The organism is Rickettsia japonica YH, from assembly GCF_000283595.1.
GTDB lineage: Bacteria > Pseudomonadota > Alphaproteobacteria > Rickettsiales > Rickettsiaceae > Rickettsia > Rickettsia rickettsii.
In genome coordinates, this window is sequence record NC_016050.1 from 173,015 (window position 1) to 634,387 (window position 461,373).

A 461,373-nucleotide genomic window follows, 5' to 3' on the forward strand; every position below is an offset into this window, starting at 1 on the left:
ACATTTAAATCAGCAATTAATCCTAATACCAAAACATTTAAACAATTTCCTGCTTGGGTTCAGCAGAATCAAGAATTGCTCAAAGGTAAGAAAATTGCTATGGTTTGTACAGGTGGTATCAGGTGTGAAAAATCCACCAGCTTACTTAAAAGCATAGGTTATGATGAGGTATATCATTTAAAGGGTGGAATACTGCAATATCTAGAAGATACACAAAACAAGAACAATTTATGGCAAGGTGAATGTTTTGTCTTCGATGATAGGAGAGCAGTGACAGATGATTTATCGCCCGTAGAAAGACATTGGTTGCAGCGATAGATGTCGTTGACCGATTGAAACGTGTAGTATGTCATTCCCGCAGAAGCGGGAATCCAGAAAAAAGAGAGCTTTTAATTTTAAAAATTCAGTATATGTGTATTTTTTAATTACTGGATTCCCGCTTCTGCGGGAATGACATAACCCTTTTTTATTTATTAGAAATATATGACTAAAACCAAACAAGAAATTTATAATAAGCGTCCAACTTCACCGCATTTAACTATATATAAGCCGCAAATAAGTTCTATATTATCAATTTTGTATCGTATGACCGGCGTAGCTTTGTTTTTTGCGGTGTCAATCTTGGTGTGGTGGTTGATTCTTAGTAAATATGACAATAATTATTTACAGCTTGCTGAATGCTGTATTATAAAAATATGCTTAGTAGCTGTTAGCTACGCTTGGTTTTATCATTTATGTAACGGCATTCGGCATTTATTTTGGGATATCGGTTACGGTTTTTCTATAAAATTGGTTAATATCACCGGTGGGTGTGTAGTGGTAGGATCTGTATTATTAACGGTATTGTTATGGGTGTAGTAATTAAAAACGTCATTGCGAGGAGATGCGTAGCATCGACGTGGCAATCTCAGAAATAATAACAAATGCCTGAGATTGTTTGGTCAATTGCTATGCAATCTCCTCGCAATGACGAAAAGCTAAAACAAATAATGGAGAAAATTAATGGTGTATGATTTTAAAGCAGAAATTGTAAAAGCAAAAAATAGCGGTTCTGCTAAAAGCGGTTCTCATCATTGGTTATTGCAAAGAGTAACGGGGATTATATTAGCTTTATGTTCTGTGTGGCTAATATATTTTACGTTAACCAACAAAAATAATGATATAAATATTATTATGTGGGAACTTAAAAAGCCTTTTAATGTAGTAGCTTTGTTAATTACGGTGGTTATTTCGTTGTATCATGCGATGCTTGGTATGCGTGTAGTAATTGAGGATTATATCAGTTGTTACAAATTACGTAATACATTGATTATAATAGTGCAATTATTTTGCATTGTTACTATTGTAGCTTTTGTAGTAGCGCTGTTTTATAAAGGATAAAAAATTGTCATACCGCGGCTTGACTGCGGTATCCAGAAAACAATTTATAGCATTATTGTGTATTGAATTACTGGACCCCGTGGTCAAGCCATGGGGTGAAAGAGGTAGACAATTCACGTATCAAAATAGTAAAAAATTAATTTAATGACCAAAGCGTATAATATCATTCATCATAAATTTGATGTAGTAGTTGTAGGTGCAGGCGGAGCAGGTCTTCGTTCTGCATTCGGTATGGCTAAAGAAGGGCTAAATACCGCTTGTATAACTAAGCTGTTCCCAACCCGTAGTCATACTGTGGCTGCTCAGGGGGGAATTAGTGCAGCTCTTGGGAATATGGGCGAAGATGATTGGCGTTGGCATATGTATGATACGGTAAAAGGTTCTGATTGGTTAGGCGATCAGGATGCCATTGAGTATATGTGCAAAAACGCTCCCGATGCGATTTTAGAGTTAGAGCATTACGGCGTACCTTTCTCAAGAACTGAAGAGGGAAAAATTTATCAGCGTCCTTTTGGAGGAATGACAACAGAGTACGGCAAAGGAAAAGCAGCTCAGCGTACATGTGCTGCGGCAGATCGTACGGGGCATGCCATACTTCATACTTTATATCAACAGTCACTAAAACATAAAGTACAGTTTTTCGTTGAGTATTTTGCTATTGATTTATTGCTGGAAGATGGTGAATGTAGAGGCGTAGTTGCGTGGAATTTAGATGATGGTAGTCTGCATTGTTTTAGAGCTCATAATGTAGTGCTTGCAACGGGCGGATACGGGCGTGCTTATTTTTCGGCGACGTCTGCTCATACTTGTACGGGTGATGGGGGCGGCATGGCGATTAGAGCCGGTCTTCCACTGCAAGATATGGAATTTGTACAGTTCCATCCGACAGGTATATATTCGGCAGGCTGTCTTATTACCGAGGGGGCAAGAGGTGAAGGGGGATATCTCGTTAATGCAAACGGTGAGCGTTTTATGGAGCGTTATGCTCCTGCTGCAAAGGATTTAGCTTCAAGAGATGTAGTTTCAAGAGCAATGACTATAGAAATCAGAGAGGGGCGAGGAGTCGGCGAGCATAAAGATCATGTATTTTTACATTTAAATCATTTATCGCCTGAGATTTTACATAGTCGTTTGCCCGGTATCTCTGAGACGGCTAAAATTTTTGCCGGTGTTGACGTGACTAAAGAGCCGATACCGGTGCTTCCTACGGTACATTATAATATGGGTGGGATACCGACGAATTATCACGGTCAAGTCATAATCAAAGACGGTAAAAATCATAATAGCGTAGTAAAAGGGCTTATGGCAATCGGTGAAGCAGCTTGCGTATCGGTACACGGTGCTAACCGATTAGGATCAAATTCTTTGCTTGATTTAGTAGTATTTGGTAGAAGTTCTGCATTAAAAGCAGCCGAGCTTATTAAGCCTGCGAGTCCCCACAAGTCTATAAAAGAAGCAAGCCTTGAAAAAATTATAAATAGATTTGATAAAGTCCGTCACGCTAACGGTAATATTTTAGTTGCAGAGTTAAGGCTTAAAATGCAAAGAACTATGCAAAGCCATGCTTCGGTATTTAGAACTCAAGAGGTACTAGATGAAGGAGCAGGAATGATTAGTGAAATAAGAAGCAGCTATAAAGATATAAAAATTAACGATAAATCTTTAATTTGGAATAGCGATTTAGTGGAAGCCTTAGAGCTAGATAATCTACTTGATCAAGCTTTAGTAACAGTATATTCGGCAGCTGCAAGAAAAGAAAGCAGAGGAGCTCATGCACGTGAAGATTATCCTGATCGTAATGATGGGGATTGGATGAAGCATACTCTTAGCTCTATCGATGACGCAGGTAAAGTAGTTCTTGATTATAAACCTGTGACTTTAACTACTTTAACCGATGAAGTAACAGCAGTCCCGCCGGTGAAGAGAGTGTACTGATTAATGTTCTTATGTCATTCCTGCGAAAGCAGGAATCTAGAAACCTTTAATTTTATCCCGCGATCCAAAAATGTTTATTTTTTAGATATCGCGGTTAAGCCGCGGTATGACAAGAAAAAAATATATATAAAATATGTTTGAGTATTTAATAAAATTCTATCCAAAAATCTTTTTTATTATAGAGGGAACTTTGGTAACTTTAAAATATAGCGTTATTGCCGTTATATTCGGTTTAGTAATAGGGATGCTGCTCGCTATTTGTAAGGTAAATAAAAATCGTGCTTTAAGGCTTTTTGCAAATTTCTATACTTCTATTTTCAGAGGAACGCCTTTATTAATTCAATTAAGTATTATTTATTTTGCTTCACCTTATATCATAGGCATTAAATTTAGTGTGTTTATGGCGGGAGCTATTTCTTTTTCTCTTAATTCGGGAGCATATGTTTCCGAAGTAATCAGGGCAGGGATTAATGCAGTTGATAAAGGGCAGTTTGAAGCGGCTGAAGCTCTTGCTATTCCAAAGTTTTTAATAACGAAAGATATAATTCTGCCGCAAGCAGTTAAAAATATTTTTCCGTCATTAGTAAATGAGCTTGTAAATTTGATTAAAGAATCAGCCATTATTTCTATGCTTGGAGAAATGGATTTAATGCGTAGAGCACAAATTGTATCAATTGAAACATATAATTATTTTTTTCCAATGCTTATTGCTGCGTGCTGTTACTATATTTTAGTGATGTTAATCAGCTTTATAGCAAAAATAATTGAGAAAAAAATGATTGTTAATTAAAACATACTTGCTTTTATGGAAAAAGTAATTATAATTTAAGTTTAGTGTAATTTACAAATTACTTATAATTTGTATTTATAAATGATGGAAAATAAAGGGTGGAAGTATTTTTCACCCTTTAATTATCGTATATATAAGTTTTTTTTGGAGTATTTTTTTTAATGCCGACATATAATCAATTAGTACGTTTTGGGAGAAAGTCAAAACTCGTAAGACCAAATCTCCTGCCTTAGAATCTAATCCTTTTAAAAGCGGTGTTTGCCTAGTTGTAAAAACCGTTACCCCTAAAAAGCCTAACTCTGCACTTCGTAAGATTGCAACGGTGCGTTTAAGTAATAAAAGAACCGTAAATGCATATATTCCTGGTGAAAAGCATAGTGTAAAGGAACATGATAGGGTGTTAGTAAGAGGCGGTCAGGTTCCTGATCTTCCGGGGGTGAAATATCATATCGTACTTGGTGCTTATGATATTGCCGGAGTTAAAGGACGTAAGCAAGGTCGGTCACGTTACGGTGCTCCTCGTAAGCAAGTTGCAGTTACAAAAAAATAAATTATTAGTTAGAGAGAAAAAATAAAATGTCACGTCGTCATGCCGCGGAAAAGCGAGTAATTTTACCTGATATGAAATATAACAGTATTTTACTGTCAAGATTTATCAATAATATTATGAAAGAAGGGAAGAAAGCCCTTGCAGAGAAAATTGTTTATTCAGCCTTTAATAAAATTGAAAAGAAGCATAGAGTTGATCCGTATCAAACCTTTAATAATGCTATGCATAACGTGAAGCCGCATTTAGAAGTAACTTCGGTTAGGGTTGGAGGAGCTAATTATCAAGTTCCGACGCATGTTGATGAAAGAAGAGGATATGCCCTTGCTAGCCGTTGGATTATTAATGCTGCGTCAAAACGTTCTGAAAAAATGATGATTGATAAACTTGCTGAAGAGCTATTTGAAGCTTCTAATAATAGAGGCGTTGCCATTAAGAAGAAAGAAGATACTCATAAAATGGCCGAAGCTAATAAAGCTTTCTCTCATTTTAGCCCTAAAAAAATGAAATAAGGTAGGGTATAATGAGTAAAATAAATAAACTTGAGCATATTCGTAATATCGGTATATGTGCCCACATTGATGCCGGTAAAACCACAACTACCGAACGTATTTTATATTATACCGGTAAATCGCATAAAATAGGTGAAGTTCATGAGGGCGGTGCTACCATGGATTGGATGGAACAAGAACAAGAACGCGGTATAACCATTACCTCAGCTGCTACTACTTGTAGATGGCAAGATAAAATAATTAATATTATCGATACTCCTGGACACGTTGACTTTACTATCGAAGTAGAGCGTTCGCTTCGTGTGCTTGACGGTGCGGTTGCAGTATTTGACGGTGTAGCAGGTGTTGAACCGCAGTCAGAAACGGTTTGGAGGCAAGCAGATAAATATAATGTTCCTAGAATGTGTTTTGTCAATAAAATGGATAGAATGGGAGCAGATTTTTATAGATGCGTTGAAATGCTCAAAGATCGTTTAGGAGCAAAACCGCTTGTTATTCAGTTGCCTGTAGGGATTGAAGAAAATTTTAAAGGTATAATTGATCTTGTTAAAATGAAAGCAGTGATTTGGAAAGATGAAGCACTTGGAGCTGAGTATTTTGAAGAAGATATACCTGCCGATATGAAAGATAAAGCTGAAGAATATCGTGCTAAATTACTTGATATGATTGTTGAGTTAGATGATCATGTTATGGAAAAATATTTATCAGGTGAAGAAGTAACAGCAGAAGAGATTAAAAGATTAATCAGAAAAGGTACTATTTCAGCAGCATTTTATCCGGTTTTATGTGGTAGTGCTTTTAAAAATAAAGGGGTACAGCCTTTACTTGATGCCGTAGTAGATTTCCTACCTTCGCCTATTGATATAGGTATAGTAAAAGGTATGGAAGTAAGTACTGGTGAAGAAAAAGATTTCCCTATTTCGGTAACTGAGCCTTTTGCAGCTTTAGCATTTAAAATTATGAATGACCCGTTTGTCGGTTCATTAACTTTTATTAGAATATATTCAGGTAAAATTACTTCAGGAACAACTGTTATTAATACCGTAAAGAATAAAAGAGAAAAAATCGGTAGAATGCTATTAATGCATGCTAATAATCGTGAAGACGTAAAAGAAGCATCAGCAGGTGATATAGTAGCTTTAGCAGGTCTTAAAGATACTACCACAGGTGATACGTTATCCGATATTGATCAGCAAGTAATCTTAGAAAGAATGGAATTTCCAGAGCCGGTAATTGAGCTTGCGGTAGAACCTAAATCAACAGCCGACCAAGAAAAAATGGGCCTCGCACTTTCTCGTTTAGCAGCTGAAGATCCATCATTTAGAGTGTCAACTGATCATGAAACAGGACAAACAGTGATAAAAGGAATGGGAGAACTCCATTTAGAAATTATCATTGATCGTATGAGAAGAGAGTTTAAGGTCGAAGCAAATATTGGAGCTCCTCAAGTAGCATATCGTGAAACTATAACAAAAGCTTGTGAAATTGATTATACCCATAAGAAACAATCCGGCGGTGCAGGACAATTTGCTCGTGTAAAAATTATTTTTGAGCCTCTAAAAGAGGTAAAAGATCTAAAAGATGAAGATAAAAATAAAATTTTTGTCTTTGAAAGTAAAATCATCGGCGGTGCCGTGCCTAAAGAATATATACCAGGTGTTGAAAAAGGATTAAATAATATTAGAGAAACCGGTGTTATTGCCGGTTATCCTATGATTGATTTTAAAGCAACTTTAGTTGACGGTGCGTTTCATGATGTAGATTCTAGTGTACTTGCATTTGAAATTGCTGCAAAGGCAGCATTTAGAGAAGGGATGCCGAAATGTAATCCTAAATTACTTGAGCCGATTATGCAAGTTGAAGTTATCACTCCTGATGAATATATGGGTGATATTATAGGCGATTTAAATAGTCGTAGAGGACAAATTCAAAGCATGGATCCAAGAGGGAATGCTCAAGTAGTCACTGCGAATGTTCCTTTAGCGGAAATGTTTGGTTATGTTAATACGCTTAGGTCTTTATCGCAAGGTAGAGCTCAGTTTAGTATGATATTCTCTCATTATGATCAAGTGCCGAGTCAAGTAGCTGATCTTATTAAGGCTAAAAAATAATTTAGGGGTGAGGTGTCACGTCTTACAGAAATAAATGTTGTTTTACCATGGCAGCTTATAAATTAGAAGTACTGTTTATTATAGTAATTTTTTAATAATAACAAATATTTTTAATAAATTTTATTGATTTTTTATTAAAAATATGATAGGAGTGTAGCTCAATTGGTAGAGCGCCGGTCTCCAAAACCGGAGGTTGCGGGTTCGATACCTGTCGCTCCTGCCATTATAGGCTTAGAGCTTTTTTGCTATAAAATATAGAATTTTACAAAATTTGCTTATAGAGAGAAATTTGAAAGAGGTACTTCACCTCGAATCGCAGAGTACATACTAGTATGTGAGAATTCCAGTGCTGGATCATCGTCTCGATTGCCTCTAGAAGTAGGATTTTGTAAGAAGTCTAATAAATTACCTAACAAAAATATGTTTAAAGAATATAAAATTTATAAGTTTTTTGAACAAGTTAAACAAGAAACTTATAAGGTAGTTTGGCCAACTAGAAAAGAGCTTGTTGCTTCAACATTAGTAGTGGTAGTAGCAGTTTTTATTTTTAGCCTAATTTGTTTAGTACTTGATTATAGTATACATAACATAATGCAGCTTTTGCTTAATATCGGCAAATAGTATAAGGAATAAATTGTGACAGAACAGAGTATAGATAATATATTGCCTTCTTCTGAAAAAAATGTAAAGCAGTGGTATGTAGTACATACGGCATCAGGAGCAGAGAAACGCATTAAAGAAGATATGCTTAGAAAAATCGCTAAACAGAACATGACGGATTTTTTTGAAGATATATTAATACCTGTTTTTGGAGTTTCTGAAGTTAAACGCGGTAAAAATGTCAAGGTAGAAAAAAAACTAATGCCGAGTTATATCTTGATAAAGATGAATATGACTGATAAATCTTGGCATTTAGTAAAAAATATATCTGGAGTAACCGGCTTTTTAGGAAGCAAAACCACGCCAAAAGCTCTTACAGAAAGTGAAATACAAAATATTTTTAATAATTTGGAAGCAGAAGCTAAAGAAGCAAAGAATTCTAAATTGTATGAAGTTGGTGAAATAGTGACTGTTATAGACGGTCCTTTTGAAACTTTCATGGGTACAGTAGAAGAAATAGATCAAGAAAAAAATAGGTTAAAAGTTTCAGTTGCAATATTTGGTAAAGCAACTCCAATAGAACTAAATTTTAATCAAGTAAAGAAAAATGATTAAAAGTTGGACTAAATACGGTTTATTAATTACTTAAGCTGTATTGTGCGAATGTTTAGGATGTCATTGTTGCGGGATAATGCGTCGTCATTGCAAGCAGCCGTAGGCTGCGTGGCAATCTAAAAGAAATAATACAAAACTTCTGATTTACAGAATTTTTTTCTTCCTTGTTTTGTCAAAACTTACAGTTTTGCCTTGCAATGATGGGAAACAATATCCATGCAATTGTTACAAAGTAATATTAATTTAAGAGAAAAATAAGGATATTTATAAATGTCTCAGAAAGCAATAAAAGGTTATATTAACTTGATAATTCCGGCTGCTGGAGCCACTCCTGCACCTCCTATAGGACCGGCCCTAGGACAAAGAAAAGTTAATATTGCAGCATTTTGTAAAGATTTTAATGATGCTACGCAAGGTATGGAAAAAGGAATACCTCTGCCAACCGTAATTACCGTTTATGAAGATAGTAGTTTTTCTTTTAAAATAAAAACTCCTCCTGCTTCGTACTTTTTAAAGAAGTATGCTAAAATTACTAAAGGTTCTAGTGCTACTAAAAAAGAAGCAGTAGTAGGTAAAGTTACTATGGATGATTGTCGTGAAATTGCAAAGTTAAAAATGCCTGATTTAAATACAAAAAATATTGAAGCAGCAACAAAAATTATTTGTGGTAGTGCTGCATCTATGGGACTTGAAATAGTAGGGAATTAATTATTATGTCAAATAAGAAAGATGTCGCTGTAAAAATTAGCGGCGGTAAAAACATAAGAGAAGCTAGAGAAAAAGTAAAATCAGATACTTTATATAATTTAACAAATGCAGTTGAACGATTAAAATCAGCATCATATGTTAAATTTGATCCAACCTTAGAAATAGTTATGAAGCTTGGAATTGATCCTAGGCATTCCGATCAAATGGTACGTGGTGTAGTTAATTTACCTGCCGGTACAGGCAAAACCGTAAGAGTGGCCGTTATTTGTAAAGAAGAAAGAGAAGAAGAAGCTAAAAGTGCCGGAGCAGATTTAGTAGGTTCAACAAATATTATTGATGAAATTAAAGCAGGGAAAATTAATTTTGATGTATGTATAGCTACTCCCGATATGATGGCAGCTATAGGTTCAGTTGCAAGAATTTTAGGACCAAAAGGTTTAATGCCTAACCCTAAACTTGGTACCGTAACTTTAGATATTAAAAATGCTATTAAAAATGCTAAAAGTGGTCAGGTAGAATATAGAGCAGAGAAAGCAGGTATAATTCATGCAGGGCTTGGAAAATTATCTTTTTCAGACCAAGCTTTATTAAAAAATTTAAATGCGTTTATTGAGGCAGTAATTAAAGCAAAACCTGCCGGATTAAAAGGAAGTTATTTAAAAGCAATGTATTTATCTTCTACTATGGGAGCATCGGTACAAATAGATTTAACTAGTATAGCATAATTTTTATAGCCGTTTAACGGTAGTATAGTAATAATAAAAAAATTTTGTTATTTTAAGCATTTGTATCAGTTTAAATATATTAAACTGTATGATAAAAGGAGAATTAAAAGGTGTTAAGATCAGAAAAATCGGTAGCAGTAGAGGATATTGTAAATATTTATAAAGAATCGCCCTCTATAATTATTACTCATTATCACGGGTTAACCGTTAGTCAAATGAGTTCGCTTAGAGAATCACTTAAATCTAAAGAAGCAGGTTTTAAAGTAGTTAAAAATACTTTAGCAAAAATAGCTGCAAATCAAACAGGGCTTGATAGTATTGCTAATTTATTTTCGGGTCCTACTGCTATTGTTTATTCTAAAGAACCGGTTGAGATGGCAAAATTAGTAGTGAATTTTGCTAAGGCTAATGATAATCTTAATATTATCGGTGGAATAGTCGATAATCACGTATTAGATGAACATTCAATAAAAGAACTTTCTAAGCTACCTGCACTTAATGAGCTTAGGGGTAAAATTGTTGGGTTATTACAAGCACCGGCTACTAAGGTTGTAGGTGTTTTACAAGCCCCGTCTTCGAGTATGGCGAGAGTAATACAAGCACATGCTAGTAAAAATTAACTTAAAGGTTACAGCATCAGGTATTTTAATTGATAATTAAAGAGCTTTTATAGTTTTAAAAAAGTCTTATAATTTGAAGCACAAAAGAATTTAATTAACTTTAAAATGCCTGATGTAGTAATCTCTCAATATAAAAAAAGTAAAAAGGAAAAAATTATGGCAGATTTAGCTAAAATTGAAGAACAATTATCATCATTAACGTTAATGCAAGCAGCTGAGCTTGTGAAAATGTTAGAAGAAAAATGGGGTGTATCTGCAGCAGCTCCTGTAGCTGTAGCAGCTGCCGGTGCAGCAGCTCCTGCGGTTGAAGCAGTAGCTGAAAAAACTGAGTTTGAAGTAGTTTTAACAGCTGCTGGTGACAAGAAAGTTGAAGTAATTAAAGTTGTGAAAGATATCACAGGTCTTGGTTTAATTGAAGCTAAGAAATTAGTTGATGAAGCTCCAAAGCCGATTAAAAGCAATGTGAAAAAAGCAGAAGCAGACGAAATCAAAGGTAAGTTAGAAGCTGCTGGAGCAAAAGTTGAATTAAAATAATTATTCTGCACTAGGTTCTGTAAAGAAAAGTTGAATTATTCGTATTTTAGATGTTTGTAAGTAAAAATTAATAAGATTTTTGTTGAAACAGTTGTTTTTATTCAAAGAAAAATCTTATAAGTCTCAATCAAAAACAACTAAGTATAGATTAATTTTTTTACAGGACCTAATGTTTTTGCATTACAGATGAAATATTTTATAGCTTTAAATTAACTTCTTAAAATCCAAAAAGCCTTATTCAAATTTAATTACTAAAATAAGGCTTTTTGGATTTTAAGAAGTTAATTTAAAGCTAATTTAAGTTATTTTTTTGAAATAGGATAAAGCTATTACATTAAAAATCTTATTGATTAAAATAATTTTGTTAACGTACCATACGTCTAGAAATTTAAATTATTGAAATTTTCTAGGTTCTGTGAACATTTATAATTGATTTTTAGTGAAAATTAATGAGATTTTTGAAGGAATAGCTACCTATTTTTAAAAAATATTATAATTTGTTGCAACAAATAAATAACCAAAATCAAATCTTTTTGGAAATGTTCGTAGAGTCTACACAAGATCTAAATAAGAAACTTACTAGGTTTCTTTAATTTAAGTTCTATGTGAAAAATTTTAAAACAATATATTTTACTGCAAATTATAAGCATTTTATTGAAATAGGTATCTATTCCAATAAAAACTTTATTGTTTAAAATATAAATAATTTAAATTTTATATACAGAACCTAGGTTCTGAACACTTTTGATTAATGATTATAATTAGGAGATATTTTTAAGCGAAAATTAATAAGATTTTTGAGAGGAGAGTTTATTACTATTTCAAAAAAATCTTATGATTTACAGCTAAAAAGAGTCATAATTATGATTATTCTATTAAAAGTGCATAGGACCTCATCACTGTAATATGTGCAGTAATTTTATCAGTCAGGAGATTATATGGTTTCATTAAGGGATAATATAGAAGCACAACCCTTGTCACATAATAGAAGAATAAGAAAAAATTTCGGTCACATAAATTTAGTAGCAGATATACCGAATTTGATTGAAATTCAAAAAAATTCATATGAGAAAAACTTTCTACAGTTAAATATTAAAGATTCTGAAAGAAAAAACAAAGGTTTACAATCTATATTAAACTCAATTTTTCCTATTTCAGATTCCTCCAATATTGCTAATTTAGAATTTGTAAAATATGAATTCGATACTCCAAAATATGATGTAGAAGAGTGTAGTCAAAGAAGTTTAAGCTATGCTGCTCCTCTTAAAGTTACTTTAAGATTAAGTATTTGGGATATAGATGAGGATACCGGTACTAGAGAAATTAAAGGGATTAAAGAGCAAGAAGTATATATGGGTGATATCCCATTAATGACTAAAAACGGTACTTTTATTATCAACGGTACGGAAAGAGTAGTTGTATCACAAATGCATCGCTCACCTGGTGTATTCTTTTATCATGATGAAGGAAAAGTCCACTCTTCTGGCAAGCTTTTATATTCTGCTCGTGTTATTCCATATAGAGGGTCTTGGCTTGATTTAGAATTCGACGCTAAGGATGTTATTTATTTCAGGATTGATAGAAAAAGAAAGCTTTATACTACTACTTTGCTTAGAGCTATAGGTATGAGTACTGAAGAAATTATAAAATTTTATTATAATTCAGTAACTTATAAGCTTGTTAAAAATAAAGGTTGGGCGGTTAAATTTATACCTCAGCATATTACTGCTCATCGTTTAACAAGTGATTTAGTAGATGCAGATACCGGAAATATTCTACTGAAAGCAGGACAAAAAATTACTCCGCGTTTGGCTAAAAAATATTTTGGGGAAGGGCTTAATAATATTTTAGTAGCTCATGAAACTTTAATCGGCAAATATCTATCCGAAGATTTAAGAGATCCTGCAAGCGATGAAGTATTAGCAAAAATCGGTGAAATGATTACTGCTGATATGCTAAATGTTATTAATGATCTTAAAATTAAAAATGTTAACGTATTAGTAATCAATCCTCAATCCGGTCCATATATAAGGAACACCTTATTTGCTGATAAAAATCAGGATCGTGAGGCAGCATTATGTGAGATTTTCAGGGTTCTAAGACCAGGCGAACCTGCTAATATCGAAGCGGCTGAAAGTCTGTTTTATAATTTATTCTTTGATACGGAAAGATATGATCTTTCAGAAGTCGGGCGAATAAAAATGAATTCTAGGTTAGAGCTGAATATTTCTGAAGAAGTTACGGTTTTAACAATTGATGATATTAAAAATATCGTAAGAGTTTTAGTAGAGCTTAAAGACGGTAAAGGTATCATAGACGATATTGATCATTTAGGTAATAGAAGGGTTAGATCGGTAGGTGAATTGATAGAAAATCAATTTAGAATAGGTTTAGTCCGAATGGAAAAATCTGTAATTGAAAGGATGTCGGCAGGTGATGTTGATACCGTAATGCCTCATGATTTAGTAAATTCTAAAATTTTAGTTTCAGTAGTAAAAGAATTTTTTAGTACCTCCCAATTATCCCAATTTATGGATCAAACAAATCCATTATCGGAAATAACTCATAAAAGAAGGCTATCGGCACTCGGTCCCGGAGGTCTTAGTCGAGATCGGGCAGGTTTTGAGGTGCGTGATGTACATCCGACTCATTACGGTCGTATTTGTCCTATTGAAACACCTGAAGGTCAGAATATCGGGTTAATTAACTCTATGGCTACTTATGCTAGAATAAATAAACACGGTTTTATAGAGAGTCCGTATAGAAGAGTTAAAGATGGATGTGTAACCGATGAAGTGGTATATCTTTCTGCTATTGAAGAAGGTAAATACAAAATTGGACAAGCAAATTCTAAAGTTAATAAAGACGGAAAGCTGCAAGGAGAGTTTATTAATTGCCGTGTTGAAGGCGGTAATTTTGTAATGGTAGAACCGTATGAGGTAGACTTCATTGATGTGACTCCTATGCAGGTAGTATCGGTTGCGGCTTCTCTTATACCTTTCTTAGAAAACGATGATGCTAACCGTGCTTTGATGGGTTCAAACATGCAAAGACAAGCCGTTCCTTTAATTAAAACGGATGCACCTTTTGTAGGTACCGGAGTTGAAGGGGTAGTAGCTAAAGATTCCGGAGCGTCAGTGCTTGCATTACATGACGGTATTGTTGAGCAGGTAGATTCAAATAGAATCGTGATTAGAACTCTAGAACAAAAAGTTGACGGTTCTCCTTCGGTTGATATTTATAACTTACTAAAATTCCAAAAATCCAATCATAATACTTGTATAAATCAAAAGCCTTTAGTTAAGGTCGGTCATTACGTTAAGAAAAACGATATTATAGCTGACGGTCCTAGTACGGATAACGGTGAAATTGCTTTAGGTCGAAACGTGCTTGTGGCTTTCTTACCTTGGAACGGTTATAATTTTGAAGATTCCATTTTAATATCTGAACGTATAGTAAAAGAGGATGTATTTACATCTATTCATATTGAAGAGTTTGAAGTAATAGCTAGAGATACACGCCTTGGTCCTGAAGAAATTACCCGTGATATACCGAATGTAAGTGAAGAAGCGTTGCGTCATCTTGATGAGGTTGGAATAATTTATATAGGTGCAGAAGTAAAAGCCGGTGATATTTTAGTTGGAAAAGTAACACCAAAAAGTGAATCGCCTATTACTCCTGAAGAGAAGCTACTACGTGCTATTTTCGGGGAAAAAGCTTTTGATGTAAAAGATTCATCGCTGCATGTACCTTCCGGAGTTAGTGGAACTGTAGTAGAAGTAAGGGTATTTTCTCGTAGAGGTGTAGAAAAAGACCAGCGCGCTATTGCTATTGAAAAACAACAAATTGAAAAATTTGCAAAAGACAGAGACGATGAATTAGAAATTATTGAGCATTTTGTGTTTAGTTGGCTTGAAAAGCTTTTAGTAGGGCAGGTGATTATTAACGGTCCTAAGCAAGTAAAAGTAGGACAAACTATTACTACTGAAATGTTAAAAGGCTTATCTAAAGGGCAATTTTGGCAGATTACCGTGGAAGATGCAAATGTAATGAATGAAATAGAGCAGATAAAGACTCATTATGATGAGAAAAAAGAGGCTCTTGATAAAAGATTTGCTACTAAGGTAGAGAAATTGCAAAGTGGTGATGATTTACCTCAGGGAGCTTTAAAAGTAGTAAAAGTATTTATTGCAACTAAGCATAAATTACAACCCGGGGATAAAATGGCAGGAAGACACGGAAATAAAGGTGTTATTTCACGTATCGTACCTGAAGAAGATATGCCGTTTTTAGAAGATGGAACTGTGGTAGATATCGTTCTTAACCCTCTAGGTCTTCCGTCCCGTATGAATATAGGACAGATTTTAGAAACGCATCTTGGGTGGGCATCAATAAATTTAGCAAAAAAAATATCTACCTTAGTAAAGAAATATAAAAATAAACATATAGGTATTGAGCAGATTAAGAAATTCTTAATTGAACTGTATGGAGAAAATATTAATTCTATACTTGAAAGACCGGAAGAAGAGATTATCTCTTTTTGTAAGAAAGTAAGTAAAGGCGTACATTTTGCAACTCCTGTATTTGACGGAGCAAAAGTTCAGGACGTTAAAGATATGCTAAAGCTTGCCGGTCAAGACCCTTCAGGACAAGTGAAATTAATTGACGGTAGAACCGGTGAATATTTTGATCGTCTAGTAACCGTCGGACAGAAATATTTGCTGAAATTGCATCATTTAGTCGATAATAAAATTCACTCCCGTTCTATAGGACCTTATAGCTTAGTAACGCAGCAACCGCTTGGAGGTAAGTCTCATTTCGGCGGACAGCGTTTCGGGGAAATGGAATGCTGGGCATTACAAGCTTACGGTGCAGCTTATACGTTACAGGAAATGTTAACGGTTAAGTCGGATGACGTAAATGGTAGGATCAAAACTTATGATTCTATAGTACGCGGTGAAAATAATTTTGAATCAGGCATTCCTGAATCATTTAATGTTATGATAAAAGAATTTAGATCTTTATGTCTTAACGTAAAGCTTGAAGTAACTTCAAGTTAAGAAAGACAGGTCATTTAAACAGATAAAAAACTTGTTTTTTATCTGTTTTACGAGATTCCCGCTTTTGCGGGAATGACATATAGGGTGCAATAAGAACTCTGGTTAGACGAAGGTCAATTTCAAAAAGAGCTAGGAGTGCACAAGGCGAGGAGCGGATACTTAATACGTGAGCACCGCAGAACTTGTAGAACGACAACGCCAATCGAGTATATACGAGTAATTTTTAAGGAAAAGTATTTTTATGAGCGTAGTAAATTTTTACGGACAATTAAGTAATACTCAACAATTTGATCAGATAAGGATTAATATAGCAAGTCCCGATCAGGTACGTTCGTGGTCTTTCGGTGAAGTAACAAAACCTGAAACAATTAACTATCGAACTTTTAAACCTGAGAAAGATGGTTTATTTTGTGCAAGAATTTTTGGTCCGGTAAAAGATTATGAATGTCTCTGCGGTAAATATAAGCGGATGAAAAACCGTGGAATTACGTGTGAGAAATGCGGCGTTGAAGTTACGGTTTCTAGAGTCAGACGTGAAAGAATGGGGCATATTGAACTTGCAGCTCCCGTTGCTCATATTTGGTTTTTAAAGTCGCTACCTTCAAGAATTAGTACACTTCTTGATATGACAATGCGAGATGTAGAAAAGATTCTTTATTTTGAAAATTATGTAGTAGTTGACCCAGGGCTATCGATTTTACAAAAAGGCGAACTCTTAACAGAGGAAGAATTACAGAAAGCAAAAGATAAGTACGGTGAAGATGCATTTACTGCCTCTATAGGTGCAGAAGTAATACAACAAATGCTTAAAGAGCTTGATTTTTCAAAGTTAAAGCAAGAATTATACGAGGAATTACAAACCACTTCTTCAGAAGTCAAAAAGAAAAAATTAGTAAAGCGTTTAAAATTAGTAGAGGATTTTTTAGAGTCGGAAAACAAGCCGGAATGGATGATTATGGATGTATTACCGGTTATTCCTCCTGAAATTAGACCACTTGTTATGCTTGACGGCGGAAGATTTGCTACTTCAGACTTAAATGAACTTTATAGAAGAGTAATTAATAGAAATAATCGTTTAAAGAAATTAATAGAATCAAAAGCTCCTGATATCATAGTCAGAAACGAAAAAAGAATGTTACAAGAAGCAGTGGATGCGTTATTTGATAACGGTCGTCGCGGTAGAGCAGCGAAAAATGCTAATAAGCGTCCATTTAAGTCATTAAGTGATATGCTTAAAGGTAAGCAGGGGCGTTTCCGTCAGAACTTGCTAGGTAAGAGGGTTGATTACTCAGGACGTTCGGTTATCGTGGTAGGACCTGAGCTTAAACTTCACCAGTGCGGTTTACCTAAAAAAATGGCTCTGGAGTTATTTAAGCCGTTTATTTATTCTAAGCTTGAGTTGTACGGCATCGCTACAACTATTAAAGCCGCTAAAAGAATGGTGGAAGCTGAAAAATCCGAAGTGTGGGACGTGCTTGAAGAGGTAATTAGAGAGCATCCGGTTTTACTTAATAGGGCTCCGACGTTACATAGGCTTGGTATTCAAGCATTTGAACCGCTATTAATTGAAGGTAAAGCGATCCAGCTTCATCCGCTTGTGTGTGCTGCGTTCAATGCGGATTTTGATGGTGATCAGATGGCAGTACATATCCCGTTATCGATTGAAGCACAGCTTGAAGCTAGGGTATTTATGATGTCTACAAATAATATCTTAAGCCCCGCAAACGGTCGTCCTATAATTGTACCGGATAAAGATATAGTGCTTGGTTTATATTATCTAACCCTTGCATTTGATAATGAAGTAGGCGCAGGGATGATGTTCTCAGATTTAGCTGAGATGGAACATGCTTTATATAATAAATTTATAACTATTCATACAAAGATAAAATATCGCAGAAATCAGTTAAATGCCGAAGGTAAAATGGTCCCTGTTATCATTGATACTACTTACGGTAGGTTAATGGTCGGTGAGTTATTGCCTTCTAACCCTAATATAGAATTCAAGTTTATTAATAAACAACTAACTAAAAAAGACATATCATTAGTTATAGATTTAGTTTATCGTCACTGCGGTCAAAAAGCTACGGTAATTTTTGCCGATCAGCTAATGAAACTAGGTTTTAAATATGCTTGTTCTTCAGGTATTTCTTTTGGAATGGACGATATGGTAGTACCGGAATCTAAGAGTACTCATATCAACGAAACTCAGCTTGAAATAAAAGAATTTGAACAACAATATTCAAACGGTTTAATTACTTACGGAGAGAAATATAATAAAGTAGTCGATGCTTGGTCAAGATGTACCGATAGAGTAGCAAACGACATGATGAAAGAGATTGCTACGCCGCCGGTTAATGATGCTCCAAATCATCAGAAAATAAATGCTATATATATGATGGCTATTTCCGGAGCAAGAGGTTCTTTCCAGCAAATTAAGCAGCTAGGCGGTATGCGAGGTTTAATGACCAAATCAAACGGTCAAATTATACAAACTCCTATTATCTCTAACTTTAAGGAAGGATTAACTGAATTTGAGTGTTTTAATTCTGCTAACGGAATGCGTAAAGGGCAAATAGATACGGCTTTAAAAACGGCAAGCTCAGGTTACTTAACAAGAAAATTAGTAGATGTTGCACAAGACTGTATTATTACTGAAAAAGATTGTGGAACTGATAAAGGAATTGAAGTTAAGAGTGTTATTGAAGGTGGAGAAGTTATAGTACCTTTAGCTGAAAAGATTTTAGGTCGTACTGCTGCTATTGATATATTTCATCCGGTAACTAATGATCTAATTCTCAATAAAGGCGAGCTTATTAATGAAGCAAAGTTAGAGCAGATTGAGTCGGCAGGACTCGACAGAATTATGATAAAATCCGTATTAACCTGTGAAAGTACTACCGGTATATGTAGCATATGTTACGGTAGGGATCTTGCTACCGGTACATTAGTATCGGAGGGTGAAGCAATCGGGGTTATTGCTGCTCAATCTATCGGTGAACCGGGTACGCAGCTTACAATGAGAACTTTCCATATCGGAGGAGCGGCAACAAAAGGTGCTGAGGTTTCTTCCGTAGACGCTTCCTATGACGCAAAAGTGAAAATTATAAGTCGTAACGTTGTTATTAATTCCGAAGAACGCAAAATTGTTATGAGCCGAAATTGTGAATTATTATTGCTTGATAATAACGGTAACGAAAAGGCTCGTCATAAAATTCCATACGGTGCTAGATTACTTGTTGATGACGGTGATATGGTGATTAAAACTCAAAAACTAGCAGAGTGGGATCCTTATACTATACCGATTATCACGGAGAAGTCAGGTAAAGTTTTATTCAAAGATATGGTTGAGGGTATTTCTATTCGTGACGTAACTGACGAAGCTACCGGAATACCGAGTAAAGTTATTATTGAATCAAAGCAATATTCACGCGGTGCAGAATTACGCCCACGTATACAGCTTTTAGATGCTAAAGGTGAAGTTATCACCTTATCAAACGGTTTAGAAGCTAGATATTACTTGCCGGTTGGAGCAGTTTTAAGCGTAGAAGACGGAGTACAAATATCGGTAGGTGATATCATTGCACGTATACCAAAAGAATCAACCACTACTAAAGATATTACCGGTGGTTTACCAAGAGTTGCCGAGCTTGTAGAAGCAAGACGCCCTAAAGATCATGCAGTTATTGCCGAAATTGACGGTAGAGTAGAATTCGGTAAAGACTATAAATCTAAAAGACGTATTATTATACATCCGATTGATGAAACAATGTCTATTGAGTATATGGTACCAAAAGGCAAGCATGTTGTAGTTAACGAAGGTGACTTTGTTAAAAAAGGTGATTTATTGATTGACGGTAATCCGGTACTTCAAGATATTTTAAAAGTAATGGGCGTAGAGGTTCTGGCAAATTATATTGTTAAGGAGGTTCAAGCCGTTTATCGTCTACAAGGTGTAAAGATTGATGATAAGCACATAGAAGTTATTATCCGTCAGATGTTACAAAAAGTAGAGGTTACGGATTCAGGCGGAACTACGTTATTAGCAGGTGAAAAAATAGATAGACATGAATTTGATGAGATAAATGCAAAAGCTATGAAAAACGGTTTAAAACCTGCTGAAGCACAATTAATATTACAAGGTATTACTAAAGCTTCTCTGCAAACTAGATCGTTTATCTCTGCGGCATCATTCCAAGAGACTACTAGAGTTTTAACTGAAGCAGCTATTGCCGGTAAAGTAGATAAGTTGCGAGGACTAAAAGAAAACGTGATAGTTGGACGATTAGTACCTGCTGGAACCGGTTACTTTATGGATAAAATGCGTAAAGCAGCCGTAAAACTTGATGAAGAGAATGTATAAATATACTAAGATAGAACTTGAAAAATTGGCTGTGTCGTCTTTGTAAGTCCTAGGATGCTGAACGTTTAATATACGCTCCGCTCCTCGACTTATAGACCCTTTGCTCTTTTCCAAGCTGATCTTCGTATGTATCAGATAGTTCATAAAAATCCGTCATTGCGAGCCAGCATTTATGCTGGCGTGGCAATCTCATGAAATAATAACAAACTCCTAAGCTGGCTTCGTCAATTACTTTTTAATGTTTGTAATGACGGGGTGGTGTCCACGCAACAATGCCTTCCTAGCTAGAAGCAGGAATCCAGAAAAATAACCTTACTACGCATTATTGAAAAAAAAGCCTATAAAAAACTTGGTTTTTTATAGGCTTTTTCTTATTTTCCGCTTGCAGAAATTACGCTTTAATAACAAGCAATCGGTGCTGTTAAATGTTCGTAGGTTTGACCTAAATAAGATACTGGTTGTTCAAAGATATACGTATTATTGTTATCATAATTATAATTACCATATAATTGTAATCTTGCTAAAGAATCATCATATTGGAAGTTTTCAAGTGTTTCTTGATTTTTAGATATCTGAACTTCTGCTAAACAATGTTCAACATAAGTTTTCAGTGCTTCTTGACGAATTGCATCATGTAAAGCTTTTAACATGAGTAAGTTTACTAATGGGTTAATACTATTATTTGCATTAGTAGTAATCGTAGCTTCTTCGTGTTTTTGATCAATAGACATCTTTCCAAACTTCGCTTCTAGAGGTAATTTAGACGTCGATCCGGTACTCGCATCCTCACGTATGTCTATATACGCTGCGGTGCTACGTTCCGTATCTCTTTTAAATTCCTCTCTATAAGCTGATTTAGAAAGATGTCTAACAGGCAATTCAGAAATTAAAGACTCTTCATTGCTTACTTCTATCTTCTCTATTGCAAGATTTGCTGATGCAGCATTGACGTTTTCTTCAAAATTTATCTCTGGGAAAAGTGCTGTCACATCCGTTATTTCAAGTTTTCCTCCTTTTTTACCTACTTCATAAGCTTTAGCAATAATTTGTTTATAAATAACGTCAATTAATGCTCGTTTTTTTTGCATTTCATCAGAATAGTTAATTCCTCCTTCATTCCAAAACTTTACTATTTTAGACAAAGCAGGAATATATTTATCGGTCTTTGCTAAAAATTTTTGTATAAATGTAGGCTCAATAAGAGGGGTTAATGTAGGATCTTCTTCATATTTTCTAAATACATACTCGACAATTTTAGGTATATTTTGATCTGATTCTGTTTCGTCAGGTAAGCCGTGTAATATTTTTTTGGCTGTTGCTTGACCCATCTTCTCATGCAAAATATTAACCCCGATCCATTTCCATACCGGATTAGCCGTAACACAAAGCTTTGTTATATAAAATGCTAGTGATATAGGTAGAGATAATAACTTTAAATAGTTAAGGCAAGTATATCGTATTGGATGAGGAGTGAGACTATAAATCTTACCCATATCTTGGTTTAACTCACATGATGCTTTAATCATTTTATACTTTTGCTCAATTAAATGAGAAGTGACATTATATATTGGCATATTATTACTTAAATTTAACTAAATTCGTCAGTAAGATATAAAAAACGTTAACATGTGTCAAATGCTATTTTAATGAGATTTTGTTTTAAATCAATTATAATACTTGCAAAGTTTTATCAAGATAAATAGAATGATCCAAAGTCAAAAATTAATATAAGGAGTAAGTATGCTTAATATAAATTTTGTGAATGAAGAATCATCTACTAATCAAGGTCTAGTAGTTTTTATTGATGAACAGTTAAAGCTTGATAGTAATTTAATATTACTTGATCAACAACATCATGGATTAATTTCTAAAACTATTCAGAATAAACTGCAATTTACCGGTAAATATGGACAGATCAAGGTTATTCCGTCCGTCATTAAATCAGGCGAGGTTAGATATTTGATAATAGCAGGTCTTGGGAATGAAGAAAAATTAACTGAAGCAAAAATTGAAGAGTTAGGCGGCAAAATCTTACAGCATGCAACCGGTTGTAAAATTTCTACTATCGGCTTAAAACTTACAAATAGAATTAGTAGGTTTACATCTCAAACATTTGCATCTTTAGTTGCTAGTGGTGCGTTTCTTGCTTCTTACAGATTTGATAAATATAGAACTACCTTAAAAGAAGCAGAGAAGTTTGCAGTAGAGTCAATTGAAATTTTTACCGATAATAGCACTGAAACAGCAAAATTATTTGAAATCAAAAAATTAATTGCTGAAGCAGTATTTTTTACAAGAGATATAAGTAATGAACCGTCAAATATTAAAACTCCTCAAGTTTATGCCGAAAGAATAGTTGATATACTTGAACCGCTAGGGGTAGATGTTGATGTTATCGGTGAACGTGAGATGAAAAACCTTGGTATGGGAGCATTACTTGGTGTGGGGCAAGGTTCACAAAACGAGTCAAAGTTAGTGGTGATGGAATATAAAGGTGGCGGTAAAGATGCTCCTACTATTGCTTTGGTCGGTAAAGGAGTGATTTTTGATACAGGCGGTATTTCATTAAAACCGTCAAGTGATATGCACTTAATGCGATACGATATGGGAGGTTCTGCAGCAGTTGTGGGTACCATCATTGCGGTTGCCGGTCAAAAATTACCTATAAATATAGTCGGTGTTGTAGGGCTTGTCGAAAATATGCCGTCCGGTAATGCACAACGTCCAGGGGATGTAGTAACTACCATGTCAGGGCAAACTGTCGAAGTTTTAAATACCGATGCAGAAGGGCGTTTAGTACTTGCTGATGCTGTTTGGTATGCACAAGAAAAATTTAAGCCTAAATGCGTGATTGACGTTGCAACTCTAACAGGAGCAATAACCGTAGCACTTGGTAATACATATGCTGGTTGTTTTTCCAATAATGATGAGTTAGCTGATAAGTTAATAAAAGTAGGGGAAGAAGTTAATGAAAAACTTTGGAGAATGCCGCTGCATGATGAGTACGATGCAATGATTAACTCCGACATAGCCGATATGGCAAATATCGGGAACGTACCGAGAGCTGCCGGAAGCTGCATAGCTGCAAATTTCATTAAACGTTTCATTAAAGATGGAGTAGATTGGGCTCATTTAGATATAGCAGGCGTTGCAAATAGTAATAAAGCTTCAGCACTCGGTCCTAAGGGGGCAGTAGGATACGGCGTGAGATTACTAGAGAAATTTATCAAAGAATATACTTAAATGCTATTCTTGCGTTGCATTGCCTGCATGGGTACCGAGTCGTTATTGCGAGCAGCCTTAGGCTGCGTGGCAATCTCGTCAAATATCCTGAGATTGTTTCGTCAATTACTTACGTCATTTTCTTGCAATGACAGAAAAAACTATCCACATGGGTAATACTGAGCTAAGAATGACATTAAACTTCGTCTATTTACTATTCGTTTATTCTGAATATAATTATGAACACAATAAATAAACCTTATATATTTGTTATAGGTAATGAGAAAGGCGGAGCAGGTAAAACTACCTGTTCTATGCATCTAATAATCGCTCTGCTTTATCAAAATTATTCGGTAGTAAGTATAGATACCGATTCACGTCAAAGTTCGTTAACGAATTATTTAAAAAATCGAGATTTATATAATAAACACAATCCTGATAAACCTGTATTAGTACCGAAACATTTTCATATATCGGAAAGCAAAGTAGCAGAGCAAGCAAAGAGTTTTGAGCCGATACTCACAAATAATCAGGATGTCGATTATATAGTGATTGATACCCCAGGCAGTCATACTCCTTTATCAAGGGTTGTTCATTCTTACGCCGATACAATTATTACACCGATTAATGATAGCTTTCTAGATTTAGACGTAATAGCAAAAGTCGATAGCAAGGATGAAATTATTAGCCCATCAATATATAGTCAAATGATTTGGGAACAGAAAATGGAACGTGCTAGTCGTGATAGAATTAGTATAGATTGGGTAATACTTCGTAATCGTTTAAGTAATCTTGATGCATTAAATAAAAGACGCGTAGGAAATGTATTAGCTAAACTTGCTAAAAGAATTAACTTTAAACTCGCAGAAGGATTTAGTGAACGTGTAATATATAGAGAGTTATTTTTACAAGGTCTAACATTACTTGATCTAAAAACTGCAAAATATGATAGAGCATTTAATAGCTCACACGTGCTTGCACGTCAAGAATTACGAAATTTTTTAGACTTTTTAGGTATTAAGGCTGCGTTCAAAGGTTAATTTCTATTAAAGTTTTTCTTGTATAAAGTTAAAATATATATATAATGTAAATTAATATGTTTTAACTTTATAAGAGAAACACATGCCAAATATTGCTGAAAATATTTCAAAACTACCGGAAGAACAAGAAAAAGTTAATAAGCTTGTTGATCAATATAAAAATTTAACTCCGGAAGAACAAAAAATTGTTGATAGAAAACTTAAGTCACATTTTACAAAAGAAGAGCTAGAACAAGATGAGCTTAAATCAAGAATGAATAGGATACGTAATAATTTGTCTAAGCAAGACCAAGAAAAACTACAAGCAGGTAATAATTCTATAGGTGAAATAGCAAAAGATGTATTATCGTTAGTTAAGGGAATAATAAAGCTAGTCGAAAATGTTGCAGAGATAATTAAAAATCCTAAGAAAGCAATATATGAATGGATTAAAGGTGAGTTAAATCAAGTAAAACCTCAACAACAAAATTATCAGCAACACCCATCAAAGCCAAAAGCTGCTGCAATATCAAGATAAAATTTTGGCAAGATAAATTTTTAGTTTTTATTTGCGAAAATTTGCGATTTTATGTATATAATATAGGGGAAACCGTATAATAAAAAAATAAAAATGCATAAATACAGAACTCATAATTGTAACGCATTACGAATATCCGATGTAGAAAAAGAAGTTAAGCTATCCGGTTGGGTACATAGAAGAAGAGATCACGGGAATCTAGTTTTTATAGATTTACGTGATCATTATGGTATAACTCAAATCGTGTTTACCGATCAAAACCCTCAGCTTATGGAGGATGCAAGTCGTTTGCGTTATGAGTCGGTAATTACGGTAAGGGGTACAGTTGTAGCAAGATCAGAGGACACGATTAATAATACGCTTCCGACAGGTCATGTTGAAGTGCTAGCTGTGGAATTTAGTGTTGAGTCAGCTGCGGACACTCTACCTTTTGTTATTAATACCGAAAAAGACGCTCCCGAAGAGTCTAGGCTTAAACATCGCTTTTTAGATCTTAGACGTGAGAAATTACATAATAATATAATACTCCGCTCACAAATTATTTCTCATATTCGTCATTTGATGACGGCAAGCGGTTTTACCGAATTTCAAACTCCGATTTTAACAGCAAGCTCACCTGAGGGGGCTAGGGATTTTTTAGTACCTAGTAGAATGCATCTGGGTAAGTTCTATGCATTACCGCAAGCACCTCAGCAATTCAAGCAGTTATTGATGGTATCAGGCTTTGATCGTTATTTCCAAATTGCTCCTTGTTTTCGGGATGAAGATGCAAGAGCCGATAGATCACCCGGCGAGTTTTATCAGCTAGATGTAGAAATGTCGTTTGTTACACAGGAAGACGTATTTAGTACTATTGAGCCTGTGATGTATGATTTATTCACTAAATTCACGGATAAGAAAGTATCAGAGACTCCTTTCGTTTGCATTCCATATAATGAATCTATGCTAAAATATGGTTCTGATAAGCCTGATTTGCGTAACCCTATTATAATTGCCGATGTAACTGAGATATTTAGAGATTCCGATTTTACAATCTTTAGAGAGAATATTAAAAAAGGTAGCATAGTTCGTGCAATTCCTGCACCTAAGGCAGCTGCACTGCCTCGTAGTTTCTTCGATAAAATGATAGAGTTTGCGATATCAGAAGGAGCAGGTGGACTTGGCTATATTCAGTTTAGTGAAACCGGTGAAGCAAAGGGACCGGTAGTAAAATTCTTAAGCCCGCAGCAATTAGAGAGTCTAAAAGCTACAGCTAGTATTAGTAACGGTGATGCTGTATTTTTCGCTAGCGATAAGAAAGAGAAAGCTGCTAAACTTGCCGGTAAGGTTAGAATAAGACTTGGTGAAGAGCTTGATTTACTTGAAAAAGATTGTTTTAAATTCTGCTGGATTACCGATTTTCCATTCTATGAGTTAAATGAAGAAACAGGAAAAATTGATTTTAGCCATAATCCGTTTTCTATGCCGCAGGGCGGAATAGATGCTTTAGAGCAAGCTAAAACCACTGAAGAGTTATTAGAACTTACCGCATACCAATATGATATTGTTTGTAACGGTATTGAACTGTCCAGCGGTGCTATTAGAAACCATAAGCCAGAAATTATGTATAAAGCATTTTCCATAGCAGGTTATAGTGAAGAGGAAGTTGATAAGAGATTTGGAGGGATGATTAGAGCATTTAAGTTTGGAGCTCCACCACATGGTGGAATAGCCCCCGGTATTGACCGAATCGTTATGCTGCTTGCGGAAGCAACAAATATAAGGGAAATAATAGCGTTTCCTTTAAACCAGCAGGCTGAAGATTTACTAATGAACGCCCCAAGCTATGTAGAGGATAAAGCTCTAAAAGAGCTAAGCATTATGCTCTCACCGTCTGCTAGAAAAAATGCAGAAAAAGAATAAGAATTTATAGTTGTTGTATGTTATTATGTCATACCGCAACTTGGCCTATAGTATGTCATTTCTAGCTAAAAGCGGAAATCCAGTACTTGAAAAAATTTAAAAAAGACTAGATCCTGCGATCAAGTCGCAGGATGAGATTAATAGTTACTGGATTTCCGCTTTTAGCTAGAAATGACATTAGGACTATGCAACGACCCTGTGACTGCTCGCAATGACGTTTAAGGCATACACTCAACAATGCTTACCTTTGTTGATGTCTTTCCTTCCTAGCTTGTAATTTAGAGCATGCGATTTCTTTTACCGTTTCTACTCTTTTTGTTTGGAGTCCTTTTTGTTTCTTCTGTTGTAGTACATTACCAATTTTTATACTTTCTGTTATCAGTTTTTCTGTATTATGAATTTTATTTAAATTCTCAGGAGAAATTTGTTTCATAAAATAATTTGAGATACTAGATAAACCTATCTTTTCACAAAAAATTCCTACCTTGTAATATATAGTATCTTTAGAATTTAACTTGAAAGATTTAGCATTTAATAAATTTGTCGTGTTTTCGATATTATCCTGATATTTTAAATTTTTCTTTATACCCTTAATATCTTGCTCGGTAAGATAATTTTCTTTTTTTAGCACTTTCATTATCTTGTCGTAGAATTTTGCTACTGCTTTATCGGTTACATTTTTAGTTGTTGCCTGCTTTGTAAAATCAACAATTAGTGATGCCAGTTTTTCGCCTGTAGATTTGTCTTGTATACGCATTGATTTTGCAGGATCAGCAATGTGTACTTCTACTTTATCTGTCTTAACCTCAACTTCTTTTTCTTTCCATTTTCCGTCCAAATCTTTGCTCCATTGTTGTTCCCTGATTATTTCTTTTTTCAAACCTATAGAAATTTTAATTTGGTAATTATTTTCATATGCCCACTCTTTAGCATCTTTACCTTCAATTGTAATATTATTATCTATTGCATAGAGTACCGGGTCTTTTACAGGTGAATTAGCGAAAGCCTCTAACCAACCACCATTTTTAAATTCAGGTAAAACATTACTGAATTTTGTTACTATCTCAGCGCCTTTGGCCACTTCTTGCATATTAACAAGATGTTCTTTTATACTGCCTTTATAGTGTTTTCTCAAATCATCAAAATTTTGAATATTAGTGGATAACGCAATATTTTTTGGATCAAACCCAGCTTTTTTTAATTCATCAATTTTTTGATCAACTATTGCTTCCATTTGTTTCTCATCAAATTGACTTATCATTTGATTTAACGATTCGCTATATTTATCGATATTAAATGAGAAATTACCTGCTTTAATAGCAGCACTGTAGCCAACACCAGGATGTGTAAACATTTTGGCTGTTGATTGAATCATACTGCCAAAATTCTTATGAAATGCTAAAAAAGAGCGACCATGATCAATTTTGGTTATTGTTTTACCATCCTGTACCATTAAATTACCAGCATGATAATCTACTTCCCCCAGCATATGACAAGCAGCTATAGCTTTTTCAAATCCTTCCAACTTTTTTAAATTTTGATCATTAGCTCTGACTCTAGTTTCACCTGATAAACCAGAAAATTCTGTTAGTGTTACAGCATTATCAAAAAATTTAGAACGTACATAAAGTGAATCAGGGTATTGTTCATCCGCTGTTACCAGCCCTTCTTTTGGTGCGCGATCATGTAATAAAAATTGATACATGGTAGAGCCTATTAATTCTTGTACTCCGTCTCTTCGGTCAGCAACAGCCTGTCTTTGTGCCTGAATATCTTGTATTTTTTTGCATGCAGCATGAGTTTTATAAAAATGTTTTAAAATAAAAGTATTACCGGCGTTATCTTTAGCAACATAACCGGCCGAGACGCCTGCTGTCTTTTTTCCTTTCCCCTGAAACTCAGCTTGCTGTGCCACCCTCTTATCACGTAGCATAGCATCAATTACTTTTTTAGGGTCATTAGGATTTCTTATTTCTTCAAGTTTTCTGTAATCTGCGTTATATTGGCTATCATCTAATCCAACCTGTCGTTCAATTGCCTCTTTCATAACTAAATGCTGTAAAAGAGGTGCATCGATTATTTCCCTTAATTCCTTGTTTTTATCTCCTGGAAACGAGTTTTTTATTATTGTTGTAACTTTAGCTAAATCCTTAGTGTTTAAATCGGCTAGGGCCATATAGCTAATATATAGGCTTTCAGTAGTAGGAGATTGGTCATTAGAAAGGTCAATAACAGATTCGGCAATGCCTTCGCAGGTTCTAGATATTTTGGCATTCAATTCTGTATCGTTAGTTTTCAGGGCTTTAAAAAGTTGTTCTTGTAATAATAATTCTTGTTGAGTTTTCTCTTTAGACATAAAAATAACCTGCTTAATATTAACTAATAGTGAAAAAGTGTTGTTGCGTGGGTCAAAATCCTCATCATTGTGAGGAAACCACGCAGCAATTGACGAAGCAATCCAGTAAACATTCTGATTTACAGAATTTTTTTATTATTTTTTCTTATTTTTTCTGGATTGCCGAGTGCGTTGCGACCGCTTGCAATGATGCTTCAGTATCCACGCAACAATGCCACGTGGGAATGATATTGAATAAGTTTTCCAAGCCGTGCAACAAGGCCCCCGCTTTTGCGGGGATATGACATCGAGGTCTTTTTAAAAACTGTTCAGTACTATAGATTTGATCGTGATATAACAATGAAAAAACCGAAGCAATGAAATAAAATCATGACTTTGCAAGAATGATACTAATTAATCTCTTCTATTGCCTAAAAATCTCATTAAATATAGGAAAAGATTTATAAAATCTAAATATAAAGTAAAGGCTGCCATAACAGAAAGCTTTTGTCCTACTTCATCGTTTCCTGCCATGTAATACATAGACTTAATCTTTTGAGTATCCCAAGCAATTAATCCCATAAATATTACTATTCCAATAAGAGAAGTAGCAAAAGAAAGAGCCGAGCTTTTTAGAAAAAAGTTGACTAATGAAGCAATGATAAGACCTATAAGACCCATTGCAAAAAATGAACCCATAGATGTTAAATCTCTACTTGTACTATAACCGTATAAACTCATTGCTCCAAAAACGGAAGAGCAAATAAAGAAAGTACGAGCTATTGATGCACCGGTATAAATAAGAGCTAAATATGCAAGCGACATACCGGTTAAACCGGCATAAACCCAAAATAATATTTGTGCCGTTTGCGGGTTCATTCGTCCGAAGCCCATAAAGAAATATAAAGCAATACCGAGCGGAGCAAACATTATAATAGTACCGAAACCTGTTTGAAACATTAAATTATAAATAGGCTCAACTGATATAGTCGTTACGGCTGCTACACCGGTTAGTAAAAGTGCTAAAGCCATATAATTATATACTTTAAGCATGTATTTTCTTAAGCCTTCATCAAAAGTTTTATTTTTTGAGGCGGCAGTTAAAGTTTTTGTATAGTCGATCATAAGTAACCTTAGGATTATGTTATTTACATAATAAAATATAGCCTCTTAAAGGTATTTTTTCAAGCTATATTAATTATATTTTATAAATATCTTGCATTGAATATAAAGCAGAAGGTTTATCTTGTAGCCAAATAGCGGCTTTAATTGCACCAATAGAAAAAGAATTTTTATTCAGAGCTTCGTGTTTTAAGGTGATTATTTCATCGTCACCTAGGAAAGATATTTCATGTATACCGTGAACATTTCCACCACGAAGCGAGGAAATACCTATTTCTTTTTCGCTTCTTAGTCTATTACCACGATTAAATGTTATATTTAATCCTTTTTTGCTTGCAATTGTTTCAGCAAGCATAACAGCAGTTCCTGAGGGTGAATCTTTTTTATTACGGTGATGCGTTTCTAGAATTTCAACATCGTAATCATCTAGTATTTTTGTTACTTCTTTAGCTAGATAGCTAAGCAAATTAGCTCCTATACTCATATTTGCAGAATATAAAACAGGTAAAGTTTGAGCTGCTTTTTCTAAAAGCTTAAAATGTTGAGGTTGGAGACCTGTGGTTCCGATTACTAATTTTGTATTATGTTTTAATGCATAATTAATTAATTTTTCTAATATTTCAGGGGTAGAAAAATCGATGATCACATCAGAATTTTTACAAAAATTATCTAAATCATCTAAATTATTAGTACTATTAAATTTTGCTGCAATTTTGCAATCTTTAAATTTATCTATTCTCTCTAGAATGGTTTCTCCCATTTTACCGGTAGAACCACTAAGACCGATATTTAACATATTGGCAATGTATACTCCTAATAAATGAACAGTAAGTAGACGAAGTTTAATTTGGACAAGAGCAAGGCGTCTAAAGTCCTTAGATCGCAGTGTATACTTTATAGTTCGAACCGCAGATCTTATTAGACGACGCAAATTTTTCAAATTAAACTAGGTTCTGTGAATATTTCTAATTGATTGGCTATTTTAAGGTCTTTTTTAGCGAAAATTAATAAGATTTTTGCTGGAATAGTTACTTATATTTCCAAAAATCTTATAATTTGCAGCAAAAAATAACCAAAATTAAATCTTTGTATACGATTTATGAAAATATAATAGAGGCTTTAAATCATTTTTAATAGCGGTATTTATTACTTCACCGATAAATATGACATGATCACCGGCATCGTAAGAAGCATATTTATTACACTCTATATGATAAGTTGCACCATTTATTAAAGGGCAATCAGTTTTGTTGCCAAGCTCATAATCAATTTTTGTAAATTTATTAGATTGTGATTTAGCAAAATGTTTTGAGATATCAATTTGATTCTCTGCTAAAATACTAATTGCAAACTTATCACTTTTTTGAAAACTGTTTATACTAAAAGAGTTTTTATTAAGGCAAAATAATATTAACGGCGGTTTTAAAGATACGGAAGTAAGAGAACTAGCAGTAAAGCCAAAAAGTTCGTTATTGCAATTTGTTGTTATAACAGTCACTCCCTGAGGGAATCGGCTCATAGCATCTTTAAATTGACTTTCTGTTACTGTCCCAGCCATTTTTTCATAATTTTGTTAATGGTTCCGTCTTTTTTTAATGAATCGATTGCCTCATTAATTTCATTAATTAGTCCTGAGTTTTTAGACATGCCTATAGCAAAATCGGATGAAAATTCTTCTAAAGTACTGCTTTCTAAATTTGAATTATTTTCTTTTAATTTTTTGCCTTGAAATTCCTCAGAAATAATAGCATCTATGACTCTGGCTTTTAATTCTTCAACCAACATTAAATGATTTGCTAAAGAATGAACTTTAATATTTATCGTCTGTGATAGATCATGTGCTTTTTTTTCTAAAACACTACCGAGCTGTACCCCTACTATTTTATTTTCTAGATCTTTGCTATTTTGTATATTATCACCTGTTCTATATATTATGGCAAATCTTGCAGTAGCATAATTATCGGAAAAGCTGATATATTCAGCACGCTCCGGTGTTACGGAAAGCTCCGCCACCGCAACATCAATATTTTCACTAACCAAAGCTGCAAGTAAACCGTTAAAGTCGAAGTTTTTTATGATAACTTTTTTATTTAGACGTTCGCTTATTGCTTTGATAATATCAATATCAATCCCAACAATCTCTCCGTCTTGGATAAATTCATAAGGAGGATTATCTGCGGCAGTACCGACTATTAAAGTTTTTTCCGTTTCTTTTTGTTCACAAGAAACTAGTAAGCAAGATAGTAAAAATATTTTCAGAAATTTCATAAAAATAATGTTTTAAGTTTGAGTATGTTCTGTGTCATCCTACGAGGCATTGCCCTTGTTGTACGGATATCAAATCGTCATTGAGAGGAAAATTACTGGGTAATTGATGAAGCAATTTCAGGATATTTGGCGAGATTGTCACGTAGCCTACGGCTGCTCGCAATGACGATGAAACCGAGCCATGCAACAAAGTCTATGGCTGTTTGCAATGACAGGAAAATCTATCCACGCGGGCAATACCTTCAAAGGAATAGCATCAAGAACTCAATTTCTCCTTTAAAAGCTGATTCACAAGCGTCGGATTAGCCTTACCGCCGGTTTTTTTCATTACCTGCCCTACAAAGAAACCGAATAATTTATCCTTACCACTTCTATAACCCTCTACTGATTCAGGATTTTCAGATATTACCTCGTCAATTATAGTGTTTAGCACGTTATTATCCGAAACTTGTACAAGTCCTTTTTCTTCTACTATTTTATCAGGTGCTTTACCGGTTTCAAACATAATTTCAAAAACGGTTTTTGCAATTTTACCGGAAATAGTATCATTTTCTATTAATTTTACCAGTTTTGCAAAGTTACTAGGGGTAATTTTGCATTCATTTATTCCTATCGATGCTTTATTTAATTGGCCAAATAATTCACTAGTTAGCCAATTAGTAAGCATTTTAGGGTTACATTCATTTGCTGCTTTCTCAAAATACCCAGCAACCGATTCATTGGCTACTATTACTTCGGCATCATATTTACTTAAGCTAAATTCCTTCATATATTTTTCAATCTTTTGATCAGGTAGCTCAGGTAAATTTGCTTTTAGCTCATTTATTAACTCATCAGAAATAACAAGCGGTAATAAATCGGGATCAGGAAAATATCTATAATCAATTGCTTCTTCTTTTAAACGCATAGTTCTTGTTTCGCCGCTATCGGCATTAAATAGGCGTGTTTCTTGAATTATTTCTTCACCGCTTTCAAGCAAGTCTACTTGTCTTTTAGCTTCAAATTCTATTGCTTTAATGATGTTACGAATTGAATTGATATTTTTAATTTCGCATCTTGTGCCGAGTGGTTCGCCGCTACGTCTTACTGAAATATTAGCATCGCAACGCATCGAGCCTTTTTCCATATCACCGTCACAGCTGCCAATATAACGTAACAAATTTCTTAGCTTTTTTACAAATTCAGCTGCTTCTTCCGGTGATGATATATCAGGTTCGGTCACAATTTCCATAAGTCCAATACCGGCACGATTCAAATCGATAAAGCTGTAATGTGGTGATTGATCATGCATAGATTTACCCGCATCTTGCTCTAAATGCAAACGGTTAATACGAATAGTTTTAAGATCGCCGGTACTAGTCGGTATTTCCATAGTGCCGTTTTGTACTATAGGATAGTAAAATTGCGAAATTTGGTAACCTTGCGGCAGATCGGCATAAAAATAATTTTTACGATCAAATACCGAATATTTATTTATTTTAGCTTTAAGCCCAAGCCCTGTTTTAATTGCTTGGTGTACACAATGCTTATTTAATACCGGTAACATCCCGGGCATTGCTGCATCAACATAGGCAACCTGCGAATTTGGATTTGCTGCAAAAATAGTACTACTTCCTGAAAAAAGCTTAGATTTTGAGGAAATTTGAGCATGGATTTCAAGCCCTATTACATATTCCCATTTCCCCGTATTACCTTCAATATATGCCATAATTAAAAACCCTTTGGCTCAAATTTAATATGTTTTACACCTGACTCAATGGTCGATGCTACTTTCAAAACATTATATTCGTCTAATTGTTTACCTATAATCTGTATCCCAAGAGGTAAACCGCGTGCCGATAATCCAGCAGGAACCGATGCACAAGGTAAACCGGCTAAACTTGCAGGAATAGTAAATAAATCGTTTAAATACATAATAGTCAGATCATTTTGTTTTTCACCAATCTTAAAAGCTGCAGTCGGGGCAGCCGGTAATAAAATGGCATCAACTTTTGCAAAAGCATTATTAAAATCGTTTGCAACTAAACGACGTACTTTTTGAGCTTTTAGATAATATGCATCCATACCACTAGATGATAGCACATATGTTCCAATCATAATACGACGTTTTACTTCCTCCCCAAATCCGGTTGATCTAGTCATTTCATACATTTCGTCAAGCGTCATATTTTCACGTTCTACTCGAAGACCGTATCTAACACCGTCATATCTAGATAAATTTGAAGAAGCTTCAGCCGGTGCTATTACGTAATAAACAGCAACACCGTATTTAGCATGCGGCAAAGTAATATCAACTATTTCAGCACCGGCGTTTTTAAGTAGTTCTATGGTATCCTGCCACATTTTCATGATATCAGGTTCAATAATATTGTCCTCACCAAGGTTAAGAGGTACGCCTATCCTCATATTTTTCATAGAACTTCCGATAGCGGATTGTAGCTCTGGAACTTCTGCTTTAATCGAAGTAGAATCTTTTTCGTCAAACCCCATCATCGCTTCAAGCATAATGCTACTGTCTAAAACGCTTCTAGTAAATATTCCTGCTTGATCAAGGGAGCTAGCAAACGATATCATTCCGTATCTTGAGCAACGACCATATGTCGGTTTAAAACCGACTAAACCCGTAAAGCTTGCAGGTTGACGTACCGAGCCGCCCGTATCGCTACCAAGAGCAGCAGATGCCATAAATCCGCTAACTGCCGCAGCTGAACCGCCTGAAGAACCGCCTGGCACTAAATCAGCATTATCATCATTTGCTTTCCAAGGGCTAATTACATTTCCAAAACAACTAGTGATATTTGCTGAACCCATAGCAAACTCATCCATATTGGTTTTGCCGAGCATCACACCGCCCTTATCAAAAATATTTTGTGTAACACTTGATTCATAATTAGGTATAAAATTTTTCAGTATATTAGAACATGCCGTAGTTCTAATTCCTTTCGTGCAGAAAAGATCTTTAGCGGCAAACGGGATACCCTCAAGGGTTCTTGCGTTATTTTGAGCATAATTTTGATCGGCTGCTTCAGCCTGTTTTAAAGCTAAGTCAAAAGTTTCGGTAACATAAGCATTTAGGTTTCTATGCTTCTCTATTTGTTTAATATGTGCACCTATTAATTCCGTACTTGTAAAATCTTTATTTTTTAGACCTTTTATACTATCTGCTACTGTTAGTTTGTTTAGTTCCGTCATAATTATTCAAAAACTTTTGGAGTGATAAAATATTTTACTTCTTTAGCCAGCTGAGCACTATTTCCACTTACATTATCAAATAACTCACTTGATAAATCAGAACTTGTAACGGTGTCCTCTCGCATTCTAGCATTCATATTAGAAACCGAAGTTAAAGGTTCTATATCTTTGCAATCTATTTCATTTAAAATATCGATCATATCCATAATAGTACTAAGCTGAGTAGAAAATTTTTCTACAGTATCTTCTTCAAATTTTAATCTAGCTAATTTTGCTATTTTCTGTGCTTCTTCTTTTGTTATCATAGTTTTATTATTTTGAGTGGTATAGTCTGATGTTATTCCCGTGAAGGCTTGCCTGTGTGTAACGGTATTTCTGTCATCCTGCGACTTGTGAGCTAGATCCTGGATACAGCCTGTGATACAAGGTTCTATAGCCGATTTTATTGCATGACTCCTTTATTTTATTAAGGCAAAAAAGCTAATTCTAATATATCGGCAACTTTTCCATATACTCATCTTGTAAAATTTCCTCTACTTCTTCTAGTAGTTTATTTTTTAATAATTCTTTATACTCATATGATGCAGTAATATGAGTAACTGGTATCCTGCCTGATTTTAATATAATTTCTGGAATTAAATCTCTAACTAATTTTGTCATTTTATTTTGTCAGTATAGATTCAATTTATGTCATTCTCGCTTGGCATTGTTGCATGGATCGATTTTTCTGGATTGCCACGTCGCTTCGCTCCTCGCAAGGTATTGTTGCGTGGATTAATTCCACCGCTGTCATCCCGCGACTTGATTGCGGAATCCAGTTAAAAATAAAATTATTAGCATTTTTTTATTGTTTTTATGGACCCCGTGGTCAAACCACGGGGTGACACAGTGGATTTTACTGGTCCACGCAACAAATCTAAAGCAGGAATGACATAGAAAATCAAACAGTCATTATTTCTTGTTCTTTTTGTTTTATTACCGAGTCAACTTTACTACTATAATCATCGGTTAGCTTTTGTACTTGTTCAGATAAGCTATGATGCTCATCTTTTGCGATAACGTTATCCTTTTCTAGCTTTTTAAGTGCTTCATTGCCGTCTCTTCTAATATTACGTAATGAAATTTTAGTATCTTCACCGTATTTATGAGCAAGCTTTACCAGTTCTTTACGTCTTTCTTCAGTTAAAGCCGGTATTGGCAGTCTGATTAATTGACCGTCCGTTGCAGGAGTTAAGCCAAGATTTGCTATCGTAATTCCTTTCTCTACCGATGATACCATAGATTTATCCCAAACCTGCACGTTAATTGTTCGTGCATCAGGGGTGGATAGAGAAGCAACTTGTGAAAGCGGCATTTTACTCCCGTAAGCTTCCACGGTTACGCTATCAAGTAAATTCACTGAAGCTCTACCGGTACGTAGCCCTTTAAGCTCATGATCTAAAACTTTTAGAGCTTTCTCCATCTTTTCTTGTAAGTTTTTCTTTAAATGCTCTTTATCCATCTTTATTTATCCATATATTATTATTAATACGCGAATTGAGACATTGTTATGTGTATTAGGAAATGCCCCTGATGTCATTCCCGCGTAGATTGGTTTTTCCGTCATTGCAAGGAAAAACTATAAGTTTTGACTAAGTAATCTAGTAAAAAATTCTGATCTACAGAATTTTTTATTATTTTTTCTAGATTGCCACGCAGCCTACGGCTGCTCGCAATGACGATTTAGTCTCTACGCAACAACACCTATGCGGGAATGACATAAAAATCATACAACAATTCACACTACAATATATTATTTCTCAATTGTCGTATATTCCCCTTTATCTTGTATTACTCTAGCAAAATTTCCCTGTTCTTTTATCGAAAATACCCTTATAGGTAATTTATTTTCTCTTGCAACTGCAATAGCTGCCGTATCCATGACTTGCAGGTTATTAGTTATAACATCTTTATAGCTAATAGTGAAATATTTTTTAGCATCCGGATTTTTTTTAGGGTCGGAATCATATACACCGTCAACCTGAGTTGCTTTTAATAAAATATCGCAATTCATTTCGATTGCGCGAAGTACTGCGGCACTATCGGTTGTACAAAACGGGTTACCCGTACCGCCGGCAAAAATTACTACACGCTTTTTTTCCATATGTCTTTTAGCTTTGCAGCGAATATAAGGTTCGCACACGCTCATCATAGGAATAGCCGATAGAACTCTTGTATAGATATTGAGGCTTTCCATAACGTTTTGTAAAGTTAAAGCATTAATCACCGTTGCAAGCATACCTATATAATCCGCTGAAGCTCGGTCCATACCGACAAGTGCTGCATTAATCCCGCGGTAAATATTTCCACCGCCGACTACAATAGCAACTTCTACTCCTAAATCGATAACTTCTTTAATATCGCTGGCAATCTTTTTTATTACGTCATATTCATGCCCAAATTGCTTATCTCCCATTAAAGCTTCCCCTGACACTTTAAGTAAAACTTTTTTATACTTCAGAGCGTTTATATCTGATATCATTTTCTGCTTCAAGTTGTTTTTAATATCTGCTTAATTTTTTTAATCATTATACCTCTTTGTAGGTCGGTAATCGATGATTTATTGAGTGCATGCACTAATAACATATTATTATTTATATCAAGTGTTACTGTACCTGGAGTTAGAGTAATCGAATTACCATAAATTATTTCGCCTATTTCTTCTAGCCCTTCTGCGTCAACCCATTCAAAAACCGGCTCTATTCCTATCTTTCTTTGCCAAATTATTTTAATAACCGCGAAAGCCGATTTCCATATTTCTAATAATAACCAAGGAAAATATAATATAAATTTAATTTTAGTGAGCATTAACATTTTCTTAATTTGATATTTGAAGTAAAAGGTATTAGTAGCATTATAAATACAAATAACAGCCCTATCATATTAAATATATTATTTATTGCAATTACAAAAGCATCATGATTTAATTTGTTTGCTAATAACAAATATGATGCTTTTTCAGGATTCAAAACTTTTCCGCTTAATAATTCAGTATAAGAATCTAGTTGTTCTAATGCCATTATAGAAGTAGACGAGATATTTTCCGATAAATATTGCATAAAGGTTTTAGTATCATTAGTAAGTATAGTACTGATTATTGCAAGCCCTACCGCTCCTCCTAAATTACGAGTAAGATTATAAAGCCCGCTAGCGTTACCTACTCTTTCTTTCGGCATATTGCCAAGAGCTATATTATTAGTTGGTATAAAACAAAACATTAATGAAAGTCCTCTAACAAATTGAGGAAGCACAAATGCAGCAAATTTAGAATCAGGCGTTAGAAAACTATTCAAATGACATCCAAGAGCAAACCCTCCAAGCCCTATAATAAGCATCAGGCGTAAATCTACCCCTAGCCCTAACATTCTACCGGCGAGTGGTGCAGATAAAAATTGTGCTCCGCCCGTCACCATCATAGTAGCCCCGATTTGTAATGTATCATATCCGGCAATAGTAAAGAGAAATAGCGGTAATATATATACTGCCCCGTATAATCCGATACCCATAACGAACGAATAAAGGCAACCAAAAGTAAAGTCTTTATAAAGAAATGTTTTTAAGTCTAAAATTGGATTAATAAAGGTTAGTTCTCTAATGATTAATAAAATAAAACCTAAAACTACTGCAATACTTAAGAATAATATTAAATTATCCTCAAGCCAACCTTTTTTGTTTCCTTCTTCTAACACATACTGTAATAAGCCGAGCGTTAAAGCCATTAATAATATACCGAGAAAATCAAAATTTTTCAGTAATTTATAATTTGGTTTATCAAAATCCCCATATAAAAAAACTACCGTGCATACGAAAATACCGGGTATGACGTTTAATAAAAACATAAAATGCCATGATAAAATCTCCGTAATATATCCACCGAGTGTAGGTCCTAAAGTAGGGGCAACAGTTACGACAAGTCCAATTAAGATAGTAACGATAGGACGTTGCGATGCAGGAAAAAGTATAAAAACGGTACTAAAGACCGTCGGTATCATAGCACCGCCAAAAAAGCCTTGTAATGCTCTAAAGATAATCATGGATTCAATATTAGTTGCAAGCGAACATAATACGCTCATAACCGTAAACCCTAAAGCTGCAATAAAATAAGAAATTCTAGTAGTAAGTAACCTTGCTAAAAAGCCGGTAATAGGAATAATGATAACTTCAGCTATTAAGTACGATGTTTGAACCCAAGAAAGTTCATCGCTTGAAGCGGCAAGACCAGCAGCTATTACGGATAATGAGCTAGCGACAATTTGAATATCAAGTACCGACATAAACATGCCGACAACCATACCAAAAAAAGCAAATAATTGCTTTTTAGAAAGAGCAGGCGGTTGTAAATTATCATTTGACATAATTAAATTATACAGTTTAAATTAAATAAAGTTAATAAGTGACATATATGTTTAAAATAAAAAATTATTGTACAACTTTTAATTTTTAATTAAACTATTTATTAGGATATAAGTAGACAAGACATAATATATGGTAATCATTTTATTTATATTTAGCAAATAATAAATATGTGATTGATTTATTAAAAATATTTACTATAATATTAATTAACTATAATTGATTTATCAATATGCAAAACCCAGCACAAAAAGTTATATCTTTTTCAGAGCATAAATCTGATATAGAACGCATAAAGAAATCAATAGAAGAGGGGTGGGCGATAGTAAAGCTAGTACCTAATAACGACCGTTTTATCGGACTTTTAGAAAAGATTTCGCATGCTGAAGATGAAACAATCTATATTCCTCCAAGAAAAAAGATAATAGTTAATTAACACGAATAGCGAATTATTACATAATCTGCTATTCGGCTTAAGAAGTTGAATATAAAAGGTGACAATTGGCTTTCACTTTATAAAGCTAAATATATGTTATTTTTTAGCAAAAACTTATAATTCTTTACAAAATATAATGGAATTACCTAAAAAAGGTAGTTTTGTTTTACACCATTATTAAAAAGACCTTATTGTCATTTCCGTGTAGCATTGGTGTTGTTGCATGGATTAATTCCACCCTGTCATCCTAGCTCATTTGTAGCGAGATCCAGTTTAAAATACTCAGGTGACCTTGCAGTTAATAAAGTGCATTACCGCAGTTGCTACAATCTGGCCTATATTTATGGCTCAGGGAATCACGAATGACGTCATGTTCTCTTGTTACCGTCCTGCTCTAAACGACTGTAAGCACTTAGCAATATCCCGTTATTAGAAATTAAAGCCGGAGTAACGCTCCCTGCTATTTTATTCGCTATCTTCTGGCCTAAACCAGATAGTGCGTTGTTATTTACAGCATTTACTGCGAGTTCCGTTACTTTTTCTATCGCTATCATCTTCGCCAGCTGTACTCCCGCGATGCTTTTGCTAGCTCTATGATGGTCTTAAAAAAGTTGCCCACTTCAATCTTTCAAGCATTTTGATAGTTCAATACTCATAGGTCTTATTGGTAAAGGTTTATTTTCTGCTATAGCTTGCTGACGTTCTTTCGTGATTGCTTCCCAGTATCTGTAATCTTCATCTTGTCTTTTCATTAAATCAAATTGGGCAAGGTAGTATTTAGCTTTTCTTGAGCCTTTGTCACTTCTCCATCTTTAGCGTGTAAAAATTCTATTAAATGCGGGACATCTTCTGGAAATAGTCTTGGATTACACATTTGTATATAATTTACTATCAATAACCAACCTAAATTACGTCTATCCTTTTTAGAATATTTAGGATAATTTATATATTTTTCATCATCCATAAAAACATAATCGAAATATTCTTATAATATTTCTCCAGTATCATATAATTCGCCTAAATGAAAATGATATTGTTGATAATGTTTTAACATTACTTCTAAAAAGTCACCTAAATTTTCTAAGGTTATATCTTCTACTGCTTTAAATTCTACAGAATCAAAGAAATATAAATCTATATATTCTTGAAGTGTTTTTCTGATATATGCATCTTCTTCATTTATTTTTTCATACCATAATTTATCTGTCATTGTTTATTTCATTTTGTTATTCCAATAATTTATACCGCTTCGAGGTTTCATTATTATTACCTTATTTGCATATTTTTGTTGTGATTAGGTTATTTTTTAAAACAGCATCTCTCTCTATTTCTTGATATGTCCTTACATGAGCTACATTACCACCTGTATTATCAAATATTACAAACTGGTCATTTTTTATATCAACAGCAATAAGTCTTTCAGTATCATTACTTATTTTATAAGCATTTTTTAAAACTGCTTTAGGTGCTTTAGATGCTGGACTTTTTGACCACTTGGATTGATGGTGATAATAAATGATTAGTATTTTAAGTTGTTTTTTTGGATATCGTGGTCAAGCCACGGTATGACACGAATGCGTTTTTCTATACATTATTAGTATATCAGGTTCTACCACGCCTATCACAAATAGGACTATAGTTTTATTTAGAAGATGGTGCCAATGTGGGGATTTGAACCCCAGACCTACGCATTACGAATGCGCCGCTCTACCAGCTGAGCTACATCGGCTGAAATATGATTATATTATGCTGAGATACGGACTCCTACGAGACATGTTTCGTCATTGCGAGCGATGACTGACAAGGAGCGTGGCAATCCAATAAAAAATTTTAAAATGCTAAAGACTAGCATCCTTAATTGGACCCCGTGGTCAAGCTACGGGGTGACAATGAAACATCTTTATAAATGCGTCGAAAATCTTAAATGGAAATGCTGCGTATCGTCATATTTCTTCTTCTTAACCGGGAAACCCCAATCCATTCTGATCGGTGCAAAACGTGTTACCCAAATAAAGCCGAAACCAACGGAAGCTCTAAGAGATTTATCGTTATAAAAACCGTTTGGAGTTTGATATTGTTTCTTATTTAGGCCTACTCCCCAAACGCTTCCTAAATCCATAAAGACTGCACCGGTTAAATTAAATTCCTCAGGTATAGGTGTTGGGAAATTAAGCTCTGTTGAGAATGTGTAATATCGCTCACCGCCAAGTCCTTCGTTAGTGACCTTTTCACGAGGTCCTACACCACCGCTTGCAAAGCCTCTTAAACTATAATCACCTAAATTAAATCGATCGGAAATTCTAATAATTTTTCCTCCAAGCCCTGCAATATCGCCTCCGGAAACAGATAATTTTAAAGTAAGCTTGTTATGTATGAAAGACTTATAATATTTACCGTCAACTTCATGCTTTATATATTTGTTATCACCTCCAACGCCGGCAAATTCTTGTGTGCCGCTTACTAAATAACCGTTCTTTGGAACAATTTTATTATCGGTTTGATCATAAGTAATAGTATGTCCTATAGCAGAAGTAATGAATCTTCCCATTTGCTCCTTTAAGAATATTGAGCTTGATGGAGTTGGAGCACTTAAAATATCACGTTTGATTAAATAATCTATTTCGTGACCTAAATCCTCTTTAATTTCATAACCAAGAGAAGTTTTGACTCCTATAGAGTGTAACTTATAGCTTTGATCAGTTGTATTTAATACACTAGCACCGCGTCCGGTATAGTTTCTAAATGCGTTTACGCCAAGTGATAAATCACGATCTAAAAAGTGCGGTGCGGTAATACCACCGTAATAGCTTGTAGTGTTTTTACTTACTTGCACACCGGTATTAAGCAGTTTCCCGGTACCGACTAAATTACGCTCTAAGAAAGAGAAACGTCCGAATAAACCGCCAGCAGTATTATATCCTAAATCAAAACCTATAGAGGAAGTAGATTTTTCATCAACTTCAACGTTAACATCATATTTATCTTTAGCTTTAGTCGGAGCTAAGCTAATTGCTACTTTCTCAAAATAATCTAAATTTCTAAGATTACGCTCACCTTTTTCAATATATGAACGATTAATTATATCACCTTCTTCTATTTTAAATTCTCTTCTTATAACAGGGTCTTCGGTTTTAAGGTTATTAATAATATTAATTTTCTTAATATAAACCTTATCGGCTTTTTCAATAATAAATTTAATATCTGCAGTATGATTAGCATTTTTCATTATATCCGGATAAACATTTACCGCAGGGTAACCGTTCGCTGTAAAATATTCTCCGATTTTTTCAGCTATATCATCAACCTTTTTCATATTGAAAACCTTGCCTTGCTTAATATTAACAATTTTATTAAGCTGTGTTATATCTATATTAGTTAATTTATTGTCTATTGTAATATTACCGAAGCTATATTTTTCTCCCTCTTCAATGGAATAGGTAAGGGTGAAATATTCTTTAGTATTATTGAGTTCTGCCGATGCCGAAATTACTCTAAAATCTGCAAAACCTACAGATTGATAAAACTCTCTCAGTAATTCTTTATCATACTCCACTCTATCAGGATCGTAAGTATCGTTACTTTCTAAAAAACGAAACCAACGAGATTCTTTAGTTAAAACAATAGATTTAAGTTCTGAATCACTATAATTTTCATTACCGCTAAAATAAATATATTTAATACCGGTTTTTGGTCCTTCGGCTATATCAAAAATAACCTTAACTCTGTTGTTTTCTAAATTTTCGATTTTAGGTGTGACCGTAGTAGCAAAACGTCCGCTACGTTTATAAATTTCTAATATTTTCTTTACATCTAATTCAATTTTAGCTTGGCTAAGAGATTCACCCGACATTGTGTAAATTTCTTTAGCGAGCATATTAGTTTTGATTTTAGAATTACCGCTAAATACTACACTACTTATAAAAGGCGTTTCAGTAACGTTAACTATTAAATTACCATCATTTGTTATATGCATATTTATATTTCTAAAAAGTGAGGTGGCATATAAACGTTTTATTACCTCATCTTCTTTAGAATTATTATAGGTTTCTCCTACCTTAAGCTTTAAATAGCTTTCAATAGTAGAACGCTCAACCCTATGGTTACCTTCGATAGTTATTTTACGAATTACAGAGTTAGCTAATGAAATATGATAATAAAAAATCGTTAATAATAAAATTGTTAACTTACTAATTGATCTGATTGTCACCTAAAACCTTCTTTAAGATTTAATTTAAATTTCTGTGTTTAAACCCAATGTCATCCCGTGGCTTGACCACGGTAAAAAATAATAAATTAGATACCGCGTTCAAGTCGCGGTATGACAAAGAACTGGATTCCCGCTTTTAGCTAAGAATAATACAAAGTTCTCCTAACTAATGCATTCAAACATAATTAATGTACTCCACTATAGTAGATAATATAAACGAGAGCAAGCAAATCTATAATTTAGGAAAACAAATTTTGTATATCGTTGGAAACAGCAATTATAATAAGAAAAATTATGATTATTGCTCCTAATTGTAACAAAATATTTTTAGTCTTAGGATTCGGTAATTTACCTGTAATTGCTTCATATAATATAAATACTAAATGTCCGCCGTCAAGCACCGGTATAGGTAGTAAGTTAAGTAACCCTAAATTAACGGAAAGCATTGCTATAAATAACAGATACATTTGGGTTCCACCAGCTATAGATTTGCCTGACTCTTTAGCAATAGCTATCGGCCCTCCTATCTCATCAAATGAACGTTTTCCTACAATCACTTGCGATATTGCGTTTAGAGTTAAAGCAGACATATCTATAGTAGTATTAATAGCTTCCCAGAATCCTCCTAAAATTCCTATTTTAGTATGAATAGGTTCATTTTTAGCTATAATACCGATGCGAAGAGTTTTCTTAACTTGCTTTTCTTCGGTAGGTGATATAATTATTTCTTGAGGCATTATATTAACGATAAATTCCTCACTTTTTCTTTCTATAGTTAAAGTAGAAGAGCTAAAACCGTTAATTAATATCTCTCTCTGCACGTCTCCGAAATCTTTAACAGATTTATCGTTAACCTTAACAATTTTATCTCCTGCTCTTAAGTTTGCTCTCTCTGCCGGTGATGAAGCTACTACATCACCTATTATAGGAGGAATCTCTGTTTTTCCAAAGTAACAATAAAAACCTGCAAATATTATTATGGCAAGTAAATAATTAATTAACGGACCTGCTGCAACTATTAAAAAACGTTCTAAACAAGATTTAGCATCAAAAGCTACTTTTTCGTTAACTTCTTTAGTCTTATCCATAAGGCTGCGATCATAGCCGTAAATCTTGACATAACCGCCAAGCGGTATAAGGCAAATCTTCCACCTAACTCCTTTTTTATCGGTAATGCCTATTAGTGCTTTACCGAAACCTATCGAGAACTCCTCAACTTTTACATTAAAATATCTAGCAATACAATAATGCCCAAATTCATGGATAAATACCAAGATACTAATTGTTATAATAAATCCTATTATAGAGAGCATAAAAATTTTATAAGTTTACTAATAAATTATTTTAAGGTATACATTGCAAGGTTATAGATATCATTTCGTCGTTGTGAGTGGACGTTGCTCTTTGGTTTCCGATGTCATTCCCGCGAAAGCGGGAATCCACAGAAAAAAAATGAAGTAATCCAAATGTATTAGTTTTAAAAACTAATAGTATTTATGTTTTTTAATTACTGGATTCCCGCTTTCACGGGAATGACATCACGCCATATCACACTCGCAATGACGAAAATTAAATTTTAAATTTCTTTTCTTTATGAGTTCAAATAAAATTAATAAAAAGTCTATTGCACGTATTGCAGCAGTGCAAGCTATTTATCAAAACATATTGCAAAATAACGACGATATGGATGATATCATGCAAAATGTACTTTCTTTTTATCAAAATAATAATTCTATAACAGATTTACCTGAGAATTTAAAAATATCATTAAGTATAAGTCATTTTAAAATGCTGGTAAAGTCAGTATTTGAAAATATTAATAAACTAGACGAAATTATCGACAATCATTTAACAAATGATAAAGATCCTGCACATATGCCGATCTTACTCCGAGCTTTATTGCGTGTTAGTATATGTGAGCTATTATTTTGCCCTACTACGCCTGCTAAAGTAGTAATCAACGAATATACGGACATAGCAAATGATATGTTAAATGAGCATGAAATTGGTTTTGTTAATTCTGTATTAGATAAAATAGCAAAAGAGCATACTCGTTTAATTTGAAAAATTGGCTACAAGTACTGTGGTACTCAAGTATTATTAACGGCTTTCGTGCCTCGTCTTGTGGATTCCTTGCTCTTTTCCAGGTTAAACTTCGTCTACTTATTCTTCATTATATTTATAAGTATAAAAGATTTTATGACAAATAATTTAAGCGGTTATAGAAATAAATTTGTTAGAGTTAAGACTTCTAAAAAACGCACCGTCTCTTCTAGTAATTGGCTTAGACGCCAATTAAACGATCCGTATGTTGCAAAAGCACGTATAGACGGTTTTAGGTCGAGAGCTGCATATAAACTACTTGAAATTCATGAAAAATTTAAACTTTTTACTCCTAACATGAAAATTGTTGATCTAGGAGCAGCTCCTGGGGGATGGAGTCAAGTAGCTTCCAAGCTTATTAAAGCTTCGGATAATAACCTAAATAATAAAATAATCTCTATCGATGTGTTAGAAATCGAACATATTGCTGGAGTTGAATTTTTTCAAAAGGACTTTTTTGAAGCAGATACGGAAGAATTAATTATTCAGGCTTTAGACGGTAGAGCTGATATAGTAATGAGTGATATGGCATCAAATACCATAGGTCATAAAGCTACAGACCATATAAGAACCTTACTTTTATGTGAGCAAGCTTTTGAATTTGCTTTAAAAGTACTAAAACCCTCCGGTCATTTTATCGCTAAAATTTTTCGTGGCGGTGCAGAAAATGAATTATTACATAAAGTAAAGCGTGAATTTAAAACAGTGAAACATTTTAAACCTTCATCCAGCCGCAGTGAATCTACGGAAATCTATTTAGTTGCTCTAAATAAGAAATAATGAATATGAAAGGCGAAAGGTGATTTCTGCCTATAAATTTATTATACATGTTATTTTTTTATTTAACATATTAGAGGATATAGATGATAATTACTTATATCTCCTGTTGTTTGGACTTCCTGAGCATATTCTTGACTGCAGCTTTGAAAATTATTATACATCCCAACTAAATTAGCTCCGGTTTCAGTTTCAACTATTTGATTATATAAATTATTTTTTAAATTTAGAGTATTTTTAGCATATTTTGGTGTTGCTGCTTCCCAATCATCTATGGTTAAAGTAATATTCTGTTTCAAATCAGAAAAATTAACAAGTCCATGTTTACTGATTCCGGCTATGATTTCTTCAAAGCCTTCGACTATTCCATTAATTCCTAGATATTTTGTAACTTTTTGTTTGGCAAAATGATATAAATATGATGCCCATTCTTCTGATTGTGATAGTGCTGTTTTTTTACCAGGAAGTACCATTGTTGTTTTTCCAAAATGCTTATTAGTAATATTAATAAGATTATGTTTTGCATTATATATCTTAGAATGGGTAGCTAGCTCTTGTATTGGAGTTGTTACTTTTCCGGTAAATAAATTTTTTTCTATGCCTCTTTCAATTATCGGTTTTGAGCCAGGGCTGTCAAAAGTTATAGATTTATTAAAATTTAGGTTGCGAGAATGTATTTCTACTAAGGTTAAATCTGCAATTATTGCTCCAAGTGAATGACCGCTAGTATTAAAACTATATTCTGTGGCTTTACTTAAGCCGCCTAATTTGTTAATTATTTCATTAACAAAATCCTGAAGTGGAGTTAGTTTAGTAGGTAAATAGTGCAGAGCGATAAGCAAGTCGTCTAATAAATCATATATATTGAATTTTGTGCCGGCACTAGCAATATGAACTTCTTTAGTTTCTTTATTTATAAATGCGACGGCTTTATAATCATATTTAGCAGTGTTGATATTATCACATGAAGCAGTCAGTATTTCCCAGCCGCTATCTGTTAATTGTTCATTGACCTTTGATGCTTTTAGCTTATAAATATTTAAATCATCTGTTTTATATGCGAGGTCTAAACCTATATAAGCAAGCTTTTTAGTGCTAATATGTTTAGAATTTTTGTACGTAGGCATATCTACCTCTTTTTGATTAGTTTACCATAAAATATGGTTTTTTCTAAAAAATGTCAAGTCAAATATTAATGTTTATTAATCTATTATTCAATAAAGGATTGATATCTGATTACTTTTGTTGTATAGTGCATTTGTAACCATGAAATATGGTGACTTAAATAAGGAGATAGACTATGTTGACATTATTAATACGAAACTTATTCGGAAGTAGTAAACCGATTACTTACTTATCTTTAATAGAAAAAGCAAAAGCAGATTATAGTTTTTATACAAAATTAGCATCGGGAAGCTTTTTTGTAGGTATAAGTAGTTTTTTTTCATCTAGTAGTTGGTTAAGCAAAATACCTTTAATAACAGGGGGTGTTTTTGGTACTAGTTATGGGGCAAAAGGCATTATGGAGAGTAATGAACAAATAAAGCTTTTTACTCAAGCTCATGAAGCAACTAAAGTTGAAGAGTATTTGGCTACTTCGGGGTTAGGAAGTTTTGTATACGGTACTGCTATAGATAAAAACGGTATAGATAAATTTACCGGTAAATATATTGAAGGAACAAACGGTAAGATAATATCTAATGCAATAACTCGCGTACCAACCTTAAGTTTAACGGAAGACGGCGTTGGTTACAAACATAATGGTGGCTATGAAATAGTAGAATCAACAGATCGTGCGTTATATCAGGCAATACCTGGCGTGAAAGGACAATATACAAATAAATTAGTTCTAGATACTAGTATTCTTCCTTTACATGCTTGTATTATTCAGCAGCTAATACAAAATGGCTATTCAAGTGAAGATATTGAAAAAGCTTTAAGTTTAGAAACTGTTGCAAAGAGAGAAAGTTACAAAAATAAGCAATTAGCAGAATACAAGCCAAATTTGACAAGTAAGTTATGGCATGGTACAGAAAAAGCTATGCAAAATAAAGTAGTAGAACTTTCAAAAGAAATACAGAAATATGCTGAAATAAATGAAGCTTATGAAGAATTATTTAATTATCATACTTCCAGTACTAGTGAAGAACAAGAAGAGCAGTTTTATAGCCTTGATTATAATAATCTTAATGATGATCAAACTCAAATCTTAGGAGATGAAGGATATATATCTGATATTGCCTAGTAACTAAATACAAAGCTTTCTAAAGAGTAAGGTTATAGATCTATAACCTTACTCTTTTTTATTTAATAACCTCTTTAGCTCTCCGTTCAAAAGCTATAATCATTTTTTCGGTTGCTTTGGTAAAATAAGTGCTGATTAATTTATCCAGTATTACGGATTTCATTTTAAAATCAATAAAGAATTTTAATTCAGTTCCTGCCGTGTATGGAACAAATTGCCAAGTACTTTTTAAATATTCAAAAGGTCCTGAAATAGCTACTGTATTAATCAAATATATTCCATCATCTGTTATTTCGCGTGTAACTCGTGAGTTATATTTTTCTGAAAAGCCTTTTAACTGAATTACTAATTCAGCAATAACCTCTTGATTATTTTCTGAAATAATTCTAGAAGCAGAACACCAAGGCAAGAATTTAGGATAAGATTTTACATCCCAGACCAAATCAAACAATTCTTGCGGTTTATAGGGTAAAATTTTAGTGTGTTGAAGGCAAGGCATTAGAAATCTGTGACTTTACCTTTATGCTGCCAGTCCCCGTATCTTGTCGGTTCTAGACCTTTAACACCGCCAATTTCTTTTTCTTTTGGTAAATTTGCTTCTTCTGATATATTATGAGACATCTTTCCAAACTTCGCTTCTAGAGGTAATTTAGACGTCGGTCCGGTACTCGCATCCTCACGTATGTCCATATACGCTGTGGTGCTGAGTTCCGTGTCTCCTGTAAATTCCTCTCTATAAGTTGGTTTGGAAAGATGTCTATTATCTTTTTTATCGTCCATAGTACTAAATATATGAAATATAACCGTATTTATATTAATAGTCGTTTAGCTGAAAATAGCAAGATAGAATTAGCAAGTGATCATGTTCATTATGTCAAAACGGTGCTACGTCTTAAAGTAAATGATGGCTTACGTCTCTTTAACGGTACGGATGGAGAATTTCTAGCACAAATTAACGATATAGGTAAAAATAACCTATCGGTTAGACTTAAAGAACAGTTAAAAAAGCCTTATACAGAATCTACGTTAACTCTTGCTGTTGCTATAATAAAGCAAGATAAATTAATGCTTGCAATAAATATGGCTACGCAACTCGGTATAACTAAAATTATTCCGTTAATTACTAGGTGGTGTCAATTGAGATCGGTAAATATCGAACGTTTAACGAAATGTGTTATTGAGGCAACAGAGCAATCAGAACGTCTTACTCCCCCGATAATTGAAAAAGCTATCACAATACAAGATTATCTAAAAAAGAATAATAATTTGATGTTATATGCTAATGAACATGAAAAAGAAGAAAATTCTATATTACGCATTTCATCATCACTTAGTAATAGTGATATAACTATTATTGTAGGACCGGAGGGAGGCTTTACTAATGATGAGCTGGAACTTCTTGCCTCATATAAGAATACAAAATCTATAAGTTTAGGAAGTAATATATTACGTGCTGAAACAGCAGCAATAACTGCTATAGCACAAGTGAGGTTGTTAGGTCGTCATTGCGAGGAAATTGCATAGCAATTGAGGAAGTAATCTCAGGAGTTTGTTATGATTTCATGAGATTGCCACGCAGCCTACGGCTGCTCGCAATGACGAAAAGGTAGAGTTACTTCACCTTTTCTATTTTGGGTTTACAAAATAGCTTACCTAAACAAAGGAAAGAATATACACCACAAAAGCCTATAATTATATAAAGTATTGTAACAATAATTGGAAATGAGCCAAATAAAAGTGTGACTAAATTAAAATTAAATAATCCGACTAAGCCCCAATTTATAGCACCTATAGAAGATAATAAATGTACAGTAGTAATAAGTGGATTATTAGAAGTATTTATTAACATATTTAAGCTCCTTTTAGTTAAACGTAAAAGACCTTGTTGCATGGCTCATACCTCTGTTATCCCACAACTTGATAGCGGGGTCCAGTTAAAATACTAAAATTACTAGTATTATGGGTTACATTTTTGGATCCCGTGGTGAGGCCTCGGGGTGACACTATATGCGTTTTCCGAGCTATGCAACAAAACTAACGTAAAATAATCATTTCTCATTTTGAGCTATATGTATACTAAATTTTATAATAATTTATTAATCCTTCTTAAAAGTTTGATATATTACAGGTATGACAAAAATTGTAAATATAGTACCGATGCTTAATCCTCCAACTATTACAAAGCCTATAGAATTACGAGCAGCAGCACCAGCCCCGTCTGCAAAAACTAGAGGTAAAGCTCCGACTACGGTAGCAAGAGTAGTCATAAGAATTGGACGTAAGCGAAGTTTTGAGGATTCTATTATAGCTTCTTGAACCTTTACTCCTTTTGCTCTTAGCTGATTAGCAAATTCTACTATCATAATAGAATTCTTAGTAATTAATCCAATTAAAGTAATAAGTCCTATATTACTATACATATTAAGGCTATTACCGGCAAGCCAGAGAGCAAGTACACCGCCGGTTATTGAGAAAGGTACGGCGAGTAATATTAATAAAGGGTCAGTAAAGCTTTCAAATTGAGCTGCAAGCACTAAATAGATAAATATAAGAGCAAACACAAATGTTATAAGCATATTACTGTCTGCCTCTCTCATTTGTTTAATTTCTCCTATATATTCAATTATAGTATTACTAGGATCAAGTAACTTAGCGGCTATTTTATTGATTTCATTAATTGCATCATCAATTTTCCCGTCAGGAGCAAGATCGGAAGAAATAGTAACGGATTTTGAATTATTATAATGATTATATGATTTTACTGATATTTTTTCCGTAATATTGGCTATCGATTCAAGCGGTAACATATTATTATTTTTTGCTCTGATTAAAATTTTACTAAAATCGCTAATATCTTTTCGATCTTTTTGATTAAATTGTAATATAACGTCATATAAATCATTACTCATTCTAAAATGCCCGAGTTGTTGACCTGCAAGTAAATATTGTACCGTTTTGCCTATATTTGCCAAATCCATTCCGTATAAATAAGCCTTATCACGGTTGACTTCTATACTTATAGTCGGCATTGCCGATTGTAAATTTCTATTGACGTTTAAGAAAATAGGATTTGTTTTCATTATATCAATAAATTGTTGTGATATTTTATCTAGATCATCATATTCAAGGTTTGTTTGAATAGTAAACTCGATAGGGCTACGTGCATTCCCGCTAACCATTGAACGTGGATCCATAGCGCAAATCGACATGCCCGGTATTTCAGAAAACTGCTTATTTAACATATTCTTAATAGTTTCTTGGGAACAAGAACGCTCACCCCAATTTTTTAGAGGAATGAATCCAAAAACATTATCGCTACCGCCTGCACCTATTACCATCAGATAACCTAATATATCTTTATAATTAGCAAGGATTTTTTCGGCTTCTTTCACTACTTTAGTAGAAGATTCTAAATTAGAACCTTCAGGACCTTTAAGAGAAACTTGTAAAAATCCATCATCTTCTTGGGGTACGAAAATTTTTTGAGTAAATTTAAAACTAATAATCAGCACTATAAATGATGATGCAATAATGATGACAAATTTCTTTTTATTGTCAAAAGTTAGCTTTAGATAGTAAATATATTTATTTTGAATAAATTTTAGAATGTCGTTAAACTTTACTAAGAATTTTGGTAAGTCCGTATTATGTTTTGTAACCATACGACTTGACATCATAGGAGTTAAAGTTAAAGCAACAAATCCTGAGAATAAAACACAAAATGCTAAAGTCCAAGCAAATTCAATAAATAATTTCCCGATAAAACCCTCTATAAAACCCACGGGTAACAATACGGCAGCAAGCGTAATAGTCATAGCAATGATTGCAAAGCCGATTTCTTTAGAAGCAAGCATAGCCGCTTCCATGGGTTTATGCCCCATTTCATTATATCTAAAAATGTTTTCAAGCATAACTATCGCATCATCTACCACTAAACCTATAGCAAGTATCATAGCAAGGAGCGTAAATATATTAATAGAAAATCCAAAAGCATACATTACGCTAAAAGTACCGATCAACGATACCGGAATCGTTACAAACGGAATTAAGGTAATTCTAGCAGAAGCAAGAAATAAATAAGTGACTAAAACTACTAATATTAAAGCTTCAAAAATTGTTTGAAATACTGCATAAATTGATGCTTTTACAGGTGTTGCTCCATCATATGCGATACCCATGCTTATTCCTTTGGGCATGGATTCTTTAATTCTTTCTAGTGCTTTAGTTACTTCATGTGATAAATCTATGACGTTAGCTTTTGATTCTTTTATAAGACCAAGGGCAATAGAGCTTTTGCCGTTATATCTAAAAATTATGTCCTCATCGGGAGAAGTTAAAGATATTTTTGCTATATCTCGTAATTTTATGATACCTCCGTTTTGTACTTTTAGAATAATATTACCGAATTCTTCCGGTGTAGATAAAGAACCTTCAAGAGTTACTATAAAATTATTGCTTTTTGTTTTAATCGTACCTGCGGGATAATCTTTATTTTGCTCTTTTATTGCGGATTCAATCTCCAATAAAGAAATTTTATGTTGATATAATTTTTTAGAATCGGGTTCTATTCTCATTATATATTCCCGACCGCCGTAAATTTGTGACTGTCCTACGCTTTCAAGTTTATCTAACGGTGTTTGTAGATTATCTTCGACGATCTTTGTTAATTCTAAATCGCTATATTGATCACTTTCAACGCTTATGAAGAGGCTTGGGAAATTATTGGCATCAAGTTTTGCAACTGACGGGGCTTTCATATCTTGCGGGAACATATAAGTGATATCCGATATTTTGGCACGGACATCGTTTAGTGCTACTTCAATATCGGTAGATAATAGAAACGATAAAGTAATACTACTTTCGCCGTTAGAACTTTGAGAAGTTATATAATCTAAATTTTTAACCGTCTTTAAAGCTTTTTCTATACGTGTCGTTATTTCTTGCTCCATATATAAGGCATCGGCACCTGCATAATGAGCTTCGACATTTATAATAGGAACTGAAATATCTGGAGTACCTCTAATTTGTAGTTTGGTAAAAAAAATTGCTCCAAGAGCTACAATAACCAAATTCAAAACTGTAGCAAAGACAGGGCGTTTAATACAAATTTCAGACAATAACATTGGATTTAATATATTTTTCTTTAAAAATTTTATTCTAAATTAATGTGAATAGCGAATTATTACATAATCTGCTATTCGGTTAGAAATATTCTATATAAAAGGTGAAAGACGGTTTCTACTTTTTATGTAAATTAAGTATATATTGTTTTTTATTAAAAAACTTATAATTTTTTATAGAGTAGAAAATTAGTTTTTGTAATTTACTACTGACAATAAATTAGGGTTTTAATGATAAATTTTCACTATAACTGATGTAAAATGGCTACATTTTTCTATAAATTAATATAATAACGTATATATTTTAAACTTTGTAAATAACTGGCATTTGCAGTATGTGGGTAGTTTGTTATAATTAACTCACATAAAAAATATATTGATGTATATTATTGCCAGTTGTATATATTGTTTTATAAAAAAACATCAATACATATTAACCTATCAAAGGAGAATTGATTTTATTATGAGTACACATAACAAAAAAGAACCAAAAAAAATGAATAAAACCGAATTTATAGCATTTATGACCGACCATGGTCATAATCATAAACATGCTTCACATAAAACATTAACAAAAGCTGAGGCCGAGAAAGCACTGAATTTAGTTCTTGATAGTGTGATTAGTGCTATAAAGAGTCACCATAATATTAATATAACAGGTTTCGGTTCATTTGAAATACATCATAGAAAAGCACGTGAGGGTCGTAACCCAAAAACTGGAGCAAAAATGAAAATAGATGCTTACAATCAACCTACTTTTAGAGCCGGAAGAAAAATGAAAGAAGCTTGTAATTAAAAGCAGTAACGTATTTACAGTACTAATAATTTCCGAACCCCGTTACACGCTTGCGGGGTGACACTAGAAAAACCGGCTCATGCGATAATGCTCTGCAAAAGTCGGAATGATATAGAATACTTCTTAAGTACAATTCATAATGATATTACAACCATTGATAATTGAACGTCTAGAGTTTAACTTAAAACATAATAAGCTATACAATAGTTGGCTTATCGAAGCCGAAAATATAGAGCAAGCTTTAAAAGATTTAGAAGAGTTTATATATATTAAGCTTTTTAAGAATAGCATTCCTCTTGCAAATAATCCTGATTATCATTTCATCGCTAGGGAAACTTCAGCTACATCTAATGCTAAAAATATTTCTATTGAACAAATAAGAAAATTACAAGACTTCTTAAGTAAAACTTCTGCAATTTCAGGTTATAAAGTTGCAATAATTTATTCGGCGGATCTTATGAATTTGAATGCAGCGAATTCATGCTTAAAAATTCTTGAAGATGCACCAAAGAATAGTTACATTTTTTTAATTACTTCAAGAGCTGCAAGTATTATTTCTACAATTAGATCAAGATGTTTTAAAATTAATGTTAGATCACCTATCCATCATACTAAAAACGAATTATATTCCAAGTTTATTCAGTCGATAGCAGATAACCAAACGTTAGATTTTATTAATCGCTTTACTACTAAAGACCGAGAATTATGGCTAGATTTTATTGATAATTTATTATTATTAATGAATAGAATCCTTAAAAAATCTGCCAATGTTAATATTGAACTTCTAAATTTGGAAAATAAGATTTTTAATAAACTATCAAATAGACACCCTTCATATTTACTGCAAAAATTTACCAACATAAAAAAGTTAATATATAATACCATTGATTATGATTTGGACTTAAAAACAAGTTATATATTAGTGGTGAATGAGTTTTCTAGTAATTAACACGATAATCACTACGTTCCTTTCTATGTTATCCATAAAACAACAAAATATATTGAGATACTCTTTTTTTTTTAAATAGTTAATAGATATTCAAGATAGAAAGCGGCTTCCCTCTAGAATATAAATTTAATTTATGTTTTATTTTGACTATTGTTCATTTACTCGTAGTATATATTAGGTTTTAGGAACTTTATAAATTAAATTATTTGCATGTTTAAAACTTTAACACAAAATTTAACGAAGATTTTTGATAAGCTAGTTAGCTCAGGCATTTTGACGGAAGCCCAAATAGATGTTGCTATGCGGGATATAAGAGTGGCTCTTTTAGAGTCAGATGTTGCATTACCGGTGATAAAAGATTTTATAGCGGAAGTTAAACAGAAAGCTTTAGGGCAGGAGATTATTAAGTCTGTTTCACCTGGACAGATGATAATTAAAATTATCCATGAAGAGATGATCAATCTCTTAGCTTCAAGTAAAAGTGAGACAAAGCTAAATTTAAATTCAAAGCCGCCCGTAAATTTCCTAATGGTAGGGCTGCAAGGGAGTGGTAAAACTACGGCGAGTAGTAAGCTTGCTTTACGGCTTAGAAATCAAAATAAGAAAGTTTTACTTGTTTCTTTAGATACTTACAGACCGGCCGCACAAGAGCAACTCGCTATACTTGCAAACTCAGTACAGATTAATTCATTACCTATTGTGCAAGGTGAGAAACCCCTCGATATTGTCAAAAGAGCTATTGCCGAGGCTAAAATTTCTGCTTATGATGTCGTAATTTATGATACGGCAGGTCGTACACAAATTGATAAAGCTATGATGGAGGAAGCGCTTGCAATAAAAAAGATAGTGGAGCCTACAGAAACTTTGTTAGTAATCGACAGTATGACAGGGCAGGATGCAGTAGTTACGGCAAGTAGTTTTAATGAAAAGTTAGAAATTTCAGGATTAATTTTATCTAGAATTGACGGCGATTCCAAGGGTGGTGCAGCACTCAGTGTAAAATATATTACTAAAAAGCCGATTAAATTTTTAAGTAGCGGTGAAAACCTAACTGATTTAGAAGAATTCGATGCTGAACGTTTAGCTTCGCGAATACTGGATATGGGTGATATTGTCTCTTTTGTTGAAAAAGCAGCTAGTATCGTTGATAGAGAAGAAGCTGAAAAAACGGCAGCTAAATTAAAAAAGGGTAAGTTTGACTTAAATGATTATCTTCAGCAAATGAGAAGTATAAAAAAAATGGGAGGTTTTGGAAGTATACTTAGTATGTTACCGGGTAGCGGTAAAATTATGGATCAAATAGATCAATCAAAATTAAATAGTAAAATAATTGAACATCAAGAAGCAATTATTTTATCTATGACGCCAAAAGAACGTAAAAATCCCGATATAATTAATGCTTCTCGTAGGAAACGTATAGCTGCTGGAGCAGGAACTACGGTACAAAAGGTAAATATTTTGCTAAAGCAATATAAACAAATAAGCGAGATAATGAAAAAAGCCAGTAAAATGAATCCTAAAAATCTATTACGTAGCGGAATTGGAAAATTGTTTTCTTGAATTTATATTATATCTACATTATGTCATTCCTGCGAAGGCGGAAATCCAGTCAAGCATATAAAAACAAGTGTTTGTATGGTTATTTTATCAAGTATGTAACTTCTGTAGCAATATTGAAGTTATTTTTCTGGATTCCCGCCTACGCGGGAATGACATCGAGTAGGTTTTCCGATCCATGCAACAATGCCGACTTGATCGCGGGATCCAGTTAAAAATACTAAAATTATATGGATCCTGTGGTCAAGCCACGGGGTGACCTTTTCCTTAAGTTGACACCCATGTGTCTTCGCAGGAATGACATCGATGTTTTTTTTAAACTATCCAGTAGTATAATAAGTAACACATATTGACCTAGTATTAAATTTAATTAATTTTTAATTTCAAAGCATTTGCAAAAAATGTATAAATATTGATCAAATAATTGGCACTATCTTTTAAATCACTACCACTACCATGCCCACTATATACACTTCCTAGAAAGTAAGTTTTAGTATTTGGGTTTTTCTCAAGCACATACTCAAAAATTCTTCCATGTCATGGGTTTACACACTGCTCTAATACTGAATCTGTAATTAACACAGCTTGGTATTTTTGCGTTAAAGATCAATTCTCTAGTGGTGCATATTTTTTGATATGTACTAAATCTTCTACTTTGGATCACCATATTCTGTAACCCATGAATGTCCTGCTCCGAATTCTTTATATCGTATCAAGTATCGGCACTTCACATGCTATAGCTCCAAATAAATCAGGACGCTGCGTCATTGCAACACTTACTAGCAATCCGCCGTTACTTCCTCCTTTAATTCCTAAATACTCAGGGCTAGTAATATTTTGCTTTATTAAATCCTCTGCTACTGCAATAAAATCATTCAATCCGGTTTGACGTTTTATTCCTTGAGTCGCCTTATGCCACTCAGGACCAAACTCTCCGCCACCTCTAATATTAGCAAGAACACTAACCCCGCCATGTTTAACCCATACTTCATTTTCCATGCGAGAGAAATATGGAGAGTTGATTACTTGAAAACCGCTGTATGCTTCAAGTAATGTTGGATTCTGACCATCAAATTTTGTACCTTTTTTATAGACAATAAAATATGGTATTTTAACTTCATCTGAGCTTGTAGCTTCCTTTTGATCTATAACATAATTTTTGCTATCAAACGGATATAAAGGCTTTCTAATAACTTTGAATTCATGAGTTTTATCCTATAAATAGATAGTGGGAGGAACTATAGAATTTTCTATAGTAATTAATGCATCTTCTTCCTCATCATCAGACAATATACCAAAAATTGTATTTTCATAAGACAGTAAAGTTACCGGTTTTGTCCATTCATTATTTTCTAATGTAAATGTTACTACTTTTGAAATAACATTCTCATAGCTAGTTAAAAATACCGTATCTTTAGTCATTCCTACAAAATACAATACTTCCCTCTCTGTTGGGGTAAATAATATTTTTAAGCTAGCTTTATCGCTATCTTCTTTTAGAAGATCAGCGTATTGTATGGTAACAAGTGAACCTGCTTTATATTACTATCTTTAAATTGCCAATCGGAACGCAGTAGCCAAAATACATATTATTTAAAAGAACCTTCAGGTGTTGCATCTGATGGCATATTTATTTTTTGTAATTTTAAGCTCTCATCTTTAGTATCTAAAATATAATTATCGTAATTATAAAAATCCTTATCTGCAGATATAAATATTAAAGATGAAGAAATATTATCGGATAAAAGCTTACTGTATAGGTTCTCCTCGCTTCCATATGTAGAGCGAGCTAGGATATAAAGAGTCAGTCACTTCCTCTTGATGTAAAACTGGATAAATATAATAGTATCTTGATCAACCCAAGTAGGGACAGTAAATTTACCTTCTAGTAATTTTCCGCTACTTGTTTTTGGCTCAAAACCATTTTTTACAAAATCTTTTTTCTCTAAATCCCATGTTCTAAAAAACATCTCATCCTTACCGCCAAATGACATGGTAATTAAGAAACGATTAGGGTTTTGAAAACAATCACTCCCACCTCAATACATTACTTTTTTACCGAGTTTTTGGGATAATTTATCAAAATCGATTAGAACTTCCCAATTTAGTTTATCTTTCGAGTAATTCTCAACCAATGTCCTACGCCATAACCCTTGCGGGTTTTTATAATCCATCCAAAAATTATATACGTAACCTTTACGTATAGCACCAAAAGGAGTGTTGCTTTGATCATAGCAAACAGATTCTATTTCTTTCTTAACTACCTTATAAGTAGGCATAGATTGGCAAGCCTTTTCTGTTTTATCAGTATGCTCTTTTGCCCATTTTAGAGCTTCAGCTTCTTCTAGAAATTTAGTGTCTGTTGGGTTATATATTTGTTCATTATTACTTCCCATAGCTTGAACACAAAAAGTTAATAAAAAAATTATAAAATAGTGGGTAATTTTTTTTTCATAATTTTAATAATATCTATTAAATTAAAAGCTTTATTTAAAGTTTGCTTTGAATTAGAATAGTATTTTATCATACACCTTGAATAAAATCAAAGAAAATGCTAGGTTTTGTGGACATTGCTAATTGATTTGTTATTTTGAGGTCTTTTTTAGCGAAAATTAATAAGATTTTTGTAGAAATAGTTATTCATATTTCAAAAAAATCTTATAATTTGTAGCAAAAAATAACCAAAATTAAATCTTTTTAGAAATGTCCACAAAACCTAAGCTAGCACTAGCAAAAATACAAAATATGAGAGTTATGGCTAATGATTTAAGTATTTATATTCATTGGCCTTTTTGTTTGTCAAAATGTCCGTATTGTGATTTTAATTCTCATGTAGCAAGTACTATAGATCATAATCAGTGGCTTAAATCTTATGAAACTGAAATTGAATATTTTAAGGATATTATTCAAAATAAATATATAAAATCTATTTTTTTTGGGGGCGGTACTCCCTCTTTAATGAATCCTGTAATAGTTGAAGGAATAATAAATAAAATCAGTAATCTAGCAATTATTGATAATCAAACCGAGATAACTCTAGAAACTAATCCCACATCCTTTGAAACTGAAAAATTTAAAGCATTCAAAGCCGCCGGAATTAATCGTGTTTCAATAGGAGTGCAATCCTTAAAAGAAGACGATTTAAAAAAATTAGGTAGAACTCATGATTGTATGCAGGCCATTAAAACAATTGAGGCGGCAAATACGATTTTTCTACGAGTGTCATTTGATTTAATATATGCACGTAGCGGTCAGACATTAAAAGACTGGCAAGAAGAATTAAAACAAGCTATGCAGCTCGCTACCTCACATATTTCTCTTTATCAATTGACTATCGAAAAAGGTACGCCGTGTTATAAATTATTTAAGGAGGGTAATCTGATTTTGCCGCATTCAGATGCGGCAGCTGAAATGTATGAATGGACGAATCATTATCTAGAATCTAAAAAGTATTTTAGATATGAAATATCCAATTATGCTATGATAGGGCATGAATGTTTGCATAATTTAACTTATTGGAATTATAATAGCTATTTAGGTATAGGCCCCGGAGCTCATAGTAGAATCATTGAATCCTCAAGTTCGGTATCGGCCATTATGATGTGGCATAAACCTGAAAAATGGTTAGATTCGGTTAAAACAAAAAATGTTGGTATTCAAACTAATACTAAGTTAGCACATCAAGAGATTATTGAAGAAATGCTAATGATGGGTTTACGCCTTAGCAAAGGTATAAATATTTCTACATTAGAGCAGAAATTAAACACGAAATTAGAGAATATTTTAGATATGAATAATCTTAAGCATTATCAAGCGTTAGACTTAATTAGACTAGATGAAAATATCTATCTTACCGACAAAGGTTTAATGCTGTATAGCTACATAGTACCTAGATTGATTATATGAAAATTATTCAAGTAATTTTAAAGTTTATAATTATTTTTATTATTTCTTCTATTCATGTTATGGAATGTAAACTTGAGTTTAAAAAAGATATATGTGAATGGTGTTGAGTATGATCAAAAAGTCGGAAATCCAATTACACCGATAGCAGATGCTATTAAAGCAGATAATATTGATGAAGTAAAAAAATATTAGATGAGGGATATGGAGTAAATCAACCATATTTGGGCTGGACTCCTTTAGATTATGCTATATCGAATAATAATATATTGCCGATTTTTTATTAAAGTGTGGTGCACCTATGAATTTAATCCATATAAATATAGGATTTATGAAGCCGGAAATTGCCAAACTTTATAATTAATCAGGGAATGAGTCCTAATTTAAGATATGAAGACGGTATTACCGGAATGATGCTAGCCGCAGAAAGAAATAATCTTGATTTAATAAAACTTTTGCTTAAGTTAGGTGTTAATCCTAATGTTCAAAATTCTAAAACCGGAATGACTTCCCTTATTATGCATCATCATATCTTAATGTTGAACCTACTCGTATTTTATTAGAATATGGAGCGGATCAAAAAATTAAAGATTGCAAAGAGAAAAGAGCTTTAGATTGGATAGTGGTGGATGCTAATAGAACTTTACATGCTTCTGACGCAGAATACTATACTGCTTTATTTGTTGCTCCATTTAAAACTAAACTAAAAATTATAAAAGAAAGAAATAGCATAAAGACTCAAAACAAAGAAAAGCAATAAAAAAGCTTCTCAATTCTCACCGTTAAATTTTTGTAGCGTTTCTATTTATACTTCACAAGTTAGGATAAAAACCTATCTTAATTTTCTGCCTTATGTTCTGTATCTGTCATTGCAAGAAAATTGCATAGCAATTGACGAAGTAAGGAAGAGAAAAAATCCTGATTTACAGAATTTTTTTTATTATTTTTTGGGGAGTGCTATGCAGTCTACGACTGCGATGTTGTTAGCCCGATTAAGATATCTTGGTAGCTCAATTGATTTAATATACCTTTAAGGCTAATATATATTATAGGTAGATTCTCATGTCCTTTATGTACAATCTCCCAAATTAAATAGTCAACTATAGGAGATAAGTTATCACTCTTCTTGGTCATTTGGACGGTATGCAGCATCTACATGCCAATCTCAATCATTATACAGCGATTGAGAGTTACGTTCATTATGCGCATTACGTCTTGGTGCTACTGCTCTAATAATATTCTTATCTTCTTTATATAATACAGGCAAACTACCAATTATCCCTATTACTCCATACATATGACAAATTAATTTTTCTATTCCGCTAATCCGTACCTCACCGTCATAGGGAGTCATTATATTATAATTTTTATTGATATTTTTTATATGTATAATTTCTGCATTATTATTTACGGCATCTTTAATTTCTTTTGTATAATTTACATATTTTGTATCTACTCAATATAAATCTTTGTTTTCTTTCAACCAGCTAGTTAATCTAACGATTTTATTGTTTAAATTTTCTAATTTTGCTATACAAGTTTTTTCATCTAAAAATTTCCTCCAAACATCATAGCACGCATTATTATAGTCAATATTAGTATCTTCAATGATGAAATAAAATACCTATAGTATTAATATGAGCATCTTCTATTCAAAGTATAGGATGTACTATTTCATATATTTTTTCTTTTGGGAATATTGCCTCTACTTTATTAGAATCACCTTGTAAAAATTCTATTCTATTATCTTCTTTTTGATAACTATATTTTAATTTTGCTTTTCCTTGGATTCCCGCTTTCGCGGGAATGACATAAAAAGCCTTTTTCAATTCAGACAACAATGCTTATAGTTGCTCGCAATGACAATGTCTGGTCTTATTAGCAATATCATTAAGATAAATATACTTCCTTATCTAAAGTATCTTCACTGTTATCTATAATCATAGTAATTGTTGCATCGCCGGTAATATTGATAGTAGTACGTAGCATATCAAGTATTCGGTCAATACCAGCAATAATTGCTACTCCCTCTATAGGTAAGTGAACCGAAGAAAGAACCATAGGAAGCATTATCAAAGAGGCACCGGGAATACCGGCACCACCGATAGATCCAAGTGTTGAGGTGAGAATAATGACTAAATAGTCGTGAGGAGCAAGCGTTACTCCCATCATCTGAGCAAAAAATATGGTGGTAAGAGATAAATTTATAGCAAAGCCGTCCATATTAATTGACGCACCTATCGGAAGTACGAACGAAGTACTAGACTCTGAAATGCCAAGCTTTTCACGACAAACTTGCATAGTAGTTGCAAGAGTTGCCTTACTGCTTGAAGTAGAAAAAGCAAGTATCTGATACTCAAAACTTTTCTTATAAAAAGGTATAGGTGAAACACGACAGAATACAAATATAAGTAAGCCAAAAACTAAATATTGGAATGTCATCGCCACAACTACCGCTACAACAAGTTTCGATAAACTAATCATTACCTCAACTCCCTGCATGCCTACAATCCAGCCTGTTAAAGCAAAAGCACCGTAAGGGGATAATTGAATAACAAACGATATCATTTTTAATATTAATTTTGACATTACATGAATTAAATCAGTAATAGGTTCACCGATAGATTTCATTTTGTTTAAGGTAATTCCAACAAAAATAGCAAAAAATACAACTTGTAAGACATCACCGTTTGCAAAAGCCCCAACAGCATTATCAGGGACGATATTTACAAAAAAATCAATTATATTAAATGAAGTTCTGCTTGTCGTTCCTGAAGAGGTGAAATCTATATGTACGCCTACTCCTGGCTTTAATACTAAGGCAACAGTGAGTCCAAAAACCGTGGCAAAAAAAGTAGTACCTAAAAAAGCGGCTACCGCTTTCATTCCTACTCTACCAAGGGCAGAATCATCATTCATACTAGTGATACCGGAAACCAAACTGAAGAAAATTAAAGGGGTAATGATCATTTTTATCAAACGTAAGAAAATGTCACCGATAGGTTTAATATAATTAACATATTGTGGTAAGTATATACCAAATATAATACCTAAGATTAACCCTAAGGTAACTTTTTGCCATAATTTCATAATTTACTTACTTAATTTTTAAATTTGCTCAACTATAAGTTTATTTATTATTGTGGTTAATCCATTCTAAGTACTTTTGAAAGCCATAGTCAATATTTATTTTTATTATTTGCGGTAATTCATAATTATGAATTTCAAGGAGTTTATTTTCAATTTCATTATAATTAGAAGATTTTGTTTTAATTACAAGTCTATATTCAGTTTCTAAAGTTACTCTACCATCCCATCTAAAGTAACTTTTGACATCGTCAATTTGAATGCAGGCAGTAAGATTTAATTCTAACAAAACAGATGCTATTTTCTCGGCAATTTGCAAATCATTAGTAGTAGTTAAAATTAAACAGCAATCTTGCATGCCTAAACCTCAACAAAACAATTCGGTGTTTCATATAGTTTGAGGCTCGTTACGAAGAAGTTTTGACTTACGAAAAGTTTAGGAAAAATTTCATTCTTTAAATGCGTCGCTATATTTTCTGCAGTCGGGTTATTTTGCATGTAATATATTTTTTGACCGGTACAATTTTCTATTTGCTGCCCCATTTCCTTATCATCTTGATGTAGGATTAAGCTATGATCAAAATTTTCATCAATCCATTTTTTAGCTAAATCCTTAATTAAACCAAAATCGATTACCATACCAAGTTTATCGGTTTTGTTTGCGGCTATAGCGATCTCAAGAACATAGCGATGACCGTGCAGGAATTGACATTTATTTTGATGTTCTATAATTCTATGTCCTGCATCGAACTCAATACGACGAGTACATTTTATCATTATTATATACTTCCTTTCTTTGAATGATTTTACTTTTTTTTCAAAGAGTAAAAACGGGACCACGTCATTGTGAGGAAAATTACGAAGTAACTGACGAAGCAATCTCAGGAGTTTGGTTATGATTCCATGAGATTGCCACGCAGCCTACGGCTACTCGCAATGACAATTGTTTACAAATTTAACAATAACTTTTCAGGATTCTCAATAAGCTGCTTAATTTTTACCAAGAACGATACTCCTTCTTTCCCGTCAATTATACGATGATCGTAAGATAAAGCTATATACATCATCGGACGTATTTCAATTTTACCGTCTATAACTACAGCTCTTTCCTCGGTTTTATGTAAGCCTAGAATACCTGATTGAGGAGGATTAATAATCGGTGTAGATAATAATGAGCCATATACGCCTCCGTTAGAAATCGAGAATGTCCCACCTGACAAATCAGCAATAGAAAGCTTACCCTCACGAGCTTTTTTAGCCAAAATTCCTATAGCTTTCTCCACTTCGGCAAATCCCATTTTATCGGCATCCCTAACAACTGGTACAACAAGCCCTTGCTCTGTTCCGACAGCTACACCTATATCATAGTAATTTTTATATACTAAATCATCGCCATCTATTTCAGCATTTACCGACGGAATAAGCTTTAAAGCTTCAATTGTTGCTTTAACAAAGAAAGACATAAACCCAAGTTTCACAGTGTGCTTTTTCTCAAACTCTTCTTTATATTGATTACGCAAAGCAATTACTTTTGACATATCGATTTCATTAAAAGTAGTCAAAATAGCTGCTGTATTTTGTGAATCTTTTAAACGCTGTGCAATAGTTTTACGCAAGCGTGACATACGAACACGCTGCACTCTTTCTTCATTAGATTTACTTATTGCAGGAGCAGAAGTAGCCGTAGTGTTTATTGTTGCAAGCACGTCACCTTTGGTAATTCTACCGTCTCTACCTGTTCCTTTTATATTATTGGGGTCAAGCTTATTTTCGGTAACTAATTTTTGTACAGAAGGAGCAAGAGTATTATTAGCCACGGTAGGTTTTTCTGAAGTAGGTTGTGTTACTGCTTGAGCTTTAGCAGATTCATTATTAGTACCGGCAGTATTTGCAGCTGCCCCTTCATTTATTTCGCCTATTTCTTCGCCAACTGCTACATTTGCACAGTCAGTTTTCGATATTTTACCTATAGTACCATTGCAAGGAGCATTAACTTCTAAAGTCACTTTTTCGGTTTCGATTTCTAACAGTAATTCATCGGTTCTAACCGAATCGCCTTCTTTCTTATACCATTTGGCAATAGTTGCTTCCGTTATGGACTCCCCAAGCGACGGTACTATAATTTTAACGCTCATAATTTATTTTACTCCTATATTTGTATAGCATAGCCCTGTATAGTTTTATCGTCATTGCGAGAAGACGCTATAAGCGTCGACGAAGCAATCTAAGGCAAATTCCTGAGATTACTACACTCCTTTTAGTCGCTTGCAATGATGATTATTAGGCAATACCCTAAGAATCATATTCCCAATGCTGCCCTTAATAGTTTCTCTTGCTGTTTATTATGTGCTTGCAGCGAGCCTACTGCCGGAGAGGCTGATTCCTCTCTACCTACATATTTAAACTCATTATTAATTCCTGCTTCTTTTAAAGCATCGTTTAAGTGAGAAACTATATAACACCAAGTTCCCATATTCTTTGGTTCTTCCTGACACCAAATAAATTCCTGCGTCCTATTATATTTTTTTAATAGCGATGCTACAAGTTTTTTTTCAAAAGGGTATAATTGCTCAAGCCTAATAATCGCTATATTACTGTTATTGCCACGCATTTCAAATAGATCGTAATATACCTTACCGCTGCATAAAATTACTTTAGTAATATTGTTTGTATCTACTTTAGTTACTTCATCTAAAACCGGTAAAAAAGTAGTATTTTCACCTAGCTCGTCAAGTTTAGATACGGCATATTTGTGACGTAATAATGATTTCGGCGACATTACGATTAAAGGTTTACGGGTATCATCAAGTATTTGGCGACGTAGCAGATGGAAAATCGAAGCAGGGGTAGTAGGGTATGTAACATACATATTATTCTCAGCCGCCAGTTGTAAGAACCTCTCAAGTCTTGCCGAACTATGCTCCGGTCCTTGTCCCTCAAATGCATGAGGTAACAAAACCACAAGCCCGCTCATACGAAGCCATTTAGTTTCGCTGCTTGAAATAAACTGGTCAAAAATAATCTGAGCTCCATTAGCAAAATCACCAAATTGTGCTTCCCATAAAACTAAATTTTTTGGGTTTGCGAGTGAATAACCATACTCAAAACCAAGCACCGCATATTCAGATAAATTACTATCGGCTACCTCGTATTTTGCTTGTTCTTTAGATAAATTATTTAGAGGTATATAGGTAGTACCATCAATTTGGTTGTGCAATACTGAATGACGATGCGAGAAAGTACCGCGTCCCGAATCTTGTCCGGTTAGCCTTATATTTGTGCCTGAAGCAAGCAAGCTCGCAAAAGCTAGCTGCTCTGCCGTCGCCCAATCAATAGGTTGATCAGCTGTTAGAGTGGCTTTTCGAGCTTTAAATAGTTTTACAATTTTTGGATTAACGGCAAAATCTTTCGGTATTTCGCATAGTTTAGTGCCTAAATCGTGTAATGTTTTTTTACTGATACCCGTTATTGTAGCTTGTGTACGAGTACGAGAAATACCTTGCCATAATCTGCCTAAGAAATGTGCTTCTTGCTTATAACTTTTTGCCTGCTTATATTCCTTATCTAGTTTTGCTTTAAATTCTTCTTTTAACTTAGCAAAATAATTATTGTCGATTATACCGCTTTTTACTAACTCATTTGCATAAATATTTCCAGGGGTCAGTTTGTTTTTAATAATGTTATACATCTTGCCTTGAGTATACATCGGCTCATCGCCCTCATTATGCCCATATTTACGGTAACAAATAATTTCTACTACAACATCCTTACCGAATTTCTGCCTGTATTCTACCGCAATATTGGTGGCTTTTAACACTGCTTCTATATCGTCACCGTTAACGTGTAAAATCGGGGCAGCTATGATTTTAGCAAACTCCGTAGAATATCTACTAGCTCTAGTATCTGCAGCATTAGCCGTAAAACCTAACTGATTATTAATGACGAAATGCAATATCCCGCCGATATCATAAGCAGCTAAAGGTGACATTGATAGACTCTCGGCAACCACGCCCTGACCGCAAAAAGCAGCATCGCCATGTACTAAAATAGCTTTGACTTTGCTGCGTTTAGTATCTCCAAGAATATCTTGTTTTGCTCTTACTTTCCCTGCAACTATAGGATTTACCGCTTCTAAATGTGAAGGGTTATCGGCTAGCGACAAGTGTATTTTCTTATCCTCTAGAGTTCTATCGGACGAATAGCCTAAATGGTATTTTACATCGCCTGAAACATTTAGCTCATCAGGAAATACGCTGCCGCTTATGAAGCCTGCAATAACGGCTTTATATGGCTTACCTACTACTTTAGTTAGAGTGTTTAATCTCCCTCGATGTGCCATACCGATAACGATTTCTGAGACGCCCTGATGCATGGATAAATCTATAGCTTTACTCATAGCAACGATAGAAGCATCACCACCCTCAATGGAAAAACGCTTAGCTCCGGGAAATTTTGTATGTAAATACTGCTCAAACCCTTCTACTTCTACTAAATCATTTAAGATACTTTTTTTGTCTTCAGAAGAAAACGTAATTTCGCTTTCTAGCTTATTATATAACCAGTTTTTTTCTGCTACATTTTCTATTTGCTCAAACTCTACACCTATAGAACCTGTATAAACTTTATCGAACTTGGTCACTAATTCAGATAATTTACAGTTCCAAGTACCGACAAATTCATCCGTAATATTGATATTTTCTTCTAGCTGACTGCTATCAAGACCAAAAGTTTCTATATTAAGTTTTAAATCATTTTTTGTTTTACGTAGCTCAAGACCAAGCGGATCAAGATTCGCTAAATAGTGAGCATGCTTGCGATAAGCATTGATCATTTCCTTAGCTTTTAAACTATTTAAGTCTTCAGACGATAAATTATTATTTAACGATTCTTTTTTTATTTCATCAGGGATAATTATTTTTGCCGTACTTTTATTGAGTAAAGTATTATTATCCTTAATGCAGGCAAAAAATTCTTGCCAAGTTTGATCAACCGAGGCAGGGTTGGCTAGATATTGCTTATATAGCTCTTCAACAAAAACAGCATTCCCGCCAAATAAATAACCTGTTTTTTTAAAGTCTTCTTCCATATTATTGTTTGTATTGTTTAGTTTTTGTCATAAGCCGTCATTGCGAGCGACTGCAAGGAGCGTGGCAATCTCAGCAATTCTTCCGAGATTGCTTCGTCAATTACTTCGTAATTTCCTCGCAATAACGATTTTATTACTATAAATACTTCCCTTCTAAATATCTTATATACACCTCAGGGCTAATTTTTTCCTCACCGCTAGCACTTTTTAATAAATCGGCTGAATTTTTTAACGAACCGAGATTTCTAAAATTCTTATTTAGATAATTATTTAGATTACTAAAATCACCCTTTAATATATCATCTTTTATATTTGAATGCATCTCTTTTACTTTTTTCATCACCATTGATGCGATAATTGCACCGTTTGTATAGGCGGGAAAGTAACCGAAATTTCCGTGTGACCAATGAATATCTTGAAGACAGCCGTTACTAAAACTTACCGGTTTAACGCCTAAATATTCCTGCATCTTACTATCCCAACAGTTTGGTAACTCATCGAGATTCAAGTCGCCATTGATAAGCATTTCCTCTATCTCAAAACGTAATATTACATGCATCGGATAAGTTACTTCATCTGCATCTACTCTTATAAAATCAGGCGTAACTCTTGTAATTTTTCTATATAAACTTGCCGCTGAATATTCTTCGCTTTTAAAAGCAAATTCGTCTCTAAGTAATTTAGCTAAAAATTCGGTAAATTCTCTTGATCTACCTACTTGCATTTCCATAAATAAAGATTGGCTTTCATGGAAGGCCATACCTTTAGCAAGCCCAACCGGCTGCCCTTTATATATTTCCGGTAGATTCTGCTCATATAAAGCATGTCCTGTTTCGTGAATAATTCCCATTAAACTGCTTATGAAATTATCTTTATCATACCTAGTAGTTAAACGTATATCGTTTGGCGTTCCACCACAAAAAGGATGAGTCGATTCGTCTAATCGTCCTTTTGTTAGATCAAACTGCATAATTCCCATAATGCGTTTTCCGATACGCTTTTGCATTTCAGGAGCTAGTTTGCTGTGTTGTACTAGTTCTTTCTCGGTTTTCTGTTTTTCTAAAACTTTATTTATGAGCTGCGGAAGTTTTTTTTTAAGTACTGAAAAAACTTGTTTGATCTCGCTACTTTTTCTGCTTGGATCAAACATATCTATTAATGAGTCGTATAATCCGCAATTAAAAGCATCTGCTCGTACTTTAGCAACTTCTTTCGTATAATCTAAGACTTTTTGTAAGTGTGATTTAAATAAATTATAGTCGTTATGTTTTCTTGCTTCTCGCCAAACAAGTGCGGCTTTAGTAGTAGCTGCTACCAATTTCTTTTGTAGCTGCTCGTCAATACAATTTGCATCTGTTACTTTTCTCTCAATCTCTCTAATATTACCATTCTGCCATTCATCAAGGTTCTTTGATTCTTCTTTTGCTTTGCTAAGTAGCTCCTTTAGAATAGGAGATTTGAGCATAGAATGAACTAGCGACGTTAAAGTTACTATTTCGTTTGTCCTACTCTCACCTGAACCCATAGGCATATTTACGGCAACATCCCAGTATAATATGCTCAAGATATTATTAAAATGTGAGATGGTTGCAAATTCGTTTTCTAATTTTGTGTAGTTGTTGTTCATATGTTCCCTATTATGTCATTCCCGCGAAAACGAGAATCCAGTAAAACCTATAAAAAACTTATTTTTTATAGGTTTATTTGTTAATTAATATGTAATTTCTTATAGCAATATTAAGGTTATTTGTCTGGATTCTCGCTTTCGCAGGGATGACATAAAAACCGTACCGCTAGTGCCTATTACAAATGCAACAACTCCTTTGCTGCTTTTAAACTTGCTTTGGTGATTGTTTTACCTGAAATCATGCGGGCGAGTTCCTCCTGTCTTTCAGATAAATTTAAAGCTTTTACCGTTACTTTCGTTTCTTCCTCTAGCTGTGTTTTCTCGATTTTTATATGCAAATCCGCTTTACCTGCTACCTGCGGTTGGTGCGTAATAACTATTACTTGAGTAACGCTACTAAGTTTTTTTAATCGCTCACCTACTTTATCTGCGACCTCTCCGCCAATCCCGACATCTATTTCATCAAATATAATAGATGGCTTTACCATTTTATCAAACAAAGAAGTTTTTAAAGCTAACATGAATCTTGATAATTCACCGCCGGAAGCGATTTTATTAATTGCTGCAGCTGCCGTTCCCGGGTTAGTAGACGCTTTAAACACAATATCGTCATTCCCGTCAGCTGTTGGTTCTTTAGCATTTATCTCAATCTCAAAAATTGCTTTCGCCATTTTAAGCTGTTTTAGCTCCTGATGCAACGATTCTTCTAGATGTTTTGCAACAATAAGACGCTTTGCAGATAAATTACTCGCTAGTTCATAATATTTTTTCTGCAGTAGTACTTCTTGAGCTTTCAACTCATTACTATTTGCTATTTTGTTTTTTAATATACTAAGCTGCTCTAAAGATTTATCTAAAAATACACCTAACGCATCAGCAGGAACATTATATTTACGGCTAATAGCTTTTATTAAAAATAATCTTTCTTCTGTTTCTTCAAGATTATATTCCTCATAATTGAAACTATCTAACAGATTTGATAATTCTTGGCGTGCTTCTTCTAGATTATTATAGGCTTCCTCTAAACTTGTAACGATAGCTTCAAAACGCTCATTGTTGCCTTGCCTTGCTAATAATTTCGTTGCTCTATTAATCGATGTATTTATTTCAGGGTTATTAATCTGTTCTAGAATATCTTTTATTAGCTGTAAATCCTTATCTTTATTTTGCAAATCTTTTCGTAGATTGGCTAATTTTTCTTCTTCACCTGTTTGAATGTTCAGTTTAGTTAATTCTTCCGTTGCAAAGCTCAAATAATCAATTTCTTGTTCTATAGCATTTTGCTTAAGTGTTATTTCGGCCATTTCTTTCCGAGTATTTTGCCAAGTCTGATAGCATTTGGAAAGCTCCGCTCGAAAGTCTAAAAGATTTCCATAACTATCTAAAATATCACGCTGCGTATTTGCTTCTAGAAGAGAAATATTATTATTTTGTCCATGAAGCTCGAATAAATAAGTAGCTAACTGCTGCATAAGAGCTTTAGTAACCACTTGATTATTAATGAAAAAATTTTTTCGTCCTTCGGCTTTTTGCAGACACTTTACAAACAATAACTCTTCAGGTTCAATAAAATTTTGAATCAGAAAATTTTTTATTTCTTCATTTAAAGAGAATATTATATTAACAACAGCGTAATCTTTTCCACGCTTTATTATATTATTTAAAGTTTTATAACCTAAGCAAAATAAAATAGCATCAAGTAAAATAGATTTACCGGCTCCCGTTTCACCGGTAATAACACATAAACCTTTATTAAACTCAATTTCCAGATCGTCTATCAGAATGAAGTTTTTAACTGAGAGACTGTAGAACATATGCCGCTTAATTTTGGTGGTTCTGAACTAGCCTGTACGCATAACTATACCATTGACTCTCAGGATAGTTGTAACCTAGCACTGAGGCATATTTTTTTGCTTCATCCGGAAGTCCGAGCATCATATAACTCTCGGCTAAACGGTAAAGAGCTTCTACCGAGTGAGAAGTAGTTTGATAATTATCAATTACCTCTTCAAATCTATTTATAGCTGCCATCGGATTCTTTTTCTTTAAGTAAAACCGACCTACCATCATCTCTTTACCTGCTAAATGATCGTTTACTAGGTCAATTTTTAAAGATGAATCAATAGCATATTTAGTATTTGGGAATTTTGCTATTATGTCTTCAAAACTATCTTTAGCTAGGAAAGTTCTAGATTGATCATGATTTACGTCTGAAATTAACATATAATATGATAATGCTTTAAGGTAATATGCATAAGCAATGTCAACATTTGCAGGGTGCAAATTAATGAACATATCAAGCACATCAACCGCTTCTTCATATTGAGCGGCGAGAAATAAAGAATAAGCCTGCATCACTTCGGCTTGCGGCGTCATTTCATTACCTGGATGCTGGTAAAATATTCTTCCGAATTCTTCTGCAGCTTTCTTATATTTTTTCTTTTCCAATAAGGTAATACCTTCATTATAAAGGGTAGGGATAGGGACTACTATGTCATCACTGGTTTTTTTGTTTTTGCACCCGCCTAAAACTAACCCTATAACTAAAAGGGTACTCAATAATTTTGTTAATTTCATAAGAACTTAAATTCAGTTAATAACTAAATATACATATAGGCTTATAGAATTTCAAGGATTCAATTTAAAATCTCACAAACTTATAAATTAGACCTATTCAGAAACTCGTTTATAAGGAGGCATTTGAGGGAAACACAAAACGCAGAACCGCAGCGTACACTTGTACGTAAGGATTCGAGTACCGGATCGACGTACAAATTACCCCTAGAAGTAGAGTTTCTGAATAGGTCTATATTCTTGGACTTATTTCTCTACCCAATGTCCTTTATCATTTTTATGGTATTTTTTTCTACGGCCGACCATGCTACTTTATGTGCAACTGTCTCTCTAGAGTCATTTCCACGTCTTTTATCGGCATCCTTATATGGTTCAAATGCCATGATTAAAAGCTTCGCGATAAATATCCTTAGCATGGATCGGAAGATGATTTTTAACTGAATCAGGTAAATCGTTATTATTTTTATAAGGCATAAGAACCTCCGGTAATATTATGCAAATAATATTTTATAATATTGGAGGTTTCATTTCTATAGGAAAGGTAAATAAAATTTACGACCACAGACTTTTCATTTTATTAAAAAAGCTGCCGTCATTTTCTTTTTCATTTATGGATTCTTTTTTGAATTCTTCTAGTAATTCACGTTGTCTTTTAGATAAATTTTTAGGTACTTCGACATGAATATGCGTAAGCATATCACCCCTAATAGTTGATCTCATTTTAGACATACCTTTGCTGCGTAGCCTTAATTGATCCCCGTTTTGTGTGCCTGCAGGAATTGTTAAGTTTACTTTTCCGCCTTCAATTACCGGTACTTCTATCTCTCCTCCAAGAGCAGCATTCACAAAACTAATAGGTAGTTTACAATGTAGATGTGCTCCGTCTACTTTATAAATATCATGTGGTTTTATTGTTATATCAACGTATAAATCACCGCTATTACCGCCTCTAATACCTGCTTCCCCTTCTCCGGTATGTCTTATTCTAGTACCATTTTCAACACCGGCAGGAATGTTTACCGATAAATTTCGTTGTTTATGGTAACGTCCCATGCCATGACATTTCTTGCAAGGATTTTTTATAATGTGTCCGTTACCTTGGCATTTATGACAAGCTTGTTCGATCGTAAAGAATCCTTGCTGCATTCTAGTTGCTCCAACACCGCTGCAAGCATCGCAAGTAGTTATGGTTTCACCTTTTTCAGAACCGCTACCGTGACAAGTATCGCATTTTACTGCGCTAGCAAAGCTAATATTTTTTTCTATACCGTGAAATGCTTCCTCTAGGTTAATTGTCAGATTATATTTTAAATCTGAGCCTCTAACTTTAGCTGAAGTTGGGCGTGATGATCTTCTGCTGCCTCCCATAAAGTCGCTAAAGAAGTCACCGAATATGTCGTTAATATCAGGGTGAAAACCGCCATGATTTCCTCCTCCCCCTCGTGATTGTTGATTTTGAAAAGCATCGTGTCCCAAACGGTCATAAGCAGCTCTTTTTTGCTCATCTTTTAGAACATCATAAGCGGCATTGATTTCTTTAAATTTCTTTTCAGCATCTTTAGCATCAGTAGTATCAGGGTGATATTGCTTGGCTAGCTTGAGGTAGGCTTTTTTAAGGTCAGTTTGGCTAGCTGTTTTACTAACCCCTAGTATTTGGTAATAATTTTGTGACATAATTTAATTTATAAAATGAGATTGTAACGTCATTACGAGGAAAATTACATAGTAACTTGACAAAGCAATCTCAGGATATTTAACGAGAGTGCCACGTCGCTTCGCTCCTCGCAATGACGAAATTACTTCTACTTCTTCTCTACATCTTGAAAGTCGGCATCTACTATTTTTTCATCATTAGCGGCACTTTCTTCAGCAGGTTGGCTCTCGCTTTGTGCTTTATACATCGCTTCACCGATTTTCATGCTAGCTGCAGTTAAACTTTCGGTCTTTTCTTTAATCAAAGCAGCATCTTCCGACTCAAGCACTGCTTTTAAAGCGGCTAGTGCTTCTTCAACAGCTCCTTTATCGTCTGATGATAATTTATCGCCATATTCTGTAAGAGTTTTTTCAGTAGAATAAACTAAACTATCGGCAGCATTTTTTGTTTCAATAAGTTCCTTACGCTTTTTGTCTTCATCAGCATTTTGTTCGGCATCTTTAACCATTTGTTCAATTTCCGCATCGCTAAGACCACCGGAAGCTTGAATAGTTACTTTCTGCTCTTTACCGCTTGCTTTATCTTTAGCTGAAACATGCACTATTCCGTTAGCATCAATGTCAAACGTTACTTCTATTTGCGGCAAACCTCTTGGTGCAGGAGGTATACCTTCGAGATTAAACTGACCAAGTAATTTATTATCTTTTGCCATTTCACGTTCACCTTGGAATACTCTAATAGTTACGGCATGCTGGTTATCATCAGCAGTTGAGAATACCTGACTTTTCTTAGTAGGTATAGTAGTATTACGATCGATTAATCTTGTAAATACGCCGCCAAGAGTTTCAATGCCAAGGGATAGAGGTGTAACGTCTAATAATAATATATCCGTTACTTCTTTATTAAGTACTCCGCCTTGAATAGCAGCACCGAGAGCTACAACCTCATCGGGATTTACGCCTTTATGAGGCTCACGTCCGAAGAATTTTTTTACGGCTTCTTGTACTTTCGGCATTCTAGTCATACCGCCTACTAATACTACTTCTTGAATATCAGAAGCTTTAAAACCTGCATCCTGTAATGCTTTACGGCAAGGCTCAATTGTTTTTTCAATTAAATCATCTACTAATTTTTCTAGTTCAGCTCTAGTAAATTTAATATTTAAGTGTTTTGGACCGCTACTATCAGCCGTAATATAAGGTAAATTAATATCGGTAGTGACTGCAGAAGATAGCTCTTTCTTAGCTTTTTCCGCGGCTTCTTTCAAACGTTGAAGTGCTAAAGGATCTTTACTTAAATCTATACCGTTTTCTTTTTTGAATACATCTATTAAATGGTTTAATATTCTTGTATCGAAATCTTCACCGCCAAGGAATGTATCGCCGTTTGTTGATTTCACTTCAAAAACACCGTCAGCGATCTCAAGAATTGAAACATCGAATGTTCCGCCGCCAAGATCGTATACTGCAATAGTTTTACTTGTCGATTTCTCGAAACCGTAAGCAAGAGCTGCAGCAGTCGGCTCGTTGATTATTCTCAGGACCTCAAGACCTGCTATTTTACCGGCATCTTTTGTTGCTTGACGCTGTGCATCATTAAAATAAGCAGGTACGGTAATTACTGCTTGTGTTACTTTGTCCCCTAAATAATTCTCAGCAGTTTCTTTCATTTTTTGTAAAATGAATGCACTAATTTGACTTGGTGAATATTTATTATTATCCGCTTCGACCCATGCATCCCCGTTATCGGCTTTAACTATATTATACGGTACAATACCTTGGTCTTTCCTGACCATAGGATCGATAAAATTTCTACCGATTAATCGCTTTACCGCATATATAGTATTGCGAGGGTTAGTTACTGCTTGCCTCTTAGCAGATTGCCCGACTAATTTTTCGCCGTTTGCAAAAGCTATTATTGACGGCGTAGTTCTTTCACCTTCTGCATTTTCTATTACCTTTGGTTCTTTACCTTCCATGACCGCAACACAAGAGTTGGTAGTCCCAAGGTCGATACCTATTACTTTTCCCATAAGATTCCTCGTTTTCTTTTTTTTATTTTATTATGACTTTTGATTTGATATAGTGCGGCTTAAATGATTTTACAAGAGGTGACAATGAAAAAACTACCGATTTTACTAAAACTTTTATTTATTATTAATTTAGTTGTCCTAAATAATATAGTTTTAGCATCTAGCGAAACAAGCACTATTATATTTGAAAAAGCAAAGAAAGCAATCGTAACGATCGATACTAGAATTGCCGTATCGGCATATGACGATACAAGTAGTTGGACTGGAACGGGATTTATCAACGATAAGAACAACGGTTATATAATTACTAATACTCATGTTGTCGGCGGTGCGTCTATCGGAACTTATTTTGTTACTTTTTATAACGGTGAGCAGGCAGAAGCAAAACTTATCTATTACGATATTTGGCAAGATTATGCCGTTTTAAAAGTAGAGAGTAAAGATATACCGGCATCAGCAACGCAAATATCTTTTGCAAGCGAATTTCCAAAATTAAATCAAAAGGTTTTTGTAGTCGGTAACACAGAAGCAAAAGGTTTTTCTTTCCATACCGGTTATTTGTCTGATCTTTATAATATTGAAGGTTTAATGCCGCAATGTACTTATGTTATTAATTTAAATACTACAGGAGGTGCTAGCGGTTCACCGGTATTAAACGATAAGATTGAGGCTATAGGAGTATTATATGGTGGCGGTAAAACTCATTCTCTAGCGCTGCACGGTGATTATGTAGCTCGCACTTTAGAAAGTTTAAAGAATAATAAACAACCAGGCAGAAAACATATAGGAATAATAAGCGAGTTATATTCTTTAAATAAAGCAGTGAGACATCACAATTTCCCTAAAGAAGAAATGGATAAATATATAAAGAAATTTCCTGATAGTAGAAATAGAGTGATAAGCGTTAAGGCAGTTCTAGCCGGATCACCTGCCGAAAAATCTTTAAAAGCCGGTGATATTATTTGGGCAGTTAATGATAAGGAACTCGGCGGCAATCTAGCATTATTTGATAGAGAAATGGATAATTTCAAAGGAATCGCTATTAAACTTACTATATTTCGTGACGGAAAAAAGCTAGAACAAGCAGTAGATTTATATGATGTGAACAATAATAAAATCGCTAAAATGATAAATTTCGGCGGTGCAGTATTTTTTGAAGCCGATGATTATTTTAGTAATAAATCAGGTATTCCGCTTAAAGCTCTAAGTATAGCTTCCGTTCAATCCGGTAGTAGCTTTAGCTCTATACCAACGTTTTTTACTAAAGATTATAAAAATGTTTATAGATTGCAAATTTTTGAGATGAAAGATTTAGCGTTAAGTAATCTTGATGATTTGGTGAAATTCTTACCTGCTATTACTAAAGAGAAGTTTATAACGGTTAGATTTAGAAATTATCAACCTTATTATGCTAATTTCGGTTATAATGAACTTATCTCGTCGCATGATGATATGATTGCTGATGTAACTCTAGATTCTATAGATACTAAGCCTTATATGTTAAAGTATAATACTATTTCTCATGATTGGGATATGGAAAATATAAAACTTCAGTAATTAATGACATTGTGATAAATTAACAATTCTTAATCAATGAAGTAATATATAATTCAACTTGGTTTGTTGCGTTATTATTCTTAAATTTATAATCTTATATTTTAGGAGCATTAATGACTAAAGAACAAATACTACAGTCGATAAAAAAAACATCTTTTTTTAAGTTTTTTACAAAAAATAGTAATAACTCTAATACTCATGATTCACTAACATCACCACGTTCAGATGATGATGATATAGAGAGGGATGTTTCTAAAAAAGAAGCTTCTTAAGAAAATTCAAAGCATTAATAGACAAGAATGATGAAGCTGCACTAAAAGCATTTCTATTTGATAAAAATAATAAGTATATCTTACATGATGCGGTTGAGGATAAAGAATAAACATTAGTTGAAAAAATATTAGAAATATTGCAAAATTGTGAACGAGATATTATAGACCGGCTTAATATAGAACCATGGCATGGTTGGGCAGAAGATATGCACAAATATTTAGAAGATGATATGTCTATAATCGGAAAAAATAAGCATACAATAATGGAGCTTGTATAAAAATTTTGTAAATTATCGGACAAGAATCTTCCTTGTAAATTTAACATAGAGTATTAGATTTGCAAGGAAGATATAGAGAGTTCTTTAATAAAAAACGGTAAGTATGTAAAACTTACCGATTAAATTTAAAGCTTAAAAAATTATAATTCAGTGATAGGGATATACTTGATACTTCCATCTTCTCCTATCAATGGGTAATACTTTGTTTGAGTGTTATAAGCATCATAACTAATTGATGTTTGTGATGATAGTGTTTGTGCTAATATTATCAATTTTTCTTCATATAACGCAAAAGATTTTTCTAAGTCCTCTTTTGTAATCTTTACAGTTTTAGCTTCATCTGTATTTACTTTGAGTGTTTCAATATTTTCTGTTAAGCTATATTTTGTTAAAGTTACTTTTTCTAGTAGGGGAAAATATGTTCTTATTTTTACCAATGCTATGCGTATTTGTATTAAAATATTTAGAACAAGTTTATTTAATAACATCTAATACCTTAAAAATTTTGAAGTGGCAGCATACAAGTCTCACTTATTGATGTCAACATAATTAAATATTAATAAATGCTCATTATTATAATTGCTCATTATTATAATTTTCTTTCACAAAATCGAAATAAACTGTTATTAATATAAAAAACCAATCTTAATCTAATATATGCGTTCTTTATTTGTAATAATTATATTCTTTCTAATGAGCAGTTGTAAATTAAAACCGGTATATAGTGAAAAATACAGTAGAAATAATGATTTAGAAGCTATTGAAGTTGAACCAATTCAAACAATTGAAGGGGCTGAGTTTTATCATCGTTTAACTAGTATTTTACCTCAGAAAGCACAAGCAAAATACCTGCTTAAAGTAAAGCTTATCGCAACAACTATGCCTGCTACTATTGAAAAAAACTCCAATGTTTTAAGGGAATATATTAATCAATTAGTTAGATATAAATTAATTGATATAGAAAGCCAAAAGGTTTTAATTGAAGAGAAGTTTTACCAAAACACGTCATATAATGCTATTTTTACACCATATGCGACAAATGTTGAAAGAGATAAAACAGGAATAGACTTGGCATATCAAGCAGCAGAAGAAATTCGTAGCAGATTAATTTTATATTTTACACGGAAATAGTTAAGCTATGAAATTTTATTTTTCACAAATAGGTAGATTATTTGAACTAATAACATCCGGAAAGATTAGAGCTCTTTTACTATATGGTCCTGATAAAGGTTATATAGAAAAAATTTGTAAGCATTTAGTAAAAAGCTTAAATATGCTACAAACTTCTATAGAATACGCAGATCTTAATATTTCATCTTTAGAAATATTACTTAATTCGTCTAATTTTTTTGGTCAAAAAGAATTAATTAAAATTAGATCGGTTGGGAATTCAATTGATAAGAATTTAAAAATAATTCTAAACAGGGATTATATAAATTTCCCTGTATTTATAGGTGAAGAAATGACTTCTAGTGGGAGCATTAGAAAGTTTTTTGAAACGGAAGAATATTTAGCGGCAGTTGCTTGTTATCATGACGATGAAGCAAAAATTGAACGAATTATTTTAGGTAAAGTAGCAAAAACTAATAAAGTTATAAGTAAAGAAGCTATTACTTATTTAAAAGCTCATTTAAAAGGTGATCATGATTTAATTTGTAGCGAAATAAATAAATTAATATATTTTGTTCACGACGCACGCGAAATTACTTTAAACGACGTTCTAGAAGTTATAAGTAGCGAAATTACGGCAAACGGCAGTGATTTAGCAATGTATTTTTCAAAAAAAGATTATAGTAATTTTCTGCAAGAGCTTGATATATTAAAAAAACAAAATATCAATGAAGTTTTAATTATTAGAGCATTAATAAGGCATTATTTAAATTTATATATAGTGTTGTCGAAAGTAAAAAACGGTGAGCGTTTGGAACTCGCAATAAAATCATTATCACCACCGATTTTCTATCAGTATATTAATGATTTTACGAAGATAGCAAACGGTCTTAGCCTCACTGAATGTCTAAAGACTTTAAAAGTGCTACAACAGGCAGAAGTGGATTATAAGTTAAATCCTGCTAGTTTCGATTTATTCCAAAGTATACTCCAAAGTAAATGAAGAGTAGACGAAGTTTAATTTGGAAAAGAGCAAGGAGACTATAAGGTGAGGAGCGGAGCGTATACTTAATACGTGAGCACCGTAGCTTTTATAATATGATGTAGCCAATTTTTCAAATTAAACGAGTATACATTATGCCTAGACCTGATTTTTCTGACCCTGACAAACAAATTCACGAGATAATTAGAGTTAATCATGCCGGAGAATATGGTGCAAAAAGAATTTATCAAGGACAGCTAAAATATATTAAATCTCAAAATGATCATATATTGATTAAAGAAATGCTTGACCACGAAGAAGTGCATTTAAATTATTTTGAAAAAAAATTACTGGAAAAAGAAATAAGACCCACGTTTTTATTATTTTTTTGGCATCATTACGGATTTTTACTTGGTGCTTTATCTTCCTTGATGGGAATAAAAACGGCGATGCTTATTACCGAGAGTGTAGAAGAAGTAATAGAAAAACATTATGAACAGCAAATAAATTATTTAGAAAATAAAAATGTTGAGCCAGAATTATTAAATAATATTATTAAATTTCGACTTGATGAAATTGAACATAAAAATATTGCTATAATGAATGATAGTACTGAGGCAATATTTGCAGAAATAACTAGTAAAATAGTGAAGATAATTTGTCGTATCTCTATAATTTTAAGTAAGAAAATTTAGAGTTAACAACTTAATTAGTTAAAAAATCTAGAAATATTTTACTTCTAAGATATTAAGAAGATAATAAAAAAATATTAATAATATTATTAGAAATGGTGATGCAAAGAAAAACTTTTTTTAAATTTGTTCTTTATTTTTTGCATTTGTATTTTTTAGAATTAATAAATAAAGGTGCCAGGGGTTAAGTTCCGTTGCTGTAAGACAACAACCTCCATTATACTTCATGATTTTACTCACTTATAATAATAGACCCCTGGCATAACTTAATATTAAGTTTTGACAGATTGGTCTTGCAACAATGGAGCTTAAACATTATTAGCGGTCTATATATTAGTTGAATAATATAAAGAGTCAAGAGATTTTAGTTGTCATTGATAATAAATAATGTAATTCTGAGTTACTGGGTATATTTTCTATATAATCTGTTTCTAGCATTTGCTTTTACATCAATAATAATTTATATTTATTTTCACTCATGCGAACATGTGAATAGCAGATTACTTTTGTAGTTTGTTATTGGTGATAATTAGGAAATATAAAATAACAATATGAGTCAAAAGATAATTTTAAATAATTCATATTCTATTACTAAATCGCACTTATTCCATATAGTAGACCCAAGCCCTTGGCCCGTCCTAACATCTTTTGCTTTACTTCTTTTGGTTATAGGCGGCGTCTCGTTCATGCATGGCTACAAATTTAATATATATATTTTATCTGCAGGGATTATTTCAGTAGGTTACTGTTTATATTCTTGGTGGAGAGATATAGTGAAAGAAGGAATAGTCGAACATCAGCATACTAGTCCTGTTAGAAAAGGTTTACAAATAGGTATGGCGTTATTTATCTTAACGGAAATAGTATTTTTTGGTGTATTTTTTGCTTCTTTTTTTAAATCAAGTCTATCACCCGTAGGTCTTTTAGACGGTGTATGGGTTGTCAAGCAGGGCATTTGGCCTCCACCTACAATTAAAACTTTTGAGCCGTTTGATATTCCTTTTATCAATACTTTAATACTACTCTTATCAGGCACTACCATTACTTGGGCTCACTACGCCTTAGAAGAAAAAAATCAAAAAGATTGTGTAACTGCACTTGCTCTTACCATATTGCTTGGAATATTTTTTACAACTATGCAGGCATATGAATATTACCATGCGGCGTTTAAATTTACAGATGGTATATATGCTTCTAATTTTTATTTAGCCACAGGTTTTCATGGAGCTCATGTAATTATAGGTACTATATTTCTAATAGTTTGCTACTTTAGAGCAAAAAGAGGAGATTTTACTACAGAAGGTAATGGACATTTAGGGTTTGAATGTGCTGCATGGTACTGGCATTTTGTAGATGTGGTTTGGTTATTTTTATTTACGTTTGTTTATATATTTGGAAGTTAAATTATACTATATGTGATTATAATATTACTTAAAATAAGTATTTTTAAAATATTTTTGCATATTAATTAAAATTGCATATATTTAGGAGTTGATTTATATATAAATAAATTATACATTATTTTTTAAATGCTAATTATTTTATTGAGGTAAAACATATGAACTTTCCTATTCGTAAATTAAACGAAGAATTAATCGATTATAATCTATCATTACGCATATTATTTACTATTCTAAGCGTGGCTATTATTATGGTAGCTTTTGATAGCTTAGGTAATAATGCCGGCGATCCTGTAGGTGAGGCATTATGTAAGTTAATTAAAGTATTCAGAGGCAATACTGCAAAAGGTATAGCTGTTGTCGGTATAATTGTTCTGGGAATTCAAACATTAAGAGGAAAATTGCAGTGGGAAGTAGCTTTAGTGGTAGTTACTGCAATCATTATATTATTTAAAGCTCCAGATATTGTTAATATGGTATCAAGTGATACTAATAGCTCAAGTTGTGGTGTTTCCTAATACACGAAAAAATTATTATATCTATTAGTAATACCCATAAGCTTCGGCTTATGGGTATTTTTATTTTTAAGTGATGTTGTTGCATAGCCCCTATGTCATTCCCACATGGCATCGTTGCGTAGGTCGAAAAATGCGTTAGGTGTTATAATGTGGCTTGACTCTCTATTGTATGAACGTTTAGTATGTCATTCCTGTAAAGGTAGGGACAAGACGACCTTAATATAGATTACATATTTAATAAAAATAAACATATAAAAACAAGTTTTTATATGTTTTTCTGGATTCCCGCCTACGTGGGAATGACATCAATTGCCTTTATACTTAAGTCAACTGCAACATTCGTACAATACTCAATAGTGTTTTAATTGTTTTGATGGATCACGTGGTTAAACCACGAGATGACAGTGGATTTTGTAGGTCTATGCAACAACATCCTCACTTAAATAAAAGTCCTAATCTATTACCTATAACAATATCAATATATTTTGCTGTAATAGGGATCCCTTCAATATTCATTTCTAGATATATTGCTTGTTTTGCAGGATTTTTGTTTGTAGTTTTGTAATTGATACATATTCATCTAAAGCTTGATTATTAGTATCTATTACTCTCACTTTGATTATAGGATCGGAAATTAAATAATCAGACTCATTAGATAATTTATAAAATATCTTCATACCGCCTATATGACGAGATTTGCCTAAATTAATTTCTTCTATCTTTAATTGATCATATTTACCTAAGAATTTAAAGCTATCTATTAGTAATATCACTAAACAAAAAATTATAAAGCTAGTCCATAATATTGGAAATATATTATATTTTTTCTTAGTAGGAATATACGGTAAAATAACCGGCACATTAGCATTGTAATGATTTTTAATAGGAGTTTTAATAGTGCCCGTGTTTACTTTATCTTTAAAGTCATTTAATGTACTATTATTATAGTCTAATTTCTGATACCACAAATGGCTACATTTGGAACATTTTACTCGTCGTCCGTTAATACCTATTTGATTGCTTGTAACAATAAATCTTGTTTGGCAATTTGGGCAAGTAATATGCATAGTTAATTATAATTGTTATGTTTGACTTTATGATAATCTCATTTATTATTTTTGGCAATAAAACAGTTAAAAGATATGTCCTCTCTTATTAAAGAAATTGAAGAAGCTTGGCAAATTAAGGACACACTTCTTCAAGATTTTTCAAAGCTTATAACATTAAAGCAAACTCTTAATGATAGTATAGAAAGCTTAAATCAAGGTACGATTCGTGTTTGTGAAAAGAAAGAAAATAGTTGGCAAGTTAATGAATGGGTAAAGAAAGCTATATTGCTATATTTTATCACTACGGAATCACAACTTTATAATAACAATTATAATAGTTGGTATGACAAAGTTGCTCCTAAATTTTCTGCAGATACTGATAAAAATACATTCAAAGAAGCAGCTATACGCACAGTGCCCGGAGCTGTTGTTAGAACAGGTACTTATATAGCTAAAAATGTTGTAATTATGCCTTCTTTCATTAATATAGGTGCTTATATAGATGAGGGAACAATGATTGATACATGGGCTACTATCGGCTCATGTGCTCAAATCGGTAAGAATTGCCATATTTCAGGCGGCACGGGAATAGGTGGGGTGCTTGAGCCGTTGCAAGCAAAGCCTGTTATCATTGAAGATAATTGTTTTATCGGTGCAAGATCGGAAATAGCAGAAGGTGTAATAGTAGAGGAAGGAGCAGTAATTAGTATGGGGGTGTTTATCAGTAGCTCTACAAAAATAGTATACAGAGATACAGGTGAAATTATTTACGGCAGAATTCCGGCTTATTCCGTTGTAGTTCCAGGAGTATTACCTGCTAAGGAAGCCGGTAAGCCTGGACTTTATTGCGTAGTTATCGTAAAACAAGTCGATAAAACTACTAGAGCTAAAGTAAGCATAAATGATTTACTGAGATAGATAGATCAATGTGAGCGTTCATGGGTTTTTCAATGTCACCCCGTGGCCTGACCACGGGGTCCAGAAAAAATAACTTCAATATTGTTACCTACACTACATGTTTAATAAAATAAACATATAAAAATAAATTTTTATATGTTTTACTGGATTCCGTGAATAAATCACGGGATGACAGAGAGGAATAATAAGCCGCTTAACACCAGTGAACGGTCACAGATCAATAATATCGCTGATTATACCATTAAGATATCCCTCTCTTTATTGTTGTTCTGAAATATCTGTTTGTTGAATTGCGTTATTATTTGGGTTTCCTAAGAAAGTATTGTATGCTATAAGCATTGCATCTCGTTGTTTTTGAGGATCACGTACAACACCAGCTGTATTATAATTAGCTAAAGCTCCATTATAATCTTCTTCTTCGCTCAATATCTCATCTATTTTAGAGTGGCAGCTAGCCTATAGTTTGAGTCACTTCTGCTTTGTCCGAGTACTTATTTAACCACTCTATGGCTTCTTTATAATATTGCTACTGGTTGATCGTGTTTAGGTTCTATATTTTTTATAGAAGATAGATAGTGATTTTGTATGAATAAATCACATATTTTAATTAAGGAACTATAGTAATCATTGGATTGAGACCATGTTGTAGATAACATTTCTTCAAATAATGATAATTCTTTAATTTGTAGGTTAATACATATCGGTCAGCTTGAATAACTGGTTTATTGTCTGTGAATTTCTCAATAGAGTCTAAAATTTGAAATATTACCCCTATAAGGTTATTAGCTTGTTTGTTTAATATGATAGCTTGAAATTCTGATAATTGTGCTAATCCTTCAAAACAAGAAAGAGTTTTTTCTATAGCCGGTATTGTATTGGAGAACTTGGTAAATATGGTTTAATATAATCCTCATAGTTAAAAAATTTTGAGTAGTTAAGAGGTGTATATACATTAAAGTCTTCAAAAATTGATTGGATAGTATTAATTATATATTATATATTTATCTGTATTTGTGTATGTAAATTTTCTATCAGACGGTCTTGTTCCTTTAGCAATGAACTTAGCTGCTTTATCTCTAAATTTTGTACTCCTTTTCTCTCTTCTAGGTGTTTTAGTTCTAGAGAGAGGTTTATTTTCCCATTTTGAGAAGTAGGTTTATAGAAAAATTTTATATCAGAGCATTCTAATATATCCTGGTTAATAGCAATGCTATTTTGTACATCTGCATAATGTTTTCATGATTATTTTCATTATGTTGTGTTATTACGCATATAACATTTCCTTTTAATTTTTTGTGTTCTTCTGTAGGAAAAATATTTTTAAAGTCTTCTATAATCCTGTTAAAGATACTAGGGGATTTTACGGTCTCTTCTTTTACTACTATGATAAATTTTAATTTATCGGTCATTTGAACTAGCTTTTGAATGAAAAATACATTGATTAACTCTTGCACTGTATCGGGTACTCCGTTAGAGCATTCCCAAAATACTTTTTCTGCAATTTCAAATTTTTTGGGATCATATATAGCCGGTTCATATTTATGCTGAATTTCCGGCCTTGTTTCAAAATCAAATAATTTATCAAATGTAAATTCTTCACCGTTTTCGATAATCTTAAGGTTGTTCTCAAGAGCATTTAAAAATGTGCTTTTCCCGCTATAAGGTAATCCTATTACTACTGTAGCTTCTGGTGTTTTTCCTGCTGGTATTAGTGAATAATTCACTTCAGTCAATGCATTTAGAATATTTGCTTTTAAAGAATCAAGAGCAGTTTCTGCTTCTGTGAAAGGTTTAATATCAATTTCTGTGGGAATTTTAAATTTCATATATAACCGCTAATCTATTCTTTAATATAAATTTTTATACTGTCGCTTTCGCCGCTATCGCTGATAGCTCTAATAATAAATTCACCGGCTTTTGCTTTCCATATTACTGCTTCGTTTGGTTTCGCGGTTGCTATTAATTCATTTTCCACAAACCAAAAAATATTGTTGGTTTTATTATCGCTAATCGCACTAAAAGTAATGTTATCACTATTTTTAATTGAATGTACGGAATTTTTTAACGGGTATATAATTTTAGGTTTTTGATGATGCCAATTTATCAATCTATTGCAATGGTTTGTAGGTATCGGTTTCGGTAATATATGTATTCCTGCTTTTTGATAAACCGAAAGCATATCTGTTGGCCATAAATTTACTGTTTTATATTCTGTTTGTCCTTTAATAAAGTTACAAGCAGGCATACCGGTTTTTAAATCTATCAACATTTTTCTATAAATACCGGATTGTTTTATCGGTGATTTGCCTTGAATGAATAAGGTTTCTGCTTTAACCGGACACATATCGTTATCGATATCTCCCGTATCTGCACAAACTTTTACTTTAGTAATATTTAGTGCATTAATTTTTGAAAGGATTAAATCCTCATCTTTATTTGGTCTAGCTATGGATTCGATAATATTAAAGAATAAAGGGGCTGCAGAAATATTACCCGTAAATGTTCCGTGAGTTTGCCCTTTGAAATCCCCAACCCAAACAGCAAGTACGTATTTCCCGAATATGCCGACGCTAAGTGCATCTCTAAATGAGCTGGAAGTACCTGTTTTCCAATAAATCGGTAAGTTATGCTTTGTATTATTATAGGTAATAGGACGAGTCGTATCTTTTATAATATCAAGTGTTAAATAGCTTGCCTCGGGGGATAGTAGTACGGTGTCTGCGTCATCCTTGTCCTCTCCTGTGTCATTCCCGCGAAAGCGGGAATCCAGTAAATCATATGAAATTTTTGTTCCAACATTTAGGTAATTTTTTATGGATTCCTGCTTTCGCAGGAATGACATAGTAGAATCCAATACTTTTCTAAGCGGTTTATAAGTACCGAAATTAGCAAGCATAGCATAAAGAGTAGTTAACTCTTCAAGAGTAATTTCTGCTGTGCCGAGTACTATAGATAAACCGTAATTTTCAGGTTTTCGTAAGCCTCTAATTTTTGCTTGTTGTAAGAACTCATAAAAATTCGGGTTTTTTAACTTAGACGCCAGAAATATTACAGGTACGTTACGGCTCTTTATTAACGATTCTCTAGCGCTTAAACCGCCTGCAAACCTACTATCAAAATTTTCTGGTTTATAATGATCGTAGTAAGTAGGTGTATCCTTTAGTAAAGTTAACGGATGTATTAGTGATTGATCAAAACTAAGTGCATAGACAAACGGTTTTAAAGCTGAGCCTGGAGATCTATGGCTTTTAGTGCCGTTAATCTGTCCACAAATATCGTTATTAAAAAACTCTCCGGAGCCAATACTTGCAAGCACTTCCATAGTAGTAAAATCAATAAGAATTACGGCGGCATTATTAATGCCATATTTTTTCCGATCATTAATATATAGCCGAACTTGTTTTTCTATAGTAGCTTGCAGATTTTTATCTATAGTAGTGCGTATAATAGGGCTATCATTATTTGCTAGTATGTCTAAAGTAAAATGCGGTGCAATAAAAGGCAGCTTTTTATTTTGATTAAATTTAACCGGCAAACTAATTAACTTATTATAAATAATATCTTGTGGGTGAATCGTGAGCCACTTGGTAAATAGATATTTACGTGCTTTAAAAATATTAATATCATTCCCGCCTCTTTTAAGCGGATTTTGTGGGATTACTGCAAGGTTTAGAATATCGATCAAATTTAAATCTTTTAGGTCACGATTGAAGTAAATATAACTGCCGGCTGCTATCCCTTCAATATTACTACCGTAAGGCACTAGATTTAGATAAGCTTCTAGGATTTCATCTTTTGAATAATGTAGCTCTACATGAATAGCTTTAATGATTTGATGGATTTTACCAAGAATAGTAGAAGAGTTTATTCCATATCTTAAACGTGCTACTTGCATTGTTATAGTAGAGCCGCCTATTTTACGATTATTCTGTAAATAAGTAGAATAAAAAGCTTTGGCTAAAGAAACGGGGTTAACGCCAAAATGCTCATAAAAATGCTTGTCTTCATATAATAGTACTGCTTCTATAAAACTTGCCGGTATTTCACGTATAGGAGTGAATATCCTATATTTATCGTCTTTAGAAAGCGAAATACGCATTAACTCGCCGTTTCGGTCAAATACTCTTTGTGAGAAACTTACGTCTTTAAGTAAAGGCGCAGGAGGAATAGCAAAATATAATATTATAATGCCACTGATTGTAATAAAAAGTAATTTGGTTTTGAGAGACAAAGTATATACCTTATAGTTTAATGTCATTCCCGCGTAGGCAAGAAAGCGCGGTTGCGTGGAACGATTTTTGCGTCATTGCGAGGAAAAACTGTAAGTTTCGACGAAGCAATATTGGAAAAATTCCTGAGATTGCCACGCTCACTAAAGTTTGCTTGCAATGACGACTTGGGTATTCATAACAATCATTATAAAGCATTTTAAAAATAATGAAAATTTTAATAATATCGCTTGCATGTATAGAAGTAATACTGTATCTTGTTCCACAAGATTTTAATAAATTAACTAAACTAAACGTTAACAATAAGCTTTACATTTCCTATAAATACTAAAATATCATATAAAATCCACGTTACTATCCTATTTTATAACTTATCAATATAAATTTTTTAACATAATATTTTTTATGTATCATTATCTTCAATAATAAAAAGTATTAATATTTTAAGTAATTGCTAAGATTTATTAAAGAGAAATTAGATATTATGAAAATATTAAATCTATAAATTCTAAACTTGCAAAATTATTCTTACTTAGCTGTGCTAATGCTGTAATCCTTACCGCTGTGACCGGGGAAGCAAGAGCAGATATAGAAATCTATGATATATTGAACCATACTGCTGACTACCAAATATTAACTCCTGCTCAAAAGCTTAATGTTATAAAAGGAATTCAGGACCGTATAGATTTTGGTGACCTTGTTGACGATCTTATGCCGGGGGAAAGCAGATTATTCAATAACGCAATAATAGAAGTCACTAGACTTCAAGCAGTTGCTCCTGTACTTAACGGTGCTAGAGAAAGAAGAGAAGCACGTGCAGCCGGTGTTGAAGTTGTTGATTTAACAGGTAATACAGCAGTAGAAACAGGACGTAACGAGCAAGAGATAGTTCTAGAAAATAGACTGCAAGTATTGGCAATCCTTGCTAAAGTTGAAGGGGCAAATGCTGTCAGTATTAACGATAAAATTAAAAAGGCTATACATTTGATAACATAGAAAATTTAAATACACCTTTGGAGCAGTTAAAATATATAGCTATGACAGGCGGTGTAGATGCTAATGACGATTTAAAAGTTGTAAATAATTATGTTGAAGCTCCTTTAACAACAGAAGCTTTTGAATATGTATTTTTTAGTACTAATATTACTGATCCTACTGTAAGAAGCATCGATATTAATGCTAAATACTCTGAATCAGGAAACAGCACTTTATTAAATAAGTTTAAAAGCGTAGCTACTCCAGAAGCAAAACATAAATTATTAGATCAATTTAAAAACTATGTTAATCAAAACTTAGTTGAGCTTGAGTCTAAACAATCTAGTATTCCCATAAGACAATCCGTAATGAAGTTAGCTGATCCTGCAATAGTAGTTAATTATTGAGAGCAGATGGCTAAATTAAAAGAAGCATATATTGATAACGGTAAAATTAAGATAGTGAATGAAAACGATAAGGTAGTTGATGAGCAAGGTCTAAAAAGTTATAACAAGATTTTAAAAGATGCCGGTTTAATAACTAAAGATTTGGATGGTAAGAAAATGCAGGCATTGATAAATAATTGCGATGCTTTAACAATGAGTGATCTGGTACTTGTCCTAAAAAAGACTGTAGGTGAAATAAGAATAGATAATGAGGGTCTAGTAGGTCTTGTAATATAGCACCTCAAGCAATGGCAGGAGTAGTACTGCCTCTTCCGCCTCTACCGGGTGGAGTAGCAGCTCCTCCTACGGCAGGTGTAGGTATAAGACTTGCAATAGCTAGGGATATAGCAAATCTAGATGCCATAGGTGATGAGGGAACTAAAATTAGCAGGTTATGAATCTAAAGGCAAAAGAAGATGCTACATTAAGAGGAAGAATAGCTGCACCGGCACTGGTTGTAGGCAGAGCAGTCGCAGAAGTTCTTGTAGCTCCGAATACTTTAGACAGAATATTTCATAATGAGATGTATTTAGCTAAAAATAATGGAAATTCCGGAAAGCTAGAAGTAAGAACATTAGGTGCAGAAACAGATTTAGGGATTACTATCAAAACACTTTTAACTTTAGAAGAAAGGAAAAGTTCACTTAAGTCTTTAGCATTATTTTCAGAAGCAAAGCCTGATAAAGCACAATTAATGATAAAAGCTGAGAATATTTGGAATAGACTAAAAGATGATGATGTAATAAAGCAAATTTCAAGGCAAGCTTTAACTTTAAATAATAAAATAGCCAACAAGGAATTTTTTAAAGAGCTATTTAATGAAGAAGAACATAATGCAATAGACCGTTAAACTATACTTTTGATAAATTACCGCTGGACTTACAAAATCATATTACGGCAAGACGTACTGAAATAAAAATAAAAGATAAACTACAAGATAAGAAAACAATTATATCAAGAATAGATTATATTGCTAAAAATGAAAATGTTTTAGGAATAAATTCTTTAAATAATGAAATAGAGATAAAATTTCCCGATGTACTAGATCTAGCTCTTAATAAAGGAGACGTACGCGATAATATAGCCCTTACTCCTAAAGCAAACGAAGTAAATACTCAAATAAATAATTGGATTAATAACAACATTGTTAATTTAACAGTGGAAAGTAATATAGATAGCGGCTAACATTTTTATAAAATAAAGCTGTACCGGCAACATTATCAAGAATTTATGAAACGGCAGTTGATACTAACGCTAGATTACTAAGAAAAGTTTTAGCCGATAATGCAGCTGGTTTATCTAAAGCTTCTAAAACCATTACAGAGAAAAATATAACAGACGCTGTACAAAATAATTTTAATGCAAAAATGAAAGTTTTAATACCTAATACTAAAGATTTCTCAAAAGAGGCAATTGTAAAATTTCTTAATATAATAAGTGATGAGAAAGTAGAAGTAGTATTAAAAGGAGTACAAGCAGTGAAAGCTGCTAATACCCCTGTTATTGCACCGGTAATAGTGGTAGCAGGTGGACTGCCACTACCTACGAGGGTAGGATATAATGGGCTTGGTATGGACGGTTTAGTCAGAAAGAGGAACAGTCTAAAGCCTATCGTAAATCTTTTTCCTAAAAAAAATGCTGTGGTTGCAGTGGCAGTAGCTTATATTGCTCCTACTTCTAAAATAGGGGACAAAATACGAAACCGTTGTTCAAGCTATAGCAGCTTCAGTTGATACGGATTTAAAAAGAGAGTTAGCAATAAAGACTCAAGGAAAGGAAAAACTAAAAGCATTAATTGTAGAAGAAGTTTTGGAGAAATATACAACTAAAAATGCAGATGCACTTGATGGTAATATAAATCAATTAGCTCAAGCTATAAAAGAAGGAACCAATATTGAGTTCATAGGTCTTAAAAGAGAAGTAGCAAGTGGTATAGATCAGGAAACAAGAAATCTATGTGTTAGAATGAATCAAGATGCAGGATTAATGCAGCAACTTAAAGTGAATAATTCTAGGTTAGCAGCAATTATAGAAGCGGCAGCTGTAAATGAAGCAGAAGTTGCTACAAGACATCCTGAGTCAGCAGCAGCACAAGCAGTAGCAAATGGGAGACGTAAGCTATGGTGGAGTAGTTGTAGTAGCTCCTGCTGTTGCTTCTGTGGCTCCTGTTGCACCATTGGTTTTACTGGCAGATCCTGAAGAGGATGCAGCAGAGGTAATAGCTGTTCCTGCAGTTGCAGTTCCATTAGCAACGGTACCGGTAGTTATTAATATGGAAGATGTAGGGGTAGTTCCGCCTCCGGTGGAAGAAGCTCCACATACTGGTGCAGAAATTATGATTGTTCAACGTATAAAGAGGATTGTTCCTGTGGAGGGCAATATTGAAGGCTTTGATGATAAAAATGATGATTTTAACATTGAAGAAGATTATGAAAATGATGATTATAATATAATACAGGCGCGAACAAAAGTAGAAGTATCTAGTAGTACAAATAAATCAGAATCTAAGGATTCTGAAGTTAGCCTTGAAAACTCGAAGCAAGAGGAAGCTAGACAAGAAGAGGAGGCAAAAGTAGTTGCTTCTATAAAGGAAGCCGCAGAAGCAAGCATTGCTGAAGTTGTAGAAATGCAAAATGCAGTAAAACAAGAAGAAGAAATGATTGGAGCAATATATAATCCGATTCATGATATCACTCAAATGAGCTGTAATATTTCGCATAGAATGTTCTCTAGTGCTGCAGTTGCTGCGGGTGATGAAGATGAAAAAGTGTTAGATAAAAGCCTTTGTATTGCAGGTACTTACGGTACTAATACGCGAAAAGGTTTTGCCGGTTATAAAGGTCATGCTTCGGGCGGTTATAGGTTTTGATATTGGTGCTGATAACTACAAAGATTTAGTCGGTATTGCTTATACTAAATTGGATTCAAAGTTTAAATCTAACGGTAGCAGGTCAAATACTAATATCGATAGCCATATCGTAACTTTATACGGACAAAAAGAATTACTGAAAAACTTTATGATACAAGCTATGTTTGCTTACAATCATAATATAGTAAAGAGTAAAATCAACCGTTTAGGTACTATTGCAACCGGTAAATATAAGCATTATAATTATAACTTTGAAACTGTATTAAGTTATAATCATCTTATGAATGGTGATATTACGCTTACTCCAAATCTTGGTATAAGATACGGCCACTCTAAAGACGATACATATCAAGAAAGTGATGTAGGTATTCAGCATTTGAGTATTGCTTCTAAAAAGCAGCATTTATAGAGCGGTATTTTAGGCAGTAAGGTAGCTTTAGCACCGCAGAAAATAGCTGAAGGTTTCAGTGTTACGCCTGCACTTCAAGCATCTGTAGAACATTACTTTAATGATAATAGTAAAAAACTTAATGCTAAAGTAAAATGGAAAGATAGAGAAGTTAATGAAACTATCGCATTACCGAAGCAACCTAAAGTCGCTTATAATATCGGTGCTAGCGTTTTAACTGAAAAAGATAATGTAAGCGTATTACTTGACTATAACTGTCATTTACACAAGAAGTATCAAAGCCATCAAGGCTTTGTGAAGTTGAAAGTGAAGTTATAACAGCCAAAATCGTCATTGCAAGAAAAAATTGTAAATTTTGACGAAGCAATCCAGTAAAAAATGCTAATTTATAGCATTTTTTTTATTTTTTGTGGATTGCTACGCAGCCTACGGCTGCTCGCAATGACGATTATGGACCCACGCTAGCAATGCACTCCCAAAAGTCGTAAATAATTATTACTCGTCTCTTACTACTAACACTGATATATCTGAATGACGGACGATTTTAGAAGCATTAGGTCCAAGCATATAATCTTTTAATTGTAGTCTGACTGCAGAGATTATTATTAAATCGGCTTTAATTTCATTAGAGTGCTTAATTATTTCATCATAAACGGCACCGCTACCTATATAATAATCTGTTTCAATTTCATCGGGAATATATTGTTTGATCAGCTCTTTAATTTGAGCTTTATACTTTTCTTTTTTCTCCGTTCTCCAATGTTTAGGTAAATAATCTTCAAACATTTTCGTACCGAATTCAGGAATTACATACATAAAATGTAATTTTGCTTGAAAGTTCGTCGCAAGCATTAAAGCCTTAGAAAGAATACCTTTTATAGATTTTTTATCATTTAAATCTATAGGTATCAGTATATTTTTAAATATAGTATTTTCAGACATAATATATTGTTAGTTTTTGTTTCTTACTGAATCATGTTTTGGTAGAACAAAATTTTTAGTATCAGCGAAATAGTTAATGTCCAGGTTATTTAATAAGTAATTAGAAAGTTTAAAATTTGCTACGTTTCTATGAAAAGCTCCGATAAATTTATCTAAAATATCACGATTCGCCTCATCTCTAGTTACTAGGATTGCCGATACTTTTACTGTAGTTTGATCATTGGTAATCCCTGGATATAAGCCCTTATGAAGTATGGCTTTATGAAAAGCTCTATTTTGTTTTATTAATTCCGTTATTTTATCATTGTCAATAGAAATGAAATCAATTTCACACTTATTAGCTATTAAATTTACTAAGGGGTTAGAATGTCCAACCATCATTATTATAGCATCTATTTCCTTATTACAGAATTGATCACTAGAATCTTCATAATTCATGTGTAGTTCTTCAGGTTCCTTAGCAAATTTATATAAAGAACGTACGACATCATAAGTAATATGACTACTGGAAAATGTCGGACCATTAGTTATTTTTTTTCCGTCAATATCAGCAAAAACTTTTATTTTATCCTCATCTTTTACAATAACCGTAAAAAACTCATCATGTAGATTAAGCACCTGACGTAAATTTTGCATTTTTTCTTGATCGTGATAATAACCTATGCCCTCATATGCTTCTACTGCAATATTAGCTTGCACTAGGGCTAAATCAATTTTGCCTTGTTGTAATAATTTTAAATTTTCTATACTACCGTTTGTTGCAACAACTTCGCATTTAATAGGTTCATTATTTTTATCGTCATTTGTAATAGTCTTGCATAAATCAAGGCCAATAGCATAATATCCTTTTAAAATAGAGCCGGTACCGATTTTAATGACTTTTGGAGCAGCATAAATATTACTGCAAATAAGAAATATGCTAATAATAGTCGCTAGTTTAAAATTGTTCATAAAACGAATTTGAATTATTTGCGGTATTTTGGGTCTTCTTTATGTTCACCAAGTTTTAGTTCTAATAAATTAATAGAACCGATATTTATTCCTTTGTCTGAAAACTCAATATCAAACTTAGCTTTTTCTATATTGTTGTAAGCCGAATTTGCATTATTTTGCTCTGTATTTAATTGCGCGTCGGAAGCTTTATTAATTGCTTTAGCAATAATTGTTTTAATTATTTTCTTAGAAAAAATAATATTATTCGGTAATAATTTATCAACTATGGAATTATAATTTTCCAGCTCAAAATATAGTTTTCCTTTCGGTAATTTATTGGCAAAGAGTTGTAAATCACCGTTTAAATTAACTTTAGAATCATTATCACAAGTAAAAATAAATCTTTCTATATTTAAATTTTGTAAAATAGCTGAATCTTCTCCGTCTTCAGCAAATTTTAAAGAAGCAGCAATATCTAAATTAGCATTTTTAAAATTCACAATATCTTTTTCTGAATAATAATTCATGTTTAAAAATAAGGATATATTTGCTAAATTCTGTTTTCTTATAAGAAATGCTAAATCATTAATTTTAAAGATTTCTTGATTATCTTTAAATATCAATAATACTTTATTATTTAACTGAATTGATTTTAATAGTTCTTTTAAATTATCATCTTTTGATATTTTATATAAAGGTTTATTAAATTTTCCTATACCCTTTATGTCATCATCGCTGCGTACATCATAGGTAAATGTTTTGTCGCCGTAATTATCGACTTCTCTAATAAAAGGACCGAAATTAAGAGCGGCTCTTTTAGTACTAAAAGCTATATTTAGGACAATATTTTCGCATGTAAATTCTTTAGAATTTACATGATCAATTAATTTTACTTTAGGATCCGTTACGGTAATTTTCCAATTAAAAGGATAGCCTGAAAACTTAACTGCATTATAAGATATTTTAAGATTATCGGATTCAGAATTCTTCATTAAACTTACAACGTTATTTTTTATAGTATATGCAGTTGCAAACCATATTATAGTAAAGGCTAAAAACACAAAAAGAAGTATTTTACGTATCACTTTTTTAATCCATTATAATTTTATATTACGAGTAGCAGCAGGAAGGCGTACTTTTATGCCGTCTAATTCTTCGGTTAAAATAATTTGACATCCCAATCTAGAAGTATCGGTAAGACCAAAGGCTAAGTCAAGCATATCTTCCTCTGCTTCCATAGGTTTTTTTAATTTGTTGTAAAATTCTTCTTCTAAAATAACGTGACAAGTAGCACAAGCCAGCGATCCTTCACAAGCTCCCTCAAGGTCTAGATCGTTACTATGGGCAATTTCTAAAATAGAAAGCCCTATCGGTGCTTCTACTGTTTTTTCTTCTCCATCATTTATAATAAATGTTACTTTTATTTTTCCTGACATTCTTCTTATTTTTCCTTATCTAAATTAGTTCGATTATATATAATATTTATATATATAACTGAGGCTATTTAATTTGATTGATATTTTTGCCTTTTAGCAAATCATTAATTATTATATTAAACTTTGTATATATAGATTTTTTTGTTTTGGATTTAAACTCTTTAATAGAATTATTAATTAAGATCCGATCTCTAGCGTGTACGGCTTCTTTTATATTATCTAATAAAGAATTAATTATAGATATCTCACTTTCCGATAATAAAGTTGTTAATTCCGCTATAGCACGTTCTATGCTAAAGATTAAAGCCTCTGCTTCAATTACTGCTTCTTGTAATAATCTTGTATTATAATCTATTTTAGCATTTTTATACGCGTTTTCTAACATAATATCAATCTCCGTTTTATCAATACCGTGATTTGGCTTTACTTCTATAGCATGTGATGTATTGCTGATTTTCTCATAAGCAGAAACGGATAATATACCGTCTGCGTCAATAGCAAAAGTAACTTCGACTCTAATATATCCTGCTTTCATAGGAGGAAGTCCTTTTAACTCAAATCGGGCTAAACTGCGGCAATCGGCAGCCATTTCACGTTCACCTTGCAATATATGAAATTGTATACCGGTTTGATTATCGACATAAGTCGTAAATTCTTTTACTACCGAAATAGGAATCGGAGTATTATGCATGATGATTTTTTCAACTATACCGCCATATAATTCCATACCCAGCGATAAAGGTACTACATCAATCAATAATGAATTTGTATGGGGTGCTATTAAATTTTCTGCTTGTAATGCAGCCCCCCATACAACTGCTTTATCAGGATCGATATCTGATAGAATATCTATTTTAAATGCTTTATATAATTCGTCTTTTATTAAAGGAATGCGGGTTGCACCCCCTACTAAAATAACTCCGTCTATATTTGGATTTCCTGCTTGTTCTAAACACTCTTGAGCTATATTGATAGTACGTCCTACTAAGGGTAAAATTAATTGCTCTAATATTTGCTTACTAATTGATATATTATCATTATTAAAACTATCTTTATATGTTAAAGTTTCCTTTGCTTTTTTTGCAAGTTGTAAAGTATCTATAGAATTAGGTAAATCAAATTTATTGCAAAGATATTGTGTAATTACTATATCTATATCGTTGCCACCAAGCATATTATCGCCGTTTGTTGCTATAACTTGAAAAATACCTTCTTGTATATTAAGAATAGATACGTCAAAAGTGCCGCCGCCTAGGTCATATACTAAATAACAGCCTTTTTGATTTTTGTTTAAGCCGTAAGCATAGGCAGCTGCAGTAGGTTCGGCAATTAGCCTTAATACTTCAAAACCTGCTATTTTAGCCGCAAGCATTACTTCGCCTCTTGCTGCATTGTTAAAATGTGCAGGTACTGTTATTACTGCTTTAGTTAGATTAGTCTTTAATTGTTCTTCTGCTTGATTTTTTAGGTAAATAAAAATTTCTGCTGCAATTTCAGAGACTCTCAGTTGTTTATTTGCAAAATTTAGCTTAAGCTCACTACTATTTACATCTAGATAATCTTTAACTAACGAAAAAAGTGCCGGAGTATTTAGAATTTCTTTTAATGTTTTACCGAATAGTCTTTTAATAGAACGCAGTCCTTTATTATTACCTATAGTAAAATTGTTACTTGTAAAATCTATAGTAGTTGGGATTAGCTCTTTATCATCTATAGATTTAATAACTTTAACTTTTCTATTAGCTGCAATAGCTATTAATGAGTTAGTAGTGCCAAAATCGATACCGACTGCTATTTGCCGTGCTTGCTTAAAATCAGCTTGCTCCGGTTCCCTAATTTCTATTATTTGCATGATTTTATTTTTTCTTGCAGTTTATGCAGCAATGTCCCAATATATTTAAGCTTGCTAGTTTTTATAGTTGCGTCTGATAGATTGTGTTCTTCAAAAGCTTGTTTTAAAGAATCAATTTCAAACTTTTTCATTAATTCATATTTGTCTTTTATTTTTTCTAAATCACTCAATAAGATAGTATTTTCGATTATTTCCATTTCATCCCAGAATATGCTTAATTCTAGAGGCGAAAGTAAACTACGTGTTTTTTCGTCATCTAAATTTATATTTTGCAAAAGCAGCATATATTCAGCACGCTTTAAGGCATCTTTAAGAGTAGAGTAAGCGTTATTTAATTCAGCCGCAGTAATGAGATTTTGTTCCTTTTCCTGCAAAATTTTTGTTTTATCGGGATGATATTTTACCTGCATAGCAAAATATTGCTTTTCTAATATCTTTAAATTAATATTATACTCTTGCGGAAGTCCTAATAATTGAAAATAATTTTGCACTTTTCCTTTTTTGTAATTCTAAACTGCTCTATCATATATCAAAAATTAAAAAAATACAATTATGGAAGTAGATCTATTACATTTTGAAAAAAAATATCATAACTGTATTGTAGCAGGTATAGATGAAGCAGGTAGAGGACCACTTGCAGGTCCGGTAGTAGCAAGTGCCGTTATAGTAGATAACGCCAATATTATAACGGGCATTAAAGATTCTAAAAAGCTTTCCAAAAAGAAAAGAGAATTACTATATGAACAAATCACTAGTAATTATGTTTGGGCAACTGCTATTATTTCTCATACCGAAATTGATGATATTAATATATTAGAGGCAACTAAAAAAGCTTGTTCTATTGCTGTAGCAAATCTTAGCCTTGAGCCAGAAATAGTGTTAGTTGACGGTAATATGCAGTTTAAGGATGAAAGATTTGTCAGTATAATTAACGGTGATAATTTATCATTATCGATTGCTGCGGCTTCTATTGTTGCAAAAGTTACTAGGGATCGTTTGATGTTAGACTTAAGTGCTGAATTTCCCCAATATTTATGGCACAAAAATTCCGGCTACGGTACCAAAGAACATATCGAAGCTATTAATATACACGGCTTGTCACCGTATCATCGTAGGAGTTTTAGGTGTTGTTAATGGTGTTGCCTGTGTGGACACTATTAACTCAACTCGAGTGCCGCCTCCTCTAGAGTTTTTAGCTGATCACGAAGTTTTATGGCTTGTTCAAATTCAAGATTACTTGCGGCTTTAAGCATTTCTTTCTTTAATTTATCAATATGGATTTTTAGCTTGGCAGGATTATCAAATAAAGTATGAGCTTGTTTTTTATCAAGCTTACTATCGATTTTCTCAAATTCTGCTAAAGCGTGAATAGCACGGTTGATGGTTTTTGGAATTATGCCGTGTTTTTCATTATATTCCTGCTGAATTTGCCTTCTACGCAACGTTTCACTAACGGCTTTATCGATAGATTTAGTCATTTTATCGGCATAAAGTATAACTCTACCCGCGCTATTTCTTGCAGCTCTTCCTATTGTTTGTATTAATGATACTTCCGACCGCAAAAACCCCTCTTTGTCTGCATCAAGTATAGCAACTAAGCCGCATTCAGGGATGTCAAGCCCCTCCCTTAATAGATTAATACCGACTAAAACATCAATAGTACCTTGTCTTAAGTCTCGTAAAATCTCTATACGCTCTAGAGTATGAACGTTAGAATGTAAATAAGAAGTTTTATATTTTAGCTCCTGCAAATAGGCGGTTAAATCTTCTGCCATTTTTTTAGTTAAGGTGGTGACTAGAACACGAAAACCTTGAGCGATAGTGGTTTGAATTTCGCTAATTAAATCCTCAACTTGGTTAGTAGCGGGTTTGATAATACATTCAGGATCAAGCAGCCCCGTAGGTCTGATAATCAATTCTACAACCGTGCCGCCGGTTTCTTCTAACTCGAACGGTCCTGGAGTTGCAGATACAAACACAGTTTGTGGTCTAAATTTTTCCCATTCTTCAAATTTTAAAGGTCTGTTATCAAGTGCAGAGGGTAGACGAAACCCATGCTCTACCAAAACTTCTTTCCTTGCTCGATCGCCGTTATACATTGCTCTAATTTGCGGTACGGATACATGGCTTTCATCAACAAATAATAATGCATCTTCTGGTAGGTATTCGAATAATGTAGGAGGTGGCTCACCGGCATTACGTCCTGTGAAAAAGCGAGAGTAGTTTTCAACGCCTTTACAGCTGCCGGTTTCCGTTAACATTTCAAGATCATATTGAGTACGTTGATTTAGCCTTTGAGTTTCAAGTGGTTTGTCTTGTGACTTTAAAAACTCTAAGCGTTTTTGTAATTCTTCTTCAATACCTGATATAGCATTATTGACCGTTTCTTGAGGCATCACAAAATGTGAATTACCAAAAACCATAGCTTTATCGAGCTTAGCAAGTTTTTCACCTGTTAGGGGATCAAATTCATGGATATATTCGAGTTCATTACCGAAAAACGATAAACGCCAAGCTTTATCGCTGTAATGTGAGGGGAAAATATCTATGTTGTCGCCTTTAACTCTAAAACAGCCACGCTCAAATCCGATATCGTTACGCTCATATTGTAGATTTATCAAATCGTTTAGTAGCTGATCACGAGGGTAGCTTTGACCAGGCGCTAGATTAACCATCATTTGGTAATATAAATCGGGAGAGCCAAGCCCGTAAATACAGGAAACGGAAGAAACTACTATAACGTCACGACGCTCTAATAGCGATCTTGTAGCGGCATGACGCATTAAATCAATTTGTTCGTTAATTGATGAGTCTTTTTCTATAAAAGTATTGGTGCGTGCTATATAAGCTTCGGGCTGGTAATAATCATAATATGAGACAAAGTATTCAACGGCATTCTTTGGAAAAAGCGATTTCATCTCTGAATAGATTTGGGCAGCTAAAGTTTTATTATGAGTCATAATAAGAGTAGGACGATTAGTTCTCTCTATAATATTTGCCATAGTAAAGGTTTTGCCTGATCCCGTAATACCAAGCAACATTTGTGAGCGTTTTTTGCTACTTAACCCTTCTATAATTTCATCTATTGCTTTTGGTTGATCGCCTGCCGGTTTATATTCTGAGATAATAGAAAAATTATTCATGCATTTTTACTTGCTTTAAAAACTATAGTTTAAGATAATATATTAAAATCTAACAAAAAAATATAACATTATGAATAAAGCTATATTACACACAATTATTGTTTATACTCTCGCTAGTTGTCCTTATTGTATAAAAGCTAAAGCATTGCTTGATGAGAAAAATGTTGCTTATGAGGAAATTGAAGTAAGTAATTTTACTCAGGAAGAGAAAGAAAAATTTATTAAGAAATCCGGTGGAAAAAAGACCGTCCCGCAGATATTTATAGATAATATGCATGTTGGCGGTTGTGATGCTCTGTTTGATCTTGAAAAAGAGGGAAGGCTAGATAAGCTGTTAGAAAATCAACCAAAGACGACTTCACCTGCTGCCGGAGCGTAATTAATAAAAACGTCATTGCAAGGAAATTACGAAGTAATTGATGAAGCAATCTAAGGAGTTTGTTATTATTTCATGAGATTGCTACGCTCCCTACGGTCGCTCGCAATGACGTTTTAGTATCCACGCGAGCAATGCCCGCTCGCAATGATGCTGAAAACTACAAAAACTTCAAAGTGTCCAAAAACAAAACTCGCAAAGATTTATTCCATCTACTTCTGCCGTATTTATGGTCGAAGGATTTTGATATACGCCTGCGTATTGTTACCTCTCTTATTTGTCTAGTCATAGCTAAAGTAATAAATATTTTCGTTCCTATTGTTTATAAATATATAATAGATGGGCTAAATAAAAACTTTGCTCTTTCGGTTATTATCGGGATTATTGTTGTATATGGCGGAACAAAAATACTTGTTCAAATTTTCAGTGAATTACGAAATATCATTTTTTCAAAAGTAGGGCATCAAGCAACTTGCTTAGTTGCTCTAAATGTCTTTAAGTACATGCATAATTTAAGTATGCGTTTTCACATTACTAGAAAAACAGGGGGCTTAAGTAGGTCAATAGAGCGTGGTACTAAAGGTATTGAAGCAGTACTGCGGTATTCGTTATTTAATATTTTTCCGACAAGCGTAGAAATTATATTAGTAAGCGGGATGTTATGGTATGTTTACGGTATTTGGTTTGCCATAACTATTTTAATAACAATGATAGTTTATGTTGGTTATACTTGCCTAATCAGTACTTGGCGTATTTCTTTTGCAAGGGAAATGAACCAAAGCGATAACACCGCCAATAATAGAGCAATCGATAGTTTACTGAATTTTGAGACCGTTAAATATTTCGGTAATGAAGAATATGAGGCGATAAAGTTTAATGAGGCTTTACAAACTTATGAAAAATCAGCTACTAAAACTACTAACAGCCTATCGATTTTAAATATCGGGCAGGATGTTATAATATCCTTAGGGCTTGTTAGCCTTATGATACTTTCAGCAAATGCTATTAACCAAAATAAAATGACCGTCGGCGATTTAATAATGGTTAATACTTATCTATTTCAGCTATCAATTCCGCTTTCAATACTTGGCTTTGCTTATAGAGAAATTAAAAATGCTCTAGTTAGTATGGAAGATATGTTTAAGCTGCTTGATATACCGGCAGAAGTAGAGGATGCTTTGAACGCTAAGGAGCTAATTATCTTAAAAGGTGAGGTTAGTTTCGATAATGTGAGTTTTGCTTATAATCAGGAACGTCCGATTTTACATAATATAAGTTTTACGATAAAGAGTGGTAAAACTTTAGCAGTAGTCGGTAGTAGCGGGGCAGGGAAATCGACGATATCACGCTTGCTTTTTAGGTTTTACAATATTAATAGTGGCAATATTACTATTGATGGTCAGGATATAAGAGAAGTCACGCAACAATCGCTGCGTAAATCTATTGGAATTGTTCCGCAAGATACGGTACTGTTTAACGATACGATATATTACAACATCGCATACGGTAATAATGCAGCAAGCTACGATGAAGTTATAGCAGCCTCAAAAAATGCTCATATTCATGAGTTTATTAGCACGTTACCCGAAGGGTATGAGACGCAGGTAGGCGAGAGAGGCTTAAAGCTTTCGGGCGGTGAGAAACAGCGTATTGCAATTGCAAGAACCATCTTAAAAAATCCAGCAATATATGTTTTTGATGAGGCAACAAGTTCGCTTGATACTAAAACCGAAAAGCTAATTCAAGCAAGCCTTAAAGAGATCTCGGCTCACCATACTACCCTTATCATTGCCCATAGACTCTCAACTATTATCGATGCAGATGAGATTATCGTTTTAGATAACGGTTATATAGTTGAGCGGGGTAACCATAAAACCTTGCTACAGCACAAAGGCTATTATGCCGAACTTTGTTATAAACAGCAAGAAGAGGAACATTCTTAAAATTTATCATTATATCAACTATAAGCTTTGTTAAGTGGTTTGGTAAAACCAGCTCGATGTCATTCCCGTGGAGGTTTTGTTGCGTGGCAATCTCAGGAATTCTTCTCAAGATTGCTGCGTCAAATTACTATGTAATTTTCCTTGCAATGACGAAAAAACTGATCTACGCAGGAATGACATAGATAGCTAATTGATATTTCAAAAAATTGGCTAAAATCTCTTGCAAGAATAGCGGTGACGTTATGCCGGGGTTTCAAAGCTTCTATCCTAAGCGTTATTATCAGCCGTATAAATGGTATAATCCTCGACTGCTGGGGGATAGTAGCTATGTACAAGGTTTAAAGTGTAAGCTTTAAACCTAAAAGCTAGTATAACTGTTCTGTGATGGTTCTTTGAACGTCCCAACCACCCGAAGTGAAAATCTGCGGTGGTTAAAACTTGAGCAATTTAAGTGTAATCACGGGAGTAACTACATGTTCAACAAAAATAATAAATTATTATCTAAAATATTACCGTTCTCTAAGAAAAATAAAGATTTAGAAAAACTAAGATCTAAGTTTAAACAAAGGTTAGCAGAACAGGTAACGGTAGATGAGATAACAAGAATAGAGCAGCGTTCATTATATTTAGAAAGTATAAAATAATTCTAATATATAATAAAGTTTGTTAACTGTTACGATTATGTTATTGCCTAGAAACGGTTAATGTCATCATTGTAAGCGACTAAAGGCCTTGTTGTATGGCTCGTTTATGTCATTTCCACGCAAGCGGGAATCCAGTAAAAAATGCTAAAACAAAGAAAATTACATAAAAATTTAGTATATAATTTGCTTAAAAAACTAGATTCCTGCTTTCGCAGGAATGACATCGGCATCCGCGCAACAATGCCCCGCAGCAATGACATCGGTAACTTAGAAACAATGCCACGATTATAAATACAAGCAATCCTTGAAAGAAATTTATTATGTCTCTATTATTAAATATAATTCATTAAATTTAAGGCTAAGTAATTGTGACTGATAAATCTTCTTCTAATTTAGTACCGGTAAATATCGAAGATGAGATGAAAGTATCTTATCTTGATTATGCTATGAGCGTTATAGTCAGTAGAGCTATACCGGATGTTCGGGACGGCTTAAAGCCGGTACATCGCCGAATTATCTATTCCATGCATGAAGCCGGTAATCATGCTAGTAAACCTTATAGAAAATCCGCTAGAATAGTCGGTGACGTGATGGGTAAATACCATCCGCACGGCGATAGTGCTATTTACGACGCGTTAGTACGTATGGCACAAGATTTTTCCTTGCGTTTACCACTTGTAGACGGGCAGGGTAATTTCGGCTCGATGGATGGTGATGCGGCGGCAGCAATGAGATATACCGAATCTCGAATGGCCAAAGTTTCGTATAAGCTCGTAGAGGATATCGATAAAGAGACTGTCAGCTTTAACCCTAATTACGATGGTTCTGAAGAAGAGCCTTCCGTACTTCCTGCAATGTTTCCCAATTTATTGGTGAACGGTAGCGGAGGTATTGCGGTCGGTATGGCAACTAATATCCCGCCTCATAATCTTGGTGAGGTTATCGATGCGTGCTGTTTATATATAGATAATAACGATATAGAAATATTAGATTTACTTGAAGTTGTTAAAGGACCGGATTTTCCTACAGGTTCAATGATTTTAGGCATTAGCGGTATTAGATCGGCATATCTTACCGGTAGAGGTAGTATCATTATGCGAGGTCGAGCTGAGATTGAGAATATCGGTAATGGCCGTCAAGCAATTATTATTACCGAAATACCGTATATGGTAAATAAGGCAAGGCTCGTTGAGAAAATCGCTGAAATGGTTAAGGAAAAGCGTATAGAAGGTATAAGTGATTTACGTGATGAATCAAATAAAAACGGTGTAAGGATTTTTATTGAGTTAAAGAAAGACGTAGTTGCTGAAGTAGTCTTAAATCAAATATACGCATGTACGCAGCTACAAACTAGCTTCGGTGTTATTATGCTTGCTCTTAAAGATGGGCTACCGAAAGTGATGAATTTGAAAGAAGTAATTGCAGCTTTCGTTAGTTTTAGGGAAGTAGTAATTACTAACCGTACTATATATTTACTCAATAAAGCAAGAGATAGAGCTCATATTTTACTAGGACTAACTATTGCCGTTAGTAATATCGATGAAATAATACGTATTATTAAAGCTTCAAATGACCCGCATGCAGCTAAACAAGAATTAATGGCTCGTCAGTGGGAAGCATTAAATATCCTACCTCTTGTAAAGTTGGTTGATGATAAAGCAATGTTAAACGAGCAGGGTAAATGTAACTTTACCGAATTGCAAGCTAAGGCAATCTTAGAAATGAGATTGCAACGCCTGACCGCTATGGAGAAAAACAAGCTTGAAGAGGATTTAAAGAACCTCACTACGGAAATCACCGAATATCTTAATATACTCGGCTCTCGTACAAGGTTACTTGAAATTTTAAAGGAAGAGCTCATTAAAGTTAAAGAAGAATTTGCGACTCCTCGTCTTACTTCAATTGAATTCAGCGAATTTGATCAAGATATAGAAGATTTAATTCAGCGTGAAGAAATGGTTGTAACCGTAACGCTTGGTGGGTATATCAAGCGTGTACCTCTAAGTAGCTATCGTGCACAAAAACGTGGCGGTAAAGGAAGATCAGGGCTTTCAATGCGTGATGAAGATATTACCACGCAAGTTTTTGTCGGTAGTACCCATACTCCTATGTTGTTCTTCTCAAATATCGGTCAGGTTTATAGTTTAAAACTGTATAAACTGCCTTTAAGTAATCCGCAGGGTAAGGGTAGACCGATGGTTAATATATTACCGTTGAAAGCAAATGAGCATATTACGAATATTATGCCGCTACCTGAAAATCAGGATGAGAGGGATAATTTAAACATTATGTTCGCAACTGCCAAGGGTAATATCAGAAGAAGCGATTTATTAGATTTCAAAAAGCTTCAGTCGAACGGTAAAATTGCTATTAGGCTTGATGAGGACGATAAATTAATAGATGTAAAACCATGTAAAGAAGACGAGCATATTTTACTTGCTACCAAAGCCGGTAAAGCTTTAAGATTCCCTGTTGAATCGCTGCGTGTTATTAAGAGTCGTACTTCTGATGGGGTACGAGGTATGAAGCTTGCCAAAGAGGATTCCGTAATTTCTATGACTGTGCTTAAAGGTATTAGTAGTACAAAAGAGGATAGAGATGCTTATTTATCCGTGCCGTGGGAGCAGAGATTAGAGATTGCTAAAGGTGAGGCGTTTAATCCTGAAGAACTTGGCGTAAGCTTAGCTGCCCCGGCTATTGTAGAAATGGCAAATTCCGAAGAATTCATTTTAACCGTAACTGAGAACGGTTTTGGTAAGAGAAGCTCAGCTTATGGTTATAGAATTACTGACCGTGGTGGTAGCGGTATAATCAATATGGATATTAACGACAAAACTGGTTTAGTCGTCGGTGTTATGCCGGTTAAAATGGATGACGAGTTAATGCTGATTACCAATAGTGGTAAGTTAATTCGCTGTAAACTTGAGTCAGTACGTATTACGGGACGTAACACTAGTGGCGTAATCCTATTTAAGCTAGATGATGGTGAAAAAGTCGTGTCTGTCTCTTTAATTGCTGAAACTGCTGAAAGTGAAGAAGATAGTGAGTTAGAGGAAGAGGGATTAGAGCAATCTGAAGAGGTATAAGGGCTGAGGCGTTGTTATTCCCGCATAGCTCTTAAAAAGCTCTCGATGTCATTCTTGCGAAAGCATTTTGCATAGATACCTAAGTAGTCATTGCGAGGAGGCATTGTTGCGTGGACCGGTAAAACCCACTGTATTACCCCGTGGTCAAGCCACGGGATGACAGAGGTGAAATTGCTTCACGCAACAATGCCTCCTCGCAATGACGTTAATTTATTAATTGATCTGCTTTTAGTTAACAATACCTCCCAAAGCACTTCTAGAAAAGTATTGCAACAATAATTTTTCTCTCTATAATAACTGTATATTGAATTTATGAATATGCAAATATTAACTTTCCAGTCTTTTTTTACTACTACAACCGGTCTAAGCCGGTAACAATATCTCTATATCTTTCTTTTAATTATATCCATCTATTTAAATTAACTAATTATTATTAGGTAAGTTTTATGTTGTGTAAAATGCCACTTATTTTAATGGCTATTATCATAGCTATCATATTGTTAAACCCACTAATGAGTTTAGAAGTACAAAGGTTATTGTATTCAATAAGTCTATCTATTAAATCTATAATTGGATTATTTTTACCTTTAATTATTTTTGGTTTATTTTTTAAATCTGTTGTAATGCTAGCCAAAGATGCAACACGTATAGTTTTCTTAATATTATTACTAGTATGTGGGTCTAATGTTTGTTCTACCTTCATAAGTCATTATGTAGGTATATACATGTATCAATTCGCTTTATCAATGATCTCTCCTATAGAAAATGATAGCTTAAAGCCTTTATGGTTGCTTGATTTTCCTAATATTATTACTAATGATAAAATCGTATTTAGTATTATTATCTTAGGCTTTATTTCCTCAAAATTGTGTGCTGAAGTTGCAATTGGATTGGCTTGTAAGCTAGAAGCATTTGTTGCAAAAATATTGCGATTGTTGATCTATATAATTCTCTTATTTATAATGGGCTTTATCGTAAAACTACAGTTTGATGAAGTATTAGATATAATTATTAAAGATTATATGTTCATTTTTGTGACGATCGTATTTGCTCAGTTTGGTTATATCTTTCTTGCTTATTTTATTTTAAGTAACTGTCGAGTTAAGGAATTCATAGCTAGCCTTAGTAATATGATGCCAGCGTCTATAAGTGGATTTAGTGCAATGTCTAGTGTTATAAGTATGCCACTTAGTATAATAGGAGCGGAAAATAATACAAATAATAAAGCACTCGCTCGTACCGTTGACCAATAACAGTCAATATTCATCTTGTTGGCGATTGTTTTGCCATACCGATTTTGGCTTATACTATACTAAAAAGTTATGGATTAGCTGAACCTACTTTATTTAATTATTTTATTTTTACTTTTTATTTTGTATTGGCAAAATTTTCAGTAGCAGCTATACCAGGTGGTGGAATTATTGTAATGCTTCCTATACTTGAACAATATCTAGGTTTTAATACTAATATGATGTCTCTGATTACAGCTCTTTATATCTTATTTGATCCTGTGATCACTAATGTTTTAGGAAATGGTGTTTTTGTTAAACTGATAGATAATATATATAGTGTAACTCAGAAAGCTTAATTTAAGCAAATTTGCATAGAGCAAGTCATGTTCCACCGTGAGCATTAATAAATATTTTAGCAATAGGACGAGGTTTCTCAAAATATTCTAGGTTCTTGCGTGCAGAAAATTAAATTATTTGTATTGTTAGATATTTTTGAGCAAAAATTAATAAGAACGCAAGAGCCTAATATCTCTTTTTCTTTTAAAGTAATTGTTGAATTATCTATATTTGATAAATTAGATATTTGTGTTCTTTGAATTATTATTTTTTACGAAGAATTAGTGAATTTTTTAACCAAATCTCAAATATTAGATAATTGATTTAAAAGAGAAACAGCATATAATCTTTGTGTGGAAAGTGATATATTGGTAATAAATTATGATGTGGTTATTAATTGCGATTGGTTTAACCGTTGCGGTTCTTATTATAGGGGTAGTATCGATGGCTATCGGAGGAAAGTTTGATAAAAAATTTAGTTCACAGTTAATGACTTTAAGAGTTTTTTTTCAGGCAGTTGCTATATTTTTATTGATTATAATGTATTTTTATAAAGTTAATTTATAAATGTCTGAAAATAACTCAAAAGCTACTTAATCAATTTCTCTAATTTCTTCACGTAATTCTTCCCATTTGTCTAAAATTTCTTCTAATGTAACTTCTGCGACTTTTTTCGCTCCATCTTCAAAGTCCTTTAAATCTCTAATCAGTTTCTCTAGCTTTAATAATGAAATTTTTTTTTCATTATACTGATCGCTACAATGTTCTTCGAGTTGTTCGGCAATTTCTTCAATATCACCCCAATGCATGATTATTCCTCCTTAATTTTATGCAAGCCTTATTTATTAAACATGTTATCTGATATTTGCTATTATTTTGTACTAAATATTATTAATTCGACAAATTATTGCAAATAGGTGAGTTTATTATGCAACTATTGCCGGAATTAGGCATGTTTGCTTTCTTTACATTTTGGTGATTTTATAGTATATTAAAATAAAATATTAAGATTTAATTATTATGTCAATATTACCGATAGTAACGGCACCTGATGAAAGATTAAAACAGAAATCTCAGCCGGTTTTAGAGTTTACCGATCACACACGAAAATTTATGGATGATATGCTTAAAACTATGTACCATGAAGACGGTGTAGGGCTTGCAGCAGTACAAGTAGGGGTATTGAAACGTATTTTAGTAATTGATATAAAAGATCATGATTCGGTAGCAAGACCAAAAGATTTTTATCCGCTTTTTATAGTGAATCCTGAAATAATAGAAAAATCAGAAGAGCTAGTTACGGTTAACGAAGGTTGTATCTCATTACCGGAGCAACGTATTGAGGTCGCAAGACCGGAATCTATAAAGATTAGGTATTTAGACTATCATGGTAAATCTCAAGAGCTTAAAGCAAATGATTGGCTTGCAAGAGTTATCCAGCATGAGTATGATCATTTAGAAGGTAAGCTTATGATTGATTATTTAAGTAATTTAAAACGAGATGTAGTACTTCGTAAGCTTAAGAAACTCAAAAATAATATAGTGTGAAAGTAATCTTTATGGGAACGCCTGAATTCGCTGTTCCCGCTCTTAAAAAACTTATAACTCATCACGAAGTTAAAGCTGTTTTTACACAGCAGCCTAAAGCTAAGGGCAGAGGACTTAACTTAGCTAAATCGCCAATACATCAATTAGCATTTGAGCATCAAATTCCTGTTTATACTCCTTCTACTCTTCGTAATGATGAAGTAATAAATCTAATTAATAAAGTTAATGCTGATATTATAGTTGTTATTGCATATGGTTTTATTGTGCCGAAAGCTATATTAGAAGCTAAGAAATACGGCTGTCTTAATATCCATCCATCCGATTTGCCTCGTCACAGAGGAGCGGCTCCTCTGCAGCGTACTATTATAGAGGGTGACCGGAAAAGTAGTGTATGTATTATGCGTATGGATACAGGGCTTGATACAGGTGATATATTTATGAAAGAAGATTTTTATTTAGAAGAAAGAACAACATTGGAAGAACTGCATAACAAATGTGCAAATCTCGGAGCGGAGTTATTAATTAAAACACTTGCAAATATCGATAATATAGTACCAATAACACAGCCAAGTGACGGCGTTACGTATGCTCATAAATTAACTAAAGAAGAAGGAAAAATTAATTGGCATGAATCCGCATATAAAATAGATTGTAAAATAAGGGGCATGAATCCTTGGCCCGGAGCATATTTTAGTTATAATGATAAAATAATTAAAATCCTTGAAGCAGAATATTTAAATGCGGATCATCACTTTAATTCCGGTACCGTTATTAGCGATAAGCTGGAAATAGCTTGTGGAAGCGGTATATTACGAGTGAAAAAACTTCAGCAAGAGAGTAAAAAAGCTTTGAATATAGAAGAATTTTTACGTGGTACAAATATTTTAAAAGATACAGTATTAAAATAAGAGTATTATTATGGGTAAAGATAAAAAAGAAGTTAGGTTTAATGATAATTGAGACGTTAAGGAGTTTACCTCAAAGCTTGAAAAGAATAGTGATATTTATTCTGTAAAAAGGAAAGTCATTAATATAGTAGATGATGAAGTAGAGGATCAAACTAAGCTACTTACGGAAACTCAATTTTTTGTGAAAAAAACTCCACATGGTAAAACATCTCAATATGAAATTAGCGGCTTTATTAACAAAGCAGGCAAACATATAAACAATCCAAAGCAAATAAAAGAAATGTCAAAATTATACGCTCATGCCGTATTTGCTGATTTACAGAAAAATATTTTAGGTACATTTGATAAGAACGGTAATTTAAGTATAACTAAAGATTTTGCAATTGATGAAAATCCAGTCTTTAGAAAAGACGGTAAATTATTGTTGGTTAAAACTCAAAGCGGTTTGGTAAAAAGAGAAGGAGAAATGACAGCAGTAAATCATGTTTTACAAAAAGGCAGATTTTTGTTGGAAGATTTAGGCGGTAAGGTAGATACAAAATTGGGGACCGCAAATCTAAACAAAAAGCCGACAAAGTCTACTTTAAAAAGAGGTTAAAATAACTTTAAGCTCTCTCATAAGAAATAAAATTAAAATTATTTGAAATTAGTGTTTGACAAGCTTTAAAAATATAGATATAAAATCATCACACAAAGTTTGAAGCGTAAAATTTTGTAGCTGTTTAAAAAGTTGATAAAGCTAAAAACTAAATACACCGCGATAATAAAAATTTATATCGTGAGTAGATGCTGAAAATAATTGTGAAATTAATTCTGTATGCATTGTGTAATCTCAAGTTAAAAGCGTAAGTAAATATAATAAGAGCATTTGGTGGATGCCTTGGCACTAGAAGGCGATGAAGGACGTAATACGCTGCGATAAGCTTCGGGGAGTTGCGAATAAACTTTGATCCGAAGATTTCCGAATAGGGAAACCCACCTAATTTATTAGGTATTGTATAGTGAATACATAGCTATATGAGGCAAACCCAGCGAACTGAAATATCTAAGTAGCTGGAGGAAAGGACATCAACCGAGACTCCGTTAGTAGTGACGAGCGAACGCGGACCAGGCCAGTGGCTTCAAAAAATAACTAAAACAACATGGAAAGGTTGACCATAGAGGGTGATAGTCCCGTATAGGTAAAAAGTTTGAAGTCCTTGAGTAAGGCGGGACACGTGAAATCCTGTTTGAACATAGGGGGACCACCCTCTAAGCCTAAGTACTCTCTAGTGACCGATAGTGAACAAGTACCGTGAGGGAAAGGTGAAAAGTACCCCGACAAGGGGAGTGAAATAGTATCTGAAACCAAATGCTTACAAGCAGTCGGAGCAAGCGTATTTATATGTCTTGTGACGGCGTACCTTTTGTATAATGGGTCAGCGACTTAGTTTATCTAGCAAGCTTAAGCCGTTAGGTGTAGGCGTAGCGAAAGCGAGTCTGAATAGGGCGTTTAGTTAGATGAATTAGACCCGAAACCGGGTGATCTAGCCATGGCCAGGTTGAAAGTGGAGTAAAATCCACTGAAGGACCGAACCCACTACTGTTGAAAAAGTAGGGGATGAGCTGTGGTTAGGGGTGAAAGGCCAATCAAACTCGGATATAGCTGGTTCTCCGCGAAATCTATTTAGGTAGAGCGTTATAGCGATTACCATCGAAGGTAGAGCACTGAATGAGCTAGGGGGTCCCACAGACTTACCAAACTCAATCAAACTCCGAATGTCGATGAGTACAGCATAGCAGACAGACTATGGGTGCTAAGGTCCATAGTCGAGAGGGAAAAAGCCCAGACCGCCATCTAAGGTCCCTAAATCATGACTAAGTGTTAAAGGATGTGAGAAGACCAAAACAACTAGGATGTTGGCTTAGAAGCAGCCATCATTTAAAGAAAGCGTAATAGCTCACTAGTCTAAATAAGTTTTCTTGCGCCAACAATGTAACGGGGCTCAAGTCATGTACCGAAGATGCGGATTTATGCATTTGGCATAAATGGTAGCGGAGCGTTCCGTAAGCCTGCGAAGGTGAACCGTAAGGTTTGCTGGAGGTATCGGAAGTGAGAATGCTGACATAAGTAGCGATAAAGAATGTGAGAAACATTCTCGCCGAAAGTCCAAGGGTTCTTGCGTAAAGTTAATCTGCGCAAGGTTAGTCGGCCCCTAAGATGAGGCTGAAAGGCGTAATCGATGGGAATCAGGTTAATATTCCTGAACCTGAAGGATGTGACGAAAATAGTAAATTGTACAGTCTTATTGGATTGATTGTGCGGTGAATATTTTCCAGGAAATAACACTTTCATTATAGACCGTACCCAAAACCGACACAGGTGGACAGGTAGAGTATACCAAGGCGCTTGAGAGAACGATGCTGAAGGAACTAGGCAAATTGCATCTGTAACTTCGGAAGAAAGATGACCTGTATATGGGCAACCATGTGCAGGTGGCACAAGCTAGGGGGTAGCGACTGTTTATTAAAAACACAGGGCTCTGCAAAGTCAATAGACGACGTATAGGGTCTGACGCCTGCCCAGTGCTGGAAGATTAAAAGGAGGGGTGCAAGCTCTGAATTGAAGTCCCAGTGAACGGCGGCCGTAACTATGACGGTCCTAAGGTAGCGAAATTCCTTGTCGGGTAAGTTCCGACCCGCACGAATGGCGTAACGATTTCCCCACTGTCTCCAGTATCGACTCAGCGAAATTGAATTCTCCGTGAAGATGCGGAGTTCCCGCGGTCAGACGGAAAGACCCCGTGAACCTTTACTATAGCTTTGCACTGGTGTTAGGAATCAGATGTGCAGGATAGGTGGAAGACTACGAAGCGAAGGCGTCAGCCTTTGTGGAGTCACCCTTGAGATACCACCCTTTTGGTTCTTGACATCTAACCGAGATCCTTGAATCAGGATCCGAGACAATGCATGGTGGGTAGTTTGACTGGGGCGGTCGCCTCCCAAAGAGTAACGGAGGCGCGCGATGGTTAGCTCAGGTTGGTCGGAAATCAACTTTTAGAGTGCAATGGCATAAGCTAGCCTGACTGCGAGTCTGACAAGACGAGCAGAGACGAAAGTCGGTCATAGTGATCCGGTGGTCCCGAGTGGAAGGGCCATCGCTCAACGAATAAAAGGTACTCCGGGGATAACAGGCTGATGATTTCCAAGCGTCCATAGCGACGAAATCGTTTGGCACCTCGATGTCGGCTCATCACATCCTGGGGCTGGAGAAGGTCCCAAGGGTTCGGCTGTTCGCCGATTAAAGTGGTACGTGAGCTGGGTTTAGAACGTCGTGAGACAGTTCGGTCCCTATCTGCCGTGGGTGTAGGAAGTTTGAGAGGATCTGCCTTTAGTACGAGAGGACCGAGGTGGACGTACCCCTGGTGGACCAGTTGTCGTGCCAACGGCACAGCTGGGTAGCTAAGTACGGAAGGGATAACTGCTGAATGCATCTAAGCAGGAAACCCCCCTCAAAACTAGACTTCCCCATTAGAGCCGTGGAAGACCACCACGTTGATAGGTCGGGTGTGGAAGCACAGTAATGTGTGTAGCTAACCGATACTAATAGCTCGATTGATTTACTTTGCTGTGAGATTACATATGCATATAGTGTTAATGTTATAAGAGTGTAGTATCTATTCACAAAGTTATCAGGTTAAATAGCTTGTTATCAACTAATAAAAATGTTATTGCATAACTAATGTTATACTGTAGCCCTGCCACGATATTCAGCGAAAATTATTTTGCTGAGTATCGTAGTAAAAGTTAAGATATGATATTAAGAATTTTTTTGAGTTGTGTAACAACATTAACAGCAAACTATAATACAAATCTATCTTTTTAAAAGTTTGTATTGCTAGCTTGGTGGTTATAGCATGAGTGAAACACACGATCCCATCCCGAACTCGAACGTGAAACCTCATAGCGCTAATGGTACTATGTCATAAGGCATGGGAGAGTAAGTCGCTGCCAAGCTTGCAATGCAAATTTTTAATTATCGTTCTTTCTCTTTATGAGATATTTTATATTCATAATTTTTACCTTTCTCTATATTAGTAATGCTGACGCATTAAAAAATAAACATCAATTTATTTCCATAGAATCGCTAAAATCTAACATAGAAATTAAAAAGCTATTTAAAGAAAAAAAAATACTGGTCAATTTATTTTAGAGTTACCAAACGGCACAGTAATTAATGAAGGTAGAATTTTAACTCAAGAAGGTTATATTCTACAAGATACTCAAACAAGCTTAGGTGATCAACATAGTTTATTAAAAAAACGAGATATTAATACTGAAAATCCTTTATATTTTAATGGAAAATTAGCAGTAATTTCATCTTCTGGTTCTGAAAATTGGTATCATTGGCTGCTACAAATTTTGCCTAGATTAATTATATTAAAAGAATCAGCTCTTGAATATGATCGTATCTATATTAATAATTTAAAATATTCATGGCAAATTAAGTCATTAGAAATAGTATTAAATTATTTAAATATACCGGAAGATAAGCTTTTTGTAGTAAATAGTGACTGTATAATTCAAGCTACTAGACTAATTGTTCCATCTGTACCGTTTATTCCGGTAAAAGGTACGCCTTTGCCTTTATGGTTAAAAAAAGATTTAAGAAATATTTTTATTAAAGATAATAGTAAAGCATACGATAAAATATATATTTCTCGTAAATACGCTTCTACCCGAAAAATAGTTAATGAAGAGGAATTAATAGAAAAAATTTAGAGATCCGGTTTTAAAGTAATATATCTAGAGCTATCCTTCCCGTATAAACAGGCCCAGCTTTTTAATAAAGCAAAAATAATAGTTGGATCGCACGGATCAGGATTTGCTAACTTTATGTTTGCGGCTCCAAAATGCAAAGTAGTAGAGATTGATCACGGTACAACTCCCTCTAGAAGTTTTTATAAAAGAATGGAAAATTATATGTCATGCGATTATTATCCTTTTTATGTAGATCAGACAACAGAAGAGCATTTAGAAGACAATATAAAGATCAATATTGATGAATTTATTAAGTTTCTTAGAGGTCATCTGTAAATAAATTTTAATTAGTAATTAAAGAGTTTTTTTAGCGAAAATTGAAGTTAATTCTTAAAATCATTATTTAATAAATAAGATTCGCTATTCATTTCATTTAGTCTTGAAGTAGTGCGTTTAAATTCTGCGGCTCGTGCTGAACCTTGATATATTTTATTTGGGTTATCTTCTAGGCTCATAAATAAGAGTATTTTATAGAAATAGGCATTATCGATAAAGTTGATAAATCTAACGGCTGTATTTGTATCGTTAGCATCGATAGTATGAATGTTCCCCACTATAATAACGTTGAAATTTTGGCAAATATTAACATAATCGATATAGCTTAAGTCTCTTGTAAATAATTCATTATAATCTGTTACTAATATTCTTTTATGCACTTTTTGAAAGGATATTTCTCGACCTAGAACCTGTATATTTTGAGGAGCAAGATTATTATCACTAATATCCGTGATAATTTTTTCAAGTTTGTTTTGGTTTTCTAAAGTTAAAGGATAAATTATCCTTGCCTCTTTAACTCTTAACGCTTTATCAAATCGATAATCATGTTGATTATCTAGATATTTAACATAAAATGTATTATTGATTATCTTTATAAAAGGTAAGAAAGATTCTCGTTGTAATCCGTCTTTGTACAGATTATTGGGACTCGTGTTAGAAGTTATAAAAATAAAAATATTTTGCTTTATTAATTCATTAAATAATTTACCGATTATCATTGCATCAGTAATATCTTTAATTTCAAACTCATCTATACATAACACTTTAGTTTGTTTAGCATAGTTTTTAGCAATTTTAGGGATGATATCTTTCTGATTTGCTGTTTGTAATTTATGCATAGATTTATGAATTTCCTGCATAAAGTTCTGATAATGTATTATTATTTTAGGTGTGGTTAATTCTTTAAAAAAAGAATTCATGAGCATAGTTTTACCGCTGCCCACCGGACCGTATAAATAAATTCCGCTTTTTAAGTTGTTTTGATTAAAGAATTTGAATAAACTTTTAGGCTTATTAAGTGCTGTTGCCAGCTGTTTTAATTCTTCTCGTAAAACAGTTTGTTTTGAATCTCGTATTAATAAAGTAGAGGATTTAATCATCCAAAATATTTTTTATCTAGTTTGTTATAGGTTTTTTCTAAAATGTCGTTCCTAGCTAAAAGCAGGAAGGCTTTGTTATGTGGATCAATTTCACCTCCGTCATCCCGTGGTTTGACCACGGGATCCAGTGAAAAATGCTAACCTTTGGCATTTTTTGTTATTTTTGCTAGATTGCCACGCTCCTTTTAGTTGCTTGCAATGACGGTTGTGATTATCATTTCCTACATAAAAGCGTTGCATCGCCGTAGCTAAAAAAACGCATTGCTTCTTTTATAGCATATTTATATAATTCATGCATCTCTTTAAATCCGGCAAAAGCACATATAAGCATAAATAAAGTAGATTTAGGAAAATGGAAATTAGTAAGTAGCATATCGGCTGTTTGAAATTTAAAACCTGGGGTTATGAAAATATCGGTTTCAAAGCTACCTGCTTTTATGATGCCGTTATTGCAAGAACTCTCAAGTGTTCTAAGTGTTGTAGTGCCGACTGCGATAATACGTTTCCCTTCTTGCTTTGCTTTATTTATGATTTCAGCAGTGTCAGGAGTAATAGAGCAATATTCGGTATGCATTTTATGTTCATGAATATTTTCGGTTTTTACAGGTAAAAAAGTTCCAGCTCCCACATGTAATGTTAAAAATGTAGCTTGTATGCCTTCTGCCTTAAGCTTATCAAGTATATCCTTTGTAAAATGCAAACCTGCCGTCGGTGCTGCAACTGAACCTTCTATTTGGCTATAGACAGTTTGATAGCGGTCGTTGTCGTTTTGAGTGTTTGTCATCCCGTGGTTTGACCACGGTATCCAGTCATTATTTAAATATTTTTTGGATCCCATGGTCGTAGCCACGGGATGACATAATGAGTGTGAACGCCTAATATAAACCGGTAGCGGCATCTCACCGTATTTATTTAAGAACTCGAATACAGAAATATCATTAAGCTCAAATTTTACTTTAATCTCACCCATTGCAAGTTTTTCGGTAATAATTACCTTATGATTATCAAAATAAAATTCATCATTTACATGAAGCTTTCGAGCTGGTTTAGCAAAAGCCGACCAACTATCATCTGATAATTTTTGATTCAAATTTATTGTAACATTTTTCCCCAAATTTAACTTTGCTTTTATTACCTTACTATTATTAAAGACTAATAAGTCCCCTTCTTTTAAGTAATCTATTATGTTGTAGAATTTGGTTTTAATAGGCGGCGTAACAGCAATTAGTAAATCTGAGTTATCACGTTCACTAGATGGATATTGTGCGATCAGTTCGCTTGGTAAATCAAAGTCAAAATCAGATAGTTTCATTGTTTAAATATTAGTGGCTAAAAAAGTGATTATAACAGCATATGACAATATTTAATATAATATTTTAGTTTATTGATTGCTTACTAATAAATCAACTATTTGTTGATAAAATGATTTTTTTCTGTACGATACAAAATACTATCAATTGAATCATTAAGGGAAATACTATGATAACCATATAATTAGAAATAAATTTCATGAGATATTAAGCAGTAAAGATATAGAAGAACAGCAAAATATGGGATTTAATAATATATATAAAATAAAAAGATATAAATTTTTTAGAGAAAGTTTTGTCAAAGAATTCAAAGCTTTGATTGAAGATCCAAATACAAATATTTCTAGTGTGTCCAATATGGCATACTGCACTGTAGATAAAATAGCAAGATCTTCTGACACTGCTATAGTTAAAGCAATTTGTCAAGGTGATTATGATTTAGTTGATAGTATGTTAACCGCTTTAAATATTGATCCAAATACAGAAGTATATACATTGGAAGGTGAGGCTAAATCTTTTTTATATTTTGCGTGTCATAATAATCAGAAAGGGATAGTAAGGCTTCTACTTGCAAAAGGTGCAAATATAATCCTTGACCACAACAGCGGTATGACCGTTTTTCACACTGTCCTAACAGCTCAACATTTTGATATGGCAACATTTCTAATTGAAAATGGTGCGGATCCTAATTACGTAACAGGTGACAATATAACTTATTTAGAAATATGTACGTTCCTATACCCAAATATAGCCATGGTAACTAAATTGCTCGCTTATGGTGTTAATATGGAATTTATCCGTTGTGAAAAAACCGCATTTAAAAGTTTAGTAGACCTAACTAGAGAGCTTAATGATAGGAAGCAGAGTACAGATAAGGTAAAAGTATTTTTACAATATGGTGTTAATCCGGATATACTCGATCTTGACGGTCAAATGGTCCGTGACAAGGAAGCAATTTACCTCTGAAAGCTCTTTTAACGCTTGAATCCGTATTTCGTGAGAATGATTACAAGAAAATTAAGGCTATTGACAAGAAAGATTTAGCTGCATTTGTTCAATGGAAAGCAGCAATATTACCGGTTGTAAAAGATGTTTCTAAGGATGAGTATATAAAACGCCTATTAGAACTATATAAATTTTCAAATCAAATGAGTTTGGATTTGGATGATTCTATAAAACAACCATTAATAGAATTAGAGAAAAAGATAGCTAAATTGATACCGCCTTTAGAGTTTTTATGCATTTTAAAAATTGAAGATATTATTGATAGTAATGCTACAGATAAGATAGAATTACCTGAGAGTGCAACAAAAGCGATGACAGAGTATGGACTACTTCAAGTTGAAGCAACAGGAGAAATAGTGGCTCATAATGATTTAGTTTAAAGGTTGAGGCTGGTATTATGTCATTCCTGCTTTCGCAGGAATGACATAATACATGGGTAATACCTCCTCACACTATTAACCCTTTAACTTGAGAGTTCCATAATTTTTGATATAGCTTACTATTTTTTAGTAATTCTGTATGGCTACCGTCATCGATTATACTTCCCTTTTCAAAAACTAAAATTCTATCCATATTGAGTAAAGTAGATAATCTGTGGGCAATGACTATCACGGTTTTATTTTGCATTAAATAATCCATTGACTCTTGAATCAGGCTTTCCGTCTCGCTATCTAAGCTACTTGTTGCTTCATCGAGAATTAAAATAGGAGCATTTTTTAAGATGGCTCTTGCTATGATAATTCTTTGACGTTGACCGCCTGATAAGTTATTCCCCCGTTCACCGCACATAGTATCGTAACCGTCCGGTAGATTATCGATAACATCATGAATATGTGCAGCTTTTGCTGCTTCTATAACCTCCTCAAGAGTAGCTTCTTTTTTCCCGTATCTGATATTGTCCAAAATGGTACGATGAAAAAGCACCGGTTCTTGAGGTATAAGGCTAATGGCTTTTCTTAAAGAATCTTGAGTTACGTTTTTAATATTTTGATTATCTATTAAAATCATTCCTTCTTCTATATCATGTAACCTAGTGAGTAAACTAATAAAAGTGGTTTTCCCTGAACCTGAAAATCCAATTAGTCCTACTTTTTGTTTACTCGGTATTAATACCGATTTATTATAAAATAGATTGTTATTATGATGATAATTAAATGTAACATTTCTAAATTCAATAACCCCTTCTTTGATATCTAATGGAGTAGCGTTTTCAATATCAGTTATAATATGCGGTGCCATTAAAGATAAGCCTTGATTAAATGCCCCGACCTGCTCGAACATATCACCGATTTCTTGCGTTAAATCCCAAATATCGTCTGCTATATTTATACATAATGTTAGCACTAATACGCAATCACCTATGCTTATAGATAATTCGTTACGAAGTTTAGATAAATAATAAATCATTATAAAAATCATTATTGAACAAGAAGTCCCAAGAGCATAACGCAATTTGAACATAAAGAATTGCATAGTCTGCTCATCGGCTACGGCATTTTCTACTCTTGTTTCTAGATGTTGACGTTCAAATTTATGGGCTGTAAACATTCTAACCGCATTAATGTTGCTAATTGCATCTACGATACTACCGGCAACAAAAGATTGGCTTCTAGCATAATTTAATGAGTATTTATTGATTTTATCGGAGAAAAGAACACTAAGTCCTAAAAAAACCGTAATCCATAAAATAAATATCGTAGCAAAAACGTAATGTACCGAATATAAAGCAATTAATGCAAATACAATAATAGCGAGTTTACGAAGAATTTTTTCACCGAATATTGAAATAATCATCTCAAACGATCTTGCAGTTTCGGTAATACGATTGCTAATATGTCCTGCTAGATTATCCTGAAAGAATTTATGGCTATGATATTGGGTATAATTATAAAGTTCATTTAGTATTTTCCCTTTTATTACGGGCATAGTCTTGAGATACAAATAATCATATGAACGATATGCTATATTAATACTCTCCCACCAAAGAGCATAAAATACTGCCCAGTAAATCATGGAAGATAAAAGATTATTAGCGTTCTTATCGCTGAAAGATTCTATTAAATCAATGATTTTCTGAAGTAATATACTATCAATCGCCGGAATCATACCGAGTAAAATACAAATTACAGTCAATAAAGTCATTTTAACTTTATCGAATTTTAAAAAATAAATACCTAAGCTAAATGTTGATTTAGATAAAGTAGGGTATTTTATCACGATAATGTACCTCGATTTTAAAATAATATATTAATTCGTGTTATTTTGGAGCATATTTTAATTTAATTATTTTAAAATATACCTAAAAATATTAAATCTGTGGAAAAATAATAAACAAGCCTTGCTTCTTACCTTAAATAATGCTACAAAATTCAGAAAATAACTTCAACATCATTAGAAATGCAAGAAAAAGAATTATCTAATAATTTTTTAGAAGAACAAGAAAAGTCTAAGGAAGATGATTCTCCGTTCTTTGATGTAAAATATATTTGTCAAGCAAGTTTATTAATTACGGATTCTATCCGAAAAGGGTATGATGTAACGCAATTGCCCAATGGTGATATTAATGTTACAGAAGTAAGAATAGTAAATGTTCATTATAATTGGAACTCCGAAAAAGGAAAATTTGTTAAAACTAATCAGATAGAATTTAATAATAGCAAAGGTTGATAATGAAATCAAATATTGTATACTCGTTTAATTTGAAAAATTGGCTACGTCGTCCTATAAGTACTGTGGTATTCACGTATTAAGTATACGTTATTACACTGGGAGTATATTGTTATTGTCACAAAGCTTATTATCTTAAAACAGTAGCCTAAATATGGAATTTGATCAAGGATTATTATCAAGGATTCAATTTGCTTTTACCATAAGTTTTCATATAATATTCCCTGCTTGTACTATAGGGCTTGCAAGCTTTTTAGCGGTAATTGAAGGGTTATGGTTGAAAACAAAAAAGCCGGTTTATCAAGAAATATACAAATTTTGGGTGAAGATTTTTGCCGTTACTTTCGGTATGGGAGTAGTTTCGGGCGTTGTAATGTCTTATCAATTCGGTACTAACTGGTCGAATTTTTCAGATAAGGTTGGAAATGTCCTCGGTCCGCTTCTCGGTTTTGAAGTATTTACTGCCTTTTTCCTCGAATCTTCTTTTTTAGGTATAATGTTATTCGGCTTTAATAAAGTCAGTAAAAAAGTACATTTTATTTCTACGTTAATAGTTGCCGTTGGTACTGTAATCTCAGCTTTTTGGATACTTGCAGCTAGTAGCTGGATGCATACGCCTGCTGGTTTTGAACTGCGAGGCGAAGGATTCTTTTATCCTTTAAATTGGCTAGAAATTATCTTTAACCCTTCTTTCCCATATCGCTTTTTCCATATGATTACGGCGGCTTATTTAACTACTTCTTTTGTTATTGGTGGTGTAGCTAGCTTTTATTTACTAAATAATCGTTATAAAGAGCATGCTAAAATTATGCTTTTTATGGCGGTGTTAATGGCGTTAATCGTTGCACCTATTCAAATAGTTATTGGTGATCTGCATGGTTTAAATACTCTTAAATATCAGCCGGTCAAGGTCTCGGCTATGGAAGGTATTTGGAATACAGAAAAAGGGGCAGCTTTTAATCTTATCGGCTTTCCTGACGGGGAAGAAGAAAAAACAAAATATGCTGTAGAAATACCTTATGCTAGTAGTTTAATCTTAACGCATAGTTTAGACGGTGAAGTGAAAGGATTAAAAGAATGGACAAAAGAAGAGCGTCCGCCAGTTGCAGTAGTATTTTTTAGCTTTCGTATTATGGTAGGAATCGGTTGTTTAATGGTATTTATAGGTGTTGTAGGGTTATATCTTTACTTGAAGAAAAGATTATATACTACGCATTGGTTTCAATATTGGTATATATTAATGTCACCTTCAGGTTTTATTGCAGTACTTGCCGGTTGGTTCGTAACCGAGGTAGGTAGACAACCTTATATAGTATATAATATTTTAAAAACCGTGGATACGGTATCACCGGTACTCGGCAAATATGTATTTATTTCTCTAATTGCTTTTATAGTAGTGTATGTGATCATTTTCGGAGCGGGTATATATTATATAATGCATTTGATAAAGAAAGGTATAGAAGTGATAGATAATAAAGAAATGTACGGAGAGAGTGGTTTGAATAACCCATTATTAGAAAAGTAATAAGCTTATGTTAAATTTTGCACCTTATATAGATTTACCGCTTGTTTGGGGTGGGCTTATAGCTACCGCTATTTGTTTATATGTTTTATTAGACGGTTTTGATTTAGGAGTAGGAATCTTATTTCCGTTTGCACCTACTGATGATTGCCGTCATAAAATGATCAATTCTATTGCTCCTGTTTGGGACGGTAACGAAACTTGGTTAGTACTTGGCGGCGGTGGTTTATTTGCGGCTTTCCCGTTGGCATATTCGCTATTAATGCCGGCTTTATATATTCCTATTATATTGATGTTACTCGGTCTAATATTTCGTGGTGTAGCTTTTGAATTCCGTTTTAAGGCTCATATAGGTCATCGTTATATTTGGGACTACGCTTTTCATTTCGGTTCTATGCTTACTGTTTTTTGTCAAGGTTTAATGCTTGGTACGTTTGTCCAAGGAATAGAGATAGAAGGACGAGAATTTGCAGGAGGGAGCTTTGATTTTCTTACTCCCTTTTCCATTATGACGGGGATAGCATTAATATTCGGTTATGCACTATTGGGTGCTACTTGGCTTATTCTGAAAACAGAAAAGACAACACAAGATTGGGCTTATAAATCTGTTTTATATATTTTATTTTACGTTGCACTTTTTATGGGGCTTGTAAGCTTATGGGTTCCTTTCTTAAATAACCACATAAATCATCGTTGGTTTAGCGTACCTAATATTTACTATTTATCTATTGTACCTATTGTAACTGCTTTAATATTTATCAAGTTAATTAAAGCCGTTAAGCAGAAAAAAGAAGTAAAGCCGTTTATTTATACAATCTTGTTATTTTTATTAGGATATTTAGGGCTCGCGATAAGCATATGGCCATATATCGTTCCTTATAAAGTTACGCTTGAAACTGCAGCAGCAGCACCGGAGTCACAGTCTTTACTGTTGATAGGGGCTGGGATATTCCTACCTGTCATACTTGGCTACACATTCTATTGTTATTATATATTCCGTGGCAAATCATCTCATCATCCGATATATTAAAAAATTTAAGAAAATAACCTCTTGTCTCAAAGGGTGGCAATGGTTTATTATCCTATGGCTTAGCGGATTATTATCCACATTACTTTTAACTTATGTAGTTAAGCTGGTGTTTAGGGTGATAGTAGGAATATAACCTTGACAAAACGTACTGTTTATAGTACGTTATTAATATTAAGTCTCACTAATTATAAGGAAAAAATAATGGAAATATATAATACAAGCGAAGCAAGAAGTAAGCTTTATAAACTTATAGATTATGTTTCTGATGTACACAAACCTGTTTATATTAAAGGTAAAAGAAATAATGTAGTTATAATTTCAGAAGAAGATTATCGTAATATGGAAGAAACTTTATATTTATTATCTATTCCAAATATGCATAAGTCTCTAATTGAAGGACGAGCAGAGCCTATAGCAAAGTGTAGCGATAAATTAAATTGGTAATTTTTTATAAATGTATATAATTCGTTATACTACACAAGCACAAAAAGATGCTAAGAAAATAGTGCAAGCCGGTTTAAAGAATAAAGTAGAAGTTTTATTAAACATAGTTAGTACTGATCCTTGGAAAATTTACCCTCCATATGAAAAGCTCGTTGGTGACTTTAGCGGTTGTTATTCAAGAAGAATTAATATTCAACATAGGTTGGTTTGTGAAGTTTACAAACAAGAAAAAGTTGTAAAAATTCTTAGAATGTATACGCATTATGAATAAGTCATTAACTGAAAAAATCTCAGCATTTATTATTACTAAAAATGAATCCGCAAGGGTAGCACGAGCTATAAATAGCGTAAAAAATATTACTGATGAGGTGATAGTAGTCGATAGCGAAAGTACTGATGATACGGTAGCAATAGCTGAAAAATTAGGAGCAAAGGTAGTAATAAAACCGTGGCTTGGTTATGTAGGACAGAAATCTTTTGCCGAAAGCCTTTGCGTAAATGATTGGGTTCTTAATATTGATGCCGATGAGGAGTTGTCTAAAGAGTTACAAGACGAAATAGAGTATATTTTTGCCTCTCATAATCAAGATCGTTATTTAGCTTATCAAATAAAGCTGTTAATAATGCATCGTAATGACCAAAAGCCACGAATGTTTGCTCCATTTAATAAATGTACTCGGTTGTATAATAAAAAATTTGCAAGCTTTGCAAATACCGTAAATAGTACTACTCATGATTCGGTAATATTTAATAAAGATGTTGATTTTGCAGGTAAAATTTATCTATTAAATGAAGCTGCTTATCATTATTCGGGTACTTCAATTGAGCAGTTGGTCACTAAAGCAAATTTTTATTCTAGCGAGCAAGCAAAAGATTTAGTTAAGCAAGGAAAAAAGCTTTCAAATTTTCGTTTAACAACTGAAATGATATGGTGGTTTTTTAAAGCGTTTTTTATCAGACGCTATTTTGTATTTGGTTTTGACGGTTTTGTAGATTCAATAATTTTTGCTTTTGCAAGATTTCTAAGGCTTACGAAGTTAAGAGAGTCATCGCTTAAATCAAAAAACGTCATTGCGAGCGACTATAAGGAGCGTGGCAATCTCATGAAGTAATATAAAATTCCTGAGATTGCCACGTCGATGCTATGCATCTCCTCGCAATGACAATTTAGAAAATAAAAGATAAATTATGAAAGAAAATTTTAATGTTAGTAAATTAAAAAACGGTTTGACAATTTTAACATATAATATGCCTTATGTTAATTCGGTAGCAATAAATTTAATTGCTAAAGTTGGAGCACGTTATGAGAATGCAGAAGAGGACGGCATATCTCACTTTCTTGAGCATATGGCTTTTAAAGGTACAAAAGCTAGAACGGCAAAACAGATAGCGGAAGAGTTTGACGCTATAGGTGGACATTTTAATGCCTATACCGGTCATGAGAATACGGTATATTATGCACGAGTCTTGTCTGAAAATTGTGATAAAGCACTTAATATACTTGCCGATATAATTCAAAATTCTATTTTTGCTGATGAGGAAATAGCTAAGGAATATCAGGTGATCATGCAGGAAATTGCTCATCATCAGGATAATCCAGATGACCTAGTATATGAGAAATTTTATAATAAAGTTTATAGAGAACAACCGTTGGGTAAGTCAATCTTAGGTACTGCTAAAACCCTTGCAACTTTTACGAAAGAACATTTTTTTAATTTTATAGATAAACATTATAATGCTGAAAATCTCTATTTATCAATTGCCGGTAATATTGATCATGATAAAATAGTAATTATAGCGGAACAGTTATTTTCTTCTTTGAAGCAAGGAGTAAAAAGTAGCTTTATTCCGGCAAAATATATAGGCGGAAACGGCTTTATTAATAAGGAGTTAGAGCAAACTAGTTTAGTGCTAGGGTTTGAAGGTACATCATATATTAATTTAGAAAAGCTTTACCAAACCCATCTACTTTCTATAATATTCGGTGGCGGTATGTCATCGCGTTTATTTCAAAGTATTCGTGAGAAATTAGGTTTAGCATATGCAGTAGGTAGTTATAATAGTGCTTATTTTGATAGTGGAGTGTTTACAATTTATGCATCCACTGCACATGATAAATTAGAATTATTATATAGAGAGATTAAAAACGAAATAATAAAAATGACTGAACAAGTAAGCACAGAAGAGATTCTTAGAGCTAAAACACAACTGCGTAGTAATTTACAAATGGTTCAAGAGAAAAATACCTATAAGTCAGAAGAAATAGGTAAAAATTATTCTGTTTTCGGTCAATATATTTCTCCTGAAGAGATTATGGAAATTATCATGAGCATAAAAGCTGATGATATTATTAATACGGCAAATAAAATATTTAGTGGTACTACTACGTCGGCAATTATCGGTCCGAATGATCTTCAGGGATTTTAATGATATGCTTGTGTGGATACCAGAGTCGTCATTGCGAGCGGCCGTAGGCTGCGTGGCAATCTCATGAAATAATAACAAGTTCCTGAGATTGCTTCGTCAATTACTTCGTAATTTTCTCGCAATGATGAGGAAAATGAATTTTGAGACAAATAAATGAAAAAAAAATTATATGAAGGTTCAAGTAAAATTTTATATTCTGCCGAAGAAGATTTTTTACTTATAATGGCTTTTTCCGATAAGGCTATTTTAGAAACAGGTGAGATGGTTGATATATCAGGTAAAGGAGTACTTAATAATAATATTTCTTCCTTTCTAATGGATAAACTGGAAATGATCGGCATTGAAAATCATTTTATCGAAAAAATAAATATGAGGGAGCAATTAATTCAATATGTTGAGGTTTTCCCGATACAAGTAATAATATCATCAGTAGCGTGCAGTAGATTTGTAAAAGAATTCGGAATTGATGAAGGGTATGTATTTGATAAACCTATCATTGATTTTAAGGTCCGAAGTCGTGAATTTAAATATCCGATAGTTAATGAGTATCAAATATTAAATTTCGGCTGGTTAACTAGGGATGAAATTAAAGCGGTAAAAGATCAGGCTTTGCGTATATATGATTTTCTAAGCGGCTTATTTATCGGTGTCGGGATTCGGCTTGTTGAGTGTAAATTAGAATTTGGGCGTGTGTTTAACGGTGAAGAATCTATCATTATGTTAACTGATGAAATTAGTCCGGATAATTGTAGATTATGGCATATTAACAGTAATGAAAAATTGGGATTTGAATTGCTTGAAAAAGAACCAAATAAGGTTTTTGAATCATATCAGCTAATAGCTGATCGTTTAAAAGAAAAATAAATATATTTTTTAAGCGATATATGCTATTTTGAACTGTTTAAGGTTTTATTACAAAGTTCGGTTTTTCGTCATTGCGAGGAAAATTACAAAGTAATTGACGAAGCAATCTCAGGAGCTTGTTATTATTTCATGAGATTGCCACGCAGCCTACGGCTGCTTGCAATGACGATTAGGTGTCTACGCAGGAACAACATTTCTGATTTTTAATAATTTTTTACAGTAAAAAAGATGAAAATACGATTTGTTATAATAAGCTTTATAGCTCTAATCCTAGTAGGGTGGGGATATGCTGCCTATAAATTTGAACATCAAAGTAAAGAAAATATTATCTCTATTCTTGATAAATATGAAGAATATATAACTTATGATGCAATAAAAGTTAATAAATATGGATTTAGTGTTACTTTAAATAAAGTAATGTTAAAACCTATAGATTTTTATTTTGATGAAATAGTTATTAGACATATACCGTTTTTGAATATTACAAAAATTGATTCTTACGGAAATAATGTAAAAATTACTACCGCTCAAGATGAAAAAAATATTTTGTACTCACCTGATCATCATACAACAATTTGGTTTAGAAAATCTTTGTTTAATAGAGAGCCTGATTATTGGAAATTAAGCTTGAGTGACAATAAATCAACTCTTTATAGTTCTCTAGATGCAGAAAAATTAGCAGAGAGTGATATTAGTAATTCTGTAATTACTAATACTAAGACATCGGATAACCTTAATTTGTTAATTTTGGATGGAAAAAATACTGTTTCTTTTATTTCTGAAAATTACAGAAGAAATTTATATGATAAAATTTTTGAATTTTTGAGAGATCAAATAGCTAATGACTCTGATACTACTTTCTTTGAGTATGGTTTGACAAAGTTAGATATATTGAATTTACCTATTTCTTACAATTCCAAATTAAAACTAAAATATAGTGATGAGTTAGTAGCGCTTGGGAAATTATTAATTCAAAATTTTTCTCTAGATCAAAAGCAAGATGAGAATATGCATGCTGTTATTTTTATGCAGATGTTAGGAGAATTAGTAAAAGGTAAGCCGTTTTTATTTGCTTGTGATATTGAAAGAAAAGGAAAAGTAGAAAGTAATTTATATAAATTAAATATAGAAAAAGATAAAATTTTTGATTTTGCTTTACATATTAAATCTACTATAGAACCTTCTGAAACATACCAAAAAACGGCAGCTGAAGCTTTAGGAAGCTACTTTAGTAATGGTTTAAACAAAAGAGCTGAGTTAGATAAAATTTTTAAACTAACTAGCCCTATTACTCAAGAAGATGGGGAAAGAGTAATGGGTGTTTTTGCAAAAATAAATAATTCCGAATTTAATTTAAAAGGTGAGTTTGATCCTGAAGCAAAAAAATTATCCGGTAAAACTAATCTTGTAATGGATGATTTTAATTTTGCTATTGATATTGATATGCCTACTATAGATAATCCTCTGAATCTAGAAAGCGTAATAAAATTATCGGATCCGAGTGCGGTTATAAATAATTTTGTGCATTATACTAATAATGCTATTGTACCGGTGCTTAATAAAATAGAAGATTCTAAGGAATTTGCTTTAAATCTAGGAAAACAATCTTCAGTAATAAAGCAATACGGCTTTAGGGCAATAGAAGTTTTTAGTAAAAATTCTGAATTAAAAGACGGTGAATCTTTAGTCGTGGATGTAAAAAGTAAAGACGTCGGACTAACCTTTAATGATAAAGCTATTGATCAGATCCTTAGTGATACAAGAGTATTAGAATTTATGAATGCCATGGCTATGATAGATCAAGAAAGAAAGTAGTCTAAGTGTCATTCCTGCTTTTGCAGGAATGAAATAAGAGCTACGAGATAAGGTCTACAAGTAAAAAATTTGAAGAAAAAATGAGTTATAAAAGAATGATTAATATTTCCTTTCCCGATGGGAGTATAAAACAATTTGCAAAAAACATTACCGCCTATGAAGTAGCAAGTGCAATTTCAATGTCACTTGCTAAAGCAGCAATGGTTGCTGAAATAAACGGTGAGCTTCAAGACTTAAGTATCGTAATTGAAAATGATTGCAAGCTTCGTATTTTAACTGCGAAAGATCCTGAATGTCTCGAGATAATAAGGCACGATGCGGCACATTTAACAGCAGAAGCAGTAAAGGAACTATTCCCTGAAACTCAGGTAACGATTGGTCCTGCAATTGAAAACGGTTATTATTACGATTTTGCTCGTGATAAACCTTTTACCACTGATGATTTAGCCGCTATAGAAGCTAAAATGCAAGAACTTTCACAAAAGAACGAGCAAGTAACAAGAGAGCTATGGGATAGGGATAAAGCCGTAGAGTTTTTTAAATCGATAGGAGAGCATTATAAAGCCGAAATTATTGATTCAATTCCGGCAGGTGAGCCAATTACTTTATACAGGCAAGGTAATTTTATTGATCTATGCCGAGGCCCACATGCTCCTTCTACAGGGGGTGTTAAGTATTTTAAGTTGATGAAAGTTGCAGGAGCGTATTGGCGAGGTGATAGTCGTAATGAGATGTTGCAGCGTATATACGGCACTGCTTGGGCCACGAAGGAGCAGCTAGATAGTTACCTCTTGATGCTTGAAGAAGCCGAAAAGCGTGATCATAGAAAGCTTGGGCGTGAGCTTGATTTATTCCACTTCCAAGAAGAAGCTCAAGGAATGGTATTTTGGCATGATAAAGGCTGGAGTATATATAATACCATTGAGCAGTATATTAGGAAAAAGATTCGTAAAAACGGTTATACCGAAGTTAAGACTCCTGTTTTGGTCGATAAAAGCCTTTGGGAGGCTTCAGGACATTGGGAAAAGTTTCGTGATGATATGTTTGCGTTAGAAACAGACGACAAGACATTAGCTTTGAAGCCGATGAATTGCCCTTGCCACGTGCAGATTTTCAAACAAGGTATTAAGAGTTACCGTGATTTACCTCTTCGTATGTCGGAGTTTGGTTTGTGCCATCGTAATGAGGCATCCGGTGCGTTGCACGGTTTAATGAGAGTGCGGAGTTTAGTGCAAGACGATGCACATATATTTTGTGCTGCGGAACAAATTACCAATGAAACGGTTAATTTTTGTAAATTACTGACTGAAGTTTATAAGGATTTCGGCTTTACTGATATAAAGGTAAAATTCTCTGATCGTCCTGAAATCAGAGCAGGGAGCAATGAAGTTTGGGATAAGGCTGAGAATGCTTTAAAAGAAGCAGTAGAACAAGCAGGGTTTACTTATACACTAAACCCGGGCGAGGGGGCATTTTACGGTCCGAAGCTTGAGTTTGTATTAATCGATGCGATAGGGCGGCAATGGCAATGCGGTACGCTTCAGATGGATTTTGTTTTGCCGGAGCGGTTAGACGCTAGCTATGTTGCAGCAAGCGGAGAGAAAAAAAGACCCGTAATGCTACATAGAGCGATCCTTGGCTCACTTGAGCGTTTTATTGGTATATTGATTGAAGAATATGCAGGTAGGTTTCCGCTTTGGCTTGCACCAGTGCAGGTTGCTATTGCAACTATTACCAGCGATTTGAACGATTATGCTTTGGAAGTGCATAAAGCTTTAATTGATAACGGGGTAAGAACAGATTTTAATATCTCACCTGATAAAATTAACTATAAGATTCGTGAGTTTTCTAATCAAAAAATACCGATGATTGCAGTAATCGGTAAACAAGAGCAAGAAAATAAACAAGTAGTGATTAGAAGGCTCGGAACTACTGACCAAGAAGTATTATCTGTTAAGCAGTTAATAGCTGTGGTTAAAGAAGAGAATGAGAAATATTTGTAGATTTTAAATCTAAAGTATATAAGATAATAATACGTATCATAGGGATATGATATCCTAATTAGGAAAAAATCCTAAGGAGATTATGTGAGAACTATTATTAATATAGCTGATTCGCAAATTAAAATTCTAGATAAACTATCCAAGAAAAAAATATCAAGAGATAAAACTATTGGGCAAGCTTTAACTAGTTACATTGCTAGTAATGATCACAATAATAAGGCATTTGAAAACGCTTTTGGACTCTGGAAAGATAAAAATCTAGATAGTTTAGAATATCAGGCTAAATTACGTAATGAGTGGAAGGAATGAAAGCTATCTTTGATACTAATATATTAATAGATTATCTACAATAATGTTATTCCGTTGATCGCACATGGGTGACAACTTAAGGATCGATGTCATTCACGCGAAGGCAGGAATCCAGGGTAAAGCGAGATAAATCGAGCTTTCCAAAAAAATCTTTTAGACCAAGATTTTTTTATAAATTTTACTTTTCAAATAAAGCTTTAAGGTACTGGATTCCCGCTTTTGCGGGAATGACATAAGAGTCATGCAACAAGGGCACGCAGGTATGATATGAAACGGGCCATGTAATAAGGCCGCTTTTATCTAAGAATTATATTTTTCAACTTATGAAAATCAAAACTTATCCTGTTTCTTTTTTATGGTCTGTTATAAAGCCGTATAAATATTGGTATTTTGTTATGATGCTTGGGCCTATTGCAAGTGGCTTTCATCCTATTATATATAATTATACCGTAAAGCTTTTGCTTGATTTATTTGCCCAAAATGAAAAGATTATTTGCTCAAAGTTATAAACCGATAATATGGTTTGTAGCAGCACAAGCTATACTTGATGGTGCTTGGCGTGCTCATAGCTTTGCACAACTTAAAGCAATGCCTCATATCTTTCAAGGTATGATGAATAAAATATGTAATCACTGTTTTAATTTGCTGTATACTTATTTTCAAAATAACCTTTCCGGTTCTATCGTTGGAAGAGTAAGGGGCATAGGTGATAATTATTATAAAATGCACCAAGCAATCGAGTATCAATTAAGCAAACCGTTATTAATTACCTTGCTTCCCAGTATTGCACTGGGTCTTACTAATATTAAAGTATTTGTTGTCATTAGTACCTTTATGGCTATTGACTTATCGCTTGCTTTACAGTGTTTTACTAAACTTGCTAAAATGGAACAAGATAAGCAATATTCTTGGTAGCTGATTGTATTATAAACATCTTTACTATTTTTTCGTTTGCAGCAAAGCAGCGAGAATTAAATAAAGTAAATGATTATTACCATAATGTACATATTGCTTTTATTATGTCCCTTACTTTTTTAGTTACTGAAAATTCGTGGCATGCCACTATGGAACTTAAAGACTTTTTAGAAGATATAGCAGCGTTTCACTCCGCCTTTACAATAATGCAAATCCCACAAGATACTATAGATAAAAAATGCTGCTGAATTAAAAATCTTCAAAAGGGAGATTATATTTAAGGATATATCGTTTGCTTATAAAGAGGGGAGTAGTGTATTCCAGTCTCTTAATTTGTATATTAAAGCCGGTGAGAAAGTGGGTATTGTCGGGCATGCAGGTAGCGGTAAATCCACTTTAATTGTATTATTATTGAAAAATTTTAAGCCGGAATTGGCTATATTATAATCGATAACCAAAACCTTTACGATATTTCCTCTGACAGCCTGTGGGAGCAGATATTATTAATTCCTCATAATTCCTCAAGATATTATGCTTTTTCATCGCTCAGTAGGTAAGAATATCGGATATGCAAAAGAGAATGCTTTGCCTTGGGAAATAGAAAATGCCGCCAAAGTTGCAAATATCCATGAATTTATTGAAAGTTTACCGGAAAAATATAACACCATTGTCAGTGAGAGAGGAGTAAAGCTAAGTGGCGGACAGAGGCAACGTATAGCAATTGCCCGTGCTATTCTTAAAAACGCTCCGATTTTGGTTTTAGATGAAGCAACTTCAAGCCTTGATAGCCATACAGAGCAAGAAGTACAAAAATCTATTAATACCATGCTTGATATTGAGAATGTAACAATAATTGCTATAGCCCACAGATTATCTACTATCAAGCATATGGATAGAATTATTGTTATGGATAAAGGCAAGATCGTAGAAGACGGCACTTTTAAGGAACTCTGGGAGCATCAAGTTAACGGATTTGTTTAAATCGGTGTTATTAAGAATATGTAAGGTGTCTCTAGGCAACAAAAAGCTAACTATGCAGTTCATAACCTAATAAAAGGCATTTATTACATTTATAATCAAATATTTTATGAAATGTTGTTTTGAATTGCTAATCTTTTTTACAAGATGGACAATTTGAATAATTAGAACGTGCATAGGAGTTTCCTGATACCGGTGCTGCTATAGGATAAAAAACTTTCTTTTTTAAACATTTTTGTAGTTGCTTACTCATTTTTCTTCCTTTTATAGAAATATCACTATCTAATTCTGCTAATTGTTTTTCCATTAAAGGTTCTAATGTTTATAGCTTGAAAGCCATAAGCTGTAAGCTGCCGCATAATCATTTTGCCAAGAAGTAATTGTTCCTCTGAGATATCGGTCTTCATTTATTATATATAAAGGTAGATATCTCCCCTCATCTGTACGTAATACAAGCTGCTCTTCATAAGCTTTTGACCATGAAATAGGATATAAATAGAGAAATTTTGCATTTTCAATATCAATAGGTGTTTCACTAACATAGTCTGCTGTTATTTTATAACTAATTATTACGCCAATTGCTATAATTCATCTTTATCTTTCAATGCATTATAGCTTAAATTTGAAGCATGCAAAGCATCTTTATTAGGAATTACTGCATGAAAAACCAATTTATTTTTTGTAGGACTAAAAATTCTCCATTATTTAATATATTACCATTTTGGTATAAAGAACCGATAAAACTACAAAGTAAATGCCAAGCTTTTCCGTAATCATTTAATAAGAATTGCTTACTTTTATTAAACGATATAGTAACAAGATATATATTAGACATAGTTTAAATAAAATTTATCTATTTAGCTAAGAATGCTGCCTTTTATAATCTAACTTACTTGGAGTTTATTCCTAAAAAAGCTTACTATTTAGGAATAAACTCTTAAATAGTTATATTAGTATATAAGTAAAAAACATAATTGATTTTAAACATGCTTTAAAGAAAAGTATAAAATACTACTTTTCAAAGAAAAGAGTTATACCCCTAAGGCTTTTTTTCCTTTAGATTGTTCTTGTTCAACTGTTTGAGTATGAGACTTAACTTGAGGAATTGCAAGATCGACTACATGTTCATATCTAACGCCATTTTCAAATAAAACTTGACCGCATTTATTCACTTGAATAACATCTTCTTTAGAGAATTTATTTAAAATAACTTCCGTGATATTATAAAGGAATTTCCAAGATAGTTCTATTCTTTCTTGTAATGTCAGCGTTTTATTTTCTGGTTTTTGACTATTAAGGGCCACATTTGGCGAATCATCAATATTACCTCCTTCAGCAGGTAATATATTTTTTTTACGTGCTGCTATTTTCTTATACATTAAAAAATATTAATAATAATGCTAAGCAACCTATGGCAATTAAAATATGAGTATTAGAATTAGACATTATTTTGCTCTTTCTTGTTGTTGAGTTAAGTTGTGTGTTTTAGAAAGTATAGTAACCACTGCTTGACCTATATTAACTAAGTTAGCTATATCAGGAGTTAGCTTTGCAATTGCTAAGACCGGAGGCGGTAATAAGTTAGTTTTTATTGTTAGACTTATAACATTTCCGAGTTCTTGACTTCCTGGTATTACTCTTACTATTTTTTTATGTCGCTTGCAATTTTCGTAGCTTTTTCTGCGGCTTTACATAAGGATTCTATCTTTTCGCTACAAGAAGCTTCTGGATTTAATACTTTTAATAATTCTGTTTTAGCTTCATTTAGATTACAAGAAATAGTATTCTTTACAGAGTTTAATTTGTCAATATTTATATCTTGTGGAATTGCACTTTCAATATTACTTTTTAGTTCTGTTATTTTTTCTTCTACTTCATCTTTGCTTTTTGGTATAGCTTTAGCAGCTTTTACAACATTCTCTAGTGAAGCTTGGTTATTAGGGTTTTTATTTGCTATTTCAATAATTTTTCGAGTCGGTTCTTTTGATATTTCTGAAATTGTGGCAACTTTTTTGGCTTTTTCATAGATGTTTTCAAGCTTCTCATGAGATTTAGCTTCTTCCCTTATTTCTTTTATATCATTATGCAATTTTGTTATTTTTGGCAATAATTTTTTCAGAGTCAATAAGATTATTTGCTTTTTCAAGTATTCCGCTTGTTTGTATAAATATTCCAAGCATCGGTATTTGAGTCGTATAACCCCGACTAATATATTTTCTAATGATTCTATAATTTTTTTAGAAGCTCCAGGATAGAGTTTATCTAATTCTTGCTGAAATTTTAAAATGTGTTCTAAAACATTTAAACATTTTTCTACAATAATCCTGTCAAATAAAAAGATATCTTTTGTTTTTAACTGTTCTTGATATGCTTTCTCAAGCGCTTCAGATAAAGTAGTTATAGATTCTTGGATTGTCCTATTAAAAAGTTTTTCTATTTTCGCTACATCGATATTTTCAGTGTGAGATAATTTATTTAAAGAATTTTGTAAAATATAAAATAAATGATCTTCTAAATCTTTTACATTCATTTTCAAAGATTTGGTAAAACCTTTTAATGTTATTAAAAGTCTTTATTGTTCTTTAGTTAATCCGCTGAAACTAGAAAAATCAATTATAGACATAAAATTTTATTTTGTTATCAAATATTAATTAATCTTAAAGCTTTATAACCGTAAAATAAAATGTAAAATAGTTATCATTGCCCTTGAGATTAATGTTTGTTATATTATGTGCTAACATTGCTACAATAGATTTATATTGTTTTATTAGGATATAGATATATTCTTGAAAGATTAAACTAATCTCACTAACATATTATCAATTATTCAAGAAATTTATGCGTAAATTAACTACATTTATTGTTACATTATTACTAACTAGTTCGGTTGCAGCAGTTGATTTGCAGGGAGCTTTAACTGAAGGATATAAGAATAATGAGGAGCTGAAAGCTGCTAGAATTAAGTTTTTAGACTCGATTGAGCAGTTTCCGCGAGCTTTTTCGGGGTTTATGCCTAGTGCCGGATTACAGATTAATAGACAACATAATAAGACTAAATATAATAAAAAATATGCTGATAGGCTTGGTCTTACTCCAAGGGAAACAGATAGTGATCAAGGTGCATTAACAATTCAACAGTCTATATTTAATGGTGGTTCTAGCGTTGCGGCTCTTAAAGCTGCTCAAGCAGGATTTAGAGCTGCACGGGGTGCATATTATGCCGGTGAACAAAAAATATTATTAAATTTAATAACTGCGTATCTTGATTGTTTTGAGAGCAAAGCGAAATATGATATTTCCGAAAGTAGAGTTCGCACTAACATACAACAAGTTAACACCGTTGAGGAAAAATTAAGACTTGGAGAAGCAACGGAAGTAGATATAGCAACCGCAAGAGCGGGGCTTGCAGCAGCAGAAACGAATAAACTAGCTGCTTATGCCGATTTTCAAGGAAAAAAAGCAAATTTTATTAGAGTATTTGGAATAGAGCCGACTAATATAACTATGCCTGAGTTACCTAAAATGTTACCTGCTTCATTAGATGAGTTAACTGGAAGAGCTGCTAAGCTCAATCCTGATATTGATTCGGCAAGGCATAATGTAACTGCGGCTAAAGCTTTAGAAATGGCAGAAAAAGGGAAATTATTACCGCAAGTAAGTGTGCAACTGCAATCCGGTAGAACATACTACAATCCACAAGATGATATAAATGCTAGAAATGTAAATGCTATAAATAATAGAAGCTATACTACTACTCTTTCGGTAAATATCCCTATTTATCCTGAGGGAGGAGCTCAATATTCAAGAATCAGATCGGCTAAAAATCAAACAAGAAATAGTGCAGTTCAGCTTGATAGTGTGATAAAGCAGACCCAAGCATGGGTTGTAAGCGTGTGGGAGGGATTTGAAGCAGCAAAATCTCGTATTGTTGCCGCTAATCAAGGAGTGGATGCTGCTCAAATATCATATGACGGTACTGTGCAAGAGGAAATAGTCGGATCTAAAACAATATTAGATGTTTTAACTGCCGAAGAAAAATTATACGAAGCAAAAATAACTCGTGTGGATGCGTATAAATCTTCAGTACTTGCGGCATATCAAATGAAATTGTTAACCGGCGAGCTAACGGCTCAAAGTTTAAAACTTAAAGTAAAATATTTTAGTCCTGAAGAAGAGTTTAAGACTATTAAAAAGAAAATGTTTATAGGTTTCTAACGTGAGTAAGGAAAATAAAAAGAACCAAGATATGTCGATAGAAGACATATTAAAATCGATTAAAGGAGTAATAAACGAGCGTAAAAATCCTATTCATGAAAATGATAGCGAAGATGAAGATGTATTAGAGCTAACGGAAATAGTAAATCAAGATGAAGAAGAAAAGTTAATATCAACTAAATCTGCTGAAGAGGTAGGTGATATTTTTAAAAATTTTACCGATACTATTAAAGATAAAAAGCTGGATAATAATATCTCATCTAAAAATGCACTTGAAGAATTAGTCATTGAGATGTTAAAACCAGAACTTAAAGCTTGGCTTGATAAAAATCTATCTGTACTTGTTAAAGAGTTAGTAGAGATTGAGATAAAGAAATTGGTGCAGAATAGTAAGAGGTAGGGGAGTGAATGTCATTGCTAGCTAAAAGCGGGGGAGGTGTATTGCTTGTTTATGTCATTCCCGCGAAAGCGGGAATCCAGCAATTAAAAGGTATATACACAGTAAGTTTTAATATTAAAAGCTCGATTTATCTCGCTTTACCCTGGATTCCTGCTTCCGCAGGAATGACATCGAACAACCTCCTGCTATCAAATAAATTATTTAATAAGGCATTATATGTTAAATAAATTATGTAAGATATTATTTTTTATAAATCTATTGTTAGTGATAGTTCAAAGTTATGCTTCACCTCCGCCCTTACCGCCATCATTACCGACTGCTGAAGTAGATACTAAAGATAAGGATGTTCGCTCTAGTGCCGATGTTTCTTTTTTTGATAAATTCAAGCAATTTTTTAGTAAACCAAAAAAGAAAGATATACCCCCTAAACAAGCAAATGAACAAACTAAAGCAGCCCATCAAGAAGAACCAAAGCTAGCTTCCCAAGAGCCTAATGACAATGAACAAGCTGAGCCGTTTATAGATGTCGGTAATACAGCATTGCCTAGTGCTACAAGTGATAACGTTCATGCAAATTCCAGTCATGAAAGTAGTGTAAATTTAGCTTATCATGACATTCAGGAATCTAATGAAGCCGAGGCATCTGAACCTTTTATAGATATTGGTAGTGCAACGTTACCTAGTGTTACAAGTAATGAAATGCATGAAGCACAAGTTGCTTCTAATGAGCATAATGATACAAATTTAGTTTCTAATATTATAACTCCTAACGTACCGAGACCGATAGTATCTATGCCTCCGGCTCAAGCAGGAAGTTATGTAGTGCCTCCGCAGCGACCGGTGCAAATATATAAACCAACCAATTTGCCGCCTGTGCATAAGCCTATTCCGCTTAATCCCACTCCTGATGCTAATAAAGAGGAAGAAAGCGTAGCACCGATAGCACCGCCCTCTATACCTAATATGCCTGCTGTTTCTCCGCCTGTGGTTAACCCGCCGGTAACCCAAGATACTACATCAAGCACTATGCCGACAACAGTACCTCCTGCAGGAACTCCGGCAGTACCTAGTAATGTACCTGCACCTTCGGTAATGCCTACAAATCAACCTTCTACACAGCCTATAACACCGACTAGCCCAAATACACCCGTTACTACTCCGTCTAAAGTAATTCCTACAACCGATTCTTCGGCGGAACTCAATAACTCGCAAGAGACATTTGTAGCTGTTTCAGATGTCCCAAAAAAACAAGATTGGAATACGCCGCTTATACCCGTTGTTGTAGTGAAGCTGAAGCAATTTCAGCCTTTAGAGAAGCAAATTAATAATAATCAAACTACAAATAATCAAGAGAAATCACCTCCGGTAAGCTCTCCAAATGTCACGATTCAAAAACAAGATAATAACGTAAATAATGAAACATCGGAGTTGGTAACAAAATTTGTTAAAGATGAAACACAAATGTTACTTTTACCTGATGATGATATAGTTCTTGGTAAACTAACAGAGCAGGCGACTTTAGCGCAGATGGATATGTATGCATATATAGAGCTGTTCCAAAAGAAAGAAGAATGGATAGCAAGTGCCGAAAGAAGAAAAGTTGTAGAGAGTTTTATTAAATATGATAATGATATAAATAAAAAGAAAGATATTTATGCCAATCTATCTTATTGTAGTGCAGTAGAGAATGCTTTTAGAGCAGTGGATAGAAACAATCTTTTTGGGTTGCGTGCGTTACTTGACGTTTATCCTATATTGCAAGAAAAAGGTAGAAGCGGTGAGACATTACTAACTGCTGCTATTTATAACGATAATTACTATTTAGCAAAATTTTTGGTCATACGAGGTATTAAAATTTCTACTCTAAATGATGAGTGCCAATATCCATTAGATATTGCATTAGCTCAAGGAAACGCTAACATAACTTGTATGTTAATCAAAGCTAAGGGATATTGATAAGATTATTTTTATCGTCATTGCAAGCGACTGTAAGGAGCGTGGCAATTTCATGAAATAGTATAAAATCCTGCGATTGCTTCGTCAAAACTTACAGTTTTGCCTCGCAATGACGTAGAATTTTCAAACAATTTCTTTAAAGCTTAATTGCTTTTCTATGTTAAATAGTTTAATTTAGGAGAGAAAATAATTCATTAAATCTCTAATATATGAGCGATTTATTCAGCTTTAACAAAGAAAAGAAAAATAAGCTAGTCGATAATAACTATAGTGCAAAAGATATTGAAGTATTAGAGGGGCTTGAGCCTGTTCGTAAAAGACCGGGGATGTATATCGGGGGTACCGATTCAAATGCTATGCATCATTTAGTATCTGAGGTGCTGGATAATGCTATGGATGAAGCAGTCGCCGGCTTTGCAAGTATCATCACGATAAAAATGCATCATGATCATAGTATTACTATATTTGATAACGGTCGCGGTATCCCTATTGATAATCATCCTAAATTTCCTGACAAATCAGCTTTAGAAGTAATTTTAACTACTCTTCATTCAGGAGGTAAATTCTCAAATAATGTTTATCATACTGCAGGTGGATTGCATGGTGTTGGAATATCGGTAGTAAATGCTTTATCTAAACATTTAGAAATAAAGGTTTATAAACAAGGTAAATTATATAGCCAAAGTTATTCTAAAGGAGAAAAATTAACTGATTTAATATGTGAAGAAGTATCTAAAAGGCTAAGAGGTACATCAATAAATTTCACTCCCGATCCGGAAATTTTTAGTGAAAAATTACATTTTAATCCTAAAAAGATTTATGAGCTTGCAAGGTCAAAAGCTTATTTATATCGCGGTGTTACTATAGAATGGGTATGCGAAGTAGAAGTACCGTCAGATATACCTAAAAAGGCATTAATAAGTTTCCCGAACGGTTTAAAAGATTATTTAAGTTCAAAAATAACTTTAGATAATTTAGTTATTCCGGGAATTTTTGCAGGTAATATAGAGTCTACGCCAGACAGGATAAAACTTGAATGGGCGATTTGTTGGCAAAATAACGATAGCTCGGCATTTATTCAATCATATTGTAATACTGTTCCGACTCCTCAAGGAGGAACACATGAGCAAGGACTTAAGTCGGCTATTTTACGTGGGCTTAAAGCATATGGTGCAATGATAGGGAATAAAAAAGCTGCTAATCTAACTATTGAGGATATTTTAGAAACCGCAAGTGTCGTACTTTCTATTTTTATAGCTGAGCCGTCTTTTCAAGGACAAACTAAGGAAAAATTAGTATCAAACGGTGTAAGTAAACCGGTCGAGAGTATAATAAAAGATCATTTTGACCATTTTCTTAGTAGCGATAAAGCTTTAGCTACTAATTTACTTGAGCATGTAATTAGCATTGCTGAGTTTAGAATCAGTAAGAAAAACGAAAAAAATATTTCCCGTAAAAATGCCACTCAAAAATTACGTTTACCCGGTAAACTTGCCGATTGCACACGCACTTCACCTGAAGGGACGGAATTATTTATTGTAGAAGGTGATTCGGCAGGAGGCTCTGCAAAACAAGCACGTAATAGAGAAACGCAAGCAGTATTACCGCTATGGGGTAAAGTTCTAAATGTTGCAAGTTCTACGCTTGAGAAAATCGTTAATAATCAAGCAATACAAGATTTAGAAATAGCGCTTGCCTGCGGTAGTTTAAAGAATTATAAAAAAGAAAATCTGCGTTACGAAAAAATAATTATTATGACTGATGCAGATGTTGACGGTGCTCATATAGCTTCGCTATTAATGACTTTCTTTTTTTTACGAATGCCGAAATTGGTAGAAGAGGGGCATTTATATCTAGCTAAGCCTCCGCTTTATCGTTTAACGCAGTCTAATAAAACTTATTATGCAGGCGATGAAGAGGAAAAAGCTAAGTTAACGGATAAATTATTAAAAGCTAGTAAAGCTAAAATTGAAGTAGGTAGGTTTAAAGGTCTCGGTGAAATGATGCCTGCACAATTAAAGGAAACTACTATGCATCCGGAAAAAAGATCGCTTTTAAAGGTAACTTTAGAAGATTTTCAAAATGTTGATAAAATAGTAGATGATTTAATGGGTAAAAAGCCGGAAAAAAGATTTCAATTTATTTATGAACAGGCTTTAGTTAAAATGGATAAAATTATTAGTGAGCTGGATATTTAATCGTTATTGCGAGGAGCCGTAGGCGACGCGGTAATCTAGTCAAATATCCTGAGATTACTTCGTAATTTTCCTCGCAATGACGCTTTGCTTAAAAAACACACATATTTGGAGTATTATGTTATTACGTTTAATTATAACACTATTTTTTATTATAAATTCTATTTGTGCATTTGCAGAAGGAGAAAAAGAAACTGAAAATAAAATATCAAATCAGGAAGCTTATAAGCAATTTCAAGACGTATTTGAACGTATCGAAAAGGCTTATGTACAGGTACCCGATAGGCAAAAAATGATAGATGAAGCAATTAACGGTATGTTAAACTCACTTGATCCTCATTCAAGCTATTATACCGATGAAGATTTAGAAGATATTTTTACTTTTACAAAAGGTGAATTCGGCGGAATCGGTGTTGAAATAATGTATGATAGTGGAGTAATTAAGATAATATCGCCTATTGACGATTTGCCGGCTTTCAAAGCAGGGCTTAAAGGTGGGGATTATATAGTAGGCGTGAATGACGAGTTAGTCTCTACGCTTGGTCCTAATAAAGCTATAAAAGAGATGCGAGGTACGCCTGGTACTAAGGTTAAATTGTTGATAATTAAGGAAGAAGAGGCAAAACCGCAAGAGCTAGAGCTTACTCGCGAAATAGTAAAAATCAAGCCGATAAAAGCACATTTAGAAAAAAATAATATTGCATATATACGTATAACTACTTTTAATGAGTCAACAATTTCTGAGCTGAAGGCAGCAGTAAAGAAGTTAAAAACTGAGAGTAAAGATGACCTTAAAGGTATAATTCTAGATTTACGTAATAATGCCGGAGGTATACTCGATCAAGCTATTGCTGTTAGTGATTATTTTATTGATTCCGGTGTAATTGTAACAACAAAAGGTAGAACTACATCAAGTAATAGCGAAACTAAAGCAAATGAGTTTTCGTTAAAAGCTCCCAAAGTACCTATGATAGTTTTAATAAATGGTAATTCTGCATCTGCCTCGGAAATAGTTGCCGGAGCTTTGCAAGATCATAAAAGAGCAATAATACTTGGCACTAAATCTTTCGGTAAAGGATCAGTTCAGGCTTTAACGCAAATCAATTCTAGGGCTGCCGTAAAACTGACTATATCTAAATATTACACCCCAAGCGGTCGTTCTATTCAAGCAGAAGGAATAGATCCTGATATTTTAATTGAGCCGGCGAAAGTTGAGTATCCAGAAGTGAAAAAAATAGATAAGCGTTTTTCTGAGAGTTCTTTAAAAAATTATTTGAAGAATGATAATGAAAAAAACAAAGATAATTCATCTAAAAACAAAGATAGCAAAAAAGAAACAAAAGCCAAAAATAATAAACAAGAAGAGAATGAATTATCGGAATTATACAAAAAAGATTATCAATTTGCTCGTGCTTATGATGTAATTACAGGGTTGATTCTTAATAAGAAGCTGGAAACAAAAGAGAGAGTTAAACAAGAAGATAAGTAGAGAGGATAATATCATTTTCGGTTGTGCTGCATGGATAGATTCTTCGTCATAAGCTACGGAAAAACTGTAAGTTTTGTACGTATGCAATCTCAGGAACCCTGGTTTATGAGATTGCCACGCTCCTTTTAGCCACTCACAATGACGATTTGGTATGCGAGCAAGCCTTCCGCAGGGATGACATCAGTTGAGTTAAAAATAACTACTAGGTTTTATAATGAACCATAATAAGTATATAGTAAGATTGTCATTCATTATATTGTTTCTTAATATTGTCATAAATATGATGTTTTATCGTTATTTTATGATAAAAGAAATGATAGTAAAACAAGTGGCTTTGGAACATACTAAAATTGTAGAACTTTACACTGATAATATTTGGAATACTCATCAGAACGTAATCAGTAAATTACACAAATTCGATTATTTAAAACTATTACAAGATCAAGATTTTATTAATTTTGCAAAGATTACCGCTCAATGGTTCACCAATCTTAATATTAATATTTCTCTCTACGATCTCAAAGGTAATAAATTCATCACTAGTAATATGTTACATATGTATAGTGTAGACAATTATAAAGATGATAGTTTGGTTGAGATAGTTACCGCAAAAATCGATAAATTTTTTTTAAAATCCTTTACTTCAAAAGCTCCGCTTCGAGATGCTTTTGAAGGTATTACAAGTCATATATTATTACCAAGGGTAGTAATAGAAAATGAAAGTGATTTAACAGTGGAAGAGGCTTCTTTTGTTACTAGCTATATCCCTGTTATAAATAATAATTTAGATTTTCCCGTAGATGCAGTATTTGAGATTAACACTAATATTACCAGCCAATGGCAAAATATAACCTCTCTTGAGCAAAAGGTTTTTATAACTTTTATCATTATTTTTATAATATTCTGCACTATAATTATTAGTAATACTAACTATGCTAGACAAATTATTGAGGAGCAGCTTGAAACAAATAGAAATTTAAAAGCTCAAATAGTAAAATTAGAAAAAACCAGCTCTTCAAATACAAAGTTTTTTGCTAATATTAGTCATGAATTGCGTACACCGCTTAATGCTATAATAGGCTTTTCTGAAATTCTTATGTCGGAAAGAGATGCAGAAAAAAGTAAAAATTATATTAAAGATATAAATGATGCTGGTAAGCATTTGCTTAGTATGATTAATGATATTTTAGATCTTTCTAAAGCTTCTGCCGATAAATTAAAAGTAGATAGTATAGATCTTGATTTAAATAAATTAATTAGTTCTTCGCTGATACTTGTTAAGCCTCGTGCCGATCAAGCCGAAGTGGCTTTAATTAGTAGATTACCGAAAGAGCATGTGGTTATAAAGGCTGATCCAAAAAGGCTAAAACAAGTATTCTTAAATCTTTTATCAAATGCCGTGAAATTTACAAATTCCGGAGGCAGTGTTACTATTGCACTTGAAAAAGATGAGTTAGCAAAATTAGTATATATAAAAGTTATAGATACCGGTATCGGTATTGAGGAAAAAGATATCCCAAAAACTTTATCGGCGTTCGGTCAAATTGATAGTGAGCTTAGTAGAAAATATGAAGGTACCGGTCTTGGGTTGCCGCTTACTAAAAAGCTGGTTGAACTTATGGACGGTAAATTTGATTTGCAAAGTAAGATAAATGAAGGTACCACCATAACAATAACTTTTACATATGACGGTAGTATTGAAATATAAAAAATTGTGTGGAATATTAAAAAAATTTCGGTATTATAAAAAAAATTATAAATTTTTAAAAAATATATGAAACTGATTGTCTTATTATTTACTTTTTTATTTTCTATGTTTTCTTTCGGAGAAAGCGAAACTATTAAAGGAAAGCCTTTAAAATATGTAGCAAATAATGATTTTGAAAATAGACTAGATGAACAGGAACAAGAAATCAGAAGGCTAATCGGTAAAGTTGAGGTTTTACAGCATAAAATTGATATGCTAACGCAGAACTCAAATATTTTAAATCAAGAAGAAAATACTGAAGTTTTAGAAGCCGGTGATTCAAAAAAACAAGATGTTTTTGATATAGCTTTGCTTAAAGATATGCCGGATAATACGCCTAAAAAATCTATTGCGGTTAATAAGGATATAGCTCCTGATAAGCAAGCCTACGATTTGGCTCTTGCTGCTTATAAAGATCATAAACTTACTGAAGCAAAAGATAAGTTTAAAAATTTTATCCAGAAATATCCTAACAGTTCGCTAATTAGTAATGCTTATTTCTGGTATGGGGAATGCTTTTTTAAACAAAAAGATTATAACGGGGCAGCGGTTAACTATTTAAAAGGCTATAAAGAGTTACCGAAAGGGGCAAAATCTTCTGATGGGTTATTGAAGTTAGCACTTTCCTTAGGCGAACTAAAAAAAACTCAGGAAGCATGTAATATGCTTGCTAAGTTTGATAAGGAATTTCCAACTAATAGAACTGCTGCATCCAAGAAAATGGCAGAAGATGCTAAGATTAAATTTGGCTGTAAAAATAAATAAAAATAATAAAATATGACTGATATTTTGGATGAAGTACTGAGTGATCAAAATGAAGAAAAAAGGTTAATTTTTTTCAAAAAGCTTTTACCTATAATAATAATCATTTCTATAATAGCTATTGCTATAATGGTTGTTATTAATAATAATAAAGATAAAAGAATTAAAAATAACCAAAAAAACGGAGATATTCTTGTTAAGACTGTTGGTTTGGAAACAACAAAAGATAATGAAGAATTAGCTTTTAATACTTTAGAGAATTTAGTTACTACTAGTAATACTAAAATCAAAGAAATAGCTGCATTAGAACAAGTAGCCATAAAGATTTCAGAAAAAAAATATTCAGAAGCGAAAGACCTGCTTAATAAAATTATTGAAAATAAAGAATATTCCGAAATTTCTACTTCTTATGCACGTATTTCATGGTGTAGTCTTGTTATTGATGATCACAATCTAGATATTCAAGATAAAGAGAAATTGACCAAATATTTAAACTATTTTGATGACGAGAAAAAACCTTTTTGGGCTACAGCAACTATTATCAAAGCTATGTGGGATATTAAGAATAATATGAAACCGCAAGCAGAAAAAAATCTAAAAAATTTATTAATTTCAAATAATGTATCTGATCTAATAAAAGATCAGGCTAAAGCATTGCTTGTAAATTTAAATAAATAATAATTCGTACTTAAGGAAAAATATGACAAAAAAAATAGCACTTCTGTTATTACCGTTTATTTTAATTTCATGTAACGGGCTTGGACCAAAAAGGGTAAAAAATATTGTTGAGTTGACTCCTAAATTAGCAATTCAGACTCATGAGCCTATATATTTAGATTCTAATGCAAATATATATGCATTTAATGCAAATATGCTTAAGAATAAACAGTATAGTTTCGCTAGAAGTAAAACGATTACCGAGCCGGTTTTTATAGGCGATATGATTTATGCATTGGATATTAGATCGAATATTTCTGCATTTTCTATAGAGCAAAATAAGATTATTTGGTCTTATAATTTAAGTAGACATAAAAAAGATAATTATATAGGCGGCGGAATTTTACACCATAACGGAAAATTATACGTAACATACGGTTCAAGGTTGTTAGTAGTGTTAGATGCAAAATCAGGTTATGAAATAATTAGAAAAGAACTTCCGGATATTATTAGAATTAAGCCTATTGTGCTCAATGATAATACTGTCTTAGTGCAAACTATCAGTAATCAAACTATTGCTTTAAATGCAGAAACTTTAAAAACCGTATGGGAACATGAAAGCCTAGCAGAAGTTTTGTCGGCTAGTTATTTTATGACGCCGATAGTACAGTATGACAATGTAATAGTAACTTATAATTCCGGGCAAATACTTGCCTTAAATATAACAAACGGTGAAGTAAAATGGAATTTTGAGTTTGCAAATCTTAATGATCGTACAGCTATACCGAATTTTGACGAATCAAGTATTTTATGTACTCCCGTTCATGATAATATGAATCTGTATATAGCAACCGGTCTTGGTAAGCTTATTAAGCTTAATGTAGCAACCGGCAGTGTGATTTGGCAGGTAAATGCCGAGGATATTCAATCAATGTCTTTAATCGGTAATAGCCTATTTGTAACAAATAATGCTAGACAAATAGCAGCATTTAATCCTGAAACAGGGAAAGTAAAGTTTGTAGCTGATTTAAATGATGGACAAGATCCTAAGAAACTAAAATCTGCTGCTTTTTTAGTACCTTTTGTTGGAGTTAATAATAACAATAAGCGAAGTTTAAATATTATTTCCGTTAACGGTGTTTTATATAGTTTTGATGTTGATAATAATGGATTAAACAGGATACCTCATATTGTCAAAATTATAAAAAATATTCGTTATTATGGGCTAAGAGCAAATAATAATTTATATTTTTCTACCGATAGAAAAATAATATTCGGAAGTAAATAAATTATATTTAGCTTGACAGATAGCGGGTATTAATGCTATTAAATATGTTGTTTGATTCTTTAATTTTAAATTCTAATTAAAAAGATACTATTGTGAAAACTTACTCGGCAAAGCCATCGGAAATTGAAAAGAAATGGTGGATCATAGACGCAAAAAATGTTGTACTAGGACGACTCGCTAGCAGAGTTGCTAATATGCTACGCGGTAAGCATAAGCCTAGCTTTACACCTCATTTAGATTGTGGTGATAATATAATCATAATAAATGCGGAGCATGTAAAATTAACAGGTAAAAAAGCAAATCCCAAAGACGGAAAAATATATTACAGATATACAGGATTTCCAGGTGGGATAAAAGATACTACGGCAGGTAAAATTTTAAGTGGTAAACACCCTGAGAGAGTTATTAAAATGGCCGTAAAAAGAATGATTACAAGAAATGCTTTAGGTGCTAAGCAAATGAGTAATTTGTATGTTTATGCAAATGGTGATCATCCTCATATGGCACAGCAACCTACTGTTTATGATTTTGCAAGCCAAAATCCAAAAAATAAAAAGTAATAGAATATGCCCGAGTTAAAAATTAAAACAGAAAAAGTAGAGAAGCAGTTAACTAAAGAACCTTTAGTATTAAAAACTCCTAAAGAAAAAATAGATAATTTAGGCAAGTTTTATGCTACAGGTAAAAGAAAAAATGCTATAGCACGAGTATGGCTTAAAGTAGGAAAAGGAAAAATAGTTGTTAATAAAAAAACAATAGCCCAGTATTTTCCTTCTGAAACTTATGTAAAAACTATCTTACAGCCGTTTGTCTTAACAAAAACTATTGATCAGTATGATGTAATTTGTACTGTTAGAGGTGGAGGAATTTCAGGACAGAAAGGTGCTATTTTACATGGAATTTCTAAAGCTTTAGATAAAGCTGCTCCGGATTTTCATGCTATTTTGCGTAAAGGCGGTCTTTTAACACGTGATTCTAGGGTAGTAGAGCGTAAGAAATACGGACAACGTAAAGCACGTAAGAAAACACAATTCTCTAAACGTTAAGATAAAATTTGAGAAGTTGCTAATCAATTGTTGCATGGATCAATTTTTTTTATTGTCATCCCGCGACTTGATCGTGGAATCCAGCTTAAAATATTTAAATTAATTAGTATTTTAAGTTATTTTTTTTGGGATACCGTGGTCAAGCCACGGTATGACACTAAGTACATTTTCCAAGCCATGCAACCGCTTTTATCTAGAATAACACTTCTTAACAAATTATATAAACACTTTTCCCCTGGCGGGGTAGCTCAGCTGGTTAGAGCGACGGAATCATAATCCGTGTGTCGGGGGTTCAAATCCCTCCCTCGCTACCATTCATCCGTCTTTTTGACAGTTTTATAGTAAACTGATTTGAACTTTGTGCTTCGTTGTTCATCCTCTCGTCTATTATATATATAGGCTCTACCTTCGTGCCTGTCACAAAATGGGGGTGAGTTTACTATAGTACTGTTAACAGTCCCATAGTTTTTAATAAAATTTTGTATAAGATAAATATTGGACTTCTTGCATAACCTATTTTATAAAGAAGAATTTGAAGGAGGCACGGAACATAGAACCGGAGCGTAGCCAAATCTATGTAAGGATTCGAGTACCGGATCGACATACAAATTACCTTTAGAAAGAGATTATGCAAGGAGTCTATTTTATATTAGGTTCTGTGAAGATCTCTAAAACGATTTGATTTGCACTAAAAAATATCTCAAAATAACAAATCAATTAGAAATCTTTACAAAGCCTAGTATTTTATGAAATTGATTTTAACAAGTTTAGTTTTTATATTTATGAGCTTTCTTCCAATATATGCTAAATCTTTACTTAAAGGGTTCGTGTATTTGAAAGATATCGACCCTACAATTATTCAAAATATGCATTATTATTCAGATGAAAATTTTGTTGGTAAAAAGGTAGATGGTTATAAAGCACCGCAATTTTAACCATAGAAGCTGTTAAGGCTCTTAAAGCAGTACAAGCTGAGATACAAAACGATGGTTATTCACTGATTATATGCATATAGACCACAAAAAGCTGTACAACATTTTTTAAGATGGAGCAAAGATAATATTGATCAAAAAAATAAGGAAAGTTTTTACCCATATATAGATAAGTCTAAATGTTTTATATTAGGTTATATAGCTGAAAGATCTAGTCATAGTAGGAGCCTGAGATTGATCAATAATAAAGCTTCAAAAGGCAGTTAATAATAATCCTGAAGTCATTATTAAGAGAAAGCTGAAAGACGCGCGTGTTATAATCCTCTTTAGATGACAATACGGTAGACATGTATACTTCTTTTGACTTATTTGATGAAGCTTTACCTCATGACAGTAAATTAATTGATAAGCAATATTTAGCAAAACGTAATTATTTACGTTCTAAGATGCAAAACCATAATTTTAAAGCATGTAAAATTGAGTGGTGGCATTATACAACTTGCAGATGAGCCTTATAAAGATCAATATTTTAACTTTGATATAGAAAAAAACTATGACAGTATTAAGTGAGAAAAGATGCGTACCATGTGAGGGTGGAGTTCCGTCACTTGAGAAAAAAGAAATTGATAAGTTATTAGTTCAATCAATTACAAAGTGCGTGGCAAGTGAATGCATTAGGGCCTCTTTATAAAAAATATAAATTTTCTAATTTTATAAAAGCTTTTGCAAATAAGATAAATGACATTGCAGAGTAGGAAGAACATCATCCCGATTTAAGTATATCTTGGGGAGCATGTAGTGTGGAAATATGGACTAATAAAATCGACGGTCTTATGGAAAACGACTTTATATTGGCTGCAAAGATAGAAAGTAAAAGCTAATTATTTTCAAGTTGAATTACTTAAGTGAAAAGAATAATAGCAAAAATCACACAAGTATCAACAGCTAAACGATGGTTTCTTATTAAATTAATTGAATTATAATAATAATCTTAATAATATTTAATAATAAGACATGTTATAATAAACATAAAGTAACGTTATGCCAAATTATCATATTAAATTTTTACCAAATATAGTTAATTTAATCGGTTATTTTTGTAGACTTATCTTATTACCAAATTTAATACCAGCTGATTCTAGTGAAAATAGTTATGACCAAAGTCTTGATAGAAATAAGGTATATTCTGTACATTTAAAACCTTTTTCTAATACCTCCATATTTTTTAGATGAGCATCCTGATCATACCTTTGTACATATTGCTGATAAAAAATATGTTTTATGTGGATTGGTTAGAGAGCTAAAATTTGCGTTTGAAGATATAAATTCATGATTTTTAATGCCGGAAACTCAAATTGATACGGTTAATTGGGAAACTGAAACAACAAATCACTGTCTAAGTAATTTTATTATAAACTTATTTTATATAAGAGAAGTAAAAGATTTTATTGCTAATATAACTATATCTAATCTAGCAAATGCATTTACTGCACATATAATCGGTGATAATAATTATAACCTAATAAAGAATAATAGTACATATTATATGATTGAATCTAGTTGCGATAAAGATATTAGTTTATTGTTTAGAAGAACAAATGAGTGTGCTGTATTTACTTTAGGCAATGATATGGATATTTCATTATTTAGTGCTATAAATGAATGAATTGAAGGTGATAAAGAGGTAAATAGTGCTGCTCTACAAGTACTATATATATAAAATTTTTACTGAATTAATGATTCAAATTCTTTTACGACGGCTTGGTAAAGTTTACGTTTAAACGGTATTATAATAGATAAGAGTTCATCAAGTGATGTCCAACGCCATTGGTCAAATTCCGGATTAGAGGTATTTATATTAATATCTTCGTTATTTCCGGTAAACCTAATTAAAAACCAGCGTTGTTTTTGTCCACGAAAATTACCGTTCCACAGTTTAGGTATTAAAAAGCTTGGTACATCATAACTATACCAGAATTTGCTTTCGGCAATAATATATCCTTTATCGCTGCCTATTTCTTCTAACATCTCACGCATTGCTGCAATACTTGGTGTTTCGCCGGGAACTATCCCACCTTGCGGCATTTGCCATGCAGATATTTTTGTATCTATTCTTTTACCGACGAATATATGGTTATCGGCATTTAATATCATCATGCCGACCCCTGGTCTATATGGTAAATCAAGATGTTTTTTGGAAGAATTGCTCATTACTTTTTTACTTTAAAAAATCAATTATAATTTTACTACTTTATTTTTACCCGTTGTTTTAGCTTCATACATAGCTTTGTCAGCACGTTCAATGAAAGATTCTATTGATTCTTCTTTTTTATATTTCGTAACTCCGATTGAAATAGTTGTTTTTAAAGGTTCAATTTGATCTTCAATGTGAAAATTCATATATTCTATTTTAACTCTAACTCTCTCCGCAGTTTCAATTGCTTTAGAAATATCTATATCCGTTAAGAGTATAGTAAATTCTTCACCGCCGAATCTTGCTATTAAGTCTGTGACTCTGAGAGTATTCTTCAAAATACGGGATACAATTGTTAAAACCTTATCGCCTGCTTGATGACCGTAAGTATCGTTTATATGTTTAAAATTGTCGATATCGCACATAAGTAAATATAATTTAATACTTTCTTTATTAGTTTTCTCAATCATTTGTTTGAGATGTATATCGAAATAGCGACGATTAAATAAGCCGGTTAGACCGTCTTTAGCTGCTAAATTGACACTTTGTTCAAGATCATTACGTAAATTATCTTGATATTGCTTACGTCTTAATTGTGTTCTAATTCTAGCAAGCAATTCGCTTTCCTCTATAGGATAAACGAAATAATCATTAATACCGAGTTCAATACCTTTCACAACCAAAGGCATACAGTCTTCATCAATTTGTAAAATTATTACTACGCCGCTTATTTCTGCTTTACCTCTTAAAATAACACTGATCCTCAAAGGATCGTCATTTTCGAGCGTACTACTGATAATTACTAAATCGGGGGTATATTCATTTATAATATCTAATTCATCGGAATTACTTATTACCTTTACGTTTTGGGTAAGCTTAAGTAATATTTGTTTTATATTTTTAGCTTGTACCACATCATCATTAATTAGTAATATTTTTTTATCTGCACAAGTGTCATGTATTGCGATATTTGTTACGCCTAATAATGCATTAGTACTATTACGAAGCTTTAACTCATCAATTAAGCTTTTCATTCTAGATAGCGATTTAAGTCTTACAAATAGGGCAGTATCGTTAATCGGTTTTGTTAAAAACTCATCAGCTCCTGCCTCCAGACCTTTAACTCGATCATCAATATCGGAAAGTGCAGTTACCATTACAACCGGTATATGAGTAGTTTCCGGATCGGTTTTTATTGTTTTACATACCTCAAATCCATCCATTTCCGGCATCATAACATCAAGTAGTATAATATCAATTGTTCCCTTTTTAAGAATTGCTAGTGCTTTTTTACCGCTATTTGCAGTAAGAACCGTATAATACTCTTTTAAAAGTTTGGCTGTTAGTAACTTAATATTGGGTTCTATATCATCTACTACTAATATTGTGGTCATAAGATTAAATTCTTGTTTTTAAAGGAAATAATTTGTATATTTATACTTTAATTTTAAGTCTTAAATGTATGATATATGAAAATTTCAGCAAATTCAATTAGAACAGGTAACATATTAGTTTATAATAATGCTTTATGGGTTGTCAGCAAAACACCGGAACATACTCAACCCGGGAAAGGTGGAGCTTATGTACAAGTTGAGATGAAAAATTTAAAAACAGGGACAAAGCGTAACGAAAGATTCAGTTCTGCCGATTATTTAGAAAAAGCCGCACTTGAACAAAAAGAATATCAATTTTTATATTTTGAAGGTGATGATTTGGTATTAATGGATACCAAACATTTTGATCAAATAAATATTTCCAAGGAAATGTTAGAAGAAAAATTATCTTTCTTAACTGAAAATATGATTGTTAAAGTCGAATTTTATAATGATAAGCCTTTAAATATTGAGCTTCCTACAACTGTTATACTTGAAATTAGTGAAACTGATCCGGTAATAAAAGGAGCAACCGCTACCGCTTCTTATAAACCAGCAATTTTAGAAAACGGTATTAAAGTTAAGGTCCCGCAATATTTAGAAATAGGAGAAAAAATTGTTGTTAAAACTGATGATATGACATATGTCGAGAGAGCGAAGTAAGCTGTTTTATTGAACTATGGATGTCATTCCAGCGAAGGCATTGCCTGTGTGGATACCACCCCGTCATTGCGAGCAGCCGTAGGCTGCGTGGCAATCTCGTCAAATATCCTGAGATTGCTTAGTCAAAACTTACAGTTTTTCCTCGCAATGACGACTTTCAGCATCCACTCAGGCAATGCTTTTAGCGAGGAATGGTATCAATTTTTTAAAGCCATACGACATAATTGCTAAAACTAATATCTTAAAGTAAAAATATCAAATGCAACCTATAACTAATTTATTAATTAATGCCCTGCGTAAAGCTGTTAAGTTTTTGCATAGAGATTTTTTAGAACTCGAAATGCTACAAAAAAATTCTGTAAGAAATGAAGAATTTTGTAAGCGATCTTATGTAAAATTAAAAACTTTATTATGTGAAGAATTACAAAAACATACACAATATTTATTTTTTCCGGAGGATAAATTCGATTTAAATAATAATTATGAGAGTGTTTTTTTAATTAATCCTATAGATAGCCCAAATAATTTTGCCAGAAGCATACCTTTTTTTGCGATATCCGTAACTTATTTAAAAAGGAATCAAGAAGTTTTAACTCCTACTTCTACAGTAATATATTTTCCTGCTCTTAATGAAATTTATTATGCTGAAAAAGGTAAGGGAGCTTGGATAGAAAAAAATAATTTAAACTCTAATTATCAAGGATTAAGACTTAGAGTTTCCGATAATGCCGATTTAAAAAACTGTTTAGCAATTATTGAAGATGTAAATCATAATGATTTGGAGGAGATAGAGGTAGATAATATTAGATCTTTTGGTTCTCTTTGCTATGGGGCTATGCTTGTAGCGTCAGGTAAAGCGGATTTAATATGTTTATCATTATTAAATTTTACATTATATTATGCATTTGAGCTTTTTATTAAGGAAGCAGGCGGGATAATTATAGATTCTAGCGATAAATTTCTATATTCAAATCGTTATATTGCTAAAAAACTTAAAAAATATTAGACAAGAAATTATTTTAGATTTGCATTTTTATTATTATAATAATATTAATATAATTATTTCATAAAGTTATGGCACATTATAAAGAGTTTGAATTTGACTGCGATTTTAGTGGACAAAGAGCCAAGTTTAAGTTTTATATAGGTACGCCTCAAGAAGGGCATCATCCGCTACAATTTCAAGCAAAATGGTTATCTGACGAAAGAGGCGGTACTATTTCTGATGATGTTATGAAAGCAATATCACAGCTAAATGATCTTGCAAAAAAAAACGGTGTTCCACTCCCGGATTTATGCGTATATGCTCTTGGTTCTGCGCAAGAAGTCCAAGCTACCCCTCAAGACGAAGATGAAAACGAGAGTGAGAACCAAGAGGATAAAGCAGAGCAGGCATAGTTAAAAATAATAAGGAGATTCATAGAGATTAAAATGAAACAATATAATGATTTATTTAAAATTATTCACCGCGAAGGATATATATTTATTGCTAGCTTTGCATTAGTAAGTTTTTTATTAGCATCATTTAATGAAAAACTTGGCTGTATTGGATGTATTGCTACTGCTTGGTGTATTTATTTTTTCCGTAATCCTGATCGCGTTGTGCCTATAAGTAATGATCTGGTAATAAGTCCTGCAGATGGAATAATTCAAGAAATTAAGGAAGCATTGCCGCCTCCGGAATTAGGGCTTGGTGATGTGGAAATGATTAGAGTTAGTATTTTTCTAAATATTTTTAATGTCCATGTTAATAGAATCCCGGCAAACGGAAAAATTTTAGCACTTCATTATAATCCAGGAAAATTTTTTAATGCTTCACTCGATAAAGCTAGTATTTATAATGAGCGTCAATCAGTATTAATGGAAACTGCTCAAGGTCAGAAAATTGTTTTTGTTCAAATAGCCGGACTTATAGCAAGGCGTATAGTTTGTGATTTAGAAGAGGGTAATGAAGTTAAAACGGGCGAGCGATACGGTATAATTCGTTTCGGTAGCAGAGTAGATGTTTATCTACCGTTGAAAACAGCTTTATTAGTGAGTAAAGGGCAGACTGCTATAGGCGGTGAAACTATCATTGCTGATTTTGGACGTAAAAAGACAACAGAATTTAAGTTTGAGAGGAAGTAGCCTCATAACTTTAAAACCGTCATTGCGAGCAGCCGTAGGCATGGTTTGTTTATCTCATTCCCGCGAAAGCGGGAATGAGACATTGACAGCCATGCAACCACACTGTTTTTTCATTGCAATGACGTGATAAATACATTTTGAGTATAAAAATTGTTAAAAATTCGTAAATCTATAATAACTAAGCCTGTACCTCTAATAAAATTAATTCCCAACTTTATTACGTTGCTTGGTTTAGTAACCGGTATGAGTTCTATAAAATTTGCTTTGGATAGCAGATGGGAACTTGCGGTATATTGCATTATAGTAGCGGCAATTATTGACGGTATCGACGGTAGAATAGCAAGGATGCTAAATGCAGTTAGCCCATTTGGTGCAGAGCTTGATTCATTATGCGATTTTGCTAATTTCGGTATAGCTCCTGCCTATCTGATATATTTATGGTCTTTTCAACAATATGAGTATAAGGTATTTTCATCAGCGGTAATGTTATTATTTATAGTGTGTATGGCACTACGTTTAGCTCGCTTTAACGTTGGTATTTATCAACCGAAACAAGATAAAAAAACTGACTATTTTTTTACCGGTGTACCTGCCCCATGTGGTGCTTTACTTGCTTTAATGCCTGTAATGATAGATTTTGAAATCGGTACGTTATTAAATATCAATACCCGTACTCACACTATAACAATTAATATATATTTGGCTATTATAGCTTTTCTACTTGCTAGTAGGCTGCCTACAATCTCAACAAAAAATTTGAGTATTAAACCTGAATATTTATCGCTTGCAATGATTTTAGTTGCTATTGTTATTATAAATCTTATCATATATCCATGGTATTCACTGCCGTTAATTGCAGTTATATATATTCTTTCTATACCAATTTGTTATTTTCTGAAACATAGAGGGTATTGGTGAAGTTAATTATGCCGAGTGTATTACAACAAGCTATCGACAAATATAAACATCATCCATTTACTAAATATGTAATTATTATAGCCTTAATCATATGTATTTATTTGGGATATAGAATTTATGTTTGGGCAAATACACAATCCACGGATAATGCTTACATAGATGCAGATATTTCAAATGTTAGTGCTGAAGTTAGCGGTGTTTTAACAAAGTTATTTGTTACCGATAATACTAAAGTTAATAAAGGTGATCTGATAGGTGAAATTGACGATAGAGATTATAAGGCAAAGCTTGCAGCACTTGAAGCATCTATTGAAGCTTGCATAAAAAATATAGAAATTATAGAGCAAAAAATCTCAATAGGGCAGATTAGCCTAGAGCAAGCAGCTGAAAAATTAAAGCTTAATAAAATAAGCTTTGATATTGTTGCAACAGATGTTATGAGAGTGCAGGAATTAAATAAGGCAAAATTTGCTAGCTCTAAAACGTTAGATGATTCTAAAAACGCATATCAAAAAGCCAAAACAGATTATAAACAAGCACAATTAGATTTAGATATATCTAAGCAACATTTACAGCTTCTTGAGCTTGAAAAAGCAGCAGAACAGGAAAAACTTAAAGAGCTAACAGAAAATAAAAAAGTAACCTTTAGGAGCTTACAAAATACTAAACTTATTGCTATGGTACCCGGTATATTCGGTAATAGTAGTTTAGAAGTCGGAAATTACATAGTACCGGGTAGGGCGTTGTTTTCTATAGTTCAAGATAATACTATGTATATTCAGGCTAATTTTAAAGAAACACAAATTCAGAAATTTAAGTCCGGCATGAAAGTCAAAATTGAATTTGATGCTTTGCCTAAAAAGGTAATTTACGGGAAGATTCGTAATATTGCTCCTGCTACCGGCTCTAAATTTAGCTTAATCCCACCAGATCATGCTACCGGTAATTTTACTAAAAGCGTACAACGTGTACCTGTTTTAATAGATTTTGAATCCCCAAATGCTAATCTAGTTCCCGGCATGTCAGCAATCGTATCCATTAGAACGGATCAAAGTACGTAATTTTTGTTAAAAAATAGCAATAATTATTCTATTAAAAGTACATATTCTAGTATTATTTACTGATTACTTAAAAAGCTATATAATATGAGTAATACCAAAAGTAATAATTAATATACAAAGATATTTAGATCCCACTAATGATAGTGTATTTAAAAAAATCTTTCGTGATTTAGAGAGGTTCAAGGAATTTATCAATGCAGTTCTTGCACTACCTGAGGGGCTTAGAATTAAAGCAATAGAATTTATACCTGTAGAGCAAGTACCTATGCTCGATAAAGGGAACAAAAAGCATATTTGATTTAAAGGTTAAAGATGAAGCCAGTAGCTGGTATATAATCGAGATGCAAAAAAGAAATGAAAGCGATTACTTAAAAAGAGTGCAATATTATTCTGCTCATTCTTACGTACAGCAACTTACACAAGGAATAAAGCATAAAGATTTATTACCGGTAATAGTTATTTCACTTATTAAGACTAAAATGTTTGATGATGAAGTACCTTGTATAAGTCTTCATAAAATGCTTGAAACTAAAACAAATAAGCAATATTTATTTGATTTTTCTATGTATTTATAGAGCTTAAAAATTTTGATAAAGATAAGATTGAAACTACTATAGATGAGTGGCTACATTTATTTAAGTGTGCAGAAACATAAAACAGCTCACCTGCAAATATAAAGAGCGAGAAAGTATTAGATGCAATATAATAGAAATGCATAACCTCACCGCCGAAGAATATGATTCCTATATAAGAGCGAAATTAATGGAAGATGCCTAGGAAATAGCTTTAGACGAACAGTGTGAAAAAGGGAAAGCTGAAATAAGCATAGAAATAGCAAAGAACTTGTTACTTAAAGATATAGATGTCAATATAATAGCAGATTCAACAGGACTAACTATAGAAGAAATAGAAGAGCTAAAAGCAAAAATAGAAAATTCTGAAACCAGTTGATTAATTATTTGCTCTTTAACTCTGCTAATTCTTTCTTGAGTTTTATTACTAAAGTTTGTAATTTTTCAAATTCTTCGCGAGTGACGTAATTCCCTTTAAGTATTTTATCCTCAATTATGCCACAGCTTTTATCCGTTATACTATTTAAGGCTTTTTGTGCTACGCTGCTAGCTCCAACGGCTACTTTTAAAATATTATTTGTTTTCATAGTACCTCTATCGATAAAGCATGCAAGCCGCTATTAAATTCATCGGCAAGTAAGTTATTAATAGTGCGATGATTGGCAATTAGGCTTTTCCCCTGTAATGTTTCTGCAGAAATTCTTATTTTTATATGGCTGTGAATTCCGTTATAATGACTAGCATGTTTATAGCTTTCATCTATTATTTCTTGAAAATGTGGTTTTAACAAACTTAATTTTTCTTGTATCCTTTCTATGCGGTTCATATTTTTATTTCATTTACAGTAAAAATGTCCTAATATTCTTAAGTATATAATTTTATGATACACATGGCAATGTCAGAATTAATAACGGATTATAAAGATTTACAAGATGCGATAGATAAATTGGAAAAAGGCGTATGTTTTGCTTGTAGATTAGTTAATTATGATGAAATAGAATTTATAGAGCAGGGTAAGCATTTTATAATTGAAGATTTAGATCAAATCATTGAAGATGTAGGCAAAGAACTTAATATTTTTTCAAAGTTTAAGAAAATAAAGAAAGATAGAATATTATTTATCCTAAATACTACTGATTCTGACTTAATTAAAAATTTTGCTAGAAAATTATATTTATTTTTGCAGCTTTATATTAATGAACAGAAGCCGGCAATTTATATGAATTGTTATATTGCTAGTATTAAATTTCCAAAAGTAAGTAATAATGCTAAAGAAATTGAAAAAACATTAAATATGTTACTTTCACAAAATAATAATTATTATTACCGTGAATATAGCAGTACAGAACATGATTTGGAAAATATAAGAAAATCTAATCTTCAGCTTAACTTACTACGACAAGCCTTAGCAAAAAAGACTATGCGATTTGCTTATCAGCCTGTAATAGATCGCAATACTATGAAGATTCATTATTATGAATGTCTGCTTCGTATACCTGACGAGAACGGTGTTTATGTTTCCGTAGGTCCTATAATCCCTATTGCTGAAAATAAAGGATTAATTTTTATAATTGATCAAATTGTTTTAGAAATGACTGTTAATGAACTTGCCCGCAACCCAAACTTAATGTTAGCCGTTAATATTTCAAATATAGGAACAGGCGATGAAGCTTTATGGGAAATAGCAGAAAACTTATTAAAAGCTCATAATGTTCGGGATCGTTTAATTATTGAAATTACGGAAACTTCTTTCAATGAGCATTACGATAAAATAACTTTATTTATTAATAAACTACGTAAGTACGGATGTAAATTTGCATTAGACGATTTTGGTGCGGGTTTTACTTCTTTTAAACAACTTCAAAGCTTACCAATTGATATTATCAAAATTGACAGTAAATATGTGCGTAGTATTACAAGTGATGTACAAAGTAGGTATTTCGTAGAAAGATTGATTAAAATTTCAGAAGATTTAGGTATTGCAACGGTAGCTGAATTCGTAGAAAACGGAGAAATAGCTAAATTTTTAATTGATCTAAAAGTCGGTGGGCTACAAGGAAACTTCTATTCCGAAGCAAAATTTGACAGGGTGGATGAGGTTTAATGATTGTCATACTGAACCGGTTTTGTTGCCTGGCTCTTGAAAAAGACTCCGATGTCATGCCGTGACTTGACCACGGTATCCATAAAAATAACTTTTAATATCAATGATTTTAATATTTTAAACTGGATACCGCGATCAAGTCGCGGTATGACACAGTTAGTGCTTGACAATGTTACTTAAAACCTATATGCAGAACTCAATTTTAAATGATTAAACTTAAATGCTGTTACTTGAATTAAAAAAAACTAATCAAACCTTGGAAACTATACATTTTATAGGTATCGGCGGCGTTGGCATGAGCGGTATTGCTGAGATATTACATAATCTAGGTTATAAAGTACAAGGTTCCGATTTAGTAGAAAATTATAATACAAAAAGGCTTGAGTCATACGGCATTAAAATATTTTTAGGACACGCCGAGCAGAACATTACCAATGTGTCGTATGTTGTTATTTCATCGGCAATTAATCCAAAGAATCCTGAAATAAAAGAAGCTTTGGAGCGTAAAATTCCAATTATTAGACGTGCGGACATGCTTGCTGAACTTATGAGATTAAAATGTTCAGTAGCAGTTTCGGGATCGCACGGTAAAACCACTACTACTTCTTTAGTTGCTTGTTTATTTGAGGCAGCCGGTTTATGTCCTACGGTTATTAACGGTGGGATCATCAATAATAAATCGACTAATGCATATCTTGGTTCAAGTAATTATTTAATTGCGGAGGCCGATGAATCGGATGCAACGTTTATTCATATTCCATCAACTATTGCGATAATAACTAACATTGATCCTGAACATTTAGATTATTATAGAGATTTTGAAACATTAATTGGTGCTTTTAGAAGCTTTATTAATAATTTGCCGTTTTACGGTTTTGCCGTTTGTTGTATCGATCATAAAATAGTTCGTAAGTTAGTAGATGATATTACTGAAAGGAAGATTGTTACTTACGGCATCGATTCGGAAGATGCTCATATTATAGCGTTTAATATTAACACTGATATTGCCTCCTCTACTTTTGACGTAAAAATTAGTCTACCAAATGTACTAGGTACAACGATTATTGAAAAAATTACTATTCCAACGCCCGGAAGACATAATATTTTAAATAGTCTTGCTGCAATTGCCGTTGGGATAGAATTAGATTTCGGTATTAAAGCTATTAAAAACGGTTTTAATAATTTTAAAGGAGTGAAGAGGAGATTTACTAAAGTAGCTGAATATAATAAGGCTTCAATTATCGATGATTACGCTCATCACCCTGAGGAAATCAAAGCAACGCTTGCGACGGCTAAAAATATAGCAAATAAACAAAACGGTAAAGTTATTGCTATTTTTCAGCCTCACAGATATTCAAGAATGCAGTATTTATTTGATGATTTTATGCTTTGCTTTGCTGATGCCGATATACTCTATATTACCGATATATATGCTGCAGGTGAAAACCCTATAGAAGGAATTACAGGACAAAGTTTAGTTGATAAGATTACTAAGCATAAACATCACGATAAAGCAAATTTTCTAGCAGAGCTAGATGATGCGGTTGGAGTTATTATAGATAATGCAGCTTCCGGTGATATGATAATTATGATGGGAGCAGGTAATATTTCAAGTTTTGCTAATGAATTAGATGGGAGATTGTCATCCCGTGGCTTTAGCTGTCATACCGTGGTTTGACTGGTATTGTTGCATAGCTCTTATGTCATTCCCGCGAAAGCGGGAATCCAGAAAAAAATGATAAAAACAAAGAAAATTATATACTAAATTTTTATATAATTTATTTAAAAAACTGGATTCTCGCTTTCGCGGGAATGACATCTGTTCGTATAACATAGGGTCAAGCGAACTAGGGGACAAAAGAGTGAAGATAACAGTAAAGCGAATAGCAGGACTAAATATGTTAATTTTACCGATAGTAAAAGGCGAGTATAAAAAAGATTATAATTTAAAACACTTAACATGGTTTAAAGTAGGCGGTAATGCTGAAAATTTCTTTAAACCTTTAGATAGCGAAGATTTAAAAAGTTTCTTAATACAAAATAAGCAAAAATTACCTATAAAGACTTTTGGAGCAGGCTCAAATATTATTATAAGAGACGGCGGCATAGAAGGGGTCGTTATAAAACTTGGTCAGAATTTTAGCAATATTGAGTTTATAGATAATCATTTAATAGTAGGTAGCAGCTGCCTTAATTATAATTTAGCAAAATTTTGTCAAGCAAATGCTATTTCCGGTTTTGAGTTTTTAGTAGGTATTCCAGGGACTATCGGCGGCGGTATTGCTATGAATGCCGGTGCTTACGGCTCTGAATTTAAAGATATTGTAGTGCAGATTGAAGCGATTGACTTTGCAGGAAACTTTTTAACATTCACAAATGAAGAAATCGGTTTTAAATATCGCAGTAATAATTTACCAAAGAATTTAATTATTCTCAAAGCTGTTTTTAAAATAAATAAAGGCGATAGTGAAAATATATTATTACGGATGAATGAAATAAATAATGCAAGATCATCTACACAGCCTATTAAAGAGCGTACGGGCGGTAGTACTTTTGCAAATCCTGAAGGGCGTAAATCTTGGGAACTTATTGACAAAGCGGGGCTTAGAGGCTATAGAATAGGCGGTGCTTCGATGTCAGAACTTCATTGTAATTTTATGATAAATAACGGTGATGCTACCGCTAAGGATTTAGAAGATTTAGGTGATTTCGTCCGGCAGAAAGTATTTGAAGATAGCGGGGTTAAGTTAGAGTGGGAGATTAAGAGAATCGGACGTCATTCCTAATTAAAAATGGCGTTGTTGCAGCTAGTTTTATGTCATTCCCGCGAAGGCGGGGATGACATCGAGTAGGTTTTTCGAGCTATGCAACAAGGCCGCTTTTAGTTAGGAATTACAATGGATTTAATAAGAAAGGAAAAAACATGCATAAATATCAAACACATTGGGTAGAACACTCTATAGTCAAAATATTAAGTAGTACCGGTAAAAAGCATATAGCATTAATGGCGGGCGGTATGTCTGCTGAGCGTGAAGTATCGTTAGTGTCAAGCGAAGGAGTTAGTAAAGCTTTAATTGAATTAGGATATAGAGTTACCTTTATTGATATGGGAGCGGATATTGCAGTTAGATTACAAGAAATAAAACCTGATATCGTTTTTAATTGTCTGCACGGTACATATGGTGAAGACGGTTGTTTACCAGGATTACTTAATATAATGCGGATTCCTTATACTCATAGCGGCGTGTTATCTTCAGCTTTAGCATTCAATAAAATACATTCTAGGAGCTGGTTTTTAACGAATAATATTAATATGGCAGAAAGCATTGTTGTAAATAAAAGCGATAATATAAAAAATGATCCTATGAAACGACCGTACGTTATTAAGCCTCTTACACAAGGTTCAAGTATTGGTGTTGAGGTGATATTTGCAGAAGATGATTTTAACTTTGCCGATTATGATTTTCCTTACGGTGATCAGGTAATAATAGAACAATATATAAAAGGGCGAGAATTACAAGTAGCGGTATTAAACGGCAAAGCTCTTGGAGCTTTAGAGATTAAATTACTAAAGAATCGTTTCTATGATTATGAAACTAAATATACCGAAGGATTTGCTGATCATCTTTGTCCTGTTCCGCTACCTGCTAATTTATATGAGAAATTACTTATAGAATCAGAAAAAATTTATAAAACAATGAATTGTAAAGGTCCTGCTAGAGCAGAGTTTATTTTAGAAGAGCAAACAAACAAGTTATATGCTTTGGAGATAAATACTCACCCAGGTATGACGCCTTTATCAATAGTGCCGGAAATTGCAGCTTATGCAGGGATAAATTTTACTAACTTAATTGAAGAAATTATAAAGACGGCAAGCTTTGAATCATGAGAAAAAAAACAAGCTCCAATAAAAAAAAACAAACAAAAAAAACTAATAATATCTCATTACGCCGAAAATTAGGACTAATTTACAAAAAAGCAATATTAGGGCTTAAGATTGCTTTAATTATCTTTGTATGTCTATTTGTTTTTACAAAATATTTTGCCGGCATAAAAACCTACTTAACAACAAATATATACCAAACAACAACAAAACTTGGGTTTAAACTTGAGAATGTTATCATTGAAGGACAGCAAAATGTCGATGAGCCTACAATATTAAAGGTTTTAAATGCGAATAAGGGCAGTCCTATTTTTGCTCTTAAATTAGACGAAATTAGAAATAATTTAAAGAAAAATAAATGGATCAAGGAAGTATATGTTAGTAGAAGATTACCAAATACGGTATATATAAAATTATTTGAAAGAGAACCTATTGCTATTTGGCAAATTAATAATCAGCTTTTCTTAGTCGATGAAGAAGGTTACGAAATTAGTAAAAATATTCAACCTTTTCCTCATTTATTACATGTTGTAGGGGAAGGGGCGAATATCTATGCAGGTACATTAGTATTAGAGCTGCAGAAATATCCGGCATTAATGAATAAAACTTCAGCTGCTGTAAGACTCGGAGATAGAAGGTGGGATTTAAATCTTAAAGGTAATATAAGTATTAAGTTACCTGAAAAAGAGTTTGAAGAAGCATTAAAATATGTCGATGCACTAAATAAAGCTAATAAGCTATTTAACCAAAATTATAAGGTTTTGGATTTAAGGGATAAGCATAAGTATTATATAGAGAAGTACTGAGAATCGTCATTGCGAAGAGAAACGTAGTTGCGACGTGGCACTCTTATCAAGCATCCTGAGATTGCTTCGTCGCATTACTTTGTAATTCTTCGCGCAATGACGTTTTTGGAATAACAAGCATAAAACAATGAAAGAGAAAATATCAAATTTTGTTACACTTGATTTCGGTAGTAGTAAGATTGCCGTAATTGCTGCCTATATTAGTAAAAAAGGTGAAATTAAAGTAGCTAGCCAAAATTTGCATCATTCTAAAGGTATTAAATCAGGAGTTATATCAGATTTAAAAAATGCTGAAACTAGCATTGTTTCAGCAATTTACGCACTTGAAAAAGATTGCGGTAAAAATATAAAAAAAGTTATATTATCGTTATCAGGTGCCGACACTAAATCTTATTATATTAATTATACCATTAAAGTTAACGGGCAAACCGTAACGCAGCAGGATATTAAAAAGTTACTACAAAAAGCATTACTTGAATTTAAAGTTAAAAACCAAGAAATTATTCATTATTTTCCTCTTGAATTTACCCTTGATAATAATTCAGTCGAGAATCCTATAGGTATGTACGGTAGAGAACTTAGTTGTGAATTACATATTATTGCTGCTAGTTCAAATATGTTATCAAATATTGTACAATGCTTCGCTAAATGTCATGTTGAAGTCACAAATATTACTCTAGCAATTTATGCTTCTGCTATTAGCTGTCTTACGAATGATGAAAAAAATCTAGGTTCGATTATCATCGACATGGGGGATAAAACTACCTCTTTCGGCATTTTTTTTGCCGGTAAATTAATATATACGGGGCATGTAAATATAGGTAGTTTTCATATTAGCTCGGATATTGCTAAAGTCTTTGGTATTGATCTTGTTACGGCAGAGAAATTAAAAATTTTATACGGTAATGCAATGATACCTTTATTTGAAAAAGATAGTATTATAAATATGGAGGATTTTCAGGTTGATACTCATCATACTTTAAATACTTCCGTAACAATTTATAAATTGGCGGAGGTAATAAGAGCAAGAGCCGAAGAAATATTATCAATAGTAAAAGCCGAATATGATAAAGCAACAAAAGGGCAGGTTGAAGTTTTTAGAGTTGTAATTACTGGCGGCGGGTCTCAGCTTAGAGGACTTAAAGAGCTTTCAAATAAAATTTTTGAAAAACAGAGTAGAATCGGTAAACCGGAGATTATTGCCGGTTTTATAGAAGACTATAATCCGGCCATGTATTCAGCAACTATAGGAATGCTAAAAATTCATGCTCTAAAACAGCAAAAAGAATTTGCTCATACTAGACTTGATGCAAATAGTAGCTTCTTTAAAAAAGCTTTTGATTGGTTTAAAGAGAATATTTAGAGAGGCTGCCCGCGTTGGACTGGAAAATGCATTTAGTGTCATTCCCGCTTCCGTGGGAATGACATAAAATGATCCACGTAACACAATACCTACTTGCAATGAGTACTTGTATTTACGCGGGCAATGTCATTTAGAAATATTTTGCTAAGAATTATTATTAGGTTTTTCTCTAGAACAAATTAGTACATTCCCTTTAACTTCGATAATAAAAAGTCGGTCGCCTGTTTTTGCATCGATTTCATTTGGAACAAGGTAAGCATTCATAATAGCACCGGACCATCTTACTTGTCCTATAGTATCAGAAGAAACTGTAGAACTATAAACCTCTACCGTTTTGCCTATCATATCCGAGTAATTTTTTGTTTTATCAGTTTTATTATAAACATATTTTTTAAGAGGATAATATAATATGCAAAACCAAATAAGCGATAATATACCAAAAAATGTTATTTGATTTGTTAAGCTAACTAGAGGGTAGTTATATACCACAAGAGTGTTTGATAACGCTCCAAGCCCAAAGAATAAGAATCCAATACTTGGAACTGCAAAGAATTCAACAACTATGCAAATTATGCCTATTATTAACCATATTTCGGTGAGATAATTATTTATCATGAACATAAGTTTTTAAAAATAATATTACGTCAGCTATGTCTTGTGGTTTTGAGATACCGGCAAAGGACATTTTAGTTCCTGGTGCATAGATACTTGGTTTATGTAAGAAAGCAAATAAACTATCATCATCCCATACGTCGCCAAGTTTTGATAGAGCAGGGGAATATTTATAGTCTGCTATGCTTGCTTTTGGTCTGCCTGCTACATCCCAAAGATGCGGTCCTAGTTTATTTGGACCGTCTTTATCAAGAGAATGACACATTAAACATTTCTTGGCTATTTCACGACCGTTATCGGCGTTAGCAGTCTTCATTAATTCTGGTATATTTACCGGTGCTTGCTCTAGTGCAGTAGTATTTTGATTTTCTGATGATTCTTGAACCGCAACACTGTAGCCGCGATGTTGTAACTCTAGAGTGGGTTTGTATAATATATTTGCAACAAATCCAACCATCATAGCAATTAAACTAGCCAATAAGATGGCTGCAACAATTTTATTTAATTCTTTTCCAGACATTTATTTTGTTTTTTTTATTAGAATTTATACTATAATTTAAGTTGTAAGAGAAGTTAATTAAATAAATAAAAGAAAAATTTATAAAAATATTTGTTCTTTGGAGAGAAAAATAAATGTCAAAAAAATCAAGGGTTAGAAAAATATTTAATAAGTTAAAATCTTATTGGACTAGTTTTAGACAAAGTAAAATCGGTAAAATATTATTTAGCAATAGTTTAAGTTATGCAGTTTCCATAGCTTCTATAGCAATTACAGTTTCTGGACTTTTTACTCCTATATCACCGATAATTATAGCTGTAGCTGTTGTTTCAGGAGTTAGCTTAGGAATTCAAGCTGTAAATGAGACTTTGAAAGTGCATGATTTGCGTAAACTTCATAAAGAGAATAATTTATTAGTACATAACAGAAATGCTAAAAGTCAGCAAGATTATATATTATCATTAGAACCGAGCTTAAAAGATATTTTGAAAAATGAATTATATACGCCGCAAACGGCAGGTAAGTATGCTACTCAAGATAAGTATGAGTTAAATGTAAATAAATTGAAAAGTACAGGACGAATATTTGGAAATAATTTAGGTGGAGCCGCAAATTTGGTCGCTTCTATTATTAAAGGTGCTAGCGGTAATGTGCTTGATATATTAAAAGCTACGGGTTACGGTGTAGTGACAACCGCATCATTAATTATCGACGGTCTGACTGAAAAGGAAAAAATAGAAATAAAAGCAATATTTAAATTAAATATAAATGAAGAATATAAAAAACAAGATACTCCTATATATGAAAATTTAGAACAATTAGAGAATTATACTAAAAATCAAGTATTGCAAACATTAGCTTTAAAAAAATTAATAACGGATAAGAATTATTGGAGTATGAATAAAGACCAAAAAATACAAAAATTTCGAGAAATAATAGGCAGTTTTAATTCTGAAATAAAAAGAAACGGTTTAGAAGAATTTTTTAGAGAAAATAAAATAACAATGGATAATAGCAAAGAGAGCTATGTTAAAGATATTCAAAATGTAATGAATCCATTTTATGAAAATCCTAGTAAAGCCGAAGGATATAATCCTTTAACTAAAGCTATGGATAAAGATAAAGTTAATAATGCTGAAATAAAAAGGACCAAAAGTGAAAATTTAAAAATGATGCAAAAAAGCAAGCGAAATTTAACAATATGAAATGATTATTATAACTCACTGCTAGTTACAAATTTGTAAGAGGTAGTATCGCTAAATATTCTATGCAATAGTTCATTATTAAGAGCATGGCTGGTTTTGTAGCCTTTAATTGCACTTACAATGCTAGTGCCGTTGGTATATAAATCACCGAATAAATCTAATAGTTTATGGCGAACAAATTCATCTTCATAACGTAATCCGTTTGGATTTAAGATTTTATCCTGCTCATCTATTCCTATAGCATTCTCAAATGAGGCACCTTGGGCAAGCCCTTTGCTTTTCAAATAATCAACATCTCTTATAAAGCCAAAAGTTCTAGCATCCGCAATATTTTTAGTAAAAGATTCTTGATCCCTAAAACTTAGATTTTGTCTGCCTATAGCTTTACTACTAAAATCAATGGTTAAATCTACAGTCATGTGATCGGAAGGAGTACAATATAATTCACAATCTTTATGCACTACTTTTATATCTTTTAAAATTTTTAGATATTTTTTAGGAGCATTTTGTAATTTTTTTCCTGCACACTCAATCATAAACACAAAAGGTTTACTACTGCCGTCCATAATTGGTACTTCAGGACCGTCAATTTTAATAATTGCATTATCAATGCTGCATCCCCAAAGTGCTGCCATTAAATGTTCAATTGTTGAAATTTGAACTTTATGATCATTACTGATAGTGGTAGATAACAAGGTATCGGAAACATTGAAATAGTTAGCTTCAATATAATTATTTTCAGAAGATATATCGGTTCTAATGAATATAATTCCGGTATTTTCTTTAGCGGGTTCTATAGTTAACTGGGTACGTTTTCCTGAGTGGACCCCGATTCCGTAACAACTAACCGGTTTTAATAATGTACTTTGCTGCATTTTAGGCATTGTAAAAATATATTTAAATATTAATATTTAATGCCAAATTATACAAGTTATATTATGTTACAGAATATTACACATATACTCGATGAACTTCAAAAATTGGCTGCGTCATCCTAAAAGAGTTGCGATACTCACGTATTAAGTATACGCGCCGCTCCTCACCTTGTGGATTCCTTGCTCGTTTTGAAGTTGATCTTCGTCTATGTTAGTATAAGACTTCTTGCATAACTTGCTAATAAGGAGAAATTTGCAGGAGACACGGAACGCAGAACCGCAGCGTACACGCAAGTAACGTGAGGATTCGAGTACCGGATCGACGTACAAATTACCCTTATTAGCAAGTTATGCAAGAAGTCTTATTAAAATCTATATAATGTATACTTAATAAAATACCAAAAATGATAAGCTACAAAACTACCGACTACGGCAAAAACAGAAAATAAGAAATCACTGCCGTTAATAGTGCCGTAAGGTACATAAGATGATAAAGCTCCGGCATATGTACCGATGCTGCACATTGAAAAATACGAAAATAAAGCTGTTCTAAGTTCGTAATCCCTAAATTTATCAATTAGTATTAAAATATTGCAAATATAAATGGATCCTAAACAACTACCGATTAGTATTATATATAATATATTAAGGTTTTTATTAGTTCCATGAAGCGGTAGTAAAATAAAGCAGACGAGCAGAATTATAGTTAGTGATAAATTAGCCAAATATTTATTTACTTTGCTTAATATATAGCATATAGGAATTATAGAAAAACATATTGCTAGAAAAATATATTTTAGTATAAGTCTTAAATTAATTAATGCTAATTCTTTCTTTAATGCAAAAGCTTCATAATACCATAATATATCCAAGGTGACATAAGCAACTACGAAGCCTGTCAATAATTGTAATTCGACATTTTTTATTAAGGATGAAAATTTGGAATTTAAATTTAATTTATGAGATGTAGGATTATAATGCAGAAATTCGGTTAGTATATTGATACAATATAATAATGCACAAATTACTATAGTATTATTTGTCGGTGTTATAAATGGATTTAATAAATCTACCATTAAGTTTCCACCCGCCCATAACAACATTATACAAGCTAAAAAAAAATATTTCTTTTCTTTGCTACTCTCAATAATGTCTAATGTTATAGAAGTGAAATATGAAAATGTTCCAAAATTAATTACAATAAAATTAATTTTAATTAGAGTATAATTATTTAATAAAATTAGGTTTATTGTACAAATAATTAATAAAGATAAGCTAATTAAAATAATTTTTTGATTACTTAACTTATTAATTAACTGTGTTAAGGCAAAGCCTGCGATTATCGAACCTATAAATTTAGTTTGATTTATATGATTTATTTGTTCTCCACCTAGATTTTTATTTAGCAGTAAAAAGATTTTAAAATTATAAAAATTTATAGCATTGATACAGGAAAAAATAAATATTCCCAAAAGTGAGAAAAAAATAGTTTTGTAATCGTTTTTTAAAGTCATAAATTAAGTGTTTGCTAAACATAAATACATTGTATATAACTCATAATTATAATGATTAAGATTATTATCTTAAAAATTAAAGAGATTCGTAATTCCATTATTTAAGTATATATGGATAGTTATTAGATTATCAGCTTTTAATCAAGTATGGTAGTCTTATTTATAATTTGTATATAATTATTGTTGAATTTTAAAAAAATTAATGAATTAAATAATATGAAAATATTTTAATGTAAGAAAAATAATAATATATTTTTTAGTATTTTAAAGAGGTATTATTTGAAGTTTATCTAGAATTTCATTTTTGCTCTTTACTCATAGATAAATTATCTATTTAAATAAATTAATACAAGATAAACAATGATTTTTCTTAAGATACAAGCATTATATTAATTATTTGTTCTTCAAGTTAGTGAGCAAGATAAATGAATAAAAAGATTATAATTGATGCTAATTTTCCAAGCGAAACAAGAGTAGTTTTATTAGGACAAAGCAACAATATAGAAGATATTGAATTTCAAACAACCGTAAGACAACAAAATAAAGGTAACATTTATTTAGCAAAAGTTACAAGAATAGAACCGTCGTTACAAGCTGTTTTTATAGAGTACGGAATGGATAAAAGCGGTTTTTTACCGTTTAGTGAAATCCATCCTAACTATTACAATTTGCCTACCTCGGAGAGAAATTTTCCAGTTAATGCTTTTCCTGAAATAGCTCTTTCAAATATTACGGTTGAGGATGATGAAGAGAAACCGGCTGCTATATATGATTCTTTGATTGATAGTGAAGAAATTGACCTAAAAACCATAGAAGATTTAGTAGAGAGTAAATGCCAGTCAGAACTTAATTTAGAAGCGGCTGATGATATTGAAATGATTCAAAGCGGTACCTCTGAGTCAAATATTCCGCAATATAAACAATATAAAGTTCAAGAAGTAATAAGAAAAAACCAAATATTATTAGTGCAGGTTACTAAGGAAGAACGAGGAAATAAGTGCGCCGCTTTTACTACTTATATATCCTTGGCTGGTAAATATTGTGTTTTAATGCCTAATAAAGGTTCGCAAAACGGTATATCGCGTAAAATATCAAACGGGGAAGAAAGAAAAAGACTGAAAGATATTTTAAATAAAATAGTAAGCGGTGACAAAAATGCTTATAGCGTCATTGTTAGAACCGCAGGTAGAGGAAGTAGCACCTTAGATTTAAAGAAAGACTATAATTATTTAGCAAGGTTATGGAATAAAATTCGTAAAAGTACTATTAAATTTCCGGCTCCGTGTTTTATTCATGAGGAAGATAGTATAATACGTAAAACCATACGTGATATGTGCGATCACAATGTTAAAGAGGTGGTAATTCAAGGACAAGAGGGTTATGAAGACGCTTCAAAATTTATGCAGGATTTATTACCTTCAGAGCTTGCAAAGCTGAAAGAGCATAAAAGTAAAACTCCTATATTTACTAAGTTTCAAGTAGAAGAGCAATTAGTTAAATTATATCAGCCTGTAGTGACGTTACCTTCAGGAGGATATATCGTTATTAATCCTACGGAAGCTCTTATTTCAATTGATGTAAATTCCGGTAAATCAACTTCTGAACAAAATATTGAAGAAACGGCACTAAAAACTAATTTAGAAGCAGCCAAAGAAGTAGCAAAGCAAGTAAAGCTTAGAGATCTATCAGGTTTGATAGTTGTTGATTTTATAGACATGAGCGAAGCTAAGAATCGTAAAATTATTGAACGATCCTTTAAAGAGTTTTTAAGTCGTGATCGTGCTCGTATACAAACCGGTAATATTAGTCAGTTTGGACTACTTGAATTCTCAAGGCAGAGATTACGTTCTTCTTTCTTAGAAACTAATTCGGCAATTTGTTCTCATTGTAACGGTAAAGGAGTCATTAGAGCAAGTGACGCTAATGCTATGTTAATTTTACGTACTATAGAGAATGAAATTTTTGAAGAAAGAATTGATGTAATAAATGTTTTTACCAATATCGTTTCAGTTATTTATCTACTTAATAATAAACGTGCTGAGATAAAATTTATTGAAGAAAAATATAATATAAAGCTTAATTTTTATTCCGATCCTAATGCTACATCAGATAGTTATTCTATTGAAAAAGTGAAGCTGTTCAAGAAAAATAACAATAATGTTAATTCTGTTAAGCCGGTAATTCAGAATCATAATGCCGATTATACTGAAGAAGAGCTGAAAAAAGAACAGTTACGCAAAAATAAACATAAATGGAAAACAGCTAATAATAGTAATAATATTGCTAATGAAGTAAAAGATAAGAGTTTAGAGGCAAAAGAATCGGTAGAGCAAACCATAAGTGTTGTGGAAGAGGTGAAAGTTGTAGAAAGTAATGCCGGCTTAGAAGCAGCACAAGCTACTCCAAAAAAGACAAAACGTAGATATCGTAATAAAACATCAAATAAGAAACGTCCTTCTAATACCGTCGAAGATACGGAAAAGAATGCAGAGTCTTGATTTGAGGGTTATAATATGTCATTCCTGCGAAAGCAGGAATCCAGTAATCTTTAATGTCACCCCGTGGGCTTGACCACGGGGTCCATAAAAATAATAAAAAATACTAATATGATTAGTATTTTTAGCTGGATCTCGCGATCAAGTCGCGGGATGATAAATGATAAACCTATCCACGCAACAAGGCCTACGCGGGGATGACATAGCAATGCCGTAATGACGCGATAAAAAACATAAACTTAAAATAAAAGTGCAGAAAAGTTTAATTACAAAATGGTTGTGTATAAGTTGTATAATGGTCATAGCGACGATTGTTATAGGGGGGATAACAAGGCTTACCGGTTCTGGTTTATCTATAGTTGAGTGGCGTCCGGTAACTGGTATTTTGCCGCCTTTTAGTTTTGAAAGCTGGCAAGCGGAATTTGCTAAATATAAAGCTTTTCCTGAATATAACTCCGTTAATTACGGAATTACTTTATCACAGTTTAAGTTTATTTATCTGTTAGAGTTTATACATCGATTACTCGGTAGAATTACAGTTTTAATATATATTGTACCTTTAATATATTTTTATTTTAAAGATGTTATAAAAAATCGTGACATACCTTATATAATTGTTTTGTTGTTATTTTGCGTACAAGGCTTTATGGGGTGGTATATGGTTAAAAGCGGCTTGTTGAATAGCCCGTATGTTAGTCATTTTCGACTTGCTTTTCATTTAATTATCGCCGTAATTATTTATCACATACTTTTTTATCAACTAATAAAAAATCGTTGTGATATTTTGTTAATCCCGTCACAAACAGATTTTAAATTACCATTAATATTTTCCGGTATTGCTATTACTGTAGTATATGTGCAAATTTTTTTAGGTGCTTTAGTTGCAGGGCTTGATGCAGGGCTGATATATAATAGTTTTCCGCTAATGGATGATAGTTTTATCCCGATGGAGATAAAAAATAATTTCGTTGATCTTAAAAATTGGTATGATCCGGTTTTTATACAATTCATACATCGTTTAGGCGGCTATAGCGTATTTTTGGTTGTTGTAGTTTTGATAATTTGCTTGTTAAAAATAGAACATCCGAAATTAAATAAGATAGCGTATTTTTTAATGATTGCATTATTTATGCAGGTATCTACCGGAATAATTACTCTTTTATACTCTGTACCTATAATAATTGCCTCTATACATCAGCTTTTTGCTATAATCCTTTTGTCTATAATAATTTGGTGCTATTTTTTAATAAAAAGTTCCTAATTTATTAAAAATATGATCATCGATTTCAATACTCCTATTTCTTCTAGATTAGATAAATATTTAAAACGTCTATATCCCTTATTGACTCAAGGAGTAATAGAGAAAGCATTACGTCAAAAACAAATTACCGTTAATTCTCAGAAAGCAGAAGCGAGTTTAAGAGTAAAGGGCGGCGATAAAATTTTTATTAACGATAAGTTTAATTTACCTGTTAAGCAACCTGAAAAGTTAGTTTTTACCGACGCTGAAATTAAGCTAGCGAAGAAAATTACTACCGATTATTTGATATATGCAGATGATAATTTAATAGCTATAAATAAACCTGCAGGTCTTGCTACTCAAGGCGGCAGTAAAATAAATTTATCTATTGACTCTGCATTAAAATATTTGAATTATAAAGGTGCTGATTTTAAGTTAGTACATAGATTAGATAAAAAAACAAGCGGTTTGCTCTTAATAGCCACAAATTATTTAAGTAGTGTAAAACTTCATGATGCTTTTAAAGAAAAATTGGTTGTAAAAACATATTTTGCCGTAACCTATGGGAAGCCAATTAAAAATGTAGGCGAAGTTAGAAGTAATATAGAAAAGAGTAAAGGAAGTACACCTAAAATTACTGATATTGATAGTGAAAATGGTAAACTTGCCATTACTTATTACAAAGTACTTAAATCACTTGATAATAACTTATTTTTAATTGAATTTACGCCGGTTACAGGTAGAATGCATCAATTAAGGTTGCATGCTAAATTATTAGGTTGTCCGATACTTGGAGATGATAAATATGGTAATAAAGAAATAATGCCGTATAGTAAATATATGTTCTTGCATGCTAATACTATATGTTTATCTGAAAAAATTTTTGGTCAAGAGATTAAGTTAGAAGCAAAATTACCGTTTTATTTTAATAGACGTCTTACATAACTTGCTTCTAAAGGTAATTTGTACGTCGATCCGGTACTCGAATCCTCATGTCAAGTGTACGCTGTGGTTCTGCGTTCCGTGTCTCCTTCAAATTTCTTTTTATTAGCTGCGTTATGTAAGACGTCTATTGATAAGTTTGTGGAGTGTTGCAGTTATGATTCATAGATATTTTTTATTGCTGCTTTTTTTTATGACTAATTGTATTGATTGTTTTGCAGATATACAGCAAAGAATCAATGAAGCAGAAAAAGAATATATAAGTAATAGATTTTTAAATGCCGTTTTTATGTTTGCCGATGATTATAAACCTTTGTTAACCGGTGCTAAAGGAATTTTTGCTTTAAATGGTGAGCAATTAAAAGCAAATGAAATGATGCCTATTGCTTCTGCTACAAAGCCTTTTACAGCAGCGGGAATCTTAAAATTACAAGAACAGGCATTATTAAATATTAACGATAAAATTTATAAATATCTTGATCCGGAAATGTGGGGTGGAAAAGTGCCGGATTGGGCATATAAAATATCTATCCATAATTTATTAACGCATAGTAGTGGTATTGCTGAATATTTTAGTTTTGTTAAACTTGATTTAAATATGCCTAAGAAAGAGATTCACAAGAAAATATTACAATTTGTTTCTTCTAAGCCTTTAGAAATATCTATAGGGAAAAAATTTAAATATAGTAATACTAATTTTGTTATACTCGGTATGATTATAGAAAAGGTGGCTAAAAAAGATTTAGCTAACTTTTTTTATGATGAATTTTTTAAACCGCTTAATATGAAATCTACTAGTTTTGCTTCATATAGTGAAGCCGCTAGAATCCAAAAAAACGTTATTAGTTCTAATTATCCGGTAAGATATTTTTTAACGCCTAATAATAGTAATAAACCTATATTTACTCCTGTAACTGCTGATTTTTTAGCAGTTCCTTGTGCTGACGGTGGTATAATATCAACACCGGTTGATCTTATTAGATGGTATAGGGCATTAAATGAGGAGAAAATTCTTTCTAAGAAGTCGTATAAACTTATGACTACTAAATATTTTTTAGCAAAAGATATAGAAGGTCGTAAGTCTTATATGGGTTACGGTATTTTTCTTACTGATCTTGATTCTAAGCGTTTAATGATTCATTATACGGGAAAAGCCCTTGGAATACAAAGTGAAGCAGGATATGTTTTGCCTGATAATCTTTATTTTGCTATACTTAGTAATACTATGATAAAAATTCCTGAAGAAGAAAAAGATAAAATTGATATGAAAAATCCTTTAAATCAACTTGGAATAATTTATTTTAGAGATGCAATAATAGGGGCAGCTATAAAAAATTGAATAGACTTGTTGTGTAAGCTATTTTATAAAGAGGAATTTGGAAGAAACACGGAACGCAGTACCGCAGCGTACACTTAGTACGTGAGGATGCGAGTACCGGATTGACATACAAATTACCTTTAGAAGGAGGTTATACAACAAGTCTAATGAAGATAGTTACTTGGAATATTAATTCATTGCGTCTACGGATCGATTTATTAAGAAAATTAGCATATGAACATCAGCCGGATATTATTTTACTTCAAGAAACAAAGGTAGCTGACTCATTATTTCCTCTTGAAGTTATTAAAAATATAGGCTATGAACATGTAATATATTCAGGGCAGAAATCATATAACGGTGTTGCTATTATTTCAAAATTTCCTTTGAATAATGTTTTTTCATTGGAGTTATATAATAGTGATAAAAGGCATATAGCAGCTATAGTTAATGATATAGAAATACATAATTTTTATGTTCCTGCCGGTGGTGATATACCTGATATCGAGGTAAATACAAAATTTAAGCATAAGCTCGAATATGTAAGGTTAATGCAGGAATGGTTAACGACTAACCGTACTAAAAACGATAAAATGATTATTGTCGGGGACTTGAACATTGCTCCGCATGAACATGATGTATGGTCTAGTAAGCAGTTGCGAAATGTTATCAGCCATACTGATATTGAACGCTCGTTATTGGTAGAGCTACAAAATGCGTTAGGTTTTATTGATAGTAGCAGACATTTCGTATCGCTTGACGAAAAATTTTATACTTGGTGGAGTTATAGAAATATAGATTGGAAAAAATCTAACAGAGGTAGAAGACTTGATCATATTTGGGTTAGCGATAATTTAAAAGGTGCATTATTTTCTATGCATTTACTACCAGAAGCACGTGATTGGCCTTCACCTTCGGATCATGTGCCATATTTTGTGACTTTTAATTTACAAATGTCACCCCGTGGTTTGACTACGAGGTCCAGTTCAAAATAAAAAAAAAGACTGGATCCCGTGGTCAAGCCACGGGATGACAATAGTCTTAAGGAGTAATTAGTGGATATTAAGTTAGGAAAATATAAGCCGACAAAGGAAGAATATATAAAAAGCTTTAAAGATATGCTCCTACTGCGTCGTTTTGAAGAAAAATGCGGTCAGTTATACGGAATGGGAGAAATCGGTGGTTTTTGTCATTTATATATAGGGCAAGAAGCAGTAATTTCTGCAGTAGATATGGTTAAACAAAAAGGTGATAGCACTATTACTAGCTATCGTGACCATGCTCATATTATTTTAGCAGGAACTGAGCCTAAGTATGTTCTTGCCGAGCTTATGGGGCGTGCTACAGGTTGTTCGAAAGGTAAGGGTGGCTCGATGCATTTATTTAATGTACCAAACAAATTTTACGGTGGACACGGTATAGTAGGGGCTCAAGTACCGATAGGCACAGGGCTTGCGTTTGCTGAAAAATATAACGATACACATAATATCTGTTTTACTTTTTTAGGTGATGGTGCCGTTAATCAAGGTCAGGTATATGAAGCTTTTAATATGGCTGCTTTATGGGGTTTGCCGGTAGTTTATATTATTGAAAATAACGAATATTCGATGGGGACGTCTTTAGCACGTTCTACCTTTATGCGTGATTTATATAAGAAAGGGGCATCGTTTGGGATTAAAGGATTTCAGCTAGACGGTATGGATTTTGAAGAAATGTATGACGGCTCTAAGCAAGCAGCCGAGTATGTTAGAGAAAATAGCTTTCCGCTGATATTAGAGGTAAAAACTTATCGTTATCGTGGGCATTCGATGTCCGACCCGGCAAAATATCGCAGTAAAGAAGAAGTTGAGCAATATAAAGAGCGTGATCCGTTGGTAATAATAAGAAAAACGATACTCGACAATAAATATGTAACCGAAGCGGATTTAAAAGAAATAGAACAGTCGGTAAAAGAAATTGTGAAAGAAGCAGTAGAATTCTCAGAAAATTCACCGCTACCTGATGAAGGGGAGTTGTATACACAGGTGTACTGTTAAGGCGTCATTGCGAGGAAAAACTGTAAGTTTTGACGAAGCAATCTCAGGAATTTGTTATTATTTTATGAGATTGCCACGCAGCCTACGGCTGCTCGCAATGACGTTCACGCAGGCAAGCCTACTTGCAATAACGTTTAATTTAATCAAATAAAAAAGAAAAATGCAAATAACGGTACGTGAAGCGTTGCGTGATGCCATGCAAGAAGAGATGATAAGAGACGACAAGGTTTTCGTCATAGGCGAGGAAGTTGCAGAATATCAAGGAGCTTACAAGGTAACTCAAGGGTTACTAGAGCGATTTGGTCCTAAGAGGGTAATTGATACACCGATAACGGAATATGGTTTTGCAGGGCTTGCAGTCGGAGCAGCTTTTGCAGGACTTCGCCCGATCGTGGAGTTTATGACCTTTAACTTTGCTATGCAAGCATTCGATCACATAGTTAATTCAGCTGCAAAAACGCATTACATGTCAGGCGGGCAGGTCAAATGTCCGATAGTATTTAGAGGACCAAACGGAGCAGCAAGTAGAGTAGCTGCACAACATAGCCAAAATTATACAGCTTGCTATTCCCACATTCCAGGATTAAAAGTAGTAGCTCCTTATAGTGCAGAAGATCATAAAGGACTTATGCTTACAGCTATTAGGGACGATAATCCCGTTGTTTTTTTAGAAAATGAAATTTTATACGGTCATAGTTTTGACGTGCCGGAAACAATCGAGCCTATACCCTTTGGTCAGGCAAAAATTTTAAGAGAGGGTAGTAGTGTCACTATAGTAACTTTCTCGATTCAAGTAAAACTTGCCTTAGATGCTGCAAATGTTTTGCAGAATGATAATATTGATTGTGAGGTTATTGATCTTCGCACTATTAAACCGCTTGATGCTGAGACAATAATAGAATCAGTGAAAAAAACTAATCGTTTAGTTGTAGTGGAAGAAGGGTGGTTTTTTGCAGGTGTTGGTGCAAGTATAGCTTCTATTGTTATGAAAGAAGCATTTGATTATTTAGATGCTCCGATAGAGATGGTAAGCGGCAAAGACCTTCCCCTTCCTTATGCTGTTAATTTAGAAACACTAGCTCTGCCGAGTGAGAGCGATGTAATAGAAGCCGTTAAAAAGGTTTGTTATTATAGTATTTAATGTATTAGCTTAGTTTTTTCATTATTGCGAGCAACTGAAAGAAGCGTGGCAATCTCATAAAGCAAGATTCCAGAGATTGTTTTGTCAAAACTTACAGTTTTTCCTCGCAATGACGATGTCAACTTTTTTAGGCATACCTACTTTGCAACTCTTTTACGGTCGTTAGGGTCAAGTAGAGCTTTACGTAAACGAATAGATTTCGGTGTTACTTCAACTCGCTCGTCATCTTGTATATAGCTGATTGCCTGCTCTAACGTTAAAAGCATTGGCGGAGTTAGCCTTATGGCTTCGTCTTTACCTGCCGCTCTAACGTTGCTTAGTTGTTTCGCTTTTAGTGGGTTTACCTCTAAATCATTATCACGATTATGTTCGCCGATAATCATGCCTCTATATACTTTGTCACTAGGGTTTATAAACATTTTCCCCCTTTCTTCTAGATTCCATAGAGCATATGCGACCGCTGCCCCTTCACCGTTAGAGATAAGCACGCCGTTACGTCTTCTCTCGATATTTCCTTTATAATCAGCATATCCATGGAAAATACGATTCATAATCCCTGTGCCTCGTGTTTCGGTTAAAAACTGGCTGTGATAGCCGATTAACCCTCTCGACGGTCCGATAAACGTAACACGGCTTTTACCGCCGCCTGATGGCCTCATATCAGTCATTTCAGCTTTTCTCAGTGCTAAAGATTTTACGACTACTCCAACATAATTATCATCAACGTCAACTTGGATTTCTTCCATCGGTTCTTGCTTATTACCTTTCTCATCAGTTTGGAATAATACTTCGGGTCTGCTAATAGATAGCTCAAACCCTTCACGACGCATAGTTTCAATTAAGATACCAAGTTGTAACTCACCACGCCCTGCAACTTGGAAAGCATTTTTCTCGGCAGATTCAGTAACTTTTAAGGCAACGTTACTTTCAAGCTCACGCATTAACCTAGCTCCAATTAAGCTCGACGTAACTTTTGTCCCTTCGCTTCCTGCAAGCGGTGAGTCATTAACGCTAAAAGTCATGGATAAAGTCGGCGGATCGATAGGTAGAGACGGTACGGCCTCGGTTACCTCAGGGGAGCAGATAGTATCGGCAACGTTGGCGTTTTCAACGCCTGATACGGCAATAATATCGCCGGCTGTAGCATCATTTATAGCGATTCGTTCTAAGCCTCTAAAGGCTAATATTTTAGTGATACGTCCGGTTTCAAGTACTTTATTCTCACGATTTAATACTTTTACGTTTTGGTTAATTTTAACAGTGCCGCTTTGTACACGACCTGTTAAAACCCTACCGAAGAAAGAATTATATTCTCTAGTAGTAACAAGCATAGAAAACGGTGCTTTGTCATCGGCTAAGGGTTTTGGTACATGCTGTACTATAAGGTCGAAAAGCGGTGCTAAATCATCTGCTAAATTATCTAAAGGATTAATTTTATCATCAAAGGTTAAAGATGCTCTACCTGCTCTACCTGATGCATAAACTATAGGGAAGTCAAGCTGATCGTTGTTTGCTTCAAGTGCCACAAATAGCTCAAATACTTCATCGATAACTTCTTTAATTCTTTGGTCATCTCTATCGATTTTATTAATAACGACAATAGGTTTTAAGCCGAGATTTAACGCTTTAGAAAGCACGAATTTTGTTTGTGGCATTGGTCCTTCCGATGCATCGACAAGTAGCACTACACCGTCAACCATGCTAAGGATGCGTTCTACTTCACCGCCAAAATCGGCGTGTCCTGGCGTATCAACTATATTGATACGGATATCGTTCCACATAAGAGCAGTGCATTTGGCAAGTATCGTGATTCCACGCTCACGCTCAAGATCGTTAGAGTCCATAGCACGCTCAGCAACTGCTTGGTTAGCTCTAAATGTTCCGCTTTGTTTAAGCATGTTATCAACAAGCGTAGTTTTCCCATGATCAACGTGGGCAATAATTGCTATATTACGAATAGATGTCATCTTTAAAAATTCTCACAAGTTTACAATAGTTTTTCGTATTATACACTAAAATACCAAAAATTGGAATATAAGTTCTTAAAAAAGAAATTGATTTAACTGCAGAATAAAAATTACTAAGAATTTTTAAACTTTAAAATAAGAGAAATTAATGAACGATAATACAGCTTTATTTATATTTGATTGTGACAATACTTTAGTTGGACATTCGCATAATTATATCGGAGAGAGGTTAGGAGGTTTAATAGCACGTAATATACAAAATCGCTTTTTTAGCTCCTATGAAGAACGAGAGCAAGAAAAAGTTAGGCTTGAGCAAAAATTTTCTATAGAGCTGATGGAGAATTCCTAGATAATGAAAATTTAGGTTGGAAAAATGAAGAGCAAATAGCACGCCTTTTTAAGAATATTATATTATCCGGTCATAAAATAGCTATAGCATCATTTAATGATTATCCTCATGCTGTAAAATATGCATTAGAAAGGTTACTAGGAAAGGAAGATGCAGCAAAAATTTATATAAAATCAGCTTTACCTTCTAATAATTTTGAAGAAATACAAAATTGTACTAAAAAAGAATATATAAGAGAAATAATTAATAATACCGAAATAACTAATAAAAAAACGTATTTTTTATGGATGATGATATTAAACATGTCAATGCTGCAAAAGACTATGGTATTACAGTAGTTTTGGTTAAGAACAAAGGAACAGAGCATATTCATGAAGCTTTTTTTTATATGAATTTAATGAACAGCATGAAATTTATGTTGAGCTAGAAGAACCGGCTACTGAACCTTTGCTTAGTGATGGAGAGAGTACCTATTTTCAGTACTGAAGCAATAAAATCTATTGCGTTTGAACCTATTTCTAGTGATTATTATTCGGATGGCGAATATACACCATGGAGAGGCGGGAATGTGCCAATGTTAGGTAAAGGTTAAGTTTTTAATTGTAGACAAATTGCTTGATGTTATTTATTTTTAGATTAATACGGGTGTTGCTCCAGTGTCATTCCCGCGTAGGCGGGAATCCAGTAATCTTGAATGTCATCCCGCGACTTGATCGCGGGATCTCAGGATACTGCTTGTTACACAAGATCCTGTGGTCAAGTCACGGGATGACAATCCTAGCCGACACCGTTTAACCTAAAAGGATCAAGGATGATGTACCGAAGATTATGTTTATACATATTCATAATAAACTTCTCAACGATTACGGAGGCACAAAATGTGACAATTAAAGAAGATAATTTTAAAGTTAGAGTAGCTGTTGCTGATGTACAATCTATATTGGAAGGTTCGATCGCTATAAAAGATTTGCGTAATAAAATCGAAAAGCTTAATCATAAAATTCAAGAGGATATTGCTGCAAAAGAAGCAGAATTTAAACCGCTGGAAGAGAAGCTGCTAAATGAGCGTTCTCATTTAAGTGAAACCGAATTTGAGCATAAAGTAAACGAATTTAATGCAAAAGTTAGCCACGTTAGAAAAGAAATTCAGATTAAGAAAACAAAGCTTGAACAAGCCCACGCTGAGGCTATGAGTAGAGTCCATGAAACAACTATTACAATAATTAGTGAACTTGCCGAGAAATATAACCTTAATTTGGTAATTCCAAGTGCTCAAGTCTTATATGCCAAAAATAATTTGAATATAACTTCCGAAGTGACTTTTATGTTGAATGAGAGATTAAAAGAAGTAACGATAAACTATTGATAGTGTTGTATGGATTTTTGTGTGTCATTCCTGCGTAGGCGGTAATCCAGAAAAATAACTTTAATATTGATACAGAAGTTACATATTTGATAAAATAAATCTATAAAAACTAGTTTTTATAGGTTTTACTGGATTCCCGCCTACGTGGGAATGATATAAACAAGAGAGTATTTAATATGGCAGAATTTACACCGATTACAATTGCATACGGGGACGGTATAGGTCCTGAAATAATGGAGGCAGTGCTTTATATATTACGTAAAGCCGAGGCTCGTATTCGTTTAGAAACCATTGAAGTAGGTGAAAAGCTTTACAAGAAGCATTATACTTCAGGCATAAGTGAGGAAAGCTGGGAATCAATACAACGCACTGGTATTATACTTAAAGCCCCGATTACTACTCCGCAAGGTGGAGGATATAAAAGTTTAAATGTCACGATTCGTAAAACATTACAGCTTTTTGCTAATATTCGTCCTGCCGTTTCGTTTCATCCTTTTACTAGAACATTACATCCAAATTTGAACCTAACTATTATACGTGAGAATGAGGAAGATTTATACGCAGGTATAGAATACCGTCAAACGCATAATATGTATGAGTCAATGAAGTTGATAAGTCATACAGGATGTGAGAAGATTATTAGATATGCTTTTGAATATGCAGTAAAAAATAACCGTAAAAAAATCACGTGTTTAAGCAAAGATAATATTATGAAATTTTCCGATGGGGTTTTGCATAAAGTATTTAATGAGATTGCAAAAGAATACCCGCAAATTAATAACGCGCATTATATTATCGATATCGGGACGGCAAGGCTTGCTACCAAACCAGAAATATTTGACGTTATCGTAACTTCTAATTTATACGGTGATATAATATCTGACGTAGTTGCTGAAATTTCAGGCTCGGTAGGTCTTGCAGGTTCTGCAAATATTGGGCAGCATTATGCGATGTTTGAAGCGGTACATGGAAGTGCTCCCGATATTGCCGGTAAAGATATCGCAAATCCGTCAGGGCTTTTAAATGCTGCAATAATGATGCTAGTACATATAGGGCAGGGTGATATCGCTACATTAATCGAAAATGCTTGGAAAAAAACTATAGAGGATGGCGTTCATACAGCCGATATATATAACGAGCAGAGTTCTAGTAAAAAAGTCGGTACAAAAGAATTTGCCGAAGAAGTAACGAAAAGATTAGGACAGTTACCGACAAAGCTACCTAAAGCAGATTATCCCTTAATTGCTGAGAAGCAAGAAAGCAATATAGATTATAAAATTGATACTAAAGAAGTTAAGAAATTGGTCGGTACGGATATATTTGTGAATATGAATGTATCTTCCGCTCATGATATAGCAGATAAAATTAATAAACTTGATCTTGGTAATTTTGAGTTAAAAACAATCTCGTCAAAAGGATTAAAGCTGTGGCCTCGTGGTACAAGGTTTGAAACTGTTTCCGATCATTGGTGTTGTCGTTTTATGAATAAAGACGGCACAGAAATAAAGCATTTAGATATAACAAGATTGCTTGAAGCTTTAAGCACAGCAAATATCGATTTTATCAAAGTAGAGAATCTGTTTGAATTTGACGGGATTGCAGGTTATAGCTTGGCTCAAGGTGAGTAAAAACGTCATTGCAAGTGAACTTTAGTTCGTGCGGCAATCTCAGGACTTTTGAATGAGATTGCTTCGTCAATTATTTCATAATTTCCTCGCAATGATGAAAAAAGGATAAACACAATGACACTATACTATATAGGAATTTTATTAGTAATTATTGGATTATTTGCTATATTTTCAGGGATAATCGGTTTTTTTAGATTTCCTGATTTTTATACTAAATTACATGCAGCAAGTGTGATTGAGAGTTTCGGCGTGCCTATTTGCTTAATAGGTTTTGCGTGCATTGCAGCAGATATTGTGAACTCTATTAAATTAATTTTAGCGGCTTTATTGATTTTGATACTAAATCCGGTAGCAACTCATGCACTTGGTAAAGCATCTTTATTTATGAAAATTAGAGCTGATAGTACCGTCATTGCGAGGAAAATTACGAAGTAATTGACGAAGCAATCTCAGGATGCTTGATAAGATTGCCACGTCGAAATTACGTTTCTCCTCGCAATGACGTTAAATTTTAACAACCATATGACAGTAAAGACAGCTTTAAATTTTGATCTCGGCAATTACCTACTTAACTTAATTGCTTTTTTATTGATTTTAATCTCGATAAAAATAATTTTTGCTAAAGATTTACTAAATGCAGTGATTGCTGCTTCTGTATTTAGCTTATTAATTGGTGTATCCTATCTTATTATGGATGCTCCTGATGTTGCAATGACCGAGGCAGCACTTGGAGCTTGCTTATCAACATGCGTATATTTGAATTTGTTGCGTAAATTACCTTCGGATTTAAAGAATATTGAGAGAACTAATATTATTCCAGCAAGTTTAATATGTTTATTGTTTGTAGTAACTCTTGCTTATATGGGGCTAGAATTACCGAATTACGGTGATGATAATGCTCCTATTCATATGCATTCAAGTAAATATTATATCGAAAATACCTCTAGAGATATAGGTATACCTTCTTTTGTTGCGGTTATTCTTGCAAGTTATCGTGGATATGATACTTTAGGTGAAACTAGCGTAATTTTAATTGCAGGAATTGCCGTGCTGTTGATATTTTCAAGAAAGTCTGATGATGCCATACCGCGACTTGATCGCGGTATCTCAGGACACAGCAGGCGATACAAGATTCCGTGGTCAAGCCACGGGATGACAAATCCAATAATAAAATATATTACTAGTTTTATAATACCTTATATAATTTTATATAGTATATATATTCAGCTTAACGGTGAGTCTTCGCCGGGTGGTGGGTTTCAAGCAGGTGTTATATTTGCATCTAGCCTTATTGCTTATGATTTAGTTTACGGTAATCGAAAATTAAGCCGATCTAACGTGCTAGTTTGTATTGCGGTTTTAGGTGTAGCAATATATGCAATTGTAGGAACAATATCACTCTTTTTTAACGATAATTATTTAAATTATTATTCACTAACAAATTTTATCAATGATAGGCTACTTGCTCAGCATATTGCGATAGTTATTGTTGAAATTGGTATAGGTTTAACTGTTGCAGCTATTATGTACTTAATTTACAACGTATTTAATAATTATGAATAGTCTATTTGTACTAATTAAGCGTGAATTGATAGTGCAGAATCGTATTAATAATATAATTAAATATCTAGTTATATTTTTTTTATTTTGCATAATTAGTACTGTTTTAATTAACAGTGAAAGGGATATTAACAAATTCGGTTTAATTTTTTCGGTAATTTGTTTATTAATTTCATTAATCGGTTTTTCTTCGGTGATATTTAAATCTGATTTGGAAGACGGAAGCTTAGAGTTATTATTATCAATTGTTAGTCATGAAAAAATTATATTGGCTAAATTTTTTGCTATATTTATCAGCAGTACGATAGGGCTGGTTTTTGTTTTACCCATTATTTATGTTTTGTTTGATCAAACTTTGCTTGAGATAATATTTTTCTTTATTAGTGTATGGATGATATTAGTGTTATCAAGTAGTTTAGTAGTGTTATCCGGTAGCGTGCAATGTTATTTTAAGAAGAATGCTAACTTTGTCGGTACGTTTATCATGCCGTTATTAATTCCGAATATTATAATGACAGGTTTAATATTACAAGATAATAACTTACAATTAATTTTTATTATGATAGGAATTAATTTAGTATTTTTACCGATTTCATTCTTCTTGAGTTCCTGTTTAATTAAAAATATTTATAATATTACGTGATTTTGCTTTATTTTTACTAATGTAGTGATATAAAATAAGATGAATATTATTAATAAATTTTTTTGAGCAAAATATATGTGGCAGGCTTTACGAAGGTTAATGGCAGCAAATCCTATGGGATTTTTTCTGTGGTCTATTATCACTAAATGGTATTTAATTATAGCATTTGCTTCCTTAATTACTTTATATTATACAGTATTGGGCTTAAAAAAAATTGGGTTTATAGATTATTTTACTGAAACTACAGTCGAGATATTAGATACAACTAAAGCAGTTGCTCAAAATTGTACTACAAAACTCGGTCCTAATTGGAATCGTTTAGTTAGTTTTTGGAATTGCTTAAGTGATCCTGGCGAATATAAGCATGAAGAAGGGACAGGAGCAAAAGTGTTAGAAGATGAAATAAATAAGCTTACGCCAAAACAAGCAGATAGTGCTGCAGACGCTGAACGTCCTATAATAAATCCTTATGAAGCACTAGAAAATCCAAATAATCTTAATAATACCCCAAGCGGTAGTAATAATAATCGTTAATTTATGTCACCTTAATATTATATGTCGGATACTGAAGAGAATAAAAACAAACAAACAACACGTCGTGATTTTATGGTTCTAACGGCTAGTAGTGTTGCAGCAGTTGGGGCAGCATGTGCTCTTTGGCCTCTCGTTGATTCTTTAAACCCTTCTGCGGACGTGCTAGCTTTATCATCAATTGAGGTTGATTTATCAAATATTGCGGTAGGTCAAACAGTTACGGTTAAATGGCAAGGTAAACCGGTTTTTATCACTAACCGTACGCCTGACAAAATAGCTGAAGCAAGAGCCGTTAAAATGTCAGAGCTAATTGATCCTGAAGCAGATGAAGCACGTGTGAAAGCAGGGCATGATAATTGGCTGGTGACGATCGGGATCTGCACGCATTTAGGTTGTGTACCGCTTGCTAATCAAGGTGAATATGATGGATGGTTCTGTCCGTGCCATGGTTCACAATATGATTCTTCAGGTAGAGTTAGAAGAGGGCCTGCTCCTTTAAATTTAGCTGTGCCGCCTTACACTTTTATTAGCGACACAAAAATTAGAATAGGGTAATTATTTATGAATGAAGATATTACCCCTAAAAAGCCTAATGCTATTATAGAATGGATAGATTATCGTCTTCCTATTTTTGCCTTCCTAAAGCATTTTAGTCATTATCAAACTCCGAAAAATCTTAGCTATTTGTGGAATTTAGGCTCTATTGCTGGTATTGCGTTAGTGATTCAGATAATCACCGGCGTCATACTTGCTATGCACTATACTCCGCATGTTGATCATGCTTTCGATAGTGTTGAGCGAATCATGCGTAACGTGAATTACGGTTGGTTACTGCGTTATACTCATGCGGTAGGTGCATCGATGTTTTTTGCCGCCGTATACTTACACATAGCAAGAGGTTTGTATTACGGCTCTTATAAAGCACCTAGAGAACTGCTTTGGCATATCGGTATCATCATTTTTCTAACCATGATGGCTACTGCTTTCATGGGTTATGTGCTTCCTTGGGGGCAGATGAGCTACTGGGGAGCAACGGTTATTACTAATTTATTTTCCGCTATTCCGTTAATAGGGGAATTCATAGTTACGTGGTTATGGGGTGGTTTTTCTGTTGATAACCCGACATTAAATAGGTTCTTCTCACTGCATTATTTATTGCCATTTATTATTGTTGCTTTAGTGATGCTGCATTTAGTGGCCTTGCATCAGCATGGTTCAAATAACCCAAAAGGTATAGATGTTAAAAGCCCTAAAGATACTATTCCGTTCCACCCTTATTATACCGTAAAGGATTTTGTCGGTTTCGGAGTTTATTTCATAATATTTGCCTATTTTATTTTTTACGAACCTAATTATTTAGGACATCCCGATAATTACATTCCGGCAAATCCGTTAGTTACGCCTGCCCACATTGTCCCTGAATGGTATTTTCTGCCGTTTTATGCAATACTTAGAGCCGTGCCGTCTAAGCTTGGTGGGGTGCTATTAATGTTCGGAAGTATATTTGTGTTATTCTTACTACCTTGGCTTGATACTTCAAAAGTTAGAAGTAGCAATTATAGACCGATACACCGCATGGCTTTTTGGCTATTTATGGCAGATTGTTTATTGCTTGGTTATTTAGGCGGGCAGCCGGCAGAAGAGCCGTATATTACCATTAGCCGTTTTGCTGCTTGTTATTACTTTTTTCATGTCTTATTAGCTCTGCCGCTGATAGGTAAATATGAAAAACCGCTGCCATTGCCGGAGGAGTTGTAAGAGTTAAGTCATTGCGAAGCAATCTCAGGAGTTTGTTATTATTTCATGAGATTGCCGTGCAGCCTATGGCTGCTCGCAATGACGTTTTTTGTATTATACAAATTTATGAAGTAACCAATAGTATATTATAGTAACTAACAAGAAAAATGGCTATACTGGTGTTACTTTTAATGTAATAAAAAGAATATATCAACACAAAAATGATACAATTAAGGGGTTTAGTAAAAATTGCAAAATTTTAGTATTTTATGAGATTCATCAACTATGAATTCAGCAATAAATAGAGAAAAACAAATTAAAGCCGGTTTAAGAGACAAAAAAATTAAATTAATAGAACAAACAAATATAAATTGGGATGATTTGTATAATGAAATTATTCTGTAATAAAAACATCATTGCAAGTAAAGACAAAATCTCAACACGACAATCTTATAAAATAATATATAAGCTCCTGAGATTGCTTCGTCAACATTTTCAATTTTTCCTTGCAATGACGACTCAAAAAAATTTATGAAAACTAAACTACTTATCTCTATCATCATACTACTAATGTCGTGCTTAAGTTTAGCCAACGAAGAAGTATTACGTCCAAAAAAGATGAAATGGTCGTTTGGCGGCGTATTTGGTACAGTTAATCGTGAAGCAGCACAAAGAGGTTTTCAGGTCTATAAAGAAGTTTGTAGTGTCTGCCACGGTTTAAACAATTTATATTACCGTAATCTTAAAGATATCGGCTTTTCGGATGACGAGATAAAAGAGATTGCCAAAGGCTATACGATACAAGACGGACCTAATGATGACGGTAAGATGTTTGACCGCCCCGCTCTTCCCTCTGATCGTTTTGTACCTCCTTACCCTAATGAGCAAGCAGCAAGAGCAACTAATAACGGTGCCCATCCTCCTGATTTATCGTTGATAATAAAAGCACGTCATGACGGAGCTAATTATATATATTCGCTACTTACCGGCTATACTGAACCGCCGGCAGATTTTAAGCTGATGCAGGGAACTCATTATAATCCCTATTTCCCTGGCGAGCAAATAGCAATGCCGCCGCCGCTTACAGACGGGCAGGTAACCTATATGGACGGTACTAACGCAAGTGTAGAGCAGATGTCGCAAGACATTGTGGTATTTCTACAATGGGCAGCTGAGCCGGAAATGGAACATCGTAAATCTATGGGTCTTAAAGTTATGATGTTTTTAGCAGTATTTACTATCTTTTTCTATATTGCAAAAAACCGTATTTGGTCTAATTTAAAGTAATTGTTGAGTGGATCAGTTTTCCTATTATTGGCGTTGTTGCATGGATCATTAAACATGTTCGATGTCATTTCTGTGAAAGCAGGGATCCAGTAAAAAATGATAAAAACACAGCAAACTATATAAAAATTTAGTATATAATTAGATTAAAAAGCTGGATTCCTGCTTTCGCAGGAACGACATAAATAATCAGTCCATGCTGCCCCTTTTTGCCTCTTTCTTAGTATAATGACTTAATCTTTGCTATACTTATCCTAAAATTTATATAGATAGATATTTATGATTACTTTACTTGCGGCGATAACAGGATTTATTAGTTCAATAATTCCTGAAATTTTGAAAATATATAAAGATATTAACGACAAAAACACGAGATAAATATTTTAGACCGTCAAATTGCTAATAACAAAAACTTAATCAGTCTAAAACTTTTACAGAGCTTACCATATCACACGAAATGGCAGAGCAATATTCTCTTTACTCCACTTATAAATCAGGTGTTAGTTGGGTTGATGCTTTAAATGGTTTGGTAAGACCCGTGCTTGCCTATAGCTTTTTTGCAATGTATGTAGGAGTTAAATATGTTCAATATAAATCGTTAAAAAGTTCTGCTCTGCTAGTTGAATATCTAGATATATTATGGAGCATAGAAGATCAAACTATTTTTGCGGAGATTATTAGTTTTTATTTTGGGCAGCGTACTTTCAGTAAATTATGGAAATGTAAGACTTGAATTTTAAATAGATAATTTTATATATTTAAATATATAACTAACAAAATTAATGGTGGTTTTATGTTAAAGAGCGTAAGATTATATATTCCGTCTATAGCAGCTATGATTTTATCTAGTAATATTGCAATAGCTAATAAGAATTATGATTCCGGTAATGCAACGCCACTGCGTCAGGTAGCAGATTTAATAGATAATCAAATTACAAATATTGATAATTTATTTAAAAATAGATTGCCGCTTTATGAATCTAATAGCATAAAAAGCAATTTTATTACTAAAGATAAGCAGTATATTATTGTTATGGAAGTACCTGGCTTTGATAAAAATCAAATTAAGGTTAAAGTAAACGGTAATAAATTATTTATTACAGGGAATATAGAAGAAAAAAATAAAGCTGATGATTCAGATAATTATATGAATAAAAATTTTAATTATGTAATATCATTATATGAAGATGTAGATCAGGCAAATATCTCTTCAAGCCTTAAGAATGGAATACTTACTATTATTCTACCTCGTATTGAGATTAAAGAACAAGCAGCAAGAGAGATAGTCATTGATTAATTAAGCATTTGCTAAATATTAGCATTTAATTTTTCTGCAACAAAACCTTTTCTCTATATAGTTAGGTAATTTTTATTAGCTCCTGCTTTAGTTCATTATCTACTCCTATGATTTCAAATTTTCGATCGACTAAGAAAATTATAGGTTTAGTGTTATGAATAAAGAAGAAGTCAAAATTCGGTTTGTTATCAAAATATCGATTAACACGAGGAAAATGATAAGCATGAGTAACAATAGCAATTTCGGCGTTACTTAAGTCAATATTACTGTTCTCATGCTCTTTATATAGAGTGTTAAATTGTCCGCGCCGGTATTGGTTTGGTATTCCGGCAGCGTAAAAATATAAAAATTTTCTTTTGGATAATCGGTAATAATATTTTTATCAAGCGCTTCTTGTAGTAATTTATTATCATACGCTCCGCCGTTAAACAAAATCATCGGTCCGTATTTTTTCAATTCTTCATATGTTAGGCTAGATATTTGCTTATCAAGTTTTTTAGCTGCTACTTCTCTTGCAATCTCTATCTATGCCAAGCCTCATCCTATTATATCCGTCCTTTTTATCTGCAGCCTCTATATTTTGAGTATCGGAATTGATAGGTATTTTGGTATAAGAATGTCTTGTGGATTGTTTCATTAGCAGGATCAAACTCTAGATTATTTACGGTTATTACCTGCTCAAAATATTTATCTTGAGTAAATTTTTGATAACTCTGAAATCCTAGAACCGAGGCTATAGCTATAATAAATATAGAAATAGCAGTAGTAAAGTTTTTCTAGTTTTTCATGTTGCGATAAAAATAATAAGGTTGAAATATGAAAAGGTCATACCAAAGCTTGACCATGATATCAAGAAAAATAACTTTTAGTAATTTATTTGCTTTTTAGCTTTGCTAGATCTTGAGGGGTAGGCAGGAATTTTTCAAGCTTTTTAGGTAATGTTGCTGTAAGCTTAAATTGTGATACTCCTATTGGTTTTTGGATGCCTTCTATAGAGTATTCTACAGTAATACCTTGTTTTTCTTCACACAAAATTAACCCAATTGTAGGATTGTCCGAATTATCTTTAATTGTGCGCTCCATTAAATTAAGAGAAAAATTTAGTTTACCGGCATATTCCGGCTTAAACTTGCCGGTTTTTAATTCAATAACAACATACATAGCATTTGAGTTTTATGTGATAAAAAACTAAATCCAAATAATAATCTTCTCCCTCAAGTTCTATATGATACTGATTGCCAACAAATGCAAAACCTTGTCCTAACTCTAATAAAAAGTTTTTAATATTATCTATCAATTTATTTTCTAAATCTTGTTCTATTATTTTACCTTGAATATCTAAAAATTCTAAGTTATACGGTTCTTTTATAATCGACCTGGCTAAATCAGACTGTAGCTCAGGTAGAGTATTGGAAAAGTTATTTATACCTTTCGCTGACCTTTCATGTAAATTACTTTTAATTTGCAAAGATAATACATTTCTTGACCAACCATTTTCGATGGTTTGTTGTGCATACCAAATTCTTTGATTTATATTTTTTAGTTTTGAAAAAATAATAATATTATGACTCTATGGGATTTCTCCAACCGCCTGTTGGAGAATTTGGTCATTATTATATTCTGCAAAAAACTGATGCATATAAGAAAGGTTTTGATATGATAATCCTTTTATTTCAGGAAATTCTTTACGCAAATCATTAGAAATATTTTGAATCACTTTTGATCCCCATTTTTCTTTATTCTGACGTTCTAAAATTAATTTTCCTATATTCCAATAAAGAACTATCAATTCTTTATTTACTGCTAAATGGGCTCTAATAAGAGCTTTGCTAATTTCGTGTTTTAAATTTTTAATTAAATCAGTATATGATTCATTACTTAAAGTATTGCTCATTGATTTTCACTACTTCTTACCACCCGCATTCATAGCAAGGTTTGCGGAAACAAATTCTTCAAGGTCACCGTCAAGCACTCCTTTAGTATCGGAAGTTTCATAATCGGTACGTAAATCTTTTACCATTTGATAAGGTTGCAAAACATATGATCTAATTTGATGTCCCCAGCTATTATCAGTTTTAGTAGCATTCTGCTCGTTAACGCTATCGGTACGTTTTTGCATTTCAAGCTCATAGAGTTTGGCTTGAAGCATTTTCATAGCTTGAGCTTTATTTTTATGCTGCGATCTATCGCTTTGGCATTGTGTTACCGTACCGGTCGGTATATGAGTGATACGTACAGCTGAATCGGTAGTATTAACGTGCTGCCCGCCGGCTCCCGATGCTCTAAAAGTATCGATTCTTAAATCTTTGTCCTCAATAGTAATTGCTATATTATCATCAATTTCGGGATATACCCAGCTACTTGCAAAGCTAGTCATTCTTTTACCGGCTGCATTAAACGGAGAAATACGCACTAATCTGTGAACGCCAGCTTCGGTCTTAAACCAGCCGTAAGCACGCTTTCCTATTATCCTAATCGTGCATGATTTAATGCCTGCCTCTTCGCCGTTAATCATATTGATTATTTCGGTTTTAAAGCCGAGTCTTTCGGCAAAACGCAAATACATACGCATCATAATAGACGCCCAGTCATGGCTTTCAGTTCCCCCGGCTCCAGCATTAATCTCTAAAAAGCAATTATTACCGTCTGCTTCACCTGAAAACAAACATTCCGTTTCAAATTTGGCAGCAATTATGCTTAAATTTTTTAAGTCCTGTTCAATTTGTGAAAGTGTTTCTAAATCGTTTTCGGCTTCAGCCATTTCTTCAAGTTCTAAAGCATCTTTTAAATTGGATTTGAGTTTATTAAAAGCGTTTAGTTTTTCTTCTAGATTACTTTTTTCTCGCAGTAATTTTTGAGCATTAGCCTGATCATTCCATAAACTAGGATCGGCTGTTAACTCTTCTAACGCGTTCAGTCTTTCAGTTGATGTTTCAACGTCAAAGTGACCTCCAAAGTAGTTCTAAAGACTGCTCAATTTTTTTTACATAATTTTCTATTTCAGCTCGCATTATTTTTTCCTGTTATAAATTTCGATTTTGTTATATATTATCGTGGTTTAGTGTCATCCCGCGACTTGATCGCGGGATGACAGACAATAAACAAATGCAAATTATATCACAATAATTATGAATCATCAAAAATATATAAGGAACTTCTCAATAATCGCCCATATTGATCACGGTAAATCTACGTTAGCCGATAGGTTAATTGAACATTGCGGCGGCTTGCAGGCTAGGGAAATGAGCCAGCAAGTGCTAGATTCGATGGATATTGAAAAAGAGAGAGGTATAACTATTAAGGCACAAACCGTGCGGCTTGTATATAAAGCTAAAGACGGTAACACCTACTATTTGAATCTAATGGACACTCCCGGGCATGTCGATTTTGCTTATGAAGTTAGTAGGTCACTTGCTGCTTGTGAAGGCTCGTTATTGGTAGTTGATAGTACGCAAGGAGTAGAAGCACAAACGCTTGCCAATGTTTACCAAGCAATCGAGAACGATCATGAGATTGTACTGGTGCTTAACAAGCTTGACCTACCGGCGTCAGAACCTGAACAGGTTAAGCAGCAAATAGAGGATATAATCGGAATCGATGCAAGTGAGGCTGTGCTAATCTCTGCTAAAAGCGGTATAGGGATTGATTTAGTTTTAGAGGCTATAGTAAATAAATTACCTCCGCCAAAAGAAAGTAGTTCTGATATTTTGAAAGCTTTGCTTGTTGATAGTTGGTATGACCCATATCTTGGCGTGGTTATTTTAGTACGTGTTATTGATGGCTACTTACGTAAGAATATGCGTATTAAAATGATGGCTACTAACTCAGTTTATACCGTTGAGAATGTTGGCTATTTTACTCCGAAAAAACATATTTCGGATGTTCTGCATGCAGGCGAAATCGGCTTCTTTACTGCGGCTATAAAGCAAGTAGCGGATTGTAAAGTTGGGGATACTATCACTGATGAAAAAAAACCTTGTGAGCAAGCTCTACCGGGTTTTAAACCAAACTTACCTGTAGTGTTTTGTGGTCTTTATCCAACGGATAGCTCGGAATTTGAGCATCTAAAGGATTCACTAGCTAAATTACGCCTTAATGATGCTAGTTTTGAGTATGAAATGGAAAGCTCTTCGGCACTCGGAGTAGGCTTTAGATGCGGCTTTTTGGGGCTGTTACATTTAGAGATAATCCAAGAACGTTTAAGTAGGGAATTCGATTTAGATTTAATCACTACCGCTCCAAGTGTGGTGTATAAAATTCATATGCGGGACGGTGAGAACTTAGAGATACATAACCCAGCAGATTTGCCTGATTTACAAAAAATCGAATCAATGGAAGAGCCTTGGATTAAGGCAACTATAATGGTACCTAATGAGTTTTTAGGTGCGGTACTATCGCTTTGTACGGAAAAGAGAGGGATGCAGCTTGATCATAGCTATATAGCAAATAGGGCTAAAATAATTTATAAATTACCGCTAAATGAGATAGTTTATGATTTCTATGATCGTTTAAAAAGTTGTTCTAAAGGTTATGCAAGTTTTGAATGGCAAATGGATGTTTATAAACCTTCCGAACTTGTTAAGCTTGGGATTTTGGTTAACGCAGAGACGGTTGATGCACTATCCACAATCGTACACCGCTCACGTGCCGAGCAAAGGGGGAGGGCATTATGCGTAAGGTTAAAGGATTTAATACCGAGACAGCAGATTGATATAGCAATTCAAGCAAGTATAGGTAGTCGTATTATCGCTCGTGAGACTATTAAAGCCCTACGTAAAGATGTTTTATCTAAATGTTACGGCGGTGATATAAGTCGTAAACGTAAATTACTTGAGAAACAAAAAGCAGGTAAAAAGAGAATGAGACAGTACGGTAATATCGAAATTCCGCAATCTGCGTTTATTGCAGCTTTAAAAATAGGTGATGAATAAAACTTTTTTATTTTATATAAAGAAAACGCTAGACGTTATAATAAAGATTTGTTATAAGGAAGTATCTGAATCTTCCAGATGCTTCTAATGTTCCTCGGTAGCTTAGTGGTAGAGCAAACGGCTGTTAACCGTTCGGTCGCTGGTTCGAGTCCGGCCCGGGGAGCCATTTCTCGATTTTTGACAACTTTACGAATGCATCAAACGGTGAATGCAGCATAAAGTCAAGCTTGTTGCCTGTTAATTTAATTGAAAACACAGTTTTTATTAGGCGTCTTTTTCCCTCAGCATTCGACAAAACAAAATATTGATGTGCATTGGCAACTAAATTTAGTACATCTATCATTTTTTCCGTAAAATAATCATCACCTTTATTATGCTCTGCTATCTCTAACATTACTTTATCACGACGTGTTGTTAATTTATATTTATCTTCTTCGTATTCTTCATTTGTAAATATACCTTCTAAAAGTTTACTTCTAATTCTAAGCTTATCAAGGCTATTTTTTACACTGATAAGCTCTTTATTTAATTCTGTTATTCTTGTGTTATAATAATCTTTTTCATATTTTGCCGATTCTTTAACACTTTTAATTATTTTGCTCAATAAATCAGGCTCAATATACATTGATGCAAAAACTTTTTCTATTTGTTCTATAATTCTTTAGTAACAATAGGCTTGTAAATATGAGGGTAGTATTTGTTGCCTTTTTTATAATGTATTACTCCGTGATAAAAAGTATTATTTAATATTTTATGTTGGGCAATGGGGCGTATTAGATGTGTTAGTTAACCCTTATGCACTTGATACAAGCTACAGTATAAGAATAAGATTTATGCAGGATATCGATATTGCCATAAGACATCCTGAATTTTTTGCCGTTGCTAGGAAATGATAAACTAGCTTTTCTTGCTACTTCCATAGTACGAATACGATTTTAATATGAGGCCATTCATTACGCTGGGCTAATTTTAAATCATATCTTGCTTGTAAATTACATAACTGGGCTGAAGTGTGAAAATATTTACCTAATCTTAGTGCCATATCAGCCGTAAGAGTTCGTTTGCCATGCACTAGCAACGCCAAGTAAGAAATCATCGCCTACTCAACTATCAAAACCGACAGTACTACCGGTTGAGTTAGATTTATAACCGCTTAGATTATTTTGTGCCTTTTGAGTACTATTGCCGACAAAAGGACTAGCCCACGTACCGAAATCTACTTCTGTTTCATCACCGGCAGAAATAGAGAATATTTTTAAAGCCATAGATACGGAAAGATAAGAGAGCTATTTAATAAAAATTATCAAGTTCAAGAAGAAAAAATTGATAATATAGTTAAGTCACTGAATGAAGAAAATAAGTTTGCGATACTTCGCAGAAATCTAACTAATAAAAGTACCTCAGAAATAAAAAATATAGTTGAGAAAATAAACAGAATGCAAGTTGATATAGGTAAAATATTGTTACTCGGTAGTGCAGGAATAGGTAAAACCACGTTAATGCATTATCTATCTTATAAATGGGAAAAAGACAAACTGTGGAACAACAAATTTGATTATGTATTTAGAATCAGGTTAAAGGAATTGTTAAGCAATTGGACAGTACGTTATGGTACTAATATAGATGACGATATACTAAGTTGTTTTGTCCATTATTGTTTAGATTCTAAAGATATAAAACTTGAAGATATAAAAAGTATACAAGATAAAGATAGGATATTATTACTACTGGATGGTTATGATGAGGTAGCGTTTTTGTCACAGAGTAATCGTGATTACCGAGATATTATGGATTCGGTATTTCAGTATAAAAATATCGTAATGAGTTCTAGTCCTAATGCGGTTATAGAAGAAATGAGCAACAGATTTGAGCAGAAAGTAGACAATACAGGCTGGGATAGTGAGGGAATAGAGCCAATATGTACATAAAAATTTTGAGTATGATAAAGAGCTAGGAGTGCAATTAAAAAGCTTTTTGGATACTCATAGCCAAATAAAAGAAATATGTGAAGTTCCTATCAATACTGCATTAATATGTTTGGTTTGGAGTGATCAAGATATAAGGGATCAGTTGCACAAAAACAGCGATGAAGATTTTAATATAAGTCGTTTATATAGTGAAATAATAAACTGGCTTAATAATAGGCATCTAGAACAAAACCAAAATAAATATAAAAATAAAACTGAAGCTAATGATATAGATGAAGTTATAGAACAAGGGCTATTAAGAAGAGAAGGGCAAAATTTTCAATTTATTCATTTAACATTTCAAGAATATCTAGCTGCATGTTATTTAAAAAATCAGTTAACAGATAATAATACAAAACACAAAGCAGCAAGCTTTATAGGTGCGCATAGAAACGAACCGAAATATCTAATGAATCTGAAGTTTCTAGCAGGGGTGGTAAGTAATGAAAATAATCAAGAGTTAATAGAAATATTTTGGGAAGTTGTAACATGTAATATTGATGGAATATTAGAGCTAGGAATTGAAAGAAAGATTATACTCTTAATGCATTTATTAGCTCAAAGCAAAATTAAGGGACAATTTAATAGTAGAATACCGTATTTAAAACAAATACAAGAGTTGATAGATGAGATCGTACTAAAAGATATTACAGATTGGGAACAACATATAATAGATAGCGGATATTTATCGGCAGAGATTGCTAAGCTAATAAATGAGAAATTACGAAACAAAGAAACTATATTTCAAGTATTTAAAACAGCTATAGAAATAATTAATAAATAAAAATACTTCGGGTAATAAAACAAAAATTTATGAAAGATTAATCGGTTTATTAAAAGTTGATGATACGCAATTAAAGAAGCTAGTATTACAAAAATTGGCACATATATTAGATGAGACGATAGATAAGACAGTATTACAGGAAAGCTTTAAAAAAATAATACCATTATTAAATAAAAAGGTATTAAATGAATATGTAAATATAATATTGATTGAAATAATTAATATTATGCCTAATTTAGATATAAAAATATTAAATCAGGTAAAAAAAATTATACAACAAATACTGAGTTACTAAAAGCTTAGTTAAGATAGTAAATACAACACCTAAGCACCCAAGGCATTTAATGCACTGCAAGGATTATTTAATGATCCTATAGAAAATTTCAAGTTCTAGGCAGTTTCAGTTTTAGTTGAAATAGTAAAAGCAAAGCCTAGTTTAGTAAAAGAATTTTTGAACATATTGAAAACACTAATCCGTAATGCTAATTATGTCAAATTTGATACTGTGCAATGTTTAAAATCAGAATAACTATTTGGTAACTCTAATAATGAAATTTTATATCAAGCTACTCGAAGCTTAACTGAAATGCTAAGTGTAATGCATGAACAAGAAGCTTTAAATACACTGCAATATCTACTAAATGATTCTAATATTTATATTAAGGCTACGGCTGTTTTAAGCTTAGAGTTAATATATATTGTCAAGTTTAACATTAGCAATATTTAGTATATTGAAAGAAGTATTAAACGATTCCGGCAACGAAGTCAAAATTGTAGTTATTTGGAGCTTAACTGAAACAGTACGTATAAATCCTAGTTTAGCCCAAGAGACATTAAAAATATTGAATACACTACTTAATAACCCTAGTAATTATATTGAATTCACAATCGCCAAAATCCTAGGTTGGATAATACAAATAAACCCCAATATATCACATGACGCATCTAAAATACTGAAAAATCTATTTAGTAATTCTGACAAATCTGAGTCTGCTTTAAGTTTAGTTGAATTAGGAAAGGTAAAACCGGTAGAAGAAGCATTTAAAGTGTTCAAAGATATACTCAGTGACCCTTATGTTGACAGATATGCCTAAGTATGAAGCTACTTGGAATTTAATTGAAATATTAAAAGTAATGTTAGTTAATAAAGGAGGTCATAAACAATTTCATGAATTATTAAAAATAATTTACTTAACTAAAATTGAAGCATTCCAATTTGATGAAGATTTACACACAAAGGCAAACACCACTCTACACAATAACCGATTACATCACTCAAGAATATGAAAAAAGTAAAAATCCTGAAGTAATAGAATGGTTTATTGTGAGTTTTAACTAATTACCGAACATAAGCGAAACGCAAATCTTTTTAAAAGAAATATGTAAAAGCATATTAAAGAGCGGTGTGATAAATGAGTTAGAGAGTAAGTTTATTTTAAATGGTATAAAGAAATATAATTTTACTTTTACAGTATCGGTTAGTAAAGCACCGGGAATAGAAGGCAAGATAATATTTGAAGATAGAAACTATGAAACATTTACAACCGATAATTCAGCAAGCAAAATAGTAAGTTTAGAGGAGTTTGTAACTAAATTACTTGCAGAAACAGACGATCCGTTAGCAGAATGATATAAAACACATAAACCTATATTCCTAAACAAAGGATTAGCTCTTAAAATAGCAGCAAGTGATATTAATTACGTAAGTAGTATTACAAATTAAAATACCAAATTTTTTACTGAAAAATATCTTTTATCTTATGCAGGTGATAATAAAGATCAGTTCGTAATGTTGTTAGAAAAAAGAAGTATTTTCGGTGATCATCGAATATATAAATTTGGTGAGGATCATTTAAAGAAAATAGCCACGATTTATCCAGCAGAAATTAACACAGAACTAAGAGGGCAACTATTTAACGAATTAGCAGCCCAAGAACAATGTGATTGTTTTATTAAGAATGAAAAGCTTAAGCCTGAAGAAGAAAAACAGATATTTAAACATAGTAGTAAGCTGAAGTTTGCAAGTGAAATAATTCAAGATGCAAAAATAAGGTTGAAAACCAGTAATTTTAAATTACTAGATGCCGGGGCAAATAAAAGATTAGATGCCTATGACATTAAGATAGATAGCCACAATAAAACACTAAAAGCTAGTGGCACAATACAAAAAGCAGAAATCTTTAGAGAAATTGAAAGTTTAGCACAAGCAAGCCCATTATTATACGATTACTGTAATGCATTTTATTGGAATATAAAAATATCATAAATGCTTGCTGTATTGCTGAAACTAAAATATTTAAAAATAATATTAATGAGCAAGAGGGTATAATAAAAATATTAGCAAAAGGTATAGATTTAATAACGCAAAGTTTCTTAGATAGATATATTAACAGATTTGGCTTGCAGTATAGTAGCAGCAAGGCATGAGAGAAAGCATGGAAATAAAGTAATTAGTATAAACGATATTATTCGCAATAAAATTGGAATAGAAGATTTAGACGATAACTTAAAGAAAATAGTTATTATTAAAACACAAGAACGTAGAAACGAAATAATAAATCTTTCAAAAACACCTATATCAAATTCTGATTCTACTAGATTTCGAGCTAATATAAAAGAATTAGGTAATGTAGTTAAAGAATTTGGGCTTTCTAAAGCTATAGAAAGACATGATCAGGACAATATAGCTGTGCAACTAGCTTTAAAGGACTCTATTTTATTTATTGAATCTTTATATACAAACCGTGATTATATATTGAATGAAAAAAGTGATATATTTTTTAGAAGAAGATAATATAAAGAAGAAAGTTTTTGGCAGATAAGCTTTATACGGGATAAGCAATAACAGCACTAATAAAACATAATGAAGTTGCTTAAATACCAAAAGGTTAAAATTATTATGCTTCTTTAGGATTAAAAAGCCATTTATTATTACAATTTTTTAATTTTTGTTTTAATTGTAATCAACTATTATTAATAAAAATAAGAAATGACTTTTATGGAAGATTTAAGCTCTTGGAAAGAAAAGTTTGAAACTTGCGTTTACGCTAAAAAACTATTAGACAACATCGAATATTTAAACGCTAAAGTAAAAAATCCTGTTGATATACAAGAAGTGAAAAAAGGTATCTATTACGCTCGCAAGTATCACGGCTTACAAATACGTCAATTAGGCGATCCTTATTATTCTCACCCGATTGAAGTAGCGATTATGCTCGTAGAGTTTGTAGACGAAGAAGCTCCTAAGCTTTATAATGCTATTATGCTGCAAGCTGCTTTACTGCATGACACTATTGAAGATACAGCACTGACTGAAGAAGTAATCACTACAATTTTTGGACCGGAAGTAGCAAAGCACGTAGAGAGTTTAACTAGAATAAAACCTTACGGAAAAATAAGTAGTGAGGAAAGTCTGAATTTGCTAGTTAGACAAAAAAGATATGATATAGTATTAATAAAGTTCTTTGACAGAATGCATAATTTACAAACTTTAGGTGCTAAATCACCTGAAAAAATGAGGAAAGTTTAATGAGTTTTGTAAAAATTGCTGTGTATATAGAGGCACATGAAATAAAACAACAATAATTAAACTGTGCTACAAATAAATTCTGATGAATAATTTCTGCAGGGCTATAATTAAAAGTATTTTTTAATATATTAGTACAATAAATATATTATACATAAAATGCTACAGGACCTGTACAATCTAATAAAAAAACGCTATAATAGTTTTAATATTACTTTTATCTTCTTAGGATCAATATTAACTTGTTCTAAAGTTTTTCTTAAATATCGTTTAGCATACACAAACTCCGGTGTCTCTCTAAGCGCAGTTCTCCCGATGATTCCACTATAGTGATTCCAGCACCGATTAAAAAAGCTATACGCCAACTAAAACCAAATGAAGTAACTAAAGAAGCTAAGCATAATGCTCCAAAACCACCTAATATACAAAAACTATCTAAAGTTGCTACAGTTGGATATTGTACAGGTGGTTTAATAAATTCAGTTAAATATACATCTGCTCCTATTACTTTTCCCATTGAGGACATGCCTTGTGCCATACGGCATGCTATCGTAATCCATGTAGCTACAATTCCTGTTTTATCATAAGTTGAAGATTTACCATAATAAAACAAGCTATAGTAATAAGCAAAGTAGTTATTATTATAGTTGATTTTCTTCCTATATTATCACCAAGCCAACCAAAGATTAATGCTCCTATCGGTCTAAATATATATGTTGAACATAATGCAGCTGCTTCATAGATTAGAGCAGTCTGAGGATCAGCTTGAGGAAAAGCTCGCTGAGAGGCACTGCCATATGTACATATAAATATAAATCAAAATATTCAGGAAAAGTTCCAATAGACAAAATACCTCATGCTTGTTTTTGTTCTCTATTTAAACTTGTTGGTGCTTTCTCATAGCCGAGCATAAATTCTTTATAAAAAATTAAATTGTAAAGAAATCTATACTGTTTTATATAAAAGTCAATAGGGAAAATCAGAAAGTGAAGTGCAACTTATTATTAATTTATGTTATCCATTTTGTCAATATAATTGCACTAGTTTAAAGTGGTATGTCCGTGTACCTGAGCATTCATCACAAGCCCAAAGCCGATTAGCATGGATGCGATCATTGTTCCGCCGTAAGAAATAAACGGTAGCGGTACGCCTACTACGGGAAGCAAGCCCATAACCATAGCTATATTAATAAATACGTGACTAAATAAGATTGAGGTAATACCTATTACCATTAATTTACTAAAAATCTCTCGGCAATTTGCGGCAATTAATAAAGAAATAGTTATAAGTGCAAAATATAATATTAGTAAAAATATTCCTCCTATAAAGCCGAACTCTTCAGCGAAGGTAGCAAAGATAAAGTCAGTTTGATGTTCGGGAAGAAAATCCAAATGGCTTTGGCTACCTTGATTTAAACCGCGTCCAAATAGGCTACCTGAACCTATAGCGATTTTAGACTGAATAATATTATAACTAGCACCGAGCGGATCATGTTCGGGATCTAAAAAAACCATTACCCGTTTTTTTTGATAATCATACATCATATTCCAAGCGATAGGTAGGCTAATAAGAGCAGCAAGACCTAGTATTATAAAATATTTTATTCTAAAACCTGCCGCAAAAAATATAATTGCCGCAACAATTAAAACAATCATTCCCGTACCTAAATCTGGTTCTCTAATTATTAGAAAAGCCGGTATGAAAACTCCTATAATCGGTATAATAACTTTATGAAATTTTGTAAGATCATCAATTGTTAGTGAATGGAAATATCTAGCAAGCATTAGTACAACGGCGATTTTTATCGGTTCAGAAGGTTGAAGCTTAACTATACCGATATCAATCCATCTTTTACCGCCCATGGCAGTTGAGCCGAAAAGCTCCACGGCTACTAGTAAAGCGAGTACGCACAAATAAAAGATACACGATAACCTAAATATTATGCGTAAATCAATTAATGCAATAATAATAGCTAAAGGCAAGAATATACAAAAATTTATAATTTGTTTGTAAGCCCAGGGCTGCAAATTGCTATTTGCTGCAGAATAAAGCACAATGAAACCAATACAGCAAATTAAGCTAATTAGTAAAATTAAAGTAATCGGTAATTTTTGTAATTGTTCTAGATAATTTTTATGCATTGTTTTTGTATTCAGTAGAGGTGTTGTATGTCATTCCTGCAATAAATCTGCTAACTAAACCTCAACATCAAACACCTTAAAAATAAATACTAATTCGTCAGCTATTTCTTTCAGATAATCAAAACGACCAGCAGAACCTTTATGTCCCGTATCCATATTTGTTTTTAATAATAAGGGATTGTTGTCCATTTTTAGTGCTCGTAATTTTGCTACCCATTTAGCAGGTTCCCAGTAACCTACACGTGGGTCGGATATACCGCAAGTAACGAATAGAGCAGGGTAGTTTTGTGCTTTTACGTTATCATAAGGGGAATATGATTTAATATATTCAAAATATTCTTTCTCTTTCGGATTACCCCACTCATTATATTCCAAGAGAGTTAACGGTAAGCTTTCGTCAAGCATGGTACTCAAAACATCAACAAACGGTACATGCGCGATTGCTGCTCTATAGATTTCCGGTTTTTCGTTGAGTATGTAACCGATTAACATACCGCCGGCACTACCGCCCATTATTACTATGTTGTTGTTACTTGTATATTGCTCGTTAATTAAAGTTCTACTACAGGCTATGAAGTCTTCAAATGTTCTTTTTTTGGTTAAAAACTTAGCAGCTTCATACCAATCATGACCTAGATCATCGCCACCTCTAATATGAGCAACTGCGTAAATAAAACCGCGATCGGCAAGTGTCACTGCTGTATTTCTAAAATTGACGGGCATAGCGATGCCATAAGCACCGTAACCCATTAGATATAAAGGATTTGAACCGTCTTTTTTAAATAAAGATTTTTTATAAAACAAGGTTATAGGTACTTTTACATCTTCATTATCTGCAAATATTCTCTCTACTTTATACTCCTCCGGGTTAAAGCCTGAAGGTATTTCGTGGCTCTTTAATATCGTTAATTTATCGCTATTAAAATCGTAGCTATAAGTGGTATTGGGTCTTGCTAGAGAAGAGTAATCTATTCTGATATCGTCTTCCTCAAAGTTTGTAGAAAAACTACTTGCTTGGAAACTTTCGTCGGGAAAATGAATTGTGTTTTCTTGTAAATCTTTAAACCGCTTTATTTTAATGAGCGGTAAACCTTGGTCACGATAGTTTAAGATTAAATAATTATTTGTAACATTAAAGCTTTTTAAATATTTGTCTTGTTCTTCCTTAATATAAATATCATCCCAATCATCCCAGCTAGTATTTTCAAAATTATTTACCGGCAGTTTTATAACATGGAAATTTTTAGCTTTATAATTAGTTTTAATATAAAAATAATCGCCATTATATTCTATTTCATAGAATATTTTGTTTTCTGCAGCTCGTACTAATTTAGGCGTAAAACTGTCATCCTGCATAGAAATTACGTAAATTTCATTTTCATTATGATCGCCTGAATTTATAAAAATATATTCATGACTTGCTGATTTCTTGCAGCTGATAAAATGAAGAGGGTTTTTTACCTTGAATATTAATTTATCCTGAGTGACCTCTTCACCTAGACGGTGAAACATTACCTTATTCCAGCGTTGATTCTCATTAATAGTAATATAGAAAAAGCCGTTTAAGTGTTCATGCCAAATTATAGTAGGAGCTACAGCTAAATCTCGATCGCTTGATACAAGCGAATTTTGCGGCATTCGCCTATGCTCACGTACATTTGTACGTTCCGCAGGCTTTTCCTGAAATTCATCTTGTCTGAAGCGATCGAGATTTAGCTGTACATTGCCTAATTCATCAGGTAAGTATTTTTGTTCTTTAAGGTTGTATATTTTGATATTGTATTGTTCATTACCTGTAAAATTAACACTATAAGCCATTAAATTGTGATCAGGTGACATTGCAACTGTAGCAACATCAGTAAAACCGCTATTTGGAGCAAGAAGGTTGACATCTAATATTACTTCTTCCGCTGAATCCATATTATTATGCTTTCTGCAATATATCGGATAATTTTTATTCTCCTCTACTCTATGGTAATAGTAATAATCTTTGTTCTTAACATAAACCGATTCATCGTCTAATTTAACCCGTCCTTTTAATTCTTCAAAAATCTTTTCCTTATCATTTTGCAGATCAGCAAAGAAATTTTCGGTATATTGATTCTCAGCTTTTAAATAATCTAAAATTTTAGAGTCTTCTACATTTGGCCACTTAGGATCACGCAGCCAGTGATAATCATCGTTTATTGTTGCTTCGTGAACTTCAAAGCTGTAATTTTGTTTGTCTGTTATTGGTGGTTTCATGTTTTTTATTTTTTTGTGTTGTTATGCCTAAAGTCGTCATTGTGAGGAGCCGTAGGCGACGCGGCAATCTAGTAAAATAATAAAAAATTCTGTAATCAGAATTGTTTACTAGATTGCTTCGTTGAAACTTACAGTTTCTTCGCGCAATGACGATTTTGGTATCTATACAACAATGACATCGAATTATTGTAGTGTTAAAATCAAACTAATTAATAGGAATAATACAATCAATATAGCAGTTTGCTGATTATGCCAAGCAGATATTTTACTTAAAATATTATCCCAAATAACCTTAAAATTAAGATATTCTGCCGCATCTTCGTTATTGTCTGCCGTTTCTTTATATTTATCGATACTGAAATATATAAATTTTTCAATATATTGGTATAGGTCAAGGTTTATGTTTTCTGTCGAAATGCGTGGTATTTTTCTAAATATTAAAGCCAATAACAGTGAGATTGCAAGGATTACTAGCTTAAAGTTAGCAGTATGTGATATTTGAATAGGGTAGAATAAACATATGCATAAAGTTATGATGCAGAAAGAGAGGTAGGTTATAGTTCTGATGTCATTCCCGCGAAAGCGGGAATCCAGAAATATTATAAAGCTTTTATTTTTAAGGTTTTTACTGGATTCCTGCTTTCGTAGGAATGACATAAAGAGAGACAGGAATGGCGTAGAACTCTCCATCAACAACCCAAATAATACGGTACAAGTCGCTATCTTGGAAAATAGCATTACACTATTCTCGTTTAAAATATTAGCTATTTCATCTTTAATATAAGAAGAACTAATAGGCAGTATAGATGTATAGATCAATATACTAATAACAAATCCGCTTAATAAAATAAAATTAATTTGAGTATTCTGAAGATCTTGGTAATTTTTAATATCATATTCATCTTCTATATAAGCGAAATATAAAGCAAATAATCCGTTATATAATATATGTATGAATATAAAGCTTGTAATAAGATAAGCTATATTTGGAGAGTTTATGCTAATAGCCGTTAAAATAAAACCAAGCTGTGATATGGTAAGATAACATATTAATCGTTTAAGTTTTTTTTCAATTAGAGAAAATACTAATCCGTAAATGATCATTGATATCCCAAAAAACTTTAATATCTCAAGACCGCTAAATAATTTTAAAATGATAATTAAAATAACTTTAGTAGTAAAACTAATTAAATATACAATACCGCTACTTGAAGCTATAGGATAGCAATGAACCACCCAGCCGTTTACAAAAATAGCCGAGGCATTAATTAAACAACCTGCAAGTATGAATACTGCTGGTAACTCAAAATTATTTACTGATTCCGTTAAAGAAGTAAAAGTCGTATTACTTGTTGTTTGGATTAGAAGAGTTATACCGATTAAGATTAGTCCGCTGCTGAATAAATGAGTGAGGAAATATTGACGTGCCGGTTTTATCTTTAATTGGTCACAAAAAATAATTATGCAGGCAAAAATCGTCATGAATTCAAGCGAGATTATCATGGCAATAAAATCAGCTGCAAATACGCATATAATAGAGGATAAACAGTATAAACTACCGATTAAGCATTCTAATTTTCTATTTTGGGAAATTGTATAAAGATTTAAGATAGTAGTAACAATTAGAAATGCTAGAGCTATTAGCTGATTTTGTGGGTGAAAATCAAACATAAGCTCAAAATTAGTAAGCGGCAATGTACACTTGGTATTTTGAATAAACATTTTAATCCTTAGAAGAAACTGTTAAAACCTCTAGTCCCTGGATTCTTTTAAAGTCTTTTACATTTAGAGTTAATATCGGAAAACCTTTTGTAATAGCCGTTGCTGCAATAAGCATATCATGAGTTCCTATAGTTATACGTTGTGTGTATAAATCATGAGTAATACGTGCATATGTATATACTTCTTCAATACCGAAAGGTAATATAGTAAACAGACTTTTTACGTATTCTATAAAAGCTAAACATTTTATACGTTTATTCTCATTCTTGACTCTATCTACTCCTATTAATAGTTCAGTTAACACAATAGGGCTAATATAAGTCTGACCGTAATGTGACCATTGCTTAGTACTTACCTTTCCTCTTGCTAAAGCTATGATTATAGCAGTATCAATAATTAATCCCATCTTTCAACCAATTTTTTAATATCTTGTTTAGTATTGCGTCTTATTTCTTCGAGATTTTTCATGAATTGATCAGCATCTTCAGGATCAAGATGTGGACCATTTTTAAAAGCTTCCTCTAAGTCTCTTACTGCTACAGAAGGCTTGATTTCTGCAGGTGTAATCCTTGCTACGATATGATTACCTTTTTGAACGTCAAAGCTTTCGCCTTTATAGTAAACTCTATTCATAATATCTGAAAAAGATCGTACAAATTCTGTTGCTCTAATAATTTGTGTCATATTTATACTCAAAAATAATTACCATATGTATACCTTTGATACTTCAAGATTTGGTACATCAAATTTCGGGATTCGCCTGTGTTCAAGTACTATTGTACGCTGTGTAGGCGCACTGCTTATTTGACTTCCAACTTTTGAAGTATCAAAGGTATACATATTATATGATTATGTGTAGATTATGTAAATATGTTTATGTAATATAAGCTAAAAATTCTCTGATTAAGATTTGAATAAAATAGAAAAGAGTTACGGCACAGCAGCACATTATTATACTAATTTGTATAGAGTAGGGGAGTGGTTTTGTTACGCTAGATTCTACTAAAGAAGGTTTATAAATAGAGCTTAATATTTTGAGCAGGTAAAGGCTTGAGAATATACTACTAGCTATTACGACAATCATAACAATGATTTGATTCTGTTCGCTTGCGGCAAGTAATATTGAGAATTTGCTAATAAATCCGCTAAAGATAGGTATACCGATTAATGATAATGAAGAGATAGATATAATACAAGAAATTAAAGGAAATTCTTTGGATGTACCATGTAAATTCTGTACTTGATCGGTTTTCTTTAAACTGTAAATACTTCCCATACTATAAAATAAGCAGATTTTTGTAAAAGAATGTGAAACTAAATGGAGTATTGCGGCTCCAAGTGCCTTAGGTGTTAACATGAAAGCACTAAGCAATGCAAGGCTTAATTGGTTCATAGTGGAGTAGGCGAGTATTTTTTTGATATTATCCGTGTCTAGGGCTTTGATTGAGCTATAAAATATGCTTACTATCGGTATAAAAATTAACCAGTTAAACTCGGCAAATATCATTTGTAAATATGATAAACCGAATATATATAATAGGATTTTGTAAATACAAAATAATCCGGTTTTAACCACTATTACGGCATGCAGCAAACTACTAATGGGGTAATGTGCAACCATTGCAGCAGGAAGCCATGAATGCACCGGAAAAATTGCAGTTTTAGCAATACCGCAAATAAACATTAACAATAAAATAATTGACTGGTTTTTGGAAAAATAATTTTCTACTAAACTCCCACTTGCAAAATCTCCGTTACCGGTTTTAGTATAAATAATTATTACTGCCGGTAAAAATAATATTGTGGCAGAAATCATCAGAATTTTTAGATATTTATATAACCCTCTAAGTACTATATTATTTTTGGTATGTCCTATTAAAAAAGCTGTAGAAATAGTTAAAAGCTCATAGCAAATAAACATCGTGAATAAGTTGCTGGATAAAGCAATTAAAACACCGATTATAATAGTTAAGTTAAAGAAAAATAAGAATCTAGAAGAATAGTCTATATTATTAATAGCAAGATATTTGGGAGTGTAAAGTAAAGCACAAATCCATAAAAAGCCTATTAAGCTTAAGAAAATAAGCCCTAAAGGTTCAAGATGGAATCCTATAGAGTAATTACTGAATATATTAAATTCAAATCCTGCTCTAATACCTTTTAAAAACAACCAGTCTATAATTAAAATATTACCGAAGAAAAAAATAGCGATAGTAATAAGTAAAAAATTACGTATAAAGCTATCTTTTTGAGTGGCATACGGGCTAGTTAAGTTTAATGCACCAACTAGCAAAGTTGATAGAATCAAAAGACTCGGAGTAGTAAATTGTGTAATCATGATAAGCTGTTATACTTTTTTTGACTTTTTTTGATAGTATGGTTAGAGCATTACCTGTATGGCTTTCTATGTCATGCCTAGCTAAAAGTGGGAATCCAGAAAAAGCGAGATAAATCGTGCTTTTAGTTTTAAAAACTTACTGTGTTTATATTTTTTAATTACTGGATTCCCGCTTTCGCGGGAATGACAATAGTACCATTTTATAATGGTAAAATAACGATCCTACGGAGCTAAGTAAAATTATAATAAAATCTAATAGTAGATTTTGTGTTAATAATAATTCAAGAATATTTACTTTGATAAAAAATAATGGACTGATAGGTAAGCCACAGCTGCACATAATAGCAATTATTATTAAAACTTTGTTAGGCTCTCTTTTATAGCTTTCATTATAAGCCTCTATCAAGAAAAGAGCTATTTTATTTATACTATCCGCAAGTAATAAACTTGGTAAAACTATTATACCGTTTTCGGTTACGTATAATAAAAATACGTAACCTATTTGAGTGCAACATGAATAAATTATAATATTCTTGAAATCTTTTGTTTGGTAAGCAAAATACGGGGCTATAATAAGAGTAGCTAAAGCGATAGGTTTTATAAAATTTGTAATAGCCGTTTTAATTGTCTCATAGCCTATAATAATATAAGTAAATTTATATATTATATATATTCCTATTATAGTAGAAATCCCTGCTAAATATACTAAAATAACTGAAGCCGTGTTATTATAAGCTCTCATCATCCAAAAATGCATAGGGAAAAAAGCTGTTTTTAAAATAGCACCTATTAAGAAAAAACCGATAGCTATAGTAATTATACGGGAATTAGTATGTTCTTGTAAATACGCTGCAATTTCTGCCATATTCAAACTACCCGTAATGCTTAGCAAAAATCCTATAGATATAAGAATAAGAGTTGCACCGATACTACCTATTATCAAATAATCAAAAGCTCCGATTAAAGATTTTGGATTATTACCTGAGGCTATCAGGACATAGCTACTAAGTGCCGAAATCTCTATAAATATATATAGATTAAAAAAATCGTGAGTAGCAATCATCCCTAAATAGCCCGTATGAGCGAATAATAATATACCGTAAAATAAAGATTTTCTATTATGGTTTATATATTTTAAGATAGTTTGATTAGTAATCTTATGACAAAAAACTAAGAAGAATAATAAAACCAAGTTAAGATAAATAATAATAGCTTGGTTTAGTGCATTTAGCCGATATTCTATTCCTATTTTTGAAGTCCATCCTCCCATGGTGTAAGATAGCTCCGTATTTTGTATAATGCTATACCCATAAACACTGACCAAAAGGCTAGATAAAATACAAATCGTAGTAATTATTCGTGCAAAGGTAATAAAGCGAAAAGATATTATTGAGAGTAAAGCCCCAAATAAAGGGAATAATATTTGTATGATAGGGACATGGTTAGCTAGAATCATTTATCAAAATTAATTTTATTTTCTGATATTGTACCAAAATGTTTATAAATTTGATATATTAAACTTAAAGCTACGCTAAGAGTAGCAAACCCAACTACTATAGCAGTTAGCATTAATACATGAGGCAAAGGGCTAGTGTAAGTAGTGACGCCCTCTTGGAAAATAGGTACACCGCCTATTTTAATTTTTCCGATACTTAAATAAAATACTAACACCGAACTTTGAAAGATTCCAAGCCCGATAATTTTATGAATATAATTACGACTTGTAAGCATTATAAATAAGCCGCTAGTTAGTAAAATCAAGGCAAAGAAATATATTAAATGATGCATAATTATATTGTTATTGTAAGAAAAGCATTGTTACGTGAATCAGTTTCATCGTCATTGCCGCAATGACGTTGGTAGAAATTAATACGCTTTGAAAGACTGATTAAATACGCATGTGACTTTTTTGCCCTTACGTATAGCGAGCTTAGGAAAAACCTGTTCAAGGATCACCATATTAGGATTATCTTGAGCAAGGCGATAATTTACTAAAGATTCTCGAAGTGAATCATCTACAGCAAAAATACCGGAAATTTCAGCGTTTTTATCTCTAAATTGCAGATAAGTAAACTCACCGTCATCAAAAATTTTAATAGGAGCTATTTCTTCGCTGCCGCTAATATAGTAATTAAAGTTATATTTTTCAGGATGAGTCAGGTCGGGACTTGCTATGGCAGTAGAAAAAGTTTGCATATGACCGCTCATATTGTCATTTTCGTCATCCGGATAAAGAAACTTTACGTTAAAGACCATTTCAGGATCACGCATATCAAGAGTTTCGGCGGCATATAGTTCAAAGAAGTACGTCCGTTTATTAGTAATTAAAGTCATATTAGTAGTAGCATCCGGTTCCATCGGTTTAATAAAAATCCTATGACCGGCAGGTACTATTTGCCATGAAGTAGTATCTCCCATAGAAATACTTACTATTTCCTCGTCTCTTGCTAGTTCTATACTTGCTTGATAGCCGTAATATCCTGTGAATTTGAAAACATCGTCAGGGTTATAAGTCATAACTCTTAGACGTGGGTCTCGACCTAGAGGTCGTGATATAGTAAGAGCAAATACATCTAATGTAAGTATTATAAAAGTACAAAATATTATTAGTTGCTTCATATTATTTCTGATTTTTATTCCTTAATAACTTTAGCTTGTAACTAGTAACGGTAAAATTGAACGGCATATCAGGTGATGTATTTGTACTGATAGAATCCATTATAAATCCGATTCTTGCTTCCCATACCATATTTTCTAAAATTGCATCCGTACTATTTTTTGCCAATGATTCAAAAGTAACAACTGCCTCGTTATCGTTTATATTGTTAATTGATAATATATTAATTGAGCGTCTATATAGTTTTTGATATCTTATGACCGGTGATAATGGGTTATCAATATTCATAAAATTAGCAAATTGCATATAAACAATACTCGTAGAAGCATTTTTGATAAAGGTAAATTGTTCTTTTAATATATCGTAATTGTATTCTTCTCGTTGCTTTACATAATTCTGAAGCATAATATTTGCAATAGAGATATAAGGATTTGTTAATGTTGAATGTTTAGTATTAGTAACGGCAGCTTGTTTTGCAGCATCATCTTTTATTAAATAACTTACTTTTTTGTTTATAGGTAGCAATATATTGATATTTATACAAATTAAGGTTAATAATAAGGTAAAAATCGTGCATATTAAAAGCAGAAGACTTCTATGACTTAATGGTAAGATATACTTAAAATTATACCATTTTTCTTGCATCAATAAAATATTCACCGGATTTTATATATTCTTGTATTGCGTTGGTTAATGGGTCCATAATTACTAGATTAATATCTAATTTTATTCTGTTTTAAAACTCTATCATAATTATTATAATATGATTATGATTTGTTAATTTAATGTTATTTAAGCTATAAAATAAGTTTATATTGTTGCTACAATACCAAATATTTAACTTTAAAATTAAAATAAATAAATTATAAATTAAAATTATACAATAACAATTATTGATGGTAGTTATTATGTTATACTCGTCCTACTTGAAAAATTGGCGACAATGTCTTATAAGTCCGCAGGTAGCCACGTATTAAGTATACGTTCTTCTTCTAAGCTGAACTTCGTATAACTACTCTTTATTTACTTCAGAGTATAATAGTTTACAATCTTTTTAATATTTTTTTATATTTATAAATAGATTTTTTCAAAAAATGCTTGTGAACTATTGTATAGTAAGGTAATTTTAAAATAGTAACAAGATAATTTAATAATGTATAATTAGAATGTTAAAATCATTAAAGCTTCTATTAGTATTAATTATGCTTGCTCAATTGTTGTCATGTACCCCTTCAGCTCCTTATGAAATTAAAAGCCCGTGTGTTTCTGCTGATATAGATGATGGCTCGAGTGTAAGCGTAAATCCTTGTATAAGAAGACCTGTTAATTCAGTAAATATAGTATAAAAGTAATAGTTTTACACAATAAAAATGTAATAATAAAAATACCTTTGATATGAATAATATATTTGGCTTCTTTAAATCAAGGAATAACTCGCAAGTCGGTTCAGGAGATGCACAAACACAAGAAAGTATTAAATCGGCTAATCCTTTAAAAATTACTCAGAATTGGTATGAAGAGCGATCTGATAAGTTACTTGTTCAACGTAACTTACTTATCATATTAATAATACTACTAACTGTTTTTATGGTTATAGCAACTTTAGTAATAGCCTTTGTAGTAAAATCTAAACAGTTTGAGCCTTTTGTTATTCAGCTTAATAGTAGTACCGGACGTGCCTCGGTGGTAGAACCTATTTCATCACCAGTGTTAACGGCGGATGAGTCTCTTACAAGGTATTTTATAAAGAAATACATAACGGCACGGGAAACATATAATCCGGTTGATTTTGCAACGATAGCTCGTACGACAATAAGATTATTTTCAACAAGCAGTGTTTATTACAATTATCTTGGCTATATAAGAAATAAAGATTTTGATCCTACTTTAAAATATAAAGAAGAGAATACTACATTTTTAGTAATAAAATCATGGTCAAAAATCGCAGCAGATAAATATATAGTTAGATTTTCCGTAAATGAAACATCAGGAAACCAATTAGTTTATAATAAAATAGCGGTAGTAAGTTATGCTTATGTGCCTATGCAATTAACAGATTCAGAACTTGATGTAAATCCTGTAGGGTTTCAAGTGAACGGATATAGGGTAGACGATGACAATAGTTAGATTTTATTTTTTAGTTTTTATATTATTAAGCGGTTTTACAGTACAACGAGAATGTCCACTTGTAGATGATCCATGTAATAGTAGTAATAATTATGTAGATGATTTATCTATAACTAAAGATAATAGGATAAAAACTTATATATATAATCCAAATGAAGTTTATTTATTAGTTTTGCATTTTGGCTTTCAATCGCATATAGAATTTGCTAAAAACGAAGAAATCCAAAATATAATTCTTGGGGATGCTTATGCTTGGAAAATAACTCCTTTGGCAAATAGATTATTTATTAAGCCTCTTGAAAAAGATATTCGTACAAATATGACTATTATCACTAATAAAAGAATATATGAATTTGATATCGCTTCTACGGAACTTATGATGGGTAACGAAAGGGATTTAGTATATGTAATTAAATTTTACTACCCTAAGAAAAATAGTAATTACATGGTAAGATTTTAATCGATGTCATTTCTGTGTAGATACGTCATTGCGAGCAGCCGTAGGCTGCGTGGCAATCTCATGAAATAATACAAACTCCTGAGATTGCGGACTTACAATTGCTCTGCGGTTCCTCGCAATGACGGAAAACCAATCCACGCAACAATGACAATAAAAATACTTTAACTAATATAATTTAGATATGGCTGAAGAGCAAAATAACAATCATAATACCGATTCTTTATCAGGAGCAGATTTTCCTGAAGTACAAAGAGAATTATCAAAAGTTTCGGTTAGCTTTAATAAGAGTATTGCGATAGTAGTCGTAATTTGTGGTATTTTTATATATATTTTTTATACTCTTTTTTTCGGTACTGAAAAAGAAGAAGTACTGGAGACTCAGATGCCAAGTAATATTGTAAAACCTGTTACGGAGGTTGATGATAATATTCCGGAGATTCCAAAGTTACCTGATCCGCCTAAGCTTGAGATGCCCACTGCTCCTCCACCGCCTCCTCCTCCGGTAGTAAAAGTTCCACCGGTCTTACCTCCTACTACTCCTGTAGAAGAGAATAAAGATAAAACACTTCCATTGCCGTCGGTTTCGTTGCCTTCGACTTCAGGAACGTTAGTTGAGAGTGATGCAGAGAAGCAACGTCGTGAAGCAAAAAGAAAATCAGCGATAGTGTTAATTGGTGGTGTAGAGCCTAAAAAAACACCGGAACAGATTACGGCAGAAGCAACCTTTAAAGATCGCGGTGATATGTCTTTGGTTCTCGGACGCGGTAAATTAATTGATGCAGTTCTTGAAACGGCAATAAATAGTGATCTCGGCGGTGAAATAAGAGCCATTATTAGTAGAGACGTATTTTCTGAGAAAGATAAAGTTATATTGATACCGAAAGGATCAAAAATATTCGGTAAATATGCAACCTCAACTTCTTCAGATAGTTACGGTAGAGTTTCTATAATATGGGATAGAATCGATTTAACTAACGGTTATACTATAGAATTCGACTCACCTGCAGTTGATAATTTAGGTAGACCGGGATTACAAGGAAGAGTTGATAATAAATATAAAGAACAATTTGCAAATGCCGTATTACAATCCGGCTTTAATATAGGGCTTGCTAAAGTCCTTGATAAGTTAGTGCCGCCTCCTATAGCTTCTCAGGCAGCGGCTACCAATAGTGCTACGGCAAAACAATTATTAAATACTGCTCAAACTATTGCGTCTAATACCGCTATGGATGCAAATACTAGGATAGTTACAATTTGTACTAATATACTTGCTGCTATTACCGATAAAACTTCGACTGCTTATACTACTATGACTCAAGCATGTACAACCGCACAAACTGCTTCTTCAGCGAATACTGCTGAGCAGAGACTTCAAACCTTAGTACAGGCAGTTAATACGGCAGCTTCAAGTTTGCTTACTACTACCTCTATAGCATCAACTCCGACGCAAGCACAACAAGCTTCTACTCAAGCTTTTACGGATGTAACGAATGTTGTAAAAAATATGATAACTCAGCAGCAGTTTAAGCCGACGACAACGGTTAATCAAGGTACGTCGGTTAGAATATACGTTAATAAGGATTATAAATTCCCAAAATCCGTTTTATTAAAATCGAAGGTAGTGAAATGAGTGAAGAATTTGCAGCCTTAGAGACGTTTTTACTTCCTTTTAAAAATTTATTTGCTGAAGACGGTATTAACGAAATTATGGTTAATAAGCCCGGAGAAGTATGGGTTGAAAAAAAAGGCGATATATATTCTAAGCAAATACCGGAACTGGATAGCGAACATCTACTTGCATTAGGGAGTTTAGTAGCTCAATCTACCGAACAGATGATTTCAGAAGAAAAACCGCTTCTTTCGGCAACTTTGCCGAATGGCTACCGTATTCAAATAGTATTTCCTCCTGCTTGTGAGATAGGACAAATCATTTATGCTATAAGAAAGCCTAGCGGTATGAATCTAACTTTAGATGAATATGCTAAAATGGGGGCATTTGATGATACTGCAACAGAGAGTTTAATAGATGAAGATGCAGTAATTTTAAATAATTTCTTAGCTGAAAAAAAGATTAAAGAATTTATTAGACATGCAGTTGTTTCAAAGAAAAATATCATAATTAGCGGCGGTACTTCAACCGGTAAAACTACTTTTACTAATGCGGCACTCACTGAAATACCTGCAATAGAAAGATTAATTACTGTAGAAGATGCTCGTGAGGTTGTGCTATCAAGCCATCCTAACAGAGTGCATTTACTGGCTTCCAAAGGAGGACAGGGGCGTGCAAATGTTACTACTCAAGATTTAATAGAGGCCTGTTTGCGTTTAAGACCAGATAGGATTATAGTAGGTGAGCTTCGAGGTAAGGAAGCTTTTAGTTTTTTGCGTGCTATTAATACAGGCCATCCCGGTTCAATATCAACACTGCATGCTGATAGTCCTGCTATGGCTATTGAGCAGTTAAAGCTTATGGTTATGCAAGCAGATCTTGGTATGCCGCCTGAAGAAGTAAAGAAGTATATTTTAACCGTTGTAGATATCGTTGTGCAGTTAAAACGCGGTAGCGGCGGGAAAAGATATGTTTCGGAAGTATATTATAAGAAGAACAAGAACGCTGAGGGGATGATTTAAAAACGTTATTGCGAGGAAATTACGAAGTAATTGACGAAGCAATCTCAGGACACAATCCTGAGATTGCCACGCTCCTTTTAGTTGCTCGTAATGACGTAAAAATGACTCCACGCAAAAACTAATATATAAGCATAAACTAGGAATATCAATTCATGGAATGGCATAAGATACTTAAAGTTACTAGAAATATATTCGGTCATGCTATAATTCATCCGGTTGTTATTTTTTGTACCATTTGGATAAGTGGTGCATTTGTTGCAATTTTTACTAATGAGGTTGGAGCTTTAGGTGTAAATATAAATGCTATAAATATTGCTTATAAGTGGGCTTACTGGCTTATTAACGTTTGGGGGCAGTTAAAAATTGCCGACTATAATTATTTAAAATTGAAGCTACTTGCCTCTCTTCTCAGTCCAGCTATTATTGTTATAATATTTTACATTAAAAATTTTGAAAGAATAAAATCATTACAATTTTTCAAACAAGATGAAAAAGTATATGGAGATGCAAGCTGGGCTAATCCGTCAGATATAGAGGCTGCAGGTCTTAGATCTAAGAAAGGTATGCTGATCGGTGTTGATGCCGGTGGATATTTTGTTGCAGACGGGTTCCAGCATGCTTTATTATTTGCTCCTACCGGTTCAGGTAAAGGTGTAGGGTTTGTGATACCTAACTTGTTATTTTGGAGTGATTCGGTAGTAGTGCATGACATAAAGCTCGAAAATCACGGGTTGACAAGTGGTTGGCGTGAGAAGCAAGGGCAGAAAGTTTTTGTATGGGAGCCTTCTAATCCTGATGGTATTACTCATTGTTATAATCCGATTGATTGGGTTAGTACTAAGCCTGGGCAAATGGTTGATGACGTTCAAAAAATTTCAAATCTTATAATGCCGGAAAAGGATTTTTGGAATAATGAGGCACGAAGCTTATTTTTAGGCGTAACTCTATATTTAATAGCCGATCCTACTAAAACTAAATCTTTCGGTGAAGTAGTGCGTACTATGAGGAGTGACGACGTAGTTTATAATCTAGCGGTCGTACTCGATACGCTTGGTGGTGTAATACATCCTGTTGCATATATGAATATTGCTGCATTTTTGCAAAAAGCCGATAAAGAGCGTTCCGGCGTAATATCTACAATGAACTCATCGCTTGAATTATGGGCAAATCCACTTATTGATTCAGCTACAGCATCTTCTGATTTCAATATACAAGAATTTAAAAAAGTAAAAACAACCGTATATGTAGGGTTAACACCCGATAATATACAGCGTTTACAAAAATTAATGCAGGTGTTTTATCAGCAGGCGACAGAATTTTTAAGCCGCAAAATGCCGGATTTAAAGGAAGAGCCGTATGGAGTAATGTTCTTACTTGACGAGTTCCCGACGCTCGGGAAGATGGATACTTTTAAAGCCGGTATAGCTTATTTTAGAGGTTATAGAGTTCGTTTATTTTTAATTATTCAAGATACACAGCAGTTAAAAGGAACATATGAAGATGCAGGAATGAATTCTTTCTTATCTAATGCAACATATCGTATTACTTTTGCCGCTAATAACTATGAAACGGCAAATTTAATATCACAGCTTGTCGGTAATAAGACGGTAGAACAAAGATCATTTAGTAAACCTTTATTTTTTGATCTTAATATTTCTACTAGAACTCAAAACGTTTCTCAGGTTCAAAGAGCTTTACTTTTACCTCAAGAAGTAATACAGTTACCGAGAGATGAGCAAATTGTTTTAATAGAATCCTTTCCGCCTATAAAATCTCGTAAAATTAAGTATTACGAAGATAAGTTTTTTACTAGTAGATTATTACCGCCGACTTTTGTACCTACTCAAGTACCTTTTGACCCTAGGGCAAATAATAATGAGGCTTCTGAAGAGACCGAAACAATAACTGTTCCGGAAAATAATGAGTAAAATGCGTTCAGCTATTATTGATATCGGTTCAAATGCTTTAAGAGCTGTAGTTTATGAAAGTGATGAGCTTGGAGCGCCGGAAATTTTTAATTATAAATTTAGAAATTATCTTACAAATTTACTTAATTTAGATAATTTAGACGTAAAACATCAAACATATTTATCTCTACAATATCTTATTCATATTTTTACCAAACTGTCCGTTACTAATATTAGATGTGTTGCAACAGCTATACTTAGGGGGCATCCTAAAGCAGATGAATTCAAAGCTATAATTAAAAAGAGATTCAATATTGATATTGAAATTATCTCAGGTGAACGTGAAGCTTATTTAACTGCTGCCGGATTAATTTCCGGTATTAGTGATGCTTTCGGTATTGTAGCTGATCTTGGAGGTGGAAGTCTTGAGCTTGCACAGATTGGAAATAAAAAAGTCGGTAAATTAAAATCATTGCCGCTTGGTACAAAAATTATTGTTAGTAGCAATTTTGGTGATGTCGGGCTTATTACTAAAATGCTAGAGGAAGAATTTGGAACTGCACATTATCCTAATTTATATTTAATTGGCGGTGCATTACGTCTAATGAGCCGTATATACATGGAGTCTATAAATTATCCCCTTAAAAATTTACATAATTTTGAAATAAATCGTGTAGAGTTTGAGTTATATTTAGAGAAATTATCGCAAATCGATAAATTAAAGCTGAGTTATTACGAGCAGAAAGTCATAAATTATAATGCAGTTTTAGTAATAAAAGCAATGATTAAGGTATTTTCACCGGAAAAAATTATTATCTCAAATTACGGTTTAAAAGAAGGAGTAAGATTTGACTCGTTGCCGTCTCATGAAACAGAAAAAGATATTATTTATGAGAGGGTGAAGAGATTAGTAAAATTTGATAGAAATATATGTAAAATTGAAAAATATATTGAAGCAGTACAATATCTTTTAATTAATGCCGATGCCACGACTGTTATTATTATTGAACTCGCTATAATGCTAGCACAATATAATAAAAATATTGATAAAACGCTTAGAGCAAATTTTGTTTCGGAATTTATATTATCTTCAGATATTCCTTTTAGTCATAGACAGCGTCTTATGCTAGGTATTGCCCTTACGGTTACTTATACTGCTAAAACTGACATGCAGATTAATAAAATAGCTAAGAAAATGATTAGTAAAAGTGATTATTACAACAGTCATATAATCGGTTATTATATAAAAATTGCTAGAGAAATTGATGGGCCAGAATTTCAAGAGCCTTCTTTTTCGATTAAATTAAAAGACGATAAATTTTTACAAATTAATGCTTCAAATATCTTGCCTAAACAAGTCTTTGAAAAGGTTTGTGAACGTTTAAAAGATATAAGTTCTGCTAGAAAAAATATTAGGTATAATTTTAGTGATTAGGGTTTTTTTGTTATAGTGCCGGATAGTTTTCGAAAAGCCAGGTATGACATAAAAAGCGCCACACAACAATAGCTAAATTAATTACGCTCCATCAAATGTGTCACAATTATATTCCTTTGTACATCCTATAATAGTAGATTCCATTTTAGGAACTATGTGTTCCTCCCAAAAATCTGCCCAGCGGTTGGATTGCATTAATAATACGTGAATCTTCGATGGAATGCAATAAATTATCTATACTAATTTCTAGATACCTAACTATGAACTCTGCAGCTCTATCATCTGATTCTCTGTGTATAAGATTTCCAATGCTTTCTAAGTAGTAAACTTGCTTGCTAGTAAGATCTTTATCTTTTATTATTTGCGGTAGAATTTTGGTTAATATACATTGCAATTGAACTTTTTGATCAGTTGCAAATAATTCATAATAATCCTGTTCTTTTACACAAGGTAATTTTAGTAAATTAATAATTAAATTGGTCATAATATGGGCATGAGAATTAGTTTTTATAACTTCCTCTAATTTTCTTGTATCTGTTTTGTCCGGTCTATAATTATTAAAGTAAAATATAGGTAATATAGTCTCGTTTTTTAAATATTTAATCAATTCTTTATTATCGTTATATTTACTACTAATTTCATTTTTTTCCTCTGATGTTAATATTAAACTTGCCGTTAAATCAAGTATTGGTTTTGCCGCTCTACTAATATTCATATGCACTATTAATTAAGCGCTTTAAGCTTTCAAAATTTTTAGGCAAAAATATTTTATCATCATTTTGATATGGTACATTTTTTACGAAATCTGTTTTCAAAATTTGAAAACTATTATTTAGTGGGATACTTGCATTGTAAAAAATTTTCTCTATTGCATAATGTCCAAATTCCTGTGCTATTATTGATTCTAAATTTAATTTTTCTGCACCTATACATATTAGGTTATTGTCTCAATCATAATGAGCAAATGATTTATTATCAAATATTATTTTTAGGCTATCTTGCACTTTAATATTAGCCGTTATATAGGCTAATAACTTATTTGTAGGCCCCTATTGCAAAAGCTTTGTATAGTTATGAAGAATTATATTGTCATTTAAATCGCTTACATTGTAAGTCCTTGTCATTAAAATAGTAATATCAGAGTTTTTGCTATATGCAATTGGTGATAATTTTTCTATTTTAAATTTTGCAATATTAAGTTCTTCAATATTTATCTCAATTTTATTATCTTCAATAAAGTTTTTAAACTCTTGAAAACTTAAATAACTAGCTAATTTTTTAATTCAAATCCTTCTATTTTAAGTTCACTAATTGCATTGTTATTTTGCTCCTCAATCGCTCTCTTCTTAAACTTAATCAACTCTTGCAACATGCTGCTTTTTGTATCTCTATATTGTATAGTATCAAAATTTATAAATGCTGCTACATCAAGTATAGATGTATCATCGATGTTATGTATATATCTATCGTATTCAGCAGAAGTAAAGTGGCTAGGGTTAGCATAAGAAATAATAAGTTTATATGCTTCTAGATCAAATGACGTAATGGCATGATGTAACCCTATTATAGCTGTTCTTAGATGCTAAAATTGATTTTATTTCGTCATATTTTTTAGCTTATTCAAAGCTGTTGTGGGTCATTGTGAATAATATTCAGATGGTAAAGACATGTTTTATATCCTATCAAGTTGCTATATTTCATGGTAATATGTTTTATAATAAATAGTATATCTTTCTATTTGTAAAGAAATAATTTTAATTACATTAACGAACATTAACATCTTATTAAGTTCTCTTAGTCTACCTCCCAAATCATTATATAATCCTGAAAACAACAAATATATTAGGATATATGATAAAAAATTATTGGAAAAAGTTTTGGAAGAATAGTACTACCAAATCACAAAATTTTATTGAACTAAACGACATTGCATATGGTAATTTAATCAGAGTCGGCATAGAAGCTTATCGAGAAAATGTTATAGTATATAGATGTATTAATTTAATTGCACAATCGGCGGGACATGTTCAGTGGAAAGTGCTTAAAAGTAAAACCAGAGAAGTAATATTAGACTATCCGGTGCATTATTTACTAAAAAAACCGAATCCCAAAAAAGCCGGAGCGGATTTTGTTAGTGAGCTAATTGCAAGCAAATTATTATGCGGTAATAGTTATATTTTATCAGCTCTAGACTCGTACCCTAAAGAGATTTATTTACTACCGGCTCTTGCTACGGAACTGGTTATAGAACATAACAATTTAGTTGCTTATTTTGATTTGCCCAAATTATTTGTCCGTTAACTCTTGCAGTACCGAAAATGAGCGGTATAGGTTCGCCGTAATTAGCTGTTACATATTTAAAACTTTCTTTGAAATTTTTAATATTGTCATATTCTATCGGTTCGTGATTTAGTTGATCTAAATACTCACCAAGCATTTTGCCGACAAATCTTCCCACGCTTGAAAATATGCCACCGCCAAATGCATTTCCAACAGTACCGACAAGCGAACTAAAAAAACTTCCAAACATATTTACCATATTATAATTTAATATGGATTGATATTAGCAGTATGATGTGGTAACACTAATATATGTCATTCCCGCGTAGGCGGGAATCTAGGAAAATATATAAAAAAACAAGCTTTTATATGTTTATTTTGTCAAACATGTACCAATTATTAAGGTTATTTTTTCTGGATTCCTGCTTTCGCAGGAATGACATAGAAAATCACAAGGTGATATGCTGCCTTTAAAAAAATGGAAATCATAAATGTTTAAAAAATATATATTTATTCTAATATTATTTATTGCTTCTATAGCTCGTGCAGAAATTATAGAAGTGGATAGTTTAAATAAAATAAAACAAGATTTTAAAGAAAATTATAATAAAAATTATGTACCTCAGGATTTATTAGTAGTAACGGTTCTAGATGAATTTTTGTTTAAGTCTTTAGTGCCTATCGTTGCACAGCTTGATAAAGACATTTATCTTACACTAACGCCTCTTTTACGTAATATTAATAAAAATTCAAAAACTATTTATATAAAGCAATTGATTTTAACTAATGATAGTTATAAGAAAGAATTACAAGAATCTGATTTTCCAAATTTTGTAAATGAAATGAGTAATAGTAAAATCCCCATAATAGCAGTAAATGATGGGTTTACCGGTAATTTTAATAATATTCCTAAATTTGAGATATGGTTTGCCGATTATTTAAAGAAAAATTTCGATATTGATTTTTCAAATAGTTTTCCAAACAATAATTATATTATTTTTAATAATTTAGACAGTTTTGCTAATACTTATCCGGTATTTTATAAGGGTATATTGACGAGTAATAATATATCGGAAGCGGAAATGATACTCAATTTCCTTATTCAAATGAATTTTATACCGAAATGCTTTATAATGATTAGTAGTAGCATAGAATTGCTAAGCTCAATGGAATTGCAACTTAGTAGTTATAGTTCTAATATGTTATTTATTGGTTATCATTATAATAATAAAAATACTCTGAAAAATAAAGATGTTGCATATTATACTAAACTGATTAATGATTTAATATCTCAAATAAATAAGCTAAAAAGAAATAATCCACCTTTAAAGAATAATAATGCAAAAGGTAAAAATCCTTATGACACGAATAAATAAAGTTTTATTAAGTTTACTTTGCTTAGTTATTTCGTATGCGGGCTACGGTCAAATTATTCCTACTTACTCCGTAGATTCAGTAACAATGAAAAACTTATTACCGAAGATAGACGCAGATACGCTGGTACTTATAAATATAGATAATACTATCATAACACCGAAATCCAAATTATTTCGATATCAGGATAATTCTTATATAAATTTTACTAAATATTTATATAGTCTTGCAGCGGATAACGCATCAGTTAATAAAACTATTGCAAAATTGATAGTGCAGCGTCAAATGATGCTTGTTGAATCTAAATGGGTAGATTTAATTAATAAGATGAAACAGCAAGGTGCAACGGTTTTAGGTCTTCAGGAAATAACAGCCCCATGTAATTTAATTGAAAATTATGAAGGATGGTTATATACCTTACTTTACGGACTCAATATTCATTTTACTAATAAAGTTAATGATAAAGATGTATTTAGATTTAATCCAAGCGATGCTGAAGCTCCTATTTTTTATTTAGGTATAATATTTACCGGTAATATAAATAGAGTAAAAGCTCTTGTAGAGTTCTTAAAAATTATGCCGAAACAACCTAAAAAAATAGTAATTTTTGCAAATAATAAAAAAGATTTAGAAAATATGGACTCTTATTTAAGTATGGTTGATATAGGATATTATGGAATTGAATATTTGGGGTGGCAAATGTTACCGGGGTCACCTGATCATCAAATCGCTGAGTTGCAGCAATCTACGTTTTTAAATACCGGTCAGTGGTTAGAAGATGATACAGCTGCAAAGATGTTAAATAAATAATTATGAATGACAATTTAATTAATGCTTTAAAAGATTTAATTATTAATACCGGCAAGATTGCACTAGATATAAAAAAGGCAGGAATATTGACTAATATTAAATCAGATGGGTCAGTAGTCACTAATGCCGATAAGGAAATTAGTAAAATAATTTATCAAACTCTACAAACCTTAACCTCTCAAATAGCTATAGTATGTGAAGAGCAGCCGCTACCTATATTCAGCAGTGATACTTTTTGGTTAATCGATCCTATTGATGGGACATGGAGCTATGTAAATGGTAAATGTACATATACGGTCAATATAGGGCTTATTGAAAACGGTTTTCCAACCATCGGCTTGATATATCACCCTGAAACAGCAAAGCTATATTATACCGATGTAAACGGTCGGTTAAAAATCGAACAGAATTCTAAAGAAATATTTGTTAATCATGAACTTAAACATGAAGAGCTTAATGCGGTAATAGGTTTTTATAATTCAAATAAAGCTACTAAAGAATTTTTAAGTAAGTATTCATTCGGTCAAATAAATGCAATAGGCAGTTCAATTAAACTATGCTTAATTGCTGAAGGAGCAGCTGATATATATCCAAAATTCGGTCAAACTATGGAATGGGACATAGCGGCAGGTCATGCTTTAATTAAAGCCGGCGGTGGTAATATTTTAGATACGCATGGACAAGAAATTACTTACGGTAAAGAAAGTTTCGCTAATCCTAATTTTTTCGCCTGTAGTAAATATTGGTTGGAAAGGGAGGCAAGGTTGCATAGATACTAGGTCGTCATTGCGAGCAGCCGTAGGCTGCGTGGCAATCTCATGAAATAATAACAAACTCCTGAGATTGCTTCATCAAAACTTGCAGTTTTTCCTCGCAATGATGAAAAAACTGATTCACGCAGGCACTGCCAAACTCGCATCAAACCAACTTCTTTAACTCATAAATTAACTCAAGTGCTTCTTTAGGGGATAGTTTATCAGGATCGATAGTGCTGAATTTTTTATCTAATTTGCTGCTTATAGTAGTTTTATTAGGTTCAAGATAAAACAAACTCAAATTATTTGATTCCGTTGATAAAATATTTTTTCCTTTACCTGTAGAAGTTTTTTCAAATTTAAGCAGAATCTGCTCAGCTCTGTTTATAACACTCGCAGGAAGACCGGCAAGAGCCGCAACATGAAGACCGTAGGACCTATCGGCAGCACCTGATATAATATTATGTAAAAATAGAATATCTTTACCTGACTCCTCAATAGCAATAGTATAATTTTGCAAAGCCGGCAGGAAATTACTCATAACGGTTAGCTCATGATAGTGCGTTGCAAATAAACAGCGACATTTCAGTTTATCATGAATATATTCAAGCACCGACCATGCTATAGATACCCCGTCATAAGTGGATGTGCCTCTACCTACCTCATCAAGTATGATTAGTGAGTTTTTTGTAGATTGAGCAAGAATTGCTGAGGTTTCAAGCATCTCTGCCATAAAGGTCGATTGTCCCTTAATTAAGTCATCGGCAGCACCTATGCGGCTAAATATTTTGTCGACTACCCCTATTTTAGCACTTTTTGCCGGTATAAACGAACCTATTTGAGCAATGATTGCAATAATGGCGTTTTGACGTAAAAAAGTACTTTTACCTGCCATATTAGGACCGGTAATTAACCAAATACGCTCAAGCTCTGATAAATGACAATCATTATATACAAAGCTTTTGCTTTCTTGCTGTAGTGCTTTCTCTACTACAGGATGCCGTCCTTTAATGATATCAAAGCTTAAATCATCGGTAAACTCAGGCTTAACATAATCATATTCATCAGCGATGTAAGCAAAATTACAAAATACGTCAAGCCCGCTTAAGGAGTTTGCAAGCATTCGTAAATAGGAAGCTTTTTCGATTACTTGGCTACAAATATCCGCATATAATTCTTTTTCTAAGCTTATTACTAAGGTTTTAGCGTTGACTAACTCACTTTCAAGCTTTTGTAGTTCAGCAGTAGTGTAACGAACATGATTAACCGTTGTTTGACGGTGAATAAATTTGGGATCAAGGATTTTATTAACATTTTTAGCGGTGATATCGATAAAAAGCCCTATAACATTATTATGAGATATTTTTAAACTATCTATTCCCGTTTCTTTGCGATATTGATCTTTTAGCTTTTCAATATATAATTTTCCGTTATTAATTAAATCATGTAATTGGGCTACTTTCGGATGATATTCATGTTTTATTATACCTCCGTCATTTAAATTATTTGGTGCATCTTCTCGTATTGTTTCGTCTATTAAATTATATAATTCTGCATCGCCTGATAGAGGTTTAATAATTTTTTCGATAAAATCAGGTAAATTAAAACCGTAAGCGTCAAAGAATACTCCTTTAATAATCGTTGCCGTTTCTAAAGTATATTTAATGCTCAGTAAATCACGACCTGAACTTCTGTTCATCGTAATACGTGTTAAGCAGCGTTCTATATCACTAGTTTTTTTTAGAAGTTCTCTAATTTTTTTGACTATTTCTAAGTTGGAATAAAAGAACTCGGTAATATTTAAACGATGATTTATTTTCGCAATGTTGGTTAAAGGACTTGAAAGAAAATTATATAGTAAACGTCCGCCTTGTTTAGTAACCGTATGATTAAGGGTGCTTAATAAACTTCCTTGCGAGCCGCCTTGTGAGTTTGTTACAATTTCAAGGTTGCGTCTAGTAGAGAAATCAATAGTCATATAGCTATGAAAATTGATAATTCTAGGGATTGGCAAATGAGGAATATTTTGTTTTTGCGTTAACGATAAATATTCTAAAACGCTACCTATGGCACAAATTTGACTACTAGATGTCTCGCCAATTCCTTTAATATCTTTCATTTTATAAAAATCTAAAATGATTTTTTCGCATTTATTAATCGCAAAAAAACTATCAACTTGATAGGTAATACGAAAATTTAATTGTTTGAAAATACTATCCGCAAGATTAGAAGATCTCAGATTTTCGCTAAGCAGAATTTCACGAGGTTTTAAACGAGCCAGCTCATTAAGAATTTCCGTTTCCGGTACATTAACTACAACAATTTCGGAAGTAGAAAGATCAACATAACAAAGGCTAGCTGTTTTTTTATTTTTCGGTATTACGAGACTTGCTAAATAATTAGGTTCGGCTGAAGCAATTAAATTTTCTTCAATTATAGTTCCCGGAGTTATAATACGTGTAACATCCCTAGTAACTACCGCTTTATAACCGCCTCTATTCTTTGCTTCTTCAGGTGTTTCTAGTTGATCACAAATAGCAACCTTATAATTTTCTTCAATTAACTTAGTTAAATAATTCTCAAGGGCATGATAAGGTACCCCGCACATCGCAATTTCTTCTTCGCCGTTTTTGCCGCGCTTTGTTAAAGCAATGCCAAGTACATTGCTTGCTAGAATTGCATCTTCATAGAACATTTCATAAAAATCACCCATTCTAAATAGTAGTAAACAATCTAAATGAGCAAATTTAATGTCTAGATATTGCTGCATCATTTTCGTTGCAACATCGTAATTATATTTTTGTTTCAACTCTTGAAGATTCATATTAAGCAGCATAATTTATATTATAGTTTGGCTTTATTGCATGGATACCGAATCGTCATTGCGAGCGACTGCAAGGAGCGTAGAAATCTTATGAAATAGTGCAAAATGCCTGAGATTGCCACGTCGAGGCTTTGCCTCTTCTCGCAATGACGAATAATAACAATGTTTAACAGTTTATACAACTATTTTATCTTTGATAGGCGGGTGCTATGTCTGCCGCCTTCAAATTGGGTAGTTAAAAACTTATCTATAATATCAAATACTATTTTTGGGTCTATGGTTTTTGCTCCGAGTATCAAGATATTAGCGTCATTATGAGCTTTAGCATTTTCGGCAGTTAATATATTGTTGCACAAAGCGGCTCTTATTTCCGAGCTACGATTCGCAGCTATAGACATACCAATCCCCGTATCACTAATTAAAATACCGATAGGTGCTGATTTTTCAATAATCATATCTACTACTTTCTTAGCATAATCAGGATAATCAACGGTTTGTGTATTATTTGTTCCGCAGTCATAAATCTTTAGAGATTTCTGCTCTAAATAATTGATAATTTCAGACTTAAGCTCATAACCTGAATGATCACTAGCGATGACAATATTATAAGTTTTCATAGTTAATTTTTTGATGGAAAATAATGATAAAAATTATATACTATGTAAGATTTGTTTTCTAATGTAAATAATAGTTTTGTTAAATATATGAAATATCCTGTTGTACTTAGTATCGTTATATGTTTTTGTTTAGTTGCTTGTGTTGATCAGCCACCGGCTCCAATTGAGTATAAAGTGGGAGATGTTACTGCAAATAATAATTCTACCGCACTAGATCACGATGAGGGTATGATAGTTCAAAGAACTATGGAAGACAATCCCGCGTCAGAAAAAGTTAGCGGTAGACTCGAAGAGCCAAAGGCAAAAATTATAGAAGATGATAATGATGATATTGAGATTCCTATGTCTCGGAATGAAGACGAAGATGAAGAAGCGATAGAACAATTAAACTTTGTAAAACCGTTAAATGGGGTAATTATTACCGAGTTTAAAGCTGGTAAAAGTAAAGGGATAGATATTGCAGCTAAAGAATATAGTGAAGTTAAATCGATAGCTGCAGGAACGGTAATATATTCAGGTTATAATAAGCAATTCGGTAATTTAGTAATAGTTAAATTAGATAAAGACGATCTAGAAGTAGCATATGCGAGTTTAGATGATTTATTACTGAAAAAAGGTGATAAAATTGCTAGAAATAGTGTTATCGGACATGTAGAACATAAATTATATTTTGCTATGCGTAAAAATAAAATAGCAGTTGATCCTAATAAGTATATAGAATTTTAAATGGAAGATGTTATTACTCTTACCAAATATGGTGAACCTCAAAATGTTATAGTAAGAAGGAGTAGCAAAGCTAAAAATATAGCCATCCGCATTACGTCTAAAGGTGCAGAGCTTGTATTACCTCTTAAGGTAAAAGCCGAAAAGGGTCATAATTTTTTGTTAAGTCAAGAATATTGGGTTAGGCAAAAATTACGTCGTAATGTAACTGCGATACCAAAAGATGAAGATAAGATTTCTATTTTGGGTAAATCTTATGAAATAATACATATTGATTCGTCTAAAAATCAGATAAAATTAAATGATTCTACGTTAGAAGTGTATTGTTGTAGTCAGGTACTAAAAAAACTTAGTATAGAAGTATTCCTTAAAAAGAAATTATTAGCAGAAATAAAAATAATAGTAGAGAATATATCTAAAAAACATAATTTGACTTATTCCAATATTAGAATAATGGCAAATGTTAGCCGTTGGGGGAGTTGTTGTAGCAAAGGGAATCTTGTTTTTAATTGGCGGGTAGTTTTTGCCCCCTTTGAAGTACTGAAATATTTAGTAGCTCATGAAATGGCACATTTAAAAGAAATGAATCATAGTAAAAATTTTTGGGAGCTAGTTGAGGATATATATCCCGAATACCAACCGGCAAAATTATGGCTAAAAAGAAACGGTAAGAATTTATATAGTTATTTGCCATAACTTTATGTCATTCCCGCGAAAGCGGGAATCCAATACAATACTTTAAAGCTTTTTAAAAGCTCGATTTATCTCGCTTTACGCTGGATTCCTGCTTTCGCAGGAATGACATTGGAAAGGTTAATTTAAAGAAAAACATAAAGGACAAATAGAATGCATAACACCACAAAAAGAGTAACAGTCCCGGCACTTGAAGAAATCTTATATGAGCCTATAAAAGTGTTAGATTACGGCTTTATTAGAGTTATCGACTATATGGGGGATGATAGTGCTATAGTACAAGCAGCTCGTGTTTCTTACGGTAAGGGTACGAAGCAATTAAACCAAGATAAAGGGCTGATAAACTACTTGCTTCGTCATTATCATACCACTCCTTTTGAGATGTGTGATATCAAGTTCCATATTAAACTACCGATATTTATTGCAAGGCAATGGATTAGACATAGAACAGCTAGCGTTAACGAATATTCGGCAAGGTATTCTATTTTAGGTAATGAATTTTATCTACCTGAACCGGCAAATATTGCTTCCCAATCTGCTGTAAATAAACAATGTAGGGAAGGGGATAGCTTACCGAAAGAAGTGGCTGAAAAGGTCCTTGCAATTTTAGAGGAAGATGCTAGACAGTGCTACGGGCATTATAAGGAACTGATGAATGCCGATGAAGAGGGTAATATTATAGATGAGAACGCCACAGGGATAGCAAGAGAGCTTGCTCGTATGAATTTAACTTTAAATTATTATACGGAATGGTATTGGAAGATTAATTTACATAATTTACTTCATTTTTTAAGATTGCGAGCCGACCCTCACGCTCAATATGAAATTAGAGTTTATGCTGAAAAGATGCTTGAGATAGTCAAAGCTTGGGTTCCTTTTGCTTACGAAGCTTTTGAAGAATATCGTTTGCAGGGAGCAAATATTTCACGTAAAGGTTTGGATGTAATTAAAAGAATGATAAACGGTGAAAAAGTTACCCATGAAACTAGTGATATGACTAAGAGAGAATGGGAAGAACTGATGAAGATTTTTGGGTAATGTATGTCATTCCTGCGAAAGCAGGAATGACATACAACAACCATAACGGAATTTGATAAAAAGGAGTATTTTAAGTGCGAAATATTATATATTTTATACTATCACTATTATTTAGCGTTACCAGCTATGCACTTGAAACAATAAACATTGAGCATGGGCGGGCTGACCCGACACCTATAGCGGTCAATAAATTTGATGCCGATAGTTCTGTCGCTGATGTATTAGGTTACGATATGGTTAAAGTTATCTCTAATGATTTAAAGCTTTCGGGGTTATTCCGTCCTATTTCTGCTGCCTCTTTTATAGAAGAGAAGACAGGAATAGAATATAAACCGCTTTTTGCTGCATGGCGTCAAATTAATGCTAGTCTTTTAGTAAACGGTGAAGTTAAAAAACTAGAAAGCGGTAAATTTAAAATTAGCTTTATATTATGGGATACGTTGCTTGAAAAACAGCTCGCCGGTGAAATTCTTGAAGTACCGAAAAATCTATGGAGAAGAGCAGCACATAAAATTGCCGATAAAATTTATGAAAAAATTACCGGTGATGCTGGTTATTTTGACACTAAAATAGTGTATGTATCAGAAAGCAGCTCTTTACCGAAAATAAAAAGAATTGCTTTGATGGATTATGACGGGGCTAATAATAAATACCTTACCAATGGAAAGTCACTAGTCTTAACCCCAAGATTTGCTCGTTCGGCGGATAAGATTTTTTATGTTTCATATGCTACTAAAAGAAGAGTGCTCGTTTATGAAAAAGATTTAAAAACAGGCAAAGAAAGTGTAGTAGGTGATTTTCCCGGTATATCTTTTGCTCCTAGATTCTCACCGGACGGTAGAAAAGCTGTAATGTCGATAGCTAAAAACGGCTCGACGCATATTTATGAAATCGACCTTGCTACTAAACGGCTTCATAAATTAACTGATGGATTCGGTATTAATACCTCTCCTAGCTATTCACCGGACGGTAAAAAAATTGTATATAATTCCGATAGAAACGGTGTGCCTCAATTATATATCATGAATTCAGACGGAAGTGACGTTCAGCGTATTAGTTTTGGCGGTGGTTCTTACGCAGCTCCTAGCTGGTCGCCTAGAGGAGACTATATAGCATTTACTAAGATTACTAGAGGAGACGGAGGCAAAACTTTTAATATCGGAATTATGAAAGCATGTCCTCAAGATGATGAGAATAGTGAAAGGATAATAACAAGCGGATATTTAGTCGAAAGTCCTTGTTGGTCGCCTAACGGACGAGTTATTATGTTTGCTAAAGGTTGGCCGTCGAGAGCTAAAGCTCCGGGAAAAAACAAAATTTTTGCAATTGATCTAACAGGTCATAATGAAAGAGAAATTATGACACCGGAAGATGCTTCTGATCCAGAATGGTCAGGTGTACTGAACTAATATCATTTCTACGAAAGCATTGTTGAGTGGATCGTTTTTCCGTTGTTATACCGTGACTTGATCGCGGTATCCAGTAAAAATACTGTTGTTGTTTTTGGATCCTGTGGTCAAGACATGGGATGACAGTCCAATAAGGCTTAAGCTACTTTTCTACTATGGTTTAAAATAAACTTCTTTATTTTTTCAAAAGCCGTATTTTCTATTTGTCTAATACGTTCCTTAGAAATATTATACTCATTGCTTAGAATATCTAGAGTTTTAGGAGTATCCGTTAATTTACGCTCTGTTAAAATACGAAGTTCCCTGTCGTTTAAAATCTTCATAGCATTTGATAGTAGCTGCCTTTTACTGGTAGAATTTTGCTTATTAATAGCCATAGCTTCAGGAGTAGGGCGTGTTTCCGGTAATAGTTCTATTAATTCTCCGGATTCTGCATCGTCACTATTTATAGAGTTATTTAACGATAAATCAGGACCTGAAATTCTAGTATTCATTTCAGAAACTTCATTAACCGACACACCTAGCTCATCTGCTATTTGTACAAAATCATCGGTAGTAATAGCCCTTGAGTATAAATTAGTAATTTTATGCTTAACTTTATTAAGACTAAAAAATAATTTTTTTTGTGCGGCCGTTGTTCCCATCTTTACTAATGACCAAGATTTTAATATATATTCTTGTATGGCTGCTTTAATCCACCACATCGCATATGTTGATAGGCGAAAACCAAGTTCGGGATTGAATTTTTTTACTGCCTGCATTAAACCTATATTACCTTCTGAAACCAATTCGGTAATAGGAAGACCGTAAGTCCTATAGCCGCTTGCAATTTTTGCGACAAGTTTAAGATGGCTTGTTACTAATTTATGTGCAGCTTGTAAATCATTCCCTTCTAAATAGGATTTTGCTAATAACAATTCTTCTTCTTGCGTAAGTGAAGGAATTTTATTGATTTTCTGTAAGTAGCTATAAAATCCTGATTCGCTAGAAATTGCTAATGAATTAATATTATTAGTCATACTAACCTTAAAAACTATTTTTTTATACTAACTTTATACTAACACATATATGATCTAAAATAAACTTTTTCTAGAGTATTTTTAAATAAAATCAAATAATGTCTAAAAAATCCAATAAAAATTTAGCTTTTTCCTTGCTGGGATTAATAATTAGTATGGTGTTACTCAGTTTTGCTTCCGTACCTATCTATAATTTATTTTGTAAAGTTACAGGATATGGCGGTACTACTGCAAAAGAAACGGTGAGTGTATATTCTAAGGTAAAAGGCACTAAACCTATAATTATCGAGTTTGATGCTAATGTTGATAAAGATTTACCTTGGCGGTTTATTCCAAGGCAGCAAAGAGTGCAAATTGTTCCGGGGCAGAATACTATAGTGTTCTATGAAACGGAGAATCTAAGCGATAACGATATAATAGGTACTTCCGTATATAATGTTACTCCAAATAAAGCAGGAAAATATTTCGTAAAAATTCATTGTTTTTGTTTTGAAGAACAATTATTAAAAGCCGGCGAAAAAGTCTTAATGCCGGTTACATTTTATATAGATAAGGATTTTGAGCTTGACCCTGAAATGCAAGACATTAAAGTACTTACTTTATCTTATAGTTTTTTTAAAGTACGAGAGATGTCGTCATTGCGAGGAAATTACGTAAGTAATTGACGAAGCAATCTCAGGAGTTTGTTATTATTTCATGAGATTGCCACGCTTTCTACGTTCGCTCGCAATGACGGCTTTGGAATTATGCAACAACACCGGCTCATTGAGTATACTCGATAACCCATTTACGAAGCCTAACAATCGGCGGAGTATTTATAAGAGCGGTAGCAGGTAAAATTTTGCCGTTAGTATTAAAATTAATTATAGGATCTATACCGTATATGCTATACCAAGGTTTTAACGGTGAGCTATTTGAATATTTACGGTGGAACCAAGATAAAGAAGGTGTTGTTTCTCCATATTCTATTACTTTAACCGATTGTGGATTTTTATGATATATAAGGCTCAGTACCGATTGATCGGAATGGTGCCATTTATATTCATCGTAATTAGGATGGATATTATAATCTTTACCTGAAAGAATTCTAATATCTTCACAACTTTTTAGCCATTTTTCAATGAAAGAACGAGAAAGCTTGGTATTACGCACAATAATAACGGCACTCCAAATGTGATCATCATTTCTGCATTCATCTGTAAGGCAATCCATTAAAGCAAAAGTTTCGCCTTTAACAAAACTACCGTTTTTACGATTGCGATCATGTACCAGTAATATATCATTATCGCCTAAAAGATTTGTTAAATTACTGATATGCTTTTTAATAACAAATGCTGAATCTAAATATACTATAATAGCTCCTTCTGGTGCATTTTTCATTGTTTCAAGTATAATATAAGGCTTCCATAGCCATAACCCCGCTCCTGCAGGTTCATTAAAAATTTCTTGGTTTTTTTCTATAAACGTTTGATTTATGTGCTTTTTCTTATAGTTAAATATGAAGTCTATACCTTTATTAATTGCATAATGAGTGGTTGCATTTTGATTACGATAAACATACTCCGGACCGTCGGCATAAGAAACTAAATAAATTGGTTCTTTTATGGAATTCTGAATAGATAAATCTACTTTTTGTAACGATAAGTCATTAATAAAACCTTGACGTGCATATTCTAAAATAATCAGTATGAAATAAATTAGAGCTAATGTAATAACTGTTTTGTATAATATTTTAAATAACATATAATTTTTGCATTATTTGAAGCATCTTGTCATTCCCAGGTGGATTAGTAAATCGTCATTGCGAGGAAATTGCATAACAATTGACGAAGCAATCTCAGGAGTTTGTTATTATTTCATGAGATTGCTACGCAGCCTATGGCTGCTCGCAATGACGAACTCGATAATTATTAGACAACGCCAATATAGCATTTTAATATATTAAAAGATAGTGTTGTAATTTAATTATAAATTTAGTATAATGTACTGCTTGTTTAAGGTTGGTATGATTAATTTAGGGGATAAGCAGTCTACTATAGTTGTCGCAATGTCAGGCGGGGTTGATAGTTCGGCGGTTGCCGCAATGCTGCATGGACAAGGACATAATGTTATAGGTATTACCCTGCAGCTATATGATCACGGTATGGCAGTAGGGAAGAAAAATGCCTGTTGTGCCGGTCAGGATATTTACGATGCTAAAATGGTAGCAAATAAGCTAGGTATTCCCCATTACGTACTTGATTATGAGAGCAAATTTAAAGAGTCAGTAATAGATAATTTCGTCGATAGCTATTTACAAGGTGAAACACCGCTTCCATGTGTGCAATGTAATAAATCGGTAAAGTTCAGGGATCTAATTAAAACGGCTAGAGAGCTTGGAGCAGATAAGCTTGCTACCGGTCATTACGTACGAAAAATAAACGGTGATAACGGAGCGGAATTACATACAGGGCTTGATCCAGCAAAAGATCAAAGTTATTTTTTATTTACGACAACTAAAGAACAATTAGAATATTTACGTTTCCCTCTAGGAGGGCTTACTAAGGATGAAACACGAAAGCTTGCTAGTAAATTTGGGCTTGAGGTAGCTGATAAGCCCGACAGCCAAGATATTTGTTTCGTACCTGACGGAAATTATAAGAGCGTAATAAATAAAATACGTCCAAATAGCAGTGCAAGCGGTAAAATTATTCACGTAAACGGGTTTGAGCTAGGAGAGCATAGCGGTATAATTAACTACACCATAGGGCAACGTCGTGGTCTTGGTATAGCTTATAATGAGCCTTTATATGTAGTAAAGATTGATCCTAAGGACAATATAGTATATGTAGGACCGGAGTCCGCATTAAACGTGCAGGAATTTATCATTAGAGATGTGAATTGGCTTGCAGATGAGATTAAAGATAACGAAAAGTTAGAAGTAGCAGTTAAAATCCGCTCGACAAGACCGCCGCGTCTAGCCGAAATAAGTAAACTCGGTGATGATAAAATGAAAGTAAAATTTTTATGCGAAGAAAAAGCCGTTGCCCCTGGGCAAGCATGCGTTATTTATGCCGGTGAAAGAGTACTTGGCGGCGGATGGATTACTAGAGAGATAAGGTAATTGCGTCATTGCGAGGAGCGAAGCGACATGGCAATCTAGTTAGACTTCCTGAGATTGCCACGCTCCTTTTAGTCGCTCGCAATGAGGCACAATTCACAAAAAAAAGCTCACTAAAACAGGAGAAACTAATGAGTTGTTTAAGGAAGAAAAGTTTTGAATCAGTAAAAGAGATAGGCAGCTCAAGCGGTCTTAGCAAGACGCTTGGAGCATGCGATTTAATATTACTGGGTCTTGGTGCAATGATCGGCACAGGCGTATTCGTCGTTACCGGTATAATTGCTGCTAAGTATTCAGGACCTGCAGTAATGTTATCTTATGCGATTGCAGGTATTACCTGTATCTTTGTAGCGCTTGTTTATACTGAACTTGCTGCAATGCTTCCGACATCAGGAAGTATTTACACTTATTCCTATGTAGCATTTGGTGAAGTATTTGCTTGGATGATCGGTAGTGTTATAATATTAGAACTTGGTGTTGCTGCAGGAATAGTAGCTGCAGGCTGGTCGGGCTACGTACAAGGAATACTAGCAGCAGGTGGAATCAATTTACCGAAAGAATTAACTACTGTACCGACAAACGGCGGTATAATAAATTTACCGGCATTTTTAATCTCGGGATTTATTGGATTTATTTTATATTTAGGTACTAAAGATAGTAAGAGACTAAATGCAATTTTAGTTTTCATAAAAATGGCTGCAATATTTGTATTTATAATCGCTGCTGCCCCTCATTTTGATGCTACTAACTGGAGTAATTTTATGCCTTTCGGTTTTAGTAATGTTTTAGTAGGTGCGTCTATTTTATTCTTAGCTTTTACGGGTTTTGGAACGATTGCAACCGCAGCTGAGGAGTGTAAAAACCCAAAACGTGATATAATGATCGGTATTATTGGCTCACTTGTTCTAACTACTATAGTTTATGTAACGATGGCAGGGCTTGTTACCGGTATTGCACCTTTTGATCAGTTAAATAACGATCAACCGCTTGCTTATGCTTTAACTATCAATAATAGCAAGATCGGCTCTGCTATTGTTGCAACCGGAGCAGTTTGCGGTATGATGACGGTGTTGATGATGAATATTTACGGTACTTCTCGTATTTTTTATGCTATTGCACGTGACGGTTTACTACCGAAAAGTTTTGCAAAGCTGCACCCAAAATATGATAGTCCGTATATTACGATTATAATATTTGCTTCTTTAGCCGCTATTCTCGGAGGATTTTGTTCTACGGAATTATTAACGCAATTAACTTCAATGGGAGCTCTTATTGATTATATAACCGTTACAATAATAGTGGTATTATTTAGGGTAACGCTACCTGATGCTCAAAGACCTTTTAGATGTCCTTTAGTATTTATTATCGTACCGTTTATTTTAATTGCTTGTGCATATTTACTATTTATTCAAATATATGACGGTGAATTTAATCTATTAACCGCAGGTCGTGCATTAATATATTGGTTTATTATAATATTTGTTTTATATATTATAAGATCGTTTTTTATGCAAAAAGAGCAGAATTAAGAGGGGGCTATCCGTCATTGCGAGCGAACGTAGAGAGCATGGCAATCTCATGAAGTAGTACAAAATTCCTGAGATTGCCACGTCAAGGCTTTGCCTCTCCTCTCAATGACGAGTTAGTAGTATCCACGCAACAAAACAAAATTAACCAAATGACTGAAAAACTGCAACCACTCCGAGGAATGAAAGATCTCTTGCCGGATGATTATAAAGTTCACGACTATATAATTAACAAAGCAAGAGATGTTGGAGTATTGTACGGCTATAAACAAATGAGTACTCCTATTTTGGAGTATACTAAAGTCTTTAACCGTTCGATGGGTGAAAGCTCTGACGTAATCAGCAAAGAAATCTATAGTTTTTTAGATAAAAGCAATGATTCCGTAGCATTACGACCTGAATTTACAGCATGTATTATAAGAAGCCTCATCTCAAACGGATTACAACATAAATTACCATTAAAGTTTTTCTCTACCGGTCCTGTTTTTCGTTATGATAGACCGCAAGCAGGGCGTCAAAGACAATTTCACCAACTAAATTATGAGTATATCGGTGCTAAAGGAGCAATTACTGATGCTGATACTTTGAAGTTAGCCGTTGATATATTAAAAGCACTCGAAATAGAGCAGGATACTACCTTAGAGCTTAACTCTCTTGGATGTAATGAATCAAGAAGCGTTTATCAGCAAAAATTAGTAGAATATCTAAATGATTTTAAAGATCAATTATCAGAAGAAAGCAAAATAAGGTTATCCAAAAATCCAATGCGGATACTTGATTCTAAAAGTGAGACCGATCAGAAAATAATAGCAAACGCACCGGTTTTATCTGAATATTACACTGATGAATCCAAAGAATATTTTGAGGAGTTAATAAAGTATCTAGATATTTTAGGCGTGAAATATAGTATAAATCCACGCTTGGTTAGAGGGCTTGATTATTATTGCCATACTGCTTTTGAATTCACTACAAAAAAGCTAGGGAGCCAATCTACTATTCTAGCCGGTGGACGTTATGACGGGCTTGCTAAAATCATGGGTAATAACTATGATGTGCCGGCTATCGGTTTTGCTGCCGGTATTGAGCGAATTGCTTTAATGCGGGAATATAATATATCTGAAGTTAAGCCGGTATTTGTATTACCTATAGGCAAAAATAATATTTGCTATGCTTTAGAAATTGTAGATAAATTGCGAACAGAAAATATTGCTATTATCATAGAATCCCTAGGTAAAATAGCTAAAAGAATGCAACGCATTTTTAATGAAAATGCTAAATTTATTATTTTTATAGGTGACGAAGAGCAGGCGAATAATAACTTAAAAATTAAAGACTTACAAAAAGAAGAAGAATATATAGTAGATTTTGCAAAAGCTCTTGAGCTATTGAAGAAATAAGATTTTTTATTGTTATACCGTGAACCTTCCATGGTATCCATCAAAACTAACTTTAAGTAATAAGCATTTATGAATCTTGCCACAAACTCGGCATTGCCCGCATGGCTCTTATGTTATGCCTGCATAGATCTTGTTGTGTGGATACTGAAGGTCGTCATTGCAAGGAAAAACTGTAAGTTTTGACGAAGCAATCCAGTAAAAAATTCTGATTTACAGAATTTTTTTATTATTGTTTTGGACTGCCACGCAGTCTACGACTGCTCGCAATGATGGGGCGGTATCTATGCCACAACGCCTTCGCAGGAATGACATAAAACGAGCCATGCAACAAGACCTGCAGTTGTTCACAATGGTGATTAGGTGTCTATACAATTAACCACGACATCTAAAAATATGATTATTATAAACGATTTAGCCATGAGTTATGGTACAAGAATACTATTTACCGATGTAAATTTGCATATTAAAAACAATAAACGATATGGTTTAGTAGGTGCCAACGGAGCAGGTCAAACAACTTTTTTCAAAGTCTTAACTAAGGAAGAAGAGCCAGCTTTCGGTGAGATTAACATACCAAAAAACTCTAAAATAGGTTGTTTAAAACAAGATCAGTTTCTTTATGAAAATACCACAATTATAGATACGGTAATAGCAGGGAAGAAGGAGTTATAGAAAGCTTTACAGGAAAAAGAAGAGATATTAAATCGGCAGGAATGTAGCGATGAAGATGGGTATAAGTTTGGTGAACTTGAACAGGTAATATACGATAATGACGGTTATACTGCTGAAATTTTTGCAGATAGCTTGCTTGTAGGTCTTGGAATAGCCGAAAAATACTATTATGAGCCGCTGTCTGCGTTGTCAGAAGTTTATAAGCTTCGTGTATTACTCGTACAAAGTCTATTTAATAATCCCGATATTTTACTACTCGACGAACCGACAAACCATCTTGATATTATTGCAATATATTGGCTTGAGAATTATTTAAAAAACTCTTTTAAAGGAATATTAATTTTTATATTGCATGATTTAGTTTTTTTAAATAATGTCGCAACGGATATTTTGGACATAGATTATGGAGAAATAAAACTGTATACGGGCAATTATGATAATTTTGTTCAAGAAAAGCAGATAATAGCTGCTCAGAAGCTAAGCAAGCGCAATTTCTTAGAAAAGAAAATAGAAAATATGCAGGCTTGGGTTGATAAATTTAGAGTAGGGACGAGAGCAAGGCAAAGTGCCTCCCGAGAAAAGCAGTTAGAGAAAATAGAATCGGATATACAGAAATCTTCAAGAATTAGTCCGTTATTTAGATTTAAGCAGCTAAGCAATTCAGGAAAATTAGTATTAAAAATTGATCAAATAACTAAAGATTTTGAGAATAAGCAAATATTAAATAAAGTTAGTTTTAACGTATCATGAGGAGAAAAAATTATTATTATCGGTGTAAACGATATCGGTAAATCTACTTTATTAAAAATCTTAATGAATAAAATATCAGCAGATCAAGGTAGCTATGAGTGGGGATATGAATCGCAAATAGCTTATTTCGCTCAAGACCATCATGAGCTACTTAATGAAAATATTAGTATTATTGATTGGCTTAAAAGGCAATCTGAAAAAGAAATGGAAAATACAATTAGAAATACGCTCGGACAAGTATTATTTCGTAGTAATGAAGTAAATAAAAATATTTTAAGTTTAAGCGGCGGTGAGGGGGCAAGATTATTACTTGCTAAAATGATGCTAGAAAAAAGTAATATTTTGGTTCTTGATGAACCGACAAATTATCTTGATATAGAGTCAAGAGAAGCTCTTAAAAAATCTCTAATTGATTTTGATGGTACGGTAATATTAGTAACGCACGATCGGAATTATTGCTCTTTCCCATAGGAAAAAGATTGTTGATTTTAAAGGTAAATATGATGATTATATTGAGAAATACGGCAACGATTATTTAAGTTCTACTACAAAATTATCCTAAGTTTTAGGCATTGCTCATTAAATATAGATATCGTCATTGCGAGCAGCCATAGGCTGCGTAGCAATCTCGTCAAATATCCTGAGGTTGCTTCGTCAATTGCTATGCAATTTCCTCGCAATGACGATAAAAATCGAGTCATACAACAAAGCAGAATCTTAAAGTTAATCACTCCACATTATAAAACTCCAAATGATGACCGCTAATAAACTTTTTTATTTCAGCATGGTTACCATACTCATCAACATTTAATAATAACCCTTGTTCATTAAAATATAATATATTCGTAAATAATCAGTCATCACAGTCCTACTTAGCTTTAAAAGCATTTTCCTTAATAAGTTTCACTCCGTTTACTCCATGTTTGTGATATATTATTCCTTTTTTTAAAGCAGAAACGAAAGAGGTAACTTTACTTTTATAAAAGGTGTTATAGATTTTTTTAGACATTGTACCGTAACAATCAAATCCTCTATATTTGCCAAGAAATTTATCTGTACCTTTTGTTATTTCCTGATTATCAATTTTAATTTGACCTTCTTTAGGAATATTCCAAGAATTATTATTGAAGTTGCTAATCTTTTGAATGGCTAGATAAAATTCATGTTTCTTTTTTAGTTGATAATATTGATAGATTTTTTTTGTATCATATTGAAGGGTTAATTGTTCTAAGTTTTCTATTGGCTTATTATCGGGGGAATAGCTTGCAATAATCCCTTCTTGTTTTTTTGACTTCATTTACTTGCATATTCTTGTACTTTTTTGGGTTATTATTTAATAAGGCGGTAACTACTCCAATTTCTAAAGTGTTTTCATTGCAAGAATCATTTTGCAGAGCATTTTCAACATTTTGGGAAATCTTTTCAGATTTTTCAGAAGTTAATTTAGTCTCGTTATCTGCTATTAAACCGGTATTAACGGCGTTAAGAACCTCTGCTTTTTCATTGGACGTTAGAGTATTATTTTTCGGTAACGTATAATTTGGGTCCACGTAACTCCGAAGTTTTATAATAGCCTTTTCATACAAATTTATTTGATGCTCAGGTATCTTATTTAAAAGATCAGAAGCCGTTTTAAATTGCTTACTACATAGGGCAAGTGAGAATGCTAGAAGTATGTTGTTTGGGGTATCACTAATTGCTGTTAGTTTTGCGCTTAATATTGATTGCTGGTTTTTGTTAATTTTTTTATTGGAAATTCTGTTATAAAAAGCCATGTATTCACAGCCATCATATATTGATGAATAGAAAGGCACTAAGGGATTTTTTTTATTACATCTAACGTCTTATAAGAAATTTCATATAGATTAGTTATTTCTAGAATGTATTTTATATATTCTATCGGCACATATTGTATTAAGTCATTAGCTTTATCACATTTGCCTTGTATTCTATAATTAGACCATAAATGATAGGCTGCTGTTGGATGTGTAGGTAGAAGCACAAAAGCATGTTCATAACATTTAGTGGACATATCATAGCTCCCGGTTTCTTCATAAACACGCCCTGTTCTATAATACCACTAGGCTAAAACCTGATTTTCAGTATTAGTATTTAACGAAAAAATAGATTCTTCAAGTAAAGCTTTTACCCCTTCAAAATTTTTATTTTCCATTAATAAATCAGAGAATTGACCTGACAAATCTAAGCTGGATTTTATATACGGTACTAGTGCTTGGGTAATTTTAAGCTTAGATTCCGGTTCAATAAGCTTTAGTACGGGGAGTAGATATTCTGCACATTTGCTATATTGTTCAACTTCTTTTGCAAAGTAATTAAAATATAGATTTATTGCTGCAATTATACATTTAAATATCTCTTTAGCAGCTTCATTGTGTCTATTTAATATACTACATTGAAAGGCGAGACTCATTATTTGAATTTTGGTTAGCGTATCAGGTGGTATAAAAATGATTTTATCCGGCATCCATTTTATGAGTTCATCATCTAATTGATATTCAAAAAAGCCTGGTCTCTGTATTATTTCATAATTTTTCAACAATTCATGATTTGTGTAACTTTCATATGGATAATTAGGCATTAATTTATGTATTAGTGAATGCTTAATTTCTGTAGCTTTCTTTCTACTTACTGTAGATTTTGCACTATTTAAATGTCCAAATATATAATGCATTACTTCTATAGCGGCACCAACAGTTGGTATAGATGAAAAGTTTTTATCCATTTCTACTAAATCAAGACTGGAAAAGTTTTTTTCTAAAATTTCTTATGTTACTTTCTGATAATATATTGAGGGTGTTATAAACCGTGATAATATCAAGCTTAAAAGTAATTGAAGGCGCTGCATTGTTCATGAATATAATTTAGTATTAGTTGGGCTTAAGAACTGCTACAATGTGATAGGAAAGGTTTAAAATTTTACATAGAATTATTATTAAAAACTTATAGTGTATGAACTTTTTATTACTGGATTTCTGCTTCTAGCTAGGAATGACATCGAGAGGCTCAATTAACTCACAAAGCAATTCTTTCTAAGTAATGTCTATTCAAACCCAAATCCAGTAAAATATTTATGAAATTATCCGGTATCATGACCTATCATTTTAACTTTATCATAATGATGAGGTGATTCAGATTCACGATATATAGTTGTGTCGTTATCCATATAGTAAATAGAATAAGATGGAAGGCCATAAGGTCTAAAAAACGTGTCTTTACTTATAACTTTAGGAGTTTTATCGGATTTTTGTATATTTTCTGATTTCAGCATATTAATTTTCTTAATAAATGATTGTTTTATTAATATATAATTTTATATATTATCACAAGAATAATTAATAGCTATCTACAGAACCTAAAAATTCAGATTTATCAATTGCAGTATTATATTCATAAGGATATTCTAAATATTTTTGCAATTTTAAAGTATTTTTTTGAAACAATGGGTAATTACTTGATTGTTCGTGCTTTGATAAATTGAAATATTTTCTCGCCAAGAATTTCTGATCTTGAACATTATTAAAAGCTTTGATTTTTGAATATCTGTCTTGTTGTTTTTCTTGTAAAAAATAATCTTCATAGTCCTTATAATTCTTTGAAAGATTTAATATAAATCTAGCATATTGTTCTAACTGAAAGTTAGTTAACCAAGTAAATATAGAATATAAATTTGCTCTATAGTCCGAAGAAAAAATAACAGCAACTTCTGATTGCTTTATCTCTTCTCTTTTCTCTTTCAATAACGTTATTAGATAATATAAATAACTCTTTATTAAAATGTTTTTTATTTTCTTGAGTTTGAATGATTATATCAAACAGCTCAGTTTCTAATTCGTCTGAGGTAAATAATGAGCCGTGGACCAAAAGCTATAGATTCAAGTTTTTTTAAATATTGAATTAATTTCATGTACAACTTTAGATTAAATTTAAGAGCAGTATTTTATATGAAAAATTGACATAAGTCAAGAGGTATTAAATTAATAAAAATATGTATCACCTCGTGATTTGTTCACAGAATCCAGTTAAAAATACTAATAATATTAGTATTTTTAGTTGTTTTCTGGATACTGTGGTCAAGCCACGGTATGACACTGAAGTGTTTTTCAAAAGCCATACTAAATTGATTACTAAAATTTTTCACATAACCTAATGACAAAAATAAAATATGAATATATTATTTAATTTTAGAATAATTTAAATAATATATATTCAATGAGTGCAGATACTAATATTAGCGACGGTTTAGAAGTCATGACGCAAGATCATTTATCGATTTTTTCTTTAATAAGCTCCTCCGACATTATCGGTAAGTCAGTTATGCTGATGTTGCTTATTGCCTCTATTTGGTCATGGGCTATTATTTTGGATAAAATATTTAAGCTAGTGCAAGTGCAGAAAAGCATGCGGGCATTTGAAAATGTGTTTTGGTCCGGTGGAGTATTAGAGCAATTATATGAAAGCATAAAGAGGTCGGTTAATAATCCGCTAGCTTTAATTTTTGTCTCAGCTATGGATGAGTGTAAAAGCTTAAGCACTAAAGGGCTTTCTGAAGGCTTAAAAAACAACCATAAAGAGCGTATAACGGGTGCAATGTATTTAGCTCAAAATAGGGAAGTCGAAAAGCTCGAGAAAAATTTAAGCTTCTTGGCAACTGTTGGATCAAGTGCTCCTTTCGTAGGTTTATTCGGTACCGTTTGGGGGATTATGCATAGCTTCCAATCGATTGCTACTTCAAAAAATACTTCTCTTGCCGTAGTAGCTCCCGGAATTGCTGAGGCGTTACTTGCAACTGCGATAGGCTTATTTGCCGCTATTCCGGCAGTAATTTTTTATAATTATCTGATTTCCCGTATTACTCTTATCAATAATAAGATTGAAGATTTTATTAGTGAGTTAAACTCTATACTTTCTAAGGCAATTGATCAGGAGAAAATGTAATGGCTATAAAGCTTGCCGGAAGTAATAGAAAAAGTAAAAGAGCGGTAGTGAGCGAAATTAACGTTACGCCGCTTGTTGACGTGATGCTTGTGCTATTAATTATTTTCATGATTACTTCTCCAATGCTTGTGTCAGGAGTAAATGTGGATTTGCCTGAGACAAATTCAAGCCCGATTTCAGATCAGGATGAGCCTTTGGTTGTTACTATCAATAATAAAGGCAAAATTTTCTTACTTGAAATTCCAATAGAAAGAATGCATTTAACCGACAAGCTTGCAAATATCACTAAAGAAAAAAAGGATGCTAGAATTTTTGTAAGAGGCGATAGAAATGTTTCTTATGGGCAGGTAGTAGAGATAGTTGCCGAAATTCATGCTGCCGGCTTTTCTCGTGTAGCTCTTATTTCAAATATTAAAAATAATGAAAAGTAATCAAAATAAGGATAATTTTACGGTTTTCCTTAGCTTCTCTGTTGTTCTGCACTTACTTCTTTTATATTTTTTTCTATTCGGTATGCCGTCACTTTTTGAAAAATTACCGGAAGAGCAAACCATAACTTTTGAAATGTTACCTGTTAGCGATAAATCAAATATTATCACTCAGACAAAGCAAAAAGAAGCCCCTATAGAAAACGAAGACGCTAAAAAATCTGAGCAGAGTAAGCCAAAAGAAGAGCCGCAAGATTTGCCTAAAGAAGAAAAATCAAAAGAGCCTGAGGCTAAAACAATGGAAGAAAAGCCTAAAATAGAAGAGAAAAAACCTATAGAAGAACCAAAGTCTGAAGAAGCAAAAGAAGCATTACCTGCGAAGAAAGAAGAAGTAAAGGAAGCAAAACCTAAAGAAGAAGAAAAAAAACAAGCAGAAGAAAAGAAGAAGCTCGAAGAAAAGAAAGAGGAAACGAAACCGGTTGAGAAATCTAAAGAGGTGAAGAAAAAAGAGCCTAAAACCGATGAGCTTGATTCTTTGCTGAAGCATTTAGAGCAATCTTCGGAAGGGGATAATGTAAAATCCAATAAGCATCAAAGGTCAAAAAAAGCTGATAATGCAAAAGAAGCTAAAGGGGTTTATACGGATGGGCTGCCTCTTTCTGATAGTGAAACATCTTTGATAAAAAGACAGATTGAAAGACATTGGAGTAATGTACCGGCAGGAGTTAGAGGTAATAATAAGGTAAAAGTCATTATTAGTATTACGCTAGATAAAGCAGGTAATGTTGAGCAGGCAAAGGTTAACAAAAAAATCTGTCCTAATATTCCGGCTAGTGTTTGTGAAGCTTTGGCAGATAATGCAATTAGAGCGGTATGGCAAGCAAGCCCTATCGAAAACCTTGACTCTGCACGCTTTCACTATTGGAAAGAGATTAATTTTAGCTTTGATCCAAGTAAATTGTAGGTTGAGTATTGCCTGCGTGGATACCACCATGTCATTACGAGCAGTCGTAGACTGCATGGCAATCTCATGCAATAATAACAAACTTCTTAGATTGCTTCATCAATTATTACATAATTTCCTTGCAATAACTATTTTCGAGCCACGTAGGCAAGCCTTTCGCAGGAATGACATTAAGAACCATGCAATAATTAAAAAATATTATTCATCATGTTCGTGGTGATCACCGATTAATTCAAGCCCCATATCTTTTTGCTCATTATTGAAACAACAGTAGCAGCAATAACCAAACAAGAATAATAAGGTTGCTTCCATTAAAAATAGGGTCAAAGCAGCATTACTAGAGCTTGCTAACTCATATTCTGAAGGTAATAAATCCGTAGGGATGTCTTTATTCATAAAACTTAGTTATTATATTTACTATTTGTAAATAAAAAAACTCTATAACTTTGTCTATTAAAATTACATTTATTTCACAAAGTTTTTAAGAGCAGGATAAGTAAATAATAATACATGGCATAAATTTAGACCGAAATGAACTATCACAGAGCATAATATTTTGTCTGTTTTATAATATGCATAACCATAGAAAAAACCGCATATAGTGCTTAAAGCTATATATTAGTCTGCCTTGAAAATATGTGATCCCAAATATTAAAGATGCTATAATAACAGCTAAAATCTGCTGTTTTGGTAAAAGATTTTGTAATGTTCTTTGTAAAAACCCTTGAAAGAATACTTCCTCAGCCATACAGACGAAAAAGAAATATTGTTGTAATGAGAAAAATGTAGGTGATAGTTAAGGATGACATATAAACCTTTGTAAAAAACTATTTTTAATATATAGTTATTTTTTAGCATTAAAAATGGAAAATTTATTAAATATAGAGATTTTTAATAAATAATAATTGGATTTTAAAAAGAAAATATAAAAGATAATCATAAAAAAAACCAATAAAATAATATATATATATATAATGGGACGATTTTATGAAAGATATAGAATATTGGGAAAAAAATTTTGAAAGCTGTAAATATTCAGATCAATTAATCGAAAGGCTTTTATTTTTAAATACCCAAGTAAAACAACCTATCGATATTAGAGAAGTTCAAAAAGGTATTTATTATGCTCGTAAATATCATGGTGAGCAAGTGCGTCAATCAGGTGACCCTTATTATTCTCATCCAATCGCAGTAACAATTATGGTAGCGGAATTTGTAGCAAAAGAAGTGCCTAAACTCTTTACTTTTAGAATGCTACAAGCTGCATTACTTCATGATACTATTGAAGATACTGAACTTACTGAAGAAATGATTAGCAATCTTTTTGATGAAGAAGTAGCAAAGCATGTAGCAGGTCTAACTAGAATTAAACCTTGGGGCAAAATAAGTAGCGAGAAAAGTCTTATGTTATTAATTAAACAAAAAAGATACGATACTGCTCTTATAAAACTTTTTGATAGAATACATAATTTACAAACTTTGGAAGCAAAATCGCCTGAAAAAGCTAATAAAATAATTAAAGAGACATTAAAAAGCTTTTTAGTGTTAAGTGAAATACTTGAAATACCTTCAGTTTCAGAGCTTATATATGCTGAATGTTATAAAAATAATTTAAAATTTAATATAAATTCTACTTTTAATAAAATTATAAATTTCGATTCGTTTCCATTTTCTCAAAATAAGTTACTCCCATAAAAAAAGTTATACCTACCGGAATGAAAATTAAAAATAATCCCCAATATCCTAGATAATTGGTAATATAAACTAAACCAAATGACGTTATAATATAAGTAAATAATTTTGCTATTGCACTTATCATACTAGTATATGTAAATCTCTTAAAAACCGGAAAATATTTATAAAATATAGGAGCTGCTGGTACGTGATCAAATACGAATAATGCAGCTAAACATTGAAAAATAAAAATATATAAAGGAGTAGGGTTATAATTTAACATTATAGGAAAAAAAATGAGAGAGGTAAAAAATAGATATAATTTTACCTTTAGGATTTTTAAAGGATGGATTTTATAGCTAATAAATGCAAGACCGATAATACCGAGTAAATCTATTATAGATACCCAAAAATTTTGATTTATAATTTGATTTGGAGTAAATCCGCATTCTCTTTTTAATATATCACCACAATATATATATACGAAATAAAAACACGGTGGTCTAGCACACTGGATAAAGAAATACCAAATAGAGGTGGTGTTTGGAACTTTTTGATCTAGAATATCTTTGTCAATTTCTTCAAGCATAATATTATTTTCTTGAAGTCTTAGTTTTAATTTGTTTCTTTTATTTGAAAATGCATCTGCTTCTTTTAAACTAGTCCTTGCAATAGTACCTACAAAAGCGATAGTTGCACCAACGAAAAAGGCTATACGCCAACTTGACTCATGGTGATAAATATTTTGATTAGTAAAAATTGATGCAATACCTAGTGCTACCGTAGTGCCTACGGCAGAAAATACGGTTATAATTGTTACTAATGGATATTGTATAGGAGGAAATGAATTTTCGGTTAAGTACAGCTCTGCACCTCGTGCTTCTGCAGTTGCTGACATACCTTGAATTATACGACATATAGTAAGAACCCAAGAGGCTGTTATACCTATCTGTGCATATGTTGGCATGCTACCTATAATCACACAAGTAATAGCCATTAATAGTGTAGTTAAAACAACTACAATCTTACGTCCAAAATGATCGCCTATATACCCAAATATTAATGCTCCTATAGGTCTTAGCAAATAGGTAGAACAGAAAGAAAAGGCAGTAAGCAACGAAAAAGTGAAAGGATCATATTCCGGAAAAAATAAATTATTTAAAAGCACCGCCATATGCACATAAAGCATAAGGTCAAAATACTCTAGAAATGTACCTATAGAAAGTAATCCGACTGCTTGTTTTTGTTCTGTATTTAAGCTTCTTTGTTCTTTTTCGTAGCCTAACATAACCTTTATATATTAATTAGATTACAAAATAAGCTATACTGCTTTTGATTCAAAGTCAATAAAGGATTAAGAATTTTTAATAAATATTGTAAATATTTAGGTTTTGTAAAGTTATCTAACTTAAAATTTTCAAATTATCTATTTTTCTCTGAAAGCTTTAAATGCAGTATCAGTAACGGGATCAAGTAAATATCTAAGTAGTGTTCTAGTACCTGTTACGATTTGTACCTCAGCTTGCATACCGGGGTGTAATTCAAGATTTTTAATTTTAGCAACTTTGTTAAATTCATCCATATCGATTTCAACTCTTGCAACATAATAATTATCTTGCTGTTGTCCTGGATGCTGTCTTTCATCTTGTACGATATCGGGAGATATGCTTACTACTTTACCGGTAAATGTTGGAGTTGTTCTTGATTTAAATGCACTGAAACGTATTTTTGCAACTAATCCCTCATGTACTGAGTCAATGTTTTTTTGAGATACCTTTGCCTCTATTATTAATGGGTCATTAGTTGGCGAAATTTCCATAATAGGTTGTCCGTGACTTATAACACCGCCTATTGTGTGATATTTTAAATTATTAACTATACCGTCAACAGGTGATCTGATTATCACACGATTAAGCGAATCCGTCAGGGCATTATATTTTTCTTTAAGAGATGCGGTTTGTACTTGAGCTTCACGAAGCTCTGTTAAAGTCCGTTCAGTGTATTTATTTTGTTGATTTATAATTTTAATTTGAGTTTCGGTAATAGCATGGCGTATTCCTGCTATTTCGGCTTCAGTTGTTGCAACATCGCTTTTTGAAGCGGCGACTTTTGCCTCTTGGTCTAATAAGGCTGCTTTTTGTACAAAGCCTTTTTCTTTTAACGTTCTTAAAGCTTTTAAACGGTCTTGATAAACTTCAGCAGTTTTGGAGGCGGCAACTTTTTTGGCTTCTAAACCTTCAATTTTTTTCTCAAGTTGAGCAATATTTTGATGTAATGCATCTTTCTCTGAGTTATATACTTCTTTTCTAGATCTAAATAAATTTTCCTGCGTATGAATTATTTTAGCTACTTCTGGTAAATTGATATCCTGCATTAGAAAATCAGAGAATGCGATTTGTTCTAAATGATCACGTTCGGCAATTAAACGATTTTCAGTTGCCAAAAAATTACGGTACTGACTAAGAATATTTTCATGTTCGCTTTTTATTCTAGTTTCTTCAAGCTCTATTAATTTATCGCCTTCTTTGACTTTATCACCTTGCTTCACATAAATAGCATTGATTATTCCGCCTTCATGATGTTGAATCGTTTTTTTATTTGTGCTTGGCATTACGATACCGACAGCTACAGCACCACTATCAAGCGGAGCAAGAGCCGACCATAATCCGCCCATTAATACTAAAAAGATAATAACATAAATACCGAAAAGTATAGGTGACCTTGCAGCTTGGGCTACGTTATTACGATCTTTATCGGTTTTCTTGGTAATAAAATTAACAAACCTATCAAGTTTTACTAATAAGAGTTCTATAGTATGAGAGATTTTCTTTAATGCAGTATTTATTAAAGCTTTACGTTTAGAACTTTGACCTTTAAGGTTTAACGCATCTTCTCTTAAGGACAATAATTGTTTTAATTGTGCCGGAGTAATTTGAGGTTTATTGTGTTTTAAGTCCTGCATAATATTTAATCATTATTATATTTAGTCAGCATTGTTTGTATTTTGCGTCATTGCGAGGATATGACGTAGTAATTGACGAAGCAATCTTGATAGAATTCATGAGCTTGCCACGCTTACTAACGTTCGCTCACAATGATGATTTGGAAGCCATGCAACAATGCCAATCAAGTCACGATTTAATATGAATTGTACCGCTTTTTAAAGTTTTAAAGTGTTTTTGAATCTCTTCTTCCGTTCCGTAAACTGCAACGGCTCCATCCTGTAATATTAGAATTTTATCAACAACGGATAATACGGATGGTCTATGTGAAATTACAAGAACTGCTATTCCTTTAAGTTTTGCTTGTTTTAAGGCACTTGCAAGGGCCACTTCACCTGCCTCATCTAAATTAGCATTAGGCTCATCTAAAATGATGAGTTTTGGATTACCGTAAAAAGCTCTAGCAAGCCCGATACGCTGTCTTTGACCACCTGATAGATTCGAGCCTGCAGGACCAATATCAGAATCATAACCGTCAGGGAATCTTAATATCATTTCATGAGCTCCGGCTATTTTAGCTGCTTCAATAACTTTTTGCGGATCGGCATCTTCTTCCATTCTAGCTATATTTTGTTTAATACTACCGCTAAAAAGTTCTATTCCTTGAGGAAGATAGCCGACATGTCTACCGAAATCTTCTCTATTCCAACGATAAATTTCAGCACTATCTAAACGTACGGAACCTGATGATTCTTTCCATACCCCGACTATGATTTTAGCTAAAGTTGATTTTCCTGTAGCCGAAGGACCGATAATTGCTAAAACTTCGCCCGGTTGTACTGCAAAACTAACGCCTTTTAAGATATATTTCGGTACGGGAGGTTGCGGTAAATATTTCGGTATAGGGTGAGCATAATAAATATTTTCAACAGTAAGATGACCATCAACGTTCGGAATTGGCATCGTTTCGTCTCTAGAAGAATAAGTGTTAAATAAATTATTAATGTTTTTGTATGATTTAATAGCACCGCTCATACTTTTCCATAAATCAATAGCATTATCGAAAGGAGCAAGAGCTCTACCGACTATGATAGAACTCATAATCATATTACCGGGAGTCATATCTGCACTGTGAGATTTGACAACAATGTAAGCACCGACTCCGGTAACAGCCATTTGCATTATATTACGGATAAACCTTGAAAAGTTAGAAATAACACCGTTACGATAGCTAGCAACCGATTGCTTATCAAGTGCTAATATGTTAAATTTATGCCAATTTTTTGTAACATTCTTCATCATTCCCATTGCTTCAATTGCTTCTGCATTTCTGTTTGCAATATCGGCTTGTGTCATACCTTTTATCGAAAATTCGGTAGCTTCACCGAGTGTTTTATTAGTAGCTGCAGCGTTAAAGAAAGCGGTTGAAACTATTATAATTGCACCAAAAACGGTAATAAGACCGATATATGGATGAATTGAAAAAATAACCACAATATAGATAAGGCTCCAAGGGGCATCGAATAAAGTATTAATTCCGGTACTTGTTAGGAATGTTTTGACGGCTTGAAAATCACGTAATAATTGGCTAGAACCCATATTTGCTCGTGTTGCAGCTGCAGAAATTGAAGAAGCAAAAATTACGGGAGCTACTGTTCTATCAAGCCATTCTCCTACCTTTATAAGTGTAAAAGAACGAGCAATTTGTAATAATCCGTAAACAAAATAAATATATGCGATTATTATTGATAAAAATAATAATGTTTGTAGATTACCGCTTCCAAGGACTCTATCAAGAACTTGTAGTGAGTAAAGAGGAGTAATTAACATTAGTAAGTTGATTACAAAAGCAAACCAAAAGACTATCCAAAAAGTTGTTCTACATTCGCCTAATGCTATTACTAGCGGGTTTTTGTTATTTAGATTATTATTTTTATTATCCATATTAGTTATATTATAAATAATTATTAATTAATTCTTCAGCAATTTGAACACTGTTTAAAGCTGCTCCTTTACGTAAGTTATCACATGTGATCCATAGATTTATCGTATTATCTCTACTTACGTCATTTCTAATTCGGGAGACATATACGGCATCTTCGCCTACCACTTCAACGGGTGAGATATACGCAAGGTAATTATTATTAGAAATTGTAACAATTCCATCGGCATCTTGTAATATTTCTTCGACTTCTTTGGCATCAATTTTGTCTTTAAATTCTATGTTAACCGATATAGAATGACCGATAAATACTGGTACTCTAACAGAAGTAACGCTAGCTTTAAAGTGATTACCTATAATTTTGTTTAGTTCAGAAGCAATTTTTGCTTCTTCACTTGTATAGCCATCTTTATTTAAATCACCTATATGAGGAAAAAGATTAAATGCAATCTGTTTTGGAAATTTCTTAGGATCATTCTCTCCAAAAACATATTTAGATTTTGTTTGGTCGTAGAGTTCGTCCATTCCTGCTTTACCTGCTCCTGATACTGATTGATAAGTAGATATCACTACTCTTTTTATCTTTATTTCATTATCTAGCGGTTTTAATGCTACTGCAAGCGGAATGACGATACAGTTAGGGTTAGCTATGATATTTTTAGTATTAAACTTTTTAAGTGTTGATAAATTAACCTCAGGTACAATTAACGGCACTTGATTATCAACTCTAAAAAGTGAGGATTTGTCGATAACTACACAATTACTAGCAGTAGCTTTTGGTATAAATTCTTTTGAAACTTCTGAACCTGCACAAAAAAAAGCAATATCGATATCGTCAAAATGTAAACTTTTTAAACTATTAATTTGTAGTATTTTTTCTCCAAAGCTTACTTCCCGTCCTAGAGAGTTATCTGAAGCTATAGCATAAACTTTATTAATGGGGAAATTACGCTCAGCTAGAATATTGAGAGTTTCACGCCCTACATTTCCTGTAGCTCCGATTACTGCAATATTGTATTTTTTAGTCATTATTTATTAATCCAATGAGTTTTTCACCTCCGATAATATGGAAATGGAAATGAAAAATAGTTTGTCCCGATTTCTCGCCTTTATTAGTTATTAAACGATAACCGTCTTTATCTAAACCCGCTTCATTTGCTATATCAGAAAGTTTAGCAAAAAAATGTTTTATTTCGTCTATAGAAGCTTTAGAGATGAAATCGGCATAATCTATATATTCGTTTTTAGGTATAACGATAATATGTACAGGTGCTACGGGTGCTATATCTTTGAATGCTAAAATTTGTTCGTCTTCATAAATTATTTCTGCCGAAAGATTTTTACTTATGATTTTTGCAAAAACATTTTCTTTGTTATACATCATTTTATTCCTGTTAAAAGCTTTATTGTATGGCTTGATTTTCCGTCATTGCGAGTAAAAAATGTAAGTTTTGACGAAGCAATCCAGTAAGAAATTCTAATTTTAGCATTTCTTTAATTTTTTTTCTGGATTGCTGTGCAGTCTACGACTGCTCGCAATGACGATTTAATATTTATGAAACCACGTTTCTGTTAAACAAGCATACTACGTTTTAGAAATTTTAATTCAGCTTCAATTCGAGAGTTGGCAATTATTATATCTTCTAGTCGGTAATTATTTCTTTTTAAATAATTTTCTCTAATATCTGAAGCAAAAAAGCCGAAGCCTAATATTAAGACTATCTTAAATATAAACTTTAACTCTTCGATATTAATTGCTGTAACGATTATATTCGCTATTACGGTAATAGCAACAATTAACCACATTTTATGGTATAATGCCCAAAATATACTTAAAAGAGCCGCTATCCATGAAAAGCCTTCTGCAATAACAATAAAATTATTATTTTTTTGTGTGGAGTTAATGTATATTGCGTATATATTCATTATTTAAGTTTAAGCCTTGAAAATTCAAGGGACAATAATTAATTAAATTGGATTAGTCAAGTATACTCGTTTAATTTGGAAAATTGGCTACGTCGTTTTGGTAAGTCCTCGGATGCTCATGTATTAATATACGCTCCGCTCCTCGGCTTACAGACTCCTTGCTCTTTTCCAAATTAAACTTCGTCTATTCGTCTACTTAACAGTCATTCTAATAGTACTTAATTAACAACTTAATATCAATAAATTTTATATTATGTCAGATAATTTAGCCTTACATGGTACAACAATACTTTGTTTAAAAAAGAACGAAGAAATAATTATAGCAGCAGATGGACAAGTCTCGCATGGTAATACCGTACTAAAATCTACAGCACGAAAACTTCGGACTATAGCAAATAATAAAATTATTGCCGGTTTTGCGGGTTCTACGGCTGATGGTCTTGCGTTATTTGAAAAACTTGCAGTAAAGATAGAGCAACATAAGTATAATTTACTTAGAAGTGCAGTTGAGCTTGCAAAAGATTGGCGTAGCGATAAATATTTGAGACGTTTGGAAGCAATGATGATTGTTGCTGATCGTAGTCATATATTAATTTTAACCGGTAACGGTGATGTCGTAGAGCCTGAAAATAATGTGGCAGCAATAGGTTCAGGCGGTTTATTTGCGCTATCTGCCGCTCGCGCTCTAATGTCTTATGAGAATAATTTAACTGCTGAAGAAATTGCTTTAAAATCTATGAATATAGCTGCAGATTTGTGTGTATTTTCTAATCATAATATTATAATGGAAAAAGTTGTATGAAAGCTACTAAAACTACTTATAAAAAAGACCCTATGGGGCTTACCCCTTCTCAAATAGTGAATGAACTTAATAGATTTATCGTAGGTCAAGAAAAGGCCAAAAAAGCCGTTGCTATTGCACTTAGAAATCGTTGTCGTCGTAAAAGAGTAGAAGGTAATTTACGTAATGAAATAGTACCGAAAAATATTTTAATGATTGGTTCAACCGGTGTCGGGAAAACGGAAATAGCAAGACGCCTTGCAAAGCTGACTAATTCTCCTTTCTATAAAATTGAAGCAACTAAATTTACCGAAGTCGGATATGTAGGGCGTGATGTAGAATCAATAATTCGTGATTTAGTCGAAATAGCCGTTAATACTGAAAAAACTTTAGCAAAAACGAAAGTAGATCTTCATGCCCGTGAAAAAGCGATCGAGAGAATATTAGATAGTTTAGTAGGTAAAACTTCTAGTAGTGAGACTAGAGAAAAGTTCAAAGAAAAAATTTTAAACGGCGAACTTGATGATACGGAAATTGAAATTAGCGTAGCTGATACTACACCTGTTGGCGGTGGAAGTTTTGAAATACCGGGTATGCCGGGAGCATCTATGGGCGTTCTTAATCTTGGCGATATGATTGGACGAGCCCTTGGCAGCAGTAAGACTAAAACAAAAAAAATGCTAGTTAAAGATGCTATGGCTATTCTTATACCTGAAGAATCAGAAAAATTAATAGACCAAGAAAAAATTATTCAGCAAGCTATAAATTTAGCTGAAAATGACGGTATAGTTTTTATTGACGAAATTGATAAAATAGCTTCAACTGGTAGTTCTGGAGCAAAAAATGCCGAAATAAGTAGAGAGGGAGTGCAAAGAGATTTGCTACCTTTGATAGAGGGCACGACGGTTAATACTAAATATGGACCGGTTAAAACCGATCATATATTATTTATTGCTTCCGGTGCTTTCCATATTGCTAAACCTTCTGATTTATTACCGGAGTTACAAGGAAGGTTACCGATTAGAGTAGAATTAAATTCGCTTACCAAAGATGATATGATTAAAATATTGCTTGAGCCTGAAACTAGTTTAATAAAACAATATTCGGCGTTAATAGGTACTGAAGACGTACATCTTGAATTTGCTGCTTCTGCTATTGAGAAGATAGCGGATTATGCGATCACCGTTAATTTAGAAGTCGAAGATATAGGGGCTAGAAGGCTGCATACTATACTTGAGAATTTGCTTGAGGATATAAGCTTTGAAGCTAGCGAAATGAAAGGCAAAAAAATAACTATCGATGATAAATTCGTAGAAAATCAATTATCAAAAATAATAACTAATCTTGACTTAGCTAAGTTTGTTCTATAGTATGTTTTTTTCAATTAATGGTTAAGATAGGATTGTTATTTTTCATCATTACGAGGAAATTACGTCAGTAATTGACGAAGCAATCTCAGGAGTTAGTTATTATTTCATGAGATTGCCACGCAGCCTATGGCTGCTCGCAATGACGATTTAGTAGTATCCATGCAATAACATCTACAACCTAGCAAAATAGCATTTTAAGAAAAATTTCATGATAAGGCATATAGCAAGTCTAACGTGTTAAAGCAGTGTTATCTTCTATAGGGTTTGCACTACCTACTAAAAAGATTTTAATAAATTTAGCTCTGGCAGATTTAGTAAAAGAAGGAAGCCACTTCGATCTTGCGATTGCTTGTGCGATACTTACCGCAATGAATATTTTATCTGAACTTGAAATTGCGGAATATTTGATAATAGGAGAGCTATCATTAGACGGTTCAAGCTGACTGGTAAGTGGAGCTTTACCTGCAGCGATTGGGGCTTCTGTTAGAGGTAAAGGTCTTATTTGTTCAAGTAAAAACAGCTCAGAAGTTGCTTGGTCGGGTAATGATAATATACTTGTTGCAGGTAATTTAATTGAACTAGTAAATCATTTTAAAGGTTCACAAGTTTTAACTCATCCAGAAGCTAAGCTACAAGATGAGCCGATAAATTATCCCGATTTTAAAGATATAAAAGGTCAAACAATTGCTAAACAAGCTTTAGAAATTGCAGCATCAAGTGGCATAACCTTTTAATTTTTAATGTTCGGTTCTCCCGGAACCGGTAAATCAAGACTTGCTGCCTGTCTTCCCAGTATACTACCTAAAATGTCTACAAAAGAAATTTTAGAATGTAGTACGATTACAAGTATTGCAGGAAAATTTTTAGACGGTAAACTTACCAAAGCAAGGCCGTGCAGAACTCCACATTATTCATGCTCACTGGCCGCCATGGTCGGTGGCAGTGTCGGAAAAAAAGTAAAGCCTGGGGAAATTACGCTAGCTCATAACGGAGTATTATTTTTAGATGAACTACCTGAATTTCCACAGCATGTTATTGATGCATGAAGACAGCCTATTGAAAACGGTGAAATACTAATCTCACGATCAAATGCTCATATAAAATATCCGGCAAATTTCCAGTTAATAGCAGCTATGAATCCTTGTAAATGCGGTTATTGAGGCGATTCTTATAAGGAATGTATGAAAGCTCCAAAATGTGCTAGCGACTATCAAATGAAAGTATCGGGACCTATTATGGATAGATTTGATTTGTATATAGAAGTATCTAGTATTAATGTTTATAATTATGATTTGATTGTCTGAGGAAGAATCTGAATATATAGCCGAGAAAGTACTTTTAATTCAAGAAAAGAGATATGAGGGCTATAATAAGTTTTGATTACGCTATAAAATATTTATTAAAAGATAAAGGGGATTATAAAATAGTCGAGGGATTTATTTCGGCTATTCTTAAAGATGCTGGTTATAGTTCTGTTAAAATAAAAGCCCTACTAGAAAGTGGCAGTAATAAAGAAAATGATAGCTTAAAATCTAGCGTAGCAGATGTCATTGTGGAAGATGAAGAAGGGCATAAATATATAGTAGAAATAGATAAATCCTATACAAATCTTTTTAATGCATAAAGCTTGTTTTAATTCTAGTAGATTAATAGTTGATAGTATTTCTAAGAGCGAGGATTATTCTACTATAAAAAAATATTTCATATTAATTTATTGTATTTTCCTTTTGATAATATGAAAGCACCTTTATATCACGGTAAGACTATTTTTAGAGAAGTTGATAAAAAACACCCTATGAAATTTTCTTTGGGAGATATGAGAGGTAAAATATTTGATTTATATAATGTATTTCCAGAATATATTGTAATATCAGTACCATTATTTAATGATGTTATAAGAGATGAATTGGATGGCTATATGTAGTAAAACATTATGAAGTTAAGAAAGATTTTAAATCACCATATATGAAGAAAGTAGCAAAACGTCTTGATATACTTAAGATGACTCCTAAAGAGCAAATAATTTATCGTGCCTATATGAATAAAAGCTATAAAGCGTGTGATTATATAGTTTCTGCTGAAGAAAAAGTTAGAGAACAAGGTATGGCAAAAGGAATAGAGTAGGGGAGGAAAAAAGGTAAACAAGAAGGTATACAAGAAGGCGAAGTGACAAAAAGTATAAAAATAGCAAAAAAGATGTTAATGCAAAAAAACTCGATAGAAAAAATACATGAGATTACTGAAGTATCTATAAAAGAAATAGAGCGATTACAAACAGAAATTGAGAACCTTAAAAAATAACTATCTTTAATGACAAAAATTTACTTTATAGCTGGTGAGGTGTCGGGAGACTTTGTAGGTGGTCGTATAATGCAGCATTTAAAAAACAATACAGGAGTACAACTCAATTCACCTTTATCAAGCTTTGTGAATGACGCTGTACAGTTTGTTGGTGTTGGCGGCAAATATATGGAGGAAGCCGGTAGCTTTAAAAGCTTATTTCCTATTACTTCCATAAATTTAATGGGTTTTGTAGAAATTTTGCCTCATATTTTTAAGCTTAAAAAATTAATTGATAAAACTGTGGAGGATATAATAAATAGTAAAGCTGATTTATTAATTACCATAGATTCACCAGGGTTTACTTATCGTGTGGCAAAGCGAGTAAGGAAACTTTTACCAAAGCTGAAAATGATTCATATCGTTGCACCGTCAGTTTGGGCATATAAAGAGGGTAGGGCAGTAAAATACGCTAAAATTTATGATTGTTTATTTGCTTTACTACCGTTTGAACCTCCATATTTTACTAAAGTCGGTCTTGATTGTAGATATATAGGTCATCCGATTATGGAGCAAGAGTTTTATAGTGATAAAATAGCTTTACGTGAAGAGTTTAAAATAGATGAGAATGAGAGAGTTTTGTGTGTTACTCTTGGTAGTAGAAAGGATGAGATTCTAAGGCATTTATCGGTTTTTGTTTCTTCTATTGAAGAAGTATTCAAGAGTTGTAATAATCTTAAAGTTATATTTACTCTTGCAAATCCTGCTCATGAGGCAATAATAAAACCGTTTCTAGAAGATGTTAAGTTTAATTATTTATTTTCAAGTGAGAGACTTAAAACTTATGCTGTTGCGGATGTAGCTTTAGCAAAATCCGGTACTAATACTTTAGAGATAGCAGCTTCCGGTACTCCTATGATTGTGGCTTATAAAGTTAATCTTATAAGCTTTTTTATTATCAGGCTATTGATAAAAATAAAATATGTTACGTTGATAAATATTATAGCCGATAAAGAAATAATTCCGGAATTTATCCAATTTAATTGCCTAGCTAATCTTATTAGTAATAAGCTTCAAGAGTTATTATTTAATTCTAAGAAAGCTTGTGAGCAGGTAATAGAAAGCCAAAAAATTTTGCAGCAATTAGGATTTAAGTCAAACCGATTACAGCTAAATTCAGAAAGTTTTAGACACGATGAATTTAAAGGTAAGCTAGCTAGGTGTACAAAAGTACTTGAACACAGGCTTAGCTTGGAAAATTCGCTTGTATCAAGTGATCGAGATGACGCTGTACCTTCTTATATAGCTGCAGAAATTATTAAACAGGAGTTCTTAGAACCTAAAATAAAGTTGTTAAAAGAGAAAGATTAGTACTTGAAACCGGTGGTCCACAACATTTTCTGAATTATAATAAACATTAATATTAATATAATAACAAAATATATTTCCATGTTTTTTCTTATAGTATTAATTTGTTTCATTAAAATTTTTAAATCATTGGAAATTTTTTTGTATTCCTCATTGTTATCAGAACGCATTGTTGTCAAGAAACCGGATAAGTTTCCTAACTTATTTTGTAAAGCTTTTAACCTTTCAGTATGTTCTTCGTGTTTTAGATCTGTATTGTGATCTTGTATCATAATATATAATGCCCATTATAAGATCAGTATTAACGCCGGTATAGTAATATGTACTATGAATAAAGATTTATATTTCTTGTTTGTAACAAAAATTCTAACTTTTTCATTTTACAGGAGTATACTATTGTTATAGTAAATTGGTTTGCGTTATTAATTTGTTGCTCATTAGTCATCTAATTTTAATTACCAAATATTAAAACTATTGATTGATTTAGTACAAACTATATAATTTAAATTTAGCAAAAAGTTAGTTTTACTATATGTTATTTCAAATGTCAAGAAAAAACCATATTTCGTGGTATTTTTTTATCAATATTTCTAAGCCTTATAAAAATAATAGTTATTATGTTAAACAACCTATTAAAAACTAAACTTTTTTTAGTTATAGTATCTCTAACTATATTTATTACTTTGCTAAATTTTAGTATATTTTATATTTTTGTGCCGGGTGATCTTACTCAAAATAAAACGATAATTATTGAACCTAAATTATCCGTAAATCAAATAGTTACAAAACTTTATTCTAATGAAGTAATCAAATATCCAAGAATTTTTAAGGTAATTGCTAAAATTTATTCTATAAAAAGACCCCTTAAAAGTGGTGAATATGTGTTTACTCGTAATATATCACCTCTGCAAACTTTAAGAATATTAGCAAGCGGTAAATCTATAATACACAAGATAATTGTCCCGGAAGGTACGGTAGTTAGTGAGGTTATAAAGAAAATTAATGAAGAAAGTCGATTACTTGGAGAAATAAAAGGGATAATACCTGAAGGTTTTTTAATGCCTTCCACGTATTTTTTTTCTTACGGTGATCAAAAAGAGCAGATAATTGATCACATGAGAAATTTAATGTCTGCTAATTTAGATAAAGTAATGCAAAATCTTGCACCGGATTCTCCATTAAAAACTAGACTTGAGGTATTAACGCTAGCTTCAATAATTGAAAAAGAAGCCGGCTCAAATGCAGAAAAACCTATTATAGCAGCAGTATTCATTAATCGTTTAAAGAAAAATATGAAGCTACAAGCCGATTCGACTACTATATATGCTTTGACTGAAGGAAAATTTAAATTAGCAAGAGCTTTAACAAAAAAAGATTTATTGCAAGAACTACCCTATAATACTTATTATATAAAAGGTTTACCACCCGGTCCGATTTCTTGTCCGTCGTTAAAATCTTTAGAAGCAGTGGTAAAATCTGCTAAAACGGATGCATTATTTTTTGTAGTTGATGGTAAAGGCGGGCATAATTTTTCTAACAATCTTAATGATCATAATAGATTTGTTGAAACTTATCGAAAAAGTTTGATTAAAGTACCTGAGCCGGCAATTGATCCTGAAAAACCATCTACTCGATGAACTTCAAAAATTGGCTACGTCGTCTTATAAGAGCTGTGGTGCTCATGTATTAAGTATACGCTCCGCTCCTTGCCTTATAGACTCCTTGCTCTTTTTGAAATTGATTTGCGTATATTTTTATCTACTTAAGGGATGTTATCATGAATAATAGTGAATTTAGTAAAATAGCTGAGACAACAATTGCATATATAGCAGAAAAGATAGAAGAGCAGGATAAAGAAGCAAGTATAGATGTAGATTTACAAGGCGATATATTAAACCTTGATACTGATAAAGGGGTATATGTAATAAATAAACAAAGTGCCGCCAAAGAAATTTGGTTGTCGTCGCCGGTTAGCGGTCCTTATCATTTTTTGTATGAACAAGGCGCATGGACAAATAGAGCAGGGCTTGAATTAATGGCTATTTTAACTGAAGAACTTAATATTAAATTTTGATACTTGCCCCACTTGAAAAATTAGCCACAATGTCTTTGTAAGACCTCGGATGCTGAACGTTTAATATACGCTCCGCTCCTCGGCTGACAGACCTATTACTCTTTTCCAAGTTAAACTTCGTATCACTACTCTTCATTTTACTTCGGAGTATATATGAAAGATTTTGAAACTGCCGATAGTGCTGAAAAAGTTTATGATTTAATAATAAAAAATGTTCCTACTAGTGCATCTATATTCATTGATGTTGACGATACGCTTATAACTCCTAAATCAAAAACTTTTAAGCAGCCGCCTTATAATCAAATAATTGATAGAATTAAGGAAAATAAAAGTAGTTATGACAATTATAAGGAAATTATCAGTAATTGGCGTTTGCAGCGAAAAGTAATATTAATTGATGAAGAGTGGGTAGAAGTTATAAACAAGCTCAAGGAAAAGTTTCCGGTTTATGGTCTTACACAAATGAATACGGGAGCATTCGGCAATATTCCTTCTATGCAAGATTGGCGATATAAAGAACTAAAAGAGCTGGGTCTCAAATTTTCAGATAATGAAAAATTAGCAATTTATAATTCAGGACAAAAGGATGATGCTATTTTTTATAAAGGTATATTTATAACTGGTAATCACTCAAACAGTGGTACTTTATCAAAATTTTCTGAAGAGCTAAATGCTAGTTTTATTGTATTTGTTGATGATCGTGCGAAGGTAGGAGATTATTGTAAAAAGAATAAAATAGGTTTTTTAGACATTTTATTTGACGGGCTTAAAAATTTAACAGGCGAACCTGATCCTACACTTGCCGAATTTTAAGAATCATATTTAATAGAAAACGCTAAATGGCTTGAAGACATAGAAGCTTATGGGCTAATGGTCAGGAAGTAATAATTAAATAGAATACATGCCTACATAGATATCATCATTGCGAGCAGCCATATAGGCGGTGTGGCAATCCATAAAAAATAATAAAAATTCTGTAAATCAGAATTTTTAACTAGATTGCTTCGTCAATTATTTTATAATTTCCTTGCAATGGTGACTTAGTATCCACGCAACAATGCCACGCAGGAATGGTGTCGAGAGTCGTACAACACTCTAAATAATCCCTAAAATCCATGAGTTTTAAACATGTACTTTCTAAAAAATTTTTTGATAATATTCGTAGTCTAATACGTCTGTTTCAGCTATCAAAGTTGAGACAGAAATAATCGGCAATATGAGTGGTGAGGTTGTTTTAGATTTACCCTATGCATGGGCAAATGCCTACATATTACAAGCAAATCAAAAATGTTAAGCTAGAATATCCTATTGGAAAATTACAGTTTAGAAATCAAGACTCGAATAAAGCTATTTTAAATACGGGAAAAATCAATATTATTCGTTTAAGCTACGAAATATATCAAAAAACCGGTAATCCTTGTGATATCCACGAAGCAATAATTAGACAAAATTTAATTCATTCACCGGGTTATGGGCTTTTTGCTACTCCCGGTGATCTAAATGGAAATGATATAGTAGCGTTTAACATTGAATGGAATAATATTCCTGATAGCTGGGACACAATATCAGATTATGGTCTTGGTAAAAGCGTGAAATTTAAAGCTATGCCGATTGAATTATATAGTGCAGTTTATGCAGCGGGTGATTTACGTGTTTACAAAATTGTCGATCAAAAAAATCCTGTATATCTTGCGTTACATGGTCAATTTGATCTTAAAGATGAAGAAATAGCTTCTTATATAAATAAAATTATCAAGGGACAAAGAACATTTTTCCATGATAATGATTTTCCTTATTATCTAATAAGCTTAATCGAGGGGAATCAACCTAGACATATGGGCAGAACGGGCTTAACTCATAGTTTTACTGCATTTATTCCTCAAGGTTTGGACAAATAGGATTATATAACGTTACTTGCTCATGAACATCTACATAATTGGACAGGGAAGAAAATACGTAATAACTTAGAACGATTAAATTATTGGTGGAGCGAGGGATTTACCGATTATTATAGCAGGGTTTTAGCCTTACGTTCTAGTGTTATAACGCTTGAGGAATTTGTAGAAGAATTTAATAAATTCTTTGAGAATTATTATTTATCACCTGTTATAAATGAACCTAATAATTTAATTGAAACAGATTATTGGCAAGATTATGCAGTACAAAGATTGCCATATTATCATGGATTTGTTTTGGCACTTTATTTGGACAATTTCATTAAAGAGAATAATAAGAGTAAATCGCTGGATAATGTTATGCTTGATTTATTTAAAACCTCAAAAGAACAAGAATTTTCAAGCGATTATTTTAAAACAATAGTTAAAAATTATCTTCCAAAGGGCATAGATCAAGAGATAAACGAATATATAGAACAAGGTAAAACTATAGATTTAGCTAATGTTGCTAAAGTGCTGCCGATCGAGACAATAACAATGTGGGCATATGATCGTGGTTTTGATAGAGATGCTTTCATAAATAATTATACAATAAAAGATATTGATGAAAATAGTAACGCTTATAAATCTGGACTTAGAAACAGGGACATAGTTATAAAATATGATTTTCCTAAATGGGGTTCTTCTGATCAGATAGTTACAATCAACACAATTAAAGGCGAGTTTCAATTTAGACCTGAAAGTACTAATAAAAAAGATATATAAAGGTTCAAGCCTACTTTGTCTAAAGAAGATAAGCTAAAAATCAAAAAGTTTTTTAACAGCTAAACCTTCTTTTTATCTTAATGTATTATCAATTTTTAATTATTTATTAATAATGCCCATTGATACAACCCAACATTTAAGTTATAATTGCGTCACGATTTAATTTTAAGGGGAAAAATCATGACAAAAAACTATACAGAGCCACAAACTTCAAAAAAAACATCTAGTTACTTTGACAGTGCTACAATTCATTTTCAAAATGCTACCAAAGCTGCGACAGATTTCACAATGTATGTGCTACCTTAGCAACGGAACATGCTATTAATGTGATAGAAAACGGTGCAAAAACTGTATGTTCCGTTCAGGGTTTTGTTTCTGATGTGAACAACTCTAATTATTCTGTTGTATCTACATTTGCTTAAGTAACCGTAGCAAGCCTTGCAACTTTGGTTTATTACAATCCTCCGGTTCTTATCGGTGCTTTTACCTTAGGAGCAATTTTAATTTCGCCGTCCGATTAAAAAATACAGTAAAAGCAGGACTAACTGCAGGATATGTAGTTTATGAAACTGTGGGAAGGTTTAGTAGCAGGAACAGCAGGTATAGTTTCTCTTATTGCCGATAATATTTACGGTGATACCGCAGAGCTTCCGGTGCTATTAATACTAACATGATAGAGTATTATAGTTAAAACATTGTCATACTCAATCGTTATTGCGAGGAGTTGCATGGCTTCTATGTCATTCCCGCGAAAGCGTGAATCTAGTAAAACATATAAAAACTTGTTTTTATATGTTTATTTTACCAAATATACAATTTTTGTACCGATAAGATTATTTTTACTGGATCCCCGTTTTCGCGGAAATGACATAGAGAGTCACGCACTAGTTAAACGCTTTATTATCTCTTCTCTATCAATCAAAGGTAAAACGCCTGCGATTTCCGGTCCTGATTCTCTGGCGGTTAAAGCAAGGCGAAGAGGTAAAAATAACTCCTTACCTTTCCTGCCTGTTATATTTGTTATTTCTTTAGTCCAAATGCTCCAGCTATCTTTAGTGATTTCACCTTTCGGTAATAATTCTGCTGCTTGCTTTAAATATTCCTTATCTAAATTTAGATTTTCTACATTCGGAGTTTGATGGCAAATTTTCCACCAATCTTTTACATCACGTAATTTTTGCAAGTTAGGGCTTACCGATAACCAAAAATTTTCATCAATATACTCGGCATCTATTTCTTTAAGGCGTTCTTTTACTGTATCAAAATCTAAACTTATAAGTAATTTATGATTTAATCTTTCTAAATCTTCCGGCTGATAGATAGTTGGACTTTTAGAGAAACTACTTATCTCAAATTGATTTGCTAGCTTCTCCATTGATTTATAAGGCAAGATTTGTGCTGATGAACCAAGTAAACTAAAAAAGCTAGCGATTGCCATAGCTTCGATTCCAACTTCTTTTCTAAGAGTTGCGATCTCAAACCCTCCAACTCTTTTAGAAATTTTCTCATCTTTATTGATTATTAAACTTAAATGCCCAAAAGTCGGAGGAGTAGTATTTAAAGCCTCAAACATTTGCATTTGAATGGCGGTATTGCTAACGTGATCTTCACCCCTAATAATATGAGTAATATCATAATCAATATCGTCAATAACTGAGCATAACATATAGGTCATACTACCGTCTGCTCTTATCACTATTGGGTCGCTTAAAGCCTTGCCGTCATATTTAACTTCGCCTTTGATCATATCATGCCAGCTAATCGGTTCATGATTTACCAGAAATCTATAATGCGGTTTTCTTCCTTGTTCTATATATTTCTTTGCTTGCTCTTCAGTTAGATTTAAGCTAGCTCGATCATAAATTGGTGGTAAACCTTTAGATAATTGAAATTTACGCTTTAATTCTAGCTCTTCAGGAGTCTCATAGCAGGCATATAATCTTTTTTTGTCTAGTAATAGATTTTTGATTGCATCATATCTACTTAAACGACTTAATTGATTAAATGTCTGATCCCAATTAATATTTAAAAATTTTAGATCTTCCTCGATAGCGTCTTTATATTCCTGTTTACTACGCTCTAAATCCGTATCGTCAAATCTTAAAATAAACTGTCCGTTATGCTTCTTTGCATATAGCCAGTTAAGCAATGCTGCCCTGATATTCCCGACATGTAACATACCGGTCGGTGACGGAGCAAATCGTGTTATAACTTTTGTCATAAATAAGTAATTTTATTAATTGTCATCCCGTGGCTTGACCACGGGATCTTGTATCACAGCCTGTGTCCTGAGACCCCGTGATCAAGTCACGGGATGACACTAAACCATTTACGCCGGTTTCTTCTCTAATTTCGCTTTATTCTCTTCAATTAGCTTCATCGCATCATCTAAGCTTAAATTTAGAAAATCATATTTTTTTTGCACTGAAATAAATTTACCCATATATTTTATGTAAGGACCGAATTTACCGTATCCTATCATAATTTCCTCGTCGCTATCTTTATGAATACCTATTTTTAGCGGTAAGCTTAGAAGCTTTAATGCTATATCAAGTGTAATATCATTTTGGTTCAAGCTAGCAGGCACGGGGCTACGCTTTGGCTTTACTTTGCCTTCTTGTTCGCCAAGTTGAATATAAGGTCCGTAAGGTCCTTTTTTCAGATATATTTCTACTCCGTCTTTATCCGTACCTAAAACTTTATTCTCATTAGGCATAGCGGCAGGCTCGCCTTCATTCTCGTTGTTATCGTTACCGCTAACAATAGATTTTCTAAAAGTACATTCAGGGTAATTACTACATGCTAAAAACGCTCCGAACTTACCAAGCTTTAAGCTAAGTTCGCCCGTGTTACATGAAGGACAAACTTTAGATTCTTTATTCTCACCGAACAGGTGATAATCAAGGGCTTTCTGTACATAGCTAATAATCTCGGTTATTTTCTGCTCGTTTACTGATTCAATATTATGGTTAAAACCGCTCCAAAAATTATTTAAAGCAGCTTTCCATTCAAGTTTGCCGGCTGCTATTGCGTCTAATTCGTTTTCAAGTCCTGCAGTAAAATCATATTCAACGTATTTTTTGAAGAAACCGACTAAAAATACCGTTACCAAACGTCCAAGCTCTTCAGGTATAAATCGTTTTTTCTCAAGAGCAACATATTTTCGATCTTGTAAAACCGATAAAATACTAGCATAGGTCGAAGGACGACCGATCCCAAGCTCTTCAAGTTTTTTCACTAAACTTGCTTCTGAATATCTTGGAGGCGGTTCAGTAAAATGTTGATTTGGAATAACTTTTTTAGTTTTAAGCGGCTCTTGTTCTTTTAAAGGCGGCAGCATTTTATTTGCTTCTTCAGCTTTATCGTCCATACTTTCACGATAAACCTTATAAAATCCGTCAAAGGCTATAGTCGATCCGTTTGCTTGTGCCAAATATTCTTTATTTTCCGAAGCTAAATTTGCAACTACCAAATCCATTATAACATTTTCCATTTGGCAGGCTATAGTTCTTTTCCAAATCAACTCATAAAGCTTATAATAATCCTTTTCTAGCTTTTCTTTTAAGCTATCAGGAGTATAAGTAATATTTGTTGGTCTTATTGCTTCATGAGCTTCTTGAGCATTTTTTACTTTGGATTTATAAATTCTAGGGCTAGTCGGTAAATATTTATCGCCGTAACTTTTATCGATTAACTTACGTATATCTGCTATTGCATCATTTGATAATGTAACGCCGTCGGTTCTCATATAAGTAATAAGCCCTATAGTTTCCTTACCTATATCAACACCCTCATAAAGTTTTTGTGCTATTTGCATAGTCTTTTTAGCACTAAAACCTAATTTTCTTGCTGCTTCTTGTTGTAGTGATGCAGTAATAAAAGGAGGTTGTGGTTGACGTTTTTGTTGTTTTTTTTCTATCTTATCAACATGAAATTTTTGAGATTTTAATTTTTCGGTTAAATCTTTGGCGTTTTTTTCGTTAATAATTGAGAATTTTTCTAACTTCTGATCGTTTACGTGAGTCAATTTAGCAGTAAATAGTTCGTTATTACTATTTTGCATTTTAAGGCTAATATCCCAATATTCTTCTGACTTAAAACGCTCTATTTCATCTTCTCGCTCACATATTAATCGCAGAGCCACAGACTGCACACGTCCTGCCGATTTACATCCCGGTAACTTACGCCATAAAAGAGGTGAAAGGGTAAAGCCGACTAAATAGTCTAAAGCTCTTCTTGCTTGTTGGGCATTTACTAAGTTATTGTCAAGTTTCCTAGGGTTTTCAACGGCATGAATAATTGCTTTTTTAGTGATTTCGTTAAATGCTATCCTTTTGAAAAAATCATCGGATTTAACTTGATTCTTTTCTTTTATTACCTCTGCAACATGCCATGAGATAGATTCACCCTCACGATCAGGATCGGTTGCAAGATATACTGCATCAGCTTTTTTAGCATCTTTCACTATGGCATCTACATATTTACCGGCTTTATCGGAAATATCATATTTCATTGCAAAATTTTCATTAGGTAACACCGAGCCTTTTTTAGAAGGTAAATCTCTAATATGACCGAATGATGCAATGACCTTAAACTCATCACCTAAATATTTATTTATCGTTTTTGCCTTTGCCGGCGATTCTACTATTACTAATTTCATCTACTTATTATAAACTAATGATATTTTATTACCGGCGTGACGCGTTACTGTCCCGGCGAGTTCTAATTCTAATATTACCGTATATATGATAGGAAGCGGTAATTCTATTTCTTTTGGTAAATATTCCAAGTCTTATGGGTACTGCCGATAATAATTCCAATATAGCAAGCAGTACGCTCCTTTTGTGACGGTTCTTTAACATATCTCGTATTTACTTACTGTTCCTAGCTCAACAAAATCCTTAAATAATCCATCATCTTTTTTCATAAATTCTTCATATTGTGGTAAATTAGCTAAAATATAGTCTACTGATTCCACTAAATATGCTCCATCTCTAATCAATTTATTTGTACCTTAACATCTTGGATCTAAAGGAAAGCCAGGAACGGCAAATATTTCCCTATTTTGTTCAAGTGCAAATTTTGCAGTTATTAATGAATTGGATTTTAAGCTTGCTTCTACTACCACTACTCCTAAGGCTAGTCCCGATATTATCCTGTTACGCTGTGGGAAATGTTTTCCAAGCGGGGTAAAGCCGATAGGTAACTCAGCTAATATTAAACCTTCTTCTGCTAAATTTTCAAATAGTTTTTTATTTTCCGGTGGATATATATGATCAATACCGCCTACAATAACTTCGATAGTTTGAGAAATTGCAGCTTGATGTACGCTGCTATCTATTCCTCGTGCTAACCCTGAAACGGTTATATAACCTTCTTTTACTAAATCATTTGCAATTTTATGCGCAAAGCTTCTTCCGTTTGCAGCAGCGTTTTTGTGCCTACTATTGCAACGCATTTATTATGGTTTAATAACTCTATATTACCTTTATAGCTTAATATTGGCAGTGGATCATAAATTTCAAGTAATAATTTTGATATTCCGGAGATTTATATGTGATGATCTTAGCATTGTCTTTTTCGAGAAGCTATAACTCTTTTTCAGCATCGCTTTTACTGAAAATTTTAATTGGTTTTGACTTTCCGCCTCGCAATGAAAAATCCGGAATGTTATCTATGGCAGTTGCTACATCACCAAATAATTTAATTAAACTAAAGAAAGTTTTAGGACCGATATTTCACTCCTAATAAGATGTAAAATATTAATTGTTTCAATATTATAAGATATTTTAGGAGCAGAAAATAATTCTTTCAACATTATTTAGGGTTATTTGATATTGCGTTAGTGCTGTATTTCATTCCTGCCTAGTCGGGAATCCAGTCAAGCATATAAAAATTTGTATTTTTATATGTTTATTTTGTTAAATATGTAATTGTTTATCAATGTTAAGGTTATTTTTTGCTGGATTCCCGCTTTCGCGGGAATGACATCGAACCATGCAACAACACTAGACAAGCCACGGTAGGACAGTTTTCCACTTTAATAACACAGTAGTAATATATTACAGCTTCTCTGCATGTGAGCTTAAATAATGTGCTATACCTTCATGTGATGGGGTAATTGCTTCCTCACCTTTATGCCAGCCGGCAGGACAAACTTCGCCGTGCTTTTGATGATGAGTTAAAGCATCGATTACTTTTAATGTATAATTAATATCACGACCGATAGGTAAGTCGTTAACTAGCATGTGACGTACTATGAAATTCTTATCGATTAAAAAAGTTCCACGCAAAGCAACACCGTCTTCATTAAGTACATTATATTTTGAAGAAATATCCTTTTTTATATCGGAAACCATTGGGAATTGTACTTGTCCAAGCCCGCCTTTATTATGCGGAGTATTTTTCCAAGCTAAATGGCTAAAATGAGAATCAACGCTAACAGCTACTACTTTAGTACGTCTTTCGGTAAATTCACCAAGCTTATTGTGAAATGCTATAATTTCCGATGGACAAACAAAAGTAAAATCTAGGGGATAAAAAAATAACACTATATTATCCCCTGCAGCATAATCGCTAAGTTTAAACTTATCGTCTATATTATTATTAGGCATAATAGCTTGAGCTGTAAAATCTGGAGCAGTTTTGCCGACAAATACTGACATATTCATAACCTTTTATTAATTAATAATCTGATATGATATATAAAACTAATTATTATTACAATAATAAATCGTTATAAATTGCTACTTATCTATTTTCGTTCCCGAAGAAGCTTTTAATTGGTTAAATATAGTTAATGCTCCGGTTATAAAACTACTCGGTTCTGAAAGATTTGCGGGTAAAATTACGGTGTTGGTATCTTTAGCCAAATTACCGAACGCACTAATATATTGCTCGGCTATTTTAAGAGCTACTGCATCACTTCCTCCCGTTTTTTGTACGGCAGTTGCGACAATCTCAATACTATTGGCCGTAGCGGTAGCGACTAAGCCTATTGCTTCAGCTTCACCTTTTGCCCTGTTAACTTGATCTGTATAAGAAGCTTCTGAATTCAGTACGATTTGTGCTTTTTCACCTTCTGCATGGTTAATTTTTGCTTGTCTATTACCTTCCGACTCTAGAATTTGAGCTCTTTTTTGACGCTCTGCTGCTACCTGCAATTCCATAGCTTTGAGTATAGTTTGCGGAGGTTGAATATCTTTAATTTCATAACGCATACATTGTATGCCCCAATTTATAGCAGCCTGATTAATAGCTGCTACAATTGCTACGTTTAAAGTTTCGCGCTCTTCAAAAGTTCTATCTAAAGGGAGTTTACCGATTTCCGAACGCATAGTAGTTTGAGCAAGCTGTGTTATGGCATAGTAAGGATTATTAACACCATAAGATGCTGCCATTGGATCAATGATCTTAACATATAAAACACCGTCTATAGATAATGTTACGTTATCGTTTGAAATAGCTGTTTGAGCGGTAACGTCTATTGCTTCTTCTTTTAAAGTATGTTTGTATGCTACTCTCTGAATAACAGGGATGAGTAAATTTAAGCCAGGTTGCAGTACCTTATCGAATTTTCCAAGTTTTTCTACTACCCATGCTTGTTGTTGCGGTACAACTTTAACCATTTGTATTATAACTAAAATCGCTATAATACTGAAAATTAATAATGCATATTCCATAATTCAATACCTTTTTTATTTCCACTCTATATTATTTTTAATTATAAAAAAAGGATTTAAGTTAAACGGTACTTAATTATATATTTTTTTATCACTAAAATGGGTTTTAATTACTTTGAGTAAAGAAAGAATGCTTGAATATTCTTCAAGTTGTTCATTTACATTTTTTATCTCATTTAAAGCGCTATTAAAATCTTTCTGCAATAAATACGTTTCAGCAGCTTTATTTTGTTCTAGTGTTTTAAGTAAAATACTTTGTAAAAATCTATAATAATAGTCGTCTAGTTTATGTATATCAGACATAATAATAAATCATATAATTATTGAATTCTTAATTTATATATAAATTTTTTAATAATTCAATAATTTTTAACTAGATTTACATATACTTAAGTCTTTATCTATTATGTCGGAATCTATATTTAAACAGTCAAGGATTGAATGAAATACATAATCATGGCTAATTTCGGTATTAGCATAATTTTTAATTGAAGATACTGATTTAGGATATTTGGCTTGAAAAGCATCTGATACCCAAACTATAAGAGGTACGGTTATTTGTTCTGCAAGTAGTGAACCGCCGTGACCGTAATAACCATTTTCTCCGAGGGATTCGCCGTGATCAGATACATATAATAAAAATGCATTTTTATCTTTAAGCAAATCTATTAAATTAGATAAAAAAAAATCGGTATATAAAATAGAGTTATCATAACTGTTAACTAAAGCAAGCTTATCGCAATCACTTGCATCGCCCTTAACCTTAATAGGACAGGTAGGGGTAAAATACTCAAACTCTTTTGGATATCTCGCATTATAGTTCCAATGGCTGCCGGAAGTGTGCACTACTAAAAATTGTTTCTCTGAGTTTGTGATTATTTCTTTTATAAAAGGCAATATTTTTTCATCATGATCATTTAAAGAAAATAGGGCAGAGCCGCCCGGTACTATAGTAAAATTAACGTCATTATATATATTACTGAGGTCAAAATTTGCAAAACGCCTCATTAAAGTTTGAGTACCGATCCAGGTAGTATTAAAGCCAAGATTTGTTAAAATTGATAAAAAGCTGTTTTCTTGTCTACTATTTTCAATTTGACTTGCAGGATAACGTGAAAGTAACGACGGTACGGAAAGATAGGTAAGGTTAGAAGAAGATTTAGCTTTGAAAGAAATTAGGTTTTGAGTAGTCTTTAAGTAAGGAGTTGTATCTCTTTCATAACCGTTAATACCGAAATGATCAAATCTTGCTGATTCTCCTATAACTAAAACACCGATAATATCTTTATCTGACTTATCTATAAAGTTATATTGTTTGCTAATATCTATACATGCATAATTTTTTTTACCGAAATTTCCGGCAAAATTAAGGTAGCTATTATGTAAATACTGAATGGGAAAATAATTTTTTAGTATCTTAAATGAAGGAGTAATAATATTATATACAAAAATAAGTAAGCAAGCGGCAGATAATAGTTTTGTTACGAATGATTTAGAATTTTCGGCGGCAAAAGATTTGAGAGTATAAAAACAGGTAAAAAGGCAAAAAATTATCCATATTATTAACTTAATGCTGGTTAATTCATAAACTTCGTTTAAATCAGTTGAGAAAAAACTACCTATTACTTGTTTAGTAGGATTGATTTTGAAGAAATAAATGTAATAACTAGCAATAGCAGATGTTATAAATAAAAATCCCACACCGATTTTTAACACTAATCTATGTACGCTAAGACCGAAAAATGCTATAAAAGAAAATATATAAATATAGCAAAAATCTTTTGATAACTCTAATATCCCTCTAAAGATTGTTGCTTTATAATAATCAAATTTATAAATCAATATTGCGGTATTAAATAATAAACAATAAATAAAGGCTAAAATCGCCGATAATTTAATTAATTTCGTATCTAAATGTTTCTGAATAGTTTTTAGCATAAATAATAATTAATAAAGTAATTTTTATAACTATCATGATCAAAAAAAATCTTCAAGAATTTTATCGGCTTTTAATACCAAATTCTCCGCTTATCGCTATTGATTACGGAAGCAAAAAATTAGGAATCGCATTATCTAATCAAGAACGTAGTATTGCTATGCCCTTAAATACTATAACCGAGATAAATAAAAAAATTGTTATTACTTCCTTGCTTAATATCATCGAGAAATATAAAGTTTGCGGTGTTATAATAGGTCTACCGATTGATATGCGCGGAGCAGTAACGGAGCAAACAAATATAGTGATGAAATTTGCTGAAGAGCTAGCAAAATCTATAAACTTGCCTATATATTTACAAGATGAAAGATTAACTACCAAAGCTGCAAATAATTTTCTTAAATCGTTTGGAGTGAACAGAAAAGACCGTAATAATAACGATGATGCAGTAGCTGCTAGTATGATTCTTGAAACCGTGCTTGATTCTATAAAAAATATTTAATTAGGAAAGAATTGAGGAGTTGTTGCATGGATCGAAAAACCTACTCAATGTCATCCCCACGAAAGCGGGGATCCAGCAAAATAACTTCAATATTGATATAAAAGTGGCATATTTGACAAAATAAACCTATAAAAACAAGTTTTTATAGGTTTTACTGGATTCCCGCCTACGCGGGAATGACATAAAACGGTCCGTGCAACAAAGCCCAGAATAAATTACCTCCTATTTCACCGGGACAAATTTTACTAGTAGAATTTATGGAACCTCTGGGGATTAGTCAAAGCAAACTTGCTCGTGATATTGATGTACCCGTTACTAGGATCAATAATATAATTAAGCATCATCGTTCAATCTCCCCTGATACAGCCCTTCGTTTGGGTAAGTATTTTAATATTAATCCTCGTTGGTGGATGAATATGCAAAACCAATATGATTTAGAGCTTGCAGAAGATGAAGGTTGGAAAATTACAGAAGATAGAATAAGAACCTTTTCTATGGCAAGTTAATTATTTATAACTCAATATTGTTACGCACTCAAAACACTATTGTAAAGATATGTTATTTATGATAGAACCGATTCGGTAAAAATAAATAAAATATACTATGAAAATATTAATTTTAGGTGTTACCGGTATGCTAGGTAATAGCATATTCAGGTTTTTAAGTAGTGATAAAAAATTTGATATTTTTGCGACAGCCCGAAATAATTCAGCTCGTTCTTACTTTTCTAAGGATTTATCCGATAAATTAATTACAAATGTAGATGTTGAGAACCATGATGCGTTAGTTGAGGTATTTAATCACACAAAACCCGATATAGTAATAAATTGTGTAGGGCTTGTAAAACAATTGGCAGATGCTAATGACCCGTTAAAAGCATTACCGATAAATAGTTTGCTGCCTCATAGGCTAGCTAATTTATGTAAACTAGCTAATTCAAGGTTAATCCATATTAGTACTGATTGTGTGTTTTCAGGAAAAAAAGGTAGTTATAAGGAAAGCGATTTTTCTGACTGTTATGATCTTTACGGTCGTTCAAAATTTCTTGGTGAGGTAGATTATCCGCATGCTATCACATTGCGTACTTCCATTATAGGTCATGAGCTAGCAGGCAATAGAAGCTTAATCAATTGGTTTTTAAGTGCAGAAGGTTCAGTGAAAGGGTTTGAGAAAGCTATTTATTCAGGATTCCCGACAGTAGAGCTTGCAAGAATAATAAGGGATTTTGTGTTACCTAATAAAGAGTTGCACGGGCTTTATCATGTTGCCTCAAAACCGATTAATAAGTTAGAATTGTTAAAATTAGTAGCAGAAATATATAATAAAGAAATCGATATTATTTCATCAGATGAGCTTGTAATAGATCGTTCACTAGATAGCACTCGTTTTAATGAGGTGACGGGATATACGCCTCCTGAATGGCGTGAGCTTGTAAAGCGTATGTGTGAGTTTAAGTAAATTGTCATTGCGAATATAGGCTTGTACACGGAATCTAGCATAAAGTGAGATAAATCGAGCTTTTTATGTTTGTATTTTTTATAACTGGACCATGTGGACAAGCCACAGGATGACTACCTTAGAGTGTTTCTCGATTGACACAATGACAGAATGAATAATAACAAAATAGGTATTTATATATAATGTTTGTAGATAAAACTTTAATGATTACAGGAGGCACCGGTTCATTTGGTAATGCGGTGCTTTCTCGTTTTCTTAAATCCGATATTATTAACGATATTAAGGAAATTCGTATTTTCAGTAGAGATGAAAAAAAGCAAGAGGATATGCGTATTGCTTTAAATAATCCGAAACTTAAATTCTATATCGGGGACGTACGCAATTATAAAAGTATTGATGAGGCAATGCACGGTGTAGATTATGTATTCCATGCCGCTGCTTTAAAGCAGGTTCCGACTTGTGAATTTTATCCCATAGAAGCAATAAATACTAACGTCTTAGGTGCTGAAAATGTTTTAAGTGCTGCTATTAATAACAAAGTTACAAAAGTTATTGTACTGAGTACCGATAAGGCTGTATATCCAATTAATGCAATGGGATTATCTAAAGCATTAATGGAAAAGTTAGCAATAGCAAAAGCACGTATGCGTTCTCCAGGTGAGACTGTGCTTTGCGTCACTAGATACGGTAACGTTATGGCTTCTAGAGGTTCGGTCATTCCTCTTTTTATCAATCAAATAAAACAAGGTAAGGAATTAACCATTACAGAACCGTCAATGACACGTTTTTTAATGTCGCTTGTAGATTCGGTGGATTTAGTTTTATATGCGTTTGAGCATGGTCATCAGGGTGATATTTTCGTACAAAAATCTCCGGCAAGCACAATTGAAGTACTCGCAAAAGCGTTACAAGATATATTCGATAGTAAAAATGAAATACGTTTTATCGGTACACGTCACGGCGAAAAACATTACGAATCATTAGTATCATCAGAAGAAATGGCAAAAGCTGATGATTTAAGGGATTATTACCGTATTCCTATGGACGGGCGCGATCTTAATTATGCAAAATATTTTGTTGAAGGTGAAAAGAAAGTAGCACTTTTAGAGGATTACACTTCCCATAATACAAAACGTTTAAATTTAGAAGAAGTAAAAGAGTTATTACTGACTCTTGATTACGTACAAGAGGAGCTAAAAAATGCTTAAGGTAATGACGATTGTCGGTACTCGTCCTGAACTTATTAAACTATGCTGCGTGATTTCCGAGTTTGATAAATATACTCATCACATACTAGTTCACACCGGTCAAAATTATGCATATGAATTACATCAGGTTTTTTTTGATGATATGGGAATTAGAAAACCCGATTATTTCTTAGAAGTAGCAGCAGATAATACGGCAAAATCTATCGGGCTTATTATCGAAAAAGTTGATGAAGTACTTGAGAAAGAAAAGCCCGACGCCGTTTTATTTTACGGTGATACTAATTCATGTTTATCGGCAATTGCTGCTAAACGCCGTAAAATTCCGATTTTTCATATGGAAGCGGGAAATCGTTGTTTTGATCAGCGTGTACCTGAAGAAATAAACCGTAAAATCATTGATCATATTAGTGACGTTAACATTACGTTAACCGAGCATGCAAGACGTTATTTAATTTTCGAAGGTTTACCGCCTGAGCTTATTTTTAAATCAGGTTCGCATATGCCTGAGGTCCTTGATCGCTTTATGCCTAAAATATTAAAGTCTGATATTTTAGATAAATTGTCACTTACCACAAAGCAATATTTCTTAATTAGCTCACATCGTGAGGAAAATGTTGATGTCAAAAATAATCTGAAAGAATTATTAATTAGTTTACAAACGCTTATTAAAGAGTATAATTTTCCTGTCATCTTCTCAACACACCCAAGGACTAAAAAAAGGCTTGAGGATTTAGAGGAGTTTGAAGAACTTGGCGATAAAATAAGATTTTTGCCGGCCTTCGGGTTTACGGACTACGTCAAACTTCAGATGAATGCATTTTGTATTTTATCCGATAGCGGTACTATCACTGAAGAGGCATCTATACTTAATTTACCTGCTTTAAATATTCGAGAAGCACATGAACGTCCTGAAGGTATGGACGCCGGAACACTTATTATGTCGGGTTTTAAGGCTGAACGGGTACTACAATCGGTGAAAGCTATTACGGAAGAACACGAGAATAATAAACGCTTGCAAGATATCGTGCCGGATTATGCAGAAGCAGGACTTGTATCAAAGAAAATATTACGTATAGTTTTAAGTTATGTGGATTATGTTAACCATACAGTATGGTTTAAAAAATAATCCTATTCATTATTATCATATCAAAAACATGAAATTCTTTAAATTAATAAAACTTAACACTTTATTTTTAAGTGTTTTTTTACTAATAACTTTTATATCTTTTTTTTGTTATTCCAAAGAAAATTCTTATAAAAAAATAGTTTTCCTTGTTAGTACAGAGACATTCGGCGGCAAAGGCGTATACGCAATGTATAATGAGATGAAAAAAATAGGTCATGATGTCAAAATTGTAATAGTACCTCATCCTCATCCCAATATTCAAGGAGGAATAGATACCGAGTTTATTAGTAAATTTGATACACAAGATGTGATATATCCATGTGGTAAGTATGCTTCTTATTCAAATGTTAATACAAAATGTGAAATTTCTGAACTAAAAAATTATCAGCCGGATTTTATCTTTACGCAAAATCCTTACGAAAATTTTCAAGGCTATATATCAGAACCTTTTACGGCTGCTAATTTGTATAAGAGCTTTAGAGGAACTAAAACAAAAATTATGTATATAGTCTATGGTCCGCATATCTTTCATCAAAAAAATATTGATGATGATAAGTTATCAAGTTGCATAGAGACGGTATTTGTTGATTCAGAAAGTACAAAGGATATCTTTATTAGTAATTATAAATTTCCTAAGGATAGAGTTATTGTTTCAGGTTATCAACCATACTATGAAGTAAGAAATTATAATATTAAAGAAAAACCAAACTCGGAAACCATTTTATGGCTTCCTAGATGGGAATTATCATTTAAAAATAGAGATTTATATGAAGGAGGTTCTACTTTCTTAAATTATCACTATTTTTTCTATAATTATGCATTACAACATCCTAATATTCATTTTATTATAAGACCGCATGTTACACTATTTACCTATGCGGTCGGTAAAAATTACTTAAGCCAAAGTGATATGGATAATATATTAAGTAGATTTAACTCTTTAAAGAATGTTACTGTTTCTGCACATGCATTCAGGTCGTTACTGGATGATATAATGGTGTCAGATATTGTAATAAGTGACGGTACTTCATCTCTTGCTGAAGTAGTAGTTGCCGATAAGCCTATAATTTACTTAAGTAATGGTTGGAATAATGAATTTAATAGCAATGCTCTATCTAAAGAATTAAAAAAATATATGTATTTTGCTTATGAGCCGCAAGATATTATTAACTATATAGAATTTATTAAGCAAAATCATTATTTACCTTATTATGAAAATAGTAGTGGCAGAAATCAATTTAAAAAGATGCTTGATCCTGTAGAAAACCCTGCTGCATTTATCGCCGAATATTTATTAAAATTATAATAGTTTAAATAATTTATGTTAGAAGAAATTTATAATGATGGAGAAAGATTAATTCTTGGGGAAACTTATGATGTTTTAGAGGTAATGCGTCATAAAAGTAGCTATAAGATTTTTAAAAAAATTATAGAAGCCGATATACTTAATAGTCCATTAATGCTAAATCAAAAAATAAAAATTTTAGATATAGGTTGTGGAACGGGACACGGAACTTTCATGCTTAGCGATATATTAGGAGTAGAAATTACAGCAATAGATATCAGTAAAGAATCTATAATTTATGCTGAACAAAATTATGGAGCATCTAATATACAATATATTAAATCTGATTTAGTTAGTTTTATTAAAAAGGCAGAAGAATATGATTATATTGTATCACGACATGCACTTGAGCATATTGAAGGTGGGTTAGCACTTAATCTTAAATATAAAAAACGATTAATAGTAAATGTACCTTTTAATGAACCGGAAGGTAATATACATCATTTAGTTAATTGAATTACTGAAAAAGACTTTGAATCATATCCGAACAAAGAATTTTTTTATGAAGGAGTAGATGGTGTAACTAACGACACGCATTCTGAAAAAATCCTCCTAATTCTATAATCTGTATATCTAGTAACTCAGATTTAAAGCCTATAAAACAATTATTTAACTATCCAATCTCAGCTTGGACTCTGGAATTTTTAGAAAAGCTAGGTTTGCAATCCCAAGATATATTAAAACAATTGCTGCAAACTAGAGATGCATTTAAAAATAGCGAAGAGAAAAACTAAATTAAATAATACTGTAACAGAGCTAAATAATGCTTTAGAAGAAATAAAAATTCTTAAAAATAAACTAATTATTAGTGAAGAAGAAAAATCTATTTTTCTAAAGCTCTATAGAAAATTTAAACAATAAAACTAACATTTTATAAATTATTTTAAAAGTTATGACAACTAGAAAAGATAACCCTCTAAATATTTATCATACTTTAGTTTCCATTATTATACCTGTCTATAATGGGGCTAATTATATGAAAGAAGCTATAAATAGTGCTTTAGCACAAACTTACAAAAATATTGAAATTATTGTTGTTAATGATGGTTCAAAAGATAATGGAGAGACAGAACGTGTAGCATTATCATATGGTGATAAAATACGCTATTTTCATAAAGAAAACGGAGGTTGTGGTTCGGCCTTAAATTACGGTATAAAAAACATGAAAGGGGAATATTTTTCGTGGCTTAGCCATGATGATATATATTATCCTAATAAAATCGAGCATCAAGTTGACATATTAAATAAATTAGATAATAAAGATACTATCATTTACGGTGGTTATGAATTAATCGATGAAAAAGGCAACTCTCTACGTTATATTAAACCGGATAGTGTGCTACCTATAAATAAACTTAATATTTCTTTATTACCTTTATTACGAGGATTAATACATGGTTGTTCGTTATTGATTCCTGCTAAATATTTTCATGAAGTCGGTATATTTAATGAGGCTTTACCGACAACGCAAGATTATGATTTATGGTTTAAAATGTTCCGTGTTGCCCCTATTCATTTTGACGAATCTATCCTAATTAAATCTCGTTTTCATTCAGAGCAAGGTAGTAAAAAAATATCAAATCATAACGAAGAATGTAATGTATTATGGTCATCGTTTCTTCATGAGTTAACAGAAGAAGAAATGATCAAAATGGAAGGTTCTTCTTATTTATTTTTAACTCGTACAGCTACTTTTTTATCCAATAATACTCCGTATAAAAAAGCCTGTGATTTAGCAAATACTATGGCTAAACAAGTACTAAATGATACTAAAATTAGTGTTATTATACCGGTATATAATAGAATAAATTGGGCAATTAAAGCTATAGAAAGTGTACTTATTCAAACACACAAAAATTTTGAGATACTTATAATAGATGATGGGTCGACTGATGATATATCAGAATTAACTGCACTATGCAGAAAAGATAAAAGGATAAAATATTTTCATAAAAAAAATGAAGGACCTGCTGCTGCACGTAACTTAGGTATTAAAAATGCTATAGGAAAATATATTGCTTTCCTTGATTCGGATGATTTATTTTATAAGGATAAAATAGAAATCCAATTAAAGTTTATGGAAGAAAATAATTTTATATTTTCTCATACTTCATATCAAAAAATAAATGAAAAAGGCAAATATATCGAATCTGTTCATTCCGGGCTTTTTAGTGGCAATGTTTTTCCTCAAGTCATACAAACTTGTCCAATAGCAATGCCGACAGTTATGGGAACTTTGACATTATTCCAAGAAAATTTATTTCCTGAAAATATAAGAAGCGGTGAAGATTGTTGTTTATGGATATCTATTGCTAGTAAAAACTCAATAGGCGGTATAGACAAAGAATTGTCTAAAGTACGAATTAGCGGTGGTACTAATACGTTTATGGACCCAAATAAATATTCAGTAGGTTTAATAAATATTACTTCTTATGTTCTGAATGATTCTTATTTAAGTAAATTTAGTCCGTTTACTATTAATTTGTTATTAGCAGCTGTTACACAATTAAGATTACTAGAAAATAAAAATGAAAACTATAAAAAAAGTAATATTTCTTTTTTCAAAAATAACTGTGTAATTCAAAAAATACGAACCTATTGCTTTGTGACAAAAATTTTGATTTTATTAACTATTACTTCTATAAGGCAAGAAGGAGTACTTGCAACAATCTCTAGAATACAGAGATGGCTTAAAAAGCATATATAAATAACTATTCCTCAAGTATCTTAACTTTTGAGCCGTCACCAATTTTAGTCATACCTTCGGTAACGACTAAGTCACCTGCTTTAATATCGTCAGAGATAATTTCAATTAGACCTTCTGTACGTGTACCGATTTTTACATATAATTGTTTTATCGTATCACCGTCTATTTTATAAATAAAATTACCTTGATTATTTCGTTGAATACAACTTTCAGGAACGGTTAGGTTTTTATGAGGGTTAATTATAAGCGTAACATCTACAAAGCTATTATGCAGGATTTTTGTACCCATAGGTAAAATAATTTTAGCTGTTAAAGTACCATTATCTGATAAGTAATGCGATACTGCCTCGATTGTACTTTTAATTTTTCCTGCAATTAAAACTTCAGTATCGACGCCAACTTTTCCGCTTAAAGACTCCGGCAATTCAATAAAAATACTTTGTGAGTTTTCTGTTCCGGTAATGCTAAAGAGATAGTCACCTATTTTTACTGCATCGCCGACCATAGACTTAATTACGCCTATTTTACCAGAGTAGGGTGCAGTAATTATCATATCATTATATGTTTTTAGAGCTTTGGAATAATTAAATTTTGCATCTTCAAGTTCGCTTTTTGACCTTTTATATTCCTCGTTGCTTACAAATTTTTTAGCGAATAAAGCTTCTTTTCTATTATAATCTTCTTGTTTTGTATTTAATAACGATGCTGCTCTAGATTTAGTGGTTTCTGCTATGTTTTTATCTATAACTAGCAATATATCCCCTTTTTTTACTATTTCTCCTTGATGTGCTGAGACTTGTTCAACTACTCCGGTGGCATTGGCATAATAATCACGACTATTATCATTCTGGCATTGCCCTACAATATTAAATATGTCGTAAAGCTCGGCAATTTGTACTTTAGTTGCTTTTACTCCTGTAATTTTTTCTTCTTCCTTTTTACTTGCAATAGTAGAAAGCGAGATAAGTAAGGTAAAAAGAACAATAAGTTTTGCAGACATCATATTATACTCTAAGGTGAATAGGTGTCATCATAGTAGTTTGCCCACGGCATCTAGGAAAAGCAACTAAAAGTGTATGTTGTTGTAACATTTTTAGCTGGATACTGTGGACAAGCTACTAGATGACAAAGTATGCTTTTTAAGTTCCTCATCCGTTAACCATTTATATTCTTTTTCTAGAATTTCAAATCTAATTTTTTCTAATTGTGCATCAAGAACAGGTTCAGGAACGATAGCAGAACCGGTAAACTCAAATCCTTGATAGTTAATTTTTAGTTTCTTACAAATTTCTTGTAATGATAATAAATTTTCTTCTATATCATCGATAAATATTATTGATTGTGGATAATAATTTGTTTTTCGTAATACATACTCAAGCATGATTCCTTTATCATATTCCGCAGTGTAAATTATTCCGTCTTGTAATGTAGGTTTACCGTAACCGGCATTAAAATCTTCTATTATTATCTCATCTTCTAAAGGTGAAAATTCTTGAAAATTTACCTTTAATTCAGTGAGTTCACGCATTCTCCATTCGATCATATCTTCAATTACGCCGAATTTACCGGTAGGAAGTTTAGTAAGACCCATTGCCGGTACATTTTTTTCCGTAAGTAGAGCAAATATCGTTAAGATATCTGGGTTAACAAATCTAGCTTTCCTATCTTTAAGAACAATACTAAGTAATAATTCACATTCTTTTCTAGTAAGTCTTTTTTCAATGTTCTTCATTAATTCTTTTCTATAATCATGTGTTAACCTAGATTCATCACTATCCATTACAATTACTTCATCTACATCAAAAAGCACCAAGCTAGTATTATCGGCTTGTTTTACCGCTTCTATAACTTCTTTAAAATCATGAACTTTATTTATTTTGCTATACATATTTATTGTTTATTTAATATTACTTAAGAGTCTAATTACTTCTTCTAAGGAATTTGTCATTACCTTTAAATCTTCTTCTCTAGATAAATTATGGTGACCGTCTTTAATTAGCTTCATTACTATTTGTTTGCTCGTTATTTTTTCCAATAATTTTACTGAAACATTATAAGGCACGTCTTCATCTAACATCCCATGAATTAGATGTACCGGTATCTTTATATCAATCTGTTTCTTTGTCAATAATAAATGTTTTTTTGCATCTTCTATCAGTTTATAGCTTATAGGATATTTATGCTCACAATTTTTACCGCTTACTTCTAGTATTCCCTCTTTTTGCATCTTATTTTGATCATTTAGAGATATATTTTGCCAAATATTTTCAGTACAATCTGGAGCAGGGGCTACACACACAAGTCCCTTTATTTTATCAGGAAATCTTAAAGCCGCAAGAAGTGCTAGCCATCCTCCTATGCTCGAACCTACTAATATCGCCTCCGTATTAATTAATTTGTCTAAAATTAGTGATACTCCTTCTAACCAATCACTAATTGTTTGATCCTTAAATTGTCCTGATGCGTTTCCATGGCCGAAATTATCAAAAACAATAAAATTATAATTGTTTTTTTTACAATAATCTATTAAATAGATAGCCTTAGTTGATTGCATACTAGACATCAAGCCGTGTAAAAAAATTACAGATGGAATATTTGTATTAATTATTCTATAATTATCATAGACAATAAATTTGTCTTGTGTTTTATTATAAAGCTTGTGCATTTTAAATAATTATTTTAATAGATTGAGATTTAATGCCTTCATTAAAGTCAAGTAAACGATACAATAAATATACTATTTTGCAAGTAGTGCCTGCTCTAGTTTCAGGAGGGGTTGAAAGAGGTACTATAGAAGTTGCAAAATATCTTAAAATTCTCGGTCATACTCCTATCATAATTTCAGCAGGCGGTACTCTAGTTAAAGAGTTAGATAAGGAAGATATATTGCATATTGACATGAATAGTAACAGTAAAAATCCTTTTGTAATTCTGAATAATGCAAAATTGATAGCAGAAATAATCAAAAAATATAATGTTGATATAGTTCATACAAGATCAAGAGCACCGGCATGGAGTTCATATCTAGCAACAAAATGGACAAATGCTAAATTTTTGACTACCTTTCATGGGGTTTATAATATTCCGAATAGTTTTAAAAAATATTATAATAGCATAATGCTAAAAGGCAAGAAAGTTGTTGCCGTGTCTAATTTTGTAAAACAACACTTGCTCGAAAACTATAAAATTGATGAAGATAAAATAGTAGTAATTGAGCGTGGAGTGAATTGTGATTATTTCGATCCCGCAAATTTAACGTCGGAAAAACTTGAAAAATGTTGTGATAAATATGATGTACCGAGTAACGTGCCGATAATATTAATGCCTTCTAGAATGACAAGCTGGAAAGGACATCTTGTTCTAGTAGAAGCATTAAGTAAATTAAAACATAGAGACTTTTATTGTTTAATGGTCGGTGATATATCTAGACATCCCAATTTTACTAATAGAGTAAAAGAGCTTATAGCTAATCTAAAACTTCAAAATAAAATTCAAATTTTCGGTAATGATTCGGATATAATAAACCTATATGGGATTTCCGATATTATCATTTCTGCCTCAATCGAGCCTGAAGCTTTCGGGCGTACTATTATAGAAGGGCAGGCGATGGAGAAGCTTGTTATTGCAACTAATATCGGCGGGGCAGTAGAGACAATAAATAATAATATAACTGGTTTCCACGTAGAACCAAATAATGCCGAAGCGTTAGCACAGAAAATCGATTATTGTTTCTCGATTTTAGGTACTGATATTGCTAAGAAAATCCAAGAAGCGGCCAGACATACGGTAATTAATCATTTCTCTCTTGATCTGATGCTAAGAAAAAACCTTGAAATCTATAAAGAAATCTTAAAAAATTCCCATAATTGAACATCTAGATTTAGTATATATTCATGATAAATGAAAAGTAGTCAAGTATATAGGGTTGAATAGAATAGCTATTCTCCTAATAATTTTATTTCAGCATACAAATCTTCAAGATTTATATACTGATCATAAAAATTATTATAGTCATGAGATTTACCATCATGATTCACTACAAGCATTAAAGTTTCCGGTAAAAATTCTTTTAAAGTTTGTTGTGCATTTTCTATAGATATTTTATCAAGATTAGCAAATACCTCGTCTAAAATTAATATTTTAGGGTTTGAAATTATAGCTTTAATGATTCCAATTTTTTTCTTTTGACTTGCCACTTGGTGCATTTATTACATCATAATTTTTATCACTTAAGTGCGTAATTAATATACCTAGATCTAATTTTATAAATAGTGTGTTAATTTTTTCTTCTAATAATTGCTTATTACTTTTAATTATTGATTGATCAAGGCCGGAGGTTATTATTTCAAATAAAGTAGATTAAATCGGTATGTAACTATTCTGATCAATAAATATTATTTTTGGATTTTGATAATGGGTAGGTATGGCAATTTCACCAACGCTATGGCATGGATCAGCAATACAATTGACTAAACTCTTTAAAAAAGTAGTGTTGCCTTTTCCTAAGGAAGCTGAAAGAAGATCATGTGCTCATAGTTTGAATACTAATTTTTCAAAACTCAAAATAGTGCTTTCTTCTATAATTAGGTTATAATCAGCAATTACAAGTTCATCGTTTGTATCATTAGTAGACCATGTTATTCCTTTTTTATTCTCAGAAGAAATTGCCTCTATTAATTTTATAATTCTCGCTTGTGATATAACTGCTCCACTAAAGATTATTTTTCATGAGGAACTTGTTAAGAATGATTTTAAGGTTTCAAGCCAAGGATTAAGTAGTAGAGCTTGCTCAGTCGTAATCTCTCCATTTTTTACTTTATAAATATAGTAAAGTGATTGAATTTATCGGAGATATCTAGTACAGTAGTTATAGTATTTTTTGTGCTATCTAAAAACAACATTTTCTTTGATATTTCTTTTTTAGCTTTAAGTTGCTTGGCATATTGATTTTGTACAAATTGAGCAGAATCAGTTAACAAGATATTTGAAGTATTAGAGGATATATTTCTTACTATAGAAGCTTTATTTTCGTTAATTTTCTCTGTTTCTTGCCTGTAAGAAATATCCAGTTGATATAATATATTTAAAAATCCTTGCTTAATATTTTCAAACGCATTAAATATAATAGCTCCTGGAACTAAATTCATTATATCTTGCAATGCAATAAGCTGTATAATTTTTTGAGTGGTTAAATTCCCTAATTGTAAAATTCCAATAGTGAAAGTATTATTAAGAAGATTTTACTTTTATATTCCTCGTTTAGTAACAGTTCTAAAGTTTTTTGTTCGATTAAATCTTGAGTATTTTGTGTTAAAGAAGCTTTATATGATTGGAATAGTGTGCTGATTATATTTTTTCCACACCATAAAATACTGATTTTTGCTCCTTGAGAAACAAGAGGTCCTATAGCAGCATTAGAGTCCTGTATGAGTATGTATTGCCATCATTTCCGGTATAGTTAATAAAACTACTATTTATGTATGCTTCAATTAAATTTAAAATCCTTGGGTTTACATCTTTAATTTCATTTTTTGAATCATTTTTAAAATTGTTAGAAAGTATATTAGGATCAATTACCCTAATATTAGGAGTTAAGTTTATCTGAATTGCTTGTAAATTTTCCTGATAATTTAAGAAATCAGTCCCATAATATGCTAAGCCTACTATTACAGCTGTAGAAGTTAAATAAATTGGTACTGAATAATTAGGAAAAGTTGTGATGAGATTTGTAGTAATAGGGTAGATTAAACTTCCTTTAAATGTGGCAGAAGTAAGATAATGTTTCTGAAAATATCCTTTGGTTATTAAGATTTCATCAGCAAGAGTTGCCGAAACAAAAAGACTACTTCCTGTTGTCCCATTTACAATAAAACCAGTTATACCTTTAATTATTAAATGCGTTCCATATGCTAACTTCTTGGAAAAGGTAGAATCAGCATTATTTTTATTAAAAATAGATATCGTTATTGTGAGTGGGCGTTGTTGTGTGTATCGAAAAAGGCACTCGGTGTTATACCGTGGTTTGACCACGGTATCCAAAAACAACTGAAAAACTGATCCACGCAGCAATACCTTTCGAACGATTGAAAGTAGCGTGGCACCTCCATAAAAATAATAAAAAAATGCTAAAAATTAGCATTTTTATACTTCCTTGCTTCGTCAAAAATTACAGTTTTTTCTTAGCTCAGACGTTAAATTCTTAACTAATCTATCTTTAATAAACGCTACTGAATTAGGTGATAAGTTGTATTATAGTATAAAGAAAAAACGTAGGTGTAGGGAAGAAAGTAAAAAGGCAGATAAATAAAACCTGCCTTTTTATAATTATTAACGGGAATATAACTCGATTACTAAATGCACTTCTGCTTCAAAAGGATATGGGACATCAGAAAGAGCAGGAACTCTTAAATATTTACCGGTTAATGAAGGTACATCAAATGATAAATACCCCGGTGTTGTTTGACCTTGTTTTGAAACGGATTCTTGGATAAGCGGTATTTGTTTTACGGATTCTTTAACTTCTATAACATCGCCTGCCTTTAGTCGTATGCTTGCGATATCGGCTTTCTTACCGTTTAATTTAATATGCCCGTGTGAAACTAACTGTCTTGCAGCAAAAATAGTTGGAGCTATATTCATTCTATAAACTACAGTATCAAGTCTACTTTCAAGTAACCCAATGAAATTTTCACCGGTATTACCTTTCATTTTTTGAGCAAGTGCAAAAATATTTCTAAATTGTTTTTCAGTGACACGACCGTAGTGGCATTTCAATCTTTGCTTAGCTTTTAAATGTAAACCATAATCTGAAGTTTTAATCATGGTATTCTGCCCATGTTGCCCGGGACGATAATTTCGTGTATTGAAAGCATCCTTGCTATCACCCCATAGACTTACTCCGAGTCTTCTACTAGCTTTATATTTAGAACGAACAATTTTTGTCACTGATAATATCCTTAACTTATTATTTATTATTTGAATTACAAAAAAATATATACATTTCTTGCATCAAAGTCAATCATTGATTTTTAACCTAAAACTTTTTATATTTAATTAAAAAATATTTCATATGAGTTCTTTAGTAAGACCAATCAATTTAGGTAAAATCAATCATTCACAAAGTACTGTTAAAGACTATATTTTACTTATGAAACCGCGTGTAATGTCGCTTGTGATTTTTACGGGTTTTGTAGGTATGTGGCTTGCTCCTTATTCCGTGCATCCGTTTATTGCTGGTATTGCAGTTGTTTGCATAGCTCTTGGGGCAGGTAGTGCAGGGGCAATTAATATGTGGTACGATAGAGACATCGATAGCTTAATGAAACGTACCCAAAAAAGACCGATAGTAAGAGGAGTTATAGAATCTGATGAAGCTTTATCTTTTGGTTTGATAACGGGATTTTTTGCAGTATTTTTTATGGCTTTATGTGTTAATCTACTTGCATCCTTTTTACTGCTATTCACTATTTTTTATTATATATGTATTTATACTATCTGGTTAAAGCGTCGTTCTATACAAAATATCGTTATTGGTGGAGTATCGGGAGCCTTACCTCCTGTGATAGGTTATGCAGCGGTAAGCAATACTATATCTCTAGAGTCGATTATATTATTTTTGATTATTTTTATTTGGACGCCGCCGCATTCATGGGCTCTTGCTTTATTCTGTAACGATGACTATAAAAACTGTAAAGTACCGATGATGCCTGCAGTAAAAGGGACTTTATATACTAAAAAACAAATTCTAATTTACAGTATTCTTTTATTTATTGTTTCGCTAATGCCTTTTTTTATTGGAATGAATAATTTTATATATTTAATAATTTCTGGTATTCTTGGGGTAGTATTTCTATATTATGCCGGTTCTTTATTCTATGACACCCCTGATAACAAACAAGCTAAACGATTTTTTGTCTATTCGATATTTTACTTGTTTTGTATATTTTTACTTTTGTACTCAACTAACACTATATCCACTATTAGCTGAGAGATAAATAGTGTTGGGTTACTTTTATGGAAGATAAAATTGAAACCCAATTTGAAGAAACATATCATAAGTGTATTTTCATGCAAGTGATTTTTTATTTATAACTGTAGTTTTTAAATTTTATGCTTTTGTTTCGTAATTTTGATAAGTAGGAAGAGTTAGAATATCATATAGTATTTTATTCCATGGGAGCAACCTGTCATGCAACACACTCCATCGTTGGAGAAAACTACTCTTAATACCGGCTTTATAACGTACCGCCTTGCCTCCATATTCTCTTACTTTATTTTCCTGTATAATTTGGTTGCCAAATTAAAGCTTCACTCTCTAATCTATTTGGGGCAATATTTCTTTCATGCTGCTTATCGTTATGCGTTAAAAATATGCATTCCGCTTTTATCAACGGTTTATATTGGTTATTTATGTATTGAGCTAAATCTTCAAATAACTTTGCATATTCGGTAAGCCAGCCTTCATAAGCAATAATAGGAGCAAAGTTTAGATGAACTGCGTAACCTGCTTCAATAAAAATATTCACCGCTTTTATTCTCTCGATAATTGGACTCGTTTTTGGCTCTAATATCTCACTCATTCTTGCCGGCATCAAACTAAATCTAATCCTTATTTTGTTTTCATGATTAAAATTAAGTAATTTAGGATTGACATATTTAGTAGCAAAAGTTGCTTTAGCACGTGGATCTTCTTTAAAGAAATTAAATATCTTTAACCAATTAGTGTGTTTCCAATGCAAACGTACATCGGTAGAACAACCTATATCATATGTCCAATATTTAGAATCTGTTTGATTGGAAATTTTAGTCGGTAAATTTGCTATATGTTTATCCAATACGTCAAATATTTGATCTATATTTTCATTGATATATAATGTCTCATAGTTATGACGCATAACATAACAATAACTATTGCTGCAACCTCCGGCACAGCCATACATGAAGTTAGGCGTTATGTAATCAGCTGATCTTCCATTAGGACATACGTGCAAAGCTTTCGTATTTTGTACTATTTTCTTAATCATACGATTTTAAATTAAAGTTTATTTAAAATACTTACTTAGCTTTACAAACTTCAGATTTATTTACTTACATTGAAATTGTAGTTATAAATTATTAATTACAAATATATCATAAGTTATGGAAAAGCCAAGCTATCTAAATTTTGATAATAAAAGTTATAAAGGGAAAAATGATATTGAGTATCGTAAATGCCCGGAAAGCTATAGAGTAGGTAAAGGTGAGCAAGGAGTATGCATTTGTCAACCATATAAAAATGAAATTTTGCCTTATTGGAAGTTTAAAACTTCTGAAATTGCTAAAGAAAGTAGTGAAAAAATATCGCGATCTTCATAACAGATATCCAATATCAAGAAGAAAAAGACAATCTACAAAAATTCATTGAAATTGATCCTGAAGAACTTTCAAATTTTATTGAAACTTATGATAAAACTGAAAAATATAACAATAGAGAAGCTGAAATTTTTCATAGTTTAAGTTCTGTTTTAATGGAAAAACAACAAGATAATGCAACTAAATCATTAAAGAAAGCTATTGAACTAGATCCAAGTAAAGCATACTATCACGAAGAGTTTTTTAATAAATTACATAAAATAAATCCGGAGGAAGCACTCGCTTCTATCAAAAGAGCTATAGGGTTAAATCCAAATAGAAAATCATTATATGAAGCCCTTATTATTTTGCTGAAAAAGGCAAATTATGATGAAGAAGCAGCAAAAATTACTCAAGTAATTCCAGATTTCCCTAAAAACATATCTAATTTGGTATTAGATACTGAGGAAACAAAGGATGTGTATCCAATTAGGTTTGGCACAGGAATAACTGTATCAAAACGTGGGTATTTATGAGTTTTGCACTGTCATCTAGTTTGCTTGCTAACTAAGTCTAGAAAAAATAACTTCAACATTGTTACTACACTATATTATATGTTGTGCTGGATGATGACATAGAGAGGAATAATAAGTCACACAACACCCGTGACGGTCACATTAAAACAGTTTCTTCAATCCTTTTTGTAGAAGCTTATTCACAGGATCTGCTTGTTGTTTTTCCTGCAGAGGGCTGCTTTGTTCCTCTGTATTTGTATCCTTTTTCTTTCTGAGACCCAAAGCATCTTTAATAATATTTTCAGGTTTCTTCTCTCCGCTTTTTAAGTCTTTAATAACGCTATTAAATACGTTTTTAACTAAATATGTTTGAAAGGCTTGAACGTCTAATTTATGCTGCGGATTATTTATGAATCCGTATAATTTAACGGCTATAGGCGGTAAATCCGCAATAGTAACGCTTGCACTAACATCCATCATATATTGTGGTAAGTTAATTTGACCTCTTGCATTTGTTGTGGCAGGTGAAGCATCTAAACTACATTCATTTAAATTAAGCTTGCCTTGCGTTATATTTCCGCTGGCAATTAAATTTTTAAAAGATGTGGATCCGCCACTAAAGGAGCTGCTAATAAGTCGCAATACTCCTTCGGTATTTTTAGCATTATTTACCGCATCTGCGATTCGGTTTAAATCAAATCCGCTTATTTCCCCGTTATCGCTATTTACGTTAAATTGTCCATTTAGATTATTAACATATGTATAAACGCTATTACCGTGAGAAGTAAGATCGGCTTTAAAGCTTAGTCGCCCATCAGTTATTTTTATTTTATCCGATTGCGGAGTGAAACTTTTGAGATAGGCATTTTTTAAATCGATTTTAATTGCAGCGTTTTGATCTTTGGCTGAACTCACATAACCGGTGCTACTTAGTTCGCCACCGTAAATGCTTGCATTAACTGAAGTAATATTCAGCGTGCCGCCAGTGATATTTAATTTTGCTTTTAAATTATTTATGATTAATGAGTCGTTAGTTAATTTATCAATATTTGCGGATAATTGCCCTTCAATTTCATTTAAAAAACCTAAATTAATAGGATTATTTGACCAACGAGAATTATTTTTATCTGTAGGTATGTTTTGAGTAGCAGGACTATTAGTTTTATTTGGAGCAGGAGTAGGACTATTACTTGTAAGAATTTTATCCAAATTAACTAACGGACTATATAAGTTAAGATTAAAATTGGGCTTCTGAGTTGCTAAATTAATATCTCCTTTAATAGATATATTAGTATTAAAAGCGGATATTTTATTATTAATATGGAAAGTATCTTTAATTTTTTGCACTCCTCCGTTTAACTGCAATACTCCAATCTTACTTAAATTACTTACTCCCATAAGAGACATAAACGACTCAAAATTATTAATTTTTAGATTGTGCGAAATAGTTATATCTTGTGCTAAATTTTTAAGCTCAATATTTCCCGTTAGATTACTATTGGCAGCCGATAAATTAATATTTTGTAATTTTATTGCTTGAGAATTACTAATTACATTAGAAGTAAGTATAAGTTTTTGGTTAATAATAGACGGTAATTTATCGGTCTTTAGTTTTAGAGCATCAAGTATAGGTTTTAAACTATCAGTTTGTAGAATAATATTTGTCTTATCTAAATTAGAGCTAATTTCGGTTATAATGTTACCGGGATTGATAATAATATTTGATTTTAGGTTATTACGCTCTATATCATAATTTGCATTTGCTAGTAATTCTATATTTGGATAATTAAGTCTAGCATCTTTAATAGCTATATTTTTACTATCGGCAGTAATTGCTGTAGTTAGCTCGTAGTCATTGTGTAAATCAGCAGGCATACCTAAAGTTTTAGTATTACCTTTAATATTTGCGTTACCTATGAACGAATTATTTTTGCTATCAAATTTTCCTTTGATTTTAATTTTTTCACTGGCAAGATTAATATTGGCACTTAATGGAATTATTTTACCGATTTCTTCAATATTTCCGTCTATATTAATTTGCTGTTCCAAAGCCTTTAAAGTTAAAGTCAAATCTATAGGACCTTTAATGCTTTTAATTTTAGTCTCTAAGTTAATATCGTTAAATATTTTCTCACTGTTTTTTGCTATATATATTACTTTGCCGTCTATAATTTTAAAATGACTAATCAAAATAGGAAGTGCTAATTCAGTTTTAGTATCGGTAGATTCTACAGGGCTAATTTCATTTGTTTTGGATGCATTATTAGGTGTAGAAAATTGCCAATTTTTTTGTCCATTACTTAAAACTTCTAGATTTATAATCAGTTTTTGCAGTTCTATAGAAGCTACTTCAATTGCTCCTCTAAAAAGAGGAAAAAGTCGCAATGACGCTTTAGCACCTTCAATGGAAACTAGATGAGGTTCTTTTGTACCGTTTATTGATGATAATTTAATTTCTGATAGTGATATTGCGGGATTCGGTAGTAAAGCTAATTTTATGTCGCCGTTAATAGTTAAATCTCTATTTGTAGCCTCTTTAACTTTATCTATTATTATTCCTTTATAATGATTTAAAGGAATAAAGAAAGGAATAACAATTAATAATAATATTATACTTATAAATATAATAAGTGAGTATTTTAAAGTTTTAGGCATAGAGCTTAATCTTCTATTTATATACATATATTAATTATAGTATTTAAGAATTAATTGTCAATTTTATATAATTTACTCAATTAAGGATTGAAATAATTATATTCTATGTCATTCCCACGAGGCGTTGTTGCGTGGACCGGTAAAACCCACTGTGTCACCCCGTGGCTTGACCATGGGGGCCATAAAAACAATAAATACTAATAAATTTAGTATTTTTAACTGGATCCCGTGGTCATCACGCCACGGGATGAGACAGTGGTGAATTAAGAATCGTAGGGTAAAGAAATTGAAAACTACGGTAAATTATTCAAGCTTCTCTTTGATAATTTAAAATCACATAATCTTTAGTTATAATAGGAAAAAATTCTTTATTGAAAGGTAATAATTCGGTTGTTTGATCTGAAAATTCTATTTCAATTATGTCACCGGCACCAAAGTTAAGAATATTTTTAATTTTGCCTATTTCTTTATGATCTTGGTTTAATACCGGTAAATGAGTTAAATCCGCTATATAAAATTCATCTTCTTCTAGTTCCGGTAAACTTGCTCTTAAGCAAAATATTTTATAACCTTTTAAATTTTCAGCTTCATTTCGAGTAGCTATATCATTAAATGTACAAATTAATTCTCCTTTTGCATTTTGGCTAATTAGCTTAATATGTATATTTGCTCCTGACTCATTTACTAAATTTCTTTCAAGTATTTTTGTAGCAGGGTCGGTAAAAGATTTTAACATTACATGACCTTTAATTCCATGACATGATTTTATTACACCGACTAAAATTAAATTTTCTAAAGAATTCATGAATTTGCCTTTAAATTTTGATAATTATATATAATAATATATTTAAAAACTTTTTTACAGACATGATAAAAAAAATAGCTGCCGGCGTCATAATTTGTTTCTCATTATTGTTATTTATAATGTTTGGTGCATTATCGTTTGTTAACTATAATTCGGTTACTAATAATTTTACCAGTCATTTAGGAATTGCGAAAGAAAATATCGGAAAAATAAAGATGAATAAATTTCCTTTGTCCTATTTAGTTATTGAGACGATAAGAGAAGAAGGAAAGTTAGATTTAGAGCAGATTAAAATTCATTTTTCGTTGTGGTCGCTTATAAAATTTAATCCTAAAATTAATAAAATAGATATATTAGATGCTAAATTTTATTCACATTCTCATGTATTAAATATTTATAATCATGAAGAGTTAATAAAGAATTTCTTTAAATATAAATTACAAAATATAAATCTAAATGTTACTAATCTAAGTATTATTAATAAACAAGATTATTCTATTTTAAATTTTAATAATTGTATATTAAAAAAAGAAAATGCTTTATCGTCTAATTACATATTTAAAACTACAAGTAACTATATAGGTAAAATTTCAGGTTCAATTAATAAACGTGACGATATAGTAGATTTTAGTCTTAATATTGATAATAATGATTATGGTTTTAAGTTATCGCAAATTTACAAAGATTCTAAGCTTACTAGCGGTAGTGGTGAATATCAGATTAAAAATTTAGCATCGGTAGTGTATAATATATTACCGGATTTAAAGCATCTTTTTAATAAATTTAATCAACATGAGGCAGTAAACGTTAAATTTAATATTTCAAATAATGAAGATGAAATAGAGCTAAAAGACATAGTAATAGCATCGTCTTTTATTATTGGTCATGGATTTGTTAACATTGCTAAAAATGATAATATTACTACTAATGTAAAACTAGATTTTCCTAAAATAGATTTAAGTTCATTAATTTCTCCAAATGCAGAGGTAACATTTAATACTTCTTCTTCAAATATTAGATTTATTTTTGCCGATAAATTACTTAAAGCAGACGTGGCAATTAACGAAATAATTTTAAGTAATAATGAAGCACTAGAAAAAATAGTCTTTTCTTCTAACTTATCAAAGGGTACTTTAAAGATAAATGAATTTTCAGGTAATATTAAATCAGGTGGAGAATTTAAGCTTACAGGTAATGTAACACAGAATGCCGTTAGAAGTATGTTTGATGGACAGCTATATTTAAAGCACAACGATATAAATTCGTTACTGAATATTTTAGGATTTAACGACGTTACTATTAAAGAAGCTATTCCTTTTAGCTTGTCATCGGATTTAAAACTCACTTTAATAGATTTATTTTTTAAAAATTTATTACTCAAAACAGATAATTTAAATTTATCAGGAAATTTTTCTAGTAAATTTATTGCTCAAACACCTCGTTTAGACGCTACGCTTAATATATCTTCGCTTGACTTAAGCAGTAGAACGTATCCAATAATTTCGCCGCTTATCGAATTTACAAAAAATTTAACTAAAGATATGAAAGCTCTAGATTATCCAAGTAAATTCATCCCTATTAGAACAATAGGATATTTAGCTCATTTAGATATTCTGATAGATAGCGTTAAGTATAACGATCATGTATTTGACAAAATGAATTTGCTTGCTAAAATCTTACCAGCTAATATAAAAATTAGTAATTTAGATTTTAAAACTGCTAACAGCTATTTATCAACTAGCTGGAACTTAGATGCATCGAGTGTATTACCGTCTTTAACCGTAGAAATTAAGGACGGTAATCTTACGACTGATTTATTATCACCGGCAGGAATGCTTAATTTAAGAAATAAATTAATAAATGATTATAGTTTAGATAAAGCTACCTTACAAGTTTCCGGTACATTGTCGACATTATTACAAAATGATTTAATATTGAAAAATGTTAAATTTTATGTAGCAAATAATAATAATTTATTACAATTTAATAATATTGAAGCAGAATTATTAGGCGGTAAGCTTCAAGGTAACGGCAATATTTTATTAAAACCTTATGCTATAAATTTCGTATATGCTTTAAATGCAATAGATTTAAACAAAGTTTCAGCTCTTATGCCTAAAATATTTACTGCAAGTGGTGGAAAAATAAGTATAAGCGGTAGTTTAGGAACTAACGGTAACACTCTTCAAAGCCAGCTATATAACCTGACTACAAAATCACAATTTGCTATAAACAATATAGATGTTAATAATTTTGCAATTGATTCTTTTATAGAAAAAATTGATACAGCTGATTATAAGGTACAAAATTTAGATAAAGATATAAATAGTGCTATAACCACAGGACAAGAAAATATTAGAGGTATAAGCGGTGATATTGAACTGCAAAAAGGTATTGCCCTTTTAAAGAAAGTAAAATTTGCAACACAATATAGTAGCGGTGCGGCCTCTTTTGCAGTTAATATATATAATTTTGATATGGATGCATCTAGCATTTTATCATTTTACGTGCCGGCAAGGCTTGTTAAGTTAAATACCTCAAATACAAGTTCTGATAAAGATAGCTTGGCACATCTTAATATAAAAATGCAAGGGAGTATTTTTGCTCCTAAGAAAACTTTTGATAGTAGTGAGCTAAAAAAATTACTTATACCCCAAACAACTGAAGACACAACCACTACAGATAACCATTAAAAAATAAAAATAAATGACTAATACTAAAACTTTAGAAGCAAATATTAGCTTTGAAGAAGCTTTAAAAGAGCTTGAGGAAATTGTTAAAAAAATAGATAACGGACAAGAGAGTCTAGAGACGGCAGTTAATAGCTTTGAAAGAGGTATTTTACTTAAGAATCATTGTGAGAAAAAACTAAAAGAAGCTCGGTTAAAAATTGAAAAAATTACTAAACTTGCTGATTCTACAGTAGTCTTAGAAGAGACGGAAGTGTAGTGTTGACATAAAGCATACATTGTACTAACATCATAAGATGACAAAGAAATATAATTATAGCTTTTCTGCTGAAAAAAATTATAAGTTAATAAGTGAGCGCAAGGTAAGTTTTGAAGAAATAATATCAGTTATAGAAAGTAATTGTTTATTGGATATAATAGAACATCCAAATCCTAATAAATATTCAAAGCAAAAAATGTATATAGTTAAATTTAATGAATACGCCTATTTAGTGCCTTTTATTATTGAAGTTGATGGAACAGTTTTTTTAAAGACTATTATTCCACGTCGCAAAGCTACTCAGAAATATCTAAAAATAGGAAAAAGTAATGAGAAATAAAGAGAATATATCAAATATAATACTAGATGCTGAAGAAAACGCATTGCTGGAGTCTTTTGAAAATGATGAATGGCAAAGAATTAAAAATTTTGAACAAGAGAAACATATAGCACAAGTGGCAGCAGCTAATTATTTAAAAAAAGATACTCGAATAAATATTCGTATTTCTAGTAGTGATTTAATGAGAATAAAACAAAAAGCTGCTTATGAGGGATTACCTTATCAAACTCTTATTTCTAGTATATTACATAAATATTCAGCAGGACATGGTTAATAATACCTATGTAATCATATAATTGACTTTATCTATACCGTTCCTAATATTGTTTTGATGAGTTTTTGTGCTGGATGTTTATATTTAACAAAATACATTATTCCTAATAATTTTCAAAAAGAAGAGCTTGGAAGTTTTGGTGGGTTTTTATCGGGTATAGTTGGTAGTATGTATGCGGTATCAACCGGTTTTGTATTAATTTATTGACTCGGTAATTTTAATAAAGCACAAGAAGGGGTGGCAGCAGAATCTATAGTGTTGATAAGGCTTGCAGATAGTGTAGGTTGGCTTCCTCATGAAATGAGACCTAAAATTTATCTAGATATTAAAAATTATACCAAAGGTGTAATGCAGCGTGAATGGCAATTAATGAAAGACGGCAAGCAAATCGGTCATGAAGCTCTTAGTGTCCTCCAAGATATTAATAAGAGACTACAAGCTTATAAAGCAAGCGAGCAAATTCAGCTATTGACTAAGCAGGAAATCATCATTGAGTAGATAAAAGAGCTTTATACAGTAAGGTATAACAGAAATGTCCTATTTTCCCTTAAATATTCAATATTGGATAGTTGTATGTATAATGACTGCTATTAATGTAATTTTTGTCTGTATGCTTGGCACCAAGCTTTATTTACATAAGATTTCGGTTGGTTTAGTTTGTATCACTTCATCATCAATGCTTTTGTTATTATTTATATTAGACAAACCTTTTCGAGGTCCTTTCGCCGTAAATCAATATGACCTTATTAAGGCTATACATTATATTGAGAGATTAAATTAGTGATATCTGTAACAACATAACGCCATAATTTATCCATGCCTTTAGTAATACCTATACGAGCAGTAGTAGAGTAGGGTAGCTTTAAGCCGATATCACCGACAAAAAATTCGTTGTTATTTATAAGATCGCATTTATTATGAGAAATATTAATTCCTAAATATTTGCATAATTTACCCGGACCGTTGAGGTATAGATTTTCAGGCGCAATAACATGTACGCCTCTTATTAAGGTCGCAGCAGGGAAGCCTTTAGCTTCGGTTACGAAATTTAAACAATAATACATTCCGTAAATTAAATAGACATAGCTAAAGCCTGCAGGACCAAACATTATATCCGTTCTTTTTGTTCGCCCTCTTGCTGCATGGCAAGCAGGATCATTCTGCCCTATATAGCTTTCAGTTTCAGTAATGATAGCTGTTTTACCTTGGAAATAAAGAGCTTTACCGATTAACTCAGTGCTTACTACATTAGTATCTCTTGCAAAAAATTCACGAGGTAAAGGGATTAGTTTATTCATGTTTTTGAAAAAAATATTTAAATTCTTATGCCATTTTGTAGGCGTGAAGTTAGTAATTTCATATTCAGCTATATTATTTATATAAAAAGGATCTTCTCTTAATATATCTTTAAGCTGACTTAGTTTTTCTATATTAGCTAAAATAATACCGCCAATTCTTGGATGTATAGGACCTAATAAAATATCCTTTATCATAACATGTATCTAAACATTTTCTATGTTCCGTAATAAATTTTTCAACAGAAGAAAGGTCTAAGCCTAAGGTATATTTAAGGTTTACAATAAACATAATTTATATTTTTTTATTAAGTGTTTTAGAATTTTTTATAGAGATTGGAACGGTATCATATCCGCCGTCGCAAAACGGTTGACATTTGATGATTCTTTTAAAGGTAAGCCACAAGCCTTTTATGCTGCCGTGCATTGATATAGCTTCTTTGGCATATTCAGAACAAGTGGGGTGAAACCGGCAATTATTGCCAAGTAGTGGAGAAATGAAATATTGATAAAATCTAAGTAATAATAATAAGATTCTAGTCATTTTGAAGCTTGTCTATTATTTTTCCCATTTTTTTTTGAGTTAGATCTTCATAATAATCGTCATTAATCTGTACGACCGGAGCGTTAACGCATGCTCCCAAACATTCTATCTCGCTTAAAGTAAATTTTTGATCTTCAGTAGTTTCTTTGAGTTTTACACCTAATTTCTTTTCGCAAATTTTCATTATATCATCACTACCACGCAGCCAGCAAGGAGTAGTAGTACATACTTGGATATGATATTTACCAACTCGCTTTAAGTTAAACATAGTATAAAATGTTGCAACCTCATAAGCCCGTATATAAGGCATTGCTAACATATTTGCGACATATTCGATAGCAGGAACAGGTAGCCAGCCGCCGTTTTGACGTTGTGCTAGATCAAGCAGCGGAAGTATTGCACTTCTTTTTCCATGCGGTGGATATTTTTTTATAATCTCTTCTGCTAGATTTAAATTTTTCTTATCAAATGTAAAATTTGTAATTTTTGTATTCATATATATATTTTTAGTACGGTATAGTTTTATGTCATTCCTGCGCAAGCAGGAATCCATAGAACTATTTAATTAAATCTTTCCATTCAGGATTAGTTTTTTCTATCAGTTCTATTTTCACACTACTTTGCCATTTTTTCAAGTTTGTTTCTCTTGTAAGTGCTTCTTGAATATCAGTAAATTCTTCTTTATAAACAAGCTTTATAATATTATATTTTGCGGTAAAACCTTTTATTATTGTTTGTTTATGTTCATAAGCACGACGTATTATATTATTAGTAATACCAATATATAAAGTACCATGCTTATTAGAGCATAATATATATACCCAATACATTTTTTGTTTTTTAGTTTTATTTTATGGATTCCTGTTTTCGTAGGAATGACAGAGTAACGCAAGTACAAGCCCACGGCATAACAAATATATTACCTATCTATCTCACCAAATACTATATCAAGCGTTGCAATAATGGTAATAACATCTGCCATTAAATGACCTTTAGACATAAAATCTAGTCCTTGCAAATGAGCAAAGCCGGGTGCTTTAATACGACATCTATAAGGTCTATTACCTCCTTGCGAGTATAAATATACACCAAATTCGCCTTTAGGGGCTTCTACGGCTTTATAGGTCTCGCCGGCTGGGACGTCATATCCTTCCGTATAGAGCTTAAAATGATGAATCATTGCTTCCATAGATTCTTTCATTTTGGCTCTTGTCGGTGGTGTTAATTTAGGATCATCGGTTTTAACTGCACCTTTCGGCATTTTTTCTATACATTGCTTGATTATCTTGATTGATTCGTACATTTCAAGCATACGAACGAAATATCTGTCGTAACAATCACCGTTTTTGCCGATTGGTACTTTAAAGTCCATTTCATCGTAAACGTCATAAGGGTTTGACTTGCGTAAATCCCAAGCTATACCCGAACCTCTAAGCATTGGTCCTGAAAACCCCCAGTCCATTGCCTCTTTTTGAGACGCAACGCCGATATCTACTAAACGTTGTTTCCATAATCTATTTTCATTTAGTAGACTTTCAATATCGTGAAGTTTAGGAGGAAACTGTTCTATAAACTTATCTATATCCTCAAGTAAACCTTCGGGTAAATCTGCTGCAACCCCGCCCGGTCTAAAGTAGTTTGAATGCATACGAGAGCCGGAAACATGCTCGTAAAATTCCATGATCTTTTCTCGCTCTTCAAAGAGCCATAATAAAGGAGTAGTAGCACCGATATCTAAAGCTTGGCTGCCAATATTCAAAGTATGGTTCAAAATTCTTGTTAGCTCTGAGAATAGTACCCTGATAAACTTAGCTCTTCGTGGGACTTCGCATTCTAATAACGACTCGACAGCTAAAGCAAATGCATGTTCCTGACACATCGGCGAAACATAATCAAGACGATCAAAATATGGTATAGCCTGCAAATATGTTTTATGCTCAATAAGCTTTTCCGTACCACGATGAAGTAACCCAATATGAGGGTCGGCATTATTTACTACTTCCCCGTCCATCTCAAGGATTAACCTTAAAACTCCGTGAGTTGCCGGATGCTGTGGACCAAGGTTTAGAGTTATAGTTTTGGTGTTGTTAGTCATAGTATTTTTCCTACTGTCACCTAGTTCGCTTGACCACGGGGTCCAGTCTTTTTTATTTTTTCTGGATCCCGCGATCAAGTCACAGGATGACATTCATTTTATTTCTGGATTCCTGATTTCGCAGGAATGACATCGGTTGCCTTCTCATCACCTGGCAATACATAACTCGGGCTATGCCAGTGCGAGCTAAAATCAAAATCACGATATTCTATGTCTAAATCGACCGGTTCATAAGCTACTTTCTTTAGCTTCTCATCATATTTAACTTGTGTATAGCCTGTTAACGGGAAATCTTTACGTAATGGATGCCCCTCAAATTCGTAATCGGTTAGTATGCGTCTTTTATCGTCATTACCCTCGAAATTTACCCCGTACATATCATAAACTTCACGCTCATACCAACAAGCGGCACTAAATATATTCATTGCTGAAGGTATAGTTTCTTTTTCAGATATATATACTTTTATTATAAGACGCTTATTTAATTTTAAGCTTAATAAATTATATACTACTTCAAACCTTTTATAGTCAATTGATTTGGACTTGCCTACATTGTCGCTCGTCGCTTTCCTATTAGTTATAGGCTTCGCGTCTTGCTCCTTGTGGCCAAGCCCAACTGAATTGACTACGTTATTCTGAGGAAAATCAGCTCCAAATAAATCAGTAAGTAAAGTGAAGCGTAATTCTTCCGATTCTTTTAGAACTTTTAAAAACGGCAATAAAAAATTCGGCTCGATTTTATAAGCTAGGTAATCTTTAACCGTGATCGGAGTTATTAAAATGCTAGATTTAGCTGCAAGTCTTTCAATGAGTTTGTCTAGCGTCATACTTAAAACCTGTAGTGCGTTTAATTTTTTTCTGTAACTGCATAAGCCCGTAAATTAATGCTTCAGCGGTAGGAGGGCAGCCAGGGACATATACGTCAACCGGTACGATTCTATCACAGCCACGCACTACCGAATAGGAAAAGTGGTAATAGCCGCCGCCATTGGCACAGCTACCCATTGAAAGCACCCATTTAGGTTCAGCCATCTGATCATATACTTTACGTAGAGCCGGTGCCATTTTGTTAGTAAGCGTTCCTGCAACTATCATAAGGTCGGACTGTCTTGGACTTGGTCTAAATAACATACCGAAGCGATCCATATCATATCTACTTGCTGCTGCCTGCATCATCTCAACAGCACAACAAGCAAGCCCAAAAGTCATAGGCCATAAGGAATTAGCTCTCGCCCAGCCTATAACGTCATCAACTTTAGTGAGTAAGAATCCTCTATTAGAAAGCTCATTACTTAATAATTCGTCTTCTTGATAAAAATTATTTTTCATATTACTACCAGTCTAAAGCTCCTTTCTTCCATTCATATATGAACCCGATAATAAGTACGAATAAGAAAAACATCATTGAGAAAAAGCCTATTTTACCTATCGTATTAAGACTAATAGCCCAAGGCACTAAAAATGCAATTTCAAGATCAAAGATAATAAATAAAATAGCAACTAAGTAAAAACGTATGTCAAATTTTGCTCTTGCATCGCTAAAAGGCTCAAAACCGCACTCATAAGGTTCTAGCTTATCTTTATTATATTTTTTTGTCGATAATAGGTTAGGTAGAATCATTATTAAACCGGAAACCAATACCGCAATACAGAAAAATATAGCAATCGGTAGATATTCTTGTAAAAGTTCTGAGTTTTGTAGCATATGTTTTTTATTATATTGTTCCGTCATTGCGAGAAGAATTGCACAGTAATGCGACGAAGCAATCTCAGGATATTTGATGAGATTGCCACGCAGCCTACGGCTGCTTGCAATGACGTAGATTTAATGACACTTAACTCTATATTTACCTCAAATAGCATCAATTATCAATGACAATATCAGGTTTAACTAGTAGCTTCATTAAAACTAGTACCCAAATACCGCTTGATATCCACCATATTTGCCAAATATTATATGAAATCATGCCGATAATATAGTAATTTATAAAACATGCATAGGAAATTGCCTTGAAATTTTTATTTTTGAGATTACTAATTTGTTTGAGATATTTATAAACTAAGCATAAAAATAATATTAAACCTATTATACCGAGTTCAAGAGTAATTTGTAATATATTATTATGAGGATGAAGCGGCAAAGGATGCCATTTTTCTCCGTTGTAATCGATCATTTCACTATCATCAGCTTCGATATATTTAGAAGAAGCTAAGCCATAGCCTAAAATCGGCTTTTCAATGATTTTGTTTGCGACGAAATGCCAAATAAATAAACGATGAGCAGCGGAAGGTTGTGTAGCTAAATATTGTTCAGATAAATCTTGTGGTTCTATTTGTTTAGCTATCACAGGAAATAGTAACGAGCCGGTAATTAAACTTATTGCGATTAATTTGAAAAATATCGGCTTCATAAATCTTGTTAAAATAAATATTACTCCTCCTATACCAAAGCCTAAAAAACTTGCTAAACTATCGGAAATACTTAGTAAATAAAGTACTAATATATATAGCATTAATGCATGTCGTTTTTTATCGTTAGAAAGTAAAATTATAATCGCTACCCAAGCGGTAATTGAAAGTAAAGCACAACCACGATCTAGCATATATAAGCCAAAACTAGTTTTGAATATTCTTGTTAAAAATCCATGAGAAGAATATTCGATGAAGAATAATAATATTGCTGTGAGAATTCCGAATATTAAGGCTTTTTTAAGCTGTAAGCGATTTTGAAAAGGAGAAGAATTACTAACTGCAAAGCCAAGAAATAAGAGTATAAAAACTTGAGTAAAAGTAGCTAAGCTATTAATAAGATGAATTGCGAATAAACAAGATATAAAGCACCAAGCGGTGAATAACATTGTCATCCCGTGAGCTTGTAGTGGGATCCAGTCTTTTTTTATTTTTTGGATACCGTGGTCAAGCCACGGTATGACATTGTTACTGGATTGCCACGCTCCTTTCAGTCGCTCGCAATGACTATTAATACTTCGCAGGAATGATATAAGCAAAAAAATTGTAACAGTAGCTGCAGTGGATAAGCCCGCCAGCATCCCAAGGCTTGGAATTAAAAATATTAAACTTGAAATTAAATATTGCATCTAAAAACAATCTTTAGCAAAAATTTCGTAGATTGGGTGTTCAAACGTTGAAAGTGAAATGCTTGAAGAAATCATCCATCCTTGAAAGAGTAAATTAGGATCTTCGTCTATTTTATATTCCGTTATGGTCATCAACAAATAATTATCTTCATTATATGGATCAAGGTTTTTTATACATTTGTGCAATTTGATTTTTATATTACCGAAATATTTTTCTTCTCCGACTTTAAAATCTATCTCTTCAGAAGTAGCAGTAATGTTATTTAGAGCAATAATTTTGCCATTTGTATAATTCTTAAACTCAGAACTATCATTAATATTATCGTTTGGATTTAAAATAGGATGATTTTCATCAAGAGGGATAAATACGTCATTTTCAATATCTTCGGTTGTAGTAACCGACTCTAAATTTTCTGCGAATATAGGAAAATTAATGCATATAGTGATGATAAAAATAATTTTTAGTAATTTCATAGATAAATATATTATTTTTCAAAATTATATACTATAGGGGATTAATGGCAATGATAATTTATGATAAGATTTTAAGGTCATTGCGAGCGATTTCAAGGAGCGTGGCAACCTCAGGAATCTTGCCTTAGATTGCTTAGTCAAAACTTACAATTTTTTCTCGCAATGACGATGTAGGTACAATATGCTCCACTCTAAAGAACTCTTAAATTCTATTTTACGACAGGATTTTCATAGTTTTATAATTAAGGTATTTAATACTATTAATCCTGGAGCGGAGTATTATCCAAGTAAGCATATAAGAATAATTACCGATTATTTAAATGCCGTGTAAAGCGGTGATATTAATCGTTTAATAATTAATATACCGCCAAGGAGCTTACTACAATCTATTTGTGTTAGCGTTGCTTGGCCTGCTTATTTATTGGGGGTGAATCCTACCAAAAGGATTATGGTTGCCAGCTATTCTCAAATACTTAGCATTAAACACTCACTAGATTGTCGGTTCATTTTAAATTTTGATTGGTATAAAGAACTGTTCCCAAGTACTATCCTTAGTAAACCCCATAATCAAAAAAGTAAGTTTTTAATGACAGCTAATGGCTTTAGATTTGCAACATCGGTTGGAAGATCAGCAACAGGTGAGGGCGGTGATATCTTAATGATCGATGATCCTCATAACCCCACGCAAATTCATTCTTATAAAATACGTAAGAAAGTTATAGATTGGTTTGAGCAAACTTTTGTTAGCAGACTAAATAATCGTAATAAGGGAGCGATAGTTTTAGTTATGCAGCGTCTGCATACGGATGATTTATCCGGTTATCTACTTAATAATAGCAATTCATGGCATCATTTAAAAATTCCGGCGATTAGCATTCAAGATTACTCCTTTAAATTAATGAATAAAGAATATCAATATCTTAGTGGTAAAGTTATTAGACAGATATAAAGAACCTCCTGATTGTTTAATGAAATTAGAGCAGGAAATAGGTAGCTATAATGATAATGCTCAATATTTACAAGAACCGATAGCACAAAGGTCATCGTTACTGAATATGGAAGATATTAGCTTTTATGAAAATCTACCTTCAAGATTTGATTATTTTGTGCAAAGCTGGGATACGGCAATTAAGATTTCCGAAGATTCCGATTATAGTGTTTGTAATATATGGGGGATTCTTGAACAGAAATATTATCTAGTATCATTAGTACGGAAAAAAATTAATTATCCTGAGCTTAAGAATTTGACGGAAAAACTAACTAGAGAATATCAGCCAAAATTTATATTAATCGAAGATAAAGCAAGTGGTCAACAATTGATTCAAGATATAGGATTTTTAGGTGGTAATATTTAGAGTGATAGGGATTAAGCCAAGCTTTGATAAAGTTACAAGATTCGCCTCGGTAGTTCTTTTATTTTAATCAGCTAGTGTTCTAATACCTAAATAATCAAGCATAATTTTAAAGGAATTACTGAATTTTCCCCATATTAAAAATGACGATATAGTAGATTCAGTTAGCCAGTTCTTGAATTTTATGAAGGATAAATCGTTTAAATATCCTGCAAGGATTAGGAGTTTAATATAAAAATAGTTGCTTTTTTGTATGGATGTTGGTAGTATTTATGTTATTCCCGTGAAAGCGGGAATCCAGTACAAATACAATTATCTGTTTATGGATTCCTGCTTTCGCAGGAATGACATAGGATTGTGGTATGACAAATGATTAGGCTGGGTAGCAAAGTGGTAATGCCGTGGACTGCAAATCCTCTATTCGTCGGTTCGATTCCGACCCTGGCCTCCATTATAGAAATTAAAACATCTTATGGCATTTATTGCGCAATTCCTAGAAATGCTTTTAGCCGAGAGAGCATTGTCAAAAAATTCAATACTTAGCTATAAGCGTGACTTATTCGATTTTCAAAATTATCTTGCTAAACAAAAATTATCCGAATTAAATATTACTACTGAGAATATTAGAGACTGGATTGAGTATCTAGCAAGTAATGATTTGCAAGCACGCTCAATCAACAGAAAAATCTCAACTATAAAAAGTTATTATGAATTTTTAATTAGCGAAAACCATACCGCGTTTAATCCGGTTCTTAACGTAGATTTGCCCAAATATCAAAATAAACTTCCCGAAATATTATCTATAGCTCAAATTAAATCGTTACTTGAACATTGCTCTCACAATAATTCTCCTGAAGGTATCAGGCTTAATGCTATGATTCATTTGCTTTATGCTAGTGGTCTTAGAGTCTCGGAGCTTGTTAGTCTTAAGCTTGCTGATATTCTGACTAATAAAACGTCTAAAGGAGAAGTAAGAAAAATATTTTCGGTACTTGGTAAAGGTAATAAGGAAAGAGTCATAGTAATAAATGAACAGGCAGTTATCAGTATTGCTAAATATCTTGCAATTAGAGATGTTTTTGTGAATAAAGCTAAACCAAGCAATCTAATTTATTTATTTCCCTCATCAGCTTTAGCTGGTTATATGACTAGGCAAAATTTTGCTATTCTGTTAAAATCTGCTGCCCTTTATGCAGGACTTAACCCTGAGTATATTTCTCCGCATATATTACGTCACAGTTTTGCAAGTCATTTGCTTGAGGGCGGAGCAGACTTAAGAGTAATTCAAGAGCTGCTTGGTCACGCTGATATATCTACTACCCAAATATATACTCATCTTCAAACTAATCATCTCAAAAAAGCATTGTTGCATCATCCTCTCAATAAAAATTAATTTATCTTAATCTTCTATAAAGTACTTGTTAATATTTCTTAACTAAATATAATACTTCTTATTAAATGTAAGGAATAAATTATATGAAGCTAAAAGACATGATGAGTTCTTGTATTAGTAAACCTAGAGAAATTGAAGAAGAATATCCTGGATTAGCTCAAAAGAAAGAATCAGGATGCAATGTTTATGCCGGGTTAGGATGCAAAAATCAAGAAGTAAAATTTAGCAACTATTATGAGTTACTTAAAAAAATTCAACAAGGAGAAATAACTTTAGAAGTTCTAGAAAATTTAAGGAAATTAAAAATAGATGATAAAAAATCTTTTCTAGCAGATGTAGAAGAGATTATATCTAACAATAGGTTACATGAGCTTAATGCAACAATAATGAAACATGCTTTAGATTTAGTTGATTCTAAAGATGCAGCTTTTTTACTTCGTAGAACAAAAGAGGATAGTATATTTCGAGATCTAATATATTTAGAAGCAAAAGAAAACAGGTTTACTGTAGAAATTGATAAAAAAGGAACTTTGAAAATTAACCTTCCTAGTGGGGTACTTAAGCTTTACAAGCTATTAATTGATAATTTCTATTTGAAAAAATTTGAGCAGGAGGTATTGCAGCAAAAATTATATCAAGAATTGTTCAGTGATCTAAACATTCCTTTTGAAGAACTAATTGCAAAAAAGGAATTGCAGCAAAAATTATATCAAGAATTATTACCTGATTTCAAAATTCCTTTTGAAGAACTAAATTTTTTTGAAAATTTTATTGAATGCTTAAAAGGCTTATATATTAAAAATAGTTTAGCACGAAGCATAATGAGTTTATTTGTAAGTAGAGATATTAAAGAACATGCTGTATGTGAAGAATTACTTGAATTAGATACATTTAAAAAATTATTTGAGGCAAAAATGTCATTATATGGAACTTCTGCTGATTCTAAATTATTAGTAGTTGATTATGTATTAAATGATGTACAAGGTGTTTATATTAGCAATTTAGCATCTTCGAATATTTTAGATTTAGTAATGCATAGTCAATCGAATAATGAAACAATAGAATCAATAGAAATTTTGGGTGATAGCTCAGGACCAGTATGACTTGCTAGATACTGTTTTAAAGTTTTGATTATAAATATAGTAAAAACATCTAGAAATTAATTTAATCTATCATTAATATTTAAATAATTATAAGTGAGATTAATACTAAATATGGCTACAAAAAATAAAAAAGAAACAGTGAATACTGAAACAAAAAATTTAGCAAATTTAGTTATCCAAGAAATAGGTAACAAAAATTTTGATTTTGTTGTTTTGCAAAAGATGCAGCAGGCTTTTAGTACTGCAAGTAAGCAAAAACAAAGAGAAGCTTTTATAAGTTTGTTAGATAAAAAGCTTAATAAAGAGCAATTACATAAACTCAATCAAGCAATAATGGAAAATGCAAATGAATTAATGCCGGATAACGATCCTAATTTCGTTTGTCGTACTCCTAATAATAAAGTTTTTCAAGAAATATTATTATTGGAAGCCAAACGTTCAGGTATGAAAGCAAAATTTAATGATAAAGGAGAATTACAATCTCTTGATGTAAAAGATATAACACAGGAAATATTAGATCACTATCGTATTTTACAAGAAAAATTTTATCCCAAAAGAGATTCTATAGATTTGATAGATAGTAGAATAGCTCAAAGTATTAATTTTTTATTATATGCTCCACTTTTCCGAGAATCAGATATATATACAACATTAGGTTTAAAATCTGCTGAGATAGAGCGAGAAATACAAGATCCTAACGGTAAGTATGCTAAACAATTAGTAGATGCTAAAATAGGAACTAATATAAATTTTAATACCAAAGAAAATTTAGAAAATAAAGCACATGAAGGAAAAGAAACTAAGATATCTTCAATAATTGAAAAAGCAATAACAAAACTCAAGAAAGACAAAAAAGTAAATATTGAAGATAAGAGACAAGGAGCAATAAAAAGGCATTTATCTAAATCCTTAGAAGGAGCTTCTGATTATATATTAACATTCAAAAAAAATGCTTTAGTAGATGTAATATATCAAGGATTAGATAAAAGACAAGCTTGGTGGTCAAAGATTGTTAATTATATAGGTATAAAATCATATTCCATTTCTAAAAAAAATCTTGAGAAAATAGGCACAATAATAAATAGTGAAATGAAAAATTCTCATACTCCTTTAAAGATAGAAGTACAAGAACAGTTAAAACAAATCTCAAAAGAGTTAAATAGATTAAATAATCTGGTATTGCCGTTAGAGGCTAAAAAAGTTCAGGCAAAATCTAAAAAACCGCCTGTTCCTCCAAAACCTGAACACCTCAAAAAAAGAAATCATGGATTGTGATGATAATTTATAATTTATTACTTCCCATAATATTATAACCGCAATCTACATAATGGATTTCACCGGTAACACCTTTAGATAATTCACTAAATAAATATACTGCTGCTCCTCCTACATCTTCTTGGGTAGTATTACGTTTTAACGGTGCGGTTGCAGCGTGAGATTTAAGCATAGTACTAAAATCACCTATTGCACTAGATGCTAAAGTTTTGATAGGTCCTGCCGAAATAGCATTTACCCTAATATGATTTTCTCCCATATCGTTTGCTAGATATTTTATACTAGCCTCAAGTGCAGCTTTGGCTACTCCCATAACGTTATAATTAGGTATAACTTTTTCAGCGCCGTAGTAAGTTAATGTCACAATGCTTCCGCCGTTATGCATTAAGGCTTCTGCAGACCTTGCGAGTTCTAAAAGAGAGTAACATGATATATGTAAAGAATTATGAAAATTTTCTAAGCTAGTATAAACATAACGTCCTTTTAATTCATTTTTATCGGCAAAAGCCATACCGTGAAGTAAGAAATCGAAGTTACCCCATTTCTCTTTTATATCATCAAATAAATTACTAATTGATTTTGGCTTCGTAACATCAAGTTCGCTAACAAAATTACAACCTATTTCCTCAGCGAGTGGTTTAACTCGTTTTTCTAGTACTCCCGATTGATAAGTAAACCATAGCTCTGCTCCGTGTTTTTTAGCAAGCTGTGCAATCGCCCACGATATTGACATATTATTTGCAATACCTGTAATTAAGCCTTTTTTTCCTTGTAGTAATCCTGTAGTCATTTATTTACTCATTATATTAAAACTTGCTGAAATGATAGCATGATGTATTATTTTGTAAACAAATAATCGATAAAAATGTATAAACCTAAAATCATATGTTTACTGCTAGGGATATTAAGCGGTTTAGTTTTTGCTCCGACTTTCTTTATACCGGCATTATTAACGTTATCTTACTTATGTTATATAGTTCAAAAATCCGAAAATTGGTACGAAGCCACAAAATTTGGTTATTTATTCGGTTTTGGGCATTTTTTAAGTGGAATATATTGGATAAGTATCGGTGTTAGCGTTTATATTGCAGATTTTTGGTGGGCAATTCCTTTTGCGTTATTTGGACTACCTATAGTTTTAGCTTGCTTTATATCAGCAAGCTGCACGCTTAGTTTTTTTGCTAAAAATAATAAATATTACCAATTTATATTCTGTTTATGTTGGGTATTATTTGAGTGGGTACGTTCGTGGATTTTTACCGGTTTTCCTTGGAATTTGATCGGTTATGCTTTTTCGTTTTCAGATATTTTAATACAGCCTTTAAGTATAATAGGGATATATGGGCTTAGTTTTATAGTTATATATATTTCTACATCAGCTTATCCTTTATTTAGCAAGCAATTTACTCAGTTAAAAATATTACTAGCTAGTTCAGTCCTAGTATTAACCATCATTGTCATTTACGGAGCAGTAAGGCTAAGTAATAACCATACAAATTTCACGGATATAAAAGTACGATTAGTGCAACCTTCAATACCTCAAACCGAAAAATGGAATGAAGAAGAATTTTGGCATAATTTAATGCTACATATTAATTTATCGGAAAATTTGGAACCTACCGATTTAATTATTTGGTCTGAGGCAGCATTAGTAGTACCTGATGATATACCGCAAGTTAAATCAAAATTATTAAAAATGCTAAATTCTACAAATGCTATTTTGATAACAGGAGGAATTTCGGATAATAAAAAACAAGGTGATGAGTTTGAACTTTACTCAGCTATGTATGCTCTTGATAAAAATAATCATAAATTATTTGAATACCATAAATCACATTTAGTACCTTTCGGTGAGTATATGCCCCTTAAAAAGATACTACCGTTTAAAAAATTAACTCATGGTTTAATGGATTATAAAGAAGGAAACGGAGGGCTTGTTTATCTTGAAAAATATAATCTTAAAATTAAACCTTTGATTTGTTATGAATCTATTTTTTCTGATTTTGTACGGACTAATAATGAAATAGCCGATGTAATAATTAATATTACAAATGATGCATGGTATGGTAAATCCAGCGGTCCATATCAGCATTTTCATATTAGTAGAAGTAGAGCCGTAGAGAATGGTTTACCTATGATTAGAGTAGCTAATAACGGTATTTCAGCTATAGTAGATCCTTTTGGCAGAACAATAAAAAAACTAAATCTAAATGAAATAAATTATACTCAAGATTTAATTCCTAAAAAATTAATCTCTCCCACTATATTCTCGCAATTCGGTAATTTTACTATTTTATTACTCATCGTTTTTATACTTTTAATTAATTATTTATTAGCCTTGATTCTTGATAATCAAAGGGTTTTAGCATTATTATATTAAATTTTTAATAAAGTTGCTTGATTAAATATAAAGTAATATATACTACATTTAAAGTTGAATAGCCTTTATTAATAATTAATTAAAGCTTATTGTTAAAATGAATGATTCAATAAAACATCCAGACAAACTCGCAAGTGAACGTTTAAAAGAACGACGTCTTGCTGTAGGTATTACCCAAAAAGAATTAGGGCAAGCTTTTTCGGTATTAGTGCTCTCCAAGTTAAAAAATATGAAGAAGGTTTAAGTAATATACCTATAAGTAGGTTATATGTTTTTGCAAAAGTTTTAAATACGCCTTTAAAATATTTCTTTAATAGTTCTGAAGAAGAAAAGTTAAAAGCTGACCATGAAAATACTCATAATAATAAAATTGAATATCTATTCAAAGAAATAGAAAGTGATTTCTTAAATAATATTGCTGAAGAAGAAGGGCAATATGAACATGACGTCTCTTTTGATTATAAATGAATTATCAAGGACTATGGAAAGAGCACTTTTATCGTTAACTAGAGCATTTACTAGAGTACAAAATCCAAATATTAGAAAAATAATCATTGAACTTGTCAGATCAGTATAGATACCTTGTGAATAATATTTAAATTTTCATTGACTTAGCATTACCAAAGTATTAATTTTGGTTAAGGTTTAGTAAATTCTGAGCTGTCAACAATTATTAAATATATTGGAGGAAGGTTATGAGTAAAAGTAAGGCTATTGAAAATAACGGTATTAGTAATACCAATAGTCCAAATGGTAAATATATGGCCCCAAGACCGGAAGGAGTAAAACCTACCTGTGTAGTAATTACTTATTCTGTAAGCAAGGATATTAAGGCTGTTCTTGAAGTATTGGATGAGCGAGGTGCAAGTGTTCATTACATAATTGATAAGGATGGGACTCAAAAAGAATATCATAATGATTTAACAGATCAAGCTTTTTATGCAGGCAAGAGTAGTTGGAAAGGAGAAGTAGGTGTTAATAAGTTTGGTATTGGAGTCATGCTTATTAATGATGCAAAAAGTGATTTTCCTGAAGAGCAAATAGGGAAATTAAAAGAATTTCTTAAGGATGTAGCAGAAAGATATCCAAATTTAGATTTAAAACATGATTTAGTCGGTCTTGGTGAAGTAACTGTAAACCGAGAAGGCAATGCTCATATAGCTCCTGGATCAAAATTTCCTTGGAAAGAATTAGCTGAAGCTGGTTTTGGTAGATATTTTGAGACTACGCAAGAGCAAAAGAGTGAATTATTATTAAGTCTTGATAGTACTGGAGAAAAAGTTAATACTTTACAGGAAAATTTAAAAGAATATGGCTATGGAGTAGAATCCACAAGTACATTTGATCAATTTACTCAGCAAGCAGTTAGAGTATTTAATGATCGTTATGGTACAGGTTTACCAAACGAAGAGCCACCTATAAGTTGGACTGAAGCAGGTCAAGATGTTCTATCGCAATTACTAGGGCAAACGGTATTAGAACAAACAGAAAATGCATAGTTTAAGAAATGAATTCCTTTTTCATTTTATAAGTCTTGCTGCATGGGTACTGAATCGTCATTAAGAGGATGAATGGCTTGTTTAGGTCATTCCTGCGTGGATCGATTCCACCCCTGTCATCCCGCGCGACTTGGTCGCGGGGTCCAATTTAAAATGCTAAAAATTTAGTATTTTAAAGTTACTTTTATGGATGCCGTGGTCAAGCCACGGTATGACATCGAGTAGGTTTTTTGTAGCCGTGCAACAACTTTATGCAATAATAACGTTTTGTAAAAGCGGTTATGACATCGAAGTATAGGCTATCTCAAGTAATTCTTTTAGGCAATACTATTTATTGGTTATTGACATAATCTAAAAATAGTGCTAAACATTAAAAATTTAGAGGCTATCTGTAAATAAGTTTTAATTAGCCTTAAAATTTATTTATAGATAGCCTCTAAGGTAGAGCTTTCTTGACTATTTAGATTCTAGTCAAAGCAAGATAAGTTTTTTATCTTTACTTTATATTTCTACAGTTAAAAATATTTATGATATCTTTAAAGGTTAATAGTTTAATACAAAATTGGCGTTGGCGTAGATAATTTTTTGCGTTTATGTTTTTGCTATATGCAAATTTAAATTTTGATTATTAAATTATAACTTATAACAGGATATTAAAATGTTTATCTCTAATATTTTTCAAAAATTTTTTTCTTTTCTTTTTGTTTTATTCATCACAGCTGCAGTTTATGCGGATCAAAAAAAAGTAGCAGTCATTGTTCCACTTGAACATGCCGCAATGACTGAGATTATATCAGGAATTAAAGAGTCGCTAAAAGATATAGATGCAGAAATTATAGTTAAAAATGCTCATGCTGATTCTAATATTTTACTTGCCATTATAAAGCAAATAAAAGATCAGGATATTGATATAATAATTCCAATAGGCACGACAGCCAGTCAAACTGTTATTTCTCATATAACAAATAAACCGATTGTGTGTGCTGCTGCTATGATTAATAGTAAAAACCTACCTTTAGTTACCGGTGTTAACGATGAGATACAAATCACTGACACCATTAGTAAATTACCTTTTTTACAGAATATCACTTTAATTTATAGCAGTAGCGAGAAAGTTATACCTGAAGTAGAAATGTTAAAATTATATGCTGGAAAAAACAATATTTCTCTGCATACGGTAATGATACAAAATTTCAATGATATGCCTATGGCTGTAAAAAATGCTCCTGAAAATACGCAGAGTTTTATAATTTTGAAAGATCATTTAATAGTCAGTGGGATTAATATTTTAAAGCAAGAAGCATTTAAACGCCGTATTCCGATAATTGCTTCCGATGAAGGTTCGGTAATTAGCGGGGCAACTATTGCGGTAGGAGTACAAGAGAAGCAAATAGGCGTAGAAGCAGGTTTAATGGCAAAAAAAATCTTACAAGGAATAGAACCGAAAGATATTCCATTTGGGGATATGAAAGACTTAACTTTATTTATTAACCTTAAATCATTTGTTAAACAAGATATTCTTACTAAAGAAAATTTATCCGTACTTCCTTTCGCGCGTAAAGAACTTGAAGAGTAGTAACATGAACATTTTAGTTACTGCTCTTGAGCAATCCTTAATAATGCTGCCGCTTATTTTAGGGATATATATAAGTTATCGGATCCTCAAAATTACCGATCTTACCGTAGACGGTACTTATGTACTTGGTGCGGCAGTGTTTGCCCGCAGCCTTTCATTTGGGTTATTTCCTGCATTAATATTTGCCGTAATAGCAGGCGGAATTATAGGCAGTATAGTTAGTGTTATGCAGAAGAATAACCGCATTAACGGGCTTATAGCCGGAATACTTGCAAGTTTTATGCTTTATTCGGTTAACTTACAAATTATGCAGCGTCCTAATATATCGGTTCTTGGTATGCCGACTCTATTATCTGTATTAGATCTCGAAAATTGGTTAATACCTTTAGTAATAATCAATTGTCTTATTATATGTTCAGTTATAATTTTATTAAAAGGTAAGCTCGGTTTATTTCTGCGTGCTTTTGGTTTTAATAAAGATTTATTGATTAATTTAGGAAAACCTGCCGAGCTTTACCGTACTATCGGTTTTAGCATAAGTAATTGTTTGGCTGCTTTAACCGGTACTTTATCTGCACAAGTAAATGGTTTTGCCGATATTAATATGGGTTTCGGGGTGGCACTAGTCGGTATTGGTGCAATTGTTATAGGGCGTCATATTTTAATCCATGCTAATAATTTTAATGTGTTTAAAGAGATATTTTCTTGTTTGATAGGTATATTATTTTACTTTATTGCTCTGGGCTTTTTACTCCGAATTGGCATCGATCCCATAAATCTTAAGCTTATTTTAGGGATAGTATTGTTTATTTCGTTGAGTTCTGTAAAAAGAGAGGCTTTATGAAACCTTATTTATATGCAGAAAATATACAGTTCAAAGTTAAAGAAAGAATCGAACCTATAATTGCTGAAACTACTTTAAATATCGCTAAAGAAGAGTTTGTTGTAATATTGGGTCATAACGGTAGCGGTAAGTCTACTTTAGCTAAAATACTTGCCGGCTATTTAAAACCTACTAGCGGGAAAGTGTGTCTAGATCAAGTCAGAATCGATAAAATACCTAAAGGACAAAAAGCTTCTACATTAGTTACATTAACACAAAAAGCTGAAGAGAGACTATTTACCGAGCTAACCCTTGAAGAAAATATCATTTTGTGGGAAAGTAGATTCTCTAGTAATGAACGGTTAGCAAGTAGTGAGTTGTTAGAGCTTACAGGTGCACCTAAACGCTTTTTGCCTTTACTTTCACAGCCATTAGGTAAATTTTCCGGTGGAGAAAAGCAGATTATACTGTTGGCACTTATCATAGCTCATCCACCTAAAATATTATTTCTAGACGAACATACGGCAAATTTAGATCCGAAAGCTTCTTTGGAAGTGATGAAAAAAACAGCAGAGATTATAGAGAAACATAAGATCACTTCCGTTATGATCACGCATAATTTAGAAGATGCCGTAAATTACGGCAAAAGGCTTATAGTCCTAGATAGTGGTAAGGTAGTACTAGACTACCTAAAACCACCGGGTTTTTCTTTAAAAGAACTTAAAGAGATTTTAAATTAGAATTGAATATCTGCACCTATCTGTCCAGCTAATTCAGTACCGAAAGAATATTCACAAATATAATCTATTAACTCACTTTTTACATTCTTGTTAGTAGTCTGATAAAGAAGTACGAAATTAATAAGATCATTCTTATTTTCTCTATTGTAAGGCGTGTCTTCACTTCAGCCGATAACTTTTCTTCTGTTGAAGTTGATGGAGCCGGCACTACTATAGGGGTTGCTACAGGAGTTACTAATGTTGGAGCGGCTACAGGATTATTATCATTAACATTATAATTTAAAACTTTTTCTATTAACTCTGCTCTTGTATCTTCATTAATACTAATCTCAATTAATGTATTAATAATGCCATCTTTATCTTCACCGTTTTTAAGACGTTGCATAACATCTTTTAATAATTTTTCGTGTGTATTTTTTGCAACCCCTTCTTCATCCGGTAAATCATAATTATAATCATTAACATCCATGTCTTTATAATAGTTGGCTGATTTTGCACCCAAGTATTTTTGTATGGTGTTAATTTTTAATTGCTCATTAATATGAGAATTATATTTTTTAATGCATAAATTATCTTTTCTTTATCAACACCTATCTTTACAAGTTCTGCTATACTGTGATCGAATGGATTATGCAATAGAACGCCTTGTCCTATATCAGCACCTTTAGATATTAACTTCTCAAGTAACCATTTATCTCTTGATGTTAATGCGTGATTAAAAATTGACTCACCACACGCATTAATGTTAAGATTAACTTTATTATTTAAAAAGAAGTCCAGTAACGTTTTATTTTGACCTGATTCATGCTTTAGTAGCAAATAGAAAAAAGGTGTGCCGCCATAATTGTCTACTGTATCAATTTCACTGCCGGGTTGTAATAAAATTTGAGTTATTTCGTGCTGTTTAGAATAAGTTGCATAATGTATAGGTATACGTCCCTTTCCATCTTTAGTATTAACATCCACATTTTTTTCAAGTAAAAAGCTTCTTATTTCCTATTGTTGCCGCATAATGTATAGGTTAGTATAGATATTTATGCTCAAATTCAAAACTTGTCCCTTTGTCTAATAAAATTTTAGCTATTTCTTGAGTGCTTGCATAAAATAATGCCGTATTCCCTTGTTAATCCTTAGCATTGACATCATAACCTTGCTCAATTAATTTTTGAACAATATTTGCATTTCTGGCTGAGGCTTCTATACTAAACGGTGTACGGTTGTCTTCAGCTTCAATTAAGGTGTCATATATTTCATGGTTTGGTGCACGTACATTGTCCTCTGCTGCTATTTCTGTAGAAGTAGTGGTTGTTACTGGTGCCGGTGCTGCTACCGGAGCTATTACTGGATTATTATAGTTAATATTATAATTAAAAAGTTTTTCTATTAATTTCTCTCTTGTAACATCATCTATATCAGAATAAAATTCAGGATTCATAATTAATCCGTTGATAATTTTATTTTTATCATCCTCATTTTTAATATTTTTCTTCATCTCAGCAAGCTTTTGTTCTGCTTTGAATTCAGGCAGTGCTGAGCGTGCATTAGCGGAATCAGTTAGTATTTCTTTAATTTCTGGTTTAGATGCATAATCTATAGTTTTTTTCCTTTAGCATCTAAAGCATTAACATTGGCACCTTGTGAAAGTAAAAGTCTAACATTATTTACATTCCCTATACGTGCTGCATTATGTAAAACCGTACTACCGTCTTGAAGTCTGTAATTAGCATTATTTGTTGGTTGATTCATCATATAAATATTCCTTTATGTTTAAATATTATTTTGTCGTGCGAGCATTATACATAATATTTTGAATTTAAGCAAGCCAATAGTTAATTTTTTAACTATTTATTAGATTTTGTATAAAACCAAACGAGGAGTAAACAGATTAGAAGACCGATATTTAAGAGTAGATTATACTCTGTCATAGAAATACCAAAGATTTTGATGGCGGGTTTCATGCAGGACGTGATTGGCTGCGAGTAGAACATTTGTTTGATGTGTTGTATAGACAAGCCTTTCGGGATACGAAGCATTGATGAACAAAGAGCACTTGGTTGTACTATGCCTCTTTCTACGAAACTATGATAGGTTGATAATATACAAGAGCTAAGGATAGTTAGGAGAATGAATATTAAAGTATATTTACTTAACTGTCGGATGATTAAAGCAGTTAAGCAAATTTTGATTAGGGTTAAATAGGGAAATCGTTCGTAAACGCATAAAGGACAGGGTGTATAATGGAAGATATATTCAGTAATATAAGAGGTAGCAAGTGCTATTATAGAAATTGCAATCAGTCCTAAATGTAGAACTTTATAGCTATCTTTTCTGATGTAATTTATAATAGTATTAAATGGCATGGTTTTTTTGTTCTTAATGTCATTGCGAGCGACTGCCAGGAGCGTGGCAATCTCGGGAAGTTTGATGAGATTGCTACGTCGCTTCGCTCCTCACAATGACGGTGTTTAATTTGATATTTTACAAATAAATAAATTTAGTATATTGTCACTGATTATTAATTAAAGCGCAAGAAAAATCAATGTCAGAAATTTGGAAAGATGCTATTAAGTCAAACGCGTGGCCTTTTGTTGAGGCTAAGAAGATATTAGATAGCTTAAACGGTAAAATTCCTGAGAAGGGGTATGTATTATTTGAAACGGGTTACGGTCCTTCAGGTTTACCTCATATCGGTACTTTTGGTGAAAATGCCCGTATGGTGATGGTACAGAAAGCATTTGAGCAATTATCCGATATTCCGACTAAACTAATTTGCTTTTCCGATGATATGGACGGGCTTCGTAAAGTACCTAGCAATATCCCAAATCCTGAAATGGTGGCACAGTATATGGATATGCCGCTTACTTCTATCCCTGATACATTCGGTGAATGTGAAAGTTATGGGCATTATATGAATGCAAAGCTTCGCTCATTCCTTGATAAATTCGGCTTTGAGTATGAATTTTATAGCAGTACTAACTGTTATAAAGCTGGTATGTTTGATGAGATGCTGATAATGGTGCTTGAGAAATATGATGAGATAATGGAGCTAATGCTACCGACTTTTAGAGAAGAGCGCAAGGCTACCTATTCACCTTTCATGCCTATATGTCCGAACACAGGTAAGGTACTGCAAGTACCTATAGAGAAATGGGATGCTAAAGCAGGCACTGTAACGTATAAAGACAAAGCCGGTAATTATATAGAAGTACCGGTAACGGGAGGGCATTGCAAATTACAGTGGAAGCCGGATTTTGGTATGCGTTGGGCTGCGCTTAAAGTCGATTATGAGATGTACGGCAAAGACCATTTGGCAAATGCTCGTCTTTATTCGGAAATTTGCCGAATCCTAGGAGGAAAGCCGCCGGTGCAGTTATGTTATGAGTTATTCTTAGATGAAAACGGTGAGAAAATATCCAAATCAAAAGGTAATAGTATTAGCATTGATGATTGGCTTAAATATGCTCCTGTTGAAAGTATGGCATTATTTATGTATCAAAATCCGACTAGAGCTAAACGTTTGTTTTTTGATGTAATTCCTAAAAATGTTGATGAATATATTACTTTTAATCAGAAATATCATTTAGAAGAGGATATGGCAAAGCGTTTTGCAAATCCCGTTTATCACATCCATCACGGAAATGTACCGAAAATTGAGACTTTTGGAATTACCTATTCGTTGCTTTTAAATCTTACTTCTGTGTGTAATCCTTCGGATAAATCGGTGCTTTGGGGATTTATTAGCAAATATGAGCCAAAAGCAACTCCAAATACTAACCCTTATCTTGACCATTTAGCAGAATTTGCTATAAGATATTATAATGACTTTATTAAAGCACATAAATCATATTTATCTCCTTCTGAAAAGCATAAGGTTATTTTGCAGGATATATTAGATATGTTATCTGATATAGCTGATCAAACCGAAGCTGAAGCAATTCAGAAAGCAATATATGATATAGGAATGAAAGCAGGATATGAAAATCTGCGTGATTACTTCAAAGATTTATATCAAATATTGCTTGGACAGAATGAAGGTCCAAGACTTGGGACTTTTATAAAGCTTTACGGGGTGCAGGAAATGAAAAAGCTGGTTGAAGGGCAGTTGTAGCCTATATATCATTCCAGCATGGGTATCTAAGCGTCATTGCGAACGAAGTGAGTGTGGCAATCTCAGGAAGTTGGACGAGATTGCCACGTCGCTTCGCTCCTTGCAATGACGTTAAAATAAAAACTATTAACAAATGAATGAAATTTTTTGTAGTACGTTACCTATTTTTTTAATTACGCTGCTTGGTAGTATTATCAAAAATAAATGGTTAACTTCAGAAGAATTTTGGCGTGGTATTGAGAAATTATCGTATTTTGTACTATTTCCTGCCATGTTGTTTAGTTACGTATCTACTGCAGATTTAAGTATTGCACCCATAATTAAATTAGTAGTGGCTCTTATTATATCCACTATTCTTGTATCAATCGGTCTTATAATTTACCAAAAAAAATACAACATAGATAAAGTCCAATTTACTTCTATTTTTCAAGGATCGATTCGTTATAATAGCTACATTTTTTTTGGGGTAAGTAGCCCCTTGCTTGGTTCTAGTGGGCTTTCAATCGTTGCCATTATTTCTTCTTATATGATTATTTTTACCAATATTTTATCGGTAATGATTTTCGCTTATTATATCCCTAATAAATCCGTTACTAATACTATTAGCACTAGTTTTGTTTTAATGATGAAATTAATTGTGCGTAATCCATTAATTATCGCAAGTTTAGTAGGATTCGTTTTTAATTACTCAAATCTTGAATTACATTTAGGGCTTAAGAAAACGTTAGATAGCCTTTCTAATGCCGCTTTAGCTATCGGTATGCTAAATGTTGGGGCAGGGCTTAATTTTACTATTAGACAAGAGCTTTTACATAATGTAATGTTTACAAGCTTTGTTAAATTAGTTGCATTTCCTCTAGTTAGTGTAGTAGTACTATGGTTAATGTCTATTGACGGATTAGATAGATCGGTAGGAATATTATATAGCTGCCTTCCATGTGCGAGTACGGCTTATGTTTTATCTCGTCAACTTGACGGTGATCCTGATTCTATGGCGTCGATTATAACATTTACTACTTTTTTCTCGGTAGTTACTATATCAATTATTATGTATATAATGGGGTGAATTTACCACGTCATTGCGAGTGACTGAAAGGAGCGTGGCAATCTCAGGAATGTTGCCTGAGATTGCTTCGTCGATGCCTATTGCGTCTGCTCGCAATGACGAAAAACCAAAACAAACAAATAAAACAGGAATTTCTAAAATGGATGAAATGAATAAAATAAATTATGCTGAGGCCCTTGAATATCATGAAAAAAATAAGCCTGGTAAGATTGCTATTTCTGCAACAAAGTCTTTAGTTACTCAGCAAGATTTATCACTTGCTTATTCCCCAGGGGTTGCGGCTCCTTGCCTTGAAATTGCTAAAAATTTAGAGGATGTATATAAATATACTGCTCGCGGTAATTTAGTTGCCGTAATCTCTAACGGTACTGCCGTACTTGGGCTTGGTAATTTAGGAGCTGCCGCTTCAAAACCGGTGATGGAAGGTAAAGCGGTACTATTCAAAAAATTTGCTGATATTGATGCAATTGACTTGGAAGTGAATACGGAAGATCCTGAAGAATTTATTAATGCTGTGAAGTATCTCAGTTATAGTTTTGGGGGTATTAATCTTGAAGATATTAAAGCTCCAGAATGTTTTATTATAGAAGAAAAATTAAAATCTTTAATGGATATACCGGTCTTTCATGACGATCAGCATGGAACAGCGATTATTACCGCCGCAGGGCTAATAAATGCTGCGTATCTTACTAATCGCAAGCTTGAAGATTTAAAAATCGTAGTTAACGGAGCAGGTGCAGCAGCTATTGCTTGTATTGATTTATTAATTGCTCTTGGAGCCGATAAATCAAAGATTATTGTATGTGATACTAAAGGCGTTGTTTACAAAGGACGCCTAGAAGGTATGAATAAATGGAAAGAGCTATATGCAAGTGATACCAAGTTTAGAACTTTAGCGGAAAGCTTAAATAACGCTGATGTATTTATAGGGTTATCGGTAAAAGGGGCAGTAACTAAAGATATGGTGAGTAGAATGACAAGTAATCCGATTGTTTTTGCTATGGCTAACCCTGATCCGGAAATTACTCCGGAAGATATAAAACTTGTGCGCGATGATGCGATTATAGCAACAGGGCGATCTGATTATAATAATCAGATTAATAATGTTATGGGATTTCCTTATATTTTTAGAGGAGCATTAGATGTAAGAGCTAAGACTATTAATACGGAAATGAAAATAGCTGCGGCAAAAGCCATTGCAGATTTAGCCCGTAGACCTGTACCGGAAGAGGTGTATAAAGCTTACTCAGGGCGTAAGATGGTTTTTGGTAAGGAATATATCATTCCTGTACCGTTTGATCCTCGTTTAATTACCGTAGTAGCAGCGGCGGTTGCCGTTGCTGCAATAGAAAGCGGCGTTGCTAGGGTTAAAGATTTTAGTATAGGTAAATATAAGAAAGAATTAGGTAGCAGATTAAATCCTACTGCTAACTATATGAATTTCTTAGCTGAAAAAATTCATAATGCACCGCTTAAACGGATTGTTTTTGCTGAAGGTGAAGAAGAAGAAGTAATTTCTGCCGCTCTTATGATGCGAGACAAGAAATACGGTCATCCGATTATAATTGGTCGTGTTGAACGAATTGAGGCTATGTTAAAAAAGATAGGTCAAGATATTAGCTTAGACGGAATTCAAATAATGAATGCGGCCTTAAGCGATAGTTTAGAGAAATATACTGATTATTTATATAAAAGACTTCAGAGAAAAGGTTATTTATACCGTGATTGTGCAAAGCTTGTTAAAACTGATAAGAATATTTTCGCTGCTTGTATGTTAGCATGCGGTGACGGTGATGCTCTTCTAACCGGTGTTACGAAAAGTTATATCGATAGTTTAGAAGATATCATGAAAGTCATTTCACCAAAAACTAATCGTAGCATCCTTGGTTATTCAATTATGATTGCTAAAGATAATAATATTATTATTGCCGATAATTGTATTACAGAACATCCAAACAGCTGGGAACTTGCACAAATAGCAACCCAAACTGCAGAAATTGCTAAAAATATGGGAATCACGCCTCGTGTTGCACTTCTTTCTTTTTCAACATTCGGTAATTCTTCTAAGGCAAAAACAGCTTGTATTCGTGAAGCAGTAAATATACTAGATAATTTTAGCAAAGACAAAAAAGAGCTGAGCGGCATGAAGGTAGATTTTGAATATGACGGAGAGATGTCGGTTAAAGTGGCTTTAGATGGTGATTTACGTAAATTATATAAATTTTGTAGATTATCAGGATCTGCAAATGTATTAATTATGCCTGGTTTAAATTCAGCTGCTATTTCTACTGAGTTGTTACAAGAATTTTCGTCAAACAGCTTTATAGGTCCTATAACAAACGGTTTTGAAAAACCCGTTCAAATACTTCAAGCTACAGCAACAGCTAATGAAATACTAAAAATAGCAATTTTTGCTTGTGTTGAAGCTATAAAAGAGGTTTAATTACTATGTCTTTAAAATCAATTAACTTGTGAGAGGTAAAATGGTGTCGATTACAGAACTTAATAAAAATATACAAGAAATTACAAAAGGTTTACGAAAACATGATCCTCAAATACCTGATACCAGTAAAAAACTGTTAGCTTCTAGAGAAAATTTTGACGGTCTAATACATTCTGATTTAGGACAGCCTGTACGAAATGAACCGCTTTCTTTTGATGAAGAGTTAAAGCAAAAAGTTCAAAGCAGACAAGTACAGGATTCTTTCGAGCAGCAAACAAAGAGTACAGAAGAAAAAATAGATAATCATGCAAAACGTATAGAAGAATTAAAGCAAAAACAGAAAGAACTAGAAGAGAGGAAAAAGGGGCTTGAAGAAAAAAAAGCTAATTCTAATATTACTAGAGAAGAAAGATGGAAAATCGCTGCAGAATTAGAAGCTATTAATAATCAATTTAAGGCTATAGAAAAAGAACATAATACTATTAATAGTGCTTCCGATAGAGAACAAAAGTTTGATAATAAAAATAAATACTTAACTTCTACAAAAAGAGAGCCGACAGCTGCAGATTTACAGCAACAAGGAGCATTAGCAGCTATAAAACGTATGAAAGAAGAGAAGATAAAGCAGCAGCAAGCAGAAGCTGTTAATCAATCTTCAAAAAATACTCCAACTGTGCCTAGTGGTACTATACCGATGCCGCCTCTAATGCCTGGAAGCGGTATTCCTATTCCCCCATCGCCTCCGCCACCACCTATATCAATTCCAAAAACTATAAAAAAAGAGGCAAAGGATGTTGGTAAGCAAATGCCTCAAGGAGGAGATAAGCATAAAGAAGAACTAACAAAAGCTATAAAAGCACGAAGAGAAAAAATAGAAAAGCAAAACTTAGGAAGAGGAATGTAATTATTATAGTATTATAATGGCTCTTTTTTCGAATTTTATCATAAAATGAGCTGTTAGTCTCTATGAAGATTTCTAAGAAGATTTAATTTTGGTTATTTTTTGCTGCAAATCATAAGGTTTCTTTGAAATAGGAGTAGCTATTCTTTCAAAAATTTTATTAATTTTCGCTAAAAAATACCTCAAAATAGCAAATCAATTAGAAATCTTCATAGAGCCTAGCGAATTAGAACGATTTTACAATTTAATTGCAGTTTAGCCCAAATTTTATCTGCAGTATATATAGGATAGCCTGTAATTAATCCTAGGCTAATGCAAGCTCTGTCACCAAGAGATAAGCCAAATTGTTCTGTTTCTTTCTTTAAGCGTCCAATTTCTATAGCTTGATCAAAATCTAAGGCTACAATTTTATTTATTGAAACTGAGATCATTTCTTTACTTTGAGTAAAAGATATGTTCAATTTTTTATCTAGTTCAGCTACTACTTCTGCTATATTTACTGTAGACATAATAGATAACGGTAATAATTCTTCGACCTTGTCACTACCAGTTTCTAAGTTAAATAATGCAAGTAAAGCAGATGAATCTAAAATATATTTATTCATTATTAAATTCCTTTCTTCTTGATTCAATTAAAGAGTCAACTAATGATATATTATCTTTATTTCTAGATTTTACTAATGCTTGAAATTCTTTAATTTTATTTTTTAGAGGAATCAATGTTAATTCTTTATCAAGTATTAGCATTAACTGATCTCCTGAAGCAAGATGTAATTGATCACGAATTTTTGCAGGAATATTTATTCTGCCATTTTCAGATATAGTAACTTTATATTCTAAGTGCATATTTTTAAAACAGTTAAAAATTGAATATATACCAAATATAAAATTTTATAATTAAAACTACAATAGTAAAATAAATATAAAAGATTTCTATATTGAAATTATGCTGTAGTTGTTCCTATTTCAAAAAAATCTTATAATTTGTAGACACCAAGAGTAAAAATAGATTAAATTAATTTTCTTTCACACAGCCTAAATAGTTGGTATCATATGATGTGGCCACAAAAAGAAAATATTATATGTCTAATTCAGCTTTTTTAGTTGCATTTTTTACAACGATTATCCGTTATTATGATTATGCTCTATTCGGTTTATCGGCTAGTATTCTTGCACAAAATTTCTTACCTAATATAGAGCAGGATAAACAACTACTTGGTTTTTTTGCTATTCTTAGTGCAGCCGTTATAATACGACCTTTAGGGTCCTTAATTTTTGGATTTATCGGAGATAAATACGGGCGTACTAAATCTATCAAGATATCAATGTGCATGAGTAGCATTTCTACCGGATTAATTGCTATTACTCCTTCCTTTGAGATAATAGGTATTTTTGCTACGGTAATACTAACATTATGTCGAATGGTTTTTTTAGCAAGCCTTGCCGGAGAAGTTGACGGAATAAAGGTTTATGTAGCTGAAAAAACAGGAGATAATCAGAAAAATTTAAATATAGGAATAGTTTCATGCTGTAGCCAAATAGGTGCATTACTTGCGGCTATAGCTTATTATTACGCTAGTAATTCCGATATCCAATATTTATGGCGTTTTAATTTCTTTATTGGTGCAATATTTGGTTTATTTGCTATTTTGATGAGAAATTTTTTTAAAGAAAGTAGCGAATTTTTAAGAACGTCATCAAAAAGTACCTTGCGGCAAATTATATGGAATAATAAACTATCCGTTATAATAGCATTACTAATAAACGGTGCTATTGGAGGAGTGTATCACTTTTTAGTAATTTTCTTAGGAGTTTTTTTAACAAAAATAGCTTTTATAAATCATCCTGAAATAAGATTTATGAATATAGCTCTTACTACTACCTATGGAATATCAGCTGTTTTTGCAGGGCTGTTTGCCGATAAAATAAACCCTTTAAGACAGATTACATGGGCTTTATTTGTCAGCATTATTGTTGCTTTAGGAATGCAAATAATGTTATACAAACAAATATTTAATATTCTTTGTCCCGTTATATTAATAGGACTTGCAGCATTTTATGCAGTACCGCTACAAATTATTGTTCAATCCTTATTTAAGACTAATGTTAAAATGAGGCTTTATAGTCTATCACATTCTTTTGGAGGTATTATTCTATCCTCAACTACTCCTTTCTTTAGTATGTTGTTATGGCAAACTTTTAAGTCACTATCTCTCACTTTAAGCTTTTTCATATTTTTGCTTATAATATTAATGAGTACAGTGTTAGTTTTACGCAGGATGTCATCCTCACAACAGTAAAGCCTTGTTGTATGGCTCGAAAAACCTACTCAATGTCATCCCCGCGAAGGCGGGGATCTAGAAAAATAACTTCAATATTGATACAGAATTTACATATTTGACAAAATAAACACATAAAAAACTTGTTTTTTATGTGTTTTACTGGAGTCCTGCCTCCGCGGGAATGACATAAACAAGCCATGCAACAAGACCCAAAAACAAGAATAACATCAATTGCCTTAGATATTTCTTTCGTCTTTACTGCAACCTGTAGGTTTTATGCTAGGACTACTTGAAGATTTGGAGCTTTGCTGTGCTTGTGTCCCAATTTGCTTCGCTTCTTTTGCTAAGTTTTCAAAGTTGTCTTTTAAGTTTTTTGCATTGCTTTTTAGCTTTAAATCGTGAGTTATTTCGTTAATATTCAATTTTTCAGGAGTGTGATGATATATAGGCTCTTTAGATTGAGTATGTTTAGAATGTTCTATTGCAAATTTTGTACGAGGTTTTATTAGTTCATTCTCTTTTCCTATACCTTTCTGTTTTTCTTCCTCCCATTTATCCCATCCCGCCGGTGATGTCCAGTATCTTGTTGTTTTACTATCAAAGCCTTTTTCAATTGGTACTATTTTCTTTAATTTCTTTACCTCGATTTTCAAACTCAAAATTTTTCTGAGGAGTTATATAGTCAGATTGAGTATTTTCATGTTGTTTTTCTACAGTCTGTTTCTTTTCTTCTGTTCAGTATTTTTTGATTTTGCTGTCAGAGTCTGCTTCAAATTTTGCTATTCTATCTTTTATACCGGTAACTGCTCCTGTAGATATTTTAGGTTGATCTTGGGTTGATTGCTTAATATGTTTCAGAGATGTATTTTTAGATAATTCATAAGTCAAAGATTCTAAATTAGATAAATTCTTTTGAACTTTTTCTATATTGGAATTTAAATATTCTATTATATTTTTTAATGTGGTATTAATTTCTACAAAAGATTTTTTAATCTCTTTATTAAATTTATCATCATTATTACTTATCTTAATACAATTAGTAGAAATTTTTTGAAGTGTATCTAATATATCATTAATTCTCTCATCTTGTTAAGAAGTCGATACCATACTGGCTAAAAATTCACTTCTTCCTAAATTTCTATTAACATTATTTCAATATAGAGGTATGGTAGAGGTATAATCTTGTGGAAATTTATCGATCTCTTCTTTAAACCTCTTTAAGAACTTTATTGTATCATCGAATATAGGATGAGTATTCCAGGAAAGAGCAGGAGGAGTCGGTATTGCTTCCTGCATTGGATGAGTTATTGCCTCAACTTGTTTCGGGGATGTATCTTTAGATAGCTTTTCATTTTGTAGCTCAGATATATAATCATCTACTGCTTCTTTTAATTTATCTGAAACGGCACTATTTGGGGCAGGAGGCAGCATTCCGGTGTCATCCCACTCTAAATCAGTATCAGTAGTTAGCATTCCATTATCATCCTGCTCTAAAGCGATATTATCGCTTCTACGCTCCTCACGAGGATCAGTTAGCTTATAGTAATTTTTATTTAGTAAACGAGGAACACGTGAATTGTCGCTCTTTTCATATTCCTTAATTTCTTCAAATATACCTAGTGTCTTATAAATATTATCTACTTCTTCTTGAGTAAGTCTTTCATTGCTTACTTCTTTTTGTTGGATAGATTTTTGTAGTTCTTGTGTTGCCGTTAACGTATCTTTTGCTGTATTTGAATTTGATAAAATTTTCGCTTGTGCTAAATCAAGAGCTTCAATTAAATTAGTAGAGCTGCTTTTTCCAAATGTGGTAGATAATTCTTCTTGACTTGAGCCTATTCCTGAATCAATAGAAGAAGATCTAGAAACGGTAGATTTAGGATTAATATTTGCCTGTTGTACATAAGATTTGCCGGTATCTATTAATATTTTATCAGTGAATTGTGCTAGTGCATTGAATGAATTTTCTAGTTTTGCAAAAAGTTCTGTTGAGTAATGTACTATTGCCGGTGATAACTTAGGTATAGAATCTTCAGGTATAGTTTCTGAAGAAGGAGAATATTTACCTGTTTCTTTTTGTAGTACTGATTCATTTTGCTTGATTAAATTTGATATATTTTTAAATTTATTTGCTAATTCTTCAGATAATATATCAATATTGTTATTACTTCTGGCATATAAGACTAGAGCCTCCTTGATATTTGGCGAGATATTATCTTAACAACATCTTATATTGTAAATCTAATTCGCTTGAATTATTAGTATTACGGAAGTAATTTTTATTTACTGATATACTTTTTTGCTGAGTATATTTTTAGAAGCTTCTATAAGTTCTTTTGCCCCTGTCTCTTCTTTATTTTTTAACTTCTCAAATAAATTTTGTAAACCATCTGAAAAATCCCTGGCATTATCAAGGTATAAAAATTTTTCATTTCATCTAATTTTTCTCTAGACTCTTTTATTTTTTGTAATCTTTCTCTTAATTCTTGAAATTTATCCCATTCATGTTGTTCAAGAAAAAATCCCTCTATTTCTGTATTTTTAGTATTAGGGCTTTCTCCACTACTCAGGATTTTATTTCTAGCTGCCTGTAATCTAGATGGTTGATGAGAGTTGATATTATTAATCAAACCTAAAATTTCTTTTGATGTCTTATTAAATTCTTCATTATTAGTTGGATTTTTGATTGTTTCTTGAACTGCTTCCCTTAACTTGATTATTTCTTCTTTAAGGCTAAGTTCTACTTTTTGTTGACCGCGTGTTATAGCTAGTTTATCTGTTTCTAAAATATTAATTTAAATTTAGCCGGTCTAATTCATTCTTATGTTTCATAATTTCCCTCTATTAATAAAAATAAACCAAAATGTAATACCATGTATGTTCAATTAACAATATTAATAATTAGTATTAATTCAATATTTTAAATCTTGTTGCATTTGTGCTTCAATAATATAATTTTATCATTTATTTTATCGTCTCAATGAGTTTTTTAACTTCCTCGACTGATTTATCAAATAGTGCTTTTTCCTCTGCGGTTAACTGCAGTTCTATTACTTTTAGAACACCTTCTTTACCGATCATAATAGGCACTCCGACATATAAATCATGTACGCCGTACTCACCTTGTAAATGAGCGGCACAAGTTAGAATCTGACGTTTATCTTTTAAATATGATTCAAGCATTTCTATTGCTGAGGCTGCGGGAGCATAATAAGCAGAACCTGTTTTAAGTAATGCAACAATCTCACCGCCGCCGTTTCTAGTACGATCGATTATTTTTTCAATATTTTCATTACTTGATAAGCCCATTTTTATCAAGTCAGGTATCGGCACGCCTGATATTGTAGAATATCTTGCAAGAGGTACCATAGCATCACCGTGACCGCCGAGAACCGTGCTATTAACATTGCTAACTGATACTTTAAACTCTTCAGCAAGAAAAAGATTAAATCTTGATGAGTCAAGTACTCCTGCCATACCGATTACTTTATTGTGAGGCAATCCGCTTTCTTTAAGCATGACATATACCATAACATCAAGTGGATTGGTAATGACTATTACAAAGGCATCAGGAGCGTATTTTTTAACATTTGCTGCAACCGTTTTCATAATACCGGTGTTAATGCTAATTAAATCGTCTCTACTCATTCCTGGTTTTCTTGGTAAACCGGCAGTAATAATTATGGCATCAGATCCTTCAATATCTTTATAGTCGTTTGTGCCTTTTATTTTGATATCAGACCCGACTATTGTACCGGCTTGCATGAGATCCAATGCTTTTCCTTGCGGTATTCCTTCAGTCACATCAAATAACACGATATCGCCGAGTTCTCTAAGGCTAATTAAGTGAGCAAGTGTACCACCTATGTTACCGCTACCTATTAATGAGATTTTTGGATTTTGTTTCATTACTCCCTCTACAAATATTAAATATGCCTATTACTATATTACAAATAGATTCAAGAAAAAAGAATTTTTAAATTATATTGTTAATTGGTTAATTCATAAAAATTAACCATTCACATTGACTTTATTAAAATAGATTAATATAATGCCGAGTCAAAAATACCATGAAACATGGAATCTTAATAAAATAACTAAAAAAAATAATTATGCCTAAAATTTCTAAGTTAATAAATATTTTTAAATCTTGTATAGGAAAGGGGAGTAATACAAAAGAATGTAAAACCGCTCCAGAAATGTTTCATGATTTACGCATTAGTATTAACAATAGTCTTAATAGTAAAACAGTAAAGATATTAGTTTTGATACGGTAGATAGACCAGAAAACAAAAGTACCCTACATTATGTAACTGACTTAGCAGACCTTAAAGAGTTACTACAAAAAGGTATTGATCTTAATATATAAGATGAGAATGGTGATACTGCTTTAGAGATTACAGGTAATTTTAAAAAAGCCAAAATGTTACTTGAATATGGTGCTACGGTGAATGACTATAAACAGATGGGTGAAGTATTACATTACTGTGGTCGTAACTCAGTAGAAAACAAAATTATTCTTTCACTATTAATGCATAACAATACTAATTTTACAAAAGCAAATTTAGTAAGACAATGTAAAGAACCGTATGAAGGAGGCAGAGCGGTTAATAAAACAAATTGAAAAAATAGAGGGCTTAATATATCAAAGTAAAGAAGTAGAGACGTTAAGAGTATATGTTGACAGATTACAGAGCTTAAAAAATAAATATGAAAAAGCAAAGGATAGTAAGCCAAGCTGTTTTAAAAATGATATTAGATTATATTAAAAATCAATAGAGTGATGGTTTAAAAGCTCAACTTGTTATTATTGTCAAAATCTAGGGTTAATCGAAGATTATTCGGAAGTAGCTCAAGAAAATGCAGTATATAAGTGTTTGGATGAGGCTTTTGATTTGCTTGATCAAGGATTAATAGGAGAGGATATTCAAAATACAGTAGTTTGATTCATAGCATCAAGCAATTTTTGAAAAGCACTGGTCATTCCTATTCAGCATTGTATGCATGGATCGTTTTATGTCATTCCCGCGTAGGCGGCAATCTAGCATAATAACTTCTCTATATCGATATTTGAGGTTATTATGCTAGATCCCCGCTTTCGGGCCTTGTTGAGTGGATCAGTTTTCCCGATGTCATCCCGCGACTTGATCGTGGGATCCAATTAAAAATACTAAAATTATTAGTATTTTTTATTGTTTTTATGGATCCCGTGGTCAAGCCACGGGATGACACAGGGGGTTTTACCGGTCTACGCAACAATGTTGAGCTAGGAATGACATCGTACGCCTTTTCTGAGTCATGCAACAACGCCTACGTAGCTCATGAAGATTAGGTATCAACGCAAGCAAGCCTTCGCAGGCATGGATATCCTTATCAACGTTGTATCATCTTATTATAATATTTCGATAAAACTTTCACGCCATATAGCCATAATAGACATACGATAATAAAACTAAACATCAATAAACCGGCTATGTCGTTATGTATGGCGTTCGGGAAAATACTAAAGGATATGAATTGAATAATAGCACCTATTGATTTACCGATTTTAGCACCCATAACATCAACTGCAGCTTTACCTTTGGTCTTCATTTCACTATCGAGCGGAATATATACCATTTCTTTAGTAGCATCAAAAAGTGAATATTTTACGGATTTAGAAAGTACATGCCAAAGTCCGCCGATAAAAACTATAACGACAAGCGGCGTACTATAGCCGAGAGTATTTACGATATTTCCTAGGTGATTTTCAAAAACCGTGAATGAAAAGAACATAAAACCTGCTCCAAACATCATAATCGGTGTTATAATAGCTCCCCAAAACCAGCCGTATATTCTAATTAAACTACTGCCTAAAAACGCACTAACTAACGTGAGTACTCCCGTCCAAAAAAACACTTTACCGTGATAGGCCATAAAATCCTTTGTCGCGGGATAGAGTTGCTTTACTTTGGACATCCATAATCCTTCTATTAGGCTAATACTCATAGAATAAGACATTACAAGAAGACAAATAAAACCGAGATATCTAGAAGTTAATATTACTTTTGCACTTTCGACCAAGTTTAATTTTAATATATCCGTTCTTTGGTTTTTAAATTTAATATTTTTGTCAGCTTCTACGACTGATTTATCAATAAGTTTATGAAGAGCTAGACAAATTAATCCGGATATTAAAATAACCGTAATAAATGATTTTAAAAGAATTTCATTTGTATCGTTGAGATGAGAAAATAAAGGTAATAAGAAATGCTCACTCTTAGCAAAATAAATAATTACGGTTCCTGAGATGAGTAAATTAGTTTGTCCGAATAAAGTAAAAAATGAGTAAAATCTTGGTGCTTCTTCGACTTTAGTAATTTTATTTGCAAGCTGCCAATATAAAAGAGTAAAGACTATAACCGGCCATAACTCTCCCATAATATAAAATAATACCAAACTCCACTGTCCCCAAATTATTAAAAACCATTTTAAGTGAGGAAGAACAGTGATATAGTGCTTAATTAATTCGGGATCGGGATGAAAAAACTCTCTGTACGGAAATAAAATAAAACCAAAAATTGCGAAGAAAAATAAAAAAATACCGGTAATTATCCTAAAAACTTGCTCTGTTGTCATAATATTACAGAGTTTAGAATAAAAAATAACAAATAAAATTCCCATCGGCATTTCGCCCCAAAGTTTGATAAAACTCAATACTTCTGAGCTAATTAAGGTAACAACAAAACTATCTTTAATACTACGAACTAAGTTTTGATTAAGTAGAATAAAAAACATTAGTAAAGTCATCGGGATGAACTTGGTTAATTCATACGATCTAATCGGCCATACTATATGTCTAAATTTACTGTTTCTGGCTTTATTCCAAATTGTGAAATTAGAATCCACGCTATCCATTGATTTACTATGAGCTTATTTTTTTAGTACCAGATAGTTTTGAAAAATGTTATGTTTTTGCAAGGCTTAGAGCGTTATAGGTCATTCCCGCATATGCGGGAATGACCTATAACGCTTTTCAGAAACTGTCCGGCTATATTATTTTTATGCACCCTAGACTATAATAAAAACTATGTCAAGATTTTTTAACATAGTCTCATATATTATTGTTAATTACATTTGTTATACTCAATCGCTGCTTTAATAAACTGAATAAATAACGGATGAGCTTCAAAAGGTTTAGATTTAAATTCCGGATGAAATTGTACTCCTACGAACCAACGCAGTAGCGGTAGTTCAATTATTTCTACAATCTCTTCATCTTTTGAAAAACCGCTAAATACTATTCCGTGTTTTTCAAAAATATTTTGAAATTCATTATTAAATTTATATCTATGACGATGTCTCTCATTTATTTCAAGGCTTTTATAAGCATTAGCTGCAATGGTACTTGCGACCAAACTACAAGGATAAGAGCCGAGCCTCATAGTCTTTTTTACATTTTCAATTGTTATTTTTGAGTCTTCACAGTTTTTATTTATTTTCTCAATAATTTTTGTACCGTCTACTTTAAATTCTTCCGTTACTGCATCTTTAATACCGATTAAATTCTGAGCTATTTCGATCGTCGCAAGTTGCATACCGAAACATATTCCAAAAAAAGGTATGTTATTAGTACGGGCATATTTTATTGCTATAATTTTTCCTTTAGTTGCCCGTTCTCCAAATCCGCCTGGTACTAAAATCCCATCTATATCTAATAATTTTTTATTAATATTCTCTTCAGTTAGAGTTTCAGCATTTATCCATACTAAATCAATTTTGTATTTGTAATAAATACCTGCATGATCAAGTGCCTCGATTACTGATTTATAAGCATCTTTTAATTTATGATATTTAGCTATTATAGCGATTCTTACTTTTGAATTAGAATCTTTTATCCTATTAATTATATCATGCCATTTATCTAATTTAGACGGCATTATATTAATATTAAAAAATTTTAATACTTTATTATCAAGACCTGAATTATGATATGCAATCGGTACTAAATATATATTTTTTTGATCTATTGCCGGAACAACATACTCAGATTCTATATTACACAATAAAGCTATTTTATCTATTTCGCCTTTTGAAATGTTACGTTCTGCACGACACACTAGTATATTAGGTGAAATACCTATAGCGCGTAATGCTTTAACTGAGTGTTGGGTAGGTTTTATTTTTAATTCACGGGCGGTTTTAACATAAGGTAATAATGTTAAATGAATAAATAAACAATTTTCGCTTTTTAATTTGTTACCAATTTGCCTTATAGCTTCAAAAAACGGTAGACCTTCAATATCACCGACTGTACCGCCTATTTCACAAATAATAAAATCAAAACCCTTGGTGTTTGAAAGTATAAAATCTTTTATTATATTTGTAACATGCGGGATGACTTGAACAGTAACGCCGGCGTAATTTCCTAAACGTTCATCTTTAAGTAATTTTGAGTATATCGCACCTGTTGTGATGCTATCAAATTTGCATGCAGAAACTCCGGTAAAACGTTCATAATGTCCAAGATCTAGATCAGTTTCTGCTCCGTCATCGGTTACATATACCTCACCATGTTCGTGAGGATTCATAGTTCCCGGGTCAATGTTAAGATAAGGGTCTAGTTTTCGTACACTTACTCTAAAACCTTTCGCTTGCAATAGCATAGCAAGAGATGCTGCCGTTAGACCTTTACCGAGTGATGAAACAACGCCGCCGGTAACAAAAATGAAATGTACCATTATTATAAACCTAGTTTACTAATATTTTCGTAAAATTTTACTGCTTTTTTTAAGTCTTCTTCCGTATCTACGGAAATAGGAACATTCTCAACTAAACATGTACCTATAGTCATGCCGTTTTCAAGGACACGTAATTGTTCTAAACGTTCTGTTTTTTCTAAAAAAGTTGGCTTAAGAGATACAAATTTTTCTAAAGCGTTTTTGCGAAAACCATACATGCCTACATGATATAAAAATTCTTCTGCACCGTTTGGAATAAGACTACGCGAAAAATACAATGCTGTTCCCGCCGAGTCAACTGCTACGGTAACATTACTACTAGCTTTCACTGATTCCCTATCTACTTTTACTATCGGTGTAACAATATCGTATTTGCTGTTTTTTAAATATTCTATAATTTTCAAAATAGAGCTAGGTTCAATGAAAGGCATATCTCCCTGTACATTAACTATGTAATTAATGTTTTGATTATTTGGAATTAATTTAAAAGCTTCATAAGTACGATCAGTACCGGTTGGGATAGCACTATCCGTGAATATTACTTTTCCTCCGACTTTTGTAATAATGCTTGCTATCTCTTCCGAGTCGGTTGCAACATATGTATGCTCAAGGCCCGCTTGATTTACTTGTTTGAATACCCGCTCGATTAAAGTTATAGAGCCGATAAGCTGCAGCGGTTTTTGTTTAAGCCTAGTTGAACTTAGCCTTGAGGGGATAATTATAGCCACGTCCTGATGCCGCATAAACTTTCTAAGTTTAAATTAAAAAATAATTGTTGACAGATTAGCCTTTTTCGGCGATAAAGTAAAACATAATTTTTGAATATATGCAATATTTTAAGAATATTTAAGAGCTCGTAGCTCAGTCGGTAGAGCATTTGACTTTTAATCAAAGGGTCCCGGGTTCAAATCCCGGCGAGCTCACCATATTTCTACACTGTGGGTTTGTAGCTCAGCTGGTTAGAGCACACGCCTGATAAGCGTGAGGTCGGAAGTTCAAGTCTTCTCAAACCCACCATTCAATCCACTACAACAATAAAATCTGTATTATCATAATTATATCAAGGTGATCATTTATTAATATTGCTAAGTTAGGATGATATTGTCAAACTAATGCTTAGATTATGAAAAAATACAAATTTACTGAAAAAGAACAAGAAATACTAGATTATTTTGAACAAGATGAGCTTTTAGAGTTACCTAAAAAAGAACTAGAGAGCCAAAAAAATATAGCTAAAATTGCCGCAGCTAATTTTTTTAAAAAATCGGAAAGAATTAATATTAGATTGCCGTTATACGATTTAAATCATATAAAAAGAATTGCAGCACAAGAAAGAATGTCTTATCAAACTCTTATTGCTAGTGTTTTACACAAATACGCGTCCGGATATTTAAAATTAGATAAACTTATTTAATCAATACTTTTTTTATATAAATAACATTTTTTCTCAATGAGTCTTTTTAGAGGTAGAAAAAGGTTAGAGGGTAAATTATCAAGAGCAAACCACTACCAGCTTTCTACTTTATGAGCCTCAAGATTCTGTAATTCATGCTCATTTAAACAATGAGCTTTAAGGAAAATCAAGACGTAATGCTTTTGTTCTTTTTCAAAAATATCGTTAGTCACCGCTATCAATTGTGGATTTTCAATGATCAGATTTGTTTCTTCTAAAACTGCACGGATAGCACATTCTTCAAATGTTTCTCCAAATTCTAAATGTCCACCGACAGGAGCATAACTAGACTCACTATGGGAACTAATACGTTTACCTAATAAAATTTCATTCCTATTAAGATTAAAATACCGATACCGATGCGTAGGTGGTTAGTAATATCTAACTATTAACTCTGGATTGACTTATTAATATCGTATGTTAGCTTCTAAAGCAAATAAAAAAATATTGCTTATTTAAATACCGTGAGCTATTTGTAGATTATATTTAATATTTACCTGTAGTTATGAATTCTACCAATCAATTACAAAATAATAGCTTAACTAATTCTTGGCTTAAGCTTGGTATTTTATCCTTGGGATTTGCGGGTTTATATTCAATTATTTTGGTGGTACTACGTACTCCGCAATTATCAAGCTTTTTCCCAAATCCACATATTTTCAAATCTGCTTTAATTATTCATGTTAATTTATCGGTATTGATTTGGTTATTGTCCGTTACGGCTAGTGTTTGGGGGGGGGAAACGTCATTGCGAGGAGAGGCCAATCCTCGACGCGGCAATCTCATGAAACAATACAAAATTTCTGAGATTGCCACGTTCTCTACGTTCGCTCGCAATGACGTGTTTCGCCTTTACCCCAAACTTGCTTTTCTAGCTACTCTTCTAATCGCCATCTCCCCAATAGCCGGGCATAATCCGGTGATGAATAATTATATACCGATGCTTGAAAATATCGTATTTATTGTGGGGTTAAGCTTATTTGGTGTTACGTTGCTATTGTACGCTATAAATATTTTATATTTCTTCGATTGGACGAACTTAAATAGTTTAGTTAATTTTACCGTATTATCGACTATTATAATGTTTATTTTAAGTTTTTTTTGTTTTGGATGGTCTTATAATGGCTTGCAAAACCTCATTCAAATTATTCCAATCGAGATAGAATTTTATTATGAATTACTTTTTTGGAGCGGAGGTCATTTACTGCAATTTATATATACTCAAATATTAATATTTATTTGGGTTAGTTTATTTAGAGAGTTAATAGCTAGAGAATTGAAATTTCAAAAATTCTATCTTTTCTTGCTTTATTTAAATTTTATTTTCGGAATTCTTACACTTTTCGGTCATATATTTTATGATATTATCGATGGAGCCTTCAAAGTATTTTATACAAATCATATGAAATATCTAGGCGGCATTGCTCCTGTTTTATGTTTAATAGGTATGGGGGTTGAGTTGGTGTGGGTATTTGTCATCCCGCGGCTTGACCGCGAGATCCAAACAAAATATCAGAATAATGTTATAGATCTCGCGGTCAAGCCGCGGGATGACACGGTTACAATAAATGACAGAGTAATCAAAACTATCTTACTTTGCTCTATTACTTTATTCTTACTTGGCGGGCTTATAGCAATGAATATCACAGGTATAAATGTAGTAATTCCTGCTCATTATCACGGGTCTATAGTAGGGATTAGCATTGCTTGTATGGGGTTTAGTTATTTAGGTATTGGGAGGTATCAACGTCATTGTGAGCGACTAAAAAGAGCGTGGCAATCTCATGAGGTAATACAAAAACTCCCTAGATTGCCGCGTCGGTACTTCGTGCCTCCTCGTAATGACAATATTATTAATTTTACATTTTACCTCCTAACATTCGGGCAGATTCTGCACATACTAGGTCTAGCATTCGCCGGTGGTTACGGTGTTATGCGGAAAGACCCAAATAGTGTAATGCCGATGTCAGCTAAGCTATTAATGGTAATGATGGGCGGAGGAGGGTTTATTGCTATAGTAGGCGGCTTGATGTTTGTATATATTTGTGTTAAAGTAATGTTTTTTAAAAGTATAAAACTAGCACATGAGTAAACCAACTAGAGAAGCAGCTAAAGATGCAGTAAGAACGTTACTAAAATTCATTGGTGAAGATCCAAGCAGAGAAGGGTTGCTTAAAACGCCTGATAGAGTAATTAATAGCTACGCAGAAATATTTTCTGGTTATGGAAAGGATGTAGCAGAAATATTAAATACCAAGTTTTATGAAACTTGTAATTTTCAAGATTTTATCTTACTGAATATAAAATTTACCTCTTTCTGTGAACATCATATATTACCTTTTAACGGTACAGTAGATATAGCTTATGTTCCTGATAATTGTATTGTCGGCATAAGTAAGCTAGCACGAATAGTAAATATTTTTGCTAGAAGACTACAAATCCAAGAAAAAATGACGGTACAGATAGCAGAAAGCGTGCAGGAGAATTTAAAGCCGCTTGGCGTTGCCGTTAAGATTTCTGCCGTACATAGCTGTATGTCAATGCGTGGTGTAATGCAAGATAATAGCGTTATGAATACCATGCATTATACGGGTATATTTGCCGAACAGCAGAAATATCGTCATGAGTTTTTAAACCTTACTGCTAAAAGGTGATACGTTATTAATGTCATTTCTGCGGAGGCGGGAATCCAGTCATTTTGTCATACCGCGACTTGATCGCGGTATCCAGAAAAAAAAATTAAAAAAACTGGATCCCGTGGTCAAGTCGCGGTATGACAAAATAAATGATTATAAATATAGCAAGAAAGTAAATAAAATATGTTATTATCAAAATATTTTTTACCTGTGTTAAAGGAAGAGCCAAGTGAAGCTCAAGTAACTTCGCATAAATTAATGCTTAGAAGTGGAATGATTAGGCAGCAAGCAGCAGGGATTTATACTTGGCTTCCGCTTGGCTTAAAAGTATTGAAGAATATTGAGAATATAGTACGCTTAAATATGAATAAAGCGGGAGCTTTGGAAGTGCTAATGCCTTGCATTCAGCCGGCACATTTATGGATGGAATCGGGACGTTTTGATAATTACGGTAAAGAAATGCTGAAATTTCAAGATCGCCACGATAATACTTTACTATTCGGTCCTACTAACGAAGATATGATCACGGATATTTTTCGTCATAATATTAAGTCATATAAGGATTTGCCGAAAAATCTTTATCATATCCAATGGAAATTTCGTGATGAGATTAGACCTCGTTTTGGTGTTATGAGAGGACGAGAGTTTTTAATGAAAGATGCTTATTCTTTTGATATAAATGAAGAAAATGCTGTTAAAACCTATAATAAAATGTATAAGGCTTATATCAATGCTTTCAGGGATTTAGGCGTGTTTGCTATCCCTGTTATTGCCGATAACGGTCCGATCGGTGGCAATTTAAGCCATGAGTTTCATATAATCGCTGAAACTGGTGAAAGTACTATTTATTACGATAAAAAATTTAAGACATTAAAAGATAATCCTGATATCGATGTAGAGGAAATTAAAAGTTGGTACGCGGCAGCTGAAGAAAAATATGAAGTAAATAAATTACCTGTATCTGAACAAGAAATAACCAGCAGTAAAGGAATAGAAGTTGGGCATATTTTTTATATAGGCTCAAAATATTCGGTTAATATGAATGCACTTATTAATGATGAGCATGGTAAACTAACTCCTATAGAAATGAGTTCTTACGGTATAGGCATTTCAAGGTTAGTTGCTGCTATCATAGAAGCAAATTGTGATGAGAAAGGTATCATATGGCCTTCTAGCGTTGCTCCTTTCAAAGTTTCTCTAATTAATTTAAATATTCATGATAGTAAATGCGTAGAGCTTGCGGAAATGGCTTATAAAGAGCTATCAGATAAAAATATAGAAGTGTTATATGACGATACCGAAGCACGTCCAGGCATTAAATTTGCAACGCATGATCTTATAGGCTCACCTCATCAAATTATAATTGGTCCTAAAAAAGCTGCAAATAATATTGTTGAATTAAAAGATCGTAAAAGTGGTGTTATAGAAGATATTGAGGTAGGTAGTCTAATGAGTGTATTGTAAAATAAAGAGATATACGTCATTACGAGGAAATTGCATAGCAATTGATGAGGTAATCTCAGGAGTTTGTTATTATTTCATGAGATTGCTACGCAGTCTACGGCTGTTCGTAATGACGATTTTGGAGTCATGCAATAAGGCTAATACCCTATGGGAATGATATAGCAAAAATATTCTTCGTAGACAATGATAGTATCATATGATACTATCATATAATGAATAGCAAACCGTCTTTTCAAATAACTAATAAAATCTTGGAGTTATCACAAGATATTTCTTATGAGCTTGGTATTTTAGCCGGTAGCAAGCTTTACTCTCAACCTATAAAACTTAGAAAAAATAATCAAATTAAAACCATACATTCTTCTTTAGCAATTGAAGGAAATAGTTTAAGCGTAGAGCAGATAACCGATATAATAAATGGCAAGCGTGTACTCGCACCTGAAAAAGATATTGTAGAAGTAAAAAATGCTATAAAACTATACAATAATCTGACTATATTTAATCCCTTCAAAATTGAATCATTATTAAAAGCACATGAGATATTAATGCAAGGATTAGTAGAAGATAACGGAAAGTGGCGTAAAGGTAATGCCGCTATATTTAAAGGCACAGAGATTATACATTTTGCCCCTACGGCACGCCGTGTATCTTTATTAATGCAGGATTTATTTGAGTTTATAGCACAAGATAAGCAAATTTCTGGAATAGTTAAAGCTTGTATATTTCATTATGAGTTTGAATTTATCCATCCTTTTTCAGACGGTAACGGACGAATCGGTAGATTATGGCAACAATTATTACTAATTCAAGCTAATAAAATTTTTGAGTATATTTCCGTTGAAAGTTTGATAAGGAATAATCAAAGTGAATATTATAGTGTTTTAAGTAAGTGTGATAGGCTTGGTGAATCGACCTTATTTATCGAGTTTATGCTTGATAGAATAGTTGCAGCATTAAGATTATATAGTAATAATATTACATATGAGGCAAATACGCCTTTATCTAGAATGGAATTTGCTAAGGTTAATTTAATAGATCAATGGTTTTCTAGAAAAGATTATATTACTGTACATAAAAATATTTCTACGGCAACGGCTAGTAGAGATTTGTTATATGGTTTAGAGCGTAAACTTTTAATAAGTAAAGGGGATAAGAATCAAACTTATTATAAGTTTGTGTAGTTTTTAATGTGTCATTCCCGCTTTCGTGTATGAGGGTTAACTTAAGAGAAGAAAAAACCTCTGATGCCATTCCCGCGAAAACGGGAATCCAGCACTTTAAAGCTTTTTAAAAGCTTGATTTATCTTGCTTTATCCCTAAGATTTCTGCTTTCGCAGGAATAACATCATATCACTGATTCAAAAAGGGATTAACATGAAAAATTTTATAAAATATTTGTTTTTTACCGGTCTATATATAGTAGTGACGATAATAGTTGCTTATATGGTTTTGGCTCAAACTATTCCTAATGATGGGCAGTGTCATATGATGGATAGACCGTTTGTTATTCATTACATCTTAGCAGCAATTATTACCGCTTTACCGATACTAATTTTAATGTATAGTAAAAAGAAAAAGTAAATATATGATCGGTAAATTAAGCGGTAAAGTTGATTTCCAAGGCGATGATTACGTTATAATTGACGTAAACGGGGTAGGGTACTTAGTCTATGCTTCAGGTAAAACTTTAGGTAAACTTGCTGAAGGGGAGTTTTATAAACTATTTATCGAAACCCATGTTAGAGAGGAACATATTCATCTTTACGGTTTTTTGACTCTAGAAGAGAAGAATTTTTTTAATTTGCTACAATCAGTAAACGGTATAGGTACAAGAATGGCTTTATCTATCTTATCAAACCTTACGCCTTCAGATATTCAAATTGCTGTAAATAGTGAAGATAAAAATATATTTAAAGTAATATCCGGAGTAGGGGCTAAACTTGCTGAACGTATAGTGCTAGAGCTGAAAGGTAAAGTAGTGAAAATATCAAGCGGTTCAGCTATTATTAAAGAGGGCTTAAATATTAAGAATATCACACCCGTTGCAAGTAATGAAGTAATAAAAGCTCTAGTAAATCTAGGATTTTCTAGATTTGAAGCTCAAAACGCTGTTCAAGGCATCATTACCCAAAATCCCGAAATCTCTATTGATGAATTAATCAAAACAGCCTTGAAAAATCGAAATTCTAATTTTTAGTTGATAAATTAGCAGTTATTTTATATTAATTTTAATTACTAAAATTAATAGGTAAAATATATGTCCAAGTTAATAGAATATTTAGGAAAAATACAGGCTGAAGAAAATATTAAAAGAGCTAGAGAAAGACCCTGCTACTTTAATTATTACCGAAGTTAATTTTGTACCACAATCATCGGTATTTGCAGCTGCTGGATACTCTAAAATTCCTGAAGATTTTTTAAAAATGGGTTATTTAATGCTTTACAAGGAGACGCTACTATAAAGTACTTAAAAGCACTGATAGTTTTGAGTGGAGTTTAAAATCAATAAAGTTATTTGCTGAATTTTTTAAAGATCCGCTATACCGAATTACCGACATTAGTTTTATAAATGCTTTGAATAATGTTAATAAGATAGCATGTTCTTTTAGATACCTTAAGAGTAAACGAAACAAAAATAAGCGATTTAGATATAAGTGGGATATTTTTTGATAATAATGTTCCTGCCTGATCCTCATTTGTTAACAATACTAAACTTGCCGGATTGAATTTTTCATTAAGTACAGAAGTAAGCGAGGAATCAAAGAAAGCCTTATCGGATGCTATAAAAGAGAATAAAAGCTTAATTGGATGTAATATTTTAGGTTATAAGATAGGAATGAAATCTCAAGATAGACAAGAATTGGACGCATAAATTACAGAAATAACTGATGAAAATAACCTTACTCTAAAAGATGTAGCAGAAATTTTGAAAAATTATTATGAAAATCCTAATATAATATTATCAAATGAGATATTTGGCCATTATTTCAAGTTATATAAAGGATTAAATCAAAATTACCTTAAAGAAGAATTACAAAACTTAGGCGTCACTGATACAGAAAAATTTTTTGAAACCGTAGATAAACTTAGAGAAGGGGTAACTAGTGTCTATGAAGAGGGCTAATATAAAAGTCTAAAATAATTTATAGCATAAAACTATTTTTTGGCTATTATTAGTCATTATATTCGATTTAAAATAATGACTAATATATTATCACCCGAAAAAAGTAAAAATGATCAAGAATTGCCGATAAGGCCGTCATATTTGCAAGAATTTGTCGGTCAACAGCAGATTAAAGAAAATCTTTCGGTATTTATTAAGGCTGCAAAATCTCGAAATGAGCATCTTGATCATACTTTATTTTATGGTCCGCCTGGGCTTGGTAAAACTACGCTTGCTAAAATTATCTCTAACGAAATCGGCGGTAATTTTAAATCCACCTCCGGTCCTGCTATACTTAAGGTCGCTGATCTTGCTGCTATTCTTACCAATCTTGAAAAGAACGATGTATTATTTATTGATGAAATCCACCGTTTAAATACTGCGGTTGAAGAGGTTTTATATCCTGCTATGGAAGATTTTGAGCTTGATATAATTATAGGTGAAGGATCTGCCGCAAGGTCAGTGAAAATAACCTTGCCGAAATTTACCTTAATCGGCGCTACCACACGCCTCGGGCTGCTTAGTAATCCTTTGCGTGATAGGTTCGGTATCCCTATGCGGCTAAATTTTTATAATACCGAGGAATTGAAGAAAGTTCTAAATAGAGCAAGTAAACTACTTGATATTGATTTGACTGATTCGGGTTCTGAAGAAATAGCTACAAGAAGTAGAGGAACGCCAAGAATTGCATTAAGATTGCTTCGTCGTATAAGAGATTTTGCAGTAGTTGACGGTAAATCAAGAGTAGATAAGGAAATCTCTGATTTTGGGTTAAATCGTTTGGCAGTTGATCGCATAGGACTTGATAGCAATGATTATCGTTATCTAAAATTCATAGCGGATAATTATAACGGCGGTCCTGTCGGAATTGAAACGATTGCAGCTGCCTTATCTGAACAACGTGATGCACTTGAAGAAACCATAGAGCCTTATCTTATACAGATAGGTTTACTACAAAGAACTCCTAGAGGTAGGGTAATCACGATTGCCGCTTTTGAGCATTTGAAAATGCCTGTACCGAATCAATCACATCATCAATTTAATATTTTTAACGAGAATGAATAACAATAATTTAAATGATAACTACACAGCCGTAGATGTTATAAAAAGGTTGATAAAAGATCATGTTAAACCTTACGCAAATAAAATATATTTTTCGATATTTTGTATGGTTGTTGCAGCACTTTGTACGGCAGTGATCGTACATGCAGCTAGACCTATTATTGATAAGGTTTTTTTAACGCATGATAAGAAAATGCTTATAATAATGCCTATAGTGCTTACTGTAACTTTTGTTATAAAAGGAATTTCAGAGTATTATCAGAATTATCTAATAAAATTTGTTGGGCAGAGGGTACTAAACGATTTACAGATAAAAATGTATGAGCATTTGTTATTTGCCGATATTTCTTTTATTCAAAACCAATCTTCAGGACGTTTAATATCTCGTTTTACTAATGATATTTCTTTGATGCGTGGAGCTGTTTCTAACTTACTTGTCGGATGTGCTAAACATTTCCTAACTGTAGTATGTTTAATAGCAACAATGTTTCATTTAGAACCGCTATTATCTTGCGTAATTTTTCTTGTTTTTCCTTTAGCTGTTTATCCGGTGCAAAGGATGGGTAGAAAGATAAGAAGAATATTTGCACAGTCACAAGAAGAGCTTGGGCATTATACCTCTCGGCTTGATGAAACATTTCAGTCAATTAAGATTATTAAATCTTTTGTAGGCGAACAAATAGAAAGTAATAGAGCATCGTTGATTATTAATAATATTTTAGAGTTCTACAAAAAAACATCTAAGCTAGATGCGATGGTTTCACCGATTATGGAGGGTTTAAGCGGTCTTGCAGTTGGAGGGATGGTATGGTATGGAGGTAATCTAGTCCTGGAGGGGAAAAGTACGCCAGGGGCTCTTTTTGCTTTCTTGGCTTCTTTTGCAGCGGCTTATAGACCGTTTAAAAGTTTGGTATCGTTAAATATTAATTTGCAAGAAGGAATAGCAGCAGCTAAGAGGGTATTTAGTATTTTGGATACCGAGCCTCTTATTAAAGATCATGAAGATGCTAAAGACGTAGATTTATATAATCCACAAATTACTTTTGAAAAACTAGCTTTAAGGTTTGAGAGTAAAATAGCTATAAAATATATAGATTTAAGGTTAGAGCCTCATAAAATTATTGCGTTTGTCGGGCGTTCAGGTAGTGCTAAGACTTCGCTTAGTAATTTATTAGTGCGTTTTTATGATCCAAATGAAGGAAGAATTTTAATTAATAATCATGATATTAAAGATATTAAGCTTACTTCACTTAGAGGTCAGATTTCCTTAGTTACTCAAGATACTCATTTATTTGATACAAGCGTTGCAGAAAATATAGCATACGGTCAGGAAAACGCTACAAGAGAAGAAATAATTAGAGCAGCAAAATATGCCGATGCTCATGAGTTTATTATGCATCTGCCGAATGGTTACGACACGCAGATAGGGGGGCGGGGGACGACTCTTTCAGGCGGTCAGCGTCAGCGTTTATCTATTGCTAGAGCTTTCTTAAAAGATGCTCCTATTTTAATTTGGGATGAAGCAACAAGCAGCTTAGACCAAGCTTCCGAAAAGAAAATTCTAGAATCGTTAAAGAAATTACGCCAAGGAAAAACCACTTTAATTATTACGCATCGTTTAAGCAGTATTACCGATCTTGATAATATTATCGTCATGAAAAACGGTGAGATTTGTGAACAAGGAACTCATACACAATTACTTAAGAATAAAGATGAATATTATAGGTTGTATAATAAGGAGTTAAGAGAAAATGGTTGATTTATAAAGTAAATAGCTTATATTTATTAATTATTATTGCAACACTAATATTTTCGTCATTGCGAGGAAATTATGTAAGTAATTGACAAAGCAATCTCAAGATACTTAACAAGATTGTCACGTCGGGACTATGCCCCTCCTCGCAATGACGGTTTAATGAAATATCACAATGCGCATTACCAAGATTTTTAAAGACTATCGATTATTTGAAATATTTATTTTAGGAATAGTGAGCGGTATGCCGCTGGTTATAATTTTTTCTACTCTTGCGGTATGGTTAAAAGAATCCGGTATAGATATCGCCATTATTACTACTTTTGCGGTTGCAAGGTTATCATATTCGTTAAAAGTATTTTGGTCGCCTCTAGTCGACAATTTTAAAATACCTTTTTTAAGTAGGTGGGGACATCGCAAAAGCTGGCTTATATTATGTAGCTCTTTAATGGCTTTAGTACTAATTGCTATGAGCAAGGAAAATCCTGAAGTTTCTTTAACTTCTTTCTATTTTTTGACTATATTATTAGGCTTTTTATCTAGCACGTTTGATATTGCCGTTGATGCGTTGCGTATAGATAAGTTTGATCAAGAAACACAAAGCATAGCTAGTGCAACCGCCGTATTCGGTTATCGAATCGGTATGCTTATTACAGGGGCAGGTGCTTTGTACCTTGCAGAAATAACTGGAAATAATTGGCAACTAACTTTCTTTGTTATAGCTATAATATTTGTCGTTGCAACGATATTTATAATAACCGTAAACGAAAAAGAATTAGTAAGAGAAAAAATTAATATTATTTCTATTACTTCATGGATTTCTACAGTAATTAATCCTTTCAAGGATTTTTTCAAAAGAGAATTTGCTGCAACTATTTTACTTGCGGTAATATTTTTTAAATTAGGTGATGCTATGCTTGGAGCGGTTGCCTCACCTTTTTATATAGAGCTTGGTTATACAAAAGGCGAAATAGCAATAATAGCTAAACTTTATGGATTGATTGCAACCTTAGTCGGCGGTTTTGTCGGTGGTATTGTAATGTATAGGGTAGGGAATTTTAAAGGTTTGATTATTACCGGTATTGCCCAAAGCTTAACGCATTTTGCATTTATTTGGCTTAATCATCAGCCTCCTTCTTTTGAAGCTTTATTAATTGCTATTACTATAGAGAATTTTGCTGCCGCTATGGGTGCTACTGCTTTAGTCGGATATATAGGTAATTTATGTAATAAAAAATATTCCGCAACACAATATGCTTTACTTAGTAGTACTAGTAGTTTATGTAACAATACTGTCACTATTTATGCTGGAAAACTCGTAAATATGATGGGCTGGGACGTTTTTTTCCTCTTTACTATAATTTTAGCCTTGCCTGCTTTGTTTATATTAATGTATCTTAATAAAAAGGTTAATGTGTAGTAAGTATTATTTTCATCGTCATTGCGAACGACCGTAGGAAGCGTGACAATCTAGGAAAATAATAAAAAAATGCTATGCATTTTTTACTGGATTGCTTCGTCAAATTACTTCGTAATTTTCCTCGCAATGACGAAAAATCACACTTGGTTTAATTTGAATAATATTTTATTTATTTAAAATGTTTAGGAAATTTTTATTACCTTATGTTTTTGTCGTAACATTTTTCTTTGCACCTATAAGCGAAGCAAAAAAAGCCGTAAAAAATACCCCTAAACCTCCTGTTCAAACTAGTTTAGTAATTGATGCAAAAAGCGGTAAAGTGTTGCAGGCCCATAATTCACAAATTCGGATTTACCCCGCTTCTTTAACTAAGCTAATGACTCTATACTTAATGTTTGAAGCAATTGAAGCCGGTAAGTTACCTTTAGATAAAAAATTACTTGTATCAGCAAAAGCTTCAAAAATGCCGCCTTGTAAGCTGGGTTTAAAAGCAGGGGAAACTATAACCGTTCGAGAGGCAATTAATGGATTAATTATAAAATCTGCTAATGATGTTGCTGTAACGGTTGCTGAGGGCATGAAAGGTTCAGAGAAAGCTTTTGCTCATTTAATGAATGTTAAAGCTAAACAGCTCGGTATGAAGAATACCTATTTTAAAAATGCTTCAGGTTGGCATGACCCATTGCAGCAAACTACCGCAAGAGATATGGCTAAACTTGCTATGGCTTTGAAGAGAGATTATCCTAAATTTTATCCGTTATTTGCTAAAACCAGCTTTGTATTTCGTGGAAACGTAGTAAACGGACATAATAGGGTTACTAAAAATTATCAAGGTGCAGAAGGGATGAAAACAGGTTTTCATACACCGGCAGGTTATAATTTAGTAACTACTGCTTCTAGGAACGGTAAATCATTGATTGCCGTTGTTACAGGCGGTAAAAGTGCCGCATCTCGTGATCAAAAGATGATGGGGCTACTAGATCAGCATTTTAATATTAAGCCTATAGTCCCTAAACCTTCAATCAAGCTTGCCTCTAATAATAAATCTACTACAAAAGCTAAATCAAAAATAATAAAGAAAAAGAATATGCGTAGTTGATATGTATCGTCATTGCGAGACCACAAAGTGGTCGTGGCAATCTCATGAGGTAATGCAAAAACTCCTGAGATTGCTTCGTCGAAACTTAAGTTGCTACTCGCACTGACGTTAAAAATCGAGCCATGCAACAACGCCTACGACTACTGACGATTTAATATTCACACATCTTTTAAGGAGTTACTGCCAATTTATACTTTAAATTTACAAGTTTTATATGACAATTAATGCTACATTTATTGTTTTTTGTAACTTTATTAGATGAAGATTTTTTAGAGTTTTTAGCTAAAGTTTTACTTTGTGGTTTTTTTAGATTAATATTTTTTAGAAATTTCTCAGTTTCATTAGGTAAATATTCTATTTTTACTTTAGTTATACCTTGATTTTTAAATGCTAAAATTTCAGCCGCTTTTTGAGAAACATCTATTATACGATTTTTCTTAAAAGGACCTCTATCATTAACCATTAAAATTACTGCTTTATTATTGGCTTTGTTGGTAACTTTAACTAAGCAAGGGAGCGGCAGAGTTTTATGTGCAGCAGTTAATAAATTTCTATTAAATCTATCGCCGTTAGCTGTTTTTTTGCCGTGAAAACCGTCTTTATGTCCACCGTACCATGAGGCATAACCTGTTTCGGTAAAAGATTTAGGGTTATGAGGTTTGTAAGTCTTTCCTTTTATTTTATAATTTTTACCGACTTTATAATGTCCTTTATAAGTGAGATTATGAGGATCATCTTTTGATAATTCTTTGTAAGAATATTTGTGGGAATAAGGTAATCTTTTTGAGGTATTACAACCGCTTAGACCGAAACAAAAAATTAACAAAAGTAATAAACCCTTTGCATAACGTGCTCCTAAAGGTAATTTGTATACCTTTGATATTTCAAGATTTGGTACGTCACATTTCGGGATTCTCCTGTGTTCACGTATTTTTATAAGCTGTGCAGGCTCACCACTTATTTGATTTCCAACTTTTGAAACATCTGCGGTATACGTCAATCCGGTACTCGCATCCTCACGTATTAAAGTGTACGCTGCGGTGCTACATGCCATGTTGCCTTCAAATTTCTCTTTATTAGCTTCATTCTGCAAGAGGTCTAATTTGAATTTATGATTCTTCACTATTATCATTATTTGTGTTAAAGTTATTCATTATTTTAGCGTAACACACAACTTTTTCAACACCTTTTATTTTTGATGCAATAGAAGCAAGCTTTTCTAGCTCTTCTTCTGATCTTGCAACTCCAAATAAATAAACAATATTATCTATAGTTAGAATAGTATAATTAGCAAATTTAATGTCTTTGCTGACTAAATTTTTAGCTTTAATTTGCGTGGTTATCATACTATCTTTAGTATATTGGGCTAAGTCAAAATTATTACTGTTTTTATTTACTTTCAACTCATTAATAACTTCTTTTACGCTTTTTTGATTCCAAGCAATTTCTACGGCTTTTAACGCATCAGATTCTTTTTGAATATTTCCTGTTAATAATACTCTTCCTTGTGATACTTCAACCTTTATTTTAGCACCTAAATCTCTAAAATTATTTTTTACTAAATCAGCTTTAATGTTGGCAGAAATCCTTGCATCATTTAATGTTTCAGACATTGGTTGATCTTTTGAAGCAACAATGCCGGTAGTGGTTGCTACGGTAAAAATAGCAGGTAAACAAGCAGATAGACTAAAAGAAAGAGCTATAAAAATTAGAACTCGTAATATCATAACAATAGTACCATACGATTTTTAAAAAGATTGTATTTGTTCAAGAATTAACTGTTTGTTTATTATAGTACCGGACAATTTTTAAAAAGCCATCGGTGTTATCTCTGTGAAAGCAGGGATCCAGTGCTTTTCTGTGTCATCCCGCGACTTGATTGTGGGATCCAGCTTAAAATACTAATATTATTAGTATTTTAAATTGTTTGTATGGACCCCGTCGTCAAGCCACGGGGTGATACAGTGGATTTTACCGGTCCATGCAACAACGCCTACGCGGTAATGACATAAAGTAAAAATAGTAAGGTATTATATATCATATCTTACTATCCGGTAATTTATTCTTTAATAAAAGAGGTAATTGCAGTAAAATAAATATAAAAGTAATAGGGATTACACCGAATACTTTGAATTTTACCCATGTTTCATCTGAGTAATTACGCCAAACTACTTCATTAATTACAGCCATAAAAAAGAAAAAAGCCGCTGTTCTATAGCTTAAGGTTATCCAACTTTCTTCTTTAAGACGTACTATACTCTCTAAAGCATATTTGATAAAAGGATTTTTTCTTATACCGCTCATGAGAAATATTATTCCAAAAATAACATATAATATAGTAGGTTTGATTTTTATATACATTGAATCGCCGCTAATTAAAGTAATGCTTCCTGAAACTAATAAAACAGTCGTAGAAATAATAGAAAGCTTGGATACTTTCTTATCTATAACATAACAAAGGGTAATACAAATAACAGAGGTAATAAGCATATAAAGAGTAGCGTGTTGTATACCGCCTCCATAAAAAAAGCCTGCAAAAAATGCTATTACCGGACCAATTTCTGATAAAAGTTTTAACATATTTAATTTAATTGTTCTCTTTGATAAAATTAATTTGATTCATTTTTTTGTACTGATATTAAGTTATTTTGGGAATATCTTAATTTTATTTGTATGACAATATTTATCAGTAATATAGTAGTAAAATAAGCCAGTACTTGTAGCCCGTTAGGTCTTGCAATATAACCGGTAACAATATGTAAGATTTTACCTATCATACTTCTATCTGCTACTAACCATGAACTATCCCAAAGTTGATCGGATAAAAACATAACTAGACCGGAAGAGGTTAAAATACCTGCAGCACTTGCTGCAAATCCGCCTGCTATTAGCATTAATAATACGGTAGAGATTTTAAAAATATATTTTTGATTAGCAATCTTAATGAAACCGAAATATATTACTAAACCAAGTAAGAAGCCACTTGTAGCACCTATTATCACTCCTTGCAAGTAAATACTGCTTGATATTGTTTCAACTGAAGATATGCTATATACTAAAATAATAATTTCTGCACCTTCTCGTAATATAGTAGTGGCAACTAAAAAAAACAACATGAAATAACTGGCATTACCTTCATGAATTTTTACTGATAAGTCGTTTATATGTTGCTTTACTTTTATACCGTAACCTTGCATCCATATTATTGTCCAGCTAATCAGAATTGTTATTAGTATCATAATTCCGGAATCGAATAACTCGTCGCCTATTCCGCCAAAAGATAAAGATAATTTACGTGTAAAAAATGCAAAAATTGAAGCAAATACTACTCCAAGCATGACTCCAGCAATAATATAAAGACGAGATTTTTCTATTTGTTTTGTTACGACGAGTATTATACCAAGTAATAAGGATATTTCTAAACATTCACGAAACACTACTAAAGCAATTTTAAACATATTTTTTATCTAATCATTAACAATTATAAGACCCTGAGCTGTATCTGGATGAAAATCTCCAAAAAATCATATTTTCCGGACTTGAGAGGTGCAAGTATAATATGTATTGACTCATTTGGCATAACTATTTTTTCACGATGTAAATCATGACTTTCAAACTCTTCTACCGTATCATCTTCATTATGAACAATTAACCTTATCTTAGTCGATTTTGGTACTTCAACTATATTCGGAACAAATTTATGATCTTGTATAGCTATCTTTACTTCTAATATATTATCGTTTGTTTTATTATAGGAATTCTTACTTGTATAGATATAAATAATTACTGCTAAAAATATTAAACCTACTAATATAATAATATTTTTGTTTTTTTTAATAATTTCCATATTATAATTAAAGTTTAAAGTAAGATGCTTATATACTCGTTTAATTTGAGTTTTAAATTTTTAATAATTACAAAATTTATCCTGCAATTTTTATTAATGCTATAAGATATACAATTATTATCATTATGACAAGGATAGATAATAAAATATAATTTTTTTGTCTTTGAATTTTATTTTGTTTCATATTTATTTAATTTTGTTTAAAGTCTCTTAGTTCAAGCAAAAGATATTCATTTATCGGTAACGATTCATGAGAAATAATTTTATTTATGTTAGAACCTAAAGTTTTAAATGTTTTGCCTTCAGCAATAACACTGCGTGTTCCAACCTTTACTTTACCTTGCAAGGCGTAAGAAAAAATTAAAGGATATGTAATATCGCCGATTTTCATATCTATTTGTTGTCCTTTTGCTTTTGAATCATATAGTATTTTACCGTTTGATAAGCGAGTAATTTTCGCATTAAAGCTTACTTTTTCACCACATAATAAAGGCACACGATACGCTATCTCATCGTCATAAATTTTCACTTTATTACTTTTAACAAAATTTTGCGGTAATATGGATTTTAAAATTACATTAACTTTATAATTATAAGCATCATCGAAGATAATATTATTACTATTATTAACGGCATATTTTGCCGGAATAATAGCTTCTCGTGCTTCTCCTACCATCATACCGATTATTACATTATCTAAGCCAAGCATTACAGGAGCAGAGCCTAAAGTAAAAGTCTTAGTATCTTCAGATATTAAAGTATTGTTCATATCTGATATTTGATAAAATACGGTAACTACATGTCCGCAAGAAGCGGGACCGATATTACCGCTACCGAGCGTATTAATTTTGAACAGTGTTTTTACTAAATCCTTACGTACTTCAATAGTGTAATCATTAGGATTGATAGGTCCATTTAACGGTTGTAAAATATTTTCAAAAAATGCTTTCCCTTCTTCGGTTTTAAGAGCATTGATTACTATTTTTGAAACCGTACGTTCAAATAAGTTGCCGTTTAATAAAATAGGAGGTTCATTATTTATACTAATTTGGTTTTCATCGATAGATGAATTATTTGAAGCCGTTTGCTCTACAGTTGTAAGATTATTGTTGTCGGGAGATATTTTTAACTTTACTATATTGTAAAGTATTAGAATTACAATTATTAAAGATAAAAATTTTTGCATATATATAATATTTTAGTATAACAAAGTTTACTATAACAATCAATTACTTAATAATCAAATGAGAATAAAAATAATTTGATTAATAAAAATAATTGATTTAAATTTAGATGCAGAATTTTATAAATATAGTGGTGAAAAGTGAAAAAATTTATATTTTGTTTTTTATGTTTATGGACATTAAACATATTTGCTGCCTCTAAAACTTATCCTAATAAGCTTAATCGTTGTAAAATTACTAGAAATATATTTAATGATTATGAACCAAAAGTTTTTGAAACTACTAATAATTTATTACGTAAAACAGGAAGATTATCAAAATTTTACGGTGAAAGGATATTAATTAAAGGAAAAGTATTAGATCAAAATTGTGTACCGGTTACGGATGCTAAAGTTTATTTATGGCAAGCAGGAAGCGGTGGTAAATATCCTTACGAACCTTTAAAAACTAGAGTTGATAAAAGAAGGTTTACAAGTAAAAGCGATTCAAGTTTTACCGGTTCCGGTATTGCTACTACTAATAATAAAGGAGAATATTACTTTATTAGCATGTTACCTTATAAATCTTCTCGTTATTTGAGAAGTGCAAATATAAGAATAGAGCATCCTAGTCTTACTACTCTCGAAACACGCTTAGACTTATCTGATCAAAATATGTGTGATAATGAGTGCGGTGAAGTAAATCCGATATTGATCGAACCGCAAGAAAATATGCCATCTTATTGTTTTGACTTAGTTTTGCAAGGTACGACACTTAAGAGGTATTGATACAGTACGTCATTGCGAGGAAAATTACGAAGTAATTTGACGAAGCAATCTCAGGATATTTGATGAGATTGCCACGCAGTCTACGACTGCTCGCAATGACGTTTTGCCTCTTTCTGCGGTGCTTCTAAAGGCTTTTTTATACCACAACTACATAATGTAAGTGCTAATACGAATAAATAAAATGTCTTCATTACTATAAATTATTATATGACCTTAAGAAAGTATAATAAATATCTTATATATATTATAGTATTTTTATTATCTATAATAATTTTTATTCCTAAAATTCATGCCAAGCTCTATGAGCAGCCTAAGGATAAATTAGCATTTTTAAGAGGTTCAAGTGTTCCTGATAATATAATTTTTTTTGATGAAGAAAAAAATCAATATTCTCTTGATCAGTTTGAAGGAAAGACTATATTGTTAGTGTTTTGGGCTACTTGGAGTGCTCCTTGTGTCAAAGAAATGCCTGACCTTGATATGTTGCAAAAAGATTTTAGGAAATTACCTTTTTCAGTAATTCCGATTTCAGAAGATTATCAAGGCATAAAGGTTGTGAAAGAATATTTTAAAAGCTATCAAATAAGATATTTGCCGATTTATCATGATTATAGAAATGAATTATTTAAAGCCTTAGGGGTTGTTAGTTTACCGACTAGTATATTAATAGACCCAAACGGCAAAATAGTAACTAGCTTTATCGGTAATACAAATTGGTATGACGAAAAAGTTAGAGATACTATTTTATCTGCCATTTCCGGAAATTATCCTGAACCTAAAAATAGTTATAACGAGCAATCTCTGAATAAACCGGCTAAGCCTTTGCCGCCAATAAAAAAGGATGCTCTATAGTAACTCCAAGTAAATAGACTAAGTGTAATTTGGAAAAGAGCAAGGAGTCTATAAGGCGAGGAGCGGAGCGTATGCTTAATAGGTGAGTACCGCAGATCTTATAAGACAACATAGCCAATTTTTCAAATTAAACGAGTATATTAAATTAAAAATGAGTAAAATTAATGAATGAAGTAAATAAATCAACTATGGCGAATGCTGAATTTGATCAGATAATAACCAAACGGCAGATAAGTAAATTAGATCAATTATTTGCTTCGGTTTTTAGTAATTCTAAAGAGGTGATTGCCGTTTTACGCCTTAGCGGTGTTATCGGTAAAGTAAGTACTATGCAATCGGGACTTACGTTAGAATCATTAAATGAACTAATAGAAAAAGCTTTTAAAATAAAGAAATTAAAAGCATTATGTTTAATTATTAATTCTCCCGGCGGTTCTCCGGTACAATCTGAACTTATTGCAAAACGTATTCGTGACCTTGCTAAAGAAAATAAAATAAAAATTTATAGTTTTATTGAAGATATGGCGGCTTCAGGCGGATATTGGCTGGCTTGCAGCGGTGACCGGATATATGCTTTGCCGAGTTCGGTTATCGGTAGTATCGGAGTAGTATCAAGCGGATTCGGTTTTCATGAAGCAATTAATAAACTTGGGATAGAGAGAAGAGTTTATACGGAAGGCAAGAATAAATCAGTATTGGATCCGTTTAAACCTATTAATAAAGATGATCTTAAAATTATCAAAGATTTGCAAAAGCAGGTTTATGAACATTTTATAGAATATGTAAAAACAAGAAGAGCAGGGAAGTTAACTCAGCAAGACGAAATTTTATTTAACGGTGAATTTTGGGCAGGGCAAACAGCGCTTGATTACGGCTTAATTGACGGCATAGGTGATATGTATAGCGTAATGAAAGAAAAATTTGGTGATAATGTTAAGTTTCAATATCTGTGTGCTAAGCAACCTTGGCTTAAAAAGAAACTTGGCATAGGAAGTAAGATATTAACCGATAATCTTGCTAATTCTTTAATTGATGCGGTAGAAAATAAAATTATTAACGATAAATTTGATATGAAATAATATGACAATAACACAAGTTAAAATTAAAAAACTAGAAAATTTTTCCGGCAGTCTGCCGGAATATGCTACAGAGCATAGTGCAGGGATGGATTTAATAGCCGCAAACGAGCAACCTATAACAATAAAAGCAGGCGCAATACAGCTAATTCCAACAGGCATCGCTATAGCACTACCGGATTCGTTTGAAGCCCAAATAAGACCCCGTTCGGGTCTTGCCGTTAAACACGGTATCACGGTTGCTAATTCACCCGGTACTGTTGATGCAGATTATCGAGGTGAAATAAAGGTCATTCTTATTAATCTCGGTAAAGAAGATTTTATTATAGAAAAAGGCATGCGAATTGCACAGATGATAATCGCAAAGTACGAACGTATATTATGGGAAGAAAGTAATAGTCTTATAGAAACGATGCGTGGTAGCGGTGGCTTTGGTTCTACGGGTGTTTAGTGGGTCTCTATGTCATTCCCGCCTACGCGGGAATGACATAAACAAGCCATGCAACAACGCTTTTAGTAGCTCGTAATGACTATTAGGTATCCACGCAACAAATCATAAAACTTATGAAAATCACAATAAAATTATTAACTTCTATATTATTGTTATTAGCTTTGAAAGTACATGCTAATTCTGATTCTGTAGATAATGTTAAGCAAGTTTTTACCTATATAGATCAAAAAAATTGGTCACAAGCCGAAGATTTAGCTCTAGAAGTAAATAATAAAACTTTAACAAAAATTGTACTTTCTCAGAAATATTTAGATAATAAATATGCAGATAATAGTTTTGAACATGTAATAAGGTTTTTATGCAATAACCCGGATTGGCCTCAAAATAAGCTGCTTGAAGAAAGAGCAGAAGAATATCTAAATAATAATACAAATAAAAAAGTAATTGTTGATTGGTTTAGTAAACATCCTCCTCTTACCGGCAAAGGTTATAAATTTTATGCGGCAGCTGCAAGTAGTTTAATCAAAGATCAGAAGATATTACTACCTATTATTAAAGAGGCTTGGGTATACGCCAATTTTACTCCTGAAGAAGAAAATGCATATTACAATAAGTGGCATAAATATTTAACTGCGAGTGATCATTTAGAGCGAATAGAAGAACATTTATGGAAAAATGATATTAGATCTGCTGAGCAATCCCTGAAATATGTAGAGCAAGGTTACCGTAATTCTTTTAAAGTCCAAATTGCGATTATAGGTAAATCGCCAAATGCTGAAAAGCTTTTTAAAAGTGTTCCTGAAAAATACTATACTTCCGGTTTATTATATCATTATTTAGATTTTAAAAAAATGCAAAAGCCAACAAAGGAAATTATTACTTTGTTTAAGAAAGCTAAAAATAACCGTAAACATTTTGCTAAATGGTGTCGGATTCAGTCCTATTATGCTCGTGCATTCATCGATTACAAAGATTTTGCTAATAGCTATAGAATGGCAACGCTTCCTTTTGCTACTTGTCCTGAAACTATAAGGGAGCAGGAGTGGCTTGCGGGCTGGCTTTCTTTAAGTTTTTTAAAAAAGCCTGATCAAGCATTAGTACATTTTAATAAGTTTATTAAAGTGGTTAAGACTCCGATTAGTTTGGCACGTGGGTTTTATTGGCTCGGTCGTACTTATGCAGCAAAAGGCGATAAGCAAACGGCTAGAAAATTTTACGAGCAGGCAGCTAAATATTCTTTTACCTTTTATGGGCAGGTAGCAAATATTGAATTAAATAGGACAAAGTTAGTTTTACCTCCTATTCCTGTAATAACTTCTGAAGAAAGGAAAATTATAGAAAATAAAGAGATTATTAAAGCAATAAGGTTATTGGTTAAATATAATAAAAACTACTTAGCCCTGATATATTCCAAAGCAGCAATGAAAAACACTAAAAATTCTGCAGAAATTCAAATAATTGCGAATATTATTAAAGCAAATAATAATACTAATCATATAGTTGAGGTGGCAAAAATTGCCGCCCAAAATAATGCTTTTATTCCGGATTGTGCTTTTCCAACGCCTTATAATCTAGTAGGTTTGCCTATCCCACCTCATTTAACTTATGGAATAATTAGACAAGAATCGGTTTTTGATCATAAAGCAGTAAGTTATGCAAATGCTATGGGTCTCATGCAACTTATTAAAGGTACTGCTTGTGATACCGCAAGATCCATAAATGTTAAATGTAATGTAGCAGACTTAACTAGAAATCCGGTATATAATATTAAACTTGGTTCGTATCACTTCAAAAAATTATTAGATGATCATAAAGGTTCTTATATTCTATCCATTGCTTCTTACAATGCCGGAAGTCATAATGTAGTAAAATGGATAGATAGGTTTGGTGATCCAAGGGATATAAAAGATACAAGAAAAGTTATTGACTGGATAGAACTTATACCTTATCGAGAAACAAGAGATTACGTTCAAAGAGTACTTGAAAATGTTCAGATTTATCGGGTAATCTTAAATAAGAATAGTAGTTTGTACTTTAAGCGTGATTTACATGCTTGTGATATAGCAAAAAGTTAATTTCTATTAGTGTTTTATTTTAACATACAGTAATATATAAGTATAACATGGACACTAATTAAAAATATGAATTAAGGAGGAGAGTATGAAAAAATTAGAGCAACACTTTAAAAAATATCGTAATGATACCGATATTCAAGTAAAGAAATATAAAAACGATCTTAATGTAATCGGCATTAGATATGACCATAAATTTGCACATGTTGCAGTTCCAAACCATGCTACCGGCGGGTTTGAATATTTTAAATGGGATTGGATGACAAGCATTACAGGTAGTCATTCAGAAATAGTAACAAGATTTAAGAAAATAGTAAGCATTTTAAAAGAAGCTAAAAGTAACCCAGCCCAGTATGAAAACTTAGTATCTAACTTGGATGCTAGTACTAAAAATGCACTTGAGGTTACTATTAAGAGTAATAATATTACTATACCGACACAAGACACTAATAAGGTAATGTCAGAAATATTATCAGGAATGCAAACATGGCTCGATACAAAAAGTCATATCCCTATGGACCTTAAACAAAAATTCTTAGATTTAGGTTCTAATCATTTAGAACTATTCATAAAAGCTGCTTATAACAAATTTAACAATACGTGGCTAGTTAAAGAGTTTGTTGATAATGCTGTAAAAACTGGAGAAGAAGGTAGAAAATATCTAGCCGATTGTGATTGTAGTTCAACTGACCAGCTATGGACAAAGCTTGTTGAACCTATAATAGAAAACCTTAGAATAAGCGAAAATTCAACTGATAAATCTGAAGATGATGAAATATCAGAGGCTTCGGCGAATAAACTTGGAGCAAAAGTAAAGACTTTAGCACTATCTAATACTCATGAACTACCAGCACAAAAAGAAGCATTAAAGCTTGTATATGATATGAGGAAAGGTAATATAGATAAAGCAACTGTTGTTAAGAACATTAATTTTTTTGGTCAGGACGATACTTTATTAGGTTGGTTTGTAGAATATAGTGGCCTTACTATTGACCAAATCAAGGCTAAAGCAGTAGAGATTACCGGTGATGATGCTGATTTTTATTTAGAATAGTTTCTTAAGGTTATTCTCATTTTCTATGTCATTTCTGTTCCCTTTTATGTCATCCCTAGCTAAAATGGGAATCCAGTGCTTGCCTCTGTCATAGCGTGGCTTGTCCACGGTATCTAGAAAAAATAAAATAAAGACTGGATGCCGTGGTCAAGCCACGGCATGACATAGTAGGTTTACCTGTTCATATAACAATACCTATCAATTATATTCATGATTCTTAAAAATATATCTTTACTAATAATATTATTTTTTTCAATATCAACTTTTTCTGCTGGTCATAGTCTAAAAAATATCTCTATTACTGTTGTTGCTCCGGCAACAGGAGTGGATAATAAAACCTTGTCGGATTTAAAAAATATTAATGGACTAAATTTACAAATTTCTTCTAAGTGTTTTGCTAAAGGTAAGCTACCCTTTCTTGCAAGTAGCGATGAAGTAAGATTTAATTGCCTGCGGGATGCATTATTTGATGAGTCTGATAATATAGTATGGAGTTTACGAGGTGGTTACGGCTCTGCGAGAATAATTCCCGATTTACTAAAGCTATCAAAACCAAATAAAGAGAAATTCTTTATAGGATATAGCGATATAACGGCGTTACATCTTTTTCTATCACAAGAATGGGGTTGGAAAACTATTCACGGCAGTAATATAGCCGATCTCTTAAAGCCGGAACAAGATCAAGGTAATTTTACCAAGCTTGCTGAAATATTAAAAGGTAAAGTAAAGCAGGTTACTATAGATAATTTAGTGCCTCTTAACGATATAGCAAAATCAAGTGATCTTGTTAACGGCAAACTAACAGGCGGTAACTTAACTATGGTGCAGACTAGTATAGGAACGAGTTGGCAAATAAAGACTAAGGGCAAAATTCTTTTTTTAGAAGATGTGAATGTAGCTCCTTTTAGATTAGATCGTGAGCTTTTACACTTAAAGCAAGCAGGATTACTTGAGGATGTTAAGGCTATAATATTTGGTTCATTTGGTAAAGATCTTGATGCCACAATGTTAGTGCTTCGTAATTTTGCAGATAGTTTAGATATACCGGTATTTAAAACAAATAGATTCGGTCATGAAAAAATTAACGATCCGATTATTTATAATACGAATAGTAAGATTATTAAAAGTAAAGAATTTAAGTTAGTGATGGGGTTGTAAGCACTATTGAGCAGTTGCTAAGTCGTCATTGTGAGCGACTGAAAGCCTTGTTGCATGGTTTGTTTATGTCATTCCCGCGTAGGCGGGAATCTAGGGTAAAGCGAGATAAATCGAGCTTTAAAAACAGTTTTAAAGTACTGGATTCCCGCCTACGTGGGAATGACATCGAGTCTGACACCCATGCACCTGCGTAGGAATGACATAATTAGCCTATCGACTCAAATGCAAATAATCATTATACTTTGATAAATTCAAATCATAAGAAAAGAATTGATTTGTAATATAATGTTCAAGTAATTTTACTAATCCTGCTTTATGTCTATTTAAAGTCTCGATGCTTAAAGCTATTTCCGTTGTGTGCACATAAGGTTCGGTACTAGTTATTTTTACGTAGGCGATAGTAATATTGTTATTCATAACTGGATTCCCGCTTTCGCAGGAATAACACAAAAGGGGCTGAGGATGACATAAAAGGGACAGAGAATTACATTTCGTAAATCCGTTTTCTAGTAACATCAAACTTTCTATGATAAGTTGCGGAGAGAGTCCAAGTTCTATTTCTTTCTTAGTCGGAATAGTACCGGTCTTATAATCTAGTATAGTTATATTGTTTGATTTACTTATTTCAATTCGGTCAGCTATACCGATTATTTTTATATCTTGACCTACAATATTTAGCCGTAACTCCCCTTTAGTTTCAAAATAGATTTCTTTGCAGTTTTTTCGGCGTTCTATATCAAATAAAATAAAAGCTTTGCTGAAAGCCATGAGTTTTATTTGCCAAGTCTTTTTTGTGTAGCTTGGTAAAATAGTGCTATATAAAATATGATTACCGATATTTATTAAAGCATTTTGTTTGTCAAGCAAATTTAAATTAATATATTGTTTGTCGTAATTTTTAGAATATTCCTCTAAAACTTTATGAATCAAATGACCGAAATCCGATATTTTAGGCTCTTCCCATATATGATCTTTTTTACGTAGTCCAAGAATTTTCTTAGCATAAAAACCGTATGGGTTTCTTATTAATGTTTCTATTTCGGTTACTGATAAGGTGGTTGGGAAAGAGGGGCTGTGGATCTCAATACTCTTGTCATACCGTGGCTTGACCACGGTATCCATATAATTACTGGACCCCGTGATCAAGTCACGGGGTGACACAGAACCTTTTTCTAGCTTCAAAAATAAATTACTCGGCACTGACAGTTTCCCATCATATTTTTTAGCATTCAGTATAACTATTTGCTTATTTTGTAGAAATAAATTGAAGTAATCTGAATATAGAGTAGGGGCGATTTCATCGTAATCTATATTTAGTATCTGCAAGGCTTTCTTGCTAAGCCATGGGTGAGCTTTAGCACTAAGTGTCCAGTTTTCATTATTAAAATGCGGTAATATAATTAAGTCAAATTCACATAATGCTAAATCTTCAGGCCGTCCTATAATAATACTAGCAGCGTCGGTATTTTTGTAATATTTGATATTAGAAAGTAAAAAAGAAAAAATTTTAGGAAAATCCTTTTTATCCGTTGAATTTACATATTTACTATATATGGTTAATTTTGTTAAAAACTCAAGTAGTTCTGCTCCTCCTTCTTTTTCCCAAATAGTAGGCAAAAGTTTTTCAGTTATTTCTTTAGTTAAGGTTAGAATAGCTTGTATATTATGTGGAGTATCGGTAAATAAAATATCTATTAAGTTACGGCAATACTCTCGTATATCCTCATTATCAAATTGTAATTGCAATAAATATTTCGGTGAGGATATAAAACGGTTTTTATTAGATAGCATTAACTCTAACTGCTGCACAGTAGGGCAGTTAATTAAAGGATTTTTAAGTAATAAAAATAGAAGTTTTAAATCAAAATTATTACATAATATTTTAATAATGGAAGTTAGTAATTCACCTATATTAGTAAGCCTTAAGTCATTACCTAGTAGATCTTCATATTTGTCTAAAAAATTACAATATACTCTTTTAAGCTTATTATTATTTGTAACGATTGCAATCCGTCTGTCTTTATTACGGCTACATATATAAGCTATTTGTTTAGTTTCTTCATAAATGTCATTAGGTTCATAATAAGATATACCATAGCTAATCTGTTTGGAGGCAGGATTATAGTGAATTATGTAATCTTTTAATTCTTCTTCAAATCTTTTTAAAAAAACATTAGGCTTGAATATTCCAGCGAGTATTACCTGCTTATGTCCCGTTTTTATTTTTATTATTTCTTCTTGTAATAGCTTTAATTTATAAACTGCTTTAGTTTGTTTTTGAGTAAACGATATTTCTTCTTGCCATCTTAAAAAGCAATATGCTAGAAATTTATAAATCTTTTGCCAATAGTTAGAATTGTTATAGACTTCAATTAATTTTATATCGATATTATTGATTATAAGATCATTAAACAATTTTCTTAAAAATTCTGCAGCTTTTAATGATTCATTTTTATTAAAAGGTAATTCTTTATATTCGGTGATAATGGATGATAAAATAAGTAATTCTTCTATTTTAGATATATAATCCGAATCGGTTTTTTTTGAAATAAGAGAATTAAAAGGAATAATAATAGGTAATTTAATTTTATATTTATCGGTTAAAATCTTCTTTAATTCTAGGCATGAGAAATTATTAGGCAATATTATTTGAACTTCTGTATCTTTACCTAATTTATCAATGATATACTCAGCAAAACTTTTCAAAAAAGAATAATCAGCAGTCATAAATAATGTTTTTGATGATAATATAGCAGATCAAAGGTCCGAAATCTTATTTAAAATGATAATATAGTACAAATAAATAATATTTGATTATTAGTTTCTTATTAAATATCTTTAAATATATTAATTTAAATTTAATAAATAAGGTATCATAAAATTTTTATTATATTATTTACTATTATAATCTCTATAACATCACGAGCTTATGCTAATAATTTAAACTCACATATAGCTTATTGTGATAATATACAAGTAGAACAACACGAAGATTTTGTAATACAAAAATTGGTTAAACTATTTGTGACTGAAATGAATTGTATTATTAGCGGCTGTTTACCATAATGGGATGTGCAAGATAATCGGGTAAAATATTCAATTGCTTGGCAAGAACAATGTGGACCTGTAATTTATGGTCAGTATCAACTAGAAGACAATGGTAGAGTTTCTACTTTCGTATATGAACGCTCTAAAAATTCCGTATGTTGTTGGCCGCTTGGATATGAATATAATAAAGCGTTTGTAATATGTTCATCTAATGATGTGAAAAACTAATATTTACTTACTAACTTTTACGAATTCTTTAAATAATTCTAAATCTACTCCATTATCGTTAAGATATTCAGGATGCCATTGAACGCCGATAACAAATTTATGTTTCGTTGATTCAATGGCTTCAATTATACCGTCTTCTGCTGTTGCAGATACGATAAGATCATTACCAAGTTGTTTAGCAGCCTGGTGATGAGTCGAATTAACCATAGTTTGTAGCTGATTATTAGCTATTTTAGCAAGTTTAGTATTTGCTTCTATATTAATTGCATGCGAAACGATGTTTTTAGGCGAAGGTTGTGTATGATTAATTACAGTTTCAATATAATCAGGAATATGTTTAATAAGCGTACCCTTAAAAATAATGTTTAATAACTGCATACCTCGGCATATTCCTAAAACCGGAATATCTCTCTCTAATGCTTTCTTTAAAACTAATATCTCAAAATTATCACGTTCTTCATTGGAAACTACTATATCTTCGGTGTATTCCGGCTCATAAAATTTAGGATGTATGTCCTCATCACCGCCTGGCATTACAACACCATCAACAAGTTCCATAAGCTGATTTATTGTATCACTTTGATAAGGTAATAATAGCGGTACACCGCCGGCTGCAATAATCGCATCGGTATAGTTTCTTCGCAAGGCGTACCATGGAAAAGCAGCGTAAGTATATTTTTCACAATTTTGAGCTAAATCAGGTGTAACACCTATTATCGGTTTTTTATACATTTGATTATCGTTTTATTATTTTTCGGTCAGCTATGTCATTCTTCATAGTACCGGACAGTTCATAAAGGTCCCGTCATTGCGAGCCAGCATTTATGCTGACGTGGCAATCTCAGGAGTTTTTTTATATTATCTTATGAGATTGCCGCGTCGTTGCTAACGTAACTCCTCACAATGATGACTTGGCATCCACGCAGCAAAGTCACTATTACCCCTCAATATGTGGTGGTGTTTCAAAAGTATGGAACGGCGGTGGTGAGGTAAGTGTCCACTCTAATGTGTCTGCTCCTTCTCCCCAAGGATTGTTTGGACAATCTTTGCCGTATTTTAGCGTATAGAAAACGATAAATACAAAATAAAGGGCAGCAAACATAGAAATACCTGCTCCTATCGACGAAACCATATTCCAGCCGGCGAAAGCTTCAGGGTAGTCCGGTATTCTTCTTGGCATGCCCGCAAGACCTAAGAAATGCTGCGGGAAGAAAGTTAAATTAACGCCTATAAAGGTAATCCAAAAATGAATTTTGCCTAAAATGTCCGGATATTGTTTACCGGATATTTTGCCAAACCAATAATAAAAGCCTGCAAATGCCGTAAATAAAGCACCGAGCGACATCGTATAATGGAAATGTGCAACAACATAATATGTATCGTGCAGAACTCTATCAAGTGCCGAATTTGATAGGATTATGCCGGTTACGCCGCCGATCGTGAATAATATAATAAATCCTATCGAAAATAGCATAGGAGTTGGGAATGTAATCGAACCACCCCACATAGTCGCTATCCAGCTAAATATTTTAATACCCGTCGGAACTGCTATAATCATTGTTCCGGCAGTGAAATATATAAGTGCATTATAAGAAAGCCCAACAGTAAACATATGGTGAGCCCATACGATAAATCCAACAAAGCCTATTATCACCATGGCCCCGATCATACCTTGATAGCCGAATATAGGTTTGCGTGAAAAAGTTGAAATAACTTGACTTACTATACCAAAGCCTGGAAGTATTACGATATATACTTCAGGATGACCGAAAAACCAAAATAGATGCTGAAATAATACAGGATCACCGCCGCCGTCAGGCTTAAAGAAAGTAGTTCCAAAATTACGATCTGTAAGTAGCATAGTAATAGCTCCACCAAGTACCGGCATCGCAAGAATTATTAGAAATGCGGTAACTAAAATAGACCAAACGAATAACGGCATCTTGAAAAGCCCCATTCCTGGAGCTCTCATATTAAAGATAGTAACGATTAAGTTAATTGATCCAAGGATTGACGATAGACCGGTTAAATGTAAACTGAAAATAGCCATATCAACGGCTGCACCGGGGTGACCGCTTAAATTACTTAAAGGAGGGTAGAGCGTCCAGCCCGTTCCTGGCCCACCGTCAACAAAAGCTGAGCCCATAAGTAAAAGAAAAGCAGGAACTAGTAGCCAAAAACTGATATTGTTAAGGCGTGGAAATGCCATATCGGGAGCCCCTATTAACAGAGGTACGAAATAGTTACCAAAGCCGCCGAACAAAGCCGGCATAATCATAAAGAATACCATAATAACCGCATGTGCTGTGATAAGCACGTTATATAGCTGGAAATCATGATTTAAGAAAGTGCCGCCGGGCATTGCAAGCTCTAACCTAAAAAGCAGTGAGAACAAACCTCCGACAATTCCAGCAAAAACGGCAAATATGATATACATAATGCCGATATCTTTGTGATTGGTAGAAAAAAGCCATCGCCTCCAACCGTGTGGGGTGTGGTGGTCATCGTGATAAATTTCGGTAGTAGTTATATCCATAATTATTATTCTGCCTGTTTTAATTTTTCGATATCTGCTCCAACAATTGCCGGAATATTCCGAGTGATTTTATCATAATCCCAATCTCACCATTTAATTTCAAGTAATTGCTCAAATATCTCATCAGGAAATCTATAGCGTACTATCTTTGCAGGATTACCGACAACAATACTATACTAGTACCCATAGCAATAGCACAAAATTTTCCTATAATCAATTTAACAAAATAAGCTCCTCTAACATTTTCATATTCAAATTTCTCAGGGTGATTAGCGTCATGGTAATAAGTGTAATCTCCGACTATTATATTTGGATTATGGATAAAATGTTTTAAAAATATCGTTTCTTTCGCTTGTTTAGGAAAAAGCTGGGGATAAGGGTTATTGTGGTTAGTCATATTAAAAAATTTAAAGTAATAGTTTTAGTTTATAAAATACTTTCGTTATAAATTACCCTGCTTCTTTACCTGCTGAATCATCACTACTGAATAATTTCTTGATGTCGATTAGAATCGGTTATATCGTTTAGTAATTTATCTAGTTCAGATATTTTTGTATTATAATTTCCCATAGAACTTCTAAATATAATTAGTTAGCTGCCAATTTTGGCTTCTTGCCATTCATAGCAGTCTTATTCTTGCTTGCAATCCAATTGTCGAAATCCTCTTTACTTACTACTTCTATAGCAATCGGCATGAAGCCATGATGGATGCCGCATAGTTCGGAGCATTGTCCGTAATATACGCCTTTTTTAGCCACTCTTGTCCAGGTTTCGTTTATTCTGCCTGGGACTGCGTCTATTTTAAACCCAAGTGATGGAACGGCAAAACTATGTATTACGTCACCTGCGGTAATGAGAAACCTTACGGTAGCATTTTCAGGGATAACAATTCGATTATCAACATCTAATAATCTTTTGTGGTTAGGTTTTAAATGCTCATCAGAGATCATTACGCTATCAAATTCTAAATTATCATGATCAGGATATATATAATGCCAATACCATTGATAACCTACTACTTTAATAGTTAAATCCGTTTCGGGTATTTTTTCGGCATGACGCAATATTTTAAAAGACGGCACTGCAATAATAACTAAAATTATTATAGGTATTACAGTCCAAATTATTTCTATTAAAACATTATGTGAAAATTTTGCTGGTACGGGATTATTTTTTGCATTAAATCTGATGCATACAAAGCCAAGTAATCCGGCAACAAATAAAACAATAGCTGTTGAGATATAAAGCAGAAAATTATGAAAATGATGTAATTCCTCCATAATCGGACTTGCCGGCGGCTGGAACGTTACTTGCCAAGGTAACGGCTCGGAAGCAAAGCAATTATTGCTAACAATCAAAAAACAAATTAAAGCAATAGACATTTTTCCAAATTTCGCTTTTGGAGGTAATTTATACGTCAATCCGGTACTCGCATCCTCACGTACGCTTTTGTACGCTGCGGTTCGAGGAGAAGTGTCTCCTTTAAATTCCTCTCTATAAGCTGGTTTGGCAAGATGTCTAATAATATTTTTCATAGCACATATAAAGTTATTTATATTTAATATAAATGGATATACAGTTTTATTAAAGTAAAAATCGATAAATTTTTGTAAAAACTACATATTTTTAATAATATTTTAGCTAGAAAGTGTACCTATATTAGGATGTTGCAGTAAGTCAATAACTTCTATTACTTTCGCATTTATTAATTTTGCTTGAATTTATTTATTAACTGAGGATCGTGCTTTGTTACGGCGATTACAGAAGGACAAATATTTTGCACTAACCGAGCGTAATCATTAAAATCTTTTAGTTTAGGTAATATAAGTACTTTATCAACAAATGTGAAAGAACTTAAAATTTTTGCTCGTTGTAATTGATTATGGATAGGTTGACGTTTTTTATATTTAATAATTGTTTCATCCGGCTCTAAAGCAACGATTAAGTATTTACCATGTTTTTTAGCTTTGCGTAGAAATTCTATATGACCATAATGTAATAAATCAAAACAACCGCCTACTAGAACTATTTCACTATTTATAGGACAGTTTTTATTTAAAGAAATATTCTCATAATATTCTATTTTGGGTAATTTGACAGTATTATGGCTAGATGAGTAGGACATAAGATTGATAAAAATTAATAAAAAATTAATAAAAATATGAAAAGTCTAGGCATAATATTTATCTATATAAGTTAATAAGAATTAACTTATATAAAAAATTAAATTTTAATCAATAAAAAACTAATAAGACAGAAATAAAACAAAATTTTACAATTTTCTATTGTAATTTGTTTGTATGTAGTTCATATTATTACTAGTAATAAAAAATTGATTCAAATATAATCTTCAGAGCAATTTTAATGAATGATACCGCACTATCTTATGATTTTAATGGCATATTGCCATCATCTTTTATTAGTGTACGTCTCAGGAAAATCCTCACCTCTGCCTCCTTATTATTATTTATAGGATTAGTTGTTTTTGTCTCTTTTGCCGTTAATAATTATGTTAACGACACTTTATCCATAACTTTAGTACAACCTGATAATAGTGAAGAAGAAACAATTTCATTTAAAGAAGTAGTAGTAAAAAAAGGCGATACTATAAAGTCAATTTTGATAGAACAACGTATCCCTAAAAATGAAATAGACAAAATTATAAGTTTAATAAAAGAGGGAAAATTATCTTCTGCTCTTAAAATAGGGCAGCAAATTACTTTTGAATATGAAACAAAAATTACTGAAAACGAGGATGAAGATTTAACCTCAGAGGTAGCATTCTTAAATAAAATCGTTATAATTATCGATAAGCTAAAAACTATTGAAGTAATTAGAGAAGGTGATAATTTTAAAGTTGAAGAAATTGTAGTACCTTTAAGTAAAAAAGTTGCTAAATCGTCGGTAAGTATTGAAGCAAATTTTATGTCAGCTCTTAAAAAACTGGGCTTATCGGATAACAGTATAATAGAGCTGATTAATGCTTATGCTTATCAAATCGATTTTCAGCGTCAAATAAAAAGCGGTGATACTGCAACCGTAATAACAGAAAAATACGTAACGGAAGACGGTAAATTTTCCCACCACGGTAAAATTCTATATGTTTCATTAAATCTTTCAGGGAAAGAATATAATATATATCGTTATTCTCATGACAATAACGCAAATAATCATGCATTTTTTTCCGAAGACGGTAAAAGCGTAAAAAGAAGCTTACTTAAAACTCCGCTAAAAGTTATAAAAGTTTCTTCACATTACGGTAATAGAAAGCATCCGATACTCGGTTATACTAAAATGCATAAGGGGGTTGACTTTGCAGCTCCAACCGGTACGCCTATATATTCCGCAGGAAACGGAGTTATAACAGAAATAGGTTGGAAGTCGGGTTATGGAAAATTTATTCAGGTAAAACATAGCGGTACGCTATCTACTGCTTATGCGCATGCTTCAAATTTTGCAAAAAATTTAAAAGTGGGAAGTATCGTAAAACAAGGACAAATCATCGCATATGTCGGAAGTACCGGCAGAGCTACAGCTCCACATTTACATTATGAAGTTAAAATTGATGGTAAACATGTTAATCCTATGTCAGTTAAAACAACACCGGGTATAGAATTAAATGGAAAAAATTTAGAGAAATTTAAACAATTTAAAAAAGAAATAAAAACTTTAAGTGTTAAGCTTGATAAGGAATTGCAAGCTGATAAAGCAGCCACAGTTTCATTGTAGGGTGAATCCTTGTCATACCGTAATCAACTTGTTGTACGACTCTTATGTCATTCCCGCGAAAGCGGGAATCTAGTAAAATCTATAAAAAACTTGTTTTTTATAGGTTTATTTTATCAAATATATAATTTTGTATTAATATTAAGGTTGTTTTTTCTGGATTCCCGCTTTCGCGGGAATGACATTTACAATTATGCTCCCACTACTAAAAAAACTATATCTCACATTTGCTCGTAGTAGTTGTATAATAATAACCTTAGTGATTATTGATCAGTTAAGTAAATGGTGGTTTATTGATAATTTGAGATGGAAGCCGGGCTTAATGCTTAAGGTTACTTCTTTCTTAAATATGGTTTATACTTGGAATTACGGTATTAGCTTTGGTCTAATGCGTGAATATTATCAATATAGCAATACTATTTTCTTAATAACGAACACGATTATTGTCTGTTATTTATATTATTTGATGATATGTTCAAAAACGATCGGAAGCTTTGCCGGTTATAGCTTTGTAATCGGTGGAGCTGTTGGTAATCTAATTGATAGATTTTTTAGAGGAGCAGTTTTTGACTTCATCCATTTTCATTATCAGAATTATAGCTTCCCCGTATTTAATTTAGCTGATTGCTTTATTACAATAGGAGTAATTATCTTAATAGAAGATTATTATAGTACTAAAAAAGTTATTGAAGAAAAGGCTAAAGGGAATTATGATAATGCTCAAATTGAAGCTATGGCTGAAAAAATTCGTAATACCGACGATAAGGGTGGTAACGATAAAATAGCCTCCTTGCAAAATTAAACTTATAGAGAGGCATTTGAAGGAAACACGGAACGCAGAACCGTAACATAGTAGACCTAAGTGAGGATTCGAGTACTGGATTGACGTACAAATTACCTCTAGAAGTTCATTTTGCAAGGAGGCTATTATAATTTTAATTTATAGGTGTTTAAGTGAAAAAGATTTTTTTATTATTTACTGTTTTATTAATTACTTCTGCTTGTAGTAAAAAGTTAAAAGAAACCGTAGGTATATCAACAGCTGGACCTAATGAGTATCAAGTACAGCGTGCTAAAGCACTAGAAGTTCCACCTCATTATTATTTACCTGATCCTGAAGAATTATATAGTAAAACCGCTATCGCTGCTTTATCTGATTCAAGGTGGCAAAATTTAGATACAATTGTCTTAAGTCCTGGAATTCCTTTAACGCATGAGATAGTCAATATTGCAAAAAATTTTAATATTCCAATCACTTCCGATATAGACTTATTATTTGCAAAATCAAAAAACTTAAAATTTATAGCTATAACCGGTACAAACGGTAAAAGTACTACTACTGCTTTAATAAGCCATATCTTAAATAGTAGCGGTTTAGACTATCCGGTTGCCGGTAATATTGGAGTTTCTGCTTTGCAAGCTAAAGCAAGTAAGGATGGATATGTACTTGAATTGTCTTCTTTTCAGCTAGATCTAGTAAAAACCTTTACAGCTAAAATAGCCGTGCTTCTTAATATAACTCCCGACCATTTAGATAGACATCAGGATATGACCTGCTATATTGCAGCAAAATCTAAGATCTTTGATCGAATGGATCAAGAGAGTTATGCGGTAATTAATATTGATAATGATTATTGTCGTGAAGTCTTTATAAAATTGCAGCAAGAGCAGCGTATAAAGCTAATTCCTTTTTCGGTTACTAAAATTCTTGAAAACGGTATTTCGGTAGTTGATGATAAAATTAGCGCTAATTTTTTTGATGATATAAGTTTTGAATTACAGCGTAATTCAGAAAGTTTTAGACAAGATGAATTTCAAGGTGAGCCTGCGGAGCGTATAAAAATACGTGAGCACAGGCGAGACCTGCAAAATTCGCTTGTATCAAGCTTTATGCATTATGCTGTACCTTTTAATAAAAACCTGCAAGGAGTTCATAATTGTGAGAATATTGCAGCAAGTTATGCAGTCGCTAAAATAATAGGAGTAGAACCTAAAAAAATACTTGAATCTATAAGTAGTTTTCAAAGTTTACCTCATAGAATGCAATATATCGGTAGTATAAATAATATAAGTTTTTACAATGATAGTAAAGCGACAAATGCCATATCTGCCGTGCAATCAATTAAAGCACTCGATAATATTTACTGGCTTGCGGGAGGAATCCCTAAAGAGGGTGGTATTGAGGAAATAAAGCCTTATTTCAGTCAAATTAAGAAAGCTTATTTTTATGGTCAAGCTAAAGAAATATTTGCAAATACTGCTAAGAATATAGTAGATTTTGTAATATGTGATAATCTTGAGCAGGCTTTCGATCTTGCTTATAAGGATGCAGTAGGTGATAACGCGGAGGTAAAAAATATCTTGTTAGCACCTAGTTGTAGCTCATATGATCAGTTTAAAAATTTTGAAGAGCGTGGCGAGTTGTTTATAAAATTGTGTAGTATCCTGTCACCCCGTGGCTTGACCACGGGGTCTAGTTAAAAATACTAAATAATATTAGTATTTTTTATTGTTTTTCTGGATACCGTGGTCAAGCCACGGGGTGACATCGAGGGTGTTTTCCGATCCATGCAATAACATTATAAATATAGCCATAATTGAATAACTATAATATGAATAACGAAATATCTAATAATTTTATAAAATTATGGTGGCGGAGTACCGATAGGCAAATAATAATTTCTTTAATTATCTTATTTGCTTTTAGTCTAATGCTTGTTACTACCTCAGGTTCAGTAGTAGCAAGTAGAATAGGTCTTGAAGAAAGTTATTTTGCATCTAGACAAATATTTTATTTAGCTGCCGCTTCAGGACTTATATTATTATTTTCATGTCTTAATAAAAAATGGTTAAGGCGTTTTGCAATAGTTGGATTTATTGCTAGTATAGTTTTATTAATAGCAGTTAAATTTTTTGGCTATGAAGTAAAAGGCGCAGTGCGATGGATTAATATTCTAGGTCTATCTATTCAACCTTCGGAATTTATCAAACCGTTTTTTGCAGTTGTTACGGGCTGGATATTATCGCTAAAATTTAATGATGATTTTCCAAGTTTTACGATTTGTGTAATACTTTATTCTATTGTTGCTATTCTCTTAATTATTCAGCCGGATTTTGGAATGCTTGTAATGATTACGGCAGTTTTCGGTATTCAACTGTTTATTGCGGGTATGCCGATATTTTGTATTGTTTTAGTCGGTTTTTTAGGAATGATAGGAGTAACTATTGCTTATTTTTGGTTACCGCACGTAATGCAAAGAATTAATTCGTTTTTAGATCCAGATAGTAGCGAGAATTATCAAGTTAGTAAGTCTCTTAAGGCGTTTGAGCATGGCGGGTTATATGGACGAGGTCCAGGGGAGGGGGCAGTAAAGCAGGTACTACCCGACTCGCATACGGATTTTATTTTTGCTGTAGCAGGTGAGGAGTTTGGAGCTATTATTTGCCTTATTGTTATAGGTATATTTGCTTTTATAGTATTAAGAAGTCTTATTAAGTTATTAAACGAAACAGATAAATTTGTACAATTCGCTGCTAGCGGTATAATTGCACAATTAGGGCTTCAGGCAATAATTAATATGGGCGTGACTTTACATTTACTTCCTACTAAAGGTATGACATTACCGTTTATTAGTTACGGTGGTTCTTCAACGCTTGCAATAGCTATCGCTACCGGTATGCTTCTTGGCTTTACAAAACACCAAACGCCTTTAAATTCATACAAAATTCGTAATATTGAAATATGAAAAAAATCATTTTGGTAGCAGGAGGGACGGGGGGACATTTTTTTCCGGCAGTTGCTCTTGGAGAAGAATTAATCAAACGTGGCTATGAAGTTCATTTTATTACTGATTTAAGATGCAAACAATATATAAAGCAGGATATGAAAGTAATTTTTCATATCCTAGATTTAAAACGCTCAGGTAATATTTTCTTGTTTTTACCTAGGTTATCAATTGCAGTTTTAAAGGCTATTAAATTATTATATAATATGAAGCCTTCCGTCACTGTAGGGTTTGGCGGTTATCCTGTTATAGCTCCAATGTTTGCGGCAATTTTTTTAAGAGTACCGATTATAATTCATGAACAGAATTCTTACCTTGGAAAAGTTAATAAATTTTTTGCAAGCTTTGCTAAAAAGATAGCTATTTCTTATGAAAAAATAAAGAATTTACCGGAATTTGCAAAAAGTAAAATAGTAGTTACCGGTGGGGTAGTTAGAGAGAATATTAGGGAATTAAAGGTTATAGAAATGTCGTCCCGTGGCTTGACCACGGGGTCCAAAAAGTCTTTAATAAAAGCACTGGACTCCGTGGTCAAGCCACGGAATGACAAGCTTTTTACAATATTCATCTTTGGCGGTAGTCAAGGAGCTAAGTTATTTTCAGAGCTGATACCTGCAAGTATCCAAATTTTGATGCAAAAACAGCCAAGTCTTGAATTAAATATAATCCAGCAAGCAGCATTAGATGATCAAGTAAAAATAAAAGATATATACTCGAAATTAAACATTACTTATGAATTTGCTGAATTTTTTGATAATATGGCATTGCAATATAAAGAAGCCGATTTAGTGATTTCAAGAGCAGGAGCATCTACTATAGAAGAATTGACCTATATAGGGTTGCCGGCAATCTTTATTCCACTGCCTAGTGCTGCGGATAATCATCAATATTACAATGCACAATTATTGGAAGATAAAAAAACAGGATGGTGTTTAGAGCAGAATAATATTTCTGCAGGAAAATTAGCAAATAAAATACTTGATTTGATAAGTAATCCAAAAATATTAGAGGATGCTTCACAAAATTTATTAAAAAGCAGAAAAGAAGGGCATAAGCTATTAAGTAACCTCATAGAAGAGGTGATTGCGAGGAAAGACTGTAAGTTTTGACGAAGCAATCTCGTGCTAAAGTCCTGAGATTGCCACGCTCCTTTTAGTTGCTTACAATGACGGGGTGGAGACATACAACAATACCAAAAATACCTCAGAATAACAATAATTTAATTAAGCACATAGCAGTTCAGCTCTTTATCCTTGCAAGTTTGGCTATTATGTGGCATTAATCATATTAGACTTTCTGCATAACTTGCTTCTAAGGGTAATTTGTGCGTCGATCCGGTACTCGCATCCTCACGTACCAAAGTGTACGCTGCGGTGCTGCGTTCCGTGTCTTCTATAAATTCCTCCTTATTAGCTAAGTTGTACAGGAAGTCTAATAAAAGTTTTGGAATAATATAAATATATGTTAAAAAAAATTATAATATTATTTTTAGGAATGTTTTTACTTTCAGCTTGTACAGATAATTTTAGAAGCTATTTTCAAAGATCAGCAAATAACAGATTGGTTGATAGCAAAGGTGCTAAAGGCGGCAAGAGAAAACCTGTATATAATAATAAATATATTACTTTGGCTAAAAAGAATATAGTAGAAGATAATCTTGATTATGATAACGATGATGATGACTATGATAGCGATAGTCCTTTAAGAGGAGAAAGAATCGATCCTGTAAAGAGAAATCGTGAAATGTATCTTAAGATGATTAAAAGGGATATAGCAAGGCAAAAAGCAGAAGCCGGTTTTGCTGAATCCGATGATGATATGACTTTAAGTAGAGCGAATAAAAAGGTTAGAAAAGACGATAGCGATAAAGAAAAAAAGATACAAGAGGAATTAAATCAGATAAAAGCCATGCTTAGAGAAACTAAGCGTGATATATCAAAATATACTTGTCCAAATGCTGTAGTAAATCAAAATTATGCCCCGCCCGTTACAAATTATGAGCCTGTAAATTATCCACCGGTAAAAAATAGTAAGCCGTATAATAACAATTCTAAGGTAAAGCAAAAATTTATCCGTGAAGATGATGATAACGGCAGTAATGCTTGTTCGATATAATAAGCCTATTCTTAGCTAAAAGCAGAAATCTCCAGTCTTTAGATATATACAGCAATCTCTGATGTGATATATTTATCACTATCAATAGGTTTATTATTTTTTAAGTAAGATTATTATTTATGAATAAAAATTAATATTTAAATATAGAAATATGTTAAATTTATTAATAGGTATATTATGAAAAGTAAACTCTCAGCAAGTACTGCTAGTCTTACCTTTATAAAAGGCCTTCAAAACCCTATTGTTACTGAAATAAAAGAATTAACAAAAAAATTACATTTTTAAAGATCAAGAGCTTGAAAAAGCTTACGGTATGGCTTCAGTTCTATTCAAGCAACAAGAGAACAGATATTATATGCTTTAAGAGCTGTGGAATCTGCAAAACAACATTCAACAGACAAGACACAAGCATTTATGAAATGACTATGGTATTTGTGTTGCTTACTCATTTGCTAATTATAAAAGAAGCGGTAAGGACATACTAGAATTTGTATCACCTTATTTATTAAAAAACGTATCTGATATGGAATATATTAAGGTATATATTTCTGGAGCATATATAAAAGAAAGAAAATAATGCTATGGAATTGCTTGGTAAACGAGAAGTAAGAGACTATTTAGATCAAAAGTCTTCTGAGTTAGTAAGCACATCGCTTGTACCGTCTACTCCTTCTACAACGGACACATTTAATTATGAGAGTGATGAAATTACGGTTGCTGGAGAAGAGAAAACGATGCCGAATACTGAATACGCTTGATACCACTGTCACGCTGTGGCTTGTCCACGGGATCTAGTTAACAATACTAATATTATTAGCATTGTTAGTTGTTTTCTGGATGTCGTGGTCAAGCCACGGTATAACACCGAACGAGTTTCTCGCGCCATACAACAACATTAAGATTTCCAATTTAATTCCGGATAGTTTCTAATTTCAGCTTTATAATTGCTGTGCTTTAACCATTTCTTAGCTGTTTCTAAATATAGGCAAATTATCGGTGTGATGTAAAGAGTAAGTAATTGCAATTTGAGTAAACCTCCCACTACTGCGAGCCCTAGTGATCTTCTCTCTGCTCCTGTTGCTCCGACTCCAAGCGCAATAGGCATACTCTCATTAAGGCAGCTAGGGTAGTCATCGTAATCGTTCTGAAATCGTATTATACATGCTTCATAAATTGCTTCATGCCGAAGATTTATTGCCAGTTCTCTCAAGTTCTAAGGCAAAATCGATAATCATGATAGCGTTGTTCTTCACTATACCGATTAACATTATAAGTCCGACAAATCCGTACATATCAAGTTCGCTATTAAATATTAGTAGAGTGAGTAATGCTCCCAATATAGCGGTAGGTAGTCCTAAAAGTATAGTTATAGGATGCACAAAACTTTCATATAACATGCCAAGGATTATGTAAATAACTATAACAGCCAGTCCAAGCAATAAGCCAAGATTGGAAAAAGACGACTGATATGCCTGCACTGTTCCTTGGAAGCTTCCCGTAATCGTAGCCGGCATTTGTAACTCTCGTATTGCTTGATTAACTTTTGGAACGGCCTCACTAATTGAATATCCATCTTGCAGGTTAAATGATACCGTAACTGAAGGTAATTGCCCGAAATGTGAAATACTAAGCGGGCCAACAGTATTAACAATTTTAGCAAGGGTAGTTAGCGGTACTAAATTGCCGCTTGTAGAGTTAATATTGACTAAAGATAACATTGATGAATCTGTTTGATATTTAGGATCTAGCTCTAAAATAACGTTATATTGAGCTGTTGGGGTATATAATGTGGAAATCTGTTCAGTACCGTAAGCTGCATATAAGATATTTTGGACGTGCTCGACTGATATACCGAGTTTTGCAGCCTTATATCTATCAATCTGCACTAAAGTTTATGGCTGTGCTATTTGTAAATCCGAAGTGACGTCAATAAAACCTGGCAGCCAGCCGTGCGAGCTTGTCCTTTAATTTCGGTGCAAAGCTAAATAGCACATCTTGATCGAGTTCTTGCATAGTATTTGATATTGGCTTTTGGTTGCTTGTGCGTCGATCGTAATAGTAGGTACGTTCTGGATATATACCCTTAAAACCTACTAAATGATTTAGTTTTGAACGTAACTGATCTATAACGGCGTCAGCTCCTATTCTTTGATCACGAGGTTTTAAGCTAATCAAAATCGTACCCTGATTTACGGCAGAGTTTCTACCTGAAACATCTACGGCAGAAAAAAATGAATCTATATTAGGATTTTTAAGTAATACATCACTTACTTGTTGCTGTTCTTGCACCATCGCATCAAAAGAAATAGTTTGAGTGGTGTCGGTAAAAACTAAGATTTGTCCCGTATCGGAATAAGGCATAAAGCCTTTGCATACTTTCCCAAATAAATAAGCCGTTGCGATGATTACTAAGAGAAAAATATAAGCATAGTAGTTTTTGAATGTTCTACTACTGTTTTTAGACTGCTACCATATTTTTGTTTGACATATTCAAAGGCTTTTTCGGTTAGTGGTAGGTCGTCATTGCGAGGCGTCAAAGACGCCGTGGCAATCTCGGTTGGTTGCCCTGAGAGTGCTTCGTCACTACGTTCCTCGCAATGACGATCCCTCAAAAACACATTACATAACATAGGAGTTACGGTTATCGAGATAACTCCCGAAAGCAAAATAGCGGTAGTAATAACAACGGCAAGTTCGTGCAGTAGCTTTCCTAAAATTCCGCTCATAAATAATATTGGGATGAATATCGTCATTAGGGATAAAGTCCTTGAGACGATAGTAAATCATATTTCTTTAGTACCGTTAATACATACTGCTATTTTACTCTCGCTTTTTTCCATATGTCGTGTGATATTTTCAAGCACTACTATTGCATCATCCACTACAAAACCCATCGAAGCGTTAGAGCCATTAAAGACATATTATCGATGCTATAACCGAATAGATACATAAAGGCAAAAGTACCGACAACTGATAAAGGAAGGGCAATAGTCGGAATAATCACGGACCGTCAGTTATGTAGAAAGAGAAATATAGCACTCACTACGAGTATTAAAGCGAGTAGCATAGTAAAATTGGCATCATTTGCCAATTCTCTGATATAGAAATTGACCTATCAAATATGATATTAATAATGCCTTTAGGGATTTGCCTGCGAAGCAACGGCAATACTTCTTTTATAGAGTCGACTATTTCAATAGTATTAGTATCTGGTTGTTTTTGAATAGCAAGTATTACCCCCGGCTTATCCCTATACCAAGCGGCTATTTTATTATTGCTATCAATGGTTTTCCCGATATTTTTAAGAAAAAGTGGATTACCGTTTTTATAAGTTAATATTAACTCATTATGTTCTTTAGCATTTTGTAATTGCCTAGGGGCTCTAATGCTTGAGTAGATATCTGTACCGTATAAAGCTCCGGTCGGTAAATTAACGTTAGCAGAGCTTATAATGTTTGATACTTGGTCAAGCCCTATATTATTTGCTGCCATTTTAACAGGGTCAACCTGCACACGCACTGCATATTGCTGTGAGCCGTAAACTTGTACTTGTGCAACACCTGGCAGCATAGATAAACGCTCAGCCATAATTGTTTCGGCGTAATAGTCCACGGTATATAAGGGGAAGAGTCTCAGAGGTTAAAGATAAATAAAATATAGGTGCGTCGGCAAGGATTTACTTTACGATATGAGGGCGGGGTAGGTAAGTCGTTCGGTAGCTGCTTGTACGTCTTGTGCCGCTGCATCTATATCTCGGTCTAAATTAAACTGCAAAGTAATTTGAGTAGTACCGTTACTATTAACCGAACTCATCGAGTCAATATCTGAATATCGTCGAGAATTGCTTTTCAAGCGGTAATGCAACTGAAGACGCCATAGTAGTAAGGTCAGCAGCTCCAGGCAAGTTTACTGAAACCGGAATAGTCGGGCAGTTGATGTCAGGTAAAACGCTTACCGGTAATATCCTATAACCGCATGCTCTAAACAGCAAAATAGTTGCCATGAATAAAGTAGCAAGAACCGGATGCTTAATAAATATTTCTGAAATGCCCAATTATTTTTTTCCTGTTTTATGGATTTTTTCCGTCATACATATTGTCATTGCAAGCGACTGTAAGAAGCGTGGCAATTTCATGAAATAATGACAAACTCCTAAGATTGCTTCGTCAATTACTTTGTAATTTCCTCGCAATGACGATTTGACACTACTCCTCCCTAACACTCACCTCTGCTCCGTTAGATAATCATAGCTGCCCGTTGGTGATTACCGTTTCTCCCTCATCTATACCGCTTTTAATAACAATAAAATCATCATTAGAAAACACTATATTTATATTCTTGACCACGGCTTTATTATCTTGATCGACAACAAATATATAAGGACCTTGATCGTTAGTTTGCATGGCTTTAGATGGAACTATTAAAGCCGCTTGTTCGATGTAAATCGTTAGGGATACACGAACACACTGTCCCGGCCATAATATTTCGTTTTGGTTAGGTAGTGTTGCTTTAACTTTGATAGTGCCGCTATTTGGATCAATCGAATTATCGACAAAAACGATCTCACCGTCTTTAATTTCTTGGTCGCTTACGGTTCTAACCGTCAAAGCTAAATCATTAGATTTTTGAGATTTATTAATACGATCGAGATATTTTTAAGGTATAGAGAAGCTGACATAAATAGGCGAGCTAGTATTGATAGTTACTAGACGCACAAAATCCGGCGATACTAAATCACCTATATCCACATTACTCTCACTAAGTTTACCATCAAAAGGAGCTACTATTTTTGAATACTCGGTTTGTAAATTAGCGTCTGCAATAATTGCTTTATCGCGTTCCACGGTGGCCCTAAGCATATTCATATTAGTTAGCATTTGTAAATACTGCTCCTCCGAAACGGCTTTTTCCTCGTATAAAGCACGATATCTTGCCTCTTCTTTTATAGCATCTTCAAGGTTATAAGTATCACTTAGTAAATTTGCTTGTGCTTGCTGTAATTGATTTTGAAACGGACGAGAATCGATTTCATATAATAAATCACCTGTTTTTACTTCTTGTCCGTCATCAAAACTTACACTTAATATTTGGCCCATAACGTGAGATTGAATATCGGCACTTTGGTAAGTTTCAGCTACTCCTGCAAGTGCTATCACATCAGGTACGTCTTTTCTGATAACTGGTGTTACCTCAACCGGAGCTGCTATAGTGATTTGTTTACTGCTTTTATAATGATGTGTTATTACCCAAACCACTAGTATTACTATTAGTACTAGTAATGTTATCAATATCAAATTCCGCATTATTGTTTTAAGCATTGTTATTTGCCAAAATCAAAAATAGGTCCTGCTATGTTGCCGCCTACCTGCCAAGTCTCAGTTGAGTTAGTAAACAGAGTATTAAGTTTATTGCTACCGAATCCTAATAAGCCTGTTAAAGAAATTTGTGGAAAATAAGTAGCTTTTATTGTTTTTAAGTTTACATCTGCTGCTAGTAAATTCTGCTCTGCTGCTTTAATATCCGGTCTTTGCTCTAAAAGCTCTGATGGTAATATTTTAGGTAATACCGGTAGAGCAGGGAAGTAATCTATTGGTTTATCACGATAAATTAAGCCGTTTACTATATTTTTAGGAATTCTACCTACTAAAATTTTTAAAGCGGTTTCCTGCTCATGTCTTTGTTGTGTTAAAGGCGGCAATGATCACTTAGTAAGTGCAAACTCGGAAGCAGCTTCACTAACCGATATTAAATCACCTACGCCAAGATTATATAATTTCTGATTTAATTTATAAATTTCCGTTTGAGCCTCAATTAGCTTTTCAGTGAGATAGATTTGTTTGTCTAATGCTAAAAGATTAAAGTAACTTATAGTGACGTTACTTATAACTGATAAACTTACCGCTGCCTTGCTATACTTACTTGCAAGGAAAGTTTTTTTAGCTGATTCGTTAGCGTTGGCGGCTGCCTCCATAAATCCAGCTCGTAATTAAGCACGCTTGCTAGCCCAAAATTATTAGAGAATTTCGGTTCATTCGGTGCTTTTGTTTCTTTACTGTTTTTTGTTCGATTTGTTCCGCCTTGTAAATTGATTTGTGGAAATCTATAAGAATTAATAAGGGTAAGCTGTGCTTGCGCTGCTAGCACATTACTTATTGCCAGCTCAATATCGGAGTTACCGGTTAAAGATTCTTCGATTAGGTTATTTAACACCGGATCGTTAAATTGCAGTCACCACTTGGAGGATGCATTATTATTTTGTTCTAGAGAATAATTATTCCAAGTAGTAGGTAATGAGAGTTTAGGGGGAATATTATCGTGTTTTGCATTACAAACACATAGAAGAAATGATGAAATCGATAAAACTAGAATATATTTTAAGTAAATGAAAAATCGGCATACGAAGTTCATAGATTAGGTTCATTAAAATAAATTCATATTACTTAATATTAATTATGAATCTTTAAACCGTTATGTCAATATAGACTATTATTTTTTCAACTAAATATTTTTATAATTACGTAATAATGTTGCTACAGCATATTTTAGAAAGCTTGATATAAGTGAATTTTACAGGATTCGCTTGTGTTCACGTATTTTTATAAGCTGTGTAGGCTCACCCTTAAATTCATCTTATCTGAAGCTTTCTAAAATATGCTGTAACTTTTCAGAAACAACTTTAACGTCATAATTTTGTTTGAGAGTAAGGTAGGCGTTTTTAGAAAATTCTTTTGCTTTTATAGGGTTCTCTATTAGATAGACAATTTTTGCTGCTAAATCTTCAGCAGAGCCGGCTTTACAAATAAGCCCATCTTGCATGTCGTTTAAGATTGCTGCAGGCCCTTCAGTATCTGTACTAACGATAGGCATGCTTGCCTCCATTGCTTCAAGCACTATAATTCCAAACGGTTCATGAAGAGACGGTAAGCAAAAAATATCTATTTGTTTAAAGAATTTATCTCTATCGTTAACCCATCCCGTAAATGATATTTGATCTTGTAAATTAAGTTTATGTGCTAAAGCAATTAAATTATCTTTTTCCTCGCCGCTTCCACCTATAATTGCATGAAGATCATATTTTTTTTCTTTTAAAATTTTGATAGCTTTAATAAACACATCAACACCTTTCTTAGCTACAAATCTTGCGAGTACACCAATTATGACAGGTTTTCTATATGTTTTATTTGGAATAAAGTCTTTAGCAATATTTATCATATTCGGTAGGATGCATATCCTAGATTCGGCAAAGTTATTTTTTAGTAAAAATTCTTTCATATGATGCGTCAAGGCAATAACAAAATCACATTTACGTAATCCTTTTAAACTATAATTATGAGCGATACCGATTAATTTTATATTTTGTGATTTAGCAAATTTACTAAAATTTATTGCTCTATTACCGTGTGCTATAATTATATCGGGCTTAGTCTTATGAATTATATACTTAAGAATAAGTACCGAGAGTAAAGCAAACGGTACTATATTAGGTAGTTTTAAGCTTTGTTTGTGTAGAAAGGAATTTATTTTTGCCTTGTAAGAAGTGATATTTATAACCTCAATTTTTTGCATCTCTAAAGCAGTGCTATAATCTAAAAATGCTTGTTGAATGCCACCAAGGTCACGACTTAGCATAATATTAAGGATCTTCATTACTTTAATTGCTCGATTTCTTTTTCTGTTAAACCGGTAAAATTTATAATTTTATCTAAAGGTTTATTTTTTGCTAACATTTTTTTAACTATAGAAATTTTGTGTCTTGCTTCCCCTTTAGCTTCAGCATCTATAATTTTCTGCTCTTCTACGGCTAGATTATCCATTTCGGTTTTTATCATTTTTTCATAAGTATTTAACTCTTTTTCAGACCAACTAGCTTGATCCAAAGCATAAAAAGCTTTTTTAATAATAAAATCATGACCTATCACATTCTCCATTTCGTCTAGAGTGCTTTCATGTGCATGTTTAAAGAAATATGCCCATTTTTCTTGAAGGTTCTCTAATTGATCTAATTCTTTATTAAATTTCTCAAGCTCTAAAAAGATAAAATAAAAATCTTGTAGGTCGTTCTCATAAGTTTTAGTATCAAGTAATCTATGATCTGATCTCCAATCTTTTTTATCGGGCAATAAAATAAAATCGGCAATAGCTAAGAATATTACTCCTCGAAGTTTTGCATATACTGCCATTTTTTTTATGATCTTCATCTTCTTTTATTATTTATCTTGAATAGGCCTTTGCTGTATAAAGCTGAGCTCGTTTTTCAAAACCTGGATGTTTGCTGACCTGCATCTCTACAATAAATTGAGTACCGTATTTATCTCTACATAATACATCAACTATAGATTGTCTATAAGTAGCGATATCGGGATCTTAGATTGTTTTTAAAAAAGTAACTGCGGTAATTACTTCTTTTCCCGTATAACCTAAAATGTTATTTAGAAAATGAATAAGTATATCCTTATTTTTTTTCTGTACCGAAAATTTTTAAAAATTCATAGTTATTTTTAGGGTCTAAGAAACGTGAAATTAGCATAATAGTCTATATTTTTATATATCATCACTTCATTATAGCAAATTCCAAGAAATTTGCTATAATACAATTTCCTAATATGTAAAACATTATGATTAGTAAAATTAATTTTGTAAAAATGCATGGTCTCGGTAATGATTTTGTTATTGTTAACAAACGAGATTTATCAAGTTCATATGATTTATCGCAGTTAGCAAAAAATATGGCTGAGCGTCATACAGGTATCGGTTGCGATCAGTTCATTATTTATGAAGAGCATAATGATTTTTATGAAATGATTATATATAACATAGACGGCTCTAGTGCTAAATTATGCGGTAATGCTACAAGATGTTTAGCCAAGTTAATTTATCTTGATACGGGAAAGCAAGATATTACCGTAATGGTAGGCAATAAAAAATTGCTATGTAATGTCAATGATGAAAATAATATTAGCGTTAATGTAGGAAGCGTTAGTTTTAATGAAGCTTGGATGCCAAGTCGTGATAAAGTTTGGGAATTTGCAGAGCGTTATATGATTGATTTAAAGGAAACTATTTGCGTTGATATAGGTAATCCGCATGTAGTTATTTTTAGTAAGTTAGAACCTCAAGATCAAAAAATTGTCGGTGAACAATTGCAGGCTAAGGAATTATTCGCAGATGGGGTAAACGTTAATTTTGCTGAAGTAAAAGATAATAAAATCTATTTATCCGTTTGGGAGCGGGGGGTAGGGTTAACGCTTGCTTGCGGAAGTGGAGCTTGCGGTAGTTTTGCTGCCGGTTTAAAGCGCGGTTTTATCCATTCACCAAGTACTATAGTCTTTAAGCACGGTAACCTTACTATGAAAGAAGAAAACGGTAATATAATAATGCAAGGTGCAGCTACGCTTGTAGCACGTGGGGAATATTATTGTGAGCAATAATTTAAGACAAGACGTAGTAACATTTGGCTGTAGACTTAATATTTACGAAAGTGAGATAATACGAAAAAACTTGGAATTGTCGGGTATCGATAATGTAGCAATATTCAATACTTGTGCGGTAACTAAAGCAGCTGAGAAACAAGCAAGACAAGCTATACGCAAGGCTAAAAAAAATAATCCTGATTTAAAAATTATTGTTACCGGCTGTAGTGCTCAAACAAGTCCGCAAATGTACGGTAATATGCCGGAAGTTGACAAAGTTATAGGTAATGAAGAGAAGTTATTACCTAATTACTACCAAATTACCGATACAAAAATAACAGTTAACGATATAATGTCGGTGAAAGAGACGGCAAGTCATTTAGTAAGTAGCTTTGACGGTAAGTCTCGTGCTTTTATTCAGGTACAAAACGGTTGTGATCATTTTTGTACTTTCTGTATTATCCCTTATGGTAGAGGAAAAAGTAGATCAGTAGCAATAGGAGCTATAGCAGAGCAGATAAAGCATTTGGTATTAAACGGCTTTAAAGAAGTAGTTTTTACCGGTGTCGATGTCACGGCTTACGGTAGTGATTTGCCAGGAAGTCCAACATTCGCACAAATGATTAAACGAGTGTTGAATTTAGTCCCTGAATTAAAGAGGCTTAGATTATCTTCAATAGATGTTGCAGAAATAGATGATGAACTTTTTGAGCTTATAGCTTATAGTGAAAGGATAATGCCGCATTTTCATATTAGCTTGCAAGCAGGCGACGATATGATATTAAAACGTATGAAAAGACGTCATAATAGAGCGAACGTAATAGAGTTTTGTCGGAAGCTGCGGGCAATAAGACCGGAAGTATCTTTTGGTGCGGATATTATAGCTGGTTTTCCGACTGAAACCCCTGAAATGTTTGAAAATACAAGAAAATTAATTTCAGAAGCAGAATTACAATATTTACATGTTTTTCCTTATTCGGAAAGAGAAGGAACGCCTGCAGCACGTATGCCACAAGTACCTAAAAATATAAGAAAAGAAAGGGCAGAAATTTTAAGGCAAGAAGGGCAAAACCAGTTGACCGAATTCTTTAAAAAACATATAGGACAGAAAGTGGAGTTATTAGTAGAGAATAATAATATTGCCCATACCGAAAATTTTATTCCGGTAAAGCTAGATAAACCTTTAGAAATAGGGCAGATATTTAAAGCGAAGTTGGTGGGGATAGAAGAGAATTATATGAAGTGTATGTTGGTTTAACGTCATTGCAAGGAGGTATTGTTGTGTAGATACTGAAGGTCATCATTGTGAGGATCCGTAGGTGACGCGGCAACCCAGAAAATAATTAAAAAAAATTCTGTAAATCAGAATTTTTAACTGGATTGCTTCATCAATTGCTATGCAATTTCCTTGTAATGACGGATAAATAGGTCCACGCAACAATGCCCGCTCGCAATGACGTTCTACCGTACAATAAAAAATCAAAAACAAAAAAACAATCATGGAACATATAGAAACAATATTAAGGTTTGCTGAGGACAAAATCTTATTAGTACAAAACTTAAAAGCTCTGCAAGAATATAAAGTAGAATTTTTAGGCAAGAACGGTATAGTGACCGGTGAGCTTAAAAAATTAGGTAGTTTAAATGAACAGGAACGTAAAGAATTTGGCTTAAAAATCAATAAATTAAAAGATAAAATACAGAATATAATAAAAGCAAAAGAAGAAATTTTAGAGGAGCAGGAACTAAATTTTAAACTTGCTGCCGATAAAATTGATTTAACAATCCCTGCACGGAGATATAAACAAGGTTCTATTCATCCAATAACACAATGTAGTGAGGAGTTAATACAAGTATTTTCGCAGTTTGGTTTTACTATAGAAAATGGACCGAATATCGAGAATGATTTTCATAATTTTACCGCTCTCAATTTTGAAGATGATCATCCCGCAAGGCAAATGCATGATACTTTTTATTTGAAAAGTCAGGAAAATAATAAGCCGCTGTTATTACGTACTCATACCTCAACAGTGCAGATTAGAGCTATGAAAAACGGCAAACCGCCTTTTAGGTTTATAGCACCGGGTAGGACTTATAGATCGGATTCGGATATGACGCATACGCCAATGTTCCACCAAATAGAAGGGCTTGTTATGGATAAAAATATCAATATGGGACATTTAAAATATGTTATCACGGCATTTATAAAAAGCTTTTTTGAAAATTCTAATATTGAATTACGTTTTAGACCCAGCTTTTTTCCATTTACCGAACCTTCTGCCGAAGTTGATATTCGGATGAATAAAAACGATAAATGGCTTGAGGTCCTCGGTTGCGGGATGGTTCATCCAAACGTGCTTAAAAATGTTGGTATTGATAGCAGCGAGTATCAAGGTTTTGCTTTTGGGCTGGGAGTAGAGCGTTTTGCAATGTTAAAATATAATATCAAAGATTTAAGACAATTTTTTGAAGGAGATATGCGTTGGCTTAAACATTATAATTTTGGGAGCTTTGATATACCGAATTTAGCAGGAGGGCTTACGAAATGAAATTTACGTTATCATGGTTAAAACAATTTTTAGAGACATCGGCTTCAGTTACTGAAATTGCCGAAGCCCTAACAGCTATTGGCCTTGAAGTGGAAGAGGTGATAGATAAAGCGGCGGAATTACAAAAGTTTGAAGTAGCATATATTACAAATATTAAACCTCACCCGTCAGCTGATAAATTAAAGCTTTGTGATGTTGAGACTAAAAGCGGTATGCTGCAAATAGTTTGTGGTGCGCGTAATGCAAGAGCAGGTATAAAAGTAGTACTTGCAAATATCGGAATAGAAATACCAAACGGCAAATTTAAGATTAAGGAATCTGTTATTAGAGGCGAAAAAAGCTGTGGTATGCTTTGCTCTGAAGAGGAATTACTGCTAGCTTCAGAGTCTGAAGGGATTATAGAGCTATCTGAAGATGCCGTAGTTGGAGAGAATTTTACTAAATATTACGGTTTAGATGATCCTATATTTGTTATTAACGTTACTCCTAATCGTGGTGATGCACTTGGAGTTTACGGCATCGCAAGAGATTTAGCAGCTAAAGGAATAGGAATACTTAAAGAGCTAGAAATTTCGGCAATAAAGAGTACATTTATTTCTAAAATGAAGCTTAAAGTGCAAGATAAAGAAGCCTGTCCGTTATTTACTTTTAGAGAGATAAGAAATTTAAAAAATAAACCAAGCCCTGATTGGTTACGGAAATTATTAAAAAATGTTGGGGTAAAAACTATTTCAAGCTTAGTGGATGTAACAAATTATATTTCCTATAGCTTTGGGCAGCCGATGCATGCTTATGATGCAGATAGGATAAAAGGGGGAATTACTGTAGCACGTCATTGCGAGAAGCATAGCGACGAAGCAATCTCAGGACAACAAAATGAGATTGCCACGGCTGCTTTGCAGCCTCGCAATGACGTAGCTAAATGCCACGCCCTAAACGGCAAAGAATATTTACTTACAGAAAATGATTTAGTTATAAAAGATGAAAGCGGTATTCAAGGTCTGGCCGGTATCATTGGCGAGGCTGATAGTAGTTGTACTGATAGTACGACTAATATAATACTCGAGGCTGCTTGTTTTAATGCTAAAATGGTTGCAGCTAGCGGGCGAAGATTCCAAATTGATACGGATGCTAGATATCGTAATGAGCGTAATATCGATAGAAATTTTACTGAAAAGGCTTTGGATATAGCAACTAATCTTATTTTGTCAATATGCGGAAACGGTGAAGTATCGGAAGTAGTGAAAGTCGGTGAAAAAGAGTCACAAAAAAAACCTTTAGATTTTTCAGCATGTTATTTAGAAAAAATTACAGGAATTAAACTAAATATCAAAGCGATAGAAGCCATATTAAATAAACTAGGATTTATTACGGATGTTAAAGGTAAGATTATAAAGGTCATAGCTCCTTCTTGGCGTCACGATATAACTATTTTAGAAGATATAGCTGAAGAAATCGCTCGTATTTACGGCTATGATAAAATAGAGAGTATCAAATTACCCGAACTAGATCAAGATAATAATAAGCTAAGAGCGCATAAAAGAATATCTAGTTTTAAAAGGATATTAGCAAGCAAAGGCTATGATGAGGTAGTAACTAACTCTTTTATGAGTAGTGAAGATGCAAAGTTGTTTGCTGAATTAAAAGAAGAGTTATTTTTGCTTAATCCTATTAGTATAGGAGACAATTATATGCGTCCTACTATACTGCCGAATTTGTTAAGTATAGTAAGTAAAAATCTAGCACGCTCTATAAAAGATATGGCTTTTTTTGAAGTTGGACCAAGTTTTATAGATTTAAATACGGAAGCAACTTATTTGACAGCAATTATAAGCGGTTCATATAATAATAAAAATCCTCATTCGCTTGGACGAGGCTATGATGTTTTTGATCTTAAAGGCGATTTAGAGTTGGTAGCTGATTATGCAGGACTATCTATAGATAAATGTATAGCAACAAATGGGACAGCATTGCCACAATATTATCATCCAACTAGAGCAGTAAATATAGGGCTTGGTAAAAATTTATTAGGTCATTTTGGGCAGATACACCCTAAAATATTGAAATATTACGATATTAATCAGGAAATATTTGCATTCGAGCTAAATATTACGAATTTGCCGTTGATAAAAGCTAAATTTGGTAAAAGAGACGAATTTGCAGTATCGGATTTCCAAGCTAATTTTAGAGATTACGCATTTATTGTTGATCAAGATCATAGAGTCGGTGAAATAATATCATATATAAATAATTTTAATAAAAAGCTTGTCAAATCAGTTATATTATTTGATATTTATAGCGGTGATAAATTACCTGAAGGTAAAAAATCTATAGCGGTTAAAATAGAGCTACAAGCAGATGATCGGACGTTATCTGATACTGATTTAAATTCGTTCAGTAAAGATTTAGTTGCTGCCATCTCACAAAAATTTCAAGGAACATTAAGAGAATAACAATATGTTAAAATTAATAGTTGAAACAAAAACGTTAGTTCAGTCCCTAGGGTTCGCAAGTTCCGTTGTTGAAAAACGTAATGTAATACCTGAATATGCAAACATTAAATTATCGGCAAAAGACGGTAATCTAGAGCTTAGTTCTACTAATATGGATTTGTACTTAAGTCAAAAAATAGCAGTACAGGTAGTAAGTGAAGGTGAATGTACCGTTTCTACAAAAACTCTAAATGATATAGTCCGAAAACTTCCGGATTCCGAGCTTACATTAACAGATCTCGGTACAACGGGACTTGAGATCAAAGGAAAAAATTGTAAATTTAATTTATTTACTTTGCCGGTTAGTTCTTTTCCTGCAATGGATAGTATTAATCCTGAAGCAAGTTTTAAAATTTCCTGCACGGATTTTGCTAAAATAATCGAATCGACAAAATTTTCGATTTCTTTAGATGAAACTCGTTATAATTTAAATGGTGTTTATTTACACATAAAAGACAAAGAGTTTTGTTCGGCAAGTACCGATGGGCATAGACTTTCGATTTCATGGGTAACATTAGAAAAACAAATAAAGAATTTTGGAGTTATATTACCACAAAAAAGTGCAGAGGAAATTTTAAAAATCGTTAAAGATCCTAAAAATATAAATGAAGATATAGAAATTTTATTAAATAGCAATAAGATTAAATTTATATGTAACGAAAATACTATTATGCTATCAAAGCTTATAGACGGTACTTTCCCTGATTATAGTACTTTTATTCCGGAAAGCAGCAGCTCAAAATTAGTAATTAATCGAAAAATGTTTGCAGATAGTATAGAAAGGATAGCGATAATAACCGTTGAAAAATTTAGAGCAGTAAAATTATCGTTATCTCGTGAAACCTTAGAGATTAGTGCCGTCGGTGAAGCAAGAGGTAACGCAAAAGAGGTTATTAATTCTTCACAAGATAAGGAAAGTTTTTATGAATATAATAGTGATGAGTCTTTAGCTATAGGCTTTAACCCGCAATATTTGGAAGATGTCTTAAAAGTAGTGAAATCGGATTTAGTAGAACTATATTTTTCAGATGTTTCAGCACCGGTACTTATTAAATTTCCTGAGAATCCTAAAGATACTTTTGTCGTCATGCCTGTTAAGGTGTAAGTTTTATGAGAACCGGAATATATAAGCATTACAAAGAAAAATTATATTAAGTTATAGATACTGTAAAACATAAACTTTGCAAGAGTTATATGATAATTTCCAGCTTTTGGGTAAGGCCGCTTGAAATGTTTAATGAAAAGGTTTTATTACACGGCAAAAATATTCCACGTTTTGAATTTATTTCTGAGAAATAATTAAATCTGCCCTATATCATTCCCGCGTAGGTGGGCATGACATCGAGTGGGTTTTTTGAGCCATATAACAATGCCAAAGAACGGTGGGAAGAAATATTTTTTGACTAATAGTTAAAGCTTCTCTATTATTTACTTCAAGCACACTAATTAAATATTGGTTATGAAGCAAATTATCGGATTATTTTTTGTAATTATACTTAGTGCAATAAGTACTAGTATCTTAGCGGGTGATTATCCCAAAACAGAACGAGAGCAGAAATGGGACGAAGTAGGTTCTATAGCAGGTGAAGAAGGATTAGTTTTTAGACCGGGTAGGGTTAAGAATGAATCTACTAAAGCTGTAGGAGGTTCAGTTAATAAATATCTCTGGCAAGCAGCATTAGAGACTATAAGTGTTGCGCCTCTTGCATCAGCCGACTCAAACGGCGGCGTGATTATTACGGAATGGTATAGCCCACGTTCTAATCCTAATTTTCGATTTAAAATAAATATATTTATTAAAGACGATGTAATCAGCCCTGATTCAATCGAAGTGAAAGTATTTGAAGAAATGCTTAAAAATAAACAATGGGTACTTAATGAAAACACCTCAAATCTTGCTATCATGCTTGAAGATAAAATTTTAAGAAAAGCTAGAGATATATATATTAATAGTGTGAGGTAATAACAGTATTGCCGTCATTGCGAGGAAATTGCATAGCAATTGACGAAGCAATCTCAGGATATTTGATGAGATTGCCGTGCAGTCTACGACTGCTCGCAATGACAATGCAGTATATAAATTAAAAAAATATGAACCAAATAGAACAAAAATGGCAGTACATTTGGCAAGAAGAAAAAGCTTTTGAGGTATCAAACGCGAGTAGCAAGCCAAAATATTACGTACTTGAAATGCTGCCTTATCCTTCCGGTAAAATCCATGTAGGTCACGTACGCAACTATTCTATAGGTGATGTTATTGCAAGGTTTATGACTATGCAAGGTTTTAATGTGCTTCATCCGATGGGCTGGGATGCTTTCGGGCTACCTGCCGAAAATGCCGCAATAAAAAATAATTCTCACCCAAAAAAATGGACATATTCTAATATCGAGAATATGAAAAAGCAGCTAAAATCTATGGGCTTTTCTTATGATTGGTCTAGAGAGATAAATAGTTGCGATCCTGAGTATTATAAACATGAGCAGAAATTCTTTTTAGAGCTTTATGAACGAAATCTTGCTTATCAAAAAGAATCATTTGTTAATTGGGATCCGGTTGATAATACCGTGCTTGCGAATGAACAAGTTGTAGACGGGCGTGGTTGGCGTTCAGGTGCAATAGTTGCAAAACGTTATTTAAAGCAATGGTTCTTAAAAATCACCGATTATGCTGAAGAATTATTAAACGAAATTCAGAATTTAAAAGAGTGGCCTGAAGCTGTTCGGTCTATGCAAGAGAAATGGATAGGTAAATCGATAGGTGCTAATTTTCATTTCAAAATTAAGGATAATGAAGAGACTACTATAGAAGTATTCTCAACCAAACCTGAAACCATTTTTGGTGCTAGCTTTATAGGAATTGCCTTTAATCATCCAATAATAGAGCGGTTAGTTTCTAAAACACCTGAAATACTCGCTTTTATAACTAAATGCTCGCATATTACAAGAAGTAGCGAACTAGAAAAGGCTGAAAAGGAAGGTGTATTTACCGGTCTTTTTGTTACTCATCCTTTCGATTCAAATATAGTTTTACCGGTTATTATTACTAATTTTGTGCTAATGGATTATGGCACTGGTGCAATATTTGGTTGTCCTGCTCATGACGAACGTGACCATGAATTAGCTGTTAAAATGAATTTATCTATTAAACAAGTAATTAAAGCAGATATGGATGTACAAAAGACCGCTTATACGGAAGATGGCATTTTAATTAATTCGGATTTTCTAAACGGCTTAACTAGTAACGAAGCAAAACAAGAAGTCATCGGAGAATTTGAGAAACTAGGCATAGGTAAACGCAGCGTAAATTATCGTCTAAAAGATTGGGGGATTTCAAGGCAGCGCTTTTGGGGATGTCCTATTCCTATGATTCACTGCGAAACTTGTGGCATAGTGTCCGTACCTTACAAAGACTTACCCGTTACTTTACCTGATGATGTAAATTTTGATGGTCACGGTAATCCGCTTGATCATCATCCTAGTTGGAAACATGTTAATTGTCCGAAATGCGATAAGCCGGCTGTGCGTGAAACCGATACTTTTGATACATTTTTTGAATCATCTTGGTATTTTACGAGATATTGCAATAGCAATGCTACAGAGATGACTGATAAAAAAGCTTGTGATTACTGGCTACCGGTCGATAAATATATAGGTGGCATTGAACATGCGGTAATGCATTTATTATATGCAAGATTTTTCACAAAAGTAATGAACGAACAGAATTACGTAAGCGTTCGAGAGCCTTTTAAAGGGCTATTTACTCAAGGTATGGTGCTGCATGCCACTTACAAAGATGAACATAATAATTGGTTATATCCTGAAGAAGTAGTGAAAAAGGGTAATGAATTTTTTCATAAAGAAAGCAATAATAGAGTAGTGCAGGGGCGCATTGAAAAGATGAGTAAGTCTAAAAAGAATCTCATCGATCTTGAGACAATGCAAGAGCAATATGGGGCAGATGCTATTAGGCTTTTTGTACTGTCCGATAGTCCGCCTGAGAAAGATCTAGAATGGTCGACAAGCGGTATTGAAGGCTGCTCACGTTTTATTAATAAGCTTGAGTATATGTTTAAGGCAATAGATTCTTTAAAAGATGATGTGAATAGCGAGATTAATAAAGAGCTTAATAGGTTAGTACATTTTACAATAAAGCACGTCGCCGAAGATATAAAGCATTTTGCCCTAAACAGAGCAATAGCACGTATGCGCGAGCTTTCTAATGTTATATCTGCTGAAATATCCAAAGATAAAATTGATGTTAAAACCGTAAGGCATGGCTTTAATGTTTTAGTACAGCTACTAAATCCTTTTATCCCGCATATTACGGAAGAAATTTGGCAGAAGCTTGGCAATAAAGAGCGATTATATAATTTGTCTTTTCCTGCATTTGATGAATCAATGTTAGAGTTAGATACATATATTATTGCAGTGCAGGTTAACGGCAAACTCCGTGATACCTATGAGTTTAAAACGTCCGTAAGTGAAGATGAAATAAAGCAAGTTACCGTCAGTCTGCCAAAGGTACAGAAGTTCTTAGAAGGGAAAGAGCCGAAGAAGATTATCCTCGTTCCTCGTAAAATTGTGAATATACTCGTTTAATTTGGAAAATTGGCTACGTCGTTTTGGTAAGTCTTCGGATGCTCACGTATTAAGTATACGCTCCGCTCCTCGGCTTACAGACTCCTTGCTCTTTCCAAATTAAACTGCGTCTATCTACTTTTCATTTATCAGTTTGTTTTAAGTATATTATTTTTTGAATCTGTCATCCCGCGACTTGATCGCGGGATCTAGTTTAAAATACTAAAATTATTAGTACTTTAAGTTGTTTTTAAATACCGTGGTCAAGCTGCAGTATGACACCTAGCTGACTTTTATTGTATTACCACCATACTAACCCAAAAAAAGTAGTAGTATGACCTAAAACGACCTCCTTATGTTTATCTAATGAAGAAATTACTGCAATTATTATGGTAAGTACCTTTTGAAGCACCCTTATAACTCTGATAAGATGAAGTTTCATAATGCCTCTTCTCTAAGGTAATAGTAAATATTGTTTATTAGCATTAATACTTTATCTATTATATAATTGGCTGCCTACCAAAATGCGGCAAAAACACCGCCATCAATACTTAAAGTGTCTGCTTCTGTTTCACAAGTTATAATCCTAGTATAACAGAGGTTTGCTATACTATCTAGACTTAGATTTAAATCTGACTCTGAATCTAGCACTTCTATTTTTTTCTATTAGTCATAAAGATCCCTTTTTAGTTACTAATTAATTAAACTTTTTGTATAACTTGCGTCTAAGGGTAAATTTGTATGTCAATCCGGTACTCACATCCTCACGTATTTTATGTACGCTGCGGTGGCAAGTGTTTCCGTGTTTCCTTCAAATTCTTCCTTATTAGCTACATTATGCAATAAGTCTATTGTAGGCTCAGTAATTTAAAAAAATCAATTAGCTACTAATAGACTGTCTGTAATAAATTTTAACCGGTAATTTAATTTTTTTTTGCTGTAAATTATAAGATTTTTTTGGAATAGGAACTGCTATTTCTGCAAAAATCTTCAATTATTAATTAAAATTTATTACAGATAGACTATTAAATAGTGCGCCCGATTTTATACCTGAAGTCAATAAATGGTATTAATAAATTAATGCATGAAAATATCGATTTCATTCCAACCGATAAGGTCTAAATTAGCTCTTATCGGTAAAAAACGGAAAATATCTTGGGCAAGTTCATACCTATTTTCTTTAAGTAGCATTTTTTGTAAAATATCTTTTAACTGATGCAAATAAAGCACATCTTTTGCTGCATATTCTTTTTGTTCTGAAGATAAATTATCCGCACCCCAATAGGAAGATTGTTGTTGTTTTGAAATATTTATATTAAGCAATTCTCGGCACAAATCCTTAAGCCCATGACTATCGGTATAAGTTCTAACTAGTTTTGAAGATATTTTAGTACAAAAGATATTTTCTAAATCTATATTTAAATATTTTTTTATGGATGCTAGATCAAATCTAGCAAAATGAAATATCTTGCATCTAGTTTTATCTAGTAATAATGCTTTTACATTAGGAGCTGTATAATCTTGATTTGTAAAATGAACAAGATGAGCTTCACCATTGCCATTACTAAATTGTAGCAAACATAGTTTATCTCTATGTAGATTTAGTCCCATTGTCTCGGTATCTATAGCTAGATCTCCTTCAAGTTCAAAATTATTAGGTAGGTCGTTTTGATAAATTTTTATAGTCATAAATGATTTTTAATTCCTTTTAATCAATAATGTTGTTGTGCGGATCGAAAAACGTGTTCTGTGTCATACCGTGGCTTGACCACGGTATCCAAAAAAAAATTAAAAAAGACTGGATCCCGCGATCAAGTAGCTGGATGACAACAAAGTTTTGTTATTGGTGATTAAACACCTGCTCATTTGGAGCAGCTACTCCTAAAACTTTCTTTGCTTGTTCTTCTAACATATCTTTATTTAGAGATTCCGTTCGAAGTAATTTGACGTTATGCTCAAGTTCTACTCTTTCTGCTCGTAAGCCTTTTAGTTCATCATAAGCTTTTTCAAGCTGCCTATTTACTTTTAAATATGCAATAATCCCTTTGTTACCATATATGCAATGAAAAACAAAATATCCAAGCAGTAAAGCTAAAAAGATATTTAAAATTATTTTTTTAGAATGATTATTTAAATATATTATCATAAATATATATTCATAAGAAATAATATCAGAGCGGTTAAAATAATACTATCAAATCTGTCTAGCACTCCTCCATGACCGGGTATTATATGACCGCTATCTTTAATATTAAATTTTCGCTTAAAATATGAAATAAATAAATCACTTAATTGAGCTATTAATGCTAATATGCAACTAATTATAAACAAATAAATTTTATTTGAAAAATAGTAATTTTCAATATGAAAGTTTGGTATAAAACTAACTAATACCGCAACTAAACCTGCTGATAATACTCCCGTCACTAAACCACTCCAGGTTTTTTTAGGACTAAGTTTCGGAGCAAGTTTTGCTCCTTTAAAAGTTTTGCCGCCAATCATAGCGAAAGTATCTACCGACCACATTATGCAAAAATAAAGCATAATAAGCCATCTATTGGTATCTTCCATACTTAAAAATATTAATAGGCTTATAGGAATCGGAATAATAATTAGCCCGATTAATAGATCAGGAATAGAAGAGTAGGTCATATTATACCATTCACTTAACATTCCCGTACCTACTAATATCATTAGAATATAGAATAAAGGCTTACACCATAATATAGCTACGACAAATAACGGAACTAAAACTATACCGGACAGGATTCTTAAATATATGTTTGATTTTTGTTTATCTTTTACCAAATGTTCTTTTTCTTTTTGAGTAATCATGTATAGCTTCTTGTATATCATATTTATTAAAATCAGGCCAATATTTGGGTGAGAAATATAATTCAGCATAAGCTGCTTGCCAAAGCAAGAAATTACTGATGCGATAAACCCCGCCCGGTCTTATTAATAAATCTACATCCGGCATTTCAGGATCATATAAAGCGTGTTGTATATCGCTGTCACTTACTGCTTTTTTACCGCTTGTAATAATTTTTGTGCAGGCATCAACTATTTCTTGACGACTTCCATAACTAAAAGCTATACAAAGCGTTATTTTATTATTATTTTTTGTTAATGCTATAGCATTATTTATTTGTTTTTGCAATGAGCTACTTAATAAATTAAGCCTACCTATTACTTTTATTTTAACGCCGTTTTTATGTAAATTATTTAATTCGGTTTTTAAATAAATACTTAATAATTTTATTAAGAAATCTACTTCCGTGCTTGAGCGTTGCCAATTTTCGGAAGAGAAAGTATATAAAGTTATATAAGGTATGTTAAGGTTAATAAACTCAGGCAGTAATTCACGAATTTTATCGGCTCCTGCTTTATGCCCTTCAGATTTTGTTAAGTTATGCTGATCTGCCCAACGAGCATTACCGTCCATTATTATTGCTAAATGTTTTATGTTAGTCATTATTTTATATTTTAGATGTTGCTGCATGGATCGATTTTTCCGTCATTGCAAGCAACTGCAAGGAGCGTGGCAATCTCATGAAACAATATAAAATTTCTGAGATTGTCACGCCCTTGGCTTTGCCTATCCTTGTAATGACGATTTGGTATCTACACGGGAATGACATCGGTAGTCATATTTTAGGTATTTCGATTCTTACCGATAGCCCGCCTAAATCCTTGCTATCTTCTAAATAAATAGAGCCTTTATGATCGTTTATTATTTCTTTAGTAATAGCAAGCCCAAGTCCTACGTTACTTGCATTATCAAGCTGTCTTGCTTTATCTGATCTATAAAACGGTTTAAATACAAGGTGTGTTTCCGTATCATCTATACCGGGACCGTTATCCTCAATAATTATAGCTACGGTAGATGAATTATCTTTTGAGGATATCTTAATTTTAGTTCCATATTTTATAGCGTTACCGATTAAATTAGACAAGGCTCTTTCAAAAGAATTCGGCTTAATGCATACTTCTAGTTTATCTAAATTAGTAGATTTTATAAATTCAATATTTACATGTGACCATTTGTTAAAAAAACGTTCCATCCAAGGTAATAATAAAATGTCTTCAAATTCTTCTTTACTTTCACCTTTAGCAAAATCTAAATAAGAATTTATCATTTGCTGCATAGTTAATATATCTTGTTTTAACCCTTCGATTTCTTCGCTTTCTTCCATCAATTCAAGTTGTAGCTTCATTCTTGTTAAAGGAGTTCTAAGGTCATGAGAAATCATAGCAAGCATAGTGGTTTTTTTAGTAATTTGTTTTTCAATACGAGCTTTCATTTTTAAAAAAGCAAGCCCTGCTTTTCTTATTTCTAAGGCTCCTGAAGGTTTGAAATTTTTGCCTTTTAAAACACCTCGACCAAATTTATCCATGCTATCCGCAAGAGTGAGTATTGATTTAATTTGATTTTTGGAGAAAATAATAGAAACAGAAAGTAATATAACAGTTAAAGATATAATCCATAAAACAAATATATATACTGTAGGATTAAGTAGTAACTTTGCAGGAAAAGTAATATATAATACTCCATCTTTTAATTCTAAAAATACTTCAATTTTATTTTCCTTATTTAGTTTAACTATATTTTTTTCATGGATTTTTGTAGCTAAAATATTTTTGAATATAGTTAAAGGTTCACCTAATTTAGGTTGTTTTATAGATAACTTTTTATTAAGCTGAAACTGATAAGATAAATTAAGATAATTTTCCGATAAATGGGTTATCTCTCTTGAATTATTTCTATGTTCTTTAATCAATGATTCTATTTCATTGATAATAATAGTACTAGTATAATATGAAACATTATACCAATGACGATCGTAAAACAAAAATATAGCAACGATTTGTCCTATTAAAATCGGAATGATTATAATAAACATAAACCGTACAAATAATGTTCTCGGTAAAGCATATTTCAAAGAGCTTGATACAAGCGAATTTTTCAAGACTCGTCTGTGCTCACGTATTTTTATACGCTGTGTAGGCTCGCTTTTAAATTCATCCTGTCTGAAGCTCTTTGAAATATGCTGTAATAATTTAGATATAAAGTGCATAGCCCTCATTACGCACGGTTTTTAAATATTTCGGCTCTTTTGGGTTGTCTTCTATTTTGCTTCTTATTCTTGTAATTTGTACATCGATAGAACGTATGCTAAGACCTCCCATTATTTTTGACAGTTCAAAACGACTAGTAGATTTACCGGAATTTTTTATTAATATCTCAAGTAATTTTTGTTCAGTAGAGCTAAGAGATACAATTTGATTATTCTTGGTAAATTCTTTTGTATCGGCATTATAAAAATTATTGCCGAATTTAATTATATTCGTTTCTTTTTTAAAGTTATTATAATTATTGATTAAGTTATTTATCCGAAGTAATAATTCTCTTGGTTCAAAAGGTTTAGTTATATAATCAGAGGCACCGGCTTCAAGTCCTTTAACACGGTCATCGGCTTCCGATAAAGCAGTAAGCATAACTATAGGAATATTATTACCGGCATCCCTTATAGTAGTAGCAAAATCAAGCCCTGTTATTTCAGGTAACATAACATCTAAAATAATTAAATCATAATTAGAAGTTTTTAATAGATTTTTAGCTTCTATGACTGAACTTGCCGTTGATACTAAAAATGCATTTTTATTTAAAAATTGCTTTAAAAGTGCTAATATTCTGCTATCATCATCAACGATTAAAATATGTGCTTTGTATGTATGCATGTATACTCGTTTAATTTTAAAAAATTGTATTTCACTATTGTCATCCCGTGGCTTGACCACGGGATCTTATGTCGCAGGCTGTGTTCTGAGATCCTGCGATCAAGTCGCGGGATGACGTTAAATACTACTGGATTTACGCTTTCGCAGGAATGACATAAGAACTACGGCCATATAGCTCATGACGATTGACAATACTTTAATATAAATATAGGTTAATGACAATGATAAAACTAGAGCAAATTGTTTGGCATGTTTGGATTAACGGTGATTTAGTTCCTTATCAATTTGCAAGGATTCATGTTTTGACTCATAGCCTGCATTATTCAGGATCGGTATTTGAGGGTGAGAGAGCTTATAACGGCAAAGTTTTTAAACTAAAAGAACATACGGCAAGATTAATAAAATCAGCAGAAGCATTAGGTTTGAAAGCACCTTATAATGTAGACGAGATAATAAAAGCTCATGAACTTGTAATAAAACAAAATAATATTAAGGATGCATATATAAGACCGCTTATTTGGTGCGGAGACGAGTCGCTAAATATCACTAATCAGTATTTATCTACTAATCTTTTGATTGCTGGTATTCCATCTATGCTGAGGTCTTTTGAGAAAGGTATAAATTTGCATGTAAGCCGCTGGCGTAAAGCAATGCCTGATAGCACCCCGGTACAATCTAAATCTGCAGCTCAATATAATATGGCAATAACGAGTAAAAAAGAAGCTAAGGCTCTTGGCTATGATGATGCATTATTACTTGATTATGAAGGGTATATTGCTGAATGCACTACAACAAATATTTTCTTTGTTAAAGATAAAATATTATATACTCCAATTGCCGATAGGTTTTTAAACGGTATAACAAGACAGACTATTATTGAAATTGCAAAAGATTTAGGTCTAGAAGTAAAAGAAGAGCGTTTAAAATTAGAGCAAATAGAGGATTTTACCGGATGTTTTGTTACAGGCACGGCAATTGAGGTACAAAATATTGATTCTATAGATCTTGGCAATAAAAAGATTATTTTTGATGATCATAAAATTGCAGATCGTTTGAAAGAAGAGTATAGGCGTGTTGTTAGGGAGTAGAAAAAATATCATTGCGAGGAGGTATTGTCTTTGTATGGATACCGAGTCGTCATTGCGAGCAGTCGTAGACTGCGTGGCAATCTCATGAAATAATAACAAACTCCTGAGATTGCTTCGTCGAATTACTACGTAATTCTTCTCGCAATGACGATTTAATAAGCTAAACAATTAAAATCAAAAAAATCATGCATAACATATTTAAAGGTTTAATTACCGCACTTATAACACCTTTTAAAGATAATAAGTTAGACTTATATGCTTTAGAGAGAATTGTAAAACATCAAATAAAGCATGAAGTCGATGCAGTATTAATTGCAGGCTCAACGGGAGAAAGTAGTAGTTTAAGCTTTGAAGAATATAAATTATTACTGCAAACTAGCGTAGAAATCGTTAATAAGTGTATTCCTATAATAAGTGGGTGTTCATCAAATAATACTACTTATGCAAGAGCACTTGCAGCGGAATCTACAAAAATCGGCGTAGATGGTTTTATGGCTAGTCCACCATCTTATGTCAAACCTACCCAACACGGGATTTATAAGCATTTTGAAGCATTGCATGAAGCGTGTAATCTACCTATTATGTTATATTCAGCTCCAACTAGAAGCGGAGTAGATTTTTCTGATGAGACAATATTGAGACTTAGCAAACTACCGCGTATTTTAGCATTAAAAGATTGTGGTGTAGATTTAGAACGTCCATTGCGGATCAGAGCAACAGTTAAAAAGGATTTCAATATTTTAACCGGTAATGATGAAGTAGTCTTAGCTTTTAACGCTCAAGGTGGGGTAGGGTGGACTTCTGTAGCCTCTAATATTGTTCCTAATATATGTAAAGAGCTATTAGAAAAATGGAATAAGAACGATACTAAAGGAGCATTAGAAATCCATCAGAAATTACTACCTTTATATACAGCATTATTTGTAGAATCTAATCCGATTCCGATAAAATATGCTGCACATTATTTAGGTTTATGTGAAAATGAAATTAGACCCCCATTAACTGAAGCAAGCGATAGTGCCAAAAAACAAATTGAAAACATCATAACATCACTATCTATAAAAATATGACCGAATATAAGAAAGTTATTGCACAAAATAAGAAATCCCTTTTTAATTATTTTATTGAAGAAAGATTAGAAGCGGGTATTGTATTAAAGGGTAGTGAAGTACAGTCTCTGCGTCAAGGCAAAGCTTCTATAGAAGAAAGTTATGCGGCAGATACCGAACATGAGGTATTTTTGTATAACTGCCATATTGCAGAATATGAAAAAGCGAATAGATTTAATCATGTTACTCGTAGACCGCGTAAATTATTGTTGCATACTAAAGAGATAAAGAAAATTATCGGTAGAATTAGAATAAAAGGTTATACGCTAGTAGCTCTTTCTATGTATTTTAATAAAAAAAATAAAGTGAAAGTTGAACTTGGTATTGCTAAAGGTAAGAAATTACATGATAAAAGAGAGTCAATTAAAGAAAAAGACTGGAAAAGAGATCAGAGCAGATTAATAAGACAGAAGTAATGGACTTTGCTACACCGGATGACAAGCCGGCTTTGTTACATAGCTCGTTTTATGTCATTCCCGCGAAAGCGGGATGACATATAGAATTACTTAGACTTTAGGAAGATATAAAATTTTTAAAAAAGGTATTTATGCAGCATATTATAGGTAAAATATTGGTTATATTTATAGTTGTAATAGGAGTTTTATTTGTTTTCAAAACAATGAAAACTTATTCTACAAATCCGGTTTCCGTTGAGGTTAAACAAAGCGAAGATGCAAGAAAATGTGAAGAGGAAAGAGTACAAGAAATAATCAAAGATTATTTGCTTAAAACTCCGGAAATAATAATAGAATCAATAGAAGGGTTGCAAAAACGTAAAGTACAGGAAAATGAGACTAAAGTTAATAACTATCTAAAAGATAATAAGTTAAGTATTGAAGATAGCACAAGCTTTCCTGTTATAGGAAATAAAGACGGTGATGTAACAATAATTGCTTTTTATGATTACAATTGTTCTTATTGTAAAAAAGGCGATGTTTCTATAAATGAATTATTGCAAAACGATCCAAAAGTTAAAGTTGTATTAAGACCACTTCCTATCCTGGGAGATGCTTCCGAATATCTTGCAAGAATAGTTTTAGCCGTTTATAAGGTTAATCCAAGTAAATTCAAAGCTGTTCATGATGAATTAATAAAAATAAGAGATGTTTCTAAGGAATCTATAAAAGAATTATTAACTGAGAATGGCTTAAATGCTACGGAAATTGAAGAAATTGCCGATAGCAATGAGATTACAGATTTAATTACTCAAAATATGAAAATAGCTAGAAGTCTGAGAATGCAAGGAGTACCTGCGTATATAATCGATTCAGAATTAATACCTGGGTTAATAGATTTCTCACAATTATTAAATATAGTTAAAGAAATTAGGTATAATAAGAGTTTTTAAGAATTGTTGTGTAGACCAGTAAATGCTTTTTATGTTATTCCCGCGAAAGCATTGTTGCATGGATACCAAATCATCATTGTGAGGAACGAAGCGACGTGGCAATCTTGTCAAGCATCCTGAGATTGCTTCGTCAATTACTTACGTAATTTCCTCGCAATGACGACCTTCAGTCTCCACGCAACAAGGCCTAGTAGGAATGACAGCAATTGCTCTTGAATAACTTTAGCCTTTATTTAGTAAATCTAACATAGTTTTACCGATATCGGCAGGGGATCTAGTGATAGTTACGCCGGCACTTTGTAGAGTTTCAAGCTTATCTTCTGCACTTCCTGTTCCTCCGACAATAATAGCTCCGGCATGTCCCATTCTTTTACCTGGAGGTGCTGTAATACCTGCAATAAAGCTTACTATAGGTTTCTTGATTTTTGACTGCTTGATAAACTCAGCTGCATCTTCTTCTGCATTACCGCCAATTTCACCGATCATAATAATTGCTTTTGTTTCATCATCTTTCAAAAACATCTCAATACAATCAACAAAATTAGTGCCGTTAACAGGATCACCGCCTATACCGACACACGTAGATTGTCCAAGTCCTACTGCTGTTGTCTGTGCTACTGCTTCATAAGTTAGAGTACCTGATCTTGAAACAATACCTATAGTTCCTCTTTTATGAATATGCCCAGGCATAATACCGATTTTACATTCACCCGGTGTGATAACTCCAGGGCAGTTAGGACCGATTAATCTAGTTTTAGAACCGACTAAAGCACGTTTTACTTTCACCATATCAAGCACCGGAATTCCTTCCGTTATACATACTACTACTTCAATTTCGGCATCGATTGCTTCTAATATCGAATCAGCGGCAAAGCCGGGCGGAACATATATAACGCTTGCATTTGCACCGGTTTTTGCTTTTGCTTCATGTACGGTATTATATACAGGTAAATCAAGGTGAGTATGACCGCCTTTGCCAGGTGTAACACCGCCAACCATGTTAGTGCCGTACGCTATCGCTTGTTCAGAGTGAAAAGTTCCTTGTGAACCAGTAAAACCCTGACAGATAACTTGTGTTTTTTTATTTATTAATATTGCCATGTTAAATAATGTTTATTGTTTTTATTTTACTTTGATGTCATCCCGCGACTTGGTCGCGTGATCCAGTCCTTTTTGAATTTTTTGATGGACACTGTGGTCAAGCCACGGTATGACACTGAACTGGTTTTTCGAGCCATACAACAAGGTCAATGCCTGCATAGCTCATGACGGTTATCTACCGTATCGCTTCAACTATTTTATTTGCCGCATCTGCTAAATCATGTGCCGGTATTATTTCTAAACCGGAATTTGATAAAATTTCTTCGCCTTTTTCAACGTTTGTACCGGCTAAACGAACTACTAACGGTACTTTTATACCTATGTCTTTTGCAGCTGCAATAATCCCTTCTGCTATAATATCACAACGCATGATACCGCCAAAAATATTAACTAGAATCCCTTGTACTTCTTTATCAGATAAAATTATTTTTAAAGCTTCTTTTACACGTTCACGATCAGCTCCACCACCGACATCCAAGAAATTAGCAGGCGAAGCACCGTAAAGTTTAATAATATCCATAGTGGCCATGGCAAGACCGGCACCGTTAACCATGCAACCGATATTACCGTCCATTTTTACATAGCTAAGTCCTGCATTTGCTGCTCTAGTTTCTAGAGGATCTTCTTCATCATGATCACGCATTGCCGTAATATTCGGATGCCGAAATAAGCCGTTATCGTCAAAAGTAATTTTTGCATCTAAAGCTAATAAGTTCCCGTCGCTATTTACAATTAATGGGTTGATTTCAATTTGTGCTGCATCGGTTTCAATAAAAGCATTATAGACTGATTTTACTATTTCTTTCATCTGTTTGGCTTGGTTATCCTTAAAGCCTAACTCATAAGCTATGCCTCGCATATGAAAATCTTGTAAACCGGTTGCAGGATCAACGGAAAATTTAATAATTTTTTCCGGAGTTTTTTCTGCTACTTCTTCAATATCAACTCCTCCTTCTGTAGAAGCTATGAAAGTAATACAGCTAGCCGATCTATCAAATACTATACTAAAATAATATTCTTTTAAAATATCACAACCTGACTCGATATAAAGACGGTTTACTTTTTGTCCTTGAGGTCCTGTTTGATGCGTTACTAAATTAATACCAAACATGTCATGAGCAACTTTTTTGGCTTCTTCTTTACTCTTAACAACCTTAACACCGCCTGCTTTACCTCTACCGCCAGCATGTATTTGTGCTTTAACCACATATACTTCCGTATTTAATTTATCTATGGTTTCATTAATCTTTTCGGTTTTCGTAACAACTAGCCCGGTGGAAGTAGGTACGCTGTATTTTCTTAAAATCTCTTTTGCTTGATATTCATGAATATTCATTTTAAATAATTTATTTAAATTGCTATTAATTTTTATGGATAAGATGCATTTTTAACTTCTCTTACTATGTCTTTATCAAAAGTGATAAACTTATTAGCACTATTGACTTCTCCTTCTGCAATAATCATATAATCGGCAAAGTCTGCTTTACCTTTAAAGCTGATATTATTATGTCTTGATGTCCAATGATAAAGCTGGAATTATCAATAAGATTAATTACTGCTTCATAAATTTCCTGGCGAGTAAATTTATTTACTTTTAGCACCCATACAAATTCAAGTAATGCATATGATGCAATAAAAATCTTATTAGTGATGTTATTTTTTAAGAAATTTTGAGCTGCTTTACCTTGTATTTCATCATCTGCAAGAAAAGTACGAGTTAAGATATTGGTGTCAATGCCTATCATTTTCGATAACCGCAATACTAATAGCTTCATCTACATCCACTGGACCGTTTTTAGCTTTATATTTACCTTTACCAAAAAAGCTATAGATATCTTTTTTTATAGGAAGCAATTCTAATGTTTCATTGTTTTTGTAGTTAATTATTAACTCAGAACCTGAATGTAAACCAAGTTTATTTCTTATATATTTAGGGATAACTACCTGTCCTTTCGATGAGATTACTACTCTGGCACTTTTACTCATAATACTAATATAGTAAGTTATCTGATCTTACTTTGTATATAAAACACAATTTATTATATGTCAATAAGTTTATAATGAGGTTACTCATTCAATATTCTCTTTAATACGTTATTTTTCCTAATAAAGTGATGATATAATGCAGCTAGTATATGAAAAATAATTAAAGCAGTAAATAAGCAGCCTTTTTATGGATTTTTTTTAAAGATTTTGGCAAATTGTAAATCTGCAGCAAAAGAATTTATAGTAAACAAACCATAAAAATCAATATGATGGTTTGATAAAATAGTTATTAGAAAGCCGCTTATCGGCATTAATAACATTAAAAGCTATAGCAAATTTATATTAATATTAGCGGCTTTTTTTGCCAATTTGGCATATCTTCCGGTAGCAAAACATTAGCATTATAGAATTCCCATAAAAGCCTTATTATTACTAAAGATAAAACAACTATACCGGTTGCTTCATGTATCCCGTATAATTGCCATTTTAAAGGAAGTTCTACGAAATTATCCATTAAGAAACCGACAACGAGCATTAATATAACTATAATGCTCATGATCCAGTGAAAAAGTTTTGCAGTTAAGCCGTAAGAATTTTCAGTATTTGTAAGTAGTATGATAGTACTCAAACTTACTTAATGTCATTGTCGCTCTTCTATGTCATTCCTGCGAAAGCAGGAATCTAAAAAACAATAAAAAATACTAAAATTATTAGTATTTTTAACTAGATCCCATGGACAAGCCACGGGGGGACCCCGAGTCACGGTATGACAGTTTCTTCTTAATGCCCAACTGCCATATCTATAATCTTTTCTGCCTCTGTACCGCTAATTTTTTCTTTATCATTCAGAATGAGATTAGCATTCTTTAAGTCATCTCCTATATGTTCCGCTCTTCCTTTTAAAATCTTAGCTAAAAACTGCTCGGCAAGAGCGTAATATGAGATTCTATTACCGGGTTTTGCAAATCCATGGCCTTCATCTTTGTAAAGTGCATAAACTACCGGTATATGCTTTGCTTGCATGCTGTTTACAATCTGTTCTGATTCTGCCTGCACGACTCTCACATCGTGAACACCTTGTGCTATAAATAAAGGCTTTTTGATATTATCAACAAAATTAATCGGTGATCTTTGTCTTAAAAACTCTTTTTCTTCTTCAGTATCCCAAGGTCCTATACGTGTTTTATATATACTTAACAATGGTGTCATATAAGGAGCTTTAGATTGCACATGAGTTAATAAATTAGACATACCGACAACGTCAACACCGCAAGCAAATACGTCAGGCGTCATGGTAAGACCTACAAGCGTTGCATAACCTCCATAGCTTCCACCCATAATACAAACTTTGTCAGAATCAACTATATTATTCTTAATAGCCCAGTTAACACCATCAATTAAATCGGTGTGCATTTTACCGGCATATTCTAAATTACCGGCGTTTAAGAAATCTTTCCCAAAACCGGTAGAACCACGGTAATTTATACTTAAAACTGCATAACCACGATTTGCAAGCCACTGATGCTCAGGATTGTATCCCCAGCTATCACGTACCCACGGACCGCCGTGGACATTTAAAATTAGAGGTACTTTTCTATCGGGTATATTATTTTTATCGAGCTTTACATCATTTGGAAAAGTGATATAGCTAACTAAATCAAGCCCGTCACGTGACTTGATAATTATCGGTAGCATCTTAGCAAGATTATATTGCTCAAGTTCTTTGCGATTAGTAAATAAAAACTCAGCTTTTTTATTTGCCCTATCATATTTATAATATTTCACCGGTGCATTATCAGCCATATAAGCAACGACCCAAGTTTTATCGTCTAGCGTCCTACTATTAATAATTAAATCACCGCGATCAATAGATTGCAAATATTTAATATCATCTTCAATATCTTTATCTAATATTTTATATGAGACTCTATCATAATCTATAGATACTGCTTGCGGAGTTTGTTTTGTGGGATGAACTGTAAATAAGCCGATATCGGCTTTTGCATCTTCGGCTAATATTTCTTCACTACCTGTAGCTAGTGTTATAGCTTTAAGTGCGGAGGTATTACGATTACGTCCCTCTAGCATATATAAAGTTTCACCGCTAGCATCAAAACCAAGTATGGAAGTGTTAAAAGAATCTTCCATTGATATCTTAGTAAATAACTTTGGTTCTCCGTCTTTGAATTCATAATATTCAACAGCTCCGTCTTTATCTAGTAAGCTACCGAATCTTAAATTTAAATTTTCATCAGTTACATAATCAGTAAATCTATCATTTTTATAAATCAGTTCTTTTTCTAGAGTATCTAGATTTAATTTGTAAATATCAAAATATTCAGGATTACGCTCATTTAAATATATTAATATCTCATTTGGCTTCTTATGACTTGCTCCAGCTATTCCGGCTTTAACTCCTTTTTCGGGAGTAAGTAATTTTGTCTCTTTTGTCTCTATGTTATAGCTATAAATTCGGTCATTTTCATCACCGTTAAAATCTTGGGTATATAAAATATTTTTATTATTATAAGCTTTAGCATAAGACCAAATACCGCGTCCTGTGTCATGGGTTATGGCTTCTGCTTTACTAATATCATCTGAGGGTGCTAGCCAAATGTTTAATACACCGTCTTTCGGTGCAACATATAGAATATATTTGCCGTCGTAGGTTAGAGAAACCCTTGCTTTATCAGGGTTACCGAATAAAACTTTTCTGGGGATTATTTGATTGTTATCCGTTATCGTTTGCGTTTGAAACATAAAAATACCGACACTTATTATTAATATAGTGCCTATAATATAGAAAATTTTACTCATTACTAATAGTTTGTGATTTAGTTTTATAGTCTTTTTATGTCATGCCCGATTCCGCGGAAATGACATTCAGGTCATAAGATATAATTGCTACACTCTCTCAATATTGCTTAAAAACCAATCAACTTCTTTGGTATTAGCATTACGTGTAAATGTCCATTCTTCTTTTAAATCTTCGATTTTGTCAACTACATTTTTACCTTGAAATAGTAATTTAATAAATATGTTATTACCGAACATGTAAATTTCTGAATATTTTGCACTTAAAGCCGATGAGTCAAAAAAATCACCATAGGACGGTGTTATTTTTTCAAATTCTTCCAAGTATCTTTTATCTATCAGCTCGGATAATTCTTTAGCATCTTTTTTATAAGCAGCTTCTATAATCATTTGAAAAGCAGTTTTAGCATTATTTATGAATTTAACCGGATCAAAGGAGTAAAGGCGTTTATAGATTTGTTCCATTCCATCTACGACCGCAGTTATATTATGTTCTACTATTATATCTTTAAAAGCTTTAATATCTTGGGCTGTTGGAATATTTTTTTCTTCTTTATTAGATTTAAATGTACTGTAAGTTACGTCCTTAATAACCGGTTCGCCAAAATAAGATTTTTGCTTTGTCTGTTCCTCTTCTGAAGTAGAACCGAGAGTAGTCATTAATTTGTTGATAATGTAAAAGGCAATAACGGCAAAAATTAATAACTCTATTATTTGAGGAGACATTTTCTATTTATTTTTATTAAAAGATTATTCTTATATTATATCTTAATATAAAAAAATAATTTTTTAAAGTTATTTAATAAAAATAAGGATTTATTTTTATTTGAGTTATACTTAAAATTTAAAAAATAACTAAAATATCTTGATTATTTTAATTATTATGATATTATCGTTTTGTAAATGATATTTAAACTCCATCATTGCAAAACATTTATAGCCTTTAGTCCATTTATGCTAGGGGGCTGTTGTACTAAAGCTTAATTTTTAAGTGTTTTTAGTATAATGGATAATTATTGTTTTCAATGATTGAGTTTATCCCCTAGCACCTATCTATCTACTCACTTTTAATTGACGAATGAACTGGCGAGCTGGTAATTCAATTATATAATGCAAAATAGTAGCTATTGTAACCGAAGTAGCAAATTTAAGCCATAAAGGAGTTGGATAAATCCAGTAATATGCTACAAAAAATTCTGTAGTTAAAGCAGAAAGGTATAAAGAATATGAAATTTGACCTAGAAAATATGTTATTGGATTACCGAAAATAAGTTTACTTAATCCTGAATCATTAGATGTTCCAATAATTATTAAGGATGAGCCAACTGCAAGCCACCAAAGTGTTTCTGCATTAATTATAATAAAAATATAAGCAAAAACAGCAATTCCTACAAATGTAATAATATCATAAATAATATAATTAAGTTTCAAAGATTTTATATATTTTGTAATAAAAAATGTTATACAACCAAAAATAAATACACCTAAAAACATTATTAAGCTTTTACCGTAAGCAAATTGTACTCTTTTGTTATACTAATATGGGTCTGCAGCCATTGAAAAGCATAAGGAGCAGGAATTATCCCATAAGATATAAATAACAAGATTATCAATAACTTAATTATTGATAATCTTTGCATCAATGATATTAAAAAAGGAAATAATTAATATGCAAACATTGCCGTACTTATTGAACATGAAGGTTGATTCCAAGATACTAAATCCGTGAACCCCCATGCTTGAATAAGGAACACATTAAGAAGAAAAGTATAAGAATTATCTTAGGGTGAAAGAATTTCTGACAAAATCGACTCTGCATTAATACGCATAAAAGCATAAATAAATGTAAGGGATAAACTCTGGCAATACGTAAAAAACTTTTATAACTAACGGTATGCGTATAAAATCTAGTATTATATACATAACATAAAATAAAGCCGGATAACACAAAAAATATTACAACCCCAAGACTGCCAAATCTTGCTATATTCATTCCAATTGAGTTACCTGGCCAAATTATATGTGGCGTGTAAGAAGAATACCCATAATGCAGTATACCCGCGTAAACCTGTTAATCCTTTTATTTCTTTTAAGTTATCTATTTTGTTATGCCATATTTAAGTTATAACATTACTGATTAAAATATGGCATGATAATAATTTTTTTAATAAATTATTAGATTCTTATATTCAGAGATCTTTTAATAAGTGTGCCACTTTTATAGCATTATCAAATCCGTGATCGTAATGAAATCTTATATCAGGCGAGAATTTCATATTTATTTTATTAGTAATAAACTTTCTGATAGCATTTTTAGAATTATTTAATGCATCCATAATTTCATCTATTGTTAGTTTAGTATTAAAAGGCAAGAAATGACAATTAGCTATTTTGAGATCAGCAGTAACTATAACTTTCGTAATAGTGAGAGGACAATCCAAAAGTCTGCTATCCAGCATTTTGCCACGCCTTAGAATTTCTATTAATGCTTCATTTATAATGCTTGCTAATTTTTGTTGTCTATGAGAATTAGTTTTGGTTAATTTTTTCATGCGTTAAAATATATACAATTCTAAGGCATAATAGCATGCTTTTGCCAAACAACCAATACCTAAAAATTTTAGAAATTTTGTTTTAAAAAAACCAGAGAACAAAGAAATAAAGCTTCCCCAAAAAGAAAATGCCATTAAGAAAATTATAAATATCTCATATTTATAATATAGTTTTGTTAAATTTTTATGTCTTAAAATATTTTGTGCATTTTTGGAAGCATAAAAGATATTTAAAACTATTCTTCCAACAATATAATTGATTGCATTACCGCTAAGAGAAGCACAAATAGCTACTAACAGCATTATTAAACTATTATAGCCTCCGAACATTTTCATAGAATGAAATATTAATTCATTCTGAAAACCTATAATAAGATTTGAAACAAAACTATCAACAAATAATAAACTATATGCTTCAAATTGATTCATGAATGTAATATATTGAATTTTGATTAGGGGTATTAATCGTCATTACGAGGAAAAAAACTGTAAGTTTTGACGAAGCAATCTCATGCTAAAATCCTGAGATTGCCATAACCCTTACTATCTAACACAAAAATAAAGTAACTGGCAATGAAAAAGCAAATTATTTATCCTGATTTTATAGCACGAATTTTTTCTACGGCACTTGATTTATCAGTCTTTGCATTTATAGCAATCCCAATATCACAATTTTGTTCTTTTAATTTATTATGGTTGTTCTTTAATGATTATTTCCTTAGCAATAACATTAATCTTCATAATCCCAATGAAATGTTTAACTCGTTTATGAGTCAGGAATTTTATGAATATCTTAAAGCAGGAAATTTTAATAAATATATTTTGTTTAATATTTCAATTTTTGCTACTAATATATTAGTAATAGGCTCATATTTCATAACGCTTTGGTATTATAAAGGTGCAACGCTTAGTAAAATGTTTTTACGTATGAAAATCGTAGATGCCGTAACATTAAATCGTCCGACCTTAAAGCAGTTAATTAAAAGATTTTTAGGGTATATGACTTTTCCTATCGGTATTTTTTTCATACTTTTTTCTTCTAAAAAACAAGCATTACATGATAAAATAGCTGGAACCGTCGTTATTAAGTCTTAAATATACTCCTAAGTAATAGACGAAGTTTAATTTGGAAAGGAGCAAGGAGTTATAAGGCGAGGAGCGGAGCGTATACACTTAATAGGTGAGTACCGCAGTTCTTATAATACGACGTAGCTCATTTTTCAAATTAAACGAGTATATTTATGAATGAAACAAATGATAATGATATAGATCAGCTAATTTATCTTTTTTCAAAATTACCCGGTCTTGGTAGTAGATCGGCAAGGCGTATAGCGCTTTACCTATTGCAAGATAAAGACGTAAGGTTAAAAAGCCTAATTAATAATCTTGTAGAGATAGATAAGAAAATAGTAAAATGCGAGATTTGCGGTAATATGGATACGGAAAATATTTGCCGTATTTGTTCTTCTGAATATAGAGATAAATCAATTATTGCTATTGTCGAAACTGTGGCTGAATTATGGGCAATGGAACGTAGCGGTAATTTTAAAGGTTTATATCATGTACTCGGTCATAATTTATCGGCAGCTAGTAGACAAAACCCTAGCATACTTCGGTTACCTGAACTACGCACAAGATGTTTTGCAGAAAATATTAAAGAAGTTATTATTGCTACTAATTCTACTTTAGAAGGTCAGACTACTGCTTATTTTATTACAGAATATTTAAAAGAGCATCCTGCTAAAATTTCTCGCCTTGCTAGCGGTATACCTATCGGAGGTGAACTTGATTATTTAGACGAGGGTACCGTATCTGCCGCTATTAACCTACGCCAACCTTTTGAGTAAAAATTAATAATTTTATTAAAGTTATAGTGAATCTTGATGAAATTCTAGATGATGTTCGCCGGCGAATTTTATTACATCATTATGATTTCCTTGATGATCAAAATGTATCAGTAATTCACCTTGTTCGTTTGAATGTAATATATTTGTGAATAAACGCTGGTCACCATCAATTTTAATGTCAACTACTTTTTTACCGATAAATTTAACGCCGTTATCCCCCTGTTGTCTATATATTATATCTTTCTTTAAGGCATTTATAAATTTATCACATTTATTCTTATCTAATTTTTCTTGTAATTTTGCGCTAATTCTTCCATAACATTCAAGTCCTTGATATTTGCCTTTGTAATTTCTCCTTCTTGATTAACTTTCCAACTGCTGTAACTAGGAATAACCTGTCCGATAGTATGAAGTAAATGTGCATTTTTTATTGATTGATAATATTCATGAATTTCTATAGGATTTTGATTTTCATACTGCTCTAGCTCTTCTTTAAGTGATAATAAACCAATATATTCCTGTATCTTTTCGTGATCATTAGTTAGCCTTGCAGCTGTGAAGCCATTCTCAATGGCTTCCTGATTTTTATTATCATATGGTAAAATTTCCTCAACTTTCTTTAACGCTAAGTTGTATTTCTTAATTGCGATTAAACAACTGATAATCTTATTAATTTTTTCTATAGCTTGTGCTTGTGCAAAATTAAGGTTGCTAACAAGAGCTTCGATATGAATTTGATTAATATATTCTTCAGGATTTAATAAAAATTCTATTGCCTGGAAGATATTACTGAGATATGGAGTTATTTTATTTTTAGGTATTTTTTGTATAAATTGTTTAGCTAATTCATATTGTTTAGTAAGGCTGTTGTAGATAGTAATATAACACCACTAATAGAGTTGCTAATTTCGATTCACTCATCCTTTAGGTTTTCTTCATTCACAATTTTCTCAGCAGCAGAATATTGATTGTATTTGGCAATATATTGAAAACATCGAAACTGTTCTTTACTATCTTTAGATAAATTGTCTTGGTTAATTAGATTTAATTTAGCTTCAGCAATTTCAGCTAAATTAAAACTCATTGCTGTCAAAGTTTTGATATCTGTAGGAGTATTTTTGATTAAATTTTTTGTTTCTATTGCCCTTTCGTTAAGTAAATAAATATTAAATAAGCTATAGATTGAATCGCTATCTTTTGGTCGATCCTTTAAAATGCGTAATAATTGCTCTTCGTCTAATGATAATTTTCCTGTATTATTATAGGCTACTAATAGATTATAACGGCAAAAATAGATGAATTTACTTTCCTGTTTTTGCTCATTGTTTACTAGATTCGCTAGTCGTGGTGCAAGTAATGTTATTATTTCATCATATTTTTTGGTAGCAAGCAATATTTCAGAAAAAGAGCCTAGAATAGCAAAATCTTCTATATTTGCTAATTGTTTAATAATATCAGGTTGAAATTCAGGTTTTACAAATAATAAAATTTCTGCAATAAAATTTAGATATTTTTGATACCATTCTCATTGAGTTTTGAGTAAATTTAAAACTATAGGTGCTGATTTAAGTATATCTTTAGCTACTTCTTCAATTAATGCAATATTCTTTTCTACTACGGCTAAACGAAAAATATTTTCCTTAACGATAAATTTATTGATAATCTTAGTGATAGGGTTAGAAGAATTGGAGCTAGGTTTGTATTCAAAAAATATTTCTACTTTAGAATTTTTATTAATTAAAGCATTATATTCACTAATCTCATAATCTTTAAATAACTCATGATTTGTAAGTTCTGCGTAACTGTATTTTTTAGTACACATTCCAATAGCTTTTTTGGGGTTTTTATCTCTTGTATCTTCTTAATTGCTAAATTAGCAAATTCTGGAGCTAATTTTGAATTTTTTATTTCTTCAATAGTTCTTAAATAATTATTTTTTATATCAAAATCCTTAACTATTGCTGAGTACAATTCTATAGCTGTATTTAAGGTAATATTGGAGCTTCAAGTTATAACCATAAAATATGGTTATTTTCAGAGAAGTTAATAGAAGACTTTTTTGATTTCATATATGATGCCTAGTTATTTTTAACAAGGCATCATACATTAGTTTAATTCTTAGTAAAAAAATTATTAATATTTTTTAATAATTACCCACCGAATTGCTCTTTAATAATTCTATCTTCCAGCGTATGGTTTTTATTAAAGAGCAGTTTGACAGGCTTATCCTTAGTAGATTTAACGGTAACATTTGTGATATTATTAAACTCCTGAAAGTCGGCAGTAGCATTTACCGGTCGTTTATTTGTATTAAGTATTTCAAATTTAATCGTAGCAGATGAAAGCAGTAAAGCACCGTGCCATCTACGCGGTCTAAACGAGCAGATAGGGGTTAGGCATAACATGTTTGACTCAAGCGGTAAAATAGGACCGCTGGCAGATAAATTATAAGCACTACTTCCGGCAGGTGTTGCAACTAAAGCTCCGTCTGCTACTAATTCGCTCATTCTCTCTATCCCGTTTACGTCTATTCTAAATTTAGCAGCTTGATTAGTTTTACGAAATATCGATACTTCGTTAATAGCAAGTGCCGTATATATTTGACCGCTCGTATCTTCGATTTGCATAAGAAGAGGATTTAGGATAGAAACCGTACTTTCGTGTATATTTTGTAATAAATTTTTGGTATCTAAAGGATTCATTAAAAAGCCGAGGCTTCCTAAATTAACTCCGTAAAAAGGTATATTAAGATGCATATAGCGGTGAATATTATGTAGTAATTCTCCATCCCCGCCTATTACGATAATGACCTCCGCTTCCTCTATTTTACAATAATTATAGAGTTTTTTTATTTCCTCTATAATAGCTAAATGTTTGGAATTTTGGTTATAAATCAATGCTATTTTATTTATATTCATTATATGAATTTCTTTTTTAATATATAGACGCTTAACTAATAATAAGTTATAAGAATAAAGTAATAAAATAAATATTAAGTTAAATTATGTCATCATTCAACATCAAAAATCATAAAAATGATCTGCTATTTGTACCGCTAGGGGGATCTAATGAAATAGGTATGAATCTTAATCTTTACCATTATCAAGGTAAATGGTTAATGGTTGATTGTGGTAGCGGCTTTGCCGATGATTATTTACCCGGTGTTGATATGATAATTGCTGATAGCAGCTTTATCGAGAAATATAAAAAAGATATAGTAGGTCTGATTTTAACTCATGCTCACGAGGATCATTTAGGTGGAGTCCAATATTTATGGAATAGCCTTAAGGGTCCTATTTATACTACTACTTTTACAGCAAATTTTTTAAAAATTCGTTTAAATGAATATGATTTTGCTAAAAATATAAAAATTCATGAAGTAAAACCCGGTAGTAAAATAAATCTAGATCCTTTTTCCTTAGAGATGGTGCCACTGACTCACTCGGCTCCTGAAATGCAAGCAATTATGATCCGTACGGATGCAGGTAATATTTTACATACGGGGGATTGGAAATTTGATAACGATCCGATACTTGGACAAAAAGCCAATGAGGAGCTTTTAAAATCTTACGGAGATGAAGGGGTTCTTGCACTTGTTTGTGATTCAACTAACGTATTTAATAAAGGAAGCTCAGGTTCTGAGGGGGATGTTAGAAAAAGTTTAGTAGATATTATAGCCGGTTGTCCTCAAATGGTAGTAGTTTCAACCTTTGCCTCTAATTTAGCACGGCTTGATACAATAATTCATGCTGCAGGGCTTGCGGGTAGAAAAGTAGTCTTAACCGGTAGAAGTTTGCACCGTATGATGCTTGCTGCGCAGGAAAGCGGCTATTTGAAAGATATTGCTCCTCTAATTAGTGAACGTGATGTTAGCAGATTTAGAAGAGAAGAATTATTAGTAATTGCTACCGGTTGTCAAGGTGAGCCTATGGCTGCCACCGCAAAACTGGCTAGTAATTCTCACCCGTCTATAAAGCTTGTTCCTAAGGATACAATGATTTTTTCTTCAAAAATTATTCCGGGTAATGAAAAGAAAATATTCAGGCTATTTAATATATTTGTTAAAGCCGGTGTAGAAGTTATTACCGAGCGAGACCATTTTGTACATGTTTCAGGACATCCATCGATTGACGAGCTACAAAAAATGTATTCTCTAATTAGACCGAATATTTGTATACCTGTTCACGGCGAGCCTGTACATATTCATGAACATGTTAAGCTTGCTAAGAAAAACGGCATAAAACAGTCAGTAGAGGTTGAAAACGGTAGTGTAGTACTGCTTGAACCTAATAATGCAAAAGTAATTTCAAAGGTTGAAAACGGTTATTTAGCTGTTGACGGTAATTATTTGCTGTCCGTTGAATCTCCGATTTTCAAAGCTAGAAGACGTATGCGTGAATCGGGTATTGTGGTAGCATCAGTAGTCATTAATAAAAAAGGACTGCTTGCTGCAAACCCAATGCTGTCTATGCCCGGGCTGCTTGATCCGAAAGAGGATATGGCATTAGTGAACCTCATTAAAAACGACATTAAAGAACTTGTTACCATTCAAAATAAACAGGCAAAAAAAGCATTGTCGGATGAACAAGTAATCGAGGCAATAAAAGGAACAATCCGTAAAACCTTAAAACAAGAAATTAATAAGTCACCCGTTATAATAGTAAATCTTGAGAAAGCTGTGGAGTAGTGAAATTGTTATTGTGAGTAGTATTGTTTTATGGCTCGAGAAATTCGCTCGATGTCATTCCCGCCTTCGTGAGAATGACATAAACAAGCCAAGCAACGATACCTACAAACCTGCAAGTGACAAAGAAAAAATAAGCACATGAACAAATTTAAAAATATTGCGGTTTATGGGGGAGGGAGTTTCGGTACTAGCCTTGCTTCTTTAGCAGCACAAAACTGTAATAACGTTACTTTATTTTTACGTGATGAGGCAATAGCAAAGGAAATTTTACATAACAAAACTAATGTAAAATATTTAGGGGATATTAAATTACCTTCTCATTTACAGGCTACTACAAACTTAGATATAATTAAGGATTTTGAACTAATTATTATTGCAGTGCCGTCTTACGCTTTTGATGACTCAATAAAATTATTAAAAACTCACAGCATTTCTAAAAACAATACTCTTCTAATTGCAACAAAAGGCTTTGCCCGTAATCCTACCGCATTATTTTCAGATAGGTTAAAAACTCTATTACCGCATAACCCTACAGCGTTTTTTGTAGGTCCGAATCTAGCAAAAGAACTTGCTAAAAATTTACCTGCTTCGGCAAGTATTGCAAGTCTAGATATAGATATAGCAAATAAAATAGCTTATAACCTAAGTTCAAAAATTTTTACTACTAATGTGTCAAGCGATATTGTAACATTACAGGTAGCAGGAGCTTTAAAAAATATTTTTGCTATTAAAAGCGGTATTGATTTAGCAAGAAAGCAGGGCGAAAATGCAAGAGCAACGCTTATAGTAGCTGCCTTAAAAGAAATTGCTATTTTGTCTAAAGCTTTAGGTGGTATGCAAAAAAATTCTGATATTTTACTAGAGGGTGTAGTAGGCGATTTAGTGCTTACTTGTTATTCGTTAGGTTCACGTAATACAAAATTTGGTTATGAACTTGGAATTAGTAGCGATAAAAAGAAATTTTTACAGGAATATAAAGAGCTAGTAGAGGGAAGAGAAGCATTAAAATTAGTTTTGGATTTGATAAAAAAATATAATTTACATATGCCTATAATTTCCGAAGTAGCTTCGTGTGTTATTCCTTATGTCATTCCTGCGAAAGCAGTAATCCAGAAAAAAGTATAAATACAGCAAATTTTTGAAATTAAAAGCTCGATTCATCTCGTTTTATGCTAGATTCCTGCTTTCGCAGGAATGACATATGACTCCACGCGAGCAATACCAATCAAGTATTACAGCAATCTCTTCATCTGTTCTTGCTCTAATTTTTCTTCTTTATCTAGTTTGTTTAAAAATTCTTTATAAAAACCGTTTGTTATATATACAAGTTCCATTTCGGTATTTAATTCAGAAGATTTAAGTATGATTACACATGCACCATCCTTGAAAGTAACCACTTTATCATTTTCTTCTTCTAAACTATATTTATCTTTTAAAATGTTATAAAACTCTTCAAATTTATTTTGATCTATAGTTAAAATAACGGCTTTAAAATCATTACATATCACTAAAGCTTTATATATAGTTTTTGTATTTGGTTCTATATCACTATATAATAATTATATCCTTGCCAATAATTAGGTTCTTTATTGATGATTTTGTATTTTTTTTGTTAGATCTATATTGGTAGTTTTATTTAATTCAAGCCCAAGTGGCATAGGATTAGAATAGATATTTAAACAAAAAAATATAATGAATAAGGATAATAGATTTTGCATAAATAATATGAAAATTTCATATTAAATTAGACACCTTAAATAACATAAAATTTTTAAAGTTTCAATTAGAAATTTATTTTGGTCTGATGAATTAAAAATCTTTACAAAATTTAGTGAAAAAAAATAAAACCTCATATATTATAAGTAATTATATCTTTAGCTCATTACATGATAATCTTTAGTATAGTTTTTTTTAAAACCGTTTCGGTATTATTAAGTTTAGTAATAGGATTTTTAGCAGGTAAATATTCAAATGTTGAAAAAGATAGTATCTCCTCGTTACTATTCTATTTTATATCACCTATAGTATTTTTTACGATACCTGCTAGTACAACCTTAACACTTGCGGCATTAAGCGTTACGGTTGTAACATTTGTAATTGCAACATTCTTATCGCTCTTTTCTTATTATTTTTTTGGTAAATTTTGGCAGGATCATACACGTAATATTATAGCTTTGTCTGCAGGTACGGCAAATGGCGGGTATTTTATGTTGCCTATAGCTGCAGCACTTTTTGATGATTATACATTAAGTATTTACATGATGGCTGTTATAGGAGTGAATATTTATGAATGTTCCGTCGGCTTTTATATTTGTATGAGGAGCTTTGCTAATACTACCGATAGTATATTAAAAGTAGTAAAATTACCGATTTTAAATGCTTTTTTCTTGGGATGTTTATTTAGTTTTTGCGGTTTTACTTTACCGGATTTTTTAGATGATTTTATATATAATATGAAAGGCTCTTTTTCGATACTCGGTATGGTGATGGTGGGTCTTGCTCTTTCGTCTCTACAAAAATTTGAAGTCGATATCAAATTTACTCTTGCTACTTTTGCTGCTAAATTTCTATTCTATCCTTTGGGAGTAGGGTTATTTATCATGTTTGATCATTTTGTAACAAAATGGTATAACAATGATTACTATAATGCCCTAAAACTACTTTCTACGGCACCACTCGCAGCAAATACTATAGTTATAGCGAATTTACAGAAATTTTACCCTGAAAAAGTTGCAGCTACTGTGTTTTTATCTTTGCTTTTTGTAGTTATATATATGCCGACCATGGTCAGTATATTTTTAAGTGACTTAAATTAATAACATGATGACAATGATTTTTTTACAATTTATTCTAAATTGGTATTAATAGGTTCATATGAAAATTAATTCAATAAAAATTGGTCCCTATATTAATTTATTACCTCTTCAATATATACCGAAACATAAAATTTCTTATTTGGAATTCGGTGATCCTAAAAATAAAAATATAATAGTATGTGCTCACGGTTTAACTAGAAATGCTCATGATTTTGATAAAATAGCTAAAGAGTTGAGTAAAAATTATAGAGTAATTGCAATAAATTATCCCGGTCGCAGTGATAGCGAAAATTTAAAAAAAGCTAATCATTATAACTATACGACTTATATTAAAGATACGTTATTTTTTTTAAAAAGGCTCAATATCAAAAATCCTATTTGGCTTGGTACTTCAATGGGTGGTATTATAGGTATGGTGCTTGCCAGTAAATATAAAAATATTTTTAAAGCCTTAATATTAAATGATGTAGGGGCGTTTATTGATGCTGCTCCTTTAATTAAAATTGGAGGTTATGCTAAAAAAACGATACTCTTAGATGATTTGGCTAGTGCAAAAGAACATTTAAAACTTATTTATGCACAAAGCGGTATTAAAGATGAAGAAGATTGGGATTATTTAACAAAATATAGTGTAATTTCTACATTCGGCGGAAAATATAAAATGAATTATGATCCTGCTATAACAAAAGGCATGAACAATGCTAGTAACCAGGAAGATATTAAACTATGGTCTGTATGGAATAAAATAAAATGTAGAATATTAGTAATTCATGGGATGAAATCTCAAATTTTAACAAAATCTACTATTAAAAAGATGAAAGAAACAAAAATTTTTGATCTTTATGAAATAAAATATGCCGGTCATGCTCCTTCTCTAATGAACCCTGAAGAAATTAACTATGTCAAATCTTGGTTAGAAAAGAAGTCTTAGATTGTGTGACCTTGTATTGTACGAACGTTCAGGATGTCATTCCCGCGAAAGCGGGAATCCAGAAAAATAACCTTAATCTTGGTATAAAAATTACATATTTAATAAAATAAACTGTTTTTTATATGTTTTTCTGGATTACTGCTTTCGCAGGAATGACGTAGGCATTATTTAAATTAATAAATAATAATTATGAAAATTACTACTAAAGTACTAATAATAGGTTCAGGACCTGCGGGCTTAAGTGCCGCTATTTATACAGCTAGAGCTGCTTTAAAACCAATATTAATAAATGGTATGCAGCCAGGCGGGCAGCTTACAATTACCACCGATGTTGAGAACTATCCAGGATTTGCGGAAACGGTGCAAGGACCTTGGCTTATGGAGCAGATGTCTATGCAGGCTAAAAATGTCGGTACGGAAATTGTTAGTGATTACGTAGAAAAGGTGGATTTATCAAAAAGACCTTTTAAAGTATTTACAGGAGCAGGAAATGAATATGACGCGGAGAGCATAATAATTTGTACTGGTGCGGAAGCAAAATGGCTTGGTATAGCTTCAGAGCAGAAATTTCGTGGTTTTGGTGTTTCGGCATGTGCTACTTGCGATGGTTTCTTTTTTAAGAATCAAGAAATAGTTGTAGTAGGGGGAGGAAATAGTGCAGTAGAAGAAGCTTTATACTTAACCAATCATGCTAACAAAGTCACTATAGTGCATAGAAGAGATAGTTTTAGAGCTGAGAAAATATTACAGGATCGATTATTTAAAAATTCTAAAATATCAGTAATTTGGGATCATGTAGTAGATGAGGTTGTAGGTAGCAATAAACCAAAATCCGTTACTGGAGTTAAAATTCAAAATGTTCACACCAAAGAGATTAGTTTATTGAATTGTAGTGGTGTATTTATAGCTATTGGGCATGCACCGAATACGGGGCTATTTACCGGACAAATTGTAATGGATGACGATAATTATATCATTACGAAGTCAGGCACTACTAGAACTAGTGTAGAAGGTGTTTTTGCTGCTGGTGACGTTCAGGATAAAATTTATAGACAAGCAGTAACTGCTGCAGGAACAGGCTGTATGGCGGCTCTTGAGGCTGAAAAATTTCTAAATAAATAATTTAGATTTTTTAGCTGTAAATTAACATATAAGTTAATAAAAAATTGTTGCATTCAGTAAGATACTTATTATAGTCATTGTGTATTAATTTAATTAGGTACAAATATATAATGACTTGGAACATAATAAATATACCACCACAAAAACAAAATATTTATACATATCCATTACTTATGAATTTTTAGTTGGATGAGGTAGTTTTAACATACAAAATTTAGAAGCATTGAAAAATGCTAATTTAGAAATAGAGCTAGCAGAAGCCGCATTTTTACAAAAATTTTTAATATATTCTGCAATAAAATTTTACTTAAATCATTTTTATCCAAATAGCCAAAGTGAAAAATTTACAGAGCTAGAAATAACCGGAGTTAGATATGATCAAGTAATAAAGGCTCCTGATATTAGGTTAGCTACTGATAAGCCTACGACTACTAATATATTTAAAAATTTGACTTTTGACTCAATGTTACATCAGAATTGGATTTTTAATGGAGATGACTCAAGTGGTTGGCTGTTAGCAAATATAAATCTTAATAAAGGCGGTTATTTAATAACTTAGAAAAAGTATTTCTCTCAGCTGTGATCTCTTTATAGTCACAATTAATAAATCCTAAGAAAAAATATTACTCTGAGATTTCATCTGAGGTTATTGAGTATGCATGGGGAAATATTAAAGGAGTTAAAGGTAATTATTTAGAGCCATTCAAGAATTTAATAGCTTTTGGCAAAGAAGAAATTAAGTCCCTCTGAGTTATGGGTTAAAATAGCTGAGGCTATAAAGGTAGGGAAAGTATCAAATTTATTGTGAGAAAATATTCTAGAAGACTTAAACAATGCAGGTGTATAGACTTTATTATAATATAACTGAAAACTCTGCTATATTATCTGACATTGGATATAAATTTCCTCAAGAAATATTGAATCTTATATTAAACGCAATAGCTCCTGAAGATATCATTAATATTATAAAACATGCTAATTTGGAAAATATTTCTTATGATGTATTAGAAAGCCAAATGGGTGGTGAAGATTTTGGTATAAATAATTCATTATAAATATTTTTCTTGCTAGTATTGCCGTATAATTTTAAGATAAGTTTGTAACACTTTTCTCGAGCCATGCAACAACGCCAATGTTTGCTCGCAATGACGATTTTAGTATCCACGCAGGTAAAAATATATGAGCTTACTTAAAAACATTACGGGAAAGAATTATATAAACGGTGAATTTATAGAGTTCGGGAAGCAAATATCCGTTATTAATCCTGCGACCTTAAAAGAAATTGCTACAGTTCCGAATTTAGGATTATCTGAGGTTAATTCAGCGATTAATAATACGGTGACTAGTTTTTCTTTATGGTCACAAAGCTCATTTGAAGCGAGAATAGCGATTCTTAGAAGATGGTATAATTTAGTAATCGAAAATATTGAGGAGTTAAGTCATATATTAACCCTAGAGCAGGGTAAAATACTTGCTGAATCAAAAAAAGAAATTTTATATGGAGCCTCTTTTATTGATTGGTATACATATGCTATACATAATATTCATTCGACTATTAAACCCGGTAATAGTAAAACTCATAAAATTGTTACGCAATATGAGCCTGTAGGACCGTCTGCTGCTATAACTCCTTGGAATTTTCCAAATGCAATGATTACTCGCAAGGTAGTACCTGCAATAGCTGCGGGTTGCAGCGTTATATTAAAACCGTCAAGTCTTACGCCTCTATCAGCTTTAGTACTTGCGAAATTTGCAAACGATGCCGGTTTGCCTGCCGGAGTATTTAATATAATTACAGGTAGTTCAGATATTATAGGTAAGGCTTTTTGTGAAGATTTTAGGCTTCGGAAATTATCATTTACCGGCGCTACAAATGTCGGTAAAATTCTATATCAAAATGCCGCAAATACTCTAAAACGTTTATCTTTGGAACTTGGCGGCAATGCTCCTTTCATTATAACGGCAGATAATAATTTAGAGAAAGTAGTAAGTGATTTAGTAATCGCTAAAACTAGAAATAGTGGACAGTCTTGTATTTCACCTAACAGAACATTTATAGAAGAATCTATATATGAAAAATTTATAGAAATTCTAAAGGCTAAATTTACTAAGCTTAAAGCCGGTGACGGATTTGATAAGGAATCGGATGTAGGTCCGTTAATTAATTCTGCTGCCATAGAAAAAATACAAAAGTTACTCGCTGATGCACAAAGTAAAGGAGCTAAATTAATTTGCGGCGGTAAAGCTGTTGATAATTTTATTGAGCCTACTATTATTATTGACTGTTTGGATAATATGGATATCTTTAGAATAGAAATATTCGGTCCGGTAGTTGCTTGTTATAAGTTTAAAGATTTAGATGAAGTAATAGAACATGCAAATAATACCGAATACGGCTTGCAAGGATATGTATATTCAAATAATATATCCGTGGCACAAATGATAGCATCTAAGCTTGATTTTGGTATGGTATCGATTAACGACCCGTTACCTGCAAATGCAAAAGCACCTTTTGCAGGACGTAAAGCTTCAGGTTTTGGAGTTGAAGGCTCATTTGAAGGGATATTTGAATATCTAAATACGAAATATATAAATTTACAGAATTAAGAATGCCCGCATGGTTCCTTTTATGTCATTCCTGCGAAAGCAGGAATCTAGTAAAGAATATAAAAAATTATTTTATATGCTTATTTTATAAAAAATATAATTCTTTGTAGCAGTATTAAGATTATTTTTTTCTGGATTCCCGCTTTCGCGGGAATGACATAGAAAATATAATAATCTAAATAGTAAAAATTATGCTAGTGCTTGTAGATAATATTGAAGTACAAATTGAAAAAATTTATGAAGTATTTGATTTAATAGATAATGAAAGAGCTGATCTTTTGTTATGAGCAGTATCTAATTGTCTTGCCAAGCTATTAGATCAATATAAAGAATCGTTAATAATTGAATATGTTGATCCTTTGATGCAACTAATTAAAAGGTTTGAAGAGCAAAATACTATAATACCCAAAATGCTTAATAATGCTTTAAGCAATATATTATTAATCCTTAAAGATGGATGTAAAGCTGAAGAATCATCACTAATAGAAAATATAATTAATAGTTTAAATACTCTTGATATGTTAGGAGGACATGCATAGTAATCTTCCAAAAATCTCAATAGTTTTACCGGTTTATAATAGAAAGAAGCTATTACCTTTTGCTATTGAGAGTTGCCTTAATCAAAGCTTTAAAGACTTTGAGCTTATTATTATTGATGATTGCTCAAAAGATAATAGCGTTATAGTAGCTAGGACATATGCAGAGCAGGATTCACGTATTAAGGTAATAGTAAATGAGACCAATAAAAGATTACCGGCAAGTCTTAATATTGCTTTTAAAGAGGCCAAAGGGGAGTATTTTACTTGGACTTCAGATGATAATCTTTTCCATGAAAATGCTTTAGAAAAAATGGTTAAGATACTTGATAATTCACCTGAGATAGGGCTTGTATATACTGATTATACTTTGATCGATGACCACAGTAAAGTAGGAATAAGACTTTATCAAGAACCTCCTGAGTTTTTACCGATTAGAGATTGCGTCGGTGCATGTTTCTTATATAGAGCCGATTTAGCAAGGCAAGTAGGTGGATATAATGAAAATATGCAGTTAGTGGATGATTATGAATATTGGCTAAGGTTTGGGCTTGTTACGAAATTTGCTCATATACCGGAATCTTTATATTTCTACCGAGTACATGATCAAAGCTTAACAATAGAGCGTAAAGTAGAAGTAAAACAGGCAAAAAGAGTTTTAAAAGAATTATTTAAAGATCAATATATTATTCCTGCTGAGATTAAACCTATAAATGATTTATATAATTGGTTTATTGAAGATAGAAATTTAAGCTCTTATTTTAGGTTATTGAAAATAATTATTTGTAGTCCGATAATTACTATTTCATATATTATTAAAAATCTAAGAAGAATAAGGTGATATTTTAATGCTTTAATGTCATTCCCACAAAAGCGGGAATGACATAGTAGAGCCATAGCACAACATCCTTAAAACAAATGCAAAATCAAGATTTCATACATACATTAAATCCAGAGCAGCAACAAGCAGTTCTTCACACTGAAGGACCGCTTTTATTGCTTGCAGGTGCAGGGACAGGTAAAACAAAGGTACTTACCTCAAGAATAGCTAATATTATTCACCAAAATTTAGCCTCACCTCAAAATATTCTAGCTGTTACTTTTACTAATAAAGCTGCTAAAGAAATGGCTGAAAGAGTTAATAGTCTAATTAATTGCTATGGTCTTAATATAGGCACTTTCCACTCAATGGCAGCTAGGATATTACGTGACCAGATTGAGAATTTAAATCTTGGTTTAAATAATAGATTTACTATTATTAGTCATGATGATCAATTAAAACTAGTGAAAGATATAGTAAAGCTAAAAGATATTGATACTAAAAAATATGCTCCTAAATTAATACATATCATAATTTCTAGATGGAAAGATCAAGGATTATTACCAACTAAACTATCAGTATCAGATACTAATTTACCGCTACAGAGGGTTGCAAAACTTGTATACGAAGAATATCAGAAAAATTTACTTATTTCTAATGTTTTAGATTTTGGAGATTTGCTACTTTATAATAATGAGCTTTTTATTAAAAACCCTGAAATACTAAGATATTACCAAGAAAAATATCGATATATTTTAATCGATGAATATCAAGACACTAACGTTGTCCAGTATTTATGGGCAAGAATGCTCGCAAGTTTATATAAAAATATTTGCTGTGTAGGGGATGATGATCAATCTATTTATGGTTGGCGAGGAGCAGAAGTCGGGAATATATTACGTTTTGAAAAAGATTTTGCAGGTGCAACAATTATTAAATTAGAGCAGAATTATAGATCAACTTTGCCAATACTTGCTGCTGCTTCCAATGTTATCAATAATAATAAAAACCGTCACGGTAAAACGTTATGGACGGATAGGGAAAACGGTGAAAAGATAAAAATTATCTCTTGTTGGAGTGATAAAGAAGAAGCAAGATATATAGCCGGTGAAATAGATAAGTTAGTGCGAGAAAACCGGTATAATGCCGGTAATATTGCAATATTAGTACGAGCCGGATTTCAAACAAGAAGTTTTGAGGAAGCGTTTATAAATAGTGCTATGCCTTATAAAATTATAGGCGGTTTGCGGTTTTATGAACGTATGGAAATAAGAGACGTGCTTGCTTATATCCGTATATCTTTGAATCAAAATGACAATCTAGCACTTGAGCGTATTATAAATGTGCCGAAAAGGGCAATAGGTGCAGCTAGCTTAAATAAAATTAGAGTCTATGCACTTGAGCGAAATATTTCTAATTTCGCAGCCATTAAAGAAATGCTAGAAATAGGTGAGATTAAAGCAAAATCATATGAAACTCTAAAAGATTTGATTACTAAAATCGATAATTGGTACGAAAGATTTAGTATAGATGCTCCAATAAACGTAGTTAAAGCAATACTTGATGATTCCGGTTATCTTGAAATGCTTCAAGAAGAAAAAACCGAAGAAGCATTCGGTAGAATCGAAAATATTAACGAAATGCTTAGAGCTATTACTGAATTTAACGATGTTCATGATTTTATCGAACATTCAAGCTTAGTTATGGAAAATGAAGTGCTTGAAACCAATTACGGTGGCTCTGTTACTATAATGACCCTGCACGCAGCTAAAGGGCTTGAGTTTGACGTGGTATTTTTACCGGGCTGGGAAGAGGGGGTATTTCCGTCTCAAAGATCTCTAGACGAAGACGGCGAAAAAGGCTTAGAAGAAGAACGTCGCATTGCTTATGTCGGCATTACGAGAGCCAAAAAAGACCTCTACATTACTCATGCTGAAAGCAGAAAAATATTTTATGAAATAGTCCGTTCTTACCCTTCAAGGTTCATAACTGAAATCCCTGATGAAATTACGATCAGGACCTCTTCTATGAAAAAATACAATTCTTTTTATAAGTTTTAATTAATTTTCATTCATAAATTTTAAATTGGTTTGCCATAGATTTAAGTGAGTCTCAAGTAGAGCAAATGAACGACAAAAAACGTAATGGTTTAAGCGAAGATGAAGTGATGGATATTAAAAAACCATTAGAAAAAGCTATGTTAGCGTTAGCTAACCAAAAAATATATAAAGAACAATATAGAGAGAAATTAATAGATAAAACATTAGATAACCTTAAAGAAAATGTTTCAGAAACAACATTAGGTAACTATAGAAAATTTCTTACTAAAAATACTACCTCTAAACTTGATAAACAAGAGCAAATTAATGATCCAAAACAAGTAGAAGCATTAACACAAGCAGCATTAAAGATAGCTGAATTTTTAAAAATTACTTTTCAAACAAATGAAAAAGAAGCAAAAGCTTTATTGTCTATTAATGAGTTAGGAGTAAATGAGCCTAATATAATTAAAACTTTATTACCAGCGATAAGTAAACGACCGTCTGAAAAAATGATAGAGCAAGGTAAAGAAATTATCAAGAATTTTGCCCCATTACTTGAGAGCAGCAATTCTGCACTTGTTAACGGTACTAAAAGAGTATTAGCAGGGTTAAATCCTGGATATTTAAGGAACACACGGATGGAGGGAGAAAGTATAGCATTAGAATTACAAAGAGTAACCAAACCTAAGCTATTGCAAAGAATAGTAGCAGTTTTACCGGTACGGATTATGCTCAAAAAAATATAGATCAAGCATTTGCTAACTTTGAAAAAAGTAATAGTCTACATATAGAAACGAAAAATTTGTCGGAAGAAATACAAAGAAAAAAACAAGCACCAAATATTGTAAAGCAAAATAAAACAATACCCCAAGGCTATAAGTCTTCTATATCACCCCCTATATCTCATGTTGAAAACCTTAATAAAAGTAGAGAGAGTGGGCAACAGTCAGGGCATAGTAAGTAGTGATTTATATGATAATATAGTTGCGAATTTTTAAAAAGTTTGATAATTTAGTTCATTATATCAAATAACTTAATAATGAGTATTATATGGCAGAGATTATAACTAACATAGATGATACTATTAAAAAAAACGATGAAGTGACTGAGATATCGGCTGCAGTAAAAGATAAAATAGTTGATATAAAAAACGTAGATAGTAGATTAGATACTTTGAATAAAAATATTGTTACTACCGATCCTATTCAACAATATTTACAATCTGAAGAATATATCACTAGTACGCTCGAAGTACTTGCCAGTAAAATTATTAGTGAAGTTGTAGAAAATAAAGATATACAAAAATTAGTAGATAACTTGCATATCAATTTAGGACAAGATATAAAACTAATACCTAGTGTAGCAGATAAGCTAAAGTTTGATGTCGCAAGGGCTGAAGCAGCACTTAAGGGTTTTGTACTTCCTCTAAATAAAGGGGGACCTTTTGATGAATTATTATTGATGGGTATAGAAGATGAAGAAGAAATCTTTGCCAATCCTATAAGAGCAACTAAAGAAGCATTAATAGCCGTAAGCGGAAAGTCTATACCTAAAGAGCAATATGCACAGGCTGTAAAAGATCAAGCTATAGAAATCTTAAAACAAGATCCTAAAAACACTCCAGACAAACTTGAGAAATATGAAAAATTTATTATGCAAGGGGATAAAAACCAGAAATTTAATGAAGATAGTAAGCAGTTTATCCCAAGAGTAAATCAATTATCTCAAGTGGAATTTAAGGAATTACAAAAGGCAGCCACTTATACGGTGCAGCAGATTAGTAATAGATTAGAAAAAAATAATGAAATTAGTAAGCAATTAGAACAAACTATTATACTTACTAACTCATCAGGCATAAAGAATCCTGAAATAATAAGGGAATTAAATAAGTTAGATTCTACTTATCTAACTGAGAATAGTACTAAAATAGCCACTGAATTAAAAGATGTTAATGATAGAGGTATTTCTTTATGGGAAAAATTTAAGCAGATATTTACAGGTAGAAACTATTTGGAAAAAAGATTAGGAAAAGTTGCAGATAAATATATTACTCTGAGTGATGGATATGTAGTGAAGACAATTAATGATAAAATCTTTTCAAATGCTTTAACAAATCCTGAAATTACTGCAGGTCTAACAAAATTTTTAAATGAAAATAAAGATAAAGTAGCAACTAATCCTGAATTTAAAAATTTAATTCCTGTTACGGGTGAGCCTATTATAGTTCAACCGCAACAAATGAATAATTTTAATTTAGCGGAACTCAGAAAAATCAATCCAATAGCATTTGATAAAACCATATTTGAAGATTCAATAAAACTAAGAAGTTCTAATATAAAACCTCCGCAAATCACTCCTAATACTTCTACTAAAAATCAAGAAGCAGTAAGAAGAAAGGGTTAAATTTTAATATAACTTCATCATTGTGAGGAGGCTTTGTTACATTATTTCTATGTCATTCCCGCGAAAGCGGGAATCTAGATTTTTTATTGTCACCCCGTGGCGTGACCACGGGGTCTTGTATCACCAGCTGAGTCCTAAGATACCGCGATCAAGTCGCGGTATGACATTAAAGGTTACTAGATTGCTGCTTTCGCAGAAATGACCTCAGAACATAAAGATTTAGGTGAGATGCTTAAATACTCTTCTTTCCATAATTCATTATAAAGAATAGGATCGATATTACCGCCTGAGATTAGTACTAGTAATTTTTGAGGTTTGGATTGTGTTTTTAAAAAATTTACCACTGAAATCATGTTTATACTACTTGACGGCTCGCATATTACTTTAAGTAAATGAGTAAGCCACGCAGTCCAGTAATATATTTCATATTCTTCTGCTAAATAAAAATCATCAAGTTTTTTCAGATATTCAAATGTACGAGCTGATATACTCAAGGTTTTAAGACCGTCCGCAATAGTATTCGGAGCATAGTTAAATCTATATGTTTTATTATCTTTAACAGATAAATAAGCATCATTGGCATTTAAAGGTTCTGAACCTATTAACAAGCTTGTCGGTGATATTAATTCTTTGGCAAGATATGCGCCGGAAATTAAACCGCCGCCGCCGCAAGAGGCAAAAATAGCATCAGGACTAAAACCTAGTTGCTGTAATGCTTCATAGCATAACGTGCCTGCTCCTGCTATTGTAGAATCACTATCGGAAGGATGCATATAGTAAAATCCTTGCTTTTCATCTTCTTTTGCTTTTTCTTCCGCTTCTTGTCGAGTATATGTATATATAACTTCACCGCCGTAATAAAGAGCTGCTTGCTGTTTTACTTTTGAAGTATTTAACGGTAAATAAATCCTTGTTTTAATACCGAATAATTTACTCGCATAAGCAAGACCGATTCCATGGTTACCCGTACTATAACCGACTATTTTATCAGGTAATTTTCCTTGCTCTTTTAATTCTAATAAATGATTTAACACGCCTCTAACTTTAAATGCACCGGTTTTTTGTAATGATTCAACCTTAAAAAAAATCTCATGACCGAGCATCTCATTTAAGCTTTCAGAGTGAACGATCGGAGTTAAATGTAGATATTGTTTTATTCTATTATGTGCGGCTGCTACATTTTGAGGAGGTTGTAGTAATAAATTCATAAATATAATTAATAATGGTAGCTTGAAATCAGGTTAATCCTATATTATATAGTTAATAATTAGAAATTTTAAAAGGTTTTAATTGATGAATAAAAAATCCCTTCCGTTAATGGCACTGAGAGATATGGTAGTATTCCCGGGAGTAATTGCTCCTATTTTTGTGGGTAGGCCAAAATCGTTGCAAGCACTCTCTCATACTACCATTTCCGCGGAAGATAATAGTAAATATATTTTAGTAACTTTACAGAAAAAATTTGATCAAGAAAACCCTAGTACACACGAACTTTATAACACAGCTATACTTGCCAAGATTATCCAAATAGTGAAGCTGCCTAATAATACGGCAAAAATCTTAATAGAAGCAGTAGCAAGAGTAAAGTTAAGCAATATCAAAGGCGAGGAAGCTTTTGAAGCAAATTACGAAATTATTCCAGATGAAGAAATATTTGACGTTAATAACATGCGTTCACTCGTTGATAATGCAGTACAACTATTTAGTAAATATGCGATTAATGATAAGAAAGTTAATGCAGAAATTATTGAAACTATCAATAAAGAAATAAGTAATAGCACTAATTTCATAGATATTATAAATATATTAGCCTCACATTTGATAACTTCACTTGAGGCAAAGCAGCATTTATTAGAAGAAACTAGTCCTTTTAAGCGTATCACTACGGTTATTAGTACGCTTACTTCCAATATAGTAAATTCAGAAACCGAGCAGGCATTGCAGCAAAGAGTAAGAAAGCAAATCGAAAAAACGCAGCGTGATTATTATCTGCACGAACAAATGAAAGCTATTCAAAAAGAGCTTGATGAAGATAAATCAGAACTTGCCGATATTGAGAAAAAAATTAAAAGTTTAAAATTATCAAAAGAAGCAAAAGAAAAAGCTGAGGCTGAACTTAAGAAACTCCGTACCATGAACCAAATGTCAGCGGAGTCGGGAGTAACGCGTAACTATCTTGAGACATTGCTTAGCCTGCCTTGGGGTAAGTATGATAATAGAAAAATAGATATTAACCAAGCAGAGAAAATTTTAAATCGTGACCATTTTGGACTCGAAAAAGTTAAAGAACGAATTATAGAATATTTAGCGGTATTACAGCGTTCAAGTAAAATTAGAGGACCTATATTATGTTTAATAGGTCCGCCAGGGGTCGGTAAAACTTCACTTGTAAAATCTATTGCCGAAGGAATGGGCAGAAAATATACTAAACTTGCGCTCGGTGGTGTTAGAGACGAAGCAGAAATCAGAGGGCATAGAAAAACTTACCTTGGATCAATGCCCGGTAAAATTTTAGGTCAACTTAAGAAAGTTAAGACTAGTAATCCTGTAATGCTGCTTGATGAAATCGATAAAATGAGTTCTGATTTTAGAGGTGATCCGGCATCCGCTTTGCTTGAGGTATTAGACCCTGAGCAGAATAGTCACTTTGTTGATCATTATCTAGAAGTAGAATATGATCTATCAAATGTAATATTTATTGCTACTGCTAACTCTAATGATTTACCTAGAGCTTTAAGTGATAGAATGGAAAAAATATATATTTCCGGTTATGTAGAGGAAACAAAGCTCCAAATTGCCAGAAATTATTTAGTTCCAAAACAATTTAAAATGCATAAAATCAAAAAAGATGAAATTACTATATCCGAGACGGCAATTTTGGATTTAATTAGATATTATACCAAGGAATCAGGTGTAAGAGCTTTAGAGCGTGAAATAGGGGCATTAACTAGAAAAGCATTAAAGCAGATTTTAGCAGATAAAAGTGTTAAGCATATCGCCATAGATAGTAATCATCTTGAAGAATTTTTAGGAGCTAAGAAATATAATTTCGGGCTTGCCGAGAAAGAAGATCAAATAGGAAGTACTACGGGACTTGCTTACACTGAAGTAGGCGGAGAGCTTTTAACTATAGAGGCTTTAGCATTTCCAGGGAAAGGTGAAATAAAGACCACCGGAAAACTCGGTGATGTTATGAAAGAATCGGCAATGGCTGCCTATAGTTGTTTTAGAAGCAGAGCAACAAATTTTGGATTAAAGTACGACAATTATAAAGATTTTGATATTCACATTCACGTACCGGCCGGAGCTATTCCAAAAGATGGACCGTCTGCCGGCTGTGCTTTGTTTACGACTATTGTTTCGTTGATGACTAAAATACCCGTACATTGTACTGTAGCAATGACCGGTGAGATTACTTTAAGAGGCAATGTTTTACCTATAGGTGGTCTTAAAGAGAAGTTACTTGCTGCAAGTAGAGGAGGTATTAAAACCGTGTTGATTCCTGAAGAGAATGTCAAAGATTTGAAAGATATACCGCCGAATATAAAAGAAAGCCTAGAAATTATATCTGTATCAAATATTGATCAAGTACTTAAGCATGCTTTGGTAGGAACACCGATAAATAAATAGAGATTTGTTAATAGTTAAAATATCATATATTAAATTAATGCAAGCTATAGTAAGGTAATTCTTTTTGACTTTTCAATCAAACTGTGATTTTTCTTGCTTAATTCCTGACTATCTTGAACTCGCCTATTATTATAGACTCTCTTCCTTACGCCTGTCACTAAATTGGGCTGAATTGACTATATTGTTGCGTGGATCAATTTCACCTCTGTCATCCCGTGGCTTGACCATGGGATCCAGTTAAAAATACTAATAATTTTAGTATTTTTTATTGTTTTTATGGACCCTGTGGGGGTGACACATTAATGCTGCTACTACTGCGGCAGCTACTCAAAGCGGCGTATCTGAGGTAGTAAAATCCATGCCTACAATAAAAGACAAAACAGCTTAGTTTATCTTTCTGCTTTCCAACTTTCATTGAGAAATTCCTTTAACTTAATTCTAAATACATAATGAAATTTCTACACTACCAAGTAACAATATTTTTTTGGTACAGCGTCGTTCAGAAAGCTTGATACAAGTGAATTTTCTGACATGCGCCTTTGCTCACATACTTTTGTACATTCCGCAGGCTCAGTCGTCAATGCATCTTGTCTAAAGCTTTCTGAATCTAGCTCTATCTGCTTCTATTTTATTATTGTAAAAAAGTTGCTACAAATTATTAATTAAATGTATTGGGGTTAATATTAATGAAAGAATCACAAATATTGAGAAAATTTTTAGCAACGGCATCATTATGCAGAACATTATTCACTAGCTCTAATACTGCAGGAGTAACAATTCCTAATCTCGGTAGCGTAAGCTTGAGTACCGGTGCTGGTCTTGTAGGAGGATTATTTAATAACGGCAATATTTATTCAAAGGGCTTGGAATTAAAATATCGGCAGATAAAACAAATGCTGTTATTGGCGGGATAAATACATTAATAGCACTACCTGCTTTTGGTGGGGGTGAGGTAAGTCAAAATGTGTCAATAGGTGCTCTTAGTGCAACAGTAGGTCTTACTCCTAATTTCGCTCCTCTTAAATTTATTAATAATAATGTTATGTCAATTGTTACCGGAGTCGTTAATCAAACATTTAGTAATATAGATTTCGCCGGTAAGAATTCTACTTTACAAATTAATAACGGTTTAAATATTACAACTCAGATAGATAATACGGTAGCTGGCAATAACGGTACAATAACATTTGTATATCAAATCACATAGGTCTAACTAACTCTCTTTCCGGAATAAATGTAGGAAACGGGTAATATAAATAATACTACCGGCGTTGACGGTCAAGGGATACTAAATCTAGCTCATGATCTTGGTAGTAGTAACATAATAACAGGCGATATAGGTAATATAGGCTCATTAGCCGCAGTACATGTTTTACTTGGGTCGGCAACACTTAATTCTACAATATTAAAAGCTACTAATATTAATTTACAAAGTTAATACATCCGTACTTAATTTATATGACGACATAACGGTTACGGGTAATATAGACGGTGCTAACGGAGTAAACAGAAATTTTATAGGGAATGCTATACTTAATGGAAATATAAATAATTTCAATATACTTTAGTGTAATGGAGGTAACGGTAAGATTCTTGATTTACAAGGTAATACTACGGTAAATAATATTGTTTTTGCAGATAGTGTTTTAGCTTCGGGAACTATAAGTGTTAATGGTCTATTAGATGTAGGAGGTATTACTTTTAATAATAGTAATGCTAGCGGCGGTACTTTAATAATAAATACCGAAAATACAATCAATGTTGCATTATTAAACGCTATAAAAGCAAAAATACAAATAAATGCTAATTTAACAATCAATGATCCAAGTGCCGGAGATATAGGTGATATTAGAATAGCGGATAATACGACATATACAATAGATGCAGCAAATGGGAATGTAAATTTGCTAAAATAATAATTTAAACAAATCTGGCAATGATGAATATGGAATAGTGAGAATAGGAGCAATCACAAAATACCTAACTATAGCAAATAACGGTAGACACTATAGAATACCCATCGCCTTAAGAATTTCATAGTAGACGGAGCAGGTGATGTCGTAGTCGATAATACGGTATTTACGAAGACTTAGTATGAATAGCAGGTAACATTTAACCAAGCTTTAGACCTAGGAGCGGGTGGTAACATATTATTTAGAGCAGATGGTGAGTTAATAATAAATGGTGTGACCAGTTCAGTTTACGACCTCTGCAAATAACCAAGGCACACTGACAATACAAAGCGGTAATGTTAACGGTACGATTGGAGCTAACGGCAGCAGCTTAAAACTCGTAAATATCGGAGTAAACCCCCATTACGTTCTCAGCTAATGTATCTGTTCCCGTAGCTTTAAATAAGAATGGCTCTATCTTAGCTTTAGCAGATGGGGTTACGCTAACCGGTAACGTAGGAGCAAATGGAGCAGTACTTAGCACCGGCGGTGTAGGCGGTACATTGAATTTTATAGGTGATGGTAATGTAACTCAAAATATAGGTACGGATGCTGCAAATAGCCCTGCTAATATAAATATCCCTAACTTTACTTAATTCAGTAATATCCATTGCGGCAATTAATTTTTGTGTTTCTGCGGTATTTTCTTTCTATATAGTTCTTATTAATTCTTGATTTGAGGGTTGAAACCATCTAAACATAATTATTTTCTTATTAAATTCTATAAATTTTAATATTTTGTTAAAAATGAGCTTATAGATGGAATCACAATAAAAAGTTTTAAGGATACAATAGAAATTTAACTAAAAGTACGAACAAATGAGTTGAGGTTGCTTTAAGGAATATACAAAGTTAGTTTTTTATAATATTTAAAATTCGGAATTTAAAAGAGTTTAATATCACAATTAAAACAAAAGGCGAATAAAAGGAGCATATGAATTTTTTAGAAAACGACAGGAAATCCCGAAACCCTGAAAGGGCTTGGCGAGAGTGACGGGACTCGAACCCGCGACCTTCTGCGTGACAGGCAGATGCTCTAACCAACTGAGCTACACCCCCTTGTATACTCTTCTGCTTTTAAGAATTACTCTTTCATTTTATCAAGGATTGCATCCTCATCTATTAAGTATAGACTGCGGGTGCTCACCTCTCAAAATAAAATTCAATCCTTGAAATCATTTGGGTATACATAAAAGATAACAATGTATATAACAATTCTTCTATTTCTGCAAGAGTAAAATATCGTATTTTATCAAAAAATATACAGAACCTAACGTTTAGATTTTATAGCTTATTCCTAATATTATAATTACTAGATATCTCTATTAATCCAAATTAGTCACTACTAGTTGAAGCCTTGAAAATTATTATCCTTTTTAAGGACTTTGTTAAAAAAGAAAAACCTATTGGTTACATTTATATTAACAAGATCTTACTTTATTAAAAATTATTAGAGGTTTTATATGACTAAACCGTATGTCATTAAATGAACTACTCCTTTTGAGCGTATTAAACTTTATAATCCTATACCCGATATTGCTCTTAGAAGTGCTATTATTATGCAGGTAATAATAGATGCAATACTTTCTACCAAGAAAGAGGTAACAAAAGCAGAATATAACGCTAAAAAATGGTTTTTTGAAAATAATGAAAATTTTAATGCTACCTGCTTAGAAATCGGCATTGAGCCTAATTATGTAAGAAAGACTGCTAAAAAACTAATTAAATCGCAACAAAATAAGGATAAGCGTCCTAAACTCTACGGCTAAAGTTTAAATAAATTAATTTGTAATAAAACTTGAAATTACTCTAAATATAAATTAATTGTATAGGGGTTACTTAGTAACGCCTATATATTAATTATTTCAGATTATAAAGGTTATTTATGATTATTTCAGTTTCAGGTCAACATATTTCTATCGGTAATAATTTACAAGAATATTCAAAAGAGAGGGCTACGCAAGTCGTTAAAAAATATTTTACCGATATAATAAATATAGATATACATTTTTCAAAAGAGGGAATTAACTTTAAATGTGATATTATAGTAAAATATGGCTCAGGTAAACATAATATAGTCAAAAGTAATGATAGTTGTAGCGATATATATGTAGCTTTTGATAAAGCTATGTCAAAACTAGAAAAACAGCTTAGAAAATATAAATCAAAATTCAAAAATCATCATGCGGGTAAAGTAAAAATATCAGAAATTGCTTACGAAGGTACCAAATATATTATTAATCCGCAATCTGATAGTGAAACCTCTACCGCCGAAGATAATGATAATCCGGCAATTATCGCTGAAAAGCCTGTAGAAATATTAAAATTATCAGTAAAAGAAGCGGTAATGAAAATGGATTTAGAAGATTTACCTGCAGTAGTATTTAAAAATATAAATAATGATCGTATCAATATAGTTTATTATCGTAAAGACGGTAATATTTCTTGGGTAGATTATAATTAATGCTCATTATCCCTTACAAAGGGGTTACACCAAGAATCGATAAAAATGCATATATTACCAAAAGCAGCTCTTTAATAGGAGATGTTGAAATAGGTAGTAATTCAAGCATTTGGTTTAATACGGTTCTTAGAGGCGACGTTGAATCGATAAAAATAGGAAATAATACTAACGTACAAGATGGTAGTGTAATTTATACTTCAAGATTTAATAGACGGTAGAAATAGGCGAAACTATCGGTCATCTCTCTCTTATTCATGTCTGTACAATACATAATAATGCTTTTATCGGTATGAGTGCTACGATAATGGATTATGCAGTAATAGAAGAACATGCTTTTATTGCTGCAGGCAGTCTTATCCCGCCAAAGAAGATAATTAAATCTCAAGAATTATGGATGGGATCCCCTGCAAAATTTGTTAGATATTTAACCGATCAAGATTTAGAATATATGCAAGATCATGTAAGAAATTATGTAGAACTTGCAAATGTTTATAAGATACTCGTTTAATTTGAAAAATTGGCGTCGTCTATCTACTTTTCACGTATCAAGAGTATATAAGGAATCCTTAAATGCCTTAACCGTATTTTTAAGTAAAAACGCAATAGTCATAGGTCCGATGCCGCCTGGTACGGGAGTAATATATTGTACTTTAGACTGAACATTTTCAAAATCAACATCACCGATAATTTTATTGCCGCTAATTCTATTAATGCCTACATCAATTACTATAGATTCAGGATTAAAATATTCTGCAGTTAATTTTAAAGGTGAGCCTATTGCAGCAACGACAATATCGGCTTTAGAAGTAATAGAGCGTAAATTGTGTGTCTTAGAATGACAAATAGTAACACTGCAATTTTCTTTTAACAGTAAAGCACTTAAAGGTTTTCCTACTATATTTGAGCGTCCAATAATTACAACGTTTTTACCGGTTAAATTAGGTTCGTATTTTTTTATAACTGCAAGACAACCAAGAGCAGTGCAGGGAATAAAGCCTTGACTAATTCCGCTATGCAAGTAACCGACATTTAAAGGGTGGAAACCATCGATATCTTTGGAAGGTGATACTGCCGATAAAATTTTATTTTTATCTATGGAGCTTGGCAAAGGAAGCTGAACTATAATTCCTGAAATCTCGTTATCAAGGTTTAACTCATTGATTTTTGATATTAAATCATTAGTATGAATAGTAGCAGATAGATTTATTAATAAAGTATAAATTCCTATTTTATGTGCATTTTTTATTTTGTTTTTTACATAAATAATGCTTGCCGGATTATCGCCTACTAGGACTATAGCAAGCTTCGGTGAAGCGTTGGTTTGGCTTGTAAGGTCTTGAATTTCTAGCTTTAAGTCTGCTAGTATCTCATTGGCTAATGCTTTACCGTCAATTATATTATTCACTCTTATTTTTGTCTCCGTTCAGTTTTAACGTCATTGCAAGGAAATTACGTAAGTAATTGACGAAGCAATCTCAGGAGTTTGTTATTGTTTCATGAGATTGTCACGCTCTCTACGGTTGCTCGCAATGACGATCTCTTTATTTAGTAACACTCTTAGTTCTTTTCCCCGTATTTTTGGTAGTAGAATACTCAAAATGTAGAGCCTTGCCGTCAAATACTCTACTATAAGCATGATGAAGACTGCTTGCCGCTTCAGCAAAACCTGTAAGAATCAGCTTAAGCTTACCAACATAATGAGCAATATCGCCAATGGCGTAAATACCTGCTATATTAGTTTGATAATAGGAAGAGTCTACTTCAATATGGTGAAGCTTAACATTTAAACCCCAATTTGCTAAGCTACCTAAATCTTGTTTTAAACCAAAAAAAGGTAGTAATATATTGGCATCCAATTTGCGAGTATTATTTTGTAAATCTTTAACTATAACCGATTGAAGTCCACTATTATTACCATCTAAAGCATTTAATTGATAACCGGTTACTAACTCGATTTTATCGGTTTCTGCAATATGCCTTAATTGCCTTACGCTTTCAGGAGCTGCCGTAAATTTATCCCGCCTATGTACTAAATATATTTTATTTGCAATATCTGAAAGAGAAATAGCCCAGTCAACAGCCGAATCCCCGCCGCCTGCTATAACTATATTTTTACCCGCAAATTTGCTTTTATCATTGATGAAATAAAAAACCGACTTACTTTCAAAGTCTTCAATATTCGCAAGGGGCGGTTTGTTTGGACCGAATGAACCTGCTCCTGCTGCAATAATAATAACTTTGCTTTTAATAAGAGTGTTTTTTGAGGTTTTAATTTCAAAAAAATCATCTTGTTTATTTAGCTCTATAGCTTGCTGATTTAAATGATATATAGGGTTAAAAGGAGCTGCTTGAAGTTCTAACTGTTTTATTAGCTCTTCTGCTGCAATTTTAGGATATGCCGGTATATCGTAAATAGGCTTTTCAGGATATAGGGTAATACACTGACCACCGATAACTTCTTGTGCATCAATAACATGACATTTCATGCCAAGCATTCCTGCTTGAAAAATTGCAAATAATCCAACCGGACCGGCACCTATTATTACAACATCAGTATTATACATACTTTTTATATTTAAATTTTAAAAAGGATTTTATTGGATATTGAGGAAATAATCAATGGTTATATGAGTATATTTATAGAAATCCAACACTTGCGCAGGGGGATTTTTCAAAACTATCGGATATTATACTAGACAAGATGCATTTAAAGGTTGTGCTGCATTCCACTTTTCTTCTACGGGTTCTAATATATCTGCTTTTATCTCGGCTTTGTTTTTTAGCATACCGAATAATGAGATTTGTTTAGTATTTACAGGTAATATTGTGCTATTTCCCTATCTCTTTTGGTAATTATAATAGATTTTTTATCTGTTTGTAATTTTTCTATTATTGCAAGGCAATGAGATTTAAATTGACTGATTGCCATTTTAATAGTCATTTTATAACCTGCAAAAAATAAAAGTATTATTATACTATAATAGTCAAATAAAGTGGTCAATTATATTTCTATTTATAGCTAATTTGGGCTATATTCATTATATTTTAATGTAAAAAATAAAATTTAAAGAAAAACCAAAACAAATTCTGTGGGGAAAATATCATCAATTCATCTTTAAATATAACCATTTCTTAAACTAGCCTTGTAAAATCGTTAAACTTTGTAAAAGATTAATAATAGAAATTAATTATTTTTATTATAAATTATGAAAATTAAGATTCTACAAAATATTATCGGTTTTATTATCTTAACTATAAGTACGGGCAATAGTTTTGCCTCCTCCGCTAATGTTTTTTTTCCTTGTTAGTGCGATGGTTTTACCGTCTTGTATAGTTCGGCTACTCCTTTAGCTTTCGGTACGTATGTTCCAACTGTCGATACTCTGCAAACAAATACAATTATAATAAAGTGTACTTTAGGTACTAATTATACTCTATATTCTTGACTTTTAATTCTTTTGCCAGTGCCGCTATCATACCTGTCAATATATAGATAAACAAAGGTAATAGAATAGCAACTATGACGATACAAAAGAATGATTATGCACCTCAAAAGTTTCAATTAATTCGTTTAAAGTGTACATATAAAGATGGTATAGAAGAATATAAAGAAACTAAAGATTTAGTGGCAACTCCGGTAACATTTACCTTACATGATGGTAAAATAATACAATTGATACGGGTAGCTTTAAAAAACACACAGAATTATTTTACTAAAGCAAAAGACTATAGAATTTTTATAAAAGAATTACCTCGTAGAGTGAAGTTAGAGAATAGTGTTACCTCCACCGTAGATCTTGTTGTTCAGCATAGTATACCTATAACAATATCAGGTTAAAAATCTTTAAAACTAAATAAATTAAAGCAATGTGCTTTTTAAATACAATAATATCGGTTTTTATAGGTATTATTTTTTTATACCGGTGAGTTTTGCAGATGGAGTTATCTCTGAATCTCTTGGCGATACTTCGCCTTGAATCGCAGTGGATACAAACGTACATGAAGATCAGGAGTTAGGGTTATTGCCCCAATTACCTCTAGCAGTAGAATTTGAGAATAGCGCTAATGAAATTGCGGGTGAGAGTGAATTGATGGTTTCGTTAGAAGTTAATTATACCGAAACCGATATATTGCCGACTATAGTACAAAACGCCCAAGGTCATTATTTAATTCCTCTTGAAAATATAGAACATTTTGATGTTCAAGAAGATTATCTTAAGCAGGATTTAGTGAATTATCATGATACTGCATATATTAATTTAGATTTGCTTAAGGGTACTAAATATGATTTAAACTTTGAGAATTTAGATTTAAATATTACTTTTCCAGTGGAAAAAATGCAACCTCAATCATTTGATGCTTCAGGTGGTCCTATGAAGAACGTCGATACTAAACTTATTAGTGGGGTATATTTAAACTATGATGTGACTCTTAGTCCAAATGATGATATTAATTATTTAGCCGGAGTAGAGGAACTCAATTATTTCACTGAAAACGGTGTATATAGTCATAGTTTCTTATTTCAAACTGAAGCCGTTAAATCAAATTTTTCTAAAATCACAAATACCACAAAAAACCAAAATAAATTTACACGTTTAGACACAAATTGGACATATGAGAATGTGGATAAGATGACTAATTGGTGGGTAGGGGATAATAGCATAACTAAAGTGTCTTCTTGGTCTAATTCAACTAGATTTGCTGGTATTCAGTATGCTACTAATTTTGTAGTTAGACCGAATTTAGTTACCTATCCGTTACTGGATTTTAGAGGGAAATCAGAACTTCCAAGCAGTATAGAGATATTTTCAAATAGTATACCTATATATAATGCTAAAGCTCATATGGGGGATTTTGATATAACCAATATTCCCGGTTATCACCGGTAGAGGTGATTTAATAGTTAAAACGCAAGATATAACCGGCAAAGTTCAGACAATTACTATGCCTTATTACGCATCACCGAGTTTATTACGTCCCGGGCTTTCACATTTCTCTTACGAAGCAGGTTTTCAAAGACAAGATTTTACTATATATAGCAATGCTTATAAATATTTAGTTCTAAATACTGATTATATGCTTGGTATGAATGATTATTTAACAAGCGGCGGACATTTTGAATTTTTAAAAAATAATGGAGCAGTAGGGGGTACTAATAATTTAAAAATCGGAAATTTTTGCATTATAGGCATTTCATCTGCAAATAATATCAAAAATTTCGGTCGTTCTCAAAGAATTAATTGCAGCTATACTTATGAATCGGAATATTTTGATATTAATAGTAATTTAGATTGGAATAATAGTAATTATCAGGACGTATATAACTATCCCGATAAAATTTTCTCAAGTTTAAATTATCAGATTTCAGCTAGCTGCGGTAATACCGATTTTGGTAATATAAGTGTTAATTTTGTGTCTTTTGTCGTAAATAACACA

Annotated in this window: 459 protein-coding genes, 8 tRNA genes, 2 rRNA genes and 48 pseudogenes (2 of these 517 only partly in view); 301 read left to right on the top strand and 216 right to left on the bottom strand. The window is 32.6% G+C overall.

What is annotated here, in order from left to right:
- From trhO to rpoC, 17 genes and pseudogenes are all read left to right on the top strand, one after another.
- Nucleotides 1-318, top strand: the 3' portion of a protein-coding gene (gene trhO, locus RJP_RS00915; RefSeq protein WP_014013878.1) for an oxygen-dependent tRNA uridine(34) hydroxylase TrhO. Its footprint begins 426 nt before the window's first position; the window shows 318 of its 744 coding nt (coding positions 427-744); the start codon falls outside the window, past its left edge; the stop codon is at nucleotides 316-318.
- A 165-nt stretch (nucleotides 319-483) separates the two neighbouring features.
- The gene (gene sdhC / locus RJP_RS00920; RefSeq protein ID WP_014013879.1) at nucleotides 484-858 is read left to right on the top strand and encodes a succinate dehydrogenase, cytochrome b556 subunit; all 375 of its coding nucleotides are present in this window, start codon (nucleotides 484-486) and stop codon (nucleotides 856-858) included.
- Nucleotides 859-1,002: 144 nt separating this feature from the next.
- On the top strand, nucleotides 1,003-1,380 hold the full coding sequence (sdhD, locus tag RJP_RS00925) for a succinate dehydrogenase, hydrophobic membrane anchor protein (protein ID WP_014013881.1): 378 nt from the start codon (nucleotides 1,003-1,005) through the stop codon (nucleotides 1,378-1,380).
- Between the two features lie 144 nt (nucleotides 1,381-1,524).
- Nucleotides 1,525-3,315, top strand: coding sequence for a succinate dehydrogenase flavoprotein subunit (gene sdhA / locus RJP_RS00930; protein ID WP_014120525.1), 1,791 nt, complete (start codon nucleotides 1,525-1,527; stop codon nucleotides 3,313-3,315).
- Nucleotides 3,316-3,448: 133 nt separating this feature from the next.
- On the top strand, nucleotides 3,449-4,105 hold the full coding sequence (locus RJP_RS00935) for an amino acid ABC transporter permease (protein ID WP_014120526.1): 657 nt from the start codon (nucleotides 3,449-3,451) through the stop codon (nucleotides 4,103-4,105).
- Nucleotides 4,106-4,266: 161 nt separating this feature from the next.
- Nucleotides 4,267-4,655 (top strand): annotated as a pseudogene (gene rpsL / locus RJP_RS00940) (30S ribosomal protein S12).
- Nucleotides 4,656-4,681: 26 nt separating this feature from the next.
- Complete coding sequence (gene rpsG, locus RJP_RS00945; RefSeq protein WP_004996646.1) at nucleotides 4,682-5,164, top strand: 30S ribosomal protein S7; 483 nt, start codon at nucleotides 4,682-4,684, stop codon at nucleotides 5,162-5,164.
- A gap of 11 nt (nucleotides 5,165-5,175) precedes the next feature.
- Nucleotides 5,176-7,275, top strand: a complete 2,100-nt coding sequence (gene fusA, locus RJP_RS00950) for an elongation factor G (RefSeq protein WP_014120527.1) — start codon at nucleotides 5,176-5,178, stop codon at nucleotides 7,273-7,275.
- 147 nt (nucleotides 7,276-7,422) lie between these two features.
- Nucleotides 7,423-7,498, top strand: a tRNA-Trp gene (locus RJP_RS00955).
- Nucleotides 7,499-7,695: 197 nt separating this feature from the next.
- On the top strand, nucleotides 7,696-7,896 hold the full coding sequence (secE, locus tag RJP_RS00960; protein ID WP_004996644.1) for a preprotein translocase subunit SecE: 201 nt from the start codon (nucleotides 7,696-7,698) through the stop codon (nucleotides 7,894-7,896).
- Nucleotides 7,897-7,911: 15 nt separating this feature from the next.
- Nucleotides 7,912-8,490, top strand: coding sequence for a transcription termination/antitermination protein NusG (gene nusG / locus RJP_RS00965; RefSeq protein ID WP_014120529.1), 579 nt, complete (start codon nucleotides 7,912-7,914; stop codon nucleotides 8,488-8,490).
- Between the two features lie 270 nt (nucleotides 8,491-8,760).
- Nucleotides 8,761-9,198: a 50S ribosomal protein L11 gene (gene rplK / locus RJP_RS00970; RefSeq protein WP_014120530.1), complete on the top strand. Its 438-nt coding sequence runs from the start codon at nucleotides 8,761-8,763 to the stop codon at nucleotides 9,196-9,198.
- Nucleotides 9,199-9,203: 5 nt separating this feature from the next.
- A complete protein-coding gene (gene rplA / locus RJP_RS00975; RefSeq protein WP_014013888.1) occupies nucleotides 9,204-9,923 on the top strand; it encodes a 50S ribosomal protein L1 in 720 nt (239 codons plus the stop codon).
- Between the two features lie 110 nt (nucleotides 9,924-10,033).
- On the top strand, nucleotides 10,034-10,543 hold the full coding sequence (rplJ, locus tag RJP_RS00980) for a 50S ribosomal protein L10 (RefSeq protein WP_014120531.1): 510 nt from the start codon (nucleotides 10,034-10,036) through the stop codon (nucleotides 10,541-10,543).
- A gap of 156 nt (nucleotides 10,544-10,699) precedes the next feature.
- Nucleotides 10,700-11,077 carry a 50S ribosomal protein L7/L12 gene (gene rplL, locus RJP_RS00985; RefSeq protein WP_024704450.1) on the top strand — a complete coding sequence of 126 codons (378 nt, stop codon included), beginning with the start codon at nucleotides 10,700-10,702 and terminating at the stop codon, nucleotides 11,075-11,077.
- A gap of 938 nt (nucleotides 11,078-12,015) precedes the next feature.
- Complete coding sequence (gene rpoB / locus RJP_RS00990; RefSeq protein WP_014120533.1) at nucleotides 12,016-16,137, top strand: DNA-directed RNA polymerase subunit beta; 4,122 nt, start codon at nucleotides 12,016-12,018, stop codon at nucleotides 16,135-16,137.
- A gap of 241 nt (nucleotides 16,138-16,378) precedes the next feature.
- Nucleotides 16,379-20,497, top strand: coding sequence for a DNA-directed RNA polymerase subunit beta' (gene rpoC / locus RJP_RS00995; RefSeq protein ID WP_014120534.1), 4,119 nt, complete (start codon nucleotides 16,379-16,381; stop codon nucleotides 20,495-20,497).
- A 398-nt stretch (nucleotides 20,498-20,895) separates the two neighbouring features.
- Here the strand turns inward: rpoC and RJP_RS01000 are convergent, their stop codons facing one another.
- Nucleotides 20,896-22,071 carry a palindromic element RPE1 domain-containing protein gene (locus RJP_RS01000; RefSeq protein WP_014120535.1) on the bottom strand — a complete coding sequence of 392 codons (1,176 nt, stop codon included), beginning with the start codon at nucleotides 22,069-22,071 and terminating at the stop codon, nucleotides 20,896-20,898.
- Nucleotides 22,072-22,237: 166 nt separating this feature from the next.
- Here RJP_RS01000 and RJP_RS01005 point away from each other — a divergent pair, with 166 nt between their 5' ends.
- The 4 genes from RJP_RS01005 (at nucleotide 22,238) to aspS (ending at nucleotide 27,178) form a co-directional block, all read left to right on the top strand.
- A complete protein-coding gene (locus RJP_RS01005; protein ID WP_014013894.1) occupies nucleotides 22,238-23,740 on the top strand; it encodes a leucyl aminopeptidase in 1,503 nt (500 codons plus the stop codon).
- Nucleotides 23,741-23,958: 218 nt separating this feature from the next.
- A complete protein-coding gene (locus RJP_RS01010) occupies nucleotides 23,959-24,759 on the top strand; it encodes a division plane positioning ATPase MipZ (protein ID WP_014120536.1) in 801 nt (266 codons plus the stop codon).
- Between the two features lie 82 nt (nucleotides 24,760-24,841).
- Nucleotides 24,842-25,276 carry a DUF3106 domain-containing protein gene (locus RJP_RS01015; protein WP_014120537.1) on the top strand — a complete coding sequence of 145 codons (435 nt, stop codon included), beginning with the start codon at nucleotides 24,842-24,844 and terminating at the stop codon, nucleotides 25,274-25,276.
- Between the two features lie 93 nt (nucleotides 25,277-25,369).
- Entirely contained in the window at nucleotides 25,370-27,178 is a 1,809-nt protein-coding gene (aspS, locus tag RJP_RS01020; RefSeq protein WP_014120538.1) for an aspartate--tRNA ligase, read from the top strand.
- 241 nt (nucleotides 27,179-27,419) lie between these two features.
- On the opposite strand, the gene risK1 is transcribed toward aspS, so the two are convergent.
- From risK1 to RJP_RS01080, 13 genes and pseudogenes are all read right to left on the bottom strand, one after another.
- Nucleotides 27,420-29,534, bottom strand: a complete 2,115-nt coding sequence (risK1, locus tag RJP_RS01025; protein WP_014120539.1) for a T4SS effector phosphatidylinositol 3-Kinase RisK1 — start codon at nucleotides 29,532-29,534, stop codon at nucleotides 27,420-27,422.
- A gap of 393 nt (nucleotides 29,535-29,927) precedes the next feature.
- The gene (locus RJP_RS01030; protein WP_014120540.1) at nucleotides 29,928-30,638 is read right to left on the bottom strand and encodes a Bax inhibitor-1/YccA family protein; all 711 of its coding nucleotides are present in this window, start codon (nucleotides 30,636-30,638) and stop codon (nucleotides 29,928-29,930) included.
- Between the two features lie 73 nt (nucleotides 30,639-30,711).
- The gene (gene dapB, locus RJP_RS01035) at nucleotides 30,712-31,431 is read right to left on the bottom strand and encodes a 4-hydroxy-tetrahydrodipicolinate reductase (protein ID WP_012150406.1); all 720 of its coding nucleotides are present in this window, start codon (nucleotides 31,429-31,431) and stop codon (nucleotides 30,712-30,714) included.
- Between the two features lie 282 nt (nucleotides 31,432-31,713).
- Nucleotides 31,714-32,193, bottom strand: a complete 480-nt coding sequence (locus tag RJP_RS01040; protein ID WP_014013901.1) for a flavin reductase family protein — start codon at nucleotides 32,191-32,193, stop codon at nucleotides 31,714-31,716.
- A complete protein-coding gene (locus RJP_RS01045; protein ID WP_014120541.1) occupies nucleotides 32,178-32,903 on the bottom strand; it encodes an ABC transporter substrate-binding protein in 726 nt (241 codons plus the stop codon). Before RJP_RS01045 ends, RJP_RS01040 begins: the two co-directional genes overlap by 16 nt.
- Nucleotides 32,904-33,159: 256 nt before the next feature.
- Nucleotides 33,160-34,611, bottom strand: a complete 1,452-nt coding sequence (gene gatB, locus RJP_RS01050) for an Asp-tRNA(Asn)/Glu-tRNA(Gln) amidotransferase subunit GatB (protein ID WP_014120542.1) — start codon at nucleotides 34,609-34,611, stop codon at nucleotides 33,160-33,162.
- A gap of 2 nt (nucleotides 34,612-34,613) precedes the next feature.
- Complete coding sequence (gene gatA / locus RJP_RS01055) at nucleotides 34,614-36,095, bottom strand: Asp-tRNA(Asn)/Glu-tRNA(Gln) amidotransferase subunit GatA (RefSeq protein WP_014120543.1); 1,482 nt, start codon at nucleotides 36,093-36,095, stop codon at nucleotides 34,614-34,616.
- Between the two features lie 2 nt (nucleotides 36,096-36,097).
- On the bottom strand, nucleotides 36,098-36,400 hold the full coding sequence (gene gatC / locus RJP_RS01060) for an Asp-tRNA(Asn)/Glu-tRNA(Gln) amidotransferase subunit GatC (protein WP_014120544.1): 303 nt from the start codon (nucleotides 36,398-36,400) through the stop codon (nucleotides 36,098-36,100).
- Between the two features lie 181 nt (nucleotides 36,401-36,581).
- Nucleotides 36,582-36,755: a nucleoside triphosphate pyrophosphohydrolase family protein gene (locus RJP_RS09515; protein ID WP_014120545.1), complete on the bottom strand. Its 174-nt coding sequence runs from the start codon at nucleotides 36,753-36,755 to the stop codon at nucleotides 36,582-36,584.
- Nucleotides 36,756-37,035: 280 nt separating this feature from the next.
- On the bottom strand, nucleotides 37,036-37,596 hold the full coding sequence (gene frr, locus RJP_RS01065; protein WP_014013906.1) for a ribosome recycling factor: 561 nt from the start codon (nucleotides 37,594-37,596) through the stop codon (nucleotides 37,036-37,038).
- A 291-nt stretch (nucleotides 37,597-37,887) separates the two neighbouring features.
- Nucleotides 37,888-38,616, bottom strand: a complete 729-nt coding sequence (pyrH, locus tag RJP_RS01070) for a UMP kinase (protein WP_014013907.1) — start codon at nucleotides 38,614-38,616, stop codon at nucleotides 37,888-37,890.
- Nucleotides 38,617-38,624: 8 nt separating this feature from the next.
- A complete protein-coding gene (locus tag RJP_RS01075) occupies nucleotides 38,625-38,948 on the bottom strand; it encodes a monovalent cation/H+ antiporter subunit E (RefSeq protein WP_004996606.1) in 324 nt (107 codons plus the stop codon).
- Nucleotides 38,932-40,489: pseudogene (locus RJP_RS01080) on the bottom strand (DHA2 family efflux MFS transporter permease subunit). Before RJP_RS01080 ends, RJP_RS01075 begins: the two are co-directional and overlap by 17 nt.
- 230 nt (nucleotides 40,490-40,719) lie before the next feature.
- On the opposite strand from RJP_RS01080, the gene RJP_RS01085 reads away from it, so the two are divergent.
- Nucleotides 40,720-40,923 carry a DUF2674 domain-containing protein gene (locus tag RJP_RS01085; RefSeq protein WP_004996604.1) on the top strand — a complete coding sequence of 68 codons (204 nt, stop codon included), beginning with the start codon at nucleotides 40,720-40,722 and terminating at the stop codon, nucleotides 40,921-40,923.
- 368 nt (nucleotides 40,924-41,291) lie between these two features.
- Here the strand turns inward: RJP_RS01085 and RJP_RS01090 are convergent, their stop codons facing one another.
- The 5 genes and pseudogenes from RJP_RS01090 to rseP form a co-directional block, all read right to left on the bottom strand.
- Nucleotides 41,292-41,477 carry a hypothetical protein gene (locus RJP_RS01090; RefSeq protein ID WP_014013909.1) on the bottom strand — a complete coding sequence of 62 codons (186 nt, stop codon included), beginning with the start codon at nucleotides 41,475-41,477 and terminating at the stop codon, nucleotides 41,292-41,294.
- 66 nt (nucleotides 41,478-41,543) lie between these two features.
- Nucleotides 41,544-42,133 (bottom strand): annotated as a pseudogene (locus tag RJP_RS11220) (hypothetical protein).
- A gap of 443 nt (nucleotides 42,134-42,576) precedes the next feature.
- A tRNA-Thr gene (locus RJP_RS01100) sits at nucleotides 42,577-42,652 on the bottom strand.
- 171 nt (nucleotides 42,653-42,823) lie between these two features.
- Nucleotides 42,824-45,130: an outer membrane protein assembly factor BamA gene (gene bamA, locus RJP_RS01105; protein WP_014120548.1), complete on the bottom strand. Its 2,307-nt coding sequence runs from the start codon at nucleotides 45,128-45,130 to the stop codon at nucleotides 42,824-42,826.
- 239 nt (nucleotides 45,131-45,369) lie between these two features.
- The gene (gene rseP / locus RJP_RS01110) at nucleotides 45,370-46,443 is read right to left on the bottom strand and encodes an RIP metalloprotease RseP (protein ID WP_014013911.1); all 1,074 of its coding nucleotides are present in this window, start codon (nucleotides 46,441-46,443) and stop codon (nucleotides 45,370-45,372) included.
- A 280-nt stretch (nucleotides 46,444-46,723) separates the two neighbouring features.
- On the opposite strand from rseP, the gene nusB reads away from it, so the two are divergent.
- Both nusB and RJP_RS01120 read left to right on the top strand, forming a co-directional pair.
- Nucleotides 46,724-47,194, top strand: coding sequence for a transcription antitermination factor NusB (gene nusB / locus RJP_RS01115; RefSeq protein WP_012152483.1), 471 nt, complete (start codon nucleotides 46,724-46,726; stop codon nucleotides 47,192-47,194).
- A 135-nt stretch (nucleotides 47,195-47,329) separates the two neighbouring features.
- The gene (locus RJP_RS01120) at nucleotides 47,330-48,013 is read left to right on the top strand and encodes an RlmE family RNA methyltransferase (RefSeq protein ID WP_014013913.1); all 684 of its coding nucleotides are present in this window, start codon (nucleotides 47,330-47,332) and stop codon (nucleotides 48,011-48,013) included.
- Nucleotides 48,014-48,075: 62 nt separating this feature from the next.
- Here the strand turns inward: RJP_RS01120 and RJP_RS01125 are convergent, their stop codons facing one another.
- Entirely contained in the window at nucleotides 48,076-49,137 is a 1,062-nt protein-coding gene (locus RJP_RS01125; RefSeq protein ID WP_014120549.1) for a hypothetical protein, read from the bottom strand.
- 173 nt (nucleotides 49,138-49,310) lie between these two features.
- On the opposite strand from RJP_RS01125, the gene RJP_RS01130 reads away from it, so the two are divergent.
- Nucleotides 49,311-50,255 (top strand): hypothetical protein, encoded by a 945-nt coding sequence (locus RJP_RS01130; protein WP_014120550.1) that lies wholly within the window; start codon nucleotides 49,311-49,313, stop codon nucleotides 50,253-50,255.
- A 58-nt stretch (nucleotides 50,256-50,313) separates the two neighbouring features.
- Here the strand turns inward: RJP_RS01130 and RJP_RS01135 are convergent, their stop codons facing one another.
- Complete coding sequence (locus RJP_RS01135; protein WP_014013916.1) at nucleotides 50,314-50,754, bottom strand: type II toxin-antitoxin system RatA family toxin; 441 nt, start codon at nucleotides 50,752-50,754, stop codon at nucleotides 50,314-50,316.
- The gene (locus tag RJP_RS01140; protein WP_014120551.1) at nucleotides 50,754-51,035 is read right to left on the bottom strand and encodes a DUF1674 domain-containing protein; all 282 of its coding nucleotides are present in this window, start codon (nucleotides 51,033-51,035) and stop codon (nucleotides 50,754-50,756) included. Before RJP_RS01140 ends, RJP_RS01135 begins: the two co-directional genes overlap by 1 nt.
- A 12-nt stretch (nucleotides 51,036-51,047) precedes the next feature.
- Here RJP_RS01140 and RJP_RS01145 point away from each other — a divergent pair, with 12 nt between their 5' ends.
- Nucleotides 51,048-51,779: a 16S rRNA (uracil(1498)-N(3))-methyltransferase gene (locus tag RJP_RS01145; protein ID WP_014013918.1), complete on the top strand. Its 732-nt coding sequence runs from the start codon at nucleotides 51,048-51,050 to the stop codon at nucleotides 51,777-51,779.
- Between the two features lie 88 nt (nucleotides 51,780-51,867).
- Here the strand turns inward: RJP_RS01145 and RJP_RS01150 are convergent, their stop codons facing one another.
- Both RJP_RS01150 and RJP_RS01155 read right to left on the bottom strand, forming a co-directional pair.
- A complete protein-coding gene (locus RJP_RS01150; protein ID WP_014013919.1) occupies nucleotides 51,868-52,104 on the bottom strand; it encodes a DUF378 domain-containing protein in 237 nt (78 codons plus the stop codon).
- A gap of 247 nt (nucleotides 52,105-52,351) precedes the next feature.
- Entirely contained in the window at nucleotides 52,352-55,378 is a 3,027-nt protein-coding gene (locus RJP_RS01155) for an efflux RND transporter permease subunit (protein WP_014120553.1), read from the bottom strand.
- Nucleotides 55,379-55,838: 460 nt separating this feature from the next.
- On the opposite strand from RJP_RS01155, the gene RJP_RS01160 reads away from it, so the two are divergent.
- From RJP_RS01160 to ffh, 3 genes are all read left to right on the top strand, one after another.
- A complete protein-coding gene (locus tag RJP_RS01160; protein WP_014013921.1) occupies nucleotides 55,839-56,171 on the top strand; it encodes an HU family DNA-binding protein in 333 nt (110 codons plus the stop codon).
- Nucleotides 56,172-56,310: 139 nt separating this feature from the next.
- On the top strand, nucleotides 56,311-57,120 hold the full coding sequence (locus tag RJP_RS01165) for a PRK06581 family protein (protein ID WP_014120555.1): 810 nt from the start codon (nucleotides 56,311-56,313) through the stop codon (nucleotides 57,118-57,120).
- Between the two features lie 210 nt (nucleotides 57,121-57,330).
- Nucleotides 57,331-58,680, top strand: coding sequence for a signal recognition particle protein (gene ffh, locus RJP_RS01170; RefSeq protein WP_014120556.1), 1,350 nt, complete (start codon nucleotides 57,331-57,333; stop codon nucleotides 58,678-58,680).
- Nucleotides 58,681-59,043: 363 nt separating this feature from the next.
- Here the strand turns inward: ffh and RJP_RS10150 are convergent.
- A pseudogene (locus tag RJP_RS10150) lies at nucleotides 59,044-61,073 on the bottom strand (prolyl oligopeptidase family serine peptidase).
- Between the two features lie 307 nt (nucleotides 61,074-61,380).
- Between RJP_RS10150 and hemW the strand changes: the two are divergent.
- Together hemW and RJP_RS08570 are read left to right on the top strand one after the other, a co-directional pair.
- Complete coding sequence (hemW, locus tag RJP_RS01200) at nucleotides 61,381-62,583, top strand: radical SAM family heme chaperone HemW (protein WP_014120557.1); 1,203 nt, start codon at nucleotides 61,381-61,383, stop codon at nucleotides 62,581-62,583.
- Between the two features lie 221 nt (nucleotides 62,584-62,804).
- Nucleotides 62,805-63,143: pseudogene (locus tag RJP_RS08570) on the top strand (ankyrin repeat domain-containing protein).
- A gap of 602 nt (nucleotides 63,144-63,745) precedes the next feature.
- Here RJP_RS08570 and RJP_RS01220 read toward each other — a convergent pair.
- The 10 genes from RJP_RS01220 to RJP_RS01265 form a co-directional block, all read right to left on the bottom strand.
- Nucleotides 63,746-63,934: a hypothetical protein gene (locus RJP_RS01220; protein WP_024704456.1), complete on the bottom strand. Its 189-nt coding sequence runs from the start codon at nucleotides 63,932-63,934 to the stop codon at nucleotides 63,746-63,748.
- A 298-nt stretch (nucleotides 63,935-64,232) separates the two neighbouring features.
- Nucleotides 64,233-64,418: a hypothetical protein gene (locus RJP_RS01225; RefSeq protein WP_024704457.1), complete on the bottom strand. Its 186-nt coding sequence runs from the start codon at nucleotides 64,416-64,418 to the stop codon at nucleotides 64,233-64,235.
- A 52-nt stretch (nucleotides 64,419-64,470) separates the two neighbouring features.
- Complete coding sequence (locus RJP_RS01230; protein WP_014120559.1) at nucleotides 64,471-65,670, bottom strand: dicarboxylate/amino acid:cation symporter; 1,200 nt, start codon at nucleotides 65,668-65,670, stop codon at nucleotides 64,471-64,473.
- Nucleotides 65,671-65,710: 40 nt separating this feature from the next.
- Nucleotides 65,711-66,025, bottom strand: coding sequence for a divalent-cation tolerance protein CutA (gene cutA / locus RJP_RS01235; RefSeq protein ID WP_014013932.1), 315 nt, complete (start codon nucleotides 66,023-66,025; stop codon nucleotides 65,711-65,713).
- Nucleotides 66,026-66,027: 2 nt separating this feature from the next.
- Nucleotides 66,028-66,444, bottom strand: coding sequence for a 6-pyruvoyl trahydropterin synthase family protein (locus tag RJP_RS01240; RefSeq protein WP_004996555.1), 417 nt, complete (start codon nucleotides 66,442-66,444; stop codon nucleotides 66,028-66,030).
- Between the two features lie 170 nt (nucleotides 66,445-66,614).
- Nucleotides 66,615-67,802, bottom strand: a complete 1,188-nt coding sequence (gene odhB / locus RJP_RS01245) for a 2-oxoglutarate dehydrogenase complex dihydrolipoyllysine-residue succinyltransferase (RefSeq protein ID WP_014120560.1) — start codon at nucleotides 67,800-67,802, stop codon at nucleotides 66,615-66,617.
- Nucleotides 67,803-67,966: 164 nt separating this feature from the next.
- Nucleotides 67,967-70,753 (bottom strand): 2-oxoglutarate dehydrogenase E1 component, encoded by a 2,787-nt coding sequence (locus RJP_RS01250; protein WP_014120561.1) that lies wholly within the window; start codon nucleotides 70,751-70,753, stop codon nucleotides 67,967-67,969.
- A 136-nt stretch (nucleotides 70,754-70,889) separates the two neighbouring features.
- The gene (locus RJP_RS01255) at nucleotides 70,890-72,380 is read right to left on the bottom strand and encodes a carboxypeptidase M32 (RefSeq protein ID WP_014120562.1); all 1,491 of its coding nucleotides are present in this window, start codon (nucleotides 72,378-72,380) and stop codon (nucleotides 70,890-70,892) included.
- Between the two features lie 176 nt (nucleotides 72,381-72,556).
- Nucleotides 72,557-74,194: a DNA repair protein RecN gene (gene recN, locus RJP_RS01260; RefSeq protein ID WP_014013936.1), complete on the bottom strand. Its 1,638-nt coding sequence runs from the start codon at nucleotides 74,192-74,194 to the stop codon at nucleotides 72,557-72,559.
- 7 nt (nucleotides 74,195-74,201) lie between these two features.
- Complete coding sequence (locus RJP_RS01265) at nucleotides 74,202-74,957, bottom strand: outer membrane protein assembly factor BamD (protein ID WP_014013937.1); 756 nt, start codon at nucleotides 74,955-74,957, stop codon at nucleotides 74,202-74,204.
- Between the two features lie 107 nt (nucleotides 74,958-75,064).
- On the opposite strand from RJP_RS01265, the pseudogene RJP_RS10155 reads away from it, so the two are divergent.
- A pseudogene (locus tag RJP_RS10155) lies at nucleotides 75,065-75,176 on the top strand (palindromic element RPE1 domain-containing protein); the annotation flags it as partial.
- A gap of 32 nt (nucleotides 75,177-75,208) precedes the next feature.
- Here the strand turns inward: RJP_RS10155 and RJP_RS10160 are convergent.
- The 4 genes from RJP_RS10160 to dnaK form a co-directional block, all read right to left on the bottom strand.
- On the bottom strand, nucleotides 75,209-75,337 hold the full coding sequence (locus RJP_RS10160) for a hypothetical protein (RefSeq protein ID WP_004996545.1): 129 nt from the start codon (nucleotides 75,335-75,337) through the stop codon (nucleotides 75,209-75,211).
- Nucleotides 75,327-75,428 carry a ChaB family protein gene (locus RJP_RS11520; RefSeq protein WP_081497880.1) on the bottom strand — a complete coding sequence of 34 codons (102 nt, stop codon included), beginning with the start codon at nucleotides 75,426-75,428 and terminating at the stop codon, nucleotides 75,327-75,329. Before RJP_RS11520 ends, RJP_RS10160 begins: the two co-directional genes overlap by 11 nt.
- A gap of 78 nt (nucleotides 75,429-75,506) precedes the next feature.
- Nucleotides 75,507-76,628, bottom strand: coding sequence for a molecular chaperone DnaJ (gene dnaJ, locus RJP_RS01275; RefSeq protein WP_014013939.1), 1,122 nt, complete (start codon nucleotides 76,626-76,628; stop codon nucleotides 75,507-75,509).
- Between the two features lie 128 nt (nucleotides 76,629-76,756).
- Nucleotides 76,757-78,640 carry a molecular chaperone DnaK gene (gene dnaK, locus RJP_RS01280; protein WP_014120563.1) on the bottom strand — a complete coding sequence of 628 codons (1,884 nt, stop codon included), beginning with the start codon at nucleotides 78,638-78,640 and terminating at the stop codon, nucleotides 76,757-76,759.
- A gap of 63 nt (nucleotides 78,641-78,703) precedes the next feature.
- Between dnaK and RJP_RS01285 the strand changes: the two genes are divergently transcribed.
- From RJP_RS01285 to RJP_RS09525, 3 genes are all read left to right on the top strand, one after another.
- Nucleotides 78,704-80,197, top strand: a complete 1,494-nt coding sequence (locus RJP_RS01285; RefSeq protein WP_014120564.1) for a S1C family serine protease — start codon at nucleotides 78,704-78,706, stop codon at nucleotides 80,195-80,197.
- A gap of 113 nt (nucleotides 80,198-80,310) precedes the next feature.
- Nucleotides 80,311-80,469 (top strand): hypothetical protein, encoded by a 159-nt coding sequence (locus tag RJP_RS09520; RefSeq protein ID WP_167535732.1) that lies wholly within the window; start codon nucleotides 80,311-80,313, stop codon nucleotides 80,467-80,469.
- Nucleotides 80,470-80,606: 137 nt separating this feature from the next.
- Nucleotides 80,607-80,747, top strand: a complete 141-nt coding sequence (locus tag RJP_RS09525) for a hypothetical protein (RefSeq protein ID WP_014120565.1) — start codon at nucleotides 80,607-80,609, stop codon at nucleotides 80,745-80,747.
- Between the two features lie 140 nt (nucleotides 80,748-80,887).
- Here RJP_RS09525 and RJP_RS01290 read toward each other — a convergent pair whose 3' ends face one another.
- Nucleotides 80,888-81,235 (bottom strand): hypothetical protein, encoded by a 348-nt coding sequence (locus tag RJP_RS01290; protein ID WP_014120566.1) that lies wholly within the window; start codon nucleotides 81,233-81,235, stop codon nucleotides 80,888-80,890.
- 169 nt (nucleotides 81,236-81,404) lie between these two features.
- On the opposite strand from RJP_RS01290, the gene RJP_RS01295 reads away from it, so the two are divergent.
- The 5 genes from RJP_RS01295 (at nucleotide 81,405) to RJP_RS01315 (ending at nucleotide 85,449) form a co-directional block, all read left to right on the top strand.
- Complete coding sequence (locus RJP_RS01295) at nucleotides 81,405-81,878, top strand: hypothetical protein (protein WP_014120567.1); 474 nt, start codon at nucleotides 81,405-81,407, stop codon at nucleotides 81,876-81,878.
- A 7-nt stretch (nucleotides 81,879-81,885) separates the two neighbouring features.
- Complete coding sequence (holA, locus tag RJP_RS01300; protein WP_014120568.1) at nucleotides 81,886-82,860, top strand: DNA polymerase III subunit delta; 975 nt, start codon at nucleotides 81,886-81,888, stop codon at nucleotides 82,858-82,860.
- Nucleotides 82,861-82,994: 134 nt separating this feature from the next.
- Nucleotides 82,995-83,534, top strand: a complete 540-nt coding sequence (locus RJP_RS01305) for a demethoxyubiquinone hydroxylase family protein (protein WP_014013946.1) — start codon at nucleotides 82,995-82,997, stop codon at nucleotides 83,532-83,534.
- 548 nt (nucleotides 83,535-84,082) lie between these two features.
- Nucleotides 84,083-84,934, top strand: coding sequence for a cytochrome c oxidase subunit 3 (locus tag RJP_RS01310; protein ID WP_014120569.1), 852 nt, complete (start codon nucleotides 84,083-84,085; stop codon nucleotides 84,932-84,934).
- 155 nt (nucleotides 84,935-85,089) lie between these two features.
- Entirely contained in the window at nucleotides 85,090-85,449 is a 360-nt protein-coding gene (locus RJP_RS01315) for a TrbC/VirB2 family type IV secretion system protein (protein ID WP_014120570.1), read from the top strand.
- A 435-nt stretch (nucleotides 85,450-85,884) separates the two neighbouring features.
- Here RJP_RS01315 and RJP_RS01320 read toward each other — a convergent pair.
- A pseudogene (locus RJP_RS01320) lies at nucleotides 85,885-86,516 on the bottom strand (MJ0042-type zinc finger domain-containing protein).
- Nucleotides 86,517-86,591: 75 nt separating this feature from the next.
- Between RJP_RS01320 and dapD the strand changes: the two are divergent.
- Nucleotides 86,592-87,416: a 2,3,4,5-tetrahydropyridine-2,6-dicarboxylate N-succinyltransferase gene (dapD, locus tag RJP_RS01325; protein WP_024704459.1), complete on the top strand. Its 825-nt coding sequence runs from the start codon at nucleotides 86,592-86,594 to the stop codon at nucleotides 87,414-87,416.
- A gap of 258 nt (nucleotides 87,417-87,674) precedes the next feature.
- Here dapD and RJP_RS10165 read toward each other — a convergent pair whose 3' ends face one another.
- The 3 genes from RJP_RS10165 to pbpC form a co-directional block, all read right to left on the bottom strand.
- The gene (locus RJP_RS10165) at nucleotides 87,675-87,842 is read right to left on the bottom strand and encodes a hypothetical protein (RefSeq protein WP_162098696.1); all 168 of its coding nucleotides are present in this window, start codon (nucleotides 87,840-87,842) and stop codon (nucleotides 87,675-87,677) included.
- Between the two features lie 758 nt (nucleotides 87,843-88,600).
- On the bottom strand, nucleotides 88,601-88,870 hold the full coding sequence (locus tag RJP_RS11225; protein ID WP_024704494.1) for a hypothetical protein: 270 nt from the start codon (nucleotides 88,868-88,870) through the stop codon (nucleotides 88,601-88,603).
- Between the two features lie 386 nt (nucleotides 88,871-89,256).
- Nucleotides 89,257-91,647: a penicillin-binding protein 1C gene (gene pbpC, locus RJP_RS01340; protein ID WP_024704460.1), complete on the bottom strand. Its 2,391-nt coding sequence runs from the start codon at nucleotides 91,645-91,647 to the stop codon at nucleotides 89,257-89,259.
- Nucleotides 91,648-92,209: 562 nt separating this feature from the next.
- Between pbpC and RJP_RS01345 the strand changes: the two genes are divergently transcribed.
- The 9 genes and pseudogenes from RJP_RS01345 (at nucleotide 92,210) to RJP_RS10205 (ending at nucleotide 96,344) form a co-directional block, all read left to right on the top strand.
- Entirely contained in the window at nucleotides 92,210-92,641 is a 432-nt protein-coding gene (locus RJP_RS01345; protein ID WP_024704461.1) for a hypothetical protein, read from the top strand.
- 17 nt (nucleotides 92,642-92,658) lie between these two features.
- Nucleotides 92,659-93,027, top strand: a complete 369-nt coding sequence (locus RJP_RS10175; protein ID WP_225981177.1) for a hypothetical protein — start codon at nucleotides 92,659-92,661, stop codon at nucleotides 93,025-93,027.
- 6 nt (nucleotides 93,028-93,033) lie between these two features.
- Nucleotides 93,034-93,303, top strand: coding sequence for a hypothetical protein (locus RJP_RS01355; protein ID WP_024704462.1), 270 nt, complete (start codon nucleotides 93,034-93,036; stop codon nucleotides 93,301-93,303).
- 11 nt (nucleotides 93,304-93,314) lie between these two features.
- A pseudogene (locus RJP_RS11230) lies at nucleotides 93,315-93,585 on the top strand (hypothetical protein).
- A gap of 4 nt (nucleotides 93,586-93,589) precedes the next feature.
- Nucleotides 93,590-93,916, top strand: coding sequence for a hypothetical protein (locus tag RJP_RS10185; RefSeq protein WP_037215252.1), 327 nt, complete (start codon nucleotides 93,590-93,592; stop codon nucleotides 93,914-93,916).
- 517 nt (nucleotides 93,917-94,433) lie between these two features.
- Nucleotides 94,434-94,799, top strand: a complete 366-nt coding sequence (locus RJP_RS10190; RefSeq protein WP_037215253.1) for a hypothetical protein — start codon at nucleotides 94,434-94,436, stop codon at nucleotides 94,797-94,799.
- Nucleotides 94,800-94,875: 76 nt separating this feature from the next.
- Nucleotides 94,876-95,265 (top strand): hypothetical protein, encoded by a 390-nt coding sequence (locus tag RJP_RS10195; protein WP_225981180.1) that lies wholly within the window; start codon nucleotides 94,876-94,878, stop codon nucleotides 95,263-95,265.
- Nucleotides 95,171-95,935: an autotransporter outer membrane beta-barrel domain-containing protein gene (locus RJP_RS10200; RefSeq protein WP_225981181.1), complete on the top strand. Its 765-nt coding sequence runs from the start codon at nucleotides 95,171-95,173 to the stop codon at nucleotides 95,933-95,935. Before RJP_RS10195 ends, RJP_RS10200 begins: the two co-directional genes overlap by 95 nt.
- Nucleotides 95,910-96,344: an autotransporter outer membrane beta-barrel domain-containing protein gene (locus RJP_RS10205; protein WP_225981182.1), complete on the top strand. Its 435-nt coding sequence runs from the start codon at nucleotides 95,910-95,912 to the stop codon at nucleotides 96,342-96,344. Before RJP_RS10200 ends, RJP_RS10205 begins: the two co-directional genes overlap by 26 nt.
- 495 nt (nucleotides 96,345-96,839) lie before the next feature.
- On the opposite strand, the gene RJP_RS01385 is transcribed toward RJP_RS10205, so the two are convergent.
- The 6 genes and pseudogenes from RJP_RS01385 to hscB all read right to left on the bottom strand — a co-directional run bounded on the left by RJP_RS01385 (nucleotide 96,840) and on the right by hscB (nucleotide 101,998).
- Nucleotides 96,840-97,286: a universal stress protein gene (locus RJP_RS01385; protein ID WP_012736528.1), complete on the bottom strand. Its 447-nt coding sequence runs from the start codon at nucleotides 97,284-97,286 to the stop codon at nucleotides 96,840-96,842.
- Nucleotides 97,287-97,295: 9 nt separating this feature from the next.
- Nucleotides 97,296-98,237 (bottom strand): TAXI family TRAP transporter solute-binding subunit, encoded by a 942-nt coding sequence (locus tag RJP_RS01390; RefSeq protein ID WP_014120574.1) that lies wholly within the window; start codon nucleotides 98,235-98,237, stop codon nucleotides 97,296-97,298.
- A pseudogene (locus RJP_RS01395) lies at nucleotides 98,224-99,304 on the bottom strand (RP198 family tick cell line-upregulated protein). Before RJP_RS01395 ends, RJP_RS01390 begins: the two are co-directional and overlap by 14 nt.
- A gap of 12 nt (nucleotides 99,305-99,316) precedes the next feature.
- Nucleotides 99,317-99,655 (bottom strand): ferredoxin family 2Fe-2S iron-sulfur cluster binding protein, encoded by a 339-nt coding sequence (locus tag RJP_RS01400; protein ID WP_014013966.1) that lies wholly within the window; start codon nucleotides 99,653-99,655, stop codon nucleotides 99,317-99,319.
- A gap of 64 nt (nucleotides 99,656-99,719) precedes the next feature.
- A complete protein-coding gene (gene hscA / locus RJP_RS01405; RefSeq protein ID WP_014120576.1) occupies nucleotides 99,720-101,507 on the bottom strand; it encodes a Fe-S protein assembly chaperone HscA in 1,788 nt (595 codons plus the stop codon).
- Nucleotides 101,498-101,998 carry a Fe-S protein assembly co-chaperone HscB gene (gene hscB / locus RJP_RS01410; protein ID WP_014120577.1) on the bottom strand — a complete coding sequence of 167 codons (501 nt, stop codon included), beginning with the start codon at nucleotides 101,996-101,998 and terminating at the stop codon, nucleotides 101,498-101,500. The genes hscA and hscB overlap by 10 nt, the downstream gene beginning before the upstream one ends.
- A 61-nt stretch (nucleotides 101,999-102,059) precedes the next feature.
- On the opposite strand from hscB, the gene RJP_RS01415 reads away from it, so the two are divergent.
- Nucleotides 102,060-102,641 (top strand): ribonuclease HII, encoded by a 582-nt coding sequence (locus tag RJP_RS01415; protein WP_010976924.1) that lies wholly within the window; start codon nucleotides 102,060-102,062, stop codon nucleotides 102,639-102,641.
- Nucleotides 102,642-102,664: 23 nt separating this feature from the next.
- On the opposite strand, the gene uvrB is transcribed toward RJP_RS01415, so the two are convergent.
- Complete coding sequence (gene uvrB / locus RJP_RS01420; protein ID WP_014013970.1) at nucleotides 102,665-104,650, bottom strand: excinuclease ABC subunit UvrB; 1,986 nt, start codon at nucleotides 104,648-104,650, stop codon at nucleotides 102,665-102,667.
- A 70-nt stretch (nucleotides 104,651-104,720) separates the two neighbouring features.
- Here uvrB and grxC point away from each other — a divergent pair, with 70 nt between their 5' ends.
- The 4 genes from grxC (at nucleotide 104,721) to gyrA (ending at nucleotide 110,699) form a co-directional block, all read left to right on the top strand.
- The gene (gene grxC / locus RJP_RS01425; protein WP_010976927.1) at nucleotides 104,721-105,029 is read left to right on the top strand and encodes a glutaredoxin 3; all 309 of its coding nucleotides are present in this window, start codon (nucleotides 104,721-104,723) and stop codon (nucleotides 105,027-105,029) included.
- A 131-nt stretch (nucleotides 105,030-105,160) separates the two neighbouring features.
- On the top strand, nucleotides 105,161-106,969 hold the full coding sequence (locus RJP_RS01430) for an ABCB family ABC transporter ATP-binding protein/permease (protein ID WP_096368101.1): 1,809 nt from the start codon (nucleotides 105,161-105,163) through the stop codon (nucleotides 106,967-106,969).
- Between the two features lie 473 nt (nucleotides 106,970-107,442).
- On the top strand, nucleotides 107,443-107,613 hold the full coding sequence (locus tag RJP_RS09535; RefSeq protein ID WP_004996471.1) for a hypothetical protein: 171 nt from the start codon (nucleotides 107,443-107,445) through the stop codon (nucleotides 107,611-107,613).
- A gap of 368 nt (nucleotides 107,614-107,981) precedes the next feature.
- Nucleotides 107,982-110,699, top strand: a complete 2,718-nt coding sequence (gene gyrA, locus RJP_RS01435) for a DNA topoisomerase (ATP-hydrolyzing) subunit A (RefSeq protein ID WP_014120578.1) — start codon at nucleotides 107,982-107,984, stop codon at nucleotides 110,697-110,699.
- A 433-nt stretch (nucleotides 110,700-111,132) separates the two neighbouring features.
- Here gyrA and RJP_RS01440 read toward each other — a convergent pair whose 3' ends face one another.
- Nucleotides 111,133-111,402 carry a hypothetical protein gene (locus tag RJP_RS01440; protein ID WP_024704464.1) on the bottom strand — a complete coding sequence of 90 codons (270 nt, stop codon included), beginning with the start codon at nucleotides 111,400-111,402 and terminating at the stop codon, nucleotides 111,133-111,135.
- 22 nt (nucleotides 111,403-111,424) lie between these two features.
- On the opposite strand from RJP_RS01440, the gene RJP_RS10210 reads away from it, so the two are divergent.
- From RJP_RS10210 to RJP_RS01465, 4 genes are all read left to right on the top strand, one after another.
- Nucleotides 111,425-111,952 carry a cation:dicarboxylate symporter family transporter gene (locus RJP_RS10210; RefSeq protein WP_231839105.1) on the top strand — a complete coding sequence of 176 codons (528 nt, stop codon included), beginning with the start codon at nucleotides 111,425-111,427 and terminating at the stop codon, nucleotides 111,950-111,952.
- A gap of 44 nt (nucleotides 111,953-111,996) precedes the next feature.
- Entirely contained in the window at nucleotides 111,997-112,287 is a 291-nt protein-coding gene (locus RJP_RS01455; RefSeq protein WP_024704466.1) for a cation:dicarboxylate symporter family transporter, read from the top strand.
- 99 nt (nucleotides 112,288-112,386) lie between these two features.
- Nucleotides 112,387-112,527 (top strand): hypothetical protein, encoded by a 141-nt coding sequence (locus tag RJP_RS01460; protein ID WP_037215256.1) that lies wholly within the window; start codon nucleotides 112,387-112,389, stop codon nucleotides 112,525-112,527.
- Between the two features lie 121 nt (nucleotides 112,528-112,648).
- On the top strand, nucleotides 112,649-112,834 hold the full coding sequence (locus RJP_RS01465) for a twin transmembrane helix small protein (protein WP_014120579.1): 186 nt from the start codon (nucleotides 112,649-112,651) through the stop codon (nucleotides 112,832-112,834).
- 26 nt (nucleotides 112,835-112,860) lie between these two features.
- Here RJP_RS01465 and RJP_RS01470 read toward each other — a convergent pair whose 3' ends face one another.
- Entirely contained in the window at nucleotides 112,861-113,076 is a 216-nt protein-coding gene (locus RJP_RS01470) for a Fe-S cluster assembly protein IscX (protein WP_014013980.1), read from the bottom strand.
- 211 nt (nucleotides 113,077-113,287) lie between these two features.
- On the opposite strand from RJP_RS01470, the gene def reads away from it, so the two are divergent.
- The 7 genes and pseudogenes from def to RJP_RS10215 all read left to right on the top strand — a co-directional run bounded on the left by def (nucleotide 113,288) and on the right by RJP_RS10215 (nucleotide 119,799).
- On the top strand, nucleotides 113,288-113,815 hold the full coding sequence (gene def / locus RJP_RS01475) for a peptide deformylase (RefSeq protein WP_014120580.1): 528 nt from the start codon (nucleotides 113,288-113,290) through the stop codon (nucleotides 113,813-113,815).
- Entirely contained in the window at nucleotides 113,812-114,723 is a 912-nt protein-coding gene (gene fmt, locus RJP_RS01480; RefSeq protein WP_014120581.1) for a methionyl-tRNA formyltransferase, read from the top strand. The genes def and fmt overlap by 4 nt, the downstream gene beginning before the upstream one ends.
- Before the next feature lie 181 nt (nucleotides 114,724-114,904).
- Nucleotides 114,905-115,321 carry a hypothetical protein gene (locus RJP_RS01485; protein ID WP_014120582.1) on the top strand — a complete coding sequence of 139 codons (417 nt, stop codon included), beginning with the start codon at nucleotides 114,905-114,907 and terminating at the stop codon, nucleotides 115,319-115,321.
- A gap of 249 nt (nucleotides 115,322-115,570) precedes the next feature.
- Nucleotides 115,571-118,330, top strand: a 23S ribosomal RNA gene (locus RJP_RS01490).
- A 274-nt stretch (nucleotides 118,331-118,604) separates the two neighbouring features.
- A 5S ribosomal RNA gene (gene rrf, locus RJP_RS01495) occupies nucleotides 118,605-118,719 on the top strand.
- Between the two features lie 405 nt (nucleotides 118,720-119,124).
- Nucleotides 119,125-119,568, top strand: a pseudogene (locus RJP_RS01505) (glycosyltransferase family 61 protein); the annotation flags it as partial.
- Nucleotides 119,569-119,598: 30 nt separating this feature from the next.
- Nucleotides 119,599-119,799, top strand: a complete 201-nt coding sequence (locus RJP_RS10215; protein ID WP_231839156.1) for a glycosyltransferase family 61 protein — start codon at nucleotides 119,599-119,601, stop codon at nucleotides 119,797-119,799.
- A gap of 47 nt (nucleotides 119,800-119,846) precedes the next feature.
- On the opposite strand, the gene zapE is transcribed toward RJP_RS10215, so the two are convergent.
- Both zapE and queA read right to left on the bottom strand, forming a co-directional pair.
- Nucleotides 119,847-120,899, bottom strand: a complete 1,053-nt coding sequence (gene zapE / locus RJP_RS01510; protein WP_014120583.1) for a cell division protein ZapE — start codon at nucleotides 120,897-120,899, stop codon at nucleotides 119,847-119,849.
- Between the two features lie 214 nt (nucleotides 120,900-121,113).
- Complete coding sequence (gene queA, locus RJP_RS01520; RefSeq protein ID WP_014120584.1) at nucleotides 121,114-122,211, bottom strand: tRNA preQ1(34) S-adenosylmethionine ribosyltransferase-isomerase QueA; 1,098 nt, start codon at nucleotides 122,209-122,211, stop codon at nucleotides 121,114-121,116.
- A gap of 238 nt (nucleotides 122,212-122,449) precedes the next feature.
- Here queA and RJP_RS10220 point away from each other — a divergent pair, with 238 nt between their 5' ends.
- A complete protein-coding gene (locus RJP_RS10220; RefSeq protein ID WP_014120585.1) occupies nucleotides 122,450-123,175 on the top strand; it encodes an ankyrin repeat domain-containing protein in 726 nt (241 codons plus the stop codon).
- A 182-nt stretch (nucleotides 123,176-123,357) separates the two neighbouring features.
- Nucleotides 123,358-123,594, top strand: coding sequence for a hypothetical protein (locus RJP_RS10225; protein WP_014120586.1), 237 nt, complete (start codon nucleotides 123,358-123,360; stop codon nucleotides 123,592-123,594).
- 67 nt (nucleotides 123,595-123,661) lie between these two features.
- On the opposite strand, the gene RJP_RS01540 is transcribed toward RJP_RS10225, so the two are convergent.
- Entirely contained in the window at nucleotides 123,662-125,431 is a 1,770-nt protein-coding gene (locus RJP_RS01540) for an ABC transporter ATP-binding protein (protein ID WP_014120587.1), read from the bottom strand.
- Between the two features lie 180 nt (nucleotides 125,432-125,611).
- Between RJP_RS01540 and RJP_RS01545 the strand changes: the two genes are divergently transcribed.
- The 14 genes and pseudogenes from RJP_RS01545 to RJP_RS01615 all read left to right on the top strand — a co-directional run bounded on the left by RJP_RS01545 (nucleotide 125,612) and on the right by RJP_RS01615 (nucleotide 138,191).
- Nucleotides 125,612-125,881 (top strand): DUF2671 domain-containing protein, encoded by a 270-nt coding sequence (locus RJP_RS01545; RefSeq protein ID WP_014013989.1) that lies wholly within the window; start codon nucleotides 125,612-125,614, stop codon nucleotides 125,879-125,881.
- 154 nt (nucleotides 125,882-126,035) lie between these two features.
- Nucleotides 126,036-127,406 (top strand): cytochrome ubiquinol oxidase subunit I, encoded by a 1,371-nt coding sequence (locus RJP_RS01550; RefSeq protein ID WP_014120588.1) that lies wholly within the window; start codon nucleotides 126,036-126,038, stop codon nucleotides 127,404-127,406.
- Nucleotides 127,407-127,413: 7 nt separating this feature from the next.
- On the top strand, nucleotides 127,414-128,433 hold the full coding sequence (gene cydB, locus RJP_RS01555) for a cytochrome d ubiquinol oxidase subunit II (protein ID WP_014120589.1): 1,020 nt from the start codon (nucleotides 127,414-127,416) through the stop codon (nucleotides 128,431-128,433).
- Between the two features lie 201 nt (nucleotides 128,434-128,634).
- The gene (locus RJP_RS01560) at nucleotides 128,635-128,877 is read left to right on the top strand and encodes a type II toxin-antitoxin system Phd/YefM family antitoxin (RefSeq protein ID WP_014013992.1); all 243 of its coding nucleotides are present in this window, start codon (nucleotides 128,635-128,637) and stop codon (nucleotides 128,875-128,877) included.
- A 10-nt stretch (nucleotides 128,878-128,887) separates the two neighbouring features.
- A complete protein-coding gene (locus RJP_RS01565; protein WP_014120591.1) occupies nucleotides 128,888-129,148 on the top strand; it encodes a Txe/YoeB family addiction module toxin in 261 nt (86 codons plus the stop codon).
- The gene (locus tag RJP_RS01570; RefSeq protein ID WP_014120592.1) at nucleotides 129,141-129,989 is read left to right on the top strand and encodes a glycosyltransferase family 2 protein; all 849 of its coding nucleotides are present in this window, start codon (nucleotides 129,141-129,143) and stop codon (nucleotides 129,987-129,989) included. Before RJP_RS01565 ends, RJP_RS01570 begins: the two co-directional genes overlap by 8 nt.
- Nucleotides 129,990-130,065: 76 nt before the next feature.
- Nucleotides 130,066-131,304, top strand: coding sequence for a M16 family metallopeptidase (locus tag RJP_RS01575; protein ID WP_014120593.1), 1,239 nt, complete (start codon nucleotides 130,066-130,068; stop codon nucleotides 131,302-131,304).
- Between the two features lie 153 nt (nucleotides 131,305-131,457).
- Entirely contained in the window at nucleotides 131,458-132,168 is a 711-nt protein-coding gene (locus RJP_RS01580) for a phosphoribosylaminoimidazolesuccinocarboxamide synthase (RefSeq protein ID WP_014120594.1), read from the top strand.
- A 228-nt stretch (nucleotides 132,169-132,396) separates the two neighbouring features.
- A complete protein-coding gene (locus RJP_RS01585) occupies nucleotides 132,397-133,983 on the top strand; it encodes a hypothetical protein (RefSeq protein WP_014120595.1) in 1,587 nt (528 codons plus the stop codon).
- A 95-nt stretch (nucleotides 133,984-134,078) separates the two neighbouring features.
- Nucleotides 134,079-135,986, top strand: a complete 1,908-nt coding sequence (thrS, locus tag RJP_RS01590) for a threonine--tRNA ligase (protein WP_014120596.1) — start codon at nucleotides 134,079-134,081, stop codon at nucleotides 135,984-135,986.
- Between the two features lie 84 nt (nucleotides 135,987-136,070).
- Nucleotides 136,071-136,295, top strand: a complete 225-nt coding sequence (locus tag RJP_RS01595; RefSeq protein WP_014120597.1) for a hypothetical protein — start codon at nucleotides 136,071-136,073, stop codon at nucleotides 136,293-136,295.
- 323 nt (nucleotides 136,296-136,618) lie between these two features.
- Complete coding sequence (locus RJP_RS10230; RefSeq protein ID WP_225981185.1) at nucleotides 136,619-136,804, top strand: hypothetical protein; 186 nt, start codon at nucleotides 136,619-136,621, stop codon at nucleotides 136,802-136,804.
- The gene (locus RJP_RS07035) at nucleotides 136,776-137,210 is read left to right on the top strand and encodes a multidrug ABC transporter ATPase (protein ID WP_225981186.1); all 435 of its coding nucleotides are present in this window, start codon (nucleotides 136,776-136,778) and stop codon (nucleotides 137,208-137,210) included. The genes RJP_RS10230 and RJP_RS07035 overlap by 29 nt, the downstream gene beginning before the upstream one ends.
- A gap of 357 nt (nucleotides 137,211-137,567) precedes the next feature.
- A pseudogene (locus RJP_RS01615) lies at nucleotides 137,568-138,191 on the top strand (ATP-binding cassette domain-containing protein).
- A gap of 127 nt (nucleotides 138,192-138,318) precedes the next feature.
- Here RJP_RS01615 and RJP_RS09710 read toward each other — a convergent pair.
- The 4 genes and pseudogenes from RJP_RS09710 to RJP_RS10235 all read right to left on the bottom strand — a co-directional run bounded on the left by RJP_RS09710 (nucleotide 138,319) and on the right by RJP_RS10235 (nucleotide 140,751).
- Nucleotides 138,319-138,495, bottom strand: coding sequence for a hypothetical protein (locus RJP_RS09710; RefSeq protein ID WP_192918047.1), 177 nt, complete (start codon nucleotides 138,493-138,495; stop codon nucleotides 138,319-138,321).
- 345 nt (nucleotides 138,496-138,840) lie between these two features.
- Nucleotides 138,841-139,023, bottom strand: a complete 183-nt coding sequence (locus RJP_RS09415) for a hypothetical protein (RefSeq protein ID WP_162098697.1) — start codon at nucleotides 139,021-139,023, stop codon at nucleotides 138,841-138,843.
- Between the two features lie 196 nt (nucleotides 139,024-139,219).
- Nucleotides 139,220-139,634 (bottom strand): annotated as a pseudogene (locus RJP_RS01630) (DUF2660 domain-containing protein).
- Nucleotides 139,634-140,751, bottom strand: a pseudogene (locus RJP_RS10235) (hypothetical protein). The pseudogenes RJP_RS01630 and RJP_RS10235 overlap by 1 nt, the downstream one beginning before the upstream one ends.
- 275 nt (nucleotides 140,752-141,026) lie before the next feature.
- On the opposite strand from RJP_RS10235, the gene RJP_RS01640 reads away from it, so the two are divergent.
- The 19 genes and pseudogenes from RJP_RS01640 to RJP_RS01720 all read left to right on the top strand — a co-directional run bounded on the left by RJP_RS01640 (nucleotide 141,027) and on the right by RJP_RS01720 (nucleotide 156,541).
- Entirely contained in the window at nucleotides 141,027-142,403 is a 1,377-nt protein-coding gene (locus tag RJP_RS01640; protein ID WP_014120599.1) for a TolC family protein, read from the top strand.
- A 1-nt stretch (nucleotide 142,404) separates the two neighbouring features.
- Nucleotides 142,405-142,803 (top strand): DUF2497 domain-containing protein, encoded by a 399-nt coding sequence (locus RJP_RS01645; protein ID WP_014014008.1) that lies wholly within the window; start codon nucleotides 142,405-142,407, stop codon nucleotides 142,801-142,803.
- An 8-nt stretch (nucleotides 142,804-142,811) separates the two neighbouring features.
- Nucleotides 142,812-143,030: a hypothetical protein gene (locus RJP_RS10240; protein ID WP_024704473.1), complete on the top strand. Its 219-nt coding sequence runs from the start codon at nucleotides 142,812-142,814 to the stop codon at nucleotides 143,028-143,030.
- Nucleotides 143,020-144,759 (top strand): ankyrin repeat domain-containing protein, encoded by a 1,740-nt coding sequence (locus RJP_RS01655; RefSeq protein WP_014120600.1) that lies wholly within the window; start codon nucleotides 143,020-143,022, stop codon nucleotides 144,757-144,759. The genes RJP_RS10240 and RJP_RS01655 overlap by 11 nt, the downstream gene beginning before the upstream one ends.
- Nucleotides 144,760-144,968: 209 nt before the next feature.
- Complete coding sequence (gene parE / locus RJP_RS01660) at nucleotides 144,969-146,957, top strand: DNA topoisomerase IV subunit B (protein WP_014120601.1); 1,989 nt, start codon at nucleotides 144,969-144,971, stop codon at nucleotides 146,955-146,957.
- A gap of 115 nt (nucleotides 146,958-147,072) precedes the next feature.
- Complete coding sequence (locus RJP_RS01665) at nucleotides 147,073-148,443, top strand: S41 family peptidase (protein ID WP_024704474.1); 1,371 nt, start codon at nucleotides 147,073-147,075, stop codon at nucleotides 148,441-148,443.
- A 214-nt stretch (nucleotides 148,444-148,657) separates the two neighbouring features.
- The gene (locus RJP_RS01670) at nucleotides 148,658-150,151 is read left to right on the top strand and encodes a sensor histidine kinase (RefSeq protein ID WP_014120603.1); all 1,494 of its coding nucleotides are present in this window, start codon (nucleotides 148,658-148,660) and stop codon (nucleotides 150,149-150,151) included.
- Nucleotides 150,152-150,217: 66 nt separating this feature from the next.
- On the top strand, nucleotides 150,218-150,955 hold the full coding sequence (gene ybgF, locus RJP_RS01675) for a tol-pal system protein YbgF (RefSeq protein WP_014120604.1): 738 nt from the start codon (nucleotides 150,218-150,220) through the stop codon (nucleotides 150,953-150,955).
- Between the two features lie 12 nt (nucleotides 150,956-150,967).
- On the top strand, nucleotides 150,968-151,630 hold the full coding sequence (locus RJP_RS01680; RefSeq protein ID WP_014120605.1) for a DUF2659 family protein: 663 nt from the start codon (nucleotides 150,968-150,970) through the stop codon (nucleotides 151,628-151,630).
- A gap of 22 nt (nucleotides 151,631-151,652) precedes the next feature.
- Entirely contained in the window at nucleotides 151,653-152,897 is a 1,245-nt protein-coding gene (locus RJP_RS01685) for an outer membrane protein assembly factor BamB (protein WP_014120606.1), read from the top strand.
- Between the two features lie 92 nt (nucleotides 152,898-152,989).
- Nucleotides 152,990-153,457, top strand: a complete 468-nt coding sequence (rplM, locus tag RJP_RS01690) for a 50S ribosomal protein L13 (RefSeq protein ID WP_014120607.1) — start codon at nucleotides 152,990-152,992, stop codon at nucleotides 153,455-153,457.
- Between the two features lie 6 nt (nucleotides 153,458-153,463).
- The gene (gene rpsI, locus RJP_RS01695) at nucleotides 153,464-153,943 is read left to right on the top strand and encodes a 30S ribosomal protein S9 (RefSeq protein ID WP_014014017.1); all 480 of its coding nucleotides are present in this window, start codon (nucleotides 153,464-153,466) and stop codon (nucleotides 153,941-153,943) included.
- A gap of 237 nt (nucleotides 153,944-154,180) precedes the next feature.
- A tRNA-Met gene (locus tag RJP_RS01700) sits at nucleotides 154,181-154,257 on the top strand.
- Between the two features lie 178 nt (nucleotides 154,258-154,435).
- A pseudogene (locus tag RJP_RS11525) lies at nucleotides 154,436-154,579 on the top strand (palindromic element RPE1 domain-containing protein); the annotation flags it as partial.
- A gap of 110 nt (nucleotides 154,580-154,689) precedes the next feature.
- Entirely contained in the window at nucleotides 154,690-154,878 is a 189-nt protein-coding gene (locus RJP_RS01705; RefSeq protein WP_037215260.1) for a hypothetical protein, read from the top strand.
- 344 nt (nucleotides 154,879-155,222) lie between these two features.
- A complete protein-coding gene (locus tag RJP_RS01710; RefSeq protein ID WP_024704475.1) occupies nucleotides 155,223-155,384 on the top strand; it encodes a M15 family metallopeptidase domain-containing protein in 162 nt (53 codons plus the stop codon).
- Between the two features lie 44 nt (nucleotides 155,385-155,428).
- Nucleotides 155,429-155,756: pseudogene (locus RJP_RS07500) on the top strand (4a-hydroxytetrahydrobiopterin dehydratase).
- Nucleotides 155,757-155,916: 160 nt separating this feature from the next.
- Nucleotides 155,917-156,208 (top strand): annotated as a pseudogene (locus RJP_RS01715) (hypothetical protein).
- A 6-nt stretch (nucleotides 156,209-156,214) separates the two neighbouring features.
- Nucleotides 156,215-156,541: a hypothetical protein gene (locus RJP_RS01720; RefSeq protein WP_037215261.1), complete on the top strand. Its 327-nt coding sequence runs from the start codon at nucleotides 156,215-156,217 to the stop codon at nucleotides 156,539-156,541.
- Nucleotides 156,542-156,600: 59 nt separating this feature from the next.
- Here RJP_RS01720 and RJP_RS01725 read toward each other — a convergent pair whose 3' ends face one another.
- Nucleotides 156,601-157,086: an RNA pyrophosphohydrolase gene (locus RJP_RS01725; protein WP_014120608.1), complete on the bottom strand. Its 486-nt coding sequence runs from the start codon at nucleotides 157,084-157,086 to the stop codon at nucleotides 156,601-156,603.
- A 24-nt stretch (nucleotides 157,087-157,110) separates the two neighbouring features.
- The gene (locus RJP_RS01730) at nucleotides 157,111-158,463 is read right to left on the bottom strand and encodes a PleD family two-component system response regulator (protein ID WP_014120609.1); all 1,353 of its coding nucleotides are present in this window, start codon (nucleotides 158,461-158,463) and stop codon (nucleotides 157,111-157,113) included.
- 75 nt (nucleotides 158,464-158,538) lie between these two features.
- Here RJP_RS01730 and efp point away from each other — a divergent pair, with 75 nt between their 5' ends.
- The 8 genes from efp to RJP_RS10255 all read left to right on the top strand — a co-directional run bounded on the left by efp (nucleotide 158,539) and on the right by RJP_RS10255 (nucleotide 163,786).
- The gene (gene efp, locus RJP_RS01735) at nucleotides 158,539-159,105 is read left to right on the top strand and encodes an elongation factor P (RefSeq protein ID WP_014014025.1); all 567 of its coding nucleotides are present in this window, start codon (nucleotides 158,539-158,541) and stop codon (nucleotides 159,103-159,105) included.
- Between the two features lie 259 nt (nucleotides 159,106-159,364).
- On the top strand, nucleotides 159,365-160,111 hold the full coding sequence (locus tag RJP_RS01740; RefSeq protein WP_014120610.1) for an inositol monophosphatase family protein: 747 nt from the start codon (nucleotides 159,365-159,367) through the stop codon (nucleotides 160,109-160,111).
- A gap of 68 nt (nucleotides 160,112-160,179) precedes the next feature.
- The gene (locus RJP_RS01745) at nucleotides 160,180-160,503 is read left to right on the top strand and encodes a DUF2610 domain-containing protein (RefSeq protein WP_014014027.1); all 324 of its coding nucleotides are present in this window, start codon (nucleotides 160,180-160,182) and stop codon (nucleotides 160,501-160,503) included.
- A gap of 33 nt (nucleotides 160,504-160,536) precedes the next feature.
- A complete protein-coding gene (locus RJP_RS01750) occupies nucleotides 160,537-161,232 on the top strand; it encodes a phosphatidylserine decarboxylase (RefSeq protein WP_014014028.1) in 696 nt (231 codons plus the stop codon).
- A gap of 150 nt (nucleotides 161,233-161,382) precedes the next feature.
- Entirely contained in the window at nucleotides 161,383-162,150 is a 768-nt protein-coding gene (locus RJP_RS01755; RefSeq protein ID WP_014120611.1) for a CDP-alcohol phosphatidyltransferase family protein, read from the top strand.
- A gap of 8 nt (nucleotides 162,151-162,158) precedes the next feature.
- Nucleotides 162,159-163,211 (top strand): HlyD family secretion protein, encoded by a 1,053-nt coding sequence (locus tag RJP_RS01760; RefSeq protein WP_014014030.1) that lies wholly within the window; start codon nucleotides 162,159-162,161, stop codon nucleotides 163,209-163,211.
- 112 nt (nucleotides 163,212-163,323) lie between these two features.
- On the top strand, nucleotides 163,324-163,509 hold the full coding sequence (locus RJP_RS11235; protein WP_081497961.1) for a hypothetical protein: 186 nt from the start codon (nucleotides 163,324-163,326) through the stop codon (nucleotides 163,507-163,509).
- A gap of 37 nt (nucleotides 163,510-163,546) precedes the next feature.
- On the top strand, nucleotides 163,547-163,786 hold the full coding sequence (locus RJP_RS10255) for an Rpn family recombination-promoting nuclease/putative transposase (RefSeq protein ID WP_231839126.1): 240 nt from the start codon (nucleotides 163,547-163,549) through the stop codon (nucleotides 163,784-163,786).
- Between the two features lie 380 nt (nucleotides 163,787-164,166).
- Here RJP_RS10255 and RJP_RS01770 read toward each other — a convergent pair whose 3' ends face one another.
- A complete protein-coding gene (locus RJP_RS01770) occupies nucleotides 164,167-164,370 on the bottom strand; it encodes a hypothetical protein (protein ID WP_004996338.1) in 204 nt (67 codons plus the stop codon).
- The gene (locus RJP_RS01775) at nucleotides 164,367-164,609 is read right to left on the bottom strand and encodes a BolA family protein (protein WP_014014033.1); all 243 of its coding nucleotides are present in this window, start codon (nucleotides 164,607-164,609) and stop codon (nucleotides 164,367-164,369) included. The genes RJP_RS01770 and RJP_RS01775 overlap by 4 nt, the downstream gene beginning before the upstream one ends.
- Nucleotides 164,610-164,663: 54 nt before the next feature.
- On the opposite strand from RJP_RS01775, the gene RJP_RS01780 reads away from it, so the two are divergent.
- The 6 genes from RJP_RS01780 (at nucleotide 164,664) to ftsA (ending at nucleotide 171,939) form a co-directional block, all read left to right on the top strand.
- Nucleotides 164,664-165,887 (top strand): EAL domain-containing protein, encoded by a 1,224-nt coding sequence (locus tag RJP_RS01780; RefSeq protein ID WP_014120613.1) that lies wholly within the window; start codon nucleotides 164,664-164,666, stop codon nucleotides 165,885-165,887.
- 220 nt (nucleotides 165,888-166,107) lie between these two features.
- Nucleotides 166,108-167,565, top strand: coding sequence for a UDP-N-acetylmuramate--L-alanine ligase (murC, locus tag RJP_RS01785; RefSeq protein WP_014014035.1), 1,458 nt, complete (start codon nucleotides 166,108-166,110; stop codon nucleotides 167,563-167,565).
- 220 nt (nucleotides 167,566-167,785) lie between these two features.
- Nucleotides 167,786-168,673, top strand: a complete 888-nt coding sequence (gene murB, locus RJP_RS01790) for a UDP-N-acetylmuramate dehydrogenase (RefSeq protein ID WP_014120614.1) — start codon at nucleotides 167,786-167,788, stop codon at nucleotides 168,671-168,673.
- Between the two features lie 137 nt (nucleotides 168,674-168,810).
- Nucleotides 168,811-169,776, top strand: a complete 966-nt coding sequence (locus RJP_RS01795) for a D-alanine--D-alanine ligase (protein WP_014120615.1) — start codon at nucleotides 168,811-168,813, stop codon at nucleotides 169,774-169,776.
- On the top strand, nucleotides 169,773-170,576 hold the full coding sequence (locus RJP_RS01800; protein WP_014014038.1) for a cell division protein FtsQ/DivIB: 804 nt from the start codon (nucleotides 169,773-169,775) through the stop codon (nucleotides 170,574-170,576). Before RJP_RS01795 ends, RJP_RS01800 begins: the two co-directional genes overlap by 4 nt.
- 127 nt (nucleotides 170,577-170,703) lie before the next feature.
- Entirely contained in the window at nucleotides 170,704-171,939 is a 1,236-nt protein-coding gene (gene ftsA, locus RJP_RS01805; RefSeq protein ID WP_014120616.1) for a cell division protein FtsA, read from the top strand.
- Between the two features lie 144 nt (nucleotides 171,940-172,083).
- On the opposite strand, the gene RJP_RS01810 is transcribed toward ftsA, so the two are convergent.
- On the bottom strand, nucleotides 172,084-172,560 hold the full coding sequence (locus tag RJP_RS01810; protein ID WP_012152576.1) for an NfeD family protein: 477 nt from the start codon (nucleotides 172,558-172,560) through the stop codon (nucleotides 172,084-172,086).
- Entirely contained in the window at nucleotides 172,544-173,071 is a 528-nt protein-coding gene (locus tag RJP_RS01815) for a c-type cytochrome (RefSeq protein ID WP_014014041.1), read from the bottom strand. The genes RJP_RS01810 and RJP_RS01815 overlap by 17 nt, the downstream gene beginning before the upstream one ends.
- A gap of 113 nt (nucleotides 173,072-173,184) precedes the next feature.
- Between RJP_RS01815 and RJP_RS01820 the strand changes: the two genes are divergently transcribed.
- Complete coding sequence (locus RJP_RS01820; protein ID WP_014120617.1) at nucleotides 173,185-174,255, top strand: hypothetical protein; 1,071 nt, start codon at nucleotides 173,185-173,187, stop codon at nucleotides 174,253-174,255.
- A gap of 8 nt (nucleotides 174,256-174,263) precedes the next feature.
- Here the strand turns inward: RJP_RS01820 and lpxC are convergent, their stop codons facing one another.
- Nucleotides 174,264-175,130 carry a UDP-3-O-acyl-N-acetylglucosamine deacetylase gene (lpxC, locus tag RJP_RS01825; protein WP_014014043.1) on the bottom strand — a complete coding sequence of 289 codons (867 nt, stop codon included), beginning with the start codon at nucleotides 175,128-175,130 and terminating at the stop codon, nucleotides 174,264-174,266.
- A gap of 226 nt (nucleotides 175,131-175,356) precedes the next feature.
- Here lpxC and RJP_RS11240 point away from each other — a divergent pair.
- Nucleotides 175,357-175,506: pseudogene (locus RJP_RS11240) on the top strand (palindromic element RPE1 domain-containing protein); the annotation flags it as partial.
- Here the strand turns inward: RJP_RS11240 and RJP_RS01830 are convergent.
- Entirely contained in the window at nucleotides 175,496-176,644 is a 1,149-nt protein-coding gene (locus RJP_RS01830; protein ID WP_014120619.1) for an MFS transporter, read from the bottom strand. The pseudogene RJP_RS11240 and the gene RJP_RS01830 overlap by 11 nt on opposite strands.
- Before the next feature lie 425 nt (nucleotides 176,645-177,069).
- Between RJP_RS01830 and RJP_RS01835 the strand changes: the two genes are divergently transcribed.
- The 3 genes from RJP_RS01835 (at nucleotide 177,070) to RJP_RS01845 (ending at nucleotide 181,324) form a co-directional block, all read left to right on the top strand.
- Nucleotides 177,070-179,142 carry an Rne/Rng family ribonuclease gene (locus RJP_RS01835; protein ID WP_014120620.1) on the top strand — a complete coding sequence of 691 codons (2,073 nt, stop codon included), beginning with the start codon at nucleotides 177,070-177,072 and terminating at the stop codon, nucleotides 179,140-179,142.
- Nucleotides 179,143-179,389: 247 nt separating this feature from the next.
- Nucleotides 179,390-180,400, top strand: coding sequence for a COX15/CtaA family protein (locus tag RJP_RS01840; RefSeq protein WP_014120621.1), 1,011 nt, complete (start codon nucleotides 179,390-179,392; stop codon nucleotides 180,398-180,400).
- 12 nt (nucleotides 180,401-180,412) lie between these two features.
- Nucleotides 180,413-181,324 carry an RluA family pseudouridine synthase gene (locus RJP_RS01845; RefSeq protein WP_014120622.1) on the top strand — a complete coding sequence of 304 codons (912 nt, stop codon included), beginning with the start codon at nucleotides 180,413-180,415 and terminating at the stop codon, nucleotides 181,322-181,324.
- Here RJP_RS01845 and RJP_RS08940 read toward each other — a convergent pair.
- A pseudogene (locus RJP_RS08940) lies at nucleotides 181,306-181,434 on the bottom strand (palindromic element RPE1 domain-containing protein); the annotation flags it as partial. The gene RJP_RS01845 and the pseudogene RJP_RS08940 overlap by 19 nt on opposite strands.
- 44 nt (nucleotides 181,435-181,478) lie before the next feature.
- On the opposite strand from RJP_RS08940, the gene RJP_RS01850 reads away from it, so the two are divergent.
- From RJP_RS01850 to RJP_RS01865, 5 genes and pseudogenes are all read left to right on the top strand, one after another.
- Nucleotides 181,479-182,660, top strand: a complete 1,182-nt coding sequence (locus RJP_RS01850; RefSeq protein WP_024704477.1) for a serine hydrolase domain-containing protein — start codon at nucleotides 181,479-181,481, stop codon at nucleotides 182,658-182,660.
- Between the two features lie 9 nt (nucleotides 182,661-182,669).
- Nucleotides 182,670-182,809 (top strand): annotated as a pseudogene (locus RJP_RS11530) (palindromic element RPE1 domain-containing protein); the annotation flags it as partial.
- Nucleotides 182,807-183,634 carry an exodeoxyribonuclease III gene (gene xth, locus RJP_RS01855; RefSeq protein WP_014014049.1) on the top strand — a complete coding sequence of 276 codons (828 nt, stop codon included), beginning with the start codon at nucleotides 182,807-182,809 and terminating at the stop codon, nucleotides 183,632-183,634. The pseudogene RJP_RS11530 and the gene xth, both read left to right, overlap by 3 nt.
- Before the next feature lie 60 nt (nucleotides 183,635-183,694).
- Complete coding sequence (pdhA, locus tag RJP_RS01860; RefSeq protein WP_014120624.1) at nucleotides 183,695-184,675, top strand: pyruvate dehydrogenase (acetyl-transferring) E1 component subunit alpha; 981 nt, start codon at nucleotides 183,695-183,697, stop codon at nucleotides 184,673-184,675.
- A gap of 160 nt (nucleotides 184,676-184,835) precedes the next feature.
- On the top strand, nucleotides 184,836-185,816 hold the full coding sequence (locus RJP_RS01865; RefSeq protein WP_014120625.1) for a pyruvate dehydrogenase complex E1 component subunit beta: 981 nt from the start codon (nucleotides 184,836-184,838) through the stop codon (nucleotides 185,814-185,816).
- Nucleotides 185,817-185,953: 137 nt separating this feature from the next.
- On the opposite strand, the gene typA is transcribed toward RJP_RS01865, so the two are convergent.
- A complete protein-coding gene (typA, locus tag RJP_RS01870; protein ID WP_014120626.1) occupies nucleotides 185,954-187,783 on the bottom strand; it encodes a translational GTPase TypA in 1,830 nt (609 codons plus the stop codon).
- 148 nt (nucleotides 187,784-187,931) lie between these two features.
- Here typA and RJP_RS01875 point away from each other — a divergent pair.
- The 16 genes and pseudogenes from RJP_RS01875 to RJP_RS01940 all read left to right on the top strand — a co-directional run.
- Nucleotides 187,932-188,155 (top strand): annotated as a pseudogene (locus tag RJP_RS01875) (hypothetical protein); the annotation flags it as partial.
- Between the two features lie 260 nt (nucleotides 188,156-188,415).
- On the top strand, nucleotides 188,416-188,559 hold the full coding sequence (locus RJP_RS08605) for a hypothetical protein (protein ID WP_225981323.1): 144 nt from the start codon (nucleotides 188,416-188,418) through the stop codon (nucleotides 188,557-188,559).
- Between the two features lie 30 nt (nucleotides 188,560-188,589).
- Nucleotides 188,590-188,724 (top strand): hypothetical protein, encoded by a 135-nt coding sequence (locus tag RJP_RS10975; RefSeq protein WP_264158012.1) that lies wholly within the window; start codon nucleotides 188,590-188,592, stop codon nucleotides 188,722-188,724.
- 219 nt (nucleotides 188,725-188,943) lie between these two features.
- On the top strand, nucleotides 188,944-189,498 hold the full coding sequence (locus RJP_RS01885; RefSeq protein WP_014120628.1) for an OmpH family outer membrane protein: 555 nt from the start codon (nucleotides 188,944-188,946) through the stop codon (nucleotides 189,496-189,498).
- 176 nt (nucleotides 189,499-189,674) lie between these two features.
- Entirely contained in the window at nucleotides 189,675-191,126 is a 1,452-nt protein-coding gene (locus RJP_RS01890) for an NADP-dependent isocitrate dehydrogenase (protein ID WP_014120629.1), read from the top strand.
- A 114-nt stretch (nucleotides 191,127-191,240) separates the two neighbouring features.
- Nucleotides 191,241-191,561: a Na+/H+ antiporter subunit G gene (locus RJP_RS01895; protein ID WP_014120630.1), complete on the top strand. Its 321-nt coding sequence runs from the start codon at nucleotides 191,241-191,243 to the stop codon at nucleotides 191,559-191,561.
- A 63-nt stretch (nucleotides 191,562-191,624) separates the two neighbouring features.
- Nucleotides 191,625-192,689, top strand: a complete 1,065-nt coding sequence (locus tag RJP_RS01900) for a DUF4040 domain-containing protein (RefSeq protein WP_014120631.1) — start codon at nucleotides 191,625-191,627, stop codon at nucleotides 192,687-192,689.
- The gene (locus RJP_RS01905; RefSeq protein ID WP_014014059.1) at nucleotides 192,682-193,329 is read left to right on the top strand and encodes a heme exporter protein CcmB; all 648 of its coding nucleotides are present in this window, start codon (nucleotides 192,682-192,684) and stop codon (nucleotides 193,327-193,329) included. The genes RJP_RS01900 and RJP_RS01905 overlap by 8 nt, the downstream gene beginning before the upstream one ends.
- Before the next feature lie 75 nt (nucleotides 193,330-193,404).
- Nucleotides 193,405-193,863, top strand: a complete 459-nt coding sequence (locus RJP_RS01910) for a DUF2670 domain-containing protein (RefSeq protein ID WP_014120632.1) — start codon at nucleotides 193,405-193,407, stop codon at nucleotides 193,861-193,863.
- A 21-nt stretch (nucleotides 193,864-193,884) separates the two neighbouring features.
- Nucleotides 193,885-194,418, top strand: coding sequence for a ubiquinol-cytochrome c reductase iron-sulfur subunit (gene petA, locus RJP_RS01915; RefSeq protein ID WP_014120633.1), 534 nt, complete (start codon nucleotides 193,885-193,887; stop codon nucleotides 194,416-194,418).
- 6 nt (nucleotides 194,419-194,424) lie between these two features.
- Nucleotides 194,425-195,621, top strand: a complete 1,197-nt coding sequence (locus tag RJP_RS01920; protein WP_014120634.1) for a cytochrome b — start codon at nucleotides 194,425-194,427, stop codon at nucleotides 195,619-195,621.
- A gap of 175 nt (nucleotides 195,622-195,796) precedes the next feature.
- On the top strand, nucleotides 195,797-195,889 hold the full coding sequence (locus tag RJP_RS11245; protein ID WP_324602898.1) for a GIY-YIG nuclease family protein: 93 nt from the start codon (nucleotides 195,797-195,799) through the stop codon (nucleotides 195,887-195,889).
- Nucleotides 195,886-196,005, top strand: a complete 120-nt coding sequence (locus tag RJP_RS10260) for a GIY-YIG nuclease family protein (RefSeq protein ID WP_014410066.1) — start codon at nucleotides 195,886-195,888, stop codon at nucleotides 196,003-196,005. The genes RJP_RS11245 and RJP_RS10260 overlap by 4 nt, the downstream gene beginning before the upstream one ends.
- A gap of 126 nt (nucleotides 196,006-196,131) precedes the next feature.
- On the top strand, nucleotides 196,132-196,887 hold the full coding sequence (locus RJP_RS01930; RefSeq protein ID WP_014120635.1) for a cytochrome c1: 756 nt from the start codon (nucleotides 196,132-196,134) through the stop codon (nucleotides 196,885-196,887).
- Nucleotides 196,888-197,341: 454 nt separating this feature from the next.
- Entirely contained in the window at nucleotides 197,342-197,617 is a 276-nt protein-coding gene (locus tag RJP_RS09310; protein ID WP_037215265.1) for a hypothetical protein, read from the top strand.
- A 60-nt stretch (nucleotides 197,618-197,677) separates the two neighbouring features.
- Nucleotides 197,678-198,181 (top strand): Hsp20/alpha crystallin family protein, encoded by a 504-nt coding sequence (locus tag RJP_RS01940; RefSeq protein WP_014120636.1) that lies wholly within the window; start codon nucleotides 197,678-197,680, stop codon nucleotides 198,179-198,181.
- Between the two features lie 252 nt (nucleotides 198,182-198,433).
- On the opposite strand, the gene RJP_RS01945 is transcribed toward RJP_RS01940, so the two are convergent.
- The 5 genes and pseudogenes from RJP_RS01945 to prfB all read right to left on the bottom strand — a co-directional run bounded on the left by RJP_RS01945 (nucleotide 198,434) and on the right by prfB (nucleotide 201,192).
- Entirely contained in the window at nucleotides 198,434-198,619 is a 186-nt protein-coding gene (locus RJP_RS01945) for a hypothetical protein (protein WP_024704478.1), read from the bottom strand.
- Nucleotides 198,620-198,677: 58 nt separating this feature from the next.
- Nucleotides 198,678-198,818 carry a hypothetical protein gene (locus tag RJP_RS09545; RefSeq protein ID WP_167535733.1) on the bottom strand — a complete coding sequence of 47 codons (141 nt, stop codon included), beginning with the start codon at nucleotides 198,816-198,818 and terminating at the stop codon, nucleotides 198,678-198,680.
- A 236-nt stretch (nucleotides 198,819-199,054) separates the two neighbouring features.
- Nucleotides 199,055-199,379, bottom strand: a pseudogene (locus tag RJP_RS01950) (PDDEXK nuclease domain-containing protein).
- A gap of 15 nt (nucleotides 199,380-199,394) precedes the next feature.
- A pseudogene (locus RJP_RS11250) lies at nucleotides 199,395-200,075 on the bottom strand (PDDEXK nuclease domain-containing protein); the annotation flags it as partial.
- Between the two features lie 9 nt (nucleotides 200,076-200,084).
- A protein-coding gene (gene prfB, locus RJP_RS01965) for a peptide chain release factor 2 (RefSeq protein ID WP_096368086.1) occupies nucleotides 200,085-201,192 on the bottom strand; the annotation gives its coding sequence in 2 pieces (ribosomal slippage) (nucleotides 200,085-201,122 and nucleotides 201,124-201,192; 1,107 coding nt in all).
- A 117-nt stretch (nucleotides 201,193-201,309) separates the two neighbouring features.
- Between prfB and lepA the strand changes: the two genes are divergently transcribed.
- Nucleotides 201,310-203,112, top strand: coding sequence for a translation elongation factor 4 (gene lepA / locus RJP_RS01970; RefSeq protein WP_014120639.1), 1,803 nt, complete (start codon nucleotides 201,310-201,312; stop codon nucleotides 203,110-203,112).
- Between the two features lie 91 nt (nucleotides 203,113-203,203).
- Nucleotides 203,204-203,278: transfer RNA gene (locus RJP_RS01975), tRNA-Asn, on the top strand.
- A gap of 744 nt (nucleotides 203,279-204,022) precedes the next feature.
- On the opposite strand, the gene RJP_RS01980 is transcribed toward RJP_RS01975, so the two are convergent.
- Both RJP_RS01980 and RJP_RS08610 read right to left on the bottom strand, forming a co-directional pair.
- On the bottom strand, nucleotides 204,023-204,154 hold the full coding sequence (locus tag RJP_RS01980) for a helix-turn-helix transcriptional regulator (RefSeq protein ID WP_225981189.1): 132 nt from the start codon (nucleotides 204,152-204,154) through the stop codon (nucleotides 204,023-204,025).
- 61 nt (nucleotides 204,155-204,215) lie between these two features.
- The gene (locus tag RJP_RS08610) at nucleotides 204,216-204,377 is read right to left on the bottom strand and encodes an autotransporter outer membrane beta-barrel domain-containing protein (protein WP_024704481.1); all 162 of its coding nucleotides are present in this window, start codon (nucleotides 204,375-204,377) and stop codon (nucleotides 204,216-204,218) included.
- A gap of 171 nt (nucleotides 204,378-204,548) precedes the next feature.
- Between RJP_RS08610 and RJP_RS10265 the strand changes: the two genes are divergently transcribed.
- From RJP_RS10265 to RJP_RS02040, 10 genes are all read left to right on the top strand, one after another.
- The gene (locus tag RJP_RS10265) at nucleotides 204,549-205,040 is read left to right on the top strand and encodes an NACHT domain-containing protein (RefSeq protein WP_024704482.1); all 492 of its coding nucleotides are present in this window, start codon (nucleotides 204,549-204,551) and stop codon (nucleotides 205,038-205,040) included.
- A 28-nt stretch (nucleotides 205,041-205,068) separates the two neighbouring features.
- Nucleotides 205,069-205,863 carry an NACHT domain-containing protein gene (locus RJP_RS10270; protein WP_225981190.1) on the top strand — a complete coding sequence of 265 codons (795 nt, stop codon included), beginning with the start codon at nucleotides 205,069-205,071 and terminating at the stop codon, nucleotides 205,861-205,863.
- Nucleotides 205,864-205,957: 94 nt separating this feature from the next.
- Entirely contained in the window at nucleotides 205,958-206,158 is a 201-nt protein-coding gene (locus RJP_RS10275; protein ID WP_014014073.1) for a hypothetical protein, read from the top strand.
- A 303-nt stretch (nucleotides 206,159-206,461) separates the two neighbouring features.
- Nucleotides 206,462-206,590, top strand: coding sequence for a hypothetical protein (locus RJP_RS10980; RefSeq protein WP_269446267.1), 129 nt, complete (start codon nucleotides 206,462-206,464; stop codon nucleotides 206,588-206,590).
- Nucleotides 206,591-206,594: 4 nt separating this feature from the next.
- Nucleotides 206,595-206,957, top strand: a complete 363-nt coding sequence (locus RJP_RS02010) for a hypothetical protein (protein WP_014120641.1) — start codon at nucleotides 206,595-206,597, stop codon at nucleotides 206,955-206,957.
- The gene (locus RJP_RS02015) at nucleotides 206,950-207,150 is read left to right on the top strand and encodes a hypothetical protein (RefSeq protein WP_151201693.1); all 201 of its coding nucleotides are present in this window, start codon (nucleotides 206,950-206,952) and stop codon (nucleotides 207,148-207,150) included. Before RJP_RS02010 ends, RJP_RS02015 begins: the two co-directional genes overlap by 8 nt.
- Before the next feature lie 118 nt (nucleotides 207,151-207,268).
- On the top strand, nucleotides 207,269-207,493 hold the full coding sequence (locus RJP_RS02020) for a hypothetical protein (protein ID WP_024704484.1): 225 nt from the start codon (nucleotides 207,269-207,271) through the stop codon (nucleotides 207,491-207,493).
- A 159-nt stretch (nucleotides 207,494-207,652) separates the two neighbouring features.
- On the top strand, nucleotides 207,653-208,129 hold the full coding sequence (locus tag RJP_RS02025; RefSeq protein WP_024704485.1) for a hypothetical protein: 477 nt from the start codon (nucleotides 207,653-207,655) through the stop codon (nucleotides 208,127-208,129).
- A 129-nt stretch (nucleotides 208,130-208,258) separates the two neighbouring features.
- Nucleotides 208,259-208,657, top strand: coding sequence for a hypothetical protein (locus tag RJP_RS02035; protein WP_014120642.1), 399 nt, complete (start codon nucleotides 208,259-208,261; stop codon nucleotides 208,655-208,657).
- 204 nt (nucleotides 208,658-208,861) lie between these two features.
- A complete protein-coding gene (locus RJP_RS02040) occupies nucleotides 208,862-209,392 on the top strand; it encodes an HD domain-containing protein (protein WP_024704487.1) in 531 nt (176 codons plus the stop codon).
- 256 nt (nucleotides 209,393-209,648) lie between these two features.
- Here the strand turns inward: RJP_RS02040 and RJP_RS10280 are convergent, their stop codons facing one another.
- The 13 genes and pseudogenes from RJP_RS10280 to RJP_RS02095 all read right to left on the bottom strand — a co-directional run bounded on the left by RJP_RS10280 (nucleotide 209,649) and on the right by RJP_RS02095 (nucleotide 221,154).
- Nucleotides 209,649-210,002, bottom strand: a complete 354-nt coding sequence (locus RJP_RS10280) for an MFS transporter (RefSeq protein ID WP_225981191.1) — start codon at nucleotides 210,000-210,002, stop codon at nucleotides 209,649-209,651.
- Nucleotides 209,954-210,202, bottom strand: a complete 249-nt coding sequence (locus tag RJP_RS11255; protein WP_332844260.1) for an MFS transporter — start codon at nucleotides 210,200-210,202, stop codon at nucleotides 209,954-209,956. Before RJP_RS11255 ends, RJP_RS10280 begins: the two co-directional genes overlap by 49 nt.
- Nucleotides 210,203-210,429: 227 nt before the next feature.
- Entirely contained in the window at nucleotides 210,430-211,530 is a 1,101-nt protein-coding gene (rodA, locus tag RJP_RS02050; protein WP_014120643.1) for a rod shape-determining protein RodA, read from the bottom strand.
- Nucleotides 211,531-211,584: 54 nt separating this feature from the next.
- Nucleotides 211,585-213,774, bottom strand: coding sequence for a prolyl oligopeptidase family serine peptidase (locus RJP_RS02055; RefSeq protein WP_014120644.1), 2,190 nt, complete (start codon nucleotides 213,772-213,774; stop codon nucleotides 211,585-211,587).
- Between the two features lie 183 nt (nucleotides 213,775-213,957).
- Nucleotides 213,958-215,496, bottom strand: coding sequence for a proton-conducting transporter transmembrane domain-containing protein (locus tag RJP_RS02060; protein WP_014120645.1), 1,539 nt, complete (start codon nucleotides 215,494-215,496; stop codon nucleotides 213,958-213,960).
- Nucleotide 215,497: 1 nt separating this feature from the next.
- Nucleotides 215,498-215,902: a ribonuclease VapC gene (vapC, locus tag RJP_RS02065; protein ID WP_014014082.1), complete on the bottom strand. Its 405-nt coding sequence runs from the start codon at nucleotides 215,900-215,902 to the stop codon at nucleotides 215,498-215,500.
- A complete protein-coding gene (vapB, locus tag RJP_RS02070; protein ID WP_014014083.1) occupies nucleotides 215,893-216,180 on the bottom strand; it encodes a type II toxin-antitoxin system antitoxin VapB in 288 nt (95 codons plus the stop codon). The genes vapC and vapB overlap by 10 nt, the downstream gene beginning before the upstream one ends.
- Before the next feature lie 27 nt (nucleotides 216,181-216,207).
- Nucleotides 216,208-216,333, bottom strand: a pseudogene (locus tag RJP_RS07560) (palindromic element RPE5 domain-containing protein); the annotation flags it as partial.
- A gap of 37 nt (nucleotides 216,334-216,370) precedes the next feature.
- Nucleotides 216,371-217,834: a proton-conducting transporter transmembrane domain-containing protein gene (locus RJP_RS02075; RefSeq protein WP_014120647.1), complete on the bottom strand. Its 1,464-nt coding sequence runs from the start codon at nucleotides 217,832-217,834 to the stop codon at nucleotides 216,371-216,373.
- A 154-nt stretch (nucleotides 217,835-217,988) separates the two neighbouring features.
- Complete coding sequence (locus RJP_RS02080) at nucleotides 217,989-219,290, bottom strand: proton-conducting transporter transmembrane domain-containing protein (protein WP_014120648.1); 1,302 nt, start codon at nucleotides 219,288-219,290, stop codon at nucleotides 217,989-217,991.
- Complete coding sequence (locus tag RJP_RS02085; RefSeq protein WP_014120649.1) at nucleotides 219,287-219,622, bottom strand: Na+/H+ antiporter subunit C; 336 nt, start codon at nucleotides 219,620-219,622, stop codon at nucleotides 219,287-219,289. Before RJP_RS02085 ends, RJP_RS02080 begins: the two co-directional genes overlap by 4 nt.
- Before the next feature lie 78 nt (nucleotides 219,623-219,700).
- Nucleotides 219,701-220,453, bottom strand: a complete 753-nt coding sequence (gene virB9 / locus RJP_RS02090; RefSeq protein WP_014120650.1) for a P-type conjugative transfer protein VirB9 — start codon at nucleotides 220,451-220,453, stop codon at nucleotides 219,701-219,703.
- Between the two features lies 1 nt (nucleotide 220,454).
- Nucleotides 220,455-221,154, bottom strand: a pseudogene (locus RJP_RS02095) (VirB8 family type IV secretion system protein).
- Between the two features lie 463 nt (nucleotides 221,155-221,617).
- Between RJP_RS02095 and RJP_RS02100 the strand changes: the two are divergent.
- The 7 genes from RJP_RS02100 to RJP_RS02130 all read left to right on the top strand — a co-directional run bounded on the left by RJP_RS02100 (nucleotide 221,618) and on the right by RJP_RS02130 (nucleotide 229,011).
- Nucleotides 221,618-221,797: a DUF2706 domain-containing protein gene (locus RJP_RS02100; protein ID WP_010977041.1), complete on the top strand. Its 180-nt coding sequence runs from the start codon at nucleotides 221,618-221,620 to the stop codon at nucleotides 221,795-221,797.
- A 49-nt stretch (nucleotides 221,798-221,846) separates the two neighbouring features.
- Nucleotides 221,847-222,578 (top strand): VirB8 family type IV secretion system protein, encoded by a 732-nt coding sequence (locus RJP_RS02105; RefSeq protein ID WP_014120652.1) that lies wholly within the window; start codon nucleotides 221,847-221,849, stop codon nucleotides 222,576-222,578.
- Nucleotides 222,565-223,038, top strand: a complete 474-nt coding sequence (locus tag RJP_RS02110) for a TrbG/VirB9 family P-type conjugative transfer protein (protein ID WP_014120653.1) — start codon at nucleotides 222,565-222,567, stop codon at nucleotides 223,036-223,038. Before RJP_RS02105 ends, RJP_RS02110 begins: the two co-directional genes overlap by 14 nt.
- 181 nt (nucleotides 223,039-223,219) lie before the next feature.
- Nucleotides 223,220-224,668 carry a TraB/TrbI/VirB10 family type IV secretion system protein gene (locus RJP_RS02115; RefSeq protein WP_014120654.1) on the top strand — a complete coding sequence of 483 codons (1,449 nt, stop codon included), beginning with the start codon at nucleotides 223,220-223,222 and terminating at the stop codon, nucleotides 224,666-224,668.
- Nucleotides 224,665-225,669: a P-type DNA transfer ATPase VirB11 gene (gene virB11, locus RJP_RS02120; protein ID WP_014120655.1), complete on the top strand. Its 1,005-nt coding sequence runs from the start codon at nucleotides 224,665-224,667 to the stop codon at nucleotides 225,667-225,669. The genes RJP_RS02115 and virB11 overlap by 4 nt, the downstream gene beginning before the upstream one ends.
- Before the next feature lie 152 nt (nucleotides 225,670-225,821).
- Complete coding sequence (locus tag RJP_RS02125) at nucleotides 225,822-227,597, top strand: type IV secretory system conjugative DNA transfer family protein (RefSeq protein WP_014014094.1); 1,776 nt, start codon at nucleotides 225,822-225,824, stop codon at nucleotides 227,595-227,597.
- Nucleotide 227,598: 1 nt separating this feature from the next.
- Entirely contained in the window at nucleotides 227,599-229,011 is a 1,413-nt protein-coding gene (locus tag RJP_RS02130) for a Ppx/GppA phosphatase family protein (RefSeq protein WP_014014095.1), read from the top strand.
- 145 nt (nucleotides 229,012-229,156) lie between these two features.
- On the opposite strand, the gene RJP_RS10290 is transcribed toward RJP_RS02130, so the two are convergent.
- On the bottom strand, nucleotides 229,157-229,726 hold the full coding sequence (locus RJP_RS10290) for a hypothetical protein (protein ID WP_231839106.1): 570 nt from the start codon (nucleotides 229,724-229,726) through the stop codon (nucleotides 229,157-229,159).
- Nucleotides 229,727-231,048: 1,322 nt separating this feature from the next.
- On the opposite strand from RJP_RS10290, the gene RJP_RS11260 reads away from it, so the two are divergent.
- On the top strand, nucleotides 231,049-231,312 hold the full coding sequence (locus RJP_RS11260; protein ID WP_332844261.1) for a hypothetical protein: 264 nt from the start codon (nucleotides 231,049-231,051) through the stop codon (nucleotides 231,310-231,312).
- Here the strand turns inward: RJP_RS11260 and RJP_RS02150 are convergent.
- Nucleotides 231,254-231,541, bottom strand: a complete 288-nt coding sequence (locus RJP_RS02150; RefSeq protein ID WP_014014100.1) for a hypothetical protein — start codon at nucleotides 231,539-231,541, stop codon at nucleotides 231,254-231,256. The genes RJP_RS11260 and RJP_RS02150 overlap by 59 nt on opposite strands.
- Before the next feature lie 241 nt (nucleotides 231,542-231,782).
- On the opposite strand from RJP_RS02150, the gene RJP_RS02155 reads away from it, so the two are divergent.
- From RJP_RS02155 to RJP_RS02165, 3 genes are read left to right on the top strand one after another with little or no spacing between them, the layout of a single operon-like run.
- Complete coding sequence (locus RJP_RS02155; protein ID WP_014120658.1) at nucleotides 231,783-232,667, top strand: DUF2608 domain-containing protein; 885 nt, start codon at nucleotides 231,783-231,785, stop codon at nucleotides 232,665-232,667.
- Nucleotides 232,630-233,475 carry a DUF2608 domain-containing protein gene (locus RJP_RS02160; RefSeq protein WP_014120659.1) on the top strand — a complete coding sequence of 282 codons (846 nt, stop codon included), beginning with the start codon at nucleotides 232,630-232,632 and terminating at the stop codon, nucleotides 233,473-233,475. Before RJP_RS02155 ends, RJP_RS02160 begins: the two co-directional genes overlap by 38 nt.
- A gap of 2 nt (nucleotides 233,476-233,477) precedes the next feature.
- Entirely contained in the window at nucleotides 233,478-234,254 is a 777-nt protein-coding gene (locus RJP_RS02165; RefSeq protein WP_014120660.1) for a 3'(2'),5'-bisphosphate nucleotidase CysQ family protein, read from the top strand.
- A 139-nt stretch (nucleotides 234,255-234,393) separates the two neighbouring features.
- Here RJP_RS02165 and mutS read toward each other — a convergent pair whose 3' ends face one another.
- Both mutS and rpiB read right to left on the bottom strand, forming a co-directional pair.
- Nucleotides 234,394-237,054, bottom strand: coding sequence for a DNA mismatch repair protein MutS (gene mutS, locus RJP_RS02170; RefSeq protein WP_024704490.1), 2,661 nt, complete (start codon nucleotides 237,052-237,054; stop codon nucleotides 234,394-234,396).
- A 182-nt stretch (nucleotides 237,055-237,236) separates the two neighbouring features.
- Nucleotides 237,237-237,671 carry a ribose 5-phosphate isomerase B gene (gene rpiB / locus RJP_RS02175; RefSeq protein WP_014014105.1) on the bottom strand — a complete coding sequence of 145 codons (435 nt, stop codon included), beginning with the start codon at nucleotides 237,669-237,671 and terminating at the stop codon, nucleotides 237,237-237,239.
- Between the two features lie 87 nt (nucleotides 237,672-237,758).
- Between rpiB and RJP_RS02180 the strand changes: the two genes are divergently transcribed.
- The 4 genes from RJP_RS02180 to tolB all read left to right on the top strand — a co-directional run bounded on the left by RJP_RS02180 (nucleotide 237,759) and on the right by tolB (nucleotide 241,534).
- Entirely contained in the window at nucleotides 237,759-238,397 is a 639-nt protein-coding gene (locus RJP_RS02180; protein ID WP_045805515.1) for a murein hydrolase activator EnvC family protein, read from the top strand.
- On the top strand, nucleotides 238,398-239,090 hold the full coding sequence (locus RJP_RS02185; protein ID WP_024704491.1) for a M48 family metallopeptidase: 693 nt from the start codon (nucleotides 238,398-238,400) through the stop codon (nucleotides 239,088-239,090).
- 150 nt (nucleotides 239,091-239,240) lie between these two features.
- The gene (thyX, locus tag RJP_RS02190; RefSeq protein WP_014120663.1) at nucleotides 239,241-240,125 is read left to right on the top strand and encodes an FAD-dependent thymidylate synthase; all 885 of its coding nucleotides are present in this window, start codon (nucleotides 239,241-239,243) and stop codon (nucleotides 240,123-240,125) included.
- Nucleotides 240,126-240,199: 74 nt separating this feature from the next.
- Entirely contained in the window at nucleotides 240,200-241,534 is a 1,335-nt protein-coding gene (tolB, locus tag RJP_RS02195) for a Tol-Pal system beta propeller repeat protein TolB (protein WP_014120664.1), read from the top strand.
- A gap of 137 nt (nucleotides 241,535-241,671) precedes the next feature.
- Here the strand turns inward: tolB and rpoH are convergent, their stop codons facing one another.
- Complete coding sequence (rpoH, locus tag RJP_RS02200) at nucleotides 241,672-242,553, bottom strand: RNA polymerase sigma factor RpoH (protein ID WP_014120665.1); 882 nt, start codon at nucleotides 242,551-242,553, stop codon at nucleotides 241,672-241,674.
- A 98-nt stretch (nucleotides 242,554-242,651) separates the two neighbouring features.
- On the opposite strand from rpoH, the gene RJP_RS02205 reads away from it, so the two are divergent.
- Nucleotides 242,652-243,218 (top strand): cytochrome c oxidase assembly protein, encoded by a 567-nt coding sequence (locus RJP_RS02205; protein WP_014014111.1) that lies wholly within the window; start codon nucleotides 242,652-242,654, stop codon nucleotides 243,216-243,218.
- 97 nt (nucleotides 243,219-243,315) lie between these two features.
- Here RJP_RS02205 and RJP_RS02210 read toward each other — a convergent pair whose 3' ends face one another.
- Nucleotides 243,316-244,296, bottom strand: a complete 981-nt coding sequence (locus RJP_RS02210) for a hypothetical protein (protein WP_014120666.1) — start codon at nucleotides 244,294-244,296, stop codon at nucleotides 243,316-243,318.
- A gap of 262 nt (nucleotides 244,297-244,558) precedes the next feature.
- Between RJP_RS02210 and mnmA the strand changes: the two genes are divergently transcribed.
- The 6 genes from mnmA (at nucleotide 244,559) to RJP_RS02240 (ending at nucleotide 250,469) form a co-directional block, all read left to right on the top strand.
- On the top strand, nucleotides 244,559-245,656 hold the full coding sequence (gene mnmA, locus RJP_RS02215; RefSeq protein WP_014120667.1) for a tRNA 2-thiouridine(34) synthase MnmA: 1,098 nt from the start codon (nucleotides 244,559-244,561) through the stop codon (nucleotides 245,654-245,656).
- A 128-nt stretch (nucleotides 245,657-245,784) separates the two neighbouring features.
- Nucleotides 245,785-247,182 carry an amino acid permease gene (locus RJP_RS02220; protein ID WP_014120668.1) on the top strand — a complete coding sequence of 466 codons (1,398 nt, stop codon included), beginning with the start codon at nucleotides 245,785-245,787 and terminating at the stop codon, nucleotides 247,180-247,182.
- Nucleotides 247,183-247,331: 149 nt separating this feature from the next.
- A complete protein-coding gene (gene hisS / locus RJP_RS02225; RefSeq protein WP_024704492.1) occupies nucleotides 247,332-248,576 on the top strand; it encodes a histidine--tRNA ligase in 1,245 nt (414 codons plus the stop codon).
- A 393-nt stretch (nucleotides 248,577-248,969) separates the two neighbouring features.
- Nucleotides 248,970-249,248: an ATP-binding cassette domain-containing protein gene (locus tag RJP_RS02230; RefSeq protein WP_037215273.1), complete on the top strand. Its 279-nt coding sequence runs from the start codon at nucleotides 248,970-248,972 to the stop codon at nucleotides 249,246-249,248.
- 186 nt (nucleotides 249,249-249,434) lie between these two features.
- Complete coding sequence (locus tag RJP_RS02235) at nucleotides 249,435-249,998, top strand: ATP-binding cassette domain-containing protein (protein WP_158309286.1); 564 nt, start codon at nucleotides 249,435-249,437, stop codon at nucleotides 249,996-249,998.
- A 57-nt stretch (nucleotides 249,999-250,055) separates the two neighbouring features.
- On the top strand, nucleotides 250,056-250,469 hold the full coding sequence (locus RJP_RS02240; RefSeq protein WP_332844262.1) for an ATP-binding cassette domain-containing protein: 414 nt from the start codon (nucleotides 250,056-250,058) through the stop codon (nucleotides 250,467-250,469).
- Between the two features lie 397 nt (nucleotides 250,470-250,866).
- On the opposite strand, the gene RJP_RS02245 is transcribed toward RJP_RS02240, so the two are convergent.
- From RJP_RS02245 to RJP_RS09425, 6 genes are all read right to left on the bottom strand, one after another.
- Nucleotides 250,867-251,295, bottom strand: a complete 429-nt coding sequence (locus RJP_RS02245; RefSeq protein ID WP_037215276.1) for a hypothetical protein — start codon at nucleotides 251,293-251,295, stop codon at nucleotides 250,867-250,869.
- Entirely contained in the window at nucleotides 251,246-251,773 is a 528-nt protein-coding gene (locus RJP_RS02250) for a hypothetical protein (protein WP_024704493.1), read from the bottom strand. Before RJP_RS02250 ends, RJP_RS02245 begins: the two co-directional genes overlap by 50 nt.
- Nucleotides 251,774-251,811: 38 nt before the next feature.
- Nucleotides 251,812-252,030 (bottom strand): hypothetical protein, encoded by a 219-nt coding sequence (locus RJP_RS02255; protein WP_037215277.1) that lies wholly within the window; start codon nucleotides 252,028-252,030, stop codon nucleotides 251,812-251,814.
- Between the two features lie 48 nt (nucleotides 252,031-252,078).
- Nucleotides 252,079-252,741 (bottom strand): hypothetical protein, encoded by a 663-nt coding sequence (locus RJP_RS02260; protein ID WP_014120670.1) that lies wholly within the window; start codon nucleotides 252,739-252,741, stop codon nucleotides 252,079-252,081.
- Nucleotides 252,742-253,095: 354 nt separating this feature from the next.
- Nucleotides 253,096-253,287 carry a hypothetical protein gene (locus RJP_RS02265; RefSeq protein WP_014120671.1) on the bottom strand — a complete coding sequence of 64 codons (192 nt, stop codon included), beginning with the start codon at nucleotides 253,285-253,287 and terminating at the stop codon, nucleotides 253,096-253,098.
- Between the two features lie 64 nt (nucleotides 253,288-253,351).
- The gene (locus tag RJP_RS09425; protein WP_014120672.1) at nucleotides 253,352-253,756 is read right to left on the bottom strand and encodes a hypothetical protein; all 405 of its coding nucleotides are present in this window, start codon (nucleotides 253,754-253,756) and stop codon (nucleotides 253,352-253,354) included.
- Nucleotides 253,757-254,228: 472 nt separating this feature from the next.
- On the opposite strand from RJP_RS09425, the gene tolQ reads away from it, so the two are divergent.
- Genes tolQ through RJP_RS02285 form a run of 3 tightly spaced genes read left to right on the top strand, consistent with a single transcriptional unit; the run spans nucleotide 254,229 to nucleotide 256,346 of the window.
- Complete coding sequence (gene tolQ, locus RJP_RS02275; protein WP_014120673.1) at nucleotides 254,229-254,954, top strand: protein TolQ; 726 nt, start codon at nucleotides 254,229-254,231, stop codon at nucleotides 254,952-254,954.
- Nucleotides 254,954-255,385 carry a protein TolR gene (tolR, locus tag RJP_RS02280; protein WP_014120674.1) on the top strand — a complete coding sequence of 144 codons (432 nt, stop codon included), beginning with the start codon at nucleotides 254,954-254,956 and terminating at the stop codon, nucleotides 255,383-255,385. The genes tolQ and tolR overlap by 1 nt, the downstream gene beginning before the upstream one ends.
- Entirely contained in the window at nucleotides 255,375-256,346 is a 972-nt protein-coding gene (locus RJP_RS02285) for an energy transducer TonB (RefSeq protein ID WP_014120675.1), read from the top strand. Before tolR ends, RJP_RS02285 begins: the two co-directional genes overlap by 11 nt.
- Before the next feature lie 198 nt (nucleotides 256,347-256,544).
- On the opposite strand, the gene RJP_RS02290 is transcribed toward RJP_RS02285, so the two are convergent.
- Entirely contained in the window at nucleotides 256,545-256,742 is a 198-nt protein-coding gene (locus RJP_RS02290; RefSeq protein ID WP_014014126.1) for a hypothetical protein, read from the bottom strand.
- A gap of 69 nt (nucleotides 256,743-256,811) precedes the next feature.
- A pseudogene (locus RJP_RS11265) lies at nucleotides 256,812-257,094 on the bottom strand (lysostaphin resistance A-like protein).
- Nucleotides 257,095-257,333: 239 nt separating this feature from the next.
- Between RJP_RS11265 and RJP_RS02295 the strand changes: the two are divergent.
- Nucleotides 257,334-258,041, top strand: a complete 708-nt coding sequence (locus RJP_RS02295; RefSeq protein WP_014120676.1) for an HD domain-containing protein — start codon at nucleotides 257,334-257,336, stop codon at nucleotides 258,039-258,041.
- Here RJP_RS02295 and RJP_RS02300 read toward each other — a convergent pair.
- The 7 genes from RJP_RS02300 to RJP_RS07595 all read right to left on the bottom strand — a co-directional run bounded on the left by RJP_RS02300 (nucleotide 257,992) and on the right by RJP_RS07595 (nucleotide 265,002).
- Nucleotides 257,992-259,308: an MFS transporter gene (locus RJP_RS02300; protein WP_014120677.1), complete on the bottom strand. Its 1,317-nt coding sequence runs from the start codon at nucleotides 259,306-259,308 to the stop codon at nucleotides 257,992-257,994. The two genes, RJP_RS02295 and RJP_RS02300, sit on opposite strands and share 50 nt — an antisense overlap.
- A gap of 138 nt (nucleotides 259,309-259,446) precedes the next feature.
- Nucleotides 259,447-260,982 carry an HlyD family type I secretion periplasmic adaptor subunit gene (locus RJP_RS02305; protein WP_014120678.1) on the bottom strand — a complete coding sequence of 512 codons (1,536 nt, stop codon included), beginning with the start codon at nucleotides 260,980-260,982 and terminating at the stop codon, nucleotides 259,447-259,449.
- Nucleotides 260,983-261,151: 169 nt separating this feature from the next.
- Entirely contained in the window at nucleotides 261,152-262,906 is a 1,755-nt protein-coding gene (locus RJP_RS02310; protein WP_014120679.1) for a type I secretion system permease/ATPase, read from the bottom strand.
- A gap of 10 nt (nucleotides 262,907-262,916) precedes the next feature.
- Nucleotides 262,917-263,933: an aspartate-semialdehyde dehydrogenase gene (asd, locus tag RJP_RS02315; RefSeq protein WP_014120680.1), complete on the bottom strand. Its 1,017-nt coding sequence runs from the start codon at nucleotides 263,931-263,933 to the stop codon at nucleotides 262,917-262,919.
- Nucleotides 263,926-264,285 carry an HIT domain-containing protein gene (locus tag RJP_RS02320; protein ID WP_024704497.1) on the bottom strand — a complete coding sequence of 120 codons (360 nt, stop codon included), beginning with the start codon at nucleotides 264,283-264,285 and terminating at the stop codon, nucleotides 263,926-263,928. The genes asd and RJP_RS02320 overlap by 8 nt, the downstream gene beginning before the upstream one ends.
- 191 nt (nucleotides 264,286-264,476) lie before the next feature.
- Complete coding sequence (locus RJP_RS02325) at nucleotides 264,477-264,830, bottom strand: DUF2628 domain-containing protein (protein ID WP_014120682.1); 354 nt, start codon at nucleotides 264,828-264,830, stop codon at nucleotides 264,477-264,479.
- A gap of 70 nt (nucleotides 264,831-264,900) precedes the next feature.
- A complete protein-coding gene (locus RJP_RS07595; protein WP_014014133.1) occupies nucleotides 264,901-265,002 on the bottom strand; it encodes a palindromic element RPE5 domain-containing protein in 102 nt (33 codons plus the stop codon).
- A gap of 81 nt (nucleotides 265,003-265,083) precedes the next feature.
- Between RJP_RS07595 and hslV the strand changes: the two genes are divergently transcribed.
- The 7 genes and pseudogenes from hslV (at nucleotide 265,084) to lpxB (ending at nucleotide 270,632) form a co-directional block, all read left to right on the top strand.
- On the top strand, nucleotides 265,084-265,632 hold the full coding sequence (gene hslV / locus RJP_RS02330) for an ATP-dependent protease subunit HslV (protein ID WP_014014134.1): 549 nt from the start codon (nucleotides 265,084-265,086) through the stop codon (nucleotides 265,630-265,632).
- On the top strand, nucleotides 265,629-266,981 hold the full coding sequence (gene hslU, locus RJP_RS02335; RefSeq protein ID WP_014014135.1) for an ATP-dependent protease ATPase subunit HslU: 1,353 nt from the start codon (nucleotides 265,629-265,631) through the stop codon (nucleotides 266,979-266,981). Before hslV ends, hslU begins: the two co-directional genes overlap by 4 nt.
- Before the next feature lie 245 nt (nucleotides 266,982-267,226).
- On the top strand, nucleotides 267,227-267,424 hold the full coding sequence (locus tag RJP_RS10300; RefSeq protein WP_225981194.1) for a magnesium chelatase domain-containing protein: 198 nt from the start codon (nucleotides 267,227-267,229) through the stop codon (nucleotides 267,422-267,424).
- A 297-nt stretch (nucleotides 267,425-267,721) separates the two neighbouring features.
- A pseudogene (locus tag RJP_RS10305) lies at nucleotides 267,722-268,285 on the top strand (ATP-binding protein).
- A 53-nt stretch (nucleotides 268,286-268,338) separates the two neighbouring features.
- Complete coding sequence (locus tag RJP_RS02355) at nucleotides 268,339-268,605, top strand: PD-(D/E)XK nuclease family transposase (protein ID WP_024704499.1); 267 nt, start codon at nucleotides 268,339-268,341, stop codon at nucleotides 268,603-268,605.
- A gap of 90 nt (nucleotides 268,606-268,695) precedes the next feature.
- Nucleotides 268,696-269,282 (top strand): annotated as a pseudogene (locus RJP_RS11270) (hypothetical protein).
- Nucleotides 269,283-269,291: 9 nt separating this feature from the next.
- Nucleotides 269,292-270,632 carry a lipid-A-disaccharide synthase gene (gene lpxB / locus RJP_RS02370; RefSeq protein WP_014120683.1) on the top strand — a complete coding sequence of 447 codons (1,341 nt, stop codon included), beginning with the start codon at nucleotides 269,292-269,294 and terminating at the stop codon, nucleotides 270,630-270,632.
- On the opposite strand, the gene RJP_RS02375 is transcribed toward lpxB, so the two are convergent.
- A complete protein-coding gene (locus RJP_RS02375) occupies nucleotides 270,629-270,901 on the bottom strand; it encodes a hypothetical protein (RefSeq protein WP_014014139.1) in 273 nt (90 codons plus the stop codon). The genes lpxB and RJP_RS02375 overlap by 4 nt on opposite strands.
- A gap of 345 nt (nucleotides 270,902-271,246) precedes the next feature.
- Here RJP_RS02375 and mltG point away from each other — a divergent pair, with 345 nt between their 5' ends.
- The 7 genes and pseudogenes from mltG (at nucleotide 271,247) to RJP_RS11275 (ending at nucleotide 275,884) form a co-directional block, all read left to right on the top strand.
- Nucleotides 271,247-272,266: an endolytic transglycosylase MltG gene (gene mltG / locus RJP_RS02380; RefSeq protein ID WP_010977088.1), complete on the top strand. Its 1,020-nt coding sequence runs from the start codon at nucleotides 271,247-271,249 to the stop codon at nucleotides 272,264-272,266.
- Nucleotides 272,267-272,406: 140 nt separating this feature from the next.
- A complete protein-coding gene (cyaY, locus tag RJP_RS02385; RefSeq protein ID WP_014014140.1) occupies nucleotides 272,407-272,703 on the top strand; it encodes an iron donor protein CyaY in 297 nt (98 codons plus the stop codon).
- A 153-nt stretch (nucleotides 272,704-272,856) separates the two neighbouring features.
- Nucleotides 272,857-273,516: a DUF2608 domain-containing protein gene (locus RJP_RS02395; RefSeq protein ID WP_014120684.1), complete on the top strand. Its 660-nt coding sequence runs from the start codon at nucleotides 272,857-272,859 to the stop codon at nucleotides 273,514-273,516.
- A 446-nt stretch (nucleotides 273,517-273,962) separates the two neighbouring features.
- Nucleotides 273,963-274,601: a hypothetical protein gene (locus RJP_RS02400; protein WP_225981195.1), complete on the top strand. Its 639-nt coding sequence runs from the start codon at nucleotides 273,963-273,965 to the stop codon at nucleotides 274,599-274,601.
- A gap of 54 nt (nucleotides 274,602-274,655) precedes the next feature.
- A pseudogene (locus tag RJP_RS10310) lies at nucleotides 274,656-274,742 on the top strand (hypothetical protein); the annotation flags it as partial.
- 153 nt (nucleotides 274,743-274,895) lie between these two features.
- Nucleotides 274,896-275,363, top strand: a complete 468-nt coding sequence (locus RJP_RS10315; protein ID WP_231839107.1) for a hypothetical protein — start codon at nucleotides 274,896-274,898, stop codon at nucleotides 275,361-275,363.
- A gap of 326 nt (nucleotides 275,364-275,689) precedes the next feature.
- A pseudogene (locus tag RJP_RS11275) lies at nucleotides 275,690-275,884 on the top strand (hypothetical protein).
- A gap of 356 nt (nucleotides 275,885-276,240) precedes the next feature.
- Here RJP_RS11275 and gltX read toward each other — a convergent pair.
- From gltX to RJP_RS09965, 5 genes are all read right to left on the bottom strand, one after another.
- Nucleotides 276,241-277,584 carry a glutamate--tRNA ligase gene (gene gltX, locus RJP_RS02410; RefSeq protein WP_014120685.1) on the bottom strand — a complete coding sequence of 448 codons (1,344 nt, stop codon included), beginning with the start codon at nucleotides 277,582-277,584 and terminating at the stop codon, nucleotides 276,241-276,243.
- 108 nt (nucleotides 277,585-277,692) lie between these two features.
- Complete coding sequence (gene topA, locus RJP_RS02415) at nucleotides 277,693-280,023, bottom strand: type I DNA topoisomerase (RefSeq protein ID WP_014120686.1); 2,331 nt, start codon at nucleotides 280,021-280,023, stop codon at nucleotides 277,693-277,695.
- Complete coding sequence (locus RJP_RS09960; RefSeq protein WP_197535033.1) at nucleotides 280,024-280,152, bottom strand: DprA-like winged helix domain-containing protein; 129 nt, start codon at nucleotides 280,150-280,152, stop codon at nucleotides 280,024-280,026.
- 66 nt (nucleotides 280,153-280,218) lie between these two features.
- A complete protein-coding gene (locus tag RJP_RS10990) occupies nucleotides 280,219-280,341 on the bottom strand; it encodes a hypothetical protein (RefSeq protein ID WP_269076343.1) in 123 nt (40 codons plus the stop codon).
- A gap of 36 nt (nucleotides 280,342-280,377) precedes the next feature.
- Nucleotides 280,378-280,821 carry a DNA-processing protein DprA gene (locus RJP_RS09965; RefSeq protein WP_197535034.1) on the bottom strand — a complete coding sequence of 148 codons (444 nt, stop codon included), beginning with the start codon at nucleotides 280,819-280,821 and terminating at the stop codon, nucleotides 280,378-280,380.
- Between the two features lie 101 nt (nucleotides 280,822-280,922).
- On the opposite strand from RJP_RS09965, the gene RJP_RS11640 reads away from it, so the two are divergent.
- A complete protein-coding gene (locus tag RJP_RS11640) occupies nucleotides 280,923-281,111 on the top strand; it encodes a hypothetical protein (protein ID WP_024704502.1) in 189 nt (62 codons plus the stop codon).
- A gap of 314 nt (nucleotides 281,112-281,425) precedes the next feature.
- Here the strand turns inward: RJP_RS11640 and RJP_RS02425 are convergent, their stop codons facing one another.
- The 4 genes from RJP_RS02425 to RJP_RS02440 form a co-directional block, all read right to left on the bottom strand.
- Nucleotides 281,426-282,028 carry a peroxiredoxin gene (locus tag RJP_RS02425; protein ID WP_024704503.1) on the bottom strand — a complete coding sequence of 201 codons (603 nt, stop codon included), beginning with the start codon at nucleotides 282,026-282,028 and terminating at the stop codon, nucleotides 281,426-281,428.
- Between the two features lie 81 nt (nucleotides 282,029-282,109).
- Entirely contained in the window at nucleotides 282,110-283,045 is a 936-nt protein-coding gene (locus RJP_RS02430; protein ID WP_014014149.1) for an SPFH domain-containing protein, read from the bottom strand.
- Between the two features lie 72 nt (nucleotides 283,046-283,117).
- On the bottom strand, nucleotides 283,118-283,348 hold the full coding sequence (locus RJP_RS02435; RefSeq protein ID WP_014120688.1) for a hypothetical protein: 231 nt from the start codon (nucleotides 283,346-283,348) through the stop codon (nucleotides 283,118-283,120).
- 66 nt (nucleotides 283,349-283,414) lie between these two features.
- The gene (locus RJP_RS02440) at nucleotides 283,415-284,983 is read right to left on the bottom strand and encodes a phosphoethanolamine transferase (protein WP_014120689.1); all 1,569 of its coding nucleotides are present in this window, start codon (nucleotides 284,981-284,983) and stop codon (nucleotides 283,415-283,417) included.
- Nucleotides 284,984-285,018: 35 nt separating this feature from the next.
- Between RJP_RS02440 and ruvX the strand changes: the two genes are divergently transcribed.
- The 9 genes from ruvX to RJP_RS02480 all read left to right on the top strand — a co-directional run bounded on the left by ruvX (nucleotide 285,019) and on the right by RJP_RS02480 (nucleotide 293,327).
- Nucleotides 285,019-285,483: a Holliday junction resolvase RuvX gene (gene ruvX, locus RJP_RS02445; protein ID WP_014120690.1), complete on the top strand. Its 465-nt coding sequence runs from the start codon at nucleotides 285,019-285,021 to the stop codon at nucleotides 285,481-285,483.
- Between the two features lie 257 nt (nucleotides 285,484-285,740).
- Nucleotides 285,741-285,989 (top strand): HigA family addiction module antitoxin, encoded by a 249-nt coding sequence (locus RJP_RS02450; RefSeq protein ID WP_024704504.1) that lies wholly within the window; start codon nucleotides 285,741-285,743, stop codon nucleotides 285,987-285,989.
- A gap of 97 nt (nucleotides 285,990-286,086) precedes the next feature.
- The gene (locus tag RJP_RS02455; RefSeq protein WP_014120691.1) at nucleotides 286,087-286,941 is read left to right on the top strand and encodes a dTDP-4-dehydrorhamnose reductase family protein; all 855 of its coding nucleotides are present in this window, start codon (nucleotides 286,087-286,089) and stop codon (nucleotides 286,939-286,941) included.
- A gap of 182 nt (nucleotides 286,942-287,123) precedes the next feature.
- Entirely contained in the window at nucleotides 287,124-288,149 is a 1,026-nt protein-coding gene (gene capD / locus RJP_RS02460; protein ID WP_014014155.1) for a UDP-glucose 4-epimerase, read from the top strand.
- On the top strand, nucleotides 288,142-289,275 hold the full coding sequence (gene wecB, locus RJP_RS02465) for a non-hydrolyzing UDP-N-acetylglucosamine 2-epimerase (RefSeq protein WP_014120692.1): 1,134 nt from the start codon (nucleotides 288,142-288,144) through the stop codon (nucleotides 289,273-289,275). The genes capD and wecB overlap by 8 nt, the downstream gene beginning before the upstream one ends.
- The gene (locus tag RJP_RS02470; RefSeq protein ID WP_014120693.1) at nucleotides 289,235-290,581 is read left to right on the top strand and encodes a hypothetical protein; all 1,347 of its coding nucleotides are present in this window, start codon (nucleotides 289,235-289,237) and stop codon (nucleotides 290,579-290,581) included. Before wecB ends, RJP_RS02470 begins: the two co-directional genes overlap by 41 nt.
- A 15-nt stretch (nucleotides 290,582-290,596) precedes the next feature.
- Nucleotides 290,597-291,076, top strand: coding sequence for a class I SAM-dependent methyltransferase (locus RJP_RS02475; RefSeq protein WP_014120694.1), 480 nt, complete (start codon nucleotides 290,597-290,599; stop codon nucleotides 291,074-291,076).
- Nucleotides 291,077-291,322: 246 nt separating this feature from the next.
- Nucleotides 291,323-291,481 (top strand): hypothetical protein, encoded by a 159-nt coding sequence (locus RJP_RS09550; protein WP_014014159.1) that lies wholly within the window; start codon nucleotides 291,323-291,325, stop codon nucleotides 291,479-291,481.
- A 31-nt stretch (nucleotides 291,482-291,512) separates the two neighbouring features.
- Nucleotides 291,513-293,327 carry a glycosyltransferase family 2 protein gene (locus RJP_RS02480; RefSeq protein ID WP_014120695.1) on the top strand — a complete coding sequence of 605 codons (1,815 nt, stop codon included), beginning with the start codon at nucleotides 291,513-291,515 and terminating at the stop codon, nucleotides 293,325-293,327.
- Between the two features lie 4 nt (nucleotides 293,328-293,331).
- Here the strand turns inward: RJP_RS02480 and RJP_RS02485 are convergent, their stop codons facing one another.
- The 3 genes from RJP_RS02485 to RJP_RS02495 all read right to left on the bottom strand — a co-directional run bounded on the left by RJP_RS02485 (nucleotide 293,332) and on the right by RJP_RS02495 (nucleotide 295,992).
- Nucleotides 293,332-294,330 carry an efflux RND transporter periplasmic adaptor subunit gene (locus tag RJP_RS02485; protein WP_014120696.1) on the bottom strand — a complete coding sequence of 333 codons (999 nt, stop codon included), beginning with the start codon at nucleotides 294,328-294,330 and terminating at the stop codon, nucleotides 293,332-293,334.
- A 90-nt stretch (nucleotides 294,331-294,420) separates the two neighbouring features.
- The gene (locus tag RJP_RS02490) at nucleotides 294,421-295,215 is read right to left on the bottom strand and encodes a DUF2608 domain-containing protein (RefSeq protein WP_014120697.1); all 795 of its coding nucleotides are present in this window, start codon (nucleotides 295,213-295,215) and stop codon (nucleotides 294,421-294,423) included.
- 9 nt (nucleotides 295,216-295,224) lie between these two features.
- A complete protein-coding gene (locus RJP_RS02495) occupies nucleotides 295,225-295,992 on the bottom strand; it encodes an alpha/beta hydrolase (protein ID WP_014014163.1) in 768 nt (255 codons plus the stop codon).
- A 32-nt stretch (nucleotides 295,993-296,024) separates the two neighbouring features.
- Here RJP_RS02495 and RJP_RS02500 point away from each other — a divergent pair, with 32 nt between their 5' ends.
- Nucleotides 296,025-297,197, top strand: coding sequence for a glycosyltransferase family 4 protein (locus RJP_RS02500; protein WP_014120698.1), 1,173 nt, complete (start codon nucleotides 296,025-296,027; stop codon nucleotides 297,195-297,197).
- A 68-nt stretch (nucleotides 297,198-297,265) separates the two neighbouring features.
- On the opposite strand, the gene RJP_RS10320 is transcribed toward RJP_RS02500, so the two are convergent.
- The 4 genes from RJP_RS10320 to rpsD all read right to left on the bottom strand — a co-directional run bounded on the left by RJP_RS10320 (nucleotide 297,266) and on the right by rpsD (nucleotide 300,272).
- Complete coding sequence (locus RJP_RS10320; protein ID WP_225981197.1) at nucleotides 297,266-297,532, bottom strand: ATP-binding cassette domain-containing protein; 267 nt, start codon at nucleotides 297,530-297,532, stop codon at nucleotides 297,266-297,268.
- A 606-nt stretch (nucleotides 297,533-298,138) separates the two neighbouring features.
- Entirely contained in the window at nucleotides 298,139-298,474 is a 336-nt protein-coding gene (locus RJP_RS10325) for a hypothetical protein (protein WP_014014166.1), read from the bottom strand.
- 256 nt (nucleotides 298,475-298,730) lie between these two features.
- Nucleotides 298,731-299,357, bottom strand: a complete 627-nt coding sequence (locus RJP_RS08620; RefSeq protein WP_225981198.1) for a hypothetical protein — start codon at nucleotides 299,355-299,357, stop codon at nucleotides 298,731-298,733.
- A 297-nt stretch (nucleotides 299,358-299,654) separates the two neighbouring features.
- The gene (gene rpsD / locus RJP_RS02520; protein WP_010977111.1) at nucleotides 299,655-300,272 is read right to left on the bottom strand and encodes a 30S ribosomal protein S4; all 618 of its coding nucleotides are present in this window, start codon (nucleotides 300,270-300,272) and stop codon (nucleotides 299,655-299,657) included.
- A 124-nt stretch (nucleotides 300,273-300,396) separates the two neighbouring features.
- On the opposite strand from rpsD, the gene cyoE reads away from it, so the two are divergent.
- A complete protein-coding gene (gene cyoE, locus RJP_RS02525; RefSeq protein ID WP_014120700.1) occupies nucleotides 300,397-301,314 on the top strand; it encodes a heme o synthase in 918 nt (305 codons plus the stop codon).
- Nucleotides 301,315-301,597: 283 nt separating this feature from the next.
- Here cyoE and RJP_RS02530 read toward each other — a convergent pair whose 3' ends face one another.
- Nucleotides 301,598-302,350, bottom strand: coding sequence for an SPL family radical SAM protein (locus RJP_RS02530; RefSeq protein WP_014120701.1), 753 nt, complete (start codon nucleotides 302,348-302,350; stop codon nucleotides 301,598-301,600).
- Between the two features lie 115 nt (nucleotides 302,351-302,465).
- On the opposite strand from RJP_RS02530, the gene RJP_RS02535 reads away from it, so the two are divergent.
- On the top strand, nucleotides 302,466-302,681 hold the full coding sequence (locus RJP_RS02535; RefSeq protein WP_037215300.1) for a DUF4385 family protein: 216 nt from the start codon (nucleotides 302,466-302,468) through the stop codon (nucleotides 302,679-302,681).
- Between the two features lie 152 nt (nucleotides 302,682-302,833).
- Nucleotides 302,834-303,193, top strand: coding sequence for a hypothetical protein (locus RJP_RS02540; RefSeq protein ID WP_014120702.1), 360 nt, complete (start codon nucleotides 302,834-302,836; stop codon nucleotides 303,191-303,193).
- Between the two features lie 141 nt (nucleotides 303,194-303,334).
- Here RJP_RS02540 and RJP_RS02545 read toward each other — a convergent pair whose 3' ends face one another.
- Nucleotides 303,335-305,827 carry an AsmA family protein gene (locus tag RJP_RS02545; RefSeq protein ID WP_024704509.1) on the bottom strand — a complete coding sequence of 831 codons (2,493 nt, stop codon included), beginning with the start codon at nucleotides 305,825-305,827 and terminating at the stop codon, nucleotides 303,335-303,337.
- 307 nt (nucleotides 305,828-306,134) lie between these two features.
- Nucleotides 306,135-306,632: a ribosome maturation factor RimM gene (gene rimM, locus RJP_RS02550; protein WP_012719604.1), complete on the bottom strand. Its 498-nt coding sequence runs from the start codon at nucleotides 306,630-306,632 to the stop codon at nucleotides 306,135-306,137.
- A gap of 62 nt (nucleotides 306,633-306,694) precedes the next feature.
- Between rimM and RJP_RS02555 the strand changes: the two genes are divergently transcribed.
- The 5 genes and pseudogenes from RJP_RS02555 (at nucleotide 306,695) to RJP_RS11285 (ending at nucleotide 310,976) form a co-directional block, all read left to right on the top strand.
- Entirely contained in the window at nucleotides 306,695-309,325 is a 2,631-nt protein-coding gene (locus RJP_RS02555; protein ID WP_024704510.1) for an AsmA-like C-terminal region-containing protein, read from the top strand.
- Between the two features lie 13 nt (nucleotides 309,326-309,338).
- Nucleotides 309,339-309,581, top strand: a complete 243-nt coding sequence (locus RJP_RS02560; protein ID WP_014014175.1) for an exodeoxyribonuclease VII small subunit — start codon at nucleotides 309,339-309,341, stop codon at nucleotides 309,579-309,581.
- A gap of 37 nt (nucleotides 309,582-309,618) precedes the next feature.
- Nucleotides 309,619-309,921: a hypothetical protein gene (locus RJP_RS02565; RefSeq protein WP_014120705.1), complete on the top strand. Its 303-nt coding sequence runs from the start codon at nucleotides 309,619-309,621 to the stop codon at nucleotides 309,919-309,921.
- The gene (locus RJP_RS02570) at nucleotides 309,911-310,195 is read left to right on the top strand and encodes a CopG family antitoxin (protein ID WP_014120706.1); all 285 of its coding nucleotides are present in this window, start codon (nucleotides 309,911-309,913) and stop codon (nucleotides 310,193-310,195) included. Before RJP_RS02565 ends, RJP_RS02570 begins: the two co-directional genes overlap by 11 nt.
- Before the next feature lie 57 nt (nucleotides 310,196-310,252).
- Nucleotides 310,253-310,976 (top strand): annotated as a pseudogene (locus RJP_RS11285) (bestrophin-like domain).
- On the opposite strand, the gene RJP_RS02580 reads toward RJP_RS11285, so the two are convergent.
- The 10 genes from RJP_RS02580 to RJP_RS02625 all read right to left on the bottom strand — a co-directional run bounded on the left by RJP_RS02580 (nucleotide 310,948) and on the right by RJP_RS02625 (nucleotide 317,701).
- Nucleotides 310,948-311,493, bottom strand: a complete 546-nt coding sequence (locus RJP_RS02580) for a DNA-3-methyladenine glycosylase (protein ID WP_014014177.1) — start codon at nucleotides 311,491-311,493, stop codon at nucleotides 310,948-310,950. The pseudogene RJP_RS11285 and the gene RJP_RS02580 sit on opposite strands and share 29 nt — an antisense overlap.
- Nucleotides 311,494-311,785: 292 nt before the next feature.
- Complete coding sequence (yidD, locus tag RJP_RS02585; RefSeq protein ID WP_024704511.1) at nucleotides 311,786-312,034, bottom strand: membrane protein insertion efficiency factor YidD; 249 nt, start codon at nucleotides 312,032-312,034, stop codon at nucleotides 311,786-311,788.
- Nucleotides 312,027-312,530, bottom strand: a complete 504-nt coding sequence (nuoE, locus tag RJP_RS02590) for an NADH-quinone oxidoreductase subunit NuoE (protein ID WP_014014179.1) — start codon at nucleotides 312,528-312,530, stop codon at nucleotides 312,027-312,029. Before nuoE ends, yidD begins: the two co-directional genes overlap by 8 nt.
- A 61-nt stretch (nucleotides 312,531-312,591) precedes the next feature.
- A complete protein-coding gene (locus RJP_RS02595) occupies nucleotides 312,592-312,864 on the bottom strand; it encodes a GIY-YIG nuclease family protein (RefSeq protein WP_014120707.1) in 273 nt (90 codons plus the stop codon).
- 89 nt (nucleotides 312,865-312,953) lie between these two features.
- Nucleotides 312,954-314,129: an NADH dehydrogenase (quinone) subunit D gene (gene nuoD, locus RJP_RS02600; RefSeq protein WP_014014181.1), complete on the bottom strand. Its 1,176-nt coding sequence runs from the start codon at nucleotides 314,127-314,129 to the stop codon at nucleotides 312,954-312,956.
- 98 nt (nucleotides 314,130-314,227) lie between these two features.
- Complete coding sequence (locus RJP_RS02605; protein ID WP_014120709.1) at nucleotides 314,228-314,956, bottom strand: NADH-quinone oxidoreductase subunit C; 729 nt, start codon at nucleotides 314,954-314,956, stop codon at nucleotides 314,228-314,230.
- On the bottom strand, nucleotides 314,934-315,458 hold the full coding sequence (locus tag RJP_RS02610) for a NuoB/complex I 20 kDa subunit family protein (RefSeq protein ID WP_004995988.1): 525 nt from the start codon (nucleotides 315,456-315,458) through the stop codon (nucleotides 314,934-314,936). Before RJP_RS02610 ends, RJP_RS02605 begins: the two co-directional genes overlap by 23 nt.
- A gap of 4 nt (nucleotides 315,459-315,462) precedes the next feature.
- The gene (locus RJP_RS02615) at nucleotides 315,463-315,834 is read right to left on the bottom strand and encodes an NADH-quinone oxidoreductase subunit A (protein WP_024704512.1); all 372 of its coding nucleotides are present in this window, start codon (nucleotides 315,832-315,834) and stop codon (nucleotides 315,463-315,465) included.
- A gap of 157 nt (nucleotides 315,835-315,991) precedes the next feature.
- Nucleotides 315,992-317,227, bottom strand: a complete 1,236-nt coding sequence (locus RJP_RS02620; protein ID WP_014120711.1) for an O-antigen ligase family protein — start codon at nucleotides 317,225-317,227, stop codon at nucleotides 315,992-315,994.
- The gene (locus tag RJP_RS02625; protein WP_004995979.1) at nucleotides 317,228-317,701 is read right to left on the bottom strand and encodes a DUF2155 domain-containing protein; all 474 of its coding nucleotides are present in this window, start codon (nucleotides 317,699-317,701) and stop codon (nucleotides 317,228-317,230) included.
- 586 nt (nucleotides 317,702-318,287) lie between these two features.
- On the opposite strand from RJP_RS02625, the gene RJP_RS10340 reads away from it, so the two are divergent.
- The 6 genes from RJP_RS10340 to RJP_RS02655 all read left to right on the top strand — a co-directional run bounded on the left by RJP_RS10340 (nucleotide 318,288) and on the right by RJP_RS02655 (nucleotide 322,824).
- A complete protein-coding gene (locus tag RJP_RS10340; RefSeq protein WP_225981202.1) occupies nucleotides 318,288-318,650 on the top strand; it encodes a hypothetical protein in 363 nt (120 codons plus the stop codon).
- Entirely contained in the window at nucleotides 318,625-319,056 is a 432-nt protein-coding gene (locus RJP_RS10345; protein ID WP_225981203.1) for a phage terminase large subunit family protein, read from the top strand. The genes RJP_RS10340 and RJP_RS10345 overlap by 26 nt, the downstream gene beginning before the upstream one ends.
- A gap of 373 nt (nucleotides 319,057-319,429) precedes the next feature.
- Nucleotides 319,430-319,504, top strand: a tRNA-Cys gene (locus RJP_RS02640).
- 21 nt (nucleotides 319,505-319,525) lie between these two features.
- Complete coding sequence (gene xerD, locus RJP_RS02645) at nucleotides 319,526-320,446, top strand: site-specific tyrosine recombinase XerD (protein ID WP_014120712.1); 921 nt, start codon at nucleotides 319,526-319,528, stop codon at nucleotides 320,444-320,446.
- 83 nt (nucleotides 320,447-320,529) lie between these two features.
- Nucleotides 320,530-321,549: a DUF5410 family protein gene (locus RJP_RS02650; protein WP_014120713.1), complete on the top strand. Its 1,020-nt coding sequence runs from the start codon at nucleotides 320,530-320,532 to the stop codon at nucleotides 321,547-321,549.
- Between the two features lie 111 nt (nucleotides 321,550-321,660).
- Entirely contained in the window at nucleotides 321,661-322,824 is a 1,164-nt protein-coding gene (locus RJP_RS02655) for a DUF5410 domain-containing protein (protein WP_024704513.1), read from the top strand.
- A gap of 7 nt (nucleotides 322,825-322,831) precedes the next feature.
- Here the strand turns inward: RJP_RS02655 and fabI are convergent, their stop codons facing one another.
- The gene (gene fabI / locus RJP_RS02660) at nucleotides 322,832-323,614 is read right to left on the bottom strand and encodes an enoyl-ACP reductase FabI (RefSeq protein ID WP_014120714.1); all 783 of its coding nucleotides are present in this window, start codon (nucleotides 323,612-323,614) and stop codon (nucleotides 322,832-322,834) included.
- A 75-nt stretch (nucleotides 323,615-323,689) separates the two neighbouring features.
- On the opposite strand from fabI, the gene lnt reads away from it, so the two are divergent.
- The 6 genes from lnt to RJP_RS02685 all read left to right on the top strand — a co-directional run bounded on the left by lnt (nucleotide 323,690) and on the right by RJP_RS02685 (nucleotide 329,842).
- The gene (gene lnt, locus RJP_RS02665) at nucleotides 323,690-325,204 is read left to right on the top strand and encodes an apolipoprotein N-acyltransferase (RefSeq protein ID WP_014120715.1); all 1,515 of its coding nucleotides are present in this window, start codon (nucleotides 323,690-323,692) and stop codon (nucleotides 325,202-325,204) included.
- A gap of 97 nt (nucleotides 325,205-325,301) precedes the next feature.
- Nucleotides 325,302-325,448: a hypothetical protein gene (locus RJP_RS08970; RefSeq protein WP_109559307.1), complete on the top strand. Its 147-nt coding sequence runs from the start codon at nucleotides 325,302-325,304 to the stop codon at nucleotides 325,446-325,448.
- Between the two features lie 451 nt (nucleotides 325,449-325,899).
- Nucleotides 325,900-326,703, top strand: a complete 804-nt coding sequence (locus tag RJP_RS02670) for an N-acetylmuramoyl-L-alanine amidase (protein WP_014120716.1) — start codon at nucleotides 325,900-325,902, stop codon at nucleotides 326,701-326,703.
- Between the two features lie 658 nt (nucleotides 326,704-327,361).
- Nucleotides 327,362-328,279, top strand: coding sequence for an ABC transporter substrate binding protein (locus RJP_RS02675; protein WP_014120717.1), 918 nt, complete (start codon nucleotides 327,362-327,364; stop codon nucleotides 328,277-328,279).
- A 4-nt stretch (nucleotides 328,280-328,283) separates the two neighbouring features.
- Nucleotides 328,284-329,123 carry an ABC transporter permease gene (locus RJP_RS02680; protein ID WP_024704514.1) on the top strand — a complete coding sequence of 280 codons (840 nt, stop codon included), beginning with the start codon at nucleotides 328,284-328,286 and terminating at the stop codon, nucleotides 329,121-329,123.
- Entirely contained in the window at nucleotides 329,120-329,842 is a 723-nt protein-coding gene (locus RJP_RS02685; RefSeq protein WP_014120719.1) for an ATP-binding cassette domain-containing protein, read from the top strand. Before RJP_RS02680 ends, RJP_RS02685 begins: the two co-directional genes overlap by 4 nt.
- Before the next feature lie 79 nt (nucleotides 329,843-329,921).
- On the opposite strand, the gene RJP_RS02690 is transcribed toward RJP_RS02685, so the two are convergent.
- The 5 genes from RJP_RS02690 to RJP_RS07670 all read right to left on the bottom strand — a co-directional run bounded on the left by RJP_RS02690 (nucleotide 329,922) and on the right by RJP_RS07670 (nucleotide 332,202).
- Nucleotides 329,922-330,344 (bottom strand): hypothetical protein, encoded by a 423-nt coding sequence (locus tag RJP_RS02690; protein WP_014120720.1) that lies wholly within the window; start codon nucleotides 330,342-330,344, stop codon nucleotides 329,922-329,924.
- A gap of 23 nt (nucleotides 330,345-330,367) precedes the next feature.
- On the bottom strand, nucleotides 330,368-330,808 hold the full coding sequence (locus RJP_RS02695; protein ID WP_014120721.1) for an ankyrin repeat domain-containing protein: 441 nt from the start codon (nucleotides 330,806-330,808) through the stop codon (nucleotides 330,368-330,370).
- A 157-nt stretch (nucleotides 330,809-330,965) separates the two neighbouring features.
- On the bottom strand, nucleotides 330,966-331,334 hold the full coding sequence (locus tag RJP_RS02700) for a hypothetical protein (protein WP_014120722.1): 369 nt from the start codon (nucleotides 331,332-331,334) through the stop codon (nucleotides 330,966-330,968).
- A gap of 98 nt (nucleotides 331,335-331,432) precedes the next feature.
- Complete coding sequence (locus RJP_RS10350; protein ID WP_225981204.1) at nucleotides 331,433-331,591, bottom strand: ankyrin repeat domain-containing protein; 159 nt, start codon at nucleotides 331,589-331,591, stop codon at nucleotides 331,433-331,435.
- Between the two features lie 92 nt (nucleotides 331,592-331,683).
- Entirely contained in the window at nucleotides 331,684-332,202 is a 519-nt protein-coding gene (locus RJP_RS07670; RefSeq protein WP_014120723.1) for a disulfide bond formation protein B, read from the bottom strand.
- Nucleotides 332,203-332,381: 179 nt separating this feature from the next.
- Between RJP_RS07670 and RJP_RS02710 the strand changes: the two genes are divergently transcribed.
- The 4 genes from RJP_RS02710 (at nucleotide 332,382) to RJP_RS10355 (ending at nucleotide 338,363) form a co-directional block, all read left to right on the top strand.
- Nucleotides 332,382-333,950 carry a lysine--tRNA ligase gene (locus RJP_RS02710; protein ID WP_014120724.1) on the top strand — a complete coding sequence of 523 codons (1,569 nt, stop codon included), beginning with the start codon at nucleotides 332,382-332,384 and terminating at the stop codon, nucleotides 333,948-333,950.
- Nucleotides 333,951-334,083: 133 nt separating this feature from the next.
- Nucleotides 334,084-335,016 carry an AEC family transporter gene (locus tag RJP_RS02715; RefSeq protein ID WP_010977145.1) on the top strand — a complete coding sequence of 311 codons (933 nt, stop codon included), beginning with the start codon at nucleotides 334,084-334,086 and terminating at the stop codon, nucleotides 335,014-335,016.
- 139 nt (nucleotides 335,017-335,155) lie between these two features.
- Nucleotides 335,156-337,459 (top strand): NADP-dependent malic enzyme, encoded by a 2,304-nt coding sequence (locus tag RJP_RS02720; protein WP_014120725.1) that lies wholly within the window; start codon nucleotides 335,156-335,158, stop codon nucleotides 337,457-337,459.
- Nucleotides 337,460-337,499: 40 nt separating this feature from the next.
- Nucleotides 337,500-338,363: a hypothetical protein gene (locus tag RJP_RS10355; RefSeq protein ID WP_024704516.1), complete on the top strand. Its 864-nt coding sequence runs from the start codon at nucleotides 337,500-337,502 to the stop codon at nucleotides 338,361-338,363.
- Nucleotides 338,364-338,578: 215 nt separating this feature from the next.
- On the opposite strand, the gene RJP_RS02730 is transcribed toward RJP_RS10355, so the two are convergent.
- Nucleotides 338,579-338,965, bottom strand: coding sequence for a type II toxin-antitoxin system VapC family toxin (locus RJP_RS02730; RefSeq protein ID WP_014120726.1), 387 nt, complete (start codon nucleotides 338,963-338,965; stop codon nucleotides 338,579-338,581).
- The gene (locus tag RJP_RS02735; protein ID WP_010977150.1) at nucleotides 338,958-339,206 is read right to left on the bottom strand and encodes an AbrB/MazE/SpoVT family DNA-binding domain-containing protein; all 249 of its coding nucleotides are present in this window, start codon (nucleotides 339,204-339,206) and stop codon (nucleotides 338,958-338,960) included. The genes RJP_RS02730 and RJP_RS02735 overlap by 8 nt, the downstream gene beginning before the upstream one ends.
- 236 nt (nucleotides 339,207-339,442) lie before the next feature.
- Here RJP_RS02735 and RJP_RS02740 point away from each other — a divergent pair, with 236 nt between their 5' ends.
- Nucleotides 339,443-340,660, top strand: a complete 1,218-nt coding sequence (locus tag RJP_RS02740) for an MFS transporter (RefSeq protein WP_024704517.1) — start codon at nucleotides 339,443-339,445, stop codon at nucleotides 340,658-340,660.
- 218 nt (nucleotides 340,661-340,878) lie between these two features.
- Here the strand turns inward: RJP_RS02740 and RJP_RS02745 are convergent, their stop codons facing one another.
- The 3 genes and pseudogenes from RJP_RS02745 to RJP_RS02755 all read right to left on the bottom strand — a co-directional run bounded on the left by RJP_RS02745 (nucleotide 340,879) and on the right by RJP_RS02755 (nucleotide 342,115).
- Nucleotides 340,879-341,064: a hypothetical protein gene (locus RJP_RS02745; RefSeq protein ID WP_024704560.1), complete on the bottom strand. Its 186-nt coding sequence runs from the start codon at nucleotides 341,062-341,064 to the stop codon at nucleotides 340,879-340,881.
- Nucleotides 341,065-341,202: 138 nt separating this feature from the next.
- A pseudogene (locus RJP_RS11290) lies at nucleotides 341,203-341,530 on the bottom strand (hypothetical protein); the annotation flags it as partial.
- A 264-nt stretch (nucleotides 341,531-341,794) separates the two neighbouring features.
- A complete protein-coding gene (locus RJP_RS02755) occupies nucleotides 341,795-342,115 on the bottom strand; it encodes a hypothetical protein (protein WP_024704518.1) in 321 nt (106 codons plus the stop codon).
- 190 nt (nucleotides 342,116-342,305) lie between these two features.
- On the opposite strand from RJP_RS02755, the gene RJP_RS09755 reads away from it, so the two are divergent.
- Nucleotides 342,306-342,470 carry a hypothetical protein gene (locus tag RJP_RS09755; RefSeq protein ID WP_014014209.1) on the top strand — a complete coding sequence of 55 codons (165 nt, stop codon included), beginning with the start codon at nucleotides 342,306-342,308 and terminating at the stop codon, nucleotides 342,468-342,470.
- Between the two features lie 532 nt (nucleotides 342,471-343,002).
- Here RJP_RS09755 and RJP_RS10365 read toward each other — a convergent pair.
- Complete coding sequence (locus RJP_RS10365; protein ID WP_024704519.1) at nucleotides 343,003-343,272, bottom strand: hypothetical protein; 270 nt, start codon at nucleotides 343,270-343,272, stop codon at nucleotides 343,003-343,005.
- A 334-nt stretch (nucleotides 343,273-343,606) separates the two neighbouring features.
- Nucleotides 343,607-344,551 carry a malate dehydrogenase gene (mdh, locus tag RJP_RS02770; RefSeq protein ID WP_014120728.1) on the bottom strand — a complete coding sequence of 315 codons (945 nt, stop codon included), beginning with the start codon at nucleotides 344,549-344,551 and terminating at the stop codon, nucleotides 343,607-343,609.
- Nucleotides 344,552-345,065: 514 nt separating this feature from the next.
- Between mdh and RJP_RS10370 the strand changes: the two genes are divergently transcribed.
- Both RJP_RS10370 and RJP_RS10375 read left to right on the top strand, forming a co-directional pair.
- Nucleotides 345,066-345,266 carry a hypothetical protein gene (locus RJP_RS10370; protein WP_024704520.1) on the top strand — a complete coding sequence of 67 codons (201 nt, stop codon included), beginning with the start codon at nucleotides 345,066-345,068 and terminating at the stop codon, nucleotides 345,264-345,266.
- Complete coding sequence (locus tag RJP_RS10375) at nucleotides 345,232-345,411, top strand: hypothetical protein (RefSeq protein ID WP_024704521.1); 180 nt, start codon at nucleotides 345,232-345,234, stop codon at nucleotides 345,409-345,411. Before RJP_RS10370 ends, RJP_RS10375 begins: the two co-directional genes overlap by 35 nt.
- A 604-nt stretch (nucleotides 345,412-346,015) precedes the next feature.
- Here RJP_RS10375 and tlc2 read toward each other — a convergent pair.
- The 3 genes from tlc2 to RJP_RS02795 form a co-directional block, all read right to left on the bottom strand.
- Nucleotides 346,016-347,539, bottom strand: coding sequence for a nucleotide exchange transporter Tlc2 (tlc2, locus tag RJP_RS02785; protein WP_024704522.1), 1,524 nt, complete (start codon nucleotides 347,537-347,539; stop codon nucleotides 346,016-346,018).
- A gap of 209 nt (nucleotides 347,540-347,748) precedes the next feature.
- Entirely contained in the window at nucleotides 347,749-349,362 is a 1,614-nt protein-coding gene (locus tag RJP_RS02790; RefSeq protein WP_014120730.1) for a CTP synthase, read from the bottom strand.
- A gap of 2 nt (nucleotides 349,363-349,364) precedes the next feature.
- Nucleotides 349,365-350,105: a 3-deoxy-manno-octulosonate cytidylyltransferase gene (locus tag RJP_RS02795; RefSeq protein WP_014120731.1), complete on the bottom strand. Its 741-nt coding sequence runs from the start codon at nucleotides 350,103-350,105 to the stop codon at nucleotides 349,365-349,367.
- A gap of 107 nt (nucleotides 350,106-350,212) precedes the next feature.
- Between RJP_RS02795 and RJP_RS02800 the strand changes: the two genes are divergently transcribed.
- The 3 genes from RJP_RS02800 (at nucleotide 350,213) to RJP_RS02810 (ending at nucleotide 350,776) form a co-directional block, all read left to right on the top strand.
- Nucleotides 350,213-350,288: transfer RNA gene (locus RJP_RS02800), tRNA-Lys, on the top strand.
- 14 nt (nucleotides 350,289-350,302) lie between these two features.
- A tRNA-Ile gene (locus tag RJP_RS02805) sits at nucleotides 350,303-350,379 on the top strand.
- 106 nt (nucleotides 350,380-350,485) lie between these two features.
- Entirely contained in the window at nucleotides 350,486-350,776 is a 291-nt protein-coding gene (locus tag RJP_RS02810) for a hypothetical protein (protein ID WP_024704523.1), read from the top strand.
- A 92-nt stretch (nucleotides 350,777-350,868) separates the two neighbouring features.
- On the opposite strand, the gene RJP_RS07710 is transcribed toward RJP_RS02810, so the two are convergent.
- Complete coding sequence (locus tag RJP_RS07710; RefSeq protein WP_081497896.1) at nucleotides 350,869-351,141, bottom strand: nucleotide triphosphate diphosphatase NUDT15; 273 nt, start codon at nucleotides 351,139-351,141, stop codon at nucleotides 350,869-350,871.
- A gap of 179 nt (nucleotides 351,142-351,320) precedes the next feature.
- Between RJP_RS07710 and RJP_RS02815 the strand changes: the two genes are divergently transcribed.
- The 12 genes from RJP_RS02815 to RJP_RS02865 all read left to right on the top strand — a co-directional run bounded on the left by RJP_RS02815 (nucleotide 351,321) and on the right by RJP_RS02865 (nucleotide 363,412).
- The gene (locus tag RJP_RS02815) at nucleotides 351,321-352,907 is read left to right on the top strand and encodes a cbb3-type cytochrome c oxidase subunit I (RefSeq protein WP_014120732.1); all 1,587 of its coding nucleotides are present in this window, start codon (nucleotides 351,321-351,323) and stop codon (nucleotides 352,905-352,907) included.
- Nucleotides 352,900-353,469 (top strand): GTP cyclohydrolase I FolE, encoded by a 570-nt coding sequence (gene folE / locus RJP_RS02820; protein WP_014120733.1) that lies wholly within the window; start codon nucleotides 352,900-352,902, stop codon nucleotides 353,467-353,469. Before RJP_RS02815 ends, folE begins: the two co-directional genes overlap by 8 nt.
- Before the next feature lie 165 nt (nucleotides 353,470-353,634).
- Nucleotides 353,635-354,915 carry a proline--tRNA ligase gene (gene proS / locus RJP_RS02825; RefSeq protein WP_014120734.1) on the top strand — a complete coding sequence of 427 codons (1,281 nt, stop codon included), beginning with the start codon at nucleotides 353,635-353,637 and terminating at the stop codon, nucleotides 354,913-354,915.
- 212 nt (nucleotides 354,916-355,127) lie between these two features.
- Nucleotides 355,128-356,096: a Fic family protein gene (locus RJP_RS02830; RefSeq protein WP_024704524.1), complete on the top strand. Its 969-nt coding sequence runs from the start codon at nucleotides 355,128-355,130 to the stop codon at nucleotides 356,094-356,096.
- A 193-nt stretch (nucleotides 356,097-356,289) separates the two neighbouring features.
- Entirely contained in the window at nucleotides 356,290-356,496 is a 207-nt protein-coding gene (locus tag RJP_RS02835) for a hypothetical protein (protein ID WP_014120735.1), read from the top strand.
- 4 nt (nucleotides 356,497-356,500) lie between these two features.
- Nucleotides 356,501-357,112, top strand: coding sequence for a Holliday junction branch migration protein RuvA (gene ruvA / locus RJP_RS02840; RefSeq protein ID WP_014120736.1), 612 nt, complete (start codon nucleotides 356,501-356,503; stop codon nucleotides 357,110-357,112).
- A gap of 525 nt (nucleotides 357,113-357,637) precedes the next feature.
- Complete coding sequence (locus RJP_RS10385) at nucleotides 357,638-357,787, top strand: hypothetical protein (RefSeq protein WP_014014227.1); 150 nt, start codon at nucleotides 357,638-357,640, stop codon at nucleotides 357,785-357,787.
- Nucleotides 357,788-358,039, top strand: a complete 252-nt coding sequence (locus RJP_RS02845; RefSeq protein WP_332844264.1) for a hypothetical protein — start codon at nucleotides 357,788-357,790, stop codon at nucleotides 358,037-358,039.
- Between the two features lie 75 nt (nucleotides 358,040-358,114).
- Nucleotides 358,115-359,143, top strand: a complete 1,029-nt coding sequence (gene ruvB / locus RJP_RS02850) for a Holliday junction branch migration DNA helicase RuvB (RefSeq protein ID WP_024704525.1) — start codon at nucleotides 358,115-358,117, stop codon at nucleotides 359,141-359,143.
- Nucleotides 359,136-360,899, top strand: coding sequence for an ABC transporter ATP-binding protein (locus RJP_RS02855; protein WP_014120739.1), 1,764 nt, complete (start codon nucleotides 359,136-359,138; stop codon nucleotides 360,897-360,899). The genes ruvB and RJP_RS02855 overlap by 8 nt, the downstream gene beginning before the upstream one ends.
- 169 nt (nucleotides 360,900-361,068) lie before the next feature.
- Complete coding sequence (locus RJP_RS02860; protein WP_014120740.1) at nucleotides 361,069-362,313, top strand: AmpG family muropeptide MFS transporter; 1,245 nt, start codon at nucleotides 361,069-361,071, stop codon at nucleotides 362,311-362,313.
- Between the two features lie 178 nt (nucleotides 362,314-362,491).
- Nucleotides 362,492-363,412: a D-alanyl-D-alanine carboxypeptidase family protein gene (locus tag RJP_RS02865; RefSeq protein WP_014120741.1), complete on the top strand. Its 921-nt coding sequence runs from the start codon at nucleotides 362,492-362,494 to the stop codon at nucleotides 363,410-363,412.
- Between the two features lie 169 nt (nucleotides 363,413-363,581).
- On the opposite strand, the gene RJP_RS02870 is transcribed toward RJP_RS02865, so the two are convergent.
- The 6 genes and pseudogenes from RJP_RS02870 to RJP_RS02895 all read right to left on the bottom strand — a co-directional run bounded on the left by RJP_RS02870 (nucleotide 363,582) and on the right by RJP_RS02895 (nucleotide 368,445).
- Nucleotides 363,582-364,544, bottom strand: a complete 963-nt coding sequence (locus tag RJP_RS02870) for a septal ring lytic transglycosylase RlpA family protein (RefSeq protein ID WP_014120742.1) — start codon at nucleotides 364,542-364,544, stop codon at nucleotides 363,582-363,584.
- On the bottom strand, nucleotides 364,522-365,139 hold the full coding sequence (locus tag RJP_RS02875; protein ID WP_014120743.1) for a BON domain-containing protein: 618 nt from the start codon (nucleotides 365,137-365,139) through the stop codon (nucleotides 364,522-364,524). The genes RJP_RS02870 and RJP_RS02875 overlap by 23 nt, the downstream gene beginning before the upstream one ends.
- A gap of 310 nt (nucleotides 365,140-365,449) precedes the next feature.
- A complete protein-coding gene (locus tag RJP_RS02880) occupies nucleotides 365,450-365,992 on the bottom strand; it encodes a septation protein A (protein ID WP_014014235.1) in 543 nt (180 codons plus the stop codon).
- A 29-nt stretch (nucleotides 365,993-366,021) separates the two neighbouring features.
- Nucleotides 366,022-366,870 (bottom strand): FTR1 family protein, encoded by an 849-nt coding sequence (locus tag RJP_RS02885; protein WP_014120744.1) that lies wholly within the window; start codon nucleotides 366,868-366,870, stop codon nucleotides 366,022-366,024.
- Nucleotides 366,871-366,879: 9 nt separating this feature from the next.
- Nucleotides 366,880-367,259 (bottom strand): annotated as a pseudogene (locus RJP_RS02890) (cupredoxin domain-containing protein).
- A gap of 190 nt (nucleotides 367,260-367,449) precedes the next feature.
- On the bottom strand, nucleotides 367,450-368,445 hold the full coding sequence (locus RJP_RS02895; protein ID WP_014120746.1) for an FKBP-type peptidyl-prolyl cis-trans isomerase: 996 nt from the start codon (nucleotides 368,443-368,445) through the stop codon (nucleotides 367,450-367,452).
- Nucleotides 368,446-368,583: 138 nt separating this feature from the next.
- Between RJP_RS02895 and RJP_RS02900 the strand changes: the two genes are divergently transcribed.
- From RJP_RS02900 to RJP_RS02930, 7 genes are all read left to right on the top strand, one after another.
- Nucleotides 368,584-369,210: a dioxygenase family protein gene (locus RJP_RS02900; protein ID WP_014120747.1), complete on the top strand. Its 627-nt coding sequence runs from the start codon at nucleotides 368,584-368,586 to the stop codon at nucleotides 369,208-369,210.
- 207 nt (nucleotides 369,211-369,417) lie between these two features.
- Nucleotides 369,418-370,062, top strand: coding sequence for a TlpA disulfide reductase family protein (locus RJP_RS02905; protein ID WP_014120748.1), 645 nt, complete (start codon nucleotides 369,418-369,420; stop codon nucleotides 370,060-370,062).
- A gap of 164 nt (nucleotides 370,063-370,226) precedes the next feature.
- Nucleotides 370,227-371,141, top strand: coding sequence for a S49 family peptidase (locus RJP_RS02910; RefSeq protein ID WP_014120749.1), 915 nt, complete (start codon nucleotides 370,227-370,229; stop codon nucleotides 371,139-371,141).
- A 1-nt stretch (nucleotide 371,142) separates the two neighbouring features.
- Entirely contained in the window at nucleotides 371,143-371,589 is a 447-nt protein-coding gene (dut, locus tag RJP_RS02915) for a dUTP diphosphatase (RefSeq protein ID WP_014014242.1), read from the top strand.
- Between the two features lie 113 nt (nucleotides 371,590-371,702).
- A complete protein-coding gene (locus tag RJP_RS02920; RefSeq protein WP_014120750.1) occupies nucleotides 371,703-373,664 on the top strand; it encodes a lytic transglycosylase domain-containing protein in 1,962 nt (653 codons plus the stop codon).
- Between the two features lie 85 nt (nucleotides 373,665-373,749).
- Complete coding sequence (locus RJP_RS02925; protein WP_014120751.1) at nucleotides 373,750-374,715, top strand: hypothetical protein; 966 nt, start codon at nucleotides 373,750-373,752, stop codon at nucleotides 374,713-374,715.
- Nucleotides 374,716-374,925: 210 nt separating this feature from the next.
- Nucleotides 374,926-375,873, top strand: a complete 948-nt coding sequence (locus RJP_RS02930; RefSeq protein WP_014120752.1) for an LD-carboxypeptidase — start codon at nucleotides 374,926-374,928, stop codon at nucleotides 375,871-375,873.
- A 210-nt stretch (nucleotides 375,874-376,083) separates the two neighbouring features.
- On the opposite strand, the gene RJP_RS02935 is transcribed toward RJP_RS02930, so the two are convergent.
- From RJP_RS02935 to RJP_RS02965, 6 genes and pseudogenes are all read right to left on the bottom strand, one after another.
- Nucleotides 376,084-378,600 (bottom strand): PD-(D/E)XK nuclease family protein, encoded by a 2,517-nt coding sequence (locus tag RJP_RS02935; protein WP_014120753.1) that lies wholly within the window; start codon nucleotides 378,598-378,600, stop codon nucleotides 376,084-376,086.
- A 552-nt stretch (nucleotides 378,601-379,152) separates the two neighbouring features.
- On the bottom strand, nucleotides 379,153-379,881 hold the full coding sequence (locus tag RJP_RS02945) for a gamma-glutamyl-gamma-aminobutyrate hydrolase family protein (protein WP_014120754.1): 729 nt from the start codon (nucleotides 379,879-379,881) through the stop codon (nucleotides 379,153-379,155).
- Between the two features lie 205 nt (nucleotides 379,882-380,086).
- A complete protein-coding gene (gene ctaD, locus RJP_RS02950) occupies nucleotides 380,087-381,685 on the bottom strand; it encodes a cytochrome c oxidase subunit I (protein ID WP_014120755.1) in 1,599 nt (532 codons plus the stop codon).
- Nucleotides 381,686-381,690: 5 nt separating this feature from the next.
- Nucleotides 381,691-382,082: pseudogene (locus tag RJP_RS02955) on the bottom strand (LbetaH domain-containing protein).
- 190 nt (nucleotides 382,083-382,272) lie between these two features.
- Complete coding sequence (gene coxB / locus RJP_RS02960; protein ID WP_014120756.1) at nucleotides 382,273-383,220, bottom strand: cytochrome c oxidase subunit II; 948 nt, start codon at nucleotides 383,218-383,220, stop codon at nucleotides 382,273-382,275.
- 170 nt (nucleotides 383,221-383,390) lie between these two features.
- Complete coding sequence (locus tag RJP_RS02965; RefSeq protein WP_024704528.1) at nucleotides 383,391-383,810, bottom strand: adenylyltransferase/cytidyltransferase family protein; 420 nt, start codon at nucleotides 383,808-383,810, stop codon at nucleotides 383,391-383,393.
- 239 nt (nucleotides 383,811-384,049) lie between these two features.
- Here RJP_RS02965 and RJP_RS02970 point away from each other — a divergent pair, with 239 nt between their 5' ends.
- From RJP_RS02970 to murG, 7 genes and pseudogenes are all read left to right on the top strand, one after another.
- The gene (locus RJP_RS02970; RefSeq protein WP_014120757.1) at nucleotides 384,050-385,414 is read left to right on the top strand and encodes a M23 family metallopeptidase; all 1,365 of its coding nucleotides are present in this window, start codon (nucleotides 384,050-384,052) and stop codon (nucleotides 385,412-385,414) included.
- Between the two features lie 190 nt (nucleotides 385,415-385,604).
- Nucleotides 385,605-386,213, top strand: coding sequence for a signal peptidase II (gene lspA / locus RJP_RS02975; protein WP_024704529.1), 609 nt, complete (start codon nucleotides 385,605-385,607; stop codon nucleotides 386,211-386,213).
- A 3-nt stretch (nucleotides 386,214-386,216) separates the two neighbouring features.
- Nucleotides 386,217-386,332: pseudogene (locus tag RJP_RS11535) on the top strand (palindromic element RPE1 domain-containing protein); the annotation flags it as partial.
- A gap of 33 nt (nucleotides 386,333-386,365) precedes the next feature.
- A pseudogene (locus RJP_RS09970) lies at nucleotides 386,366-386,527 on the top strand (DUF3035 domain-containing protein); the annotation flags it as partial.
- Nucleotides 386,528-387,892, top strand: a pseudogene (murD, locus tag RJP_RS02980) (UDP-N-acetylmuramoyl-L-alanine--D-glutamate ligase); the annotation flags it as partial.
- 131 nt (nucleotides 387,893-388,023) lie between these two features.
- On the top strand, nucleotides 388,024-389,157 hold the full coding sequence (gene ftsW / locus RJP_RS02985) for a putative lipid II flippase FtsW (RefSeq protein ID WP_024704532.1): 1,134 nt from the start codon (nucleotides 388,024-388,026) through the stop codon (nucleotides 389,155-389,157).
- Nucleotides 389,154-390,305 (top strand): undecaprenyldiphospho-muramoylpentapeptide beta-N-acetylglucosaminyltransferase, encoded by a 1,152-nt coding sequence (murG, locus tag RJP_RS02990; RefSeq protein WP_014120760.1) that lies wholly within the window; start codon nucleotides 389,154-389,156, stop codon nucleotides 390,303-390,305. Before ftsW ends, murG begins: the two co-directional genes overlap by 4 nt.
- Before the next feature lie 182 nt (nucleotides 390,306-390,487).
- On the opposite strand, the pseudogene RJP_RS10395 reads toward murG, so the two are convergent.
- A pseudogene (locus tag RJP_RS10395) lies at nucleotides 390,488-390,646 on the bottom strand (palindromic element RPE1 domain-containing protein); the annotation flags it as partial.
- Between the two features lie 11 nt (nucleotides 390,647-390,657).
- Between RJP_RS10395 and RJP_RS02995 the strand changes: the two are divergent.
- Nucleotides 390,658-391,311 (top strand): hypothetical protein, encoded by a 654-nt coding sequence (locus tag RJP_RS02995; RefSeq protein WP_014014259.1) that lies wholly within the window; start codon nucleotides 390,658-390,660, stop codon nucleotides 391,309-391,311.
- A 581-nt stretch (nucleotides 391,312-391,892) separates the two neighbouring features.
- The gene (locus RJP_RS09565) at nucleotides 391,893-392,069 is read left to right on the top strand and encodes a hypothetical protein (protein ID WP_014014261.1); all 177 of its coding nucleotides are present in this window, start codon (nucleotides 391,893-391,895) and stop codon (nucleotides 392,067-392,069) included.
- Between the two features lie 36 nt (nucleotides 392,070-392,105).
- Here RJP_RS09565 and RJP_RS11540 read toward each other — a convergent pair.
- From RJP_RS11540 to RJP_RS11645, 14 genes and pseudogenes are all read right to left on the bottom strand, one after another.
- Nucleotides 392,106-392,207 (bottom strand): annotated as a pseudogene (locus RJP_RS11540) (permease); the annotation flags it as partial.
- A complete protein-coding gene (locus RJP_RS03000; protein ID WP_024704533.1) occupies nucleotides 392,207-392,416 on the bottom strand; it encodes a hypothetical protein in 210 nt (69 codons plus the stop codon). The gene RJP_RS03000 and the pseudogene RJP_RS11540, both read right to left, overlap by 1 nt.
- 73 nt (nucleotides 392,417-392,489) lie before the next feature.
- On the bottom strand, nucleotides 392,490-393,197 hold the full coding sequence (locus RJP_RS10995; RefSeq protein ID WP_024704534.1) for an efflux RND transporter permease subunit: 708 nt from the start codon (nucleotides 393,195-393,197) through the stop codon (nucleotides 392,490-392,492).
- A gap of 40 nt (nucleotides 393,198-393,237) precedes the next feature.
- Nucleotides 393,238-393,672 (bottom strand): efflux RND transporter permease subunit, encoded by a 435-nt coding sequence (locus RJP_RS11000; RefSeq protein ID WP_390889708.1) that lies wholly within the window; start codon nucleotides 393,670-393,672, stop codon nucleotides 393,238-393,240.
- A gap of 47 nt (nucleotides 393,673-393,719) precedes the next feature.
- Nucleotides 393,720-394,315, bottom strand: a pseudogene (locus tag RJP_RS11545) (efflux RND transporter permease subunit).
- A 47-nt stretch (nucleotides 394,316-394,362) separates the two neighbouring features.
- The gene (locus tag RJP_RS03020) at nucleotides 394,363-394,899 is read right to left on the bottom strand and encodes an efflux RND transporter permease subunit (protein ID WP_081497899.1); all 537 of its coding nucleotides are present in this window, start codon (nucleotides 394,897-394,899) and stop codon (nucleotides 394,363-394,365) included.
- Nucleotides 394,900-394,992: 93 nt separating this feature from the next.
- Complete coding sequence (locus tag RJP_RS10405) at nucleotides 394,993-395,124, bottom strand: hypothetical protein (RefSeq protein WP_024704536.1); 132 nt, start codon at nucleotides 395,122-395,124, stop codon at nucleotides 394,993-394,995.
- Between the two features lie 4 nt (nucleotides 395,125-395,128).
- Nucleotides 395,129-395,365 (bottom strand): efflux RND transporter permease subunit, encoded by a 237-nt coding sequence (locus RJP_RS10410; protein ID WP_024704537.1) that lies wholly within the window; start codon nucleotides 395,363-395,365, stop codon nucleotides 395,129-395,131.
- 190 nt (nucleotides 395,366-395,555) lie between these two features.
- Nucleotides 395,556-396,629, bottom strand: a pseudogene (locus RJP_RS10415) (efflux RND transporter periplasmic adaptor subunit).
- A 2-nt stretch (nucleotides 396,630-396,631) separates the two neighbouring features.
- Entirely contained in the window at nucleotides 396,632-397,009 is a 378-nt protein-coding gene (locus tag RJP_RS03045; RefSeq protein WP_024704538.1) for a TolC family protein, read from the bottom strand.
- A 3-nt stretch (nucleotides 397,010-397,012) separates the two neighbouring features.
- The gene (locus tag RJP_RS11005; RefSeq protein WP_024704539.1) at nucleotides 397,013-397,282 is read right to left on the bottom strand and encodes a TolC family protein; all 270 of its coding nucleotides are present in this window, start codon (nucleotides 397,280-397,282) and stop codon (nucleotides 397,013-397,015) included.
- The gene (locus tag RJP_RS11010) at nucleotides 397,207-397,521 is read right to left on the bottom strand and encodes a TolC family protein (RefSeq protein ID WP_261792626.1); all 315 of its coding nucleotides are present in this window, start codon (nucleotides 397,519-397,521) and stop codon (nucleotides 397,207-397,209) included. Before RJP_RS11010 ends, RJP_RS11005 begins: the two co-directional genes overlap by 76 nt.
- 420 nt (nucleotides 397,522-397,941) lie before the next feature.
- A complete protein-coding gene (locus RJP_RS03055; RefSeq protein WP_014120761.1) occupies nucleotides 397,942-398,958 on the bottom strand; it encodes a glycosyltransferase family 4 protein in 1,017 nt (338 codons plus the stop codon).
- A pseudogene (locus RJP_RS11645) lies at nucleotides 398,958-399,838 on the bottom strand (Rpn family recombination-promoting nuclease/putative transposase). The gene RJP_RS03055 and the pseudogene RJP_RS11645 overlap by 1 nt, the downstream one beginning before the upstream one ends.
- An 88-nt stretch (nucleotides 399,839-399,926) precedes the next feature.
- On the opposite strand from RJP_RS11645, the gene dapF reads away from it, so the two are divergent.
- The 8 genes from dapF to leuS all read left to right on the top strand — a co-directional run bounded on the left by dapF (nucleotide 399,927) and on the right by leuS (nucleotide 410,361).
- Nucleotides 399,927-400,739, top strand: coding sequence for a diaminopimelate epimerase (dapF, locus tag RJP_RS03065; protein ID WP_014120763.1), 813 nt, complete (start codon nucleotides 399,927-399,929; stop codon nucleotides 400,737-400,739).
- A complete protein-coding gene (gene mtaB / locus RJP_RS03070) occupies nucleotides 400,714-401,979 on the top strand; it encodes a tRNA (N(6)-L-threonylcarbamoyladenosine(37)-C(2))-methylthiotransferase MtaB (protein WP_014120764.1) in 1,266 nt (421 codons plus the stop codon). The genes dapF and mtaB overlap by 26 nt, the downstream gene beginning before the upstream one ends.
- A 241-nt stretch (nucleotides 401,980-402,220) precedes the next feature.
- Nucleotides 402,221-403,270: a phenylalanine--tRNA ligase subunit alpha gene (gene pheS, locus RJP_RS03075; protein ID WP_014120765.1), complete on the top strand. Its 1,050-nt coding sequence runs from the start codon at nucleotides 402,221-402,223 to the stop codon at nucleotides 403,268-403,270.
- On the top strand, nucleotides 403,267-405,723 hold the full coding sequence (pheT, locus tag RJP_RS03080; protein ID WP_014120766.1) for a phenylalanine--tRNA ligase subunit beta: 2,457 nt from the start codon (nucleotides 403,267-403,269) through the stop codon (nucleotides 405,721-405,723). Before pheS ends, pheT begins: the two co-directional genes overlap by 4 nt.
- A 4-nt stretch (nucleotides 405,724-405,727) precedes the next feature.
- A complete protein-coding gene (dnaN, locus tag RJP_RS03085) occupies nucleotides 405,728-406,867 on the top strand; it encodes a DNA polymerase III subunit beta (RefSeq protein WP_014120767.1) in 1,140 nt (379 codons plus the stop codon).
- 89 nt (nucleotides 406,868-406,956) lie between these two features.
- Complete coding sequence (locus RJP_RS10425; protein ID WP_014410669.1) at nucleotides 406,957-407,061, top strand: DUF1653 domain-containing protein; 105 nt, start codon at nucleotides 406,957-406,959, stop codon at nucleotides 407,059-407,061.
- Between the two features lie 160 nt (nucleotides 407,062-407,221).
- Nucleotides 407,222-407,725 (top strand): DUF3576 domain-containing protein, encoded by a 504-nt coding sequence (locus tag RJP_RS03095; RefSeq protein ID WP_024704540.1) that lies wholly within the window; start codon nucleotides 407,222-407,224, stop codon nucleotides 407,723-407,725.
- 128 nt (nucleotides 407,726-407,853) lie between these two features.
- Nucleotides 407,854-410,361, top strand: a complete 2,508-nt coding sequence (gene leuS, locus RJP_RS03100) for a leucine--tRNA ligase (RefSeq protein ID WP_014120769.1) — start codon at nucleotides 407,854-407,856, stop codon at nucleotides 410,359-410,361.
- Here the strand turns inward: leuS and RJP_RS10430 are convergent.
- The 10 genes and pseudogenes from RJP_RS10430 to RJP_RS03130 form a co-directional block, all read right to left on the bottom strand.
- Nucleotides 410,358-410,454 (bottom strand): annotated as a pseudogene (locus tag RJP_RS10430) (palindromic element RPE5 domain-containing protein); the annotation flags it as partial. The gene leuS and the pseudogene RJP_RS10430 overlap by 4 nt on opposite strands.
- A 187-nt stretch (nucleotides 410,455-410,641) precedes the next feature.
- Nucleotides 410,642-410,782 carry a hypothetical protein gene (locus RJP_RS09320; RefSeq protein WP_155983344.1) on the bottom strand — a complete coding sequence of 47 codons (141 nt, stop codon included), beginning with the start codon at nucleotides 410,780-410,782 and terminating at the stop codon, nucleotides 410,642-410,644.
- Between the two features lie 74 nt (nucleotides 410,783-410,856).
- Nucleotides 410,857-410,991 carry a hypothetical protein gene (locus tag RJP_RS11015; protein ID WP_261792627.1) on the bottom strand — a complete coding sequence of 45 codons (135 nt, stop codon included), beginning with the start codon at nucleotides 410,989-410,991 and terminating at the stop codon, nucleotides 410,857-410,859.
- 48 nt (nucleotides 410,992-411,039) lie between these two features.
- A pseudogene (locus tag RJP_RS11550) lies at nucleotides 411,040-411,207 on the bottom strand (palindromic element RPE1 domain-containing protein); the annotation flags it as partial.
- Nucleotides 411,208-411,417: 210 nt separating this feature from the next.
- Nucleotides 411,418-412,029, bottom strand: coding sequence for a ribonuclease D (locus tag RJP_RS03105; RefSeq protein ID WP_014014281.1), 612 nt, complete (start codon nucleotides 412,027-412,029; stop codon nucleotides 411,418-411,420).
- 151 nt (nucleotides 412,030-412,180) lie between these two features.
- Complete coding sequence (locus tag RJP_RS03110) at nucleotides 412,181-412,486, bottom strand: FtsB family cell division protein (protein WP_014014282.1); 306 nt, start codon at nucleotides 412,484-412,486, stop codon at nucleotides 412,181-412,183.
- Nucleotides 412,483-413,175 carry a phosphatidate cytidylyltransferase gene (locus RJP_RS03115; RefSeq protein WP_014120770.1) on the bottom strand — a complete coding sequence of 231 codons (693 nt, stop codon included), beginning with the start codon at nucleotides 413,173-413,175 and terminating at the stop codon, nucleotides 412,483-412,485. The genes RJP_RS03110 and RJP_RS03115 overlap by 4 nt, the downstream gene beginning before the upstream one ends.
- A complete protein-coding gene (gene uppS / locus RJP_RS03120; protein WP_014120771.1) occupies nucleotides 413,135-413,842 on the bottom strand; it encodes a polyprenyl diphosphate synthase in 708 nt (235 codons plus the stop codon). The genes RJP_RS03115 and uppS overlap by 41 nt, the downstream gene beginning before the upstream one ends.
- A gap of 145 nt (nucleotides 413,843-413,987) precedes the next feature.
- Nucleotides 413,988-415,418 carry a palindromic element RPE3 domain-containing protein gene (locus tag RJP_RS03125; protein ID WP_024704543.1) on the bottom strand — a complete coding sequence of 477 codons (1,431 nt, stop codon included), beginning with the start codon at nucleotides 415,416-415,418 and terminating at the stop codon, nucleotides 413,988-413,990.
- On the bottom strand, nucleotides 415,402-416,082 hold the full coding sequence (locus tag RJP_RS03130; RefSeq protein ID WP_014120773.1) for a response regulator transcription factor: 681 nt from the start codon (nucleotides 416,080-416,082) through the stop codon (nucleotides 415,402-415,404). Before RJP_RS03130 ends, RJP_RS03125 begins: the two co-directional genes overlap by 17 nt.
- A 215-nt stretch (nucleotides 416,083-416,297) precedes the next feature.
- On the opposite strand from RJP_RS03130, the gene RJP_RS03135 reads away from it, so the two are divergent.
- The 4 genes from RJP_RS03135 to RJP_RS03150 all read left to right on the top strand — a co-directional run bounded on the left by RJP_RS03135 (nucleotide 416,298) and on the right by RJP_RS03150 (nucleotide 419,627).
- The gene (locus RJP_RS03135) at nucleotides 416,298-417,170 is read left to right on the top strand and encodes a branched-chain amino acid transaminase (RefSeq protein ID WP_014120774.1); all 873 of its coding nucleotides are present in this window, start codon (nucleotides 416,298-416,300) and stop codon (nucleotides 417,168-417,170) included.
- 185 nt (nucleotides 417,171-417,355) lie between these two features.
- Nucleotides 417,356-418,240, top strand: coding sequence for a 4-hydroxy-tetrahydrodipicolinate synthase (dapA, locus tag RJP_RS03140; RefSeq protein WP_004995750.1), 885 nt, complete (start codon nucleotides 417,356-417,358; stop codon nucleotides 418,238-418,240).
- The gene (smpB, locus tag RJP_RS03145) at nucleotides 418,237-418,695 is read left to right on the top strand and encodes an SsrA-binding protein SmpB (protein ID WP_014120775.1); all 459 of its coding nucleotides are present in this window, start codon (nucleotides 418,237-418,239) and stop codon (nucleotides 418,693-418,695) included. The genes dapA and smpB overlap by 4 nt, the downstream gene beginning before the upstream one ends.
- Nucleotides 418,696-418,826: 131 nt before the next feature.
- Entirely contained in the window at nucleotides 418,827-419,627 is an 801-nt protein-coding gene (locus RJP_RS03150) for a DsbA family protein (protein ID WP_014120776.1), read from the top strand.
- A 222-nt stretch (nucleotides 419,628-419,849) separates the two neighbouring features.
- Here RJP_RS03150 and sucD read toward each other — a convergent pair whose 3' ends face one another.
- From sucD to RJP_RS03205, 11 genes and pseudogenes are all read right to left on the bottom strand, one after another.
- Entirely contained in the window at nucleotides 419,850-420,728 is an 879-nt protein-coding gene (gene sucD, locus RJP_RS03155; RefSeq protein ID WP_014014291.1) for a succinate--CoA ligase subunit alpha, read from the bottom strand.
- Between the two features lie 175 nt (nucleotides 420,729-420,903).
- The gene (sucC, locus tag RJP_RS03160; RefSeq protein ID WP_014120777.1) at nucleotides 420,904-422,064 is read right to left on the bottom strand and encodes an ADP-forming succinate--CoA ligase subunit beta; all 1,161 of its coding nucleotides are present in this window, start codon (nucleotides 422,062-422,064) and stop codon (nucleotides 420,904-420,906) included.
- A 32-nt stretch (nucleotides 422,065-422,096) separates the two neighbouring features.
- A pseudogene (locus tag RJP_RS03165) lies at nucleotides 422,097-422,473 on the bottom strand (PIN domain-containing protein).
- A complete protein-coding gene (locus RJP_RS03170) occupies nucleotides 422,460-422,714 on the bottom strand; it encodes an AbrB/MazE/SpoVT family DNA-binding domain-containing protein (protein ID WP_014120779.1) in 255 nt (84 codons plus the stop codon). Before RJP_RS03170 ends, RJP_RS03165 begins: the two are co-directional and overlap by 14 nt.
- A 337-nt stretch (nucleotides 422,715-423,051) precedes the next feature.
- A complete protein-coding gene (locus RJP_RS03180; RefSeq protein WP_024704544.1) occupies nucleotides 423,052-423,330 on the bottom strand; it encodes a cytochrome b in 279 nt (92 codons plus the stop codon).
- A 164-nt stretch (nucleotides 423,331-423,494) separates the two neighbouring features.
- Nucleotides 423,495-425,531: a S9 family peptidase gene (locus RJP_RS03185; protein WP_014120780.1), complete on the bottom strand. Its 2,037-nt coding sequence runs from the start codon at nucleotides 425,529-425,531 to the stop codon at nucleotides 423,495-423,497.
- An 87-nt stretch (nucleotides 425,532-425,618) separates the two neighbouring features.
- Nucleotides 425,619-426,254, bottom strand: coding sequence for a Tim44 domain-containing protein (locus RJP_RS03190; RefSeq protein ID WP_014120781.1), 636 nt, complete (start codon nucleotides 426,252-426,254; stop codon nucleotides 425,619-425,621).
- A 327-nt stretch (nucleotides 426,255-426,581) separates the two neighbouring features.
- A complete protein-coding gene (locus RJP_RS03195) occupies nucleotides 426,582-426,959 on the bottom strand; it encodes an acyltransferase family protein (protein WP_225981207.1) in 378 nt (125 codons plus the stop codon).
- Between the two features lie 397 nt (nucleotides 426,960-427,356).
- A pseudogene (locus RJP_RS11315) lies at nucleotides 427,357-427,574 on the bottom strand (hypothetical protein); the annotation flags it as partial.
- 143 nt (nucleotides 427,575-427,717) lie between these two features.
- Nucleotides 427,718-428,080, bottom strand: a complete 363-nt coding sequence (gene rbfA, locus RJP_RS03200; protein ID WP_014120783.1) for a 30S ribosome-binding factor RbfA — start codon at nucleotides 428,078-428,080, stop codon at nucleotides 427,718-427,720.
- 3 nt (nucleotides 428,081-428,083) lie between these two features.
- Nucleotides 428,084-428,509 (bottom strand): YqaA family protein, encoded by a 426-nt coding sequence (locus tag RJP_RS03205; protein ID WP_014014301.1) that lies wholly within the window; start codon nucleotides 428,507-428,509, stop codon nucleotides 428,084-428,086.
- A gap of 144 nt (nucleotides 428,510-428,653) precedes the next feature.
- Here RJP_RS03205 and RJP_RS03210 point away from each other — a divergent pair, with 144 nt between their 5' ends.
- Entirely contained in the window at nucleotides 428,654-429,175 is a 522-nt protein-coding gene (locus RJP_RS03210) for an RDD family protein (RefSeq protein ID WP_014120784.1), read from the top strand.
- Nucleotides 429,176-429,321: 146 nt separating this feature from the next.
- Nucleotides 429,322-429,927: a recombination mediator RecR gene (gene recR / locus RJP_RS03215; protein ID WP_014120785.1), complete on the top strand. Its 606-nt coding sequence runs from the start codon at nucleotides 429,322-429,324 to the stop codon at nucleotides 429,925-429,927.
- Nucleotides 429,928-430,840: 913 nt separating this feature from the next.
- Here recR and RJP_RS09435 read toward each other — a convergent pair.
- From RJP_RS09435 to RJP_RS03230, 3 genes are all read right to left on the bottom strand, one after another.
- On the bottom strand, nucleotides 430,841-431,320 hold the full coding sequence (locus tag RJP_RS09435) for a hypothetical protein (RefSeq protein WP_014120786.1): 480 nt from the start codon (nucleotides 431,318-431,320) through the stop codon (nucleotides 430,841-430,843).
- Between the two features lie 132 nt (nucleotides 431,321-431,452).
- Nucleotides 431,453-431,749 (bottom strand): hypothetical protein, encoded by a 297-nt coding sequence (locus tag RJP_RS03225; RefSeq protein ID WP_014120787.1) that lies wholly within the window; start codon nucleotides 431,747-431,749, stop codon nucleotides 431,453-431,455.
- Between the two features lie 328 nt (nucleotides 431,750-432,077).
- Complete coding sequence (locus RJP_RS03230) at nucleotides 432,078-432,845, bottom strand: NAD kinase (RefSeq protein WP_014014304.1); 768 nt, start codon at nucleotides 432,843-432,845, stop codon at nucleotides 432,078-432,080.
- Nucleotides 432,846-432,931: 86 nt separating this feature from the next.
- Here RJP_RS03230 and RJP_RS03235 point away from each other — a divergent pair, with 86 nt between their 5' ends.
- Nucleotides 432,932-434,614 (top strand): ribonuclease J, encoded by a 1,683-nt coding sequence (locus RJP_RS03235; protein ID WP_014120788.1) that lies wholly within the window; start codon nucleotides 432,932-432,934, stop codon nucleotides 434,612-434,614.
- A gap of 138 nt (nucleotides 434,615-434,752) precedes the next feature.
- Nucleotides 434,753-435,739: an NAD(P)H-dependent glycerol-3-phosphate dehydrogenase gene (locus tag RJP_RS03240; RefSeq protein ID WP_014120789.1), complete on the top strand. Its 987-nt coding sequence runs from the start codon at nucleotides 434,753-434,755 to the stop codon at nucleotides 435,737-435,739.
- 107 nt (nucleotides 435,740-435,846) lie between these two features.
- On the opposite strand, the gene RJP_RS07785 is transcribed toward RJP_RS03240, so the two are convergent.
- Nucleotides 435,847-436,122, bottom strand: a complete 276-nt coding sequence (locus RJP_RS07785; RefSeq protein ID WP_081497903.1) for a hypothetical protein — start codon at nucleotides 436,120-436,122, stop codon at nucleotides 435,847-435,849.
- Between the two features lie 378 nt (nucleotides 436,123-436,500).
- Here RJP_RS07785 and RJP_RS03250 point away from each other — a divergent pair, with 378 nt between their 5' ends.
- From RJP_RS03250 to RJP_RS03300, 12 genes and pseudogenes are all read left to right on the top strand, one after another.
- Complete coding sequence (locus RJP_RS03250; protein WP_014120790.1) at nucleotides 436,501-437,430, top strand: AEC family transporter; 930 nt, start codon at nucleotides 436,501-436,503, stop codon at nucleotides 437,428-437,430.
- 58 nt (nucleotides 437,431-437,488) lie between these two features.
- Nucleotides 437,489-438,361 carry an alpha/beta fold hydrolase gene (locus tag RJP_RS03255; protein ID WP_014120791.1) on the top strand — a complete coding sequence of 291 codons (873 nt, stop codon included), beginning with the start codon at nucleotides 437,489-437,491 and terminating at the stop codon, nucleotides 438,359-438,361.
- Nucleotides 438,362-438,550: 189 nt separating this feature from the next.
- Nucleotides 438,551-439,483, top strand: a complete 933-nt coding sequence (gene trxB, locus RJP_RS03260; protein ID WP_014120792.1) for a thioredoxin-disulfide reductase — start codon at nucleotides 438,551-438,553, stop codon at nucleotides 439,481-439,483.
- Between the two features lie 223 nt (nucleotides 439,484-439,706).
- Nucleotides 439,707-440,042, top strand: coding sequence for a hypothetical protein (locus tag RJP_RS03265; RefSeq protein ID WP_014120793.1), 336 nt, complete (start codon nucleotides 439,707-439,709; stop codon nucleotides 440,040-440,042).
- A 274-nt stretch (nucleotides 440,043-440,316) separates the two neighbouring features.
- The gene (locus RJP_RS03270) at nucleotides 440,317-440,538 is read left to right on the top strand and encodes a hypothetical protein (RefSeq protein ID WP_014120794.1); all 222 of its coding nucleotides are present in this window, start codon (nucleotides 440,317-440,319) and stop codon (nucleotides 440,536-440,538) included.
- A 124-nt stretch (nucleotides 440,539-440,662) separates the two neighbouring features.
- Entirely contained in the window at nucleotides 440,663-442,090 is a 1,428-nt protein-coding gene (locus RJP_RS03275; protein WP_014120795.1) for an NAD-dependent succinate-semialdehyde dehydrogenase, read from the top strand.
- A gap of 191 nt (nucleotides 442,091-442,281) precedes the next feature.
- Nucleotides 442,282-442,629, top strand: a pseudogene (locus RJP_RS11320) (hypothetical protein).
- The gene (locus tag RJP_RS03285; protein ID WP_014120796.1) at nucleotides 442,622-443,467 is read left to right on the top strand and encodes a glycosyltransferase; all 846 of its coding nucleotides are present in this window, start codon (nucleotides 442,622-442,624) and stop codon (nucleotides 443,465-443,467) included. Before RJP_RS11320 ends, RJP_RS03285 begins: the two are co-directional and overlap by 8 nt.
- A gap of 77 nt (nucleotides 443,468-443,544) precedes the next feature.
- Complete coding sequence (gene pcrA, locus RJP_RS03290) at nucleotides 443,545-445,506, top strand: DNA helicase PcrA (protein ID WP_014120797.1); 1,962 nt, start codon at nucleotides 443,545-443,547, stop codon at nucleotides 445,504-445,506.
- A gap of 65 nt (nucleotides 445,507-445,571) precedes the next feature.
- The gene (locus RJP_RS09570) at nucleotides 445,572-446,234 is read left to right on the top strand and encodes a hypothetical protein (protein WP_024704545.1); all 663 of its coding nucleotides are present in this window, start codon (nucleotides 445,572-445,574) and stop codon (nucleotides 446,232-446,234) included.
- A gap of 56 nt (nucleotides 446,235-446,290) precedes the next feature.
- On the top strand, nucleotides 446,291-446,452 hold the full coding sequence (locus RJP_RS09575; RefSeq protein WP_172413259.1) for a hypothetical protein: 162 nt from the start codon (nucleotides 446,291-446,293) through the stop codon (nucleotides 446,450-446,452).
- An 86-nt stretch (nucleotides 446,453-446,538) separates the two neighbouring features.
- A complete protein-coding gene (locus RJP_RS03300) occupies nucleotides 446,539-447,891 on the top strand; it encodes a hypothetical protein (RefSeq protein ID WP_014120798.1) in 1,353 nt (450 codons plus the stop codon).
- 176 nt (nucleotides 447,892-448,067) lie between these two features.
- Here the strand turns inward: RJP_RS03300 and RJP_RS03305 are convergent, their stop codons facing one another.
- On the bottom strand, nucleotides 448,068-449,099 hold the full coding sequence (locus tag RJP_RS03305; protein ID WP_014120799.1) for a serine/threonine dehydratase: 1,032 nt from the start codon (nucleotides 449,097-449,099) through the stop codon (nucleotides 448,068-448,070).
- 85 nt (nucleotides 449,100-449,184) lie between these two features.
- Between RJP_RS03305 and lon the strand changes: the two genes are divergently transcribed.
- The 3 genes from lon to RJP_RS10445 all read left to right on the top strand — a co-directional run bounded on the left by lon (nucleotide 449,185) and on the right by RJP_RS10445 (nucleotide 452,728).
- A complete protein-coding gene (lon, locus tag RJP_RS03310) occupies nucleotides 449,185-451,521 on the top strand; it encodes an endopeptidase La (protein ID WP_024704546.1) in 2,337 nt (778 codons plus the stop codon).
- 686 nt (nucleotides 451,522-452,207) lie between these two features.
- Nucleotides 452,208-452,435, top strand: coding sequence for a hypothetical protein (locus RJP_RS09760; protein ID WP_024704547.1), 228 nt, complete (start codon nucleotides 452,208-452,210; stop codon nucleotides 452,433-452,435).
- 50 nt (nucleotides 452,436-452,485) lie between these two features.
- Nucleotides 452,486-452,728, top strand: coding sequence for a hypothetical protein (locus RJP_RS10445; protein ID WP_024704548.1), 243 nt, complete (start codon nucleotides 452,486-452,488; stop codon nucleotides 452,726-452,728).
- Between the two features lie 357 nt (nucleotides 452,729-453,085).
- Here the strand turns inward: RJP_RS10445 and RJP_RS09770 are convergent, their stop codons facing one another.
- The 3 genes from RJP_RS09770 to RJP_RS03335 form a co-directional block, all read right to left on the bottom strand.
- Nucleotides 453,086-453,340 carry a hypothetical protein gene (locus RJP_RS09770; RefSeq protein WP_024704549.1) on the bottom strand — a complete coding sequence of 85 codons (255 nt, stop codon included), beginning with the start codon at nucleotides 453,338-453,340 and terminating at the stop codon, nucleotides 453,086-453,088.
- 464 nt (nucleotides 453,341-453,804) lie between these two features.
- On the bottom strand, nucleotides 453,805-453,957 hold the full coding sequence (locus RJP_RS09775; RefSeq protein WP_172413260.1) for a hypothetical protein: 153 nt from the start codon (nucleotides 453,955-453,957) through the stop codon (nucleotides 453,805-453,807).
- 498 nt (nucleotides 453,958-454,455) lie between these two features.
- Nucleotides 454,456-454,532 (bottom strand) — tRNA-Asp (locus RJP_RS03335).
- Nucleotides 454,533-454,981: 449 nt separating this feature from the next.
- Between RJP_RS03335 and RJP_RS03340 the strand changes: the two genes are divergently transcribed.
- The 3 genes and pseudogenes from RJP_RS03340 (at nucleotide 454,982) to RJP_RS10450 (ending at nucleotide 456,445) form a co-directional block, all read left to right on the top strand.
- Nucleotides 454,982-455,242 (top strand): hypothetical protein, encoded by a 261-nt coding sequence (locus RJP_RS03340; RefSeq protein ID WP_225981312.1) that lies wholly within the window; start codon nucleotides 454,982-454,984, stop codon nucleotides 455,240-455,242.
- 116 nt (nucleotides 455,243-455,358) lie between these two features.
- A complete protein-coding gene (hpf, locus tag RJP_RS03345) occupies nucleotides 455,359-455,937 on the top strand; it encodes a ribosome hibernation-promoting factor, HPF/YfiA family (protein WP_014120802.1) in 579 nt (192 codons plus the stop codon).
- Nucleotides 455,937-456,445, top strand: a pseudogene (locus RJP_RS10450) (gamma carbonic anhydrase family protein). Before hpf ends, RJP_RS10450 begins: the two are co-directional and overlap by 1 nt.
- A gap of 30 nt (nucleotides 456,446-456,475) precedes the next feature.
- Here the strand turns inward: RJP_RS10450 and folD are convergent.
- Together folD and RJP_RS03365 are read right to left on the bottom strand one after the other, a co-directional pair.
- Nucleotides 456,476-457,342: a bifunctional methylenetetrahydrofolate dehydrogenase/methenyltetrahydrofolate cyclohydrolase FolD gene (gene folD / locus RJP_RS03360; RefSeq protein ID WP_014120803.1), complete on the bottom strand. Its 867-nt coding sequence runs from the start codon at nucleotides 457,340-457,342 to the stop codon at nucleotides 456,476-456,478.
- 136 nt (nucleotides 457,343-457,478) lie between these two features.
- Nucleotides 457,479-458,501: an NAD(P)/FAD-dependent oxidoreductase gene (locus tag RJP_RS03365; RefSeq protein WP_014120804.1), complete on the bottom strand. Its 1,023-nt coding sequence runs from the start codon at nucleotides 458,499-458,501 to the stop codon at nucleotides 457,479-457,481.
- 642 nt (nucleotides 458,502-459,143) lie between these two features.
- Between RJP_RS03365 and RJP_RS11650 the strand changes: the two are divergent.
- The 4 genes and pseudogenes from RJP_RS11650 to RJP_RS09050 form a co-directional block, all read left to right on the top strand.
- Nucleotides 459,144-459,374: pseudogene (locus RJP_RS11650) on the top strand (spore coat protein U domain-containing protein); the annotation flags it as partial.
- Between the two features lie 83 nt (nucleotides 459,375-459,457).
- Nucleotides 459,458-459,775: a molecular chaperone gene (locus RJP_RS03380; protein WP_014120805.1), complete on the top strand. Its 318-nt coding sequence runs from the start codon at nucleotides 459,458-459,460 to the stop codon at nucleotides 459,773-459,775.
- A gap of 145 nt (nucleotides 459,776-459,920) precedes the next feature.
- Nucleotides 459,921-460,826 carry a fimbria/pilus outer membrane usher protein gene (locus RJP_RS10455; protein ID WP_225981209.1) on the top strand — a complete coding sequence of 302 codons (906 nt, stop codon included), beginning with the start codon at nucleotides 459,921-459,923 and terminating at the stop codon, nucleotides 460,824-460,826.
- A 55-nt stretch (nucleotides 460,827-460,881) separates the two neighbouring features.
- On the top strand, nucleotides 460,882-461,373 hold the start of the coding sequence (locus tag RJP_RS09050; protein WP_186822685.1) for a fimbria/pilus outer membrane usher protein. 510 nt of this gene lie beyond the right edge of the window; only the first 492 of its 1,002 coding nucleotides appear in the window; it begins with the start codon at nucleotides 460,882-460,884; its stop codon lies off the right edge, out of view.

Excerpts from the sequence above, each read along its gene's own strand:
- RJP_RS02300 (WP_014120677.1), bottom strand. The coding sequence starts at position 259,308 with ATGTTAGGCTACGAAAAAGAACAAAGAAGCTTAAATACAGAACAAAAA.
- RJP_RS01250 (WP_014120561.1), bottom strand. The coding sequence starts at position 70,753 with ATGGAAGAAGACTTTAAAAAAACAGGTTATTTATTTGGCGGGAATGCT.
- ruvX (WP_014120690.1), top strand. The coding sequence starts at position 285,019 with ATGATCAAAAAAAATCTTCAAGAATTTTATCGGCTTTTAATACCAAAT.
- xerD (WP_014120712.1), top strand. The coding sequence starts at position 319,526 with ATGGCATTTATTGCGCAATTCCTAGAAATGCTTTTAGCCGAGAGAGCA.
- mutS (WP_024704490.1), bottom strand. The coding sequence starts at position 237,054 with ATGAATCTTCAAGAGTTGAAACAAAAATATAATTACGATGTTGCAACG.
- RJP_RS02930 (WP_014120752.1), top strand. The coding sequence starts at position 374,926 with ATGATTCTTAAAAATATATCTTTACTAATAATATTATTTTTTTCAATA.
- recN (WP_014013936.1), bottom strand. The coding sequence starts at position 74,194 with ATGTTCTACAGTCTCTCAGTTAAAAACTTCATTCTGATAGACGATCTG.
- RJP_RS01725 (WP_014120608.1), bottom strand. The coding sequence starts at position 157,086 with ATGAGCAATTCTTCCAAAAAACATCTTGATTTACCATATAGACCAGGG.
- RJP_RS02615 (WP_024704512.1), bottom strand. The coding sequence starts at position 315,834 with ATGCTACAAAACTCAGAACTTTTACAAGAATATCTACCGATTGCTATA.
- nusB (WP_012152483.1), top strand. The coding sequence starts at position 46,724 with ATGAGTTCAAATAAAATTAATAAAAAGTCTATTGCACGTATTGCAGCA.
- RJP_RS10325 (WP_014014166.1), bottom strand. The coding sequence starts at position 298,474 with ATGAATTTAGTTCCAGGAGCTATTATATTTAATGCGTTTGAAAATATT.
- RJP_RS10425 (WP_014410669.1), top strand. The coding sequence starts at position 406,957 with ATGATAATTTCCAGCTTTTGGGTAAGGCCGCTTGAAATGTTTAATGAA.
- RJP_RS10320 (WP_225981197.1), bottom strand. The coding sequence starts at position 297,532 with ATGCACCAAGTGGCAAGTCAAAAGAAAAAAATTGGAATCATTAAAGCT.
- RJP_RS08610 (WP_024704481.1), bottom strand. The coding sequence starts at position 204,377 with ATGGCTTTAAAAATATTCTCTATTTCTGCCGGTGATGAAACAGAAGTA.
- RJP_RS01165 (WP_014120555.1), top strand. The coding sequence starts at position 56,311 with ATGATATTACAACCATTGATAATTGAACGTCTAGAGTTTAACTTAAAA.
- rpoC (WP_014120534.1), top strand. The coding sequence starts at position 16,379 with ATGAGCGTAGTAAATTTTTACGGACAATTAAGTAATACTCAACAATTT.
- RJP_RS10190 (WP_037215253.1), top strand. The coding sequence starts at position 94,434 with ATGAAAGTTTTAATACCTAATACTAAAGATTTCTCAAAAGAGGCAATT.
- rpoH (WP_014120665.1), bottom strand. The coding sequence starts at position 242,553 with ATGACTAATAATATTAATTCATTAGCAATTTCTAGCGAATCAGGATTT.
- RJP_RS02860 (WP_014120740.1), top strand. The coding sequence starts at position 361,069 with ATGCGCATTACCAAGATTTTTAAAGACTATCGATTATTTGAAATATTT.
- sucD (WP_014014291.1), bottom strand. The coding sequence starts at position 420,728 with ATGGCAATATTAATAAATAAAAAAACACAAGTTATCTGTCAGGGTTTT.
- RJP_RS02255 (WP_037215277.1), bottom strand. The coding sequence starts at position 252,030 with ATGTCCACTAAATGTTATGAACATGCTTTTGTGCTTCTACCTACACAT.
- RJP_RS03000 (WP_024704533.1), bottom strand. The coding sequence starts at position 392,416 with ATGCCTATTGCGCTTGGAGTCGGAGCAACAGGAGCAGAGAGAAGATCA.
- mnmA (WP_014120667.1), top strand. The coding sequence starts at position 244,559 with ATGATTAATTTAGGGGATAAGCAGTCTACTATAGTTGTCGCAATGTCA.
- RJP_RS02935 (WP_014120753.1), bottom strand. The coding sequence starts at position 378,600 with ATGACTGCTGATTATTCTTTTTTGAAAAGTTTTGCTGAGTATATCATT.
- RJP_RS03105 (WP_014014281.1), bottom strand. The coding sequence starts at position 412,029 with ATGACTATAAAAATTTATCAAAACGACCTACCTAATAATTTTGAACTT.
- RJP_RS01580 (WP_014120594.1), top strand. The coding sequence starts at position 131,458 with ATGAAAAAAAAATTATATGAAGGTTCAAGTAAAATTTTATATTCTGCC.
- yidD (WP_024704511.1), bottom strand. The coding sequence starts at position 312,034 with ATGACTAGAATCTTATTATTATTACTTAGATTTTATCAATATTTCATT.
- RJP_RS01730 (WP_014120609.1), bottom strand. The coding sequence starts at position 158,463 with ATGACCACAATATTAGTAGTAGATGATATAGAACCCAATATTAAGTTA.
- ftsA (WP_014120616.1), top strand. The coding sequence starts at position 170,704 with ATGAAAGAGAAAATATCAAATTTTGTTACACTTGATTTCGGTAGTAGT.
- RJP_RS03300 (WP_014120798.1), top strand. The coding sequence starts at position 446,539 with ATGGCAGAGATTATAACTAACATAGATGATACTATTAAAAAAAACGAT.
- RJP_RS02495 (WP_014014163.1), bottom strand. The coding sequence starts at position 295,992 with ATGCACAAGCTTTATAATAAAACACAAGACAAATTTATTGTCTATGAT.
- tolR (WP_014120674.1), top strand. The coding sequence starts at position 254,954 with ATGGCTATAAAGCTTGCCGGAAGTAATAGAAAAAGTAAAAGAGCGGTA.
- RJP_RS02325 (WP_014120682.1), bottom strand. The coding sequence starts at position 264,830 with ATGAATATATACGCAATATACATTAACTCCACACAAAAAAATAATAAT.
- RJP_RS01305 (WP_014013946.1), top strand. The coding sequence starts at position 82,995 with ATGCCTAGACCTGATTTTTCTGACCCTGACAAACAAATTCACGAGATA.
- RJP_RS01000 (WP_014120535.1), bottom strand. The coding sequence starts at position 22,071 with ATGCCAATATATAATGTCACTTCTCATTTAATTGAGCAAAAGTATAAA.
- RJP_RS10205 (WP_225981182.1), top strand. The coding sequence starts at position 95,910 with ATGCTTCGGGCGGTTATAGGTTTTGATATTGGTGCTGATAACTACAAA.
- RJP_RS02105 (WP_014120652.1), top strand. The coding sequence starts at position 221,847 with ATGAATAATATATTTGGCTTCTTTAAATCAAGGAATAACTCGCAAGTC.
- lpxC (WP_014014043.1), bottom strand. The coding sequence starts at position 175,130 with ATGCAGCAAAGTACATTATTAAAACCGGTTAGTTGTTACGGAATCGGG.
- RJP_RS01800 (WP_014014038.1), top strand. The coding sequence starts at position 169,773 with ATGAGAAAAAAAACAAGCTCCAATAAAAAAAAACAAACAAAAAAAACT.
- RJP_RS02700 (WP_014120722.1), bottom strand. The coding sequence starts at position 331,334 with ATGAAGAAAAATATTAAAAATGAGGATGATAAAAATAAAATTATCAAC.
- RJP_RS03205 (WP_014014301.1), bottom strand. The coding sequence starts at position 428,509 with ATGAATCAATTTGAAGCATATAGTTTATTATTTGTTGATAGTTTTGTT.
- RJP_RS01560 (WP_014013992.1), top strand. The coding sequence starts at position 128,635 with ATGGAAATATATAATACAAGCGAAGCAAGAAGTAAGCTTTATAAACTT.
- RJP_RS02810 (WP_024704523.1), top strand. The coding sequence starts at position 350,486 with ATGAAAAAATACAAATTTACTGAAAAAGAACAAGAAATACTAGATTAT.
- nuoE (WP_014014179.1), bottom strand. The coding sequence starts at position 312,530 with ATGAATACAAAAATTACAAATTTTACATTTGATAAGAAAAATTTAAAT.
- RJP_RS02085 (WP_014120649.1), bottom strand. The coding sequence starts at position 219,622 with ATGCATCATTTAATATATTTCTTTGCCTTGATTTTACTAACTAGCGGC.
- RJP_RS02355 (WP_024704499.1), top strand. The coding sequence starts at position 268,339 with ATGAGGGCTATAATAAGTTTTGATTACGCTATAAAATATTTATTAAAA.
- RJP_RS02545 (WP_024704509.1), bottom strand. The coding sequence starts at position 305,827 with ATGCCTAAAACTTTAAAATACTCACTTATTATATTTATAAGTATAATA.
- RJP_RS02855 (WP_014120739.1), top strand. The coding sequence starts at position 359,136 with ATGAATAACAATAATTTAAATGATAACTACACAGCCGTAGATGTTATA.
- RJP_RS01130 (WP_014120550.1), top strand. The coding sequence starts at position 49,311 with ATGTTGACATTATTAATACGAAACTTATTCGGAAGTAGTAAACCGATT.
- RJP_RS01255 (WP_014120562.1), bottom strand. The coding sequence starts at position 72,380 with ATGAACAACAACTACACAAAATTAGAAAACGAATTTGCAACCATCTCA.
- dnaK (WP_014120563.1), bottom strand. The coding sequence starts at position 78,640 with ATGGGAAAAGTAATAGGTATCGACCTTGGGACTACCAACTCTTGTGTT.
- RJP_RS01470 (WP_014013980.1), bottom strand. The coding sequence starts at position 113,076 with ATGCATTGGGGTGATATTGAAGAAATTGCCGAACAACTCGAAGAACAT.
- ftsW (WP_024704532.1), top strand. The coding sequence starts at position 388,024 with ATGAATAACGAAATATCTAATAATTTTATAAAATTATGGTGGCGGAGT.
- RJP_RS02885 (WP_014120744.1), bottom strand. The coding sequence starts at position 366,870 with ATGTTTAAAATTGCTTTAGTAGTGTTTCGTGAATGTTTAGAAATATCC.
- lspA (WP_024704529.1), top strand. The coding sequence starts at position 385,605 with ATGCTCCCACTACTAAAAAAACTATATCTCACATTTGCTCGTAGTAGT.
- RJP_RS07670 (WP_014120723.1), bottom strand. The coding sequence starts at position 332,202 with ATGCCATTTAATACTATTATAAATTACATCAGAAAAGATAGCTATAAA.
- RJP_RS03020 (WP_081497899.1), bottom strand. The coding sequence starts at position 394,899 with ATGGCTGAGCGTTTATCTATGCTGCCAGGTGTTGCACAAGTACAAGTT.
- RJP_RS02865 (WP_014120741.1), top strand. The coding sequence starts at position 362,492 with ATGTTTAGGAAATTTTTATTACCTTATGTTTTTGTCGTAACATTTTTC.
- RJP_RS02080 (WP_014120648.1), bottom strand. The coding sequence starts at position 219,290 with ATGATTCTAGCTAACCATGTCCCTATCATACAAATATTATTCCCTTTA.
- RJP_RS02875 (WP_014120743.1), bottom strand. The coding sequence starts at position 365,139 with ATGATATTACGAGTTCTAATTTTTATAGCTCTTTCTTTTAGTCTATCT.
- RJP_RS03240 (WP_014120789.1), top strand. The coding sequence starts at position 434,753 with ATGAACAAATTTAAAAATATTGCGGTTTATGGGGGAGGGAGTTTCGGT.
- RJP_RS01940 (WP_014120636.1), top strand. The coding sequence starts at position 197,678 with ATGTTAAAGAGCGTAAGATTATATATTCCGTCTATAGCAGCTATGATT.
- dapD (WP_024704459.1), top strand. The coding sequence starts at position 86,592 with ATGTCCTCTCTTATTAAAGAAATTGAAGAAGCTTGGCAAATTAAGGAC.
- RJP_RS02995 (WP_014014259.1), top strand. The coding sequence starts at position 390,658 with ATGTTAAAAAAAATTATAATATTATTTTTAGGAATGTTTTTACTTTCA.
- RJP_RS01780 (WP_014120613.1), top strand. The coding sequence starts at position 164,664 with ATGATACACATGGCAATGTCAGAATTAATAACGGATTATAAAGATTTA.
- RJP_RS10290 (WP_231839106.1), bottom strand. The coding sequence starts at position 229,726 with ATGAATATTAGTAGAGCGGCAAAACCAATACTTGATTTAACGGCAAGT.
- RJP_RS02605 (WP_014120709.1), bottom strand. The coding sequence starts at position 314,956 with ATGACGCTAGACAAACTCATTGAAAGACTTGCAGCTAAATCTAGCATT.
- xth (WP_014014049.1), top strand. The coding sequence starts at position 182,807 with ATGAAGATAGTTACTTGGAATATTAATTCATTGCGTCTACGGATCGAT.
- RJP_RS03170 (WP_014120779.1), bottom strand. The coding sequence starts at position 422,714 with ATGAGTAAAAGTGCCAGAGTAGTAATCTCATCGAAAGGACAGGTAGTT.
- RJP_RS02815 (WP_014120732.1), top strand. The coding sequence starts at position 351,321 with ATGAATTCTACCAATCAATTACAAAATAATAGCTTAACTAATTCTTGG.
- RJP_RS01750 (WP_014014028.1), top strand. The coding sequence starts at position 160,537 with ATGAAACAATATAATGATTTATTTAAAATTATTCACCGCGAAGGATAT.
- RJP_RS09965 (WP_197535034.1), bottom strand. The coding sequence starts at position 280,821 with ATGCGTTGCAATAGTAGGCACAAAAACGCTGCTGCAAACGGAAGAAGC.
- RJP_RS02755 (WP_024704518.1), bottom strand. The coding sequence starts at position 342,115 with ATGCTAACTACTGATACTGATTTAGAGTGGGATGACACCGGAATGCTG.
- vapB (WP_014014083.1), bottom strand. The coding sequence starts at position 216,180 with ATGACACAAATTATTAGAGCAACAGAATTTGTACGATCTTTTTCAGAT.
- hemW (WP_014120557.1), top strand. The coding sequence starts at position 61,381 with ATGTCCACAAAACCTAAGCTAGCACTAGCAAAAATACAAAATATGAGA.
- dapB (WP_012150406.1), bottom strand. The coding sequence starts at position 31,431 with ATGTTAAATATCGGTCTTAGTGGTTCTACCGGTAAAATGGGAGAAACC.
- RJP_RS03110 (WP_014014282.1), bottom strand. The coding sequence starts at position 412,486 with ATGATAATATATTTAAATAATCATTCTAAAAAAATAATTTTAAATATC.
- RJP_RS02795 (WP_014120731.1), bottom strand. The coding sequence starts at position 350,105 with ATGCGGCATCAGGACGTGGCTATAATTATCCCCTCAAGGCTAAGTTCA.
- RJP_RS09415 (WP_162098697.1), bottom strand. The coding sequence starts at position 139,023 with ATGTCTAATATATATCTTGTTACTATATCGTTTAATAAAAGTAAGCAA.
- thyX (WP_014120663.1), top strand. The coding sequence starts at position 239,241 with ATGCATAACACCACAAAAAGAGTAACAGTCCCGGCACTTGAAGAAATC.
- pheS (WP_014120765.1), top strand. The coding sequence starts at position 402,221 with ATGGAACATATAGAAACAATATTAAGGTTTGCTGAGGACAAAATCTTA.
- recR (WP_014120785.1), top strand. The coding sequence starts at position 429,322 with ATGAATGAAACAAATGATAATGATATAGATCAGCTAATTTATCTTTTT.
- RJP_RS03055 (WP_014120761.1), bottom strand. The coding sequence starts at position 398,958 with ATGAAGATCCTTAATATTATGCTAAGTCGTGACCTTGGTGGCATTCAA.
- RJP_RS11005 (WP_024704539.1), bottom strand. The coding sequence starts at position 397,282 with ATGGAGGCAGCCGCCAACGCTAACGAATCAGCTAAAAAAACTTTCCTT.
- cyoE (WP_014120700.1), top strand. The coding sequence starts at position 300,397 with ATGAGTTCTTTAGTAAGACCAATCAATTTAGGTAAAATCAATCATTCA.
- leuS (WP_014120769.1), top strand. The coding sequence starts at position 407,854 with ATGAACCAAATAGAACAAAAATGGCAGTACATTTGGCAAGAAGAAAAA.
- RJP_RS02530 (WP_014120701.1), bottom strand. The coding sequence starts at position 302,350 with ATGATTAAGAAAATAGTACAAAATACGAAAGCTTTGCACGTATGTCCT.
- tlc2 (WP_024704522.1), bottom strand. The coding sequence starts at position 347,539 with ATGGATAGCGTGGATTCTAATTTCACAATTTGGAATAAAGCCAGAAAC.
- RJP_RS01090 (WP_014013909.1), bottom strand. The coding sequence starts at position 41,477 with ATGATAGCGATAGAAAAAGTAACGGAACTCGCAGTAAATGCTGTAAAT.
- lpxB (WP_014120683.1), top strand. The coding sequence starts at position 269,292 with ATGACAAAAATTTACTTTATAGCTGGTGAGGTGTCGGGAGACTTTGTA.
- dnaJ (WP_014013939.1), bottom strand. The coding sequence starts at position 76,628 with ATGTCACAAAATTATTACCAAATACTAGGGGTTAGTAAAACAGCTAGC.
- RJP_RS03285 (WP_014120796.1), top strand. The coding sequence starts at position 442,622 with ATGCATAGTAATCTTCCAAAAATCTCAATAGTTTTACCGGTTTATAAT.
- RJP_RS03210 (WP_014120784.1), top strand. The coding sequence starts at position 428,654 with ATGAAAAAGCAAATTATTTATCCTGATTTTATAGCACGAATTTTTTCT.
- RJP_RS03235 (WP_014120788.1), top strand. The coding sequence starts at position 432,932 with ATGTCATCATTCAACATCAAAAATCATAAAAATGATCTGCTATTTGTA.
- RJP_RS09515 (WP_014120545.1), bottom strand. The coding sequence starts at position 36,755 with ATGACAAAATTAGTTAGAGATTTAATTCCAGAAATTATATTAAAATCA.
- RJP_RS01400 (WP_014013966.1), bottom strand. The coding sequence starts at position 99,655 with ATGTCAGGAAAAATAAAAGTAACATTTATTATAAATGATGGAGAAGAA.
- sdhD (WP_014013881.1), top strand. The coding sequence starts at position 1,003 with ATGGTGTATGATTTTAAAGCAGAAATTGTAAAAGCAAAAAATAGCGGT.
- RJP_RS01885 (WP_014120628.1), top strand. The coding sequence starts at position 188,944 with ATGATGTACCGAAGATTATGTTTATACATATTCATAATAAACTTCTCA.
- RJP_RS02285 (WP_014120675.1), top strand. The coding sequence starts at position 255,375 with ATGAAAAGTAATCAAAATAAGGATAATTTTACGGTTTTCCTTAGCTTC.
- hisS (WP_024704492.1), top strand. The coding sequence starts at position 247,332 with ATGACTGAAAAACTGCAACCACTCCGAGGAATGAAAGATCTCTTGCCG.
- RJP_RS09710 (WP_192918047.1), bottom strand. The coding sequence starts at position 138,495 with ATGGAAAAACAATTAGCAGAATTAGATAGTGATATTTCTATAAAAGGA.
- RJP_RS01745 (WP_014014027.1), top strand. The coding sequence starts at position 160,180 with ATGGCACATTATAAAGAGTTTGAATTTGACTGCGATTTTAGTGGACAA.
- RJP_RS02620 (WP_014120711.1), bottom strand. The coding sequence starts at position 317,227 with ATGCAATATTTAATTTCAAGTTTAATATTTTTAATTCCAAGCCTTGGG.
- RJP_RS02375 (WP_014014139.1), bottom strand. The coding sequence starts at position 270,901 with ATGATACAAGATCACAATACAGATCTAAAACACGAAGAACATACTGAA.
- nuoD (WP_014014181.1), bottom strand. The coding sequence starts at position 314,129 with ATGACTAACAACACCAAAACTATAACTCTAAACCTTGGTCCACAGCAT.
- RJP_RS02675 (WP_014120717.1), top strand. The coding sequence starts at position 327,362 with ATGTTTATCTCTAATATTTTTCAAAAATTTTTTTCTTTTCTTTTTGTT.
- RJP_RS10265 (WP_024704482.1), top strand. The coding sequence starts at position 204,549 with ATGCAAGTTGATATAGGTAAAATATTGTTACTCGGTAGTGCAGGAATA.
- pheT (WP_014120766.1), top strand. The coding sequence starts at position 403,267 with ATGAAATTTACGTTATCATGGTTAAAACAATTTTTAGAGACATCGGCT.
- RJP_RS03125 (WP_024704543.1), bottom strand. The coding sequence starts at position 415,418 with ATGCACTTTATATCTAAATTATTACAGCATATTTCAAAGAGCTTCAGA.
- RJP_RS01845 (WP_014120622.1), top strand. The coding sequence starts at position 180,413 with ATGATCATCGATTTCAATACTCCTATTTCTTCTAGATTAGATAAATAT.
- gatA (WP_014120543.1), bottom strand. The coding sequence starts at position 36,095 with ATGACGGAACTAAACAAACTAACAGTAGCAGATAGTATAAAAGGTCTA.
- RJP_RS02265 (WP_014120671.1), bottom strand. The coding sequence starts at position 253,287 with ATGCTGAAATCAGAAAATATACAAAAATCCGATAAAACTCCTAAAGTT.
- RJP_RS02490 (WP_014120697.1), bottom strand. The coding sequence starts at position 295,215 with ATGTATAGCAAAATAAATAAAGTTCATGATTTTAAAGAAGTTATAGAA.
- RJP_RS10230 (WP_225981185.1), top strand. The coding sequence starts at position 136,619 with ATGAAAATCAAAACTTATCCTGTTTCTTTTTTATGGTCTGTTATAAAG.
- RJP_RS02925 (WP_014120751.1), top strand. The coding sequence starts at position 373,750 with ATGAAAAAATTAGAGCAACACTTTAAAAAATATCGTAATGATACCGAT.
- RJP_RS02910 (WP_014120749.1), top strand. The coding sequence starts at position 370,227 with ATGAATGAAGTAAATAAATCAACTATGGCGAATGCTGAATTTGATCAG.
- RJP_RS01145 (WP_014013918.1), top strand. The coding sequence starts at position 51,048 with ATGAAATATAACCGTATTTATATTAATAGTCGTTTAGCTGAAAATAGC.
- RJP_RS01865 (WP_014120625.1), top strand. The coding sequence starts at position 184,836 with ATGCAAATAACGGTACGTGAAGCGTTGCGTGATGCCATGCAAGAAGAG.
- RJP_RS02650 (WP_014120713.1), top strand. The coding sequence starts at position 320,530 with ATGAAGCTAAAAGACATGATGAGTTCTTGTATTAGTAAACCTAGAGAA.
- RJP_RS03185 (WP_014120780.1), bottom strand. The coding sequence starts at position 425,531 with ATGAGTAAAATTTTCTATATTATAGGCACTATATTAATAATAAGTGTC.
- RJP_RS01685 (WP_014120606.1), top strand. The coding sequence starts at position 151,653 with ATGACAAAAAAAATAGCACTTCTGTTATTACCGTTTATTTTAATTTCA.
- hslU (WP_014014135.1), top strand. The coding sequence starts at position 265,629 with ATGAAAGCTACTAAAACTACTTATAAAAAAGACCCTATGGGGCTTACC.
- dapA (WP_004995750.1), top strand. The coding sequence starts at position 417,356 with ATGCATAACATATTTAAAGGTTTAATTACCGCACTTATAACACCTTTT.
- RJP_RS01310 (WP_014120569.1), top strand. The coding sequence starts at position 84,083 with ATGAGTCAAAAGATAATTTTAAATAATTCATATTCTATTACTAAATCG.
- gatB (WP_014120542.1), bottom strand. The coding sequence starts at position 34,611 with ATGGCATATATTGAAGGTAATACGGGGAAATGGGAATATGTAATAGGG.
- rplL (WP_024704450.1), top strand. The coding sequence starts at position 10,700 with ATGGCAGATTTAGCTAAAATTGAAGAACAATTATCATCATTAACGTTA.
- RJP_RS02655 (WP_024704513.1), top strand. The coding sequence starts at position 321,661 with ATGGCTACAAAAAATAAAAAAGAAACAGTGAATACTGAAACAAAAAAT.
- RJP_RS01230 (WP_014120559.1), bottom strand. The coding sequence starts at position 65,670 with ATGAAATTATGGCAAAAAGTTACCTTAGGGTTAATCTTAGGTATTATA.
- RJP_RS02185 (WP_024704491.1), top strand. The coding sequence starts at position 238,398 with ATGGAAGATGTTATTACTCTTACCAAATATGGTGAACCTCAAAATGTT.
- RJP_RS01415 (WP_010976924.1), top strand. The coding sequence starts at position 102,060 with ATGGAAGTAGATCTATTACATTTTGAAAAAAAATATCATAACTGTATT.
- gltX (WP_014120685.1), bottom strand. The coding sequence starts at position 277,584 with ATGACAAAAGTTATAACACGATTTGCTCCGTCACCGACCGGTATGTTA.
- RJP_RS03380 (WP_014120805.1), top strand. The coding sequence starts at position 459,458 with ATGACGATACAAAAGAATGATTATGCACCTCAAAAGTTTCAATTAATT.
- asd (WP_014120680.1), bottom strand. The coding sequence starts at position 263,933 with ATGACTAAAAAATACAATATTGCAGTAATCGGAGCTACAGGAAATGTA.
- capD (WP_014014155.1), top strand. The coding sequence starts at position 287,124 with ATGTTTGTAGATAAAACTTTAATGATTACAGGAGGCACCGGTTCATTT.
- RJP_RS07035 (WP_225981186.1), top strand. The coding sequence starts at position 136,776 with ATGAAAAGATTATTTGCTCAAAGTTATAAACCGATAATATGGTTTGTA.
- ybgF (WP_014120604.1), top strand. The coding sequence starts at position 150,218 with ATGAAACTGATTGTCTTATTATTTACTTTTTTATTTTCTATGTTTTCT.
- RJP_RS01385 (WP_012736528.1), bottom strand. The coding sequence starts at position 97,286 with ATGTCTGAAAATACTATATTTAAAAATATACTGATACCTATAGATTTA.
- RJP_RS01710 (WP_024704475.1), top strand. The coding sequence starts at position 155,223 with ATGTATACTTCTTTTGACTTATTTGATGAAGCTTTACCTCATGACAGT.
- RJP_RS01120 (WP_014013913.1), top strand. The coding sequence starts at position 47,330 with ATGACAAATAATTTAAGCGGTTATAGAAATAAATTTGTTAGAGTTAAG.
- RJP_RS01140 (WP_014120551.1), bottom strand. The coding sequence starts at position 51,035 with ATGGACGATAAAAAAGATAATAGACATCTTTCCAAACCAACTTATAGA.
- RJP_RS01390 (WP_014120574.1), bottom strand. The coding sequence starts at position 98,237 with ATGAACAATTTTAAACTAGCGACTATTATTAGCATATTTCTTATTTGC.
- mltG (WP_010977088.1), top strand. The coding sequence starts at position 271,247 with ATGTTAAACAACCTATTAAAAACTAAACTTTTTTTAGTTATAGTATCT.
- RJP_RS10405 (WP_024704536.1), bottom strand. The coding sequence starts at position 395,124 with ATGAGTTCGGTTAATAGTAACGGTACTACTCAAATTACTTTGCAGTTT.
- RJP_RS02160 (WP_014120659.1), top strand. The coding sequence starts at position 232,630 with ATGCAAAAGGTAAAAATCCTTATGACACGAATAAATAAAGTTTTATTA.
- frr (WP_014013906.1), bottom strand. The coding sequence starts at position 37,596 with ATGGATAAAGAGCATTTAAAGAAAAACTTACAAGAAAAGATGGAGAAA.
- RJP_RS02260 (WP_014120670.1), bottom strand. The coding sequence starts at position 252,741 with ATGGATAAAAACTTTTCATCTATACCAACTGTTGGTGCCGCTATAGAA.
- hslV (WP_014014134.1), top strand. The coding sequence starts at position 265,084 with ATGTCAGATAATTTAGCCTTACATGGTACAACAATACTTTGTTTAAAA.
- RJP_RS01815 (WP_014014041.1), bottom strand. The coding sequence starts at position 173,071 with ATGTCTGGAAAAGAATTAAATAAAATTGTTGCAGCCATCTTATTGGCT.
- RJP_RS02055 (WP_014120644.1), bottom strand. The coding sequence starts at position 213,774 with ATGAAACCACCAATAACAGACAAACAAAATTACAGCTTTGAAGTTCAC.
- RJP_RS01085 (WP_004996604.1), top strand. The coding sequence starts at position 40,720 with ATGCAAAACCCAGCACAAAAAGTTATATCTTTTTCAGAGCATAAATCT.
- RJP_RS03270 (WP_014120794.1), top strand. The coding sequence starts at position 440,317 with ATGCAGGTGTATAGACTTTATTATAATATAACTGAAAACTCTGCTATA.
- dnaN (WP_014120767.1), top strand. The coding sequence starts at position 405,728 with ATGTTAAAATTAATAGTTGAAACAAAAACGTTAGTTCAGTCCCTAGGG.
- RJP_RS01220 (WP_024704456.1), bottom strand. The coding sequence starts at position 63,934 with ATGACTCCCTATGACGGTGAGGTACGGATTAGCGGAATAGAAAAATTA.
- RJP_RS03150 (WP_014120776.1), top strand. The coding sequence starts at position 418,827 with ATGCAGCATATTATAGGTAAAATATTGGTTATATTTATAGTTGTAATA.
- RJP_RS01670 (WP_014120603.1), top strand. The coding sequence starts at position 148,658 with ATGAACCATAATAAGTATATAGTAAGATTGTCATTCATTATATTGTTT.
- RJP_RS01770 (WP_004996338.1), bottom strand. The coding sequence starts at position 164,370 with ATGAAAACAAATAATATTTTAAAAGTAGCCGTTGGAGCTAGCAGCGTA.
- rimM (WP_012719604.1), bottom strand. The coding sequence starts at position 306,632 with ATGAATTCTTTAGAAAATTTAATTTTAGTCGGTGTAATAAAATCATGT.
- RJP_RS01430 (WP_096368101.1), top strand. The coding sequence starts at position 105,161 with ATGCCCGCTCGCAATGATGCTGAAAACTACAAAAACTTCAAAGTGTCC.
- RJP_RS03130 (WP_014120773.1), bottom strand. The coding sequence starts at position 416,082 with ATGCATACATACAAAGCACATATTTTAATCGTTGATGATGATAGCAGA.
- RJP_RS02205 (WP_014014111.1), top strand. The coding sequence starts at position 242,652 with ATGTCTAAAAAATCCAATAAAAATTTAGCTTTTTCCTTGCTGGGATTA.
- RJP_RS01030 (WP_014120540.1), bottom strand. The coding sequence starts at position 30,638 with ATGATCGACTATACAAAAACTTTAACTGCCGCCTCAAAAAATAAAACT.
- RJP_RS02075 (WP_014120647.1), bottom strand. The coding sequence starts at position 217,834 with ATGATTACACAATTTACTACTCCGAGTCTTTTGATTCTATCAACTTTG.
- RJP_RS02970 (WP_014120757.1), top strand. The coding sequence starts at position 384,050 with ATGAATGATACCGCACTATCTTATGATTTTAATGGCATATTGCCATCA.
- sucC (WP_014120777.1), bottom strand. The coding sequence starts at position 422,064 with ATGAATATTCATGAATATCAAGCAAAAGAGATTTTAAGAAAATACAGC.
- RJP_RS01565 (WP_014120591.1), top strand. The coding sequence starts at position 128,888 with ATGTATATAATTCGTTATACTACACAAGCACAAAAAGATGCTAAGAAA.
- RJP_RS01550 (WP_014120588.1), top strand. The coding sequence starts at position 126,036 with ATGGAATTTGATCAAGGATTATTATCAAGGATTCAATTTGCTTTTACC.
- RJP_RS02625 (WP_004995979.1), bottom strand. The coding sequence starts at position 317,701 with ATGAAATTACTAAAAATTATTTTTATCATCACTATATGCATTAATTTT.
- RJP_RS02735 (WP_010977150.1), bottom strand. The coding sequence starts at position 339,206 with ATGCACTTAGAATATAAAGTTACTATATCTGAAAATGGCAGAATAAAT.
- RJP_RS02610 (WP_004995988.1), bottom strand. The coding sequence starts at position 315,458 with ATGAAAAATAATTTTTATCAAGAAGACGAATTATTAAGTAATGAGCTT.
- RJP_RS01150 (WP_014013919.1), bottom strand. The coding sequence starts at position 52,104 with ATGTTAATAAATACTTCTAATAATCCACTTATTACTACTGTACATTTA.
- RJP_RS01465 (WP_014120579.1), top strand. The coding sequence starts at position 112,649 with ATGATGTGGTTATTAATTGCGATTGGTTTAACCGTTGCGGTTCTTATT.
- RJP_RS02425 (WP_024704503.1), bottom strand. The coding sequence starts at position 282,028 with ATGTCAGTATTTGTCGGCAAAACTGCTCCAGATTTTACAGCTCAAGCT.
- RJP_RS09760 (WP_024704547.1), top strand. The coding sequence starts at position 452,208 with ATGAAAGAATCACAAATATTGAGAAAATTTTTAGCAACGGCATCATTA.
- RJP_RS02250 (WP_024704493.1), bottom strand. The coding sequence starts at position 251,773 with ATGGCTTTTTATAACAGAATTTCCAATAAAAAAATTAACAAAAACCAG.
- proS (WP_014120734.1), top strand. The coding sequence starts at position 353,635 with ATGTTATTATCAAAATATTTTTTACCTGTGTTAAAGGAAGAGCCAAGT.
- holA (WP_014120568.1), top strand. The coding sequence starts at position 81,886 with ATGAAATTTTATTTTTCACAAATAGGTAGATTATTTGAACTAATAACA.
- aspS (WP_014120538.1), top strand. The coding sequence starts at position 25,370 with ATGCATAAATACAGAACTCATAATTGTAACGCATTACGAATATCCGAT.
- RJP_RS01545 (WP_014013989.1), top strand. The coding sequence starts at position 125,612 with ATGCAAGAAAAAGAATTATCTAATAATTTTTTAGAAGAACAAGAAAAG.
- rpiB (WP_014014105.1), bottom strand. The coding sequence starts at position 237,671 with ATGAAAACTTATAATATTGTCATCGCTAGTGATCATTCAGGTTATGAG.
- tolQ (WP_014120673.1), top strand. The coding sequence starts at position 254,229 with ATGAGTGCAGATACTAATATTAGCGACGGTTTAGAAGTCATGACGCAA.
- RJP_RS02670 (WP_014120716.1), top strand. The coding sequence starts at position 325,900 with ATGAGTAAAAGTAAGGCTATTGAAAATAACGGTATTAGTAATACCAAT.
- RJP_RS03190 (WP_014120781.1), bottom strand. The coding sequence starts at position 426,254 with ATGTCTCCTCAAATAATAGAGTTATTAATTTTTGCCGTTATTGCCTTT.
- RJP_RS02595 (WP_014120707.1), bottom strand. The coding sequence starts at position 312,864 with ATGTATTGGGTATATATATTATGCTCTAATAAGCATGGTACTTTATAT.
- RJP_RS01740 (WP_014120610.1), top strand. The coding sequence starts at position 159,365 with ATGCAACCTATAACTAATTTATTAATTAATGCCCTGCGTAAAGCTGTT.
- RJP_RS02130 (WP_014014095.1), top strand. The coding sequence starts at position 227,599 with ATGCGTTCAGCTATTATTGATATCGGTTCAAATGCTTTAAGAGCTGTA.
- cyaY (WP_014014140.1), top strand. The coding sequence starts at position 272,407 with ATGAATAATAGTGAATTTAGTAAAATAGCTGAGACAACAATTGCATAT.
- RJP_RS02540 (WP_014120702.1), top strand. The coding sequence starts at position 302,834 with ATGGAAAAACAACAAGATAATGCAACTAAATCATTAAAGAAAGCTATT.
- RJP_RS02555 (WP_024704510.1), top strand. The coding sequence starts at position 306,695 with ATGATAAAAAAAATAGCTGCCGGCGTCATAATTTGTTTCTCATTATTG.
- RJP_RS01315 (WP_014120570.1), top strand. The coding sequence starts at position 85,090 with ATGAACTTTCCTATTCGTAAATTAAACGAAGAATTAATCGATTATAAT.
- RJP_RS02295 (WP_014120676.1), top strand. The coding sequence starts at position 257,334 with ATGAAAGATATAGAATATTGGGAAAAAAATTTTGAAAGCTGTAAATAT.
- RJP_RS02485 (WP_014120696.1), bottom strand. The coding sequence starts at position 294,330 with ATGATGTCTGCAAAACTTATTGTTCTTTTTACCTTACTTATCTCGCTT.
- RJP_RS02210 (WP_014120666.1), bottom strand. The coding sequence starts at position 244,296 with ATGTTATTTAAAATATTATACAAAACAGTTATTACATTAGCTCTAATT.
- rodA (WP_014120643.1), bottom strand. The coding sequence starts at position 211,530 with ATGCATAAAAATTATCTAGAACAATTACAAAAATTACCGATTACTTTA.
- sdhC (WP_014013879.1), top strand. The coding sequence starts at position 484 with ATGACTAAAACCAAACAAGAAATTTATAATAAGCGTCCAACTTCACCG.
- ctaD (WP_014120755.1), bottom strand. The coding sequence starts at position 381,685 with ATGGATATAACTACTACCGAAATTTATCACGATGACCACCACACCCCA.
- RJP_RS10340 (WP_225981202.1), top strand. The coding sequence starts at position 318,288 with ATGACAGCTAATGGCTTTAGATTTGCAACATCGGTTGGAAGATCAGCA.
- RJP_RS01850 (WP_024704477.1), top strand. The coding sequence starts at position 181,479 with ATGATTCATAGATATTTTTTATTGCTGCTTTTTTTTATGACTAATTGT.
- RJP_RS03230 (WP_014014304.1), bottom strand. The coding sequence starts at position 432,845 with ATGAATATAAATAAAATAGCATTGATTTATAACCAAAATTCCAAACAT.
- RJP_RS03365 (WP_014120804.1), bottom strand. The coding sequence starts at position 458,501 with ATGTATAATACTGATGTTGTAATAATAGGTGCCGGTCCGGTTGGATTA.
- ruvA (WP_014120736.1), top strand. The coding sequence starts at position 356,501 with ATGATCGGTAAATTAAGCGGTAAAGTTGATTTCCAAGGCGATGATTAC.
- RJP_RS02435 (WP_014120688.1), bottom strand. The coding sequence starts at position 283,348 with ATGTCTGATATACATAAACTAGACGACTATTATTATAGATTTTTACAA.
- gatC (WP_014120544.1), bottom strand. The coding sequence starts at position 36,400 with ATGATAACAAAAGAAGAAGCACAGAAAATAGCAAAATTAGCTAGATTA.
- rbfA (WP_014120783.1), bottom strand. The coding sequence starts at position 428,080 with ATGAAAAAATTAACCAAAACTAATTCTCATAGACAACAAAAATTAGCA.
- RJP_RS02945 (WP_014120754.1), bottom strand. The coding sequence starts at position 379,881 with ATGTATAAAAAACCGATAATAGGTGTTACACCTGATTTAGCTCAAAAT.
- RJP_RS11000 (WP_390889708.1), bottom strand. The coding sequence starts at position 393,672 with ATGCCTTATTCCGATACGGGACAAATCTTAGTTTTTACCGACACCACT.
- RJP_RS03225 (WP_014120787.1), bottom strand. The coding sequence starts at position 431,749 with ATGTGTACTAAAAAATACAGTTACGCAGAACTTACAAATCATGAGTTA.
- RJP_RS01795 (WP_014120615.1), top strand. The coding sequence starts at position 168,811 with ATGCATAAATATCAAACACATTGGGTAGAACACTCTATAGTCAAAATA.
- RJP_RS01440 (WP_024704464.1), bottom strand. The coding sequence starts at position 111,402 with ATGAAGGTAGAACAAACATTAGACCCACATACTAGTAATAATATTAAG.
- RJP_RS02155 (WP_014120658.1), top strand. The coding sequence starts at position 231,783 with ATGTTTAAAAAATATATATTTATTCTAATATTATTTATTGCTTCTATA.
- RJP_RS02430 (WP_014014149.1), bottom strand. The coding sequence starts at position 283,045 with ATGGAATATGCATTATTAATTTTCAGTATTATAGCGATTTTAGTTATA.
- RJP_RS02100 (WP_010977041.1), top strand. The coding sequence starts at position 221,618 with ATGTTAAAATCATTAAAGCTTCTATTAGTATTAATTATGCTTGCTCAA.
- RJP_RS01575 (WP_014120593.1), top strand. The coding sequence starts at position 130,066 with ATGAAAGAAAATTTTAATGTTAGTAAATTAAAAAACGGTTTGACAATT.
- RJP_RS02685 (WP_014120719.1), top strand. The coding sequence starts at position 329,120 with ATGAAACCTTATTTATATGCAGAAAATATACAGTTCAAAGTTAAAGAA.
- zapE (WP_014120583.1), bottom strand. The coding sequence starts at position 120,899 with ATGATTAAATCCTCTACTTTATTAATACGAGATTCAAAACAAACTGTT.
- RJP_RS01920 (WP_014120634.1), top strand. The coding sequence starts at position 194,425 with ATGAATGAAGATATTACCCCTAAAAAGCCTAATGCTATTATAGAATGG.
- rpoB (WP_014120533.1), top strand. The coding sequence starts at position 12,016 with ATGGTTTCATTAAGGGATAATATAGAAGCACAACCCTTGTCACATAAT.
- RJP_RS01980 (WP_225981189.1), bottom strand. The coding sequence starts at position 204,154 with ATGGCACTAAGATTAGGTAAATATTTTCACACTTCAGCCCAGTTATGT.
- RJP_RS09520 (WP_167535732.1), top strand. The coding sequence starts at position 80,311 with ATGACTAAAGAACAAATACTACAGTCGATAAAAAAAACATCTTTTTTT.
- RJP_RS01680 (WP_014120605.1), top strand. The coding sequence starts at position 150,968 with ATGACTGATATTTTGGATGAAGTACTGAGTGATCAAAATGAAGAAAAA.
- fusA (WP_014120527.1), top strand. The coding sequence starts at position 5,176 with ATGAGTAAAATAAATAAACTTGAGCATATTCGTAATATCGGTATATGT.
- RJP_RS10260 (WP_014410066.1), top strand. The coding sequence starts at position 195,886 with ATGAATTCAGCAATAAATAGAGAAAAACAAATTAAAGCCGGTTTAAGA.
- RJP_RS01810 (WP_012152576.1), bottom strand. The coding sequence starts at position 172,560 with ATGTTCATGATAAATAATTATCTCACCGAAATATGGTTAATAATAGGC.
- murB (WP_014120614.1), top strand. The coding sequence starts at position 167,786 with ATGTTAATTTTACCGATAGTAAAAGGCGAGTATAAAAAAGATTATAAT.
- RJP_RS01040 (WP_014013901.1), bottom strand. The coding sequence starts at position 32,193 with ATGGCTGGGACAGTAACAGAAAGTCAATTTAAAGATGCTATGAGCCGA.
- RJP_RS03255 (WP_014120791.1), top strand. The coding sequence starts at position 437,489 with ATGAAAATTAATTCAATAAAAATTGGTCCCTATATTAATTTATTACCT.
- RJP_RS10210 (WP_231839105.1), top strand. The coding sequence starts at position 111,425 with ATGTATCAATTCGCTTTATCAATGATCTCTCCTATAGAAAATGATAGC.
- RJP_RS02965 (WP_024704528.1), bottom strand. The coding sequence starts at position 383,810 with ATGTCCTACTCATCTAGCCATAATACTGTCAAATTACCCAAAATAGAA.
- RJP_RS01155 (WP_014120553.1), bottom strand. The coding sequence starts at position 55,378 with ATGTTATTGTCTGAAATTTGTATTAAACGCCCTGTCTTTGCTACAGTT.
- RJP_RS01125 (WP_014120549.1), bottom strand. The coding sequence starts at position 49,137 with ATGCCTACGTACAAAAATTCTAAACATATTAGCACTAAAAAGCTTGCT.
- RJP_RS02830 (WP_024704524.1), top strand. The coding sequence starts at position 355,128 with ATGAATAGCAAACCGTCTTTTCAAATAACTAATAAAATCTTGGAGTTA.
- RJP_RS02115 (WP_014120654.1), top strand. The coding sequence starts at position 223,220 with ATGGCTGAAGAGCAAAATAACAATCATAATACCGATTCTTTATCAGGA.
- RJP_RS01910 (WP_014120632.1), top strand. The coding sequence starts at position 193,405 with ATGTGGCAGGCTTTACGAAGGTTAATGGCAGCAAATCCTATGGGATTT.
- RJP_RS02535 (WP_037215300.1), top strand. The coding sequence starts at position 302,466 with ATGGAAAAGCCAAGCTATCTAAATTTTGATAATAAAAGTTATAAAGGG.
- RJP_RS02475 (WP_014120694.1), top strand. The coding sequence starts at position 290,597 with ATGTTAGAAGAAATTTATAATGATGGAGAAAGATTAATTCTTGGGGAA.
- hpf (WP_014120802.1), top strand. The coding sequence starts at position 455,359 with ATGATTATTTCAGTTTCAGGTCAACATATTTCTATCGGTAATAATTTA.
- lon (WP_024704546.1), top strand. The coding sequence starts at position 449,185 with ATGAATAAAAAATCCCTTCCGTTAATGGCACTGAGAGATATGGTAGTA.
- topA (WP_014120686.1), bottom strand. The coding sequence starts at position 280,023 with ATGAAATTAGTAATAGTAGAATCGCCGGCAAAGGCAAAAACGATAAAT.
- rseP (WP_014013911.1), bottom strand. The coding sequence starts at position 46,443 with ATGCTCTCTATAATAGGATTTATTATAACAATTAGTATCTTGGTATTT.
- virB9 (WP_014120650.1), bottom strand. The coding sequence starts at position 220,453 with ATGAAGCAACTAATAATATTTTGTACTTTTATAATACTTACATTAGAT.
- vapC (WP_014014082.1), bottom strand. The coding sequence starts at position 215,902 with ATGGGATTAATTATTGATACTGCTATAATCATAGCTTTAGCAAGAGGA.
- RJP_RS02015 (WP_151201693.1), top strand. The coding sequence starts at position 206,950 with ATGCCTAAGTATGAAGCTACTTGGAATTTAATTGAAATATTAAAAGTA.
- rplK (WP_014120530.1), top strand. The coding sequence starts at position 8,761 with ATGTCTCAGAAAGCAATAAAAGGTTATATTAACTTGATAATTCCGGCT.
- RJP_RS02710 (WP_014120724.1), top strand. The coding sequence starts at position 332,382 with ATGTCAGAAATTTGGAAAGATGCTATTAAGTCAAACGCGTGGCCTTTT.
- RJP_RS01355 (WP_024704462.1), top strand. The coding sequence starts at position 93,034 with ATGGCTAAATTAAAAGAAGCATATATTGATAACGGTAAAATTAAGATA.
- RJP_RS02025 (WP_024704485.1), top strand. The coding sequence starts at position 207,653 with ATGTTGTTAGAAAAAAGAAGTATTTTCGGTGATCATCGAATATATAAA.
- RJP_RS01760 (WP_014014030.1), top strand. The coding sequence starts at position 162,159 with ATGCCGAGTGTATTACAACAAGCTATCGACAAATATAAACATCATCCA.
- RJP_RS01665 (WP_024704474.1), top strand. The coding sequence starts at position 147,073 with ATGTTATTACGTTTAATTATAACACTATTTTTTATTATAAATTCTATT.
- RJP_RS01905 (WP_014014059.1), top strand. The coding sequence starts at position 192,682 with ATGAATAGTCTATTTGTACTAATTAAGCGTGAATTGATAGTGCAGAAT.
- parE (WP_014120601.1), top strand. The coding sequence starts at position 144,969 with ATGAGCGATTTATTCAGCTTTAACAAAGAAAAGAAAAATAAGCTAGTC.
- RJP_RS01240 (WP_004996555.1), bottom strand. The coding sequence starts at position 66,444 with ATGATAAAATGTACTCGTCGTATTGAGTTCGATGCAGGACATAGAATT.
- RJP_RS01265 (WP_014013937.1), bottom strand. The coding sequence starts at position 74,957 with ATGAAATTAACAAAATTATTGAGTACCCTTTTAGTTATAGGGTTAGTT.
- RJP_RS01005 (WP_014013894.1), top strand. The coding sequence starts at position 22,238 with ATGCTTAATATAAATTTTGTGAATGAAGAATCATCTACTAATCAAGGT.
- coxB (WP_014120756.1), bottom strand. The coding sequence starts at position 383,220 with ATGAAAAATATTATTAGACATCTTGCCAAACCAGCTTATAGAGAGGAA.
- RJP_RS02395 (WP_014120684.1), top strand. The coding sequence starts at position 272,857 with ATGAAAGATTTTGAAACTGCCGATAGTGCTGAAAAAGTTTATGATTTA.
- RJP_RS02880 (WP_014014235.1), bottom strand. The coding sequence starts at position 365,992 with ATGTTAAAACTTTTATCAGAAATTGGTCCGGTAATAGCATTTTTTGCA.
- RJP_RS09310 (WP_037215265.1), top strand. The coding sequence starts at position 197,342 with ATGGCAGAGCAATATTCTCTTTACTCCACTTATAAATCAGGTGTTAGT.
- RJP_RS02125 (WP_014014094.1), top strand. The coding sequence starts at position 225,822 with ATGGAATGGCATAAGATACTTAAAGTTACTAGAAATATATTCGGTCAT.
- petA (WP_014120633.1), top strand. The coding sequence starts at position 193,885 with ATGTCGGATACTGAAGAGAATAAAAACAAACAAACAACACGTCGTGAT.
- grxC (WP_010976927.1), top strand. The coding sequence starts at position 104,721 with ATGAATAAAGCTATATTACACACAATTATTGTTTATACTCTCGCTAGT.
- def (WP_014120580.1), top strand. The coding sequence starts at position 113,288 with ATGTCAATATTACCGATAGTAACGGCACCTGATGAAAGATTAAAACAG.
- RJP_RS02895 (WP_014120746.1), bottom strand. The coding sequence starts at position 368,445 with ATGCAAAAATTTTTATCTTTAATAATTGTAATTCTAATACTTTACAAT.
- RJP_RS00935 (WP_014120526.1), top strand. The coding sequence starts at position 3,449 with ATGTTTGAGTATTTAATAAAATTCTATCCAAAAATCTTTTTTATTATA.
- RJP_RS02715 (WP_010977145.1), top strand. The coding sequence starts at position 334,084 with ATGAATGAAATTTTTTGTAGTACGTTACCTATTTTTTTAATTACGCTG.
- RJP_RS01820 (WP_014120617.1), top strand. The coding sequence starts at position 173,185 with ATGTCAAAAAAATCAAGGGTTAGAAAAATATTTAATAAGTTAAAATCT.
- RJP_RS02150 (WP_014014100.1), bottom strand. The coding sequence starts at position 231,541 with ATGTTTGGAAGTTTTTTTAGTTCGCTTGTCGGTACTGTTGGAAATGCA.
- RJP_RS03115 (WP_014120770.1), bottom strand. The coding sequence starts at position 413,175 with ATGATTACTCAAAAAGAAAAAGAACATTTGGTAAAAGATAAACAAAAA.
- RJP_RS02230 (WP_037215273.1), top strand. The coding sequence starts at position 248,970 with ATGATTATTATAAACGATTTAGCCATGAGTTATGGTACAAGAATACTA.
- RJP_RS10240 (WP_024704473.1), top strand. The coding sequence starts at position 142,812 with ATGTCATTGCTAGCTAAAAGCGGGGGAGGTGTATTGCTTGTTTATGTC.
- thrS (WP_014120596.1), top strand. The coding sequence starts at position 134,079 with ATGATTAATATTTCCTTTCCCGATGGGAGTATAAAACAATTTGCAAAA.
- efp (WP_014014025.1), top strand. The coding sequence starts at position 158,539 with ATGAAAATTTCAGCAAATTCAATTAGAACAGGTAACATATTAGTTTAT.
- uppS (WP_014120771.1), bottom strand. The coding sequence starts at position 413,842 with ATGCAGCAACATCTAAAATATAAAATAATGACTAACATAAAACATTTA.
- murC (WP_014014035.1), top strand. The coding sequence starts at position 166,108 with ATGCTGTTACTTGAATTAAAAAAAACTAATCAAACCTTGGAAACTATA.
- typA (WP_014120626.1), bottom strand. The coding sequence starts at position 187,783 with ATGACATCTATTCGTAATATAGCAATTATTGCCCACGTTGATCATGGG.
- uvrB (WP_014013970.1), bottom strand. The coding sequence starts at position 104,650 with ATGAATAATTTTTCTATTATCTCAGAATATAAACCGGCAGGCGATCAA.
- RJP_RS01775 (WP_014014033.1), bottom strand. The coding sequence starts at position 164,609 with ATGAACCGCATAGAAAGGATACAAGAAAAATTAAGTTTGTTAAAACCA.
- RJP_RS10160 (WP_004996545.1), bottom strand. The coding sequence starts at position 75,337 with ATGGCATTTGAACCATATAAGGATGCCGATAAAAGACGTGGAAATGAC.
- RJP_RS02730 (WP_014120726.1), bottom strand. The coding sequence starts at position 338,965 with ATGAATAAATATATTTTAGATTCATCTGCTTTACTTGCATTATTTAAC.
- RJP_RS10370 (WP_024704520.1), top strand. The coding sequence starts at position 345,066 with ATGTTACTTGAATATGGTGCTACGGTGAATGACTATAAACAGATGGGT.
- RJP_RS10350 (WP_225981204.1), bottom strand. The coding sequence starts at position 331,591 with ATGATGAATCAACCAACAAATAATGCTAATTACAGACTTCAAGACGGT.
- RJP_RS02835 (WP_014120735.1), top strand. The coding sequence starts at position 356,290 with ATGAAAAATTTTATAAAATATTTGTTTTTTACCGGTCTATATATAGTA.
- RJP_RS02450 (WP_024704504.1), top strand. The coding sequence starts at position 285,741 with ATGGAACCTCTGGGGATTAGTCAAAGCAAACTTGCTCGTGATATTGAT.
- RJP_RS02290 (WP_014014126.1), bottom strand. The coding sequence starts at position 256,742 with ATGAATAAAGACATCCCTACGGATTTATTACCTTCAGAATATGAGTTA.
- RJP_RS02180 (WP_045805515.1), top strand. The coding sequence starts at position 237,759 with ATGAAATATCCTGTTGTACTTAGTATCGTTATATGTTTTTGTTTAGTT.
- RJP_RS02320 (WP_024704497.1), bottom strand. The coding sequence starts at position 264,285 with ATGTATAACAAAGAAAATGTTTTTGCAAAAATCATAAGTAAAAATCTT.
- RJP_RS02305 (WP_014120678.1), bottom strand. The coding sequence starts at position 260,982 with ATGCAGGACTTAAAACACAATAAACCTCAAATTACTCCGGCACAATTA.
- RJP_RS10225 (WP_014120586.1), top strand. The coding sequence starts at position 123,358 with ATGAGTTTGGATTTGGATGATTCTATAAAACAACCATTAATAGAATTA.
- RJP_RS01655 (WP_014120600.1), top strand. The coding sequence starts at position 143,020 with ATGTTAAATAAATTATGTAAGATATTATTTTTTATAAATCTATTGTTA.
- queA (WP_014120584.1), bottom strand. The coding sequence starts at position 122,211 with ATGAAACTATCTGATTTTGACTTTGATTTACCAAGCGAACTGATCGCA.
- RJP_RS01945 (WP_024704478.1), bottom strand. The coding sequence starts at position 198,619 with ATGATTTTGTTTAACGGCGGAGCGTATGATAATAAATTACTACAAGAA.
- pyrH (WP_014013907.1), bottom strand. The coding sequence starts at position 38,616 with ATGATATCAGATATAAACGCTCTGAAGTATAAAAAAGTTTTACTTAAA.
- RJP_RS01585 (WP_014120595.1), top strand. The coding sequence starts at position 132,397 with ATGAAAATACGATTTGTTATAATAAGCTTTATAGCTCTAATCCTAGTA.
- hscA (WP_014120576.1), bottom strand. The coding sequence starts at position 101,507 with ATGCAAATAATAGAAATTAGGGAACCGGAGCAAGCTGATTTTAAGCAA.
- smpB (WP_014120775.1), top strand. The coding sequence starts at position 418,237 with ATGACCGAATATAAGAAAGTTATTGCACAAAATAAGAAATCCCTTTTT.
- RJP_RS01720 (WP_037215261.1), top strand. The coding sequence starts at position 156,215 with ATGCCGGAAACTCAAATTGATACGGTTAATTGGGAAACTGAAACAACA.
- murG (WP_014120760.1), top strand. The coding sequence starts at position 389,154 with ATGAAAAAAATCATTTTGGTAGCAGGAGGGACGGGGGGACATTTTTTT.
- odhB (WP_014120560.1), bottom strand. The coding sequence starts at position 67,802 with ATGAGCGTTAAAATTATAGTACCGTCGCTTGGGGAGTCCATAACGGAA.
- dut (WP_014014242.1), top strand. The coding sequence starts at position 371,143 with ATGACAATAACACAAGTTAAAATTAAAAAACTAGAAAATTTTTCCGGC.
- RJP_RS11520 (WP_081497880.1), bottom strand. The coding sequence starts at position 75,428 with ATGCCTTATAAAAATAATAACGATTTACCTGATTCAGTTAAAAATCAT.
- rplA (WP_014013888.1), top strand. The coding sequence starts at position 9,204 with ATGTCAAATAAGAAAGATGTCGCTGTAAAAATTAGCGGCGGTAAAAAC.
- RJP_RS02060 (WP_014120645.1), bottom strand. The coding sequence starts at position 215,496 with ATGTTTATTCAAAATACCAAGTGTACATTGCCGCTTACTAATTTTGAG.
- RJP_RS01830 (WP_014120619.1), bottom strand. The coding sequence starts at position 176,644 with ATGACTTTAAAAAACGATTACAAAACTATTTTTTTCTCACTTTTGGGA.
- cutA (WP_014013932.1), bottom strand. The coding sequence starts at position 66,025 with ATGCAAGATTGCTGTTTAATTTTAACTACTACTAATGATTTGCAAATT.
- RJP_RS09535 (WP_004996471.1), top strand. The coding sequence starts at position 107,443 with ATGTTCAACAAAAATAATAAATTATTATCTAAAATATTACCGTTCTCT.
- RJP_RS08605 (WP_225981323.1), top strand. The coding sequence starts at position 188,416 with ATGGATGATGATATTAAACATGTCAATGCTGCAAAAGACTATGGTATT.
- cydB (WP_014120589.1), top strand. The coding sequence starts at position 127,414 with ATGTTAAATTTTGCACCTTATATAGATTTACCGCTTGTTTGGGGTGGG.
- dapF (WP_014120763.1), top strand. The coding sequence starts at position 399,927 with ATGATTAGTAAAATTAATTTTGTAAAAATGCATGGTCTCGGTAATGAT.
- RJP_RS02440 (WP_014120689.1), bottom strand. The coding sequence starts at position 284,983 with ATGCTAAAAACTATTCAGAAACATTTAGATACGAAATTAATTAAATTA.
- RJP_RS01835 (WP_014120620.1), top strand. The coding sequence starts at position 177,070 with ATGAATAAAAAGATTATAATTGATGCTAATTTTCCAAGCGAAACAAGA.
- RJP_RS01160 (WP_014013921.1), top strand. The coding sequence starts at position 55,839 with ATGAGTACACATAACAAAAAAGAACCAAAAAAAATGAATAAAACCGAA.
- ffh (WP_014120556.1), top strand. The coding sequence starts at position 57,331 with ATGTTTAAAACTTTAACACAAAATTTAACGAAGATTTTTGATAAGCTA.
- RJP_RS02500 (WP_014120698.1), top strand. The coding sequence starts at position 296,025 with ATGCCTTCATTAAAGTCAAGTAAACGATACAATAAATATACTATTTTG.
- folE (WP_014120733.1), top strand. The coding sequence starts at position 352,900 with ATGAGTAAACCAACTAGAGAAGCAGCTAAAGATGCAGTAAGAACGTTA.
- RJP_RS10375 (WP_024704521.1), top strand. The coding sequence starts at position 345,232 with ATGAAGGAGGCAGAGCGGTTAATAAAACAAATTGAAAAAATAGAGGGC.
- RJP_RS02455 (WP_014120691.1), top strand. The coding sequence starts at position 286,087 with ATGAAAATATTAATTTTAGGTGTTACCGGTATGCTAGGTAATAGCATA.
- RJP_RS02310 (WP_014120679.1), bottom strand. The coding sequence starts at position 262,906 with ATGGATAATAAAAATAATAATCTAAATAACAAAAACCCGCTAGTAATA.
- RJP_RS11640 (WP_024704502.1), top strand. The coding sequence starts at position 280,923 with ATGATCTTAGCATTGTCTTTTTCGAGAAGCTATAACTCTTTTTCAGCA.
- virB11 (WP_014120655.1), top strand. The coding sequence starts at position 224,665 with ATGAGTGAAGAATTTGCAGCCTTAGAGACGTTTTTACTTCCTTTTAAA.
- lepA (WP_014120639.1), top strand. The coding sequence starts at position 201,310 with ATGAATCATCAAAAATATATAAGGAACTTCTCAATAATCGCCCATATT.
- RJP_RS09570 (WP_024704545.1), top strand. The coding sequence starts at position 445,572 with ATGAACGACAAAAAACGTAATGGTTTAAGCGAAGATGAAGTGATGGAT.
- RJP_RS02110 (WP_014120653.1), top strand. The coding sequence starts at position 222,565 with ATGACAATAGTTAGATTTTATTTTTTAGTTTTTATATTATTAAGCGGT.
- RJP_RS09565 (WP_014014261.1), top strand. The coding sequence starts at position 391,893 with ATGGAATTGCTTGGTAAACGAGAAGTAAGAGACTATTTAGATCAAAAG.
- RJP_RS03305 (WP_014120799.1), bottom strand. The coding sequence starts at position 449,099 with ATGAATTTATTACTACAACCTCCTCAAAATGTAGCAGCCGCACATAAT.
- RJP_RS02560 (WP_014014175.1), top strand. The coding sequence starts at position 309,339 with ATGACTAATACTAAAACTTTAGAAGCAAATATTAGCTTTGAAGAAGCT.
- RJP_RS02040 (WP_024704487.1), top strand. The coding sequence starts at position 208,862 with ATGGAAGATTTAAGCTCTTGGAAAGAAAAGTTTGAAACTTGCGTTTAC.
- RJP_RS02220 (WP_014120668.1), top strand. The coding sequence starts at position 245,785 with ATGAGTTGTTTAAGGAAGAAAAGTTTTGAATCAGTAAAAGAGATAGGC.
- lnt (WP_014120715.1), top strand. The coding sequence starts at position 323,690 with ATGTATAAACCTAAAATCATATGTTTACTGCTAGGGATATTAAGCGGT.
- RJP_RS09320 (WP_155983344.1), bottom strand. The coding sequence starts at position 410,782 with ATGAAACTTCATCTTATCAGAGTTATAAGGGTGCTTCAAAAGGTACTT.
- RJP_RS02870 (WP_014120742.1), bottom strand. The coding sequence starts at position 364,544 with ATGATAATAGTGAAGAATCATAAATTCAAATTAGACCTCTTGCAGAAT.
- RJP_RS10355 (WP_024704516.1), top strand. The coding sequence starts at position 337,500 with ATGGTGTCGATTACAGAACTTAATAAAAATATACAAGAAATTACAAAA.
- RJP_RS03135 (WP_014120774.1), top strand. The coding sequence starts at position 416,298 with ATGACAATGATAAAACTAGAGCAAATTGTTTGGCATGTTTGGATTAAC.
- RJP_RS08970 (WP_109559307.1), top strand. The coding sequence starts at position 325,302 with ATGAATGATTCAATAAAACATCCAGACAAACTCGCAAGTGAACGTTTA.
- RJP_RS01890 (WP_014120629.1), top strand. The coding sequence starts at position 189,675 with ATGGCAGAATTTACACCGATTACAATTGCATACGGGGACGGTATAGGT.
- RJP_RS09550 (WP_014014159.1), top strand. The coding sequence starts at position 291,323 with ATGCATTTAAAAATAGCGAAGAGAAAAACTAAATTAAATAATACTGTA.
- RJP_RS02680 (WP_024704514.1), top strand. The coding sequence starts at position 328,284 with ATGAACATTTTAGTTACTGCTCTTGAGCAATCCTTAATAATGCTGCCG.
- RJP_RS10185 (WP_037215252.1), top strand. The coding sequence starts at position 93,590 with ATGTATTTAGCTAAAAATAATGGAAATTCCGGAAAGCTAGAAGTAAGA.
- RJP_RS02165 (WP_014120660.1), top strand. The coding sequence starts at position 233,478 with ATGAATGACAATTTAATTAATGCTTTAAAAGATTTAATTATTAATACC.
- rpsI (WP_014014017.1), top strand. The coding sequence starts at position 153,464 with ATGCCCGAGTTAAAAATTAAAACAGAAAAAGTAGAGAAGCAGTTAACT.
- RJP_RS03275 (WP_014120795.1), top strand. The coding sequence starts at position 440,663 with ATGAGCTTACTTAAAAACATTACGGGAAAGAATTATATAAACGGTGAA.
- RJP_RS01895 (WP_014120630.1), top strand. The coding sequence starts at position 191,241 with ATGACACTATACTATATAGGAATTTTATTAGTAATTATTGGATTATTT.
- pcrA (WP_014120797.1), top strand. The coding sequence starts at position 443,545 with ATGCAAAATCAAGATTTCATACATACATTAAATCCAGAGCAGCAACAA.
- RJP_RS01010 (WP_014120536.1), top strand. The coding sequence starts at position 23,959 with ATGAACACAATAAATAAACCTTATATATTTGTTATAGGTAATGAGAAA.
- RJP_RS01640 (WP_014120599.1), top strand. The coding sequence starts at position 141,027 with ATGCGTAAATTAACTACATTTATTGTTACATTATTACTAACTAGTTCG.
- RJP_RS02470 (WP_014120693.1), top strand. The coding sequence starts at position 289,235 with ATGTGGATTATGTTAACCATACAGTATGGTTTAAAAAATAATCCTATT.
- RJP_RS01930 (WP_014120635.1), top strand. The coding sequence starts at position 196,132 with ATGAAAACTAAACTACTTATCTCTATCATCATACTACTAATGTCGTGC.
- RJP_RS01075 (WP_004996606.1), bottom strand. The coding sequence starts at position 38,948 with ATGTTAATGCTCACTAAAATTAAATTTATATTATATTTTCCTTGGTTA.
- RJP_RS01570 (WP_014120592.1), top strand. The coding sequence starts at position 129,141 with ATGAATAAGTCATTAACTGAAAAAATCTCAGCATTTATTATTACTAAA.
- RJP_RS02720 (WP_014120725.1), top strand. The coding sequence starts at position 335,156 with ATGGATGAAATGAATAAAATAAATTATGCTGAGGCCCTTGAATATCAT.
- RJP_RS01295 (WP_014120567.1), top strand. The coding sequence starts at position 81,405 with ATGCGTTCTTTATTTGTAATAATTATATTCTTTCTAATGAGCAGTTGT.
- RJP_RS01705 (WP_037215260.1), top strand. The coding sequence starts at position 154,690 with ATGAAATTGATTTTAACAAGTTTAGTTTTTATATTTATGAGCTTTCTT.
- RJP_RS01290 (WP_014120566.1), bottom strand. The coding sequence starts at position 81,235 with ATGTTATTAAATAAACTTGTTCTAAATATTTTAATACAAATACGCATA.
- fabI (WP_014120714.1), bottom strand. The coding sequence starts at position 323,614 with ATGACTACAGGATTACTACAAGGAAAAAAAGGCTTAATTACAGGTATT.
- secE (WP_004996644.1), top strand. The coding sequence starts at position 7,696 with ATGTTTAAAGAATATAAAATTTATAAGTTTTTTGAACAAGTTAAACAA.
- RJP_RS02565 (WP_014120705.1), top strand. The coding sequence starts at position 309,619 with ATGACAAAGAAATATAATTATAGCTTTTCTGCTGAAAAAAATTATAAG.
- RJP_RS01045 (WP_014120541.1), bottom strand. The coding sequence starts at position 32,903 with ATGAAATTTCTGAAAATATTTTTACTATCTTGCTTACTAGTTTCTTGT.
- risK1 (WP_014120539.1), bottom strand. The coding sequence starts at position 29,534 with ATGTCTAAAGAGAAAACTCAACAAGAATTATTATTACAAGAACAACTT.
- RJP_RS02905 (WP_014120748.1), top strand. The coding sequence starts at position 369,418 with ATGACCTTAAGAAAGTATAATAAATATCTTATATATATTATAGTATTT.
- RJP_RS10220 (WP_014120585.1), top strand. The coding sequence starts at position 122,450 with ATGGGATTTAATAATATATATAAAATAAAAAGATATAAATTTTTTAGA.
- RJP_RS02790 (WP_014120730.1), bottom strand. The coding sequence starts at position 349,362 with ATGGTACATTTCATTTTTGTTACCGGCGGCGTTGTTTCATCACTCGGT.
- RJP_RS01135 (WP_014013916.1), bottom strand. The coding sequence starts at position 50,754 with ATGCCTTGCCTTCAACACACTAAAATTTTACCCTATAAACCGCAAGAA.
- trxB (WP_014120792.1), top strand. The coding sequence starts at position 438,551 with ATGAAAATTACTACTAAAGTACTAATAATAGGTTCAGGACCTGCGGGC.
- wecB (WP_014120692.1), top strand. The coding sequence starts at position 288,142 with ATGCTTAAGGTAATGACGATTGTCGGTACTCGTCCTGAACTTATTAAA.
- RJP_RS01900 (WP_014120631.1), top strand. The coding sequence starts at position 191,625 with ATGACGTTAAATTTTAACAACCATATGACAGTAAAGACAGCTTTAAAT.
- mdh (WP_014120728.1), bottom strand. The coding sequence starts at position 344,551 with ATGAAACAAAATCCAAAAATCTCATTAATAGGTAGCGGTAACATAGGT.
- RJP_RS10975 (WP_264158012.1), top strand. The coding sequence starts at position 188,590 with ATGGAGAGAGTACCTATTTTCAGTACTGAAGCAATAAAATCTATTGCG.
- RJP_RS03095 (WP_024704540.1), top strand. The coding sequence starts at position 407,222 with ATGAAGCAAATTATCGGATTATTTTTTGTAATTATACTTAGTGCAATA.
- RJP_RS10200 (WP_225981181.1), top strand. The coding sequence starts at position 95,171 with ATGGGAGACGTAAGCTATGGTGGAGTAGTTGTAGTAGCTCCTGCTGTT.
- RJP_RS09545 (WP_167535733.1), bottom strand. The coding sequence starts at position 198,818 with ATGAAACAATCCACAAGACATTCTTATACCAAAATACCTATCAATTCC.
- RJP_RS02580 (WP_014014177.1), bottom strand. The coding sequence starts at position 311,493 with ATGAATAAACTAATCCCTTTACCTCGTGAATTTTTTGCAAGAGATACT.
- ruvB (WP_024704525.1), top strand. The coding sequence starts at position 358,115 with ATGACTAATATATTATCACCCGAAAAAAGTAAAAATGATCAAGAATTG.
- RJP_RS01285 (WP_014120564.1), top strand. The coding sequence starts at position 78,704 with ATGATTTTACAAGAGGTGACAATGAAAAAACTACCGATTTTACTAAAA.
- RJP_RS10980 (WP_269446267.1), top strand. The coding sequence starts at position 206,462 with ATGCATGAACAAGAAGCTTTAAATACACTGCAATATCTACTAAATGAT.
- RJP_RS10215 (WP_231839156.1), top strand. The coding sequence starts at position 119,599 with ATGTTTGCGGCTCCAAAATGCAAAGTAGTAGAGATTGATCACGGTACA.
- RJP_RS02920 (WP_014120750.1), top strand. The coding sequence starts at position 371,703 with ATGAAAATCACAATAAAATTATTAACTTCTATATTATTGTTATTAGCT.
- rpsG (WP_004996646.1), top strand. The coding sequence starts at position 4,682 with ATGTCACGTCGTCATGCCGCGGAAAAGCGAGTAATTTTACCTGATATG.
- RJP_RS03250 (WP_014120790.1), top strand. The coding sequence starts at position 436,501 with ATGATAATCTTTAGTATAGTTTTTTTTAAAACCGTTTCGGTATTATTA.
- RJP_RS02400 (WP_225981195.1), top strand. The coding sequence starts at position 273,963 with ATGCCTACATATTACAAGCAAATCAAAAATGTTAAGCTAGAATATCCT.
- RJP_RS02480 (WP_014120695.1), top strand. The coding sequence starts at position 291,513 with ATGACAACTAGAAAAGATAACCCTCTAAATATTTATCATACTTTAGTT.
- RJP_RS02245 (WP_037215276.1), bottom strand. The coding sequence starts at position 251,295 with ATGAAGTCAAAAAAACAAGAAGGGATTATTGCAAGCTATTCCCCCGAT.
- sdhA (WP_014120525.1), top strand. The coding sequence starts at position 1,525 with ATGACCAAAGCGTATAATATCATTCATCATAAATTTGATGTAGTAGTT.
- RJP_RS02740 (WP_024704517.1), top strand. The coding sequence starts at position 339,443 with ATGTCTAATTCAGCTTTTTTAGTTGCATTTTTTACAACGATTATCCGT.
- RJP_RS02570 (WP_014120706.1), top strand. The coding sequence starts at position 309,911 with ATGAGAAATAAAGAGAATATATCAAATATAATACTAGATGCTGAAGAA.
- RJP_RS01015 (WP_014120537.1), top strand. The coding sequence starts at position 24,842 with ATGCCAAATATTGCTGAAAATATTTCAAAACTACCGGAAGAACAAGAA.